At 36.2% G+C, this 461,373-nt stretch carries 448 protein-coding genes, 16 tRNA genes, 10 pseudogenes and 5 riboswitches (1 of these 479 running past the window's edge); of the genes and pseudogenes, 371 read left to right on the forward strand and 103 right to left on the reverse strand.

What is annotated here, in order from left to right:
* Positions 1-1,224, forward strand: the 3' portion of a protein-coding gene (locus CEQ21_RS02015) for a 6-phospho-beta-glucosidase (RefSeq protein ID WP_185763021.1). The gene continues 210 nt to the left of window position 1, outside the view; the window shows 1,224 of its 1,434 coding nt (coding positions 211-1,434); its start codon lies beyond the left edge, outside the window; it ends in the stop codon at positions 1,222-1,224.
* A 281-nt stretch (positions 1,225-1,505) separates the two neighbouring features.
* Here CEQ21_RS02015 and CEQ21_RS02020 read toward each other — a convergent pair whose 3' ends face one another.
* Entirely contained in the window at positions 1,506-2,321 is an 816-nt protein-coding gene (locus tag CEQ21_RS02020; protein ID WP_213087332.1) for a Cof-type HAD-IIB family hydrolase, read from the reverse strand.
* Between the two features lie 195 nt (positions 2,322-2,516).
* On the opposite strand from CEQ21_RS02020, the gene CEQ21_RS02025 reads away from it, so the two are divergent.
* From CEQ21_RS02025 to CEQ21_RS02050, 6 genes are all read left to right on the forward strand, one after another.
* The gene (locus CEQ21_RS02025) at positions 2,517-3,416 is read left to right on the forward strand and encodes an AraC family transcriptional regulator (RefSeq protein ID WP_185763023.1); all 900 of its coding nucleotides are present in this window, start codon (positions 2,517-2,519) and stop codon (positions 3,414-3,416) included.
* 577 nt (positions 3,417-3,993) lie between these two features.
* A complete protein-coding gene (locus CEQ21_RS02030; RefSeq protein ID WP_235907142.1) occupies positions 3,994-5,382 on the forward strand; it encodes an MATE family efflux transporter in 1,389 nt (462 codons plus the stop codon).
* Between the two features lie 49 nt (positions 5,383-5,431).
* On the forward strand, positions 5,432-6,052 hold the full coding sequence (locus tag CEQ21_RS27210; RefSeq protein ID WP_185763024.1) for a sugar O-acetyltransferase: 621 nt from the start codon (positions 5,432-5,434) through the stop codon (positions 6,050-6,052).
* A 111-nt stretch (positions 6,053-6,163) separates the two neighbouring features.
* Positions 6,164-6,880, forward strand: coding sequence for a GntR family transcriptional regulator (locus CEQ21_RS02040; protein WP_185763025.1), 717 nt, complete (start codon positions 6,164-6,166; stop codon positions 6,878-6,880).
* 217 nt (positions 6,881-7,097) lie between these two features.
* A complete protein-coding gene (locus CEQ21_RS02045) occupies positions 7,098-7,370 on the forward strand; it encodes an HPr family phosphocarrier protein (protein WP_185763026.1) in 273 nt (90 codons plus the stop codon).
* Positions 7,371-7,429: 59 nt separating this feature from the next.
* Complete coding sequence (locus CEQ21_RS02050) at positions 7,430-7,570, forward strand: hypothetical protein (RefSeq protein WP_185763027.1); 141 nt, start codon at positions 7,430-7,432, stop codon at positions 7,568-7,570.
* 51 nt (positions 7,571-7,621) lie between these two features.
* Here CEQ21_RS02050 and CEQ21_RS02055 read toward each other — a convergent pair whose 3' ends face one another.
* Complete coding sequence (locus CEQ21_RS02055; RefSeq protein ID WP_185763028.1) at positions 7,622-8,524, reverse strand: LysR family transcriptional regulator; 903 nt, start codon at positions 8,522-8,524, stop codon at positions 7,622-7,624.
* Positions 8,525-8,650: 126 nt separating this feature from the next.
* Here CEQ21_RS02055 and CEQ21_RS02060 point away from each other — a divergent pair, with 126 nt between their 5' ends.
* Complete coding sequence (locus CEQ21_RS02060) at positions 8,651-9,691, forward strand: 2,3-butanediol dehydrogenase (RefSeq protein WP_185763029.1); 1,041 nt, start codon at positions 8,651-8,653, stop codon at positions 9,689-9,691.
* A gap of 267 nt (positions 9,692-9,958) precedes the next feature.
* On the opposite strand, the gene CEQ21_RS02065 is transcribed toward CEQ21_RS02060, so the two are convergent.
* Both CEQ21_RS02065 and CEQ21_RS02070 read right to left on the reverse strand, forming a co-directional pair.
* Positions 9,959-10,237 (reverse strand): hypothetical protein, encoded by a 279-nt coding sequence (locus tag CEQ21_RS02065; RefSeq protein WP_185763030.1) that lies wholly within the window; start codon positions 10,235-10,237, stop codon positions 9,959-9,961.
* A 54-nt stretch (positions 10,238-10,291) separates the two neighbouring features.
* Positions 10,292-11,431 (reverse strand): cation:proton antiporter, encoded by a 1,140-nt coding sequence (locus tag CEQ21_RS02070; protein ID WP_185763031.1) that lies wholly within the window; start codon positions 11,429-11,431, stop codon positions 10,292-10,294.
* A gap of 405 nt (positions 11,432-11,836) precedes the next feature.
* Between CEQ21_RS02070 and CEQ21_RS02075 the strand changes: the two genes are divergently transcribed.
* From CEQ21_RS02075 to CEQ21_RS02095, 5 genes are all read left to right on the forward strand, one after another.
* Positions 11,837-12,346: a cupin domain-containing protein gene (locus CEQ21_RS02075; RefSeq protein ID WP_185763032.1), complete on the forward strand. Its 510-nt coding sequence runs from the start codon at positions 11,837-11,839 to the stop codon at positions 12,344-12,346.
* A 402-nt stretch (positions 12,347-12,748) separates the two neighbouring features.
* Positions 12,749-13,069: an ArsR/SmtB family transcription factor gene (locus CEQ21_RS02080; RefSeq protein ID WP_185763033.1), complete on the forward strand. Its 321-nt coding sequence runs from the start codon at positions 12,749-12,751 to the stop codon at positions 13,067-13,069.
* A 10-nt stretch (positions 13,070-13,079) separates the two neighbouring features.
* The gene (locus CEQ21_RS02085; RefSeq protein WP_419181566.1) at positions 13,080-15,833 is read left to right on the forward strand and encodes a heavy metal translocating P-type ATPase; all 2,754 of its coding nucleotides are present in this window, start codon (positions 13,080-13,082) and stop codon (positions 15,831-15,833) included.
* A 54-nt stretch (positions 15,834-15,887) separates the two neighbouring features.
* Positions 15,888-16,064: an SE1832 family protein gene (locus CEQ21_RS02090; protein WP_185763034.1), complete on the forward strand. Its 177-nt coding sequence runs from the start codon at positions 15,888-15,890 to the stop codon at positions 16,062-16,064.
* Positions 16,065-16,262: 198 nt separating this feature from the next.
* Positions 16,263-16,892: a GNAT family N-acetyltransferase gene (locus CEQ21_RS02095; protein WP_419181567.1), complete on the forward strand. Its 630-nt coding sequence runs from the start codon at positions 16,263-16,265 to the stop codon at positions 16,890-16,892.
* 156 nt (positions 16,893-17,048) lie between these two features.
* Here CEQ21_RS02095 and CEQ21_RS02100 read toward each other — a convergent pair.
* Positions 17,049-18,343, reverse strand: a pseudogene (locus tag CEQ21_RS02100) (NtaA/DmoA family FMN-dependent monooxygenase).
* Positions 18,344-19,070: 727 nt separating this feature from the next.
* On the opposite strand from CEQ21_RS02100, the gene CEQ21_RS02105 reads away from it, so the two are divergent.
* Positions 19,071-19,415: a hypothetical protein gene (locus tag CEQ21_RS02105; RefSeq protein ID WP_185763035.1), complete on the forward strand. Its 345-nt coding sequence runs from the start codon at positions 19,071-19,073 to the stop codon at positions 19,413-19,415.
* Positions 19,416-19,649: 234 nt separating this feature from the next.
* On the opposite strand, the gene CEQ21_RS02110 is transcribed toward CEQ21_RS02105, so the two are convergent.
* Genes CEQ21_RS02110 through CEQ21_RS02120 form a run of 3 tightly spaced genes read right to left on the reverse strand, consistent with a single transcriptional unit; the run spans position 19,650 to position 22,151 of the window.
* Complete coding sequence (locus CEQ21_RS02110) at positions 19,650-20,570, reverse strand: metal ABC transporter substrate-binding protein (protein WP_185763036.1); 921 nt, start codon at positions 20,568-20,570, stop codon at positions 19,650-19,652.
* Positions 20,567-21,409 (reverse strand): metal ABC transporter permease, encoded by an 843-nt coding sequence (locus CEQ21_RS02115; RefSeq protein ID WP_185763037.1) that lies wholly within the window; start codon positions 21,407-21,409, stop codon positions 20,567-20,569. Before CEQ21_RS02115 ends, CEQ21_RS02110 begins: the two co-directional genes overlap by 4 nt.
* Entirely contained in the window at positions 21,402-22,151 is a 750-nt protein-coding gene (locus CEQ21_RS02120; RefSeq protein WP_185763038.1) for a metal ABC transporter ATP-binding protein, read from the reverse strand. The genes CEQ21_RS02115 and CEQ21_RS02120 overlap by 8 nt, the downstream gene beginning before the upstream one ends.
* A gap of 479 nt (positions 22,152-22,630) precedes the next feature.
* On the opposite strand from CEQ21_RS02120, the gene CEQ21_RS02125 reads away from it, so the two are divergent.
* The 10 genes from CEQ21_RS02125 (at position 22,631) to CEQ21_RS02170 (ending at position 33,580) form a co-directional block, all read left to right on the forward strand.
* The gene (locus CEQ21_RS02125; RefSeq protein ID WP_185763039.1) at positions 22,631-24,373 is read left to right on the forward strand and encodes a sensor histidine kinase; all 1,743 of its coding nucleotides are present in this window, start codon (positions 22,631-22,633) and stop codon (positions 24,371-24,373) included.
* Between the two features lie 76 nt (positions 24,374-24,449).
* Positions 24,450-25,121: a response regulator transcription factor gene (locus CEQ21_RS02130; RefSeq protein WP_185763040.1), complete on the forward strand. Its 672-nt coding sequence runs from the start codon at positions 24,450-24,452 to the stop codon at positions 25,119-25,121.
* Between the two features lie 20 nt (positions 25,122-25,141).
* Positions 25,142-25,288, forward strand: a complete 147-nt coding sequence (locus CEQ21_RS02135; RefSeq protein WP_185763041.1) for a teichoic acid D-Ala incorporation-associated protein DltX — start codon at positions 25,142-25,144, stop codon at positions 25,286-25,288.
* 16 nt (positions 25,289-25,304) lie between these two features.
* A complete protein-coding gene (gene dltA / locus CEQ21_RS02140) occupies positions 25,305-26,807 on the forward strand; it encodes a D-alanine--poly(phosphoribitol) ligase subunit DltA (protein ID WP_185763042.1) in 1,503 nt (500 codons plus the stop codon).
* A complete protein-coding gene (gene dltB / locus CEQ21_RS02145) occupies positions 26,804-27,961 on the forward strand; it encodes a D-alanyl-lipoteichoic acid biosynthesis protein DltB (RefSeq protein WP_185763043.1) in 1,158 nt (385 codons plus the stop codon). The genes dltA and dltB overlap by 4 nt, the downstream gene beginning before the upstream one ends.
* Before the next feature lie 15 nt (positions 27,962-27,976).
* Positions 27,977-28,213, forward strand: a complete 237-nt coding sequence (gene dltC / locus CEQ21_RS02150) for a D-alanine--poly(phosphoribitol) ligase subunit DltC (RefSeq protein WP_185763044.1) — start codon at positions 27,977-27,979, stop codon at positions 28,211-28,213.
* The gene (gene dltD, locus CEQ21_RS02155; RefSeq protein WP_185763045.1) at positions 28,213-29,373 is read left to right on the forward strand and encodes a D-alanyl-lipoteichoic acid biosynthesis protein DltD; all 1,161 of its coding nucleotides are present in this window, start codon (positions 28,213-28,215) and stop codon (positions 29,371-29,373) included. Before dltC ends, dltD begins: the two co-directional genes overlap by 1 nt.
* 1,202 nt (positions 29,374-30,575) lie before the next feature.
* Entirely contained in the window at positions 30,576-31,580 is a 1,005-nt protein-coding gene (locus tag CEQ21_RS02160; protein ID WP_185763046.1) for a metal-binding protein ZinT, read from the forward strand.
* Between the two features lie 131 nt (positions 31,581-31,711).
* Complete coding sequence (locus CEQ21_RS02165) at positions 31,712-32,980, forward strand: metal ABC transporter solute-binding protein, Zn/Mn family (RefSeq protein ID WP_185763047.1); 1,269 nt, start codon at positions 31,712-31,714, stop codon at positions 32,978-32,980.
* Positions 32,981-33,334: 354 nt separating this feature from the next.
* A complete protein-coding gene (locus CEQ21_RS02170; protein ID WP_185764059.1) occupies positions 33,335-33,580 on the forward strand; it encodes a type B 50S ribosomal protein L31 in 246 nt (81 codons plus the stop codon).
* Positions 33,581-33,876: 296 nt separating this feature from the next.
* On the opposite strand, the gene CEQ21_RS02175 is transcribed toward CEQ21_RS02170, so the two are convergent.
* On the reverse strand, positions 33,877-34,467 hold the full coding sequence (locus CEQ21_RS02175; RefSeq protein ID WP_185763048.1) for a DUF1349 domain-containing protein: 591 nt from the start codon (positions 34,465-34,467) through the stop codon (positions 33,877-33,879).
* A gap of 472 nt (positions 34,468-34,939) precedes the next feature.
* Between CEQ21_RS02175 and CEQ21_RS27025 the strand changes: the two are divergent.
* The 19 genes and pseudogenes from CEQ21_RS27025 to CEQ21_RS02270 all read left to right on the forward strand — a co-directional run.
* Positions 34,940-35,011 (forward strand): annotated as a pseudogene (locus tag CEQ21_RS27025) (RNA-binding protein S1); the annotation flags it as partial.
* A 316-nt stretch (positions 35,012-35,327) separates the two neighbouring features.
* On the forward strand, positions 35,328-36,119 hold the full coding sequence (locus CEQ21_RS02185; RefSeq protein ID WP_185763049.1) for a sugar phosphate isomerase/epimerase family protein: 792 nt from the start codon (positions 35,328-35,330) through the stop codon (positions 36,117-36,119).
* A gap of 14 nt (positions 36,120-36,133) precedes the next feature.
* Positions 36,134-37,207 carry a Gfo/Idh/MocA family protein gene (locus CEQ21_RS02190; protein ID WP_185763050.1) on the forward strand — a complete coding sequence of 358 codons (1,074 nt, stop codon included), beginning with the start codon at positions 36,134-36,136 and terminating at the stop codon, positions 37,205-37,207.
* A 74-nt stretch (positions 37,208-37,281) separates the two neighbouring features.
* A complete protein-coding gene (locus tag CEQ21_RS02195) occupies positions 37,282-38,328 on the forward strand; it encodes a Gfo/Idh/MocA family protein (protein ID WP_185763051.1) in 1,047 nt (348 codons plus the stop codon).
* 178 nt (positions 38,329-38,506) lie between these two features.
* The gene (locus CEQ21_RS02200) at positions 38,507-39,412 is read left to right on the forward strand and encodes a sugar phosphate isomerase/epimerase family protein (RefSeq protein WP_185763052.1); all 906 of its coding nucleotides are present in this window, start codon (positions 38,507-38,509) and stop codon (positions 39,410-39,412) included.
* A gap of 43 nt (positions 39,413-39,455) precedes the next feature.
* Complete coding sequence (locus CEQ21_RS02205; protein ID WP_185763053.1) at positions 39,456-40,580, forward strand: Gfo/Idh/MocA family protein; 1,125 nt, start codon at positions 39,456-39,458, stop codon at positions 40,578-40,580.
* Positions 40,581-41,012: 432 nt separating this feature from the next.
* Entirely contained in the window at positions 41,013-43,517 is a 2,505-nt protein-coding gene (locus CEQ21_RS02210; protein ID WP_185763054.1) for a GH39 family glycosyl hydrolase, read from the forward strand.
* A 263-nt stretch (positions 43,518-43,780) separates the two neighbouring features.
* Positions 43,781-44,890, forward strand: coding sequence for a Gfo/Idh/MocA family protein (locus CEQ21_RS02215; protein WP_185763055.1), 1,110 nt, complete (start codon positions 43,781-43,783; stop codon positions 44,888-44,890).
* Between the two features lie 36 nt (positions 44,891-44,926).
* Positions 44,927-45,379 carry a C-glycoside deglycosidase beta subunit domain-containing protein gene (locus CEQ21_RS02220; RefSeq protein WP_185763056.1) on the forward strand — a complete coding sequence of 151 codons (453 nt, stop codon included), beginning with the start codon at positions 44,927-44,929 and terminating at the stop codon, positions 45,377-45,379.
* 5 nt (positions 45,380-45,384) lie between these two features.
* Positions 45,385-46,356: a sugar phosphate isomerase/epimerase family protein gene (locus tag CEQ21_RS02225; protein ID WP_185763057.1), complete on the forward strand. Its 972-nt coding sequence runs from the start codon at positions 45,385-45,387 to the stop codon at positions 46,354-46,356.
* A 336-nt stretch (positions 46,357-46,692) separates the two neighbouring features.
* Positions 46,693-48,102: an MFS transporter gene (locus CEQ21_RS02230; RefSeq protein WP_185763058.1), complete on the forward strand. Its 1,410-nt coding sequence runs from the start codon at positions 46,693-46,695 to the stop codon at positions 48,100-48,102.
* Positions 48,103-48,335: 233 nt separating this feature from the next.
* Complete coding sequence (locus CEQ21_RS02235) at positions 48,336-49,775, forward strand: MDR family MFS transporter (RefSeq protein ID WP_185763059.1); 1,440 nt, start codon at positions 48,336-48,338, stop codon at positions 49,773-49,775.
* Between the two features lie 20 nt (positions 49,776-49,795).
* A complete protein-coding gene (locus CEQ21_RS02240; RefSeq protein WP_185763060.1) occupies positions 49,796-50,233 on the forward strand; it encodes a C-glycoside deglycosidase beta subunit domain-containing protein in 438 nt (145 codons plus the stop codon).
* The gene (locus CEQ21_RS02245; RefSeq protein WP_185763061.1) at positions 50,217-51,200 is read left to right on the forward strand and encodes a sugar phosphate isomerase/epimerase family protein; all 984 of its coding nucleotides are present in this window, start codon (positions 50,217-50,219) and stop codon (positions 51,198-51,200) included. The genes CEQ21_RS02240 and CEQ21_RS02245 overlap by 17 nt, the downstream gene beginning before the upstream one ends.
* Before the next feature lie 103 nt (positions 51,201-51,303).
* Positions 51,304-52,257 carry an ROK family glucokinase gene (locus CEQ21_RS02250; RefSeq protein WP_185763062.1) on the forward strand — a complete coding sequence of 318 codons (954 nt, stop codon included), beginning with the start codon at positions 51,304-51,306 and terminating at the stop codon, positions 52,255-52,257.
* A 260-nt stretch (positions 52,258-52,517) separates the two neighbouring features.
* Positions 52,518-53,015, forward strand: coding sequence for an RNA polymerase sigma factor (locus CEQ21_RS02255; RefSeq protein WP_185763063.1), 498 nt, complete (start codon positions 52,518-52,520; stop codon positions 53,013-53,015).
* Positions 53,012-54,004 (forward strand): anti sigma factor C-terminal domain-containing protein, encoded by a 993-nt coding sequence (locus tag CEQ21_RS02260; RefSeq protein WP_185763064.1) that lies wholly within the window; start codon positions 53,012-53,014, stop codon positions 54,002-54,004. Before CEQ21_RS02255 ends, CEQ21_RS02260 begins: the two co-directional genes overlap by 4 nt.
* Positions 54,005-54,064: 60 nt before the next feature.
* On the forward strand, positions 54,065-54,229 hold the full coding sequence (locus CEQ21_RS02265; protein ID WP_185763065.1) for a hypothetical protein: 165 nt from the start codon (positions 54,065-54,067) through the stop codon (positions 54,227-54,229).
* A gap of 194 nt (positions 54,230-54,423) precedes the next feature.
* Entirely contained in the window at positions 54,424-55,287 is an 864-nt protein-coding gene (locus CEQ21_RS02270) for an aminoglycoside phosphotransferase family protein (protein WP_185763066.1), read from the forward strand.
* Between the two features lie 179 nt (positions 55,288-55,466).
* On the opposite strand, the gene CEQ21_RS02275 is transcribed toward CEQ21_RS02270, so the two are convergent.
* A complete protein-coding gene (locus CEQ21_RS02275) occupies positions 55,467-55,844 on the reverse strand; it encodes a hypothetical protein (RefSeq protein WP_185763067.1) in 378 nt (125 codons plus the stop codon).
* A 301-nt stretch (positions 55,845-56,145) separates the two neighbouring features.
* Between CEQ21_RS02275 and CEQ21_RS02280 the strand changes: the two genes are divergently transcribed.
* The 3 genes from CEQ21_RS02280 (at position 56,146) to CEQ21_RS02290 (ending at position 58,107) form a co-directional block, all read left to right on the forward strand.
* Positions 56,146-56,586 (forward strand): CoxG family protein, encoded by a 441-nt coding sequence (locus tag CEQ21_RS02280; RefSeq protein ID WP_185763068.1) that lies wholly within the window; start codon positions 56,146-56,148, stop codon positions 56,584-56,586.
* Positions 56,587-56,859: 273 nt separating this feature from the next.
* A complete protein-coding gene (locus tag CEQ21_RS02285; RefSeq protein ID WP_185763069.1) occupies positions 56,860-57,396 on the forward strand; it encodes a GNAT family N-acetyltransferase in 537 nt (178 codons plus the stop codon).
* A gap of 198 nt (positions 57,397-57,594) precedes the next feature.
* On the forward strand, positions 57,595-58,107 hold the full coding sequence (locus CEQ21_RS02290; protein ID WP_185763070.1) for a hypothetical protein: 513 nt from the start codon (positions 57,595-57,597) through the stop codon (positions 58,105-58,107).
* Between the two features lie 49 nt (positions 58,108-58,156).
* Here the strand turns inward: CEQ21_RS02290 and CEQ21_RS02295 are convergent, their stop codons facing one another.
* On the reverse strand, positions 58,157-58,354 hold the full coding sequence (locus CEQ21_RS02295; RefSeq protein ID WP_185763071.1) for a hypothetical protein: 198 nt from the start codon (positions 58,352-58,354) through the stop codon (positions 58,157-58,159).
* A 435-nt stretch (positions 58,355-58,789) separates the two neighbouring features.
* Between CEQ21_RS02295 and CEQ21_RS02300 the strand changes: the two genes are divergently transcribed.
* Positions 58,790-59,038, forward strand: a complete 249-nt coding sequence (locus CEQ21_RS02300) for a hypothetical protein (protein ID WP_185763072.1) — start codon at positions 58,790-58,792, stop codon at positions 59,036-59,038.
* 39 nt (positions 59,039-59,077) lie between these two features.
* On the opposite strand, the gene CEQ21_RS02305 is transcribed toward CEQ21_RS02300, so the two are convergent.
* Positions 59,078-59,278 (reverse strand): hypothetical protein, encoded by a 201-nt coding sequence (locus tag CEQ21_RS02305; RefSeq protein ID WP_185763073.1) that lies wholly within the window; start codon positions 59,276-59,278, stop codon positions 59,078-59,080.
* Between the two features lie 450 nt (positions 59,279-59,728).
* Here CEQ21_RS02305 and CEQ21_RS02310 point away from each other — a divergent pair, with 450 nt between their 5' ends.
* From CEQ21_RS02310 to CEQ21_RS02330, 5 genes and pseudogenes are all read left to right on the forward strand, one after another.
* Positions 59,729-60,619 (forward strand): aminoglycoside phosphotransferase family protein, encoded by an 891-nt coding sequence (locus tag CEQ21_RS02310; RefSeq protein WP_185763074.1) that lies wholly within the window; start codon positions 59,729-59,731, stop codon positions 60,617-60,619.
* Between the two features lie 451 nt (positions 60,620-61,070).
* Entirely contained in the window at positions 61,071-61,907 is an 837-nt protein-coding gene (locus CEQ21_RS27345; protein WP_328593450.1) for a methyl-accepting chemotaxis protein, read from the forward strand.
* An 11-nt stretch (positions 61,908-61,918) separates the two neighbouring features.
* Positions 61,919-62,746 carry a methyl-accepting chemotaxis protein gene (locus tag CEQ21_RS27215; protein ID WP_185763076.1) on the forward strand — a complete coding sequence of 276 codons (828 nt, stop codon included), beginning with the start codon at positions 61,919-61,921 and terminating at the stop codon, positions 62,744-62,746.
* A gap of 313 nt (positions 62,747-63,059) precedes the next feature.
* Complete coding sequence (locus CEQ21_RS02325) at positions 63,060-64,076, forward strand: 2,3-butanediol dehydrogenase (RefSeq protein WP_185763077.1); 1,017 nt, start codon at positions 63,060-63,062, stop codon at positions 64,074-64,076.
* An 835-nt stretch (positions 64,077-64,911) separates the two neighbouring features.
* A pseudogene (locus tag CEQ21_RS02330) lies at positions 64,912-65,844 on the forward strand (IS3 family transposase); the annotation flags it as partial.
* Positions 65,845-66,656: 812 nt separating this feature from the next.
* Here CEQ21_RS02330 and CEQ21_RS02335 read toward each other — a convergent pair.
* The gene (locus CEQ21_RS02335) at positions 66,657-68,054 is read right to left on the reverse strand and encodes a MocR-like pyridoxine biosynthesis transcription factor PdxR (protein WP_185763079.1); all 1,398 of its coding nucleotides are present in this window, start codon (positions 68,052-68,054) and stop codon (positions 66,657-66,659) included.
* A 149-nt stretch (positions 68,055-68,203) separates the two neighbouring features.
* Between CEQ21_RS02335 and CEQ21_RS02340 the strand changes: the two genes are divergently transcribed.
* The 5 genes and pseudogenes from CEQ21_RS02340 (at position 68,204) to CEQ21_RS02360 (ending at position 74,828) form a co-directional block, all read left to right on the forward strand.
* Positions 68,204-68,731: an ECF transporter S component gene (locus tag CEQ21_RS02340; RefSeq protein ID WP_185763080.1), complete on the forward strand. Its 528-nt coding sequence runs from the start codon at positions 68,204-68,206 to the stop codon at positions 68,729-68,731.
* A 322-nt stretch (positions 68,732-69,053) separates the two neighbouring features.
* Positions 69,054-70,226 (forward strand): iron-containing alcohol dehydrogenase, encoded by a 1,173-nt coding sequence (locus CEQ21_RS02345; protein ID WP_185763081.1) that lies wholly within the window; start codon positions 69,054-69,056, stop codon positions 70,224-70,226.
* 544 nt (positions 70,227-70,770) lie between these two features.
* A complete protein-coding gene (locus CEQ21_RS02350) occupies positions 70,771-71,937 on the forward strand; it encodes an FtsW/RodA/SpoVE family cell cycle protein (RefSeq protein ID WP_235907143.1) in 1,167 nt (388 codons plus the stop codon).
* Between the two features lie 913 nt (positions 71,938-72,850).
* Positions 72,851-73,147, forward strand: coding sequence for a putative quinol monooxygenase (locus CEQ21_RS02355; RefSeq protein ID WP_185763082.1), 297 nt, complete (start codon positions 72,851-72,853; stop codon positions 73,145-73,147).
* Between the two features lie 402 nt (positions 73,148-73,549).
* Positions 73,550-74,828 (forward strand): annotated as a pseudogene (locus tag CEQ21_RS02360) (IS110 family transposase).
* A gap of 653 nt (positions 74,829-75,481) precedes the next feature.
* On the opposite strand, the gene CEQ21_RS02365 reads toward CEQ21_RS02360, so the two are convergent.
* Positions 75,482-76,489, reverse strand: a complete 1,008-nt coding sequence (locus tag CEQ21_RS02365; RefSeq protein ID WP_185763083.1) for an amidase domain-containing protein — start codon at positions 76,487-76,489, stop codon at positions 75,482-75,484.
* A 127-nt stretch (positions 76,490-76,616) separates the two neighbouring features.
* On the opposite strand from CEQ21_RS02365, the gene CEQ21_RS02370 reads away from it, so the two are divergent.
* The 3 genes from CEQ21_RS02370 (at position 76,617) to CEQ21_RS02380 (ending at position 78,705) form a co-directional block, all read left to right on the forward strand.
* Positions 76,617-77,057 (forward strand): DUF4944 domain-containing protein, encoded by a 441-nt coding sequence (locus CEQ21_RS02370; RefSeq protein ID WP_185763084.1) that lies wholly within the window; start codon positions 76,617-76,619, stop codon positions 77,055-77,057.
* Between the two features lie 263 nt (positions 77,058-77,320).
* Positions 77,321-77,710, forward strand: coding sequence for a tautomerase family protein (locus CEQ21_RS02375; protein ID WP_185763085.1), 390 nt, complete (start codon positions 77,321-77,323; stop codon positions 77,708-77,710).
* Between the two features lie 470 nt (positions 77,711-78,180).
* Positions 78,181-78,705 carry an HNH endonuclease signature motif containing protein gene (locus CEQ21_RS02380; RefSeq protein ID WP_185763086.1) on the forward strand — a complete coding sequence of 175 codons (525 nt, stop codon included), beginning with the start codon at positions 78,181-78,183 and terminating at the stop codon, positions 78,703-78,705.
* A 642-nt stretch (positions 78,706-79,347) separates the two neighbouring features.
* On the opposite strand, the gene CEQ21_RS02385 is transcribed toward CEQ21_RS02380, so the two are convergent.
* The gene (locus CEQ21_RS02385) at positions 79,348-80,265 is read right to left on the reverse strand and encodes an aldo/keto reductase family protein (RefSeq protein ID WP_213087324.1); all 918 of its coding nucleotides are present in this window, start codon (positions 80,263-80,265) and stop codon (positions 79,348-79,350) included.
* 332 nt (positions 80,266-80,597) lie between these two features.
* Between CEQ21_RS02385 and CEQ21_RS02390 the strand changes: the two genes are divergently transcribed.
* Complete coding sequence (locus tag CEQ21_RS02390; RefSeq protein WP_185763087.1) at positions 80,598-80,960, forward strand: winged helix-turn-helix transcriptional regulator; 363 nt, start codon at positions 80,598-80,600, stop codon at positions 80,958-80,960.
* A gap of 32 nt (positions 80,961-80,992) precedes the next feature.
* Here CEQ21_RS02390 and CEQ21_RS02395 read toward each other — a convergent pair whose 3' ends face one another.
* Positions 80,993-81,448, reverse strand: coding sequence for a MerR family transcriptional regulator (locus CEQ21_RS02395; protein ID WP_144458034.1), 456 nt, complete (start codon positions 81,446-81,448; stop codon positions 80,993-80,995).
* Positions 81,449-81,880: 432 nt separating this feature from the next.
* Between CEQ21_RS02395 and CEQ21_RS02400 the strand changes: the two genes are divergently transcribed.
* The 17 genes and pseudogenes from CEQ21_RS02400 to CEQ21_RS02475 all read left to right on the forward strand — a co-directional run bounded on the left by CEQ21_RS02400 (position 81,881) and on the right by CEQ21_RS02475 (position 97,948).
* Positions 81,881-83,044, forward strand: coding sequence for an MFS transporter (locus CEQ21_RS02400; RefSeq protein ID WP_235907206.1), 1,164 nt, complete (start codon positions 81,881-81,883; stop codon positions 83,042-83,044).
* Positions 83,045-83,141: 97 nt separating this feature from the next.
* On the forward strand, positions 83,142-83,267 hold the full coding sequence (locus CEQ21_RS27220) for a hypothetical protein (protein ID WP_268878972.1): 126 nt from the start codon (positions 83,142-83,144) through the stop codon (positions 83,265-83,267).
* 23 nt (positions 83,268-83,290) lie between these two features.
* Complete coding sequence (locus CEQ21_RS02405; RefSeq protein ID WP_235907144.1) at positions 83,291-83,605, forward strand: Rossmann-fold NAD(P)-binding domain-containing protein; 315 nt, start codon at positions 83,291-83,293, stop codon at positions 83,603-83,605.
* Positions 83,606-83,653: 48 nt separating this feature from the next.
* Positions 83,654-83,869: a Rossmann-fold NAD(P)-binding domain-containing protein gene (locus CEQ21_RS02410; RefSeq protein ID WP_185763089.1), complete on the forward strand. Its 216-nt coding sequence runs from the start codon at positions 83,654-83,656 to the stop codon at positions 83,867-83,869.
* Positions 83,870-83,895: 26 nt separating this feature from the next.
* A complete protein-coding gene (locus CEQ21_RS02415; protein ID WP_185763090.1) occupies positions 83,896-84,528 on the forward strand; it encodes an NAD(P)-dependent oxidoreductase in 633 nt (210 codons plus the stop codon).
* A 233-nt stretch (positions 84,529-84,761) separates the two neighbouring features.
* Complete coding sequence (locus CEQ21_RS02420; RefSeq protein ID WP_185763091.1) at positions 84,762-85,613, forward strand: aldo/keto reductase; 852 nt, start codon at positions 84,762-84,764, stop codon at positions 85,611-85,613.
* A gap of 285 nt (positions 85,614-85,898) precedes the next feature.
* Positions 85,899-86,756: an aldo/keto reductase gene (locus tag CEQ21_RS02425; RefSeq protein ID WP_185763092.1), complete on the forward strand. Its 858-nt coding sequence runs from the start codon at positions 85,899-85,901 to the stop codon at positions 86,754-86,756.
* A 120-nt stretch (positions 86,757-86,876) separates the two neighbouring features.
* Positions 86,877-87,887 (forward strand): quinone oxidoreductase family protein, encoded by a 1,011-nt coding sequence (locus tag CEQ21_RS02430; RefSeq protein WP_144458023.1) that lies wholly within the window; start codon positions 86,877-86,879, stop codon positions 87,885-87,887.
* A gap of 62 nt (positions 87,888-87,949) precedes the next feature.
* A complete protein-coding gene (gene dmpI, locus CEQ21_RS02435) occupies positions 87,950-88,132 on the forward strand; it encodes a 4-oxalocrotonate tautomerase DmpI (protein ID WP_144458022.1) in 183 nt (60 codons plus the stop codon).
* A 105-nt stretch (positions 88,133-88,237) separates the two neighbouring features.
* On the forward strand, positions 88,238-88,783 hold the full coding sequence (locus CEQ21_RS02440) for an NAD(P)H-dependent oxidoreductase (RefSeq protein WP_185763093.1): 546 nt from the start codon (positions 88,238-88,240) through the stop codon (positions 88,781-88,783).
* A gap of 597 nt (positions 88,784-89,380) precedes the next feature.
* Positions 89,381-89,656: an HU family DNA-binding protein gene (locus CEQ21_RS02445; RefSeq protein ID WP_185763094.1), complete on the forward strand. Its 276-nt coding sequence runs from the start codon at positions 89,381-89,383 to the stop codon at positions 89,654-89,656.
* Between the two features lie 505 nt (positions 89,657-90,161).
* On the forward strand, positions 90,162-91,010 hold the full coding sequence (gene licT / locus CEQ21_RS02450) for a BglG family transcription antiterminator LicT (RefSeq protein ID WP_185763095.1): 849 nt from the start codon (positions 90,162-90,164) through the stop codon (positions 91,008-91,010).
* A 109-nt stretch (positions 91,011-91,119) separates the two neighbouring features.
* The gene (locus CEQ21_RS02455; protein WP_185763096.1) at positions 91,120-92,991 is read left to right on the forward strand and encodes a beta-glucoside-specific PTS transporter subunit IIABC; all 1,872 of its coding nucleotides are present in this window, start codon (positions 91,120-91,122) and stop codon (positions 92,989-92,991) included.
* Between the two features lie 12 nt (positions 92,992-93,003).
* On the forward strand, positions 93,004-94,455 hold the full coding sequence (locus tag CEQ21_RS02460; RefSeq protein WP_419181581.1) for a glycoside hydrolase family 1 protein: 1,452 nt from the start codon (positions 93,004-93,006) through the stop codon (positions 94,453-94,455).
* A 51-nt stretch (positions 94,456-94,506) separates the two neighbouring features.
* Positions 94,507-95,259 (forward strand): annotated as a pseudogene (locus CEQ21_RS02465) (SDR family NAD(P)-dependent oxidoreductase).
* A 684-nt stretch (positions 95,260-95,943) separates the two neighbouring features.
* A pseudogene (locus CEQ21_RS02470) lies at positions 95,944-97,067 on the forward strand (IS3 family transposase).
* Between the two features lie 119 nt (positions 97,068-97,186).
* Positions 97,187-97,948 (forward strand): CPBP family intramembrane glutamic endopeptidase, encoded by a 762-nt coding sequence (locus CEQ21_RS02475; protein ID WP_185763098.1) that lies wholly within the window; start codon positions 97,187-97,189, stop codon positions 97,946-97,948.
* Between the two features lie 99 nt (positions 97,949-98,047).
* Here CEQ21_RS02475 and CEQ21_RS02480 read toward each other — a convergent pair whose 3' ends face one another.
* Positions 98,048-98,206 carry a hypothetical protein gene (locus tag CEQ21_RS02480; RefSeq protein WP_185763099.1) on the reverse strand — a complete coding sequence of 53 codons (159 nt, stop codon included), beginning with the start codon at positions 98,204-98,206 and terminating at the stop codon, positions 98,048-98,050.
* A gap of 88 nt (positions 98,207-98,294) precedes the next feature.
* Here CEQ21_RS02480 and CEQ21_RS02485 point away from each other — a divergent pair, with 88 nt between their 5' ends.
* The gene (locus CEQ21_RS02485; RefSeq protein WP_185763100.1) at positions 98,295-98,714 is read left to right on the forward strand and encodes a GNAT family N-acetyltransferase; all 420 of its coding nucleotides are present in this window, start codon (positions 98,295-98,297) and stop codon (positions 98,712-98,714) included.
* Positions 98,715-98,891: 177 nt separating this feature from the next.
* Positions 98,892-99,302, forward strand: a complete 411-nt coding sequence (locus CEQ21_RS02490; RefSeq protein ID WP_185763101.1) for a hypothetical protein — start codon at positions 98,892-98,894, stop codon at positions 99,300-99,302.
* A 140-nt stretch (positions 99,303-99,442) separates the two neighbouring features.
* Here CEQ21_RS02490 and CEQ21_RS02495 read toward each other — a convergent pair whose 3' ends face one another.
* Complete coding sequence (locus tag CEQ21_RS02495; RefSeq protein WP_185763102.1) at positions 99,443-100,297, reverse strand: LysR family transcriptional regulator; 855 nt, start codon at positions 100,295-100,297, stop codon at positions 99,443-99,445.
* Positions 100,298-100,428: 131 nt separating this feature from the next.
* Between CEQ21_RS02495 and CEQ21_RS02500 the strand changes: the two genes are divergently transcribed.
* The 11 genes and pseudogenes from CEQ21_RS02500 to CEQ21_RS02550 all read left to right on the forward strand — a co-directional run bounded on the left by CEQ21_RS02500 (position 100,429) and on the right by CEQ21_RS02550 (position 112,400).
* Positions 100,429-101,169 carry an SDR family NAD(P)-dependent oxidoreductase gene (locus CEQ21_RS02500; protein ID WP_185763103.1) on the forward strand — a complete coding sequence of 247 codons (741 nt, stop codon included), beginning with the start codon at positions 100,429-100,431 and terminating at the stop codon, positions 101,167-101,169.
* A 198-nt stretch (positions 101,170-101,367) separates the two neighbouring features.
* Complete coding sequence (locus tag CEQ21_RS02505; protein WP_185763104.1) at positions 101,368-101,853, forward strand: hypothetical protein; 486 nt, start codon at positions 101,368-101,370, stop codon at positions 101,851-101,853.
* A gap of 357 nt (positions 101,854-102,210) precedes the next feature.
* Positions 102,211-102,741, forward strand: a complete 531-nt coding sequence (locus CEQ21_RS02510; protein WP_185763105.1) for a DUF3841 domain-containing protein — start codon at positions 102,211-102,213, stop codon at positions 102,739-102,741.
* Positions 102,742-103,067: 326 nt separating this feature from the next.
* Positions 103,068-103,274, forward strand: a pseudogene (locus tag CEQ21_RS02515) (HU family DNA-binding protein); the annotation flags it as partial.
* A gap of 649 nt (positions 103,275-103,923) precedes the next feature.
* Positions 103,924-104,862 carry a DNA/RNA non-specific endonuclease gene (locus CEQ21_RS02520; RefSeq protein WP_185763106.1) on the forward strand — a complete coding sequence of 313 codons (939 nt, stop codon included), beginning with the start codon at positions 103,924-103,926 and terminating at the stop codon, positions 104,860-104,862.
* A 280-nt stretch (positions 104,863-105,142) separates the two neighbouring features.
* Positions 105,143-105,655 carry a DinB family protein gene (locus CEQ21_RS02525; RefSeq protein ID WP_185763107.1) on the forward strand — a complete coding sequence of 171 codons (513 nt, stop codon included), beginning with the start codon at positions 105,143-105,145 and terminating at the stop codon, positions 105,653-105,655.
* 133 nt (positions 105,656-105,788) lie between these two features.
* The gene (locus CEQ21_RS02530) at positions 105,789-106,832 is read left to right on the forward strand and encodes a flavin-containing monooxygenase (protein WP_185763108.1); all 1,044 of its coding nucleotides are present in this window, start codon (positions 105,789-105,791) and stop codon (positions 106,830-106,832) included.
* 599 nt (positions 106,833-107,431) lie between these two features.
* Complete coding sequence (locus CEQ21_RS02535) at positions 107,432-107,998, forward strand: TetR/AcrR family transcriptional regulator (RefSeq protein ID WP_185763109.1); 567 nt, start codon at positions 107,432-107,434, stop codon at positions 107,996-107,998.
* Between the two features lie 59 nt (positions 107,999-108,057).
* Positions 108,058-109,899, forward strand: a complete 1,842-nt coding sequence (locus tag CEQ21_RS02540) for an alpha/beta fold hydrolase (RefSeq protein WP_185764062.1) — start codon at positions 108,058-108,060, stop codon at positions 109,897-109,899.
* Between the two features lie 873 nt (positions 109,900-110,772).
* Complete coding sequence (locus CEQ21_RS02545) at positions 110,773-111,960, forward strand: Ger(x)C family spore germination protein (protein WP_185763110.1); 1,188 nt, start codon at positions 110,773-110,775, stop codon at positions 111,958-111,960.
* Between the two features lie 203 nt (positions 111,961-112,163).
* Entirely contained in the window at positions 112,164-112,400 is a 237-nt protein-coding gene (locus tag CEQ21_RS02550) for a DUF3953 domain-containing protein (protein ID WP_185763111.1), read from the forward strand.
* Between the two features lie 403 nt (positions 112,401-112,803).
* Here CEQ21_RS02550 and CEQ21_RS02555 read toward each other — a convergent pair whose 3' ends face one another.
* Positions 112,804-113,172 (reverse strand): winged helix-turn-helix transcriptional regulator, encoded by a 369-nt coding sequence (locus tag CEQ21_RS02555; RefSeq protein WP_235907145.1) that lies wholly within the window; start codon positions 113,170-113,172, stop codon positions 112,804-112,806.
* A gap of 128 nt (positions 113,173-113,300) precedes the next feature.
* Here CEQ21_RS02555 and CEQ21_RS02560 point away from each other — a divergent pair, with 128 nt between their 5' ends.
* Together CEQ21_RS02560 and CEQ21_RS02565 are read left to right on the forward strand one after the other, a co-directional pair.
* Complete coding sequence (locus CEQ21_RS02560; protein ID WP_185763112.1) at positions 113,301-114,077, forward strand: SDR family NAD(P)-dependent oxidoreductase; 777 nt, start codon at positions 113,301-113,303, stop codon at positions 114,075-114,077.
* Positions 114,078-114,670: 593 nt separating this feature from the next.
* On the forward strand, positions 114,671-114,817 hold the full coding sequence (locus tag CEQ21_RS02565; protein WP_164849727.1) for a hypothetical protein: 147 nt from the start codon (positions 114,671-114,673) through the stop codon (positions 114,815-114,817).
* 339 nt (positions 114,818-115,156) lie between these two features.
* On the opposite strand, the gene CEQ21_RS02570 is transcribed toward CEQ21_RS02565, so the two are convergent.
* Entirely contained in the window at positions 115,157-115,471 is a 315-nt protein-coding gene (locus CEQ21_RS02570) for a hypothetical protein (RefSeq protein WP_185763113.1), read from the reverse strand.
* A gap of 216 nt (positions 115,472-115,687) precedes the next feature.
* Between CEQ21_RS02570 and CEQ21_RS02575 the strand changes: the two genes are divergently transcribed.
* From CEQ21_RS02575 to CEQ21_RS02595, 5 genes are all read left to right on the forward strand, one after another.
* A complete protein-coding gene (locus tag CEQ21_RS02575) occupies positions 115,688-116,290 on the forward strand; it encodes a DUF4304 domain-containing protein (protein ID WP_185763114.1) in 603 nt (200 codons plus the stop codon).
* Positions 116,291-116,525: 235 nt separating this feature from the next.
* Entirely contained in the window at positions 116,526-117,464 is a 939-nt protein-coding gene (locus CEQ21_RS02580; protein WP_185763115.1) for an SMI1/KNR4 family protein, read from the forward strand.
* Positions 117,465-117,638: 174 nt separating this feature from the next.
* Positions 117,639-118,043, forward strand: coding sequence for a hypothetical protein (locus tag CEQ21_RS02585; protein ID WP_185763116.1), 405 nt, complete (start codon positions 117,639-117,641; stop codon positions 118,041-118,043).
* Positions 118,040-118,525 carry a DUF4240 domain-containing protein gene (locus tag CEQ21_RS02590; protein ID WP_185763117.1) on the forward strand — a complete coding sequence of 162 codons (486 nt, stop codon included), beginning with the start codon at positions 118,040-118,042 and terminating at the stop codon, positions 118,523-118,525. The genes CEQ21_RS02585 and CEQ21_RS02590 overlap by 4 nt, the downstream gene beginning before the upstream one ends.
* 75 nt (positions 118,526-118,600) lie before the next feature.
* Positions 118,601-118,855 carry a hypothetical protein gene (locus CEQ21_RS02595; RefSeq protein WP_185763118.1) on the forward strand — a complete coding sequence of 85 codons (255 nt, stop codon included), beginning with the start codon at positions 118,601-118,603 and terminating at the stop codon, positions 118,853-118,855.
* A gap of 343 nt (positions 118,856-119,198) precedes the next feature.
* Here the strand turns inward: CEQ21_RS02595 and CEQ21_RS02600 are convergent, their stop codons facing one another.
* The gene (locus tag CEQ21_RS02600; protein WP_185763119.1) at positions 119,199-119,600 is read right to left on the reverse strand and encodes a hypothetical protein; all 402 of its coding nucleotides are present in this window, start codon (positions 119,598-119,600) and stop codon (positions 119,199-119,201) included.
* A 247-nt stretch (positions 119,601-119,847) separates the two neighbouring features.
* On the opposite strand from CEQ21_RS02600, the gene CEQ21_RS02605 reads away from it, so the two are divergent.
* From CEQ21_RS02605 to CEQ21_RS02620, 4 genes are all read left to right on the forward strand, one after another.
* The gene (locus tag CEQ21_RS02605) at positions 119,848-120,057 is read left to right on the forward strand and encodes a hypothetical protein (RefSeq protein ID WP_185763120.1); all 210 of its coding nucleotides are present in this window, start codon (positions 119,848-119,850) and stop codon (positions 120,055-120,057) included.
* Between the two features lie 245 nt (positions 120,058-120,302).
* Positions 120,303-120,446, forward strand: coding sequence for a hypothetical protein (locus tag CEQ21_RS27040; RefSeq protein WP_235907146.1), 144 nt, complete (start codon positions 120,303-120,305; stop codon positions 120,444-120,446).
* Positions 120,447-120,804: 358 nt separating this feature from the next.
* The gene (locus CEQ21_RS02615) at positions 120,805-121,359 is read left to right on the forward strand and encodes an RNA polymerase sigma factor (protein ID WP_185763121.1); all 555 of its coding nucleotides are present in this window, start codon (positions 120,805-120,807) and stop codon (positions 121,357-121,359) included.
* Positions 121,334-122,260 (forward strand): stage II sporulation protein P, encoded by a 927-nt coding sequence (locus CEQ21_RS02620; RefSeq protein WP_185763122.1) that lies wholly within the window; start codon positions 121,334-121,336, stop codon positions 122,258-122,260. Before CEQ21_RS02615 ends, CEQ21_RS02620 begins: the two co-directional genes overlap by 26 nt.
* Positions 122,261-122,478: 218 nt before the next feature.
* Here CEQ21_RS02620 and CEQ21_RS02625 read toward each other — a convergent pair whose 3' ends face one another.
* Positions 122,479-123,714, reverse strand: coding sequence for an IS110 family RNA-guided transposase (locus tag CEQ21_RS02625; protein WP_185763123.1), 1,236 nt, complete (start codon positions 123,712-123,714; stop codon positions 122,479-122,481).
* Between the two features lie 703 nt (positions 123,715-124,417).
* Here CEQ21_RS02625 and CEQ21_RS02630 point away from each other — a divergent pair.
* From CEQ21_RS02630 to CEQ21_RS02640, 3 genes are all read left to right on the forward strand, one after another.
* Positions 124,418-125,215, forward strand: coding sequence for a phosphotransferase (locus tag CEQ21_RS02630; protein WP_185763124.1), 798 nt, complete (start codon positions 124,418-124,420; stop codon positions 125,213-125,215).
* Between the two features lie 351 nt (positions 125,216-125,566).
* Positions 125,567-125,836, forward strand: a complete 270-nt coding sequence (locus tag CEQ21_RS02635; protein ID WP_185763125.1) for a hypothetical protein — start codon at positions 125,567-125,569, stop codon at positions 125,834-125,836.
* A gap of 72 nt (positions 125,837-125,908) precedes the next feature.
* Positions 125,909-126,268: a DUF4181 domain-containing protein gene (locus CEQ21_RS02640; protein ID WP_185764064.1), complete on the forward strand. Its 360-nt coding sequence runs from the start codon at positions 125,909-125,911 to the stop codon at positions 126,266-126,268.
* Positions 126,269-126,270: 2 nt separating this feature from the next.
* Here CEQ21_RS02640 and CEQ21_RS02645 read toward each other — a convergent pair whose 3' ends face one another.
* On the reverse strand, positions 126,271-126,729 hold the full coding sequence (locus tag CEQ21_RS02645; protein WP_185763126.1) for a hypothetical protein: 459 nt from the start codon (positions 126,727-126,729) through the stop codon (positions 126,271-126,273).
* A gap of 502 nt (positions 126,730-127,231) precedes the next feature.
* Here CEQ21_RS02645 and CEQ21_RS02650 point away from each other — a divergent pair.
* The 19 genes from CEQ21_RS02650 to CEQ21_RS02740 all read left to right on the forward strand — a co-directional run bounded on the left by CEQ21_RS02650 (position 127,232) and on the right by CEQ21_RS02740 (position 131,381).
* Positions 127,232-127,549 (forward strand): PadR family transcriptional regulator, encoded by a 318-nt coding sequence (locus CEQ21_RS02650; RefSeq protein ID WP_185763127.1) that lies wholly within the window; start codon positions 127,232-127,234, stop codon positions 127,547-127,549.
* Positions 127,536-128,102, forward strand: a complete 567-nt coding sequence (locus tag CEQ21_RS02655) for a DUF2812 domain-containing protein (RefSeq protein WP_185763128.1) — start codon at positions 127,536-127,538, stop codon at positions 128,100-128,102. Before CEQ21_RS02650 ends, CEQ21_RS02655 begins: the two co-directional genes overlap by 14 nt.
* Positions 128,103-128,402: 300 nt before the next feature.
* A tRNA-Glu gene (locus CEQ21_RS02660) sits at positions 128,403-128,477 on the forward strand.
* A 7-nt stretch (positions 128,478-128,484) separates the two neighbouring features.
* Positions 128,485-128,560 (forward strand) — tRNA-Val (locus tag CEQ21_RS02665).
* A 5-nt stretch (positions 128,561-128,565) separates the two neighbouring features.
* A tRNA-Thr gene (locus CEQ21_RS02670) sits at positions 128,566-128,641 on the forward strand.
* A 14-nt stretch (positions 128,642-128,655) separates the two neighbouring features.
* Positions 128,656-128,731, forward strand: a tRNA-Lys gene (locus tag CEQ21_RS02675).
* 17 nt (positions 128,732-128,748) lie between these two features.
* Positions 128,749-128,823 (forward strand) — tRNA-Gly (locus tag CEQ21_RS02680).
* A gap of 13 nt (positions 128,824-128,836) precedes the next feature.
* A tRNA-Leu gene (locus CEQ21_RS02685) sits at positions 128,837-128,925 on the forward strand.
* A gap of 19 nt (positions 128,926-128,944) precedes the next feature.
* Positions 128,945-129,021: transfer RNA gene (locus CEQ21_RS02690), tRNA-Arg, on the forward strand.
* Positions 129,022-129,027: 6 nt separating this feature from the next.
* Positions 129,028-129,104, forward strand: a tRNA-Pro gene (locus CEQ21_RS02695).
* 18 nt (positions 129,105-129,122) lie between these two features.
* A tRNA-Ala gene (locus tag CEQ21_RS02700) sits at positions 129,123-129,198 on the forward strand.
* A gap of 4 nt (positions 129,199-129,202) precedes the next feature.
* Positions 129,203-129,295 (forward strand) — tRNA-Ser (locus CEQ21_RS02705).
* A 25-nt stretch (positions 129,296-129,320) separates the two neighbouring features.
* A tRNA-Met gene (locus tag CEQ21_RS02710) sits at positions 129,321-129,394 on the forward strand.
* 3 nt (positions 129,395-129,397) lie between these two features.
* Positions 129,398-129,474 (forward strand) — tRNA-Asp (locus tag CEQ21_RS02715).
* Between the two features lie 8 nt (positions 129,475-129,482).
* A tRNA-Trp gene (locus tag CEQ21_RS02720) sits at positions 129,483-129,556 on the forward strand.
* 17 nt (positions 129,557-129,573) lie between these two features.
* Positions 129,574-129,647: transfer RNA gene (locus tag CEQ21_RS02725), tRNA-Gly, on the forward strand.
* 9 nt (positions 129,648-129,656) lie between these two features.
* A tRNA-Ile gene (locus CEQ21_RS02730) sits at positions 129,657-129,730 on the forward strand.
* 26 nt (positions 129,731-129,756) lie between these two features.
* Positions 129,757-129,831 (forward strand) — tRNA-Asn (locus tag CEQ21_RS02735).
* A 518-nt stretch (positions 129,832-130,349) separates the two neighbouring features.
* On the forward strand, positions 130,350-131,381 hold the full coding sequence (locus CEQ21_RS02740; protein ID WP_185763129.1) for a glycosyl hydrolase family 18 protein: 1,032 nt from the start codon (positions 130,350-130,352) through the stop codon (positions 131,379-131,381).
* A gap of 113 nt (positions 131,382-131,494) precedes the next feature.
* On the opposite strand, the gene CEQ21_RS02745 is transcribed toward CEQ21_RS02740, so the two are convergent.
* Entirely contained in the window at positions 131,495-132,916 is a 1,422-nt protein-coding gene (locus CEQ21_RS02745) for a MocR-like pyridoxine biosynthesis transcription factor PdxR (RefSeq protein WP_185763130.1), read from the reverse strand.
* 149 nt (positions 132,917-133,065) lie between these two features.
* Between CEQ21_RS02745 and pdxS the strand changes: the two genes are divergently transcribed.
* Together pdxS and pdxT are read left to right on the forward strand one after the other, a co-directional pair.
* Positions 133,066-133,947, forward strand: coding sequence for a pyridoxal 5'-phosphate synthase lyase subunit PdxS (gene pdxS / locus CEQ21_RS02750; RefSeq protein ID WP_185763131.1), 882 nt, complete (start codon positions 133,066-133,068; stop codon positions 133,945-133,947).
* Between the two features lie 8 nt (positions 133,948-133,955).
* On the forward strand, positions 133,956-134,543 hold the full coding sequence (gene pdxT / locus CEQ21_RS02755; protein WP_185763132.1) for a pyridoxal 5'-phosphate synthase glutaminase subunit PdxT: 588 nt from the start codon (positions 133,956-133,958) through the stop codon (positions 134,541-134,543).
* Between the two features lie 59 nt (positions 134,544-134,602).
* Here the strand turns inward: pdxT and CEQ21_RS02760 are convergent, their stop codons facing one another.
* Positions 134,603-136,054, reverse strand: coding sequence for an alanine/glycine:cation symporter family protein (locus tag CEQ21_RS02760; RefSeq protein WP_185763133.1), 1,452 nt, complete (start codon positions 136,052-136,054; stop codon positions 134,603-134,605).
* A gap of 711 nt (positions 136,055-136,765) precedes the next feature.
* Complete coding sequence (locus CEQ21_RS02765) at positions 136,766-136,984, reverse strand: hypothetical protein (protein ID WP_185763134.1); 219 nt, start codon at positions 136,982-136,984, stop codon at positions 136,766-136,768.
* A gap of 206 nt (positions 136,985-137,190) precedes the next feature.
* Here CEQ21_RS02765 and CEQ21_RS02770 point away from each other — a divergent pair, with 206 nt between their 5' ends.
* Genes CEQ21_RS02770 through mnhG form a run of 7 tightly spaced genes read left to right on the forward strand, consistent with a single transcriptional unit; the run spans position 137,191 to position 142,920 of the window.
* Complete coding sequence (locus tag CEQ21_RS02770; protein ID WP_185763135.1) at positions 137,191-139,590, forward strand: Na+/H+ antiporter subunit A; 2,400 nt, start codon at positions 137,191-137,193, stop codon at positions 139,588-139,590.
* Positions 139,577-139,999, forward strand: a complete 423-nt coding sequence (locus CEQ21_RS02775) for a Na(+)/H(+) antiporter subunit B (protein WP_185764065.1) — start codon at positions 139,577-139,579, stop codon at positions 139,997-139,999. The genes CEQ21_RS02770 and CEQ21_RS02775 overlap by 14 nt, the downstream gene beginning before the upstream one ends.
* Entirely contained in the window at positions 139,999-140,340 is a 342-nt protein-coding gene (locus CEQ21_RS02780; protein ID WP_185763136.1) for a Na(+)/H(+) antiporter subunit C, read from the forward strand. The genes CEQ21_RS02775 and CEQ21_RS02780 overlap by 1 nt, the downstream gene beginning before the upstream one ends.
* Entirely contained in the window at positions 140,333-141,814 is a 1,482-nt protein-coding gene (locus CEQ21_RS02785) for a Na+/H+ antiporter subunit D (RefSeq protein ID WP_185764066.1), read from the forward strand. The genes CEQ21_RS02780 and CEQ21_RS02785 overlap by 8 nt, the downstream gene beginning before the upstream one ends.
* Before the next feature lie 5 nt (positions 141,815-141,819).
* Positions 141,820-142,296 carry a Na+/H+ antiporter subunit E gene (locus CEQ21_RS02790; RefSeq protein WP_185763137.1) on the forward strand — a complete coding sequence of 159 codons (477 nt, stop codon included), beginning with the start codon at positions 141,820-141,822 and terminating at the stop codon, positions 142,294-142,296.
* A 14-nt stretch (positions 142,297-142,310) separates the two neighbouring features.
* Complete coding sequence (locus CEQ21_RS02795; protein WP_419181582.1) at positions 142,311-142,580, forward strand: Na(+)/H(+) antiporter subunit F1; 270 nt, start codon at positions 142,311-142,313, stop codon at positions 142,578-142,580.
* Positions 142,564-142,920, forward strand: a complete 357-nt coding sequence (gene mnhG / locus CEQ21_RS02800) for a monovalent cation/H(+) antiporter subunit G (RefSeq protein WP_185763139.1) — start codon at positions 142,564-142,566, stop codon at positions 142,918-142,920. Before CEQ21_RS02795 ends, mnhG begins: the two co-directional genes overlap by 17 nt.
* A gap of 75 nt (positions 142,921-142,995) precedes the next feature.
* Here mnhG and CEQ21_RS02805 read toward each other — a convergent pair whose 3' ends face one another.
* Together CEQ21_RS02805 and CEQ21_RS02810 are read right to left on the reverse strand one after the other, a co-directional pair.
* Entirely contained in the window at positions 142,996-143,367 is a 372-nt protein-coding gene (locus tag CEQ21_RS02805; RefSeq protein WP_185763140.1) for a hypothetical protein, read from the reverse strand.
* A gap of 199 nt (positions 143,368-143,566) precedes the next feature.
* Positions 143,567-144,397: a YitT family protein gene (locus tag CEQ21_RS02810; protein ID WP_185763141.1), complete on the reverse strand. Its 831-nt coding sequence runs from the start codon at positions 144,395-144,397 to the stop codon at positions 143,567-143,569.
* A 369-nt stretch (positions 144,398-144,766) separates the two neighbouring features.
* Between CEQ21_RS02810 and CEQ21_RS02815 the strand changes: the two genes are divergently transcribed.
* Positions 144,767-144,982: a hypothetical protein gene (locus CEQ21_RS02815; RefSeq protein ID WP_185763142.1), complete on the forward strand. Its 216-nt coding sequence runs from the start codon at positions 144,767-144,769 to the stop codon at positions 144,980-144,982.
* 59 nt (positions 144,983-145,041) lie between these two features.
* Here CEQ21_RS02815 and CEQ21_RS02820 read toward each other — a convergent pair whose 3' ends face one another.
* Complete coding sequence (locus CEQ21_RS02820; protein ID WP_185763143.1) at positions 145,042-145,227, reverse strand: hypothetical protein; 186 nt, start codon at positions 145,225-145,227, stop codon at positions 145,042-145,044.
* Positions 145,228-145,699: 472 nt separating this feature from the next.
* On the opposite strand from CEQ21_RS02820, the gene CEQ21_RS02825 reads away from it, so the two are divergent.
* The 26 genes and pseudogenes from CEQ21_RS02825 (at position 145,700) to CEQ21_RS02945 (ending at position 168,358) form a co-directional block, all read left to right on the forward strand.
* Entirely contained in the window at positions 145,700-145,915 is a 216-nt protein-coding gene (locus tag CEQ21_RS02825; protein WP_185763144.1) for a hypothetical protein, read from the forward strand.
* A gap of 147 nt (positions 145,916-146,062) precedes the next feature.
* Positions 146,063-146,293: a hypothetical protein gene (locus tag CEQ21_RS02830; protein WP_185763145.1), complete on the forward strand. Its 231-nt coding sequence runs from the start codon at positions 146,063-146,065 to the stop codon at positions 146,291-146,293.
* Positions 146,294-146,410: 117 nt separating this feature from the next.
* Entirely contained in the window at positions 146,411-146,998 is a 588-nt protein-coding gene (locus CEQ21_RS02835) for a TetR/AcrR family transcriptional regulator (protein ID WP_185763146.1), read from the forward strand.
* A 93-nt stretch (positions 146,999-147,091) separates the two neighbouring features.
* Positions 147,092-147,832 (forward strand): oxygen-insensitive NADPH nitroreductase, encoded by a 741-nt coding sequence (gene nfsA, locus CEQ21_RS02840; RefSeq protein ID WP_185763147.1) that lies wholly within the window; start codon positions 147,092-147,094, stop codon positions 147,830-147,832.
* Positions 147,833-148,384: 552 nt separating this feature from the next.
* Positions 148,385-149,872 (forward strand): BglG family transcription antiterminator, encoded by a 1,488-nt coding sequence (locus CEQ21_RS02845; RefSeq protein ID WP_185763148.1) that lies wholly within the window; start codon positions 148,385-148,387, stop codon positions 149,870-149,872.
* Positions 149,862-150,302 (forward strand): PTS sugar transporter subunit IIA, encoded by a 441-nt coding sequence (locus tag CEQ21_RS02850; RefSeq protein ID WP_185763149.1) that lies wholly within the window; start codon positions 149,862-149,864, stop codon positions 150,300-150,302. Before CEQ21_RS02845 ends, CEQ21_RS02850 begins: the two co-directional genes overlap by 11 nt.
* 11 nt (positions 150,303-150,313) lie before the next feature.
* On the forward strand, positions 150,314-150,631 hold the full coding sequence (locus tag CEQ21_RS02855; protein ID WP_185763150.1) for a PTS fructose transporter subunit IIB: 318 nt from the start codon (positions 150,314-150,316) through the stop codon (positions 150,629-150,631).
* 20 nt (positions 150,632-150,651) lie between these two features.
* Positions 150,652-151,101, forward strand: a complete 450-nt coding sequence (locus CEQ21_RS02860; RefSeq protein WP_185763151.1) for a PTS sugar transporter subunit IIA — start codon at positions 150,652-150,654, stop codon at positions 151,099-151,101.
* Between the two features lie 55 nt (positions 151,102-151,156).
* Positions 151,157-152,248 (forward strand): PTS fructose transporter subunit IIC, encoded by a 1,092-nt coding sequence (locus CEQ21_RS02865; protein WP_185763152.1) that lies wholly within the window; start codon positions 151,157-151,159, stop codon positions 152,246-152,248.
* Positions 152,249-152,341: 93 nt separating this feature from the next.
* Positions 152,342-153,031, forward strand: a complete 690-nt coding sequence (gene alsE, locus CEQ21_RS02870; RefSeq protein WP_127739278.1) for a D-allulose 6-phosphate 3-epimerase — start codon at positions 152,342-152,344, stop codon at positions 153,029-153,031.
* Between the two features lie 627 nt (positions 153,032-153,658).
* Complete coding sequence (locus CEQ21_RS02875; RefSeq protein WP_185763153.1) at positions 153,659-155,224, forward strand: phytoene desaturase family protein; 1,566 nt, start codon at positions 153,659-153,661, stop codon at positions 155,222-155,224.
* The gene (locus CEQ21_RS02880) at positions 155,211-156,089 is read left to right on the forward strand and encodes a phytoene/squalene synthase family protein (protein WP_185763154.1); all 879 of its coding nucleotides are present in this window, start codon (positions 155,211-155,213) and stop codon (positions 156,087-156,089) included. Before CEQ21_RS02875 ends, CEQ21_RS02880 begins: the two co-directional genes overlap by 14 nt.
* A 34-nt stretch (positions 156,090-156,123) precedes the next feature.
* Positions 156,124-157,185, forward strand: coding sequence for a type 2 isopentenyl-diphosphate Delta-isomerase (fni, locus tag CEQ21_RS02885; RefSeq protein WP_185763155.1), 1,062 nt, complete (start codon positions 156,124-156,126; stop codon positions 157,183-157,185).
* Positions 157,186-157,201: 16 nt separating this feature from the next.
* Entirely contained in the window at positions 157,202-157,936 is a 735-nt protein-coding gene (locus tag CEQ21_RS02890) for a carotenoid biosynthesis protein (protein ID WP_185763156.1), read from the forward strand.
* The gene (locus tag CEQ21_RS02895; RefSeq protein ID WP_185763157.1) at positions 157,933-158,595 is read left to right on the forward strand and encodes a lysophospholipid acyltransferase family protein; all 663 of its coding nucleotides are present in this window, start codon (positions 157,933-157,935) and stop codon (positions 158,593-158,595) included. The genes CEQ21_RS02890 and CEQ21_RS02895 overlap by 4 nt, the downstream gene beginning before the upstream one ends.
* 14 nt (positions 158,596-158,609) lie before the next feature.
* Positions 158,610-159,716: a glycosyltransferase family 2 protein gene (locus tag CEQ21_RS02900; RefSeq protein ID WP_185763158.1), complete on the forward strand. Its 1,107-nt coding sequence runs from the start codon at positions 158,610-158,612 to the stop codon at positions 159,714-159,716.
* Positions 159,713-161,185 carry a phytoene desaturase family protein gene (locus CEQ21_RS02905; RefSeq protein WP_185763159.1) on the forward strand — a complete coding sequence of 491 codons (1,473 nt, stop codon included), beginning with the start codon at positions 159,713-159,715 and terminating at the stop codon, positions 161,183-161,185. Before CEQ21_RS02900 ends, CEQ21_RS02905 begins: the two co-directional genes overlap by 4 nt.
* Positions 161,186-161,489: 304 nt before the next feature.
* Positions 161,490-162,122: a trimeric intracellular cation channel family protein gene (locus CEQ21_RS02910; RefSeq protein ID WP_144456944.1), complete on the forward strand. Its 633-nt coding sequence runs from the start codon at positions 161,490-161,492 to the stop codon at positions 162,120-162,122.
* A gap of 283 nt (positions 162,123-162,405) precedes the next feature.
* Complete coding sequence (locus tag CEQ21_RS02915; protein WP_185763160.1) at positions 162,406-163,221, forward strand: lipid II flippase Amj family protein; 816 nt, start codon at positions 162,406-162,408, stop codon at positions 163,219-163,221.
* A gap of 156 nt (positions 163,222-163,377) precedes the next feature.
* Positions 163,378-163,941: a CBO0543 family protein gene (locus CEQ21_RS02920; protein WP_185763161.1), complete on the forward strand. Its 564-nt coding sequence runs from the start codon at positions 163,378-163,380 to the stop codon at positions 163,939-163,941.
* Positions 163,942-164,268: 327 nt separating this feature from the next.
* Entirely contained in the window at positions 164,269-164,505 is a 237-nt protein-coding gene (locus tag CEQ21_RS02925) for a hypothetical protein (RefSeq protein ID WP_185763162.1), read from the forward strand.
* Positions 164,506-164,821: 316 nt separating this feature from the next.
* Positions 164,822-166,009 carry a Ger(x)C family spore germination protein gene (locus CEQ21_RS02930; protein WP_185763163.1) on the forward strand — a complete coding sequence of 396 codons (1,188 nt, stop codon included), beginning with the start codon at positions 164,822-164,824 and terminating at the stop codon, positions 166,007-166,009.
* A 749-nt stretch (positions 166,010-166,758) separates the two neighbouring features.
* The gene (locus tag CEQ21_RS02935; RefSeq protein WP_185763164.1) at positions 166,759-167,178 is read left to right on the forward strand and encodes a hypothetical protein; all 420 of its coding nucleotides are present in this window, start codon (positions 166,759-166,761) and stop codon (positions 167,176-167,178) included.
* A gap of 83 nt (positions 167,179-167,261) precedes the next feature.
* Entirely contained in the window at positions 167,262-167,471 is a 210-nt protein-coding gene (locus CEQ21_RS02940; RefSeq protein WP_185763165.1) for a hypothetical protein, read from the forward strand.
* 4 nt (positions 167,472-167,475) lie between these two features.
* A pseudogene (locus tag CEQ21_RS27445) lies at positions 167,476-167,610 on the forward strand (AAA family ATPase); the annotation flags it as partial.
* Positions 167,611-167,920: 310 nt separating this feature from the next.
* Complete coding sequence (locus tag CEQ21_RS02945; RefSeq protein WP_185763166.1) at positions 167,921-168,358, forward strand: VOC family protein; 438 nt, start codon at positions 167,921-167,923, stop codon at positions 168,356-168,358.
* 292 nt (positions 168,359-168,650) lie between these two features.
* Here the strand turns inward: CEQ21_RS02945 and CEQ21_RS02950 are convergent, their stop codons facing one another.
* A complete protein-coding gene (locus CEQ21_RS02950) occupies positions 168,651-169,478 on the reverse strand; it encodes a MerR family transcriptional regulator (RefSeq protein ID WP_185763167.1) in 828 nt (275 codons plus the stop codon).
* A 102-nt stretch (positions 169,479-169,580) separates the two neighbouring features.
* Between CEQ21_RS02950 and CEQ21_RS02955 the strand changes: the two genes are divergently transcribed.
* Positions 169,581-170,792, forward strand: a complete 1,212-nt coding sequence (locus tag CEQ21_RS02955; protein ID WP_185763168.1) for an MFS transporter — start codon at positions 169,581-169,583, stop codon at positions 170,790-170,792.
* Between the two features lie 185 nt (positions 170,793-170,977).
* On the opposite strand, the gene CEQ21_RS02960 is transcribed toward CEQ21_RS02955, so the two are convergent.
* The 3 genes from CEQ21_RS02960 to CEQ21_RS02970 are packed head-to-tail and all read right to left on the reverse strand — an operon-like array spanning position 170,978 to position 174,024.
* Positions 170,978-172,069: a Gfo/Idh/MocA family protein gene (locus CEQ21_RS02960; RefSeq protein WP_185763169.1), complete on the reverse strand. Its 1,092-nt coding sequence runs from the start codon at positions 172,067-172,069 to the stop codon at positions 170,978-170,980.
* Positions 172,070-172,095: 26 nt separating this feature from the next.
* Positions 172,096-172,833 carry a ThuA domain-containing protein gene (locus CEQ21_RS02965; RefSeq protein ID WP_185763170.1) on the reverse strand — a complete coding sequence of 246 codons (738 nt, stop codon included), beginning with the start codon at positions 172,831-172,833 and terminating at the stop codon, positions 172,096-172,098.
* 30 nt (positions 172,834-172,863) lie between these two features.
* Positions 172,864-174,024: a Gfo/Idh/MocA family protein gene (locus tag CEQ21_RS02970; protein ID WP_185763171.1), complete on the reverse strand. Its 1,161-nt coding sequence runs from the start codon at positions 174,022-174,024 to the stop codon at positions 172,864-172,866.
* Between the two features lie 237 nt (positions 174,025-174,261).
* Between CEQ21_RS02970 and CEQ21_RS02975 the strand changes: the two genes are divergently transcribed.
* The 7 genes from CEQ21_RS02975 (at position 174,262) to CEQ21_RS03005 (ending at position 183,627) form a co-directional block, all read left to right on the forward strand.
* Entirely contained in the window at positions 174,262-175,080 is an 819-nt protein-coding gene (locus CEQ21_RS02975; RefSeq protein ID WP_185763172.1) for a helix-turn-helix domain-containing protein, read from the forward strand.
* A 588-nt stretch (positions 175,081-175,668) separates the two neighbouring features.
* Positions 175,669-175,944, forward strand: a complete 276-nt coding sequence (locus CEQ21_RS02980; protein ID WP_185763173.1) for a hypothetical protein — start codon at positions 175,669-175,671, stop codon at positions 175,942-175,944.
* A 210-nt stretch (positions 175,945-176,154) separates the two neighbouring features.
* Positions 176,155-177,510: a TrkH family potassium uptake protein gene (locus CEQ21_RS02985; protein ID WP_185763174.1), complete on the forward strand. Its 1,356-nt coding sequence runs from the start codon at positions 176,155-176,157 to the stop codon at positions 177,508-177,510.
* 254 nt (positions 177,511-177,764) lie between these two features.
* Entirely contained in the window at positions 177,765-178,364 is a 600-nt protein-coding gene (locus CEQ21_RS02990) for a histidine phosphatase family protein (RefSeq protein WP_185763175.1), read from the forward strand.
* A gap of 1,116 nt (positions 178,365-179,480) precedes the next feature.
* Positions 179,481-181,652 (forward strand): MMPL family transporter, encoded by a 2,172-nt coding sequence (locus tag CEQ21_RS02995; protein ID WP_185763176.1) that lies wholly within the window; start codon positions 179,481-179,483, stop codon positions 181,650-181,652.
* A gap of 135 nt (positions 181,653-181,787) precedes the next feature.
* Positions 181,788-182,996: a sensor histidine kinase gene (locus CEQ21_RS03000; RefSeq protein ID WP_185763177.1), complete on the forward strand. Its 1,209-nt coding sequence runs from the start codon at positions 181,788-181,790 to the stop codon at positions 182,994-182,996.
* Complete coding sequence (locus CEQ21_RS03005) at positions 182,983-183,627, forward strand: response regulator (protein WP_185763178.1); 645 nt, start codon at positions 182,983-182,985, stop codon at positions 183,625-183,627. Before CEQ21_RS03000 ends, CEQ21_RS03005 begins: the two co-directional genes overlap by 14 nt.
* 531 nt (positions 183,628-184,158) lie before the next feature.
* Here CEQ21_RS03005 and CEQ21_RS03010 read toward each other — a convergent pair.
* The 3 genes from CEQ21_RS03010 to CEQ21_RS03020 form a co-directional block, all read right to left on the reverse strand.
* Positions 184,159-184,881 carry a GntR family transcriptional regulator gene (locus CEQ21_RS03010; RefSeq protein WP_185763179.1) on the reverse strand — a complete coding sequence of 241 codons (723 nt, stop codon included), beginning with the start codon at positions 184,879-184,881 and terminating at the stop codon, positions 184,159-184,161.
* A gap of 140 nt (positions 184,882-185,021) precedes the next feature.
* On the reverse strand, positions 185,022-186,347 hold the full coding sequence (locus CEQ21_RS03015) for a PTS sugar transporter subunit IIC (RefSeq protein ID WP_185763180.1): 1,326 nt from the start codon (positions 186,345-186,347) through the stop codon (positions 185,022-185,024).
* 24 nt (positions 186,348-186,371) lie between these two features.
* Entirely contained in the window at positions 186,372-187,775 is a 1,404-nt protein-coding gene (locus CEQ21_RS03020) for a glycoside hydrolase family 1 protein (protein ID WP_185763181.1), read from the reverse strand.
* A gap of 450 nt (positions 187,776-188,225) precedes the next feature.
* Here CEQ21_RS03020 and CEQ21_RS03025 point away from each other — a divergent pair, with 450 nt between their 5' ends.
* The 7 genes from CEQ21_RS03025 to CEQ21_RS03055 all read left to right on the forward strand — a co-directional run bounded on the left by CEQ21_RS03025 (position 188,226) and on the right by CEQ21_RS03055 (position 193,779).
* Positions 188,226-188,705: a DUF2975 domain-containing protein gene (locus CEQ21_RS03025; RefSeq protein ID WP_185763182.1), complete on the forward strand. Its 480-nt coding sequence runs from the start codon at positions 188,226-188,228 to the stop codon at positions 188,703-188,705.
* Positions 188,706-188,715: 10 nt separating this feature from the next.
* Positions 188,716-188,928 carry a helix-turn-helix domain-containing protein gene (locus CEQ21_RS03030; RefSeq protein ID WP_185763183.1) on the forward strand — a complete coding sequence of 71 codons (213 nt, stop codon included), beginning with the start codon at positions 188,716-188,718 and terminating at the stop codon, positions 188,926-188,928.
* A gap of 27 nt (positions 188,929-188,955) precedes the next feature.
* Positions 188,956-189,174, forward strand: a complete 219-nt coding sequence (locus tag CEQ21_RS03035; RefSeq protein ID WP_185763184.1) for a hypothetical protein — start codon at positions 188,956-188,958, stop codon at positions 189,172-189,174.
* 620 nt (positions 189,175-189,794) lie between these two features.
* Complete coding sequence (locus tag CEQ21_RS03040; RefSeq protein ID WP_185763185.1) at positions 189,795-190,274, forward strand: DUF2975 domain-containing protein; 480 nt, start codon at positions 189,795-189,797, stop codon at positions 190,272-190,274.
* A gap of 68 nt (positions 190,275-190,342) precedes the next feature.
* Positions 190,343-190,543, forward strand: a complete 201-nt coding sequence (locus tag CEQ21_RS03045) for a hypothetical protein (protein WP_185763186.1) — start codon at positions 190,343-190,345, stop codon at positions 190,541-190,543.
* Positions 190,544-191,023: 480 nt separating this feature from the next.
* Positions 191,024-192,412 (forward strand): aminotransferase-like domain-containing protein, encoded by a 1,389-nt coding sequence (locus CEQ21_RS03050; protein WP_185763187.1) that lies wholly within the window; start codon positions 191,024-191,026, stop codon positions 192,410-192,412.
* A 104-nt stretch (positions 192,413-192,516) separates the two neighbouring features.
* Positions 192,517-193,779 (forward strand): MFS transporter, encoded by a 1,263-nt coding sequence (locus tag CEQ21_RS03055; RefSeq protein ID WP_185763188.1) that lies wholly within the window; start codon positions 192,517-192,519, stop codon positions 193,777-193,779.
* 120 nt (positions 193,780-193,899) lie between these two features.
* Here CEQ21_RS03055 and CEQ21_RS03060 read toward each other — a convergent pair whose 3' ends face one another.
* Positions 193,900-195,114 (reverse strand): FAD-dependent oxidoreductase, encoded by a 1,215-nt coding sequence (locus CEQ21_RS03060; protein ID WP_185763189.1) that lies wholly within the window; start codon positions 195,112-195,114, stop codon positions 193,900-193,902.
* Between the two features lie 310 nt (positions 195,115-195,424).
* Here CEQ21_RS03060 and CEQ21_RS03065 point away from each other — a divergent pair, with 310 nt between their 5' ends.
* Positions 195,425-196,690 (forward strand): sensor domain-containing protein, encoded by a 1,266-nt coding sequence (locus CEQ21_RS03065; RefSeq protein WP_185763190.1) that lies wholly within the window; start codon positions 195,425-195,427, stop codon positions 196,688-196,690.
* A gap of 275 nt (positions 196,691-196,965) precedes the next feature.
* A complete protein-coding gene (locus CEQ21_RS03070) occupies positions 196,966-197,388 on the forward strand; it encodes a DUF4181 domain-containing protein (RefSeq protein ID WP_185763191.1) in 423 nt (140 codons plus the stop codon).
* Positions 197,389-197,474: 86 nt separating this feature from the next.
* Here the strand turns inward: CEQ21_RS03070 and CEQ21_RS03075 are convergent, their stop codons facing one another.
* A complete protein-coding gene (locus CEQ21_RS03075) occupies positions 197,475-198,365 on the reverse strand; it encodes a fructose bisphosphate aldolase (protein WP_185763192.1) in 891 nt (296 codons plus the stop codon).
* Positions 198,366-198,659: 294 nt separating this feature from the next.
* On the opposite strand from CEQ21_RS03075, the gene CEQ21_RS03080 reads away from it, so the two are divergent.
* The 5 genes from CEQ21_RS03080 to CEQ21_RS03100 all read left to right on the forward strand — a co-directional run bounded on the left by CEQ21_RS03080 (position 198,660) and on the right by CEQ21_RS03100 (position 202,495).
* Positions 198,660-199,154: a GNAT family N-acetyltransferase gene (locus tag CEQ21_RS03080; protein ID WP_185763193.1), complete on the forward strand. Its 495-nt coding sequence runs from the start codon at positions 198,660-198,662 to the stop codon at positions 199,152-199,154.
* A 189-nt stretch (positions 199,155-199,343) separates the two neighbouring features.
* The gene (locus CEQ21_RS03085; protein ID WP_185763194.1) at positions 199,344-199,736 is read left to right on the forward strand and encodes a RidA family protein; all 393 of its coding nucleotides are present in this window, start codon (positions 199,344-199,346) and stop codon (positions 199,734-199,736) included.
* A gap of 413 nt (positions 199,737-200,149) precedes the next feature.
* Positions 200,150-200,234, forward strand: a riboswitch (cyclic di-GMP riboswitch).
* Positions 200,235-200,286: 52 nt separating this feature from the next.
* Positions 200,287-201,207, forward strand: a complete 921-nt coding sequence (locus CEQ21_RS27350; protein WP_185763195.1) for a methyl-accepting chemotaxis protein — start codon at positions 200,287-200,289, stop codon at positions 201,205-201,207.
* A 176-nt stretch (positions 201,208-201,383) separates the two neighbouring features.
* On the forward strand, positions 201,384-201,896 hold the full coding sequence (locus CEQ21_RS03095) for a cysteine hydrolase family protein (RefSeq protein ID WP_185764067.1): 513 nt from the start codon (positions 201,384-201,386) through the stop codon (positions 201,894-201,896).
* A gap of 173 nt (positions 201,897-202,069) precedes the next feature.
* The gene (locus tag CEQ21_RS03100; RefSeq protein WP_185763196.1) at positions 202,070-202,495 is read left to right on the forward strand and encodes an SRPBCC family protein; all 426 of its coding nucleotides are present in this window, start codon (positions 202,070-202,072) and stop codon (positions 202,493-202,495) included.
* 281 nt (positions 202,496-202,776) lie between these two features.
* Here CEQ21_RS03100 and CEQ21_RS03105 read toward each other — a convergent pair whose 3' ends face one another.
* Positions 202,777-204,303, reverse strand: coding sequence for an MDR family MFS transporter (locus CEQ21_RS03105; protein WP_185763197.1), 1,527 nt, complete (start codon positions 204,301-204,303; stop codon positions 202,777-202,779).
* 290 nt (positions 204,304-204,593) lie between these two features.
* On the opposite strand from CEQ21_RS03105, the gene CEQ21_RS03110 reads away from it, so the two are divergent.
* The 3 genes from CEQ21_RS03110 to CEQ21_RS03120 all read left to right on the forward strand — a co-directional run bounded on the left by CEQ21_RS03110 (position 204,594) and on the right by CEQ21_RS03120 (position 207,631).
* A complete protein-coding gene (locus CEQ21_RS03110) occupies positions 204,594-205,064 on the forward strand; it encodes a WapI family immunity protein (RefSeq protein WP_185763198.1) in 471 nt (156 codons plus the stop codon).
* The gene (locus tag CEQ21_RS03115) at positions 205,061-205,678 is read left to right on the forward strand and encodes a hypothetical protein (protein WP_185763199.1); all 618 of its coding nucleotides are present in this window, start codon (positions 205,061-205,063) and stop codon (positions 205,676-205,678) included. Before CEQ21_RS03110 ends, CEQ21_RS03115 begins: the two co-directional genes overlap by 4 nt.
* Positions 205,679-206,072: 394 nt before the next feature.
* Positions 206,073-207,631, forward strand: a protein-coding gene (locus tag CEQ21_RS03120; protein ID WP_235907135.1) for an IS3 family transposase whose coding sequence is annotated in 2 segments (ribosomal slippage) — positions 206,073-206,724 and positions 206,724-207,631 — 1,560 coding nt in all. Because the reading frame shifts where the segments join, the coding sequence is not laid out codon by codon here.
* Positions 207,632-207,760: 129 nt separating this feature from the next.
* Here CEQ21_RS03120 and CEQ21_RS03125 read toward each other — a convergent pair.
* On the reverse strand, positions 207,761-208,522 hold the full coding sequence (locus CEQ21_RS03125) for an SDR family oxidoreductase (RefSeq protein ID WP_185763200.1): 762 nt from the start codon (positions 208,520-208,522) through the stop codon (positions 207,761-207,763).
* Between the two features lie 717 nt (positions 208,523-209,239).
* Between CEQ21_RS03125 and CEQ21_RS03130 the strand changes: the two genes are divergently transcribed.
* Positions 209,240-209,722 (forward strand): hypothetical protein, encoded by a 483-nt coding sequence (locus CEQ21_RS03130; RefSeq protein ID WP_185763201.1) that lies wholly within the window; start codon positions 209,240-209,242, stop codon positions 209,720-209,722.
* A 302-nt stretch (positions 209,723-210,024) separates the two neighbouring features.
* Positions 210,025-210,471 (forward strand): LysR substrate-binding domain-containing protein, encoded by a 447-nt coding sequence (locus CEQ21_RS03135; RefSeq protein WP_185763202.1) that lies wholly within the window; start codon positions 210,025-210,027, stop codon positions 210,469-210,471.
* Positions 210,472-210,690: 219 nt separating this feature from the next.
* On the opposite strand, the gene CEQ21_RS03140 is transcribed toward CEQ21_RS03135, so the two are convergent.
* Positions 210,691-211,233 carry an MEDS domain-containing protein gene (locus CEQ21_RS03140; RefSeq protein ID WP_185763203.1) on the reverse strand — a complete coding sequence of 181 codons (543 nt, stop codon included), beginning with the start codon at positions 211,231-211,233 and terminating at the stop codon, positions 210,691-210,693.
* A 261-nt stretch (positions 211,234-211,494) separates the two neighbouring features.
* Between CEQ21_RS03140 and CEQ21_RS03145 the strand changes: the two genes are divergently transcribed.
* Both CEQ21_RS03145 and CEQ21_RS03150 read left to right on the forward strand, forming a co-directional pair.
* Positions 211,495-212,364: a cation diffusion facilitator family transporter gene (locus CEQ21_RS03145; RefSeq protein ID WP_185763204.1), complete on the forward strand. Its 870-nt coding sequence runs from the start codon at positions 211,495-211,497 to the stop codon at positions 212,362-212,364.
* 119 nt (positions 212,365-212,483) lie between these two features.
* Positions 212,484-213,266: a MurR/RpiR family transcriptional regulator gene (locus tag CEQ21_RS03150; RefSeq protein ID WP_185763205.1), complete on the forward strand. Its 783-nt coding sequence runs from the start codon at positions 212,484-212,486 to the stop codon at positions 213,264-213,266.
* A gap of 75 nt (positions 213,267-213,341) precedes the next feature.
* Here the strand turns inward: CEQ21_RS03150 and CEQ21_RS03155 are convergent, their stop codons facing one another.
* Together CEQ21_RS03155 and CEQ21_RS03160 are read right to left on the reverse strand one after the other, a co-directional pair.
* On the reverse strand, positions 213,342-214,325 hold the full coding sequence (locus CEQ21_RS03155; RefSeq protein ID WP_185763206.1) for a Gfo/Idh/MocA family protein: 984 nt from the start codon (positions 214,323-214,325) through the stop codon (positions 213,342-213,344).
* Positions 214,325-215,353 (reverse strand): Gfo/Idh/MocA family oxidoreductase, encoded by a 1,029-nt coding sequence (locus CEQ21_RS03160; RefSeq protein WP_185763207.1) that lies wholly within the window; start codon positions 215,351-215,353, stop codon positions 214,325-214,327. The genes CEQ21_RS03155 and CEQ21_RS03160 overlap by 1 nt, the downstream gene beginning before the upstream one ends.
* Positions 215,354-215,757: 404 nt before the next feature.
* Here CEQ21_RS03160 and CEQ21_RS03165 point away from each other — a divergent pair, with 404 nt between their 5' ends.
* Both CEQ21_RS03165 and CEQ21_RS03170 read left to right on the forward strand, forming a co-directional pair.
* Positions 215,758-217,071 carry a PTS sugar transporter subunit IIC gene (locus tag CEQ21_RS03165; RefSeq protein WP_185763208.1) on the forward strand — a complete coding sequence of 438 codons (1,314 nt, stop codon included), beginning with the start codon at positions 215,758-215,760 and terminating at the stop codon, positions 217,069-217,071.
* Between the two features lie 265 nt (positions 217,072-217,336).
* On the forward strand, positions 217,337-218,587 hold the full coding sequence (locus CEQ21_RS03170) for an ATP-binding protein (protein WP_235907149.1): 1,251 nt from the start codon (positions 217,337-217,339) through the stop codon (positions 218,585-218,587).
* A 46-nt stretch (positions 218,588-218,633) separates the two neighbouring features.
* Here the strand turns inward: CEQ21_RS03170 and CEQ21_RS03175 are convergent, their stop codons facing one another.
* Complete coding sequence (locus CEQ21_RS03175; protein ID WP_185764068.1) at positions 218,634-220,079, reverse strand: DHA2 family efflux MFS transporter permease subunit; 1,446 nt, start codon at positions 220,077-220,079, stop codon at positions 218,634-218,636.
* A 272-nt stretch (positions 220,080-220,351) separates the two neighbouring features.
* On the opposite strand from CEQ21_RS03175, the gene CEQ21_RS03180 reads away from it, so the two are divergent.
* The 12 genes from CEQ21_RS03180 (at position 220,352) to CEQ21_RS03235 (ending at position 233,497) form a co-directional block, all read left to right on the forward strand.
* Positions 220,352-220,957, forward strand: a complete 606-nt coding sequence (locus CEQ21_RS03180) for a TetR/AcrR family transcriptional regulator (protein ID WP_185763210.1) — start codon at positions 220,352-220,354, stop codon at positions 220,955-220,957.
* Positions 220,958-221,109: 152 nt separating this feature from the next.
* On the forward strand, positions 221,110-222,297 hold the full coding sequence (locus CEQ21_RS03185; protein WP_185763211.1) for a Ger(x)C family spore germination protein: 1,188 nt from the start codon (positions 221,110-221,112) through the stop codon (positions 222,295-222,297).
* 541 nt (positions 222,298-222,838) lie between these two features.
* Positions 222,839-223,795, forward strand: coding sequence for a bile acid:sodium symporter family protein (locus CEQ21_RS03190; protein ID WP_235907150.1), 957 nt, complete (start codon positions 222,839-222,841; stop codon positions 223,793-223,795).
* Between the two features lie 191 nt (positions 223,796-223,986).
* Positions 223,987-224,718: an IclR family transcriptional regulator gene (locus CEQ21_RS03195; protein ID WP_185763212.1), complete on the forward strand. Its 732-nt coding sequence runs from the start codon at positions 223,987-223,989 to the stop codon at positions 224,716-224,718.
* A 17-nt stretch (positions 224,719-224,735) separates the two neighbouring features.
* Positions 224,736-226,121, forward strand: coding sequence for a dihydroorotase (locus CEQ21_RS03200; RefSeq protein ID WP_185763213.1), 1,386 nt, complete (start codon positions 224,736-224,738; stop codon positions 226,119-226,121).
* The gene (locus CEQ21_RS03205; protein ID WP_185763214.1) at positions 226,111-227,484 is read left to right on the forward strand and encodes an MmgE/PrpD family protein; all 1,374 of its coding nucleotides are present in this window, start codon (positions 226,111-226,113) and stop codon (positions 227,482-227,484) included. The genes CEQ21_RS03200 and CEQ21_RS03205 overlap by 11 nt, the downstream gene beginning before the upstream one ends.
* On the forward strand, positions 227,465-228,676 hold the full coding sequence (locus tag CEQ21_RS03210; protein WP_185763215.1) for a Zn-dependent hydrolase: 1,212 nt from the start codon (positions 227,465-227,467) through the stop codon (positions 228,674-228,676). The genes CEQ21_RS03205 and CEQ21_RS03210 overlap by 20 nt, the downstream gene beginning before the upstream one ends.
* Complete coding sequence (locus CEQ21_RS03215; protein ID WP_185763216.1) at positions 228,669-229,499, forward strand: substrate-binding periplasmic protein; 831 nt, start codon at positions 228,669-228,671, stop codon at positions 229,497-229,499. Before CEQ21_RS03210 ends, CEQ21_RS03215 begins: the two co-directional genes overlap by 8 nt.
* A gap of 23 nt (positions 229,500-229,522) precedes the next feature.
* On the forward strand, positions 229,523-230,179 hold the full coding sequence (locus CEQ21_RS03220; protein WP_144456848.1) for an amino acid ABC transporter permease: 657 nt from the start codon (positions 229,523-229,525) through the stop codon (positions 230,177-230,179).
* Between the two features lie 23 nt (positions 230,180-230,202).
* Entirely contained in the window at positions 230,203-230,964 is a 762-nt protein-coding gene (locus tag CEQ21_RS03225; RefSeq protein WP_185764070.1) for an amino acid ABC transporter ATP-binding protein, read from the forward strand.
* A gap of 64 nt (positions 230,965-231,028) precedes the next feature.
* The gene (locus tag CEQ21_RS03230) at positions 231,029-232,225 is read left to right on the forward strand and encodes a pyridoxal phosphate-dependent aminotransferase (RefSeq protein WP_185763217.1); all 1,197 of its coding nucleotides are present in this window, start codon (positions 231,029-231,031) and stop codon (positions 232,223-232,225) included.
* 231 nt (positions 232,226-232,456) lie between these two features.
* On the forward strand, positions 232,457-233,497 hold the full coding sequence (locus CEQ21_RS03235) for an NAD(P)-dependent alcohol dehydrogenase (protein ID WP_185763218.1): 1,041 nt from the start codon (positions 232,457-232,459) through the stop codon (positions 233,495-233,497).
* A 126-nt stretch (positions 233,498-233,623) separates the two neighbouring features.
* Here the strand turns inward: CEQ21_RS03235 and CEQ21_RS03240 are convergent, their stop codons facing one another.
* The 5 genes from CEQ21_RS03240 to CEQ21_RS03260 form a co-directional block, all read right to left on the reverse strand.
* Entirely contained in the window at positions 233,624-233,950 is a 327-nt protein-coding gene (locus CEQ21_RS03240) for an AzlD domain-containing protein (protein WP_127739230.1), read from the reverse strand.
* Positions 233,941-234,672, reverse strand: a complete 732-nt coding sequence (locus CEQ21_RS03245; RefSeq protein ID WP_185763219.1) for an AzlC family ABC transporter permease — start codon at positions 234,670-234,672, stop codon at positions 233,941-233,943. The genes CEQ21_RS03240 and CEQ21_RS03245 overlap by 10 nt, the downstream gene beginning before the upstream one ends.
* Positions 234,673-234,746: 74 nt before the next feature.
* Positions 234,747-235,556, reverse strand: a complete 810-nt coding sequence (locus CEQ21_RS03250) for a TrmB family transcriptional regulator (protein ID WP_150909241.1) — start codon at positions 235,554-235,556, stop codon at positions 234,747-234,749.
* 546 nt (positions 235,557-236,102) lie between these two features.
* Entirely contained in the window at positions 236,103-236,897 is a 795-nt protein-coding gene (locus CEQ21_RS03255) for a MerR family transcriptional regulator (RefSeq protein WP_185763220.1), read from the reverse strand.
* Positions 236,898-236,944: 47 nt separating this feature from the next.
* Complete coding sequence (locus CEQ21_RS03260) at positions 236,945-237,529, reverse strand: GNAT family N-acetyltransferase (RefSeq protein WP_185763221.1); 585 nt, start codon at positions 237,527-237,529, stop codon at positions 236,945-236,947.
* Positions 237,530-237,904: 375 nt separating this feature from the next.
* On the opposite strand from CEQ21_RS03260, the gene hutP reads away from it, so the two are divergent.
* From hutP to CEQ21_RS03290, 6 genes are all read left to right on the forward strand, one after another.
* On the forward strand, positions 237,905-238,333 hold the full coding sequence (gene hutP, locus CEQ21_RS03265) for a hut operon transcriptional regulator HutP (RefSeq protein WP_185764071.1): 429 nt from the start codon (positions 237,905-237,907) through the stop codon (positions 238,331-238,333).
* A 264-nt stretch (positions 238,334-238,597) separates the two neighbouring features.
* Positions 238,598-240,121 (forward strand): histidine ammonia-lyase, encoded by a 1,524-nt coding sequence (gene hutH, locus CEQ21_RS03270; protein WP_185763222.1) that lies wholly within the window; start codon positions 238,598-238,600, stop codon positions 240,119-240,121.
* Between the two features lie 60 nt (positions 240,122-240,181).
* Positions 240,182-241,840, forward strand: coding sequence for a urocanate hydratase (gene hutU, locus CEQ21_RS03275; RefSeq protein WP_185763223.1), 1,659 nt, complete (start codon positions 240,182-240,184; stop codon positions 241,838-241,840).
* Between the two features lie 14 nt (positions 241,841-241,854).
* On the forward strand, positions 241,855-243,177 hold the full coding sequence (gene hutI, locus CEQ21_RS03280; protein WP_185763224.1) for an imidazolonepropionase: 1,323 nt from the start codon (positions 241,855-241,857) through the stop codon (positions 243,175-243,177).
* Complete coding sequence (locus CEQ21_RS03285; protein ID WP_235907151.1) at positions 243,125-244,384, forward strand: Zn-dependent hydrolase; 1,260 nt, start codon at positions 243,125-243,127, stop codon at positions 244,382-244,384. The genes hutI and CEQ21_RS03285 overlap by 53 nt, the downstream gene beginning before the upstream one ends.
* A gap of 13 nt (positions 244,385-244,397) precedes the next feature.
* Positions 244,398-245,723 carry an amidohydrolase family protein gene (locus CEQ21_RS03290; protein WP_185763226.1) on the forward strand — a complete coding sequence of 442 codons (1,326 nt, stop codon included), beginning with the start codon at positions 244,398-244,400 and terminating at the stop codon, positions 245,721-245,723.
* A gap of 163 nt (positions 245,724-245,886) precedes the next feature.
* On the opposite strand, the gene CEQ21_RS03295 is transcribed toward CEQ21_RS03290, so the two are convergent.
* Positions 245,887-246,252 (reverse strand): cupin domain-containing protein, encoded by a 366-nt coding sequence (locus CEQ21_RS03295; RefSeq protein WP_185763227.1) that lies wholly within the window; start codon positions 246,250-246,252, stop codon positions 245,887-245,889.
* 149 nt (positions 246,253-246,401) lie between these two features.
* Here CEQ21_RS03295 and CEQ21_RS03300 point away from each other — a divergent pair, with 149 nt between their 5' ends.
* From CEQ21_RS03300 to CEQ21_RS03340, 9 genes and pseudogenes are all read left to right on the forward strand, one after another.
* Positions 246,402-246,995: a hypothetical protein gene (locus CEQ21_RS03300; RefSeq protein WP_185763228.1), complete on the forward strand. Its 594-nt coding sequence runs from the start codon at positions 246,402-246,404 to the stop codon at positions 246,993-246,995.
* Between the two features lie 40 nt (positions 246,996-247,035).
* Positions 247,036-247,578, forward strand: coding sequence for an RBBP9/YdeN family alpha/beta hydrolase (locus CEQ21_RS03305; RefSeq protein ID WP_185763229.1), 543 nt, complete (start codon positions 247,036-247,038; stop codon positions 247,576-247,578).
* 185 nt (positions 247,579-247,763) lie between these two features.
* The gene (locus CEQ21_RS03310) at positions 247,764-248,213 is read left to right on the forward strand and encodes a DinB family protein (RefSeq protein ID WP_185763230.1); all 450 of its coding nucleotides are present in this window, start codon (positions 247,764-247,766) and stop codon (positions 248,211-248,213) included.
* A gap of 150 nt (positions 248,214-248,363) precedes the next feature.
* Positions 248,364-249,124: pseudogene (locus tag CEQ21_RS03315) on the forward strand (phosphotransferase).
* A gap of 165 nt (positions 249,125-249,289) precedes the next feature.
* Positions 249,290-250,198: a DMT family transporter gene (locus tag CEQ21_RS03320; protein WP_185763231.1), complete on the forward strand. Its 909-nt coding sequence runs from the start codon at positions 249,290-249,292 to the stop codon at positions 250,196-250,198.
* Positions 250,199-250,396: 198 nt separating this feature from the next.
* Positions 250,397-251,857 (forward strand): spore germination protein, encoded by a 1,461-nt coding sequence (locus CEQ21_RS03325; protein ID WP_185763232.1) that lies wholly within the window; start codon positions 250,397-250,399, stop codon positions 251,855-251,857.
* A gap of 17 nt (positions 251,858-251,874) precedes the next feature.
* A complete protein-coding gene (locus CEQ21_RS03330; RefSeq protein WP_185763233.1) occupies positions 251,875-253,050 on the forward strand; it encodes a Ger(x)C family spore germination protein in 1,176 nt (391 codons plus the stop codon).
* Between the two features lie 24 nt (positions 253,051-253,074).
* Entirely contained in the window at positions 253,075-254,196 is a 1,122-nt protein-coding gene (locus CEQ21_RS03335) for a GerAB/ArcD/ProY family transporter (protein WP_185763234.1), read from the forward strand.
* 125 nt (positions 254,197-254,321) lie between these two features.
* The gene (locus CEQ21_RS03340) at positions 254,322-254,861 is read left to right on the forward strand and encodes a helicase (protein WP_185763235.1); all 540 of its coding nucleotides are present in this window, start codon (positions 254,322-254,324) and stop codon (positions 254,859-254,861) included.
* On the opposite strand, the gene CEQ21_RS03345 is transcribed toward CEQ21_RS03340, so the two are convergent.
* On the reverse strand, positions 254,849-255,115 hold the full coding sequence (locus CEQ21_RS03345) for a hypothetical protein (protein WP_185763236.1): 267 nt from the start codon (positions 255,113-255,115) through the stop codon (positions 254,849-254,851). The genes CEQ21_RS03340 and CEQ21_RS03345 overlap by 13 nt on opposite strands.
* A 144-nt stretch (positions 255,116-255,259) precedes the next feature.
* On the opposite strand from CEQ21_RS03345, the gene CEQ21_RS03350 reads away from it, so the two are divergent.
* Positions 255,260-255,823, forward strand: coding sequence for a hypothetical protein (locus CEQ21_RS03350; protein WP_185763237.1), 564 nt, complete (start codon positions 255,260-255,262; stop codon positions 255,821-255,823).
* A 54-nt stretch (positions 255,824-255,877) separates the two neighbouring features.
* Here the strand turns inward: CEQ21_RS03350 and CEQ21_RS03355 are convergent, their stop codons facing one another.
* On the reverse strand, positions 255,878-257,449 hold the full coding sequence (locus CEQ21_RS03355) for a histidine kinase N-terminal 7TM domain-containing diguanylate cyclase (RefSeq protein WP_185763238.1): 1,572 nt from the start codon (positions 257,447-257,449) through the stop codon (positions 255,878-255,880).
* A gap of 215 nt (positions 257,450-257,664) precedes the next feature.
* Between CEQ21_RS03355 and CEQ21_RS03360 the strand changes: the two genes are divergently transcribed.
* The 8 genes from CEQ21_RS03360 to CEQ21_RS03395 all read left to right on the forward strand — a co-directional run bounded on the left by CEQ21_RS03360 (position 257,665) and on the right by CEQ21_RS03395 (position 261,648).
* A complete protein-coding gene (locus tag CEQ21_RS03360) occupies positions 257,665-257,853 on the forward strand; it encodes a hypothetical protein (RefSeq protein ID WP_185763239.1) in 189 nt (62 codons plus the stop codon).
* A 113-nt stretch (positions 257,854-257,966) separates the two neighbouring features.
* The gene (locus CEQ21_RS03365) at positions 257,967-258,197 is read left to right on the forward strand and encodes a YczI family protein (RefSeq protein WP_185763240.1); all 231 of its coding nucleotides are present in this window, start codon (positions 257,967-257,969) and stop codon (positions 258,195-258,197) included.
* A 37-nt stretch (positions 258,198-258,234) separates the two neighbouring features.
* Positions 258,235-258,744, forward strand: coding sequence for a DUF2716 domain-containing protein (locus CEQ21_RS03370; protein ID WP_185763241.1), 510 nt, complete (start codon positions 258,235-258,237; stop codon positions 258,742-258,744).
* Positions 258,745-258,786: 42 nt separating this feature from the next.
* Positions 258,787-259,242, forward strand: coding sequence for a hypothetical protein (locus CEQ21_RS03375; RefSeq protein ID WP_185763242.1), 456 nt, complete (start codon positions 258,787-258,789; stop codon positions 259,240-259,242).
* A 118-nt stretch (positions 259,243-259,360) separates the two neighbouring features.
* Complete coding sequence (locus tag CEQ21_RS03380) at positions 259,361-260,353, forward strand: DUF3231 family protein (protein WP_185763243.1); 993 nt, start codon at positions 259,361-259,363, stop codon at positions 260,351-260,353.
* 220 nt (positions 260,354-260,573) lie between these two features.
* Positions 260,574-260,774, forward strand: a complete 201-nt coding sequence (locus CEQ21_RS03385; protein ID WP_185763244.1) for a hypothetical protein — start codon at positions 260,574-260,576, stop codon at positions 260,772-260,774.
* Between the two features lie 13 nt (positions 260,775-260,787).
* Positions 260,788-261,012: a hypothetical protein gene (locus CEQ21_RS03390; protein WP_185763245.1), complete on the forward strand. Its 225-nt coding sequence runs from the start codon at positions 260,788-260,790 to the stop codon at positions 261,010-261,012.
* Between the two features lie 33 nt (positions 261,013-261,045).
* Positions 261,046-261,648 (forward strand): uridine kinase family protein, encoded by a 603-nt coding sequence (locus tag CEQ21_RS03395; RefSeq protein ID WP_185763246.1) that lies wholly within the window; start codon positions 261,046-261,048, stop codon positions 261,646-261,648.
* 40 nt (positions 261,649-261,688) lie between these two features.
* Here the strand turns inward: CEQ21_RS03395 and CEQ21_RS03400 are convergent, their stop codons facing one another.
* Positions 261,689-262,135 (reverse strand): VOC family protein, encoded by a 447-nt coding sequence (locus CEQ21_RS03400; protein WP_185763247.1) that lies wholly within the window; start codon positions 262,133-262,135, stop codon positions 261,689-261,691.
* Positions 262,136-262,229: 94 nt separating this feature from the next.
* Between CEQ21_RS03400 and CEQ21_RS03405 the strand changes: the two genes are divergently transcribed.
* The 3 genes from CEQ21_RS03405 (at position 262,230) to CEQ21_RS03415 (ending at position 264,465) form a co-directional block, all read left to right on the forward strand.
* Complete coding sequence (locus CEQ21_RS03405) at positions 262,230-263,171, forward strand: helix-turn-helix transcriptional regulator (protein WP_185763248.1); 942 nt, start codon at positions 262,230-262,232, stop codon at positions 263,169-263,171.
* 43 nt (positions 263,172-263,214) lie between these two features.
* A complete protein-coding gene (locus tag CEQ21_RS03410) occupies positions 263,215-263,415 on the forward strand; it encodes a glycosyl transferase (protein ID WP_185763249.1) in 201 nt (66 codons plus the stop codon).
* A gap of 498 nt (positions 263,416-263,913) precedes the next feature.
* Positions 263,914-264,465, forward strand: a complete 552-nt coding sequence (locus tag CEQ21_RS03415; RefSeq protein WP_185763250.1) for a hypothetical protein — start codon at positions 263,914-263,916, stop codon at positions 264,463-264,465.
* A 22-nt stretch (positions 264,466-264,487) separates the two neighbouring features.
* Here the strand turns inward: CEQ21_RS03415 and CEQ21_RS03420 are convergent, their stop codons facing one another.
* Both CEQ21_RS03420 and CEQ21_RS03425 read right to left on the reverse strand, forming a co-directional pair.
* Positions 264,488-264,976 (reverse strand): hypothetical protein, encoded by a 489-nt coding sequence (locus tag CEQ21_RS03420; protein ID WP_328593451.1) that lies wholly within the window; start codon positions 264,974-264,976, stop codon positions 264,488-264,490.
* Positions 264,977-265,077: 101 nt separating this feature from the next.
* Positions 265,078-266,139 carry a saccharopine dehydrogenase family protein gene (locus CEQ21_RS03425; RefSeq protein WP_185763252.1) on the reverse strand — a complete coding sequence of 354 codons (1,062 nt, stop codon included), beginning with the start codon at positions 266,137-266,139 and terminating at the stop codon, positions 265,078-265,080.
* 282 nt (positions 266,140-266,421) lie between these two features.
* Here CEQ21_RS03425 and CEQ21_RS03430 point away from each other — a divergent pair, with 282 nt between their 5' ends.
* Positions 266,422-267,003: a LysE family translocator gene (locus CEQ21_RS03430; RefSeq protein WP_185763253.1), complete on the forward strand. Its 582-nt coding sequence runs from the start codon at positions 266,422-266,424 to the stop codon at positions 267,001-267,003.
* A 17-nt stretch (positions 267,004-267,020) separates the two neighbouring features.
* Entirely contained in the window at positions 267,021-267,800 is a 780-nt protein-coding gene (locus tag CEQ21_RS03435) for a helix-turn-helix domain-containing protein (RefSeq protein ID WP_185763254.1), read from the forward strand.
* Positions 267,801-267,873: 73 nt separating this feature from the next.
* Here CEQ21_RS03435 and CEQ21_RS03440 read toward each other — a convergent pair whose 3' ends face one another.
* Positions 267,874-268,785 carry a LysR family transcriptional regulator gene (locus CEQ21_RS03440; RefSeq protein WP_185763255.1) on the reverse strand — a complete coding sequence of 304 codons (912 nt, stop codon included), beginning with the start codon at positions 268,783-268,785 and terminating at the stop codon, positions 267,874-267,876.
* A gap of 124 nt (positions 268,786-268,909) precedes the next feature.
* On the opposite strand from CEQ21_RS03440, the gene CEQ21_RS03445 reads away from it, so the two are divergent.
* The 3 genes from CEQ21_RS03445 (at position 268,910) to CEQ21_RS03455 (ending at position 271,266) form a co-directional block, all read left to right on the forward strand.
* Positions 268,910-270,235, forward strand: a complete 1,326-nt coding sequence (locus tag CEQ21_RS03445) for an aspartate aminotransferase family protein (RefSeq protein ID WP_185763256.1) — start codon at positions 268,910-268,912, stop codon at positions 270,233-270,235.
* A complete protein-coding gene (gene cysE / locus CEQ21_RS03450) occupies positions 270,232-270,789 on the forward strand; it encodes a serine O-acetyltransferase (protein ID WP_213087325.1) in 558 nt (185 codons plus the stop codon). The genes CEQ21_RS03445 and cysE overlap by 4 nt, the downstream gene beginning before the upstream one ends.
* A 240-nt stretch (positions 270,790-271,029) precedes the next feature.
* A complete protein-coding gene (locus tag CEQ21_RS03455) occupies positions 271,030-271,266 on the forward strand; it encodes a hypothetical protein (protein WP_185763257.1) in 237 nt (78 codons plus the stop codon).
* A 31-nt stretch (positions 271,267-271,297) separates the two neighbouring features.
* Here the strand turns inward: CEQ21_RS03455 and CEQ21_RS03460 are convergent, their stop codons facing one another.
* On the reverse strand, positions 271,298-271,837 hold the full coding sequence (locus tag CEQ21_RS03460; protein WP_185763258.1) for a PadR family transcriptional regulator: 540 nt from the start codon (positions 271,835-271,837) through the stop codon (positions 271,298-271,300).
* Positions 271,838-272,111: 274 nt separating this feature from the next.
* Between CEQ21_RS03460 and CEQ21_RS03465 the strand changes: the two genes are divergently transcribed.
* Positions 272,112-272,849, forward strand: a complete 738-nt coding sequence (locus tag CEQ21_RS03465) for an alpha/beta family hydrolase (RefSeq protein WP_185763259.1) — start codon at positions 272,112-272,114, stop codon at positions 272,847-272,849.
* A 105-nt stretch (positions 272,850-272,954) separates the two neighbouring features.
* On the forward strand, positions 272,955-273,563 hold the full coding sequence (locus tag CEQ21_RS03470; protein WP_185763260.1) for a hypothetical protein: 609 nt from the start codon (positions 272,955-272,957) through the stop codon (positions 273,561-273,563).
* A 48-nt stretch (positions 273,564-273,611) separates the two neighbouring features.
* On the opposite strand, the gene CEQ21_RS03475 is transcribed toward CEQ21_RS03470, so the two are convergent.
* On the reverse strand, positions 273,612-274,250 hold the full coding sequence (locus CEQ21_RS03475) for a glycosyltransferase (RefSeq protein ID WP_185763261.1): 639 nt from the start codon (positions 274,248-274,250) through the stop codon (positions 273,612-273,614).
* 174 nt (positions 274,251-274,424) lie between these two features.
* Between CEQ21_RS03475 and CEQ21_RS03480 the strand changes: the two genes are divergently transcribed.
* On the forward strand, positions 274,425-274,790 hold the full coding sequence (locus tag CEQ21_RS03480) for a DUF3221 domain-containing protein (RefSeq protein ID WP_185763262.1): 366 nt from the start codon (positions 274,425-274,427) through the stop codon (positions 274,788-274,790).
* A gap of 110 nt (positions 274,791-274,900) precedes the next feature.
* On the opposite strand, the gene CEQ21_RS03485 is transcribed toward CEQ21_RS03480, so the two are convergent.
* On the reverse strand, positions 274,901-275,341 hold the full coding sequence (locus CEQ21_RS03485; RefSeq protein ID WP_185763263.1) for an Rrf2 family transcriptional regulator: 441 nt from the start codon (positions 275,339-275,341) through the stop codon (positions 274,901-274,903).
* Positions 275,342-275,539: 198 nt separating this feature from the next.
* Here CEQ21_RS03485 and CEQ21_RS03490 point away from each other — a divergent pair, with 198 nt between their 5' ends.
* The 4 genes from CEQ21_RS03490 to CEQ21_RS03505 all read left to right on the forward strand — a co-directional run bounded on the left by CEQ21_RS03490 (position 275,540) and on the right by CEQ21_RS03505 (position 278,689).
* Positions 275,540-276,109 (forward strand): NAD(P)H-dependent oxidoreductase, encoded by a 570-nt coding sequence (locus CEQ21_RS03490; RefSeq protein ID WP_185763264.1) that lies wholly within the window; start codon positions 275,540-275,542, stop codon positions 276,107-276,109.
* Between the two features lie 89 nt (positions 276,110-276,198).
* Positions 276,199-276,840, forward strand: a complete 642-nt coding sequence (locus tag CEQ21_RS03495; RefSeq protein WP_185763265.1) for an NAD(P)-dependent oxidoreductase — start codon at positions 276,199-276,201, stop codon at positions 276,838-276,840.
* Positions 276,841-276,923: 83 nt separating this feature from the next.
* A complete protein-coding gene (locus CEQ21_RS03500; protein ID WP_185763266.1) occupies positions 276,924-277,769 on the forward strand; it encodes an SIR2 family NAD-dependent protein deacylase in 846 nt (281 codons plus the stop codon).
* Positions 277,770-277,783: 14 nt separating this feature from the next.
* On the forward strand, positions 277,784-278,689 hold the full coding sequence (locus CEQ21_RS03505; protein WP_185763267.1) for a protein-ADP-ribose hydrolase: 906 nt from the start codon (positions 277,784-277,786) through the stop codon (positions 278,687-278,689).
* A gap of 51 nt (positions 278,690-278,740) precedes the next feature.
* Here the strand turns inward: CEQ21_RS03505 and CEQ21_RS03510 are convergent, their stop codons facing one another.
* The 3 genes from CEQ21_RS03510 to CEQ21_RS03520 form a co-directional block, all read right to left on the reverse strand.
* Positions 278,741-279,199 carry a DMT family transporter gene (locus CEQ21_RS03510; protein WP_185763268.1) on the reverse strand — a complete coding sequence of 153 codons (459 nt, stop codon included), beginning with the start codon at positions 279,197-279,199 and terminating at the stop codon, positions 278,741-278,743.
* A gap of 12 nt (positions 279,200-279,211) precedes the next feature.
* Positions 279,212-279,640 carry a DMT family transporter gene (locus CEQ21_RS03515; RefSeq protein WP_185763269.1) on the reverse strand — a complete coding sequence of 143 codons (429 nt, stop codon included), beginning with the start codon at positions 279,638-279,640 and terminating at the stop codon, positions 279,212-279,214.
* A gap of 84 nt (positions 279,641-279,724) precedes the next feature.
* Positions 279,725-280,039, reverse strand: a complete 315-nt coding sequence (locus CEQ21_RS03520) for an ArsR/SmtB family transcription factor (protein ID WP_185763270.1) — start codon at positions 280,037-280,039, stop codon at positions 279,725-279,727.
* Positions 280,040-280,185: 146 nt separating this feature from the next.
* Here CEQ21_RS03520 and CEQ21_RS03525 point away from each other — a divergent pair, with 146 nt between their 5' ends.
* The 3 genes from CEQ21_RS03525 to CEQ21_RS27225 all read left to right on the forward strand — a co-directional run bounded on the left by CEQ21_RS03525 (position 280,186) and on the right by CEQ21_RS27225 (position 281,166).
* Positions 280,186-280,557, forward strand: a complete 372-nt coding sequence (locus CEQ21_RS03525; RefSeq protein WP_185763271.1) for a hypothetical protein — start codon at positions 280,186-280,188, stop codon at positions 280,555-280,557.
* A gap of 256 nt (positions 280,558-280,813) precedes the next feature.
* Positions 280,814-281,041 carry a hypothetical protein gene (locus CEQ21_RS03530; protein ID WP_185763272.1) on the forward strand — a complete coding sequence of 76 codons (228 nt, stop codon included), beginning with the start codon at positions 280,814-280,816 and terminating at the stop codon, positions 281,039-281,041.
* Complete coding sequence (locus CEQ21_RS27225; protein WP_268878973.1) at positions 281,038-281,166, forward strand: hypothetical protein; 129 nt, start codon at positions 281,038-281,040, stop codon at positions 281,164-281,166. The genes CEQ21_RS03530 and CEQ21_RS27225 overlap by 4 nt, the downstream gene beginning before the upstream one ends.
* Positions 281,167-281,289: 123 nt before the next feature.
* Here CEQ21_RS27225 and CEQ21_RS03535 read toward each other — a convergent pair whose 3' ends face one another.
* On the reverse strand, positions 281,290-282,186 hold the full coding sequence (locus tag CEQ21_RS03535) for a LysR family transcriptional regulator (protein ID WP_185764073.1): 897 nt from the start codon (positions 282,184-282,186) through the stop codon (positions 281,290-281,292).
* 374 nt (positions 282,187-282,560) lie between these two features.
* On the opposite strand from CEQ21_RS03535, the gene CEQ21_RS03540 reads away from it, so the two are divergent.
* Positions 282,561-283,106: a DUF3916 domain-containing protein gene (locus CEQ21_RS03540; RefSeq protein ID WP_185763273.1), complete on the forward strand. Its 546-nt coding sequence runs from the start codon at positions 282,561-282,563 to the stop codon at positions 283,104-283,106.
* Between the two features lie 390 nt (positions 283,107-283,496).
* Here CEQ21_RS03540 and CEQ21_RS03545 read toward each other — a convergent pair whose 3' ends face one another.
* Positions 283,497-284,681 (reverse strand): DUF4317 domain-containing protein, encoded by a 1,185-nt coding sequence (locus CEQ21_RS03545; RefSeq protein WP_185763274.1) that lies wholly within the window; start codon positions 284,679-284,681, stop codon positions 283,497-283,499.
* Positions 284,682-284,964: 283 nt separating this feature from the next.
* Here CEQ21_RS03545 and CEQ21_RS03550 point away from each other — a divergent pair, with 283 nt between their 5' ends.
* The 11 genes from CEQ21_RS03550 (at position 284,965) to CEQ21_RS03600 (ending at position 296,222) form a co-directional block, all read left to right on the forward strand.
* Complete coding sequence (locus tag CEQ21_RS03550; RefSeq protein ID WP_185763275.1) at positions 284,965-287,025, forward strand: 5'-nucleotidase C-terminal domain-containing protein; 2,061 nt, start codon at positions 284,965-284,967, stop codon at positions 287,023-287,025.
* 131 nt (positions 287,026-287,156) lie between these two features.
* On the forward strand, positions 287,157-287,966 hold the full coding sequence (locus CEQ21_RS03555; protein WP_185763276.1) for a TrmB family transcriptional regulator: 810 nt from the start codon (positions 287,157-287,159) through the stop codon (positions 287,964-287,966).
* Between the two features lie 43 nt (positions 287,967-288,009).
* The gene (locus CEQ21_RS03560; protein ID WP_185763277.1) at positions 288,010-288,723 is read left to right on the forward strand and encodes an alanyl-tRNA editing protein; all 714 of its coding nucleotides are present in this window, start codon (positions 288,010-288,012) and stop codon (positions 288,721-288,723) included.
* A gap of 273 nt (positions 288,724-288,996) precedes the next feature.
* Positions 288,997-289,839, forward strand: coding sequence for a methyl-accepting chemotaxis protein (locus CEQ21_RS27230; protein ID WP_328593452.1), 843 nt, complete (start codon positions 288,997-288,999; stop codon positions 289,837-289,839).
* A gap of 1,011 nt (positions 289,840-290,850) precedes the next feature.
* Entirely contained in the window at positions 290,851-291,048 is a 198-nt protein-coding gene (locus tag CEQ21_RS03570) for a hypothetical protein (protein WP_185763279.1), read from the forward strand.
* A 27-nt stretch (positions 291,049-291,075) separates the two neighbouring features.
* Positions 291,076-291,282: a hypothetical protein gene (locus CEQ21_RS03575; RefSeq protein ID WP_185763280.1), complete on the forward strand. Its 207-nt coding sequence runs from the start codon at positions 291,076-291,078 to the stop codon at positions 291,280-291,282.
* A gap of 342 nt (positions 291,283-291,624) precedes the next feature.
* Positions 291,625-292,374, forward strand: a complete 750-nt coding sequence (locus CEQ21_RS03580; RefSeq protein WP_185763281.1) for an SDR family oxidoreductase — start codon at positions 291,625-291,627, stop codon at positions 292,372-292,374.
* Positions 292,375-292,558: 184 nt separating this feature from the next.
* The gene (locus CEQ21_RS03585) at positions 292,559-293,746 is read left to right on the forward strand and encodes a Ger(x)C family spore germination protein (RefSeq protein ID WP_185763282.1); all 1,188 of its coding nucleotides are present in this window, start codon (positions 292,559-292,561) and stop codon (positions 293,744-293,746) included.
* 262 nt (positions 293,747-294,008) lie between these two features.
* A complete protein-coding gene (locus CEQ21_RS03590; RefSeq protein WP_185763283.1) occupies positions 294,009-295,226 on the forward strand; it encodes an MFS transporter in 1,218 nt (405 codons plus the stop codon).
* A 23-nt stretch (positions 295,227-295,249) separates the two neighbouring features.
* The gene (locus tag CEQ21_RS03595; RefSeq protein ID WP_185763284.1) at positions 295,250-295,810 is read left to right on the forward strand and encodes a sugar O-acetyltransferase; all 561 of its coding nucleotides are present in this window, start codon (positions 295,250-295,252) and stop codon (positions 295,808-295,810) included.
* 31 nt (positions 295,811-295,841) lie between these two features.
* Positions 295,842-296,222 (forward strand): VOC family protein, encoded by a 381-nt coding sequence (locus CEQ21_RS03600; protein ID WP_185763285.1) that lies wholly within the window; start codon positions 295,842-295,844, stop codon positions 296,220-296,222.
* A 62-nt stretch (positions 296,223-296,284) separates the two neighbouring features.
* Here the strand turns inward: CEQ21_RS03600 and CEQ21_RS03605 are convergent, their stop codons facing one another.
* Complete coding sequence (locus CEQ21_RS03605) at positions 296,285-297,328, reverse strand: 2,3-butanediol dehydrogenase (protein WP_185763286.1); 1,044 nt, start codon at positions 297,326-297,328, stop codon at positions 296,285-296,287.
* Positions 297,329-297,450: 122 nt separating this feature from the next.
* On the opposite strand from CEQ21_RS03605, the gene CEQ21_RS03610 reads away from it, so the two are divergent.
* Positions 297,451-298,407 (forward strand): LysR family transcriptional regulator, encoded by a 957-nt coding sequence (locus tag CEQ21_RS03610; RefSeq protein WP_185763287.1) that lies wholly within the window; start codon positions 297,451-297,453, stop codon positions 298,405-298,407.
* A gap of 296 nt (positions 298,408-298,703) precedes the next feature.
* On the opposite strand, the gene alsR is transcribed toward CEQ21_RS03610, so the two are convergent.
* On the reverse strand, positions 298,704-299,591 hold the full coding sequence (alsR, locus tag CEQ21_RS03615; protein ID WP_185763288.1) for an acetoin biosynthesis transcriptional regulator AlsR: 888 nt from the start codon (positions 299,589-299,591) through the stop codon (positions 298,704-298,706).
* A 147-nt stretch (positions 299,592-299,738) separates the two neighbouring features.
* Between alsR and alsS the strand changes: the two genes are divergently transcribed.
* From alsS to CEQ21_RS03660, 9 genes are all read left to right on the forward strand, one after another.
* Positions 299,739-301,451, forward strand: coding sequence for an acetolactate synthase AlsS (gene alsS / locus CEQ21_RS03620; RefSeq protein ID WP_185763289.1), 1,713 nt, complete (start codon positions 299,739-299,741; stop codon positions 301,449-301,451).
* Positions 301,452-301,500: 49 nt separating this feature from the next.
* Positions 301,501-302,268, forward strand: a complete 768-nt coding sequence (gene budA, locus CEQ21_RS03625; protein WP_185764074.1) for an acetolactate decarboxylase — start codon at positions 301,501-301,503, stop codon at positions 302,266-302,268.
* A 139-nt stretch (positions 302,269-302,407) separates the two neighbouring features.
* Positions 302,408-302,893: a hypothetical protein gene (locus CEQ21_RS03630; protein WP_185763290.1), complete on the forward strand. Its 486-nt coding sequence runs from the start codon at positions 302,408-302,410 to the stop codon at positions 302,891-302,893.
* A gap of 293 nt (positions 302,894-303,186) precedes the next feature.
* Positions 303,187-304,086, forward strand: a complete 900-nt coding sequence (locus tag CEQ21_RS03635; protein WP_185763291.1) for an NAD(P)/FAD-dependent oxidoreductase — start codon at positions 303,187-303,189, stop codon at positions 304,084-304,086.
* 321 nt (positions 304,087-304,407) lie between these two features.
* Positions 304,408-305,844 carry a glycoside hydrolase family 1 protein gene (locus tag CEQ21_RS03640; RefSeq protein WP_185763292.1) on the forward strand — a complete coding sequence of 479 codons (1,437 nt, stop codon included), beginning with the start codon at positions 304,408-304,410 and terminating at the stop codon, positions 305,842-305,844.
* A 116-nt stretch (positions 305,845-305,960) separates the two neighbouring features.
* Entirely contained in the window at positions 305,961-306,407 is a 447-nt protein-coding gene (locus CEQ21_RS03645) for a hypothetical protein (RefSeq protein WP_185763293.1), read from the forward strand.
* Between the two features lie 29 nt (positions 306,408-306,436).
* Positions 306,437-306,877 carry a MarR family winged helix-turn-helix transcriptional regulator gene (locus CEQ21_RS03650; protein WP_185763294.1) on the forward strand — a complete coding sequence of 147 codons (441 nt, stop codon included), beginning with the start codon at positions 306,437-306,439 and terminating at the stop codon, positions 306,875-306,877.
* 110 nt (positions 306,878-306,987) lie between these two features.
* Positions 306,988-307,314: an antibiotic biosynthesis monooxygenase gene (locus CEQ21_RS03655; protein WP_185763295.1), complete on the forward strand. Its 327-nt coding sequence runs from the start codon at positions 306,988-306,990 to the stop codon at positions 307,312-307,314.
* Positions 307,315-307,335: 21 nt separating this feature from the next.
* Positions 307,336-307,593 (forward strand): DUF2798 domain-containing protein, encoded by a 258-nt coding sequence (locus tag CEQ21_RS03660; protein ID WP_185763296.1) that lies wholly within the window; start codon positions 307,336-307,338, stop codon positions 307,591-307,593.
* Between the two features lie 47 nt (positions 307,594-307,640).
* Here CEQ21_RS03660 and CEQ21_RS03665 read toward each other — a convergent pair whose 3' ends face one another.
* Complete coding sequence (locus CEQ21_RS03665) at positions 307,641-308,456, reverse strand: MurR/RpiR family transcriptional regulator (protein ID WP_185763297.1); 816 nt, start codon at positions 308,454-308,456, stop codon at positions 307,641-307,643.
* A 163-nt stretch (positions 308,457-308,619) separates the two neighbouring features.
* Between CEQ21_RS03665 and CEQ21_RS03670 the strand changes: the two genes are divergently transcribed.
* Genes CEQ21_RS03670 through CEQ21_RS03685 form a run of 4 tightly spaced genes read left to right on the forward strand, consistent with a single transcriptional unit; the run spans position 308,620 to position 312,768 of the window.
* Complete coding sequence (locus CEQ21_RS03670; protein ID WP_185763298.1) at positions 308,620-309,477, forward strand: DUF8171 family membrane protein; 858 nt, start codon at positions 308,620-308,622, stop codon at positions 309,475-309,477.
* Complete coding sequence (locus CEQ21_RS03675) at positions 309,474-311,180, forward strand: ABC transporter ATP-binding protein (protein WP_185763299.1); 1,707 nt, start codon at positions 309,474-309,476, stop codon at positions 311,178-311,180. The genes CEQ21_RS03670 and CEQ21_RS03675 overlap by 4 nt, the downstream gene beginning before the upstream one ends.
* The gene (locus CEQ21_RS03680; protein ID WP_185763300.1) at positions 311,159-311,977 is read left to right on the forward strand and encodes an energy-coupling factor transporter transmembrane component T family protein; all 819 of its coding nucleotides are present in this window, start codon (positions 311,159-311,161) and stop codon (positions 311,975-311,977) included. The genes CEQ21_RS03675 and CEQ21_RS03680 overlap by 22 nt, the downstream gene beginning before the upstream one ends.
* Positions 311,978-311,997: 20 nt before the next feature.
* Positions 311,998-312,768, forward strand: a complete 771-nt coding sequence (locus CEQ21_RS03685) for a PHP domain-containing protein (protein ID WP_185763301.1) — start codon at positions 311,998-312,000, stop codon at positions 312,766-312,768.
* Positions 312,769-312,971: 203 nt separating this feature from the next.
* Here the strand turns inward: CEQ21_RS03685 and CEQ21_RS03690 are convergent, their stop codons facing one another.
* From CEQ21_RS03690 to CEQ21_RS03720, 7 genes are all read right to left on the reverse strand, one after another.
* A complete protein-coding gene (locus tag CEQ21_RS03690) occupies positions 312,972-313,286 on the reverse strand; it encodes a DMT family transporter (protein ID WP_185763302.1) in 315 nt (104 codons plus the stop codon).
* A 1-nt stretch (position 313,287) separates the two neighbouring features.
* Entirely contained in the window at positions 313,288-313,629 is a 342-nt protein-coding gene (locus tag CEQ21_RS03695; protein ID WP_185763303.1) for a DMT family transporter, read from the reverse strand.
* 68 nt (positions 313,630-313,697) lie between these two features.
* Positions 313,698-313,797, reverse strand: a riboswitch (guanidine-I (ykkC/yxkD leader).
* A gap of 145 nt (positions 313,798-313,942) precedes the next feature.
* Positions 313,943-315,712: an allophanate hydrolase gene (atzF, locus tag CEQ21_RS03700; RefSeq protein WP_185763304.1), complete on the reverse strand. Its 1,770-nt coding sequence runs from the start codon at positions 315,710-315,712 to the stop codon at positions 313,943-313,945.
* Complete coding sequence (gene uca, locus CEQ21_RS03705) at positions 315,675-319,325, reverse strand: urea carboxylase (protein ID WP_185763305.1); 3,651 nt, start codon at positions 319,323-319,325, stop codon at positions 315,675-315,677. Before uca ends, atzF begins: the two co-directional genes overlap by 38 nt.
* A 16-nt stretch (positions 319,326-319,341) precedes the next feature.
* Entirely contained in the window at positions 319,342-319,992 is a 651-nt protein-coding gene (locus CEQ21_RS03710) for an urea amidolyase associated protein UAAP2 (RefSeq protein ID WP_185763306.1), read from the reverse strand.
* Positions 319,992-320,714: an urea amidolyase associated protein UAAP1 gene (locus tag CEQ21_RS03715; RefSeq protein WP_185763307.1), complete on the reverse strand. Its 723-nt coding sequence runs from the start codon at positions 320,712-320,714 to the stop codon at positions 319,992-319,994. The genes CEQ21_RS03710 and CEQ21_RS03715 overlap by 1 nt, the downstream gene beginning before the upstream one ends.
* A gap of 52 nt (positions 320,715-320,766) precedes the next feature.
* A riboswitch (guanidine-I (ykkC/yxkD leader) is annotated at positions 320,767-320,872 on the reverse strand.
* 81 nt (positions 320,873-320,953) lie between these two features.
* Positions 320,954-322,333, reverse strand: a complete 1,380-nt coding sequence (locus tag CEQ21_RS03720) for an APC family permease (protein WP_235907152.1) — start codon at positions 322,331-322,333, stop codon at positions 320,954-320,956.
* A 66-nt stretch (positions 322,334-322,399) separates the two neighbouring features.
* Positions 322,400-322,501, reverse strand: a riboswitch (guanidine-I (ykkC/yxkD leader).
* A gap of 306 nt (positions 322,502-322,807) precedes the next feature.
* Here CEQ21_RS03720 and CEQ21_RS03725 point away from each other — a divergent pair.
* From CEQ21_RS03725 to CEQ21_RS03735, 3 genes are all read left to right on the forward strand, one after another.
* Positions 322,808-323,287 carry a small multi-drug export protein gene (locus CEQ21_RS03725; protein WP_185763308.1) on the forward strand — a complete coding sequence of 160 codons (480 nt, stop codon included), beginning with the start codon at positions 322,808-322,810 and terminating at the stop codon, positions 323,285-323,287.
* Positions 323,288-323,323: 36 nt separating this feature from the next.
* The gene (locus CEQ21_RS03730; protein WP_185763309.1) at positions 323,324-323,509 is read left to right on the forward strand and encodes a PspC domain-containing protein; all 186 of its coding nucleotides are present in this window, start codon (positions 323,324-323,326) and stop codon (positions 323,507-323,509) included.
* Positions 323,510-323,931: 422 nt separating this feature from the next.
* Positions 323,932-324,486, forward strand: a complete 555-nt coding sequence (locus CEQ21_RS03735) for a GNAT family N-acetyltransferase (RefSeq protein WP_185763310.1) — start codon at positions 323,932-323,934, stop codon at positions 324,484-324,486.
* Positions 324,487-324,593: 107 nt separating this feature from the next.
* Here CEQ21_RS03735 and CEQ21_RS03740 read toward each other — a convergent pair whose 3' ends face one another.
* A complete protein-coding gene (locus CEQ21_RS03740; protein WP_185763311.1) occupies positions 324,594-325,232 on the reverse strand; it encodes a nitroreductase family protein in 639 nt (212 codons plus the stop codon).
* Between the two features lie 311 nt (positions 325,233-325,543).
* On the opposite strand from CEQ21_RS03740, the gene CEQ21_RS03745 reads away from it, so the two are divergent.
* Together CEQ21_RS03745 and CEQ21_RS03750 are read left to right on the forward strand one after the other, a co-directional pair.
* Entirely contained in the window at positions 325,544-326,140 is a 597-nt protein-coding gene (locus tag CEQ21_RS03745; protein WP_185763312.1) for a hypothetical protein, read from the forward strand.
* Between the two features lie 41 nt (positions 326,141-326,181).
* On the forward strand, positions 326,182-326,547 hold the full coding sequence (locus CEQ21_RS03750) for a DUF2750 domain-containing protein (RefSeq protein WP_185763313.1): 366 nt from the start codon (positions 326,182-326,184) through the stop codon (positions 326,545-326,547).
* A 102-nt stretch (positions 326,548-326,649) separates the two neighbouring features.
* Here the strand turns inward: CEQ21_RS03750 and CEQ21_RS03755 are convergent, their stop codons facing one another.
* Positions 326,650-327,690 (reverse strand): LacI family DNA-binding transcriptional regulator, encoded by a 1,041-nt coding sequence (locus CEQ21_RS03755; RefSeq protein WP_185763314.1) that lies wholly within the window; start codon positions 327,688-327,690, stop codon positions 326,650-326,652.
* Between the two features lie 556 nt (positions 327,691-328,246).
* On the opposite strand from CEQ21_RS03755, the gene CEQ21_RS03760 reads away from it, so the two are divergent.
* From CEQ21_RS03760 to CEQ21_RS03795, 8 genes are all read left to right on the forward strand, one after another.
* A complete protein-coding gene (locus CEQ21_RS03760) occupies positions 328,247-329,686 on the forward strand; it encodes an ATPase domain-containing protein (RefSeq protein WP_185763315.1) in 1,440 nt (479 codons plus the stop codon).
* 12 nt (positions 329,687-329,698) lie between these two features.
* Positions 329,699-329,941 carry a hypothetical protein gene (locus CEQ21_RS03765; RefSeq protein WP_185763316.1) on the forward strand — a complete coding sequence of 81 codons (243 nt, stop codon included), beginning with the start codon at positions 329,699-329,701 and terminating at the stop codon, positions 329,939-329,941.
* On the forward strand, positions 329,938-332,094 hold the full coding sequence (locus CEQ21_RS27355) for a LuxR C-terminal-related transcriptional regulator (protein WP_328593453.1): 2,157 nt from the start codon (positions 329,938-329,940) through the stop codon (positions 332,092-332,094). The genes CEQ21_RS03765 and CEQ21_RS27355 overlap by 4 nt, the downstream gene beginning before the upstream one ends.
* 209 nt (positions 332,095-332,303) lie before the next feature.
* Positions 332,304-332,855, forward strand: coding sequence for an Fn3-like domain-containing protein (locus CEQ21_RS03775; protein ID WP_185763317.1), 552 nt, complete (start codon positions 332,304-332,306; stop codon positions 332,853-332,855).
* On the forward strand, positions 332,855-333,331 hold the full coding sequence (locus CEQ21_RS03780) for a signal peptidase I (protein ID WP_185763318.1): 477 nt from the start codon (positions 332,855-332,857) through the stop codon (positions 333,329-333,331). The genes CEQ21_RS03775 and CEQ21_RS03780 overlap by 1 nt, the downstream gene beginning before the upstream one ends.
* The gene (locus tag CEQ21_RS03785) at positions 333,321-334,001 is read left to right on the forward strand and encodes a hypothetical protein (protein ID WP_185763319.1); all 681 of its coding nucleotides are present in this window, start codon (positions 333,321-333,323) and stop codon (positions 333,999-334,001) included. Before CEQ21_RS03780 ends, CEQ21_RS03785 begins: the two co-directional genes overlap by 11 nt.
* 135 nt (positions 334,002-334,136) lie before the next feature.
* On the forward strand, positions 334,137-334,793 hold the full coding sequence (locus tag CEQ21_RS03790; RefSeq protein ID WP_185763320.1) for an HD-GYP domain-containing protein: 657 nt from the start codon (positions 334,137-334,139) through the stop codon (positions 334,791-334,793).
* Between the two features lie 242 nt (positions 334,794-335,035).
* Complete coding sequence (locus CEQ21_RS03795; RefSeq protein ID WP_185763321.1) at positions 335,036-340,621, forward strand: Ig-like domain-containing protein; 5,586 nt, start codon at positions 335,036-335,038, stop codon at positions 340,619-340,621.
* A gap of 36 nt (positions 340,622-340,657) precedes the next feature.
* Here the strand turns inward: CEQ21_RS03795 and CEQ21_RS03800 are convergent, their stop codons facing one another.
* A complete protein-coding gene (locus CEQ21_RS03800) occupies positions 340,658-341,416 on the reverse strand; it encodes a DeoR/GlpR family DNA-binding transcription regulator (protein ID WP_185763322.1) in 759 nt (252 codons plus the stop codon).
* Between the two features lie 42 nt (positions 341,417-341,458).
* A complete protein-coding gene (locus CEQ21_RS03805) occupies positions 341,459-341,668 on the reverse strand; it encodes a class II aldolase/adducin head domain-containing protein (protein WP_185763323.1) in 210 nt (69 codons plus the stop codon).
* 176 nt (positions 341,669-341,844) lie between these two features.
* On the opposite strand from CEQ21_RS03805, the gene CEQ21_RS03810 reads away from it, so the two are divergent.
* From CEQ21_RS03810 to CEQ21_RS27065, 6 genes are all read left to right on the forward strand, one after another.
* Positions 341,845-343,167 carry an alpha-L-fucosidase gene (locus CEQ21_RS03810; protein ID WP_185763324.1) on the forward strand — a complete coding sequence of 441 codons (1,323 nt, stop codon included), beginning with the start codon at positions 341,845-341,847 and terminating at the stop codon, positions 343,165-343,167.
* Positions 343,158-344,105 (forward strand): PTS sugar transporter subunit IIAB, encoded by a 948-nt coding sequence (locus tag CEQ21_RS03815; RefSeq protein ID WP_185763325.1) that lies wholly within the window; start codon positions 343,158-343,160, stop codon positions 344,103-344,105. Before CEQ21_RS03810 ends, CEQ21_RS03815 begins: the two co-directional genes overlap by 10 nt.
* Positions 344,106-344,113: 8 nt before the next feature.
* Positions 344,114-344,920: a PTS mannose/fructose/sorbose/N-acetylgalactosamine transporter subunit IIC gene (locus tag CEQ21_RS03820; RefSeq protein WP_185763326.1), complete on the forward strand. Its 807-nt coding sequence runs from the start codon at positions 344,114-344,116 to the stop codon at positions 344,918-344,920.
* Positions 344,904-345,698: a PTS system mannose/fructose/sorbose family transporter subunit IID gene (locus CEQ21_RS03825; protein ID WP_185763327.1), complete on the forward strand. Its 795-nt coding sequence runs from the start codon at positions 344,904-344,906 to the stop codon at positions 345,696-345,698. Before CEQ21_RS03820 ends, CEQ21_RS03825 begins: the two co-directional genes overlap by 17 nt.
* Before the next feature lie 224 nt (positions 345,699-345,922).
* Positions 345,923-346,558 (forward strand): copper homeostasis protein CutC, encoded by a 636-nt coding sequence (locus CEQ21_RS03830; RefSeq protein WP_185763328.1) that lies wholly within the window; start codon positions 345,923-345,925, stop codon positions 346,556-346,558.
* 890 nt (positions 346,559-347,448) lie between these two features.
* Entirely contained in the window at positions 347,449-347,889 is a 441-nt protein-coding gene (locus tag CEQ21_RS27065) for a hypothetical protein (protein WP_235907153.1), read from the forward strand.
* Positions 347,890-348,006: 117 nt separating this feature from the next.
* Here the strand turns inward: CEQ21_RS27065 and CEQ21_RS03840 are convergent, their stop codons facing one another.
* The 3 genes from CEQ21_RS03840 to CEQ21_RS03850 form a co-directional block, all read right to left on the reverse strand.
* Positions 348,007-348,882, reverse strand: coding sequence for a DMT family transporter (locus tag CEQ21_RS03840; protein ID WP_185763329.1), 876 nt, complete (start codon positions 348,880-348,882; stop codon positions 348,007-348,009).
* A gap of 177 nt (positions 348,883-349,059) precedes the next feature.
* Entirely contained in the window at positions 349,060-349,920 is an 861-nt protein-coding gene (locus CEQ21_RS03845) for an HAD family hydrolase (RefSeq protein ID WP_185763330.1), read from the reverse strand.
* 108 nt (positions 349,921-350,028) lie between these two features.
* Positions 350,029-350,814 carry a TrmB family transcriptional regulator gene (locus CEQ21_RS03850; RefSeq protein WP_185763331.1) on the reverse strand — a complete coding sequence of 262 codons (786 nt, stop codon included), beginning with the start codon at positions 350,812-350,814 and terminating at the stop codon, positions 350,029-350,031.
* Between the two features lie 115 nt (positions 350,815-350,929).
* On the opposite strand from CEQ21_RS03850, the gene CEQ21_RS03855 reads away from it, so the two are divergent.
* From CEQ21_RS03855 to CEQ21_RS03865, 3 genes are all read left to right on the forward strand, one after another.
* Positions 350,930-351,694: a TSUP family transporter gene (locus CEQ21_RS03855; RefSeq protein WP_185763332.1), complete on the forward strand. Its 765-nt coding sequence runs from the start codon at positions 350,930-350,932 to the stop codon at positions 351,692-351,694.
* Positions 351,695-352,002: 308 nt separating this feature from the next.
* Entirely contained in the window at positions 352,003-356,832 is a 4,830-nt protein-coding gene (locus tag CEQ21_RS03860; RefSeq protein ID WP_185763333.1) for an NTTRR-F1 domain, read from the forward strand.
* 175 nt (positions 356,833-357,007) lie between these two features.
* Positions 357,008-357,316: a hypothetical protein gene (locus tag CEQ21_RS03865; protein WP_185763334.1), complete on the forward strand. Its 309-nt coding sequence runs from the start codon at positions 357,008-357,010 to the stop codon at positions 357,314-357,316.
* A gap of 74 nt (positions 357,317-357,390) precedes the next feature.
* On the opposite strand, the gene CEQ21_RS03870 is transcribed toward CEQ21_RS03865, so the two are convergent.
* Positions 357,391-358,590, reverse strand: a complete 1,200-nt coding sequence (locus tag CEQ21_RS03870) for an MFS transporter (protein WP_185763335.1) — start codon at positions 358,588-358,590, stop codon at positions 357,391-357,393.
* A gap of 65 nt (positions 358,591-358,655) precedes the next feature.
* Positions 358,656-358,755, reverse strand: a riboswitch (purine riboswitch).
* Positions 358,756-359,027: 272 nt separating this feature from the next.
* On the opposite strand from CEQ21_RS03870, the gene CEQ21_RS27360 reads away from it, so the two are divergent.
* The 9 genes from CEQ21_RS27360 to CEQ21_RS03910 all read left to right on the forward strand — a co-directional run bounded on the left by CEQ21_RS27360 (position 359,028) and on the right by CEQ21_RS03910 (position 369,062).
* Entirely contained in the window at positions 359,028-359,519 is a 492-nt protein-coding gene (locus CEQ21_RS27360; protein ID WP_185763336.1) for a CBO0543 family protein, read from the forward strand.
* Entirely contained in the window at positions 359,516-359,983 is a 468-nt protein-coding gene (locus CEQ21_RS27365) for a CBO0543 family protein (RefSeq protein ID WP_328593454.1), read from the forward strand. Before CEQ21_RS27360 ends, CEQ21_RS27365 begins: the two co-directional genes overlap by 4 nt.
* Before the next feature lie 148 nt (positions 359,984-360,131).
* Complete coding sequence (locus CEQ21_RS03880; protein WP_185763337.1) at positions 360,132-361,349, forward strand: diguanylate cyclase domain-containing protein; 1,218 nt, start codon at positions 360,132-360,134, stop codon at positions 361,347-361,349.
* Positions 361,350-361,421: 72 nt separating this feature from the next.
* Entirely contained in the window at positions 361,422-361,835 is a 414-nt protein-coding gene (locus CEQ21_RS03885; RefSeq protein WP_328593455.1) for a GNAT family N-acetyltransferase, read from the forward strand.
* Positions 361,836-362,121: 286 nt separating this feature from the next.
* Entirely contained in the window at positions 362,122-363,375 is a 1,254-nt protein-coding gene (locus tag CEQ21_RS03890) for an ATP-binding protein (RefSeq protein WP_185763338.1), read from the forward strand.
* A 291-nt stretch (positions 363,376-363,666) separates the two neighbouring features.
* Positions 363,667-365,225 (forward strand): IS3 family transposase gene (locus CEQ21_RS03895; RefSeq protein ID WP_235907155.1). Its coding sequence is split into 2 segments (ribosomal slippage): positions 363,667-364,318 and positions 364,318-365,225, totalling 1,560 coding nucleotides; the frame shifts between segments, so codons are not numbered across the junction.
* A 253-nt stretch (positions 365,226-365,478) separates the two neighbouring features.
* Positions 365,479-366,798, forward strand: coding sequence for a PTS cellobiose transporter subunit IIC (gene celB / locus CEQ21_RS03900; protein WP_185763339.1), 1,320 nt, complete (start codon positions 365,479-365,481; stop codon positions 366,796-366,798).
* Positions 366,799-367,368: 570 nt separating this feature from the next.
* A complete protein-coding gene (locus CEQ21_RS03905; protein WP_185763340.1) occupies positions 367,369-368,724 on the forward strand; it encodes a cytochrome P450 in 1,356 nt (451 codons plus the stop codon).
* Between the two features lie 119 nt (positions 368,725-368,843).
* Positions 368,844-369,062: an RNA chaperone Hfq gene (locus CEQ21_RS03910; protein WP_185763341.1), complete on the forward strand. Its 219-nt coding sequence runs from the start codon at positions 368,844-368,846 to the stop codon at positions 369,060-369,062.
* A gap of 48 nt (positions 369,063-369,110) precedes the next feature.
* Here the strand turns inward: CEQ21_RS03910 and CEQ21_RS03915 are convergent, their stop codons facing one another.
* The gene (locus CEQ21_RS03915) at positions 369,111-370,112 is read right to left on the reverse strand and encodes a DUF3231 family protein (protein WP_419181568.1); all 1,002 of its coding nucleotides are present in this window, start codon (positions 370,110-370,112) and stop codon (positions 369,111-369,113) included.
* A 385-nt stretch (positions 370,113-370,497) separates the two neighbouring features.
* On the opposite strand from CEQ21_RS03915, the gene CEQ21_RS03920 reads away from it, so the two are divergent.
* The 11 genes from CEQ21_RS03920 (at position 370,498) to CEQ21_RS03970 (ending at position 382,337) form a co-directional block, all read left to right on the forward strand.
* Positions 370,498-371,322, forward strand: a complete 825-nt coding sequence (locus CEQ21_RS03920) for a YitT family protein (protein ID WP_235907208.1) — start codon at positions 370,498-370,500, stop codon at positions 371,320-371,322.
* A 123-nt stretch (positions 371,323-371,445) separates the two neighbouring features.
* Positions 371,446-371,871, forward strand: a complete 426-nt coding sequence (locus tag CEQ21_RS03925) for an OsmC family protein (RefSeq protein WP_185764079.1) — start codon at positions 371,446-371,448, stop codon at positions 371,869-371,871.
* A 92-nt stretch (positions 371,872-371,963) separates the two neighbouring features.
* Positions 371,964-372,221, forward strand: coding sequence for an NUDIX domain-containing protein (locus tag CEQ21_RS27075; protein WP_235907156.1), 258 nt, complete (start codon positions 371,964-371,966; stop codon positions 372,219-372,221).
* Between the two features lie 255 nt (positions 372,222-372,476).
* Positions 372,477-372,923, forward strand: coding sequence for a CBO0543 family protein (locus CEQ21_RS03935; protein WP_185763344.1), 447 nt, complete (start codon positions 372,477-372,479; stop codon positions 372,921-372,923).
* Between the two features lie 606 nt (positions 372,924-373,529).
* Positions 373,530-374,000: a hypothetical protein gene (locus CEQ21_RS03940; protein ID WP_185763345.1), complete on the forward strand. Its 471-nt coding sequence runs from the start codon at positions 373,530-373,532 to the stop codon at positions 373,998-374,000.
* A 229-nt stretch (positions 374,001-374,229) separates the two neighbouring features.
* Positions 374,230-374,814 carry a hypothetical protein gene (locus CEQ21_RS03945; protein ID WP_185763346.1) on the forward strand — a complete coding sequence of 195 codons (585 nt, stop codon included), beginning with the start codon at positions 374,230-374,232 and terminating at the stop codon, positions 374,812-374,814.
* Between the two features lie 349 nt (positions 374,815-375,163).
* Positions 375,164-376,702, forward strand: coding sequence for an MFS transporter (locus tag CEQ21_RS03950; protein WP_185763347.1), 1,539 nt, complete (start codon positions 375,164-375,166; stop codon positions 376,700-376,702).
* 152 nt (positions 376,703-376,854) lie between these two features.
* Entirely contained in the window at positions 376,855-377,298 is a 444-nt protein-coding gene (locus tag CEQ21_RS03955) for a cell wall hydrolase (protein WP_185763348.1), read from the forward strand.
* Between the two features lie 187 nt (positions 377,299-377,485).
* Complete coding sequence (locus CEQ21_RS03960) at positions 377,486-378,730, forward strand: sensor histidine kinase (RefSeq protein ID WP_185763349.1); 1,245 nt, start codon at positions 377,486-377,488, stop codon at positions 378,728-378,730.
* A gap of 308 nt (positions 378,731-379,038) precedes the next feature.
* Positions 379,039-380,064: a LacI family DNA-binding transcriptional regulator gene (locus tag CEQ21_RS03965; protein WP_185763350.1), complete on the forward strand. Its 1,026-nt coding sequence runs from the start codon at positions 379,039-379,041 to the stop codon at positions 380,062-380,064.
* A 71-nt stretch (positions 380,065-380,135) separates the two neighbouring features.
* A complete protein-coding gene (locus CEQ21_RS03970; RefSeq protein ID WP_185763351.1) occupies positions 380,136-382,337 on the forward strand; it encodes an alpha-galactosidase in 2,202 nt (733 codons plus the stop codon).
* A gap of 888 nt (positions 382,338-383,225) precedes the next feature.
* Here CEQ21_RS03970 and CEQ21_RS03975 read toward each other — a convergent pair.
* Positions 383,226-384,101, reverse strand: a complete 876-nt coding sequence (locus CEQ21_RS03975; RefSeq protein WP_185763352.1) for a helix-turn-helix domain-containing protein — start codon at positions 384,099-384,101, stop codon at positions 383,226-383,228.
* An 842-nt stretch (positions 384,102-384,943) separates the two neighbouring features.
* On the opposite strand from CEQ21_RS03975, the gene CEQ21_RS03980 reads away from it, so the two are divergent.
* From CEQ21_RS03980 to CEQ21_RS04035, 12 genes are all read left to right on the forward strand, one after another.
* Positions 384,944-385,618 carry a matrixin family metalloprotease gene (locus CEQ21_RS03980; RefSeq protein WP_185763353.1) on the forward strand — a complete coding sequence of 225 codons (675 nt, stop codon included), beginning with the start codon at positions 384,944-384,946 and terminating at the stop codon, positions 385,616-385,618.
* A gap of 106 nt (positions 385,619-385,724) precedes the next feature.
* The gene (locus CEQ21_RS03985; RefSeq protein WP_185763354.1) at positions 385,725-386,375 is read left to right on the forward strand and encodes a hypothetical protein; all 651 of its coding nucleotides are present in this window, start codon (positions 385,725-385,727) and stop codon (positions 386,373-386,375) included.
* 851 nt (positions 386,376-387,226) lie between these two features.
* Positions 387,227-389,398: a bifunctional diguanylate cyclase/phosphodiesterase gene (locus CEQ21_RS03990; RefSeq protein ID WP_185763355.1), complete on the forward strand. Its 2,172-nt coding sequence runs from the start codon at positions 387,227-387,229 to the stop codon at positions 389,396-389,398.
* Positions 389,399-389,627: 229 nt separating this feature from the next.
* Positions 389,628-389,777, forward strand: a complete 150-nt coding sequence (rpmG, locus tag CEQ21_RS03995) for a 50S ribosomal protein L33 (protein WP_127740395.1) — start codon at positions 389,628-389,630, stop codon at positions 389,775-389,777.
* Positions 389,778-389,849: 72 nt separating this feature from the next.
* Entirely contained in the window at positions 389,850-390,119 is a 270-nt protein-coding gene (rpsN, locus tag CEQ21_RS04000) for a 30S ribosomal protein S14 (RefSeq protein WP_185763356.1), read from the forward strand.
* 59 nt (positions 390,120-390,178) lie between these two features.
* Positions 390,179-390,547, forward strand: a complete 369-nt coding sequence (locus CEQ21_RS04005; protein WP_185763357.1) for a hypothetical protein — start codon at positions 390,179-390,181, stop codon at positions 390,545-390,547.
* Positions 390,548-390,585: 38 nt separating this feature from the next.
* Positions 390,586-391,776: a GTP-binding protein gene (locus CEQ21_RS04010; protein ID WP_185763358.1), complete on the forward strand. Its 1,191-nt coding sequence runs from the start codon at positions 390,586-390,588 to the stop codon at positions 391,774-391,776.
* Positions 391,777-392,368: 592 nt separating this feature from the next.
* Entirely contained in the window at positions 392,369-394,291 is a 1,923-nt protein-coding gene (locus CEQ21_RS04015; protein WP_185764080.1) for a lipoteichoic acid synthase, read from the forward strand.
* Positions 394,292-394,373: 82 nt separating this feature from the next.
* The gene (locus CEQ21_RS04020) at positions 394,374-395,189 is read left to right on the forward strand and encodes a MerR family transcriptional regulator (RefSeq protein ID WP_185763359.1); all 816 of its coding nucleotides are present in this window, start codon (positions 394,374-394,376) and stop codon (positions 395,187-395,189) included.
* A 76-nt stretch (positions 395,190-395,265) separates the two neighbouring features.
* A complete protein-coding gene (locus CEQ21_RS04025; protein WP_185763360.1) occupies positions 395,266-395,949 on the forward strand; it encodes a DUF554 domain-containing protein in 684 nt (227 codons plus the stop codon).
* A gap of 276 nt (positions 395,950-396,225) precedes the next feature.
* Positions 396,226-396,684 (forward strand): CBO0543 family protein, encoded by a 459-nt coding sequence (locus CEQ21_RS04030; protein WP_185763361.1) that lies wholly within the window; start codon positions 396,226-396,228, stop codon positions 396,682-396,684.
* A 22-nt stretch (positions 396,685-396,706) separates the two neighbouring features.
* On the forward strand, positions 396,707-397,267 hold the full coding sequence (locus CEQ21_RS04035; protein WP_235907157.1) for a CBO0543 family protein: 561 nt from the start codon (positions 396,707-396,709) through the stop codon (positions 397,265-397,267).
* 36 nt (positions 397,268-397,303) lie between these two features.
* Here CEQ21_RS04035 and CEQ21_RS04040 read toward each other — a convergent pair whose 3' ends face one another.
* A complete protein-coding gene (locus CEQ21_RS04040; protein WP_185763362.1) occupies positions 397,304-398,581 on the reverse strand; it encodes an MFS transporter in 1,278 nt (425 codons plus the stop codon).
* Positions 398,582-398,824: 243 nt separating this feature from the next.
* Here CEQ21_RS04040 and CEQ21_RS04045 point away from each other — a divergent pair, with 243 nt between their 5' ends.
* The 8 genes from CEQ21_RS04045 (at position 398,825) to CEQ21_RS04080 (ending at position 404,713) form a co-directional block, all read left to right on the forward strand.
* Entirely contained in the window at positions 398,825-399,193 is a 369-nt protein-coding gene (locus tag CEQ21_RS04045; RefSeq protein ID WP_185763363.1) for a hypothetical protein, read from the forward strand.
* A 94-nt stretch (positions 399,194-399,287) separates the two neighbouring features.
* A complete protein-coding gene (locus tag CEQ21_RS04050; RefSeq protein ID WP_185763364.1) occupies positions 399,288-399,452 on the forward strand; it encodes a hypothetical protein in 165 nt (54 codons plus the stop codon).
* Positions 399,453-399,585: 133 nt separating this feature from the next.
* Positions 399,586-400,347, forward strand: a complete 762-nt coding sequence (locus CEQ21_RS04055) for a class I SAM-dependent methyltransferase (protein ID WP_185763365.1) — start codon at positions 399,586-399,588, stop codon at positions 400,345-400,347.
* A 115-nt stretch (positions 400,348-400,462) separates the two neighbouring features.
* Positions 400,463-401,005: a GNAT family N-acetyltransferase gene (locus CEQ21_RS04060; RefSeq protein WP_185763366.1), complete on the forward strand. Its 543-nt coding sequence runs from the start codon at positions 400,463-400,465 to the stop codon at positions 401,003-401,005.
* Between the two features lie 18 nt (positions 401,006-401,023).
* Entirely contained in the window at positions 401,024-401,560 is a 537-nt protein-coding gene (locus CEQ21_RS04065) for a GrpB family protein (protein ID WP_185763367.1), read from the forward strand.
* Positions 401,557-401,964, forward strand: a complete 408-nt coding sequence (locus CEQ21_RS04070; protein WP_185763368.1) for an SMI1/KNR4 family protein — start codon at positions 401,557-401,559, stop codon at positions 401,962-401,964. Before CEQ21_RS04065 ends, CEQ21_RS04070 begins: the two co-directional genes overlap by 4 nt.
* 242 nt (positions 401,965-402,206) lie before the next feature.
* Positions 402,207-403,016: a hypothetical protein gene (locus tag CEQ21_RS04075; RefSeq protein WP_185763369.1), complete on the forward strand. Its 810-nt coding sequence runs from the start codon at positions 402,207-402,209 to the stop codon at positions 403,014-403,016.
* Between the two features lie 155 nt (positions 403,017-403,171).
* Positions 403,172-404,713 (forward strand): copper resistance CopC/CopD family protein, encoded by a 1,542-nt coding sequence (locus tag CEQ21_RS04080; protein ID WP_185763370.1) that lies wholly within the window; start codon positions 403,172-403,174, stop codon positions 404,711-404,713.
* Here CEQ21_RS04080 and CEQ21_RS04085 read toward each other — a convergent pair whose 3' ends face one another.
* The gene (locus tag CEQ21_RS04085) at positions 404,714-405,127 is read right to left on the reverse strand and encodes a FixH family protein (protein WP_185763371.1); all 414 of its coding nucleotides are present in this window, start codon (positions 405,125-405,127) and stop codon (positions 404,714-404,716) included.
* A gap of 12 nt (positions 405,128-405,139) precedes the next feature.
* Positions 405,140-405,559 (reverse strand): hypothetical protein, encoded by a 420-nt coding sequence (locus CEQ21_RS04090; RefSeq protein WP_235907158.1) that lies wholly within the window; start codon positions 405,557-405,559, stop codon positions 405,140-405,142.
* A 154-nt stretch (positions 405,560-405,713) separates the two neighbouring features.
* Here CEQ21_RS04090 and CEQ21_RS04095 point away from each other — a divergent pair, with 154 nt between their 5' ends.
* Entirely contained in the window at positions 405,714-406,523 is an 810-nt protein-coding gene (locus tag CEQ21_RS04095) for a hypothetical protein (protein ID WP_185763372.1), read from the forward strand.
* 51 nt (positions 406,524-406,574) lie between these two features.
* Here the strand turns inward: CEQ21_RS04095 and CEQ21_RS04100 are convergent, their stop codons facing one another.
* From CEQ21_RS04100 to CEQ21_RS04125, 6 genes are all read right to left on the reverse strand, one after another.
* Positions 406,575-407,420 (reverse strand): hypothetical protein, encoded by an 846-nt coding sequence (locus CEQ21_RS04100; protein WP_185763373.1) that lies wholly within the window; start codon positions 407,418-407,420, stop codon positions 406,575-406,577.
* Between the two features lie 21 nt (positions 407,421-407,441).
* Positions 407,442-411,098, reverse strand: a complete 3,657-nt coding sequence (locus tag CEQ21_RS04105; protein ID WP_185763374.1) for a multicopper oxidase domain-containing protein — start codon at positions 411,096-411,098, stop codon at positions 407,442-407,444.
* 15 nt (positions 411,099-411,113) lie between these two features.
* On the reverse strand, positions 411,114-411,440 hold the full coding sequence (locus CEQ21_RS04110; protein ID WP_185763375.1) for a hypothetical protein: 327 nt from the start codon (positions 411,438-411,440) through the stop codon (positions 411,114-411,116).
* A 24-nt stretch (positions 411,441-411,464) separates the two neighbouring features.
* Positions 411,465-411,761 (reverse strand): hypothetical protein, encoded by a 297-nt coding sequence (locus tag CEQ21_RS04115; RefSeq protein ID WP_185763376.1) that lies wholly within the window; start codon positions 411,759-411,761, stop codon positions 411,465-411,467.
* Positions 411,762-412,261: 500 nt separating this feature from the next.
* Entirely contained in the window at positions 412,262-412,657 is a 396-nt protein-coding gene (locus CEQ21_RS04120) for a sporulation protein (protein WP_185763377.1), read from the reverse strand.
* A 215-nt stretch (positions 412,658-412,872) separates the two neighbouring features.
* Entirely contained in the window at positions 412,873-413,016 is a 144-nt protein-coding gene (locus CEQ21_RS04125) for an FbpB family small basic protein (protein WP_185763378.1), read from the reverse strand.
* Between the two features lie 1,124 nt (positions 413,017-414,140).
* On the opposite strand from CEQ21_RS04125, the gene nrdI reads away from it, so the two are divergent.
* The 3 genes from nrdI to nrdF are packed head-to-tail and all read left to right on the forward strand — an operon-like array spanning position 414,141 to position 417,633.
* Entirely contained in the window at positions 414,141-414,533 is a 393-nt protein-coding gene (gene nrdI, locus CEQ21_RS04130; protein ID WP_328593466.1) for a class Ib ribonucleoside-diphosphate reductase assembly flavoprotein NrdI, read from the forward strand.
* A complete protein-coding gene (nrdE, locus tag CEQ21_RS04135; protein WP_185763380.1) occupies positions 414,493-416,586 on the forward strand; it encodes a class 1b ribonucleoside-diphosphate reductase subunit alpha in 2,094 nt (697 codons plus the stop codon). Before nrdI ends, nrdE begins: the two co-directional genes overlap by 41 nt.
* Before the next feature lie 60 nt (positions 416,587-416,646).
* On the forward strand, positions 416,647-417,633 hold the full coding sequence (gene nrdF, locus CEQ21_RS04140; RefSeq protein ID WP_127740427.1) for a class 1b ribonucleoside-diphosphate reductase subunit beta: 987 nt from the start codon (positions 416,647-416,649) through the stop codon (positions 417,631-417,633).
* Positions 417,634-417,665: 32 nt separating this feature from the next.
* Here nrdF and CEQ21_RS04145 read toward each other — a convergent pair whose 3' ends face one another.
* A complete protein-coding gene (locus tag CEQ21_RS04145) occupies positions 417,666-418,688 on the reverse strand; it encodes a LacI family DNA-binding transcriptional regulator (protein WP_185763381.1) in 1,023 nt (340 codons plus the stop codon).
* Positions 418,689-418,997: 309 nt separating this feature from the next.
* On the opposite strand from CEQ21_RS04145, the gene CEQ21_RS04150 reads away from it, so the two are divergent.
* The 6 genes from CEQ21_RS04150 (at position 418,998) to CEQ21_RS04175 (ending at position 424,740) form a co-directional block, all read left to right on the forward strand.
* A complete protein-coding gene (locus tag CEQ21_RS04150; RefSeq protein ID WP_185763382.1) occupies positions 418,998-420,317 on the forward strand; it encodes an ABC transporter substrate-binding protein in 1,320 nt (439 codons plus the stop codon).
* Between the two features lies 1 nt (position 420,318).
* Complete coding sequence (locus CEQ21_RS04155; protein ID WP_185763383.1) at positions 420,319-421,194, forward strand: carbohydrate ABC transporter permease; 876 nt, start codon at positions 420,319-420,321, stop codon at positions 421,192-421,194.
* The gene (locus CEQ21_RS04160; protein ID WP_185763384.1) at positions 421,181-422,014 is read left to right on the forward strand and encodes a carbohydrate ABC transporter permease; all 834 of its coding nucleotides are present in this window, start codon (positions 421,181-421,183) and stop codon (positions 422,012-422,014) included. The genes CEQ21_RS04155 and CEQ21_RS04160 overlap by 14 nt, the downstream gene beginning before the upstream one ends.
* A gap of 32 nt (positions 422,015-422,046) precedes the next feature.
* On the forward strand, positions 422,047-422,982 hold the full coding sequence (locus CEQ21_RS04165; protein ID WP_185763385.1) for an MTP-1 family protein: 936 nt from the start codon (positions 422,047-422,049) through the stop codon (positions 422,980-422,982).
* A 12-nt stretch (positions 422,983-422,994) separates the two neighbouring features.
* Positions 422,995-424,053 carry a BtaManbiosPhlase gene (locus tag CEQ21_RS04170; protein WP_185763386.1) on the forward strand — a complete coding sequence of 353 codons (1,059 nt, stop codon included), beginning with the start codon at positions 422,995-422,997 and terminating at the stop codon, positions 424,051-424,053.
* 153 nt (positions 424,054-424,206) lie between these two features.
* Entirely contained in the window at positions 424,207-424,740 is a 534-nt protein-coding gene (locus CEQ21_RS04175; RefSeq protein ID WP_185763387.1) for a dihydrofolate reductase family protein, read from the forward strand.
* A 263-nt stretch (positions 424,741-425,003) separates the two neighbouring features.
* Here CEQ21_RS04175 and CEQ21_RS04180 read toward each other — a convergent pair.
* Positions 425,004-425,549, reverse strand: a pseudogene (locus CEQ21_RS04180) (flavodoxin family protein).
* A 202-nt stretch (positions 425,550-425,751) separates the two neighbouring features.
* Between CEQ21_RS04180 and CEQ21_RS04185 the strand changes: the two are divergent.
* From CEQ21_RS04185 to CEQ21_RS04195, 3 genes are all read left to right on the forward strand, one after another.
* On the forward strand, positions 425,752-426,411 hold the full coding sequence (locus tag CEQ21_RS04185; protein WP_185763388.1) for a serine/threonine protein kinase: 660 nt from the start codon (positions 425,752-425,754) through the stop codon (positions 426,409-426,411).
* A gap of 277 nt (positions 426,412-426,688) precedes the next feature.
* Positions 426,689-427,609 (forward strand): iron-hydroxamate ABC transporter substrate-binding protein, encoded by a 921-nt coding sequence (locus CEQ21_RS04190; RefSeq protein WP_185763389.1) that lies wholly within the window; start codon positions 426,689-426,691, stop codon positions 427,607-427,609.
* Between the two features lie 235 nt (positions 427,610-427,844).
* Positions 427,845-428,762, forward strand: coding sequence for a tetratricopeptide repeat protein (locus CEQ21_RS04195; RefSeq protein ID WP_185763390.1), 918 nt, complete (start codon positions 427,845-427,847; stop codon positions 428,760-428,762).
* 155 nt (positions 428,763-428,917) lie between these two features.
* On the opposite strand, the gene CEQ21_RS04200 is transcribed toward CEQ21_RS04195, so the two are convergent.
* Both CEQ21_RS04200 and CEQ21_RS04205 read right to left on the reverse strand, forming a co-directional pair.
* Positions 428,918-429,130 (reverse strand): alpha/beta-type small acid-soluble spore protein, encoded by a 213-nt coding sequence (locus tag CEQ21_RS04200; protein ID WP_185763391.1) that lies wholly within the window; start codon positions 429,128-429,130, stop codon positions 428,918-428,920.
* A gap of 216 nt (positions 429,131-429,346) precedes the next feature.
* The gene (locus CEQ21_RS04205) at positions 429,347-429,691 is read right to left on the reverse strand and encodes a hypothetical protein (RefSeq protein ID WP_185763392.1); all 345 of its coding nucleotides are present in this window, start codon (positions 429,689-429,691) and stop codon (positions 429,347-429,349) included.
* A 550-nt stretch (positions 429,692-430,241) separates the two neighbouring features.
* Between CEQ21_RS04205 and CEQ21_RS04210 the strand changes: the two genes are divergently transcribed.
* The 3 genes from CEQ21_RS04210 (at position 430,242) to CEQ21_RS04220 (ending at position 433,196) form a co-directional block, all read left to right on the forward strand.
* The gene (locus CEQ21_RS04210) at positions 430,242-431,300 is read left to right on the forward strand and encodes a PrsW family glutamic-type intramembrane protease (protein ID WP_185763393.1); all 1,059 of its coding nucleotides are present in this window, start codon (positions 430,242-430,244) and stop codon (positions 431,298-431,300) included.
* Positions 431,301-431,502: 202 nt separating this feature from the next.
* The gene (locus CEQ21_RS04215; RefSeq protein WP_185763394.1) at positions 431,503-432,261 is read left to right on the forward strand and encodes an alpha/beta fold hydrolase; all 759 of its coding nucleotides are present in this window, start codon (positions 431,503-431,505) and stop codon (positions 432,259-432,261) included.
* A gap of 98 nt (positions 432,262-432,359) precedes the next feature.
* Complete coding sequence (locus CEQ21_RS04220; RefSeq protein WP_185763395.1) at positions 432,360-433,196, forward strand: Cof-type HAD-IIB family hydrolase; 837 nt, start codon at positions 432,360-432,362, stop codon at positions 433,194-433,196.
* Between the two features lie 37 nt (positions 433,197-433,233).
* On the opposite strand, the gene CEQ21_RS04225 is transcribed toward CEQ21_RS04220, so the two are convergent.
* Positions 433,234-433,707: a hypothetical protein gene (locus CEQ21_RS04225; protein WP_185763396.1), complete on the reverse strand. Its 474-nt coding sequence runs from the start codon at positions 433,705-433,707 to the stop codon at positions 433,234-433,236.
* Between the two features lie 139 nt (positions 433,708-433,846).
* Between CEQ21_RS04225 and CEQ21_RS04230 the strand changes: the two genes are divergently transcribed.
* The 4 genes from CEQ21_RS04230 (at position 433,847) to CEQ21_RS04245 (ending at position 439,181) form a co-directional block, all read left to right on the forward strand.
* Entirely contained in the window at positions 433,847-434,728 is an 882-nt protein-coding gene (locus tag CEQ21_RS04230; RefSeq protein WP_185763397.1) for a helix-turn-helix transcriptional regulator, read from the forward strand.
* Between the two features lie 421 nt (positions 434,729-435,149).
* Positions 435,150-437,333 (forward strand): acid phosphatase, encoded by a 2,184-nt coding sequence (locus CEQ21_RS04235; protein WP_213087326.1) that lies wholly within the window; start codon positions 435,150-435,152, stop codon positions 437,331-437,333.
* Between the two features lie 75 nt (positions 437,334-437,408).
* Positions 437,409-438,167 (forward strand): class B sortase, encoded by a 759-nt coding sequence (gene srtB / locus CEQ21_RS04240; RefSeq protein ID WP_185763398.1) that lies wholly within the window; start codon positions 437,409-437,411, stop codon positions 438,165-438,167.
* Positions 438,168-438,281: 114 nt separating this feature from the next.
* Positions 438,282-439,181, forward strand: a complete 900-nt coding sequence (locus CEQ21_RS04245) for a hypothetical protein (protein WP_185763399.1) — start codon at positions 438,282-438,284, stop codon at positions 439,179-439,181.
* On the opposite strand, the gene CEQ21_RS04250 is transcribed toward CEQ21_RS04245, so the two are convergent.
* Entirely contained in the window at positions 439,174-440,007 is an 834-nt protein-coding gene (locus CEQ21_RS04250; protein WP_185763400.1) for a GNAT family N-acetyltransferase, read from the reverse strand. The genes CEQ21_RS04245 and CEQ21_RS04250 overlap by 8 nt on opposite strands.
* A gap of 303 nt (positions 440,008-440,310) precedes the next feature.
* Here CEQ21_RS04250 and CEQ21_RS04255 point away from each other — a divergent pair, with 303 nt between their 5' ends.
* The 4 genes from CEQ21_RS04255 to CEQ21_RS04265 all read left to right on the forward strand — a co-directional run bounded on the left by CEQ21_RS04255 (position 440,311) and on the right by CEQ21_RS04265 (position 441,984).
* A complete protein-coding gene (locus CEQ21_RS04255) occupies positions 440,311-440,862 on the forward strand; it encodes a GNAT family N-acetyltransferase (protein WP_185763401.1) in 552 nt (183 codons plus the stop codon).
* A 97-nt stretch (positions 440,863-440,959) separates the two neighbouring features.
* Complete coding sequence (locus CEQ21_RS04260) at positions 440,960-441,247, forward strand: hypothetical protein (protein WP_185763402.1); 288 nt, start codon at positions 440,960-440,962, stop codon at positions 441,245-441,247.
* Between the two features lie 109 nt (positions 441,248-441,356).
* Positions 441,357-441,491 carry a hypothetical protein gene (locus CEQ21_RS27235; RefSeq protein ID WP_268878974.1) on the forward strand — a complete coding sequence of 45 codons (135 nt, stop codon included), beginning with the start codon at positions 441,357-441,359 and terminating at the stop codon, positions 441,489-441,491.
* Between the two features lie 79 nt (positions 441,492-441,570).
* On the forward strand, positions 441,571-441,984 hold the full coding sequence (locus tag CEQ21_RS04265) for a VOC family protein (RefSeq protein WP_185763403.1): 414 nt from the start codon (positions 441,571-441,573) through the stop codon (positions 441,982-441,984).
* A gap of 68 nt (positions 441,985-442,052) precedes the next feature.
* Here the strand turns inward: CEQ21_RS04265 and CEQ21_RS04270 are convergent, their stop codons facing one another.
* On the reverse strand, positions 442,053-442,595 hold the full coding sequence (locus CEQ21_RS04270; protein WP_185763404.1) for a helix-turn-helix domain-containing protein: 543 nt from the start codon (positions 442,593-442,595) through the stop codon (positions 442,053-442,055).
* Between the two features lie 229 nt (positions 442,596-442,824).
* On the opposite strand from CEQ21_RS04270, the gene CEQ21_RS04275 reads away from it, so the two are divergent.
* From CEQ21_RS04275 to CEQ21_RS04285, 3 genes are read left to right on the forward strand one after another with little or no spacing between them, the layout of a single operon-like run.
* The gene (locus CEQ21_RS04275; protein ID WP_185763405.1) at positions 442,825-443,064 is read left to right on the forward strand and encodes a PLD nuclease N-terminal domain-containing protein; all 240 of its coding nucleotides are present in this window, start codon (positions 442,825-442,827) and stop codon (positions 443,062-443,064) included.
* Positions 443,061-443,960: an ABC transporter ATP-binding protein gene (locus tag CEQ21_RS04280; RefSeq protein ID WP_185763406.1), complete on the forward strand. Its 900-nt coding sequence runs from the start codon at positions 443,061-443,063 to the stop codon at positions 443,958-443,960. Before CEQ21_RS04275 ends, CEQ21_RS04280 begins: the two co-directional genes overlap by 4 nt.
* A 2-nt stretch (positions 443,961-443,962) precedes the next feature.
* The gene (locus tag CEQ21_RS04285) at positions 443,963-444,751 is read left to right on the forward strand and encodes an ABC transporter permease subunit (protein ID WP_185763407.1); all 789 of its coding nucleotides are present in this window, start codon (positions 443,963-443,965) and stop codon (positions 444,749-444,751) included.
* Between the two features lie 88 nt (positions 444,752-444,839).
* Here the strand turns inward: CEQ21_RS04285 and CEQ21_RS04290 are convergent, their stop codons facing one another.
* Positions 444,840-446,339 (reverse strand): nitrate/nitrite transporter, encoded by a 1,500-nt coding sequence (locus CEQ21_RS04290; RefSeq protein ID WP_185763408.1) that lies wholly within the window; start codon positions 446,337-446,339, stop codon positions 444,840-444,842.
* Positions 446,340-446,823: 484 nt separating this feature from the next.
* On the opposite strand from CEQ21_RS04290, the gene CEQ21_RS04295 reads away from it, so the two are divergent.
* Genes CEQ21_RS04295 through CEQ21_RS04340 form a run of 10 tightly spaced genes read left to right on the forward strand, consistent with a single transcriptional unit; the run spans position 446,824 to position 458,022 of the window.
* Positions 446,824-450,486: a nitrate reductase subunit alpha gene (locus CEQ21_RS04295; RefSeq protein WP_185763409.1), complete on the forward strand. Its 3,663-nt coding sequence runs from the start codon at positions 446,824-446,826 to the stop codon at positions 450,484-450,486.
* Entirely contained in the window at positions 450,476-452,038 is a 1,563-nt protein-coding gene (gene narH, locus CEQ21_RS04300) for a nitrate reductase subunit beta (RefSeq protein WP_185763410.1), read from the forward strand. The genes CEQ21_RS04295 and narH overlap by 11 nt, the downstream gene beginning before the upstream one ends.
* The gene (gene narJ, locus CEQ21_RS04305) at positions 452,031-452,612 is read left to right on the forward strand and encodes a nitrate reductase molybdenum cofactor assembly chaperone (protein WP_185763411.1); all 582 of its coding nucleotides are present in this window, start codon (positions 452,031-452,033) and stop codon (positions 452,610-452,612) included. The genes narH and narJ overlap by 8 nt, the downstream gene beginning before the upstream one ends.
* Positions 452,605-453,294: a respiratory nitrate reductase subunit gamma gene (gene narI, locus CEQ21_RS04310; protein ID WP_185763412.1), complete on the forward strand. Its 690-nt coding sequence runs from the start codon at positions 452,605-452,607 to the stop codon at positions 453,292-453,294. The genes narJ and narI overlap by 8 nt, the downstream gene beginning before the upstream one ends.
* 34 nt (positions 453,295-453,328) lie before the next feature.
* Positions 453,329-453,781 carry a GAF domain-containing protein gene (locus CEQ21_RS04315; protein WP_185763413.1) on the forward strand — a complete coding sequence of 151 codons (453 nt, stop codon included), beginning with the start codon at positions 453,329-453,331 and terminating at the stop codon, positions 453,779-453,781.
* A 4-nt stretch (positions 453,782-453,785) separates the two neighbouring features.
* A complete protein-coding gene (locus CEQ21_RS04320; RefSeq protein WP_185763414.1) occupies positions 453,786-454,841 on the forward strand; it encodes a sensor histidine kinase in 1,056 nt (351 codons plus the stop codon).
* Complete coding sequence (locus CEQ21_RS04325; protein WP_185763415.1) at positions 454,834-455,487, forward strand: response regulator transcription factor; 654 nt, start codon at positions 454,834-454,836, stop codon at positions 455,485-455,487. Before CEQ21_RS04320 ends, CEQ21_RS04325 begins: the two co-directional genes overlap by 8 nt.
* Positions 455,488-455,531: 44 nt before the next feature.
* Positions 455,532-456,794 carry a molybdopterin molybdotransferase MoeA gene (gene glp / locus CEQ21_RS04330; protein WP_185763416.1) on the forward strand — a complete coding sequence of 421 codons (1,263 nt, stop codon included), beginning with the start codon at positions 455,532-455,534 and terminating at the stop codon, positions 456,792-456,794.
* Positions 456,791-457,270 carry a molybdopterin-guanine dinucleotide biosynthesis protein B gene (gene mobB / locus CEQ21_RS04335; protein WP_185763417.1) on the forward strand — a complete coding sequence of 160 codons (480 nt, stop codon included), beginning with the start codon at positions 456,791-456,793 and terminating at the stop codon, positions 457,268-457,270. The genes glp and mobB overlap by 4 nt, the downstream gene beginning before the upstream one ends.
* 35 nt (positions 457,271-457,305) lie before the next feature.
* Positions 457,306-458,022 carry a YwiC-like family protein gene (locus CEQ21_RS04340; RefSeq protein ID WP_185763418.1) on the forward strand — a complete coding sequence of 239 codons (717 nt, stop codon included), beginning with the start codon at positions 457,306-457,308 and terminating at the stop codon, positions 458,020-458,022.
* Positions 458,023-458,220: 198 nt separating this feature from the next.
* Here CEQ21_RS04340 and CEQ21_RS04345 read toward each other — a convergent pair whose 3' ends face one another.
* Together CEQ21_RS04345 and CEQ21_RS04350 are read right to left on the reverse strand one after the other, a co-directional pair.
* The gene (locus tag CEQ21_RS04345) at positions 458,221-458,802 is read right to left on the reverse strand and encodes a molybdenum cofactor guanylyltransferase (protein WP_185763419.1); all 582 of its coding nucleotides are present in this window, start codon (positions 458,800-458,802) and stop codon (positions 458,221-458,223) included.
* A gap of 168 nt (positions 458,803-458,970) precedes the next feature.
* On the reverse strand, positions 458,971-460,164 hold the full coding sequence (locus CEQ21_RS04350; RefSeq protein ID WP_185763420.1) for a hypothetical protein: 1,194 nt from the start codon (positions 460,162-460,164) through the stop codon (positions 458,971-458,973).
* A gap of 382 nt (positions 460,165-460,546) precedes the next feature.
* Between CEQ21_RS04350 and CEQ21_RS04355 the strand changes: the two genes are divergently transcribed.
* Entirely contained in the window at positions 460,547-461,023 is a 477-nt protein-coding gene (locus CEQ21_RS04355) for an Lrp/AsnC family transcriptional regulator (protein WP_185763421.1), read from the forward strand.
* Positions 461,024-461,373 lie beyond the last annotated feature (350 nt).

Below are 461,373 nucleotides of genomic sequence, written 5' to 3' on the forward strand. Positions count from 1 at the left end.
CATTTCAAAGAAGACATTCGCTTATTTGGTGAAATGGGCTTTAAAACGTATCGTTTATCGATTGCATGGACTCGTATTTTCCCTAAGGGAGATGAATTAGAGCCAAATGAAGAGGGCTTGAAATTTTACGAAGATCTATTTAAAGAATGTCATAAATATGGAATTCAGCCTCTAGTTACAATCACTCACTTCGATTGTCCAATGCATTTGATTGAACAGTATGGTGGTTGGCGGAATCGAGTAGTAATTGATTTTTATAAACGACTATGTAGAGTTTTATTTACTCGATATAAGGGACTAGTTAAATACTGGCTGACTTTCAATGAAATTAATATGATTCTTCATGCACCATTTCTTGGAGCTGGTATTTGTTTTGAAGAAGGAGAAAATGAAGAGCAGGTAAAATATCAAGCAGCACATCATGAACTTGTTGCAAGTGCAGAAGCAACTAAAATTGCTCACGAAATAGACCCGGAAAATAAAGTTGGATGCATGCTTGCAGCTGCTAGTTACTACCCTTACAGTTGTCGGCCAGAAGATGTCTGGGAAGCTAAGAAAAAAGATAGAGGGAATTATTTCTTCATTGATGTACAATCTAAAGGAGCCTATCCAGCATATGCTCTTAAAGAATTAGCTAGAAATAATATCTCCATTGATATGGTACCTGAGGACCTTGAAGTTCTAAAGCAGCACACTGTTGATTTTATTTCTTTTTCTTATTATGCTTCCCGTGTAGCAGCAGCTGAAGATTCTAATGTTGAAAAAACGGCTGGTAATTTATTTCCGACTATAAAAAACCCGTACCTCCAAGCAAGTGAATGGGGATGGCAGATTGATCCATTAGGTTTACGTATAACAATGAATGACTTATATGATCGTTATGAAAAACCTTTGTTTATCGTTGAAAACGGACTTGGGGCTGTAGATATACCGGATGAACATGGCTATGTGGAAGATGATTATCGAATTGATTATTTAGCTGCACATATTCAAGCAATGAAAGAAGCAGTTGACGAGGATGGTGTTGATATTCTCGGGTATACAAGCTGGGGTTGTATCGATCTAGTTTCAGCAGGTACTGGTGAGATGAAGAAGCGCTATGGTTTTATCTATGTAGACCGTGATAATAATGGTGAGGGTACTTTAAAAAGAACGAAGAAAAAGTCGTTTAATTGGTATAAGAAAGTAATTGAATCAAATGGGGAAGATTTAACGAATCAATAATGGGATTGATACTAATAGACTTATTTATCTAAATGGCCAAGTAATTTTAATATATTACAAAGGATGTACTGAAAAGTACGTCCTTTTTCGGAATAATTAATAGAGGCTGAATATCTATTGCGTTATTGGGGGGAATTAACTGACATTTCTCTTATGCTAATAAAATTTACCTATTACGGTGAGGGAATTGATATTATTACAACTAATATTAATAACAAATAAAGAGCCATATTATAGAAATAATATGGCTCTTACTATTGTAATTCTCTTGTTAACTAAGATTATTTAAAGTATTTACGTAAAGTAAAAGCAATTCCGTCTTCTTCATTTGAGCGAGTAACTTCATCAGCTACAGCCTTCAAATCGTCTACTGCGTTAGCCATAGCTACTCCAATGCCAGCATATTCAACCATGGTAGCATCATTGTGGCCGTCTCCGAAAGCAATCATTTCTTCCTTTTTGTATCCTCTAGGAATTAGTACTGTATCTAACGCTTTTGCTTTATCTATACCCTGAGCAGTAAATTCAAAGTAAAAGGGAGCTGTAAACACACAATTCAAAGTATCTTTGAAAGGCTCCATCATTTCTTTATAGTGTTTTTGAAGATAATCATCTGATCCGGCAGTTAGAATTTTATTTAGTCGATAATCAGCAAAAGCTGCCAAGTCATCTACTTCAGATAGTTTATATTTACCACCACGGGATTCGTACTTCATTATGTTAATTAAATTACCATTATACGTTATTTCATTATTGAAGACATCATTAACATACATATAGTTATCTTTATCAATCATAGGAATGACTTCAAATTTTTTCATATGCTCAAGCACGGCTTGACCTTGTTCGACAGTCATCGTTTCATTAAATAAAACTTCATCTGTTTCACAATCCACGACTTTTGATCCATTAAAAGAAACTAAGAGTCCATGATGCTTTTCCATTTCTAACTCTTTCGCCAAATCTCTTAATCCAGATGTTGGTCTACCGGAAGCAAGAACTAAGATAGCACCAGCTTTTTGTGCTTTTAGTAAGATTTCTTTTGTTTTTGCAGAAATTACTTTTTCATTATTAGTTAATGTACCATCAACATCCATAATAATTACTTTAATATCATTCAAAATTGAATCCTCCCTTGATTAAACCGATTATAAGTATATTATATATAATATCTTATATTTATTTTTACTTTAAATTGCTCTTACAATATCAATATTATATTATTTGTGTACACGTTTTCTATCGAAATTGGGTTTAATAATATCAAAATCGTATATTTTTTGGAGGTAATTATGAATTCAGCATTGGAGATATTTTCGGATTCATCAGAACGAATAAACTATAATTTACCTGATTTCCCTTTGTATGTGCGGAAAGGAAGATTACTTCACTTTGATAAATATGTTGCACCAAGTCATTGGCATTCCGATTTAGAATTCATTTTAGTACTTGATGGCAGGATGGAATATTATGTTAATGGTCAAACGGTCAGTATTGAAAAGGGTAATGGAATTTTTGTTAATAGTAAACGTATGCATTATGGATATTCTAACAATATGAATGATTGCCACTTTATTGTTGTAGTTATTCATCCCATATTGCTTGGTGAGCACACTCAATTAGGAAAAGTTTACCTAGAGGAAAAATTCGGATTATCTACGGAAGACTATATATTATTGAATAAACAAGTTCAATGGCAAGAAGAAGCACTCACAAAATTAATAGAAATATTCGAAGAAATGCATCAAAACGCAAATCCACTTCGTTTAAATGCCCAAGTTATGTCTCTTTGTGCAAATATAGGAGATCATATACAAAAAGTCCCTAGGAACCATGTTGATGATAATTCTTGGGAGACAGTCTGGAAAATGACAACCTTTATTCATGAACATTATGAAGAAAAAGTAACACTTGATGACATTGCCTTTGCAGGAAATGTTTGTAGGAGTATCTGTTGTAATTTATTTAGTAAATACATTGAACAAACCCCCAATAATTATCTAATAGGCTATCGAATTCAAAAAAGTTGCGAAATGCTAAAAGAAACAAATAGGTCAATTAGTGAGATAGCAATTGCATGTGGTTTTCAAAGTGGAAGTTATTTTTCCTATACTTTCCGTAAGAAAATGGGGTATGGGCCACAAGATTATCGAAAGCGAATTACAATAGCCAGTCCTCGTTCTACTTACTAAAGTTATAATTTAAAAAGTTCTAATGTATTTTGTCACATCTAATTAAGTAGTATGAATGAGGCTGAGTTATAATCATATAAACTAGCATAAAAGTCGAACTATTTTATCATTTATTGATTAGTAGTTCGACTTTTTGTATTTTCGGTTTTAATACAATAATTAAAAATCTTAGTGATTGGAGCGGAGTACATTTGATTCCTGCAGGAAATAGAGGATAGGATGAGACCCTGCAGGCTAAGGGAAGGAGGCTCGAAATTTGCTCGTGTGGAAAGCGAGTGAACGTACTTGCAATGAAAATGAACTGATTTTAATGCGTGTTCTATTTAGTCATAAGCTTCAGTTAAAAAATTTAGATGAAATTTCATTATTCGTGTTTAGATAGGTTATCTAGATTGTTGTCTCTGTTGTCTCAACCTTTATTTTTATTGATTTTATGTACGAGTCCTAAGTAGAAATATAAAGGATGATTCTTATGAAATATACGATTTCGAAAGAATGATATTTGATTTTGATGGACGCGATTTATGTAAACATATACAATTTATTTATATTTAGGATAAGAAAGAGGGGGTGTGAAGTGTCAAAACAATTAAAGAAATCACAAAGTGAATTTAATCGTACCCTTAATACTTCTTTGTTTTCGTTAGTATTACCAATAGCCTTTCAAAATTTAATTTCAGCAGCTGCCATTGGGGTAGATGTTATAATGCTTGGTGTAATTAATCAATCTGTAATGTCAGCCGTATCACTTGCGGGACAAGTAACATTTGTATTGTCGCTATTTTATATGGGTATTTCAACTGGAGCAGGGATACTAACGGCTCAATATTGGGGAAGGAATGACGTAAATGTAATTCAACGGGTATTTAGTATTACTAGTATATTTTCACTGAGTATATCGATAATATTTTTTGTTTTTTCATTTTGCTTTCCCGAAGTGTTAATGCGATTACTTACAAATGATACAGAGTTAATTTACTATGGAAAGATCTTTTTGCGAACTGTATCGTTCTCGTATATAGCAATGGGACTATCTCAGGTTTATTTTAGCGTGATAAAAAGTATGGAGAACGCACAATTCAGTGCATGGATTAGTTCCATTTGTCTTTTTCTTAATATTGGATTAAATGCACTTTGTGTTTATGTATTCTTTCCAGGCATGCCAGAAAAGGCCATTACAGGGGTAGCAGCGGCAACGGTTTGTGCTAAGTTCGTAGAGCTAGGATGTTGTATCATTCATTCAATCAGATACAGCCAAGTTAAATTTCACCTACCATTAAAAGATAAAATTAATCGTCAGTTACGCAAAGACTTCCTAAAATATACAATTCCTATACAGGCTAATTATTTTGTATGGGGCGGTGGCTTAACAGTTGCTACTTCCATAATCGGACATGTAAGCGCCGATATGGTTGCGGCAAACTCTATCGCAACCGTAGTCAGAAACTTAGCAGTAGTGTTTTGTGCAGGCATTTCTAGTGGAGGTGCTGTGCTGATAGGAAAATATTTAGGAAGTAATGACACAGTGATGGCAATAAAAGCATCTAAAAGAATTAATTTATATGCATTGCTTTTAGGTATTGTAGCAGGTGTGACTATATTGATGATAAAGCCGTTGGTGTTCCTTATAGTAGATCTAAACGTTAATGCCCAATCATACTTAGATGGTATGTTGTATGTATGCGCTTACTATTGTATTGGTAAGTCCATTAATTCAACAATCATTGGTGGATTTTTTCCAGCTGGAGGAGATGCGAAATTTGGGCTTTGGTGTGATATTGTTGTAATGTGGATTATAGTATTGCCAATAGGCTATATGAGTGCATTTGTGTGGAATTTACACCCTATATTACTGTATGCAGTACTCAATTTAGATGAAATTCTCAAGTTGCCGTTGGCTGTATATCGTTACAGTCAATATAGATGGGTTAAAAATATTACAAGAGAAGTGGCATCAAATGAATAATGTTTTTTATATCCCATGTGAAAAATAGAATGATTAGGAGAGATGACATATGACAATGAGAGAAAGAATCCATTCTGGAAAGCTATTTACTGATTATTGTGAAGGATTACCAGAGGATAGAATGCAAGCTAAAAGAAGAATGATGGAATTTAATGCTACAAGCCCAGATGCATTAGCAGACAGAGTTCAAATAATGGCAGAAATATTCGGTAAAGAAACAAAAGCCTGGATAGAACCACCATTTTACTTCTGCTATGGCACAAATATTGAAATTGGAGAAGGTACTTACATTAATTTTAATTGTAATTTTGTTGATGACACGAAAATTATCATTGGAAAAAAAGTATTGTTTGGTCCGGCCGTAACGATTGCTACTGTTGGCCATCCAATTAATCCTAATTACAGAGAGTATATGTATGCTGAACCAGTAAAAATCAAAGATAACTGTTGGATTGGAGCTGGAAGTATAATATGTCCAGGGGTAACCATTGGTGAAAACAGTGTTATAGGGGCTGGAAGCGTAGTGACAAAAGATGTTCCAGCTAACTCAGTTGCTGTTGGTAATCCTTGCAGAGTATTGCGAACAATAAATGAACATGATATGGAGCACTACTATAAGGACAGAAAAATAACACAACAAGATTTAGATGAAGAAGCAAGTTTAAGGTAGTGTAAGATAAGCTAGGTAAAAAATAAAGGTGTGAGTGGCGAAAATATTTCCCCACTCACATAAAAAGTCTGAATTTTAAAATAACATCTTGTTGTAAAGGCGAGGCTCATAATGTTGAAATATCAGTATATTGCTATTGAAATGGAAAGGTATATTACAGAAAATTCATTACAACAAGGAGACAAGTTACCTATAATTGAGACGTTAATAAGTCACTATAAGGTTAGCAAAAGTACTATTATAAAAGCACTTAAACTTATGGAGGACAAAGGAATTGTTTTTTTGGTGAGAGGAAGTGGTATTTTTGTAAGAGGCCAAAGCAGACAAGGTTATGTTAATCTTTTGCCATCCCAGAAATTTGAACAAGTTGATCATAATACTTCTCCTGCTTGGCGAAAAGTAGTCGGCATGGATATAGTAGGTGCATTACCAGAGGTTGCAAAAGCTCTTGGTCTAGAAAACTGCTCAAAAGTATATACCGTAAAGTTTGTTCATTATCTGGAAAAGCAAGTGTTATGCATGGAACAAGTGTTTTATAATAAAGATATTATTTCTTATCTGGACAAAGAAATAATATCTAATTCAATTAATAATTATTTGAAAGACGTCTTAGGATTAAAAATAGGTTTTTCGGATATTTATTTGAATTTGGATAAACTGAACACTGAAGAAGCACGTTTTTTTGGATTGAAATTAGGGGATCCAATGCTGTGTAAAGAAATCATTTACCATCTTACAAGTGGGCAGCCATTCTGTTACTCAAAAGCAATATATCACTATAAACAGGCTAAATTCGTTATTAAAGGAAATAGTGTTAATTCTTTATGAATTAACTTTAATCACTATACATAAAATTGTTTTTTTAATTATAAATTTTACTTTTTTAAGTTGTTTAAGAAGTAATAGATATATAAGAAATTAATGGGGGATAGCCCAAAAAAGCACTAAAATAATCGCTGGAAAAGTATAAGTAAATATAGTTCTTATGATTACGATTATTAAGAAAACTACTCGGAATTAATTTGTATTTGAGGTGAAGATTGTGTTGAGAAGCGAGGTTATTGTTAATCTTCCAAGAGGTCTTCAGGCAAGAAACACTTGTTATTTTGTTTCAATTGCTTCTAGGTATGATTGTAAAATATATATTATTTATAAGGGAGTTACTAGTGGGGTTGATTTAATGGATATTATGAATCTAAATGTTTTAGAGAAAGACGAAGTAATACTAGTTGCTAATGGAAAAGATGAAAAGGAAGCTATTTCCACTTTGGAGGAATTTCTAAGCGAGGGAAAGTTGGATAATAACTACTCAAGATAACAGAAATTGAAACTGCGTATTTAAGAGATAAGTGGTTGTTTATTATGGGATGTTTATTGATGAATGCTATGGAAATGAATCTAAAGCTGCTGATCAGGCAGCCTTCTTTAGTTATTGTGCGCTCTAATCGTGACTCCTTTCTTTTATCTAAATGCTACATATTGCTTGATAACAAGAACCTCCCGTTGAAAATCATATAAAACATGATACTTACAGAAAAAGAAAGGATAAATTGAAATAAAATATCCCCTCTATTTAATTAGTATATTGCTAACCATTTCAATAAATAAGTTTGTTTCTCTGGCAAGCTTATTGTCGTGTTTTTTAATCCAACCAAAGGTGAATGATGTGTCAAAGAAATCTTCCGTTTCTAAAGCAATGATTTCTTCTTTATATGGAAAGTTTTGATTGAATTCGGCCGAAATATCATGACCGATAGTTATAGCATCGAGTTTTATAATAGTATTGGTGATTATTTGGGTATCAGTTGTTTTAAGAAAAATATTAATAGGCCCATATAAGCGGTTGAAGTTTGATATAAAGCTTTGTACATATTCATCTTTATACAATACAAATAATTGCTCTTTAAGTACATTGGGTTTAATGATTTCCTTTGTTTTCGCTACAACGGAATCTTTTGAAGTGAAGACTAACAGTTTCCCTTTTCTAACAGGAGTGAATTGAAATCCGGTAACTGCATCCATATTTTTTTTGTTGATGGCGATAAAGCCGATATCAATTTTGTCATTTTTTAAATCTGCAAGGATATCCATACTTGATTTTTCATTAATCTCAATCTTTAAGTTTGAGTCATTTTTTTTGAAATCTAAATAAGTATCAACTATTGGTCCAATCAAACCAGGTATGACGGTTATACGTAGTAAATCATTTAAATGTTTAATTTGTTTTACTTCGTCTTCAATCTGATAAATCGCTTTTAATGCATTTTGAGCTTTTTCTATTAGGAGATCTCCTTCTTTTGTTGGCACAGTACCGGATCTAGTACGATTAAATATTTTGATATCTAGTTCAGACTCCAATTTAGTAATTGCTTGACTTAAAGCAGATTGACTAATATTTAATGTTTTTGCTGCACCTGCTAATGATTTTACTTTTGCAACTTCCACTATATAGGTTAACTGTTCTATGTTCATGTAATCATTCCTTAAGTAATACTTATAACATCATTAATTATATTAACTTTTGCGTAAGTATTCAAATTGCTATAATTATTTTTGTAGGCACTTACATTTATAAAATGATAAAAAGGGGACGTTAAAATGAAAGCAGCTAGATTATATGGAAGTCAAGATCTGCGAATAGAAATGGTGCAAGAACCAACTGTTTCATCCGGTCAAGTAAAAGTGAAGGTTGAATGGGGCGGAATATGTGGGAGTGACCTTCATGCGTATTCACACGGGCAATCTCCAGAGCCACATCCTATTTCTAAACAGTCACCTCCAATTACACTCGGACATGAATTCTCAGGTACAATTGTTGAGGTTTCTGGTGATGTAACGAGCCATAAAGTTGGTGAAAGAGTTGCGATTGAACCACTTATTTATTGTGGTGAATGCTATGCATGTAAGAGAGGTTATTACAACCAATGCAGCATGGTGGGGTTTGTAGGGTTAAATCAGGATGGAGGTTTTGCTGAGTATGTGGTAGTTGATGAATATATGGTTCATGAACTGCCTGGTAATGTATCTTTTGAAGAGGGTGCATTAGTTGAACCAACTGCTGTTTCATTTTATGCAGTTAGAGAAAGTGACTTGAAACCAGGGGACTCTGTAGCTATTTTTGGTGCTGGTCCAATCGGTTTGTTAACATTATTGTCTGTAAAAGCAGCAGGAGCAACAAAGATTATTGTTGTGGACATATCTGAGGAACGTTTAGAAAAAGCTGTAGAATTAGGAGCTACTACCGTTATTAATGGTATGCGTGATGATATAGTTGAAAGTATCCTTGAATTGACAAATGGCGGAGTTAGTGTTGCTTATGAATGTGCTGGGGTACAGCCGACAATGACCAATGCAGTAGCTTCGGTGAAACAAGGTGGACAAGTAATGGCAATAGCTGTATTTGGAAAACCAGTTGCGATTGATATGGGACAACTATTGTATAAAGGTGCAAATGTAACTTCAAGACTTGCATATAAACATGTTTTCCCTGAGGTAATTGATATGATTTCAACAGGCCGTTTAGATGTTAAAGGAGTTATCACAAAAAAAATTGAGTTAGAAGATATAGTCGAAAGTGGTTTTGAAGCATTAATTAATGATAAAAAACAAGCGAAAATATTAGTACGTACAACAAAGTAAAGTATAGGGAAGTCTGTTTAGGAAAGCCGTTGTTATGTAGAAGTCCTTAGAGTTTAGTAGGATAATAGAATTGTAGCAAAAATTGAGTAAGTCCTTTTCTATGGAAGAAAGGGACTTATTTAATGTTTGTTATAATTTCTTTGCTTATTCAGGCATTATTCCATTGATGTTCTAATTCATTTATATAGTTAAATGATCTTACTTACAATTTGTAGCTTTTTTTTACAGAACCCTATTATTAATTACTCAATAAAATCAATCCTCAAACTAAATATTAAATAACCAATAATTGAGATCAGCAGCGTCTAAATTACGGTGATTTATTGGTTGTTCGGTTATTTCAACCAATATATATTTATCGTTATTTTTAAGATATGTTTGGATATATTTATCCAAGATACTTAAATCATCTTCTGTTTTAATAAGGTAAATAGTCTTGTTAAAGATATTTAATACATCATATAAATCATCCATAATGGCTTCGATGCTTGCTTTAGTAACAGCATTTTCAGTGTCGTATGAAAAGAGATAAATTTTACTTGCCAAGGAGATGACCACCTTCGCTTATAATGTTAAACAGCTTTTTTCTTAATTTACCAACTAACTTGCCTTCTGTATTAAATATTTCAATAATGGCGGGGCAAACAAAGTGGTTGCGATTATAACGATTACAATAGCAGTGAAATATTCAGGTAACAGGAGATATTCTTGTAAACCTGTTGCAGCGATAATAAGTGCAACTTCTCCGCGTGAAACCATTCCAGCACCAATGATCAAGGAAGAGTGGTTATTAAATCCAGTTAACTTTGCTCCGATAGTGCCACCTATGAGTTTTGTTATGATGGCACTAGCTGTTAGTGCTGCAATGAAACCAATTTGACTTCCGATACCACTGAAGGAAACATTTAGACCTATACTTACAAAGAAAACAGGAACAAACACTGCATATGCGATAGGATTAATTTTCCCTTCTATAGTATGCTTAAACTCTGTTTGAGAGATAGCTAAACCGGCTGCAAATGCGCCAATAATACCTGCCATTCCAAGGACATCAGCAAAATAAACAAAAGCAAAACAAATAACTAGTGCCATAGAAATTACAGGTTCTGTGACCTTTAATTTAGACAGCGTTTTAAGAAATATGGGAACTATAAAGGCTCCTGCAAGGATAACACCGATAAAGAAGAGTACTTTTTTGCCAACTAGTAAACCAATGGAGACTTCCTCTCCGGTTCCAAGAAAACTAGTCATGAGTGCTAAAAGGACAACAACAAGCACATCGTCAACCACCGAAGCACCTAAAATGGTGCTTCCCTCAGGTGAATTAAGTTTATTCATATCCTTTAAGACCTGGACAGTAATACTCACAGAGGTCGCACTTAACAGCACACCAATAAAAAGGGAGTAGGTTGTATGTAATCCAAATAATTCACCTATACCGAATCCGCCGATAAAAGGAAAAATGATGCCGAGTATGGCAACAGCAAAAGCTGCTTTCCAATTTTTTTTGAGTTGATCTAAGTCCGTCTCTAAACCTGCTAAAAACATAAGCATAATAACTCCAATTTCAGAGAAATAATGAATAAAATCACTGTTATTTATCCAACCAAGAACTGCAGGCCCTAATACAATTCCTATAATCAGTTTCCCAAGTACAGATGGTTGACCTAACCTGACTGATAACTCACCTGCAAGTTTAGTAGCTAGTAGAATTAATAACAAATATAAAATAAACTCCATCTATCTATATTCCTCCAGTTATTAAGGTGAATTACAGTTTAATGTCATGGAAAACGGTTGTCAACATGCTGTTTAAAGGCTTATTAACATCGTTTAATTGAATGAGGAAAATGAATTAATATAGCTACTCTTGTTTATAGTAACAATCTCGAATTTGGCGTTTTAGCGTTTCTGACGAGGTGCTGTTTCGTGAGTTTTATTCGGTGCGATAAAGGTCCAAAAACAGCTATTTCAAGACGATGAAATTTGGATATGGCATATTATATGGAAAGGCAATAAAAAAATTGAACTTAAGTGGAGCAGTTAATCATTGTTTTTTTGCCGGCTGTTTATTTACATATAAGTACTTTCCCATAAAATTTTCATAAGATAATTTGAATAAATCTGAGAAGGGATTGAAATAAGATGTACTATCCTCCAAGGATACAGCCATACCCGTATGTTCATCTCCCAGTGAATAATTATTTAAGATATCCTAATTACTGGAATGATTATGATAATACAAGAAATATAGTAAAGGATTTTGGAAGCAAACCATTTGTAGTTAATATCAATGAGGCTGCGAAGCAAAATAATACTTATCGTACTGCTTTGTGGACAGGAAATCATCTGCAAGTAACATTAATGAGTATTAATGTTGGTGAAGACATTGGATTAGAAGTTCACCCTCATGTTGACCAATTTTTAAGGATTGAACAAGGTCAAGGGATTGTTCAAATGGGTAAAAGAAAAGAAAATCTTAACTTTGTTCAAAGGGTTTATGATGATTTTGCTATTATGATCCCTGCTAATACGTGGCATAATGTAACCAATACAGGCAATATGCCATTAAAGCTTTATTCTATATATGCTCCACCTCAACATCCATTTGGTACAGTGCACTTAACAAAAGAGCAGGCTTTAGCAGCGGAGTAATCGCATTCAAATTTAATAGTATCTTGTACAATGAAAAAATCTAACCATAGAATAATCATTATGATTATATGGAGGAAGCCAGCCAATTTCTTAATATGTTAGGAATATCCATTAAGAGAACCGCTTAATAGCTTAGGTTGAAGTTTAGTCATTACCCCATAATATAGTAGCAGAAAGAGAAAATTCTTGTTTTAGGAATGAACGTATTACTATGTTTAGCTTGAATTGTTAGAACTTCATAACAACGAACGTAGTCTAGAGATAGGGATAATCTCTAGACTTTTTCATTTGTTTTATTAAACATGTAAGACAAAAAAACAAGTATTAATTGACACACATATTAGTTTTGACTAATATGATGGTAACAAACATATTAGAAATGACTAATACGAGGTGGTTTATATGACAAATAATACTTTAGACATGAAGGTTAAACTCATTCATGGCTTTTCAAACAAAACGCGAATCCAAATTCTAGAATGCTTAAAAGATGGAGAGAAACCGGTATCGCAGATTGTCGAGGAAGTGAAAGGGAATCAATCGAATATCTCCCAGCACTTAGCCTGCTTAAAGGGCTGCGGCATTATTGTTGGCAGAAATGAAGGGAAGTTTTGTTTCTATAGTTTAAGAAATCAGCATATTCGTGATTTATTAGATATGTTTGATGTTGTTCTATCAGATGTTCAGAGTGATGTTGCTTGCTGCGAAAATCATATGGAGTGAGGTGGAAAGAGTGTCTGATAAATGCTGTGGTTCAAATAAGGAAAGCAAGGATGAAAGCAACATAGTTTCAGCCTCTGCTTGTTGTTCTAGCCATTCGGAAAAAACAAACAATGTTGTATCGAAGGAAAGTAGCTGTTGTAGCAGTAGTAAAGATGCAGAGGAAAGTTCATGCTGCAGTTCGGGATCTTCAAGTAAAGAAACGAAAGAAGTCGCCTCTGCTTGTTGTTCCACAAACGAGGATACATCGGAGTTATTTAATATACTTCCGGCAGAAAGCAGCTGCTGCAATAGTCCAAAAGTATCGGAGAAGGACTCATGCTGCAGCAATGAGTCAGCGGCAGACGCAAGTGCGTGCTGTGATTATTCCGTTAAGAAGTCAGAAGAAATGGCTAGCTCTTGTTGTAGTACTGCAGATTTAAATAATGGTGAAGAAATTGTCATTGAAAATAATCCAGGAGAAAAGCAAGACTTTCTTGTTAGCGGGATGGATTGCCCTGCTTGTGCGAAAACGATTGAAAAGGGATTAGGATCACTACCGGGCATTGATACGGTGAAAGTAAATTATAGTACGGCAAAAATGCAAGTGTATGCCTCTAATGCAGATGCTTTCGTTCTCATAGAAAAAGAAATAAAGAAACTTGGTTACTCGGCAGAGGTGCTGCAACAAAACAAGAATCTACGAACGTATGATATCGTGGGAATGGACTGTGGCAGCTGTGCGAAAAGCATTGAAAATCACCTTCATAAAAACCCTTCTGTTAAAGAAGTAACTGTTAATTTCTCAACAGGGAAAATGAAAATAGAACATTCCAATAGTGTAGATGAAATTATCTCAGAAGTAAGTAAAATTGGGTATAGTGCTGCATTAAAATCAAATAAAAAAACATCTGTGGAAAAACCAAAAAGTAAAAAAGAAAATGGGATTATTATTTCTTCTGGTCTTCTTATCGTATTAGGATTTCTACTATCTTATTTAACTGTTCCTGCGATTGTGTCGACTCTTTTTTATGCGGCCGCTATCGTAATAAGTGGGTATAAACCAGTAAAAAGTGCTTTTTATGCTATTAAGAGTCGATCTCTCGATATGAACGTGCTTATGTCAGCGGCCGCCATAGGAGCTGCCTTAATCGGAGAATGGTTGGAAGGGGCGACAGTGGTTTGGTTGTTCGCCATCGGAAATTATCTGCAAACAAAATCTATTGAAAGAACTAGGAACTCTATTCGCAGTTTAATGGATTTATCTCCATCAGAGGCTTGGGTCAAGGTTGGAAATGATTTAGTTAAAAAGCCAGTGGAGGAAATTTCAGTCGGTACAATAATTGTTATTAAACCTGGTGAGCGCATTGCTTTGGATGGAGATGTGATTCAAGGTGAATCAAGTGTAAACCAAGCACCTATCACTGGTGAATCCATTCCTGTAGATAAGGGATTAGGGGATGCGGTATATGCTGGTACCATAAATGAACATGGTTTATTAGAAATAAAAGTTACAAAGCTTGTTGAAGATACGACTATATCGAAAATCATTCATTTAGTGGAAGAAGCACAAGAACAAAAAGCACCAACAGAAGCTTTTGTTGATAAATTTGCCAGCATCTATACACCGATTGTATTTATAGCAGCACTTGTGATTATTATTTTTCCGCCAATGCTTGGATTTGGCACATGGGGCGAATGGTTCTATAAAGGGCTTGAGTTACTTGTGGTTGCTTGTCCATGTGCGTTAGTAATCTCAACACCTGTAGCAATTGTTTCTGCCATTGGCAATGCAGCTAGAAATGGTGTCCTGATAAAAGGAGGTACCTTCTTAGAAGCTGCTGGTGCTATCAGTGCCATTGCATTTGATAAAACAGGTACGCTCACAGAAGGAAAGCCGACGGTATCAGACATTAAAACCTTTATCGGTTCAGAAGAAGAACTGCTGTCAATTGCTCTTACATTGGAAGAGTACTCCACACATCCGATTGCTAAAGCGATTGTCAATCATGTAAGGGAACTAGAAAGGTCTGCTAAAGACGGATTAGAATTTAAAAACATAGTTGGAAAAGGTGTTCAAGCTACTATTAACGAAGAAGTATACTATGCAGGAAACCTGAAATTGTTTAAAGAGTTGAGTATCCCACTAGATATAGTGGAAGCTTATGTGAATGAGTTGCAAAATAATGGGAAGACAGTAGTTATCATAGGCACAAAAACTGAAGTTATTGGCGTAATATCAGTGGCAGATACGATACGTGAAAACTCTGCTGTTGCACTAAAATCATTATTATCAAGTGGCATAAAGCAGACGGTTATGTTAACAGGAGATAATGAAGGAACAGCTAAATTGATTGCTTCTAAGGCAAATGTTAACAGGTACTTTGCTAATTTATTGCCTGAAGATAAGGTGGCTGCAGTCAAGAAATTGCAGGAAGAAGGCTACAAAGTAGCGATGGTTGGTGATGGTATAAATGATGCGCCAGCTTTGGCAACAGCTGATTTAGGTATCGCTATGGGTGGGGCTGGAACAGACACTGCAATGGAAACAGCAGATATTGTGTTAATGGCTGATAATCTTGAGAAGCTGCCACACACCATCACATTAAGTAAAAAAGCATTAAGCATTATAAAACAAAATATTTGGTTTTCAATCTTAATTAAAGTCATCGCATTAGTTATGATTTTTCCTGGATGGTTAACACTTTGGATGGCTGTGTTAAGTGATACAGGGGCAGCGTTAATTGTTATTTTAAATGCTTTACGATTACTGCGCATAAATAGTTAAATATAAAATGAGATGACTATAGAAAACATCTTCTTGAGTGGAGGAAGAAAGAAAATGAATAAAAAAGATATTGAATATAGCATTTTGGAATTAAAGAACGAATATTTACAGGTTCAAGACAATCTAGAAAAATTAGAATATGTAAAAGGAAACTTGGCCCCCTTAGAAAATAGGCTTTCTGAAATTGAGAAAGAATTACAATCTCTTAATCAGATGTTAAATGAAATTTAGAAGAATACGCTGGTGTAATGAAGGAGTTAATCCACAAACAGATTAACTCCTTTTATTTTTAAATAATATTTATGCTTAGAGGGGATTTCTACAAAATAAAAGATGTCACTTTTTTGGAGTATACGCTGGGATTGTCGAATATAATTTGGGATGGATAGAGAATTATATTTAACTATAAAAATGAAAGGAATAAGCCATATGAAATCCGCTGGTCATATCTTTCTAATTGTTAAAGCCGATGAGGTTGATTTAGATGTAAGAACGCAAATGTCTGAAATTTTTGCAGAAGGCTTTACACAATGGCTGATTTTTTTTTCTAAAGATAAGAATATTATTGCAAAAGCCTTTGCTCATATGTTTATTTTAGATCAGTTTTATGTAGCTATAGCAAATGGGGAAATTGCTGGAGTAACTGCATGTACAGATGGAACAAAAAAATCAGTGAAATTAAATAATAAAGAGTTGAGAAAGCACTTGGGTTTCTTTAAAGGAAGCATGGCAGGAATCTTTTTGAAAAAGGAATTTGAAGCACCCTATAAAAACTTCCCGCTTAATACTGGATCAATTGAGTTTGTTGGCACAGCTCCTGAATTTAGAGGGCAGGGCGTAGCATCTCAAATCATCCAGCATATTCTTGAAAATACACCGTACAATCATTATGTTATTGAAGAAGTTGCTGATACGAATACGCCGGCAATGAATTTATATAAAAAAATAGGCTTTGAAGAATATAAACGGAAGGCTGTTCCACAAAAGGTAGCAAAAAAAATTGGAATAAATAATTTTTTGGCATTGAAGTATGTGAAAAATAGAAGGAACTCCAGTTGAATGTTCCTTTATATATCCAGCCTTTAACTGGGCATCTAGAAAGGGAAGGGATGTTTCACATTTAGCTATTTGATTAATTCCTATACGATTGTTTTAATACTAACTAACAAAAGGGCAAAGAGTGGATATTAATAACACCTTTACCCTTTTTCCTTCTTATTCCGGTATTGTTTGCTTTATGCCATCTAAGCCTAAGTGTGAACGCAATGTGTTCCCCTCATATAGCTCACGGAATAAACCTTGTTCTACTAGCATTGGGATAACATCACTAAAAAATAAATCTAAAGATTTTGCAGGTCCTCCAGGTACAGCAATAAAGCCATCCAATGCTCCCTTTTCATAAAAAGTAATAATTTGATTTACAATATCAAGCGGTGTGCCAATTGCTACAAGATGCGCAGAGCCAATGACTTCCGGGCGTGTTAACAGCTCCTCAACAGTCGGCTCATTCTCGATAATATAACGTCGTACAAGTTGAGCATGCGTCTTACTGCGTACTTGCTGCTTTTCAGGCGGCAACATATTTGCCGTTACAAAATCATTAAGCTTTAAATGACGAAGATTCAAGCCAATTATAGCTTCAAGGGCGTTGTGACGGCGTTCAATGGTTAAATGCTCATGTGCTTTACGATGCATTTCTAATGCTTCTTCATATGTATCACCAATAAAGAAATACAGTCCAGGCAATAACCGAATATCATCTGCCGAACGACCTGCCTCAACTGCCCGTTTAGCAAATCATTGCGTAATTCAATGCCTACTTCTATATCTGGTGTGGCTGCAAAAATTGCATTCGATACTTTAGCAGCAAATTGTCTCCCTGTGTCAGATGCTCCTGCTTGGAATAAAGGAATATCTCCAGCTGGATGCATAGGAATATTCAACGGTCCGTTAACATGAAAGAACTCTCCCTTATAATTAATTGGCTGCACCAGCTCCTTAATTTTCTCTAAATCACCATCTGTTTCAAGTGTTTCATAAGGATTACTATGCAAAAGCTGCTGAACAACTTCCTTACATTCTGCGGCTTTTGCATAGCGTTCCTCAGAGGAAGGCATCTCCTCATTACTAAAATTATTTGCTCCGTCAATGGACGTTACCAGGTTCCAGCCTGCACGACCCTCGCTAATCCAGTTTAAGGATTGTAATTGGCGTGCAATAATATAGGGTGGATTAAATGAGGTAGAAATGGTAGTTACTAAGCCGATATTTTTCGTTTCTCTTGCAACTGTGGCCATTAAAAAGCTGGGATCTAAACCAACAGCTCCTTTTGTTTTAGCCATTAACTCAGGATGCGCTACTAAATAATCAGCCTTAAATACAAAATCTAATTTAGCTGCCTCAGCCCTCTGAGCAAATGCGATTTGCTCATCAATCAATGGCCCTTTCTGACCTTGTTTACTGTGCGCTGATAAATGAATGCCAATTACAAGATGTCTTTTCATTGTCAAACTACTTCCCTTCTTCTATATAATGATAATGATTCTCATTATCATTATATAGTTTGATTTCTAATAACACAATTGGAAAGAAATACAAGGAGGGTGTTTCGGATAGGGGAGAGGAACTTGGTTCTTAAGTTTTTTTGATTGATTAGTTGTATGACGGAATTTCCTAATCGAAATGATAACCAAATAGATTCAGCAGGGCAGGGTCTATTATTTTGTGACCTTGTTTGTATGATTTAAACCATAAACAGATAGAGCCACTATTGTAAGGGCCTAAGAGGAGCTTAGCGAAATAATTGTGGAATATTAAAAGAAATACTTCTTTGTAAAAACCAGTAATATCAACAGTTTATTTATAGTGTCTATATATAGTCACTATAATGAAAATACTAATAGAATTTTTATCTTAATTTACTAAAAAACATCAGCTTTAAGCAAGTTTATTTAAGGGTGGTCGCTATGTTAAGACCCCATTACTCACTCTTTACAACATGTAATTATTTGGTAATATAGTTGAAGAGAGAAGAGGATACCTTGTCTCACTCTATAACCAAAATCTTTTTTTAGGGGTGGAACTTATTTGGAACAACTTACGTTATTGTTATGGGTATGAAAGTAATAGTGAGTAGTTTGTGGTTTAAGAACAAATGAATGTTAGGAGAAAAGCCGGAGCGATTCACCTTGCTAGAGAAATAAGTTATTAATTACATAACCAATAAGGAGTTTATACATGATAGCTATTCTAATTATTATGCCTGTATTATTAAATATATGGATAGTTTTATTCCAGTTAGATTCGGTTATTCCCCCTTTACTAGCCGCCGCAGCAGTTGGATTATACAAGGGCAATCAAATTGGTCCTGATATCAAAAGTATCTTTAATATTGGGAAAGTGAATTACTCTTTAAGAAATCCGTTAAGAATGGTTGAGCTAATTTCTGCCATGTTGTTATCCCTCAGCACAGATATCTTATCCATAGTTGATTATTTAAAGGATGGTTTGTCTTCAGACGATTTCCTTTTTTTTAGAAATCGTAATCACGTATTCAGGTATTTTTGGCTTCCTTTTATTTAGATTTTTATTTTTATATATTCTTCAAGATGAAGGTAAAGAGTCATTAAAGAGTTCGGGAAAAAAGAGGAACTCAAATGCAATGGAACACATTTGAATTAACTAAAGCCTAAAATCTATGAAAAATGTCTAAACCCATTATATAGAAGGGATTAGACATTTTCTTTTCTGCGTATTTAAAAGAATAGTAATTATCACTCTTTTCATGCCTGTTTACTCAAAAGATGTTACTTTGATTTAAGGAGTCAATCCTTCGATTACCTTATCTATATTCCATTTAATCATGGAGATATACGTATCTCCAGGTTCACCTTTTTTAGCGAGCGAGTCTGTGAAAATTTTTGAGTAAATTGGTACATTTGTTTCTTTAGATACGGTCTCCATTGTTTTTGGATTGACACTTGTTTCAACAAATAATGCTGGCACTTTTTCTGTATTAATTATGTCTATAATTCTATTCATTTGTTCTGGGGTACCTTGGCTGTCAGTATTAATTTCCCAGATAAATGCAGATTCAAAGCCATATGCTTTGGCGAAGTATTTAAAAGCACCTTCACTTGTTACAAGAATGCGTTTTTCCTCGGGAATTTTAGCTATTTGTGTTCGTGCATATTGATCAATCTCTTCAAGCTCGGCGACATACTTTGTTTTATTTTGTAAATAGTATTCTTCATTGTCGGGATCAGCTTGAATGACTTGGTTGGTTATAACATCCACATACTTAATGGCATTTTGAATATCTAACCATGCATGGGGATCTTCTTGCGATTCTTTTCCTTTTTCACTTAGATAGATTGGTGTGACCTCTTCTGTGACAGGAAAAGCTACGTCCGTTTTATCGGTAACCTTCAGAAGATCTTGAAACCAGCCTTTCCCAGTTTCCAGGTTTAATCCATTATAAAAAACCAAATCTGCTTCAGATACCTTTTTAGTATCATCTGGCAACGGATCATACATGTGCGGATCTGTTCCAATTGGAACCAAACTGTTAACTTCTGCTTTATCACCAGTAATATTTTTGACCATATCCGCAATAATAGAATATGTCGCAACAATTTTAATGGTTTTATCATCCGTTGAGGTAGTTTGTTCTCCGTTAGAACAAGCCGAAAGTACAAGAATCATAGTAGCGATTATTCCAAGCATCATTTTTTTCAATTTAATAACCTACCCTTCGTAAAAAAGTTGTTTTTTGGAGAAAGAATAAACGAAATCGCAAAGCCTGTTACACCGACCAACACAATCGTGGCACTCGTTGGCAAATTAAATCTGAAGCTAATCCAAACACCTACAACACCAGAAAGTGCGCCATAGAGAGAGGCGAAAACAATCATATGAAATAGCTTTTTGGTCCATAAATAAGATGTTGCGGCTGGAATGACGAGCATGGCAATGACCAAAACTATTCCGACTTGTGATAAAAAGGAAACAGTCACAAAGGAGAGTAGTGTCATAAGCAAATAGTGATAGAAAGTGGTGTTGAGACCAGCTCCTTTTGAAACAATCGGATCAAAAGAGCTGATGAGTAGTTCTTTGTAAAATAAAGTAACTATTCCGATAACGACTAGCATAATGATGAAAGCTTGAGTTATTTCAGAGTTTGGAACTGCTAAAATATTTCCAAATAAAATATGGGTTAAATCAAGTCCGCTTCGTGCGAATGTAATGAGCACAATGCCTAGCGCAAAAAACGAACTTAAGATAATACCGATAGAGGTATCACTTTTAATTGTGCTTCGATTCGTTATGAATTGAATTAAAATAGCCGCAAGTAAACCAAACACGGAAGCACCAAATAAAATGTTAATCCCCAATATATAAGAAATGGCGACACCTGGTAATACCGCATGAGAAAGTGCATCCCCCATTAAGGACATCTTCCTAAGTACAATGAAACTTCCTAAAACGCCTGAAACAATCCCAAGAATAATGGAGGACAAGCCTGCATTCAATGCATAAGTAGGAATATTCAGTGCATTACTTAAAAATTCAATCATGATGACTGTTGTCTCCTATCCCTTTAATTTGGATGCTTCCTAATGAAGAGCCATATGCAGCTTTGATGTTTTCCGTTGTGAAGGTTGTTGTTATATCGCCAAAAGCAATCAGCTTCTTGTTAAAAATCATTATTTTATCAAAGTATTCCTCCACTTCATGTAAATCATGGTGTACCACAAGTATAGTTTTTCCTTGCTTTTTCAACTTTTTAAGAAGCTGTACGATAATTTTTTCGCTCACTAAATCGATACCAACAAACGGTTCATCTAGGAAAAATATGTCTGCTTTTTGAGCCAATGCCCGAGCTATAAATACTCTTTGCAGTTGACCACCAGACAAATTACCGATTTGTTTGTCAGCAAGATCGCTAATTTCCACCATGTCCATACAGCGCTCCACTTGCTCTTTTTCCTTTTTTCCGGGACGACGGAACAGTTTAAGTTTGGGATAGGTTCCAGTTAAAATCGTTTCCCTAACAGTAATAGGAAAAGTTAGATCCACTTCACTTTTTTGTGGAACATAGGCGATATCTTTTTTTGACAGAGAAATAGGCGAATCATTCACTAGAATAGTCCCACTGCTTTTTTTTATGATTCCCAATAAAGCTTTAAGAAAGGTGGATTTACCTGCACCGTTAGGTCCAATAATTCCGATGGAGTACCCTAAGGGAATATCAATATGAACGTCTTGAAGTGCGTGATTGCCGAAATAGTCAACATTCAGTTCCTTTACACTTAACATTTTTCCATACATCCTCCTTTTGATTTGAATTAATTTCAATTAATTATATTGCTTAGAGTCAAAATATATGCAAAAGTGACAAAAAGTTTCCCCTGTGCAAAAATAATTCCTGTAACCAATATAAATTTTGTTGAATATTATTGTCAAGAATTATGGGTGTTTATTCTGATAATTTTTTATTTTATGGGTTTATTGGTCTGTTAGTCATATTTAATAGAAGCGTTGCATGGGTGATAGGGTACCCTCTTATTTTCTAAGGATTTTAAGAGCGCAAGTGACGATTAATTTTTAAACAAACGTCAAACCAAAGAGTTTTTATGTTTATAAGATAAATTTTTTATCGAATATAGATTTAAAAAAAGGTTCCTCAACTTGAAAAAGATGGTTACTATATGAAGTGGGTTCTATGTGGACACACAAAAAACATACATGTCACTTAAGTTATTAATAAACTGTGGAATGATATAAAGGAGTAAAACATGAGAAAACGCGGTATCACTGTAAAATTATTCGCAATAACAGCAATATTTTTTTTGGCGTTTTACGCCATGATTATGATATTTCAGCTATTATTCTTTGATCGTTTTTATCAGCATCATAAAACGAAAGAAGCAGCTGAGCACCTGCATCAATTAGCAGAAGGTTATGTGAAAGAATCTTGGAGCGAAGCAGAATTTATAAAACAGACATTTTCTTACATGAGAGTAACAAAAAGTCCGGTAACAGTTGTTGATGCAGAAGGTTTTCAGTTAGTTCAGGATCCGTTTAATATCATGGTTGAAACAGAAGATGGAGCTGTAATAGAAGTATCGCTTTCCTTGCTTGTCGCAAATTATGGAAAACAGGTGCAAGCATTGAATTTCAGAAATGGAGATACATTGATTGTCGAAGGAGAAATAGATGACGGAGATTCTTCTGTCATTTATCCATCAGTTATCCATAAGGATAAATTTAGTGTTGGTGAAGACCCTGACGATGATGAGGTGAGAATCGAAGGCAAAATAAAAAGCGTTTCGCTGCCTAAGGATGGAATGATCAATAGAGGACTCGGTATTCTTTATGATGCACTTTTGGAATGGTTTCCGCTAAAGGAAGAGCAGATAAAGCAGCTTTCTGATGGAGAAAGCTTGCAGTTGAACTGGGTAGAGTCATGGAGTGGAAAACATAATTTAGTACTCATTGAGCCAATAAAAAAAGACGGGGAAATGCAATTTATGTTCTCTGTCACATCTATACAGGAAATCAAAGATACGAATGAAGCACTTCGAATGTTTTATGTGTATATTGGGGTTGCAGGCTTCATTCTCATTATTTTACTGTCATTGTTTTTCTCGCGTATTGTTAGCAGACCACTGATAAAGCTTAATGAAATGGCAAAAAAAATGGTTAATCTTGACTTCTCGTTAGTGAAACCAATTCAGCAGAAGGATGAGCTGGGGAGTCTTTCGAACAATATGCTTGTTATGGCAAAAAATCTGGATGTTGCCTTAAACGACTTGAAGCAAGCCAATAAAAAGCTGAAAGAGGATATGAAAAAACGGGAGCAGATGGAAAAGGAGCAGCGCGAGTTTTTCGAGCATGCATCACATGAATTGAAGACGCCGCTGAGTATTGTCAAAAGCTTTGCAGAAGGATTGCAGGATGGTGTCAGTCCTGATAAACATGACCATTATGTGGAAGTAATCATTGAGGAATCAGAAAAGATGGAAGTGCTGATAAAGGATATGCTGGATTTGGCTAAGTTGGAGAATGGTGCGATTAAACTAAGAAAAACATCCTTTTTGCTCAGTGAAATGATTGAGGTTTTGGCATATAAACTATATTGCATCGCGCAAGAGAAAAACGTTGTGATTGAAATCATGCCAAAGAACGAACAGCATATTTTGGCGGATTATGAGTGGATGGAGCGAGTTATGCAAAATCTTCTTATAAATGCGGTACGACACAGCGAGCCTAATTCAGTTATTGTGATTCGCATCGGTTTGGATCAGAAAAATGGCGGCAGTATTTTTGAAATTGAAAACAAAGGCACACAAATACCGAAAGAGCATTTAGAGAATATTTGGAAACGGTTCTATCGAACTGAATCTTCACGAAGCCGAATGACTGGTGGTACAGGATTAGGGCTGGCGATTGTTCAGCAGATTCTTAATCTGCATGGCTTTCATTACGGAGCAGAAAATATGCCTGACGGTATGCGTTTCTTCGTTCGATTCAAATAATGGGAAATATTTCTTAATGGACACATGAAAGACATATGACTTTGTTAATATTTACAAATTGGAAGGAAGGTTCGCGATGGGGAAGAAGGTATTGCTTGTCGAGGATGAAGTGAGAATCCGCGAAGTTGTAGCCGATTATTTCAAGAAGGACGGCTGGGAAGTATATGAAACGGATAATGGAAGCAGTGCAATGGACTGGTTTGATGCCGTTTTTCCGGATCTAATCATTCTTGATATTATGATGCCGCAAATGGATGGATTTGCTGTCACAAAACAGGTGCGAATGAGGTCTGGTGTACCGATTATTCTTCTGACAGCGAAGTCCAGTGACGATGATAAAATTCAGGGATTTGAACTTGGGGCAGATGAGTATGTTACAAAGCCATTCAGTCCCAAAGTATTGGTAGCACGAGCTAATTCATTAATGAAGCGGGCAATTGAACAGTACCGGCCGACTGGACATATGGTTAGGTTTGGCGAAGCTGTCATTAATATGAAGTCCCATCAGCTTCAGCTTGAGGGCCAACAAGTCGAATTAGCGCCAAAGGAATATGACTTATTAGTGTTTCTACTTCAGCATAAAAATATTGTCCTTGCACGCGAAACAATTTTGAATCACGTATGGGGTTTAGACTTCGACGGTGATAGTCGAGTTGTTGATACACATATTAAGAAGCTAAGAGCTAAATTAAGCGGCGAATCACATCATATTCGGACTGTTATAGGAACAGGCTATAAATTTGAATGAAATGGATGGAGGGAGAGAAGATGAATAAGCTAAAACAGCTGTATACGCACACGAGTATCCGATTCGTATTACATACATGCTTTTATTTAGCAATTCTTGTTACCTTGTTCTTAATGTACGGCTTCCATACGGCCAATACAGGCAACTATATTTATAATGATTTCTAAATGGAGAAGATAAAAAATGAAACTTTTAACGCGTATTGCGCAGCATGCGGCAACAAAACCGGAACATACAGCATATCGGACAAATGACCAGGTTCTTAACTATAAATTGCTTTGGGACAAATCGGGCAGACTAGCTAGCTTAATCCATGCCATGCAGTTCGACCGACAGACTCCAGTTGTAGTATATGGTCACATGGGAATTAATATGCCGATAGCATTCCTAGCATGTGTACAGGCAGGCTATTCTTATATACCGGTTGATACATCCATTCCATTGGAACGGGTGCGTCTTATCGTCGAAAAGTCTGGTGCAGCATTAGTAATTAATACAACAGATAGCAAGCTGGATGTTGTTAGTGTTCCAGTTTTACAAATATCTGAACTGAAGATGGAACAACAAGAGCCTATAAGTCGTGAGTATTGGGTTAAGAATGATGAAGTTTTTTACATTATTTATACATCTGGCAGTACTGGAAATCCAAAAGGTGTGCAAATAACTGCAGCAAATTTGCAATCCTTTACCGATTGGATGACAAATGACTTTCCTTTAGATGAAGGCAAAGTATTTTTAAATCAGGCACCTTTCTCCTTTGATTTATCTGTAATGGACTTTTATCCTGCTCTTCAAAGCGGCGGTTCCATTCATACATTGGAGAAAGAGGTAATCAATAAGCCGAAGGTATTATTCGAAAACTTGAGTCGGTCTAGTTTGCAAATCTGGACTTCGACACCATCCTTCGTGCAAATGTGCTTTCCAAATCCGGACTTTAATCAAACGATGCTTCCTGAGCTTGAGGTATTCCTTTTCTGTGGGGAAGTACTACCATTAGCTGTAGCCAAAGAACTGAAAGCACGTTTTCCACAAGCAAGGATTTTTAATACTTATGGGCCAACCGAAGCAACTGTTGCTATAACGTCTATTGAAATTACCGAAGAATTACTTAAAAAAGAGAAGGCACTGCCAGTAGGCTACCCAAAAGCTGATATGCGAATTATAGTTGTAGACGAATTCGATAATATCTTGCCAGAAGGACAAAAGGGAGAGCTTATTCTTGCCGGGCCAAGCGTATCAAAAGGCTATTTAGGTGAGCCGCTGCTGACAGAAAAGGCATTTGGCAAGATAAACGAAATGAATGCTTATCGTACTGGTGATGCCGGCTTGATTGAGGATGGAATGGTGTACTGCCAAGGCAGACTTGATTTTCAAATAAAGCTGCATGGCTATCGGATGGAGCTTGAAGAAATTGAGTTCCACCTTAACCAGTCAGATTATATTCAGGCAGCCATTATTATCCCTCATGCACCAAATGAAGAAATTGAATATTTGATTGCAGCAGTCGTACCTGCAGCTCATGAATTTGACAAGGAATACAAACTGACAGCCGCTATTCGGAAAGATCTTGCTTTGCGCTTGCCGGCATATATGATACCACGTAAATTCACGTATCATACTGCTATGCCAATGACAATGAACGGAAAAGCAGACCGGAAGAAATTGAAGGAAGAGGTATTCGCATGACCCCATATAGCTCTTTCCTTTTCTTTATTATTCTAGGTATCTTGCTGCTGCCGACGATGATACTCGGAATAATGGGCAGGCGCCTGCGCTATTACAACGTGTTTGTATCGATTGTTGTATTGGCTATTATATTTTCAGGCGGAAACAACGGCTTCTTTTCATTAGTAGCATTTACTGTTCTGCAGCTTGTACTTATTAAAGGCTACATAACGTATCGAAAGACGAAAAATAGTAGTCTTGTATTCTATTTAATAAGTTTACTTTCGATCCTGCCTTTAATTTTATCGAAGCTTTTGCCGATTTTAGCTGTAGATAATTTAGTGAGCTTTCTTGGTATTTCTTATCTGACATTTCGTGCAGTCCAAATTATTATTGAAACAAGAGATGGATTAATAAAGAATCAGCTCTCGATTTACCAGCTTGTTAATTTTATGCTGTTTTATCCGACCATTTCATCCGGACCAATTGATCGCTTCCGCCGATTCCAAAAGGATGAAGAGAAACGATGGACACCGGAGGAATACAAGGATCTGCTTTATAAAGGGATTAACAAAATTTTTCTTGGTTTTTTGTATAAATTTATTATCGGCTATTGCATTAATACGTACTTCATAATGAATTTAGATACTATAGCAGATGGCAAGTTTACCTATCATTTGCTCTATATGTACAGTTATAGTTTATACCTGTTCTTCGACTTTGCCGGCTATACGGCGTTTGCAGTCGGAGTCAGTTATATGATGGGAATCAGGTCACCAGAGAACTTTAATAAGCCATTCATCAGCCGTAACATTAAGGATTTCTGGAATAGATGGCATATGTCATTGTCGTTCTGGTTCCGTGATTATGTGTTCATGCGCTTCGTGTTCTTAATGAAGAAAAAAAGATGGATTCAGAACAAAATGCTTGTTTCAAATCTAGGTTATATCCTGTTATTCCTGCTGATGGGAGTTTGGCATGGATTAGAAATTCAATACATCATTTATGGAGCTTATCATGCTTTGATGATGACCGGATTTAATTTCTTCGAAACCTGGAATAAAAAACATAAACGCTGGCCAACAGGAAAAGCGATGACAATCGTGTCGATTATCATTACTTTCCATGTCGTTTGTTTCGGCTTTTATCTGTTTTCCGGCAGACCATTTCAATAAAAGGGGATTATAAATATGGATTTTAAAGAAAAAGTACTACAAGTTATTGCAGAAGTTTGTCAAGATGATGTTGTTAAAGAAGAACTAGATTTAGATTTATTCGACTCAGGGATTATTGATTCATTCGGGACAGTAGAGTTACTGTTTCAATTCGATGATCAACTCAATATCACTGTTCCAATTACAGAATTTGATCGAGATACCTGGAATACACCTAATGCTATCGTTGATCGACTGAATGAGCTGAAGTAATGAAGAAGAAGTATATGTTTGGACCAATCATTGTCGCATTGGTCCTGTTTGCCGGGGTTGTATTCGTACCAGTATCATGGCTGGCAAAGCTAGTCCCTGCGGAGCGTTTGCAGGAATCGGCCATCAGCTTGCAGCCAAATATGTTTCAAGGAACATATCTGCAAGCTGAAATGCTCGAAAGTTCGACGTATGTTCCAATCTATGGTTCTTCTGAATTGTCGCGCTGGGATCCATACCATCCATCGAATTATTTCGAGGCAAATGATGCTGCTTTCACACCTTATCTAATAGGAAAAGGCGGAACAACCTCTATTATCCATGATTTAAACTTTGCAACACATGCCAAACAATTAAAGAACAAGCAGATGGTTGTTATCGTATCACCGCAATGGTTTGTTAAGCATGGTACAGACGAGCAGCACTTTGCACCAAACTATTCCTCCCTGCAAGCGTACCAACTTCCCTTCAATAAGGAAGTGGACGAGCAGGTGAAGCGAAAATTGATGCAACGCCTGATGACGTATAATGCAGTCAAAAATGATACGATTCTTAATCAGCTATACGATGCTTATTTGCATGACAAAAAAAGTACGTTTAATATGCTGTCAGTTCCTGCAAAGGCTTATATTTCGGTCTTGAAGAAAAAGGATTTGTATTTTACACTTCAGAATGATTCCACACCAAATCGACATCAGTCAGATAAAGTGAAGGACAAAACATGGGAAGAACTGCAGGCTCAAGCAGAGACTTACGGGGCGAAACGGACACAGCAATCAGACTTCTATATTGACGACAAAGTCTATAAGCATAAGAAGGATCGCATTAAGGGGATGAAAGGAAAGAATAAAGGACATTCCTATGCAGAATCACTTGAGTATGATGATTTCCAACTGATGCTTGATATTCTGAAGGAAGCAGATGCAGTACCGCTTTTTGTTATTATTCCTGTGAATGGGGAGTACTATGATTATACTGGCTTTCCCGAAAAAGGCCGGCAAGACTACTATACTCGTATAAAAAAACAAATTAATGATAGCGGCTTTCCCTACGCCGATTATTCTGGCCATGAATACGACCCGCACTTTTTACGTGATACGATTCATATTGGCTGGAAAGGCTGGGTTTATTTAGATGAGGATATACAGAAGTTCCTTCAATAACAATAGAACGATTCACCTGAGTGGTGGGTCGTTTTTCTGTTAAAGGCAGCATCATTTTTGTATAGACTGCATGTTACTTGTTTTGGTTGTTGGTTAAATCACTGAAGTTGTCATTGGTTTAGAGTAGCCACTTGAATTTTATCTCGTTATTGATGCCCGCATGGCGCATTTTCCTATTCTTAAAATAAAATAAGTGGGATCGAAACATTCATAATGTAAAATAGCATGGAGAGTATGAGGGAAGCAAATATCTTTTTTTTCTGTTTATGTAAAAGTATAAATATAATTGTTACGCTAAGTAAAATTAGCGGATACAAATAGAAAAATAGCGCTGAATTTCCATTAATCATTTCTTGGATTACCCCTTGAAAGGCAGTAATGATAAGATTAATAGAAACTAAATAATAGACGAAATTTGAAGTCAACTGTAAGTTCAAAATTTTATTGGTTATTATTGAATAAAATTTAATAGATAAATAAACAAAAAGTAGCATACCTGCTATTAAAAATAGGATTAGCAGAAACAAAACAAGTTTATAAATAGTTTGTGATTGGAATAAGTCAATAATATGATAATATTTATTTTCGTTAACTCGTTTATACTGATAGCCTAACATTAATAATTGACATGCTGTTAATAAGATAAATAGTAAAATATTTGCTGATTTTTACATGTTTTCACCTTCATTTCTCTTCGTTTTAATACCGCATTGAGACCCATCTAATTTACTGAAGTTTCGAATGTCTTAATTCTTCATAAATATATATCTTAACGAATAAGATATTTTCAGTACTTAAATCTTCCTATAAAAAAGAAAAAGTAACGGTATAATTATCCCTCTCCTTGTAAATTTAAATATTAACCTAATCTATTTAATGATAATAAATTAGTGCTCTTATTTATTTGTATTCTTATCGAACTTTTTCTCTGTAAATGTTATTTAAATCACTTTGGGGAGGCTTGGGAATTATTAATGCCTATAAAGAAAATAATAGATACTTACTATTTTTGAATAGTAATTTAATGAAATTAGAATACAGAAATACATGTTGAATTATTGAAATATAGGAAGTCATTTGGCTGGTTTCCTAATCTGCTTTTGTTGTAAATATTAAAGAATTCCTTGACAGATAATAAAGTTCTTGTTAACTTATAAATCGTAATGGTTGCGATTTATACATAGGAATTAGGAGGGGAAAAAATGAAAAGATCACTTTTCATCTTATTTAACATCATGCTGCTTTCAGTATTCTTAGTAGCATGTGCAGGAACAAAAAGTCAGGATCAAGCAACAGGAGCTGGGGAAACAGATTCAGAAGTACAAGAAAAAAACCAAGATACCAGCGCTGAAGTGGATATAAATAACCTGGATGCTCCAGAAGATATCAAAATAGAAGGGTTAGCAGATCACTATCATACCGGTGACAAAGTAAAGTTAACTGCTGTTTTAGTTGAAGAGACAGAACAAGACCATTGGCACTGGTATAGTAGAGAAAATGCCGATGAGGAATGGAAAGCAGTAGAAGGACAGGAAACACAAGAATTTACAGGGGAAGCAGCGGTTAATGGACTAGAATTAAAAGTTGTTTTGTTCAGTAATGACGACAAACCTAGTGCTCAATCAGAGCCTGTTAAAATACTGATTAATGATCATGGACAAGATGAAGTTAGCAAACTAATATATAAAGGGATTTTTGAAGATAGCCAAGTTGAAGAACGACCATTGTCTGATTGGGAAGGTGACTGGCAGTCCATTTATCCATATCTAGTATCTGGAGACTTAGACGAAGTGTTTGAGCATAAAGCAGAAAATGGAGATATGACAGCAGAAGAATACAAAGACTACTATACAGTAGGGTATAAAACAGACCTTGAACGCATAGTGATTAAAGATAATTCTGTAACATTTTTCGAGAATGGACAGGAGTATACCGGCAAGTATGAGTCAGACGGGTACGAAATTCTTACCTATGAAAAAGGCAATAGAGGTGTGCGCTTTATTTTTAAATTAGTAAATGGAACTGAGAACATGCCTAAATACATTCAGTTTAGTGATCATGGTATATTCCCAGCTGATTCGTATCATTTCCACTTGTACTGGGGTGATGATAATGAGAAACTGTTAGAGGAAGTTACGCATTGGCCAACATACTATCCTAGTAATCTTGATGCAAATGGCATCGTAAATGAACTGTTAGCTCATTAATAGTGATTAGTTTAACAACAGTGAAACTTCATATTTGTAATGTATATAAAATTAGTTAGTTTTAAAAAGAATGCTAGGAAATAAATCGTAATTATTACGCTTTGGTGGAATTTTTTGGAGGGCAAAAAAACATGAAAAAAGGCTGGTTGGTTTCCATTTTAATGATATCCACGATTCTATTCGGGTGTCAAAATGGAGAAAAACAAAACGCATCAGAAAAGATATCTGTAGTAACATCGTTTTATCCAATGTACGAATTTACTCGACAGGTTGCAGGTGATCAGGCAGATGTCACTTTAATGTTATCATCTGGAGAAGATGCACACCATTATGAACCAAGTGCTAAAGATGTCGCTCGAGTTAATAAAGCAGACGTATTTGTCTATAGTAGTGAAGAAATGGAATATTGGGTGGATAGCTTATTAGAAACGATTAACAACGATAAATTAATTGTAGCCCGTGCAGCAGATGGCATTGAACCAGACCATCATCATAAACAAAATACGGTCGATAATGATGCAACTAATACAGTTGCTGAAAATGTTAGTGAAGAAGAACGAGAACACAGCCATGAAGATGGGGAGCAAACTTCACAAACAAAACAAGTAGAACTGAAGGGATTATCAGATCATTATCATACAGGTGATGTTGTGACTCTTGCTGCAGAGCTTCAAGGAGAAACTAATTATGATCATTGGCATTGGTATTCACGAGATGATCATAATGACGAATGGGAATTGGTAACTGGACAAGAGACAGACCTTTTTGAATACAAAACAACTGGAAAAAGCTTTGAGGTAAAAGCCGTATTATTGGACGATGAAGATAATACTTATGCCGAATCAGAGTCAGTATCGGTTTTAATAGACAATCACGAAAATCAAGATCCGCATAGTTGGTTAGATCCGGTATTAGCACAGGAGCAAGTTAATATAATCCGTGACTCTCTCATTGAAGCGGATCCAAATGGAAAAGATATCTATGAACAAAATGCTGAATCCTTTAAAAAAGAACTGCAAAAATTGGATGAAGAATATCAAGAGACCCTAAAAAATGCGAAGAAGCGTATATTTGTAGTGCAGCACCAAGCCTTCGGATATCTTGCAGAACGATATAATTTAGAGCAAATTTCAATTGGTGGCATATCTACAGAGGTAGAACCAAGTGCATCACGCATTGCTGAGATTGGAAACTTGGTGAAGGTGTATAATGTACCAGTTATCTATTATCAACAAGGTGCCAATTCAGCAATTGCCGAAACAGTTGCTGCAGAAACAGGAACAAAAACAGCTAAACTCTATGACTTAGAGGTTTTGTCTAAAGAATTTGAAGATGAAAAATTAGGTTACATTGCTGCGATGCGTGAAAACCTGAAATCCCTGCAGCTAAGTATTCAGTAAAAGAGATATGTTTTAGTTTAAAAATGTTGAATAACGAGAGCATTAATTCTATTTAGGTTAATGCTCTTTTCAAATGGTCTTGGTTCTAATCTTTGGCAATAAAGGGTAATGGAAAATTATATTTAGATAAAAGCACACTTATAAAGAGGTGTGTGGAAGTTAGCAACTGGTTGTTAAACCTTCATTAAATAATGATGATTTAAATTATCAGGCAGTTAATTTGAATTATTATAGTAGTTATGGTTAAATAATAATAGTTCAAACAAAACGTAATGATTACTATTATCAAATAGAAACATTATCATTACTGTTTTTTGTTCAGTAATTAAAACACACAATAAAGGAGAATTAATGATGAAAAAAGGCATACATCCCGAATATCAGAAAGTTGTTTTTATGGATACAGTTAGTGGTTTTAAATTTTTATCAGCTTCAACAAAGAAAAGTAAAGAGACGATTGAATGGGAAGACGGAAATGTATATCCATTATTAAAGGTGGAGACAAGTTCAGATACACATCCATTTTATACTGGAGTACAAAAGTTTGGCGAAAGAGGAGGAAGAGCAGAAAGATTCAATAAAAAGTATAACATTAAGTAATTTATACTTTAAAAGCTAAATAAAGTGATAAAAAAACCACCTAAACCCTGTTGAATAGAGGATTAGGTGGTTTTTATCATTTAATAGTTCATCGTCAATGAGTTGAACTTAAACCATCAAACTCGATTAATGGAAACTAATTTAGGATTGAAGCCAAAACGAGTAAATGTAGCAAAAAGCACAGAATCTGTGAGACTTCAAAAGATATCCCCTCTTAACAAAAAAACCCCGATTGACTTACACATCAATCGACTAAGTTGAAAGATATTAACCTGTTAGTGTAATGTATATGTCTATTATTTGCCCATACGAATATTTTTAACTGTTTTTCTTTCAATGCTTAAGTTTTCATAAATCCTCTTTCCACCACTTCCCAAAGGTGCTTGTGCAAGTAATCCTACTTTAACAATTTCCTCAACTGGCAAATTGAAAAATCTCATCATATAATAATTTTCACCATCTGTAGAATAGTGGAATGCAAAAGAACTACCACTTCTGCAAATTTGAAGCCAAACAGAATTATTATCAATGTTGCATCCATTCGCATCATCAGATTCTTCCTTTGTAACAACACTCACTACTGCATGTGTATTAAAATCGGTTAATTCAAAACACGCTTTTGCCCAATAAGCCATATCCTTCATAACCATTATCGAGGCAGAATCGTAAGTATCCTTGAAGTCATGAGAAACTTTTACTCTCATAACAAAATCTCCTGCCACCTCCGTATAATAAAAGGGTGCATTACATAATGATTCTGGAGTAATACCTTCTTCTCCGATTGCACCGTTGTTACAGAAAAAATCAGTTTCTTTAGGCGCATATAATTCTATTCTTCCATCATCCTCGGAGACAACGCTTTCATTAATCCAATTGAAGTTTAACATGTTATATACCTCCCTAATTTTTAAATTTATTTATTATGTACAAATAACCACCAATCTCGACTGTTGCTATCTCTTATTTTAAATAAGTACATATATTGAAACAAGTAAAATAACAGACATATATTTGTATTTTTTCTATATTTTGAAAAAATATTGCATCTTTGGTGGACTAGGAAAGTTAAGGGGGAGTTTTAAATATTGTTGAGAGTGGACTCCATCTGAAGATGGTAACGACACTTATAGTGACCAATGTAAACAGAGAGATAGAGAATTTGTTGTGGCACTCCGCAATAAACTGAAACTACTCCTCTAAAGTGTACAAACGCACACGCCCAATTTCTACAGTACATATAAAAATGTACAATTCAGCCTTTTCAATCAGTTTCTAAATACAGTTTCACCTGACCCGACACTAACATATGGTGATCGATTGGGCTTCAATTAGAAGAAGCGAAGATCTAAAGCTTGCTAATCAACAGGACTTGTGCAAATTAGTGTGGTTGCTGATAACTATGTAAAAGATGTTAATGATCATCTTAAAATGAATATATGGTTAAAGTTATGGTTTTAAGTGGGATTAACACTTATACATGGAGTTAACGCTCACGTACTTTGTGAAACTGAATTGTTTGTTTTTGATGGAGGTCATTTCTGTAATAAAAAATGGATTATCAGAGATTAAAAATTATACGTTAATTTTTAATCTCATTTCTATTTATTCCTTTGTTTTTTATTCATTTTGAATAAAAAACAAAGGAACATAGTTAAGAAGATGAAAGAAAGTATTATGAAATAAATTTAAAATAAGATTATAAGTTGTTTTCAATAATATACATATTCTCAAGGAAAGAGGCGTCTGCATGAAACTTGGTATTATTGCAAAACCAATTGAAAAGAGTTTTCAAGAAGCGAAAATGATGGGATTAGAATTTATAGAATTATGTGTAAATGAAGGAGACGATGTAGAAGAATTCTATGAAGGCAGACAGAATTTATTTAGATGGATAGAGGAATACGGAATTGATATAGGTTCCATTGGCAGATGGAAATCACATCGTATTAATCAATCAGGAGAAGTGATTCAAGAGGAGTTAGACAGATGTTTCAGGCTAATAGATATTGCCAGAGAGTCAGGCTGCAAGAATTTTGTAGCTGGTTGTAATTATGTAGGAGAGTTATCTTACTACGCAAATTGTAGTGCAGCTATTGAGTTTTATTCACGCCTTATAGAGTATGCGAAGCCTAAAGGTGTTAAGGTTTCTTCTGTTAATTGCAGAAAAGAAAACTTTGTAAATAATCCTAAATCTTGGGGAATAATTCATGGTCATTTAGCTGACTTAGGAATCAAATATGATCCTTCCCATAGTTACTATGACGGTGGAGATTACTTAAAAGAAACACTTGATTGGGGGCATAGATTTGAACATGTTCACTTAAAAGGCTCTTTAATGGTGAATGGTATAAGAGTAGATGATCCACCTGCTGGACTCGATCAAACAGACTGGGGATCCTTTATTTCTTTACTTCGAGCTAGAGGATATACTGGCGGACTTAGTATTGAACCGCATTCGTCTTTTTATACAGAAGAAGATGCATATAAAGGTACATTGTACACTATCAAGTATATGAATAAGATACTGTTTAAAGATTAAGAGGTGAGAATAAAATGCGAAAACTAAGATATGGATTAATAGGTGTAGGAAATAATGCAGTGAAAAAACATCTTACTAATTACGCGATGTTAGGTAATGTGGAACTTGTAGCAATTAGCGACATTAACATGGAACATGCTGAGAAGGTAGCAGAAAGATTTGAGATTAGTAAAGTTTACAAGAACTATCAAGATATGATAAATGAAGAGAACCTCGATATTGTTAGTGTTACGACACCAAACTCACTGCATGCAGATATGACAATTTATGCCCTCCAGCATGGGGTAAATGTTCATTGCGAAAAACCACTGGCTATTAATGCTTCAGAAGCGCAGAGAATTGTTGATGCCAAAAATACTTCAGGTAAGTTAGTAATGGTCGGATTGAACAATCGATTCACTAATGCAGCTATCTATTTAAAAACATTAATTGATACTGGTTACTTTGGTCACATTTACAAAATCAATACTGGATGGGTTAGACGCAGCGGTATTCCTGGAAGAGGTACTTGGTTTACAAACAAATCGATTGCTGGCGGCGGCGTATTAATTGACCTTGGTGCACATTATCTTGATTTAGCTCTTTATTTCATGGGCATGCCGGAACCAAAGTATATAACAGGTGCAGCATATCAGAATTTCGCTCATACAACTTCGAGAAATCGTAATGGTTATAAAGGTGATCCAAATGGAATTTTCAATGTGGAGGATAGTGCAACTGGTTTTCTTGGTCTTGAAAATGGTTCTACAGTCCATTTTGAATTTAGTTGGGCTTCAAATATTGAAGAAGAACGTACTTTCGTTGAGATTTTAGGGACAAAAGGTGGAGCAAGCATTGTGAATGGAAAGCTCAAAATTCAATCTGAGTTACTAGGCACTTGTATAGATGTGATGCCAGTGTTAAATGACAATATTAAATTTTTAAGTGAGTTCGAACATTTCACAAATGCTATTTTAACAAATGAAGACTTAATAGCCCCTGCTGAACATGGTGTGTATTTAATGAATATTATTGATCATTTCTATCAGTCAGCTGATACTCCAGAACCAGTATTTTTCGATAAAAGCACATTAAAACTATTCTCTTAAAAACTCTAGTTGTTGTTATTGAATGAAGCATTTCGGTGAATATAAAAGTAGGCTTAAGCAAGGAGTGAAAACATATGAAAATCAAATTAGGTGTAATTGGCTTTGGTGGTATGGGGAAATGGCATGCGCAGAATGCTCCAAGAGCAGGAGTCGAGATTGTAGCCGTTTGTGATATAGAGGAAATGAAACAAGCGGAAGCAATTAAAATGGGATTTAAATTGTACAACACAGCTGAAGAATTAGTGGCTGATAAAGAAATTAATACGGTTATTTTAACAGTACCGAATCACTTACATAAAGACATGTGCCTATTATCAGCTAGAGCAGGTAAGCACGTGATTACTGAAAAACCAGCTGCACTAAATGTAGAAGAGTTAGATGAAATGGATCATGCATGTAAAGAAGCAGGCGTATTCTTTACTTGTCATCAAAACAGAAGATGGGATAAGGACATGTTGACAGTGAAGAAAGCATATGAAGAAGGTTTGCTTGGTAATATCTTTACAATTGAATCCAAATTGCATTCAGGGAATGGCTATATGCATGAGTGGCATATTTATAAAAATTATGGAGGCGGAATGATTTATGATTGGGGAGTACACCTAGTTGACCAAATTCTATTTATGATGCCTAATGCAAAAGTTAACTCCCTTTATGCGGACGTTAAAAATGTATTACATGAAGAAGTAGATGATTACTTCAAAGTAATTATGAAAATGGATAATGGAATCACAGCACATATTGAATTATCAACTTATATTTTGGACTATCAACCACGATGGCTAGTTGGTGCTGATAAAGGAACAATGATTGTCAAAACCTTCGCTTGTGACGGGAATATTTATAGAACAGGAAAAATGTTAGAAAAACTTCCACCACAGATAACGGAAACGGAAGCAGGACCGACAAGACAATTCGCACCTGTTCCTCCTGGAGGGATTGTGACAGAACCACTTCCCGTAATTCATTCTGATTGGACAGATTTCTATAAGAATATTGATGACGTTATTAATGGGAGAGCTGAGCCATTAATAAAAATTCCGGAGGTAAGACGGGTCTTATCATTGATGGAATCCATAAGAAAATCATCAGAACTTGGCGAAGCAATTTTGTTTGAGTAGTTGGATTAAAAATTAATATGCAATTTGTAATCTGAATAATTAAAGGAAATATAACATTCAATAAATGGAGAAAATCCTACTAATACTAGAACAAATATGAAAAAGGCAACAGATAGAATTAGCTGTACACTATAAATGTAAGCGATTTAAATACGTAGGTTAAGAAGGGAGATACTCAATGAAGCTGGGTTTTAACAGTGCTATTTTAGATGGATGTACATTTGAAGAAGTTATTGATTTTGCATCAGAGAACGGCTTTAAATGTGTAGAATTATGTGCATGGCCGAAAGGAAAGGCTCTTAGAAAATATGCCGGTGTAACTCATATTGATGTAGAACAATTAGATGTTAATTATATAAAAAATTATACAGCAGAAAAAGGCGTTAAAATTTCTGCTATTGCTTATTATCCGAATGCATTAGATCCAGATGCAGAAAAAAGTAATTATTATGTAGAGCATATTAAAAAATGTGTAGAAGCTGCAAAAAAATTAGATGTAAATATGGTTAACACCTTTATTGGAAGGGACCAAAATAAAACAATTGATGAAAATCTACAAATAATGATTGGTGTATGGAAACCTATTGTTGATTTTGCAGACCAATTAGGTGTGAAAATTGCAATTGAAAACTGTCCAATGTTGTTTACAAGTGATGAATGGCCAGGTGGACAGAATTTAATGACAACTCCAGCTATTTTTCGCAGGGTGTTTGAATTAATCCCTAATAAAAATTTCGGTTTGAATTATGATCCATCACACTTTGTATGGCAACAGATTGATTATATTAAACCTATTTATGAATTTAAAGAAAGAATCTTTCATATTCATTTTAAAGATATAAAATTATACAAAGATCGTTTAAATGATGTTGGAATCATGGCAACTCCACTTCAGTTCCTATCACCTAAACTACCAGGGCTTGGTGATGTAGATTGGGGAAAATATATTTCTGCTTTAACGGATATTAGTTATTTCGGATATGCAGTAATTGAAGTGGAAGATAAAGCGTTTGAAGAGTCATTAAAATCTAGAAAAGATTCTATAAAAATAAGCAAAAACTATTTAAGTCAATTTTTAGTTTAAAAATTTTTTTGTGAATTTAATATAAAAATAGGAGTGAATTACTTTGTCTAAATTACGAATTGGTATTATCGGTTGTGGTGGAATCGCAAATAACAAACATTTTCCGGCGTTATCTCATTTCAACGAGGAATGTGAAATAGTGGCATTTTGTGATGTTATCGAAGAGAGAGCTTTAAAAGCAGCCAAGGAATTCGGATCAGCTGATGCGCAAGTGTACACGGACTACAAGGAATTATTAAAGGATCAATCGATTGATATCGTCCATGTGTGTACACCAAACGTATCGCATAGTCCCATAACAGTAGCTGCGTTTGAGGCTGGAAAGCATGTTTTATGTGAAAAGCCAATGGCACACAATACAGAAGCAGCGCAAAAGATGATGGATGCTTGGAAAAAATCAGGGAAAAAGTTCACTGTTGCTTATCAAAACCGCTTCAGAGAGGAAGTTCAAGCATTACACCAATCATGTGAAAGAGAAGAATTAGGCGAAATCTACTTTGCAAAAGCACATGCAGTACGTCGCCGTGCTGTGCCAACATGGGGCGTATTCCCAGATAAAGCACAACAAGGTGGTGGTCCGCTAATTGATATCGGCACACACGCCCTCGATATTACCTTATGGATGATGAACAACTACAAACCAGTATCCGTATCAGGCTCCGTATTCCATAAGTTAGGCAGATTACCAGAAGGACCAGAAGGAAATTTATTTGGACCATGGGATCCAGAAACATTTGAAGTTGAAGACTCAGCATTTGGTTATATCAAAATGGAAGATGGCTCCACGATATTCTTAGAATCCTCATGGGCATTAAACACATTGGATGCGAAGGAAGCAGCAACAACCCTTTGCGGAACAAAAGGGGGAGCCCAAATTATCTCTGGCATGGGCCAAAAGGAAAAAGAGCTTATTTTCAACCGAGCACACAATAATATGTTAGTCGAACAGAAAAAGTCACCAGTCGGAAATATTGCATATTTTGAAGGTGGAGCGAATTCACCAGAGGTATTAGAAGCAAAGCAATGGTTAGCGGCAGTGAAGGAAGATACAGAGCCATTAGTTAAGCCAGAACAAGCATATATCGTCACAAAAATCTTAGATGCCATCTATCAATCTGCGGAAACTGGTAAAGAAGTTGTTTTTAAAAAAGATTTAAATATAGTATAAGCTAAACCATTTAATTAGTAACAAGAAGTAACTTAGTTGTTCTTCTGAAAAATATAGAGTAAATCACGAAAAGGAGAAAAACGGTGTTTCTCCTTTTTTATTATAAAATAAAACTTCCATTAATTTCATCGGCTTAACAAAACGTTTATTACCTATTACAATTTACATGTAAAAACTATAAAGATAATACTTACTTAATAGTCAGTTCCGATATTTTATTTGAAATGAAGAATTGTTTAATGTTCGATAGAATGATAATATTTTTATAATAAGAATATTAACCGCTTACACATTCGTTATAACGAATATTTTAGGTGATTTGTGTGTTAATTAGATGGTGCATATTTTGAAATCTAAAAAATATGTTTGCAGCTAATATCGATTAAAGCAAATGTAAGTATATTAATTTGAAGATTCGGTGGAGGGTATAGAATGCTTAATACTCAAACAACTCAACCTTTAATAGATGCTCAATTAATAACGATTTCAGTTATGAATGGTAAAGATGTGCTGGATCATGCACATAAAGACATCGAATTAATTTATGTGATTGAAGGAGATTTAGAAGTAAAGGTAAAGAGTAATATATTCACATTAAATAATTCGGATTTTATTATGATTAATTCAAATGAGCTTCATTCATTTCATTCAGGAGACAATAGTTTAATAGTTATAATTCACTTTAACTATTTACAAATGCGTTCTATTCTTCAACAGGAGAATCTATTTTTTCAATGTATTTCATTAGAAAATACAGTTTCAGCTAATCAACAGATGAAAGCTGTTATAGAGGAAGTACTGTCTGTCTATTTAAAGGAATCTAACTTTTCGATAGCGGAATACTGGGGAAGAGTATTGAAGTTAATTTCTATTATTCAATTGAATTACTTAAGGGATAGAAAGCACCAAAAAGTTAAACCACTGCAATCTGAGGAAATGGCGAACGAAAGAGTGGTGGAAATACTTGAATATGTCGAAAATAATTTCCGAGAGCCATTAACACTCGAAGAAGTTGCGAGTACTCAATATATTACAGTACCTTATTTATCTAAGTTTTTTAAAAAACAGACTGGTAAAACATTCTTACAATATTTAAATAAAGTACGTCTTGCTCATGCTGTAAATGAACTAATTAATACCAAAAAATCCATTACTAGAATTGCACTCGACAATGGTTTTCCAAATCTAGTAGCTTTTAATAGAGTTTTCAATGATAAATTTAAGGTGAAGCCTGCTGACTATAGAAAAAGTAAATTAGAGAAAATTACAGATGAGGTAAAGACAGTAAGTAATGTTAAAGTGGAAAAGGAAGAAGCTTTGTTTGAGCTGCGTCATTATATGGAAGCTTATTCACCAGTAGAAAAGAAAAACGAATTAATTGCGGTGGATATAGATATTAGGAAAATATCCAAATTAGAGGCTTATACTAAGTATTGGAATAAAGTTATTAACGTTGGATATGCAACTGACTTATTAAATTCAGATATGCAAGAACAGATAGCACTTTTACAGAATGATATAGGTTTTACTTATGCACGATTTTGGGGGATGTTTAGTGATGAAATGCATGTTGAAGACAACTCATATGGACAGGTAGTTTATAATTTTTCAAATATTAATAAATTATTAGATTTTCTAATAAAAAATAGATTGAAACCATTTATTGAGCTAGGACCGAAACCAAAACTTGTTTTGAAATCATTTCATCAAACACTCATATATCAGACAAACAAGGAAAAGACGTTTGATGAATGGAAAAGTTTATTAAGGGCCTTCTTGTTACACTGTATCGAACGGTACGGAATTGAGGAAGTAGAAACATGGTACTTTGAAATATGGAGTAATAACATTGACCCTATTGTTAACTTAGAGAATATAGAGGGCTTATCTAAAAATAGCCGACATGATCCAAGTCAATTCGCGGAATATTTCAAAATATTCACATTTCTTAAGGGGATCTTAAATGAGCTTGTACCTGGTGCAAAGGTAGGTGGCTGTGGATTAACAATGGATTTAGAAATAGAAAAGTTAGATTTATTTTTGAAACAATGGAGATTGCAAGAGATGCAACCGGATTTTCTTTCTATTTACCTCTATCCCATAGAAACGGAGAGTGATAGAAATGCTAAAAAGAATGTAATCTCCACAAATCCAAACTACATAAAAACCAAAATAAGACAGGTTCGAGATGCAATGAATAGATATGATTTTGATGATTTAGAATTAAATGTTACAGAGTGGAATATTTCCATATCAAATCGGGACTATTTAAATGATACTTGCTTTAAGGCCTCTTATATAGCTAAGAATATTATCGACAATTTAACTCTAAATAATATTAATATGTTAGGGTATTGGATGTGTTCGGATATATTTAGTGACTTTAAAGACTCTAAAAACTTACTGCATGGTGGGGTAGGGCTCATAACCAAAAGTGGTATAAGAAAACCAAGTTACCATTCCTTTTCTTTATTAAAAAGATTGGGGGAAATATTAGTTTCAAAAGGTGATAACTATATTATTACCAAAAAATCTGGGGATCGCTACCAGATTATTTGCTATAATTATAAACACTTTGACTATTCTTATTATCTTCAGCCGGAAGGCAGTATTGAGATAAGTGAACAATATGATATCTTTGAAAATAATAACCCACTAACACTTTCATTAAAAATGAAAGGCATTAAAAATGGGAGGTATCGTCTGAAAGAACAACGTATTAATCGTAAATATGGCAGTGTTTTAGATGAATGGCTAAATTTTGGTTCTATTTATGATATGAAACCAGATGAAGTAGAATATTTGAAACAAAAAAGTGTTCCCTATATGAAGGTGAGCCACACTATTGTTGAAGAAAATAATATTTTGATTAAAGGTGAGTTGCAACCACATGAAGTAAGACTATATGAACTTAACCTAATCATTAGTGATTCATAATATATAAAGAGAAAAGATGAAAAATTACCTCGTAATTTTTCATCTTTTTTTATATTTATATTTAGAATTCTTGTATACATCCAATATGTTATTGAGATTAAAAATAACACCTTATTTTTTAACCTTCTGATTATTTGTTGGCAATATTCCTAAAGAAATTAGGTTAAAATTCCATGTTCAAATGTTAAGAAAGAAAAGGGAAAGAAATGGGATAAAAGTTAAACTTAATTTGTAAGCGAAACCAATAAAAAGGAGTTATACAAATGAGTAAACTAAAAATAGCTATTATCGGTTGTGGTGGAATCGCAAATAACAAACATTTTCCGGCGTTATCTCATTTCAACGAGGAATGTGAAATAGTGGCATTTTGTGATGTTATCGAAGAGAGAGCTTTAAAAGCAGCCAAGGAATTCGGATCAGCTGATGCGCAAGTGTACACGGACTACAAGGAATTATTAAAGGATCAATCGATTGATATCGTCCATGTGTGTACACCAAACGTATCGCATAGTCCCATAACAGTAGCTGCGTTTGAGGCTGGAAAGCATGTTTTATGTGAAAAGCCAATGGCACACAATACAGAAGCAGCGCAAAAGATGATGGATGCTTGGAAAAAATCAGGGAAAAAGTTCACTGTTGCTTATCAAAACCGCTTCAGAGAGGAAGTTCAAGCATTACACCAATCATGTGAAAGAGAAGAATTAGGCGAAATCTACTTTGCAAAAGCACATGCAGTACGTCGCCGTGCTGTGCCAACATGGGGCGTATTCCCAGATAAAGCACAACAAGGTGGTGGTCCGCTAATTGATATCGGCACACACGCCCTCGATATTACCTTATGGATGATGAACAACTACAAACCAGTATCCGTATCAGGCTCCGTATTCCATAAGTTAGGCAGATTACCAGAAGGACCAGAAGGAAATTTATTTGGACCATGGGATCCAGAAACATTTGAAGTTGAAGACTCAGCATTTGGTTATATCAAAATGGAAGATGGCTCCACGATATTCTTAGAATCCTCATGGGCATTAAACACATTGGATGCGAAGGAAGCAGCAACAACCCTTTGCGGAACAAAAGGGGGAGCCCAAATTATCTCTGGCATGGGCCAAAAGGAAAAAGAGCTTATTTTCAACCGAGCACACAATAATATGTTAGTCGAACAGAAAAAGTCACCAGTCGGAAATATTGCATATTTTGAAGGTGGAGCGAATTCACCAGAGGTATTAGAAGCAAAGCAGTGGTTAGCGGCAGTGAAAGAAGATACAGAGCCATTAGTTAAACCAGAACAAGCATATATCGTCACAAAAATTTTAGATGCCATCTATCAATCTGCGGAAACTGGTAAGGAAGTTGTTTTTACTAAATGAAGCGAAAAAATACTGTTGTAAGTAGGAGGAGAAAAAATGACATTTGTAATGAAATTACCCTTTGTTGATACTGTAGTCGACAATAGTCTTGTAAATACATTAGTAAATGGAAAAAGGCTTGGATATGAGTTCCAAATTCGTTTAAGTTATTATCGAGGTCATTATTTGTCTTGTATCGAGGATTTAACCATCGTGGTAGATGGGGAAAAAGTGAAAGCGAATGATATTAATTTCTGTCTAAACGGTAAAGAGTTTACAATGGGGCAAATTCAATATCTCATTTCGGAATTTTGGAATTGTAATGAAGCAGCTACAATTAAAGTTTATTTACCAGGTGGTTTAGAAGATGGGGAACACACCATTGATGTTACTTTATTGCTTCGTAATGCCTATATGTACATTCCAGGAAATACAGAAAACCATAATTATGCAGTATTAGATTCCTGTGGTAGCAAAACAGTAACTTTAAGAAATGAAGAGAGGAGATAGCAATCATGAGTAATATAAAACTAGGTGTTTCTTTATTTAGTTTTTCAACAGATTTTGTTAAAGGAATTCTTACATTAGAAGATTGTATTCGTTCTGCTGCTGAAATTGGCGGTGAAGGATTCGAGCTTGTTGGCGCATCAATGTTGTCTACATATCCATATGCTAATGAAAAAGCAGTCAAAGAGTTTAAAGCGATGAGTGATCATTATGGAATTAAATTTGTATCCTACGGTGCGAGTGCAGATCGAGGGGTTACTTCAGACCGAGATTTAACAGATGAAGAGCTAATTCAATCTGCAATTCTTGATATTAAAACGGCGAATAAATTAGGATGTGAAATGATGAGAGTACAATATCATCTATCACCAGCAGCAATTGAACAATTAGTTTCTTATGCGGAAAACTATGGAGTTAAGTTAGGCGTAGAAATTCATAATCCTGATAATCCATCGTCTCCTAAAATTCAGAAATATGTAGAATTATTTGAGAAACTAGGCAGTGATTATGCTGGGTTTGTGCAAGATTTTGGATGTTTTGCAACAAAACCTAACAAAGTATATTGGGATGAAGCACTTGAGAATGGGGCGCCACTTGAATTATTAGAAATGGCTGCAAACTTCCGTTATGATAATGTACCGAAAGAGGAAGCGATGAAGAAATTAATAGAAGCAGGGGCAAATGGGGCTGTTATTGGTGCTCTACAAGGTATGTACGGTTTTGTACAATTTAGCCATAAACCAGATTTAGAGGGATTAAAACAAATTATCCCACATATTCAATACTGTCATGGTAAATTCCACTACATGCATGAACACCTTGAGGAAGCTAGTATTCCATATGCCGATATTCTAAAAGTTCTTCATGAGTCTAACTTTAATGGATACATTATGTCTGAATACGAAGCCTCCATTGATGCAGTTGAGATGACAAGAAGACATTTACAAATGGAACGTAATATTCTGGAAAATTTAAGATAGTAATGCTAAAAAATTTTAACTTTAAAGAAGAGCTCTGTACAAATTACAGGCTCTTCTTTTTTGTTTTTTACAATAAACAGGTGGTTGTGGTACTAAAAATAAATAAGGGAAAAAACTTATATGGTTTCTAACAAATAGATATTAAAGAAAAATATAGATTATTAACCAATCACTTATTACTCATTAAAGTAGATTAAATATCTAAAGCATTCAGAGTAAAAAAACAATATCTAATGTAAGTGGTTACATTTACAATTTAAATCAGAAAGAGTGTTTTTTAAAGATAAAGTACTGCTTTTTTAATTTATTTTCAACGACAAAAAAGGGGGAAAGTTCATGAGTAAAGTGAGTGTTGCAACTGAAAATCCAGTAACTGTTATTGAGAAACAAGAAAAGCTGCGTATAGGAACTAAAGTTAGCTATGGATTAGGAGATTTTGCGAGCCAATTATTTTGGAGTTTCAGTGGTTCCTATTTAGCTATTTATTATACGGATGTCATGGGAATTGCACCAGCTGTTATTGCAATGATTATGTTATTTTCTAGAATCGCGGACGGTATGTTTGATCCAGTCCTTGGTGCAATAGCAGATCGTACGAAATCAAAGCATGGCAGATTTAGACCTTATATCTTATATGGTACACCGTTCTTAGCGCTATTTAGTGTATTAGCCTTTACATCACCAGCCTTCCTTGGATCTATGGATGCAAAGATTGCATGGGCTTGGTTTACATATCTTGGGTTAAGTGCCTTATACACAGTTGTTAATATTCCGTATGGTTCATTAGCATCAGTGATAACACCAAATCCAGGCGAAAGAACAGCATTATTTTCATTTAGAATGACATTTACTAATCTAGGAAGTGTATTACTCAGTATCGCTTCTATGCCATTAATCATATTCTTTAGTGGTGGCAATGAAAATTCTTTAACTGGTAATGGATATACGATGACAGCTGTAACATTAGCAGTAATTGCAGTCCCACTATTCTATGTGCTTTTCTTTAATTCAAAAGAAGTTGTTCTTCCTATAAATAAAGCAAAAGTATCTTTTAAGGAATCTTTTGTAAGCGTTTTATCTAGTAAATCACTTATTTTGATATTCTTTATGCTATTGACTTCATTAACGGCCTTTTTTGGTAGAATGGGTGTTCAAATCTACTATTATATGTATGTTATCAAAAGAATGGATTTAGTAGCTGTATTTATGCCCCTACCTGCGGTTGGAGCAGTAATCGGAATCTTATTATTTACTCGCTTTGGAACCAAAATTGGCAAAAAGAATTTGTTGTATATTTCATACTTCTTCTCAAGTATTTTTCTAATCGTGCTTTACTTTATAGATTTTAGCAATATCACAATGCTATTAGTTGTAACATTCTTATTCGGATTAGCTCAATTTGGAACACCGATTGTTATGGCGATGATCCCTGATGCAATTGATGAATTGGAGTACAAAAAGGGTGTTCGTGTAGATGGTACTGCTTTTGCAGCAACAAGTTTAGCAACTAAATTTGCTAGTGCGCTTGGTGGCGCTGTAACAGTAGCATTATTAGGTTCTTTTGGATATGTAGCGAATGCAGATCAAACACGTGAAGCAATTGCTGGTATAAATTTGGTAGTAAACATATTACCAGCAATCTGTTTCTTACTAGCCATGATTCCTGTTTTTCTATACAAATTAGATGATAATAAAACTAGAGTGATTAGAGAAGAGTTGGATGCTCAACGTGTGACTGAAAAATAATATTAAAAAATAGATGCACATAACTTTTCCTAGTTATGTGCATTTTAGTTTTCTTAACAAAAGAATAAAAATAACATATAAATTCTTAATCTATATAAAAAGGATTTGTAGTGTGGATAAAAATGTAAAGGAAATAGTCAAAAGATTAGAAAGCCCTTTTTTTAGTGAAAAGTTAAAATTAGATACAGATAATGTTGAATAATAAAAATTCAACTTAAGGAGAGAGATAAAGAATGGAAAATGAAATTCTACAAACGAAATATAAAAAAAACGTACTATTGGTATTAATTTTAGTGACACTTTTTGTCGCTGTACTAAATCAAACTTTTTTGATTACAGCCCTTCCACAAATAATGGTCGATTACCATGTTGATGCTAACATAGCTCAGTGGGTAACTACCATTTTTATGTTAACAAGCGGAATAATTGTCCCAATATCCGCATTTTTTATTGCTAGATTTACAACTAGGCAATTATTCTTTGCAGCCGTTATTTCATTATTAATAGGAACGATGTTAGCAGGAATTGCAACTAACTTTACCATCCTGATAATAGGTCGCTTAATTCAAGCAATTGGGGCTGGATTAATAATGCCGCTTGTCTCAAATATTATCTTACAAATTACAACAAATGAAAATCGTGGCAGTGCAATGGGATTATTAATACTAGTCATTTGTTTTGGACCGGCAATTGGCCCTGCGCTTGCTGGTGCAATCATTGATTACTTTTCATGGAGATACTTATTTTTTGGCACATTTCCAGTTGTATTATGTATATTAATCGCTTCCTTCTTTATTTTACAGAATGTAACCGAGACGGATAAACATACAAAAATTGATGTTATATCAGTAGTTTTATCTACAGTGGCTTTTACTGGAATCTTATATGGTTTAAGTCTAATAGGTACATTAGGTTGGGGAGATATTATAACAATTAGTTCGATTGTGATAGGAGCTATTTCATTATATTTTTTAGTAAGAAGACAATTGAAACTACCAGATCCAATGATTGAATTTAGAGTTTTCAAATATAAAATATTTTCGGTTTCAGCTGTTTTAGTTAGTATTGCCTTTGCAACGATGTTTGGAGTAGAAACAATCATTCCGTTATACACACAAAATGTCGAAGGGACTTCAGCATTGGTATCTGGTCTTATTTTATTACCAGGAGCAGTATTAATGGGGACAATGTCTCCATTTGTAGGGAAATTAACAGATAAAATGGGAATTAAAGTATTGATTTTAATTGGTTTCTTGATTGTTACTCTTTCAACAATCCCGCTTGCGATAATTGGATTTGAAAAAACACTTTGGATGATTGTTATTTTCTATTCGCTGCGAATGATTGGGACAGGATTTCTAATGACGCCAGTACAAACAGGAGCAATGAATGCTATACCTAAGCATTTATACAGACATGGTGTAGCGGTATATAGCACTTTAACTAATATTGCAGGTTCCATCGGTATTTCACTTATTGTAGGTTTATATACAGCTTTAGCTAAGAACTCAAGTCTAGCCGGATTAGAAACAGAAAAATATGCCTTATCTGTCACATTCGTATTTGTCACAATTATTAGTGGGCTTGGCCTTCTATTAGCCTTTAAATTAAAAGATACGACAGTTAAAGAAGAAGTAAAGCATACAAAAGAATTAAGCTCATTAAACAAGTAATAAAAATAGGAGGGAACTACATGTTTGAAAAATATCTTATCTCAGAAAGAACTTTCCACAATGTTGAGAAAAATGACGGAATAATAGGATACGCTGTAGGGTTAAGAATCCCCTATTATCGCGGCATTACCTTATCGTGTATTAATGATATTAACTTAACAATAAATGGGGAGAGTGTTCCCCATGATGCTATGACAATTGTTGTTGAAACAGGTTCGTTTCCATATCGTGAAATTTCAACTGTTATAAATAATAGATGGGAAATGACTGAGGAAGCTGTTGTTTTTGTGAATGCGCCTGGAGGATTGGCAGATAAAGAACATACGATTGAAGCATTTGTAAGTCTGCGAATTTCGTATCAACCACATCCAAATACAGGTGCAGACAAAAAAATATTAAAACTTGGAACAACTAGAAATGTAGATGAGGAGGTTATGAAAAATGGCAGAAACAATTAAAACGGGAGTTTCATTATACAGTTATCAAGAAGAATTCTATACAGGAAAGTTAGATTTAGAAAGATGTATTCAAGAGGTGGCTAAGTCAGGTGCAAAAGGAGTAGAGATATTACCTGAACAAATGATTAAAGGATTCCCGCATATTCCTGACTCTTTTTATGAAACTTGGCATGGCTGGATGGAAAAATATGATCTTACACCGATAGCATATGATGCGTTTTTAGAACTTAAATTATTTCCTAATCGTATCACAACGCTTGATGAATCAGTTGAGATGATGAAAAGAGATATCTCGATTGCTAATAAACTAGGATGTAAGGTATTAAGAACTCTTGTTGCTACACCAATTGAGGTAATAGACGCATCGCTAGAATATGCAGAAGAAAAAGACATAAAAATAGCTTTAGAGGTTCATGCCCCATTCACTTTCGGTACTCCTTGGTTTGAAGAGAGGATGGAATTTATTCAAAAAACGGGAACAAAGTGGTTTGGAATTATGCCTGATTTAGGTGTTTTTGTGAAGCGCATGCCGAGTGTGATGGAAGATTGGCATATTCGACACGGTGCAAATCCTAAAATCGTTGAATATGTAAGCGGTAACTATATGAATAGAGCAGATATGAAAGCAGTTGAGAAAGAAGTACAAAATATGGTTAGTGCAAATGAATATGATAAATTGTTCGCACGATTAGGTACCCATATGGTGTACACAGATCCCCTAATTTTAGAAGACTACATTCCTTATATCATGCATGTGCATGGAAAGTTTTATGAGATTAATAGCCAGATTGAAGAGCCCAGCATTCCTTACAATGAAATTATTTCCGTCCTGAAAAACAATGGATACACAGGGTATGTAAATAGTGAATATGAAGGAAATCGTCATATTCAGGATTATAAAGAGGTAGATAGTATCGAACAAGTTCAGAGACATCAAAAATTATTGCATAAGATTATTCATAATTAGAATAAATATAAGCTGCTTTTTTCTTAAGCACTTGTTTAATTGGTTGTAAAAATATAATTAGATTAAAATCCAATCTTATTATATTTTTACACAGGAGGTTAATATGAAAAAATTAATCGGAATAGATTTAGGTGGGACTACAATTAAATTTGCCATTCTAACTGAAAATGGAGAAGTGCAACAGAAATGGAGTATGGAAACGGATATCAGCAACGATGGAAAAAACATTGTTCCAAATATCGTTGAATCTATAAAGGATCATTTAGGGACATATGGCTTATCAAATGAAGATATTATTGGCATTGGAATGGGGTCTCCTGGTTCTGTGGATGTAGAAAGCGGAACTGTTATTGGAGCATATAACTTAAATTGGGGAGCATTACAACCGGTAAAAGAGCAGATAGAAAGCGGGACAGGAATTCCTTTTTTTATTGATAACGATGCAAACGTTGCTGCGCTTGGCGAACAATGGCTTGGTGCAGGAAAGGGGAGTGAAAATGTTGTATTTGTGACACTTGGCACAGGTGTTGGTGGTGGAATTATAGCGGAAGGGAAATTAGTTCATGGTGTTGGTGCAGCTGGTGAAATTGGTCATATTAATGTGGATCCAAATGGTTACACATGTACTTGTGGAAATATAGGTTGTTTAGAGACAGTCGCTAGTGCTACAGGAATTATACGCCTTGCAAGAGATATGTCAGACCAATATGCTGGAGATTCAAATTTGAAATTTTTGATTGATGATGGTCAGCAATTGACAGCTAAGATAGTAATGGATCAGGCAAAGGAAAATGATCCTTTAGCAGTGAAAGTATTGGATAGATTTAATTTCTATTTAGGTCTAGCTTGTGGAAACATCGCCAATGTTCTCCATCCTGAAACGATTGTTCTTGGTGGTGGGGTTTCTGCAGCTGGGCAAATATTAATTAATGGCATAAATCACTATTTTCAAAAGTATACATTTCCACAAATAAGAAATACCACTAAAATAAAATTTGCAGAACTAGGAAATGATGCAGGTGTAATTGGCGCAGCATCTTTGGTGAGAACGCGATAATAATTATATAAACGCTGAAAGTTAGTTCTGTACCCCAAAAGTTAGAGTTGAAATCTAACTTTTGGGGTTTTTTTTATGGCTAAATATAGTGAGAATTTCAAACAGAAAATTGCTCAAGATTATTTCAATAGTCCTTTATAAAAGATGATACTGGTTATTTATTACTTTTATGGACTTTTTTAAAATCACTGTTAAAATTTTTAAAAGAAAATTGTATACTTTTTTCTTCTTCATTCGTCTTATAAGAACAGGGGGGAGAGATGAATAATTCAGATGATTTAAGAAGTTTAAATTCGGAACTGAATGTTGTTTATCGATATTTAAGAAAATTGAAGATATCACATGAAGATGCAGAAGATATTGTACAGGAAACGGCATACAAATTTCTTCAGTATTATGATTCAATAAGAAATAAAAAAATACGAAGTTGGCTAATACGTGTGGCACTCAATTTTCATTATGATCAAACTCGAAAAAATAGTAGAGTCAAGCTTGACCTAAGGGAGGATCAAGTGAAAACACTCTCGAAGGATTTACCGGAAGAGATTCTTTTGAGTCACGAAAAATGGTCTGAAATTGAATATATTTTATCTAAACTAAAGCCGACATACAGAGAATTATTACTTCTTAAATACATATGGGAATTAAAATACGATGAGATAGCTGAAATTCTTGATTTAAAGGCAAATAACATAAAAACATCCTTATTTCGAGCAAGAAAGGAATTTGCGAAACTGTACAAGGAGGTTTACAGATGAGTTCTAATGATAGTAATCGCGTATCAGAAGAAAATAATAAAGAATTGGATTTTGTTACGAGTCCAACCTTTCAAAAGGCAATCCAAAAAGCAAAGTGGAAACAAACAATTAAATTTTTCATTATCGGTTTACTAAGTACTTGCATCTTATTTTTTGGAATATTTTCCATTGGCCAATATCTACTTCAAAACCGACTTGTGAATGAAGACGAAAGGCTATTTAGTCAAATAAATGGTTCTAACGTTTATATGGAAAGCGAGATGATTGTATACGGATTTTTAAATTTAAGTGCTGTAAGACATATCACCTTTAAGAAGACAATAGATGATCGCGATATCGTTTGGAACAAACAAGAAGTAGAAGTCCCTTTCTTCGGAAGAGAAAATGTAATAGATGATGAGCGGTTTACTGAGAGTACTGAGTTTAGTAAGAGGTTAAATCGTCAGGTTCATTATAATAATTTTACTGGTGAAAGAGAAGTAGAGTTTTTTTATCCCCAATTAGATTATGATATCTTACCAAATGAACTAGATATTGCTACGGAATTAGATGAAAACACATTAGCTGAAGTTGCATTGTCCTTTGATAAAACATACAAGCTTAAAGAAATTCAAAAAATACTGAGAGAAGAAGATATCAATTGGGTATGGGTGAATACGACTTCAAAAGAAAGGTTTCAAAATTTAAAAGCTGATCCAACTCTTCAAGTATTGGATGGTCCGTCTGCCGATGGTTTTCAAGTAGACGATAACTTAATTTTTGCTGCTGAAACCTTTCTTAGTAATGTTAAACAATTAAGTAAGGAAGGAAAATACAAGTCAGCTGCACAAGAAATGGCAATCGGAATTACCTCAAAGTCCTTTCCGAAGATAGAAGACCTTCAAATATCGGGAGTGGTTGTTTCTGGCACACCAAGTGAATTAGGAAAACTTCAAGATTTAGAGATAGTTCGAGCATCAACAATTGGAGCGACAATAGATGTTTATTAAGAATAGGGAAATTTATAATACTACTTAAATTTATGAAAATTATGGGAGGTTAAAGAAAAAGTGAATAAGAAAAAACTTTTAAATATGTTACTATTAATTAGTATGTTAATTTCATTAGGATTTAATTATTCATTATCAAATAAATTGAAAATGAGTGAAAACAGGGTAAATGCTTTATTATCTTCTGGAATGTTTGATGAGGAAAAGGAAAAAGAAAAAGAATAATTATCTCTTTTACTAAAATATAGATTGTTTAGGCTGCTATTAAGGTAGCCTGTTTCTTGTGTGACTTAGGGATTGAGTTAGCGTAAGAACAAAAATGAGCATTGCTATGTACTAAAAGGAGTAATGTAATATGGAAAACTACTATCGTGTACGACACATACCTTCTATATTAGATAAAAAAGGGGCGAATTTAAATGTTAAATCGAGTCATACAACAATTTGGATTGCAGATATTATCGATTAAAGAGGTTGAAGACTCCTTTAGTTCAACTGTTTATAAATGTACGTTGACTAATAATGAAAATGTATATTTGAAAATTCCTTTTTCAAGATTGAAGTATCAGAGAGAGCTAGAAGCCTATGAGATCTTAAAAGGGAGAGTTTCCATTCCTGTAATGTTAGATTATTGGTCTGGTGACGCGGAGTGTGGTGGAGCATTTTTATTATCTGAATTAAAAGGAAACCCGTTAACATTTAAAGCTAACCCAACAGTTGCTTATCAAGTTGGAGTTCTTCATGCTGAAATGCATTCGACTCATCCTCCTGCAAATAAAGTGTTAACAAGTATAAAAAATGAATTTACCAACTGGTCAGAATTTGTAGAAAAACAATTTTATAGTTTTGCTGAAGATGTAAAGGACATTTTGGATGAGAATTTATATAAAAAATCCATTGAAACTTTTGAACAAATGAAACGACAACTTCCGTCTTCAGATGGACCGAGCTTTGTACATATGGATTTTCGTCCTGCAAATATAATTGTAGATAAGGACAATGTATCAGGAATAATAGATTTTGAAAGCGTAAGATTTGGTTCAACAGAAATCGATTTCACCAAACTGTATCGTGATTTCTTAAGTGTTGATGTTAACTTGTATTATGCATATCAAGAAGGCTATAAAAGTATTAGACCATTAATTGACTTAGAAAATGTATTACCTTTTTATCGATTTACTGATGCTTTTAATAGTATAGGTTGGTGTAAACGTCGTGGAATTGAAAAAAATGCGATATTTTTAGAAGAAAACTTAGCGAGAGTAAAAAACTGGTTATTATAAATATCGGTTTTTTTCAACTAACTATGAAGTTGTCCTTAAAGGACTGGGGTAATTAAAAAGAAAATGCTCTTATTTATTATGTTTCTTCTGAAACGATTGAGTCAGGTTAGCACAAATAAGATGATTATAAAGAGGCAGGTGTGTTTTACTTAAACACACCAATAGAGTAATAATACATTCTAATAAGTCATATTTAATACACCATTATCTTTAATTGAATTAATCTCAACATTTACTTTCCCATCATATCCACGGATAAAATAACCAACAATGAATTCCTCTTGTTTTTTTCCATCTTTGTTAAAATAATATAAAACCAGATTACTTTCACTTACATCAGGCTCAAAATTTAGTGAGACGTTTCCTTTAGGCAATACTTTAGGAAGTTTTATATCTTCTTTAAGGTTGCTATAGGTAATAAAGATATCGTCCATAGCTTGTTCAGTGTTATTAGTAACCTTTACTGTTATGCCATCATTCTTAAAGCTTACAAATAAAAGGATAGATATTACTCCTAAGACAATAATAGAACTACCAAGAATAATAAACTTCTTCATGTAATGCTCCTTCCATCTTTTTTTACAATTATTTCATATTTTAAATAAAAATTACATTGTTAAGCATAAATAGAAAAAGATTAGAAATAATTAATGTTATTTGGATGAATACAGAGTTCAAAAAAGTAGAAAAACAATTTTATGCGTCAATTTGGTAGTGTTTTAAAAAAAAATAACTGGTGCAGGTAAAAAGAAAATCTCTAAAGAGTTAATAATAGTGTAAGTTTATGCTTTTTTATGTAATAATTATGTTGTAGAAATGTATTATTTCAATTCATACATAATGAAGGTGGGGATCATAATGGCAACGGGAACGCATTCTGTAGTAGTTCCAGTAGATGTACAAGCAGTTTGGGATTATGTTAGTGATCTCGAAAAATGGGCAACAACAGTACCAGCCTATAAAGAGCATGAAATCATAAATGATAAGCAATCTATTTGGACATTTGAAGGTAATGTGAAAGGTATTAAAAAAACAATACGAGCACAGGTAGATATTACCGAATGGAATGAGCCTTCAAATATTAAATTTGAACTAAAAGGTTTATCAGATAATTTTACAGGCAGCGGTCAGTTTACTGCAGAAGATGCTAATGGTGAAACAGTAATGACTTGTACGGTAGAAATCAATGCAGGCGGATTATCTGGTGTGGTGTTAACACCAATTATTAAATTGGCTGTTCCAAAAGTAGCATCTCGTTTAACAGAATCTATCGCACATAAAATAGCTGTATTCTCATAGTTTAAAAGATGGATAGCAACTATTTTTGGTGATACCTTCTCTGAAGTAAAAATGATAATATGAAGTAACCAATATAATGGTATTAAGCTTAACTAGAAGCTTTATAATTTGTAAAAAAGGGGTTGTCCAGAAAAGGATTGCCTCTTTTTTTAATCAGTTTTTTTATATACGGAATAGGCTGGTTTATTCAATAAGTTATCACAAAAGGAAAGAGCCTTTAATATAAAATAATTATTATAACTACTAAATCAAAAGTTGAAAGGTGTAATTGTCATGATTAAAACAGAAAGATTAATAATGCGACCGTTTAATGAAAACGACTTGGATATTATTATGAATCTTTACTCTAATGAAGAAATAATGAAACATATGCCCAATGATGTCATGAATGTAGAGAAAGCTCAAAAGCATTTATATAAAGTTGTAGGTGGTTGGAAAGAAAAACCGCAAGTGAATTTTGAAATGGCAGTAATTTCAAAAGACGATCAGAAAAAAATTGGCCGTTCCAGAATCCACGTAAATTATGAAACTGATACAGCAATGATAGGTTGGCTATTATTAAAAGAGGGCTGGGGCAAAGGCTATGCAACAGAAATGACAAGGGCATTAATGGATTACAGTTTTGACGTATTGAATGTGCATAGAGTTTGTGCATTATGTCATCCTAAAAACATCGGTTCATGGAAGGTTTTAGAAAAATGCAATATGCGCAGGGAAGCACATTTTATACAAAAGTGTAAATATGTTAAGGGTGACAAAATAATGTGGGAAGATGAATTAGAATATGCCATATTAGAGTCAGAAAGGTAAATTTTTATTTAAGTATTGGCAATTAAGATGTGAACTTTAAAAGTTTTTAAAGAACTGTAGAGAAAGAAGTCCAGTTCTTTTTTTGTGTGGGTAAATATAACATTTGAAAAAATTGGTAACTTGTTTCGGAGATAAGCGTCTAACCAATAGAGAAGAAATAAATACGAGTGTTTGTATTTAAGAATGGGGGATTGGGACGTGAAAAAAGTAATTACAGTTTTTTCTATACTAATATTTTTAATTACAATGGGCTGTACTAAGAGTAATGAAAAGTTAATTAACGGAGATAAACAAATGAACAAAGTGATGGATGATGCCATTTCTAATTATATAATCAAAAAATATTCTACTTCATTTTCCGATACAGAAAAACAATTTGAGGTTCATAAGGTATATGGTACCAATGAATTAAACGGTGTAATTACCGTTTATATGTGGTCTTATTATGCAGGCTATAATAAAAGTACTGGAGTCCAAGAACAATCAGGACAGTCTTTAGCAGCAGTGATAAGATTAAAGGAAAAAGAAGGAGCTTATTCTGTTATAGACTATACAGAACCACAAGATGGAAGTCTGTATCAGTCTTCCTTAAAAAAAATGTTTCCTAAGAGGTATATAAGAAAAGTACATAATGATAGTGGAAATATAGATGAATTACGAAAAGAGATGGATAATAAAGTGGAAAAATGGCTGAATGATCAATCAGTATAAGTATTCTTGTTTAAAAAACTTCATCTATTTTCCCCTAGATTAAAAATAATTATTTAACATCATAGGGGACCATACCGTCACTTATTAAATCTAAACCATGGCTAATAGTGCTCTGGATTATCGAATCAAAGTTTGTTATGTTTGCTTTTTGAGCTGTAGCAAAGAAGCCAGTCATACGAGCTTGGTACATAAGATAATTAAAATTATGAAATGTATTAATTAATTTTTGGGAATAGGTTAGCTTCATGTATTTCTCCTGTCCTAGTATTTATGTGAATAGTACTCTTTTTATTGTAGTGCTTATACAGCAGAAAGTGGAATGTTAATTGTAACCGATCTTTGTTATCTAGCGGATGAAGAAGACTTCTAGATAACACTTTCAAATGTGACAAATGGGAAATGATTCTGAACTTGAATGGAATACATAAGCTTATTTAAACACTAAGCATTTAGATACCATTAAAAATACATATTAAGGGACTTTCTCTATTATAAGGAAAGTCCTTGTAATTTCCCTTCAATAGAAAGGGGGCAGCATTTCAGTAATATATGTAGAAACTTTCTTATGGAAGCAACAGGGCAGGATTATAGCAGAAGGAATTTAAACCAACGACTACAATAGTTATGCTAGTTTTTTACATATGGTTGATTGTATTAGGTTTGATTGGTGGAGAGTGAAGTAATGAAAAGGTTTTTAACGGCAACATTATCCGTTATTTTATTTGCAATAGTATATTCTTCTATTTTTTATACACCTGATTTTGGTTTCTTTTGGTCAATTGTATTTGCTTCTATTTTTGGAGGCCCTGTTTATTACTTTATAGGAATCCAGATATCACTTCTTATTGATATTGGCTTGGATAACATAATAATAGAATCAAAAAAGGCAAGATTAATACTTATTAAAAGAAGATACCAACTTTTAGATTAGTACCTTTTTTAATCCTTGCTATTTCTTTTTTCTATTGACTCAAGGCCAATATTTTTCTTCCGGTTCTTCTTTACCGTCCATAACTGTGGGAATTGAGTTCTTTAATTTCTTATTAATGCTGTTTAATACAAATAATATCCTTATGAAAACAATAATTATAGTTGGTCCTTCACCTTGACCTAAAAAATTAATTATGTATAAACTTATTGTTGATATTACAATGGACAATAATAGATACAATACCAAATACCTCCTGAAATTAAATATTATTCCATAATTTTAATATAACTTAATATTAACTTATCATCTATACATATAATTTATGGCTAAGTACTAAAGAGGACAGTATCCCTTTGAAATAAATGGACTGTAATGCTTTCCTAATTAAATCCTCAGGATAATAGATTTTACAAGTTAGTAGTAATTACGGAAGTTGAAGAAGGTATTCGGGTTTTAATAAAGAATTTATTAATGGTGTCACTTTAAGATAGAAAAAGACAGTTTGATTTGGAGTTATCTGTAATAAAAAAAGACAGCATAGTACTCAATCATAATCCTTCTTTATTTTATTATTTTTTACTTTTGAAAGCGTTTTATATAAGGTTGCTTTTTCTTAGCAGATATAAATAAGATGTATTCTATGAAAAGAAGAATGAATTGAGAACAGTAAAATAAACTAGAGGTGGAAATATGAGCAAAATGCATGATAATGAATTGGATGTTAATCTAAGTTTTATCAGAGATCTAATCAATGAACAGTTCCCTCAATTTTCTACGTTACCCATAAAACCAGTGAATTCAGTTGGTACGGTAAATCATGTTTACAGGCTTGGGGAAGAGCTTTATATTCGCCTACCCAGGGTTGAGGAATGGGCAGATATAGAAAAAGAGTGGAAATGGATTCCTTATCTTGCTTCCCGCTTGTCACTTAAAATCCCTGAACCGATTTTCTTAGGTAAACCAACTGCTTCCTACCCTGTGAACTGGGCAATATACAAATGGATAGAGGGCAGTAATTATTCTGATGAGTTAATTCAAGACGAAAGAGAATCCGCTAAGGATTTGGCGAACTTTGTCAATGAGCTGCACTCACTTGATGTGCCAGCAGATGCGCCTAAAGCAGGGAGATTACCTTTGCTTGAGTTACATCAAAAAACATTAGAAGGTATTGAAGAAGCTGGCGATTTGCTGGATAGAGACAGAGTATTGGCAGCATGGGAAGAAGCGTGTAAAGCCTCTGCTTGGAATGGTAATCCAGTCTGGATTCATGCTGATTTGCTTAGAACAAATCTTTTGGTTCATTCCGGTCGGTTAGCTGCGGTCATCGACTTTGGCGGTGTTGGTAAGGGAGATCCGGCGTTTGACCTCATACCAGCTTGGAGTATATTCAACTCCCAAGGACGGAAAGTCTTTCAAAATTCCATTCATGCTGACAAAGATACGTGGCTTCGTGCCAGAGGGTATGCACTTCATCAGGCAGTGCTTATCATTCCATACTACCGAGAAACCAACCCTCAATTTGTTACGCAAGCAAAAAGAACACTGGGTGAGATTTTAGCAGATATGGACTCAGGAGAATAATTAAAAAAGATGGATATTTCGGCTTGTTAAAGATGAGAAATATTCTTTGTGCTTACATGTCCCATAGTTATTCCGTCTTTCTATAAATTTCTAGTATGAGTGATTCTATTGAAATAATTCCCTGTCATGTTCTGTCTTGGCAGGGATTTTGTGTTGTTTTAGAGCAGAATTAAATGAAAGTCCAACAATAATAACTATCATGAGGAGAAGAATATAAATAATCTTAAGGTAATGTAGAGTTCACTATAAAAAAGTTTAACGTAGTTAAAACAATTACTTTTTGAAAAGGTTAACTTTGGCTTGAAAAAGGGCTTTTTATTAATTTTTTAGTGCGAATTCCTCGTTTTTCTACAAAAAGTGACAAAAATCCGTCTTTTTTTTAGTGATTTGCTTCACATTTGGTACATATTACCGATATAAAGGAAAAGTACATATGGAGGAGATCGTTTTTATGAATTCTACGATTCAGGCAGTAGTCAATATTGCCCCGATTATAAAAGATACACTTGGACCGACAGCCGCAATGGGTGTGCTGGATACGGAGAAGTTTGTATTTTTCGCCCCATCAACTCTATTAAATTTGGACATTCAAGTCGGAAGGTCAAGGCTTGATGAACACGATGTCTATGTGCAGGCACTTAGGGGTGAACATATTGTTTCTAAAACAGAAGATGACAAAATATTCGGTGCGCCAGTCGTAACATCCATCACGCCAATTAGGGATATTGAAACAAACGAAATCGTTGGACTGTTATCTTTATCACGAACATTAGAGCACCAAGATAAGCTAGATAAAGAGCTTAACAAAATTAATGAGGTAATTGATGCATTGCAAGGTAAGGTGCAGTATGTAGCTGCTCAAGCTGAAGAGCTTTCTGCAACAAGCAGTGACATTAACGATCAAGCAAAAAGTGCAAACCAAAACTCCCGCCAAATAGGTGAAGTAGTTCAATTGATTGAACAAATTTCTACGCAGACAAATCTGCTTGGATTAAATGCAGCCATCGAAGCGGCTCGTTCTGGTGAAGCAGGAAGAGGATTCGGTGTTGTAGCAGATGAAATTAGAAAACTATCTAACAATACAAAGGACGCGGTGAAGACTATCGGTAAGTCCTTAACTGAAATTCGGGCTAGTATTGAAAATCTAACCCTCAGCATCAATGAAGTGTCCACTTCATCAGATGAGCAGTCAGTCATTATGGTTGAATTCATGGATGATATTCAAGCCTTGGATGCAAAAAGTAAACAAATAATTGAAAATATGAAGAAGGTAACTAACCAGGAATAGGAGAGTAAATTATGCATTTAACACTACAAGCGTTGGTTAAACTTGCGCCTGAAATTAAAAAAAACCTTGGCGAAAATTGTGCTGTGGTTGTTACAGATACAGAAAATTTCATTTTTTCTTCTCAGTCAAAAGATTTAGACTATAGTGTTAAGGTCGGTGACTTTGCCTTTACTGACGATAATGATATACTGCGACAAGCACTTAATGGCGAAAAAATAAAGATACATATTCCAAAAGAACGCTATGGCGTTGGCATGCACTATTCTGCCAATCCAATTCGTGATGAAAACGGTGAGATTGTCGGTGTTTTTCAAATCACGAAAACATTGAAAGACGAAGAAATTTTAGATAAAGATCTGGATGAATTACGCGCTATTGTCAGCAGTCTGCAAGGAAAAGTACAGCAGGTTGCTGCTCAAGCGGAAGAACTTTCCGCAACAAGCACAGATATAGATGGCCAAGCAGCACATGCTAATGCAAATTCTCAGGAAATTAGCAAGGTTGTTAAATTGATTGAAGACATTTCAGCACAGACGAATTTGCTTGGCTTAAATGCTGCAATTGAAGCAGCACGTTCAGGTGATGCCGGCAGAGGCTTCGGTGTCGTGGCAGATGAAATACGCAAGCTTTCCATCGGTACGAAGGATGCAGTTGGCACAATCGGTAAATCACTGCAAGAAATACAGAAAAACATGGAGAATTTGACATTGAGTATCGGTGAAGTCTCAACTGCATCAGCAGAGCAATCCCGTGTAATGGTAGAGTTTATGGAGGATATCCAAAACCTAAACGACCAAAGCAATGAGATCGGCCAATACATCAAAACTATCACTTCTTAAAAAGAATTTTTATTAGTAGGGATACTTCTATATAACTACTTTTTAATAAATTTCGATTAACAACTAATCAGTCGAAATGAAGGTAAAAGCACACATACCTTCTGGAATTACTGATTGAGTTATAGATAAACAAGTTTTTTTAAGAGCATGTTAATTGTATTGAGTAACATGGTTACATATAAAAAGTGAGTATGGGTTTAGTTTATTGAGGTAGTCATGGATAAGTACGAGGAAGTATCCACGATTAATGGAGTGGATAGCATACTCTACTATTTATTATGACAACTAGTTACTGAGAATGGGGGATAAATATATGAAGTCTTTAGTATATTACGGTTCAAAGGATGTAAGAATAGAGGAAGTCTCTGCACCAGCAGTTACAGAAGGAACTGTCAAAGTCAAAGTTAAATTCGCAGGTATATGTGGCACAGATTTACATGAATATTTACATAAGACATTTGTAACAGAGGATAAAATGATTTTAGGTCATGAATTTACGGGAGAAATTGTCGAAGTCGGAAGTAATGTAACTAAACTTAAAGCTGGCGACAGAGTTGCCATTGAACCAATTTGGGGCTGTGGCGAGTGTGATACATGTAAAACAGGGAATTATAATATTTGTCCTGATATGAAATCATATGGCATTCACGAAAATGGCGGATTCGCTGAATATGTTGTAGTAAAAGAGGCTAATGTATTTGTGTTACCTGATACACTTAGCTATGAATACGCAGCTTTAGTTGAACCACTTGCCGTTGTATTGCAGGCAATTAGGAAAAGCAAGTTCAAAATTGGCGATAGTGTCGCTCTGTTTGGGGCAGGACCAATCGGACTACTGTTATCTGAAAGCTTAAGAGCAGCAGGAGCTAGTAAGATTTTCGTAGCGGAGGTTAGTGAGGAACGCAGAAATTTAGCACTGAAAATGGGAGCAGATGTTGTAATCAATCCGCTGGAAGAGGATGCCGTTCAAATTATTAAAGAACATACAAATGGCGGAGTGGATGTTTCCTTTGACGTTGCTGGTGTGGAAGCTACCTTCAACCAATCACTTGATTGCATCAAACCTAATGGTGAGTTCATGATTGTAAGTGTGTTCGCTAATCCAATTACGTATCACCCGACAACTCAAGTAGTCAGTGAGAAAAAAATCAATTCCTCTCTAGGTTATAATAATATCTTTGCCCAAGCGATCGATCTGTTATCGAAGGGTTCATTGAATGTTGAACCAGTCATCACAAGTATTATAGAGTTAGATAATATTGTGGAAGACGGTTTTGAGAAACTGATAAGTGATAAAAAAGAATGTAAAATTTTAGTTCGTCCGAGCTAATGAACATAAGTATATAAATCTAGGTTAAAACTGAACTATTTTCTCGAATATCGAATAATAGTTCAGTTTTTTTTGATATTTTTAATCTCGAATTCATAATTTATTAAAGTTAGAAAAAATAATTTATTATTCATGTTTAGATAGGGATAGGCTGTATTTTAGTTTTGTCCCAGCTTCTTTTCTATGTTGTTTTTATACAAAAATAAGTGTAATAAGTATATTGACTATGTAAAATAGCATAGAAAGTAAGAGGGAATTTAATACCCTTTTCGTTTTGTAAATCAGAAGTATAAAAATAATTGTTATGCTAAGTAAAACTAGGGGATTTAAATATAAAGAAAGCAGTAAATTTTTGCTGATCATTTCTTGTATTAACACTTGAAATGCAGTAATGATAAGATTTATAGAAACTAAATAGTACACAAAATGGGCATTCAACTGTAAATTTAAAACTTTATTGGCTATTATTAAATAAAATGTAATAGATACGTAAACAAAAAATAGAATAGTTGCTATTATGAATAGGATTAGCATTAACAAGACAAGTTTATAGTTAATATCTGTTTGGAACAATTTTATGAAATGATAATATTCATCTTCATCAACTAGCTTATATCCATAACCTAACATAAATAATTGACATCCGATTAATAGGACAAATATTAAAACAGTAGACACCTTTTTCATTTTTCACCTACTTGAATTTTTCGAAATAATTTCCTTTAATTTTTTGATATCGGAATGAGATTTATCTAATCTGCTAAGCTTGCCCTCACTAAGGATAAGGATTTCATCTGCCATTACGTTTATAATATCGATAGAGTGAGTGGATAATATGACAGAATGTTCGCCACTGCTAACAAATTCCTTAGCCATATTCGCGAAAAAAATAACCGATACAGAGCTTACCGATTTTATGGAGGTACACAATAAACATTACTCGGTTCAAATGATGTGTGATGTATTGGCTGTTCCGAGAAGTACCTATTACCATTCTTTACAGAAAATAGAGTCCACCCGTGAACGTGAAAATCAGGCGATAACCAAGAAAATAATACAAATCCATCAAGAGAGTAAAGAACGATATGGCGCCTCAAAAATACATCGAACACTTCTAGAAAGTGGGCTCTCTGTGAGTTTAAAACGTGTACAGCGACTCATGACAAAAGCAAAAATCCGTTCGATAACCAAGAAAAAATACCGTCCATACTCCACCCGAGAAAAAGTGATGGAACGCAAGAACCTGTTAAATAGAGACTTCTCTACCACCACAATCAACGAGAAATGGGTCGCAGATATCACCTACATTTACACGGTAAGATACGGATGGTGTTACCTGGCTTCTGTAATGGATTTACATTCCAAGAAAATTGTCGGTTATTCGTTTTCACGTTCCATGACAACAGACTTAGTAATGACCGCTTTAGGAAACGCTTACTCTACTCAAAAACCAGCCAAAGGTTTACTTCTACACACAGATCTAGGTTCACAATACACAAGCTCTGAGTTTATGCAATACGTTGAATCTCATGGCATTATTCAATCATTTAGCCAAAAAGGTTGTCCTTATGATAATGCCTGTATCGAGTCCTTTCACGCTATTTTAAAGAAAGAAGAAGTAAATCATGTACAATATCAAGACTACCACAAAGCCAAACTAGCGATGTTTCAATTTATTGAAGGTTGGTACAACAGAAAAAGAATACATAGTAGTTTGGATTACAATACTCCTCAGACAGTGGAAGATCAAATGAAACAATCAGCGTAGTTCTTAACTTTTTTGTGTCTAAAATATTGACTCAAATCCAGACTCTATTCGATACTTTCTCTTGTACTAACAATTTTGACACCTCCTAAAATAATCTCCTTGTGCAGCTTTTAAATCAAACATCTCTAAATTAGAATGCTCAATTCAATTCCCATTATAGGGATAAATAAAAAAAGATAAATACTTCACTTAGATTGTTATGAATATTGTCAATCTTTAAAGGACTTTTAATCTAATGTTTAATATTTTTAATGATATTTTAAGACTACTTTTTAGAAAGAGTAGCTTTTTCCTTTTAGTTGACTACGCTATTAAAAGGGTATTAACCTAGATTATTTGATTGTATGATAAGGGTTTATTTGCTATGTAGGCAGATAGGGATTTATTGGATTCATAGATTATTTAGGATATGAATGTATTGTTTATTAAAAGTACTCTTAAAATTGATAATAAATATATTATCTGAAAATGTTTTTGTGGAGAATTTGTGAAGAAATGTATTAATAAAATGATAAATTACAAAAAGAGAAAAGAAAAAACACTGTTTCTTTTACAGAAAGGAAAAAGTATAAATGAATCTATAAATTAGCATGTAATTTTGGTGATTTGGACATTTTAAATAACAATAAAAAGCCTTGAAAATCAAGGCTTGTGCATGTTTAAAAAAAGGAGAATAACCTCTAACCTACAGTCTTTGGAATAGTTACCTTAAGAAGACGTGATTGAAATCAAAGATATAAAAATACGAAAGCTGTTTCCGCTTAAATGCCTTTAAGTAATTAAACATAAAAATACGTAAGCTATCTCTTTAATTATCTTGCTATTCCCCAGCATTGCATCAATTGGTGTATGCCTTCCTCGATTTTGTCAAATGGGATGCCGCCAAATCCTAACAAAAACGTTGGATACTTATATTCAATTGGCTTTAACAGATAATCAGTTACAGGGTAAATGGCAATAGAGCTTTCTGCTGCAATTGTTTGTAGCTCCTTTTCACTTTTTTGGAGGGGAAGGGAAATTAAAATATGCATCCCGGCCTGATCTCCAGTAATCATAACTTCAGGATAATCTGTATGAAAGATATGGGTCAATTTATCGAGCTTCTTACGATAAATTTTCCGCATTCGGTTTAAGTGTTTGGAAAAATGACCGTCTCTCATAAAGCTTGCTACTATATGCTGATCGAATCTTGGTACTGTTGCTGAATAATAATTGAATGTTTCCTTATATTTTTTCAGCAATGGTGAAGGCAAAACAAAATAGGCCACTCGTAATGAAGGCATTAATGACTTGGTGAACGTGCTCAGATAAATCACCTTATCGTTTTGATCCATTCCTTGCAGGGCGGGAATGGGTTTTCCGGTGTATCGAAATTCACTGTCATAATCGTCTTCAATGATGTAGCGATTTTCGAGCTTTGCTGCCCAATGCATTAGCTGTGTTCTTCTTGTGGCGGACAGGACAGCACCAGTTGGAAACTGGTGGGATGGCGTGATGTAAACCACATTTGCATTTGTTTTTTCCAGTTCATCGACAATCAATCCATCTTCATCAACTGATATCGGAATTGCTTTATTTTGCAGTTGAATTCTAGGGATGGCCGAATAGCCAGGATTTTCAAGGGCAAAGTTTGAATCATTTTCAAGCAGTCTTAAAATCATCGGGAGGAGCTGTTCTGTTCCCGAGCCAATGACAATTTGCTCTGGTTTACACACAATTCCTCGTGATTGATACAGGTATTTTGCTATTTCAGTCCTTAATGTGTATTCCCCTTGAGGTTCTCCATTCTGTAACAATTCCTTAGAAGGAAGATCATATAAATTTTTTGCGTATTTTCTCCACAGTGGAAAAGGAAAGGAGTCTGTATCGACTTCTCCTGGATGAAAGTCAAATTGAATATTTTGATTTTCTGCATGCTCCACAGGCAACTCAACCTGTTCTGTTTCAATATAAGGTAATTCATTAATATCCTCTACAAAATAACCTATCCGCGGTTTTGACATAATAAAGCCCTCTGCAATCAGCTGAGCATACGACACCTCAATGGTTGTTTGGCTGATGTTCAAAAATTCGGCCAACTTTTTTTTGGAGGGAAGTTTTGTGCCAACTTCAATTTGTTGCCGCAAAATAGCAGTTTTGATACCAATATAAAGCTGTTCATACAAGGGTTTTGTTGTGTTTTTATTCAGTTCAAACATAAGCATATCCATTTGGAACCCTCCGTTCTGACCATGTTGTTTTTTGGAAAAGTGGCACTTTTTATATTGTCAGATTTCATTATACTAGTAATCATTAAAGAAGTGGAAATTCTTTTTATAAATTGGTATACAACCACGTGGAAATAACAAGGGGGATTTACATGTTCACGACAGAACAAAACAAAACAAGAATTCTGGTTCTCAATGCACTATTTATTACTTTAACGTTTCTGGCTACAATGTTTATCAATATCAGGCTGCCGCTGATGGGTAATGGGGGACTTATTCATTTGGGTAACGTACCGCTTTTGATTGCTGCCTTTGTTTTTGGCAAAAAATCAGGCGCAATAGTAGGCGCCTTCGGAATGGCTCTGTTCGATATTGTTTCAGGCTGGACATTATGGGCTCCATTTACATTTGTTATCGTTGGAGCAATGGGCTATGTAGCAGGCCTTATTGCTGAAAGGATGCCAGGCAAAAAGGTTTACGTACATGTACTGGCAGTAGTTGTCGCCCTAATTATCAAAGTTGTCGGCTACTATTTCACAGAAGTTGTCCTTTACGGAAACTGGATTCAGCCATTCGGCTCCATCCCAGGTAATATCATGCAGCTCGTCCTTGCTGGAGTTATTGTTGTGCCACTTGCAAATGGATTTATGAAAAGGGTTGGGCGTTCTAATTCCATATAATTAACAGGAATTTGCAAAAGTTGTTTTTGGCTTAATTTATACAGGTTTATTTGTAAATCTTCTATAAAAACAATATGGTAATCGAGGGCATTAATCCGACAAGGATTAATGCCCTTTTGCAACCATCCACTCGATTTAACAGTAATCATTTTGTATTCAATCTGATAATGGAATAGATGTTTACTAAAAACAAACAAGAGAAAAGTACGCGTATCGAGTACTTTTCTCTTGTTTTTATTTGATTTTATGATTATACTTACATTCTTGTTTGCGAAATGCGACCATGTACATAAAATTCATCTAGGAGGTATTTCAAACTTTTATGGAAAATTTTACTTATCGTAATCCCACAAAATTAATCTTTGGAAAAAATCAGCTTGAAGCATTAGCAGAGGAAATTCCTAAATACGGAAAAAATATTTTACTCGTTTACGGTGGAGGAAGCATCAAACGAAACGGATTATATAATCAAGTTGTTACGTTATTAAAAGATTTAAATGTAAATGTGCTAGAGTTAGCTGGAGTAGAACCGAATCCTAGATTATCTACGGTGCAAAAAGGAATTGCTATCTGTCAAAATGAAAATATTGATTTCTTGTTAGCTGTTGGCGGAGGAAGTGTTATTGATTGTACAAAAGCTATCGCTGCTGGAGCACTGTATGACGGTGATGTTTGGGATATCATCAACAAAAAAGTTACAGCTACAAAAGCGCTACCGTACGGAACAGTCTTAACACTAGCAGCAACCGGCTCTGAAATGAACCCGGATTCTGTTATTACTAATTGGGAAACAAATGAAAAATATGTGTGGGGGAGTGATGTAACACACTCTTCCTTTTCAATTTTAGACCCTGTTAATACTATGTCTGTTCCAAGAGATCAAACAGTTTATGGTATGGTCGATATGATGAGTCACGTATTTGAACAATATTTCCACAATGTGAAAAACACACCTTTACAAGACCGTATGTGCTACTCCGTATTACAAACAGTGATTGAAACAGCACCGAAATTGCTGGAGGATTTACAAAGCTACGAACACCGAGAAACGATTCTATATTCAGGAACAATTGCATTAAATGGCACACTTCAAATGGGGTACTTCGGCGACTGGGCTTCTCATACAATTGAGCATGCTGTATCAGCAGTTTATGATATTCCCCATGCAGGCGGATTAGCAATTTTATTCCCAAATTGGATGAGACACGTTCTAGATAAAGATGTAGTTCGTATGAAGCGTCTAATGTTGAGTATGTTTGATATTGATACAACAGGAAAGAGTGACAGAGAAATTGCTTTAGAGGGAATTGATAAGCTAAGTGCTTTCTGGTCAAGCCTTGGAGCACCATCAAGATTATCTGATTACGATATCGGAGAAGAGAGACTTGACGAAATAGCAGAAATAGCTGCCCTTGAGATGGAGCATGGAGGCTTTGGCAACTTTAAAAATTTAAATAAGACAGATATTTTATCAATCCTGAAGGCTTCCTTGTAAAATAAGCAATAGAAAAGTAGTAGATGTATATCTGCTGCTTTTTTTGTGGATATGCAATAGAATTTAAGCGGGAAAATAGTGCATGGAAAGTCCAAGGGAAATTGAAATAACTTGTATTTAATAGGCTTTTAAAAAATGAAGGGTAGGTGAATATATGAAACGAATAGGTATAAGCTTTCTTTTCGTAATTATTATAGTTACTGTAATATTTCTTCTTCTACATAATTCTGCTGATACTTTTTCAGTTTGGGGGTTCTTATAATGGGATAACCATGACAGTATTTATTAATTTAATTACATAAGAATGAAACTTTAACAGTAGAAATCCCAAAGTTATTATAGGTTACTTAATTTTAAAGGATATTTAGTCTGTAACAGGGGCTGAGTATCCTTTTTATTTACAGAAAGAAAATCTATGTTTTTTCATCAATCTCAAATTTCCTGAAACCAGAACTTTCTCACTTGCGTCTTAATACTGGTATTAAAGAATGAAGAAATTATTTTTTTTAAAAAAAGAGACAGCGATTTGGAAAGGAGAATTGGATTGACTAGCCGAGATAGAAACAACTTTGATTATCCCTTATTGTTCATCATTATATTATTAATGGCTATAAGTATTATTAACATTCACAGTGCACAGAAGTACCTGCCATACCATAAAGACTTTGCGAGCATGCAATTATTTTGGTATGCAGTGGGATTAATTGTTACATCTGTTATTTATTATTTTGACATGGAGCAGATTAAGAAATTGTCTTTATATATATATTTATTTGGAGTATTTTTGTTGATAGTTTTGTTTCTTGCTCCAGAATCAATAGCTCCGGCCACTAAAGGAATTAAGGCATGGTTTAGCATAAAAGGAGTTGGTTCTGTCCAACCTTCGGAGTTTATGAAAATCTTTTTAATTCTGTTTTTAGCTAAAATAACAGTTGACCATAATGAAAAAAACATTCATCGTACAATTTCAACAGATATGGTGTTGATTGGAAAGATAGTAGGGATAACGCTAGTTCCTCTGTTGTTTATCTTATTGCAACCAGATGCAGGGACGGGTATGGTCATATTTATCATCATGTTTGGGATCATTTTTTTATCGGGAGTAAACTGGAAAATACTTACGGTGTTTTTCTCAACTGTATTGTCCGTTATAGGTGCTTTGGTGTTTATTTATATTTATTACCCGGATACATTGTTGCTGGTACTAGACCAGTATCAATTAAATAGAATACATTCTTGGTTAGATCCTTTCGAATATAGTGGAGGAATTGGCTATCAGTTAAGTCAATCGATTTTAGCGATTGGGTCAGGCACTAACTATGGGAAAGGATACATGAAAGGAGAAGTAAACATACCAGAGGCACACTCAGATTTCATTTTTTCTGTAGTAGGGGAAGAATACGGATTCCTTGGTGCAAGTGTTGTCGTAACTTTATATTTTCTTCTTATCTATCGAATAATTGTAATTGCCATAAAAAGTAAAGGAGAATATGAAAGCTTAATAGCTGCAGGTGTTGTTTCTATGCTGACATTTCATATTTTTGAAAATGTGGGAATGGTAATTGGATTAGTTCCCATCACCGGTATACCGTTACCTCTATTAAGCTACGGAGGCAGCTCCATCCTAGCCAATATGTTATCTTTAACCTTAATTTTAAACATCTCTGCCAAAACGAAGAACCATATGTTTGAGGGGAATAAATATGCGTGACGGTTTAAGATTAAGAGTGAAGATACTTGCCTCTATATGTCTAGGAGCTATTATTTTTGTTGGTGTTATGGCTATTATTGCTATTGTGAATGGATAGATTAATATGCATAACTTTATATGGAATGAATGAAAGCTGCAGGTTTTCTAATCTAAAAATGTTAATTCTGATTCATGTACAAGTATAAACTGAAAGTAATCTAAGGTTTTTAACTCACAAAATCCAGTATCATATTTGTGAACTACTATATATTCTTTCTCTTGATATAAGACTCTTTTTCCGTTCACGAAAAACACTCCCTTTGTACATTTTTTTGATAAAGAATAAACATTCTAAATAAGGCAGGGAAAGTAAGAAGCTTATATAATTGTTTTAAGCTTGTGTTTAAAGGTAAAAAAAGAGTTTTAGAGTTTGGGGTGAAATACTTTTATTTATCTGCACACATAATTGATAATTATTCGATAAGGCCAAAGTAAATCATAAAAGGGTAAAGAATTAAACTGGGTAGGCATTGAATCTTTAAGTTGAAAGTAAGTTCAATCATTTATTATATTTTTATAAGAATTAAAGAAAACTAGGAAAGCTTTTGTCTGTTAGAGCAGAATTATTTATACTCCGAGTACTTTCGCTTCGTCAATCCTAATAAGCTATTCTAGTTATTCCACTAACTCAATAATTTGAAACCAAACCCAAAATTTTCAAGACAGTACTTGTTCTTAGATAGTTAAAATGGCAGCATTTCTGTTAAATTCAACAGAAATAATCGAATACATGCCTTATTAGGGTAAAGGATCAAAGTACAATGGAATAGTAATTATTTTACGATTCTTTTTACTTGCCAAGTCAGTTTTCGAGTCGCTAAACTGATACTTAACAATTATTATGCATTTATTAAATAAAAGGAGCATACAAGCTATGATCGTTATGACAGCAAATTATCAATGTAAGGCTGGAATGGGTGATACGGTAGAACAAGCATTAAGAGAAATGATCTTGTTAGTTAAAGAAGAGAAGGGCTGTATTAACTATCTAGTGAACCGCTCAAAAGATGACGGTGACACTTTTTTATTGTTTGAACAATATGAAGACGAAGAAGCACTTGCCCGCCACTCAGAAACACCGTACTTTAAGCGAATTGTTTTAGATACTATCGTTCCACTACTCGAAAAACGGGAGCGTACTTTTTATACGCCTGTTACGAGTCTTCCTTAACTTTAGGCAGCTGTAGTGTTATAAAGGGGAAAGTAACTAACTATGGTTTCTGTTTACAGATATGGTGAAAAGTAGAAGCAATAAATATACCAAAAACACGCCTGATTCCTGTTTAAGGGTTAGGCGTGTTTTTGGTATGTTTAATTTCAATCTAAGAAGGATTAACGCTCATTTCAGGAGTTAACGCTCTGTTTCTTGTGAAATTGGCTAATTGAGAGATAAAGTACGTAGGTGAAGGAGTTTTTCTATAAAAAGGTATGGCATTCTGTTTATGCAACTATAATGGCAGCATTCCTGTAATAAGTGAAAATGCGATTTGAATGAAAAAAGACCTCTTGATAAGATAAATATGTCCAAAGCTGGCGCGCTAAAAGGACAAAACATCTAATCGGAGGTCTCACTATGAATTATAACCAAAATCATAAAATAGCTCAAATCACACCTAAAACCTTAGTAATTGGTATTGATATTGCCAAACATCATCATGTAGCTAGAGCTTAGGATTATCGTGGAATGGAGCTAGGTTCTACTTGTTTTTTTGATAATACTCAAGAAGGATTTAGGACATTTATTGATTGGATTAATAAAATAAAAGAGTCATGCGAAATGGAGTCTGTCATTACTGGAATGGATCCTACGGGCCATTATTGGCTTAATTTAGCTCATATTCTAAAGGAGGAACAGATTAAGTTCGTAACGGTCAACCCTTTACACGTCAAGTACAGTAAGGAGTTAGACGATAACTCTCCAACAAAAAATGATGTAAAAGACGCAAAAGTCATTGCACAACTAGTCAAGGATGGTAGATACGCCGAACCAACGATACCACAAGGAGTTTTTGCGGAACTGCGTGTGGGTAAGAAATTACGTGATCTATTAAATGTAGACTTACAAATTGTGCAAGGACAGGTACACAACTGGATTGATCGATACTTTCCAGAGTTCTTTACCGTTTTTAAAAGTTGGGAAGGGAAGGCAGCTCTTCATTTATTAAAACTCGATGCTTTACCTTACGAAATAGGCGAATATACAGATGAAGAATTACTGGATTATCTAAGGCAAGCAGTGAAAAGAAGTATAGGAATAAAGAAGATTCGTGCCTTAAAAGAAGCCGCCAATCGCTCGATTGGCATTCGTCAGGGCGCCATGATGGCTAAAATGGAATTAAGAACGTTAATTCATAAGTATGAACTCATTCAAGCCAAGTTCGAAGAGCTTGACCAAACTCTGGATACACTGCTTCAAGATATTCCAGGCGTTGATCAAATGTTAGAAATAACAGGAATTGGACGCGATACAGTGGCGGGTTTTTTCGCTGAAGTAGGCGATTTGAGTGAATACAATCATCCCCGTCAGATAACCAAACTGGCAGGACTCAGCTTAAAAGAAAATACATCAGGAAAGCATAAAGGGAGGACCAGAATAACCAAACGTGGTCGAAAGAAATTACGAGCATTGTTATTCCGGGCATCTATGATTCTAGTAGCCAAGAACATGGCCTTTAAAGCCCTACATCTTTACTACACAACGAGACCTGACAATCCGTTGAAAAAGATGCAGTCTTTAATTGCTTTGTGTAACAAGCTCATCCGTATACTCTTCTCTATTGTTCCAAGAGGAGAAGATGTTGAAGGACATCCCTCATATGCATGCATTTATCCAGGAACCAGTAGCAGCTTAATCACTATAAAACTAACTATTAACAATTAGATTTGGAAAGATGAACGGACAAAATCAGCATGGGATTAGTCGGCAATAGACTTAGATCCTGTGTAGCAGCGTGACCGACATCTACCTTTTGGAAAGGTTGAACGAAGGAATATAGGAGCGTAGACTTTGTGACTTGGGAGGCTAGACCCCAGAAAGAGATGGGGACATCCATTGGTGCGTAAATTCTTATTTATAAAACTTTTTGAAATTAACCAAAGATTGGGCTAGTTTTTTTGCGCTCATTTTCTTTTTAAACTGTTTATTTTTCATACAAACTAAGTGAGTTGATAGAAATATGGAGAAAAACTGCGTATTTAAGTGAAAAATGTTTGTTTATTGAGGGAGTTAGGGGGAACAGCAACTTTCTCTAAGTTTCACATAAAATAATGAGGATGGATATATACTAATATACAGCTTAGAACTATATAGCCCTATTCATTAGTAGTAGGGCATTTGGTGCTAAAGTTCTTTTCACAAATATCTAGTCATGCTTTTTATACGTACACCACTATGGGTTATGTATCTGTAATACAAAAACGCAAAAAGACGGAATAGGCCCGGATGATTTGGCTATATTCCGTCTTTTGTTTACATAATGATTTATATTAGATACATTATATTACGCTAATTGAAAAAAATAACTCTAAAATCGTGGCTTGAATCTCCTACAGTTGATAAGCTCTTATGAAGGTGAGCATCACTATGGGCAGAATAACGGATCGTATCCTTTTCACCATTTCTGTCATAGACTACGACTGTATGATACCACGTTCCTGTTGAGTTTTTATAAAATTGGATTACGTCACCTGTATTTGCATATTTAGAAGCACTTTTAGCAGTACTATATTTAGAGACAGTGTGCTTCTTAGTCCCAACCCAGTAACTATAAAAATCGGTTACTCTCATCCAAGAAGTAGTGTTATAGATATAACCCCACTTATTCAGTTTGCTATACCAGTATTTAGTGGTAGGCCTTTTATTCGGATATCCCCCCTCAAAACTTCCTGTCATACCCATCCCCCCAGCATAAAGCACTTGAGAAACATAGTTAGTACAGTCTCCTCCAGATCCACCGTAATAATTATATCTTTCAGAAGTGGTAGTATCCCAATGTGTCTTCATATAATTCTTTGCAGCTGTTGGAGAAAAACTTGAACTACCAGTTACTGCTTTAGCTTGCATTTTTGGCAAGGAATTATCTATAGGTAGTTCATTATTAATTTTATCCTCAATTTCTTGATTCTTTTTTATATTTTCATTTCTTATTTCTTCTATAGTCATGTTCTCTAGAGAATTATCAAGGGAGAAGAATGATTTGGTCTCATTATTTTGACTCATAACTAAGTTTTTTTCAAATTCGCTGCTATATATACTAGCATAAGCTGATAATAAATCGTAATTATAACCTTCAAATTCCGTACTATTTTCAGCTAATCTATTAACTGTATTAATAAAATCTTCAGAGCCCACCTGATATTCCAAGTTCTTATCTTTTAGATAGTTTATTAAAGCTTCTTCCCCTTGCTTTACTGTAAAACTATCAATTGAGAACGTCTGTTCACTTGCATGGGCTTTATAGCCTATACCAAATAATAAAAACAAAATTAAAAATCCTAATGCTTTTCTAATCAACCTAAATCCTCCAAAAAAATTCATATTTTTCTATATTATTACATATTATTGTATATTTTGGATAATTTCAATGTAATCTGTTAGAATATAATAAAACTGTTTTAAATTTATTGAAGAGGTGTACTGAGTGAACAATAATAAAGTAACTGTTCCAATCATAGTTTTTCTTACTATCTGCATTATATTTGTACTTATATTACTTAGCATTAAGTTTATCCCTATTAGCGATAAATGGAGTGGGACAAGTAATGACAAGAAGTGGAGTTTCACTATACAAGAAACAGATAGAAAAGATTATCATATAGGAAAACTATATTGGAAAGGTTCGAAAAAGGAAGAACAACATATTAATATAGTTAGTTTTACATCTAAGATTGATAATAAAGTATATGATGTAATTGAGAGGGAAAGTAATGATGAGGGTGGCAATATAACGGACAAAGATGAAATGACTTATATGGAAGGAATTCAAAAAGAGGAAATAAATGGTAAATCGATAAAAATAATCATAAAGTGGAGCGATAACAACATTGAGCATGAATCGCATATTACCTTAAAAAAAGAATAAATAGAAAACGGGCATTAAAAGTTTCAAATCTTGACTTCTAATGCCTGTTTTCTATGTTTAAAAGATAGTGTCTTTTAAGATGAGTAAATTAACTGCAGCTTAATTACTTTATGATTAAAAAGGCACAATTCCTATAATAAATGAAAACTAGCTTGTGGAAGAAACGTGGCAGCATAGTTGAAGGAGGATATTTATAAAGTTTATTGAATATCTTTTAATTAAGTTAGATGAGTTTAGAGTAGCTAAGGAAGGATGAATTGAGAATGGCACAAATTAGAGTGTTTGGTCTCAAAGAAAGTTTAAACCCAATAAAAAAACAATTATCTGAGGTAATACATTCTTGTGTTATGGATGCATTTCAGTATCCATCAGAAAAGAGGTTTCATCGCTTCTTTCCTATGGATAAAGATGATTTTTTATTTGCGGACGGAAGAACAGAGGATTATACCATAATTGAAATAAGTATATTTGAAGGTAGGACAGTAGAAAGTAAGAAGAAGTTGATTAATTTACTGTTCAAACGAATTAAAAACGAGTTAAAAATAACTTCTCAGGATGTGGAAATCACCATATTTGAAACCCCTAAACATAATTGGGGAATTAGGGGATTACCAGGTGATGAACTTACACTAAATTATAATGTTAATATTTGAAAATAAGGTGGTCAGCTGATTGTTCAACTAACGAGTGCTGAGCACAAGAGGATTCGCTGCGGCGTTCCTTTTTTGTTATGGGGCTAACATGGCAGTTTAGCGGTGCGAAATGTTCCTAGTTAAATGGAGGATGGTTACATTACTCCGGTAAAGGTTAGGCAGTTCCTTTCGGAACTGAAGGGTTATATCGAAGAATCAAATGATGAGGTAACGCTCGGAAGGGTTCTCTCTTAGTCGAATAGCACTTGATTTAGTAAGGTTGATAGTGTTATAAGCTCGGTGAAAAGGCGTGAGAAATTACCGTATCAGTTCGGCTGACGAAAGCCTACTCGATGGAGTGGTGTAATTCATGGTGCTTGAGTTGAATGAATATGGTGAGAATGCGAATAAACCTAAAATAAATGGTTAAGCTGACAAACTTCTGAATGTACGGGTCTATACCTGCTATACATAGAAATGTGTTCCATGAGATGACTAAAACCTTACAGAAAAGATACAAGGGATATCAGACAAAACTGTATAGAATACAAAAAATGGTGTTTGTCCCCATCCATGCGCAACGGTGGAAAAAGACACTTGGATTCTCGCAAGTGATATGTAACTTTACTGCCGAAGGTAGAGAGAAAATTCACAATAGCCTAAAGGCTATTGATAAAAATATGCTTTCTTACATCATGAGAAATTACATTCCGAGTAGATCTATTGAATATAACGACAATCGAATTAGTAAGTTTATTGCCCAATATGGCAAATGTGCAATTCTAGGTGAAGGGTTAGGGATTCATGAATGGCATTGTCATCACATAAACCCTTATCATCTTTCAAAAGATGATAGTTATTCAAACTTAGTTGTTATTCATAAAACAATTCATCAATTGGTACACCTAAAAGATAAAGTGAAAATAGAAGCTCTTTTACAATCTCTAAAGCTTACAAGTAGGCAAAAAGAAAAAGTAAATAAACTACGATTAAGATGTCAAAATGAAATAATCTAACTTTGGAAAACAGCACTCGATTGCTTAATACATAGAAAGAATAGATTGGATTAGTTGGAACGCCGTATGATTCGAAAGTTTCACGTACGGTGTGAACAGGGGGAAAAGGGAGCGATAACTTCAAACTCTTACCTATCTGTATAAATAAGAAAATCAAAATATTTTAAAGGGAGTTGTATATCTAAGATGAAATCCATTATGAAATTAGTCGGTAAATTGGCAAGGAAGGGTATTTGTAAGAATAGCACGTAATAACGAAGCATATTGTGCCAAAAAGGTTCAACCGCATATAGATTTTGTTGCTTAATTATTTATAGTGTTCTCGAAGAGATAATATAATCATCGAGTGTTAGCTACCTCCTTTATTTATCCATGCCTTCACGAAGCCAAAAATAATCTGAACTCATTAACATCGTATATTATCCGATTAAAAGGGTTATGAAATCCTGCGAATAAGTGAGCATTCGAGAGATATCCGTATAAATCTGAGGGAGCAGAACAAGGATTATGGGTAATCGGAGAGGTTTTTCGCAATTTTTCAACAAATAAAAGCATTAATCCCAGATTGGATTAATGCTTTTATTTGTTAATACATTTTTTCGAAGCTACCTTTTAGATGTTAGGAAAAGCTTTTGTAATAAATTAATTTACTTTTAATGGTGGAACTGCATCCATAGGATTTATGCCACTTGCTGCCCAAGCTATTGCTTTATTCTGGTCTAATTGATTCAAACGCTCCATTTCTTTTTCTGGAATTTTAAAATCAAATAGATTTAAATTTTCACGAATTCGCTCTGGTTTGCTACTTCTTGTAAGTACACCATAGCCATGTTGCAATCCCCAACGCAATAGTAATTTTGCTTCTGGTACATTAAGTTTTGTAGCAATTTCTTTAGTTACCAATTGAGATTCTGCTTTTATCTCCGCAAGAACTTCTCCACCTTGTCCTTCTGCAACTCTCCAAGTTGAAAGAGGAGCAAGAGAACTATAAGCAATAGGTGCAATTGAATTTTCTTTCATGTACTTAGTCAATTCCACTTGTGCAGAAATTGGATGAAACTCCACTTGGTTTGCTTCAGGTTTAGGTAATCCCGCATCCAATATTTCTTGGATTGTCCCTTTATTGTAATTTGAAACACCAATATGCTTGGCAAGTCCTAATTTTTTAAGCTCTATAAAGGCATTCCACTGTTCTAGTCTAAGTTCGGATAGCGGAGCATGTATTAGGTAAAGGTCTACATAATCTAACTGAAGCTCTTTCAGCTGATTTTTAAGCGTTTCGATAGTTTGTTTGTAGTTTTTATCGGGTGTTCCTAAGAAAGTGGATCCTGGAAAAAGTTTAGTAGTTACAAAAATTTCATCCCTTGATATACCAGATGTTTTAATCCCGTTACCAGTGCCATCTTCATTACCGTACGCCTCAGATGAATCAATGTGTCTAAAACCTGCTTTAAGTGCTTCTTTTACTCCGTATTCAGCTTGGTCTTTTGATAATTGAAAAGTGCCGAATCCTACAAGGGGCATGCCCATTCCATTACGAGTTGATTGTAATAATTCCATTATTATTAACCTCCAATTTATGAGAAAAAATTTTTTTTGTATATTTATTAACACGGTGTAGAACTTTATTTTTAGTATTATCGCTAGGACTTAATCCTAATACCTAGTTTATAGAGTAGATTGTTTGGTGCAGTATTTTCTAATGGTGAAATAGAATTATTCTCTTATATATATTAACGCTCCTTTTTGTAAAATTTCTAATCTGTACTTGCAAAATCAATAGTACAATAGCTAGTATATAAATGTAAGTAGGCACATTTTTGTTGTATAGGATACAATTTGTTGTATAGTATACTTTTTTATACTTAAAATGAACTTATTGGAGTGACATTATGAAAGATTTAGATAATGAAATTAGTCAAGAAGACTTTGCTTGTCCTGTCGGGGTTACAGTAGATGTAGTAGGTGGAAAGTGGAAAGGTCTCATCTTATATCACTTAATTTCCGGTCCAAAGCGTTTTAATGAAATACGAAGAATAATGCCTAAAATTACTCAACGAATGCTAACATTGCAACTTCGTGAGTTAGAACAAGATGGTATTGTAAATCGTGAAATATACCAGCAAATTCCTCCCAAAGTAGAATATTCTCTAACAGAATTTGGAGAAACGTTGAAGCCTATTATCTTTCTTATGAGGGATTGGGGAGAGACATATGAGAATGAAATTCTAACGAAGCGAACAAACAAGATTTAACTAATTTTGATAAAGAAAAGCCGATTTCTATTTTAAGAAATCGGCTTTTTATCATTTAACAACAAAGGACAGGATGAATTAACATCTCTATTTTTTTGCCAATTGGAAGGATTTGTGTCATCTGGAATTATGCCATTTATAATGTCACGGTAGTGTTTCTCTTTATTAGTAATATATTCTGCCATTACTTTTATTTCTTCCAATTGAGCTAGAACTAATTCTTTTTGCTTTGCTATCATTTCATATCGGTCCTGCATAGTATAGCCGCCTTCCAAACACAGGTCTACATATTTTTTGATATCTTCTACTGACATACCACATTTTTTTAATTTTTTTGCACCTGAAAGCCATTGTATAGAGTCGTCATTAAAGATTCGATTATTATTTTTATCACGTTGTAAACTTGGAACTAAGCCCTTATCAGTATAAAAGCGAACAGTATGTTGAGTTAAATCAAGTAGTTTGGCAACTTCTTTTACAGTGTACATGTAAGCCCTCCTTATATTTCATGGGAAATTTAATATTTAATTCTTGACTTCGTGTAACGCGAAGGTAGTAAGGTGATAGTACTTTAACTTCTTAAGATTGTAAACCCCATAGGTTGTTAAAAAGTTGACTTCGTGTAACCCGAAGGGTATATAGTTACAAATGTTAAAGGTTCTAAGCTCATAATTCAAGTAAGTTAATGGGAACTTTCAATAGAACTTGAATAGAGAATTAAAAAGGAGGGCAATAAAAAGTGATTGAGGCTATTGACTTCGTGTAACACGAATGCATTAAAGTAACACTTGCTTAAGGCTTTAAGAAATATTTAAAAAGTAAATAAATCGTTACTTCAGTATTTTAACAGGGCTAGCATAATTGTTAGATTATTAGGAGGTTTCATCATGTCTAAAATACCTACCAATTCCGACCAACGGATGACACCGACGAAAACAGTCATCTTCGCGATTGCTGCGGGGCTCGCCGTAGGGAATCTTTATTTGTCTCAACCGCTGTTCCAGATTATCGCCTCGTCTCTCGGCGTCTCATCATCGACTGCTGCGATGCTAGTAACTGTCACCCAGTTTGGATATGCGCTCGGTATATTTCTTCTCGTGCCATTAGGTGATGTACTTAATTTACGTCGGTTAATTCCGCTGATTTTGAGTCTATCCGCAGTGCTGCTTATTGTCTCTGCCTTAGCACCGACTTTTTCTGTCCTACTAGCAGCGCTCGGCGGCTTGGGATTGACTACTGTCTCTGCCCAACTTCTGACACCACTAGCCAGTGAACTGGCTGAGCCTGATCGACGTGGAAGAGTAGTCAGCACGGTCGCTTCGGGTGCTTTAATCGGTATTCTGCTTTCTCGTACTGTTAGCGGCTTAGTTGCCGATTTTCTTGGATGGAGGGCGATTTATGGATTAGCAGCAGGTGTCGCAATTATTCTTGCAATCATTCTGTACAAAATTATTCCACAACTTGAACCACGCAAACGTATTTCCTACCCACGTCTTTTGGGATCGGTGTTCACAACCGTGGCACGTCATCGTGCCGTGCCTCCGACGTTAGTTATTTCGGCAGCGAACTTTGCTGTGTTTTCGCTGTTTTGGACATCATTAACTTATTTGCTAACAGCTGAGCCATTCTCTTACTCGGCAGGACAGATAGGCCTCATGGGACTTGCTGGATTGGCTGGTGCACTTGCTGCAAGGCGTGCAGGTGTCTTGCATGACCGCGGATGGTCTGTTCTTGCTACAGGAAGCGCCTTAGTATTACTTGCATTCTCACTGTTAGCGGCTTGGATTTTGAAAAGTTCAATTATCGGACTGATTTTCGCTGTTATTGTCTTAGACATTGCTACACAGACCAACCTGATTTTGGGACAAACACGTCTCCTCGCTCTACCTGGTTCTGCCAGAAGCCGTCTTAACACGGCTATCGTAGTGTGTAACTTTCTTGGAGGTACAATAGGTTCGGTTATTGCTGGTCCACTCTGGTCATTTGGAGGATGGTCTGCAATTATGATTGCTGCCCTAGTCATTACCCTCGTTGGACTAATAATCTGGTCGGCTTTACGTTCCCGCTTGTCTGACGCGACTTGATTAATTGGATATTGTGAGAAGCAGAGACTTAAAGGGAGGTGGGGGCTTCAAATTTTTGCCGGATTTGTAAAAAAATAAGTTTGGTGGTGAATGAAGAATGACAAAAATTTTCATTACAGGGTCATCAACAGGTCTCGGTGCATTAACTGCAAAAGAGCTAATTGCGCAAGGGAATGAAGTAGTTTACATGCACGCAATGAAGCCCGTGCAAAAGAAGCATTAAAGGGAAATCCTGGTGTTACTCATGTGGTCATTGGAGACCTTGGAAAGAAAGAAGATATTCTCTCGGTAGCTAAACAAGTTAATCAATCTGGTCATTTTGATGTCATTATTCATAATGCAGGAGTTTACACGCAAGACGCTCGTTTAACCTATACAGTAAATATTGAAGCACCTTATCTTTTAACTAGCCTTATTGAGAAACCTAAACGGATTATTTATGTCTCTTCTGACATGCATCGTGGATCTATATTGAACATTAATCAATTAGTACAAAAAACAGATTATTCAAGTTCCAAACTAGCCTTGTTATTACTGATGAAAGCAGTCAGTCGTTTATGACCAGATGTCCTTGTTAATGCAGTTGATCCTGGCTGGGTCCCAACTCGTATGGGTGGTGCCGGCGCAAATGACTCTCTTGAAGGTGGCTATTCCTCACAGGTTTGGCTTGCTAGTGGTGAGGACAAAAGTGCCTTGAGCTCAGGGAATTATTACTACCATAAGAAGCTTTCTCGATATGATGAAAGAGTAGAGAATATAGACTTGCAAAGTCAACTGCTAGCTAAATTAGAAGAATTAACACAAATAAAATTTTTAAAAAAATAAATGGATATTAGAAAGGAAGAAAAACAATGAAGATTATCGTACTTGGAGCATATGGGAAATCAGGACGTTCAATTATTACAGAGGCTGAAAAACGTGGTCATGAGGTATTAGCAGTTGCACACAGAAAACATGATGATGTCGACTATAAAAACATACTAATCAAAGATATCATGGATTTAACAAAAGAAGAAATAGCAGGCTATGATGCTATTGTAGACGGAGTAAGTGCTTGGGTACCTGAAACTTTCTATGTGCATACTGATGGTGTTTCTCATATTGCAAATTTGCTTGAAGGCAGCAACACTCGATACATCAAAATTGGTGGAACAGGTACATTGTTTATTAATAAAGAGCATACAAAATATTTCAAAGACTGGGAAAACTATATGGAAGAGTACAAACCATTAGCAGAAGTTTTGGTTCAAAGTTTGGAACGATTGCGCTCATACTCAAACATTGCTTGGACTTATGCCACACCAGCATTTAATTATGATGTTGAAGGTGAAGCGACTGGTAAATATCATTTTGATGGCGAAGAATTCAGCATTGATGATATTTCAACAAGCCATATTAGCTATGCTGATTTTGCTAGTGCGTTAATTGATATTTTGGAGAATGGTTCCTATATACGTCAAAGAATGACAATTGTTAGTAATTAAAAGTAGAAATAAAAAAGGAGAGAACTAAAGTAGATAATCTTTGCTAAATTCGTCTACTTTGAGTCCTTTTTATATTTGAAAAAAAGTTCATTTTTATTGTTGACTTCGTGCTACCCGAAGGTTGTATGTTTATAAGTATTCAAGGGTTTGAAATGAAATCCCTATAAAAAGTCATGCTATGAATAAGATATTTATTTTGTAAAAAATAGTTTATAAACGGGGAGGACTTCATTATGCAAAAAGTCATTTTAAATAATGGTGTTGAAATGCCTATACTTGGCTTCGGTGTTTGGCAGATTCCAGATGCCGATGAATGTGAACAAGCAGTATACGATGCCCTTATGGCAGGCTATCGTCTGATTGACACAGCAGCTGCTTATGAAAATGAAGAAGCTGTCGGCAGAGCAATTAAACGTAGTGGCGTGCCAAGAGGGGAGATCTTTATTACAACAAAACTTTGGATACAGGATGCTGGTTATGAGAGTACAAAAAAAGCATTCGCAAAATCACTGGAAAGACTGCAATTAGATTATTTGGATTTGTATTTAATTCATCAGCCTTTCGGTGATGTTTATAGTTCTTGGCGTGCGATGGAGGAATTATATCGTGAGAGTAAAATCAAGGCAATCGGAGTAAGTAATTTCGAACCAGATCGCCTTGTAGATTTGATACTTCATAATGAAATAACTCCTGCTGTAAACCAGGTAGAAACACATCCTTTCTTTCAACAGGTAGAGGCTGCTCAGGTTATGAAAGAGTTTAATATTCGCCATGAAGCATGGGGGCCTTTGGCACAAGGGAAAAATAATATTTTTCAGAATGATATTCTAGTGTCTATAGCTGAAAAACACCATAAATCTGTTGCTCAGGTGATTATACGCTGGTTTGCGCAAAGAGGAGTTGTGGCAATTCCTAAGTCTACTCACAAGGAGAGAATCAATGAAAACTTCAATATCTTTGATTTTGAATTGAGCCAAGAGGATATGAATGCCATTGCCACAATGGATACGAAAAAGAGTTTAATTCCTTCAAAAAGAAATCCTGAAGTCGTGAAACGATTTGTGAGCTGGAAATTCGATATTTAATTCATTGTTAAAAATCAACTTAATAAAGCTGTACCATATAAGACCGTAAATAATAACAAAAAATCTCAAGAAAACTTATTTCATCCGTATAATACCTTGAGCTGAATACGAAAGGAACGGATAGATTATGAAGGCATTGATGTTAAGAGATACAGGTGTTTCAGACCAATGAAGCACATCTAGCTTTTAGAACAATTTGAAAGTTTCTTTGGTAAGTAGTAAAAGACAGTAAGCTCATCTGAGTATTTGTTACTTAAATATTTTTAAGTGTAAGGAGAAAGAATAATGGATTTGACGATGAAAAGTAATTACACATTGCATAATGGAATTGAAATTCCGATTTTAGGATTTGGAACAATTAATACAACCAAGGATAATGTCAAGAATGCAATAAAAGTAGGTTATAGAAACATAGATACTGCAGAAATCTATGGTAATGAAGAGTTAGTCTCTCAAGGAATAAGAGAAGCGATGCAGGAGTATAACATTGCAAGAGAAGAAATTTTCATCAGCACAAAAGTTTGGCATACGAATAGAGGATATGACAAAACAATGAAAGCATTTGAAGGGTCAATGGAACGATTAAATCTAGATTACCTAGATTTGTATTTAATTCATTGGCCAGCAAATGCTAAGTGGCATGATGACTGGAGAGAAATCAATAGCGATACATGGCGTGCACTTGAAGAACTATACAAAAGTGGTCGAGTAAAATCAATTGGTGTTAGTAATTATTTAGCACATCACATGGAGGCCTTAATTGAAGATACTGAAATTAAGCCAATGGTCAATCAGATTGAATACCATCCAGGATTTGCTCAGGTTGAAAGTGCAAAATACTGTCAGGAAAATGGAATTATTGTAGAAGCATGGAGTCCATTTGGTGGTGCCGGAGCAGATGTCCTTAAAAATGAAGATCTGAATCAAATTGCTAGTAAATATAAAAAGACACCTGCCCAAGTAACTCTTCGATGGCTGGTCCAGAAAGGCATTGTACCTGTGGCTAAGTCCGGACATGAGGACAGGATGGTCACAAATATGCAGATTTTTGATTTCTCATTATCAAATGAGGATATGACTTTAATAGACAATTTGCCATACTGTGGCGGATTCATGTTTGATCCAGATACAGCCAAGTCATAAAATACAATAAGCATTAGGTAACTGATAATTGTTTTTTCTTTAAATGTGGATAACTATTCCATATATAAGGAGCGAAAAATTATGACTTGAGCTGAAGGTGAAAGGAATGGGTTTAATTATATGAAAGCAATGATATTAAGAGAAACGGGTGAACCAAACAACCTAAAACTAGAAGATATAGAAACACCTATGCCTGGTTCGAAAGAGGTCGTGGTCCGACTACAAGCGGCAGCTCTTAATCGACGGGATTTGATGGTCGTACAAGGGCGGTATCCTGGTATGCAGTTGCCTGCTATTCCCGGCTCCGACGGTGCAGGGATAGTTGTTGCGGTTGGGGATGAAGTCGACAATGGTTTAACCGGCGATGAAGTGATCATTAATCCTGGTTTGAATTGGGGCAGTGATATGAACAAGAAAAGTGCTGACTACAACGCACTCGGTAATCCCACTAACGGAACTTACGCTCAATATGTAAAGGTACCTGCAGAAAATGTCTATTCAAAACCGTCCCATTTATCTTGGGAAGAAGCGGCAGCGCTCCCGCTTGCTGGTTTGACCGCCTACCGTGCTCTCGTAACAAAGGGGGGAGTGAAGAAAGGTGAAAACGTTCTAATTCCTGGAGTTGGCGGAGGAGTAGCCACCTATCTGGTTCAATTTGCAGCCGCACTAGGTGCTAAAGTGTATGTGACATCAAGTAAAGATGAAAAAATAGAAAAAGCAAAAAGTTTCGGTGCAATGGGAGGTGTCAATTACACATCAGAAGATTGGTCGGAGGAATTGGAGAAATTAACAGGCGGGATTGATCTATCCATCGATAGTATTGGCGGGGAAGTATTCAAAACATTGGTGTCACTTGGTAAGATTGGAAGCCGAATTGTCAGCTTTGGTGCGACAAGAGGACCAGTTCCGAATCTCCTCCTGCCAAGTATGACTGTAAAAGAAATTTCCATAATAGGATCAACGATGGGAAGTCCGATAGATTTTGCTGATATGGTCAAGCTTGTGGAGGAACACAAGATTCACCCTGTTTTGGACAAAACTTTTTCGCTGGAGAAAGCAGCAGAGGCACTTCTGAGAATGGAAAAGGGAGAAAACCTAGGGAAAATCGTTTTGTCTATTCCACAAGATTAATGAATATTTAACCCTAAAGCCAATTAGAAAAGACTTTAAATGTAAAAAAAGGAGAATGAATTATGCCAGTAATAACAATTGAAGCAGTTAAATTAACGAAAGAACAAAAAAGAAATTTAGTAAAAGAAATGACTACAGCAGCTGCAAAAATCATTAATGTACCTGAACAAATAGTCACTGTTTATGTAAAGGAAAATGAATTAGACAATATTGGTGTTGGAGGGGAGCTTTTATCAGATAAATAATACAGATTAAGCAAAAAAGGTCTTGATTAGGTATGAAAACCTTAACCTTTTGGATTAAAGTTGATAATTAAAAAAATAAATGATTCTTTGAGGAGAAATAATAAAATGAAAACTTTAGTTCTTGTATTTCACCCAGACTTAACTGCTTCTCGTGCAAATAGACGTTTTACGGAGGAAATGGAGAAGCAAGCTAATGTTACGGTTCACCGTGTTTATGAGGCTTACCCCGATGAGAACATTGATGTTGCAGCCGAGCAAAAGCAATTAGAAAATCATGAGCGCATCGTATTACAATTTCCGTTTTATTGGTACAGCTCGCCTTCATTGTTGAAAAAATGGCAGGATGCTGTTCTGACTTATGGATGGGCTTTTGGAAGCAATGGAGACAAGCTAAACGATAAAGAACTGCTGATTGCTGTTACTACTGGCGTTGATGAAGTAGGTTACTCACCAAACGGGAGTGTAAAATACACCATTCCAGAGTTACTACGACCTTTTCAGGCGACTAGTAATTTGATTGGCACACGCTATTTGACACCTTATGTAGTGGATGGTGTGATGCAATTATCCGACGAGGAACTTGAGCAAAGAGCGAAGGATTATGCCGAGTATGCATTAAGCGATAAACTGGATCTGCTTGCCATCCGCTAACATACAGTTTGTATAAAGGGTTTATTAAGAGTCCTACGTAGCAGCATTAGAATTTTTTATATGATCATCACAAAACCACCTTCATGTTAAACGAAGGTGGTTTTATTAACACAAAATTGCTAATCTGTAAATCCCGAACCTAACACGACAATGAGATAAATGATTTGAAACTTAATGTTAAAAATGAGGGGATTTTCTATGTGAAAAGTAATTTTGAACAATGGTGTAGAGATGCCTATTCTAGAATTTAGTATAGGGATCCTGAAACAGTTAAAATGATCAGTAACCTGAAATTTTAATATTTAATAAACTGAATGGTGCTTTCCTTATATAAAGGAAAAGCATTTTTTATGTTGCTATATGGACAGCGTTGTATTAAATGAACTGTAAAAAAAGTATAACTTTGTGAATAAATGTACTTAAAGTAACGGGGACTATAGTCCTATAAGGTGACTTCCTAAATGGTGAATATTGTGTCACGTTTGTCACTATTTTTTGATAAGGTTCTAAGAGAATTAGCTTATAATTGCGAATTGAAAACGTTTATGAAATACTAATAGTGGCCTGTTTGGGGACTGATTTCTAGGAGAGACATATATGAACAAAACAGAACTTATTAATGCAGTAGCTGAAGGCTCTGAATTATCGAAAAAGGACTCAACTAGAGTAGTTGACTCCGTAATGGAAAGAATCACAACAGCATTGAAAAATGGTGAAAAAGTAGAACTCTTAGGATTTGGTGCTTTCTCTGTTAGTGAACGTGCAGCTAGAAAGGGTCGTAACCCGCAAACTGGTGAAGAAATAGAAATTGCAGCAAGTAAAGTACCTACTTTTAAAGCCGGAAAAAACTTAAAAGATGCTGTGAAAGAATAAGAACTTTAGTATGGTAGGGGATCAATCCTCTACCACTTTTTATAAGCCTTATAATTATTAATTTTTAGACAGTAAGCTCCAAGCAGCGAACCTAAATATTTGTATACAAGGTATTATGTTATAGATGGGTTTCCAAGAACAGAAGAATGTGAAACCAAAGGGTAATATAAATAATGAAATGAGTTTAGAAGAGGAGAGGAAGTTTCATCAATGAAATTATAATTAGTAGAGTGTCTCATTAATATATCAAAGTACGATTATTGAGGTATTAGTAATAATATTTGATATATGGGTTATTAACTATCAATAATTTATTATAAGATAAAAAGAATTATGATTATTGACAACGTTTTCTTTTCGTGTTAAGCTTATATCAAAATTTAGGATTGTTACTGATTCGATCAGGCATAACCAATTATAATTGTAATGGAAATAGGGTAACCTATGTTTTCATGCGATTATAATTGGTTTTTTTTTATTTTATTCAAAAGTAAGAGGGATTATCATGAAATTAAAACAGGCATTTAATAACAATGTTGCTCTAGCTTTAGATAATAGTGGAAACGAAATCATTGTGATGGGAAAGGGGGTTGGATTTAATAAGAAAAGATATGAAGAGATTGATCCTAATTTAGTTGATAAAGTTTATTCGTTAGATTCACCTGAATCCAATCAGTTAACAAGTATTCTAAATAGTATTCCAGCTGATTATATCTTTCTAACAAACCAGATTATTCGTATGGGAGAAGATATACTGCAAATAAAATTAAGTGATGCATTTATTATTACATTGGCAGATCATTTAAACTTTGCCTTAGAAAGACATCAAGATAACCTATTAATAAAGAATCCGCTTCATTGGGAAGTAAAGAACCTTTATAAAGATGAATATGAAATAGGAATGAAAGCCCTTAATCTTATAAAGAGATTCACCAATCTTTCTCTACCTGAGTATGAAGCGACCTCTATAGCCTTGCATTTTGTTAATGCACAGCATAAGAGTGAAGAAATGAAAGTAACTCTACAAATCGCAGAAATCACGAATAAAATTCTTGAAGTTATTAGCTATCATTATCATATGAAAATACAAGAAGACACTATTAATTATTCAAGGTTACTGACACATTTACGTTACTTTATTTTAAGACAATTAAATCATGATGAAAAAACAATGGAAGAAGTTACGTCACTGTATAACATCATAAAAGAAAGATATCAAAACGCTTATATCTGCGTGAAGAAGATTGAAAAGTATTTAAACATAGAGTACAACTGGCATCTCTCCAATGATGAACTGGCTTATTTAGCAATTCATATACATCGAATGACATCAAGAAATGAAAAACAAAATTAGGGTGTTACTGTTAAATCAGGCATAACCTAAATATACTTCAAAACAAAATTGTGTTTTGGACTATATTTAGGTTTTTTATTTTGTCTAGAAAAAGAATAGGAGTAAACGAATGAGTCAGGAAAAATTAGCAAAAGATATTGTAATTAAAATTGGTGGCAAAGAAAACATAACAAGATCTTGGCACTGTGTAACCAGACTGCGCTTCCATGTCAAAGATGAAAGTAAAGTAGATGTGGAAGGAATTAGAAAGTTAAATGGAGCAATGGGAGCACAGTTTCAAAACGGCCAATTTCAAGTGATTGTCGGAAATAAAGTAATGGAAGTATTCAAAGAGGTAGAATCTTTAGTTGGAATTAATAATGAAAGTAGTATTGGTGAATCAAGCGCTAGCAAGAAAAAGCTTTTAAGTAGATTCTTTGACATGATCTCTGGTGTATTCTCCCCTGTCATTCCTGCAATTGCTGGGGCTGGGATGATGAAAGGGATACTTACCTTATTGCAAGTATTAGGATGGATATCAGTCGAAAGCGATGCGTATCAAGTTCTTACCATTATTTCTGATGCAGCATTTTATTTCCTTCCTTTCTTATTAGCAATATCAGCTGCTAAAAGATTTAAAGTAAGTGAATATTTAGCGGTAGCATTAGCCGGTGCGTTGCTGTATCCAACAATTACAGCAGGGGTTGCTAGTGGAGAAGCTGGATTAAAGTTCTTAGGTATGTCTGTGCCTTTCATTGGCTATAGCGCTACTGTTATTCCGATTATTATTGCTGTATGGATTTTAAGCTATGTTTATAAATTAATAAATCGTATAGTTCCTAGTACAGTGAGAGTGGTTTTAACACCAACGCTTGTTTTCCTTATTATGATTCCTTTCACGTTAATTGTCGCTGGACCAATCGGATTTGTTGTTGGTGATTATGTAGGGATTGCAGTTGCATGGATTTATGAGCATGGAGGAGTATTTGCTGGGATTCTAATCGGGGGATTAATGCCTGTGTTTGTTGTTACCGGTATGCATTATGGCTTTGCTCCTATTATACTTCAGAATATGGGTAAATATGGGTATGATAATGCTATTTTGCCATTAAATATTGTAAATAGTTTAGCACAAGCAGGTGCAGCTTTTGCAGTTTCATTTAGAACCAAGAATAAAAAGTTAAAATCTTTAGCAGTATCTACTGGTGTATCTGCATTATTAGGTGTTACAGAACCTGCTGTTTTTGGAGTGAATTTGAAACTAAAACGTCCATTATATGCAACCATGATAGCTGGTGCAATTAGTGGGGGAATGGTTGTTTATTTTGGAGTAAAATGTTTCGGATTTATTTTACAAGGTCTAGAGGCTTTTCCAGTTTATATTGATCCTGCTAGTCCTATGAATTTAGTATATACCATCATTTCTATGATTGTTTCCTTCATTATTGCATTTGTTATGACGCTTATTTTAGGGTTTGAAGATGTTCCAGCAGATGACGAAGATAGTACAAAAGAAAATAAAACAACTAGTTTATCTCACGAAGGGGAAGAAGTAGGCAGTCCATTAACAGGTAAAGTTTTGCCTCTTCAAGGTGTACCTGATAAGACTTTTTCAGGTGAAATTCTGGGGAAAAGTATTGCTATTGAACCGTCAGAAAATACATTAGTTTCTCCCTTTACTGGTACAGTTGCAATGATTTATCCGACAAAGCATGCAATTGGTTTACGTTCTGAAAATGGTTTAGAAGTACTTATTCACATTGGCCTTGAAACAGTAAATTTAGAAGGTAAGTTCTTTAATGTAAAAGTAGAACAAGGTCAATATGTACAAAAGGGTCAAGAGCTTATTACCTTTGACCGAGAAGCAATCAGTAACGAAGGATACAATATGGTTACTTTAGTGATACTGACAAATAGTGATCAATATAGTTCCGTAGAGAAGTTGGATTTAGATTATCAAGTAATAAAGACAGAAGAACAACTATTTAATATTCAAAAATAAGAAGGAGTGTTTATTGTGGCTAAAAGATTTCCAGAAGGGTTTTTATGGGGTGGAGCAACAGCTGCCAATCAATTAGAAGGCGGATATAACTTAGGTGGAAAAGGTTTGTCAACAGCTGATATGATACCATTTATACCTAAGGAAGAGCGTGCTGGTGACAATGCAGTACATATTACATCTGAGCAGTTTGAGGAAGCATTTAAGGAAGACTCTAAAAAGCTATACCCAAAAAGATGGGGAGTGGATTTTTACCATCGCTATAAAGAAGATATTGCTTTGTTTGGCGAGATGGGTTTTAAAACATTCCGATTATCTATTTCTTGGGCACGTATTTTTCCAAACGGTGATGACTTACAGCCGAATGAAGAGGGACTTCAATTTTATGATAATGTCTTTGATGAATTAGCAAAATATAATATTGAACCACTTGTAACGTTATCACATTATGAAATGCCTGCTGCTCTTGTTAAGAAATATAATGGATGGATAGATAGAAAAGTAGTTAATATGTTTACAAAATACGCAGAAACAGTATTTAAGAGATATCGTAATAAAGTGAAATACTGGTTAACATTTAATGAAATCAATGCTATTGCTTTAGCTCCATATAATGGTGGAGGTTTAATAACAGACCGTTTTGAAAATATAAATCAAGCAATCTATCAAGCCCTACACCATCAATTTATTGCTAGTGCAATGGCTGTAAAGCTATGTAGGGAGATTAACCCCGATGCGAAAATCGGCTGTATGCTTGCGAGACTGGAAACATATCCAGAAACATGTAATCCACAAGATGTGTTAAAAACGCTAAAACAAGAGCAGATGAATTTCTTTTATACAGATGTTCAAGTTCGTGGTTATTATCCAAACTTTATTAAAGAATATTTTAAAGAGAACAATATTAATATAAATATGGAAGAAACGGATGAAGATCTTTTATTACAAAATAAAGTAGATTATATTTCCTTCAGTTACTATATGTCTTTAGTGGAAAGTGCCGGACCACATGGGGAAAGAGCTCCAGGTAATTTATTCTCTGGTTTAAAAAATCCATATCTTGAATCATCTGACTGGGGATGGCAAATTGATGCTGTAGGACTTCGTGTTACTTTAAATAAACTGTATGATAGATATCAAGTTCCACTATTTGTTGTAGAGAATGGACTCGGTGCAATTGATACACCAGATGAAAATGGTTTGATTCAAGATGATTATCGCATTAACTATCTAAGAGAGCATATTGTGCAAATGAGAGAAGCTATCTCAGATGGTGTAGAACTTATGGGTTATACTAGTTGGGGACCAATTGATATTATTAGTGTTTCAACTTCTGAGGTAAGCAAACGATATGGTTTTATTCATGTCGATATAGATGATTACGGAAATGGAAGCTTCAAGAGAACAAAAAAGAAAAGTTTTGAATGGTATAAAGAAGTAATTAACTCGAATGGTCAAGTGTTGTAAAGTAATAACAAGTTTATAACTAAAGTTTTGTTTCTTTAAGGAGGAACTTCTATGAGTCAAAATAAAGTAGCTATTGTAACTGGTGGCGGTAGCGGGTTAGGTCAAGCGGTAGCATTAAAATAAGCCGATTCTGGTGTCTCCATAACAGTTGTGGACATTTCCGAAAAAGCCGGAAATGATACAGTAAGCCTAATTAAAGAAAAAGGGGCAAAAGCAATCTTTGTTCATGCAGACGTTAGTAAGGCGGAGGACGTGAAGAATTACGTAGATAAAACCGTCGAAGAATTCGGTACGATTGATATGTTCTACAATAATGCCGGAATTTCTGGCCCAGGCTTAAAATTTTTGGATAATACAATTGAACAAATTCAACAAGTAGTTGGAATAAATTTATTAGGTGCATTATACGGTATTAAATATGTAACAGAAGTAATGCTACAAAACGGTGGTGGTTCGATTGTTAATACTTCGTCTACTGCAGGAGTTGTAGGACAAGCTACTGTTGGTACTTATTCTGCAACAAAGCACGGCGTTGTCGGCATTACTAAAACAATTGCCGCGGAATATGCAGAACAAGGAATTCGCTGTAACGCTATAGCACCCGGTACGATTGAAACACCTATGGTAAAAGAATACAGAGAAAAGAATCCTGAAAATGTTAAAGCGGTTGTGGAAGCCATTCCCCAAAAACGTCTTGGAAATCCTGAAGAGGTAGCAGAATTAGTTACTTTTTTATTGGGAGATACAGCTAATTATATTAACGGAACAGTTGTATCTATAGACGGTGGGTTTACTTCCATTTAAATCTGAGAATACAAAAGAGGCAATGGACTTGTTTCGTGGCTTCTTCTAATAAAAAAAAGAAACATATAATCATTTCATATACTTAGCCGTAAAGTGATTCGTGTCCGCAGTATAGCATCTTCCTTTAAAGCAGGAAAAAAATTGAAGGATGCTGTGAAAGAATAAGAATATTAGTATTGGTAGGGGATTAGTCCTCTACCTTTAATTATATGCTTTTAATTTCTTTAAGAATTAATTTTAGAAGAGAAGAGAGATATTAACCAAGGAAGTTATTATTTTATAAGTGTGCGTTAAATATAGATAAACGCTTCATAATCTTCAAAATAAAAATGTTTAAACCCTTGGTATATATGGGATTAGACGTTTTTTTATTATAACATATTTTCAATCTAAGAAGGATTAACGCTTATTTTAGGAGTTAACGCACATTTCCTACGTGAAACGGAGTATTTAAGAGATAAGTGTTTGTTTATTGAGGGAGATTAGTTCTGAATATGTTAATTTTAAACTTTATTAACTATTCATAACTAAATTGATTGCTAATGTTTATACGAAAAAAATCGGCGTTATCCAGCACAGTTTCCTTATTTTCCATAACTTAAATAATGAATCGGCTACACTAAGTTGGACAGAATTTATAAGGGCTAGTACACTAAACATACTAACCTAAAGGAGCTTGGTACAATGCCGTGCCAACGTAGAACTTTTACAGCCGAATTTAAACTTCAATTAGTAAAGCTATATGAAAATGGAAAGTCCCGTGCGGATATCTGCCGAGAGTATGAAATCACACCTTCCTCATTAGATCGTTGGATTAAAAATCATCAAGAAACTGGATCCTTTTCTGCGAAAGATAATCGTACAGAGGAAGAGAACAAGTTAATGAGATTGCGCAAAGAAAACCAACGCTTAATGATGGAGAGTGACATTTTAAAGCAAGCTGCGCTGATCATGGGACGAAAATAAATGTGATTCGAAATAACACACACAAATATTCAGTATCAGCAATGTGTAACGTCCTCCATATACCCAAAAGTAGTTACTACTATCAAGCCAATTTGTGCGAAAAAGAAGCCCATGAAAGAGAAGAAGTGGAGCTTTCCAATGAAATTCAACGCATTTTTAAGGGAAGTCGTTGTAACTATGGTACTCGCAAACTCAAAGTAGAGTTAAAGAAGTAAAACTGGATCGTTTCTCGTCGTCGAATCGGTCGGATTATGAAACAACTAGGCTTGGTATCGAATTATACGGTGGCACAATACAAGCCATATAAACAATCCAGTAAGGAAGCTCCTACCCGAAACGAGTTAAAACGTCCATTTAACCAAGAAGAAGCATTAACAGTAGTTGTAAGTGATTTAACATACGTCCGTGTCGAGAAAAAATGGCATTACGTATGCTTATTTGTCGATCTTTTCAACCGAGAAATTATCGGCTATAGTGCTGGTCCAAATAAGACAGCTGACCTGGTATATAAAGCATTGGCAAGCATTAAAGGTAACTTGCATAACATTCAAATGTTTCATACAGACCGAGGAAAAGAGTTTGATAATAAACTACTTTCCGAGGCTTTAGAAACATTTGGGATTCAAAGATCTTTGAGTACAAAGGGATGTCCATACGATAACGCCGTCGCCGAGGCCATGTTCAAAGTCTTCAAAACGGAATTCGCAAATGGAGCCCATTTTACTTCTCTTGAACAGCTAAAACTGGAATTAAATGATTATGTTCATTGGTTTAACCATATTCGAATTCATGGAACACTCGGTTACTTAACGCCAGTAGAATTCAAGAAACAGGCCTTATAAAAGTTGTCCAGTTTGGTGTTGACATTCCATAATACAGCTGTATTATGAAGAAGGAATATCGCGGTTCTTCTTGAATAAATATAAAGGAGTAGATATAACCATAAATTAAGGAGGTTTGCATGGAAATTTCCCTTTGGATAATGATTGTTTTTGTGTTACTATATGAGCCAATTTACGGATATTATGATTTTCAGAAATTCAAGGTAAATGTCACAACAAATCCACATACCAGAGAGAAGTATTATATTAATTCTATTGTAGGTTTGTGGGCTCCTACTCTCTATATCATCCTCTTAGTCCTTTTCACAGAACTTACCTTTAATCAAATAGGGTTTACCCTACCTTCCATTAACACAAATGTATTTGGCCCTATTATTACCTACACTGTATTTGCCCTAACTGGTATTTATATTCTTGCTATCCTATATTATATGATAGGATACCATGTAAGTATTACTATTCGTACAAAACTCACCGAAGCAAAAAACAGAGAAAAAGAAAAATCAGCGTACCTCGCAATAATGCCTGTAAGTAAAAGAGAGAAGAAGTTATGGAATTACGTTTCTATTACAGCAGGACTTACCGAAGAAATAATATACAGAGGCTTTTTAATCTTTGCATTTTCTTATTTGTTCCCAAACTTGCCCATTTGGTTTGTTGTCATCTTTGCGTCCCTTTTGTTCGGACTGGCTCATACGTATCAGGGGCTATTATCAGGCGTATTGCGGACAGCAATAGTTGGCATGGTTTTCTCCGTTTTATATATGGGACTTAATTCAATTATCCCCCTTATTCTTCTTCATTTCTTAATAGATTATATGGCAAAGGTTGGGGAGGATGAAAATTATATTCAGGATTCTCGAATAACAAAAATCCCATAATTCAATTTTAATGGAGTGTAGCAGCACCAGTGTTTCCCTTCCTTGAAATAGCGATTCCAAGGAAGGGAAACATCTTCATCATTAAGAGTTGGAACCGAATCAACGATTACCCAATTGAAAGAACGAAGACCGTTTGACTTTCTCCAGTACTCGATGGCCAGCAAATTGAGCCTCAATAGTAGCCTGGGCATTTCTCATAGCAGACAATTGATAATCATCAACTAGTTTAATTTCCGCTGCTGTCATGTTAGTTTTCATATGGTACTATAGGGGCAGTTTTACATAAGAAGTATTTGTTTTATTTAGTATCGAATTTAGTAATCTAAAAAGTTAAGGAGACTACATTTTGAAATCATTAAAAATGGCTCAATTAATTAATTTAGATGATATAGTGAAAATTGATGAACTAGTAATCGGTAAAAAATGCAGGTGTGAATCCATTAGGAAAGCTATTAAAGAAGAGAGATGTATAGTTGCTAATGATAAGAATCTTATAGTTGGTTTTTTAATATTTGATACCAATTTCTTTGGTTGTAGTTTCATTTCACTAATAATTGTTAGTCCAACTGAAAGGCGTAAAGGATACGCTACATCGCTTATTGAATATTTTATAAACATTTCGCCAACAAAGAAAATTTTCTCTTCAACCAATAAATCAAATCAAAGGATGCAAGAAGTTTTTAAAGCAAGTGGATTCTTACAAAGTGGATTAATTGAAAATTTAGATGAAGGAGATCCTGAGATAATTTACTATAAAACCAAATAATTTCTTGTTCAACTACGGGGGCTTTCCTTAAATATAAGGTGCCCTTTTATTATGTCGCTAAAGGGGCAGGTTAGTTTAAGTGTAATTATTCACATATAAGTACGTATATTTAGTGTGTCAAAAGTCTAGAAGAGATAGTAGAATGTTTTTATACAAAAAAGTCCAGGGGGGATTGTAATGAGTTTGGCTACTTATATAGGGTGTAATATAGAAATACTCATTAATGATGATGAATTTTCAGATGAATTTTTTTATATTGGAAGCTGCTTTGCGGATGAGCTTAATCTGCTAGATGTAAAAAAATATCAGTTTACTACTCCTTACGTTTATGAAGTATCAAGTAATTGGGGAATTGAAATTAGTGAATATATGAACCCGGAAACGTGTGCACAATCGAAAAAGAAGCTTATAAAATTATGTGAAATTATGGATAATTATATAAAGAAAGACGATTTTTTTGAATTGTATAGTTGTTGGGTAGGAGAAGAAGCTGATAAGCGTGAGGGTGAAACAACTCTCCAAATAAATGATTTTGATATTAACCAAATTAATATACCTGAAAAAACACTAGTTAGATTTGAAAAATGAATATCTCTTGTTAAATTAACAGACTTTCCTCAGTTAACTAGGAAAGTCCTTTTCTTATGGAACAATAATGGCAGCTTAGTTTAAGTGAATTCACTCACAAAAAAGGCAGTATATAGTATGACTGCCTAATATAACCACTGTTATTTTTTATTGTTGTTTATTTGCAAAAAGCGAATGAATTTTTTTAAACCTGGTGTTTGCTGTTTTTTGTTCTTAATTAAAAAGTCTACTTGTATTTTTTTAGGTAATTCTGTGAATATGATTTCTTTTGTACTTTTTCGATTTGCTGCAATGTCTGCAGGTATTATGCTAATACCAAGTCCATCATGAACTGCTTGAATAATGGATTCTAGTGATTCAAACTCAATGATATTGGAACTATGAAAGTTGCTTTCTTTGGACAACTCCAATAATTGTTTTCGATATATGCAATTTACATCACTATTAACTATTAACGTATGATTAGAATTAATGTCAAAGGGATTAAGTTTAGGAGTTATTAGTACTATTTTCTCAAAGTAACTATAAATAACATCGCAATTAGTTATATTTTTACTACTATTTACAAATATACCATCAACTTCACCATAGAAAAGCATTTTTTCTAACGTCAAATTATTATTTGTTCTTACTTTTACATCTATATTATTATATTCTTTTAAAAAAGAAGAAAGTAAGTGAGGAATTTTAACTGCAGAAATTGTTTGAGAGGCCCCTATTTTTAATGGTTCTCTCCATTTGTTAGGATTAACAGCTGTCTTAGCTTCATCTATTAATTGTAATATTTCATTTGTATAATCTAATAATTTTTTCCCTTCTTCAGTCAATGTTACTCCCCGATTATTGCGCATAAATAACCGAACACCTAGTTCATTTTCTAAATTCTTAATCCGTTGACTAACATTTGGTTGTACATATCCCAATTTTTCCGCAGCTTTAGATACTGATTGCAGTTCTGCAACGTGTTTGAAAATCTTTAATTCATGACTTTCCAATAGTTTCACCCTTCTCGCTGGTATCATTTATAATGATACCTATCTCATTATTCTGTATTATACTCTTCATTTTGATTAAAGCATAATGTAATAGTACAAATAATTTAAAAATAAGTAAGGATGATATTGAAATGAGATTAAAGAATAAAGTAGTAATTATAACTGGTGGTGGCACTGGAGTAGGAAGAGCTACAGCTGTAAAACTAGCAGCTGAGGGTGCAAAAGTAGTGATAAATTACAACCAATCTGATATGGAAGCTCTTAAAGTTGTCAATGAGATAAAACAAAATGGAGGGATAGCTATTGCTCATAAAGCAAATGTAGCAAAAGAAAAGGAAGTAAAGGAATTAGTATATCAAACTGTTCAAACTTTTGGATCTGTCGATGGCTTAGTAAACAACGCGAGTATTACAGCTCAAATAGCTATGGATGACTTAGATACAGTAACAGATGAAATATGGGATTCTCTTTTCAGTGTAAATGTGAAGGGAATGTTCTATTGCATAAAAGCTGTTGTCCCTTATATGAAAAAACAACAATCTGGAGTAATAGTAAATATGGGAAGTGTAGCAGGAATTACTGGTATAGGTTCGTCCATCCCATATGCAGCAACAAAATCTGCTATACATACAATGACAAGGTCCTTAGCTATTGCATTGGCACCTTCAATAAGAGTTAATAGTATTTCTCCTGGAGCTGTAGAAACAAAGTGGTGGGCTGGTAATGAAAAGAAGATGTATCAACTTGCAGGTAAATTACCACTACAAAGGATTTCCACACCAGAGGATATAGCAGAAGCTATAATTTTTCAACTAACTCAAGAGTCTATAACGGGGCAAGTATTTACTATAGATAATGGTCAAACCCTCTAATTTAAGAGGGTTTATTTTATAAGGACAGGATAAGCTATCATTTTACATTTATTCATCAAAAAAAGCATTCTTGTATTAATAAAGAGAAAAATCTCTTATGTCATAAACATGGTAGGATAGTGGAAGAAGGAGAAAAATGAATAATGCGTATTTGACTCTTTGGTATCAGGTCATACTAAGTTAAAAAGGTGTGGCTTTATGAAACAAACATTTTTTCTTTTAACATTAATTACTGTAATTTTTCTTACAGGATTTGTTAAGAAAGACCAAGATAAATGCCTTCATTGTAAAGAATGCTATGATACCGCTTGGGATGACGGGTATAGGATGGGTTATGGTACAGGAACTGTAAATGAAAGGTACCGTATCGCAAGAAGCTTGATTCAATTAGGAAAAACGGATGAAGAACTTGTTCACATGATATCAACAAGCTATGTGGAATTAAAGGATGTAAGAGAGCAGATCAGACTATATCATGGTTATTTTGAATTTGAGGTATCAAGTTACGAGAAAGCAAGAGCACTCTTAAGAGAAGGTAAATCAAACGAAGAGATTGTAGAAAAAACAAATTTAAGTTTCTATGAATTAGAATTGGTGAAAAGACAACTTAAGCAATCTAATGGAAAGTTCAAATGGGAAAGTGAGTATCTATGGAGCTTAAGCGAAAGCGATATGTTTTTGTGAACTTAACTGGAAAATAGTAAAGAAAAGTACTAGTTATTGGAGGCGTTATTCCAGTAGGGATTAATGCTTCTTTATTGTTCTGGAACAAACGCGGCAGGATAGTGAAAGAAAAAAACGATGAAAAGCGGAAATTTCTATTCAATAGAACAAACTAGAGGGATTCTTCATTATGAAGTATTCCTTTTTTAGGCTATTAAAGTAACATCTTGAAATTTGAAAAGCTAAACAAAAAATAAAAACAGAAAGTGTAAATTTATCTAATCATTAATAGTAATAGACACAGAACAAGCATAAAGACTAAACTAAAGAAATGAAGAAGAATAATGATGGAAAAAGAGATGTAAGGTTGGTGTATATATGAAAGTTTATACAGTTCAAGAGTTAGAAACATATTACCGTATGAGGGAACAAGGATATTTAATCGGTGATGAGAAGTTCGTTTGTGAAGACTTTAAAAAACCTTATCAATGGATGATGAAGCAAATGGAAAAGAAGATTGAAGGATACAACGGTAAGGATTACCCTATTTGGGTTTGGAAGAGAAATGTTAATAGAAATGAACATGATTTGCTTAGTAAAGGGACAAAAGGAGTAATACTTACTTTAGAGATACCTGAAGATAGAATTTTATGGTCTGACTTTGATCAATGGCATTTTGTACTGAATAATGCCCCACTTCTAGAGTCAGAGGATGAATGGGAAAGATATATAGAGGATGAGGAGAGCTATCCTACTGAAGAAACGTGGGAAAAGATTTTTGACTTAAATCTATTGAGAAGGAATGGTAAATTAAATGAAGAGTGGATTCAAGGTGTTACACCAAAGATTACTATGAGTATGGTCAAAAAAGTAACAAGATTTATTGCTAAAAGTAGTAAACATTATTAATACCTTTCTTACCAAGCCGTTATCCCTGGGGATAATAGCAAAATGCAAATGTTTTAGAACAAACATGAAAGCATTCCTTATAATAGAGGAAAGTTTGTGAAACAACGTACTTAAGCTATCGGGGGCGTTTGTTTCATAAGAGCTTCCTAAGTGGTACATATTATGTCACATCTGATACTACCTTTTTAATAAGGCTCCAAGTCATTAGCTTTAAAATTGCGAAATAAAAAAGTTTGTGAAATACTAATAGTGTTCTATTTGAAGGACTGATTTCTAGGAGGTACATATATGAACAAAACAGAACTTATTAATGCAACTCAACTAGAGTAATTGACTCCGTAATGGAAACAATCACAACAGCATTAAAAAATGGTGAAAAAGTAGAGATTCTAGGATTTGGTTCTTTTTCTGTTAGTGAACGTGCTGCAAGAAAAGGACGTAATCCTCAAACTGGTGAAGAAATAGAAATTGCAGCAAGTAAAGTACCTACTTTTAAAGCCGGAAAAAACTTAAAAGATGCTGTAAAAGAATAATGAAACTTAGTATGGTAGGGGAATTAATCCTCTACCTCTTTTAATATGCCTTTTAATTTATCTATTTAAGGGTAATTAATTTTAGACAGTATGCTCACATACGAACCTGGATATGTATATAACCGGGCTGGTTATAGCTGGTTCTATGTACAGAAGTATGTGAAACCAACAGGGTAGTATTAGAAAATGCAATGGCTGAGTAAATTTTATCAGTGAAGTTATGAATCTTCAAGTCTGTGTTAATTTCTTATTAACGTTTAATGATATTGGTTGAAAATGCGTCTAATTCCTTGGTATATGAGGAAGTAGACGCTTTTTTGTTATATTCAATTTCATTCTAAGAAGGATTATCGCTTGTTTTAGGAGTTAACGCTCCGATTCTGCGTTAAATTTGATATCCAAGAGAAATCTATTGGTTTATTGAGGGAGTTTAATACACTAAGGTAGGGATTATATAGTTATTATAAACCCGTCTCGATATTTAGGTACTTCTCCGCATCGCTTCGAGTAAAATAAATACTGAAATAAAGTCAATCTTGGAATATACTATTAACATTGGGGCAATAGGTTAACAACAAATCTATTTCTATTTTAACATTCCGAGATTTTTGCAATAAACAACATGAAACTGACATAGGAGATTCCTAAAATGAAAACAAAAATAAACTATTTAATTTTACTATTAACGGCCATTATCATGGTTGGTTGTACCAACCTTGATGATGCAGCCACCACAGAAAAAGATTCACAAGAAGTAACTACAGCAACAGATAGTAATAATCAAACTGAAGAAGCTGCCAATACGGTTGTAGATGAATCAGTAGCAGAGGGGAAATCAATTGAATCAAATGATAAGCGGTTTGCCGGATACGAACCTCTAGAAGTAGATGGGGGTGATTTGTCTGGAAATCGTAAATCGAATGTTGTCGTTAACATTGGATACGGGGATCGTGATTATTGGGCATTTACGAATGAATACGGACAATTAGTACGTGTCATTGCAGACGAAATCATTTTACAAGATGACAAAACCGAACCTGTATTATCGTCTGGCCGCTACTATTCGGATGAGGCAAAGGTTCCTGGCGTTGAAAGGGCCGATTTAGATGAAGGACATATCATTGCGGATTCTCTCGGAGGGGTATCGAATGCTTATAATATTACTCCACAAGATAGCACACTCAATCGCCATGGTGACCAAGCCTATTTAGAGGATGCGATTCGCAAGGCAGGTGGAGCCACTAATTTTGAAGCGAATATCACCTATCAGGATACGAAAACGCAGATTCCTTCTAGTTATCAGTATACTTATACAATAAAGGGAAATGTCATTACTGATTCATTTCAAAATGTAAACCCTGACGAAGTAAATGAATCACTTGGATTAACCGGAAATAAGGACTCCGAGTCCGATACAGCCAGTTCTTCCAAAAATGAAGAGGATCTTTCTAGTGTTGATACAAACGGTAATGGACAAGTGACAATCGCAGAAGCAAAAGCAGCAGGTTTCAGTATGCCGATAACTAGTGATCACTGGTTGTACAAATATATGAGAGATAATGATAACGATGGTATGGTAGGAGAGTAAGAACTAGAACTTTAGTTAGAGATCTTTATAGCGTTGGTGAAGCTATTGCGTTTTTTGTTATGTTAGCTTGGAATAAGATCTACAAAGTTGAAAATAATTAATTATCATACAGAAATAAACTAATAACAAAACACTCTCTTGACGGGGAGTGTTTTGTTTATAAGTAAATGAATAGCTCTGTTCTTGTGTCACAAAAAGGGTAGTTTAGATAAATAATCGTTGAAAAATGTTATTATTATAAGAGTATTCGCATAATTAAGATTTATAAGGAGAGATAGTTATGGAAAAAACAGAATATGAATGGGTAAAACAAACAAGACAGATTTTATTAGACCAGTGTAAAGAACTGAACGAATATGATTTTACAAAAGAATTTGGCTTTGGTTTTCAAAGTATAAAAGATTCTTTAGTACATGTGGCAGGTTGCTATCATGCTTGGCTGGGTTCTTTTATACTTTCAAAGACAACTTCACCCCTACTAACAAAGGAAGTAATCAATGAGATGCAGATAGGAGATATTCAACTTTATTTTCAACAAGCGGACAAATATGTAGATATTGTATTTGATCAATTTACCGATAAATTTGATGATATTATCGAAAAAGAACCTTCTTGGAAGATAGGCATTGGAGCTATAAGGAAAACACCACACCAATTATTAACTCATTCTATTACACATGAATTTCATCATAAAGGGCAAATTGTAGCAATGCTGCGAATACTTGGTTACATACCTAATAATACAGACATATTGGGATTAGATGAGAGGGAGTTGTTAAATAATAAAAAATGATTTGAATAAGATAGACTGAAAAAATAAAATAAATTTGAATTAGAAATATAAACTTGTAGTTGATTATTTCTAGTTTTATTCATAATATGTAAATATGAACGTATATTCATATTTAGTGAGGGGTTTAATTTTTATGTTATATGACACTATTATTATCGGTGCTGGTCAAGCTGGGCTTTCCGTTGGCTATTACTTAAAAAAAACTAATAAAAAATTTGTTATTCTAGATAAAGGGTCCAAAATAGGGGAGAGTTGGAGGGATAGATACGATTCCTTAACTTTATTTACGCCTAGAATGTATTGTTCTTTACCTGAAATGGAAATGGAGGGGGAAATTCATGGATTTCCTAATAAAGATGAAATTGCAGCATATTTAAATAGTTATGCGAACAAATATGAACTTCCGATAAAACTTAACAAGGAGATAATACATGTAACGAAAGAGGATGGATTATTTATTGTAAAAACCCGTCTGGAGGAATTTACTGCAAAAAATCTTGTGATAGCAACTGGACCATTTCAGTCACCTCATATACCCTCACTAGCGAAATGCTTATCACCAAACATTTATCAAATACACTCATCGGAATATAAGAATCCACAGCAACTTACTAACGGAAATGTATTAGTTGTAGGTGCTGGGAATAGTGGAGCACAAATAGCCGTTGAGCTTTCAAAGGAAAGAGATGTGTATTTGGCGCATAGTAACAAACTAATTTTTTTACCCCTGATTATCGGAAAAAGGAGTATTTTTTGGTGGTTTGATAAATTAGGGATATTAAGAGCTAATAATACCTCCTTTTTAGGTAAATTAATTCAGAGTAAAGGAGATCCTATCTTTGGATTGGAACTAAAAGAGGCCATTAAGAAGAGGCAGATAACCGCAAAAGCAAAAGTGATTAGTACGAATCAAGATAGGATTATATTTGAAGATTCATCCTCGATAGAAGTTAACAATATTATATGGGCTACTGGTTTCAGGATATCACTACCTTGGTTACAGTTTGATTATTTATATGATAACGAAGGAAAGATAGTACATGAACGAGGGATTACAAGCGAAAAAGGATTATATTTTATTGGTTTACCATGGCAGTTTCGACGTGGATCAGCACTACTTCAAGGTGTAGGCTATGATGCACAGTATATTATCAAACATATAATGAAAAACAGCTAGCTGTATTAAAAAAAAAATATCCATTCTTATGAAAGAAAAGAGGCTTATTAGGAAATGAATTGTTTAATAGTAGGGAGGTCATGTAATTGACATCCCTACTAAATTTATAACTAGGAAAAGACTTTAATAAAACAATATAAAAGACTACTGATTGTTTAAATACTAAACTTTACTCCAGCAAGTTCTTCACTAAGCTGCCACAAGCGTTGTGCTGAATCAGGATCCGTAGCCCATGGTAGGACTCCCGGCATCTCCTTTGGGGTGGATACAGCCTTGGCAATATTAACATCTAAACAGTAAACTTCCACCCTTATCTTTAAGACTCGGGCTTGTTGCACACCACACACTAGTTGCTGCCCCTTGTTCTTCTGTCTTCAAGTCGTTCCCAAAGTCTAGACTGCTAAGTTCCTCGTCAGTCAAAAACGTGAGAGATCTGTATAGATTTTATTTATATAAGTGATTTGTTCAATAATCGTTTCAAAAGCTATTAATGATTAGTTTTTTTGGGTGGGCTATAAATTATTTCCTACCTTCACCGATTTTCCTTGAAAAATATTTATTAGTACTATATAGTACTAAATATGATGAAGAATAAATTAATGAATCGAAAGCATGTCATTGAAGTAGCAGCGATTTTATTTTTAGAAAAGGGATTTGCATACACAAGCATGGATGAATTGGTTCGAGTCAGTAAAGTGTCCAAGTCAAATGTGTATTATCATTTCTCGAACAAAGAAGAGTTATTAGAAGCTGTGGTTGATTATTGGATTGCTAAGTACCATTTTGCAATAGAAGAGGTGATAAACCAGCAACAACTTTCGGTCGAGCAACGAGTGACCATGTTTTTAATGCAATTAGCACAAGGTGTGCAAGTGAGGGAGTTTAAAGGAAGTTGTCCATTTATTACACTGGCAATTCAAAGCCCGGCACAAGCTACCCAACTGAAAGAAAGAATTGGCTTGTTTTTTGCCGAATTGCAATCAAAGGTCAGTTTGCTTATTGCTCAAGGAATCGAAAGAGGGGAATTTCGAAAGGCAATCCAGCCGGAAGAAATAGCCTCATTATTTATTACCAATTTGGAAGGCGCGTTATTTATTGCAGAAACGCAAAAGGATGCAACAATCATTACAAAAACAGCTCAACAATTTATGAAGTTGCTTCATTAAAGAGGCAATTTTTTTTACACAAAATTAGTACTGATTAGTACTAAAATGGAGGGTGAATGATGAAAAGAATTTTATTAATAGGTGGAACTGGTTTTATTGGTAAGCAATTAGTGCAACAAATAGCAACGGAGCAGGTCGAAATTTTCCTGTTGGTAAGGTCTAAAAGTAAAGCAATCAAGTTGTTTGAAGAAAGCGGGTATCTACACAGAAATCTATTGCAACTTGTAGAAGGTGATTTAACTAAGGAAGGGTTAGGATTAGGAGAAGAGGACTTGCAACAAGTAAAGCAGAGTGATGTAATCATTCATGCAGGTGGACCTATGAATATTAGTATCTCTGAAAAACAAGCGACGTCAGCGTTTTTAAACGGTGCAAAATATGTGAGTGAAATTGCTGAAAGCATACATGTAACAAAAGGTTTAGAACATTTTATCCATGTAGTAGGGTATATGAGTCCATTTAATGATGACAACAGCGATATAGATATTAATGTATTTCAAGATGCATACGAATTAGAAATAAAAAATCATTACGAACGTACAAAATTTTTAGCTGATCTCTATATGCGGCAACAGGCAAAAAAAGTAGGTTATCCTATTTCGGTAATTAATCCCCCTACAGTTGTTGGTCCTAGTCAGACTGGGAGTACAGAACAGGTGGATGGATTAGGGTTGCTGGTAAAAAGTATGCGTAAAGGTCTTATGCCTGTTGTTCCTGGTGGGGGGAATTATCGAATTCCACTGATTGCAAATGATGCTTTAGCAAAATTTATTGTCCGAATTTTAAATCAAAAGCAGCCGAAGAGCCATACATATACACTCGTCCCAGACCGTCAAATGGATCTAAATGTATCTGAATTACTTCGTATCATGGCGGAAAGTTTGAATGTAAAGGCACCCACTAAGGCTATTCCAATACAGATCATGAGATTATTACTGAATAGCGGCGGAAGTAAAATAACTGGAATTCCAGCAGATAGTTTAAACTTTTTAACGAATAAAGACTTCTCAAATGCCAAGGTAAAAAAAGTAATGGGATCAGATTGGTTCCGGACGACGAGTGTAAAGAACTTTTTACCGGTTGTAATCGCAGATATAGATTATCGTATAACGTATCCTCATCAGCAAATAGATTCCAGATTTAATAGAGTACTTATCGGTAATGTCGTTGTTTATCAAACAAGCGGAGAAGGAAAGCCATTTATCTTGTTCCATGGTTTATTAAGTGATGGAGAAGATTTATTTCCTCTAGGGATTCAGTTACATGAAAAAACAGGTCGACCTGTGTGGATTGTTGATTTGCCTGGATTGGGACGTTCACCTTTTCAAAAGGGGAAATCTATGATGACTGCTTTGCTTCAAACAGTTAAAAATTTATTGTCACAGGTTGTGGAAGGTGCTCACTTTATTGGTCATTCATTTGGTGCACTTGTGTTAATAGCTGCACACAAAGATAATTATTTTCGTCCAGAGGATACTGTCACACTACTTCAACCGCCTCTGATGAAGAAGGTTACGACAGAATTTCCAATCCTTATAAAAAAGTGGGCTTTAAAGACAGCAAGTTATAGTCGGTTAGAAAAGTATTGCTTGGAAACAGGATTGTTCTCCATCGCTGAGCAAATTCCTGTGCACTATATTGCAAAAGTTAAACGTAGCTTTACCTCCCCGAGAATTTTAAATACGACCGTTTTATTGGACGAATGGTCATCGAGAAAGGAAGAAACGGAGATGAACGTTCGTGCAAACAGTAATATTGAAATTATTTGGGGTGATCAGGATAGGGCTTACCAGATCCCTATCAAGCTGGGGGAAGTCACGATGCTTCCATATGGGCATCATTTTCCACTAAGTCACCCAAATGAAACAGCACATGTCATCTTGGGAAATATGAAAATTTGAAACATTAGTTACAAACTAATATAAACTGATCTCAGTAAATCTGGCGGTTTATAAGTTACTATGATTATTTTCTAAGTAACTTGATTGAACCAAAGCCGTCAGCTTTGGTTATTGTGAAAGCACTACCAACTTCCTAATTGATAAAAAGATAGGAAAGATGAATATGATTTTATCTGAAGCTTGGCAATTATATAAAGCAGATAAACAAATTCAAGGATACTCTTCCCAGACATTGAAAGCTTATAAGATTGAATCTGCCTTGTTCATAAAGCACTTAGGTAATGTTGAGATAGTAGAAATACAACGGAAACTATCAAACTGTATCTCGGAGAAGTTGCGGGTGAATTAAAAGCATCTAGTTTATGTCATGACATTTGCTTTATTAAGTCGTTATTCAGATGGGCGCAAGAAGAGAATATTAATTTTAATCCAAGTACGGCAATAAAAGAACCTAAATTGGAGTGTAAAATTCCTAAGAATAAGAGTAGTTGCTATATCATTTATCAGCTCTTTACTAACACGCCCAATGAGATTAACAACAAACTCATCTCCACCTTAACGAAAAACAGCTCCACTTAACGTACTCTTACCAATTGCAAGTTAATAGTATTTTTCATTAAAGAATATTCCATTTAAGTTGAATTTATTAATATTATAGTGAGTAAACCTTTAAAAATATACTTAATAATGAATAAAATTGAAAGGTGTGGTTTTTTAAAAGCTTGTAGTAAAAAGGAAAGGACTTATTATGAAACAGTAGTGACGTGGCAGATTAGTGGAAGACGTTTCTGAAGAATATTCATGGATAATTTTAACTTATAACTCACAAAATAAAAAAAGTAACTATGTAACAATTGTCTAGGAGATTAATTTATGAAGTGGTTAAACTGGTTAATGCTGTTATGTTTTATCCCTATTTTATCAGGTTGTTGGGATAGAAACGAGTTATCAAAAACTTCGATTGTTACAGGGATGGCAGTAGATAAAGGAGAATCATTTAAATATAAACTAACTATTGAAACTACTGAGGCCAGAGAGATGACAGCTCTAACAGCAACTGGCCAAGCCCCATCAACTGTGGCTTCTTTAGAAGGTAATTCGGTTGCAGAACTTGTTTCTAAATTTAATATCGTAAATGCAACAATTCCAATATATTCTCATATGAGAGTTTTAGTTATTAGTGAAAAACTAGCCAAAGAAGGTATGTTGGATTTTATGGATTTTTTCGATCGAAATCGCCAAATTAGAGATGACTTTATGATTGTTATCGCAAGAGAAGGAAATGCCGAAGATATATTAAAAGTAAATAATATGTACAAAAAAAGTGCTTCTCTTAAATTATTTACGCAATTAACTACTATGCAAAAGGACTGGGGAGGAGCACCTGATATTAAGTTGAATGATTATACTCGTATCTATAATTCAGAAGGACAGGCTCCAGTACTACCAGCAGTCCAATTAATTGGAGATCCAAAAAAAGGAGGGAATATCGAAAATTTAAAAAGTGAAGATCCAGAAGCTCAAGTAAAAGTAAACTCATTAGGAGCATTTAAAAGCGGGAAATTGGTAGGATATGCATCGCTAGCTGAAGTAAGGGATTTACTCTTCGTCCAAGATAATATAAAAACTACAGCCATTACAGCTAATTGTGAAGAAGGAGGAAAAAAGTTTGAATATCGTGTTATACATTCAAGTACGAAGATAAAGGCAAAAGAGGTGAATGGTATCCCTCACTTTTACATAAAGATTAAGACAGAAGGCATATTGGATGGTACAACTTGTCCCAATAAGTTAGGAAATGCAAGTGCTTTTGAGAAACTAGAAGCATCTATAAACAAAGAAATGGAAAGCGAGATAAAAGACTTCATAATAAAAACAAAAGAACAATTTAATGCAGATATTTTTGGGTTTGGTGGTCTCTTAAGAGAACAGGATTATAAAAACTTCAAGAAATATAAAGATACATGGGATGATGGATATGCTAAAGCACAGATGCATATTTCTTTCAATTCGGAAATTAAAAGAAGTGGATTAAGAAAAGAACGTTTTATTACGAATTAGCTTTTACTTTGTAATTAAGTTATTTTGTTAAATGATTATTTATTAGAGACTTTTCAATTGAGTAACCGTACATGTTTGACAAGAACTTTCGAACTATGATACCTTAAGAAACAATAATATGAACTGTAATTGGAGGAGCCTGTCACTCAGGGACAACTATGTCTACTGATGATAGGCTTCTTTTTGTATAGGGAGGAACTAGGTTGTTTAGACTATTAAAAATTATTCTTGGTTTTCTTGCAGCTATACTAGCTCTGTTTGGAACTATAACAGATAGTACACTCATATTTTCTTTTATGTATTTTTTTCTGGGTTTACTATTATTAGTTATTGGGTTTTCAGAACTAAAGAAAATAGATAATATTGCCCCAATTTTAATGTTACTTCTAGCTGGATTCTTTATTTTGGGGTCTTTTTATATTATGTTTTTTGAAACATAAAAAGATTTGAGTTGTTGATTATGTATTAATATGGGCATTAATAATATAACGTGAAAGAAGGATGCAGCAATATACAAACCAAACCATCAATAGTTAGCGTTGATGGTTTGGTTTAATCCTATAAATGGGTGGTTTTTGTCTTATTAAAATTATTGGCATGTATCAGGATTATTTGAAGAAATTGATATGACATAAACTTAGCAATTTAATTTGAGAAGTAAGCAAGCTTTTTTTCTATTTAGTCGTATAGTTACTTATACACTAAAACTAAAAATGCAGGGATGCAACTTGAATTTAAATACTCAAACTTCTCAAAGTGGAATTATATAAAAAAAGGAATATAACAATTAGAACTGTGTTAAATATATACGGAGTTTTTTAGAAAAAGTCCATTAAGGCTCATCTAATTTTTTTGATGCTTGATGCCCCACTTATACATTTCATAATAAACTGGAAGTAAATCTTCTCCTTTTTCTGTAATTGAATATTCAACACGTGGGGGAATTTCATTATATTGTTTCCTTATGATTAAACCATCCTTTTCTAGTTCACGTAAGGTCGAGGATAGCATAGTATTTGTAATTTTTGGTATGGCACGAGTAAGTTGACCAAAACGAGCGTTTTTCAAAGCAATAATTTCAAATAGTACTTGATTCTTCCACTTTCCTTGCAAGACATTAAAAACAGGATTAAGCGGATTAATACCTGGATTACAGTCTTCTTTATTATTTAAATTTAGGGACATTAATTCATGTAAATTTGGTATGTTCATGGTTTTTTGACTCCTTAGTATTGTCTAACGTACTTAGTAAGTAATTTTTGCGTACTTGAATTAGATATAACACAGTACGATAATCATACTAGTACAAATAGTAAACCAAAAATATGGGGGATTCAACCATGAAAACATTATTAATTATAGGAGGCACTAGTGGTATTGGCGAAGGACTAGCGAAGTATTATTTAGCTGCTGGGGATAGAGTCATTATCGTAAGTAGAAATAAAGGCGATTTGCCTAATGCTATTTATCTTCAAGCAGATCTGAGCCTTGCTTCAGAAAACTACCGTATCATCGAGATTATCCAAAGCACCTATGGTGCAATCGATGGATTGATTCTTTGTGCTGTCCTACAAACAGCTCGTAATGACGTTTTAATCACACAAGAAGATTTAGAATTTACTTTTGCATTGCAGTATTTAAGTAGGTACATCCTTTCAAATCGGTTAGCATTTAATGATGGCTCTTTTATCTTAAATGTCGCTACCCCAGGCATCTACAGCACTGTCCACTTTGAAGATTTAGAATATAGACGTAAGTTTAACAGTGTGAAAGCTAACGCTCATGCCAACCGGCTAAACGACTTGTTGGCTGCGGGGTTCAAACGTAAGGGCATTCGTTACATACTATATAATCCAATGGCTGTAAGAACTGCTGGAGCTAAATCTGTCTTTGCGAATCCATTAATGAGGATATTCTTGAGAGTAGTTCACACTCTAGTAGGACATGAGGTTGATGAAATCGTAAAAAGTATTATTGACGTTATAGAGAAATCAAAATCGCAAAGTTTCTCAGCTTATAAACTTTCAAAATCTGTTGATTTATCCATGAAAACATTTGATGCACAAAAATCTAAACAGTTAGAAGAAATCACCAAAAAGATACTTTTAAATGTGTAGGAATATGAACGATTAAATCAAAGATGAAAACTTTTAGATTTAGCAATAAACTCTTGTCAACAGTAAAAAACTGATATTAAGTACTGCTATCATAGTAAAGTGAGATACTAATATTTATTAACTTCAAGCTGCTGCCTCCCTTAACTTATAGAATCTAACTATGTATACGTCTATAAGATAAATGGTTTCATCACTAACTTTGTGAAGAAATATACTTAAGTTGTAGGGGGCGTTGATTCTTTAAGGATTAATGCCTTTTTTTTGCTCTGGTACTAACGTGGCAGTATTCCTGTAATAATTGAAATTTGCTTATGGTAGAAAAATGGCAGGATAGTTGAATAAAAAAATACAAAATTATACATATTTAGAATCTTTTTTAACAATTAAACGTATAAAATAAAAACACTCAATCTGTAGTGATGGAATGATGAAATTGATGTTTATGCTTGCAGCAATATAAACATTCCTGTTTTTATTTTGAAAAGGATCTACAGTTATTTTACTATCGTTATTCTTAATCCTTCTTGTAGTATATTTTAGTAAACTAAAATTTAGGAAAATGCATAAAATTGTATTTAAGGGAGGAGGATTTTATGAAGAATGATAATGAAGATAAAGAAAAAAGTAAAATAGATACTGATGACGGTTGGAATAGAGCATTATATGGAAGTCCAACTATAGGTGGTTTTATTGTTATTGGAATAATTATAATTATTATTTTGTATAATGTCTTTTTTTAATTAGGAATAATTGAGATTGGATAGTGTAAGATATATTCTTCAAATCCCAAATAAACAGAAGTCGGCTGCCGATCGGCAGTTTTTTTAATGTTCCAAACAGGGCAGCATTCCTGTAATAAATGAAAAAATCGCTTATAGAAGAAACAAGGCAGTTTTGTTTAAGTACACTATTTCACATAATAAAATAAAGACTCTCAAAGTAAGTAACGGTTTTTCTTTTAGGGAACAATAGAAAAGTATTAAAGGTCACAAAAATTTTATATCCAAAAAAGCATCGGTTTTAGCACCAATGCTTTATCAATTTAACATAAAAATCGTAATTGCTAATGTATTGCCACTCTATTTTGCTGTTCTGCCCAGATATACATTCAAAGTAATTGCATTTAATATGAGAGTCACCAAGAGAAGAGCTGCTGAAGCGAACGCCACGGCATACATCGTGTCCATAAGGGCTCCCCAATCTTCAACTGTTACCTTATGATAAGTATAAAAGATCTGAAAACATAACGAAATACTGCAAGCACTGATACTTATTATTGATAGAGCAACCCAATTTTTATTTTCTTGTTTTTTCTCTCGTGTTAGATTAACAATAGGAAGTATCAAAGCGATTAATCCAAGCACGAGGCTTGCAAGATTTAGCCAACCATACATATCCATAATCCCCCATTTGTTGAATAATATGAAATTAATATCTATAAATTTATCCTATCATAGCTTTCTATTTTTAGTTAAATATTTACCATAAATAAAATCTCCTCTATTTTAAACCTGTTATTTAGGGAGGTTAGTGTAATAAGGGTATGAAGGAATTATATTAAAAGAAGGAGAATATAACTCATCTAGGGTAAACGGAATGGAGAAATAGAGATGATTATGCAGGTAGTATTTAAACAACTTATAAAAGATGAAATTGCTCCTTTATTTAAGGAAAATGGTTTTAAAAAGAAAGGAAATAATTTTGCAAAGACATTCTCTGACTTTGCATGGACTGTAAATATCCAATCATCGAAGTGGAATACAAAGGAAGAAGTGGAGTTTACTATTAATACTGGTATTTTTACTGATAAAATATTTGGAATAGGTTTTAGAGAGGAACCACCCAAATTTCCAACAGAAATTAATTCGGTTCTTAGACACCGAATTTCTAAACTGAAAAATGAACAGGATTACTGGTATAAAATTAACTTATCAAGTGACTTAGAGAAAATTAAACAGGAAGTAAGCATTGATATAGAAAGTTTGGTTTTTCCATACTTTGAGAAATTCCAAACAATTGAAGACGTCATGCAAGAGATGAAAAGAGAAGAATCACAAGACTCTTATGGTAGCGATCTAGAACTAACTATTTTGTATCAAGTATATGGATATAATAAGGAAGCACAAGAAAGAATTATTAAGGCATACAACGAAGCTAGTTATAAACCATATATTAGAGAAGTGGCTGATCAACTAAATTTATCAATAGAGTGATTGGATTCTCATGTAAAAGAGCTTTATTGTCAATATGGTTAAAAATCTTACTAGCTTCTTCTTGCAATAGGAGGGGATTGATCCATAAGGATTAATCCTCGTTTTTGCTTTTGTTACTAAAATGGCAGGTTAGTTTAATAAGAAAAAACTATATTTATTGATTCAATAGAGGATTTTACTAATATTAATCGAAATTACTCATAGTTATTTATCCGGAAGCATCATGGAGGAAGAAATGAAGAAAGTAATAAACATGGTTAATCAAAGTTCGAAAGTGGCAGGTGTGTCGTTACTTGAATTGAAAAAAGCAGAAAAAGAAATTGGTGCTATGTTTCCAGAGGAATACAAAGAATTCTTTTTAGAAACAAATGGCGCAAAATTTGGTGATTGGACTTTGTTCCCTATCCAAACTAAGGATCAATCAGTACTACCAATTGATATTGTAAAACATAATCGAGAGAACAGACCGACAAATATGCCAAGTGATATAGTTTGTATAGGGGAAAATATCAATGGTGATAAACTTTGCTACCGTATTAGAAAGAGATTTATGCAGGAACTAATCTTTATTTGGAGTGATAAAACTGGATTAAGTGATTGTAAAGCATCAACTTTAACCGAATTTATTGATTGGTATGTACCGAAAGTAAGTAATAAGCCTAAAACAGTTGGTACTTTTACAGTAGAAAGTGGAAAGTTAATTGTAACCGATCCCTGTTATCTGGAGGATGAAGAAGACCTTCAAATCATACTTTCTAATGTGAAAAATGGGAAATGGACAGCAAGTATTAATTACAATGATGAAGAAGTCGTTGAAAGCCTCCTTGTATTTTATGGAGAAAAGATATCAAGTGGAAAATGGCATGAATGTGATAAACCAATTGGTGTTGACTCGGCACAAGCTGGAATATTTGATCTTGCAGTATTCGGTAACGATGATGCCATCAATTATGAAGTGAAAAATATTAATGACATAGAGATAGACGAAGTTGGATTAAAATATTATGTTGCATGTTGTGATATGGTTGCTTCTGATGCACAAGGAGGAGTTGTTCCTAGTGGTGCGGTTTCAATGTCTGGATATGGTGACGGAATGTACGAGGTGAAAGTAAAATATAACCTTTCTAAAGAGGTTGTTGGTGTGAAGATTGAATTTGGAGATAATGAGGGTTAATATCACTCTGCACAAACGGATTAAAAATACTTTTTCTTGTTCAAATATAAAGGGGGAGAAAATATTATTTGGCTGCTTAGGCAGCTTTTTTGATTGGTCCCATAATATCCGCAGTTTACATGACGAATTTGTTAATGATTTGGGGCTTTTAATAATAACGAGAGAAGGAGCTATATGAAATTAACATTAGGCGATATATATGCAGTACCACTTCCAAATAAATTCTTTGCAGCAATTAAGATTATTAATATCAGTGGTAAAGATACATTAGTTAAGACAACCCCATATATAGACACTAGTATACCCGAAATTACAAATCCACTTTTACAGGAAACATTAAGAAATAATAGGTTTTTTTATAATAATTTACCTGCGATTAAATGGGTAAATGGAGAATTTCCAAAAGGGTTTATTTTTATAGGGAATATTCCTTTAACTGATATAGAGAGAAAATGGAGATCTAGTACTTTCAGTGAATCATGGAGTTTTGTAGGGCATGATGTTTTCGATGAATGGAGATATATTCACGATAGAGAAGCACTTGAAAAGGAGATAGAAGAGCTGGAAAAAAAGAAATGATGGATGAAAATATTAAAAAACATAAAGAAGTGAAGCTTATGAATGATTCGGATTTTTGGACACTTGTGTCTTTGATTAATGGTACAAAGCAGATAAAGGAAGGAATCCAACTCCTAATAACAGAATTGGCAAAACTTAAGGTGAAAGAAATCAAATTATTCGAAGAAACACTATCTTTTAAATTATATCTTCTTGATACAAAAGACCATGCATGTTATTTTGGTGACCATTCCTTTCGGGAAGAGAAACCAAATACTTTCTCCGTAGATTTATTCCTTTATGCGAGGTGCGCTGCTGTTAGCAGAGGAGAAAAAATATATAATGAAATATTAGATAATCCTAAATTAATGCCGAAGAATGAGTTTCTTGAAGAGCTATTAGATGTAACAAGTGCAGCATATGAAGAAAAGAAAGGTAAGGAATTTATTATTAATGCTACTTATGACTATGAAACCTTCTCTAATAAAAATGGGTGGTCTTAAAATAGCTCTAGTAAACATAATAACGGCTGCCTTATAGCGATATGCATAGGCATCTGTGATGAGGGGGGAGTATACGTGAATATAGATAAACATTTTCTTAATAAAAAATGCGAAGTGAATCATTGTCAATTAAGGGGTAGCCGTCCCTTAAAGAATTGGAAGAGGACAGAAATGAATTGGTATTGTGAAGAACACTTTCTTGAATATGCTGCATCAAGAAAACAAAAGTTAAGTGCTTTTATTGAAAAAAATAGAGATCCTGAACAGAGGAAAAGTCTTAGTGAGGAACAATTAAAATTGTACAAACATTACACGGAAGAAAATTCTTGATGCCAATTATTATAATTGGCATTTTATTTGTATTATGAGTGGCATAACTTAATGGTTACTGAGGATTTCTTGTGGTACTAAAATGGCAGGATAGTTTAAGTGAAAGATTTCACATTAACAAAGTCAATAGGACTAGAGTTGTTGGAGAACCTTTACTGTTGAATGTAGATTTGGGTGATACAGCACGCAATTTTTTAAGTGGATGGATTGATGTTTGGTATGGGTTCTGCACAACATGTTCTCTAAATGATAGCACGTACGAAAATAAGGACAGAGCAAAAGGATTTGAAACTCGTTCTGTAGGTTACAAATACGTTACACCTTAATGGAAATTACACACTTTTTATTTACCACATGACTTTTTTGCTTCATCAATAGATATATTCATTTTTGAATCAATTTTTATTATTTTTGCTTTATAAGGGTAATTATTAGAACCTATGGAAGGACCGTCAATAAAATCTACTATAAATAAATCATATGGAGGATTATGGGGACCGTTAAATGTGATCAGTTGTACTGTTATTCTATGCTGATTGCTGTTGTCTTTAATTCTAGTTAAGCTAATTATCTTTTCGCAGTAATAAGGTTGCCCTTTAGTAATTTCTAAAAAGAGTGGTGAATAATGAGCTAATAAAGTTTCTTCTAAATACGCATTATTTTTAGATGCTTGCGTTGCAAAAACGTTACTGGAAAAGATAAAAGTTAATAAAAATACTGTGAAAGCTAAAAGTATTTTTTTCATAAAAGAATCCTCCATTTAAGCTAAATTTATTAATATTATGGTGAGTAAAACCTTTAAAAATATACTTAATAAAGAATAAACTTGAAAGGAATGATTTAAAAAGAAGGGAAGCTTGCTATAAAAAGGGAAGGACTTACGTTTATGGAACAATAATGGCAGTTTAGTGAAATAAGGAGGAATACTGTAAACTGAGATTAAGACAAATAAAAAAAGGTTTAAAAAAGGTTTTATTAGGGAGATGAAGCAATTGGAAAAGACAATCACTTTTTCATTCAGTAGTACAAAATTTGAAGGTACAGAGGCGTCAGAAACATTTAATTTTAGAGAATTAGGTATTGATGAGAATTTGGATGATGAAGCACTAAAAGTAGAAATAGATAGAACTTTTAAGGATTGGGTTTGGGATAAACTCAATATTTCTTATAGTATCGTTATAAACGAGGACAAGCGCAGATAGTACAGATTATATTCTGTAACAAAAGAAAAATTTCCTATTGCTGGGCAGCATTCCTGTAAGAATTGAAGAGAAACCTACTTGTGTTACAAACAGGGCAGTTTTCTTTAAGTGTACTTTTTTACAAATCAACCTGTAGGACATATTATTTACCTAGTAAGTTTTGTCATGTCCTTGGTTAGTTGTAGAAAAATCATTAGAAAATTATTATTATTACTTATAATGGATTTTCGAGGGAGCAATCTGAAATGAAATTGATTTGTCAGAAATGTAAAGTTGTGATTTCTAAAGAAATAACGGAATTGGAAAATTTAACAGCAATAAATAATACGGATGGGCGGATTACATACCAGAAGGATTCTTTTTTATTGGAAATGGTGAACAAGATATAAATAGTAAGGGTCTAATTATTATGAACTTGAATGATTTAATCAACTCTAAATATCATTCTGATTCAAGCAGACTTAATGGCTGCTGTGGAAACGATGGTTTAGACGGAATTAACAGAGTTTGTAAAAATAATCATGAAATTGGCACTGAAAAGTCGGACTGTTGGATGCCACATTTTATTTCATTGGACCCTAAATTAATTGAATATGTTAAGATAATAAAATAGTTTTTCACCCCTAGAAACAGTTACATTTATGGTAGTTGTTTTGTTTTTTTATATGAGAAGAAAAAATTTGAAAATAATTGTAACTTTTAACTACGTTCAAACGATTTATATATGTATAAAAAAGGGGGGAGATTGTGTTTAATAATGACAATACGGAAGATAAAATAGTAGAAATTTATAATCTTTATTATTTAGACGTATACCGATATCTAGTTTATTTTACAGGGAATCACAATGATACAGAAGATTTAACACAAGAAGTCTTCATTCGTGTACTCAAAAATCTTGCGGATACAAATAAGATTCATCACTTAAAATCTTGGATACTTTCTATTGCAAAACATGTAGCAATTGATCATTATCGAAAAAAACATTGGTTAGAATTGTTTAATGAAAAGATCTTAAGGAATGTTGTATCCAGTGACAATCAGCCAATAGACCTTTTAGAGTTAGATGAATTTAAAAAAGGTATACATGCTGGTATTGCTAAATTAAAACCTCATTTTAGGTCAGTTGTAATACTCAGAGCAATTAATGAATGCTCAATAAAGGAAACTGCTGAAATTCTACATTGTAGTGAATCAAAGGTTAAGGTTAATTATCACAGAGCATTAAAAGAACTAAAAAAAATATTAAATCCATTATCAATGGAGGTGTTAAGTAATGCAAGAGGACAGGGAGTTAACTAATTTAATTAAGGAAGCATCTTTACTTAATCCAAGGAAAGAATTTGTTTTAGAAACAGAAAATCTATTAAGAGAAAAAGCAAGAAAGCTAAGAAGAAGGAAGACATACAGTCGTTGGATTATTTCAGTAAGTGCTCTGTTTACTTGTATGTTTGTTTTCACTTATATAGCCACAAAAAGTGAGGAACCATCATTAAACTTATCTACTCATACCCCTAACAACAAGGAGAGTAATCTATCTTTATTTTCTAATTACAGTAAAGAACCACTTGTTTATATTTATCATACTCATAATGATGAATCCTTTATCCCCGCATTGAAATCATTGAATCCAAACGGACATTTTGAGCAGGAAAATAGCTACGACCAAAACATTAACATTACATTAGTTGGAGAAAGACTAAGCAAGGCTCTGAAAAAGAGGAATATTAATAATATTGTTGATACAACCAATAATATGGAATTAGTTGAACAACGTGGGTTGTCTAGAGCAGATGCTTATACAGTATCTAGAGACAAATTGGTAGAATCTTTAACTAGATATAAAAATATACAAATGGTTTTTGACATTCACAGAGATACAGCACTAGGTAGAAACACCACAACAGAAATAAACGGTAAAAGTTATTCGAAGCTTGTATTCGTTGTAAATCAGGAAGATGATAAATATGAGGCGAATATGGAATTTGCAAGAAAGTTTCATAAAAAAGTGCAAGAATTATATCCTGGACTTTCTCGGGGCGTATTTGATAAATCTCAAGAGATGGCAAGCGATTATAACCAAGATTTATTAAAACAGTCCGTTATTATTGAAGTAGGTGGGATAGAAAATTCATTAGAAGAAGAATACAATACAGTTGAAGCAATGGCTGAGGTTATTGAAATATTATTGACGGCAGAATAAAAGAATTTCTTTTTAATTTACTGCCTTTTGGCAGTTATTTTTTTATGTTTAAATAAACTTTGTGAATCATTACACTTAAACAAAACCAGCTAATAGTTTGTCAACATTTTTCAATAAAAACTCAAAATCTATCATGGTATACTAAAAATAAGTATGCCAAATAACCTTCCTGTATCCTCAGTTTGGAAGGTTTTTCATAGTCTTGATGGGTTTGGTTACTATGCTATATCTTGGAAAGTGGTTCTGTTCTTTAATAGGGCAAATATCCATTGTAAAAGTTTATTTGCACAAGCAATTACAGCTACTTTAAAAAGCTTACCTTCACTACGTTTCTTATCATAAAATTCTCTTAATCTCTTGTTTCTAGGGATTATTTCATCAGTAGTTTTCTTTTTACGTGAGTCTCGTATTCCAGATCTCACGGCCATGTATAGGGCATGTCTTAATCTGCTTGAGCCACGTTTAGTAATTCGAACTAGGGTCGCTTTAAACTTTCCGGATTCAAACACCTCGGGATCTATACCTGCAAATGCAACAAGTTGTTTTAGATTATCGAACCGATCTATTTCACCAATTTCGGAAATAATCGTGGCGGCGATTTTCTCTCCAATGCCAGGAATAGATTGGATTATATTATATTCTTCAATATCTTTTGCGAGAGTGTCTATCTCTGCTTCCAACTTTGATAGATGCTCTTTGTATTGAAGAAGCATGTTAATATACATATCCACGCTTAATAGATGGCTATGGTATAAGTTCTTTTGAAATGGATTACGAGCTGCCGCAGCTTTAAGAAGTTGGACTTTTTCAACAATCCATTTCTTAGATCCATTCTTATACAATTCTTTTAATCTAGTGGATAAAACATCTTCACTAGTTATTAAGATATCTTCTGATGAAGGATACTCTTTAAGAATAATTAAAGAAACTAGAGAATATAAGTCACCAAAGACTCCCCTATATTCAGGAAATACTTGATCTAGAACTGCTTGGAATTGTAACTTTGTTTGTACATACATATCGGTTATATTTGAGTGCTGCCTTGTGAGATTACGTAGATTTAAGAGTCTAATTCCTCGCTTTTTATAAGGTTCTAATTCTTCTTTATAGAAAAGTTCACATAGACGATAGGCATCAACTGCATCTGTTTTTACTTTACGTAAGCTAGAGCTTTTTGCCTTATGAGAAATTAGTGGATTAACAATAATTAATAAATAGTGACGCTCATCTAAATACTGAACAACTGGTTTATGATAATGTCCTGTAGATTCTAATACAACCGGAGGTTGTTGACCGGTTAACTCCTTAATTTCTTTAAGAAAATCTAGTAACTTCCCTAATCCTTCTAAATCATGCTTAATACTAAAATTTTTACCATAAGGTTTTCCTTTTTCTAAGAACCCTTGTACCTCACTTTCTCCTTTTGAAACATCCAGACCTACGACTGGATTCATACTAAATCTCCTCCTATACTTGCATATTTGCCGGTAACCCCTAATCCTTCTTATAGTGTCATAGCTTCGCTTGTTATACGAGATCATTGTCCCAACCAGCCTCAAACATGTTTCTATAAGTAGGGGGCGAACTGTTTAGTTGACGGGATCAAGTCCCACGGGGGCCTCCGTTCTACCCCGGCTACCGTAATCATATCTCGATATAAAAAATGGTCAACCAGAAATATTTTCTGGCTGACCTTATAATACGATCGGGGGCTTTAGTTAAACAAGACATGCCAATATAATATATTATTTAGTATAAATTACGCTTTTATTAACTGAAAAATAAACCTTATAGTGACAAATTACTTTGTATATATTTTTACTTTATAAATAAAATGCACAATATTTTGAAAACCCTTTCTAACGATGGGTATTTTTTATAAAATAAACATTAGAGATGTTATGAAAGGGGAATCTATATTACTCATGTGGAAAACTTTGAAGTGATTTGTTAATTGGATAAAGACAAATGTGATTCCTTCCTATTAAGTAAGGATATGTTTATTTGTCTACCAGTAATCATTCAAGGAATTCATATGGTGTGGATAATTAAATTCCCATTACCAAGACAGATACTTTTATATCTGTTTTTATTATGGGTAAAAAATACATCTCTAATGACACTATGATGGAAGTCCTTATTTGTGGAGGGATTATTATGACAAATGAGTACGAAAAGGAAGAAGTGTTAACGGGTGGTAATATTTCGGAAGTAAATCGCTTTGGAAATACAGTTCGACGAGATTTAAAGCCTGGTAGTGATAAAATTCATAAGTTATTAGTGCATCTTGAAAACAAGGGTTTTGGTTATGCTCCAAGGTTCTTAGGGATAGATGAAAAGAATAGAGAGATATTGACGTATATTGAAGGGGAAGCGGGTAATTATCCTCTGAAAAAATATATGTGGTCTGATGATGTATTAAAGGATATAGCGAATATGCTTCGTCTTTATCATGATGCTGTAAGTGATTTCTCTTTACTAAATGAATGGAAACCAATGGATAATACTCCCGACAAAACAGAAGTTATATGCCATAATGACTTTGCAGTGTACAATATAATTTTTTATGATGAAAAACCAGTTGGAATTATTGATTTTGATGTGGCAGCTCCCGGCCCAAGACTTTGGGATATAGCTTATACGCTTTACACCTGTGTTCCTTTAAGCAGACTTTGGCATACCGAGAAGGGTGAGGAAGTACATTATAATGCATCTAAAGATTCTGGTCGTATAAAACAAAGAGTTAAGTTTTTCTTTGAATGCTATGGTATGCAAACCTTGGAAAAAGACTTTCTAGATATGGTAATTTTACGAGTTGAAGGATTATGTAAATATATGATTAAAAGAGCTGGAGAAGGAGATGTTGCTTTTCAAAAGATGCTGGATGAAGGGCATCTTGAGCACTATCAAAAGGATATTCGATTTATTAACAAGCATGGAAAAGAGTGGATTTAAAATTAAGTGAAAATGGAATTAGTTTATTAAGGGATTGCATGAGCAATCCCTTAGCGTATTTATTGAGCTTGATTTTCTTTTATAAATGAACTGTTAAAAGTATTATATATTGTGAATCTTTAAAATTAAGCTATCGAGGACTTAGTTGAGTAAAAGAATCATTCTATATAGCCATAATTAGTCCACAATGCCCCTTGAGGTTTACCTTTTTCACCGAGCGAAGTCATGTACAAAAACAAAATTTCTAAGTTGAAGGATGTTAACTAATAGTGGTTAAATTTGTAAAATGTGAAACTTGCAATGTATATAAACGTATACAATATTAGAACAAACTTTAAGGGTGGCATAAATATGTTAGAAATGATTGGCGGTTTATTTGAAGGAGTAATTTTAGCGGTACCATCAGTGGATAATAAAAAAATTAACACGAAATTCAAGTTGCTTCGAAAAGAAGAATGGTACAGTAATTTACTTTTTCGTTATGGTACGTTAATACAAATGAATAATTCTTTACGACATTTTATAGGGGAAAATGATATAGAAAGTATCATAAATGACTCTGGAAAATTAAAAAAATTCCAGGCTGATTTAGTAAAGATAATAGTGGATGAGAAACTGTGACAAAAGCATATTGTCTTTCACATTATAAAAAGGGTGATCTAAGTGGGTTCTTTGTTGTTTACTATTTTAATAATGTTAATAGCTTTATACTGTTTAATCTTCTTATTAGAAAAAGGAATAAATAAATTATTCGGTGTAAAAAAGAAACAGGTTTCGGAGACTTCTGGTAAAAAGGTAGATCAATGGGGAAGAAGGATTATTTTAATGCTCTTTTTATGTACTATTCCAATCTACTCATTTTATACCATAAGTGAAACCACTTTTATTAAATGGTATTGGATATTTTATTTGACTGCCTTATTGGGTTTCCAGTCTATGATGGAATGGAAATATCTGAAAAATTCCAAACAGTATCTTACTACTCTGATTTTATTAGTATTGGGCATCCTTTTTCTTTATAATCTCGATTATTTTATACGATTACTTGGCTAAACTTAATTATTTGAAAAGAGTGTGTATCCACTTACTAAAGGATCATAATCAGATAATACTTCAATTACTTCATCACGAGTAATATAAACATGATGCTCTAATTTTGGATGTGATGTGCTATTGAATAGGGGATTTTGATTGTCGAACCAATTAATGTATTCGGAGTTTTCCATTTTAAAAAAATACGCTTTTCCATTTTCTATCAAACCTGATTCATCAACCTCTAAGTTATAAATGCCAAATCTTCCTATCTCTGTTGTATATCTAAAGGACCAAACATAGTATTCCATAGGTCCATTTAATTGGTTATAGATAATTTCGGTAATATTGTCGTCATAATCTTCCAGTATTATTTTGAAATAGTCATCATGTTTATTTATACCCCTAAAAAGAATATTTGCAGGATGATCAGAGTTGAGGTTTGTTTGAGGCTGCCATATTTTTAGACTCTCAATGTGCATATTTCCCACTCCTTATGATTCATATCTATCTTTATCACACGCTTTCCTCTTGGTTGCTGAATAACTTGGTGTTGGCTGTGTATACTTTTCCCTCCGCTACTTATATAACTATTTAACAGTTTAATTGTTTATTCGTTAGTGTACCTGAAATATTAATATTATTTAAAGGATGGTAAAAACAATTTTGTTAAGTAATACACTTGACAGGGGCTTAGTGGAAATAACATAAAAGAGTTTATCCTTAATTAAAAATCTATTAGCTTTGTTAAATGTAAACTTAACAACTTATATTTTTAATTGTTTTACCGCTGAAATGGTCCAATAAAAAGTCGCTTCCTCTTATATGAGGGATTGCGACTTTTTTTTTATTGGTTTGTCTATTACACTTTTTGCTTTCAAGTTCCTTTTGTGAATTTTGAGAATGTTATTGACTATTCAGTTGAACTGTATTAAAATTTTGTTAAGTTGAACTATACAGTTGAGTTGAATAGAGGTTTTAAATATGAAACATAAATTATTACCATTGTCTGAAACCATGCATTATATCTTATTAGCTCTTCGTGAGCCGCTTCACGGCTATGCTGTAATGCAGAAGATAGAAATAATGAGTAAAGGTACGGTTATATTGGCTGCGGGCACATTATATGGTGCAATAGAAAATTTGAATAAGCATGGATGGATTGAACCGGTTGGAGAGGAGGGACGTAGAAAAGTTTATCTTATAACTGCGGAAGGAAGCTCTATACTGCAATTGGAACAAAATAGGTTATTGCATATTTTATCCTTGTACGAAGGAAGTGGATCGAATGAAGAAATTTAAGGTCTTTTTTGATATGGAGAAAGAGGAGCAATGGCTGAACAGGCAATTACAAAAAGGCTATCGATGTACAAATATTAGTGGATTAGGGATTTATACTTTTGAAAAAACCGACAAGAGATATGTGATGCGACTGGATTATCAAGATTATTTATCAAAGAATAAGTTTAAAGAATACAAAGGGATCTATGAAGACTTCGGATGGAATTATATAAATGGTTCAGGGCTTGGTGGAATTAAATATTGGCAAAAAGAAGATGATAATCAAAATGAAATCTTTTCAGATCGCCAATCAAAGCGAAATTATTATAAACGGTTGATGGGGTATTCATCTGGTTTAGGTTTAATGTTATTGTTTATTTCTTATATGCTTTACAAAGATTCCGGTTTGTATTTAACCGAAGGTCTTTGGGATATGAATGGGGCATTATTTTGGAAAGCGTTATTGTTCGAAACTCCATTTGCCCTTTTGAGGTCGCTTCCTGCCATAATGGTTGTTTTCTTCGCTAGCAGTTACTATAAGGCTTACCGCAAGTATTCCATATTAAAAGAATAATTAATAATCATGTATCTACAACAGTCGGCTCTTTTTATAAAAAAGAATCTTTTTGAATTACAAATACATTTTAGGGATTGAGAAGTATCGTGTTTTTCTTAATGAAACAGTGGCAAAATCACCGATGAAATGCCTAATCCACTTGGAGGTACAGCCACTCGCAAAACTTTTTTTAAGAAAAAAACGAATAAAATATAAAAAAGTTGTTGACGAAATAAGTGTATTTTATATATAATAAATCTTGTCGCTAAAACAGCTGAAAAAATAGCTGCAAAGATACTACAGTATTAATTACATAAAGGCCCATTGGTCAAGCGGTTAAGACACCGCCCTTTCACGGCGGTAACACGGGTTCGAATCCCGTATGGGTCACCAATATATCGGAGGATTAGCTCAGCTGGGAGAGCATCTGCCTTACAAGCAGAGGGTCGGCGGTTCGATCCCGTCATCCTCCACCATATATGCCGATGTAGCTCAATTGGTAGAGCAACTGACTTGTAATCAGTAGGTTGGGGGTTCAAGTCCTCTCGTCGGCACCATCTTTCTAAAAGATGAGTCATTAGCTCAGTTGGTAGAGCATCTGACTTTTAATCAGAGGGTCGCAGGTTCGAATCCTGCATGACTCACCATTTAATTTCATACACGAGCGGAAGTAGTTCAGTGGTAGAACATCACCTTGCCAAGGTGGGGGTCGCGGGTTCGAACCCCGTCTTCCGCTCCAATATAAAAACAATGCCGGGGTGGCGGAACTGGCAGACGCACAGGACTTAAAATCCTGCGGTAGGTGACTACCGTACCGGTTCGATTCCGGTCCTCGGCACCATTGTTTTTTCAATTATTTAGCGCCCGTAGCTCAATTGGATAGAGCGTCTGACTACGGATCAGAAGGTTATGGGTTCGACTCCTTTCGGGCGCGCCAAATAAACGGGAAGTAGCTCAGCTTGGTAGAGCACTTGGTTTGGGACCAAGGGGTCGCAGGTTCGAATCCTGTCTTCCCGACCATTAATACTTGTAAAAATTGGGGCCTTAGCTCAGCTGGGAGAGCGCCTGCCTTGCACGCAGGAGGTCAGCGGTTCGATCCCGCTAGGCTCCACCAATTTGGAGGAATACCCAAGTCCGGCTGAAGGGATCGGTCTTGAAAACCGACAGGCGGGTCATACCGCGCAGGGGTTCGAATCCCCTTTCCTCCTCCATATAACTTAATATGAATATTATTATCGCGGGGTGGAGCAGTCTGGTAGCTCGTCGGGCTCATAACCCGAAGGTCGCAGGTTCAAATCCTGTCCCCGCAATCTGGTCCGGTAGTTCAGCTGGTTAGAATGCCTGCCTGTCACGCAGGAGGTCGCGGGTTCGAGTCCCGTCCGGACCGCCATTTATTATAGGAGTATAGTTTAAAGGTAGAACAGAGGTCTCCAAAACCTCCGGTGTGGGTTCAATTCCTACTACTCCTGCCAATAATATAATCTTCAATGCGGGTGTAGTTTAATGGTAAAACCTCAGCCTTCCAAGCTGATGTCGTGAGTTCGATTCTCATCACCCGCTCCAAAATAATATGGGCCTATAGCTCAGCTGGTTAGAGCGCACGCCTGATAAGCGTGAGGTCGATGGTTCGAGTCCATTTAGGCCCATCCTTTATAATACATACTTTTTTTGTTCCGCAGTAGCTCAGTGGTAGAGCAATCGGCTGTTAACCGATCGGTCGTAGGTTCGAGTCCTACCTGCGGAGCCATTTTTTTATTCTGATTAAAAAGCTGAATATTCAGTCAACTTTAGCGAAATTTGATAACACCTCGGCTTTTAGAAGGTAATATGTAACGAACATCATCAACTTAGGAAGAGGTGATTGTAGTTATTTATCAAGTATTAAGCAGGTATAGTGTTGAGTTATCATATGCTAAGATCAGTCTTTTTTTTATTGATATGTCTCCATAAGATATTCATCTCCTTCATCTATTCATTCCCAACTGTCTGCGTCCAAAATATAGATTTGTCAGTAGCTATCCACATGAAAGAAGAAATTAAATTAATAGTATTTCTATTCCTATTCCTATTCCTCTAGTTACAGTAAACACTTAGTGCAGCTGTTGTAATTGAAAGCTTCCTGTAAATGAGGTTATTTGACATAAAGGTAGCTAAAGTAAAAGATTAATAATATAAATTTAACCTATTTCATCGCTTGAGATTAGCTTCATCTAAGCTGCATATTTAAGTTTAATAGCGATTAATATATCACGAAGGAGTCTAACGTTGCAAAAATTCATTATAGTAATATCATTTTCTCTATGTGTTTTATTTGCAATAAACTATGGCGATACCACTGCTAAAGCTGATAAGCCAATGATACTTGGATACACATTAGGAAGCGGTGATTCTGATAAGTCATTAACTGCCTTTAACAAATATTTTAATACAATTGCTACAGATACATTTTCTTTTGATGAAGATGGTTATCTGATTGGGGAAGCACCGAAAGAACAACTTTCATATGCAAAAAAGAAAAACATAAACACATATGCGGTTATTTCCAACTTTGGGGAACAAGATTTTGATGCCGACTTAGCACATCAAGTGATGACAGATAAATTAGTTAAAAACCGCTTTATTAAACAAGTAGCGAAGGTTGCAGAAGAGAATGGCTATACAGGTGTTAATATAGATTTAGAAGCAGTTTATCCAGAAGATCGCATACCTTTATCAAGCTTGATAAAGGACATATCCGCTGTTTTGCATGATAACCAAATAAAATTAATGGTATCAGTACCTGCAAAAACTAATGATGATAAAGATAATGCATGGACTTGGCCGTATGATTATGAAAAAATCGGTAACTATGCTGATTATATACAGGTTATGACTTACGATGAACATGGGTCATGGGGAAGTCCTGGTTCTTTAGTTAGTATGAAGTGGCTTGAAAATACATTATCTTATTCCATCAACAATATAAAAGCGAGCAAGGTGTTAATGGGGATACCGGCTTATGGTTATGACTGGAATTTGACGGATGCTAGCAAGAATAGAATTGTGCAGTGGGACGAAATACAGACGTTAACAAAGAATGATAAAATAAAGCCGACCTATAATAAAAAGACAGAATCTGTAATGTTCAATTATAGGGATAAAAACAAGCAAGAGCATGTTGTTTGGTATGAAAATGAAACAGCAATTGAAAAGAAAACAAAACTAGTAAAAAAGTATAAGCTCGGTGGTGTCAGTGTTTATGCACTCGGCAATGAAACTAAAGCCTTTTGGGGAGCAATTCAGAAGGGTGTAAAATAAGTGATAATATTTTATTACTATAGCAAAAAATGCTTTCCATTAAATTTATGGAAAGCATTTTTTATTTTATCCTTAGTGGAAAATCTCATTAGCAGCTTGATAATAATTGCTGCTTAAAACCATGCTTTAGCAAGCAGCTTAACTCCCTCTTGAATCCTTTTCTCATCAAGTCCAGCAAATCCTAATAAAACCTGAGGATGTTTTTGAGTTGGTAGCTGTTCAAAGAAGGTGCTGACAGGATACACTAAAACGCCATTTTGTTTAGCTGCTTCAATGAGTTGTTGTTCAGACATGTTATTTCGTGGCTCAAGCACTATATGTAATCCGGCCCCTGATCCCATTATTCTGACTTGATTGTCCATGCTTGTTTTAATTGAGGCAATTAAGGCGGTATGTCTTTTTTTATAGACATTTCTTACTTTATTTAAGTGCCTTGACCATTGTTCGTTTTCCATAAACAGCTTTAACGTATATTGATGCTGTCTTGATACAGTTTGTTTATAACCAATATATTTTTTATGGTATTTAGCTAACAAAGGTTTCGGGAGCACCATATAACTAAAATCCAATGATGGAATCAATGATTTAGCAAATGTCCCCATATAGATAACTTTTTCATATTGATCAAGGCTTTGCAGGGCAGGAATCGGTTTTCCTTCATACCTGAATTCACTGTCGTAATCATCCTCAATAATAAAGCCGTCTGTATCCTTTGCCCATTGAATTAATTCTAATCTTCTTTGGAGTGGCATAACAATTCCAAGGGGAAATTGATGGGCAGGTGTGACAAAAACAGCTCTTACCTCACTTGAGGTTAATGCCTTTATATCGACTCCATAATTATCAAGAGGAATAGGTTGGACAGCTTTACCATATTCTTTTAAAACAATGCGGACTCTATTGTATCCAGGGTCTTCAATTCCATAAGTATATTCTTTGCCGATTATTTTACAAAGCATACTCATAAGATATTGAGTGCCTGCTCCGATAATAATTTGTTGTTCTGAACACTTAACGCCCCTTGATTCAAAAAGGTATTTTGTTATTTGCTTGCGAAGATCCAGATCTCCTTGTGGGTCGCCATATAATAAAAGCTGTCCTTGCTCAGCAAAAATACTTTTCATTGTTAATTGACTCCATAATTTAAATGGAAAATGTTTTAAGTCTATTTCTCCATATTTAAAATCATAAAAAATCTCTGGTGATTCGTTTTCTGCCTTATAACAGTTGTTATGCAGGGTGTCAGCATTTATTGCACTTTTGTTTTTGTCTAAATATAGTTCATGCTTAATATCTTCCACAAATAAACCTTTTCTTTCTTCACTTCTTATATACCCTTCAGCCAGAAGCTGCTGATAGGCGGCATTAACAGTGTTTCTGCTTAGGTTTAAATGCGCTGCTAATTTCCTTTGAGAAGGTAGTTTACTATGTGGTGGAATAGTATCTGATTGTATTTCATTTTTAAGATAACGATAAAGTTGCGTATAAACGGGATCTGCTTTTTTTGAATCTAAAATCGGCGTTATTTCGAACAAATTTCTGACCTCCATCGCACTGGTACCTAAATAATTTTAAAATCTGGCTCTTTTAAAGGTTCCAGATTTATAACTATAATTAGTTTACAATGCAAAACAGCAAAACAAAAGGTTAATAAGTACATAAATAACAATAGGAGGCACTTAGGATGAAAACTGGTACTGACAGAGTGAAACGTGGGATGGCTGAAATGCAAAAAGGCGGCGTTATTATGGACGTTATTAACGCAGAGCAAGCAAAAATTGCTGAAGAGGCAGGAGCAGTCGCGGTAATGGCCCTTGAAAGAGTGCCGTCTGACATTCGTGCAGCAGGTGGAGTAGCGAGAATGGCTGACCCAACTATTGTCGAAGAAGTAATGAATGCAGTTACGATTCCTGTTATGGCGAAAGCACGTATTGGTCATATTGTGGAAGCAAGAGTGCTTGAAGCGATGGGTGTTGATTTTATCGATGAAAGTGAAGTTTTAACTCCTGCAGATGAAGAATATCATCTTAATAAAAATGAATATACAGTGCCTTTTGTTTGTGGCTGTCGAGATTTAGGGGAAGCTGCAAGACGTATCGGAGAAGGTGCTTCTATGCTTCGTACAAAAGGAGAGCCGGGTACAGGTAATATTGTCGAGGCGGTTCGTCATATAAGAAAGGTAAATGCTCAAGTTCGTAAAATTGTACATATGGAGGAAGATGAACTAATGACAGAGGCGAAGTTACTTGGCGCTTCTTATGAGCTGTTATTAGAAATTAAAAAACTAGGACGCTTGCCAGTAGTTAACTTTGCAGCCGGCGGTGTAGCAACACCAGCAGATGCAGCATTAATGATGCAACTCGGTGCAGATGGAGTTTTTGTTGGTTCAGGTATTTTTAAATCAGATAATCCGGCTAAATTTGCAAAGGCAATTGTGGAAGCAACGACTCATTACCAAGACTATCAACTCATTGCTGAAATATCCAAGAATTTAGGTAGTGCAATGAAAGGGATTGAAATCGCTAGTTTAACTCCAGATCAACGCATGCAAGAACGCGGATGGTAAGTGGAAATATGTCTGCTGTTAAAGTTGGTGTGCTTGGATTACAAGGTGCTGTTAGAGAACATATTCGTGCCTTAGAAGCATGTGGAGCAGAAGCTGTGGTTGTGAAGAACAAGGAACAATTGCTTGAGGTGGATGGGTTAATTATTCCTGGTGGAGAAAGCACTACAATAAGACGGCTTATAGATAAATATGAATTTATGGAGTCCCTTAGAGAATTTGCAGCATCAGGTAAACCAATGTTTGGAACGTGTGCAGGTTTGATTCTCCTTGCAAAGTCTATTGAAGGATATAAAGAGCCGCATATTGGTGTTATGGATATTCATGTTGAACGTAATTCATTTGGAAGACAGAAAGAGAGCTTTGAAGCTACTATTGACATAGTCGGTATAGCTGAACAATTCCCAGCTGTATTTATTCGTGCACCACATATCGTAAGTGCAGGGGAAGATGTAGAAATATTGGCAAAACATAACGGTCGGATTGTTGTAGCGAAAGATGGGCAATTCTTGGGATGTTCTTTTCATCCAGAATTAACAGACGAAACACGGTTTACTGAGTATTTTATAAATATGGTTAAAATAGCGAAAGTTCATTAAAAAAGCTAAAACGATCAGTTTTACATAAAGAAACCACCCGTACCAACGGGTGGTTTACCTCAAACAGCTTTATCGTTCTTTTTATCCTTCTTAACCCAAAAATCGGCATTTTTAATGCCTAGAGGTTCAGGATTAAAAACAGGGTCTAAACCTTGTTTTTTCTGTCTTTCATAATCTTTGAGTGCGATGATGGCTGGTTTAGCAAGTATAACGATAGCAATCATGTTAAGCCATACCATTAAACCTAACCCAACATCTCCAAGAGCCCAAGCAAGACTCGCTGTTTTTACAGTCCCATAAAAGGTAGTAGCCAGTATAACCAGTTTCAGCAAGTCAGAAAATAAACGATTATTTTTATTGCGAAGCAGATAAGTCAGGTTTGTTTCTGCAATATAATAGTAGGCCATGATTGTCGTGAAAGCGAATAAGAATAGAGCGATTGCTACAAACCCGGAGCCAAACCCCGGGATGATGCTGTCAATTGCAGCTTGGGTAAACCCTGGACCTGGCTCAACGCCTTCCACATTATTGACAATCATTGTTCCATTTGGTGATTCTGTATTATACATTCCTGTAAACAAAATCATAAATGCAGTAGCCGAGCATACAAGTAATGTGTCGATATAAACAGAGAATGCCTGTACAAGCCCTTGTTTGACAGGATGAGACACTTCTGCAGCTGCAGAAGGATGTGGTCCAGTTCCCTGTCCTGCTTCATTCGAGTAAATACCCCGTTTAACACCCCATGCAATTGCCATTCCCATCATTCCGCCAAATGTAGCTTCCAAATTAAAAGCACTTTTAAAGATTAGTGCAAAAACACTTGGCAGCTCTTGAATGTTAAGTACAACAATGATGATGGATAATAGGATATACCCTAGCGCCATGATTGGAACGACTACTTGTGCTACATTTGCTATCCGTTTGACACCGCCAAAAATGATAAACCCAAGCAACAAGACTACCAAAATTCCTGTGATATATGTTGGCAGATTAAAGGCGTTTTTCATACCTGCTGCGATTGAGTTTGACTGAACCCCAGGCATTAGTATTGCCATAGAAATGATTGCTGCTCCTGCAAAGAGAAAGGCAAACCACTTAGAGCCAATTCCCTTTTCAATATAGTAGGCAGGTCCCCCTCTATATTGGCCCTCGTGTTTTACTTTATAAATTTGTGCAAGTGTTGATTCGATAAATGCGGTGGAAGCTCCAATAAAGGCCATAAACCACATCCAGAATACTGCGCCAGGTCCACCGAATGCAATTGCCGTAGCAACTCCAGCAATGTTACCTGTCCCGACTCTTCCAGATAACGCGATCGAAAGTGCTTGAAAGGAGGAGACACCAGCATCTGAACTTTTCCCTTGGAACATTAGGACGATCATTTCCTTCACATGTCTGATTTGTAGGAATTTAGATATAAATGTAAAAACAAGTCCGACTATTAATACAATATAAATGACTGGAGTACTCCATAATATCCCATTCAAAAAGGTTACTATTTCTTCCATATTCTACACCCCTCTGTATATAATTTTTAAAATTCTGAATTATATTATATTTCACAAAATGATATAAAACAATAAAAATTATTGCCCTATTGCTAAAGTTAAGAACTTTTTATTCTCTTTTTGTAAAGAACAATAAAGAAATGATAGAAAAAATGAATGATAGGAAGATCTTTAATAGTAAAAAAGGATAAACAACCTACTATTGTATGGTATTGGAAGATTGCAGACAGTATTTGCTCTGTGAAATGAAAAATATTTCTAATGTTCCATACATTCGCAGCAAAGGGATAGCGACAGTAGTTTATTTTCACTTCTGCTTATTAGCACTAAAAACACTAATTATTATCTTGCTCTACGGAATACTGGTTGGACATTAAAATAAGAAAAAACTGCAGCGTCAGGTGAAAAAGGTCTGAACAAAACAGAATAAGCATAAAAATTTAATCATGAGGAGAAGGGGACATAAGAAGGTGAAACCTGAATTACAACCGAACAAATATGGTTCATATTAAGATTGTTCCTTTTTATGTTTTCTATTGCAGGTTTTAGTTCACAAATTAGGGGTAAAAAAGATTTGTACTTGAACGGAGTTTAGTTTTACGTTAAAATGGTGCAGATAACAATTAGTTAAATGATAATGTGAGTAAAATTTGGAGGAGCCTGTCACTAGGGGATAACTATGCCCTAATGACAGGCTTTTTTTATTTTCATTTATAAAGCCTTCGATGCTCTAACGTATTCTCTAGGTTGAAATGCTTCGATTTTGTTTTGAAAAACCTTTTCCAGCTCATTATTAATTGGGATTATTTCTTCCATTGCTTTATTATGTTCGATGAGAGAAAATGCTCGTTTTTCCCTTTGGTCCAAATGCCATAAACTTAGGAATAACAAGCCAAATAAAGAAAGGGAAATACAAACTTTTATTTTCATTAAGGCAACACCACCTGTACTAGGTTAGCTAAATTTTCGGTAATTTATACAAATTACCAACTAAATGAATTTAATATAAGTGTATTTCACATATTTGGTAAGTCTGGGGAAGACACTACTAATAGTTAGAAAAAACATTATGAAGTTTTATAAACAAAAAAATTAAAATTAGTTATTACAGTAGATATTTATTAGGGGGGATAACTATGTCATTACTTCATTTAGCAATAATTTCACCATTCTTATTTGCTATATTTGTACCTATCGTTTTTAAGTATGTTAGGCAAGTGCATACAGGCTGGTTTGTTCTTACATTGCCAGTGCTGTTGTTTATTTATTTCTTTTCCTTTATTTCAATCACCTCTGCCGAAGAAACTGTTACCAAAACTGTTTCGTGGATTCCGTCTCTTGGAATCGACTTTACGGCTAAGGTTGATGGATTAGCTTTATTATTTGCGCTTTTAATTACAGGGATTGGCTCGTTAGTTGTTCTTTATTCTGTTTATTATTTACAGAAGGATAAGGAACAATTAAACAATTTTTATGTATATTTGCTGTTGTTCATGGGAGCAATGCTTGGTGTTGTTCTTTCAGATAACTTAATTGTTCTATATACATTTTGGGAATTCACTAGCTTTTCATCCTTTTTATTAATTGGCTATTGGTACAAACGCGAAAAGTCACGGTATGGTGCCCAAAAATCAATGCTGATTACGGTTTTTGGCGGTCTTTCCATGCTAGGAGGGATTATTCTTCTTTATTTAATGACCGGAACCTTCAGCATTTCCGAAATCATTCAGCAAACGAATGAAATCATGACACATCACTTATTTATACCAGCAATGCTTTGTATTTTACTTGGCGCCTTAACAAAATCAGCTCAATTTCCATTTCATATATGGCTACCAGATGCAATGGAAGCTCCAACCCCTGTCAGTGCTTATCTTCATTCAGCAACAATGGTTAAAGCAGGAATTTATTTAGTCGCGAGAATGAGTCCAGTATTTGCTGAAACTGCTCTTTGGGTCTGGTTAGTAGCAGGGTTTGGGATCGTAACAATGATTTGGGGCTCCTTTTCAGCTGTAAAACAAACAGATTTAAAAGGCATCCTTGCCTTTTCAACCATTAGTCAACTTGGGATGATTATGACATTACTTGGTATCGGAGGAGCTGCCTTACACTTCGATTCTATTAATGATAGTTATTATATGGTTGCTACCGTAGCGGCAGTTTTCCATCTCATTAATCATGCAACTTTTAAAGGTGCTCTTTTTATGGTCGCTGGCATTGTCGATCATGAAACTGGCACTAGAGATATTCGGAAGCTTGGTGGATTAATGCCTCTCATGCCAATTACCTTTACTGTTGCGATAATTGGAACATTTTCAATGGCAGGTCTTCCGCCATTTAATGGTTTTTTAAGTAAGGAAATGTTTTTTACGGCAATGGTACGTGTTCTTAGCATGGATATTTTCAATATGGAGACAATCGGCATTCTGTTTCCTGTGATTGCATGGATTGCCAGTGTGTTTACTTTTGTTTATAGCATGATTATCGTTTTTAAGACGTTCACTGGTAAGCTTCAGCCTGAAAAACTCAAAAAAAAGCCGCATGAGGCGCCAATCGGTATGTTAATTTCACCAATTGTTTTGGCTTCACTTGTTGTTGCGTTTGGATTTTTTCCTAACGTTTTAGCCAATACGATTATTGCCCCAGCCGTTGCAGCTATTATGCCTGGTTTTACAGTGGAAGTTCATATATCATTTTGGCATGGCTTTAATCCAGAGCTTTTTATGACTTTTGGAGTGATTGCGATAGGATTCATATTGTATAAGACTTATCCAAAATGGAGAGAGGTTTATAAGGTTTTTCCTGAGAAGCTGTCACTAAACCATCTTTATGATGAGGCGTTAACTAGTACAGAAAAAACTTCTCGCCAGATAACCAATAGTATTTTAACAGGAAATTCTAGAACGTATCTACTCTATTTATTTATCTTTTTTATTATCATGTTAGGCTCCACTTTATTTATAAAGGATGCCTTTACGTTTGATACAAGTAATATCTCAAGCATCCATATTGCGGAGGTCATCCTCGCAGTTGGAATATGCATTGTAGCGATAAGTATTCTGTTCGTTAAATCACGTTTAACTTCTATTATATTATTGGGAGCTGTTGGCTACTCGGTGTCGTTATTCTTTGTTATATACAGAGCACCTGATTTGGCATTAACTCAGCTTGTTATTGAAACCATTTCTGTTGCGTTATTTTTACTGTGTTTTTATCACTTGCCTAAGTTAAAAAAGCGAGAAGAACGAATTTCCTTTAAATTAACAAATGCCCTTATTTCTGTTGGTGTCGGAGCGATTGTCATCCTAATAGGTTTATCGGCACACAGTAATAAGCTATTTGAATCAATTTCACACTATTATATCGACAACACATATAAAGAGGCAGCAGGAAAAAATATGGTTAACGTCATCTTGGTTGATTTCCGTGGACTTGATACTATGTTTGAAATTACGGTCCTTGCTATAGCTGCAATTGGGATATTTGGATTAATCAAGCTTCGCCAACAGGGAGGGAAGAAAACTGAAAACAAATGATGTCATCTTACAAACGACAACAAAAATTGTCTTATTTATTATCCTTATTTTCTCTGTGTTTATTTTCTTCACCGGTCATTACACGCCAGGAGGAGGCTTTATAGGTGGGCTCTTAACATCTGGTGCAATAGTGTTATTACTATTGGCTTTTGACTTAAAGACAGTTAAGAAGATATTGCCATTTAATTATATGTACATGATTGCAACAGGTCTCATATTTGCGATTGGAACGGGAGCGGGGGCAATGGTTTTCAACGTTCCCTTCCTAACTCATGCGTATACTCATGTTAATATGCCGATCTTAGGAGAACTTTCGCTCCATACAGCTACAATATTTGACCTAGGTGTGTTCTTAGTAGTAGTTGGAGTCACAATGACTATTATTCAAACGATTGGAGGAGATGAATAATGGAAATAATCATGATCTTTGTTATTGGGATATTGTTTATGTGTGCAACCTATTTAATGCTTTCCAAAAGCTTGCTGCGGATTATTGTCGGGACTGGGTTATTAAGTCATGGAGCCCATTTGCTTATTTTAACAATGGGAGGCTTGAAAAAAGGAGCTGCACCATTGCTGGGGGAAAATGCAGAATCATATACAGATCCGATTCCACAAGCATTAATATTAACAGCGATTGTCATTAGTTTTGGGGTGACAGCCTTTTTCTTAGTTTTAGCCTATCGTGCCTACCAAGAGCTTGGCACTGACAATATGGAAAAATTGAGAGGAATGGATGGCAATGATTAATTTTTTACTTTTACCAATATTAATTCCGTTAATAACTGGAGTTATTCTTATTTTCTTTTCCAAAAAAATTATTGCCCAAAGGTGGATTTCCGCCATATCCTCGATTTCTACTATTGTTGTTTCTGCCATTTTAGTCCAAAAGATCAGACAGGATGGCATTCAAACATTGAATGTTTCTAGCTGGGAGGCTCCATTTGGGATTACGCTTGTATCTGACATGCTATCAGCATTGCTTGTGCTTACTACTAGTATTGTTGCATGTACTACTCTCATTTACTCTTTCCGGAGCATTGGGAAAGAGCGCGAGAGGTTTTATTTCTACCCATGTTTTAACTTTCTTATTGTTGGTGTTAATGGAGCATTTACAACAGGGGACATATTCAATCTTTTTGTATTCTTTGAAGTAATGCTGATGGCATCTTATGCACTTATCGTACTTGGAGGCACAAAAATACAGCTACGTGAATCTATTAAATATCTTCTTGTGAATATTATTTCTTCCGCATTATTTGTCATAACAGTTGCGTATTTATATTCAGTTGTCGGTACACTTAACATGGCACATATATCAGAAAGAATTAGTGAAGTGGGACAGCCCGGAATTATAACAGTCATTGCGATTTTATTTTTAGTTGTATTTGGTTTAAAAGGAGCGGTTTTCCCGTTATCCTTCTGGCTTCCAGGGTCTTACAATGCTCCGCCAATTCCCGTAATGGCTCTATTCGGTGCATTACTGACAAAGGTTGGGGTGTACTCCATTATGAGAACGTACACGCTGTTTTTTTATCATGATACAGGCTATACTAGCAAAATATTAGCGACGTTAGCTATATTGAGTATTATCTTTGGTTTGATTGGCGCACTTGCTTTTGCAGACATCAAAAAAATTATTATCTACAATATAATCGTTGCTGTGGGAGTTATTCTTTTCGGCATTTCGGCGATGACTACAGATTCGCTAACAGGTTCGGTGTTTTATTTAATCCACGATATGCTTATAAAAACGACTCTGTTTCTTTTAGTAGGTATTATTATAAGTATTACTCGCACGAGTAAATTAAAGGAGATTAGCGGATTAATTAAAAAATATCCTGGGTTAGCATGGACGTTTTTCTTAAGTGCACTGTCTCTTGCAGGAATTCCACCTCTAAGCGGTTTTATCGGCAAGCTGTTAATTGTTAAAGGTGGTTTTGAAGCAGGGAATTACCTTGGTGCAGCAGTTGTATTAATCTCTAGTCTTCTTATATTACTCTCCATAATGAAAATCTTTATAAATGGATTTTGGGGTACTCCTCGTTCCTATGAAGGGGAGGGGAAGGCACCGGTGAAAACGTTAATGATTGCACCAATAATCCTAATTAGTATCTCTATTCTTTTGGGGCTTTGTGCGGAAGCCGTTTATCCGTATATCTCACAGGCGGCTGAGACATTGGTACAACCAGAAATTTATATTGATGCAGTCTTAAAGGAGTGATACGCGTGGCTTTTCAAATTTTATTAAATGTGTTTCTTGGTTTTATGTGGATGGTAATGACGGTATCATTTGAACCAGTGGCGTTTCTGAAAGGATATCTATTCGGTTTGCTGATCATCTATATTTTCAGGAATTTCTTTTCTGCTCGGTTTTACCTATTAAGGATCGTTGCTGTACTAAAGCTGGCCTACATTTTTATTAGAGAATTAATTGGCTCAAACATAGCCGTTGTGAAAACAGTCTTAAAGCCAAAATTAAATATGCAGCCAGGAATTTTTGCCTACCCGACAATTTTAGAGAAGGATTGGGAAATAACGCTTCTGGCTAATCTAATCACCTTGACACCTGGTACACTTGTGATTGAGGTATCTCCAGATAATAAAATATTATATGTTCATGCTATAGATATTAATGATGCACAGGAATCCATCGACTCCATTAAAGGTACATTTGAGAAAGCAATTTTGGAGGTGGGCAGGTAATGTTTCAGACGTTTATGTATATGGCAATCCTGTTAATCGTAGTTGCGATGATAGGATTTACCTACAGAGCAATTAAAGGGCCAACAACTCCTGATAGAGTCGTTGCATTAGATGCTATCGGTATTTGTTTAGCGGGCTTGACTGCTTTAATATCGATTGTCCTTAACACAAGTGCTTTTCTTGAAGTGATTTTAGTAATCGGCATCCTCGCGTTCATTGGAACGGTAGCTTTTTCTAAATTTTTAGAGAAGGGAGAGGTGATTGAAAATGACCGAGATAGTTAAGGGGATTGTTGGCTTGTTAATAGCAATTGGAGTTCTGCTGCATTTAGTGGCTGCTTTAGGTGTCATCCGACTTCCAGATGTTTATACGAGAAATCACGCAGCATCTAAAGCAGCAACGCTTGGAATAATGCTCATTCTTCTGGCTACTTTTTTATATTTTTATTTTATAAATGGTCAGTTTAATTCAAGAATTTTACTAGGGATTGCTTTCTTCTTTCTAACTTCACCTGTTGCAGGCCATCTTATCGGCAGAGCAGCTTACAATTCAGGCGTGGAACTATGGGATAAAAGTGTCCGCGATGATTTAAAAAGTAGTAGAAGCAGCAAAGAAAGTAATTGATGATAAAGAGCGTAAAAATTGCTGTTAAAAAACCTTCCGTATTTTACAAATTAACGGAAGGTTTTCTTGTTATCACTATTTATCTAGTAGGTTGTATGCTTCCTCAACGGAATCAACAAAAATTCCAGGGAAATTAATTTTTGTAACGCAATTTTCAACCTGTATTCTGGAAGCAGGAGAGGCAGGACTTATAATGATCAGCGTTTTAAAATTAGCCATCCAATACAGCTTCAAAACGAAGATGATATCATCCACCACAGCACTTGGCACTTCCTCTTGTCCGCGGCCATCTATAATTAATGTATATCTTGAAGGATTAATACTATTAACGACAGTCTGAAATTCACTTAAATAAATTTTCGCGTCTGCCTCTTTAAAAAAACCGTCTACTTTCACAAAGAAAATGCTCTTTTCTTTATCCAATTCAAAGGAATATAGCTTCCTCATTTCTTGTTCCCCCAAAGCGTAAAAAATAACTGCTGCCTTCATAATACATAAAATGACTTAATTCGACAATCCTAAAATTTATCTTAGTTTATAAGAATTACCGTAATCTACTAATGGGCTAGAATAAATTAATAAAAGTTACCTTCATACGAATATATGGTCAAAATAGGCGGTGATACAACTCACTAATTAGAGAGCCTTAAATGGAACTAAACCCTTCACCAAATACATCTCTTACATCATGAATCGTAATAAAAGCCTCATTATCTATGTGCTTAATAATCTTCTTTAATTTAATGATTTCTTGATTATTAATAACTATATACAAAACTTCTTTATTCTCTTTCGTATAATAACCGTGTCCTGATATAACTGTTATTCCGCGCTCCATTCTTGTGCTGACCTCAAAAGCAATTTCCTTTGAATAGGCAGAAATAATTGTAACGGCTTTTTGGCGATTAGCTCCTTCGAGTATGAATTCCATCGTTTTCGTTCCGACATATAACATAACGATTGTAAGCATAACTCCTTCTATGCCAATAATAAAATAAGACAAGAACACGACAATTAAATCTAAAATAAGTAAACTATAGCTTACACTCCAGCCTAGGTATTTATGAATGATTTTCGCTAGTATGGTAGAACCAGCCGTAGTTCCTCCCACTCTTATGATTAAACCAAGACCAACTCCAGTTAACACACCACCAAATAAAGCATGTACAATAACCTCTTCAGATGGAATAGACCATGATTCTGTTAAATGTAAAAACAAGGAATTAAAACAAACAGCAATAATGGTATAAATCGCTGTTTGTTTGCTTAAGAATTTTAATCCCACCACTATTAAAACAGCATTTAACAGGAAACTAACGATACTTGGAGACCATTTGAATAAATAATAACTAATAATCGTAAGCCCGGTAACTCCACCTTCACCTAAATCATTGGGAATAACAAATACATTGACCGCAATAGCAAAAAGAAGCGATCCTAACGCAAGTAGTAGTATATCAACAGTGTATTTCTTCATGTTGTTTCTCCTTATCTAATCTCATATGTATAATAAAATGTTGCAATACTAAAGTATACCAGACGCAGTAAGGAGAAATAATCTTTTTTGAAAAAATATTCTAGTATTATGATATGAAATTGTTTTTAGGAGAAATTGCTTGGGTCCGATATGATGGTTTTTCTATTTTTATTTCTGTACAACAGTGGCAGCCTAGCATGAAAGCATATTTTTTTGAAACAATTCTCTGAAAAATTTCGTATTAAGTAATAGAGTTAGAAATAATAGATTACTATCGGTAAGTGATAAGATTTGAGATTCGGAACAATACAACTAAGGCTGTTTATTGAATTTGGAATGGATATTAGTAATTAAAGAGGGGGGATATTAATGAAAATCGTTAAAGAAGCGGGTATTATTAGTTTAGTTATTGTCATTTTTAATCTTGTTATTAGCTTCATTACACGACCAATTTATTTTATCAATCAATTCAAGGCAAAATTTTGGTTTGAATTTACAACATACCTTTTTGCATTAACATCAATTTTCCTTTTAATTTATGTACTTTTAGTTATAAAAAAATCACTTATGATAAAGAAAGGATGAAATATGTTCCTATTTAATAAAAAAAAGTACCTTTAAAAAGGTACGAGAAGTAGGGGATATTAAGTTAATTTACTTGGATTTACAATTTTAATTGAATTAACTTCTCCACAATCAACACAGAATGTATAGACTTTTTCTGAACCGATTGTAAGTTTATTATCAAGTGGTCTTAAGTTTATGTAATCAGTTCCTTGAGCAAATGAAGTACCGCCACATTCTAAGCATGCTTTACCTTTTTCGTTCATACTGTCACTCCCTTTCATATATAAATACGATTAATGTAGGGAAAAGTTTCAAAATATTGGATTTTTTGTTTTAAGCCATTTTTTTGAAGTTACCGTTAATGGATTAGACGATCCTCAACATAAAAAAGGACTAATAAAATGATATAGTCCTTTAAAAAAAGAAGTTAATTGGGCCCAATTTTATCATTGAAGTAACTCCAAGCAGACATTGCCCATGCTGCACAGAGGTCACCAACAAAGGTGAAAATTCCAATAAGTAGCTCCATGATTATTCAACTCCTTATATACATTATAGCGCTTTTTTTGTGCGATATCCATAAATTCCCTAATTTTCAGTGAGAGTATGTTCTTGTTGTGCTGTCACTAACATTAACAAGAAGTTAATATGGAACTTTCATACATCTTAAACCGTATATAAAAGTACAGGCATTAATAAAGCTGAGCTATATAGGATGGAAAGGATTGGTTTTAGATGTTATGGATTATGTCTCAAGATAAACAAAGTTTAATAAATGTGAAAGAAGTTTCTGTCGAAGGGAAAAAAATTGTAGGTAATTCAAATGAATGGAATAAAGTTTTAGGCAAGTATGACTCAAATGAAAGATCACTAGACATACTCAATGAGATTTTTACGAAAATACAGGAAAACAGTGGTGTTTCTGTGACATACTCAATGCCTGTAAAATAGTTAAATGGGGGCATTTATCCAAGATGGATAAATGCTCTTGTTTCTCCTTCTATATAAACTTGAGCTGGAATTTTACATATTTATAATGCTTAATTTACTCGAAATGCATTGTTTTATATTCATACAATAATAAATTCAGGAGGTTTTATGAATTTACGATTAATTGGAAGTTCTTTAATAATTACTATATTGCTTTTAATCACCGCCATTCTCGTACCTGATTATCTAAATATCAATGAGAATCTATCAAAAGTATTGTTCACTATACCAATAATGGCTTGGTTAGCAATTTCAAAAGAGAAATGGTGGTTTAAACTAGCAGCCTTACTTTTAGGGGGAATCTTGGTTGTCTTATTTATTGTATTGTTCCTCCAGTGAGATAGTACTTAAAAATAGTATTGGTTCCCAAAAGGGAAAAGTAATGTTCAATTATTGACTGACCGTTACAAAATATATATACTGTTTTTATAATTACTTTTTATGTAAGGAGACAACATGAGTAAAAGTGGAAGACCTCGTGAATTTAATAAGCCTGAGGTGCTTGATGCAGCAATGAATGTGTTTTGGTTAAAAGGGTATGAAGCATGCTCCACAGAGGATTTATGCAGCAGTACAGGGCTTGGTCGAGGAAGTTTATATAATACGTTTGGAAGTAAGCATGAATTGTATGAGCAAACACTCCAACGTTATCATGAGCACTGGATTGAGGTGCAGACAGCGATTCTGGAACGTCCTGTCCCTGTTAAAGAAAGATTGCGTGGTCTGCTGGAATGGGCCGTTGAGAAGGATTTTGAGGATTCAAGTAAAGGCTGCTTTTTAATTAATGCTACGATGGAGCGTGGTCGCAGCGATTCGATTGTGGAGATTTGGTCGAATCGTCATGTAGAGTGTTTGGAAAGTGTTCTATTTAGTGTCATGGAGGATGGAATACAGGCTGGTGAGATAACATCAAATAGATCAGCACTAGAATTGGCAAGAACATATATATGTAGTTACTATGGTCTTCGAACTCTCAATGTTACAACACGAAATCGTGATATGGCAGAACAAATCGTCGAGGGAACTATGGCAAGCATCTATTAATGAAGTTTGCCGTTTTCTTGCAATGATTTTGTACTGTTCGTTCAAAAAGTAAGTGCAGTTTAAAATATACCAAGGTAGAAGGAGAAATTTAATATGAACCAAACGATCGAAACAATACTAAACCATGTGTCTGTCCGCTCTTTTACAAACCAAGCTTTAACAGAGGAGCAAATAAAACAACTAGTTACCGCTGCACAAGCAGCTTCATCTGCAAGCTTTCAACAAGCATATTCAATAATAGGTGTAACTGATCCTGACCTGAAACGGAAAATCGCAGAGCATGCGGGAAATCAACCATTTATAGCAGAGGGCGGTCACTTTTTCGTATTTTGTGCTGATGTTAATCGTCATAAGCAATTGGCAGAAGACGTAAATATAAACATTTCAGAGACAATCGAGGGAATAGATGCTGCATTGGTAGGGGCAATTGATGCGACCTTGGCAGCCCAAAACCTAGTCATTGCCTCCGAATCCATGGGGTTAGGTGTTTGTTATATTGGTGGAGTTAGAGATGGAATAATAAAAATATCAGAGTTACTTGAAATTCCTGAGTACGTTTTCCCTGTCTTCGGACTTGTCGTAGGTTATCCAAATGAACGAAATGACAGTAAACCAAGAATCCCATTTGAAGGTATTTATCATACAAATCGTTATAACAGCAATACGAAAGAGATATTTGAGCAGTATGATGAAACAACTAAATTATATAATGAAAATCGTTCAGGAAGAAAGTCAAGCCGAACATGGTCGGAAACTGCAATTGGTAGCTTTGCACGTCTGCCAAGATCATTTATGAAGGATTTCTTAAATGGTAAAGGATGGGCTAAGCGTTAAAATTAGTATTAGGTTCGTTTTCAGTAGAGAGGCTGGGACATAGGTATGTGAATTAGCATAAAAACCGAACGAACTATCTATTCGAATATTGATTAGATAGTTCGTTCGTTTTTTGTTTTTTTAGTTTTAATACAATAATTAGAAATCTTAGTGTAGCGTAATGGAATGAACTTATTTTCAAACCACTATTTAGTCACAAGCTTATTTTTAAAAAATTAGATGTAATCTTATTATTGTTTAGAAAGGTTATCTTTTGTTTTGTCCCAGCCTCTTTTTATATTGCCATTAGGGCCTGATGATGAAGTACTTGCTTTCCCTCTGAAAAACATAAGAGACCTAAAATTTGGGCAGAAGTTACTTAATTTACTGCAGAGTGATATACATTTTACATTCAATACTCCTTAGTATGAATTAAATGGCTAACTACCTGCCTACCCTTGACGCTCTCAAGAAAAACCCTATAAAATGGACAAAAGTGACCGTTGCAACGGTCATTTTTCAGTGAAGTGCTTTTTAAATATTGTGTTAATATCAAATCAAGGAGGCAAAGAGATGAGTTCTAAAAGCAATCATGAACAAGAACTGTTATTGTTTCTTTCCAAACATCAAGGATATGTGACATCAAAGGAACTCCTTGAAGTACTTAATGTTTCTCAAAAAACTGTATATCGTTTAATAAATAAAATTAATAATGAGTACGAGGATGGTCCTTTAATCATATCTGAAAGAGGGAGAGGATATAGACTAGACTACGAGAAATTTATTAATTCACAAAAAAGTAATGTTAAAGATAAAGAAATGCAATTTTCTCCAAGTGAGAGACGTAAACGAATTATGGAAGAATTATTGTTGTCTTCGCCCAAGCCTATAAATGTGTATCATTTATTTAGTCACTATTATGTTGGAGATTCTGCAACTTTTAATGACGAGCAAATAATGAGTGAAGAGCTTAAAAAATACAATTTGGTTTTAGAGAGAAAAAATAGAACATTAGCGATCCTTGGAGATGAGGTTAATATTCGGAAAGCTATTAAAGATATTATTGAAATCTTTAATATTATCGATATTGATGATTTAAAAAGGAATCCAAAGCTGAATTTCAATCAGTACGATGTTTTGTTTATCTTGGACCAATTAAGAAGGATTGAAGAAGATTTAAATATAACGATTCCTTACCCATACAATGTAAACATTTTTTCACACTTATATATACTGCTAAGCAGATCAAGAATAGTTCCGACTAGAAGGTTTGCTGAAATTTCTAAAGAAGAAATGGAAAATATGAAGCGAGATATTTTGTATCCGGTTGCTAAAGTGATTGTCTCTAATATTGAGAAATATTTAAACAGTCCTTTGCCAGATATTGAAATTTATTTTCTTTATCAATATTTGGTGTCATCGCGAATGCAGGGGTCTCATGCTATTACTTCCACTTTTTCATCAGAAGTGATTCAAGTAACAAAAGCATATATTGAAGGAATGAGTACTAACTTAGGAATCGACATAGACGGTCAATCTATATATATCGATTTAGCCAACCATATTAAACCGATGCTTAACCGATTAGAGCATAAGATTCGGGTTAAAAACAGTTTGTTAAGTCAGATAAAGGTAACGTATGAAGACGTATTTATGGGCGTAAAGAAGGTTTCGGAATTAGTTAGTGAGAAATTCAACTTACAAGCCATAAACGAAGATGAGATTGGGTTTATCACCCTCTATTTTGCTAAGGCAATTGAAACAGGTCAGCATCAACGTCCTATAAAAACATTGATAATGTGTACAACAGGAATAGGAACTTCAGAGCTTTTAAAAGCAAAAGTTTCAAAGAAATTTCCAGAGTTAGAAATTGTCGATGTAGTAGCATCCCGAAATACTCAAATGCTAAAAGAGAAATATACAGATGCTGAATTGATTCTGAGCACTGTTCATATTAAGGAGGATGTACCTATTCCTTTTCTATTAGTGAGTGCGATGTTTACCATTGATGACCAGAAGAGACTTCAGGGAAAGATAGAGGAAGTTTATCATGGGAATTAATTCTTCACTTTATCAACTGTATTTTAATTGTGAGTTAGCTACAAAAGAAGAAGTACACGCTTTTATTGCGGAAATTGTTGGGCAAAACAATCCTATTTCACCGGAGGAAGTTATCCAGCAATTAATGGATAGAGAAAAAGTCGGCAGTACAATGATCGCAGAGCATGTCTTATTACCCCATATTGAAAGCGAACAACTAGAGAAAAGTCAAATTTTATTTCTTCGGTTAGCAAAACCAATCGAGAATTGGGATTTTCAGACAAAAAATATTTGCCTCATTATTGTGATTTTGTTGAAGAAAAATGAAAGCGTTAATATGAAGAAGAGAATAGCCTCATTTACTAGATCTTTGGCAGATGAAGAGTATCTTGACAGATTGATAAACAGTCAAGAAAAAGCAGCATTTATAAATGAAATTATAAAATATTAGGAGGAATAATCATGAAAATAGTAGGAGTTGCAGCTTGCACAGTTGGAATCGCACACACATATATCGCACAGGAAAAATTAGAGAATGCTGGTAAAAAAGCAGGTCATGAAATTCATATTGAAACACAAGGAACAATTGGAACAGAAAATGAATTGAGCCAACAACAAATCGCAGAAGCAGACATCGTTATTTTGGCGGCAGATGTAAAAATCGCAGGAAGAGAACGCTTCGAAGGGAAAAGAATTATCCAAGTTACAACAGAAATAGCGGTTAAATCACCAAATAAATTAATTGAAAAAGCAGCTGAGGTAGTCAACCAACCAAAATAAGAATAAAAGGAGAGCTAATCATGGAAGTAAAAAATATTGTAGATTTAAACACAATTAAAACGAATATGACTGCTAAAAGCAAGGAAGAAGCTATTCAGGAATTAGCTCAGGTCTTGCTTGAAAACGAATACATTAAGGATATTGAAGAATTTACAAAGGATATTTATGCTAGGGAAGCGATAGGACAAACTGGAATCGGAAATTATATTGCTATTCCTCATGGAAAAAGTGATTCTGTCGAAAAAATAGGCGTAGCGATTGGGATTACGCAAGAAGAAATCGCTTGGGAAACTCTCGATGGGAAGGGAGTTAAGGGAATCATTCTATTTGCGGTTAGTAACGATGATGGAGCACAAAGTCATTTGAAGCTATTATCATTATTTGCGAGAAAGCTAGGAAATGATGAAGTTATTGAGAAGATGCTGCAATCTAAAAATGCTGAGGATGTTAAAGAAGCTTTATGCAGCTAAGAAAACATATAGTAGTAGATTTATTGAACGAGGTCTTTTATAGGAGGGGTAAATTGTGAGCGCATTAAAAAAATTAAATCTTAAAGGCCATTTATTAACAGCTATTTCATACTTGATTCCAATTGTGTGTGGAGCAGGTTTCTTGATCGCTATTGGGATGGCTTTTGGAGGAACAAGTCAAGGTTCTTTAGTACAAGGGGAGTTTTCCTTATGGGATGCTCTAGCAACAATGGGTGGAGCAGGTTTAGGCTTACTACCTGTCGTTATCGCAACAGGAATCTCTTATTCTATTGCTGGTAAACCCGGTATTGCTCCAGGTTTCATTATTGGATTAAGTGCTAATGCAATTGGCGCTGGCTTTATTGGTGGTATTTTAGGAGGATTCTTATCTGGTTATCTTGCTGTAGCTATTATTAAACATTTTAAAGTTCCTAGCTGGGCTAAAGGCTTAATGCCAACATTAATTGTGCCATTTTTCACCTCCATTATTGGTGGACTAATCATGGTTTACATTATTGGAATTCCTGTAGCGGCTCTTACGGCCTTATTAACAGATGGATTAAACAGTTTAGGTACCTCTTCGTTACTTGTATTTGGTGGAATTGTTGGTCTGTTAAGTGGAGTTGACTTTGGTGGACCGATCAACAAAACAGTATTTGCCTTCGTATTGACGATGCAAGCAGAAGGAATTAATGGACCTATCACAGCACTACAATTAGTTAATACTGCAACTCCAATCGGTTTTGGATTAGCTTACTTTATTGCTAAAATCTTTAGAAAAAACATCTATACACGATCAGAAGTAGAAACGTTGAAATCAGCAGTGCCAATGGGTGTTGTTAACATTGTAGAAGGTGTTATTCCGATTGTTATGAATGATATTGTTCGTACTGTAACTGCTGTAGCGATTGGTGGAGCAGCTGGTGGTGCAGTAACGATGGTGTTAGGAGCAGATGCAACTGTACCATTTGGGGGAGTATTTATGCTACCAACAATGTCAAATCCATGGGCTGGGGTTGCAGCTATCTTAGTTAACGTTGTTGTAACAGGATTGGCATTAGCTTTAATTAAGAAAAATGTAAAAGAAGATGAGGAAATAGAAGTAGAAGAAGAAGATATCGATTTAGATGACATTCAAATTCTATAAAAAAATGTAAGCGTGTTAACTTTAGGAATAATAAAATTATAAATATTTTTTTATTCCTAAAGAAACTAGAGATTTATGGAGGATTAATAGAATATGAAAAAAGTAGAATTTTCACCGTCATTAATGACAATGGATTTAGATAAGTTTAAAGAGCAAATCACTTTTTTAAACGATCATGTAGGTTCTTATCATATTGATATCATGGATGGGCATTATGTCCCTAATATCACATTATCCCCATGGTTTATGCAGGAAGTGCGAAAAATAAGTGACTTACCGATGTCTGCCCATCTTATGGTAACTAATCCAAGCTTCTGGGTCCAACAATTAGTGGATCTAAAGTGTGAATGGATTTGTATGCATGCAGAAGTACTGGATGGCCTTGCTTTCCGCTTAATTGATCAAATCCATGATGCTGGACTTAAAGCAGGGATAGTATTAAATCCTGAAACTCCTATTGAAACAATTTTCCCTTATATTGATTTAGTGGATAAAATCACGATTATGACAGTTGATCCAGGCTTCGCAGGACAACGCTTTATTGAAAGCACCCTTGATAAAATTGTCGCATTAAGAGAATTACGTGACGAAAAAGGCTATCAATATGTTATTGAAATGGATGGCTCATCAAGTAGAAAAACCTTTAAAAGAATCGATGCAGCAGATCCTGATATTTATATCATCGGTCGTAGCGGTCTATTTGGTTTAGATGAAGATATTCAAAAATCATGGGAAATAATGTGTAAAGATTATGAGGATATGACAGGGAAAGTAGTAGAATAAAGGTTTAAAGAGGCTGGGTCAAGCTACCCACCTCTTTTTTTTGTTGATGCATAAAAGTAACTTTTCAATTATATAATAGTTTGTTTTGAAGACTAGTTTTAAAAGTGATTAGCTTGCTTAAATTATGTTTTGTATTCACTTTAATAGTTACTAGCGATAAGATAATTCTTCTATAACCTAGAATAGGAGAAATACGCTTATGTCATTAAAAGAACAACTCAATTTTTAAGATGCAAAAAAAAATCGGAAAAAGGTTTCAAGAGAATGTAAAAAGGGTAATAAGAAATAATGCACTTATATATTGAGTAAGGCATATGGATAAATCCTTATCCAGATTTTTTTATGTTTTAAAAGGTTAACTTACTGATTTTACCCGAATTGTTAGTTTAATAGCTGTATGTTGACAACAAACCATTATCACTTGATAATAAAGTTGTTTGAATTTCACCTTATCACTTGATAAGGTGAGATATTTTACAGTTGCTTATCAATCGATAAGTGAAATGTTCGTCTTCCTTATCACTTGATAAGGGGAGTTGTAGTTATTTGGTTTATCAACTGATAAGGGAAGGTTAGATTAGGATTTAAAAATATTACCAGAAGTAAAATAGGGGGCAATTTACCACAATGACTAAAAAAGTAGCTATTATTGGTGCAGGTGTTGCAGGATTGGCAAGTGCTATCCGTTTGCAGCATGCTGGATACGAGGTTGAAATATATGAGAAAGAAGCTATTGCAGGAGGGAAAATGCATCGCATTGAAAAGGATGGCTTTCAATTTGACCTTGGACCATCCATTGTAATGATGCCAGAGTTATATCGGGAAATCTTTGAACTGGCCGGACGCAATCCAGATGATTATATCCCGATGGAAAGATTGGATCCGATGTATTCCGTTTTCTTTGGAAGTGGAAAGCAAGGCTATCACGAGGTCTCCTCTGATTTGGTGGAATTAATGAAAACATTTGAACATGCTAGTGAAAAGGATGCAGAAGGGTTCTTAAAATACTTGCAGTTGATTTATGAACGTTTTATGGTGGCGAAAAATCATTTTCTGCAGCGTCCCTTCCGAAATAAAAGGGATTTCTACAATCCTGCAACATTGTATCAAGCATTGAAGTTAAAGACCTTTGACAGTGCTGACAATTTTATAAGTAAATATGTTAAAAATGAGCAGTTGAAGCAAATGATTAGTTTTCAAACGTTATATATCGGTGTGTCTCCATATAACGGTCCGTCTTTGTACTCGATGATTCCGATGATTGAGTTTTTCTATGGCATCTGGTTTATAAAAGGCGGTATGTATACGATGGCCAAGTCAATGGAGCGATTATTTCTTGAGCTTGGCGGCAAGGTTTTCTATCAATCCTCTGTAGAAGAAATTATGATAGAAAATCAAGTAGCAACAGGAATTAAGGTGAATGGTAAAGTGGTTTCTGCCGACAAGGTTATTTGTAATGCTGATTTTCCTTATGCCATGAAAAATCTTGTAAAAGAAGACAAAGCAAAAGGAAAATATACAGATAAAAAGATTGATAGTATGGATTATTCCTGCTCATGCTTCATCATGTATTTAGGCATGAATAAAAAATATGAAGAATTAAAAACCGCTCATAGCTTTTTCTTTGGAGAGGAACTAAAAAAGAACCTTGACGATATATTTGCAGGGGAAAAACTAGTGAATCCATCCTTTTATGTATACACTGCTTCCAAGCTAGATCCAACATTGGCTCCAGAAGGGAAGGATGGACTATATATACTTGTCCCTGTCTCTGATCTATCTACAGCTAAGTACGAATGGACAGATGAAACAATTTCCTATTATCGGTCTCAAGTCCTTCAAACGCTCAGTCAAGTCGAGGGGCTAGCAGAAATCGAAGAGGATATTATCTCTGAAACGTATATGACGCCAGTGGATTTCGCTGAGAAGTTCAACGCATATAATGGCGCTTGCTTTGGATTACGTCCTACGTTAACACAAAGTAACCATTTAAGACCGCAAAGCAAAGCGAAAAATTGTGAAAACCTCTATTTCACAGGAAGCAGCACACACCCAGGGGCAGGTGTCCCAATTGTATTGCTATCAGCGAAAATTGCAAGTGATGAATTAATATTAGATGATTCTGTTTCTATGAAAGCAACGACAGAAAAGACAGTCCATTCTGCAGGAGGGGTTGCAAATGAGGGAAGCTAAAATCATTGATTCGCTTCAAAATGACTATCAATACTGTGAAAATGTGATTAAAAACAATTCAGCAAGCTTCTACCACGCTTTTAAAAAGCTGCCAAAAGACAAAGCGAATGCTGTATATGCCATTTATGCATTTTGCCGCTATGCAGATGACAGTGTTGATGAAACTGGAAATAAATCTGTACAAGAAAAAAATTGGCAGAACTTGTACCATCAGCTAAAGCTTTTTGAAAAGGGCGAGGAAATTTCATCCCCGCTTTGGAGAGCGTTGCGAGATGTTTTTACCCGTTATGAGATGGATATTAAACCTTTCTACGAGCAATTAGAAGGACAAAAGATGGACATAAACTTTCAACAGCCTAATACATTAGCAGAGTTAGAGCAGTATTGTTATTATGTAGCCGGAACGGTTGGCTTGATGCTTCTTCCTATTTTAGCAACGGAAAATCATCAGCACTTGCATATGTATGCAGTTCAATTAGGGGTCGCTATGCAATTGACTAATATTCTCAGAGATGTTGGTGAGGATTATCGAAATAATCGAATCTATTTACCAGTTGATTTGCTTGAAAAGGAAGATTACAAACAACGGGACTTAGAAGCTAGCAATATAAACGCATCCTTTATAAAAGTTTGGGAGGAAATTGCAACCCGATCAGAACAGCTTTATGCATTATTTCAGGTTGGAATGGATTATTTTGATAAAGACAGTCAATTACATGTTCTTTTATCAGCACTTATTTATAAAGAAATATTAAAAGTTGTCCGAGAAAATGGATATGACTGCTTGCATACACGAAACTATGTATCTGAAGAGAATATGGTTCGATTAAAGCAAGCAGTAGAAGAATTAACAGTGGGTTTATAACTCATATTTAGAGGACTTGGGAGCTGTAACAGTTATGGACACAATTAGACAAAATCGTAAAGCAGAGCACATTAACCTTGCATTAACATCACCATTTTCACTTAGTTCCGATTTTGATGAGCTGTCATTCATTCACCGTTCCTTGCCGGAAATGAAGATGGAAGACATTCAGCTCCAGACCAACATCGGGCCTTTAACGCTCGATTACCCAATTTTTATCAATGCAATGACAGGTGGCAGTGAGAAATCAGCAGTAATTAATGCATCTCTTGCGGAAGCTGCCAGGGAAACTGGAATTGCAATGGCAGTCGGTTCTCAGCATGCTGCCATTCGAAATGAAGACCTTGCACATACATTTAAAGTTGTAAGAGAAAAAAACCCGCACGGTCTTGTATTTGCAAATATTGGGGCAGATGCGCCACTCGATTATGCATTAACAGCTATTGATATGCTGGAGGCTGATGCCCTGCAAGTTCATTTGAATGTGCCACAAGAGCTGGTTATGCCAGAAGGAGAACGCAATTTCACTAATATTCTTGCTAGGTTAGAAAAATTATCGGTAAAGCTGCAGGTGCCTGTTATCGTCAAGGAAACCGGGTTCGGCATGAGTTCAGAAACGCTCAGGCAGCTACATAGTGCTGGTATTCAATATGTTGATTTAGGAGGAAAAGGCGGCACCAATTTCATTCATATAGAAAATGAGCGCAGAAGTAAACGCGATTTTGCGTATTTAAAAGATTGGGGTCAATCGACTGTCATTTCGTTGTTAGAAGCACAGTCCGTATTAGGTGAGCTGACAATCATCGCCTCAGGCGGAATACGTAACCCGCTTGATGCAGTAAAATCATTCTCCTTAGGAGCGTCTGCTGCAGGAATTGCCGGACCATTTTTGAAAATTCTCCATGACGAAGGCATTAATGGATTAATAACGGAGCTGGAGGTGTGGAAGGAACATTTAAAAATGCTGCTTCTCCTCCAAGGGGCTCAATCTATTCCAAATCTTCAGCACTGTCCGATGATAGCTGGCGGGAAGGTAAGAGAATGGTGCGAAGCGAGAGGACTTGACTGGCAAAGTCTTGCGCAAAGGAAGCCGTAATGAGAAGGAGAGCATTATGAGTTTTGAAAATGGCCTATTTCGTTTTTTTATCATTTGGTATATTTGCGGTGTGATTCTTCTTACCTTTGATCTGCTGCCTGCTTGGCTTGAATGGGCGAACGCTGTGTTTTTGATTTTAAGCGGCCTTTTGGCAATTGTTTATTTCACTAAAGTATTTGGGAAAAAAGCAGCATATGTAATCAGCCTAGTTATTTTCTTATTCTCCTATCTTGCAGAATACATCGGATCGACTCATGGAATTTTATTTGGAGATTATTATTATACGAATCGGTTTGCTCCTAATTTATTTGAAGTACCAATAGCCATTGGATTTGCCTGGCTAATGGTAATGGGGACATCACATGCTTTAGCAAATGCAATTTCAGCAAAAAAATGGATGCAGCCGATTATTGGTGCCTGTATTGCCGTGGTTATTGACTTAATTATCGATCCGGTTGCATTTAAACTTAAGCAATATTGGATTTGGCAAGAGGACGGCGTCTACTATAACATTCCATTCAGCAATTTTTTAGGGTGGTTTATTGTTGCACTTATCCTTCATGTATTTATTTTATCTTTCTCACAAGAAAAAAATTCTCTTTGGGAGAAGCGGATGTTTTACCTATTTGCCCTAACGATTACGATGTTTGTATTGCTTGCGGCAACAGGTGAGCTTTGGCTAGCATGTATCTTGACAGCTTGCTTGGCCGGAATGACACTATATACGGCTATAGGAAGGAAACCATCATGATTTATGCTAAAAAAGACGTTGTTTTCAACAAATTTTTCTCTATTTTCAACAAGAGACTGCTTGCCTACTCTTTTGACAAAATCTATTGGCAAGCATCCAGCAAACTGCCTTCAGGTCCTTACATTTTTGTCTGCAACCACTCGTCTTGGTGGGATGGACTTATCTACTTTCAGTTGACGAAGACGGTTATACAGCAGGATTTGTATATCATGATGCATGAACAGGGCTTAAAGCAGTTTCCATACTTTAAGAAGCTTGGAGCCTTCTCCATCGACCGCTCCAGCCCAAAAGAAACGATAAAAACAATGAGGTATGCTGAGATGTTGCTGAATAAGGGGAAAAGTGTATGGGTTTTTCCTCAAGGGGATGAGTATCACTTGGAAAAACGCCCGCTGCAATTTCAGCCAGGAGCCTTGTACCTGCAGGAAAAGGTTCCCGAAATTCCCGTCATACCAGTATGCTTCTACTATTCGTTTGCACACAAACGAAAGCCGGAGGTATGGATAAAGGCAGGCAATCCATTGTTTAGCACAGATCTGCCAGGAGTTTTGCGGCAGGAAAAAACCTTATCACTTGAAAAGAAATGTACAGACGCATTGGATGAGTTGAAAGGCGAAGTAATCAGCGAAAAAACGAAGCACTTCGTAAACTTGCTGTAAGGGGCGATGTCTAAATGATACTATTTTTAATCATCAGTCTCTTCCTATTTTTCCTTTGGACATTGTGGAATATGAGCGGATTGCCAAGTCTTCCAGCTTCTAATTTAAATAAAAACCTTCAGCCCCTTGTGTCCGTTTTGGTGCCTTTACGAAACGAAGCACAGAACGTGGCTGGACTAATTAACAGCTTAAAATCCTTATCATACCCAAATGTGGAATTCCTTCTCCTTGATGATGGGTCATCAGATCAGACGTTGTGTTTGCTGCAGGAAAACACGTCAGGAGATAGCCGCTTTAAGATATTAAGAGGAAGAGAGCTTCCAGCAGGCTGGGCTGGCAAGGTGCATGCCTGTCATCAGCTGCAGGAAAAAGCGAAGGGTGAGTATTTCCTTTTTATTGATGCAGACGTTCGTCTGAAATCTGGAGTGATAGGAAAGGCACTTACATTGTTAAAAAAAGAAAATGTTAAGCTGATAACTGGCTTTCCTTCCTTTGAGGTTCCGGGTATTATGAGCAAGCTTTTAATTCCGATGATGCATTTCGTTGTACTATTCCATCTCCCGCTCCATCTTGCAAATAGAAGCAAGATGAGTGCGGCAACGGCTGCTAATGGGGTTTTTATGTTTTTTGAAAGAAATGCCTATCAGGAAATAGGCGGTCATCGTACCGTCCGGACTTCGATAGTGGAGGATGTTCATCTGGCAAGACAAATGAAGCTATCTGGATATAAAGTCTGCTTGGCTAATATAAGTACGGACGTTTCATGCCGGATGTATGAACGAAATAGCGAAGTATGGGAAGGATTTATAAAGAATATTTTTACAGGGCTTGGACGTTCTGTCCCGCTGGTTTTGCTCTTGAGCGTTTTCTATGGCTTTTTTTATGTACTCCCTGGAATTCTAATGGTGTATGGATTATGGATGTTCCAACCGCTATTCGTCCTTCCCTATATTCTGGTTGTCCTGCAGCGCATGGCAGTTGACTGGAAAGCAAGTCAGCGTTTGTCTCTATCCTTCTTCATGCCGATATCGGCAGCCATACTAATTATTATCATGAACGCTTCTATGTGGAGATGGATCAGGAAAAAGCCGTATAGCTGGAAAGGAAGACAGTATTCATGAAGAAAAAGGTGTTAATCATTGGCGGCGGACTGGCAGGATTGTCAGCAGCGATAACGCTTGCCAACAAAGGATTTCAAGTAGAACTATTTGAAAAGAACAAGCATTTTGGAGGTAAATTAATGCCTGTCGCATTAGGGGATTATACGTTTGATTTCGGACCGAATACGATCACCATGCCAGAGGTATTCCGGAAAGTGATTGAACAGACTGGTGAAAAGGCTGAAGACTATTTCCATATGGTCAAACTGGAACATCATACAAGAAATGTGTTTTCAGATGGAACCTCCTTTGACCTTTCGAGCAACAGGGAATATATGCTGCAACAGTTAATGCAGCTGGACGCTGGCCATAAATATGATGATTTCTTAAAAGAGATTACCAGATTATATAAATTATCAGCGAAACATTTCCTGCCAAAGACATTCCATTCATGGCAGGACTACTTATCGCCATCACTTGGGGCAGCACTTATGCAGGTGAGACCGCTGCAAAGCCTGGACAGCTTTTTTCGGCAGTATTTTTCCCATCCTCATGTGCTGCAGGCTTTTAATCGCTATTCGACTTACATTGGCTCGTCTCCCTATAAGACTCCTGCCACATTTGCCATGATTGCCTATTTAGAAATGATTGGCGGTGTTTATTATGTTGAAGGCGGCAATGTTAAAATTGCAGAGGCTTATGCAAAAGTCGCACAAAAGCTTGGTGCCAGGCTTTACGCTGATGCAACAGTTAAAAGAATAATCGTAAAAAACAAAAAAGCCATAGGCATCGAGCTTGAAGATGGGGAGAAAATACAGGGGGATTACTTTATTATGAATGCAGATTTGCTTAAAGCCTATCCCGAGCTGGTGAACGAAAGCGACCGTCCCTCCTTTCCAGATTCAAAGGCAGCAGGAAAGACACCCTCCACTTCGGCTTTTGTCGTGCTTGCAGGTGTTAATAAACGATTTTCAGAGCTGAGGCATCATAACGTCTATTTTTCCAATAATTACAAGCAGGAATTTATTGATTTATTCCAACATAAGCAATACAGCAGTGAACCAACCATTTACATCAGCAACTCTTCCTATACAGAGCCTGGCCGTTCACCTGGGGGCAGCAATCTTTTTATACTAGCAAATGCTCCAGCTCTTCCTGCTGATGGGAAACTGCAGGTAAATCCAGAAATGTATAAAGAGCTTATTTATCAAAAGCTTGCAACCTTTGGACTATCGTTGAAGGAAAATATCGTTGAGGAAAAAGTCTATACACCTGCTGATATTGCTTCTCAATTCGGCGCATTCCGAGGAGCTCTCTATGGTCTATCCTCCAATCGGAAAAAAGATGCCTTTTTGCGTCCTAAAAATTCGAGCAAGGATATTGCTAATCTCTTTTTCGCAGGTGGAAGCACACATCCTGGCGGCGGGTCGCCAATTGTAACATGGAGCGGCATGAATACGGCCAATTTAATTATAAAGGCAGATAAATAGCGAAAAGGGCTAGAGAAGCAAGATTTTCTTGTTTCTTTAGCCTTTTTTGTTTATGAAGTAGTACATTGAACTGCTTTGGCTGTCTTATGTTTAATATTTAGATTATTTAGACAAAATGGCGACTTTGCTTTAAGTTGAAACCTTATTTTTCCTCTCAGTCAGAATACTCCAAATAAATATGATATAATTTGAAAATTTTTAATTGTCAAGTACCTAAAAAAACAATTTTAGGTTGTATAAATGTATTAACAGTATTTATAATTATATAGGTTATTAACGACACGAAGATTGGAGCAGAAGAGTTATGTCTTGGGACTTTTGGAATTATCTCGGCACTATCGCATTTGCGATAAGTGGGGCGCTGATTGCTTCGGAAGAAGATTATGACCTGATCGGATACTATGCATTAGGTTTTATAACAGCTTTCGGAGGCGGAGCTATACGAAATTTATTAATAGGGGTGCCGGTTTCGGCATTATGGGAACAAAACACATTATTTTTACTAACATTCCTATTGATTACGGTCCTGTATTTTATACCTATTCATAAAATTGTTAGTTGGAAGCATTGGTATTATTCATTTGGTCTAACAGATGCGGTTGGATTAGTGGCTTTTGCCATTCAAGGTGCTCTTTACGCGAAGAATTTAGGATTGCCGGCAAGTGCTAGTATTGCTGCAGCTTTATTAACAGGTGTTGGTGGCGGTATAATTCGAGATGCCCTAGCGAAAAGACAGCCATTTGTTTTTAAATATGAATTATATGCTTTTTGGACCATTATAACAGGTGCCTTAATTGGTCTTAACTTTATTAATGGCATAATCGATACTTACGTATTATTTATAATAATAGTTGTCTTAAGGATGTTATCCCTTCGGTTTAAATGGCATATTCCAAGGCCGAAAAGACAAGCATCTAATACTGAAAAAGCAATATAAAATCCTAGTCGTCAGTAGAAAGACCTCTAGAATAAATAGCATTGCAAAATATATCCCTTATCCATATAAAGTTAAAGGAAAAATAATATAACCCCTTATCGTGGAGACAGCTGCTAGTGAGCGGCTGTTTTTATATTTAAAAGTAGGTAAAAAGGCTAAGTGTTCCTGCTATACTTAACGTAAAAGGAAATTGCCCCATAAACTTAAAATCTATATATTACCAATTTTTAATGTATAATATAAAATATGAAAATAGATTGAAATCAACTGTTGAGGAGTCTTTATGGATTTATTTACTGGAAAAGTCATATTAATATCGTTGTTTTTATTGCTAATAACTATGATAGAAACATTAGCTTATTCGACCAGAATTTCAGGAGCTAGGGTGAAGCTGATTGCCACAGCACTATCATTGTTTAGTACATTGCTGATTATTTCTAGGTTTTCTACTATGTTTCAACAGCCTTTAACAGCAAAACTTATTGCTGAAGCACCAAGTATAAATCCCATGCACTTTATTGAAGAACAATACAGGGTGTTAATAGCAGTCACATCCTTTGGTGTATTACTTGGTATATTTCTATTTCCAACTTTCATTAATATTTTTTCAAGAGGCATCGTACAGCTTTCTAAACAAAGTGGTTCAGTTGTTGGGTTGTTTTTAAGTAATTTTAATAAAACTGGTATCAAAAAGGTGATATTATGTTTTCGGTTGCCAAGAGTGCAGTATTTAAAGGGGATAACGCTTAAGACCATTCCTAAACGGCTTTTTATCATAAACGTAATTATTTCGGCCGTATTTACTATTGGCGTTTTATCTTCCATATACGCTTCTATGTTAGTACCTAAGGAATATGCCCCAGCTGCGTTAATGTCATCTGGTATTATAAACGGTATAGCCACCATATTACTTACGTTATTTATCGACCCGAAAGCTTCCGTGTTAGCAGATAAAGTAATGAAGAAACAAATTGATTACATTTATCTTAAAAGCTACTCTTTAACCATGATATCTTCTAAATTTCTTGGTACAATAGTTGCTCAATTAATATTTATTCCAGCTGCATATTATGTAGCTTGGTTTGTTAAGTTGATCTAAAGAAGGCTGCTAATGGCAGCTTTTTTTTTATGGGCACGCTACTCCTAATAAGTATTTTATTTAAAAATTTATATTTGCGCCTTGAAATGAATGGAATAGATATGTTTCTTAGTGGGAAAATAGAAGAAATATTTTTAGAGAAGAGGACGAAATTTAATGAAGTTTAGTCCCCCAGAAAACATAAAAAATTTAATTGACGAACAATATGTATTACTAGATGACGCCCATTCACGATTACAAGACATTTGGGTGGAAAATATTTTATTTTCCTTTGGATGGTGGACCTCGTTATTTATGACGATCATCCCCTGGATGATATGGCTTATTTTTAGAAGCAAGGAGAGCAGCGCAAGGCTTTTAGTAGCCGGACTCTGGGCGATGTTTATATCCACTTGGTTAGACTATGTGGGGGTAACGCTTGGTTTATGGAGATATTATAATAAATTAGTTCCTTTAATGCCTGATTATATACCATGGGATTTTGCCTTAATGCCAGTTACAATTATGTTTTTTCTACAAATCAAAGCCAAGGCAAATGTACTAGTTAAAGCAGCCCTTTATGCTAGTATGACAGCTTTTTTAGCAGAACCTTTGTTTTTAAAATTAGGGTATACAAAATACCCAGGATGGAATCCGATCTTTTCCTTCCCTGTATTTATAATAATATATATAGTAGCTCATTTTTTGGCTAATAGTAAGGCGACCCAGCCACTGAGATGAACTAAAAAAACTAGTCAGATGAATTTCTTCTTAATGTAATAGAGGAAAAAACCTTTCAAGATAATACAATCATGTATATGTCGTATCAACCTTGTTAATTATAATGCCCCTCCGTTTTTTCCTGGATTTAGTAGCAAAAATGAAAAGAATATAAATAATAAGTTTGAGTTATCAGGATGTCGTTGAGAAGATATTAACAGTAAAAGCTATATAGTTAAGATGTAACATCCATATCGGAAGAAAAAAGAAGGGAATTATAACCTAAAATAGAATAAAAATAAGGATGTGGATAATTTAGGAAGTTAATACGGAAAACAGGAGGCAATCATGAATTTAAAAAAAATACAACAATATGTACCCGTGGATATTAGAAATTGGGAAAAAACTGACTTTGCACAATTATTGTATGAAATCTGTGATTCAGTTAAGCAATACACAAATGATGTCGTTGAAGTTCATCAAGTAGTTAAACTAGGTAAGGTTGGTAAGGATTGGAAATTCTTGATAATTATCAATATTACACAGGACCTTGATAACTTGGGAACTGCAGTGGAAGCGTTATAGACTAAGCCTTATATGAGATATATATGCTTATTTTCCCTATCATTCTATCAACAAAGGAGAATTGATGAAAAACAGACGATATCCATTTAAAAACAGTATCTAAATTTTGCATAAGCTATTTTTTTAAAAACATAAAGCAACCACGTTATTACCTTCGTGTACGATTGCATTTCATAAAAATACCTGCTTTTGAAATATTGCCAATTAGGAGGCAATATTTCTTTTGTTCCGCCCTAATCTTTTTCCTATAGAGGATAATTGTCCCTAAAAGCTCACAAAATAAAAGGAGTTCTACCATACATTAGGAGATAAAGATATGAAATGGGTAAACTGCTTATTTATGTGTTTGTTAATACTTCTGTTAACAGGATGCTGGGATAGGAACGAATTAGCAAAAACTTCAATTGTAACAGGGATGGCAGTAGATAAAGGAAAGTCATCTAAATATAAGCTAACAATTGAAACTACAGAAGCACGAGAAATGACTGCCAAAACAGCAACAGGTTTTGCCCCATCAAATGTTGCTTCTTTAGAAGGTAATACGATTGGGGAGCTTATTTATAAATTTAATATTGTTAATGCTACTCGTCCGATCTATTCACATACAAGAGTGTTGGTCCTAAGCGAGGATATAGTAAAGGATGGGTTATTAGAGTTCATGGATTTCTTTGACCGGAACAGAGAGATAAGAGATGATTTTGCTATTATCATTGCAAGGGATGGAAAAGCTGAAGATATTTTGAAGGTAACTAATATGTACAAAAAAAGTGCTTCCCTTAAAATATTTACTCAATTAGTAACTATGCAAAAGGACTGGGGAGGAGCACCAGATGTTAAGTTAAATGATTATACTCGAATCTTTAATTCGGAAGGACAAGCTCCGGTATTACCAGCAGTACAGTTAGTTGGAAATAATCCGAAAAAAGGCGGAAATGTTGAGAATCTAAAAAGTGAAGTGCCTGATAGTGTAGTGAAGATTAGTTCTATGGGTGTATTAAAAAATGGAAAGCTAGCAGGCTATGCCTCCTTAAATGAGGTTCGTGATATGCTCTTTGTTCAAGGGATTATTAAAAGTGCGGCAATTGCTGCCAAATGTGAAGATGGTAAAAAGATTGAATATCGTGTCACTCATTCTAAAACAAAAGTGAGAGCAAAAGAGGTAAAAGGCATTCCGAATTTTTACATTAAGATTAAGACAGAAGGTTACTTAGAAGGTACACAATGCTTAAAAAAGTTAGGAGATGTAAAAGCGTTTGAAGGATTTGAAAAATCCATTAACAACATAATGGAGGAAGAGATAAAAGATTTTGTTATTAAGACAAAAGAGGAGTACAACGCGGATATATTTGGATTAGGTGAACGACTAAGAGAACAGGATTATAAGAATTTCAAGAAATATAAAGATACCTGGGATGATGGATATGCTAAAGCAAAAATTCACATCACTTTCAATTCAGAAATTAAAAGAAGCGGGTTAAGGAAGGACCGATTTATGATGGATTAACAGTGTACACCGACAAGAGGATTATTTACCATAAAGTTACCACCCTAGTACACTTATGTGAGATAAATAATGAAGATGGAATGGTGGCTGTTATCACAAATTAGACAGCTGGTTTGAGATGAATTTTTATTGCCAATTTGTAAATGGTTCCTGCTTGAAGTCAATGAAGCAAAAGTAATGTCTATTTATCCAGACTCGTAATAAAACCATCAAAAATGATGGTTTTATTTAACCCTATATATAAGAGATTCAAGTTTTACTAAGAATATGGAACTTGTTTGAGGATTAATAATTTCTAATAAGCCATTTTCATGATTAAAGAAGCAAAAGTGTATTTTACTGTTGTATATAACTTTTTGACCGAAGAAAACGTCATTATTCTGATATTGATACATAGCTGTTGACTTGTTTTTAATGGATCTTCAGTCCTCCTTTCCTTTATAGAGGGAAGGTGACTAAGAAAAGTCTAAAAGGACCCAATATTTATGTCTATTATGGTTACCTTAACATCGTGAGGGGCTGTAAGTAAAATATTTTTTACTTATCAACCGATAAGTATTGAGGCATTCCAAAGAGCTGTAGGTATGAAACAGTTCTTTTTTTATTGTGCAAATAATTAGTTACACAACAAAAACAAATAAATGGAATCCTTTTACAAAGTATGCAGTCTAACAATATAGAGGAAATTGGAAATAGAGAATTTTTAACAAAGCTTATTGTAAATCATTGATTGAAAGGAGGGTCATTACATGGGGAAAAAGAAATATGTAATCATAGTTATCGTATTACTTATTGTTATCATTTCAACACTGTATGCCTATACTGCTAGTACTTCTATTTCTGGAAAGTCGGAAAATGGTATGTGGAAATACACATATAAAAAAAATCTTGATGCAAGTGAGCCAAGAGGATGGCAGGGGAGAATTAAGCAGTTAGATAAACAAGAAGTAGTAGTTGAGATGTTGGAATTCAAGGATACTGGCAAGGTGATTGCAGATACAGATGTATTTAATGAGGGAAGGGATATAGACGGTTCTGTTACAACATTACATCCTTTCTCAACTGAATTTTATTTGGGAAATGAACCAAGAAAGGGACATATGTACCAAGTTGTTGTTACATGGATGAAAGATGGTGTAGCCCATATGGATACGATTGACTTAAACTAACTAATGCATTGTTATGGAGATAGTTAGAAAAAGCTGGAGGGAGTAGTATCATTAAATTATATATACCGCTAGTAATTATTTTAATGATTGTTGGTGGGTGCTCACAGAAAGAAAAATCAACTAAAAAAAGTAAGTTTGAGGAAATAGTTCATACTGAAGGCTACTTTGCCTTTCCAGTTGTTAAATGGAATAACCTGATTTACAGAATAACAAACACGAAGGTCGACAGAGCTAAAGAAAAAATCGGAGAAATTCAAAAATTCTTCAGCGGAAGAGACGGTAAACACTCCTGATAACTATTCGAATTCTAAAATATTTCAGTTTACAGAAGAAGGAATAAGTGAGTCAACATTAGAAGACACTCAACATTATTCCATCGTGAAGCAGTTCTTTGAAAATAAAGATCGTCTACTGCACCATCTCTTTAATTAATAATGGCATAAGTTATGTTGGGATATAAATGCGTATAATTAGGATTAGGGAATGTGCGAGGTTAAGGTAATCGCTTAAATAGAGTGCCTTATAGTTAAATTCGGTAAGAAGTGTTAAGCAAGCAATGTTTAATGCTTCTTTTTTTCTTCAAAAAATAAGATGCTTTCTACAGCATGCTTATAAAGATTTTCGTGCAGCCTTTCAGAACAATTATAATACTTAAGTACAGGAAGGACTTGCACAGGACTACATCGAATAGAGGAAAAATAGAATCAGTTTATTTAAAAATAACACACAGGAGTTATGGAAAATGAAAATTAAAAGAATAGATCACATTGGTGTTACCGTAAATAATCTTACCGCAGCAAAAGCGTTTTTTCTTGATTTTGGACTTGAGGTGAAAGGGGAGTTGGAGATGGAAGGAGATTTGATGGGATATGCGGCTGGCCTTGAAGATGTGAAAGTAGCATGTGTTGGAATGGGACCGGCAGACAGCGAGACGTGGCTAGAACTAATCAAATTTTATTCGCCGTCAGCTGAAAGTGATATTCAGCAACCATTAGCTAATACACTTGGTATCCGCCATATTGCTTTTGCTGTTGAAGATATTGAAGCTCTTATTTCTAAATTGAAAACGAAGGGCACTTATATCTTTAGTGAGATACAGCAATATGAAGAAAGTTATAAGCTATGCTACGTTCGTGGCCCAGAGGGAATTATTTTGGAGTTGGCTGAGGAGATTTTCTAGAAAACTTAAATTAAGAAAAAAGTGGAGCATCAATATTGTGAAGCTCCACTTTTTTACAATTCGCCAATTATAATTATATTTAATGAAGGAAAACCCTTAAATATTCGCTCGCTTTTGGTGCATAAATTCCTAATTATATTTCTACACCTGTAGGAAATCTAAGCAATAGTAGGAGCTATATACTAAAATAAATAATTATGACCTTAATTCTAAGTGAAATTATAGGTTTAATTCTTGACTATAAAACTTCTAACTTCCATTTTAGTCAAACATTCAATTGCAAGGATGCATATCATTTTTCATATTCATGAGTATTCACTTTAATACCTATTTTGGTTATATATTCTTCTTCATGTTTTGAGACTAAAGAATGGAGTAGGTACTCTTCATAGGCATCCCCGTCTAGTGTTAATTTCCGTGATACTATCTCTTTTAACAAATAAGAATAAGCGTTTTTTATATTATCATACGATCCTTGATAATAATAGATAGCATACAAACCAGCGGGTTTTTTTATAGTTCCTGGCCCTTCCATCCGGCAAAATAAACAATCAGCTTGAAGATAGTTTTCATTTATGAGGTTTTTCTTATTTAGGACGGAACCAAATGCTGCTGCTCCATTTACACCTACTTCTTTCAAGAATTCATCATAGATATGTGATAAAGCTTCCACAGATGCCTCCCAATCAATATTCTTCGATGAGCTGTATAAGACAGATTCTTCAGGTAGTTCTTTTAGTACTAACTCCCCTATAACCACGTTCTGCAATTCATCTGTTACTTCCATTAATCGTGACAGAAATAATTGATTTTCTTTTAGTTTATTTATCTCTATTTCAATATTTTCCACTTGTCTTGAAGCAAGTTCATTTAATCTAGCAGAGGAAGGTGAGTCAAAATAAGATTTTAGTTCTTTTATTGGAACGTTAACGGAACGAAGTGATTGAATCGCGCTAAAGGTGTCTAATTGCGGTAAAGTATAGTACCGATAGCCGTTTGAGTGTATACCTGCAGGATTAAATAAGTTAATTTTATTGTAGTACAGTAAAGTGTCTTTTTTAACTCCAAATAAATCTGCAAATTCTCCTGTGGAAAATGTCGTTATATAATTATTTATCACATTATTCACTCCTTCCTTTACTATGGAGTTACTCCACACTTTATAATAACATTCAGTCAAGTGAATTTCATTTTTAAACAAAAAGGATTGGTGTTGAATTTAATGAAGGAACTACTAAAGAATAGGGTATTTTTAATCGTACAGGGGGCAGACCTATTACAACAAATTGGGATTTGGACTCGTAATATGGCTTTGCTTTTTTATATTATGGAGAAAACGAATAATAATCCAACAGCAGTCTCATTGCTAACAACATTAGAATATTTACCAATCTTTATATTTTCTTTAATTGGCGGAACATATGCTGATAGGTGGAATCCAAAAAAGACTGTAGTTTATGGAGATGCATTAAGTGCTCTTTCCATGCTATTCATATTAATTCTCATTACTAATGGAGTGTGGCAATCTGTATTTGCAGCAACTGTGCTATCGGCAATTATTAGTCAGTTTTCACAGCCATCTTCAGCTGTCCTTTACAAAAAGCATATTCCTGTGAATTTAGTGGGAAGTGCTATTGGGATTAGCCAAAGTTTAATAGCAATATTTACTATCTTAGGTCCAATTTTGGGAACGTTTATATATACTCAATTAGGGTTAGAAACATCTATTTGGGTATTGTTTGCAATATTCACCTTAGCATCTGGACTGCAATTATTTTTACCAAAAACAGTGAAAGACAAATCAAAAACAGAAACAAAATCGGCATTAATAGATGTAAAAGAGGGTTTTGTATACGTATTTAAGCATAACAATTTAAAATTTATTGCGTGCTTATTTTTTATTGTTGGCATTTCTTTTGGAATTACCCAACCATTAGACGTATTCGTAATCATGGAAAGGTTAGGATTACCAAAAGAAGGTGTTCAGTGGTTTGCAGCTGCAGAAGGAATTGGTATGTTGCTCGGGGGCGGACTTGCGGTGACATTATCGTCATTTGTTGAAAAAAATAGCAAATATGTCTTAACAACGACAATAATAGCACTTTCTATTATTACCATTATTGAAATATTGTCATTCTGGCCACTATTAACGGCAGCTGCTCGGATATTATCAGGACTCTCCGTTGCTTTTGTTCAAGTAATATTTAGTACAATGATGATGAAGGAGGTTGCTTCTGATTATATTGGAAGAACTAACGGTATTATTATGCCACTAATGATGGCTGGTTTGCTTATAGGCAGTGCCAGTTCTGGATTTATCGTCCTTAAAGTGGACTTAATTGGTGCTTATATTTTATCAGCTATTTTGACACTTTCGTGTATTGTTTTGACAAGTCGGCTTCAATTAAAAAAGGCTGCTCTAATAACTAACTAATAAATGAGTCAGTCCACCTTAAATATGTGGTGAGCTTTAGATTTTTTGATATTGCCAATCGACAATTTTCCATGTATATCTTTTGCTAAAGTTAGCTCCAACTTAAGCAAAAGCAATTTAAACAAGCAAAAAGGGCTAACCTAAAAAGGCAGCCCTTGAAAATATTCTTTCTCTTTAAACAGTCGTTACTTCTGGATTTTCATGGCGACTGGCTCAGGTCGGTCGCAGGTACTTTCCATTATATAATGTCTGCCGCTATCAGAAGAGTCATGGAAACCATGCATAGCTTCTAACACATGATAAGCTAACTTGCCATTTGCTCGATAATTACCGCCTTCGATAATCGCTGTTGCCATATCTGCCACACCAAGTCCTCTGCTGTTTTGGGCGTGACCATATTCTAGTGGGACCTCTCTAAATTCATTTTCGTCCCGTTTTCTAATCTTAACAGGACCTCCAAATGTGTTCGGATCAGGAACTAATAATGTTCCTTCGCTTCCGTATATTTCAATAGGTGGAAGGGAGGTACCGCCAAATGCATCGAAGCTTGTCGTAATATTACCAATAACCCCTGAAGCAAAATCTAGAACGCCTGAGATATGGGTTGGAATTTTCACATCGATGGTAGTGCCTGCTTTTGGTGTGCTTAGCACCGTTCTTTCAGGATAGCTGATACGTGTGAATCCTGAAATTCGCTTAATTGGTCCTAAAAGGGCAACCAAGGCTGTTAAGTAGTATGGCCCCATATCAAACATTGGGCCACCGCCTACATCATAATAAAAGGCTGGGTCAGGATGCCAATGTTCGTGACCACGGCAAATCATGAAAGCAGATGCACCAATAGGAACACCAATTTCACCTTGCTCTATTAAATGAATCGCTGTTTGGATTCCGGCACCTAAGAAGGTATCAGGCGCACTCCCAACAAGAAGATTTCGTTTTTTTGCTGTTTCTAAAATTTGTCTGCCTTCGTCGCGTGTCACTGCTAGTGGTTTTTCCGTGTAGACATGCTTTCCTGCTTCAAGAGCCTGAATACAGACAGATGCATGTGCTTTTGGTATGGTTAAATTAATCACAAGCTCAATCTCCTGATTATTCAGCAGCTCCTCAACCGAACATGCTTTAGGAATATCAAATTTTTCAGCTTGAGACTGGGCCCGCTGTAAATCTAAATCAGCACAAGCAACTAGCTCAAGATGAGGGAATTTTGGGCAGTTTTCCATATAAATAGAACTAATATTTCCACAGCCAATGATGCCAACTTTAAGTTTTTTCATAAGGCTCCTCCAAGTTCAAAGTTTTTTTATTGGCTGTCTCCCATACCAGTATAGGTACGTACATTTTTGTAAGTCGTGTTTACAGCTGGATTCTCAGCCAGTGCCTTTCCAGCAGCAGCCCATAAAAAACCTCGCCGCATAATCAGGGAGACTTCCGGCATTGCCACAATATTGGCCTGATGACCTAAAGAGTTATAAAATACATTTCCATGTCCCCAGCGTTTTGTCCAGACAACTGGCATATCGACTGCTTTGTTAGCAGAATGTGGACCAGCAAACACTGGGAAACGGGTGGTTGCCAACACTTCCACCGCCGGATCATAATGAAGATAATATTGCTCACTGGCGACTTTGAAATCTGAAAGTCCTGCTAGCAGCGGGCTGGAGGTGTGCTTAATGTTGACGGTATATTCCACACCGTCATTGCCAGGATGCGCGACCCAATTTCCGCCCGTCATAAACTGCCAGTCAACATTGTTACGGAAAGAGTCGCACATTCCACCATGACAGCCAGCTAAGCCGACACCTGCTGCCACTGCTTCAGAGATATTTAAGACGTACTTTCTTTCAATTTGGCCCATTGTCCAATGAGGAACAATCAAGTCTAATGACTTTAACCTTTCCTTATCAGCATAAGAATCCAGTGAGTTGGAAACCTCTACTTGGAAATTTTCTTCTTCAAGGATTCCTTTGAAAATATCTGCTACTTGTTCTGGCTGATGACCATCCCAGCCGCCCCAAACAATTAATGCCGTTTTTTTCATGCTTCAACCCCACGCCTTCATCATTTTATTTTAGACTTCCGAAATTTGAATCCATTGGCGTTGCTCAATCGATAAATCAACCGCTTCTAAAATTTCTTGACACTTAACGCCATCACGGAAGTTCGGAACAGGCTGACGATTCTCGCGAAAAGCCGCCATAAGTTCCACTACTTCGTGAATAAACGTGTGTTCATAGCCAATCGTATGTCCCGGCGGCCACCAATGTTGGGCGAAAGCATGACTTGGATCAGTCGCTAACACGCGGCGAAAGCCCTGTACATCCTCTTTGTCATCAGTAAAGTAAACCTGCAGTTCATTCATTCGCTCAAAGTCGAAAATGACACTGCCTTTACTCCCGTTAATTTCAAATGAGTTCGTACAGCGATGACCTGCCGCAAAACGGGTCGCTTCAAAGCTGCCTAATGCACCATTAGCAAAACGAGCTAGGAAGAGGGTAGCATCATCTACTGTTACAGCCGCCTTTTCATCGCTACTGCTGCCTTTTGCGGTTAGACCGGACATTTGCGAAGGAACTGGCCGTTCTTTAATAAAGGTTTCACTCATGCCAATTACCTCTGCGATATCACCAATAAGATAATGTGCCAAATCAATTAAGTGAGCGCCGAGGTCTCCGTGTGAACCTGAACCGGCCACATCTTTCTGCAGTCTCCAAGCTAGTGGAAAGTTTGGATCGACAAGCCAATCCTGTAAAAAACATGCTCTGAAATGATAAATTTCACCAAGTCTACCTTCATCCAGCAGCTTTTTCGCCAGCATAACAGCAGGAGCAAAGCGATAGTTAAAGCCAACCATATGTTTAACCCCAGCAGATTCTACCACTTCAAGCATTTCTCTTGAGTCTAATAATGTAAGCGCTAACGGTTTTTCGCAAAAAACATGCTTGCCTGCCTTTGCCGCAGCCAATGTTATTTCTTTATGTACATCACTTGGTGTATTGATATCGATTAAATCAATATCGTCTCTTTCTAATAAAGCCTTCCAGTCAGTTGAATATTCTTCCCAGCCAAACTGTTTGGCGGCAGCAGAGATACCCTTTTCATCACGACCGCAAATGACCTTCATTTCAGGATGAATAATATCAGGAAAGAACATGGGAAGATCCCTGTATGCATGACTATGTGCTTTTCCCATAAATTTATAGCCGACCATTCCAATTCTAAGTTTCTCCATAGTTATCTCCTTTTTTTAATAGATGTTAAGTCTAGGAAAGATAATTCCCGTTCTTTAAAAGCTAAGAGCATTAGGAAAAAGCGGTGAAACGAATTCTCACACTAGTGAAAAGGGGAGCATGCATGGCTAAGTTGGTGTCTAATATTGGTAAATGTATCATTTTTTCGTTTGACACAACAAGATAAAACTTATATAATCCTAGACAAAATTTATCCTATTAAGAAAGGGTGAATCTCCATGTTATTATATGAACCCCAACATTTTGATTTCATTTCAAACTATGATTCTACCAATTTAAACTTCCCAAGCCACCTGCATCGTTGTTTTGAATTAATCTATGTCGTTGGTGGTGAAATGGAAGTAATGATTGAGCAAAAAAACTTTCCGTTACATACTGGACAATATTTACTAATACTGCCGAATGAAATCCATTCTATTACGACAGAATCACAGTCCAGGGCTAAAATATGTATCTTTTCACCCGATTATGTAACGACCTTTCAAAGAATGAGTGAAAATCGATCCCTTGAAAATCCGATATTCGAGCTATCTGTACAGGCAAAAATGCTCGTTTCAAAAACACTCTTTAAAGATGAATTCAACTTGTTAGAACAAAAAGCCAGTCTGTACCTATTATTATCCGAGCTTATGGCACAAACAACCCTCATTAAAACAGAAAAAAAAGACTCAGCTTTGCTTCACACCCTGCTAACCTACATACAGGAACACTTTACAGAACCTATAACCTTACGAAGTATAGCTGTCACACTTGGATATAGTTATAATTATTTATCCAAGTATTTTAATGCACAGGTCAAAACGTCATTCACAGATTTTCTAAACGATACTCGGATAAGCTACGGTTGTCATCTGCTTAAAACAACAGAAAAAACAATAACGGAGATTGCTTATCTTTGTGGCTATGAAAACATCCGCTCATTTAATCGGAATTTCATCAAAAAAACATTATGTACACCAATAGAATACCGACGTACACTTCCAGCGCTTTTAGCTGGTCAGCAGGCAGTTCATAATAAAAATCCTGAGAGAAACTGATAGGTAGCTGAATATAAGTTAACCATCAATTGAAGATACATAAATGCCTACACTATTTTTTAAACAGTTGTGATTAAAGGTTATATATAATTATTTTGTACAGTGTAACTTACTAAAGTTTTATAAAAATTTTAGAGGAAGGGTTAGTTTTTTTAGAAACTGTTTCCTTTCTCTTTTTCTATATATTTGTGTAGAAGGAGAGAGTGCTAAACAGTTCACAAAATTGTCATAGAATTTAGTTGCTTCAGACTAAGAATCAGATAGTACTATCAGATTTTTTCGGAATGTTCAAAAAGTAATATGTTACATTTTTATTAAACAAGCCCGTTACTTATTAAGTAACGGCTTAAGAAAAAGTATAAAGAGGTGATTATTACTTTGAAATAAAACGATTTAAACAAATCTGACTCTTACCTATAGTCAGTAGCTATTTTAACAGTGGGATAATTAAACACTGGTGCAAGGAAAAAGGAAAATCTGAAATTATATCTTTCTATAGTTACTCTAACTATATTTGCTGGACTTGGTGTTGCACTTATTGCCAAATTTATGCTAAATATGACTTTTTTAAAATTTATTGGAGAGGCAATGAGTTTCGTTCATACAATGCATTTGCTATTAAAGCAGGAAGTATTAAACGTGGGAGGGTATATACTGTGGAATACTGGAAGTGAAAAGGAGCTGCTAATTAATAATGTCCAGTTTATGGGTACAAGAAAGGTGTTAGGTGATAGATACAAGAGTAATACCAGTAAAAAAAATCATATAATAATGAACTTCCTATCAACAATTATTGTGAAAATAATCTTCTTATCGCTATTTACGCATATTAACTCTTTTTCTGCTTTCTTTACATTTGGATAAACTCGGCAGCAATTGTGTAGGAAGTAGTTTCTAACTATAGTTAGTATGTGGAAGAATTACTACTTCTTCTGTTTTACGGTAAAAATGCTTTTCTTTCTTATGTAAAAGTTATAAAATCAAAAAACCTTTCTAATCTCACACTCTGATTCGTTTATTATCTTTTTTAACGGACAAAATATATGGTACAAAACATAAAGAAGTTGGAGAAAAATGAACAATAAAATAAAGATTTTCACAAAACGACTATCTGCGGCTCAATTAATTGTATTTTATTATATAGTAGCTGTTATCGTATCTACCATTTTGTTGCTGCTGCCTATTACTCAAAAGGATCATTCTGAGCTCGCCTTTATTGATGCTGTATTCATTTCTATTAGTGCGGTAACTGTTACAGGTTTATCTACTGTAGATGTGAGTCAGCTCCTTAGTGTGCCTGGTACGTTTATTTTTGCAATCATCCTCCAGTTTGGTGGCATTGGGGTGATGGCTTTCGGTACTATTCTTTGGCTTGTATCTGGAAAAAGAATAGGACTAAGAGCAAGGATACTGATGACAACTGAACAAAACAGCCCGACTTTTTCTGGTATTGTTCGCCTCATACGAATGATTTTCTATGTTTTTGTCATTGTTGAGCTATTTGGAGCTGTTGTATTCGGCACCTATTTTTTAAAGTATTTCCCAACATGGCAAGAAGCTTATTTACAGGGATTTTTCGCCTCTGTAGCTGCCACGACAAATGCTGGTTTTGATATTACAGGAAAATCACTTATTCCGTTCGCTAATGATTATTTTGTCATCATCATTAATATAGTACTCTTTATTATCGGATCACTTGGATTCCCAGTACTAATAGAGCTAATTCAGTGGTTCAGGCATAAGCGAAAGAGTACATTCCAGTTCTCCTTGTTCACAAAAGTTACAACCGTAACTTTTTTCATTCTGATTGTAATTGGAGTAGTTTTCATCTATTTGTTTGAGTACGGTCACTTCTTTTCAGGGAAAAACTGGCATCAATCCTTTTTCCATTCCTTGTTTTATTCAATATCTTCACGAACTGGCGGAATGGCAATTAGTGATGTTAACGAGCTATCAGTACCAACCATTTTATTACTGTGTATTTTTATGTTCATAGGGGCGTCACCAAGCAGTGCTGGTGGTGGGATAAGAACTACGACGTTTGCTGTGATGCTGTTAACGATCTACAATTATTCGAAGGGGAATAGAACTATAAAAATATTCAAAAGAGAGATTGAAGAAGAGGATATCATCAAGTCTTTCATTGTATTTACGACAGGTATGATACTTTGCATTGTTGCAGTTTTTTTACTAGCATACTTTGAAACAGCCTTTTCCTTAATGGAGATTTTATTTGAAGTTTCCTCGGCCTTTGGCACCGTCGGCCTTTCGCTTGGAATTACACCCGAGTTAAGCATTATTGGCAAGAGTGTCATCATGATTTTAATGTTTATAGGAAAAATCGGGATGTTTACCTTCTTATTCTTTATGGGTGGCAAACCAATAAAACAGCCATATCAGTATCCAAAAGAGCGCATTATTATTGGATAAATTATGGCGGCTTGCTTAGAGTATTTAAATTTGTTGTTTTCAATAAACTGAATCAATTTGATTCAGTTTTTTTATTTGAAACAGTTTTTTAGAAATGAGTTATTCATTGCGAGAATTAGGCAAGGATTTAAGACGATTATGATAACGTTTTTTTTGAATATGTTGGATAATGTGAGTAAGGAATTTTAAACAAAAAATGCTTAAGTGTCTTTCTTTTTATTAATTATTTTTAGATTTCAGTGAGGTGGATATGTATGAAAAAGACATTATATCTAATGAGACATGGACAAACATTATTTAATAAAAGAAGAAAAGTTCAAGGCTGGTGTGATTCTCCACTTACAGAGTTAGGAATTAAACAAGCAGAGACAGCCGCAAAGTACTTTAATGATCAGCATATTATCTTTGATCAGGCATATTGCTCAACGTCAGAAAGAGCGAGTGATACGTTAGAAATAATAACTAAAATCCCATATACAAGACTGAAAGGATTAAAGGAATGGAATTTTGGGACATTTGAAGGGGAAAGTGAAGATTTAAACCCACCACTTCCTTATAATGACTTTTTTGTGAAGTACGGAGGAGAAAATCAAAAAGAAGTACAGCTAAGAATGAATACAACTTGTCAACAAATAATGGAAGAGGAAAATGAAGTAGTGTTAGCTGTATCACATGGAGCATCTTGCAGAAACTTTATGAGGAATTGGGAGCATACTAGTACAGTTACCCAACAAGCGAAAATTGGAAATTGCTGCATTTTAAAATTCGAATATGAAAACAAAGAATTTAAATTGGTTGAGATTATTAATCATGATTTTAATGATATAAGAGATGGAATTTCTGTTGTATCTTAGACTAAATTTAATTAGCGGTCACGCTAAGACACTCATTTGGGTGTCTTTTTTTTATAAAAATATAAATAAAAATCAAATCACAAGAAGTTACAGTTGAAAAATTAAATGAAAATAGTTTTGATTCTATATGTAACCAGCTTTTTGCCTTTGTATCCAATAAATCGACATACTTGGCAAGTGCTTTAATCTAAATATTCCAATGATAGATAACTTTTTTTTTAGTAGCTGTTAAGCAGGCATAGTCCCTTTAAGAGGTACATTATAAACTGCAATTTGGATATATTAAAAAAGAATTTAAAGAAGTTAGGACGGGTGAAAAATGGCTACTACCAGGCATAAAGTATTTAATTTGATACTAATAATAATTCCATGGATAGCAGCACTATTCATAGGGAAAAGCAGTTTTAAACGTTATTCTTTAGCTAGTGTCTTAATAGCCATTTTTGAAACGTTAAATCATTTATATGCTCATAAACGGAGATGGTGGAAATTTTATGATAAAAAAACTGCATTTATAAGAGATGAATTTCCATTTGATATAGGACCATACATACCAATGTCTCTTTATTTTTTGAAATACTCGTATGGGAATTTCAAGAAATTTATATTAATTAATCTTGTCGCAAATGTACTTTTTGCGTTTGGATTAATGCCATTGCTGAAGTTTTTAAAAATAGTAAAGTTAACCCGCATAAACTATTTTCAATTTTTTATTTACATACATTATAAAGCCTATCTATTGTATGGCGCACAGTATTTAATTGAAAGAAGGAAGAGGAATTAACTAGCGTTAACAAGTTTACTTAATCGTTAAGTTGAGAATTTTTAAATATGAGAATCATACTTGCGTGTTGTAGAATGACAGGGAGATTTAATTTATGTCTTATGTCTGTTACTTGGATAACTTTACGAATGTCATTAAAAAGGACTATTAGATTTATATTCTGAAGTCCTTTTTAGTGTTGAGTTTTAGAATTTCTAACATAATCACAGATGATTTCTTTTCCATAATATAATTTTTGCCCTAAAGTACATGTTCGTCTTGCCCTTTTGGACGATTTCTTTTGCTTTATTCTTCTTTATGATTAGCTAGTAGTTAATTGAAAGGAGAAATATATGTCGAAACTATTATATAAAATAGGAAAATGGTCTGCGCTGAATAAAATTAAGGTTTTGTTATTATGGGTTCTAATTCTAGTCAGTGCAATGGCTGTCGCTATTGGCTTAAAGCCTGCTTTTTCTGAGGATATGTCTATACCTGATACACCTTCTGAAAAGGCCTTAACTGTAATAAAGGCCGAATTTCCTCAAGGTCCTGACAATGGAAAAATTCGTGTCATATTTGGAACAGAAGACGGTGATAAGGTAACTTTTAAATCGACTCAAAAAACCATATTAACAACATTAGAAAAAATTAAAGAGGATAAGTCTGTTAAGACGATCACCAATCCTTTCGATATGGGAACAATCTCGGAAAATCAAAAGATTGCATATGCCGATATCACTTATAATCAAGGAGCAGATGATATCTCAAATGCTTCCTATAAACATCTTGAAGAGAGTATTGCCTTTTCTAAAGACACTGGTATCCAAACGGAATTAACTGGTAATGTTAAAGGATCTGAAATGCAAATAGGTGGAGTATCTGAGGTTGTCGGTATTGCCTTGGCATTTGTAGTATTGGCAGTTACTTTTGCGTCTTTCTTACTAGCCGGGTTACCTATACTAACAGCGTTGTTAGGGTTAGGTGTTAGTATTGGATTGACAATGATTGCAACAACAATTTTCGATATAGCATCTGTCAGTCTCTCCTTAGCTGGTATGATTGGAATTGCAGTTGGCATAGATTACGCTTTGTTTATTTTTACGAAGCATCGTCAATTTTTTGGGGAAGGCATCTCAAAGATTGAATCAATCGCAAGGGCTACAGGAACAGCAGGAAGTGCAGTAGTATTTGCTGGTTTAACAGTTATCGTTGCTCTTTGTGGACTAACAGTAGTTGGCATTCCGTTTATGTCTGCTATGGGCCTAACTGCAGGACTAAGTGTTCTTTTGGCTGTGTTGGTATCTATTACGCTTGTTCCATCGGTATTATCCATGGTTGGGAAGCGAATGGCTCCAAAAAATCAAAAAGTGAAAAATCAGAGCAAACAAATGCCAGATAGTAACTTCTGGGGGCGTTTAGTAACAAAACATCCAATAAAATTGAGTGTAGCTAGCTTTCTGTTGCTTCTATTTATCAGTATTCCTTCCCTTCATATGGAATTAGGACTGCCTAATGATGGAATGAAAGGACAAGATACACCTGAACGTCGTTCTTACGACTTATTAGCTCAAGGATTTGGAGCAGGATTTAATGGCCAACTAACAATTGTAGCAGATGCATCAAATGTCGATGATAAACATAAGACTGATACAATAGAAAAAGCTGTTAAAGACATCCAGCAGCTTGACAATGTATCGAGTGTTTCTCCAGCAATGCCTAATGAAAAAGGGGAGTACGCAATTATAACGGTTACCCCAAAAACTGGTCCTAATGAAGCAGCAACAAAAGATTTAGTTAAAGAGGTCCGTGACTTATCGGATAAGAATATTAAATTACTTGTTACTGGTTCGACAGCTGTTAATATCGATATTTCAGAGGGCCTTAATAATGCGATCCCTATATTTGCTGTATTAATCGTTGGATTCGCATTTGTGCTGCTAACAATTGTTTTTCGTTCCTTATTCGTTCCAATTGTTGCTGTATTAGGCTTCTTGTTAACGATGTTTTCTACTTTAGGATTATCTGTGTTTATTTTACAAGATGGATATATGATTGATTTATTTAGTATTCCTCAGGAAGGACCAATACTAGCCTTTTTGCCAATCTTATCAATAGGTATACTATTTGGTCTAGCCATGGATTATCAAGTTTTCCTTGTCAGTCGGATGAGGGAAGAATATGTACTGACAAAAAATCCGGTTCAAGCAATCCAAGCAGGGTTAAAGCATAGTGGTCCTGTTGTAACCGCAGCTGGTCTCATCATGATATTTGTATTTGCGGGATTTATTTTTTCTGGTGAGGAGACGATCAAATCCATGGGATTAGCAATGACCTTTGGCGTTATCTTTGATGCTTTTATAGTTAGAATGACTATTGTTCCAAGTATTATGAAACTAATGGGTCATAAGGCGTGGTATTTGCCAAAGTGGTTAAATAAAGGAATTCCAAATGTGGACATAGAAGGACATGGACTTATAAAGCCTCAGAATACAGAGGTATTTCATGAACATCCTGTCAAATAATAAAGAGATAACAGCAGTCACAAGTCTGCTGTTTCTTTTAGTACAAATGCAGTAGAATGGAGGAATATGTTGTAGATACTTCTATAATAAACATATGAGATTTGTTGTTCATTCATAGGAAGAGGTAATTAGCTCATGGATAATACTACTTTTAATGACAGATTAGAGGGTATAGGACTGTCAAAGATTGCATATATGTTTTGGATAGTTCTAGTATATGTAGCAGCAATTGCGATTCAGATATATGAAAATGCTACAGTACACGATATAGTACTTTTAACTTTATTTTCTGCGATTCACTTTTTTCTGTACTATTTGTCTGTTTCCTTACAACTGTCGAAAAAACAAAGCTGGTTCTATATAATACTGCAAATTTCTTTATTATTTTTATCGTCTTTTTTCTTACATACTAGGATACCGATTTTATTAGTTGGAATTTTACCAATGTTAATCGCTCAAAGTATAACCATTTTTAATAGCTGGAAAAAAGTGCTTATTGCTTTTATAGCAATATATGCAGTTTACTGTAATGCCATATGGCTCAATTATGGTTCGAGTGAATTACCAATTTTCATACTGGTTTTCTTTTTTAATTTAACCTTAGTAGTATTTTATTCCGTCATGTACAATAAGCAAGTTAATGCCAGAATACGAATGGCATACTTTCTCCAAGACCTAGAACGAGTCCATCAGCGAGTTGAAGAGTTAACGTTAGCTAATGAGAGACAGAGGATGGCAAGGGATTTGCATGATACGTTAGCACAAGGGTTAGCAGGTATCATTATGCAATTAGAAGCTGTAGATTCGCATATGCAAAATGGAAATACAGAGAGATCACATGAAATAATTCAGCATTCAATGGCACAAGCTAGAGAAACCTTACGGAAATCTAGAACAGTCATTGATGATTTGCGATCAGTACCAGTTGAAAAAAACAGTTTTAATAAACAGGTCTTAGAACAGCTGGAAGTATTTAAACAAGAGACGAGGATTAATGTGGAGTTATTAGAACAACCAATTGTTAATATCCCATATTTAGTCAGGGAGAATTGTCTGTATATTATTAGTGAGTGCTTAGCTAATATTAAGAAGCATGCCAATGCTGAAAAAGTAAGAATGGAAATGAAAATAATTAACAGTGAGATAGTAATCAAAATCAGTGATAATGGGATTGGATTTAAGAAGAAATCCATTGGTAATCATACTGGAAGATATGGTCTTATAGGATTATTGGAAAGGGCACATCTAATTGGTGGAGAAATACAAATTAATACAGATGTCGGAATAGGAACAGAAATCACATTGCAAGTACCAATAAAAGGGGTAGCTTATGGAAGCATATAATGTACTTATCGTAGACGATCATTTAGTAGTTAGAGAAGGTCTTAAGTTAATCTTGGAAACGAACGATAAATATCAAGTAATGGGTGAAGCTGAAAACGGAATCCAAGCATTAGACATTCTGAAAGTTAAGAAACCAGATGTCATTTTAATGGATTTAAATATGCCTGTCCTTAATGGATTGGACACGATAACCAAGTTAAATGAGCTAAAGGTAAATATTCCAATCATTATTCTAACTACTTATAATGAAGACGAGTGGATGATAAAAGGGTTAGAATTAGGTGCTAAGGGATATTTATTGAAGGATACGAGTAGAGAAAATTTATTCCGTTCCATAGAAACTGCAGTAAGAGGGGAAACCTTGCTGCAGCCTGAAATACTTGAAAGAGTACTAAAAGTAAAAACAGCAAATGAAGTTTCTTTTTCCAACAATGCAATGAATCTAACTGAAAAAGAATTGTTTATCCTGAAAGCAGCGGCAAAGGGCTACCGAAATAAAGATATTGCTTTTGATATTGGAATTTCTGAACGAACTGTAAAGGCACATATCACAAACATATTTAATAAAATGGGGGTTAATTCCAGAACAGAGGCTGTAGCAGTTGCGATAGAAAGAGGATACTTCCAATGAAATTTGCCCAATCGTACATATGGTTATGCCCTTATGTACGATTTTTTTTGTTTAAAACTGATTTATACTAAATTTATACACCGATTTATTTATCTTTTTATAATTGAAAATTAAAAGGATGGAGGAGGAAATTAATTATGAAAAACAAACTCATCTATGGCATTCTTTATACTTTATCAATCTTGGCCGGCTTCATTTTATTCTTTGCAGAGAGAAGATATAAAAAAACCGCAAAAAACCAAGCGAAAGAATAGACGAACAAAGTTGTACTTAAACTGCCGAGAAGGTTTTTTTACAAGCATTAAATATCACTAGTGATGTAGAATTAAGCTAACAATAAGATTCAAAGGATTATTACCAGCCGGTTTATGCATTTCAAAGTGAGGTTAATGGAGTGGAGAGCTTAATCTTAATACCAGCAATCTGAATTGGGGCGATATAGGAAGAAGCGAGATGTTAAAAGAAGACGCTCTTAAAAGGAAAAAAAACAGGGCACAGGATATGTGCTCTGTTTTTTATAGTTTCAGCTTGTTAATTTTTATACTTCATATCGACCACTAATATATCTCCCATATCATAACGATGCCGAGTCCGGGAATATTCAAATGGGACGCCGTTGTCCAAGTACACGACTTGAATGACTTCTAAAACAGGATCACGGTCTGTGCATTGTAAATATTGTTTATCAAGTTCATCTGGCTGGTCTGCGCGGATGCGCCTATTTGCGCCGAGAATTTTAAAGTTAAGATCTTTTTTTATATAATGATAGATCGACTTTTGTAAAATCTCTTCTGTGATATCGGGGATTACATGTACAGGCATTATCGTATGCTCCATTAAAAATGGTTCATCATTTAACAGCCTGAAGCGAACGATATCATAAATAGGCTGGTTCTTTGAAATCATTAATTTTTCTACTTCATCCTCAATTGGAAACCGGACATTGAAGGAGATAATGACACTCGAAATTTTTCCATTACCTTTTATTTGCTCTGTTAAGCCGATGTATTCATCAGCTTTTGCATCAAGCTGAGACATTTGTAAGGCATTTTTTCTGACAAATGTTCCAGATCCTTGTTTACTATAAATAAGGCCTTCTATAGATAATAAATTGAGTGCTTTAATAATGGTCACTCTGCTCGTTTCAAATTCTTTAGCCAATTTTTCCTGATCAGGAAGGGGCTTTGATGAATCATATTCTTTGTTGATGATTCTATTTCGAATTTGTTCTGCAATCCACTTATACTTAACCATTATTCGCACCTCAAGAAATTTAGTGTATAGTAAGGCTTTTTGTACGTTTTAAAAAAAGGAAATCGCCTTTTCCTTATATTTCAAGACGATTTCCTTCTATTAATATCATAACATGACTAAAAAGTATACAGTTAAGTTTGTTAAGCTGCTTTATCGTTATTCATCTGGCTGACCCGTTCACTGATCTTCATGAAAGGCAAGTATAGGAACGCACCACCAATAATAATGAGCGCCTGCAGAATAACAGCCTTCCAATCGCCTGCTGTCGCCAAGTATGCGCTTAACAGTGGCGGCGTGGTCCATGGAATATAAACGACCGTTTTGCTGATAAAACCGATAGCTGTTGCAAAATAACCAATTATAATACCAAGAGCAGGGAGAAGGACAAACGGAATCATCATTGGAATATTGAAAACAATAGGATAGCCAAAAATCACCGGCTCATTGATATTGAAAAGCCCTGGTCCTGTTGCTAACTTGGCTATATCCTTACCAGGTTTGCTTTTTCCAAACAGGAAAATAGCAAGTATGAGTGAAATCGTGCTGCCTGTACCGCCAATCATGCCAAAGGTCGGAACAAAAGAGCTGTTGATAATATGCGGGATTGCCTGACCGTTTGCATATGCCAGCATATTTTCATTCATATTGGCCAATAGCAGTGGGTCAAGTAAGGCGCCATTGACAACAGTTTGATGGATACCAATCGAGAAAAGGAAGTTTCCAATACTGTAAATGACAACTGTTCCTATCAAGCTCGTATTAATCTTTCGTAATGGTTCTTGAATCATCGAAGAGATAAGCGAGATTAAGTTAGTATCAAAGGCCACCGCCAGAATTAATGAAATGACTCCAAAGAAAGATAAAACTAGGATAGCTGGAATCATAACATTGAACGATTTACTTACGGCAGGGGGGATATTGTCCCCAAGACTAATTTCTAACTTTTTAATACTTGATACCTTGATGAAAATTTCAGTCGCAAGCAAGCCAATAATTATACCAGCAAACATTCCAGTCGTGCCAAGATTGCCGAATGTTAAAACACCTGTAATATCGACTGCTGTTTCAGTACCGACCGGAACCATCGAGACAGTATTTGGCATCATAATCACAAGTGTTGCCAATGCAATCGCAGCAGATGCTAAAGGATCTTTAAAGTTACGATTTCTTGATAAGCTATAAGCAATCATCGGAGCTAGCAAAAGTCCGGCTATATTTAGTGTTCCATTCGTAATGGTAGTTCCCCAATACTGGGCATTTACTAGTGTATCTCCGCCAAAAAACCAAGGGAAAATAACATTGTTAACAAGGACTGCAACTCCTGCTAAAATAAACAGCGGCATGATAACAGCAAAAGCATCTCTTAACGATCGCAAATGGATCTGTCCGCCTAATTTAGCGGCAAACATGGTGAATTTATCAATAAATGACAGTTTCTCAGCATTGTCTGTTTGACTTTTACTCATACTGTATTCACCCTCTTGGTATTTTTATTGATTCACTTTATTCTCCAAAGCCTCAAGATCTGCCCCATTACTCTTGATTACTTTTTGCAGCCACCAAAAGCTTTTCTTCGGAACTCGTTTCATATCCTTCAAATCATCGTTCTCACGGTTGACATACACCACGCCATAGCGCTTGCGCATATCACCTTGTGAGCTTAAAATATCAATTAACCCCCAGCCCAAATATCCTATGACATCAACTCCGTCTATGAAAATTGCGTCCTTCATCGCTTGAAAATGTGCTTTGTGATAAGCGATACGATAGTCATCCTGAATTTCATTTTTTCCATCCCATGACTCTATCACACCGATGCCATTCTCAATCGGGAAAACAGGTAATTTGTATCTGTCATACATTTTATTGATGACATCTCTAAATCCAAGCGGATCAATCTGCCAATTCCATTCTGTTGTTTCTAAATACGGATTATCTTGTTTCCCGTAATGCATAAAATAATTGACAGACGTTCCCTCTGGAATCAAATCGGTATTAATAGTGGTGCTGGCGTAATAACTAAATGATAGGAAATCACTGCGAAGTTTGGCCAGTTCTTCCAAATCTCCATCTTTAATGCCCATATCAATGTTCTCACGTTGGACATATGTCATAATTTCTTTTGAATACTTTCCGAATGTAAATGCTTCTAGGAGGTTGTGGTTGAAAAATTCATCAACTTTTCTGGCATAGAGGATATCTTTTGGTTTGCAGGTGGCTGGATATACTTCAATATAAGCAAGCATTCCGCCAATTAAAGCATTCTCGTGGTTTTCGTGAATATAATTGGCGATGTTGGCGTGTGCCATCATGACATGATGCTGTATCTTATATAGTTCATTCAATGTTTTCTCACCAGTAAGATAACCACTAATTTTAAAAGCTTCAGGGATGTGATAGAGGTTTTGTTCATTAAACGTAATCCAATATTTTACCTTATGGGCAAAGCGGTCAACCATTTCCTTACCGTAACGGACAAAGGCATCCAATACTTCTCTGCTGACAAATCCATTGTATTTTTCCGCCAAATGAAGTGGCATATCAAAGTGATAAAGACAAATCATCGGTTCAATTCCGCGTTCAATTAAGCCGTCAATAAATTTGTCATAAAAAGCAATACCTTCTTCGTTGAAAGCACCGTCACCCAATGGATTAACCCGACTCCATGAGATTTGGAAGCGGTAACAATTCATGCCGAGCTGCTGCATATAATCAAAATCCTCTTCATAGCGATGATAGCTGTCAGTTGCTACTTTCCAATCTGAGGCAAATTCGGAGGCTTCACGGATATCATAAACCGATAATCCTTTCCCGCCTTGATTCCACGCACCTTCAGTCTGCATACTAGAAACAGAGTTGCCCCACAAAAAACCGTCTTTTAACTTGTCAGTCATTTTTTACCCTCCATTTCAATATTGGTTTTACAGGTTTATTGTAAGCGCTTTACTTAAAGTTGTAAATACAAATTTTAAAATTTGTTAATATGTATTTAGGTTTGTGCAATTTTTGATTAATGTATGCACATCCTTGGTGGACTACATTGTGGTTTATTATTATTTTTTGGAGTATAAGTAGTATGAGCATTATTAAAAGTAAAGAATAGTTTATTTCACTAATCTCAGTCTGAAAAAATATAATGGTCTGTCCCTGTGTATTTAAGACAAAGGCTTACGATGATTTCTAAGCCTTTTTTCTTTTGGAGTGAAATGGATTTATGTTTTAATAATCCTTAAAAGGATTTTGTGATTCAATAACTAAATAATAAAAAAGAATAATAATTTATTGTAAAACAATAAATTATGTGGTAAATTCGATTTGTAAATTATTTAGTGAGGTGTTTTGTTATGTTAAAACGAGGGTCCACAACCTTTTTGAAGTTAGCTGTATTTTTAATAGGGCTGCCCATATTAGCTCTAGGTGTATTTGGGATATTTTATTTAACGAAGAATCCTGCAAATCCTGATTATGCACACTTGTTATACCCAATGGTCATTATTATGTATATATCAGCAGCTCCATTTTTTCACGCATTGGTTCAGGCATTCCGACTTTTGAGCTTTATCGATAAGAATCATGCGTTTTCTCAAGACTCCGTAAGAGCTTTAAGAGTGATAAAATACTGCGCGGTCGTCATTAGTGGTTTGTATGTCATCATGCTTCCGTTCGTCTTCCTTGTAGCCCAGCTAGATGATGCGCCTGGCTTAGTTATTATCGGGATGGTTCCTATCTTTGCGTCTATTGTCATCGCGGTGTTTGCAGCGGTTCTTCAAAAGCTTCTAAAAGACGCAATTGACCTTAAAGATGAAAATGAGCATACGATATGAGGTGGATAACATGGCAATCATAATAAACATAGATGTAATGCTAGCAAAAAGAAAAATGAGTGTAACAGAATTATCAGAGAAGGTCGGTATCACAATGGCCAACCTCTCCATATTGAAAAATGGGAAAGCAAAAGCTGTACGCATTACCACTTTAGAAGCGATTTGTAAGGCATTAGATTGCCAACCTGGAGATGTTTTAGAGTATAGACCAGATAATGATTGATTTCATTTTAGAATAGGTGTAGATAGTATGAAAGTTATTCAAGAAGCAGCAGAATTTCATAGCAACGAATATCACGAAATTCTTTCTTTAGGATTAGCTTTTGTCTTAAACGGTAAGAGGTTTTCTGTTCTTCATGTATATGTTGTGGCAGATGTGATTACGTGTGTATCTAAAACAGAAGGATTCGCCTATGATGAACTGGAAGAGTTTTTGGAAGAGGGAAGAGCCTATATTGTATTTGATTAAGATTAGTAGAGGTAGGGGATTGCTATGAGAAGTAAACAACGGTCAAAGATAAAACTTATATGCACATGCTTCATTGTTCTAATAGGAGCTCTGATTGTAACCGGGAGCTTTTTCATAGAAGAAGTAAAAAGAGAAGAGAAGATGGACGATGCAATCCAACCTCTTTAATAGGTACATCCTTGCTAAAAAGCTCTTCTCCAAATCAAATTCATGAGGTTGTCCTTCAAGAAATGATTGTTGAGGATTGGGATAAGAAGGACAATAAAGTTGTCTATGGATATTATTCCTTCCGGATTTATTATGGGAATCATAGCGGCAGTTTGGCCAGGTATAATGAGATTAAGAGGCTCGGTGTGTGACGCCTTAAAATGTGGAAGTTACCTGGGAAGACGATAATATCGCAGTTATAAATGTACAAACAATCGGATGAAGGAGATAGAGTGATAAACCAGTCCATACGTTTGAACACAACAGATTAAAGAAACATCGGCATGTTAGCAGCTAAGAATAGAGTTGAATTAGTAAAGCGCAGATGCTAAAAAGTAAGATTCAGTATTTATTCGTCTTTTAAGATAAGTACATATCTGAAAAGAGATTTTCATTAAAAAGGGGAGTTATAAATGAATGTTAAACAAGTTTCTGCCACCTTCTTAAAGGTCGTGGTTTTTCTGGTTGGAATTGCAGTGCTTGCTTTATGTATTTATTGGATGCCTGCATTAACTATTAAAGACTTAAAAGCTCATCCAGGTGGAGATTACACGATATTTCCTCTTTTAGTATGTGCGTATGGAGTCTGTATTACTTTTTCTATTGCACTTTTCCAAGTATATAAGTTATTAACCTATATCAAAAGGGATAACGCTTTTTCTGAGTTATCTCTTAACACTTTGAAGAGGATAAAAAGATGTGCTTTGGCTGCCATTTTCTTTATGTTGTTAATGATAATAAGCTTAAAGGTGATTTCTACAATAAATGGAGATGATGCTGCGGGTCCTATTTCGATAAGTCTGATGGGGATTTTAGCAACATGTATCATCACGGCCATTGTGGACGTACTTCAGAAGCCATTAAAAAATTTTCTGGATAAAAAATTGGTGTAACTTTCTTGCAAATTTCTCAATTATCGGAACATATTCTTTAAAGAAGAAAAAACTATGGGGGTGGCTAGATGGGATTTTATTATTTATTATTACTCGTTATCGGAATTGTACTAATTGTAATTGGAGCACTTAAAAAGGAAGTGCCTCGTTCAGTTAAAATAGTTATCTTACTATTTGTAATTGGAATTGTATTTATAGTAATGTCATTAATATTATTGCTTCCTGGTAGCTCTGACGTTATTACTGAACTTTTAAAATGGAATAGCTAAGTTTCAATTTTGCTGTGAAATCTATAAAACCAAACATAACTTCCGTTTTTATGGAAGTTATGTTTTTTTCTATAAATATCAACATTAAACTTTAACAGAGCCTTATTTTTCAAAAACTAAAAATATGAAAAAATGAAAAATCAAACTATTAAGCAATAATGGAGTTAGATAAAAATATTATTCGTGTTTAGTTCATTGCCTCAAATTAAATAGTTCGGTTTTTAACTAGAAATACATATTTATATTCCAGCCTCTTTTTTATTGGGTGTTTTAGGTTTTTAATATTATTGTTTTTCTAGGGTAGAATTCTTGTAATATATACATTTATGTCCGATTAATTGCAATGTTTTGTTTATCTATTTGAAACGCTTCTAATAGTTAATTAATAATATGTTACTTAAAACAATAATTTATAAGGCAAGATAACAATTGCTAACATAAACAAAGGAATCTTATAATGAACTAAAAAAGGTGTTTATTATGCCAATTAATTCGTTTGAAAACTACCATATGAGCTGGAAGCCAGTGATTAATAGAATAGAAAAGCCAATTTATAAAGTGCTGGCACGTCAATTGGAAGAGGATATTGTAGAGGGGATTTTATTACCTGGAACTAAGCTTCCGCCTCAGCGCGAACTGGCTGATTATCTGGATTTAAATGTGAGTACTATTTCCAAGGCTTTTAAAGTTTGTGAGATGAAGGGGTTGTTAAGTGCCTCTGTTGGAAGTGGTACTTTTGTCTCGTACGATGCAGTTTCAAATGCCTATTTACTTGAAGATACTAAGCCAACACACTTAATAGAAATGGGTGCAACAATACCAGGTAATGATTCATTTGAACCGCTGATGCACCAGCTTAAAAGTATGCTGCAGGAAGGGGATTATGAGAAATGGTTTGGCTATGGTCGTGGAGGAGAAAGTATTTGGCAAAAGGATGCAGCGGTAAAGTTAATTCGTAGAGGTGGATTTGAAACAACGGTTGACCATATTTTATTTGCCAATGGGGGACAAAATGCCATTGCTGCCACCTTGGCGAGTCTGTGTAAGCCTGGAGATCGGATTGGTGTTGACGAACATACTTATCCTGGATTAAAAACGGTTGCAGCTATGTTAAGTGTGCAAATTGTGCCAATTAAATCAGAAAACGATCAATTAAGCCCAACAGCATTTGAGGATGCCTGCAAAAATGAAAATATAAAAGGCGTATACATCATTCCAGATTATCATAATCCGATGGCTTCTATAATGACTGTAGAGAATCGAAAGAGGATTGCGGCAGTTGCCAAGAGGTATAACCAGTTTGTTATGGAAGATGCATCGTACCATTTGCTCAATCAAAGCCCGCTGCCAGCTGTTGCATCATTTGCACCAGAGCAGGTTATCTATATTGCAAGTTTGTCTAAATCCTTAGCACCAGGCTTACGTCTAGCGTATGTGTCAGTACCGCTTAAGTATAAGGAGCTAATTTCTAAGGCACTTTATAATTTAAATATAACTGTCTCTCCTTTATTAGCAGAGCTGACAGCACGAATGATCGTGTCGAATCAATTTGAAGGATTAATTCAAGGGCATCAGTTGCAGAACAAACACAGGAACGAACTGCTAGAACAGTATTTATCAAACTATACATGTGTCGGTGATGAGATAGGGATTTTTCGGTGGCTGTTGCTACCCGGAAAGGTTACTGGTGCTGAATTTGAGGCATTAGCTGCCAAGCATGGGGTGCAGGTCTATGCGGCTGAACGTTTTTTTGTTGGTAATAGCTGTCCAAAAAGGGCAGTGCGAGTCGCAGTATGTGCACATAGTACACTTGAAGAGCTTAAACAAGGATTAAATATCTTAAAGGGCTTACTGGATAAGCTTAAATAAAATGTTTGCCATACAATTATGTTATTGTATGGTTTTTTTAACGGTGTTATGATGACTTTAATTCTAGTTAATAGTATAGCTGTAAAGAAAGGCAGGTTAGATAGGTGATAGAAGATCATTCGGATAGGATACATAGTTATGATAATGACTCAGAAAAGAGAAAATCTTTTTACAAACGAACTTTATTTATTGTTAGTATCTCACAGGTTTTTGGTGGTGCAGGATTAGCAGCAGGTGTTACTGTTGGGGCACTGCTTGCACAGCAAATGCTTGGCACAGATGCTTATGCTGGTTTACCTACTGCCTTGTTTACGTTAGGATCTGCAGGAGCTGCTTTATTTGTGGGGAGACTTTCTCAACGTTATGGCCGTCGTATTGGTCTTACGACTGGGTTTATCATTGGTGGACTTGGAGCAATTGGGGTAATAATTTCTGCCATTATCAATAGTATTATCTTATTATTAATCTCACTGCTTATTTATGGAGCGGGAACAGCAACAAATTTACAGGCACGCTATGCAGGTACTGACTTAGCAACAAGTAAACAGCGGGCAACGGCAGTCAGTATGACGATGGTTTTTACAACATTTGGAGCGGTAGCAGGTCCGAACCTAGTAAATGTTATGGGGAACCTTGCTAGTTCTATTGGTATACCGTCCATTGCCGGTCCGTTCATTTTAGCGGCAGCGGCATATATATTGGCAGGGCTTGTTCTTTTCTTGCTTCTACGGCCAGATCCGTTAATTATTGCTAGAAATTTAGCAGTAACTAACGAAGTTAACAAGAATGTATTAACAACATCAGAAAATACAGAAGACAAAAGAGGAATACTTGTTGGTGCAGCCATAATGGTAATGACGCAAATCGTAATGGTAGCAATCATGACAATGACACCTGTGCATATGAGTCATCATGGCCATGGACTTGGTGCTGTAGGTCTTGTCATTGGTTTTCATATTGGTGCCATGTATTTGCCTTCACTTATTACAGGTTTCCTTGTTGATAAGCTAGGGAGAGTTTTTATGGCTATTGCCTCTGGAGTAACATTACTCCTGGCAGGCTTAACTTCTGCTTTTGCACCAGCAGATTCCATGCTTCTTCTAATAATTGCTCTGTCTTTACTTGGATTAGGGTGGAACTTTGGCTTAATAAGTGGAACTGCCCTCATCGTCGATTCAACTCAAATGACGACTCGTGCAAAAAGACAAGGAACAGTTGATGTTCTAATTGCATTATCAGGAGCTGCAGGCGGTGCCTTATCCGGCATGATTGTTGCTGGCTCAAGTTATGCAACATTATCATTAATTGGCGGAGTTATATCCTTACTTCTAATTCCTGTAGTAATATGGGCTCGTGCTAAAAAATAACATGATAACAAGTATGGTGAGTGTTCAATGAGAGCATTCACCATTTTACTTTCTAATCAAAGGATAAAAACTCATGTTCAAAACAATTAGGTTTCTTAGAAAATAACGAATCGTGAATTCCTACTTTTTAATAGAGTCTTTAATTTTTAATACAACACTTACACAAGGAATCAACACGCTCATGGCAAATTTTCGTATGAAGGTGTTTTTGAAACGGCGTTGCCAATATAATGGTGGCCGAGCTTCTGCCACAGCCTTTGGTGCATATTTCAGCATGTCAGCTTGATATGCTTGCAATGCATATGACGAATCGTCATACTTTACCAGCTTTTTTGCCAAGTTTACTGCGTCCAGTATGGAAGTGCTCGCACCGAGCCCGCTAGTTGGCGGCATTGGATGAATGGCGTCTCCAATTAATGTTATTCTACTGTGCTTCCACGAGGTAAGATTGCTAGGATACCAAAAGGGAAAAGCTGCTGTTTTGCCTTTTTCAGAGTTATTGATAAGCGCAAGAAAGCTGTCGTCCCAGTGTCTTATTAACTCGTATGCTTCTTTTTCAAGCTCATCAGAGGTTAATTTTCTGAAATTTCCACGAAGCTCTTCATCTATTGCTGCAACAGACCAGACAATATATGGTTCCTCAAGGACATCCAAGTTTGTTATTAATTCATTTTTTGTTGTCGGTGCATGTACAGTTATAAACATGCCAATTCCTTTTGGACCAACTGCAAATCCAGGTCCTTTAAAAAAATCTTTGTTAATAGTTGATCTTAACTGGGGAGTTAGCAAGGATCTTCCGGCAATCCCCATCACTCCTGCATATTTTGCTGTTGAACGTCCAAGGAGTTGTTTGGCTACTTCTGAATGCACACCATCTGCACCAACTAATATATCAACCTTTTCACTTGGGGCGTTCGAAAAATAAAGGATAATGCCAGAATCCTCTTCTTTGTAATGAGTGAAGTGTGTATCCCAACGAATTACCTCTTCCAAGTTTATTGCTAATATTTTTCGTAAAGGAATTCTTCCGATCATTAGAAGGTCTTCCTCATCTGTTTGACGAAGGCAGAGCTTTGTTTTTCCATGATGATCTACTATCGAAAATTGTGCAAATGATTCAGGACCAGTTCCACTAAGTTTAAGTAATTTTTCTATATTATCAGGAAGATGTTTGTGAATTGATTTTAACGCAGCTTCACTTAAATGCAGACGGTAGCCACCAGTTTTTTCGGCAGCAAGATCACGGTCGAACAAGCTTACTTCTATATTTTGTTCAATTAGTGCTTGAGCCAATGTTAGTCCACCAATACCAGCACCAATTATACCAACCCTCATACACAGCCCTCCAGGAACTTATTTTTTGACTGTTTATCATATGCGAAATCACCGGAACATTATAACACCAACATAATTGTTAACTGAATTAAGGGGTGGTTAGCAGTTATAAATTATTTATAAGGAGTTTATTTTACTTTTTTTGGGATAATGTTTGTGAGATGCTTATGAGTTGAATTAAAAGTGAGCAAATAGTAGGGTTAGGTAGTGATGTAAAAGAACTAGTTATTAGGAATATATTAACAGAAGACCGAGATTCCTAATATTTGTTATAATTATTCTGTTAATTTGAATTGTTGGATGGTGGAACATGGAAGAGAACATGAACGATAAAGATGAGACTCGGACAAACGAAGAAAGATTTCGGTTGTTAGTAGAGCATGTCAGTGATTGGATATGGGAAGTAGATGAAAATGGTATATATACGTATGCTAGTCCGCAAATCAAGGATATATTAGGATATTCGCCTGCAGAGGTTATCGGAAAAACACCATTTCATTTGATGGAGCCTTTGGAAGGAAAACGTATTGCGCCAATTTTTGAGTACCATGTTGCTAATAAGCTGCCAATTAAAAGCTTAGAAAATATTAATCTTCATCGTGATGGCCATGAAGTAATATTAGAAACGAGTGGTTCTCCCATTATTAACGCAGAGGGAAATTGTATTGGCTATAGAGGCATAGATAGAGATATTACTTTAAGAAAACAGCAGGAGCGCAGACAGCAGCAGCTCTTAGATATTATAGAAGCCTCTCCAGACTTTATTGCAACATTAGACACTGCTGGAAACAGTTTGTATTATAATCCAGCTGCACAGAAAATGCTTGGTATTAGTCAAGAGGAAAGCACTGGCGAAAAGGTAACACAAAGATGGATCACAGAAATTATCAAAGCAGAGGGCATTCCAACTGCAATCGAAAAAGGCCATTGGAAGGGAGAAACAACAATCCTTAAGGAAGATGGCGCAAAAATTCCAGTTTCGCAAATGATCGTGGCACATAAATCGGAAAACGGTGATGTGGAGTTTCTATCTACGATTGCCCACGATATAACAGAGAGAAAAGAGCTTGAAAAGGTAGTGTATTACCAAGCGCATTATGATCCCTTAACTAATTTACCAAACAGGAGATCACTTCACAATAAATTGTCAAAATTGATAGAAAACCAAACACAACAGAAAAAAGTCGCCGTGTTGTTTATGGATTTAGATAATTTTAAGGAAATCAATGATAATCTAGGCCATGAAATTGGAGATAAATTACTTAAAATGACAGCGAATCGTCTGAAAAACTGTGTGAAGGAAGTAGACTTTGTTTGCCGATATGGCGGAGATGAATTTATATTAATGCTGGAAAAAATCCAATCTAATGCTGAAGTGGAAGAAAGGGCAGAGCGGATTATAGCAGCATTTCAGGAGCCATTTCAATTGGACGGAATTTCATGGAAGATAAGCGGAAGTATTGGAATAAGTATTTTTCCTGATGATGGAGCCGATTTAGCGGCATTAATAGAGAAAGCAGATACGGCGATGTATCAAATAAAACGAACCGGTAAAAATAATTATTTAAGAGAATAGAAATGGGGGCTTTCCTTTTTAATAGGTGAGCTCCTTCTTTATGTATTATTTATTACTAGAAGGTAAAAGGCACTAGCACGAAAAATGCATTCTAAATTTTGTATTTTAATGGAACTTTTTTTAATTAAATTCGTAAGAAATAGTAGTAAGAAGTTATATTGTCGCCTAGCTAAAATTATGAACAAGTAGACGTATCTTCGTAAACTTTGTATTAATAGAAATTAGAGTAAAGTACCCAAAACAACATAAGAATTGGACTTAAAGGGGGCGTGAATATGTTTGGTTTAAGTTTGTCCTTTGGACTGAGGTTATTAGTATTACTTGTTATTGTTTTTGTATTAATGTTTTTATTTAATTATTTAATGAGTAAAACGTTAAAGGTTCAGAGGAAGAAAATTTTTTCTGATAACCATATTAATGAGAAACATAAAAAGATAGATTGGACCCTAAGAATAATAACGTTCATTAGCATGCTTTTAGTATTTCCTTTCAGTATTGATGAAACGAAAAGCTATTGGTTTCTACAGCCGTGGATAATATTGAGCCTTTTTCTTATCGTTTCTGAAATCGTAAGGGCTGTGATGGAAAGGAAATATGCAGAGAATCCTGTAGCTTATAAATTAACGCTTAGTCAATTGATTTTTGTTATTATTTTGTTTTTTACTTTATTCAAGACAGATTTTTGGGGATTATTTTAAGTTAATAGTACACCTTCTCCTACTATGACAAAAAACCACCCCTGAACATCTGTACAGGGGTTGGTTTTGTAAGTGGTGACAATATGCTATTTATTTACCGATGCCTCATAAATACCTTTAATAGATTTAGCTAAAAGTGAGTCGAATTCCTCGTTGCTTTGGCTGACAGTTAATCCTTCTGCTAAGGCGCGAGAGAAACTAGCGATTAGGCCCTGATTTAATGCCAGCTTCTGATTTGCATCCATTTGTGAATATCCCCCTGATAAAGCAACAATTCTTACTACATGAGGATCTTCAAGTAAGTCACTGTAGAAATTGTTCGCAGTTGGAATGGAGACTTTAAGGATAACTTTTTCATTATCTTCAAGCGTAGATAGCTTAGTAAGCAGCTCTTCCTTTAATATCTTCTCAATGGCTTCTTTATCTGTACTATTAATATCTACTTCAGGCTCAATAATAGGAACTAGTCCCATTTCGATAATTTGTTTACCAATTTCAAACTGTTGATCAACAACCTTTTTTATTCCGTTACTATTTGCTTCCTTAATAACGGAACGCATTTTTGTCCCAAAAATATTTCGATTAACCGCACGCTTAAGTAAATCATTAAGGTTTGGCATCGGCTTCATAAGCTGAACACCATCACTTAAATCGGCTAATCCCTTATCAACTTTAAGGAAAGGGACAATCCCTTTTTGCTTCCAAAGATAATCAGCAGTATATTCTCCATCAATTTTCCGGTCCATGGTGTTTTCAAACAAGATGGCACCTAGAATATACTCAGAGTTAAAGGTGGAACTTTTGATAATACGCGTTCGCATCTCATGTACCAAAACATACATTTCTTCTTCATTTGCATAACTGTTTTCCTTAACTCCGTAAAGTAACAAAGCCTTAGGTGTACTTCCACCACTTTGATCCAAAGCAGCTATAAACCCTTTACCTGTGCGAATTCTTTCTAATTGCTCTAAATTCATGATTATTCCTCCTTGTTTAAATCGCTTTTACGAAACTAGCATTTCCTGTAGAAGATAGTCTGTTTTTGATAAAAGTTAACTAACTAGCGTTTTAACCATAATATCCTTTAGATAATTTACCCATTATTCCGTACATAAATCCTATTTTGACGATGCAACAAGAACCTGAATTTATTTTGAAGTGAGAATTGTCGGGGAAATAAATCCTTTTATCGTATATTATTGATTCAATTACTTGATATAATATAAAAAATTGATAGAAATTAACCTAATAGAGAAGAGGGCTTTGAAGTAATGGTTTCATTAAGAAATGTGCAAACTAATGACTTAAATCAGTTGTTAGCAATTGAAAATGAAGGATTTTCAAAAGAAGAGGCTGCTACAAAGGAAGCGTTCGTGGAAAGGATTCAACTTATCCCAGATACCTTTATTGTTGCTGAAGATGAAGGAGTGATTATAGGATATATAAATGGTCCGATAATTAATCAACCATATATAACAGACGATCTGTTTGAACAAATAAAAGAAAATCCGAAAATAGGAGGTTATCAGAGTGTTTTAGGATTAGCAGTGTTAAAGCAAGCTAGAAATCTAGGGATTGCTAAGGTGCTTATAAGTGCGCTGGAGGATCTTGTGGAAGAAAATGAAAGAGAAGGAATCACGCTAACATGTAAACAGGAACTAGTTAGCTTTTATGAAAGGTATGGATTTAGTAACCATGGCCTGTCTGCATCCCAACACGGAGGAATTAGCTGGTATAACATGGTGAAAGATAGAAGCAAGAGGTAAAAGGATTGGATTACCGGAAGTACGATATGAAATCTATGAATAATAGTATTTAAGCAATGAAAGAAACAGGCTTCAGGGGCTGTTTTTTTTATTTGCTGGGTTTTGGGAAGTTCCTTAAAATTCAACAGACACTTGGAAAATGTTAGAATAGAAGTTGGAATATTAAAACTTAAAAAAGGGGCAGCTATCATGAAAAAATCTCTAAATCCAGAAACAATACATAACCCAGTAGCACCTTATGTACATCAGATTGAAGTTACAGCACCTAGTAAATGGTTAACGATGTCAGGCCAAATAGGCATGGATATTGAGGGAAACATACCTGATGATCCATTAGAACAATTGAAATTGGCACTCGACAATGTTAAAGAGAATCTCGTGGCTGCAAATATGACTGTTTCCGATTTAACAAAACTAGTATTCTATTTGGTTGGTGACTTTGATGCAGAGAAAAGAAGAAATATTATTGGAGATTTTGTGGGAGAGCACCTTCCTTGTACGACCATGATGTATGTCGTAGGGCTTGCAGCACCGGCTCTTAAAGTAGAAGTGGATGCGTGGGCATGTCAGGAATTAAATTAGCAATACTCCGAAATACTTTAAGCTTCCGGTGGAGGCTTTTTTCTCGGGAATTTATTATTTTTAGCTCCTTCAATGTAAAGAAGCTATTACTTTACAAGTAGGTCTTGACTGACAATTTACATAAATAAAACATTAGCTGATTATTTTTACTATAAAATAGAAACTGGTAGAGCATTGATTTGTTAATTGGTGCACAATATTTCTCTACTATCGGTAATAGATGGTAATATCTAAAATTAATATTTTTTATACGTACATTATAGTAAAATATACCTACAGTTAGGTACTTTGTTAGCAGTAGAATCTAGAAATCCTATTAAAATTTAGGGATATGTATTTCTGCTGTGTCAAACATAATTGGAATTAAAAAGGGTTTAAGTGAAAATATAAATAAAAGTATCGTAGACCTTTCTAAAAAAGATGGAAGCAAGGATCATTCATTATTAATTGGGTGCTTTTAATGAATGGGAGCTAGTAGCGCAACCGACCAACTTTCATAGGATTTTTCTGCTGTTAAATAAGTTAGATATTATATGAAGGAGAATGAATTATGCACCTTGAAAGATTGATAAAAAGCAACCAGGTTTTTAATGAAAGTGCGATACTAGCGTCCATTGAAAGCTCATTGGCAATGATTGAGTTTGATACACAGGGGAAGGTTTTATGGGCTAATGAAAACTTTGCAAAAACGATGGGGTATAAGGTCAACGAGATGCCAGGCTTATTGCATAAAAACTTTTGTACTACCGAGTTTTCTGCAAGTACGGAATATCTTCTTTTTTGGTCTAACCTAAGAAGCGGGAAAACCTTTCAGGAAAAAATATTAAGACTAACAAAAACTGGAGAGAAGAAATGGCTAGAAGCCACCTATACTCCTATTTATAATCAAGCTGGCAGTGTAGAGGGAGTTCTCAAAATCGCTACTGACATAACAGAGAGAGAAATTAAATCAGCTGAAGTAGCTTCACAATTACTCAGCATGTCAGAGGAAATTAATAAAAAAGTGATGCGCGGCATAAAAAAAAGCGAGGAAGCAAATGATTCTATTACAGATTTAGTAACTAAATCTGAAGGAAACTTGGAGATTCTTCATTCATTAGATGGACAAGCACAGTCCATCCAAACAATAATAAAAACGATTCGTGAGATTGCCAGACAAACGAATTTACTTGCAATTAATGCTGCAATAGAAGCCTCAAGAGCTGGTGAATTTGGCAGGGGATTTAGTGTTGTAGCACAAGAGGTGAGAAAATTGGCCAATCGTGTCCAAAATTCAATCCAAGATATTAATTCACATGTTGAAGGAATTACAACGGAAATCACTAAAATTAACGAGGCTACCGTGGATTCCCAACAGGGAGTTTCTGAGAATCAAACCTTGAATGAAAAAATAGTAGTATCGTTTAAGGAAATTGGGGATGCTGCTAAAGAATTGGAACTGCAAGCTGTAGTGTTAAAAGAAATATTTTAAAATAAGACGCCTTTGTAGATATTTCTGCAAGGCGTTTTTTTGTTTCAAAATTACTTGCTATTAGCGGTTATAATTTACTAAGAGGTTTAGCTAAATTGTGTCAAAAGTAGGCGTGTACAAAATATTCTCCAGTGATAGAATTATAATTATATTTATGAACGAGGTGAAGGTTAATGATGAATAATGCAGATGTGTTAATGGTGATAGATTTACAAGATGGAGTTTGTTACAGTGGAGAAGAGCATTTATATGAGTTAGATGCTTTACTTGAAAAAGTTAATCATAGAATCGCTGTATATAGAAGATTAAATAAACCGATTATTTTTGTTCAGCATGGTGATGAAGAGTTAGTTCCAGAAGAAGAGGCGTGGGCAATGCATGCCAATTTAGATGTACAAGACCAAGATTATTTTGTAAGAAAAACGCATGCAAACTCATTTTACCAAACAACTTTGAAGACAGTTTTAGACCAACTATCTGTCCAAAAAATTGAATTTTGTGGCGCCCAAACAGAATACTGTATGGATGCAACTGTTAAATTTGCACATGGACTAGGATATGAAAATGTCATGTATAAAAAAGCAACCTCCACCTTAAATAATTCATTTATGTCAGCAAAAGACACGATAAGTTTTTATGAAAATATTTGGAATAATCGCTACTTGCAGCTAATCGATGATGAAAGCTAACAGCTATTGTCTTTAAGTTGTTATTACTATATTATGGAAAAAACGAACAGCAGAAGGATAATAATACAGCAGATAAATATATCAATTTATTGTCCGAAAATTTATAAATATAAACCTCATATTGGTGATATACTTAAATTAATTATTAAAATAAATCTAGTGAGGTGTGTATTATGGGAACAGGAGATAAAGCATTAATTACGGTAGAAACTATCGTTAATGCCCCAGTGGAGAAAGTATGGGATTTTTGGACAAAGCCAGAGCATATAACAAATTGGTCCTTTGCTTCAGACGATTGGCATGCACCAAGAGCAGAAAATGATTTAAGAGCAGGAGGAAAATTCCTTACTCGAATGGAAGCAAAGGATGGCAGTTTTGGATTTGATTTCGGCGGAGTGTATGATGAGGTTAAGCCAAACGAATTTATTTCCTATACACTTGGAGATGATCGCAAGGTTACTGTTTCTTTCCTTAGTCAAGATAATCACACTAAAGTAGTTCAGAGCTTCGAAGCAGAAGATACTAATTCCAATGAACAGCAAAGGGCAGGCTGGCAGGCATTTCTTCAAAATTTCAAAAGCTATACAGAGCGTTCTTAATATTGTTTACCTTCCCTTGGCGGAAGGTTTTTTTTTATTGCTATGAGTGTGACATGAAGACTCGTTATTTTATTACTTAACAGCACATTGTAATTTAACATTATATTTAGTAATTCTACTAAGTATTAATAAACAAGTTATAAGTATTGTTAACATATGGTAATCATAAATAATGCCCGAACCTTGATTATGTAGGGTTCAGGCATTATTTATATTTTTGCTGAATAACTGTACTATTTTAACAAAGTGAAATTACTACCACATGTTTTATACTGGTACGATTATTCGTTCGGCGTTGTTGAGAGCACTTCTTTTTTCAAAAACCAACATAAGACAAACGCGATAATCGCAATGATAAATGAATACATGTAAATATGCTGGAATGAGTCAATGAATAATGTGTTAATCTGTGTTAGCAACCCTTTTGGTAAACCTGCAGGCACACCGCCGGCAGCTAAGGTATTCATATTTTCGGCCATACTTGCGGGAAGCTTATCACCTATGCCTTGCAATTTCGATGTAAGTGTTGATGATAACAAGTTACCAAATAAACTAACCCCGACTGTAGCCCCGATTGTTTGGAATAATGGAACAGTCGCAAGTGCAATGCCTTTATTTTCTTTGTCAACAGACTCTTGAACAATGAGGTTATCACCACCAAATAAAACGCCTAAACCAAGACCTGTAATGAAAAAGAAGATGGTAATTTGAACAATCGTTGTAGAAATGCTCATATGTGAAAATAAGTAGAATCCAATAATCGGCATGATAAAGGCAATGCCAAATAGTTCTCTGTAACGTACTTTTGTTATAAGAAATCCACTTACCATAGCTGATCCAACTGCTCCTACCATCATTGGCAATGTCAAGTACCCGGCCTCAGTTGCAGTCAGTCCCAGCACATTTTGCGCAAAATACGGGAAGGAAGAGAAGGATCCCATTAAACCAATTCCAACTGTGAAAACAATTAAAGATAGGACAAGAATATTGCGGTTTTTAAATAAATGTAAAGGTACAATCGGTTCTTTCACCTTACTCTCGACAAAGAGGAAAATTCCAAATAAAACGGCACCAAGGAATAGCAAACCTATAATTAATGGAGAGCCCCATGTATAACCATTATTTTCAACAAGAACTGGTGTTATTAGCAAGGAAACAATCGTAGCAATTAATAATAAAGCGCCTCCCCAATCAATAACCACTTGTTTCTTCATAGCTGTTTCCAGTAACCCACTTGCTAGAAGAAGTGCTGCGATGAGTCCAACAGGAATATTAACAAAGAAAATCCAATGCCAACTTACTTGATCGACAAAATATCCGCCCATTAATGGCCCTAATAACATTGGAATAAACATGATTGGACCCATAAAGCCTTGAACCTTTGCTCGTTGTTCAACTGGAAATAAATCACTTGATATGGTCATGGCAAGCGGCATTAACCCACCAGCTCCTAAACCTTGAATTCCCCGGCCAATAAGAAGCAATGTCATGGAATCCGCTAATCCGCAAACTATCGAACCAACAATGAAAAAAGCCATACTCATTAAATATATTTTTTTTCGGCCCATTAAATCGGCTAATTTACCAAGTAGTGGCATGAATGCAGACATTGTCAGCATATATACACCGCCGACCCAACCATACATCGCCAAACCACCTAAATCACGAATGATTGTGGGCATTGCTGTATTAACAACTGTCTCATCTAGCTCAGAAAAAATCAGGCCAATTATTAAACCTAACATTACCAGTATTTTATTGCTTTTATCAGCTAAAGCTGGTTCCTTATACTTTGAAATACTTTCCATTCATCTAACCCTTTCAACATTTGATAAACGGATTATATAAATTATTTATGAACTATATGTGAACTTTGGATGAGAATTAATAAAGAATATGAAATCGATACGTTCTCTAGAAGAAACATTTATCGTTCAAGTATTCTTTGAACTGACGTTATAGAACAAATAATTCTATTGAAGAAGGAATAAGCAGAGATACATAGAATTATGATATTTGCATTTTATTTATAAAAAATATAAAAAATAGAATTATTAAGTAGAGGATAAGTTATATTTAACTAGAGAGTTGGGTTTAGATGAAAATAGATTATTTTTTGGAATTTCCCTATGCAGAATTGCGTTCACAAGATGGAAAGAGCTACTTTAAAATTTGTAGTTATGCAAATGCCTATTCAGATGCAGATAACATCAATGATTTGGATTGGCATCGAAATTTTATGATTTTGCATATACCAGGATTCAAAGCTGAACTAAATGAGGTTATATTAGAAGGGCGCTTAATAAAATTTTATATACAAGAATTAAAGTCTTTTTCTGCAATAAAAAAGAAAACTGTTATATTTGAAGCCTCTGAACCTTTTTTTGAGCTGACTTTTACTTTGGATGCTAGAAAAAAGGTAGAAATAGCAGGAGTTGTACAGATTCCTGTAGGAACTGGAAATAAACTTCAATTTTCATACGAAACAGATTTAACCTATGTTGATTTATTTATTAAAGGATTAGAGGACATTTTAGTGAAATTTCCAGTTAAGGAGATGAAGAGTTGAAACTAGACATCGGATTCTTACCAAAGTATTATTATAGCAAAGATCCAGATGCAGGAGGTTGTTTCCCTTTTGGCATGGAAGAGACACCTTCGTATGTCTTTTCTATGGATAATTTATATCTTCCTGAATGTAATAAAAACTTTGTTCCAAGCTTGATGGAGAATATTCAAGCATTCCCGCTTTATTTCTGTGCAGAGTTTTCAAGCTTTTGGAAGAAGGACTACGAAGAAAAATGTTACAAAGGTGATATCCAATTCAAATACTTATATCAAAAAGAAAATCGGATAATTTCTGTAGCAAATGTAGAAAATATGAGCCAGTTTAAAGTGGTTTTTCCATTATTTGTATCTATGGGCAGTTCAAATGAAATTGTCATGTGGTCAACTAATACAGATATTTATTCTATAGAGGAGAGAGTCTGGAAGGGGAACTGGGAAGGGAAACGAGCTATTGTGCCTGTTGTGAAATTCGATAAAAAGGTTAGTTTATTTTGGATTGGTTATGATGGAGATAGCATTATGGGGCTCACTAATAATGATGAATTCTCAACTTATGAGAGTATTTGTGAGAACTTGCCACTTTTTGTGAAACCTGAATTATTTGAAATTATATGATTATTATAATAAATACGAAGATAGAAGATTAAGTGATTAAAAATTGAATTTAACAAAGTGGCTGGGACAAAACAAAAGATAACCTATCTAAACACGAATCATAAAATTACATCTAAATTTGAAAAATGAAGCTTGTGTCTAAATAGAATTTTGAGTTAAAGTTAGTTTGTTTCATTGCGCTGCACCCACTCGCTTTCTTCGCCTGCGGGGTCTCATCCTTTCCTCTATTTCCCGCAGAAGTCGAGTGGCCTCCGCTCCATTTCACTAAAATTTCTAATTTGTTGTATTTAAACTAAAAACAAAAAAACCGAACTATTTAATCGATAGTGATAAGCTCCCCTATAGGTAGACAGGTTAAAAAATAAAATCTGGATACTATAGGGGAGTATTTTTTATGTCTCGAAAGTTTTACTCTGCAGAAGAAAAATATGAAATAGTGAAGGCGTTTGATGAATCACTTTCTTCACTTAAAGTGGCATCCATTTATAAAGTACATCATGCCACCGTTTTGGAATGGAAATATAAGTTTGATACCTTTGGCTTAGAAGGATTAAAGGAGTCTTCCGCATGGAAAAAATATTCGGAAGAACTAAAGTTATCCGCCATAAAAGAGTATTTGTCCGGTGGTTCTTCGATTCGTGAGGTTTCTAGAATGTATGAAATATCCCATCCCTCTGTCCTCAGAAGTTGGATTAGGAAGTATAATAGTCATAGTGAATTAAAAGATGCGTCACAAGAAAGGACGGGCTCTATGACTAATGAAAGCAAACTAACTTGGGAAGAACGATTACATATTGTACTTGATTGCTTGGGGAACGGAAAAAATTATCAAGAAGCAGCGGATACGTATCAAGTTTCTTATCAACAAGTTTATCACTGGGTAAAGAAGTATGAAGATGGCGGAGAAGAAGCGTTGAAAGATAGACGTGGTAAAAGGAAAGAGGAATCAAAGCTAACTCCAGAAGAAAAATTCAAGCTTCAAATGAAAAAGCTAGAAAGAGAAAATGAACGGTTGCGTGCGGAGAATTTGTATTTAAAAAAGTTGGAGGAGATAGAAAGGAGGAGAAAATAAAGCCTATCCGATTCGAGGATAAATATATCGCTATCCAGGAGCTTCATAGGGAAGAAAACATAAGTATTTCTTTACTTTGTGAAATAGTCAAAATAGCACGATCCGCCTATTATAAATGGCTGAATCGTCTCCCTACTTCCCAGGATTTACTGAATGAAAAAATCATAAAAGAAATGAAGATTCTTCATGAAAAAGTGGATAGTACCTTCGGTTATCGTCAAATGACGCTTCACATGAATAGACAGTTTAAAGAGAAACTTAATCATAAAAGAATCTATCGACTAATGAAAGTGGCGGGCTTACGCTCGATTATCCGCATCAAGAAGAAACGTTATAAACACTTTACTCCTAAACAGGTGGCGGAAAATAGACTAAATCGAGAATTTACTGCGGAGAAACCAAATGAAAAATGGGTTACAGATGTAACGGAATTTAAGTATGGCCAATCAAGGAAGGCTTATTTAAGTGCAATTCGTGACCTTTATGATGGCTCCATTGTAAGTTTTGTTATAGGACATTCCAATAATAATAGACTTGTATTTAAGACGCTAGACCAAGCAACTGCACTATTATTAGAGGAGGAACATCCACTTATCCATAGTGATCGTGGGTATCAATATACCTCCAAAGGATTTAAGCAAAGGATAGATGCGGCGAAAATGACGCAGAGTATGTCAAGAGTTGGTCGATGTATTGATAATGGACCGATGGAATCTTTTTGGGGAACACTGAAATGTGAGAAGTATTATATACATAAATATAAGACATTTGAGGAACTTGAACATGCGATAGAGGAGTATATTCATTTTTATAATTATGAAAGATATCAAAAACGATTAAACGGCTTAAGCCCTATGGAATATAGAGCTCAAGCTGTTTAAATCTTTTTTATTATTTCAACTGTCTACTTGACAGGGGGCATTTCATAGTTGATTAAGTAATTCGGTCTTTACGCTGGTTCACATATTTATGTCCCAGCCTCTTTTTATTATAACATGTTATAGAGCTAATTAATCAAGTGTATGCTTCAATGCATTGTACATATTTTCTACATGCTCATCAACTTTATCTCGTGACATTCGCAGGCGTTCTACTGAAGTGCCATAGCCAATTTCTTGTTTACCTTCTTCTAATCCCTTGAATATTCCATCTGCAAATTCATCTAATGGTTCCCCGTGTGTATGCAGCCCGGCACCGCCTAAATCTGTATTAACTGCAGGTGGAGCAACTTCAATTACTTCAACAGATGTATGTGATAGTTGGTGGCGCAGACTTATTGTAAATGAATGAAGCGCAGCCTTGGTTGCGGAATAAATTGGTGCAATAGCAAATGGTGTAAATGCTAATCCAGATGTAACGTTAATGATTGCGGCATCTTCCTTCTCAGCAAAAAAAGGCGCAAACAGCATACAAAGGTGGAAGGGTGCTTCAATGTTAGTTGTTAGTTCATTGTTAAAATAATTCCAGTTCGTTTTAGCATCTGCTTTTAACACATCAAAACGTTGTTGAATTCCTGCGTTGTTCACTAACACATTCACTTCAGGATGGTGCTCTGATACCCAATTAAAAAGGGATAGTCGATCAGATTCACTATTCAAATCACTGACATATGTTATGAGTTCAGGATATTTTTCTTGTGCATTTTGAAGGACATTTTTACGTCTGCCTGTAATGATTACTTTGTTGCCAGCCTTTAAAAATCGTTCTGCAAAAGCTAGTCCAATCCCAGCACTTCCACCTGTAATAAGTATTGTATTTCCTGAAAGTTTCATATAAGTTCCTCTTTTCTTAGTATGTTTAGGGATTATTTTGTATTATACCTATTTGGCTACAGTTTGCTTTATAGCAACGACTAATTTTCCTGTCAAGCCTCTGTAAACATTAAGTCATTATGTAATTTTATCTTTCAATGTCTCCTTGCTGATCATCATCATTTTAAGTCTTAAATCAATAGTATTTTCTCCTTCTAATACCCATTCTATATGTTTAATACTACTTAAAGGCAATATTATTTTATATCAATTAATAGTCTCAAGAAGTGATATTTAATTCTTAGAAAATAAATGTTTACCAGCAACAATTACGCTCATTCAGTGGAAGAAGTATAATTTCGTAACTTTGACTCAGTAATATTAAATGTTACTGTAGCTGCGCTTATGCTGGAACAATTCTTTATCAATAAACCACCGAACCTTAGCATTTCTTGTCAATGGACTAATAATACGAGGCTTGAACAATACAAAATATAACCTGTTTAAACACGAATTATAAAATAGAGGATGGCTTAGAGTCTATTCATCAATAACGATTAAATAGTTCGCTTTTCAATTAGATTTAAATACTTTTGTCCAATCCTCAACACATGACTAAAAAAGTTCCATATGCCATTCAAAGATCTTACAATTTATTGCGCATAATAGTCCAATGTTTACCTTAAATGCTGTGTAAATACTTAAGAAATAGAGCATCTTAAGCAGGGAGGTATGTACATGAAAAAATCGAGATTTTTCTTAATAGTATTATTTATAATTAGTTTGTCCAGTCTTATTTTCATCAACAAACAGGACTTAAAACGATTTCTCCCTGCCGCTTTTTTTATAGGCATCGTAACTAAATGCACTAATATCTTTGCTAAGAAAAGAAGGTGGTGGGCTTTTTATCAAAGCATCCATCCAAAGGTAGCTGGAGAAGATACATGGGCTTGGGGACCTTTCTTTGCCCTTACCATTTGGGTATTAAAATGGACATATGGTAAATTACCGCTGTATATTTTGGTGAATTTAATGATACACTTCCTGTTTATTTATTTTGTTTTGCCGTTATTAAAACGTATGGGTATCTTTTCACTTGTCAGAATTACAGGGAAACAGTATTTTTTGGTTTATTTATTTAGAGAAGTTCTTCTGTATTCCTTTCAAAGTATAATGGAATACATAAGCAGAAAAAAACTAACTAAAGGTATGGGCTCTTGACATGCATGGAAAGAGGGGAGCTTTCATCGGTTCGTGTTGATTAGGAAAAAGGAAAACAAACATGATGAATGTTTTAATAAAATGTCTTAACCTTTGCTTTAACACTTTAGGGATTTTTTTTTTGAATATGCATTTCTTATGTATGCTTACTGATTTTAAGGAGTTTTAACATAATATAAGTAAACCTAAAGTATAAAACCCCCAACTGTTGATTACCTGTTGGGGTTACAGTTAAAGTCGAATTATTGGTTTAACGGACGAATGGCGACTGGTTTATGAAAAAGCGCTAATCCTAAAATCAAATGAAGGAGTTAAAAACAGAACTGGAAGAAACAAACGATGATATTAAAGGGCATTTAAAAGTAGGCTTGCCACAAATAATTGGAGCTTTTTCTTTTCCTCAAGTAGCAAAGACCTTTAAGGAGAAATATCCAGGTGTGCTGATTGAAATAGTAGAAGAAGCTGGTTTGCATGTTGAAAAACTGGTGGAAAAAGGACAGATAGATGTTGGATTCTTCGTAATACCTGAACAAAGTAAGCAGTTAGAGAAACTTATCTTTAAAGCACCATTCGTGGCCTGTTTGCCAGTAGATGATCATTTAAAGGCTGGTGCAACCATAGCACTTAAACAATTAGAAAAGGATGATTGGGTATTATTTGATACAAGTTTTGCATTAAACCATGTAGTTTTAGAAAGCTGTCGAAATGAGAACTTTAAACCAAATATTGCTTATAAAACAACACAGTGAGACATGCTTATGCAATTAGTCCGACATGGTTTAGGTGTGGCAATTATTCCAAAGCCCTTAACATCCGAGTGCGCAAATAAAATTTGTATAAAAAAATTAATAGCCAATACATCCGATGGAAAGTCGGGATCGTATTAAAGAAGAACAGGTATAAAACTCGTGCTTTGAGAGCGTTTTTAGTATTGTTTCTGAGATTTACAGAAAAAATTCCCTTATTATTTATCTCGGGTAATCATTGATAAGAAAACCATGGCGAGAAATGAGATTATTTCGTGTTGTCTCACTAACTCGGTCCGCGTCATAAGCACAAACGGATAGAAGCCTGTTTTCTTTAACGATTATGTCGGCTTCTTGTTCTGAATTAGCTAGATTTTCATGTATCTCTTGAACATCGCCCCATTCAACATGGGCCCAGCTTCGGACAGAAAATTGCTGTTTAGAATAATCTTTTATTAAGCTTGGAAGATAATCGAATATGGATGCACATTGGAAATCTCCCTTAGCGAAATAAAAGTCATAGTTATTGATGAACTTAATTTTGTTTAATTGACTACCACTTACTATTTCTTTAAGACCTTTTAGGATAAGCGGACTAATCCGATCATTTTCTATGATGATAGAATATTGATCTTGTTCTAAGCCTGAAATAGCAAAGTCGATAACATTTTTAATGTATGCATCTATATATTCGAAAAAATAGATTATATGTCCTTCGTTAAGACCTTTAAGATTATCTATAACTGTTAACTGGTCTTTCTCCAAAAATTTCACCTCAAACTTTTAAATTAGTAATTATTTCTCTTTAGCATAACATTGTTTAGCTAGATTTCGTTAATTTATTTAATGCTTGTTAAATTGCACCATAAAGGGAGATTATAAAATTTGATAGTGTTCATGAGTTTTGCTTAATGGAAACATATTTTAAGGTAGCTTACTTTTATAAATTGCTTCAAAAAGGTTGCTCTAGACCCACCCGATTGCTGATTGTTATGATGTAATCATCGTGTTGGAGGGAGAGAGAGGATGGAGGAACAGAAATTCAAGGATTTAAAACTTGGAGAGCGTGGAGCAATTATTAGCATTATTGCTTACATCTTTTTATCTATTATAAAAGTTACAGTTGGATATATGACTGACTCTGCAGCATTACGAGCAGATGGTTTGAATAATACAACAGATATTATCGCGTCACTCGCAGTCTTAATTGGCTTAAAGCTCTCGCAAAGACCAGCAGATAAAGACCATAAATATGGCCACTGGAAGAGTGAGGCAATCTCCTCGATGGTTGCTTCTTTTATCATGATGGTTGTTGGGATTGAGGTATTATTTGGATCCATTACTTCTCTATCAAGTGGGCAAAGTGAGTCGCCAGACATTACTGCAGCTATTGTTGGAATATTTGCTGCTGCCGTTATGTATGGTGTTTATCGTTATAATAAAGCGCTGGCGCTTAAAATTAAGAGCAGTGCAGTAATGTCGGCCGCGAAGGATAATATTTCTGACGCATGGGTAAGTATCGGAACTGCTATAGGAATATTAGGATCACAGCTAAATATGCCTTGGCTCGATAGTGTAACAGCACTTATTGTCGGCCTGTTAATTTGCAAGACAGCAGTGGATATTTTCAGAAATGCTTCACACGAACTATCAGATGGATTTGATGAAAATAAATTGGACGAGTATAGGCAGGAAATTATCAGCATAGACGGAATTAAAGGGATTAAAGAAATGAAAGGGAGAAGCTATGGGAATAATGAAGTTATTGATGTCGAAATACTGGTAAACTCAACATTAGATGTAAAAAAAGCTCATGATATTGCAGACAAAGTAGAGGCTGTTCTAAACCAAAAGTATGGTGTGTATCAAGTCCATGTTCATATTGAACCACATTAATAAAGTTGCAACTCAGAAAAATTGTATTTAACTAAAAATAACTGTCAATGTAAGCACTATGCATCATTTCCTACTATAATAAGTAGTAGATTAAAAAATGTTGCGGAAGGAAATTAAAAATGCTTATTAACAAGATGAAATATATGTACAATTTAACTTCACAGGAGCAGTATATTGTCAATTATATCCTTAAAAATCCTTCCATCGTTTTTGATTTGACTGCAAATGAGCTTGCAAAATTAACCTTTACAAGTTCGTCAACAATCGTTAGGCTTTGTAAAAAGTTGGGTATGAAAGGTTATCCTGATTTTCAGCTAAAGCTTGCTCTTGAATATAAAGAAGTAGATCAAACGAAACAAACAAGCATAAGTTATCAAAAAAACAGTATGGTCAGTGGATTAGAGATTATTCCTGAAATATATGAACAATCATTCGTTGAAACAAGAAGGCTCATTAATGAAGAAAGCTTAGGTAATATTGTTGAAATCCTTGCGAAAGCAAAACGAATAGATATTTATGGCGTTGATTTAAACTATTTTGTAGCACAGCAAGCTAGCGCTAAATGGAATGAAGTTGGGGTTATGGCAGTGGCCTTTAATAGTGCGAACGAGCACTACTTAACAAATTTAACAAATAGTGATACGACTGTTTCCTTTGTTATTTCTCATACTGGCAGGAATAAAGCGATGATTGATATTGCAAAGAAGCTAAGCAAAAATAATATGACAGTTATAGCAGTCACTGGAAGTCGGGATAGTTTGCTTGCTAAAATATGCAATGAAACCATATTAACGTATATGAAGGATGAACATTTTAAGCTTTCAAAAATATACAGAATGATGTCTTCCCTGTTTATCTTTGATGTATTATATATGAGTTCCTTGAAAAGCCAGTCGGAGTAAAAATAGGGGAAGAGAATAAACTTTCATACATAGAAAAACAGTATCATCAAAATGAAATGATACTGTTTTTTATTATTATAATAAGTCAGCCGCAAATTTAATGCCGGCATCCTTCCTAGCTGCTACTACCTGCTCTAAAACAGAATGGCTGTAATCAAGCAATTGATAGCACTGGTCATAATCCTTCCTGTTAAATATATCTTTGAATGCAACAAGCTCGTAGTACAGATTGTTGGTTGTTGTTTGGCTATTTAATTCCACTTTTGATGTGCCTGTGTGAAGCAATACTCGGCGACAGCCGTTTGCTCCATTTTCGACATGAATATAGCCTTTTTCACCTTGAATAAGGGCAAAGTTCATACTGTTTGTATCCTTGGCACCAACACATTCTGCGATAAAGTCAGGATAGTTTAAAACCAGCACTCCAGAGGTATCAATGCCATTGGCGTGCTTATTGGCAGTATAGCTAATTTGTTCAGGTGCACCGAAAAGATTCATGACGAAATGAAGGTTGTAAATATTAATATCCACCAAAGATCCGCCAGAGAATTCTGGATTAAATACATTAGGTGTTTCACCTGCAAGCAAGGCATTATATCTGCTGGATAGCTGACTATAATTACATTGAACCAGCTTAATTTGCCCTAATTTATCAAGGTTTTCTTTCACTAATTGGAAGTTCGGCAAATGAATAGTAGTTATTGCCTCAAATAGCATCAGGTTTTTTTGCTTTGCCAAAGCTATTAAACTATCCAGTTCCTGCACAGTAGAAGTAAATGGTTTTTCACATATTACATGCTTGCCATGCTCAAGTGCTTGTTTTGCATGGTAGTAGTGAAGGCTGTTCGGTGAAGCAACATAAACAACTTCCACTTCATTGTCTTCAAACATTTCCTTCAAGTTTGTATAAATAGTAGATATATCATACTTGTCTGCAAGTGTTTTTGCTGTTTCTTGTTTACGGCTGTACATTGCTGTGCAGACAGCTTCGTCCGTTGATTCAACTCCAGCAAGAAATGCATCTACAATAAATCCTGTACCTATTGTCCCGATTTTCATTATATAATCTCCGTTTCGTAATTAGCATTTTTTGCAGCATTGACACCATCATTCAATATTTGTAATACCGCTAAAACTTCCTCGTCTTTTACAGGTTTTTCTGTTTTTTGTTTAATACTTTGATAAAGCTTTTCGTATAAAATGCCATAGTCTGTCACTTCAGACTTTACCAACTCATGATGATCAATACCGTTTGCATCAACAAAGGATAGCGTTCCCCAGTTACTCTCTTCCTCTGTTTCAAGGCTAACAGTGGTCGGTCCATGCTCATTTTTATGTTGATGTCCGCTGCTATACTTAATAAAGCTGCCTTTATCACCATGAACAATAAATTTTGGGTGGTTGATTTTTACGGCCAAGCTGCATTTAACAGTTGTTTTCAATTGCCCATAGTGGAAATCTATATCAATATAATCATCTGATTCTCCAGGGTGGTAAACGCTCCTGACATCATAGTTGATTTTTTTCGGCTTTCCAAAAAGGGAATAAAGCTGATCAATTGTATGAACTGCGAGCCCGTGCATCATGCCGAATCCCTTATTAATATATTGTGGTCGGAAATAATCATAATGTGATTGTATTTCAATAATTTGTCCAAGCACTCCGCTGTCTATTACCTTTTTTAATGTCAAAAAGTCGCCATCAAACCTTCTATTTTGATTTGCCATCGCGATCAAACCCTTTGATGCTGCAAAATCAAATATTTCTTTAGCTTCTTCAACAGTTGCTGCAAATGGTTTTTCTACCAGGACGTGTTTATTATGTTCTAGTGCTTTTCTAGCATATTCAGTATGACTGTCAACATGTGTGCAAATGACAATCAATTCAATTTCTGAATCCTCAAGCACTTCTTGTAGGTTTGTCGTGAACTGAATGGAAGGGTACCAGCCTTCTCTTTCTGTATCCCCGATGCGGTCCTCTTCTCTGCGATAAATGCTTTTTATTCTGATATTTTCTTTCCTTTCAAGGTACGGTAAGTGGTAATTGACTACTGCATTCCCAAATCCAATAAAAGCAATTGTTAACATAAGAAAATCTCCTTTCCATCTCTAAAATAATCATAGCATCATGGATTTACTTGAAAAAGGGGAGAAGAGGATTTAGGAGAGCGATTTCATTATTTGTAATTACTTGCATAGTTCATGAAATTGAATTTCATTTCCCGAAATTGAATTCTGACATTATAGCTGTTATAAACCCTATTAATTCTTAGTTTTTTATAAGTATCGCAAGTATTTCACTTGGGAAATAGTTTGTAGTTCTTGGTAAACAAAAGCGAAAAAAGCAATTATTGGGGCCAGTTTCGAGATTTTGTGCTATAGACAAATATTTTTCTAGACTCTATAATCCGAATTAGTTTTAGATAGCGCTTACAAAATGTATTTGTCGACAAATACGAGTAATGGTTAAAAGAAACTGGGGAGGGAAACACATGAGTAATCAAAAGAAATCCTTTTTAGAGAAAGTATCCGATTTTGTAGTGGATCGCCTGGCTGGACCGATGGCAAAGTTCGGTAATATTCCTGCAGTAGCAGCAGTTAAGGATGGATTAGTGGCGATTGTTCCCATTGTTATTATTGGCAGTTTGTTTTTGCTGATTGCCATGCTGGGAATGCCAGGAACCTTTAGTGAAGATCCTCTTATTCCTGTTCTTTCAGCTGTATCGGCGAAGTTTTTAATATTTTATAATATGACAATGAATTTTTTATCGCTATATGCAGCAATAGCCATTGGGATGAGCTATGCTAAACGATTTGAAATTGATTCTATTAATGCTGCGTTACTTAGTATCGCTGCCTTCTTCTTAATTAACATTAATGACCTATCAAACGGAATGAGTGTGACTAACTTTGCAGCAGGCGGGTTATTTGCCGCAATTATCAGCAGCTTAATTAGTATTCGGCTGTACCGCTTTTTCTTAGAAAGGAAAATCACGATCAGAATGCCAGATGGTGTTCCCGTAAATGTTACGAATGCCTTTGTTGCGTTAATTCCCTTTTTCGTTATTTTCACATTGTTATGGCTTGTACGCTCTATCCTTAACTTTGATATAACAACCTTTTTAAACACCGTTTTAGGACCAGTCTTTAGTGGTACAGATAGCATTTTTGTTTTTATCCCAAGAGTCTTAATCGGTCTGTTGCTTTGGGCAGTTGGCATGCATGGTGATAATATGATTGGGCCAATATTTGAACCTTTAAAGCTGCAATGGGTCGCAGAAAATGCTAAGGCATTATCTAATGGTGTGGATATAAAGCAATTGCCGCATATATGGACAACAGTAGTAGAACGTATCACAATTTGGCCAGCTGCTGCTTGGGGAATTTTATTCTGGATGTGGAAATCTAAGTTGAAGCAGGCAAGGACAATGGCAGGAATAGCAACACCTGCTGCATTATTTACCATTGTTGAGCCAGTAATCTTTGGCTTGCCGATTGTGTTAAATCCATTTTTCATCATTCCATTTATTCTATCTGGAACAATTGCTGCAATTGTCACCTATAGTGCGTTTTCCCTACATTTAATCAATAGAGTTTTTGTAGAATTACCGTGGGCAACACCGCCATTTATCTCTGGGTATGTTGCAACAGGTGGTGACTGGAAAGGTGTATTGATGGTGGTAATTAATTTTGCCATAGGGGTTGTGGTGTATTACCCGTTCTGGAAAGCATATGAAAAATCAGAAAAGCAAAAAGAAAGCATGCAGGAAAATGAACAGACAACTGATTCCTCTGTATCTGTTTGATATATGAGCACAAAAGGGGAGTGAAAGGTTAGATTTTGTTAATAATGCAAAAATAATCCAGTTGTCATGTGCAACTGGATTAAATAGTTTAGCGAAATAAGGATAAAGTGGGAAAATAACGAAGAAAAGGATTGGATTATGTAGTAAAATACTCTTATACTCTAAAAAATTTTCAACGTAAAAGTAACGTGGCAAGGATGTATAAATGAGAAATAAAAAATTGAAGTCAATTTTTATTATATCTTTTTTTATAGTAGTTATTTTCATGATGGTTAATATATATTCTTCTTATTCTAGTATAAAAAAAACGGCAGAAAACTCTATCGTTAACCAAAATATAGAAACTGCCAAAAAAATAGCGGCTTCATTAGATACAGAAACATATAAAAAGTTTCTTGAAAATCCTGTAAAAAGCAAGGAGTATCACGTCATTCAACGCTATTTAGAAGACGCCAAGGAAAAAAACGGCTCTTTACATGTGTACACACTGCTAGTTAATAACCCTAATGTAACGAGGGCAATGATTGTTGCCTTGCAAGATAGTGAGCAAGAGTTTCCTATTGGCGGAATATGTACGATTCCAAAAGAACAGGTAGTGAAAGCTTACAATGGAAAGACTTTCTCAACTGACATTATCCAAGATCCTATATACGGAGAATATCTGACAGTCGGAGTGCCTATTAAGGATCAAAAAGATGAAATTATCGGCTATCTTGGAATCGATATTAGTCCAGATACAATCAATAATGTGAGTAAAAAGGCATTAAAAAGCAGTATTTCTGCCTTTATCTTTAGTGGTTTGTTTGTAATTCTCATGCTTGTTGCTTTTTTTGTCCTCCAAAAATGGTATACAAGAGAGCTGAAAAAAGAAGTGGGCGATACAGAGGATACCTATCAATTTGAACTGCAATCATTAATATCATCTGTTCAATCATTACGTCATGACTACTCAAATCATATTCAGGTACTGCATGGCTTGCTTAAGCTTGGACTTACAGACAAAGCCAATGATTATATCGCAACACTAACAAAAGAAGTGCATCTAATACAATCAATCAATTTAAATGTCAGCAACCCTGGCTTATCTGTGCTTTTGCAGACGAAAAAGCTTGCGGCTCAAAACCATAATATTGATATTCAATTTGATGTAATAGACAATAAGTATAAGAAAATAGCATCAACAGATTTAATCAAAATATTATCTAATTTAATAGATAATGCAATCGATGCAACGATAGATTTGCCTGAAGAACAACGAAAAATGAGTATTACGTGTAAGGCTGATGACAAAACATATTTATTTGAGATATGTAATACAGGACACCCGATAAATGATAAAGTGAAGGAGCAAATCTTCAAAAGAGGATTCTCAACGAAAAAGGCCCAAAGGGGAAAAATCAGGGGTCAAGGGCTATTTATTGTTAAAGAAGTAGTGAATAGATATGGTGGGGAAATTTCTATTCAGTCACAAAAACAAGAGACAATTGCCCGTGTGGAAATACCAACAAACAAATAGTAGCGAAAAGGACTGATAAGCAATTTTACTTATCAGTCCTTTTGGATTATTTAGCTGCTTCTGGTTCGTTTCTCATAGCTTGCTGTTCTTTCTTTTGTGATGCTGATTGTGTTCCTGGTGATACTTTTTTGATAAAGAAGGACAGAATTAAGCCGACTATAGCAATTCCGATGATTACAACATAAGCATCATTAATTCCCTGTATTGTTGCATCTAACATCATTTGAGCTTGGTTGCCAGCATTTCCGCCAGCAGTCATTGCATCTGTTAAATGCGTTTCCGTACGGGTTGTCATAATCGTTACAAGTAAGGAAGTACCTACAGCACCAGCGACTTGTCTGATTGTATTGGAAATGGCCGTACCATGTGCAGTCAAGCTTGCAGGCAGCTGATTTAAACCGGCTGTTTGAATTGGCATTAACATAAGTGCCATGCCGATACGTCGGAATGTAGACATAAGAACTAGATAGGTATAGCTCGTAGAATCAGTTAGGTCAACAAAACCAATTGTAGTAATAATCATAATAATAATACCGCTAATGGACAGCCATTTTGCACCATAGCGGTCGAAGAGTCTGCCTGTAATAGGCATTAGGAAGCCCATAACTAGTGCTCCAGGCAGTAATAATAGTCCTGATTCTAAAGCTGAATAGCCGCGGGCACTTTGTAAATATAATGGCAGCAGCATCATATCAGCATACATAACCATTGTTACAGCAATGTTGATAACCGTGGTTAAGGAGAACATATTATATTTAAAGGCTTTAAGATCCAGTAATGGACTTTTTGAAGTCAACTGTCTCCAGCTGAAAAGTGCAAGTGCTATAATACCGATTGCAATAGAAGCTAACACCTCAGCACTTGACCAGCCTTCACTGCCAGCTCGGCTAAAGCCATATAATAATGTACCAAAACCAATTGTAGACAGAAGGACACTGAAAATATCCATTTTAGTCGCAACTTGCTCCGACACATTTTTCAAGTAAATAAAGCCAAAAATAATCACTAAAATGGAGAAAGGAATCATGGCATAGAACATTACTTCCCATTTATAGTTTTCAAGAACATAACCAGCTAATGTTGGTCCAATGGCCGGAGCGAAAATGATCGCAAAGCCAACCATTCCCATTGCTCCACCTCTTTTATTTGCAGGGAAAATCGAAAAGATTACGTTTGTTAGAAGCGGCATGATGATACCAGCCCCAGCTGCTTGAATCATACGGCCAGTTAAGAGAACTGGGAAGCTTGTTGCTAAAGCTGATACGATCGTACCTGCCAAGAAAATAAACATAGACGCTTGAAATAGTTGGCGGGTCGAGAAGCGTTGCATAAAATAGGCTGTGATTGGTATAAGAATTCCATTAACTAACATATAGCCAGTTGTGAGCCATTGTGCAGTTGCCGCCGTAATGTCGAAATCGACCATTAATTCTGGAGTTGCAACGCTCATTAATGTTTGGTTTAACGTTGCTAAGAAAGCTCCTAAAATCATAATAAATAAAATAGGCCCTTTTTTAATTGTACTTGTAGAAGTATCTGTATTACTCAATATATAACTTCCTTTCCTTTGCTATAGACTTAATTTACACAGTGTAAGATAATTAACATGGCATAAAGTAGATTATAAACCGTCAGTGCTATTTTGCAATTTACAATTGTGAGTATTGTGTAAACTAATTTACATATTATAAGATAATGTAAATAAGATAGAGGATTTAGTACATTAAAATCATATTTGTTTATTAGGGAGGAAGGGATAAGCCGATGGATGCTTCCAAAAATCAAACAGATCCGAGAATTATTCGTACAAGACATTTAATAAAAGAGGCTTTTGTCGACCTATTAAAGGAAATGGATATAGAGAAAATGTCTGTCAGTAAAATTGCAGCGCGAGCGACTATAAGTCGGGTAACCTTCTATCTGCATTACCGTGACATACCAGATATGTTAGAAAAGATGGCTGACGACATGATAGAGGATATTCAGCAAATTCTTTACTCTCAAGGTGATAAGCAATATTCTAGTAATGCTGATTGGCTGATGTTAACGAGCTTGCTTGAACATTTTGCGGAGCATGCTAGTTTTTATAAAGAGACATTAGGCTCCAGAAAAACACCAATTTTTATGGAGAGATTGTCAAATGAGTTGACGAAAATGATAACAGAGCGTATTAAGGAGAAAGGCGCTGCTAAAATTGGAAATGGAAAGGAAGAAATTCAAACAGATATTGCAATGTGGTACGGTTCCTCAGCACTAATTGGTACAATTGTGGCATGGTTACGTAACGATATGCCTTATTCTCCACATTTTCTTGCAAAGCAGTTTTATCTGCTGGCACATAAACTGGAAATTGATAACCTTCTAAGTTAGGAAAGTTGGTTAAACTATTATTAGTAAATGTATAAAATAGGAATTGGAAACAAAAAATATCAGCAATTCCCTTTAAGGTCTTATTCTTCGGAATGAGCCCTTTTTTTAATAAGGTATTCATTTAGTTAAGGTTTATATAGCGAGGTTTTTTTATGTATGTTATAAAAATTGTAATCATCATAAGTATTGTCTTGCTTCTAAGCGGCTGCTGGGATCGAGAAGAATTGTCAAAAGTATCGATTGTAACAGGGATGGCAGTTGATAAAGGCGAAAAATTTAAATATAAGCTGACTATCGAAACGACGGAAGCTAGAGAAATGACCACTCAAACAGCAACTGGCATGGCGCCATCATTTGTTTATTCATTAGAAGGAAATACTGTTGCAGAGCTGGCCAACAAGTTTAATATTGCCAATGCTACTCGTCTTGTGTACTCACATATGAGATTATTGGCGATAAGTGAAGAAGTCGCTGAGGATAATTTACTTCAATTTATGGATGCTTTAGATCGCAACAGAGAAATACGAGATGATTTCAGTATCGTAGTTGTTAGAGGACGTGATGCTGGTGATTTACTGCAGGTAACGAATATGTACAAAAAAAGCCCATCCTTAAAGTTATTTTCACAACTAAATCATATGCAAAAAGAGTGGGGAGGAGCACCTGACATTAAATTAAATGATTATATTCGTATCTACAATGCGCTTGGACAATCTCCTGTGCTTGCAGCTGCACATATAACAGGTGACCCTAAAAAAGGGGGCAATATTGAAAATATGAAAAGTGAGGACCCTGAAAGTGAAGTGGTTGTTGACTCATTGGCAGTTATAAAGCAAGGTAAACTTGCCGGTTTTGCCTCCTTGTTTGAGGTACGGGATTTGCTTTTTGTACAAGGGAAAATAAAAAATACGGTATTAAGCGTTCAATGTGTTAAGGAAGACAATAAGTTTGGCTACCATGTTACAAAATCAAAAACAAAAATAACTGCCAAAGAAACAAATGGCATTCCAAAATTCCACGTTAACATCAGGACAGAGGGCTATTTAGAAGGTCTAAATTGCAGAAAAGCAATTACGGATGCAAATGCATTCGAAGGAATGGAAAAATCGATTAATAAATTAATGGAAAAACAAATAGAAAAGTTTATAAAGAAAGCTAAAGAAGAGTATGATGCAGATATTTTTGGCTTCGGAGAGCTTCTCCGCGAACAGGATTATAAGAGCTATAAAAAATATGGGATAAATTGGGATGATGGGTTTGAAAAATCAGAAATCCATGTAGATTTTAATTCGGAAATTAAAAGAAGCGGCTTAAGGACGAATCCGTATTTTATGAATTAGTACGAAATTCGGTTTATTTCTTGCATTTACTCATTGAGATAAAAAACAAAGTAGGAAATCTTTATTAAGTAACATTTGTTTGGAGCTCCTAAAGTAGCTTCTATTATAAAAGAGTATAAAGTATATTCATTTCAGACAAAAAGGTTACTGAATGAAAATGAGATAAAGTGCGCTTTTTATGAAAAACATAATTTATGTTCTTATGGAAAGAGGTATTAGTTTCATTTTCAGATAGTCTGTTAAGCTGCCTTTAGGTGGCTTATTTTTTATGTCTGTATTTTTATTTCAGGAGGATAAAAAGTGAGTTTTATACTGCTTTTTTACTATATTAAGAAAGTATAAATAGTCGAAGTAATGCTTTTTTAGCAAATGCTTCAAGTCATCCGAAAATAAGGTTATACAAATACTCTGTTATATTTTCTGACAAAACAATTGCATTTTAAAAGTAACCCTGTATCTTGAAATATTGACGATTCTTAATCGTTTTACAAATAGTGAAGTGATAAAAAATCTATTGTGAGAGATGGGGTTGGTTTTTAAAATGCTCGAAAAATTAAATGTTTTGCTTGGCAAATGGATGCCGATATTAACACCGATAAGTGTGTTATGCGGAGTTTTGGCCTCTGTTTACTTGCAGCCATTAGCCTTTTTAGTCCCTTGGATATTTGGGTTCATGACTTTTGCTGGGAGTCTAAATTCCAGCTTTCAATCATTTAAGCATACTGTTTCCCACCCATTGCCGATTTTATTGGCTTTATTAGTATTGCATATTGTTATCCCATTATGGGCTTGGAGTATTGGGAACCTATTCTTCCATAATGATCCGCTGATTATAACAGGACTTATTCTGGCAGTATCTATTCCAACAGGAATCACAAGTATAATATGGGTAACGATGTACAATGGCAGCAATCCGTTAGCTATTTCCATCATTCTTATTGATACAATTCTTTCTCCACTGATCGTGCCTGCATCCATGTCTCTGCTTGTTGGTGAAACAGTGGCTATGAATGGGTATGACTTAATGCAAGGCCTGTTCATCATGGTGGTAGTTCCGTCTATACTTGGTATGACATTCAATCGCTTTATGAAGCCTGCATCGCTGAAGAAAATGAGCAGTCGTATCACTCCACTTTCAAAGCTAAGCCTGCCAATTGTTATTGCCATTAACAGCTCAGCAATAGCCCCTTATGTGAGAAGCATTGATGTTGAATTTTTGAAGATTACGATCGCGATGCTGTTTATTGCCATTTGCGGTTATTTATTTTCATGGCTTATTGGCTTTATTTACAAGAGGGAAAAATCAGAGATTGTTTCACTCGTATTTACAGGCGGGATGAGAAATATAAGTGCAGGTGCCGTTTTGGCTGTCAGCTTTTTCCCAGCAAAGGTTGCTATGCCTGTTATCGTTTGTATGCTGTTTCAGCAGCTGTTGGCAGCAACTGTTGGTCATGCATTATCTAATTACTACATAAAAAAAGAAAGCATATCACTTTAACAAAAAAAGCCATTCTTTCCTACAAAGGAAGGGTGGTTTTTTTGTATAGAAAATTAAGAAAATTAAAAATACTGTAATATAATCTGACAAGTTCACAGACAAATAAAAATCACTCCATTATAGTGTTAGTAACAAAGATGATAAATGATAATCAATTATCAACTATTGATAATCAAAGAAGAGGGATGTCCGTGAGTGCAGAAAAGACATTAGCAATCTTAGATTTATTCCATTTCGAAAGACGGACATTGACGGTTTCGGAAATAGCAGAAATGCTCAAACAGCCGCAAAGCTCTGTGTACAGACATTTACGTGTCTTAAAGGAGAAGGAATATATCATGGAAACCACAGACGGCCAATACAGGCTGGGCTACAGATTCTTGAAGATGGCTCGTATTGTCCGAAGTGACAATCGGTTAATGCAAGTAGCAAGGCCGGAAATGGAAAGCTTGATGGAGGCAACGAAAGAAACGATTATTTTATCAGTTAGATCGAATTATCATGCTGTTTGCCTTGATGCAATCCAGTCAAATCGTTCGATTAACGTTACGTCAGAACAGGGAGGAATCATGCCGCTCCATTGTGGAGCTTCTTCTAAGGTTTTGCTTGCATGGATGGATTATACTTTCGTAGATTCTTTATTTGAATTGGGTTATATCAAAAAATATCTCCCAAATAGCCTTTATAAAAAAGACGATCTTATCAACAATTTGCAATCAATTAGAGAAGAGGGGTATGCCTTTTCAGATGAAGAAATTGACAAAGGGGTAGTGGCTTATGGAATACCGATTCGTGATTTTAATGAAAAGGTTGTTGCCTCATTAAGTGTTGCAGGGCCGAGAGAAAGAATGCTGTTACAGGACAAGGGATTTTTTATTGACCATTTAAAGAAGACTGGGAAAAAAATCGAACTATATTTATAGAGAAGGGATTGGCTAAAATGAGCAAACAATACGATAAGGTAATCAGAGGACAACTAGTACTTGAAACAGAGGTCGTTCAAGGGGAAATTGGGATACTAAATGGGAAAATAGCAGAAATACATACAGGAAGTCCACAATTATTAGGCACAATGGTAGAGGATTATGGCGATCAATATATATTTCCCGGCATGATTGATGTACATGTACATTGCTACAGCAATACGGAAGAGGGCTTTATTCCAACAAGCAAAGCTGCTGCAGTTGGCGGTGTCACAACATTTATGGATATGCCTTATGATGTGCCAAACCCAATTAGTAATCTAGCTATTTTTGAAGAAAAAGTGGCGAAGCTTGAAAGAGAGGCTGTTGTTGATATCGGTTTATGGGCTACGATTTCCAAACGAAATGGAATTAGTCAAATTCAGCCTTTAGCAGAAGCAGGGGCAATGGCGTTTAAGATGTCAACATTTGAGACAGATGAACATCGCTTCCCAAGAATACCAGACCCAGAAATTATTAAAGCAATGGAAGCTTTAAAAGCAACAGGACTAAGAGCGGCTTTTCACTCTGAGAACGATGATATTATCTATGACATGATAGAGGAATATAAGAGCGAAAATAAAGTTTATCCAGCTGCTCATATGGAAACAAGACCGCCAGTATCAGAAACAAGTGCTGTTTTAAAATTGCTTGAGTTTGCATATTGGACTGGTGCAAAGCTTCATATCGTGCACGTATCACATCCTAGAACGTTTGAGCTAATCAATATTTATAAAGGCTTCGGAGTAGAAGTTACCTCTGAAACTTGCTACCCTTATTTGCTTCTTAATGTCGAGGACCTTGAAAAACACGGTCCTAAGGCGAAAAACAATCCGCCATTGCGTAAACCAGAGGAACAGCAAGGATTATGGCAACATCTGCATGCGGGAAATATTGAGATGATTTCTTCCGATCATGCACCATGGCCGAAAGAAACAAAAGATAAAGGAAATGAAAATATCTTTTTAGCCACTTCTGGAATGCCGGGCGTGGAAGTAATGGTTCCGTTAATGTTTAATAGCACTGTTGCGAAGGGCAAGCTGACACCTGTTGAATTTGCGCAAATGATGTCCACACAGCCAGCTGACGTATTCCAAATTCCTAATAAAGGAAGAATAAAGCATGGGTTTGATGCTGACTTTACCATTATAGATTCAAAACAAACCTTCACTATTAATCAAGAACAATTTCAATCAACAGCTAAATTAAGCCCGTTCCACGGCCAACATGGTAAAGGGAAAATTGTGCAGACAATCGTAAGAGGAAATACGGTTTACGATGGTCAGCAAGTAGTAGCTGAACCAGGGTATGGCACATTCATTCCAGGATCCGCACGTAAGGAGGTCAGTGAAGTTGTCCTTTAAGAGCTTAATAGATTCCTTGGAGATTATTTTAAGTAAACAATGGGAGGATCTAACGGAAAGTACGATAGAACGAACTAAATGGATCATACTTGATACAGCATTGGCAGCTTGGGATGGGATGAGAAACGAAGAGCTGGCAGCTTACCTGGCAGATGCGGCAAGTGAAGAGAAGAATATGTTTCATCCGATACCTATAATCGGAACAGGTTTTTATGCCTCAGGAGCAGACAGCTTAATGCTTCACGGTACTGCAGTTGTATCCAATGAATTAGATGAAGGTAATCAATTTGCAAAAGGGCATCCAGCAGCACATATTTTTCCATCCGCTTATCTAGCAGCGATTGAGAATAATTCTTCTGGTCAAGAGCTTATAAGAGCGTTTGTATTAGCCTATGAGATTTCTGCCCGCTTTGCTTATGCCTGTAACATGAATGATGATATGCACCCACATGGAACTTGGGGGACGATTGGCGGAGCGCTAGCTGCTGGCATTTTAAAAAGAAAAAGCACAGAAGAGCTGATAAATATTGTCCTTCTTGCCGCTTCGCTTCCTTTAGCAACAAGCTGGGAAGCGGCCGTTACTGGCCAAACAGCAAGAAATCTTTATACTGGCATATCTTCACAAATTGCTTACCATGTGCCAAGTCTCCAGCAATACGGGTTTGAAAGCAGTCTTCATGTTGTGGAGCATATCTGGGGGACTTTAATATCAGCTAAAGTTAATGCTGATGTATTTACAAAAGAATTATGGGCGCCTCCGTTAGTTGAGAAGAGTTTCTTCAAATACTATCCGACGTGCCGATTCACTCATTCTTCTATAGATGCTTTATTTAAACTAACAAAAGGAAATGAGATCGATGTCACAACAATTAAAAGTATAAAAGTAGAAACCTATCAGCTTGCTGCCCGGCTTGTTACTGATAAACCAGAGAATAAATTATCGGCGAAATTTGCAATTCCCTTTTTATTGGCGAATATTCTCCTTGAAAAAAACTTATATAGCTGTTTTGGAAACGATGCTTTGAAGGATAAGCATGTATTGGCTTTAGCCAGCAAGATTACAGTGGAAGAAAATGAAGAAATGACAAAGGCACTGCCAGAGGAAAGGGCTGCTAGAATAACGATTACTTTAAAGGACGGTACGATATTACAGGCTGAAGTTAAGGATGCTTCTGGAAGCTATAAGGAGCCATTATCAATCCCAATACTGACTGATAAATATGAAAATATGCTTGGGAATAAAGAGCTTGTTGCCAAGCTGATTGCAGAGACAAACCGATTAGAGGAAGTAGAGGATATAACAAAATGGGTGACTCATTTCCATGGCAAGGGAGACTTTGTTTATGAAACAGTTAGCTATTAATATTGAAAGAGTTAAGCAGCATTTTAGTGAGCTTGCCTTAGTAAATAGTGGGACAAAAGGATATACACGTACTGCTTTCTCAGATGAGGAAATGCAGGCGAAAATCTGGTTAATGGAAAAGCTTAAAAAGCTCGGTATTTCCTTCTATATGGATGGTGCCAAAAATGTGATTGCAAGGTACGGACCTCAGGACAAACCTAGTATTGCAATTGGATCCCATCTTGATACTGTCGTTGAAGGAGGTTTGTTTGACGGGGCGCTTGGGGTAATTGGCGGCTTGGAGGTTCTTGAAGTACTCGCTGAAAATAAAGTCGAGCCTTCTGTACCAATTGAGCTTATCTGTTTCACCGGTGAAGAAGCAAACCCACTCGGCGGAACGTTTGGAAGCAGGGTAATGGCAGGCCAGGTGCAAAGAGATGATAGCTATGACTTACTGCTTCGTAAAGCAGATATTGACTGCGAGCTTTTGTTAGATGCAGCTCGCCCAAAAGAGGCGTTTTTAAACTATATAGAGCTGCATATTGAGCAGGGAGAAGTACTGGAGTCCAATCAAAAATCGATTGGAATTGTTACCTCTATTGCGGGAATGATTCGGTTTGAAGTGAAAATAGCAGGAAGGGCAAGCCATTCAGGCACAACACCAATGCATATGAGAAGTGATGCTCTCGTGCATGCTGCCAGCCTTATAACAGAAGTAAACAGCATTGCTAAAAGAAAAGGAGACAATATTGTTGCAACAGTGGGCGAAATTAGTATATTTCCTAATATGGCCAATGTAGTTCCAGGAGAAGCAAGGCTGTTACTTGAGGTTCGCGGCAGTATGCTCGAAAAGATGCGTGAAGTTAAAGCAGAAATAGTAGAGTGGATTAGCAATAATATCCCAAATAAAGACATTCGTCTCCTTGTAGAGAAATATCCAAGAGAAATGGATGAAGGTATACAAATGGAAATAGAAGAGGCATCTAAAAAACTAGGATACTCTTATCGTTATATGTTAAGTGGCGCAAATCACGATGCTAATGCAATGAGTACATTAACAGATGCTGGTATGATTTTTGTACCGAGCCGTTACGGAATCAGTCATCATCCAGACGAATGTACGAGTTGGGATGACATAGAAAAAGGGATAAACACATTACTCGTGACTACTTGTCAATTGGCAGAAAAAAAACAGGGGGTTCATAATGTTTAAATTCAGAAATATCAAAATAATAACACTGGCAACAGTCATAAGTGCGTCAGCAATATTAGCTGCCTGTGGAAATGAAACTTCAGGAAGTGCTGAAAATGCATTAGATGAAGTGAAAAACCGCGGCGAGCTTATCATCGGAACAACAGGAGATTATCGTCCATTCAGCTATTTGGATGAAGGCAATGAATTAACAGGCTATGACGTTGACTGGGCTAAGGCAATCGCTGACAAAATGGGCGTAGAAGCAAAATTCGAGACAGGTGAATTTTCTGGTTTAATTCCAGGATTATCGCAAGGAAGATTTGATGTTGTTATGTCCAGTGTCCATATTAACGATGAACGAAAAAAATCGGTTGATTTCTCTGATGCCTATGCAATGGATGGAGCAGTCGCAATTATTAAAAAGGGCGAGAAGGCTCTTGATGGTCCTGAAGATATCAGTGGATTAACAGTAGGCGTTAACTCTGGATCGAACTGGGAAGAGCTTGTCCAAAGCATTGGGGGATATAAAGAGATGAAAACATATCCTGGGCCAACGGAAAGTATTTCTGACCTTTTAAATGACCGTATTGATGTAGTCGTTATGGGAGAGGCAGCAGCAGGATCTTATATTTTAAACTCTCCAGACGGCGATAAAATCGAAATATCAGGAGAGCCTCTTAACCAAGGTGAATCAAGTATTATTTCTATTGCTATCAAAAAGGATAGCCCAGAATTAACAGAGGCCTTGAATGAAGCAATTCAAGAAGTGAAGGAGGACGGCACATACGACGAACTTGCACAAAAATACTTTGGCATGACATTCAGTGATTCAGACAACTAAAAGTATAGAAGGGAAGATTCCTAATGGATACTAGCATTATCACAAATGGTCTTCCCCTGCTCCTGCAGGGGGCTGGCATTACGTTACTAATTACAGTTGTTTCACTTATACTTGGCACAATTGTCGGCTACTTTTTTTGCTTGATGAGAATGTCACATAATAAGATTATTTCAGGGATTGCGTTTATTTATATTTGGATTTTCAGGGGAATTCCTTTATTAATTCTGTTGTTCCTCCTATATTATGCTACACCATTTGGTATAAGGCTAACAGCTATTCAAGCAGCGCTTATTGCACTTACTTTAAATTCAGCTGCCTACAATGCAGAATACATCCGGTCAGGGATGCTGGCAGTGAAGAAAGGTCAAATAGAAGCAGCAGAGGCTATCGGTCTTACACCATTTCAAGTAATGATGCGGATAAGAATTCCACAGGTGATTCGAATTATTATCCCTCCATATATAAGTAATGCGACAAGCTTTTTGAAGCAAACTGCTCAAGTGTCGGTTATTACTGTACCAGACCTTATGATGAATGCGAAAAACCTTTATGCAAGCACTTATTCACCAATGGAAACACTTGGTGCAGCAGCGGTTCTATACTTAATCATGACGTCCTTATTAATGATTCTACAATCTTGGTCAGAGAAGAAGCTAAAAATATCACAAAATAATAGTTGATAGAGGGTGAGACTACAATGAAGATTTTAGAAATTAAGGACTTAAAGAAATCTTTCCAAGACAATACCGTACTGAACAATATTGATTTGACGATCCATAAAGGAGAGGTTGTCTCCATCATTGGACCAAGTGGATCTGGTAAAAGCACGCTGTTGCGCTGTATTAACTTTTTAGAGGTGCCAGACAGCGGCGAGTTATTTCTGCATAATCAGAAAGTCTCCTATCAATCTAATAAAGTGGGGAAGCTGTCTTTATCATCAAGGAAAAAGCTAAGTAATTACCGTTCAAATGTCGGGATGGTTTTTCAGCATTTTAATTTGTGGACACATAAATCAGTCCTTGAAAATATTATTGAAGGTCCTATTAAAGTACAAAAGGTAAAAAGGAGTACAGCCATAGAGGAAGCGAAGCTGCTATTACAAAAGGTAGGGTTGCTTGATAAAATCAATCACCATCCAAGTGAATTATCTGGAGGACAGCAGCAGCGTATCGCAATAGCACGAGCACTTGCCATGAAGCCAAGTGTCATGTTATTTGATGAAGCAACATCAGCCCTTGATCCTGAGCTAGTTGGCGAAGTTCTTAAAATCATGCAAGAGCTTGCCGAAGGCGGTATGACGATGATTGTCGTAACACATGAAATGAAATTCGCTGAAAGAGTATCCGATCGGGTCATCTTCATGGATAAAGGCAGAATTGTTAAAGACGGGAAACCGGAAGAGGTATTTTACAGCAAGGATCAGCCAAGATTAGTATCGTTTTTAGAAAATATTTATGCAGTATAGTCCAGATTAATAGTCTGGGGTTTTACGATTTAAAAATAAAAATAGACAAAAGGGAGTGAACGTATTGGTAAGAAGCTCTGAACGCATCTCATCTATTCCATTTTCAAGCATTAGGGAAATTTTTGAGGAAGCAAATAAAATGGAGAAAAGCGGGATTGAAATAACTCATATGGAAATTGGCCGGCCTGATTTTGATACGCCGCAGCATATTAAAGACGCAGCTATTGCAGCTCTCCAGCAAGGTCATGTTCACTATACGTCTAACAGCGGTACAATTGAATTCAGGGAGGCAATCGCCGAAAAGCTGAAGCGTGATAACGGCATAATTGTTAATCCAGCAGATGAAATCGTTGTGACTGTTGGCTGTAAGGAGGCTATCTTCAACCTGATATTTGCATTTGTGAATCCTGGAGACGAAGTGATTATACCAGACCCTTCTTGGCTTGAGTATCAATATATCGTGAAGTTAGCAGGGGGAATACCTGTGGCAGTTCCTTTATTGGAAGAAAATAATTTTATTCTAGATCCTAATGACGTTGAAAAGAAAATCACAAACAAGACGAGGCTGCTGCTTATTAACTCTCCTCATAATCCAACAGGAGCAGTTCTTCCGAAGGAAACAGTATCAGAGCTAGCAAAGCTTGCTGTTAAGCATGATTTATTAGTTGTATCAGATGAAATCTATGAGAAAATTATTTACGATCAAGAAAAACATATCAGTATTGCCACTTTGCCCGGTATGTTTGAAAGAACAGTAACTGTCAATGGTTTTGCAAAAGCCTATGCAATGGACGGGTGGCGCCTTGGATATGCGGCAGGACCTGCTGAATTAGTGAAGCCCATCTTGAAAGTTCACCAATATAATACGTCAAGTGCAACTTCATTTGCACAATTTGGCGGTGCAGAAGCATATCGAGGCTCTCAATCCTTCGTTGAGGAGATGGTAGAATCCTTTGATAAGAGAAGAAGATTTCTTGTGCACAGCTTAAATCAAATGCCTGGTGTAACATGTGTTGAGCCAAAAGGTGCATTTTATGTATTTCCTTCCTTTAAAGAAACGGGTATATTTTCCAATGAGCTCGCAGGTATTCTGTTAAGAGAAGCATTAATAGCTTGTGTTCCCGGTTCTGCTTTCGGTGAATATGGGGAAGGGTATATAAGGATGGCATATTCAACAAGCTTGGAAGAGATTGAAGCAGCGATGACAAGAATGTATCCAGTCATGCAAAATTTAATGCAAAGAAGCACGTTAAGTAAATAATGGAGATTCAGCTGCCGTTGGGTGGCTTTTTCACTTTTGTAAGGCAATCTAACGTATAAATATTTATTTATAATGAAGTAAGCAGAGAGAAAAAACAATAAATATTTCCTATTTATTGTTGCAGTATACCTTATTGCTTGACTTAGAGTTAACTATAAGGCGTATGCTAGATTTGTAAGAGAGTAGGAATCTATCTCTTAAAAAATTATTTTCTATTGGAGGTTCAAACAAATGACAACAGCTAAAGCGAGAGCAGTAGATGGTCCAGATAAGTCGTTCCGCGCTGCAGAAATTAAAAGACGTGACCTAGATTTAACAGATATTCTAATTGAAATCAAGTTTGCGGGAATATGTCACTCTGACATCCATACTGCTCACGGTGAGTGGGGTCCAGTGAACTATCCACTAGTACCAGGACATGAGATTGCCGGAATTGTTACAGAGGTTGGACCTGAGGTAACAAAGTATAAAGTTGGTGACAGAGTTGGAGTCGGCTGTATGGTTGATTCATGCGGAGAATGTGAGAACTGCGTTAGAGGCGAAGAGCAATACTGCCTTAAAGGAAACATTCCTACATACGCTGGCGTGGACAAGTATGGTGAGCCAACACAAGGTGGCTATTCTACACATATCGTCGTGACAGAAGATTTCGTTGTGAAAATTCCTGATAACATTGAGCTTGACGCTGCAGCACCATTACTATGTGCAGGTATTACAACATACTCACCATTAAATCGTTGGGGAGCAGGTCCAGGTAAAAAGGTTGCAGTTGTTGGTCTGGGCGGATTAGGTCATATGGCTGTTAAAATTGCACATGCTATGGGAGCGGACGTAACAGTTCTATCCCAAACATTAAGCAAAAAAGAAGATGGTCTACAATTCGGTGCTAACAATTATTATGCTACAAGTGACCCAGCAACATTTGAAAAGCTGGCAGGCTCCTTCGATCTTATTATTAACACAGTAAGTGCGACTATAAACCTTGATGCATATATTTCCCTGCTGTCACTTGACGGAACATTGGTAAATGTCGGTGCACCTGGTGAGCCGTTATCGCTTAACGTAATGTCATTAATCGGACATCGTCGTTCCTTCGCAGGTTCAATGATCGGCGGCATTCGTGAAACACAAGAAATGCTAGACTTCTGTGCAGAGCATAATATAGCTCCAAATATCGAAATCATCTCAGCAGATGAAATTGACGAAGCATATAAGCGAGTACTTGCTTCGGATGTTAAATATCGTTTTGTTATTGATACGAGTACAATGTAAGCCTTGTTAATTAACTATGAAGCTATTAAGGATGCCTTAGAATAAAGGCATCCTTTTCTTTACGAAAGATTATTTTCTAATGTTCAATATTTGTGTATTCCTACTATATTTCTAGGGAAAATCTTATTAGGAAAATAACCATCGTACTAGTACAAATGCTGTAACTCCTGAAATAACTGTCCATAATAAGCTTCGAGTACTTATCGCAAAAATGATGGTGACAATTGCTGCCAACAGTTCTTTGTTAAGCAATAAATTTACTTCGTTATTCTTAATAAATAACTCTTGACCAACAATGGCAGCTAATATTGCAATCGGCACAAAATGCAGCCATTTTTGTACACCTTCAGACAGTTTCATTCTACTGAGTACCATAATTGGCATCACTCTTGGTATAAACGTAACTACAGCTCCGCCAATTATAATAAGAAGAACATTCCAACTTACTTCCATTTAGCCATCACCAACCCTATTGAAGCTGCTAAAATAGTTGCAATCAGAATACTAAAGCTACTATAGAACCATAACGAACTAATTAATAAAAGCAGCACTGCAAGTATGCTGACAACCAAGTCACTTAACAATGTTTTTCGTTCCGCAATGGTTATAACTAATAAGCCGATAAATATTGCAGGTAATGCAAACTCTAAACCAAGTGCATCTGTGTTTGTTATCCACTGTGCAAAGTAAGCCCCAGATAAGTTGGCAATAAACCAATTGATATAGGCAGTTATATTCAGGCCATGCATCCATTTTTCACTTAAATTATTCTTCTGAACACTCTTTTGAAGGGCAACACCAAACGTTTCATCCGTTAATATTGCACCGATTAACATGTTACGAAAGGGGGAGACATGCTGAAAAAAAGGTGATAAGGCAGCACTTAACAGCAAATGTCGCAAATTAACAAAGAAAATGGTGGTTATGACAGCAATTGGCGGATTGATTAGATACATACTAGCAACGATAAACTGGGCGGAGCCAGAATATACAAATAATGTTAATAATGAAATTTCTGCTAGACTAAGCCCTGCCGTTTTTTGAACAAGACCACATGCAAACCCAATGCTTAAGTATGCGATAAGTGTTGGTATACAAGCTCGTACTCCTTGAAAAAAAGAATCATCTGGTTCACTTCTCGGTGAGACATGAGAATAACTAGTATTAAGTGACATAATAAGCTCCTTTCTAAATAGGTGTTGTTATACTAACTACTATAAAGCATGGAGAATAAAACGGTTCAAAATAATTATTTGAACCGCTTTCCTGTAACTACCCTTAATAATTCTTTATTTTCACGCCAAAGAGCTTCTACTCTTTGCTCCCCAATTTCATTTGTTAATGCCGCAAATATAATATCATGGCCAATATATTCTAGTGCAACTAAAACAAGGGCTGGATCTTGTGTTTTAATGGCCCAACCTTGAGTAGCTGGGGAAAAATTCGCAATAATAACCTCTTCATTATCACGGGCTACAATTGTCAGTCTGCCATTTGTTCGCTCTTCTGCTACTTTAGGAGACATGTAATCATGATGTGTAGTATATCCAAGCGTAGTATCGGGAGCTCCAAATAAAATGGAGGTAACAGAGAGTCCGTCCTTTTCTTTACGTAACACTGTATCCTCTATAGAAGGAATTTGTGGAGCCCAAACGGATAACCAAATTTCATCCTGAGCATGTATGATTAAGCTATTCATTTCCGCAAGGACATTTTCATCACCGCTAATACGATGAATGGTGTCTACCTCTTGTTCGCTTTCGAGTATGGATAAGTTTTTTTCTAAAAAGTCAAATGAATGTTCAAAATTTAATCGCAAGCGAGATATTAAATCTTTTGCTGGCAGTGGAGCATAATTTACAGGGTCAGATGGAACTATATAGACCGCACCTTTATCAAGAAGCTTTCCAAGTACTTCGTAAATCATGGAACGAGGTACACTGGAACGCTTACTTATCTCATAACCTGTCATGGGGGAATGCTTTAGTAAACTGACATATGCTTTACATTCATATTGTGAAAATCCGAGCTTTTGCAATTCCTTGAAAATATCGTCCATCTTAGCACTCCTTCTGATTTAAATTGATTAGTAGTTAGTATAATACTTACTCCATGCTTTTATAGTAGTTAGTTTAATACTTCCTAATTTTAATTTCAAGAATTTTTTTACTTTTTGATAAAGGGGAGGCTAGGGTTGTTAGAAAATAAACGGGGATAGTCAAATAAACATTGGCTTCTTTATTTTTTAAATTTCAACTAAACAACAATAAAGAGCCCAAATGATAAGCAAAATTTATAAGTTTGCTTATCATTTGGGCTTATATAGAAAGAAATAGTTATGGTCAGGTCTTTGCTTAGAAGTTTAAACTATCTGTACTCAAAAAAAGCATACGTCCTCGCTGCAGGAAGAGACTACTCGGGGATTACGAGACAGGCAAGAACATTAGAGGAGGAGAGTGCCAAAGCGGTTTATTGCTTGCCCTATGGAAAGGAAATTCTGGTATCCCTATGCTTTTAAAGAATTTTAAAAGAACGATTAACAACCGTGCTTTAAAAATTACTTTGGAAGCTAGCCTAAAACCACGTTCGAGCATTAGTGGTTTTTTTAAGTTGTTTCCTTAATCTTCACTTCAATCCTTGTCACATATTCATCCACTATATGGGTTTCATGAAAATCAACGATATACGTTTCGAAAAGCTCGCCGTCCATCTCTAATTTATTATCGTTTATGTACTCCTTCAGCTTTACAATATATTGCTCGGTTTTTTTGTAGCTGCCTTTATAACAAATCGCAGCATATTTTCCTTTAGGCAAAATCGTTGTATGGGAATCAGAAGCATTTTCAATAAAATAAAAAACGCGGTGACTGATAGAATTGCCCTCAGTATTGTACAAAAAACTTCCTATCATATGCTGTTCTAAATGAGGCAGGTTGTTTTCATATTTTTTGTAGAGCTCTTTTAACGAAAGGTCAACATGCTCACTGTCAATATCATTGTCAATACTTGCAATTACATACCTGTCTGGGCAATCAATTAGCTCACACTTACCCTCTGCACATGTCACAGTTTGTGTAAATACATCAATTCTTTCCTCGACAATATGCTGCATTTCCTGCAAAGCAGCTAACTCTTGCTCAATAAAGAGTTGCTGCTTTTTCAACAGGTTTAACGTCTTCTCAACAGTGCGTTTTTCCAAATAATCTTTTATCTCCTCTAAAGGAATATTAAACTTTCTTAAATCACGGATGATATTTAATTGCTGTAAATTTTCATCTGTATAAATTCGATAATTATTTTCGCCTCTGCGAGGGACGACTAACTTAATCTCCTCGTAATAGCGTAAAGTATGTGCGCTTATATCATAAAGATTAGCAATTTCGTTAATTTTCCAGTTCATATTTCTGCTCCATTTATTTGTATTAATCTTAAATAACTCGTGCGAAATTAATTTGCCAGACGGGTATCCATTAAAGTTTTATTAAGATGTTCATAACGGTGTCCGCTTAAAATTATTTCGCCTACTTTTTTATAACCTATACTTGAATATAGCTTTTTTGCTTTAGGATTACCAATATCTACGTTAAGACCGATCGTACTGTAACCCGCATTAACTGCTATTTGGTCCATTTCTTTCAGCAAAATCGAACCAATCCCTAATCCTCTGTACTTTTTATGAACGACGATAGAATCTAAATACCACTCTTTTGGAAATGCTTCCTTATCAACAAACAAGGTCTCGGTTTCTGCAAAGCCGTATTTTATTAATACCTTTTGAAACGGTTCATCAATAACAGCCTCATCAATTGCCGGGTACCCAAAGCTGACTCCCGCTATTTCACCATTCTGTTCATATACTATTCCTCTGTTCATACCGTATCGATAAGTTGGGTCTGCCATCGCTTCTTCCACCATTTCTAAAACCTTGTTTTTCGAGATTTTGTTAAGCAGTGACAGCTCCATATCCTCGAATATGACCCATAATAATGCTGCTATTTCTGCTGTGTCTTTTTGTGAAATACTTCTAATCATTAGTATCCAACTTTCTGTTAATTAATTGGTATAAGTATAAACCCTCTAGTCATTCTAAGGTCAATCACTAAATTGTAACTTGAGGTATGTTTAGATTTCGGAAAATTTAGACATTTTATATTGACACTGATATCAATATAATAGAAAATATAGAGATAGATATTAAAGTGCTTCCAAAGAAAATCAGTTTTCTAGAACTTTAGGTACGGAGGATTAAGTAAAGTTAGTTACATATAGGAATATCCAATTAGTGTTTAGTTTTTTAAGGGTAGGCTTGGCAAGAAGATTATTTTTATTCTTCTTTTGCGAAGTTTTTTTGCTGTATTAGAAATTTTTTACCTGCAGGAAGGGGATGGCTCTGTGAAAAACTATTCGATGGGCAAATTAACGTCATTGTTAACACTTTTACATAACAATAGCGGCGAACAGGAAATTAAAGATGAATTAACAAAAAGAGGGTATTGTTATACTGTTGGAAAAGTTGGCGCAATGGATTTATTTAAAGTAATTGCTGCCATTGAAACAACAGCTAAATCGAATAATATTATTGATGGAGACGCATATAGAGAGGTACATGCCCTTTATCACACCATATTAGAAGCACTGCAAGGTGTTGGAAGAGGCAATGTACAATTCGGGGAAATATTACGAACAGTTGGCTTGACGTTCGGAATTGTTAGAGGAGAAATTGAAAAGTACGGCTATAATGGGGAATGGATTTGTGTATGTATTTTCGGGACAATCGGAGCACCGAAAAAAGGATTCGAGCATGATGCATTAGGACTTGGATTTAATCATATATAGTCTTTACTGCATGGTGACTGAAATGTTACAAAAAAAGCGAGGGAAATTGGTTAAATAATGTTTGCGAAATATTCAGACTAAATGTATAATGACTGTAGTTAGCAATTAGACATTTAGGAATTTTAGCGAATGACCATTTGAAATAATTGATTTAATATTAATATTTAGAGCCCATAGTTCTTAGTATATAGGGGGCTGCATGAAGAAGTTTATTTCTTTATGCAGCCCCCTTTTTTATTTGAAAAAAAAAGGGAGGCGGACAACATGAATGTATTTCTTGATGGGAACACATTGACATTTACAGAAATCAAGCTTGTATTAAACAAAAAAGCGACAGTTAAAATTCATGAGGATGCATGGGTGAACGTAAAAAAAAGCAGGGCTGTTGTGGAAAAACTTATTGAGGATAAGAATGTAATTTATGGAGTTAATACAGGCTTTGGCAAGTTTAGTGACACGATAATTTCCACTGATGATTTAGAGCATCTACAAATTAATTTAATCAGAAGCCATGCCTGTGCTGTCGGCAAGCCTTTTTCTGAGGAAGTTAGCAGAGTGATGCTGCTGCTAAGGGCAAATGCACTGGCAAAGGGCTTTTCGGGAATTGAGCCAGAAACGCTTCAATTGCTTGTTGATTGCCTGAATCATGGAATTCACCCTGTTATTCCAAGTCAAGGGTCACTTGGTGCAAGCGGTGACTTGGCGCCGTTAGCACATTTGGCACTTGTGCTAGTTGGCGAAGGAGAAGCAATTTATCAGGGGGAAAAGCTAGAAGCGAAAGAAGCGTTAAGGCGTGCAGGGTTAAAACCAATTAGCTTAAAGGCGAAGGAAGGTCTTGCATTAATTAATGGTACACAAGCGTTAACTTCAGTCGGGGTTTTAGCTTATTTAGAGGCAGAAAAACTGTTCAACATGGCAAATAGAGTAGCTGCGTTAACGTTAGAAGGATTAAGAGGAATTGTCGATGCCTTCTCGCCTGAATCCCATTTAGTTAGACCATATCCAGAACAGCAGGAAGTGGCAGAACGCATCCTTTCTTATGTTGCAGGCAGCAGGCTGACAACAAAACAGGGAGAGCTGCGGGTGCAGGATGCTTATTCGCTTCGCTGTATTCCACAAGTGCATGGGGCGATTTCTCAAACATTAAATTATGTGAAAGAAAAGCTAATCATAGAAATAAATTCGGCGACAGATAATCCATTGATTTTTGCTGATAGCGGTAAAGTTATATCGGGCGGAAATTTCCACGGACAGCCAATCGCCTTTGCAATGGATTTCTTAAGTATTGGTGTTGCAGAAATTGCCAGTATATCTGAAAGACGAATTGAGCGCCTTGTTAATCCACAGTTAAATGATTTACCAGCATTTCTAAGCACAAATCCTGGCCTTGAATCAGGACTTATGATTACCCAATATGTAGCTGCTTCCTTAGTTTCAGAAAACAAAACATTGGCACATCCATCAAGTGTTGATTCCATTCCGTCTTCAGCAAATCAAGAGGATCATGTAAGCATGGGGACAACAGCAGCACGCCATGCCTATGAAATTGTGCAAAATGCCAGAAAAGTAGTTGCGATTGAAGCAATATGCGCAGCACAGGCGGCAGATATAAGAGGGTGTGAGAAACTTGCGCCACAGTCAAAATTGCTTCATGAAAAAATTCGTGCAATCGTTCCTGTCATCATAAGTGATCGTGTTTTTGCTACAGATATTGAAAATTTAGATCAAGCCTTAAAGCAGGAAGACTGGTCTTTTGATACAGGTGTAATAACGCAAGGTAAAGATTAAATCTCATATTCTCTAAATTTACCAATAAATATAATGTTAAAGAATATAGGAGGTAGAAGCATGGAAGGGAAAAACAAAATAATTCGCGCCCCTCGAGGAACTACATTAAATACAAAAGGCTGGGAACAGGAAGCGGTATTAAGAATGTTAATGAACAACTTAGATCCGGCAGTTGCGGAGCATCCTGAAAATCTGGTTGTTTACGGTGGCATCGGGAAGGCTGCCCGAAACTGGACTGCATTCGAGAATATTGTTGCATCCTTAAAATCGCTAGAGGACAACGAAACCTTGTTAGTACAATCAGGCAAACCAGTCGCCATCTTCAAAACGCATGAAGCTGCACCACGTGTCTTGTTAGCCAATTCTAATATTGTGCCAGCGTGGGCGAATTGGGAAACCTTTCACGAACTTGATAAAAAGGGCTTAATGATGTATGGACAAATGACAGCTGGAAGCTGGATTTATATTGGCACACAAGGAATCGTTCAAGGAACATATGAAACATTTGCTGAATGTGCTAACCAGCATTTTAATGGAACATTAAAGGGGACAGTTACTGTAACAGCAGGGCTTGGCGGAATGGGTGGAGCCCAGCCTTTAGCTGTCACGATGGCAGGCGGTGTATTAATTGGCATCGATGTTGACAGGAGCCGCATTGAAAAGCGGATAAAAACACGCTATTGTGATGCTCTTGTAGAAACATTGGATGAAGCAATCGCTAAAGCGGAAGAAGCAAAAAAAGCAGGAAAACCGCTATCCATTGGGGTAGTCGGCAATGCTGCTGAAGTGCTTCCAGCCATGATTAAACGCAGATTTATTCCAGATATCGTAACAGATCAAACGTCTGCCCATGATCCGCTTCATGGCTATTTACCAATTGGGTTTTCTTTAGAGGATGGGGAAAAGTTACGCAAAGAAAACGGAGCTGAATATATAAAAAAATCAAAGGCTAGCATGGCCGTTCATGTTCAAGCAATGCTGGAGATGCAGCAAAAAGGTGCCATCGTTTTTGATTATGGCAATAATATCAGGCAGGTTGCTTTTGATGAAGGCGTGGAAAATGCCTTTGCTTTCCCAGGCTTTGTACCTGCCTTTATTCGCCCCCAGTTTTGTGAAGGAAAGGGACCGTTCCGCTGGGTAGCTTTATCTGGTGATCCAGAAGATATTTATAAAACAGATGAAGTTATCTTAAGAGAGTTTTCTAATAATGAGCACTTATGCAATTGGATTAGGATGGCAAGAGAAAAGATTGAATTCCAAGGACTACCTGCACGGATTTGCTGGTTAGGCTACGGGGAGCGTGCCAAATTTGGAAAAATCATTAATGATATGGTTGCAAGCGGTGAGCTGTCTGCACCAATCGTGATTGGAAGAGATCATTTAGATGCAGGTTCTGTTGCCTCGCCAAATCGTGAAACGGAAGCAATGAAGGATGGCAGTGATGCAGTTGCAGACTGGCCAATCTTAAATGCGTTACTTAATACTGCTGCAGGTGCAAGCTGGGTATCTGTACACCATGGCGGGGGAGTAGGGATGGGTTATTCTCTTCATGCTGGAATGGTTGTAGTCGCAGATGGCACAGATTTAGCAGGGCAGCGGCTTGAAAGAGTACTTACAACAGATCCAGGAATGGGTGTTGTCCGCCATGTAGATGCAGGCTATGAATTAGCAATTGATACAGCGCAGGATAAAGGAATCAATATCCCAAATCTAAAGTAAAAGGTTGAGATAAAATGTCTGAATACCTATACATTAAAAATGCATCCCAAGTTATTACCGTAAGCGGAAGCAGTAATAAACCAAAAATAGGCCAAGAAATGGCTGATATCGGTGTAATAGAAAATGGCAGTGTGCTAATAAAAAAGGACAGAATTGTCTTTGTTGGCGCCAATCAAGTAGTAGAGCAATACGTTAGTAGAATAAGTGAACAAGTTGACGTAATTAACGCAGAGGGAAAGGTAGTAACTCCGGGCTTAATTGATCCACATACACATATCGTTTTTGCTGGAAGTCGTGAAAAGGAATTAGAAATGCGCTTAAAGGGTGCAAAATACATGGATATATTAAAAGCAGGAGGCGGTATTTTAAGTACTACTACCGAAACACGGCAAGCAACTGAACAACAACTAATCAAGGAGACGGTTCCGCGTCTAGACCGCTTCCTGCAATATGGTGTAACAACGATAGAGGCGAAAAGCGGCTATGGGCTGACAACAGAGGATGAGTTGAAGCAGCTCAGGGTTGCCAAAAAACTGAATGAAATTCACCCGATTGATCTAGTCTCAACATTTATGGGAGCACATGCTGTCCCATATGAGTACAAGGAAAACCCTGATGAATTTGTCCAATTAATAATCGAGGAAATGCTTCCGCTTGTTGCGAAGGAAAAGCTAGCAGAGTTTTGTGATGTGTTTTGTGAAGAGGGTGTTTTCACTGTGGAACAGTCCAGGATAATTTTAGCGGAAGGCAAAAAGCTTGGGTTATTGCCAAAGATTCATGCAGATGAAATTGTTCCATTTGGCGGTGCTGAGTTAGCAGCAGAGATAGGGGCTGTTTCTGCAGACCATTTGTTAAGAGCTTCAGAACAAGGGATCCAGGAAATGGCGGAAAAAGGCGTAATTGCCGTGCTTTTACCTGGAACAGCCTTCTTTTTGATGGCAGAGCCTGCTAATGCAAGAAAAATGATCGAAGCTGGTGTTGCTGTTGCCCTGTCAACAGATCGAAATCCAGGCTCTTCACCGACAGAATCATTGCCGTTTATTATGAATCTAGCATGCTTAACAATGAAAATGACACCAGAGGAAGTGTTGGCAGCCTGTACCATTAATGCAGCACATGCTATCAACAGAGCACATGAAATTGGCAGTATTGAAGTTGGGAAAAAGGCGGATGTCATTTTATTTGATGCACGTAATTATCAAACCCTGCAATACAATTATGCTGTTAATTTAGTAGATACTGTGGTTAAGAATGGCAAAGTGGTTGTTAAAGGTGGTGCAAGTATTGCAAAAAGGGAAGATTTCCATCAATTTAGCTCGACTGAAAGCAGACATTGAAGAACTTGGGCAATTCGGTAAAAACGCCAAAGGTGGTCTTGATCGGACCACCTTTACTTCAAGTGAATTAGCAGCTAGGAAATGGCTGAAAAGTCGTCTTGACCAATTGGACTTGGTTGTAAGAGTGGACGAAGCAGCAAATATTTGGGGGAAACGAACTGGGTCAAGGGATCTTCCGAGTATTGTGTTTGGCTCACATATCGATACAGTTCCAAACGGAGGGAAATATGATGGAGCACTTGGAGTATTAATGGCTATTGAAGTATTGAGAATATTGGCAGACAACGGCGTAGTGACAAGGCATCCACTCGAGTTCGTTTCATTTAGTGCAGAAGAACCTAATCCTTTTGGCTTGTCAACATTTGGCAGCAGGGCGGTCAGCGGCAAATTGACGAGAGCTAATATTATCGATGTCGCAGATGCAGCAGGCACAAAGCTCACAGATGCATTACGATCTGCGGGGGGCAATCCAGAGCAATTTGCGAACTGCAAAAGACAACCGAAAGAACTGAGTGCCTATTTAGAGGTGCATATTGAACAAGGCAAAAGGCTTGTCAACCATGCCATACCTATCGGGATTGTAACGGCTATAACAGGTATCTATCGTGAACAAATAACAGTTATCGGTGAAGCCAATCACGCCGGAACTACGTTAATGGAAGATAGAAGGGATGCCTTAACTGCAGCATCAGAGCTTGTATTAGCGTTAGAAGCTGCCTGTTTAAGGCACCCTTCAAATGAAGCAGTTGGCACGATTGGTAAGCTAATTGTTAGTCCAAATGCACCAAATATTATCCCGGATAAAGTAATAATGTCATTAGAAATAAGAGGGAAAACATCGCTTGAAATAAAGGAGGTATTAACAGCTTTTACGCGCGAATGCTTGGCTTGTAAGGAGAAACGAGCTGTGCAAATAGAAAGAAAGATGGTGTTGGAGCAAGCACCAGCAGAGATGGATGAAGTTGTTATGGAAGCAATAAAAACTAGTGCCGAGCTTCTACATTTTCCTTATTTAGTACTTGGCAGCATGGCAGGACATGATGCGGCACATATGGCTGCAATAACAAGAAGCGGCATGATATTTGTTCCAAGTGTTGGAGGAAAAAGCCACTGTCCAGAGGAAGAAAGCCGGTTAAAGGACATAGAAAAGGCGGCAAATGTGCTGCTGCATTCGATTCTTTTATTAGACGAAAAACTAGATGTGTAAAGGAGCGTAATAGATGAGGATGATATATGCAGCAGATTCTATTTATATAAATAATCAATTTCTAAAGAATCAGGCTATTTATGTTTTAGATGGTGTTATAAAAGAAATTGGACCAAAGAAACAGTTAATTGAAAAACATAAAGGAACACCTGTGGTGGAGTGGAAGGACAAGGCGATTATGCCTGGAACAGTTAATGCTCATAATCACTCGTTTCAAAGCTTACTGAGAGGAATTGCTGTGGATCGTCCATTTTTAGAATGGAGAGATCAAGCATTATACCGTTATACACCATTATTGGATGAGGAAGCAATTTATACGGGAGCGCTATTTGCGTTTGGCGAGATGCTGAAATACGGTGTAACAACTGTCAGTGATTTTTTTTATGTCCATAATGGCGGAATTGCCACAGATGAAGCGGTGATTCAAGCAGCAAAGGATATTGGAATCCGTCTTGTTTTCGCAAGAACGATGTATGATTGGAACGGCGCTCCAATCAGTTATCAAGAAAGTGTCACAGAGGCTGTTAACAGAACAAGACAGCTTGCAATCAAGTATCAAGGCGACTCTATGGTGTCCATTCATCCTGCACCACATAGTCCTCACGCCGCATCACCGGAAATGATTAAGGCAGGACACCGTCTTGCGAAGGAATTAAATACACCGTTTCATATTCATGTTGCAGAGGAAATGTTTGAAGTCGATGAAACCCTTGAAAAGTTTGGCTTACGCCCAGTACATTATCTTGATTCTCTTGGTGTTGTCGATGATAGTATGATTGCTATCCATCTTGTTTGGTTGGATAACAGTGAAATCAAGTTATTAGGACAAAGAAAAACAGCACTTGCTTATTGCCCTTCAAGTAATATGTTTTTATCTGACGGAGTGACAAGAATACCTGATTTACTTAACGCAGGTGTCCGTATTTCGCTTGGATCAGATGGAGCCTGCAGCAATAATCGCATCAGTATTTTTGAAGAAATGAGAATGTGCTCTCTTCTGCAAAAGGTCACGCGCCTTGATGGTACCTGTATTAATGCCAAGCAAGTGTACAACATGGGAACTAAAGCAGGAGCGGAAATGCTGCAGCTGTCAACAGGTGAGATAAAAGCAGGAATGAAGGCAGACTTCGTAGTCTTGGATTTAAATGATTTATCACTGTCCCCAAAAACAGAATTATTTGCCAACGTAGTTTATTCCCTCCAGTCCAATGCCATAACGGATGTAACCGTAGATGGCAAACAGATTGTAAAGGACCGCAGCATAAAGACTATTTCAGAGCAGCATATAGTCAATCGAGTGGATAATTTAATGGAAAAGTGGAAAAACAGTCTAAATTAATACTACTGAATAAGACTGTATTATATAGAAGTTGTGACATAAGTATGTAAACCTAATCAAAATCGAACTATTTATACGTTTTCCAATTAATAGTTCGATTTTCATGTTTTGAGTTTTCTTTATTCGACATGGTACTAATTATATAGCTTAATAGATTCTTTTGTTATATCCAAACATCATTTTCTGCTGTTTGGGAGGTTCTTTCCTCGCCAGTATTAACTACACCTTTAGGTTCAACAAGCATAATTTTGCATTCCGAAGCAGCAAATGGCTTATGTTCAACATTCTTCGGAATAACAAACATTTCTCCTGCCTTTAATGGAACTTTACCATCCCTGAATTCGATGATTAATATGCCTTCCATTACAATAAACACTTCATCTGTTTCTTCATGCTTATGCCAAACAAACTCACCAAGCACCTTAACTAATTTAAATTGATAGTCATTCATTTCGGCAATGACTTTTGGTGACCATTGATCCGTAAATTTTGCAAATTTATCTTGAAAGTTTATTGAAGAATAGCTCATTATAGTAACCTCCTTAGCTAACTGATTAATGTAAATATTAGCATATTTTTACTTATTATTGTTAAATACATAAAGTCTATGCTGTTCAGTTCCGACACTTCCAAATTATGCTAGAATTAACTTATCAATTATTAGGAGGAGGAAGCAAAATGACAGATAAACGAGAGCAATATGATAGTCGTCTTGAAAAAATTGATGAACAAATATGTGGATTAATTAACAAACGAAAAAGTATAGCAAGTAAATCTAGTTTTCCATCCCCTCAGCTTATAGCTTCATGGTCTACAAAATACGATTTATATGAGGACTTCTTAGACGGGTTATTTCATCATTTATTGCATGAAGACCTATTTAAGCCATATCCAGACCCAAAAGGATTTCGTAAAAATATCCCGATATTAAAGTCATGTGAAAGAGATAATCTATTTTTCACTGTAACATTTGTACGGCAATATGAAAATGCTAGTATCGTAAATTTGACAATGGATAAAGAACCACAAGAAAATGGAGAATATCTACATGAATTTACTTTTTTAGAGCTGTCTATCGAAAATAATGGGGTGGAGTATGACTGCAGAGACATAGGAGGAGGAGGTTCTGATGGCCATATGTCACATACTTACACAGTTTCACCGCCATTACCAGACGATATGTCTGCGGTTAAGTTCCTATTCAAGGAATATAAAGAACCACTTCAAAGAGTACCAACAGGCATTGAATTTGTTATTGCAGTAGCAGAATGAGTAATAAACAAAAGTGCTTGTTTTTAAGGGAGAAGAACGAATGAAAAAACTTTATTTAATTGACGGCTTTGGTGGATCACCTGAGATAAATTGGCTGGCCGATATTGAAAAACACTTTGTAAATTATTTTGATATAAAAATAGTAGAATACACGGACGCCACAGTGGCAGATGTGAAGCAGTGGGACAGTGATCTAGATAATGGTATAAATACTCCTGAAAACGCCTATTTTATTTGTCATAGTCTAGGTTGTATCACACTTTTAAGGTATTTATTGCGACATAATATTAACATAGCTGGAGCAGTGTTGGTCTCAGGATTTGCGGAGAAAATCGCTGACTTTCCTCCATTCGATTCTTATTTTCATGATATAGAATTAAACAAAGTTAAAAGCTTATTGGGCTCGTCCTATATGATCGCCTCGAGAACAGATGAAATTGTTAGTTGGGAAACCACGAGTAGGTTGGCTGAAGAACTTGAAATACCACTTGTTTTACTGCCTAATGGTGGTCATTTCACTTCAAGTGAAGGCATTATCGAGATGCCATCTGTGAAAAGTATTGTAAGTGTAAATTGGCTTTAATCATTAGGTAGGAACAACTCTAGTTATCTTTTCCTACGGGGGGTGAAGTTAGTCTGTATACGTATTGATTAGAATTTGGTTGTACAATCAATTGCTTTCTTCAGGTTGAATGATTGTTGTTACAATGCAATATAATCGTAGAAGGTCTTTAGATAAGTACACTGTTTCTTACAGGGGGGGAAATAATGGAGAAAGTAATTGCGGGAATTAACCATTGGATACAGGTTTTACCAAAGGAGTTCACTTCTATGGCAGTAACAGAAGTATCTTACAGGCATGCACCAAACAAATGGTCGAAAAAAGAGATATTAGGACATCTGTGTGACTCTGCAATAAATAATCTCGGCAGATTTATAAAGGTTCAATATGAAGAACAGCCATTTGTGGTGCAGCCTTATAATCAGGTGCAATGGGTGATACTCCAGAATTATCAAGAAAGACCTCTACAGGATATAATCACTCTTTTTCAAACGTTAAATAAGCAAATTGTAAATGTATTGCAAAACATTCCACCTGAAAAATTAACTTACCTCTGTGATATCGGAAATAATGAAAAAAAGACATTAGAATGGCTGATACAGGATTATCTCGAGCATATGGAGCATCATATTTACAATCAAATTTTAGTTAAATAAGAATCACTTATAAAGAAAAACAAGAAACTAACTAACGATTAACAAATCAGTTGCCAGGTTTGGTAGCTGATTTATTATTAAAAAATTAATATTAAAAGAGTAAAGTAAGCGTTTTAATATAATGGATACTGCTTGAGGGGAGAGAAGTTTGTGGAATTAGGAAGTCTGATTGCTACTGGTAATACCGCTGATATATTTATGTGCAATAATAAAATAGTGAAGCTGTTTAAAGAATATTTACCACCAAATGAAGCCTTGTATGAAGCTACAAAACAAAAGTTTGCTTATTCGTGTGGCCTTAATGTCCCGAAGGTGTTTGAAGTTACCAAAATAAATGGAACACAGGCTATTATTATGGAACACATAAACGGCGAAACGCTTGGTCAGCTTATTCAGGACAATCTCGAGTCTGTCGAGCATTATATAAGCATCCTCGTTAATATGCAGAACGAGATACATACAGTTGAAATAAATTCCGATGAAATAGAATCAATGGCAGAAAAATTGAACCGCCAAATTAATTCAGCCCGTACTTTAGGCGAAGAACAAAAGATTAAACTTTTAAGTAGATTAAGATCCCTACAATATGACTCTAAACTATGTCATGGTGACTTCCATCCATATAATTTACTTGTATAAGTAATGAGACGATAAGTATAATTGACTGGGTAGATGCGAGTGCTGGTGATCCGAGAGCAGACGTTTGTCGCAGCTATTTATTATTTTCATCCTATTCCCATGAATTAGCAGAATTATATCTTCGCTCCTACTGTGATAGGACCAATTTATCTGAAAAGGCTATTTTAGAATGGCTGCCAATTATTGCAGGCGCCAGACTGAATGAAAAAAATTCTCCACAAGAAACTAAGCGCCTTGAAAAGATTGTTGGCAAGTTTTGTGCCAATAATTAACAAGTTGGTATTGACAACAATAAATGTTGATTTTATAATGAAAAACGGAATTAACATACTAAAATTTTTTTGTTCGTGGATTTTTCTAGAGTAAGCTCTATTTTCGCCACACAAGTGTCTTAGGACATTTGTGTGGCTTTTTTTATGCAAAAAGGAGGGGCTAGTATGAAAAACTGGCATTATGTATTAATTGTTTTCTTAGGTGGCTGCAGTTATGGCATCTTATCAACGTTTGTTAAACTTGCTTACGCCACTGGATTTTCGGTGCAGGAGATAACAGGTGGACAATATTTATTTGGGACAGTGATTATTTGGCTGCTTGTCGCATTAACAAAAAAACATCAAATCTCACGAAATCAAGCGATAAAGCTGCTGTTATCAGGTGTTCCATTTGGTTTAACAGGAATATTCTATTATCATTCGCTGCAATCACTTCATGCTTCAATGGCTATTATTTTTCTTTTTCAATATATTTGGATTGGATCATTATTAGAGCTAGTATTCCTAAAGAAAAAGCCTTCACTTGAAAAATTGGTAGCCATCGTTATTCTTCTTGCTGGTTCTTTATTAGCTGCAGGAATCCTTTCAGATACAGGAGTTTCCGTATCCATGCAAGGTGCTATGTGGGGAATGCTTTCTGCAGTGACGTTTGCTACTTTTATTTTCCTTAGTGGTTCTGTCGGAAAAGATACAGCACCTTTGTTAAAAAGTGCATTGCTGTCTAGTGGCGGATTAATCATTGTGTTTATTGTGTTTCCACCATTATATTTAGTTGATTTACCTGTATTACTAGGAGTAACAAAGTTCGGCTTAATCCTTGGCTTTTTTGGTGCTGTACTGCCACCATTATTATTTTCAATTGGTATGCCAAAGATTGGTCCAGGACTTGGTACAATCCTGACAGCATCTGAGCTTCCTGTAGCTGTACTTATGTCTGCCTTTGTTCTAAAAGAAGATGTAAGTGGCTGGCAATGGATAGGAGTGGCGATAATTTTAGGAGGAATTGCTGCAAGTAATTTAAAGTATTCTAAATCTAGCTTGAAGACGAAACCAAATAATTCTTTAGCAAGTTAAATAGATAGGTTTGAAGGCTAGTATTTAAGTAATTCAGTATAAGCTAAACCGGACTGTCACGGAAATCTTTAAAAGATTCACGTGATAGTCCGGTTTTTTTATTTAAAGGCTAAGCTAAATAACTTCATAACTAATATACATAAAAACCTACCACTTAGTTAAAATTAACAAATATATAAATGTTTGGAGGTATGGAAGATGGAGGCAAGCCTAAAGGGTATAAGTGCTGACAATATTAAAGCTTCTTTAGGTAATCCAACTGACTTAAATGTTCGATCCATTACATTAAATGTATTGATGGAGAACAGATTAGAGTGTTCAATCGTTTTTATTTCAGGCATTGCTGATGAGAAAGAGATAGAAAATTTTATAATTAAACCATTACAGCAGCTTACACCAGCGGTAGAGGCTGAAGAAATTTTGCTAACTGTTCAAAAAGAAATCATTCAGGCTAAGTCAATTGCAACTCTTCATTTATATAAAGATGCTATTCACGATTTACTAAATGGCAAAACAATCGTAATCATAGAAGGAATAAACGATGTCCTGTCTATTGATGTTGCCAAGTGGAAGGAACGGTCTTTGACAGAAGCAGAAGGGCAACGTGTTACAAAAGGTCCTTTAATTGGTTTTAATGAAAATCTTTCGACGAATATTGCAATTATGAGGCATGCCATTAAAAACGAACAATTTCGATTAGAAAATTATACGTTTGGAAGCCTTACGAATACAAATATTTGCATAATCTATTTAGAAAACTCAGTTGATAAAACGATTTTAGCAGAATTAAAAAACAGGTTAACGAAAATAAAGACGAGTAAAATATTAGATGCAAACTATGTGGAAGAATTTATTCGCGATCAGTTTCTCACACCGTTTCCACTTATTTTGACAACAGATAGACCTGATGTACTTACAGGAGAGATTACGGATGGAAAAATTGCAATTTTAGTTGAGGGTACACCATATGCGTTAGTCGTACCAGCACTTTTTTTACAGTTTTTGCAGTCACCAGACGATTATTACTTTGTGAATGGTGGAGTAACAAGGCTACTCAGAATATTTGCATTGACTTTGGCTATTTATTTACCAGCGTTTTATCTAGCCTTTGTTACATACCATCCAGGACTATTGCCTTTTGACTTAATATTAAGCCTGGCTTCTCAAAGGGAAGGCAAGCCTTTACCTTTAGTCGTTGAATTATTACTCTTTATGTTTCTTTTCCAAATTATCATTGAAGGTGCGCTGCGATTGCCGAAGGGATTGGTTTCAGTCGTGTCCATTGTTGGGACGATAATCATTGGTCAGTCAGCAGTTGAAGCGGGTCTAGTGCAGCCTGCTACACTACTTGTAGTTAGCATGTCATATATATTCAGCTTCGTAGCACCAATTATGACACTTGCTACAGCAGTTCGGACACTGCGTTACGGCTTTATCTTGATAGCTGCGTTTTTGGGTTTATATGGTATTATTCTTGCAACTTTAGCGTTAGTTTTTCATCTTAACCATTTACGTTCCTTTGGTGTACCTTACTTCGCTCCACTTTTTCCCTTTAATCCTAAAGACCAAAAGGATACTATCTATCGCTTTCCAATACGGAAGTTAACGAATAAGCATGAGTTTCAGCATGAGGAACCTGTAACCAAAAAAGAAGAATAACAAAGGATTAGAGCATAATGAAAACATTAGGCATAATTGCGTTCGTTTCACTGTTTGCCATACTTTCACTGGGTAATATTAATCGTAATGAATTAAATGAAGTTGCCCTTGTTTATGCGATTGGAATAGACAGGGAGGCCGATAATTATGTTGTCTCCTTACAAGTAATTAATCCGCAGCCTCCTAATAGCCCGTCAGACAAGCTGCCAGTAGTTGTGTATGACACGGAAGCGAAAAGTATGGGCAAGGCAATTGAAATGGTATCCAGAAAAATATCTAGACAATTAAGTCCTGCTCAAGTTCAGCTGATTATCATTGGAGAGTCGGTTGCTGAAACAATCGGAGTTAATGGAGTACTCAATTATATATTGCGTGAACCTGGATTAAGCTCCATGTTAGATATATTAATCACAAAAGACATAAATGCTGGAGACGCTTTAAAAGTTATCCCACATATGGAGGACATTCCAGGCAGCGAAATTGTAAAAACACTTGAGAACACCGAGGAAAATTGGGGTTCACATCAAAGAATATTACCAACACAGCTTAAGGCAGATATTCTGTCAAGAGGGGTGGAAGCAATCATCCCAACAATAGTGTTAATTGGGGATAAGAAAGTTGCTGAAGAGAAAGGTAACTTGGAGTCCATAGCGCCAAAAGCATATTTAGAGCTATCAGGATTGACTGTTATGAATGAAGACAAACGTTCAGGCTGGTTAAATGATAACCAAAGCAGGTCGTATTACTTAATAAAAGGAACCTTGAAAAATAGCTATTTCAGCTCCTATTGTTCTGATCAGAAGGAAGAGTTTGGATTAACAATTATTCATTCTAAAACGTCTATCCATGGAAAGGTTAACAACGGCATACCGAAATTCAAGATTAAGGTTGATTTAATTGGCGATTTAGATGAGCTTAATTGTGAAATGGATATAACAAAACCAGAAGAGATAAAAAAGATTGAAACATTAATGAAAAAGGACATAGAAGCAAGCTTGAAGGATTTAATAACCCAATCACAAACATTAAATTGTGATTTTATCGGTTTTGGAGATATATTAAGAATAGACGATAAATCAAATTGGAAAAAATATGAGAAGTTATGGCAAAAAGAAATCTTTGCTAAATCACAATATGAAATAACAGCAAATGTAACCGTAAGAAATTACGGAGATATAAATATAAGTGACTAACCTTATGGGCGGCTGGTGTTAAGGATGGAAATAAAAAAAATTGAAACATTAGAGCTTGCTTCGATGATCATATTGTTTCAACTCGGCAGCTCCATCGTATTAGGAATGGGAATGGAAGCAAAAAAAGATGCATGGATGGCTATTGGTATTGCAACAGCTATCGGTATTGCCATTCATTTTTGTTATGTAGCACTGTATAGAGCTGGCGGCACCGGAAAAACGTTCACACGTATACTACAAGATGCATTTAGTCGTCCTGTAGGAATAGTGATCTCTACCCTTTACTATCTTTATTTTTTGTATTTAGCTGCTCGTGTGACAGGAGATTTTGCTTTTTTTATTAATGAAGTCATTTTATGGAGTGTCAGTGCTTGGGTCATTAAATTATCGATTCTTTTGCTGGTTGCCTATGTTTGTTATTTAGATATAGAGACATTAGGTCGCTCATCTCAAGCACTTACTCTGATTATGTTGACATTTCTTATATTGGTTATCGTATTTATGTTTTTTCTTGAGGATTTTCACTGGACTAACTTAAGGCCGATGCTAGAAGATGGCTTTTCTCCCGTTATAAAGGCTGTTTTTCCAACCTTAATGACCTTTCCATTTGGTGAAGTAATCGTTTTTATTTGTTATTATCAATATTTAACAAAATTCTCTACCTTTCAGAAAAAAGGTTGGATGGCTGTACTTATTTCAGGAGTAACCTTAATAATTATAGCAGTACTTAATGTCGGGCTATTAACAGCCGATTTAGCTAAAATTTTTACTTTTCCATTTATGAAGACAATTGAACATATTAATTTTTTAAATTTTATCAGGCATCTAGAATTATTAGCCGTTTTGGTATTTACTATCGGCGGTTTAATAAAAATAACGATTTTCTCCTATGCAGGTATTCAAGGACTAGCAGAAATATTTAAACTGAAAAAGAAACAGATGATGATCATCCCCTTTTTACTTGCTGTATATTTTATCAGTGCAGCGTTCATGAACAACTTTGTTATCCATCTTTATATAGGATTAAAGATTGTACCGCTTTACGTTCATCTGGTTTTTCAGTTTCTTATTCCAATTCTATGTCTGGTAATGTTATTAATTAAAATTCTGATCAAGAAATGGAAAAGGAGGAATTTAAAAGCTTAAGCTACCATTAGTCGCAGCAGAACAGCTGCTTTTTTTATGGAGAGATTAAACAAGGGAATTAAGTGAAGAGTGTAGAATATAGAAAAACTTAAGTTAACAATATACATATAGAGAGGAAGAATGTTTTGGCTAATATAAATAAACAAGTTTATCCTGCCTGTCCCACTATCATTAGAAACATAAATATAGGCGGCCTTACTAAATCACAACTAATTCAGGCACTGCAGGATTCTTCTATTTTCATAAATAAGTATGGGGAAATGTTGTTAGCTGATGATAGATTTATTGTATCTTCAAATAAATACAATCTTAAAACTGTTGAAATAGCTGTTAGCAATCTTGGGTTTCCAAATGGAGCGACAACATCTGAAATTCTGCATAAAGCAACAGAACTTGGCTTACATATTTGCCCACTTGAGCTAGGGCCATATTTAAGATTATCTTATCTAAATCAACCTGAAGATGCTACTAATACTAGCAAGGTTCATCAAGCTCCAAAAGGTTCTATCACCGTGGCATCTGAACCTTTAACAGAGGACGATGAATTTCCGAAAGGCTTTTATTTAAGGAAAATCGACGGAAAACTATGGTTGCGCGGTTATATTGCGGATAACTTTCATATATGGAATCCAGATGATCGTTTTATCTTTTGTCAAAGGAAATAGATGACCACAACGAAGAAGAAGGAAGCAAAACCTGTTATACGGACAGGATGATTTAATCGGTGCGTATTAAATGGAGTTATACGGTTAACAATTCCCCAAAATAAAAAGGTTCCCAATAGGATAAAAAAGCCTCCAAATATAAGGGTGTTAGGAAAGGAATTGGCAATTGCAACGATATGATTTACAAAGATAATCCACAGGTAACCTAAGAAAAGGTTTAATACAATGGAGATACCATGTTCTTTTGCTTTCATTGACCCACATCCTTTTATAGAATATAATTATATTTTAACATATTTTCCATTTTGTGCCTTAAGCAGTCAAATGGTTTTATACAGAGATAAAAAAACAAGCAGGTTAATTAGCATCGATATATATTAATTAAAGGAAGTGTAGTGATGAAAAAAGCTTCTGTATATATTGGTTTAGCGACAATGATGCTAACAGTTGTTGCCTGTGCAAATCAGACAGGAGAAACAGTTGAGAAATCAAATCTAGCAGCTACTACAAGTGAACAGAAGGATTCAAGTCAAGATACGAAAAATAGCACAGAGACGAAACAAGAAAAAACCATTGATTCAAATGCAAATCAGTCAAATGAAAATAACGAACCAGAAGAAGCTGACACAGCAATAGATGTGGAGAATTATTTGAATACGCATTATGCCCTTGATAACACCCACTATATAGCGGAGTCTTGGAAAAGTGAAAAAACAGGAAAGTTAAACTATACAGTAAAAATACTTCCAAATAATAAAGCGTATGGTCAAGAAATCAATAATTTATTTAAAAGTGGCATCCCATATGAAGATGATAGAACGGCTGCTATGTTTGAAACAGCTGAGCGAATTATGAATGAATTGCCTGATGTTAGTGATACAATTCATATTGATTCTGTTATCTGGGTATCAAATCTTAATGATTTTCAAGTAATGCTGATCCAAGACTATGAAAATAGCTGAAAGGCAAAATAAAAAGGGAAGTCAATGTCTTAGTGTCATTACCTTCCCCTGTATTTACATTGTTTGTTTAGAGTCGGCTTTTAAATATATTTGAACATTATTTCTGCCATTTCTTTTGGCAGTATAAAGAGCCTGATCTGCCTCTCTCATTAAGTGTTTGATAGTACCTGTACTTGAAGGTGTTACTAGTGTATGGGAAACACCTAGACTTAAAGTGGTCGGAATGACCGTATTGTTCGAATTGCTTGGACTTTCTAGAGCCTTTACACGGATGATATTCGCTAGCATATACGCTTCATCTCTAGTGGTATTTGGCAACAATATCACAAACTCTTCTCCGCCATACCTTCCAATAATATCGGACTCTTGGATGCATTTTTTTGCTATTCTTGCGATATGCGACAGGACAATGTCTCCAGTCTCATGCCCGTGATCATCGTTGACCTTTTTAAAATGATCAATATCAAACATAATTAACGAGAGGCTTCCTCCCTCATGTATTTTCGTATGAAGCAGTTCATTAGCTAGTTTCATAAAATAGGTTCGGTTATAAACTTGGGTAAGTCCGTCAATGGATGCAAGCTGCTTTAGTTGTTCCTGCAGTTCTATTTTCTCGGTAATATTAACAAAAGTCACAATTTGTCCGACTTTAAGTAAATTTTCACTTTGTATCTCAGAAAATTGAACTTGATGGTAAATGGTTTTATTATTATGGATCCATTTGTAATCACAGTTTTCTTCCGTGTCAATAATTGCTTGCAGACTTCCGTTATCTGCCAGAATTGCTGTTATTGGTTTACCTATAACCGCTGCATGGAGGCCTGGAATAATTGGCAGCATTGCCAGATTATAATCTAGGATAATCCCATTTTGATTAAGAACAATAACGCCTTCTTGCATTCTATCAAACACAGTATCTCTAAATATCGGAGTCACATTAAACATTTTAAAGGATAGCAATGCGATACAGTGGAAAATATAGGATAAACTCATGGAAACTGGACCTAAATCAATACCGTATGGGCTTAAGCCGTTTAAATAAAAGTAATTAGCAAGAACTGGGAAAACCAAGCCAGCCATCATGGCTAAAATCTGAATTCTAAAAATAAAAGAGGCACTTTTCAATTGTCGAGCCAATGTTAGAACACTTACAACTAAACAAAGGAACAGATAAAGTGCGTGTATGTAAAAAAACGGACCGTATTCCATTCTTGCGATTGGGAAGGGAGCATCACTACTTAACCCGACAGAAGAATAGTATAGGTGATGAAGATTGTTTGTTGCCTGCATAAATATCGTAAAGCATGGGATTGAAAATAGAAGGTAATAAACCCATGTCTTTAATTTTTGACCGACGTATTCGGAACACATGATAAAGAGCAAAGCTGGAATGAATGGCATAACAAGATATTCCATCATAATCCATAATTTTATGTCACTAAGTGTGGTGCTGCTTAATTCAGAGACATAAAAAAAGGCAAATAAAGCTGATAATAGTGCTGCTGCTTTATAGGGTCTAACACCAGGGGCACCCTTTAGCTTAAAATGAGCAAAAATGCATAGGAATAAGCTTAAAATACCAGCTATAGCCACTATTAATTTAAACATTAACAATTCATTGATCATCAAATGTACTCCAATATAACCAATCCTTAAAAAAAGTAAATTGATTAGGTGAATTTTCCTATATTATTTTTATTTCATTATACTTTAAGAATTCCAAGTTGGTAAATTTTTTTGAGTTGGAATGTTTTGTTAGTGAAGGATGAATTGAAACCTTTAGAAGGCATATTCGTATGTAATAATGTGATTGATATCCAAAAAAAGGGAGAAAACTCTTGGTGAAAATTCAGATGGTGTTAATATTAGGATTCTTCTTCATGCTTTTATATGGTGTATATGCAGGAGGTTATTCCACCGCACTCATTTTTAAGTATTCGTTTATGATTGGTATGTTGTTTTGGCTTGTTGATTTATTTATCGAAATGTACCTATATTTAATTAAAAAAAATGCCCAGAAGGAGGATTAAGTATTACTACTGTTTAACTGAAAATGTTAATGAAGCCATAGATAATGGAGAGAAATAATTGTCAGTTACTTATATTTATAGTCGTTTATATTTAAAAAGGGAGTGTTTGTTGCTTGGTTAGCATATTAAGAATAATCTTTAGTTTGAGTGCAGCATCTTTAGCGATTTATGGTCTTATAACAGATAATACGGATTTAATGCCATTAACATTCGGCTTCTTAGGATTAACATTTATCATAATGGGAATATCCGAGTGGAAAAAAACGAACAAGGGTAAGACAGCATTACTTTTTGCCACAGCTTGCTTCGTTCTTTATGTTTCTATTTCTTCTTCCTTATACTAATAAATATACTCTGAGTAATACTTGGGAGGATAGCTAAATGGAGAACTGGTTTAAATTATCTTCAAAGGAAGACAACAAAGCATGGGAGAAACTCTATAAGGAATTCAGGTATAACCCAAGTATGACTTCATTTCCTGCCTTTAAAATCCCTTGTCCGTATATCAAATATAATATTTCCTCCTACTTAAATTGGACAGAAGATATGGAAACTTTTGATGAGATATATGATGACTTAGAGCTTAAGTCGCTGCATGCCTTTCAGGCACTTGTACATAAGGGGGAATATATGTATGCATTAGACTGGCAGCACCCCTCTTATTGGATAAATCCCCATTTAGAATTTCCTAAATCAGAGTTCGATGAGTGGATTGTACCTATATTTCCAAATGGAGATTATTACTTTTTTATTCAGAAAGAGTTTGAGTGGGGATTGCTGGGACATCCATGGGAAGAGACTATAACTATTTTTGGAAAGGAATTAATAGAACAATTCAATATGCATCAACCAAGGATGCTGCATCATATAGTTGACCAAGTAGAGGAGTGAGTATTATAACACCTTCAGATAAAGAGTTTGCTTTAGTGTGCTTTGAAAAAAATATTTATAGGCAGCAGCTTAGATGGGAGGAAATTTGGTGTTGGCCCTAGAGCAACATTCATATACTTTATTCATTATTCCGATAAAGAACCAGATAAATTATGGATCAATATTGAAGTAAACAAGTTTGCTGTATTAAATAGTAATTCAAAGAGTGGATTAGGGGTATATGAAAATATGAAGGAGCTAAGTGAAGAGGAAGCGATTAACACGATCTTAGAAATTCGGAGAGAACAGATTATTGATATTTATTTGGGAGAGAAATCACCATCTTTAATGCTATCCTTTAAATCAGGAAAATGTCTATATATCAACGGATATGATGAAAATTATGAATGTTGGCAAGCTGGTGATGGGGAAGGCTACACTGGGGATGACTGGTTAATTGTTGCAGTTCCGGGAAATGATATTGCAATTTGGACACCCGACGATTTTGAACTAAATTAAATTAACTAAGGGTCAATAAAGTTTAAATTATTAATCACAATCTCTGTAACAAGCGTAAATAATCTTGAATAGTTAGGGCAAAATACTTGTAAATTAAGTGATACTGGAGGTATATGCTTTGACTAAGAAGGAAAGATTAACGTCTTCTGAAATTACAGGATTGTGGACACAATATATTCAAAATACGATGTCGACTTGTATTAGTAAACATGTATTAGCGACAGCAAAAGACCCAGATATTCTTTCTCTTTTTAAATTTACTTTGAAACTATCTGAAAAGCATTTGCAGATGGTAACAGAATTTTTTAACACCGAGAATATGGCAGCACCAATAGGATTCACAGAAAATGATGTTAATCTAAATGCACCTTCTTTATTTTCTGACAATTTTTGGTTGATTTATATCCATGATATGACCTTGCATGGGTTGTCAGGCTATTCCATTTCATTTAGTACAAGTGCGAGAAAAGATGTAAGAGATCATTTTTATGAATGTAATACCGATACGATGGATCTTTATAACAAATCAATTGAACTGCTTTTATCAAAAGATATTTATCAGCGCTCGCCTTATTTTTCTATGAATCAAGGCGGGAAATCACCAACTCAATTTTCGTATATTATGGATTCCTTTGGCGATAAAAGACCATTAAACACAATGGAAGCGGGAAATATTTATTTTAACCTAAAGAAAAGCATCGTAACGAAAACGTTAATTAATGGCTTTAAACAGGTCATGCAGGATAAAGAAATTCTGCATTTTATGGAGCAGTGCTCGGATACAATCCATAAAAATATTGGTGTTTTCTCCAAATTATTTGAAGAAGAAAATCTTCATGCACCAAGCCTGTTAGATGGAGAAACAACACAGTCAGTTGTAGCACCCTTTTCAGAAAAATTAATGACCTTTCATGTAGGATTTTTGTTTCACTTAGCAGCGACGTATTACACAACTGCCATGATAACAAGCATGAGACTTGACGTACTTGGTCACTGTGATGCGGCAATGCTAAGAGATCTTAAAATTATCGCATTCTTCGGGAAATTAATGGTCAAAAAAGGCTGGATTGAGAAGTTACCAGAGGCAGATGATCGCAAAGAACTAAGTTGAGCAGCGTTTCAAGAAAAAGCGGTACAAGAGTATTTTAACTGAACTATTTTTTTGATGAATAGTTCAGTTTTGTTTTATTTGGTGCAGCCTGTTAATTATGTCTTAACAAAAAGGGTGAATTGTAAAAAAAATACATAATATGGAATAATTAAATGCAGTATAGTAAATATAAGAAACTTCAAAAGCTTCCATAGAATGTAATCGAGATAAGGAGCAGGATATGATAAAAAAACTCAATTTAACCACAGCGTTAATAATGATTATCCTCATCACATTATTCTTATTGGCTTCTAAAGTATATTTTAATACGAAGGAAATAACTACAGCCAGTGAGTCTTGTTATGAAAATGGCGGTAATCCAAGTGTGGAAAGTACCTTTCTTACGTTAGGGTATTCATTTACATGCTCCAGCGACAAGTGATGAGAGAGATTCTATGAAAATAGAAGAAGTAGATGATTTAGTAATTATAGATGGCTTTGAGGTTGATGGCTTTATTGATACGGAACAGCGATGCTTAAACTGTAAGTTCCACTTAGTGTATTATGAAGAATTTGATGCATATTTTTGTCCTTATTGTAACGTATGGAAAGAAGGGAAATGCAGTGATCCGGAATGCTGCTATTGTCCTAAACGTCCAGATACTCCGTTGCCTGTTTAAAAGCGTATTCATTATGTTCGGTAGGTGGATATTATGTATGAGCGAGATATACAAGACTATGATTCTTTAAGAAACAGGGTAGAAAGTTTGAGGAAAAAATCTAGAAATCAGTCCACATTTTTGATTGGTATTGATGGGTGTGGGGGTTCTGGTAAAAGCACATTTGCACAGAAACTAAGAGATGATTTCTGTGATGTTACCATTGTTCATATGGATGATTTTTATCTTCCTACCTCATTAATAACAAATTCAGAACCTGCGCAAAAGTCTATAGGTGCTGACTTTGATTGGAGACGGCTATTAAAGGAAGTTATAAATCCCTTAAGCAAGGAGACAGCTGGATATTATCAAAGATATGATTGGGCAACAGATAAATTAGCTGAATGGCATGCTGTTCCAATCGGTGGAATTGTTGTAATTGAGGGAGTTTATACACTGCGAACCGAATTAGTAGCTTTATATGATGTTACAGTATGGTTAGATTGTCCAAGAGAAATGCGCTTGACACGAGGGATAGAAAGAGATGGCGAAGACGCACGAACAACATGGGAAAAAAACTGGATGATTGCTGAGGATATGTATGTCAAAGCACATCAACCTGTTAACAGGGCAGACTTTATTATTCGCGGATATTAATACAAAAGAAGCCTTTGAAAATATCCAAAGGCTTCTTTTGTTATAATCTATCATCAAACATTAACTGAATTTGAATTCCAAATGGGTCTTCAATAACCCCATATGCCTTACTAAAAATGTTATTAGACAGGGGAAGAATGACTTTAACGCGATTATCAGAGGTTAAGCTTTTATAAAATTGTTCAATTTCTGTTTGATCAGCACTTTGAATACACAGTGAGATATTGTTACCAACAGTATAGGCTTCGCTCGTGTTCATCGTTTCTTCTGCAATCATAAGCTTCGTTATTCCTAGCTGAAGGACAGAGTGAGCAATATAATTTTTATTTTCTTCTGTAATTTTCATGGAAGAGTCACGCTTTGCCATGTCCTGATACGACACAAGCATTAACTCCTTTGCATTAAAATGTGTTTTATAAAACTCAATTGCTTCTTTCGCTTTTCCATTCATTGATAAGAAAATGGCTGCTTCAAGGGTAGTATTCATATTATCAATCTCCTTCATTCATTTGATATCCGCTAACAAGTCTTATTATAATGAATAAAGGTATCAACTAATGACACCTTTAAAGGAGCTTAAAATGAAAAAATCAGAAAGATTAAACGACATGATACGGTACATAAACAATCGAGAATTCTTCAACTTACAGGATCTTATGGATGAATATAATATTTCCAAAAGCACAGCTCTGCGTGATTTAAGCTCTCTAGAACAATTAGGAATGCCCATTTTTGCAGAACATGGCAGATATGGTAGGTATGGAATATTAAAAAACAGATTATTATCGCCTATTCATTTTACAGTGGATGAAATATACGCATTATATTTTGCGATGCTTACACTTGATTCCTATCAATCAACACCATTTCATGTAAGTATCCAAAAGCTCAATGAGAAGTTTGAAAATTGTCTTCCACCAAAGCAAATAGAGCACATACACCAAATGAAAAAAGTTCTCCAGCTTGAAGTGAATTTGCATCATTATGTTAGTCATTTTCTTGACAGGATTTTATTAAGTATTCTCGAGGAAAGCAGTTGTAGGATTTTACATCAAAAGACTGGTGTTGAAAAAAGTTATTTTATCCAATTCTTTAAGATTTCCGCTAAGTTTGGTCAATGGTATGCCACAGGTGTTGAGCTTGAAACAAAAACATTTAGAGTATTTCGCTGTGACCGAATCACGTATATAGAAGAAAGGGAGACAAAATCGAATTTTTCTTTAGAGGATCTCCTGCAGCGTTCGATGCAAATAAAACGTGCAGAGAATAGCATTGATTTTGAGGTGGAAATTGCTGTGCATGCAATAGATATTTTTTATAAAGAAAATTATCCTTCCATGTCAATTGAAATTGGAGACAAAACAGTGATAAAAGGCTTTTATAATCGAGGAGAAGAGGAGTTTATTACTGATTATCTAATGCGATATGGCAGCAATATAAAAGCAATTAAACCAGCATCGTTAAAGCAGCGAATACAAGACAAACTTGTGAAGCTTCAGACACATCTTGAACAAATGTCTTAAGTCGTGCACAAGAGAATATATTGTATGGTCAGGGGGGGAGCTTTTGAAAAAGCAATTTGTAATCGGTATTATATTAATATTATTAAGTACACCATTAGGTTATATGTCTCTAAATTTATTGTATGCTAATCAAAACTTGGGTGCTGGTGAATTAAAGCCAATCTTAAATGGATTTATATATTCATATATGATTAGCGGGATATTAATTTTCAGCCTTGGTATTTTCAATAAAATGAAGAATTAACAATAAAGGTTGCCGGGCGGGCAGCCTATTTTTTATGAATGCAAGTTGTTGGTTGAAAGAGCCCAGGTCATATTCCTTCATTCTGCAAAGCGCTTAATGATGATAAGTTTTTTATTTGGGTAGAACCTGTTTACTTCATGATGTTAAAATCAACGTTATTTTAAATGGAAACGATTACACTTTTAGTACCTTCTACATATCATATATTAGATAATCAAGTTATGTTAGGAGGATCTTTATGTTGTTTGAAATACTTCCTACTTGGATTTGGATATTATTTTATCTTTTTATCGTATTAACAATGGGTCACAACTAATAAGGACGAGCATTTATTGCGGTAAGAATTATTGTATGTGTTTAAATCGAATGGGAGATGAGACAGCATCTTCCATTCTGTTTGTACAATAAGAAATATTTATAGTATTATTTTCCACTTGTGCAGGGATTCAAAATTAAAAATAGAATATTCTCCTTTAATGATAATTGGGAGGGAGCAGTATGCAGCTTTTGGGCTTTAATAGAACAATAAGGGTGTTATTTTACTGTTTTCTTGTTGTTTTAATCTTTGGCATTATTAGTCTCTTTATAGCAAATTCTATTACAAATAATTATCGTAAATCTCGAGAAGAACTTGTCGGCCAAATTGAAAATGATAAACAACTTTCGCAAAGCGATTTTCGGGAAATGGGGTATTCTATTCAGGCGATAAACGAAAAGTTTCATTCATTTGAAAGTGTTGCTATTTATCAGGAAAGCGATAATCGTGCCCTTAGCTATTATGACATGGATGTAAAAGAAGCAGCTTATGTGTTTCCAAGTGAATTAAACCAAAACGATTGGATGAATGAATTATTTATAGGTGCAGAAGGCTTTGAAGCAGGAAACTTTTTCATTGTGCATCGCGATTTTATTGACTGGTATTATGTATTTCCTTTTTGTTTGTTTAGTATTAGTGGCGTTTTATTTTTACTTTGGCTTATCCTACAGGTAAAGCATGTTTACACAGGCAGGATAATGAAAATTAATTTATCATATAAACTAGTGAAATAAAAAACAGAGATTAAAATCCCTGTTACGAATAACTCTGCTTTTCAGGTGTTAATTTCAATATCAGATACCGGACTATAAAACCAATCCCTACGCCAGGTACTACAAACATCATTGGCATAAATACCGGTCCTAATGTGTGGCCAAAGAGTTTAATTTTACTAGAATAAATAAGGCCAAGTGTTACAAAAGCAGCGGCGGATAGGAAGGGAAGAAAGGACAACTCTTCACTAGCAGGCATTTCATATTGATATGCATCCCACATAGCAAAAAAATACAAACAAGCATAAAATAATAACCATTGATAATTAATAACTTCTTCCGCTTTTGCAAATTCTCCTAAGTAGCTGTACATAATGGCAGTATTAAAATGACTGTAGACATTTATCAGGATTTCAGTTAGGACATATAAAGTTCCTTTATAATATTGACCAGTTAATAATTGGCTAAATCCGGGCAGAGCAATACTCCACATGACTGCCTGGAATTTCCCTATTTTTTTCAATAACTCCACCGCCTTATAGGATTAGTTTGGTTAAATTCACCATTGTTATTCGATGTATTTAATTTAGTTTTGGCGGTAAAGAAAAATTGGCAATAAAAACATGGAGTTTTTTAGTCGCTAGATATTTCCCAGACAATATCTGGTTTTATTGCCTCATAAACAGACGTCCAATCAGCTATTTCTTCTAAATGGAATACTCCTTTGCGGTTATTGAATTCATACATATATTTTGCCGCCCATGTTGTCACATAGGCAGTTATTTTGGCTTCTTCTTGCCCAGAAAGATCTGTTTCTAAAACAACTTCTTTACCAGCTTTTATACCTTTGCCTCTTATTTTGACATGGAACATCGGTTCACCGATGCTCACCCGTTTGAACATGTTTGTTGTCCATTTATCTGGAAGAAAACGAATAAGTCCAAGTCTTTTCATAATGGAAAAGCTCCCTGTCGCTAATCGTGAATCAAAGCACAGAAAAGTGCTGACAGGATCTACATTAATTGTTTTAGGCAATACATGCTGATCTGCAAAGTTAAAGGGGTAAGCCTTTCTAAAGCCAAGCTTTTTGCCAAAATAGGCTGTCTCCTTGCCGACAAAGCTCTTTTTTAGTATTCGCCGTCCATTTTCCCATTTGTGAAAGTCTGTTTTTACTTGTTGGATCGTCCATTCTATTGCAGCATGTCCATGTGTATCACCTAAACCAAGCATTAAAAAGATATCAATACTATCAGTTGTGTCCATCTTGTCTGCAACCCATTTGGCGAGTAAATTTGTCACACCTGGATTAAGACCAACACTCAAAAGAGCTGCGCCATTTGATTGAACAACTGATTGATGTAGCTCCTCCACTTTTTGCAAAAAGGTATAAGAAGCAGATATATCGATGTAATCAATGCCAGATTCAAGACAAGAGGCAGCGAAGGCCACATTTTCCTGCTCGAGGCAAACGATTACTAGTTTTGCGGTAGCTAATATATTTGCTGGTACTGCTTGATTAATATCAAGTACCATTGCCTTGACTTCTCCATTTGTTGAAGCTGCGAACCTCTCTGCTTTTTCTTGGCTTCTGCCAGCAGCGTATACATTGCCTGGATAATAATCCGCTAATTGTTTGCAAATAAGTTTACCTACATGTCCATATCCGCCGATTACAATAATATCTTTTTTTTCCAAATAAACCACGCCTCTCCTGCTTTAACATAATGTTGTGAATGTTTTTTAATTTGATATATAGCTAACCAAGTACATATTAAGTGTATAAAAACAATGATTAAAGGAGTATCCCAGATTTATGGGGTTTATTTCTAATATTTGAAAGAGAGGGAATAGGACGTGGCGGAAAGGCTGTTTTTTGAATGAATCTTTACTAGGTCAATGTTCCTTGCAATAATATACTATATGCTCTGTTATGGGGGGTGTAATATTTATGAGAATATCAAGAATGGAGTGTATCTCATGAATATTACGTCATTATTACTGTACTGCTTTATCGTAACGTTTACGCCAGGACCTACTAATATTGTTATATTATCAACAGTACATAATAACGGAACAAAAAAGGCAATGGAGTATACATATGGTGCAACAATTGCCTTTGGTTTGTTATTAAGTTTGTCTGCAGTTCTGAACACTATATTAGTAACTTTTATCCCAAAAATATTAATACTAATGCAGATTATCGGAAGTATATATATGCTCTATCTAGCTTATCAAGTCTATAAAACAAACAATGAAAAACCAAAAGCAAATGAAAAGCAATCAGGTACATTCCTGTCTGGTTTTTTCTTGCAGTTTTTAAATCCTAAAGTATTGTTATTTACATTAACAGTCATTCCAACCTTTATCATGCCATACCATCTTTCCTTGTCTAAGATTATTTTAAGTGTAATGGCAATCACCGTAATTGGATTTTTAGCATTTATCACATGGGTGCTTTTTGGAGCATTATTTAAGAACTTTTTACAGCAGCACGAAAAAACGGTGAATACACTGATGGCACTATTTTTAGTGTATTCGACTTTCATGATTTGGATGTAGAGAGTAGAGGGGCTATAATGGACAAATTCATCTATAAAAAATCAGCTGGCATAACAGCCTTGGCTGCAAGCATGACAGATTTTACGTATAAAAGGCATTCTCATATTGAGTATGCCATTGGTGTTACATTAAGAGGGATACAACATTATAACTTAGATGGTAGCTTACAGCTTTCGCATCGGAATGGTGTTATGTTGTTTAATCCAGAGCAGGCCCATGATGGTATGGCACATGATAAGGAAGGCTTGGAATATGTTATGCTATATTTGGACCCGCACTTGCTTTTGGAGGTTATGGGGAAAAGAGATAGGATCAGATTTTCAGAGCCAATTGTTTATGATAATATGCTTAAACAAAAAATTGTAAGACTATCTGAGGCAATCCTGACGGAAAAGGATGATGATTTATGCAGTGAGCTGCTCCTATCACTCACTGAAGGTCTTGTTAAGACGAATCTCTCGACTGACCTTAAGAAAGATAATGCGCTTATCAAGAAAGCTAAGGAAATGCTCTATGAAAATCTTATGACTATTCCGAAGCTGGATGCAATCAGTAGTGAACTGCAATTATCGAAATTCCAATTTATTCGCTACTTTAAAGCTCATACTGGAATTTCGCCGTATCAATACTTTCTTAACTGCAAAATAGAACGGGCAAAGCAGTTGATCGAAAAGAATAAAGACATTTATTCAGCAGTGGCAGAATGTGGGTTTGTTGATTTGGCCCATCTAAATAAACATTTTAAAAATGTGTTTGGGATAACAGCATTTGAATATTTAGTGAATATCAATCATTGATAGATTGTAATTAGTTTAATAGACAACGACCTATGTGGCTCGTTGTCTATTTTTTTTATGCTCTTATTTCTAACTATTCTGTAGTAAACACTAGCTTCGCTTGTGCTTTTATCGCTTCCGTCACAATTTGGATGGCGCGGTTAGATGCTTGAGGCTTGCGGGCGACAAGATAAATATGCCGTGTTGATTCTGGCTGTAAATCAAGAAGGTGAACACCGTCTGCTTGGTCTGTTACTGCGAGCTTCGGCAGAATTCCAATTGCAAGATTATTTGCAACTGCTGTTTGGATGGCGGAATAGCTTTGAAAGACATTTAAAACATGAGGCTGGAATCCGGCGTTACTGCATAGATTCTGCGTGTATTCAGAAAGGTATGTACCATCAGGCTCCATTACCCAATTCTCCTCCGATAGTGAAGTGATGCTTATAGCAGATTGCTGTACTAATGGATGTTCTTCCCCAACTAAAACCATAAGCCGATCGCTTCCAAGTTCAACGAGACTGTGATCATATTGCTTAAGCTTCTGAGGCTTTTCAAAATAGGCGACAACTGCTAAGTCAAATTGTTGGGAATCAAGTGCGGGCAGACTCTTATCAGGCTCTAATTCTGTTAATCTAATGTGAACACGCGGGAATTGCTTCTCTAATTGTGATACTACAGGAATGACGATAGAACGTAAGGCACTTGAGAAGGAGGCAATCCGGACAGTTCCTTGAATAATGTCAGATGTGTCATTAAGTGTGTTTTCAATTTGTTCGAGTTGATCAAGGACTGGTCTGACTTGTTTGGCAAGAGTTCGGCCTGCGTGTGTCAATTGAACTCTCCTCCCAATCTTTTCAAACAGGATTGTATTGGTTTCTTTTTCCAATATGCTAAGTTGCTGAGAAACTGTTGCTGTACTAATGTACATGACTTCGCCAACCCGGTGCATCGTTCCTAAGGTTTCGAATTGTACTAGTAATTGTAATCGCCAAGTGTTGAGCATCTGAATTCCCCTTTTAAGAATAGCTAAACTAATTGTTAATAAAAACTTGATTGTTTTGTGTTTATTATTAACTAATAATAAACATTAAGCATATAAAGAGCAAATTAATTAGAGGAGAGAGGTTATGTTGATGTATCCATACAAAAAGAGAAGCAATCCATGGGGAGACGTTGAAAAACATGTTGGAAGATATGGTGCACCATTCTTTATTCCGGAAATTATTGACTATGCAAAGGGAAGCTATGTTTATACGGAAGAGGGGAGAAGGATTTTAGATTTTACTTCAGGGCAGATGTCATCGACGATCGGTCATTCTCATCCTGAAGTTGTGGCAACATTACAAGAAGCTGCTGGCCGTCTTGACCATTTGTTCAGTGGTATGTTATCAAGACCAAGCATTAATCTTTGTACACATATTGCCGAGACGGTAACAAATCCTTTAACAAAGGTAATCCCGCTGTCAACTGGTTCGGAAGTAAATGAAGCGGCATTAAGAATGGCAAAGCTGGTAACAGGGAAATTTGAGGTTGTCTCCTTTAACAGATCTTGGCATGGTTTAACAGAAGCAAGTGCAGGGGCAACATATGCTTCAGCTCGTAAAAGCAGATTGCCTGGCACACCTGGACAACTGGCCATTCCAACTCCATATGAGTATCGCCCTGATTTTGTTGACAGAGATGGGAAGCTTGATTGGCAAAAGCAGCTGGACTACGGTTTTGCGATGGTCGATGCCCAATCTGTCGGCAGCTTGGCAGCATGTATCGTCGAGCCAATTGTATCTGGGGGCGGCATACTTGTTCCTCCGCCTGGATACTTAGCCGCGTTAAAGAAAAAATGTCGTGAAAGAGACATGCTGTTAATCTTTGATGAGGCCCAAACAAGCTTTGGACGTACTGGACAATGGTATGGATTTCAGCATGACAATGTTACACCTGACATTTTGACATTATCAAAAACCCTCGGCGCAGGACTGCCGCTCGCAGCCCTTGTCACGACAGCAGAGATTGAACAAAAGGCTTATGACAAAGGGTTCGTATTTTACACTTCGCATGTTAATGATCCGCTTGTAGCTGCCGTTGGCTGTACGGTGATGGATGTGATTGCAAAAGAGAACCTTATAGTGGCAGCACGCGAAAAAGGGGATTATTTAGCAGCCGCACTTAAAAGACTTGTGGAAAAACACGAGGTTGTTGGTGATGCGAGAGGGCGTGGATTGCTGCAAGGTATTGAGATTGTTAAGGATAAAACAAGTAAAGAGCGCTCAGAAGCAATAGGCGATCGTATCACAGCAAGATGCCTTGAATTAGGCCTTCATATGAACATTGTCTGTTTACCTGGTATGGGGGGCGTTTTCCGAATAGCACCTCCGCTCACAGTTAGTTATGAAGAGCTTGAAGAAGGGATTTCCATGCTTGATCAAGCCATAACAGATGTCGAGAACATATTATGAAACTAGTTAAGACTAATACAAGGAAATTATCTAGAAAGAAGCAGTCTGCCTTTTCAGAAGAAATCGAAATGGTGCGAAATTATGACCCATCTGTTACGTCAAATCTTCAAGTGATTCTCACATATTCTGGTTTACATGCGGTCTGGTTTTACCGAGTCTCACATGTATTGTGGAAAAAGCGGCTTCACTTAGCTGCCCAGTTAATCTCTCAGCTTGCTCGTGTGCTGACAGGTGTAGAAATTCATCCAGCTGCTACTATTGGAAAAAGACTATTAATTGACCATGGCACAGGTGTAATTATCGGAGAAACAACCGTAATTGGTGATGATGTTGTTATTTACCAAGGAGTCACACTTGGCGGCGTTAATAATCGACCGGGAAGACGTCATCCAAAGATAGGCAATCATGTGTTTATTGGTGCAGGTGCGGCAGTATTAGGGGCAATCACCGTTGAAGAAGGGGCAAAAATCGGCGCACTGACACTAGTCTTAAAGGATGTACCTGCAAGGCATACAGCAGTTGGCAACCCAACAAGATTAATAGCACCGAAATAGCCTAAGAAATGGTTAAGTGCCGCTAACCAAGCCGGGCATATCATTAAGATAGCCATAATAATTTTTGCATCTTTATATGAGGAGGATCATTACTAATAAGACTCAAATACCTCAGTTGTTCGCTAAAAGAGACGTATTTGTCGTTAATTGACGAACGATATTGTTTGTCCCATCATTCCTTTTCTTACATAATTAATGCTGGAGAAAAGGCAGAATGGTAAAGCAAAGAAGCTGGAGGTAATGATGATGAAAAGGGTGATTCTTGCTGAGCTTGAACGGTTAAATAAAGTAATTGCTAATAAAAGGCAGGACGCACTAATAATTATTAAAGACTTTCAGAAGCATTCTAAAAACGCGTTATTGAAGGATTCCTTATTTGAAGTAAAAAAGGAAATTCATGAGATTACTGTCATCCAAAAAGAGCTGTGGTTTATTTATAAGGGAATAGCATGCAAAAGAAAGTGCTCATGTTTATGAGTACTTTTTTTGATGAGATCTCCAACCGCTTTTAAACAGGCGGATTATTGCTAATATATTCCTTCACCCATTTGCACCAATTAACATACATTTCCGCATAGCGGATGCCGTATTCTGATGTTATGATGGCACCTAAATTCTGCTTGGAGGTTTCCTTTGTGAAATGATCCTTCCACTCTTTTGTCATATTTAAAATTCTTTCTTCTCGAGCAATTACCTCATCTAACAAAGTCATTATTTCGTCTATTGTTAAAATATCAAAAGCAGCTGCTTTAATAAGGAACTCATCTTTTATTTTGGCAGGTTTCACAGAATGGTTAAGAATCCAGTTAATCAGTTCTTTTTTTCCTAACTCTGTTATCGTGTAGATTTTCTTATTCGGCAGCGAGTTTTGAATAATAAGCTCGTGTTCAAGTAATTCTTCCTTTTCTAATTTATGGAGCTCTGTATAAATTTGACTATGAGTTGAATTCCAAAAATATACTACTTGCTCTTTAAATATGTTAACTACTTCATAGCCACTAACCGGTTTCTTGGAAATGATTCCTAATAAAGCATACCGTAAACTCACGTATACCACTCTTTTCAATTATTTATATATTTTTGCATTATATCATACTAACTTGACTAATTTGAATAATGCTTAGTATTATAATATTAACATATGTCATTTTAGACATATGTTAATTCTGATAAAGGGAGTATTTAAAGGTAGTTGGTCCATGATTAGCCTTAAACTGTTTAGATATTGGACTTAAGGAAATATTAACTATAAATAAAGAAAGGGAATTGCGCTGATTTAATTTATAGTAAGTGACTTCAGTGCAAGAAGGTAGGAAGACATAATGAAAAAAATAATAAACAAAAAGAGTATTTTAGCAGTAGTAATCATTTTAGTACTTGCGGTTGCAGTATTTATTGGATGGACGCAAATGACGTATAAAGCAGCGGAAGACCCAGCGATAGCTATGGATAATAACTATATTAAAGAAGATGATTGGCTTATTTATGGAGATAAAAGCAGTAAAACTGGAATTATTCTATATCCAGGAGCAAAGGTGGAGCCTGAAGCTTATGGTTATTTGGCACAGGAGTTAGCTAAAAATAATATGATGGTGGCAATTCCAAAGCTAACATTAAATTTAGCTATCTTTGATTACAAAAAAGCAGACGAAATGATAACAAAATATAAAGATGTAGATTGGTTAATCGGCGGGCATTCAATGGGTGGTGCTGCAGCAGCAATGTATGTTGATAAAAACATCGGTAAAGTGAAGGGGCTTATCTTTTTAGGTTCTTATGCCGCTGACAATGAGTCATTATTTAAGTCCAGCCTTCCGGTTTTATCTATTAGCGGCTCAGAAGATGGATTAAGTACACCTGAAAAAATAAAGGAAAAGAAAAGTCTTTTACCAAGTACAACAGAGTATTTTCAAATTGAAGGCGGAAATCATGCCCAATTTGGTGTGTATGGAGAGCAATCTGGTGATAATGAAGCGAAAATTTCTGTTAAGGAACAACAAGATATCATAGTTGAAACAATTGAGGACTGGGTGGAAGCAAATAAATTCGGGAATAACTAACACTTTATCCACTATATATTAGTTAGCATCCTATAAATTAAAGAAAGGAGGGAATACACTCTGGACAGTTTGTTATTTTTGCTATATACCGTTTTCTATTGTGTTATGCTATTAATTATTGTAAAAAAACTAACGAGGTCGCCGATACTTAGTCTGTTTTTCCTATTACCCGTTGTTATTGGACTTCTTTACGATAATGGAGTAATTACGATTGGTAGATTTTTAGGAGAAAGTAATTTAAATGAACAACTTAACATATTACGCTTCCTCCTTCATGGACTTTTTACACCGTTTCTTACTTTTTATGCATGGGCTGCTGTTAACAAAACAAATATTTCTTTAACAAGAAGTATCAGTTTTAAGATTGCTCCTTATGTTTTAACTACCATTCTAATAATAGTAGAGTTGTATAAAGAGATTATCGGCCTGCAAATTGCTCCTAAATGGGAATATGGTGTGTTAACGTATAGCTCAGTTAATAGTGGTGGGCCTCCAATTATGGTAATCGTCGTAGCAATAATTTTGCTGATTGCATCGATTATAGTACTCGTTAAGCAAAAATGGGTGTGGTTTTTTATTGGCTCATTGGTAATGATTGTGATGAATGCTATAAAGCTGCCTGTTAACAGTGGTGCGATCACAAATTTGTCAGAAGTTATATTAATAATGTCATTATTAGCAACAAGCTTATTCCAAGCAAGAAATCGTCAATAGATTAAAGATAAAGGCACCTCCCTACTCATGGAGGTGCCTGTTTTCCTATTATTTGAATTTGTCAGGGAATTGTTTTACAACTCCTGCTGAAAGGCCATCTGCCATTATAATTATATGAGTAACACCCTCGTCAATGGAAGCAATTCTTTTATTCCAGTCTTTTGCAAGGCTTGCCGTTAAATCATTCGTAACTAATTGCAGATGCATATCCAATAATTTTTTTAGCTCGTCTTTTTTTAGAAAAGGGTTGGCACTGCTGAGGAAAGCAGCTATGTCATCCGCATTTCTATACCATTCCTTGTTTAGCTGGCTAACGGTGGTTTTATTTCCGCTCTTCGCAGCATCCACAATCTTTCCTGCTATAACAATATGCTCCTTAAGCAGCTCTGTTAGTTTGTTTCCTGCCTTTTCTCCATACATTGGCTTTATTGCGTTACCGATATCCTCCTGATTCTTCAGAAGTCTTGTCAAAACCTGTTTTTGATCCTCTGCTCCTGCTGTTGTGGCACTTGTAATATAATTACTTGTCCACAAAACATGGTCAATCCAAAGCTTTCGGAAATTATTTTCAAAATCCACCTGTGATTGGCTAACGTATTTTTCTTGCGGTTTCGCGTAAGCGTTAGTTCTAGTCACCATGCTTAAGGAAAAAAGGAAAATAAAGCTCATTAACAAAATCTTTTTCATCGATTATGCTCCTTAAATAGTTAGTATATTGCTGTTATTATTCTCAATAGTTTTCCATTTTTTATTCATAATAAATGGAATTATTAGTTGCTGTGAGTAAGGGAGGACAAATTCAATTTATCAAGAATATATAAAGGACTAAAGAATGTTACTGAGGGAGGGAGAGAGAGCTGTTTGCATAAAATACTAAGACGACTACTTATCATCATTACAACTATTTTAGTTATAGCCGCATTAAGTGTATTGTTTTTTTTCACTACCATACCAAGCTATACAGGTGTGATTTTGGAGGTGAGCGACTCGACTATTTGGGTTGTGGAAGGCACGGCTGATGATATAAAGAATAAAACGACTAATGAAATAAACAAAAAATATATGTACCAAGGGATAGTATTTGAACTGCCTGCCTACATACCGAATCAGATAATAAAAGATTTATCTATAGGACAGGAAGTGAAAATCTACTCTAGCGGAGAAGTCAGAGAAACTGCGCCTGCTGGCGGGGATGCCTATTGGGTGACAACTTTGGATAAGGAGTGAAATAAATCGGGGGCCTATAGAAAAACTTTAGTTGTGTGCTGTTAGTTAGATGAATTAATGCAAAAAAGAAGTTTAGCGGACGGCCAAACTTCTCCTAACATAATATTCTTCTATTGATCGACTGCCTGCTCTTTTTCGTTAATATCATTCACAATATCAGCAAGTGTAACATTACTTAAAGCTTTCTCCATAGCTGATTGAGCAATCGCAAATATTGGCAGTACGGTGTCTTGAATATTTCTGCCTACAGGACAATCAGGGTTCGGATGGTCATGGATACTAAATAATTCTTTCTCTTGAACAACATTAACTGCTTTGTACACATCGAACAAAGTGATTTCTGAAAGGCCTTTTGCCAATTGTGCCCCGGCAATACCTGGACGCACGTTAACTAAACCTGCACTTTTAAGCATCCCCATGATTTTTCTGATAACAGCAGCATTTGTATTAACACTGCCTGCTAAATACTCTGAGGTGTTGACGCCTGTTTTATTTATTTCAATAAGAGTCAGTATATGAATACCAACTGCAAAACGACTGCTTATAGACATGTAAAGCACCTTCTTTTAAAATTTTATAATAATGTAATTGGTATGGTTACAAGTATAGTATACCTTAATTTCTAAAAAAGTCCGAGAGTTTTCATTCACCTGTTGACAAAGTAGTTACATGTAATTTATATTATTACTTGTAACTAATGTTATTACAGGTTAACAAAAATCAGAATTAGTTTAAAGGAGACAAAATAAATGAATCATTTAGTTGTATACGCACATCCCAATCCAGAAAGCTTTAATCATGCCATTTTGGATACAGTAGTACAGTCATTAAAGGGTAAAGGACATGAGGTTACTGTTAGAGACTTATATGCAATAGGATTAGATCCAGTTTTGAAGTTTGACGGCAAGGGTGAGGTTTCACAAGAGGTTATTACCGAACAGGAATACATTAGTAAAGCAGATGCAATCACATTTATTTATCCAATCTGGTGGACAGGTATGCCTGCGATTTTAAAAGGATATATAGACAGAGTTTATTCATATGGATTTGCTTATCAATACAATGCAGAAGGCGGCATCGATAAGCTTCTGTCAGGAAAAAAAGGACTTATCATTAATACACACGGAACGCCAAAGGAGATTTACGACTCAATCGGTATGACCGCAGCATTAATGAAAACATCTACTACTGGAGTATTTGAATTTTGTGGGATTGAAAGTGTCGGACATTTAACTTATGGAAGTGTGCCGTCTGTCGATGATGAAACAAGAAAAGGGATGTTAGACGAAATTAAAACAAAAGTAAATTTATTATTTTAATTTAACTACAGTGTAACCATTTTAATTTAACTACAGTGTAACCGTTTTGATTACAAGTGATACTAACGAAAAACTAGGAGGAAATGAACATGAAAGTAGGTATTATTGGTGCAACTGGTAAAGCTGGAAGCTTAATTTTACAGGAAGCGGTTGACCGCGGGCATGAAGTAACAGCTATCGTAAGAGATGCTGGAAAAGTGGAAAATAAACAAGTTAAAGTTATAGAAAAAAGTGTGTTTAATCTTAAATCAGCAGATATTGAACAGTTTGATGACATTGTTAATGCATTTAATGCGGCACCTGGCCATGAAGAGCAGCATATTGAAGCTGGTAAAGTCCTTATTGAAGCACTAAAAGGTGCAGCAAACACAAGATTGGTTGTAGTTGGCGGAGCTGGAAGCCTATTTGTGGATGAAGCGAAAACAACCCGAGTACTGGAAACACCTGATTTTCCGAAGGAATACTTCCCAACTGCTGCTAACATGGGCAAAAACCTAGAAGAACTGCAAAATACGAACGGAATTCACTGGACATATATTAGTCCTGGAGGCTTCTTTAATCCAGCAGGAAAACGTACGGGAGCATATCAAAAAGGCGGAGATGTATTAACGCTTAACTCAAAAGGAGATAGCTACATTAGCTATGCTGATTACGCTATCGCTGTATTAGATGAAATCGAGAAGCCGCAATTCAAAAATCAACGCTTCTCTGTTGTTGGGGAAGCAGAATAAAAAGGTATTCTTGATACTAATTAACATTTTTTAAAAACCGACCTTTACCATCAAGGTCGGTTTTTCAATGAGGGGGCTATGAGATGGATAAAGAATTTCAAAGTCGGATTGCACACACGAAAGACCTAATAAATAAGGCTGATTATATTGTAATTGGAGCTGGGGAAGGGCTGTCTGCGGCGGCTGGTATTCAGTATGGCGGGCAAAGATTTACAGATAATTTTGCTTTATTCATTGAGAAATACGGATTAACGGATATGTATTCCTCCGGCTTTTATCCCTTTCCAACAGAGGAAGAGAGATGGGCATATTGGGCAAGGCATATTAGCTTAAACCGTTTTGAAGCCGGACCGACAAAACTTTATGAAAACTTGCTTCAATTAGTAAAAGAAACTAATTACTTTGTTATTACGACAAATGTTGATAGTCAGTTTGAGCTAGCGGACTTTCCATCAGAAAATATATTTGAGGTACAAGGGAATTATGGCTATCTGCAATGTGCAGTAGGCTGTCATGATGCTTTATATGATAACAAGTTATTAGTGAAAGAAATGATGGAAAAGACAGAGAATTGCAGCATTCCTTCAAACCTTGTCCAAAAATGTCCTGTGTGTGGAGGGAAAATGGATCCACATCTTAGAATCAATCAATACTTCGTTCAGAACGATTCCTGGGATAATCGCAATGCCGCATATACCTCTTTTATTCAAGAGTCCAAAGGGAAAAATATTCTTTTCCTTGAGTTTGGAGTTGGTTTCAATACACCAGGAATTATTCGTTATCCATTTGAACAAATGACGTACCAAAATGAGCATGCTTATATCATTCGTTTTAACAAGGAACATCCAAATGGCCCGAAGGAAAATAAGGACAGGACGATTGCATTTACGGAGGATATACTTACGGTTCTATCAGAACTTATTAAGTAAAGGGAGTGTATAGTATGACTCAAATAGCTTTACAGGACTATGAGAAAGTGATTTTTCTGCATGAACAAGTCAAACCAAAAGGCTTGTCACAAGTTAATAAAGAAGCATTGGTTGAAAGCATCATTATAAAATTAATACAGGAACATAATGCCCCTAAGGATATTATTGTGCCAGATGATTTTGCTGGTAAAAGAAAATTAATGAGAGCACTGTTAAATATAAGGGAACCAAAGCTAACAGCTTCAAATCTATTGGAAGAGATAGACTGCCTTTTACAATCAGAATTAGCAGTAAAACAAATTGTCGAAGTGGAAAAACTTGAAACTATCGAGCGCATCTTTCCTGATAGTTCTTTTACACAGTCTGAAAAGCTTATCTTATGGCAAGGGGATATTACACAATTAAAAGCAGATGCAATTGTGAACGCTGCGAATAGTCAAATGCTAGGATGTTTTCAGCCATTACATGCATGTATTGATAATGCCATACATTCAGCTGCGGGTCCCCAATTAAGAAACGATTGTGAAAAAATAATGTCATTACAAGGCAGACTTGAGGAAACAGGTGATGCCAAAATAACTCGGGCCTATAATCTTCCTTCCCGTTATGTATTGCATACAGTTGGACCTATCGTGCCACAAGGAACAGAATTAACAAGGGAGCAGCGAGATGATTTAGCATCTTGTTATAGGGCTTGTCTCGAATTAGCTAGTCAATTGAAGTATATAAACAGTATAGCGTTTTGTGCCATCTCAACAGGTGTATATGGTTTTCCTAAAACAGAAGCTGCATATATTGCAGTTAATACAGTGAATCAATGGTTAGCAGAAACACCGAATTCTTTTGAAAGGATTGTCTTTAATGTATTCAGTCCGGAAGACTACCATGAATATTCTCTGGTGTTTTCAAATCTCATATAGAAAAAAAATGGAGAACCTCTCTTAGTAGAAAAGTTCTCCATTTTTTAATGCTTAGTTGCCTTCAGCAGACTTTTTATTGCCTTTATAAATGAAATACAGTGAAATAAGCATAAAAACTAATGCTAATACGCGCTTCACATCTAATTCAATGACTAAACTATTGAACCAGCCAAAATGGTCAATAATGACACCAATAACCAGCTGACCAGCAATCCCAGCAATATTAGTCGCTATTACTCCAATTTTAGGCACTGCAATAACAGTTAACAGCAAATACATTGTTCCAAGGAATGCAGCACTCAATTGCCATTTAGGAGCTTCTAAAAGGGCAAGAATATTTCCTTTTCCAAAAAATACTATAAAAACAGTAAGAAACAAAGTGCCTGTTAAGAAGGTTAGTAATGTTGTTTCAATTGTACCTGCTTTGCGGCTAAATGTCCCATTAATTGAGGACTGTGCGCTTAATGTAATACCACCAATTAATGTGAATAAAATCATAAATAGACCCATATACGGTCCTCCTTAGTTTATTAGTATAAGTGCGATAATCATAGAAAGAACGGCGAAAATCTTCTCTTTATTAATTGGTGTTTTTTTACTGCCGAGAAAGCCAAAATGCTCAATGATCATGCTCATTATAAGCTGACCAATAATGACAGCAACCATTGATATACCAACACCAACAAATGGAACACTAACTACAATTGCAGTTAAGTACACAACACCAAGCAGCCCCCCAAGTAAAGTCCATTTTGGGGCTTCAACTGCATAGGAAAGCTTCCCTTTTCCGAAAAACAACCATAACAGTCCCATTATGATAGAGCCCATAAAAAAGTTATAAAAACTTGTTTCTAATTGTCCAATTGTTTTACCAAGCTCGGCATAGATTGCTCCTTCAAAGCTAAGAGCTGCACCTGCTAATAAAGCAAGCACGTAAAAAATATAACGCATAGATAATAACTCCTTTTTTAAATAATTATATATCTAGAATAATAGATATGAATATCATAAAAAAAACAGAAATCAACAGAAAAACTAGATTTCCGTTTTAAAATATTTAGCAATTTGTTGAATAAACTCTTCATTACGGCGATAGTAAGTCCATTGACCATGACGAACAGATTCAAGCAGTCCTGCTTTTTGCATCATGTTTAAGTAGCTAGAAACGGTAGATTGAGAAACTTTTGCTTTTTCCTGAATATCCCCAACACAAACTCCACCTTTGTAGCTTACCTCCTTAGGAAGGTGTGCGCCTTGTTTAGGAAAATGCTTCTCTGGTTCCTTTAACCACGCTAATATCTTTAATCTTGTGTCATTTGAGAGCGCCTTAAATACATTTATAGGTTCCATGGGAACAATTGTATATCTAGAATTCTCGATTTGTCAAGCGCGGAGAGAACGTCTTAGAAAAATAAGTGTCATAAAAGAAAAGCTTTAGCAGGTATTTTACTTATTTTAACAGAATTATTTACATTTAATGAGGTGGTGATGAGCCTTTGAAAAAAGCAATTTATGAAAACGACATGATTTATACAAAAGATAAACCTTATTCAGCTTGCTGGATGGTATTCGGACCAAAAAGCAACTGTAACATCATTATCGGTAAAACAGCTGATATAAAAAAGTATTGGGAAAGCTTTGAGATGAGCTTTTCATTTCAATGGTTTATTTTCGATACTGAAGAACAGATGAATGTAGCTGTAGAAAAGATGGTAAGTGAACCTACGCCTTATGTTACTTGGATGATTTATAGGGTGGAAGACTGCATAAATAATACAAATCCTGACCCAGATACAGGAGTAAACCGTGGTAACACCAGAGATGAAATGTTTCTTTTTAAAAGAATAGACGGCGAAGGTGAAGATTAATTTGCTATAGACTTATTACCGATTATAGCTGTAAACATCTTACAGAAAAGAAGCGAGGTTAGTTAAGTTGTTCCAAAAATGAAGAAAGCGATTGAGCAAGGGATTTATGAAAGGGATATTTATGTTCGGCTAACTAGTTATGAGTCCTCTGAGAATACTCTTACTTTAAGTTCTCCGTTTTGATTGAATTAGTACAAAATAAAGAAGAAATCATTCAGCCATGTCAGGTTACATGTGATGGAGGCATGAGTATAACTTGAGAAATTCTGAATTTACCAGTGTTGACCTTATAGATGATCATTGCTTGTTATGGGATTACAACATGAAGACTGCGGATCTTTTCTTTCGAGGTGAAACCACTAATATAAAAGGGGTAATAGCCGACTTATATTTAAAGCATCAGCAGTTAACAGAAGGATTAATTCCATTTGAACATTATATAAATTTATATAAAGAAGCGAATGCGAATGGAAATATAGAGTGACTGTTAAATGTAAAACAGGGCTATTTGCTAACGGACCTGCTGAATTAATGAAGGTGTATGAAGAGGTATTAAACAAGTATGGATTACAAGCTTGGTTATTACAAAATGATGTTAGGCTACCTTGATTCATTGTAAAATATTGTTTGGAGGGTCTTATATTATTGCGAGAGAATTTAGTGAAGTGAAGCTTGATTATAAATAAAGAACTCAAGGTAGCAAGCTAACCTTGAGTTTTTTTATATAAGAAATTATTTCAAACCAAAAGTATTACACGATAATTGAATAAAAGATTGCAGGGCAAGCGACATATATTTATCCTTGTGCCAAACCATTTGTGTATGAACAGGTGCGGCGATTTCCTTGCAAACCAATTCCTTCAAAACTCCTTTGTCGATCTCCGCTTTAACAACCATTTCCGGCAGTACGGCAATGCCTAAATCTAATATTATGCACTGCTTGATAGCTTCCACACTGGCAAACTCAAACTTATTTGGTGCGGAAATGCCTGATTGACGAAATAAGTCCTCAAGTATAACCCGATAGGAGCACCCTGCTTCTGTTAATAAGAGGGTTTCATTCTGAAAATCTATTAATTGAATTGCCCCTGCAGCTGCTAAATGGTGCTTGGTGGACGCCACAATTTTCAAGCGTTCCTCAATAAGTCCCTGTGCTATTAAATTAGAATCCTGAAGCTGAATAGAATCCATTGTATAGGCAATATCCAACGAGCCATCAAGCAGCTGAGCTCTTGTTTGTTCTTTCGAGTATATTGGTTTAAAGATAACTTTCACCCTCGGGAATTGCTCCTTAAACTCTTTAAGAACAGAAGGCAGTCTGTAGGTACATTGACTTTCAGATGCTCCGATCGTTAGCGTCCCTGCAGGTTCATCCACCCCGCTTACAGCATTTTTTGCTTCCTTTGTCAGTTGGATCATTTTATCTGCATAAATTTTAAATTCTTTTCCTTGTTCTGTTAGAACTAACCGTTTACCTAAGCGTTCAAACAGAGGAGTTTCCAGCTCATTTTCAAGTGCTTTAATTTGTGCAGTAACACTTGATTGAGCAAAATTTAAGACTTTAGCTGTATAAGTAAAATTTAAATGTTCAGCAGCGGTTTTAAATGTGATTAGCTGTTTAATTTCTATTTTTTTCGCCTCCATTAATCGGTTGTTTCGATTGTTAACATCGGAATGTTCATCTGTAATGATTGATATCTTTATTATAGAATAGGAAAAAATAAACAACAATAAATTTTTAAATGATGATGAAGGGGAGATAAGAAAATGAACAACAAGCAATCAAATAATTCAGCACAGACAGAGATAGATAATAAAAATTTTAACTACTATTGGAGAGAGATTATTAGAGCATTAATAGCCATGAAATAACTGTTTAACTCAAATGTTTTAATGTCCTTTCATGCAAATCCTCATGAGTAATTGTATCCTTATAATCAAAGGAATAGAATTTGTGGAAAAGCAATAGTCTACAACATTGAACGAAATGAGGATGAATTTACATGCATAGATGGAAATTTGATTGTGGTAACAAGAAAAAACTGCGCGGCTTAGGAAGACGCTGCCGTAATTTCACTAAATATCTTAATGAAGATACACAAGAAATACCAAATCCTGAAAAGGATTCTTATAGGAACTACTGGCATTCCCATTTGTCTCTTAGTAAAACATATATAGACTCACATAACACCCCTAATTCGGTACGCAGGTTCTGTATGCAAGCAACGATAGACCGTGTTGCGTATTTAGTTAGTTTGAAGACAGAAAAGGAGAAAGATTACCGGATCTTAACATCCATTTGTTTGCCAGAATATTTTGATTCCACCATGATTGTTTTTTATGATGACGAAACATTTAATAAATTTTTTATTAGAGAATCTGATTATCTTCGTTGGATTCCCTTACCACCAGATCGAGACATTGCTAAAGAATGGCTATTACATATACCGGAAGGCTTGGAGTTGAAAGGATATAAAGAAATAATAGAGGAAGAGGAAGATGATGACTTCCGTGAAGGGGAAATATGGTTTGTAGGTGAAATTGGCTAAAGGCGAAGACAATCCTTTTGGAAATTAACAGAACGAGGCTGGGACAAAACAAAAGCTAACCTTTCTAAACACGAATAATAAAATTACATCAATATTTAAAATGAAGCTTGTGACTAAATAGAATATGGAGTTAAAATTAGTTCGTTTTGCGCTGCACCCAATCGCTTTCCGCGGGCAAAGCTTGAGCCTCCTCGTCTTCGCCTGCTGGGTCTCAGCCTTTCCTCTATTTCCCGCAGGAGTCGAGTGGCCTCCGCTCCATTCCACTAAGATTTCTAATTATTGTAGTATTAAAACTAAAAAACAAAAACCGAACTATCTAATTAATATTCGAATAGATAGTTCATTTTTATACTGATTTAAATACATATGTCCCACTTCTTTTTTTATTCCCTATTCATCCTTATCATTGCCAAAAAGTGCTTCTGGAATCATCGTAAATCCTTCAATAACGGTATCTTCCTCGACTTCAATCATAAGGTAGCGTTTGCCGCTGAACTCTACTTGTTTTACGTATCGTAAGTCTGGCGGACTTATGGCGATATTGGCAATTTTCGTACTGATTTTAATAGATTTAGATGTGAATTTTGGTAGAATATTGCTTGCTTTAAGCTCATATTTGTCATCATCTATAATCTTTTTAAAGGCAAATTCGACCTTTTCTGGACTGATATCTTCAACACCACTCATTTTTAAGACTTTTTCTACGTCTTTTGAATCTAACTTAGGCGGTTCTTCTTCTTCGTTTTCAGTTATCATGCGGTTAATTTCTTCATACACGTTTGAAAGGGTGCCGGTATTTAATTGATCCCCTGTAACATCCTTAATAATTTCCTCGAATACTATCTTGTCATCCTGTGCTGTCATGATTTCTTCGCCGTTTAACACATCCTCAATGAAGGCATAATCTGGCTCGTGAACCTTGCCGGATGCGTAAAGAATATGGTTAACATCTGCTGCATTGTCTGTGAAGCAAGGGAATAGAAACCCTCCCATTGGTGCTTGCAGATTTATGATTGGATCTAACACAATATTGTATTTGAACTCTCTGTCCACATAGTCAAACAATAGTTCTTTTTTTGGATCCTGGGTATTGTTAATGCTGCTCAGAATAAAGGAGTGGGAGAAAACAGTATCGCGTTCATGTTCGTCTGAATCTCCACTACTCCGCTTCATCGGTTTAATATATTCGCCACGGATAAAGGTGACAACAATATCTTTTTCGTATTGTCTAATAGCGAGCATTTTTTCCACTATCTTAAGCATTTGCTCTTTCCAGACTTCCACCTCAGTGCTGAGCAAGCCTTGATGGAGGATAAGCTGACTGCTGTTCTCTGCATCTCTTTTAAACTTTAGTTCAAAAAGCTTCTCATCCATTTGACCTGCCAGCATTTTTTTAAAGCTGCTCAAAAACAGCTCTTGCTGATCTTGATCTAGCATTGCGAATGGTGTGCTTTGCGAATGAAAAATTTCGCTTGATTCCTTCATAATATACACATTAAAAATATCAGAGATTTTCAATTTATCATTGTTAATCTTAAATTGCTTGCGGATGTTTCCTACGTCCTTCTTGTTCATGATTCTCTACACTCCTAAGCTTTCGCGATTGAGGTTACTGGAAACCTATTATTTTAGTCATTTATTTATATTACCATATTTAATTAATAGAATATAAGGGAGGAAAAAGGTCGTATCATATAGAATATTTTAAAAGAAATTGTAGATTTACGTAGTTTTACATATTCTTAACAATAGGTTAATACATTAAATCTACAATGGAGAAGTAATGTTGACAAAATATGCGATTATTCGTTTCTTTTCGATTCAAGTCAACAACAAACATAAAGGAGGAAATGATAGAATGAGAGGAAGGAAACAAGCGGCTTTTTTAGCAAGTATTTTTTCAACATTAGCATTATCGGTATCTATTATACTACCAACTAGTACAAAGGCAGAATCTGCGGATAATTATTCCTTAACGATTATGCATATGAACGATACCCACGCACATGCTGACCTTTTGCCAAATATGGTAACAGCGATTAAAGAGGTTCGTGCTGAAGATCCAAATGCACTATTATTTAATGCAGGAGATGTTTTTTCAGGAACTCTATATTTCAATCAGTTCAAAGGGCAAGCAGATTTAGCTCTCTTAAATATGATGAATATTGATGCAATGGTATTTGGAAATCATGAGTTTGACTTAGGTTCAGGAGAAAATGGCCAAAAGTCTCTATCTGAATTTGCAGCTAAGGCGAACTTTCCATTCTTAAGTGCAAACGTAGATTTCTCTAGTGATGCATACATGGCTAGTAAACAAAATAATACATACACAGAAGCTCCAGAAGATGGAATTGTCTATGATGGTATGGTTAAAGAGGTAAATGGTGAAAAAGTTGGTATCTTTGGTTTAACAACAGAGGATACAGCAAATATTTCTAGTCCTGTTAATGTGAAATTCCAAAACTATATCGAAAAAGCAAATGAAGCTGTTGCCGCATTTGAAGATATGGGCATTAATAAAATTATTGCTGTCACACATATCGGTTACGACAGTAACCCTGAAACGGGAAACGATTTACTGTTAGCTAAATATGTTGATGGTATTGACGTTATTGTTGGCGGACATTCTCATACACAATTAACTGCGCCTGTCGTTGTAGACCAAGATGAAACTGGTGCTGCAAAAGATAAAACAGTCATTGTCCAAGCATATCAGTATTCTCAAAATTTAGGAGAATTGAAAGTTGACTTTGATGAAAATGGTGTTGTCGTTGGTCAAACTGGCCAATTAATCGATGTTGCTTCTAAAGCGGCAGACTCTGAAGCTGCTGCAGTATTAGCACCATACAAATCTGAGATTGATAGCTTAACAAATCAAGAAACTGGGGCAACTGCAAAAAAAGCATTAACAAACCCACGTTTAACAGATAGTGCTGTTAGTGTCCGTTCTAACGAAACAGAATTAGGAAACCTTGTAACAGATGCAATGCTTGCAAAAACAAAGGAAAGAAATGAGAATGTTGTTATTGCGATGCAAAACGGCGGTGGAATCCGTGCTGCAATCGATGAAGGTCCAATTACAACTGGCGAAGTAATCGCAGTATTGCCGTTTGGTAATGACCCAGCAGTAGTCCAACTATCTGGTGATGAAATTAAACAAATTCTAGAATATAGTGTTCGTTTAGCACCAGCAGAAAGCGGCGGATTCTTGCATGTTGCTGGTATGAAATTCACGTACGACAGCACAAAAGAAGCTGGTTCTCGTGTATTGACAATGCAAGTAAAAGTAAATGATCAATATGAGGATATTAAAGCAGATCAAACTTACTTAGTAACAACAAACAACTTTACCGCAAAAGGTGGAGACGGTTACGAAGTATTTGCGAAAGCATATCAAGAAGGCCGTGTTCAAGATATCGGGGCAATTGACTGGGAGCAGCTTCGTGACTATATGGTCCAAAACTTAAATGGTGAAGTGAATCCTCAAATTGAAGGACGCATCATTGATACACTTGGCAAGGAACAAGAACCAGAAACACCTGGACAAGAGCCAGAAACGCCTGGAGAAGAGCCAGAAACACCTGGAGAAGAGCCAGAAACACCAGTTACGGATGATGATAATAACCAAGATAATGATAATGGAACAGAAACACCTGTCACTGATGACAACAACAATGACAACACATCAGATGATGATAATGCAGGAGCTGTAGATGACAACAAGGACAACGGATCATCAGATACAGACAAAAATGCTCAAAATCAAGGATCGAACACAGACAAACCGGGTACATCAACTAATGCAGGAAATGCATTACCGAATACAGCGACTAATATGTACACAATGATATTAGTTGGCGGACTGTTACTTGTCTCTGGTATTGTTGTTTTGATTTATCGAAAAGTAAAACACGCTTAATAAAGGAATAGACCTAGGTAGATAGCTTCTACTTAGGTCTATTTTTTTTGTATAAAAGTAAGTATTTCATTGACGAAAAATGTCAGTATCTTTATAGTAGTAATATATATTACTACTAAAAGGGAGAGATTATGGAACAAATAATTGAGCAGTTTGAAAGGCTTGGCTTTTCTAAAAACGAAGCCAAGGTTTATATGGCATTGTTGAGTGAGCCTGCAATCAACGGATATGAAATTAGTAAAAGAAGCGGTGTACCACGTTCAATGGTTTATACAGTTATCGCAAAGCTAATAGCAAAAGAAGCGATCGTTGAATTACGAACAGAACCACCAACCTATACACCAATTTCAGTTAAAGAGCTTATATTAACGCAAAAACGGCAAACAGAGGAAACACTCTTATTTTTGGAAAAGGAATTGCAAGTTATTGAAAAGCCAGTTGAAATAAATGTAATTAAGCATATGGAGGGCAGAGTTAAAATCGTACAGGCAGTCCAGAAGCTTATGAACGAAGCCGATGATGAAATTTGGCTGTCTTTATGGAAAGAAGAAATGGACGACTTACGAAGTACTGCGGAAGAACAAGGGCGAAAAGGCAAAAGATTATATTCCATGCTGTTTACAAATGAAGAGACGGAATCTTTTGGTAAGGCATTTTATCACCGTAGTGAAACAGCCTCAATTGAAAAAAACAGAATGGAGCAAAGGCTAACTATCGTGATTCAAGACAATACAGAGGTACTTATCGCAGGCTTTATAACAGGACAAATTCCGCAAGCAATTCAGACAGCTGAACCGATGCTTGTTCTTTTGGCGAAGGAATATATTCGCCACGATATGATGATGAAAGCAGTGAGTGAGAAAATCGGCGATGCTGCACTTGATTCCATCTGGCAAGGCGATGATCTTTTAAATTATATTGTGAGGAATATAAAGCAGTAAGCTTCTATGTATCATTGTGAATTTACTAATGGAGATGAATGAAATGACAAGTGAGTTATATAAGGACAATGCCTATATAAAGGAATGTGAGACAAATATAAGTTCAGTTAAGGGCAATACTGTAGTTTTCGAACAGACAATATTTTATCCTGGCGGCGGTGGTCAGCCTTGTGATAAAGGAATAATTAAGCAAGGCAATGAAACATATGAAGTAATTAATATGAAAAAAACGGAAGGTGAAGTAATCCATGAGCTAGATCGTCCAATACAGAACCTACAGGAACCAGTTGTGATGGAGATCGATTGGGAATGGCGGATGAAAAACATGCGTTACCATACGTTACTACATGTTATCGCAGGATATTTATATGAAAATTACAAGGGCATGGCTACAAGCAGTCAAATTGAAACAGATTATGGGAGATTAGAAATAGCATTTTCGCCAGAAATAATAGAGGAAATTCAGTTGGACGAATTAGAGCAGGCAATCCAAAACGTTTTGGCGCAACCCCATAATGTTGAGACAAAGACAGTAAGCAGACAGGAGGCAGAACGTAAGGAAGGGGCAATAAAAACAATCATAAATTTACTCCCTGCTTCTCTTGATGAAGTTCGAATTGTGACAATCGAGGATATTGACGAGCAAGCATGTGGTGGAACACATGTCAATAACACAAGGGAAATTGGCAACTTTTCCATTGCTAAAATCCAAAAAAAAGGTGCACTGAAAAGAAGGATAAGAGTGGAGCTAAATTAATTTAAGGTTAGGGCAGGCACATAAGAATATAACTCTGAATCAAACCCGAACTATTATCGAATTCCAAATAATAGTTTGGGTTTTTGTTTTTTCAGTTTCATTACAAACAAAAATTTTTATATGTAACAATATATTAGTACAATATATTTGAAAATAAATTAGGAAGATAGTACTATATTTGTTGAAGAGTTAAGATTATTCACCTGTTTTTTTATGTATTTTTGCTCAAAATCGTTAGAATTTTTTAAAAAAATTAATTATGAAAGATGGAAAATGAACGATATGAAAACGATGAATGTTTTGACACACCCAACATTACAGAAATATGTAGATATATTGCCTTTATTTAAACTAATGCTACCTGATATTTCTATCGGTATAGTAAATACAGAAGAATGGTTAGTTTATTATGCAGGCAGCAAAATCGATATTGGTGTGATGGCAGGAATGAAAATAAATCCAAATGAGCCTTTAGCTAGTGCTATAAAAGAAAATAAGTTTATAGAAGAAGAAATTCCGACAAATTTCTTCGGCATTCCATTTACTGGTTTGGCAGCGCCAATTATGGAGAGTGGTCAAGTAATAGGTGCACTGGCCATTCAAGTACAAAAACAAAATGAAAAAGAACTTCGAAATATATCCGAGCAAATTGTACAGTCACTTGAACAAGCCAATAACCGGGTATCAATTGTGTCAGAAGGCGCAGAAGGATTAACGGAAATTAGCAATCTTTTATTAACAAAATCTGAACGAGCAAAAGAAGAACTAGACAAGTCGAATGAGATGCTCCAGTTAATAAAACGAGTCGCAGATCAAACAAATTTATTAGGGTTAAATGCAGCGATTGAAGCAGCTAGGGCAGGAGAAAAAGGGGCCGGTTTTTCCGTAGTAGCAAATGAAATAAGAAAGCTCTCACAAGAAACAGCAGTTTCAACAGAAAAAATTCGCCAAACATGGTCTAATATACAAACATCAATGGATGAAATTAATGCATCCATCCAAAAAATTGTGGACGTAGGACAAAAGCAAGAGGTCTCAACAGAGGAAATTTCAAGCTTTATCGCCGAAATCGAAGCGATGAGCAAGCAATTAAATAAATATGCATCGGAATTGTAATATACATATATAGTTAACGGAAATAGAAAAAAAAGCATTTTTCTTTTGAACTGCCCCGTAAATGTTAGATATCAATCTAACATCTACGAGGGTTTTCTTATGACTAAATTAATTGCGGAGGAAAGAATACAAACTATTAATTAATAAAATAGTTCGGTGCTTATGAGACCAAATACATTCCATGGCTTCTTTGTTATGAGTTATTTGAAGCTGATTCTTGAGTATATATTTTAAAGGTTATAGAAACTATTTATTTTAAGTATCATAAAAAATACAATTATAACTAGAAGACTAAGTAAAGTTATTTTCCATTTTTTCTTCAAAGCTTCACCTGCTTTTTATTTTGTTTAACAATTACATCTTGATTTATGTTATTAATTTGGAAGCCACTAAAGCTAAAGATGAAGGATATTCTCTTTATTCAATTATACTTCTAAAATATACCTTATTTTGTAGTGTTTATGATTTAAATAAGAATTTATTTGTTTTATTTGTCAAATCTTTGAAAACATAATTATGAAGCAGTTATTTCAAGATTCGTGTTATAGTTTCATGCATGTTATTACGGAAGTGATAAGAAAGACAGCAATTTAGCTACTAAGAAATATAGTCCGAAAAAAGTAACATTAAACAAAAGATTTTGTACTTTTAGATGAAACTAAAAAGTCAGTCATTCGTACAATAACGATGGAAGTTAATTTACAAAAAAAGGAATGGGTATGTTTATGGAACTTTTACTTAAAGGTTTGTATGGTATTGGTGAAGGGATTGCAATTATTGCCATGTCAGCTTGGAATAAGTTATATCAAGTTGAAAAAAATTAAGCTTTTTTCAAAGGTACTCTCTTTTAAATAAGCTTTACAACGGCTAAAAATCCACGCACTTTATTGAATCGTGGGTTTTTATATTTATGCGAAACTGTTAATTTTTTATAATTTTTAAAACCTGTGTATAATGGTAAATATATAATTTTGTAAATATTGGTTACCATCAAGCTAAGGAGGTATAGCAATGATAAAATATTCTTTCATGGGGAAGTGTACCTTTTTAATTGGATTGCTATTTTTCATATTTGGTATTGCTTATATAACAGGAGTACTAAAATATTCCGAATTAGCACCAAATCCTGACACTGCTATTGCTTACATTGCGCTTGGAATTAGTATGATTTTATCATCAAGCTTTTATAGAATAATAAATACCAAATAAAAAATAGAACTTAATGGAGGAATGTAAATGAACTTCTTAAATTGGTATGATTGGATTCAGCCGACAAATCCTTTCGCTTCTATATTTTTTGGCTTAATCTTTACAGTTATAATTTCTTCGGTCATATGGCTAGATACAAAAACTAAGAAAACGGCTAGTATAGCGTTAGTAGCTGGTGTATGTGTTACGGTTGTCGGTGTTACGATTTTAAATGCAGTTGGTTTTTATGGATAATCTGCTTTTCTAAATGACTGAAAATTCCTAATAATAAATGGATTGTAAGCGTATAAAGCATTATAATATTATTAGAGATGGAAGGAAAGGGGAATTGATATTCTACATGTGGCTAACTTTTTAATGAATAAATGAAACAAATAAATAGCTATATAACTTAAGTGTTCACAGGAGAAGTATGTCTATAATTTGAAAATTTATATCATTAAAAGGATGCGTGGTGTGGAATTGAAAATCTCCTTTAAATAGGCAGATACCACAGAGGTCTGCCTTTTTGTTTTTTTGAAAAAATACATCTCTCATATTCCATATCGGTGTATCCTTCTGAGTGGAGAGAATACGATGCTAAATAGAAAATATGCGATTATAACAGGAGCTAGTACGGAACGAGATATTGGAACAGCAATCTGTCGGAAACTAGCTTCACAAGACATAAATATATTTTTTACATATTGGAATTCTGATGATTTGTGGGCAGAGAATTTCCGCCAAGAAATTATCAAGATGGGATGCCAATGTGAATGCTTAAAGATTGATTTATCTCATCCAGATGCTGCTTTTACAATTTTGGATACAGTTGAATTAAAGCTCGGAACTCCAGCTATTTTAGTAAATAATGCAGCACATTCCACAAGTGATGGCTATCAGAATCTTAATGGGGCAATTCTTGATAATCATTATGCAGTCAATATGAGAACTGTTTTTTTGCTTTGTGTTGAATTTGCCCGCCGCTTTAAAGTGGCTGAATTGGAGGCAGGAAGTATCGTTAATATGACATCAGGACAGGAGCTTGGACCAATGCCTAATGAGTTAGCGTATGCGGCAACTAAAGGAGCGATTTCTGCTTTCACTAAATCATTGTCACAGGAGCTTGCCTATGAAGGAATTACTGTTAACGCCGTCAATCCAGGTCCAACGGATTCAACTTGGATGACAGATGAAATCAGAGGGGTTCTGCTTTCGAAGTTCCCAATGGGACGTATTGGGTTACCTGACGATGTTGCTCGAACTGTTGCTTTCCTTGTAAGTGATGAAGCAAGCTGGATAACCGGTCAAATAATTCATTCAGAAGGCGGATTCATAAGAGGTTAGAGACAGGACTAAATTAAAATAAAGCTGTACTGGTGATTATATTGTAATCACCAGTACAGCTTTTTTATAATACAACCTCACTTCATTTGGAATAACGATAAGAAAGATGACAGTATAGAACCTAAAATATGAAACAAAATAAGAGAAAAGTGCTTACTCTAGTGGTGTAAAAGTAGGGATTCTATTGAGAGTTACAATGATAATAGTATTGATTGTTATAGTCAGTCTGTTAAGTGGTTGTTGGGATCGTAAGGAATTGAGAAATGTTTCTGTTGTGACAGGGATGGCAGTTGATGTAGGCGATCATCAGAAATATAAACTCACGGTGGAAACTACTGCAGCGTCAGAAGTAAATCCGCGAAGTGCTGAAGGCTATGCACCAGCAAATGTACAAGCTTTAGAGGGAAATACAATCGCAGAGCTAACCCATAAGTTTAATATTATCAGTGAACAAAGTTTAATACTATCTCATATGAGAGTGTTAGTTATAAGTGAAGAAGTTGCGGAAAAAGGAATGATGGAGTTTATGGATTTCATGGACAGAAACAGGGAAATCCGCGATGATTTTGATATTGTGATTGCAAGAGATAGTAAAGCTGCCAGTGTTTTAAAAACAAATAATATGTACAAAAAAAGTGCTTCATTAAAAATATTTACACAGCTTGTGTCGATGTATAATGATTGGGGCGGTGTACCGAAACTTAGACTAAATGACTTTATTCGAATATATAAATCAGACGGACAAACTCCAGTACTAGTTGCATTGAAGGTGAAAGGTGACCCCAAAAAAGGCGGAAATATTGAAAATATGAAAACTGTCACACCTGAAAATAAAGTGGATGTCGATTCTTTAGCCATTATAAAAGGTGGTAAATTAGTTGGCTATATAAGTATTTATGATGTCAGAAACATGCTATTTGTGCAGAATAATTTGAAAAGCACTATTATCACTGCCAAATGTGGCAATGGTGCTAAAAGCATGGGCTACCGCGTAACAGCATCGAAAACTAATGTAATCGCAACAGAAGAGGACGGTGTACCTTCTTTTACGATAAACGTTAAGACAGAAGGAAACTTACAAAATAATGAATGCTTAACAAATATGTCTAAAATATATGCTTTTAAAGGATATGAAGACATTATTAATAAGAAAATGGAAAGAGCCATTTTAGATACAGTGAATAGGACTAGAGAACAATATAATGCCGATATTTTTGGCTTAGGCGAAAGATTGAAAGATCAGGATTATAAACAGTTTAAAAAATATCGAGACAATTGGGATGAAGGATTTTCTAAGGCAAAAATAAATATACGATTTAACACAGAAATAAAACAAGCTGGATTAAGAAAGGAACGTGCTTTTATAAAGTAGTAATTCTTATATGATAATTTCCGGCTGCTGCTTGCAGCCTTTTCTATGTGTTGAAATTTAGTTAGTAACTTAAAAGGAGTAACATAAAAGCTGCTTTTTATAAACGTAATTGAATTGGATAATTTTATATGTTATATTGGATGTGTCTCTTATTAAAGAAGTTTAATAAGTTATTAAATACTTATTTAATACATTTAATAAGTGTGTACATGGAAAATAGAAATGGTTAGTAAGCACAATTAAATGATGGTGAGGTTAAAAAATGGCAACACTTCTTTTGGTCATTATTTATTTAGCTTTTATCAGTTTAGGTCTGCCTGATTCCTTATTAGGAGCAGCTTGGCCTGCTATGCAATCTGATCTTGGAGTTCCGCTTGAAACTGCTGGATTCCTGTTTATGATGATTGCAGGAGGCACCATTATATCTAGTTTAGTAAGCGGTAAGGTTCTTAAACGATTTGGGACTAGTAAAGTAACATTTGTGAGCGTCTTCATGACGGCTGGGGCTTTATTAGGTTTTCAATTTGCTCCATCCATTGCTTGGTTAGTACTATGCGCTATTCCACTTGGATTAGGGGCTGGTGCTGTTGATACTGGTTTAAATGATTATGTTGCAACGAATTATAAAGCGCATCATATGAGTTGGCTGCACTGCTTCTGGGGAGTGGGAGCAACGCTTGGTCCAGTCATTATGGCACAGTTTATTTCGGAGGGGACTTCATGGAGAAATGGATACCTCACCATTTCTGGCATTCAATTTGCTTTAGTGCTTATCCTCCTTATCACACTGCCTTTATGGAAGAGAGTAACACATAATAACAATGCGCCTACACATGAAATACTCGAAACAAATGCTGCTAGGCATGAGGAAAATAACGAGTTAAAACCATTGCAAGTGAAAGGGGTTAAGCTTGCGCTTGCAACCTTCTTGTTTTATTGTGGGGTCGAAGCAACGATGGGTCTGTGGGGAAGCAGTTTTTTGGTTAATGTGAAAGGGTTGAGTGCGGCAGCAGCTGCCCAGTGGGTGTCCTTATATTATGCCGGTATAACTGTTGGCAGGTTTATCACTGGTTTTATTACCTTTAAAATGACAAATCGTGCTCTTATTCGATCTGGACAATTAATAGCAGCAGCTGGTGCTATCATTCTATTTTTGCCTTTGCCGTCCATTTTCTCGCTCGTAGGATTTATCATTATTGGATTAGGATTGGCACCGATATTTCCGTGTATGCTTCACGAAACACCAATACATTTCGGAAAAAAACATTCTCAGTCCATTATGGGCTATCAAATGGCGGTAGCTTACACAGGTACTACTTTTTTACCACCATTGCTAGGGTTAATATCGTCTTATTTTACGATAGGAATTTTTCCTGTATGTATTTTAATTTTTGCCGCAGCAATGCTGTTAAGTACAGAAAATTTAAATCGCTTACTTTATAAAAAGATTATCGGAAAAGATACTAGTTTAAAAGCTTAATAATTAAGAAGGCAGGTTTTATTATGAAAACGGAAAAAGAAAAAATGTTAGCTGGAGAAATGTATAATCCAGCAGACCCTTTGTTGTCAGAAGAACGTAATAAATCAAGACAATTGGTTAGACTTTATAACCAAACAATAGAGACAGAAGGTGAAAAGCGAACTAAGATACTGAAGGAGTTGCTTGGTTCTACTGGAGAAAACATTTATATGGAACCGAATATACGCTTTGATTATGGAGGTAACATACATGTCGGAGAAAACTTCTATGCAAACTTCGACTGCACTATATTAGATGTTTGTGAAGTAAGAATTGGAGATAACTGTATGCTTGCACCTGGTGTGCAAATCTATTCAGCGACACACCCATTACATCCAACAGAAAGAAATTCCGGCCGAGAATACGGGAAACCAATTACAATCGGAAACAATGTTTGGATTGGGGGAAGTGCAATCATAAATCCAGGCGTTACAATAGGTAATAATGCCGTGATTGCTTCAGGCTCTGTAGTCGTGAAGAATGTACCAGATAATGTAGTGGTTGGTGGAAACCCAGCAAGAATTATAAAGCATATCGAAGAATAACAAATATTATTCCTAGGATGAGGTGGAAAACTTGAAGATCGAACATGTGGCTATTTGGGTCAATGATTTAGAAATAATGAAAGAGTTTTACGAAACGTATTTTAACGGCAAGGCAAACAGTAAGTACCATAATCAAGCGAAGGGCTTTGAATCTTATTTTCTAACATTTGAATCAGGTGCAAGATTAGAAATCATGCGAAAGTCAGGCATTAATCAAACAGCAGCAAGTGAAATGATTGGCTGGGCACATATCGCTATCTCTTTAGGAAGCAAGGAAGCTGTTAACGAAATGACCGAGCGATTAATGAATGATGGTTACCGTCATAATAATGGTCCGCGCCTAACAGGTGATGGCTACTATGAAAGTGTAATGGAAGATCCAGAAGGCAATTTAATTGAGCTGACTGTATAAAAGGAATATTATGTTGGACAAAGCCACTGATTGAATCAGTGGCTTCTGTTTTTCTGGTTAACTTATTGTTCAGATTTAACAAGTATTTTCACTTGGTTCTTTTCTTTGATTAAGCTTTCAAAGCCTTCTTCAATAACATCGTCTAAGGCGATTTTTTTCGTTACTAGTTTTTCTGCTGAGAAATAGCCTTTTTGCATAAGTGACAACACAGCCGGGAAGACATTACGGTAGCCGATTATACCTTTGACAGTGCGTTCTTTAATAACAATGTCATTTGGCAAGATTTCCGCGCCTTTTTCCCATATACTAACGATGATGGTTTCGCCGCCAATTCCAGTAGATTGGATTGCTTGACGCAAGACAACTGGCACACCTGTGACTTCAAATGAAACATCTACTCCACCGTCTGTTAATCTTGCAATCTCTGCAACTGTATCTACAACCTCTGCAGGATTAATGATGATTGCTCCTAATTCTGCTGCTTTCGCTTGGCGTTCAGGAGATAGCTCAACAGCATATATATCTGTAGCACCTGCAGCTTTAAGTGCTTCGATTACTAGCAAGCCGATTGGACCACAGCCAAATACAGCAACTTTGTCACCAGCTTTAACTCTGCTTGAACGTACAGCATATAAAGCAACTGCCGCTGGTTCAACTAATGCACCTTGCTCATAGGATAAATCATCTGGAAGCTTAAATAAGAGCTCCTCATCAACAGCAACATATTCACTAAGACCACCGCCACCGCCGGCAAGTCCTAAGAATCCCATATTTTCATCTAAATTGTATGCACCTTGATGTCCGTGCGTAGCAAAAATCGGTTCCACTACAACACGATCGCCAACTTTATAATTATTAACTCCTTCGCCAACCTCAACAACTTCACCTGAAAACTCATGTCCAAGTGTTACTGGCGCAACTTCGTTCGTAAGTGGATGCGGCTGATCAACTGGTATGAAAATCGGTCCGCCTAAGTATTCATGTAAATCACTGCCACAAATACCGCACCATTTCACTTTCATTTTTACTTGACCTGGATTTAATTTCGGTTCGTCGATTTCCTCCAAGCGAATATCTTTTTGATTATGCCATCTTAACGCTTTCATGCAAAAACAACCCCTTATGTAGTTTATTTACATTTATTAGTATACAGCTAACATCACTTATGATAAATTTAGTTAATATTAACTAAGGTTAAGAAATGCTTAACTAAAAACAAGAGGTTTATATGAATATTGAACAATTAAAATATATGGTTGAAATTGCTCGTACAGGCTCCTTAAAGGAAGCAGCAGAAAATTTACATATAACATTGCCTGCATTGAGTCAATCGATTAAAAATCTTGAAAAAGAATTAAATATTAGTATTTTCCACAGATCAAGACGAGGTTCCGTCCCGACAGAAGAAGGTCATAAGCTAGTAGAAAAGGCAAATGCTGTTTTGCAGAAACTGCAGGAGTTTATGGAGGAAGCAGAAGCCTATACAAATACGATGAATGGTGAAATGAAGATAGCGACATATCCAGGACCAATGGAAATCCTTGTTGATCTTATTTCAGATATTAAAAGAGAATATCCTAATATTAAAGCATCTATTTATGAAAACAGTACAGAGCATATAATTGAGAAAGTACTTGAAGGGGAGGTGGATGTTGGCTTTATAACGTATACAGAAAAGGAAGAAAAGAAATATCGGAATCTCGTTTTCAAAAAGCTGCTCGATGGCCATATGGTTGTTGCGGTCAACAAAACCTCGCCATTAGCACAAAATAAACTTATAACAGCAGAGATGTTAATAGATCAGCCAATCGTACTATATAACGATGTATATATTAACGAATTCATGAAAGGCTTCAGTTCACTGCCATTTGATATTTTATTTACAACAAATAACGTCGATACTATAAGGCATACGTTGGAAAATAATACAGCGATAAATATAGGTTTTGATTATGCTTTTAAAACAGATGCAGGCTTGTCAAGAAGTGATAAGTATGTAGTCATTAACTTTGCTTCTCCCCATTATAAAACCTATTCCTTCGGATATTTTTATAATGCAAATAACGGACTGTCGAGAATATTGAGAGAGTTTTTAAAGCGGATACATTTAACGATAATTGATAATGAAGAAGAGGCTGAGACTGCAAAAGGACAAAAATTAAGCTATCGAAATTCTAAACTTTGAAATGATGAATCTTAGGATTATATAGAGAGATAGGTTTTAAGATTAGTCCGTTTCATTGCGCGCAAATCCCTCGCTTTCCGCAGGCGAAGATGAGCCTCCCCGTTTTCGCCTGCGGGGTCTCATCCTTTCCTCTATTTCCCGCAGGAGTCGAGTGGCCTACGCTCATTCCACTAAGCAGTTTAAATATTGTATTCCAATCGAAATATAAAGGCACAAACTGAACTATTATTCAGAAATACATAAGTCTTAGTTACTTATTGTCCTAAGCTCTTTTAGCTTTATGGAATTAATCCCCTTTAAAATAAGTCTGTGCGCTCTAACACATGATGGACTAAATGAAACAGTGCTGGATTATGATTTTCTCTTTTGTAGGAAAGAATCCATTCTGCTGTTAATTGTTCTTGTGCGAATTTTTTGTACAGTACATCTAAATTAAACAGGCGTTTAGCTGAATCAGGTACAATGGCAATCCCGATGCCAGCGGTGACTAGTCCAATTACCATTTGGTATTCAGATGATTCTTGTACTATATTCGGCTGGAAGCCATTTTTATTGCATATTTGGATAAAGTCCTCGTACAGAGAGGGCCATGCTTCCTTTGACAATGAAATGATTGGCTCATGTTTAATGTCAGTCATGGAAATGGCAGGTTTCTCTGATAAGTGATGATTTTTGGGGATGGCAAAAACACATTCACTAGTTTTAAGGCTTCTGCTGATTAATTCACAGCTAGTAACTGGGGGATGTGAAAAACCAACATCAATATCGCCATTTAATAACGCGGTTAGCTGATTTGGGGCAGATAATTGTCGTAATTCAATGTCAATCGATGGAAAAATAGCTCTAAATTCCTTTATGGCTGGCGGCAAAATCTCGTATGTCGCCGTACCGACAAACCCGACTACAATCTTTCCAAGCTCACCTCTTGCGGTATGGCGTGCTGTATCAACGGCTCTGTCTAATTGATTCAACACAGAAGTTATTTGTCCTAAAAAAACGTTGCCGGCAGTTGTTAATTCCACAGCACGACTCGAGCGATGAAAGAGGGGAAAGCCAAGTTCCTCCTCCAATTGCTTTATTTGCTGGCTGAGCGGAGGCTGTGTCATATTAAGTTTCGCAGCTGCCCTTCCGAAATGAAGCTCCTCTGCCACTGTTTTAAAATACTGCAAGTGTCTAAGCTCCATTATTATGACCACCTTACTGATTCATTCGTAATACATATCAATCCCACGTTTAATGGATATTGGAAAAAATATCATGTGAAATGTATAGTAAATCATATCATGAAATTCCAAATTTTATAAGGAATTCAATATAAGGAGTGTAGCTGAATGAATCTTCAGGACCAACCAAATATCACAAGACGAGGGGCAGAACTAATTGTTGACACACTGATTGCTCAAGGTGTCACACATGTTTTTGCAATACCAGGTGCAAAAATTGATGCTGTTTTTGATGTGCTGCAAGACAGAGGACCAGAGCTAATTCTGTGCAGACATGAACAAAATGCAGCATTTATGGCAGCAGCAGTTGGAAGACTGACAGGCAATCCTGGCGTATGCCTTGTAACCTCAGGACCTGGAGCTTCAAATCTTGCAACAGGCCTATTGACGGCTAATACAGAAGGCGATCCAGTTGTGGCAATTGCAGGCAATGTAATTCGCGCTGACAGATTAAAACGCACACATCAATCGCTGGATAATGCAGCATTATTTAAACCTGTAACAAAATACAGTGTGGAGGTACAGGATGTCAAGAATATCCCTGAAGCGTTAACAAATGCCTTTCGTACGGCGAAATCAGGCCAAGCAGGCGCAGCATTTATCAGCTTTCCACAAGATGTAGTTACAGAAGAAACATCTGTAATGCCATTAGCAGCGTTGCCTGCGCCAACACTTGGTGCTGCAGCAGAAAGCAGCATCCGCTCAGCCATTGCAAAAATTCACAACGCTAATCTTCCTATTGCCATAGTAGGAATGAAAGGAAGTAGGCCAAAAGCAGTAAAATCAATCCGGAAATTTCTCCATACATTAGGAATCCCCTTTGTAGAGACATATCAAGGAGCAGGCACTCTTTCAAGAGAGCTCGAAGCTCAATATTATGGACGTATCGGGCTTTTTGCCAACCAGCCAGGTGATCTTCTCATTGAACAGGCAGATCTCATTATTACTATCGGCTTTGATCCAATTGAATATGATCCAAAGTTTTGGAATGTAAATAATAATCCGAATATTATTCATGTTGATGAAATTCAAGCAGATGCTGACCATTATTATCAGCCCTGCCTTGAATTGATCGGTGATATTTCCTCGACAGTTGCCGAATTAGACTTTTTCTCTGTTCCGGCAAAAATAAGTGGCGAGAAAAATGAATTTCTTGCCAGACTTAGAAATCTTCATGAAGATATGGAAACACCAAAGTCAAATCAACAGCAAAGTCTGTCCCATCCATTACAAGTAATTAATGCGTTAAGAAGCCAAATTGCAGATGACGTTATTGTTACTTGCGATATTGGCTCACATGGGATATGGATGTCACGTCATTTTCGCTCTTATGAACCAAATACACTGATGATTTCAAATGGAATGCAAACACTCGGTGTCGCTCTTCCTTGGGCAATTGGTGCAGCTATATTGCATCCAGACAAAAAAATCGTTTCTGTATCAGGAGACGGGGGGTTCCTGTTCTCTGCTATGGAGCTTGAAACAGCCGTTAGGATGAAGGCTAACATCGTTCATTTAGTTTGGAATGACAGTAAATATGATATGGTATCCTTCCAACAGAAAATGAAATATAACCGTGATTCCTGTGTTGAATTCGGACCAATTGACATCGTAAAATATGCAGAAAGTTTTGGTGCAACAGGACTTAGGGTAAACTCACCACAAGAGCTGTCAACCGTTCTTGAGAAGGGCCTGCAGCAGGAAGGACCTGTCATTATTGACATCCCAATTGACTATAGAGAAAATATCGATTTGGCAAATCAAAAATGGCCGGATTATTTCAGTCAGCAAGCAGTTGAAAGAGAGCTTTGGCATTCGTAAAAGCATCCAAGCAACAAAATTTTTAAGATTGAGGTGATGATGCATGGAAATGGTTAAAACTTTACATGCTGACATAATAGAGAACAACGAAGATCAAAAGCAGGAGGTTTATCAGGTTTCTACCATGACGGCGCTTCTGGATGGTGTTTATGACGGAGACTTTTCCTTAGGTGAAATCCATGAGCATGGGGACTTTGGGATTGGTACCTTTAATAAACTTGATGGAGAATTAATCGGGTTTGACGGTGCGTTTTATCGACTCCGTTCAGATGGAACCGCAACACCAGTTAAGGAAAATGATAAATCACCATTTTGCTCGATCACTTTTTTTGAAACAGAAATAACACACCGCGTAAACCGCCAATTAACATTAGAAGAACTGGAACAGGAATTAGACAAACTTTTGCCTAGTAAAAATGTTTTTTATGCGATAAGAATAGATGGTGTCTTTAAAAAGGTGCAAACGAGAACGGTCGAGGTACAAGAAAAGCCATATGTGCCGATGATTGAAGCAGTAAAAACACAGCCGATTTTTGACTTTGAAAACATCGAGGGAACGATTGCCGGCTTCCGCACTCCACAATATGCCCATGGAATCGCTGTTGCTGGATATCATTTGCATTTTATTGATAAAAATAGAAGTACTGGCGGTCATGTTTTTGACTGTACAGTGGAGAATGCTACAATCCGTATTTCTAAAAAGCAGTACTTAAATTTAAGACTGCCTGAAACAGAAGAATTTTTCCAAGCTGATATAGATCGTGCTGATTTAGCCAACGATATAGCTGAGGCAGAAGGAAGCCCTGAAAATCGATAAAAAAATATATCAGCAAAAACTGTCTTCATAGTCGAAGTAATCGGCAATAGAAGGCAGTTTTTATTGTTAAAGAACTTTTTGTGAATGGATGTTTAGAGCAATGAAAATAATAACGAAAAAGCAATCTACATAAAGAGGGATGTTCATATATTGGCATGGTGTATTAGATAGACTAGATCTATTTGCGAAAGGCTCTTGGTTTATTTATTTAACAGGATCGATACTTGTTTTGCTTTCAATTATAGTAACTAAAAATATTTCACGTAAGGAATGGATCCTTTTATTTGGCATGGTTGGCTTTTGCGGCTGGGTGTCTAATATTATTATTTTCTTTCTGCTTGACGTTATGGACTCAGGCGATCCCACAATAGGAGGCATTTCAGACATTTTTATGTTCGTTATTGGACCTGGTGCTAATGCGATTTTATTCCTAAACTATTATAGTAAATCAAAGAAGTTTATTTGGATTATTATCTTTTCTGCCATTTCGCTCTTAATTGAATTTACTTTAGTGAAACTTGGATTTATAAAGCTAAAAGGCTGGAAAACATTCTATTCTATTCCTTTTTACATCATTCTCTTTCGTTTTGGATTACCTTGGATACTTAAGCTTATTAGAAAGTAATAACAACTATTGCTCTGTTACATGTGATGTCGCAGTTAGACTAGAATATAATATATAAATTATTTAATTCTAAGTTATATTCTAGTCAAAAAAGAAATACCTTGTTATATACCTAATTTTAGGTTAAAATCAATCGTAGACATCGAGGGTCTTTAATGTATTTTGCGTTCTGCCTATCATTTTTTCGTTAGGTTGACTAGCAACCAAGCCAGTTTTTCTTGGTTTATACTATTTTTTTAGTTTTATTATAGATATAAAGAGTCTTTAATAGATTTAATAGGAGAGGATATAATATGGTATTAGATTGTGTAATTATTGGCGGAGGACCGGCAGGACTTAATGCAGCACTTGTGCTTGGAAGAGCAAAAAAGAATATCATCCTTTTTGATGATAATAAACCAAGAAACGCTGTTACTCACGAATCTCACGGGTTTATTACGAGAGATAAAATCAAACCATCTGAATTTAAAAGCTATGCTTTAGAGGATTTAAAGGAGTATCCTAATATAATCATCAAAAATCAAAGAGTCTTTGATATAAAAACAGAAAATGATCGTTTTGTGATTTTAACGAAGGATGGCAATACTTTTGAGGCTAGAAAGATCATTCTCGCTACTGGACTTACAGATATTCTTCCTGCTATTAAAGGAATACATGAATTTTATGGTGCAAGCCTGTTTAGCTGTCCGTTTTGTGACGGATGGGAATTACAGGACCGCCCAATAGTCGTCATTTCTGAAAATGAGCGAGCCTTTCATATGATAAAAATGATCAGAAATTGGAGCAAGGATGTTGTTTTGTGTACAAATGGAAAGCAAGTATTGTCAAGTGAGCAAAAAGAGCTGTTTGCAGCTAAAGAAATAGAAGTGATTGAAGAAGAAATAGAAAATTTGCAGGGAGAGGGCGGCAAATTGCGGAAAATTATCCTAAAGAGCGGAAGAGAAGTGGCAAGAGAAGGCGGCTTTATCACAACAGGTTTGCAGCAGTCGTCGCCATTAGCACAACAATTAGGCTGCAGTTTGAACAGTATGGGAGGAATTGACACAGATAATTCCGGTCGAACGAATATTGCAGGAGTTTATGCATGTGGAGATAATGCCATCATTGCCCCTTCTCAATTAATTATTGCAGCAGCAGAAGGAAGTAAAGCTGCGATGGCAGTTGTTGGAGATTTAGTGAACGAGGATTTTTAATTTTGATAAATAACAAATATGCAAAGACCAAAATTTTGATGTTTTGGTCTTTTTAATATGGAAGGAAAGAGTAAAGCTCTTAAGTAGTGAACATACTATAAAGGTTTGTTTACTAGGTCAATAAACCTTTATATCCTTTTAAAATAACTTACAACCCAATAATTATCTTTACTTACACAAGGTTTTATAACTGTTTACCAGATTGCAAATTACAATACTAGTCTCATTCAGACCAGTTTTATTCCCAAGATAATAGTATCATTAGGTTAGATGATTTACACAATCTATTACTAGTTTCAGTTAATTAGGAGGAATTCACTCATGACAAAACTTACTTTTCCTGAAAATTTCTTATGGGGCGGAGCTACTGCTGCCAACCAATTAGAAGGTGGATATAATGAAGGTGGTAAAGGATTAAACCTTGCTGACGTATTACCAGGTGGCAAAATTCGTTTACAAGTTATTGCACAAACAGGTTTTGATTTCGAAATAGATAAATCTAAATACGTGTACCCGAACCATGATGGTATTGATTTTTATCACCGTTACAAGGAAGATATCGCACTATTCGCTGAAATGGGCTTTAAAGCATACCGCATGAGTATTGCGTGGTCTCGTATCTTCCCTAACGGTGATGAACTTGAGCCGAATGAAGAAGGACTTGCGTTCTATGATAAAGTCTTTGATGAACTTGCAAAATATGGAATTGAGCCAGTCGTGACAATTTCTCACTATGAAACACCACTTCACCTAATCAAAGAATACGGCGGCTGGAGAAGCCGTGAACTAGTTACATTCTTTGAGCGTTATGCAACAGTATTGTTCAAACGCTATAAAGATAAAGTGAAATATTGGTTAACATTCAACGAAATTAATGGTGCAACACATATGCCTATTTTAGGCCTAGGCTTCTCTCCTGAAAACCAAGAGACAAAACTGCAAGACAGCTTCCAAGGCTTGCATCACCAATTCGTTGCTAGCAGCTTAGCTGTTAAAGCAGGACATGAAATTATTCCTGATGCTCAAATCGGCTGTATGCTTATTTATGCACCAGTATATGCATTTGACAGCAATCCTGAAAATATCTTGCATGCACTTAAAGAAGAGCAAGTATTTAACTACTTGTGTGGAGATGTTCAAGTAAGAGGAGCATACCCTACTTTTGCTAAACGCTACTTTAAAGAAAACAATATTAACCTGAAAATCGAAGATGGCGACTTGGAATTGTTAAAGCAATATCCTGTTGATTTCATCAGCTTAAGCTACTATATGTCTCGTACAGAGAAAAAGGTAAAAACAGACGAAGAAAAAGCGCAAGGAAACCTTATCGGTGGCATTAAAAACCCATTCTTGAACGCAAGTGAGTGGGGCTGGGAAATTGACCCGACAGGACTTCGCATTTCCTTAAACAACCTGTATGATCGTTACCAAGTACCATTGTTCGTAGTAGAAAATGGTTTAGGTGCATACGATAAAGTAGAAGAAGATGGTTCTATCAATGACGACTACCGTATTGACTACCTGCGTGAGCATATTAAAGCAATGGGCGAATCAATCGAAGACGGTGTTGAATTAATGGGCTATACTTCATGGGGCTGCATTGACTTAGTTAGTGCATCATCAGGTGAAATGTCTAAGCGTTATGGCTATATCTATGTTGACAAGCATGATGATGGAAGCGGAACATTCGACCGCAGCAAGAAGAAATCCTTCTACTGGTACAAAGATGTTATCGCTACAAACGGAGCGAATCTATAAAACAACGGGCTGCTTTTTATAAAGCAGCCTTTTGCTATTTTAAAAGCAAATTATTACTCCCTTTTTGGTATATTTGGTATAGAGTTGTTATAAATACACTAATTTAAGGAGCTTTCATGACGAAAAAAATTGTTTTTCAATATGATTATAATAGTCAGAGTAAATGGGCAACAGGGTATTTAAAAATAGGTGATAACAAATTTGATTTTTTGTGTTCGTATTTGTTTTCCAATCCCTTAGAAGATATGCTTGTTTCGATATGTCAGCTGCTTCCAGGGGTAGTTCCGTTTCCAAGAACTCATGTAACTTTTACGTTATTGGAAGAGCCGGAAGAATATCAATGGGAATTGCAAAGGGTTGGCAAACATGAAGTTAATATAAAAATTTATCTTAAAGAAAATGCTGATGAAAAAGTAGTGTTGGTTTATGAGGAAATATGTGATATAAAAAAGTTAGTAGTAGCAATTGTTAAACATTTATACTTTAATAAAGAATTACTACTGCATCACAAAATTAACAGCCTTTATGAAGACTTACAACATGGCATTAAATATATGAAATAAAAGATTAAATGCTGGGGAGAATTGTAATTATGGAGTCAGAACAACGTTTTAAGAAATTAAAAGAGTTTCAAGAGTTATATGAAAGCATCTTTAGAAAAACAAAAGCCAAAAATGATTTTTTTCCAAAAACAGATTTTAACTTAAGTGACGGTCATATCCTGATATTGACGTATCTCTATAAAGTGAAAACTTGTACAGCATCTGAAATCACCAAGTATTTAGGAATTACTTCAGGTGGAGGTACAGTTCTAACAGATACATTATTGAAACATGAGTTAATTAATCGATATCGCTCAAGTGAAGACAGGAGAGTGGTCAAGTTGTCTTTAACAACAGAAGGGGAGAAAATTGTTAATCAAATTATTGAAAACAGAGCAGCAGTATTTGTTGAGCTTCTGCAGGACTTGGAAGAAACTGAAATTGATCAAATGCTGAATGTTTTTCACAAGTTAAATAAGAAACTGAAATAAATGAGAGAAGTTCTCATTGACTAATAATAAAAATCTATGATAACCTTACTAATACCTAATATCTTAGTTAGTAAGATATTTATTTAATAATATAGCTGGAGGTACGTTAAATGTTTGTTAATCAAGCGAGCTTTGAAGGGGATAAAGCGAATGAACAAAAAATTATCGCAAAGATGAAAAAGACATTCGCAGAATTACAAGATGTCTCCGGTTTGCTTAGTTCGGTATGCTGGAAAAAAGAAAAAAATGACGTTGTAGAATATTCAATTGTAACAAAGTGGACGACCAAACAAGATTTTATTGCATGGTTGTCAAGAGAAGAACATGTAAATGAGCATAAAGAAATGAACAAACAAAAGAAGCAAGGAATTAGTGAAAAACCAAGTATGAAAAAGACCATTACTCAATATGAAGAAGTTGAGGTCGTAAACTTATAAAAGTATTGTTAAGGGGTAGTTATGAAGATTCACATTAAATATAAACAGCTTGTTTTTGCATTTTTTATGTCGTTAAGTATGAGTGTATTTATTTCATTTATACTTGTATCGATTAATTTTGGCTATAACAGTCATTTTCTTCCGCAATGGTTAAAAACATGGAGCCAAGCATTTATTTGTGCATTTTTTGGAGCTTATTTTTTTCCGAAATTTATTCATAAAATTATGGTAAAAATCCGCTTTGTGGAAAAGGAAATGAAGGATTCAGAGATTGGCTGAATTACTAGTAAGAAAACAACACCCTGTTTAATAAGGGTGTTGTTTTCTTAGCGAGGAAGAAATTCTTTAAAGCTTTTTCGGAGCTTATCAAGCTGTTCCATATTTTCTAAGGAAGGAATTGCCTTTCCAACTTCCACAATAAGATTTTCAATAAGAAAAAGAGGGGCAATCATCGAATGAAATTCATTTTTTTCGCCTCTGTCAGCATACAGAAAGATATCAAACTTAACAGGAGTTTCAAGTCCTGGTTGATCACTTATTACAATAATTTTTCCGTCTTTTTGGATAGCATGCAGTAAAAGTACCTCAGCTTCTTTCAGCAGTCTTCCAAAGCTAAATAACATAACAGCGCAATCTGCATTTATGTGTAAAAGCTCCTCTAATATTTCACTTCCAAGCCATCTTATAATCCTTACATCAATACCATATCGCCGCAACCTATAGCTTAAAAGCTCACCAAGTCCAAGTGATGGACCTGGTGCATAAATATATAACTTATTTGATGTGCATATAGCGGAAACGGCTTGTTCAAATGCATCCCTTTGGAATAAGTTCAATGTGGCCTGCAGGTGGTGAATACTCCTGTTTAAATGATGACTTTGCAAGCTCGAATACTCCAAATCTGTCATTGTATTCAAAAGCTTCTTTGCCGGTGTTATCTCGCGTTTTTCCTTTAAGTATTGCTTAAAGTCTTTCAAATTATGAAAGCCGACTGCCTTCCAAAACCGTGAAACAGACGCAATACTGACGCCTGTTGCCGCTGCAATGTCCTTTTCCGTAGAAATAAGTACCTCACCCTCATTATGTACAATCCAGTTACCTATGCGCCATTGACTAGAAGACAATTCATTTAAATTAAACACCGGTTTTCTCCCTTTTTCTATTATCGTAGCATTTCTTGCAAAAAAAATATCAAAATGAAAGAAAATGATAAAAAGTTTACAGTTTTCTTACATTCGCAATATTAGCTATTTATATTTGTTTTTTACAATGTAATAGAAATGAACGAAGGAGGGAACCAAATCTATGAAACAAAGTTACACGCTAACCCAGTCACAGAAAATGATGGTCTTTATTTTATCGATGTCTCTTTACGGCTTGTCTAACATGATTACTGAACTTGTACCTTCTATTTATCTTGGTCCAGTTGAATTCTCCATTGAGTATTTTGCATTCATCCCGCTAACACTATGTATTTTGTTTCACCCACTTTATGCTGGAATTGGAGCTGCATTAGGCGAAATAATTTTTGGGGAAATTATGCTTGGTCAATTCGGAGGCTTTGGTGAGCTTGAGAAATTTATTTCCTTTTCCCTTGCGATGTACATTGCTGGCAGTATGGTTAAAAATCCAAGGAACAAGCGTCAAGTTGGGATTGCCGCAATTACTGGTGTTATTATTCATCAACTGATAAGTATGATGGTTGATATAGGGAAAGTTTGGGTTGGTGTTGATGACTTTGAAGCACTTCCTGGGCTTGCCGAAAGTGTCGTTGTAGTTGAAGGGTTCTCCTTTTTGAATGATGTGCTTTTTTCCGGTATCTTATTTGCACTCTTGCCAACACTTTATCTTGTACCAAGACTTTACGGGAAAATAGAACCGTTGTTGGGAATGAAGCCGCGCACTCCTGATAACGCCTATACTATTCTCGGGATACTACATCCAAGGTTTTTGATTCCAGTTATTTTATTGGCGGTAGCTGCATTCGGGTTTGAATATTTATCAGAAACAGAATGGAATATCTTCGAATGGGAAGCAACATTTTCAAATATTTCCGAATCAACGTTAACCTTAATTTCGTTAGGTATTGCAGCGGTTGTTTCTGCTGTTATTGTATATGTGCTTCTTAAACGGTCTAAAAAGGAAAGGAAAAAAGCAGCATGAACCCAATAATAGACATTCAGAATGTAAGTTTTACTTATCCTAATGAGGAAGAAGCAATCTTAAAGAATGTCAGTATTACTGTTGATAAGGGAGAATTCTTAGCTATTATTGGCGGAAATGGGAGCGGTAAGTCAACGCTTTGCAAGCTCTTGAATGGCTTAATTCCTCATTATTATACAGGTGATTTTGAAGGAGAAGCTTGCATTAATGGACTTAATGTAACATCAAATACAGTAGCAGAGCTTTCCGAGCATGTTGGCTATGTTTATCAAGATTTTGAGAATCAGATTGTTCAAGCAAGAGTAATCGAAGATGCCGCATTTGCTCCACTTCACTTTGGCTACGCTGATTATATGGAAAGAGCACGAGAAGCACTTAAAATTGTCGGACTAGAGGATTATGAAAATGAATTTGTGTGGCAGCTAAGCGGCGGACAGAAGCACTTGCTTGCATTGGCAGGGTGTTTGGCGTTAAGCCCAGAAATTATTGTGCTTGATGAACCGATAGCACAACTCGACCCTTACCATGCAAAATCTATGTATGATGTATTAAGAAAACTCCATCATCAATACGAGAAGACAATCATTGTGATTGAGCATCACACAGAATTTATTGCCGAATATTGCTCGACTGTTTTGTTAGTCGAAAAAGGACAGGTCGTGTGGAAGAGACCCGTTCGGGAGGCTTTAACGGCAATTGAGGATTTAACTGCCCGAAATATATATCCGCCGCAAGTAACACAGGCTGCATATGGGTTAAACGTGGGTAGTGGAGCGATTCCAATTACATTGCAGGAAGCTGAGCGCAGTTTTGCACATTTCGTAAAGAAGGTTATTCATGCAGCTGATACCCCGTCCATGAAATCCAGCGAAGCAATAGCCGAATTTAAGGACGTCAGTTTTTCGTATCAAACTGTTGAACGATCGTATAAGCAAATATTAGAGGATATAAACATTACTTTTTATAAAGGAGAAAAAGTGGCGCTTGTTGGCAATAATGGTGCTGGGAAATCGACGTTGCTCCGTTTGCTGACAGGGTTTCGGAAGCCGAATGCTGGAACTGTTTCTATTAAGGGGAAGGCAACAGCAAAACAGTCACCAGAAAAACTGGCAGATATTATTACATACATCTACCAAAATCCAGAGCAGATGTTCATTGAGGATTCTGTGCGCAAGGATGTAGAGTTTTTCTTGAAGGCTCGTAAACAAAAAGGATACGAAGACATAGTTGATCATATTCTTGAGCTTTTCCATCTTACTGAGCTTCAGCATAAAGACAGCAGGCTAATGAGTGGTGGCCAGCAGCGGAGAGCATCACTTGCCATTGGGGCTGCTATGAATCCAGCGGTTATTCTCCTTGATGAACCAACTGCCAATTTGGATATTGCTACTCGTAAGCACCTCACTCAGTTCATTGATAAGCTGGCAGTTAGAACAGAGTTAGTGCTGATTGCCACACATGATATGCAGCTTGTCAGTGAATGGGCTACACGTGTTGTCGTTATGAACAATGGCCAAATTATTTATGATGGTGGCAAGGAAGGATTATTTTCTAATCCCATACTGATGAGAAGGGCGGGGATTATTCCTCCGCAAATTGTAGAGTTATCACATAAGCTCAACATAACACCTGCTAAGTATACGATTGCTTCATTTATAGATTTTTTTCAGGAGGAATCTGCATGGACTATTCAAAAAACATGATTGACAAGCTGAATGTGGAGCAAATGAAAATTGAGTTAATGAATACGGCATATGCCAATGACCAAACATTCATTGCGAAATTAGACCCGCGTGTTTTGTTTATCTGGTATGGTTTTTTTGGAGTTGCGCCATGGTTTATAGATGAACAAGTTGTATTATTTGGAATGCTCCTTGCGACAATTATCACAACCGTAATAACGAAAGTAAGCAGGCTGATTCTGTTTATTCTTATACTTGGCATACTTGGTCAAGGTGGTTATATGTTTATTGCTACCTTATTTTTCGGGGGGAATATCGCTGTATTATTGCCATTAATTATGCTAACAGTGAAGCTTGCGGTCATCTCGTTAGCAAGTATTACGGTCTTTTGCTCCATGAGTCCTGAAAAGCTCAGTGTTGGGTTATTGAGTATTGGAGTACCAGGACAAGTTTCGTTTTCGATTTCATACGGTTATAGAATGCTGCCACTGTTGCTTGAGGAGTATAATCATGTATTTATGTCCTATCGCTTAAGAGGAAGAGCTCCCGATAAGAAGGGGTTTCTTTATTGGAGGATTACCTATTACTTCGTTAGGCTCGCAGTATTGTCCTTTTATCCGCTCCTTTTAAGTGTAGCAAAACGGGCACGAACAACGGTTGAGGCACTTGAAACAAAGGGAAGCAAAAATGCATTCAAAAATCCAGTTGTTAAAAAGCTCAAGCTCCAAACACTTAAAATCGGCAGAAGTGATTATGGATTTCTAACAATCAGCATAGTTTATATTGTTACTTTGTATATGGTGGCTTTCCAATTATAAAATGAAAAGGAGCTTTTAACATGAAAATTGATTTACACACACATGTGAAAATATCGAAAAAATCGGACTTTATGCCTGATTATTTTCAAACAATGGTGAAAGAAGCACGCGCAGCGGGCCTTGATGCAATTGCCTTAACAGAGCATTTCAACACACTAAGATTTCTGGATGTTTATGATTATTTAGACCAGAATTATTCATATAACGATGATTATTATGAGGTAGAAGGACTGAAGATATTTCCAGGCATGGAGGTAGATGTGGAGGGCGTTGGTCACATTCTGCTGATTAGCAATCGTGATGCAATATTACATATGTTTAAAAGTATACAGCCTCAATTAGAGGAAGATAATTTTATAGTTCTTGCTGCACTACTCGACATTGCTGATTCATATGAAACCATAAAAATTGGGGGACATCCGTTTCGTCCGAGTACACCACTTACCCAGCATGAACCAAGTGTATTAAGAAGGTTAGATGCCCTTGATTTAAATGGAAAAGATCTTTATTCCATTGGGGTCGAAGAAAACCAAGAAAATGTGTATTGGCTAGCAGAAAAATTAGGACTTCCAGTCACAGCAGGAAGCGATACACATCAATTTCTTCAATATGGAGCGGTTTTTAATGTGCTAGAACATGAATGCTCTACTATAGCTGAATTAAAAGCAGCAATCAAAAGCAGACAATACGCAGTTGAAATTTCTGCAGATTTACATTTGCGCGTGCGCTCTGCAACGCTAGCAAAAAAACTGATGAAGCAGCTGCTTGCTAAAAAGGAAGTTATCAGTTAAAAAGGACAAAAAGAAATAACTAATACTTCATTAAGAAAGATATTAAATGATATCCACCTTAATTACATTCATGTTTGAGATAAGCTAGAATTCCCGAGGAGATGGACGTATATATAAGCTGTAATATTAAAACAGAATAAAACCGAACAAACTAGACTTGTTCGGTTTTATGAGTTGATATTACTAGTATTTATTATACTTCTCTACGAAACTAGCTTTAACCCAACTGCTGCACCTAAAACCATCGCGATAAATATAAGTCTTCGCCAGTCTTTGGACTCCCCGTAAAGAATCATACCAAGTATTGCTCCACCTGAAGCACCAATTCCTGTCCAAATGGCGTAGGCAGTACCCATAGGAAGAGTTTCCATTGCGTATGCAAGGAAAACAAAGCTTAAGCCAAATCCAACAATCAGTAATAGGAGAGACTGCCAGTTTCGTTCTTTATGCAATTTATTTATCATTGTTACACCGAACATTTCACAAAGTCCTGCTGCAATTAAAGCGATCCAAGCCATGTTATGATACATCTCCTTTTTGAGTTTTATCCTTTGTTACTAATTTCAACCCGATAACACCTGCTAACAGCAGCAAAATTAACAGTGCTTTCTCCAGTTTAAATGGAACACCAAAGAATAGAATTTCAGTGAATATTGTTCCTGCAGTTCCCAGACCAACAAAAACAGCATAAACTGTTCCGACGGGCAGTTTTTTTCCTGCCATAATCATGACGTAAAAACTAATAACGATACATATAGCTGTTCCTGTCCATGTTAGAAAGCTATCAGAATGCTTTAAACCAATAACCCAAAATACTTCAAAAAATGCTGCAATAAAAACTTGAATCCAAGTGGAATTCATGTCATGCACCTCCAAATTTATTTTTGCCCGAAAAAAAAACAAAAGCCTGGGAGTAAACTGTAAACAGTTTCTCCCAGGCTTTTGTCCTTCCGTGACACAGCAATTGCTGTGAGTTTTCTCTCGGACCAGACCAGCAAAAATTGCTGCGGAACCCTAGAAAACATTTTCGAGCTATATAATTAATTTTTATTATACTGCTATCTTTTTAATATTCAAGGAAGATTTAGTGGTGGAAAAGGGAGTTTTTTTCAAAAAAGAAGAGAAAAAGAGAGATAATGAGAAGAGAAGGGTTATTTTAACCCTTCTCGATTATTTATAAAACGGAATGCGCAGACGGCTTGCTTGCTGAATATTGATGCCAGCCACCGAAGCGAGTAATGTCCTTTCCTTCATCTACAGCCCATTGTTCACACAAAAATCCTTTAACAAATGTACCGTCTTTAAGTTCAATCGTACCAATGCTAAGTGGTGATGGGATGAGTGATACGAAAGCACCAAGTTGTTGCACAGGCATTTCCCATAATTCGAGATCAATTTCAGCTCCATTATGTGGTTCACGAATGAGGCCTGGCTTTGCTGGAGCAGTATTTAATGCGATCAGCTGATAGTTTGCAGAAGTTTTAGTCTTTGTTTTAAATTTGGCATCATGCTCCTTCATTTGCACTTCAAGGGGGTACCCTTGCATGTGCAGGCCACAAACTGCAATCGTGACCGTATTTGTTTGCGTCGGCACAGGAGACTCATTTAAAAATTTTGCTGCAAGCCCTGTAATAAGATGTTCATCATTAGCACCTGAAAATAAAGTAATTCCAAATGGCAATGTATCTTCTATAGGTTCAGAAGGAATGTTAATGGCAGATAAATCTAGTAAATTACAATGATTTGTGTAAAGCCCCATTTGACTGTTTGTTTGAATCGGCTCGTGCCGTACTTCAGCTCGTGTCCATGTCCCTCCAGCAGTTGGCATGATCAAAACTGCATCTTCGAGCTGTAGATGTGCTTTACGTTTTGATGCTTGCAGCTTATGCATTGCTTGAAACAGAGAGGAGGCAGTATATGCTGATTTGGCACCGGTGCGTAACACGGTTTCTGTTACAGTCAGGCTTGAGTTTGGATGCTCCTCAATAAAAGCTCCTAAATCGGACCATCTTTCAGCAACCCATGGTCCATCATATAAAACAGAAGCTGCTTCTAACAAGTAGCTGACATCTATCTTTTCAATAAGGATTCCGAGGCTGTTTAGTGTTGTTAAAGCCGTTTGCCAGGCTTGTTCATATTCCTCTGCAAAAGGTCCGTAAAATACAGGCGAGTCCTTAGGAACTAATAGACGCTTAGGCAGGGATGAAGACTTTCTCTTTAGATCCTTTGACCAAGGATCTTCTTTATCAAAGCCTCGAACAATTTCATCCACAAAAACAGTGTCTTGAAGATTAGTAGAAAAAACAGTGACACAATCTATGCTTGCACATGCAGGAACAACCCCTTTAACGGGCCATGCACCAAGACTTGGCTTGAACCCAATAAGTCCGTTTAAGGCTGCCGGGATTCGGCCAGAGCCGGCAGTATCTGTGCCAAGGGAAAAGGCTGCTTGACCACGCGCCACAGACACTGCAGAACCAGAGCTTGAACCACCGCTGATAAGTTCAGGTCTTAATGCGTTTTTTGTTTCGCCGAAAGGGCTTCTCGTACCGACAAGTCCAGTGGCGAACTGGTCTAAATTTGTTTTTCCGACAGGAATGGCACCTGCGTTAATTAAGCGTTGAACAATAGTGGCACTTTGTTCTGGTGTATAAGCAAAATCAGGGCAACCAGCAGTTGTTGGAATGCCTGCAAGATCAATATTATCCTTGATGGCAAAAGGAATTCCCCATAAAGGTGATGTAGCTCTGTCTATTAAATCAAGATTATCCAGATAAGAACGAATAAAGCTCCAGGAAGGGGGTGTAATCCAAATATTCATATCCTTATCAGCTTCTGCCCGTTCGATAATCAGCTCTATAAGTGCTTCAGGCGTTAACGTGCCATTTTCATATCCTGCCTGGATTTCACGAATGGATAATGTCTTTAGGGAATTTGTCTGCACTTAAATCACCGCTTTCTGCTTTTTTAATAGAAACAATTAACTGGCCTGCATACACCTCATCGCCAGGGGCAACATGAATAGATTCAATTGTTCCGTCAAAGGGAGCTGCTTGTGGAAATTCCATTTTCATGCTTTCTTCAATTATTAATGTATCGCCTTTTTGTACATAGTCTCCAGATGAAACTAGCACCTTCCAAACACTGCCTGGCATGGAGCTGCGCACAGCTTCTGCACCATCTGGAAGTACTTCCTCTGTATGCTCCGGTGTTTCTTGCTCTGACACATACTCTGCCAAACCAAGCTCCTGCCATCTTTCACGCTCTTCATGGAAGGCGGCTTGCTGTGTACTGCGGAATGTGTTTGTACTTTCCTCAATAGAGGCTAGAAAAGCTAAATAATCACCAAGCTTAAAGGTTGTTTCGGTAATATCAATTTCAAATCTTCCACGCAGGAAATCCTCACGCATAACGAGTAATTCATCTGCACTGACTGGATAAAACGAGATTTGGTCAAAGAAGCGAAGCAGCCAAGGCTTTCCAGACTGAAAGCTTTCTGTTTCCCGTAATCTGTTCCATACCTGAACAGTTCGGCCGACAAATTGATAGCCGCCTGGTCCTTCCATACCATAAACACACATATAAGCACCGCCGATACCAACAGCATTTTCAGGTGTCCAAGTTCGGGCAGGGTTATATTTTGTTGTAACAAGACGGTGACGCGGGTCAACTGGTGTTGCGACAGGTGCACCAAGATACACATCGCCAAGACCAAGAACAAGATAATTGGCATCAAAGACAATCCGCTTCACGTCTTCAATCTGATCTAATCCGTTAACACGTCGTATGAATTCTAAATTACTCGGACACCAAGGAGCGTCAGGTCTAACATTCTTCTGGTATCTGTCAATAGCCAGCTGTGTTGATGGATCATCCCAGGAAAGGGGAAGACGGACAATACGTGATGGTACTTCAATTTCCTCTAATGGTGGCAGTGAACTATTGATTGAAGCGATAATATTGCTTAGTTCTTTCACTGTCATTTTGGGTGCATCAATATGAATTTGCAGTGAACGTATGCCTGGTGTCATTTCAATAATAGGCAAATCAGTTTCTTTATGAATGGCTTCCATTAAAGCATGAACTTGAAAACGCAGCAGTAAGTCAAGCTCCATCTCACCATATTCGACTAACACATGCTTATCGCCAGCAGCTCTGATTTTCATCGGAAATCTACCTGTTGAAGATTCAAGTAATACAGGATAGTCGCAAGTAAGCTTGGCGTTATCCTTGGTCAGTGCTGGCAGGTCTTCTAATTCCGTTTCGCCGATGCTTTGGAGATAGTGCTCTTGCGCGTCGCGAAGCGCTTCTGCTTCTTCCAGTGTAATTAGCTTAAAGCGAATCTTGTCACCAGCATGAAGCTGGCCAATTTTCCAAAATTCTGCTGATGCTGTTGTAACAGGGCAAACAAATCCGCCCAGACTTGGTCCGTCAGGACCGAGTAATATCGGCATGTCACCAGTTAAATCAAGTGTACCGACTGCATAAGCATTATCATGGATATTTGATGGATGCAGTCCAGCTTCACCACCGTCACTGCGTGACCACAAGGGAGCAGGACCAACTAAGCGAACTCCTGTACGTGAACTGTTAAAGTGAACCTCCCAGCTTGTATCTGTAAGCTGCTGCAAATATTCAGGCAACAAAAACTCTGTTGTGCAATGCGGACCAGGGATGACACCAATTGTCCATTCTTTAGTAATCACTGGTTTACGGTCATTTATGACTGCAGTATAAGCAGGCAGGGAAGCATCGTTAACAGACAATACGTCACCAGTTCGTAATGCTCTGCCGCCATGTCCACCAAAGCCACCAAGAGTAAAGGTTGCGGCACTGCCTAAATAAAGGGGCATATCCAAGCCGCCAGCAATAAGGAAATACGTCCGCATTCCTGTATCAGCTTCACCAAATGTTAACGTTTGACCTCTCTTTGCATGGATGACTGTGTACATCGGCACTTCCACATCCCCAAGAGTTGCATGCATTTCAGCACCAGTTAAACAGAAGGCAGTGTCAAAGCGGAAGCGGTATGTGCCGCCGCGTAAAGTTAATTCTAAACCAGATGCATTTTCGGCATTGCCTAATAGTTTGTTTCCAATTCGGAAGGACAGTGGGTCCATTGGTCCGCATGGAGGAACACCAACGTCCCAATGGCCAATTCTTCCTGGCCAATCCTGCACAGTTGTTTGAATACCACCATCAAGCACCTCTATTGCCTGTTCAGCAGGAGAGAAGTTTTCAAGCATACGAGTATAAACAAGCCCGTTTCGGCAATTGTCCTCCGATAAAAGTGCTCGAATATAGGATAGATTTGTTGTGATGCCATAAAATCTTGCCTCTGAAAGGGCGGTTTCCAGCTGATGAAGCGCATCCTCCCGAGTGTCTCCATGCACAATGATTTTTGCAAGCATCGGGTCGTAAAACGATGTTACAGTAAGTCCGTCACGCACCCACGATTCTACCCGGGCATTTTCTGGAAAAATAACTTGATCTATTTGACCGCCGCTTGGACGGAAGTCATTTAAGCAATCTTCAGCATAAATTCTTGCTTGGATACTATGACCAGCTGGTTTTGTATATAATTGCTCGAGTTCGCGTAACTCGCCGGCTGATTCTCTGACCATCCATTCCACTAAATCAATACGGAGAACTTCCTCTGTCACTCCATGCTCGACTTGCAGTCTTGTGTTTACTTCAAGGAAGTAAAATTGCTCTGTGTCTGGATCATACAAAAATTCCACTGTTCCGGCACTGCGATAACCAACCTCTGCAGCAAGGCGTTTTGATGCCAGCAGCATTTGTTCACGCACTGCAGAAGACAGGCAGGGAGCAGGGCTTTCCTCGACGACTTTTTGATTGCGGCGTTGAATCGAGCAATCTCGTTCACCAAGTGCTGCTACCTCGCCAAATTCATTTCCAAATATTTGGACTTCAATATGACGAGCCTTTTGAATATATTTTTCTAAAAAGACACCACCATTGTTAAAGTTCGTTTGAGCCAGCCTGCTAACAGACTCGAAAACAGTTCTTAATACAGTTTCATCCTCACAGACTCGCATGCCGATTCCACCGCCGCCAGCTGTGCTTTTCAGCATGACTGGATAGCCGATTTTTGCTGCTTCTGACAGAGCTGTTGAAAGCTCCGTTATAAGCTTTGTACCAGAAAGCATCGGAACATTTGCTCTTTCGGCAATTTCCCGGGCCGAATGCTTTAAACCAAATAGCTCAATTTGTTCTGGTGTTGGCCCGATAAAGGCAATGTTATTCTTAAAGCAGGCCCGTGCAAAATCGGCATTTTCACTTAAAAAACCATAGCCAGGATGGATTGCTTGAGCACCTGTTTCGTGCGCTATTTTAAGAAGAAGCTCTCCATTTAAATAAGAGTCCTTTGCCGCACCTTCACCAATTAGAATAGCTTCATCTGCCAAATCAACATGCAGGCTGTCTTGGTCTGCTTTCGTATAAACAGCCACAGACTGAATTCCCATTTTTCGAAGAGTACGCTCAATGCGAACAGCAATCGCACCGCGGTTGGCAATTAATACTTTTGTATACATAGTTGTCACTCCTTTATCATTTATCCCAAACAAGCACCTGTATTGGGGTTGGATTATAAGCGTTACAAGGATTATTTAATTGTGGGCAATTGCTGATTAACACGAGCACACGAGCTGCTGCTTCCATTTCCACATAATAGCCAGGAGCAGACACACCATCAGCAAACGTTAAGCCGCCATCTGGTGTGACGGGGACATTCATAAAAAAGTTAACATTTGGAGCCAAGTCCCGTTTTGTAAAGCGGGGGTCATTGTTTGAAAGCTGCAGCATAAAGGTATCTCGGCAGTTATGCATTGGCAGTGTGTCATGTGAATAGCGGACAGTATTGCTTTGAGCCGAACAGGCGCCGCCGAGTGTATCGTGATTTCCACATGTGTCTGCGACAATTTTCACTAACTCCTTGCCAGACTCAGATAAAAGGACAGAACCAGTTGTTAAATATACATTGCCTTGCTTGGTAATCGTATTGACTGCACTGTAATGGTCAATTGGATTCTCAGCATCATAAAAGAGCGTGTCGGCAGCTTGATTTCCTTCTAAATCGACGATTCGCAGAACCTGCCCTGGCTCTAAAGTGTATGTCCAGCCATCGCCAGCCGGAATTGTTTCTGATATGATGGCATTTTCTTGTTTACGTTCGCTTTCAACTCGGTAAAGTACTGCCATTATTGCATTCCTCCTATCGTAAGTGCTGAATCATTCCATGTGTTTTCAAAGGCACGCCTGTTTTCTGGACAATAATTGAGGCAGCAATCATCCTCACTAATTGGAGTCGCAGCTGTGACCTCCAGTTTTACTGGAACAGCAGGATAATTGGTGCTTGGATTTAAAGGATTCGGTGTATTGGATGTAATAAGGAGTACATCCATTTCTGTTCTTAGGACAATAGAGTCGCCTTTTTTGGCATGCTCAAGGGCATAATGCATCTTTCCATCCTCTGTGCAATAGACCTTAGAAAATAAATTGACAACAGGCACAAGATCACGAAGAGACATCCCATTACGGAACAATTCAACTGCAAAGTTCTCCTCACCACTGCGGTGCCAGTCATTTCGATATTCCTGATAAGTTGTTTTGCCATAGCGCTCATCAACAAGCCGACGTGAGATATAGCCTGAAATAGTGTCATGCCAGCCAAGTGAATCGTCAATAATACTTGCAAGGACGCGGCCGTTATCACTCATCAGCACATTTCCCTTCGTTAAGTGAGAGGTATGCTGTGCCTTTAATGTGTCTGGCATATTATACCTTTCTGCAGTATCTGCAGCAGAATACAAAAGCAAGGAAATATTTGCGCCATCCTCAGCTGCTGTAAATTTAATCGTTTTTCCACGGCTGATTACACCAGACCATTTTCCACCACCAGGAATGTTAATTACTGTATCCATAAATAAAACCTCCTTAAAAAAATAAAAGGACAAAAGCGAAAGAGAGATTTTCATCTCCCAGGCTTTTGTCCTTCCGTGTATACAGCAAGTGCTGCACGCTCTCTCTCGGACCTGACTTTAAAGAAAACTCTTTAAACGGAACCCTAGACAGCTTTTTGTTTTCAACGATATTGTGATTGTGAAAACCTTTATTAGATTGTTAATAAACTAAAGTATAACTATTCTGAAAATAAAAACTACTAATCTGTCAGATTATCTGACATAGTTTTTTGTTGCAGCAATTTTTTCCTTGTAGTGGAGCTTTTAACTTTTGATGTTATCCATGCTTTTCTTATGGCCATGTAAATAAAGCCAATAATAAGCCAAGCCAATCCATAAATTAGTGTTTGTTTATTAAGCAGTGTCAGCAGCCAGCAAATAAAACCAGCGCCAACTAACGGGAAAACAAGATAGACAAAGGTTCCCTTCAAGGACCGTTCTTTTTGCTTAATATAGTAGTGGGCGATCACAGAAATATTCACAAAGGTAAAGGCAGTCAAAGCACCGAAGCTGACAAAGGTTACAGCTGTATCAAGATCAAAAAAGACAGCAGCGAAGGAAATTACTCCAACAAAGATGATGTTAGCAACAGGAGTTTTGTATTTTGGATGAATAGCTGTAAACAGCTTCACTGGAAGAATCGATTCACGACCTAAAGCGAACAGGAATCTGCTCACACTTGTCATCGAGGAAACTCCTTGAGTGAATGTGGCAATGATCAACACCATAATAAAGATAGAGCTTAATAGATTACCACCAACAAGCTGAACAAGTGCGTATGCAGCATTATCTGGATTTGAAAATGCAAAGTTAGGAAAAGCAACTTGTGTTAAATAAGAAATTGCAATATACATGACAGCCGCAATAAGGACGATCAGAAAAATTGCTTTCGAAACGGTTTTTTCCGCTTTTATTGTTTCTTCAGACATGGTAGTGACTGCATCAAAGCCAAGAAAACAGAAGCAAATTAGGGAAGCACCAGTGAATACTGCGCTTAATGAACTATGATCACTTAAAAACGGTGCAAGGGAAAAGAGCGAGCTAGCAGCAGTGTCACCAGAAAGAACATCCTTAACAATTAATGCACAAAATAACACGATAAAAGCAATTTGCACAAGGACAGATATACCACTGATGCGGGCTGCAGATTTAATGCCGATGATGTTAACAATAACTAGCACAATATTCATGATAATAATCCAAACGAATACCGGAATAGAGGGGAATTCTGTATTCATAAAGATGCCAAACGTTAAAATAGCGATAATAGGGGAGAAGACATAATCTAATAAAAGGGCCCAACCAACTAAGAAACCGACCTTCGGATGAATGGATTTTTTTGTATACGTATAAGCGGAGCCAGAAATAGGGTAAGCCTTTACCATGCGGCTATAACTGAAGGCGGTGAAAAAGATCGCTATAAAAGCAATCAAATAAGCAGGAGTCATCATGCCATCTGCAGCTTCAAATGCCACTCCATAAACGGTAAAAAATATCATTGGTGTCATCCACGCAAGCCCCATGAATACAACTTGATGGAGCTTTAAGGTTTTTGTTAATGTCGGTTTTTGATTAATCATATTATTCATCCTCTTTTCCAAAATAAATTTGAAAAAATAAAAGCCCGGGAGAATTTTTATACAAAATTCTCCCGGGCTTTTATCCCTCCGTGTATACAGTATAGCAATACCGTACGCCACCTCTCGGACCAGACGTTTTTACAAACCGGAACCCTAGGCGGCATCTTTGTTCTATGACAAGAACCAATATTATTTGATAGTTATGAGTATAAAGACAAAAATCAAGACGTCAATTAAGTTGTCAGATTATTTAACATATTATTTTGGAATTTAGAAAGTATAAATAAAAAGATAACGCTCTCATTATGATGCGCAGAGCATTTTTAACTAAAATTATTTCCGTTAAGAAAAGATCAGCAACATGACAAATGCCTAAAGGGTAATTTCCGGAACTTTTCTACTATTCATTCGTATTAAGTTTTAGAGAAGGAATAAAAATACAGTTTTAAACTACACAAGTATGGAGGGATATAGATGGTTGAATGGGTTCAAAGTGCAGATGGAATGTGGCAATATTTTGCCTTATTTATTATTTCGTTGTTACCGTTTTTAGATGTTTTTTATATAATTCCAGTTGGTATTCTTTTTGATATGTCACCAGTAGCAGTTGGTGTAATTGCCTTTTTAGGGAATTTTTTAATGGTGTTAGTTTTCGCAATATTTTTTAGGCAGATAGCCGAATGGCGCAGGAAAAGAAAAGAGCAAAAAGGAATAACAGAACCTTCGAAGAGAGAAACACGAGCAAAGCATATTTGGGATAAGTACGGTTTGCCTGTGTTTGCTTTGTTATCACCCTCCATCCTTGGCACAGACCTTGCTGCATTGATGGCACTTTTATTTGGATCTTCTAGAAAGAAGGTTGTCACTTGGCTAGGGGTTAGTTTAGTTATTTGGTCTGTTGTTATGACAGTGGCCTCTGTTTATGGTTTGCAGTATATAAAATGGTATGAATAAAAAGAAGCACTTTAACTTGAAGGATGGAGAGAAATTGTGAGGAATAAGTTAAGGAAATCAGCAACCGATAAGGCGATAGCCGGAGTTTGTGGCGGTATCGCAGAATACTTTGGGATATCTGCGTTTGCAGTGAGATTAATATTTATTGTTACTTTACCCTCAAATATCATTGTATATCTCATTCTTGCTAATGCGATGGCTGATAGTCCTCGTTCATTGTAAGCTTGAAGCCAAAAACGAAACATGTTTTATAAGTTATCTGCCATGATATTATATATATGTTGAATTATTAAAGTAATAGTGAAATAATTTTAAGTATAAAAATGGTTGGGGAGTAGTGTGAAGAGCTTCTAAAATGGTATTTGATTTTCAAAGATACTTTAAAATAATTATAGTTTGAGTCGTCTAAAGCTATCTTAGAGTAGAATCATTTTAAAAAGAAGGTATTATATGAAAATAATTCATTTGATGCTCGCCGCAGTAATAATAGTTATTGGCAGTGTTATGAGCAGTATTACTCTTAATGACGAATTAACTAAAACTTTAATCATATGAACAAGTGGAGTTATGTTACTGATTCGCGGTGCTTACTATCTTAAGAAAAAGGTTTACGCAACCAGCAATAATAGTAAAGGACAGGGACAATGAAGGTTAATATTAGATTATATGATTTATCAGACGCTCACAGGAAGCTACAACTGGAATTAAACAATAAAGTACATTTCGAAAGATGGTCACCAATTAAACCAAGTGAAGCATTTTATACTTTAGATGGCCAAATAGAATGGATTGAAAAAAGTATAGAAAAAGCCAAAAATGATGAAAGATACGATTTTGGTATTTTCCTAGAAGCAGAATTAATAGGTGCGGTCAATTTTTTCTTTGTTGAAAGAGGCCCAAAGCAAACGTGCATGGTAGGATACCAATTAGACTCCAAGCATAATGGAAAAGGCTATATGCAACAAGCATTAAAGGAAGGATTGAAAATCATCTTTACAGAATTGAATTTTCATCGTGTCATCGCAGGTGTTAGCCCGCAAAATCCTGGTTCGTTTAGAGTGCTGGAAAAGGCTGGATTTGTGAAAGAAGGCTTGGAGCGTAAAAGTATATTAATAGATGGAGAATGGTGTGATCATATTTTAATGGCAATACTGGAAGAGGACTATATCCAGCTTGCTAAGCCAGAAGAACTCCGCTGATTTTAATTTGATTGTTATAAATAAAAGGTAGAGACCCGGCTGCGAGCAGCCGGGTCTCTACCTGGTTTATTCCTGAAAAATTGCTCTTTAAAAAAGAGGGATACTCCTTATCTCCATTCTGTGATTGTTTCAACAGGCAGGCGATAAGATTGGAAGCCTTCATTTGCAGCTTTACCAATTGTTAGAAGCATAATTGGAATATAGCGATCCTTCTCTAAACCAAAACTTTCCGCAATTTGGTCTTTTTCGTAACCGCCGATTGGATTTGTGTCATAACCATATGCACGAGCAACTAGCATAAGCTGCATAGAAACAAGTCCAGCATCAAGCATGATAGTATCGTTCATAATATCATCTGCCATATTCGCATAATAAGGTGTAAATGCGTTCATTTGAGCATCCTTTACCTCTTGAGGCATGTAGCCAAGCTCGACAGCATTGCTATAAATCTCTTCCGCGTAATCAAAGTTTTTCTTGTCTCCGAAAATAGCAATTACTGCAGACGAGCTTAATACTTTCTCTTTATTAAATCTAGATAGAGGTGCTAGTTTTTCTTTACCTTCTTCTGTATCAATTACTACAAAACGCCAAGGCTGCATATTAATGGAAGACGGAGCTTTAGAAGCTTTTTCTAAAATCTCGCTCATTTCCTCACGGCTGATTTTTACTGTTGGATCATATACTTTAATGGAACGACGTCCATATACGATTTCGTTGAAGTCATTTGTTTTTTGATATTTACTCATAATAAAATAACACTCCTTTAATATTGTTTGATACATCAATATTTGACTTATCAATAATTGATATATCAAATAATATAATACTTTTGCTTTGATTGCAATCAAAAAGAATTGGGAAAATGTAATTCGCCAAAAAAATAGGGAGAAATGCAATAAATAAGGGGCATAAGCCAATAGAAGACATTGATAAAGGGTGTAAAATGGTAGTAAGTAAATTTTAAAATAATTTGATAATTCATGAAAATATTCTAGTATTGCTAAGTTTTCTAATATAAACTGTAATAATAGAAATGTTGTTTTTTAGGAGAGTTTGGATGAAGATTTATATTGGATTAGAGCATTATGATAGAGAAAAAGAAGAATTTTTAGTAAAACCGAATCCTGATGAAGTTTGGATTATATCTGATGATGAAGATGATATAAGCAAACTATATAAAAATTTCTTCACACAGTTAAATCAATTTCCTTTATATATAACCTTTCAATGGTACGATTATCAGTTTGCCAATGGGAAAAAAGAACTTGATGAACTGGAATTTGAGTATAGCCATTTGTTCATTCCTCAAGAACGTGCTATAAGAATGATGCCTAAAGGTAGAAGTATTCATTTTGATATTCTAATGTTCACTGTTAAGATTACAAATTCACGACAGTTTATACAGTTGGTAGACCGTTTTCTTCTACCTGATATGCATTTTATTGTATCTAATCAGGATAACTTAACGTTTGGACCATTATTTTATAAAGAAGATAGTATCACCTTCCATATGAATGAGACAACAACTATAGGCATCAAAGGCCATGATATTTGTTTAATTTCTTTTATTTCGAACCAATGGAAAGATCCTAATGAACTTGTAAAGTTATTTCCTGAAGATATATCTATAGAAATATATAGCAATGAAGATTAAATCACATTACTTACTGGATAATAAGAAAAGGAAGAAACAATATGAAATTATTTAAACGCATGATGTTAAAACGACCTGCTGAAAAACGGCTTTTATATTTTTATACAATTGTCTCCATGGATGAGCAGGTTTGGTTGCTGCGCGATGAAAATGGTGACTTGTTAGTGTTGGAGGAGGATGAATTCTCATTTTCACTGCCTGTTTGGCCAAGAAGAAGTTTTGCCGAGATGGAAGCTGAAGCGATAGGCGGTCAATATGAAGCATTCAATATGTCTTTACAGGAATTTTTGGATGATTTGCTTGTTGACATAGAAAAGGACAATGGCGCAGTTGCCATATTTCCGAGTGAAAAAGGGGCCATTCTGCAAAGTCGTGATGAGATAAAAGAAATGCTTCGTAGTATATAGCGATACGTTAGCTGCCATTTTGGCGGCTTTTTTTCTCTATTCCCCAAGAAATTATAACACTATATCAAAAGCCGACTGAACTGGCTTTTGATATAGTAACCATCAATTGGAAGCAGTATAAGCTATGCAAGAATTACGTTCAATAATTTCTGTATTAACAAGGCTTTGTGTTGCTTCATGTATTTGGTTTGCCATGTTATTTACAAGCTTTTCGATCGCTAATTTTGCCAATATATCTTTTCTTACTTGAACAGTTGTTAATTCAGGGCTAATAATATTTGCTTCATATATATTGTCAAAGCCTAATACGGAAATCTGCTCAGGAACTTTAATACCAAGCTCATGAAGTGATTTAATTGTACTTATCGCCATATAGTCATTTTCACAAAAAAAGGCAGAAGGAAGACTTTTAAGGCTTGCTATGGATTGCTTTAATGATTCTTGAGCTAAAACCTGCATTGGTTGAACTTCAAATACATATGTACCATTTAAACTAAGACCATTTCTTTCTAATGAATGGAGGAAGCCAGCTTCTCTTTTGGAAAAATTATAAATTCGAGTATTTGATTTAATAAAACCTATTTTTCTGTGGCCTAGCCTGTACAAAAATTCACCAGCCTGAAATCCACCAAGAAAATTATTAATGGATACAAAGCTCATGTTTGAGGCTTCAAATAATGTATCCAATACAATAATATTATGATGTATTGATTTTATTTCTTCGATTTTCTCAAAAGGCAAATCTGTACCCAGCAAAAGAATTCCTGCTGATTCTTGGTCTGTCTCTAACTGTAATAATTCGTTTGCAAGATCATGTATATCAATGGAGGAAATGGCGAGTGTGTATCCAGTTTCTCTAACAATATCAGTCAAATGATTCAGTAGTTCACTAAAAAACGGTTGGGACTCGTATTGGTCTGTTATTACATCAGTGTTTTTACAAGCGACAAAACGAATAATATGGTTTTTCTTTAAAGGAGTTTCGTTTCTTTTTTTTACTGATCTTGGTGTGTAGCCATGCATTGCTGCTGTATGTAAGATATGCTCCTTCGTTTGTTGACTGATACCAGGTTTATTATTAAATGCCAATGAAACGGCTGATTTAGAAACACCGGCTAATTTTGCGATATCATCGATTTTCAATCGTATTCCTCCTATAGCACTTATCATTACTTTATTATACCATTATTATTCCTACTTAGTTTAGTGTAGTTTAGTAAAACAATCGGTAGAAAAAAACATATTTTTTTTACATTGTATTGTTTGTACTAAATAATGAGAATGTATATATTTTTTCCCGTTTAAGGATTTAAATTGTTTGGCTTTGCTTGCAATCATAAAGGGAAAAAGTGATATTACTAAAATAATGCTATTAAGGGATATTAAATAATAACAATCAACAAAGATTTATTTGCTGAAAATATTTATTAATATAGGAGCATTGTTATATAGATGGTTTTATAAAACGTGGTCTTAATGTAATGTATGTACTGTATTTCTAATAAATAACGGTAGAATTATCCTATTTACAACGAATGGATATCAAGATATATTTACCTATGCTTAAAGGATGAATGAATGTGTTTAATTTCCTAGTTTATCCTAATGCTTAAATGAAATTCATTTGGTATTATTCTAATATAATGTTCGTTCGATACTGGTAAATTAAAGAGAAATTATTAAGAGGGGGACTTTGTAATTGAACAAAAAAACTAAGGTTGCTACAGGGATTAGTGGCTTAGATGAAATATTATTTGGAGGTTTGCCTAAAGGATCAATAACTTTAGTTCAAGGTGCGCCTGGAACTGGAAAGACTACATTAGGACTTCAATTTTTAGTGGAAGGTGCTAGACAGTTCGATGAATCTGGAATTTATATAACTTTTGAAGAATTGCCAGAACAGTTATATCATGATGCATCTTCCTTTGGCTGGGATTTAAGGGAATTAGAATCAAAAAACAAGCTGCGAGTCATTTGCCTAGAGCCTGATGTTTTATTAGAACAAATTACTAGTACAAATGGTTTGATTGAGGCAGTAATTAAAGAAATTGACTGTAAAAGACTTGTTATAGACAGTATAAGCTTATACAAAGTACTTAATAAAGAGATTGATGCTCGCAATAAAGTATATACGTTAAGAAATGTCCTACGGAAATTCGCAATCACAACATTCTTTATCAGTGAAGCAATTGGAATTGATAACCCTCTTGAAAGTAACTCCTTTGAAAATTATCTTAGTGATGGAGTAATTCACTTATCACTATGTCCATATATGGAAAAGTACCGCAAAAGAACGATTGAAGTATTAAAAATGCGAGGCACGAAAATACATGAAGGGGAACATCGTTATAAGTTCCTTGAGAATGGGATTCACATTATTCCTGCTCTTTCTATGGCAGAGGATAAGTCGATTATTTCACAATCTGACACAGTTATATCTACAGGAATAGATTCCTTAGACGAAATTCTTCACGGTGGACTGCCAAGAGGCAGTGTGTTTACAATCGATACAAACAGTAAAGCAAATTATCGCTACATTATTACCTCTTTATTAGCTAAACGACTTGAGGTTGGAGATAAGGTTATCACAATGATGACAAATATTTCCACGATAGAGATAATTGCTCATTCAATGAAGGAATATGACATTAATTTAAAAGATGCCATTAACAATAAAAATGCCTATTTTGTTGAGCTGTTTAAACGGGACATTCCAGATGATTTTAAAGATGGAGTGGTTCATATAAGTGATGTTAGCGAAACCGGGTTTCAAAATGAACTTAGAGAAAAATTTAGCGAAATTATCAAAAATAATCTAAATAGTGGTGGAAATTGGTTTGTTTATTATGATTTGAATATTTTAGTTAATTTGCTTGGCAAAGAATTTACACAAAGATTTTTCGCGGAGGAAGCATTGCGTTGCAGGATGAATGGAATAACGATGCTTGCACATTGTAACTTTGCTGAATTGAGTCCAGAAACTGCTTCTGTATTTGAACGGGCAAGTAATGGAATTATTCGTACTTGGGTAGATGGGAATTATCAGATGCTGCAAGTAACAAAGTCTCCAACTGGCAGAATGTCAGCTCCTTTAATTATTGAAAATATAGCAAGCAGACCATATATCCGTATGGTATAAGGGGACTATTCAATGACAAATGAGAGTAAGGAAATATTAATCCGTTTAGAGTGCATGCTGTTTTTTAAAGCAAATCCGTATGCAATGGAAACTAAATCAAGCATTTCGACCAGATTAGGAAGAAATATGTTCGAAGTAGAAAATGTAATCGAACAATTAACACAAATGTCCATCATTGAAAAGTATGGTGAAGGAGATTCTGCGATTTTTCGATACAAAGAACCTTTAGTTAAAAGTGATGTGAGCATACTATGATTGAAAGTAATACTTTACAGTTTTTATCAGACTTGCAGAAAGTATACTCTGAGATGACTGGGCTATCCATTACCATAATCGACGGAACAGGCAAGAAAATTCTGCCTGCTGAAATAGCCCCTGATTTAGGACCTATCATTGATCAGCACATGGATATAGATCCAAATTATATGGATAAGATTATAAAGTTTGCAAAGCTAGATACAGCTTTTGTTTACGACATTGCGGTCGACGGCGTCAAAATCATTGTTTCATCCTTTCAGTTAAACCATTCTTACAAGCCTTATTATATACTCGGTGGAATCGTAGTAGAGGCTGGTACACAAGCTGAAACAATTAAAAATGTTCAAGCTTCTTCCGTTCCAGATGCTGTGAAAACACGAGTTATTAATTTTATTAATAAAAGAGGCGGGTTAACACCTGCTGCTATTAATAAAACATTAAAAACGATGTCTGTTATGGGCAACAATGTAAAATATTTATTATCGTTACAGGCGGGAGCAGATAGAATTGTCCGCAATTTACCAGCATTACAGCTATCTCATTCGCCTTCTGTACTAACAGTTGACCAATTGCTAACTGAATTCAAAAAACAAACAGATGTTTTAGATTTGATTTGTTATGCACCAAAGGTTTCTAATAATGAGTATGAAGTAAGCAATGCTGTCGGAGAATTTGCAGACAAGATCTTAGGATTAAAGTTTAAAAATGGCGAAGGATTTATGGGATTTGCCGGTGTTTCTCCTGACCCTCAAACTTGGAAAGAGATTGAGAGAGATCCACGAACTTCCGTTTTTCTGGATTTAGGTTTAGGGGTGCCTTCTGAAATATGGTGCAACCCGATTAGGTTACACGAAACTACAGATGGAATTCTGTTTATTGTTAACTTTGCCAAAAGACCTGCAAGCCAAATCTCTTCATTAATTAATAATATGGTAACATCTGTTCTAACAGCAAAGTTAAAGACCACGTTAATAATAGAAGGGTTTATGAAGCAAAAGCAGCGGTTAGTAGGACTGGTGGAAGTATCGAATTTTTTAAAGCAGTCTATGGATGTTAAAAGCGTTCTATATGCATTAGTTGATATTAGTCTTAACTTAGTATCTAAACCAAAATCCTCTACTATTTTCTTCACAGGTGAACCAGTGAAGAAAAAGGTGAAAATAATATCTCGTGGTACTACAGCTTATGATACGGAAAATTACGTAAAGGAAGCATCTAAACGATTATTCCTTGCAGGAAAAGACAAAGTAGAACTAACAGGCAGTGTGAAAAAGCTACCTAATAACGATTATTTATATGAGTATCCGATTAGCTTTAACAATGAGATATATGGAGCATTAGCTGTTCAATTTTCAGATAGCTATGATATCGAAGATTGTTGCCAGCTATTGTCCACACTTGTAATTATGGGCAGTATGCTTTTGAACAATCTTCTCAATAAAAAACGCGATAATAGTTTTGCAGACGAAATGGCTATTATGCTGCATTCGTCACTTGAAATAAAAGATGTTTGTGCCTTTGAAAAAATAAATGAAATGAACAAAGCTGTGACAGGATTTGTAGCTGCAAATCCAAGCATTGCTGAAATCTCTGATATTTTGAATAGAGCAATACTTGTTTCTGCCTTTGAGCCTGATTTACTACTAAAAAGTCCTTATCTTACAGAGGAATCGGAAATAGTTAGGCAATATAGAGAGATTGCTTCAAAGTCGATTAGAGAAGAGGCGAAATACAGTAAGGAAGCTCAAATACTAGCAATTGCCCAAAATTATATTGGGAATGATAATTGGTATAAAGTGATGGAGCGTAATAAAGGGATTGATAAAGAGTTATTAGATATGTTTAAGCATCATGTTGATACAAAAGCTATTTTTGATATTGATTTAACAATTGAGTTTGAGGAAGAAGAACAGTTACAGCCAACTCAAGCACCAATCATCGAATCAATAGCAAAAGAGTATGGGTTAACAAATAGAGAAAAAGACATCTTTGAATATATTATACAGGCATACAGCAACAAGGATATCGCAAAAATCCTCTTTATAAGTGAACACACCGTCAAAAACCATATTACGAATATATTTAACAAGCTTGGAGTTTCTGATCGGATGCAAGCTGTTTCTTTAGTTTTAAAGAATAGGATTAACTGAAATATTTCTCGAACTTAATAGTCTACTTCTAGGAGTAGGCTATTTTTTTGCGCTTAATTTTGAATATTAGGTAGGAATACACTCCTATTTATTTATTTAGCCAAGGAATAGGAACTCATAACTATACGTTTATTACCATTTATCAAGCATAATAGTCCCATAAACAAAATGGAATTTAAAAGGATAACCAAGGAAGGACGTATCACAATATGAATAAACTATTAAATCTAAGTAAAGCAACTAAATTAAGCATGCTCATTTTAACTGGAGCAGCTTTCACTACTGTAGTTACAATTGATAATGTATCTGAATCAACTGCCTATTTCACGGCTAATACTTCAACTGCTGGAGATAAATTAGGAACTGGGAAGCTCCAAATTGAGTTAGCAGAAGGTGAAAGTGTTGGAAGTCAATTCGTTATCAGTGATTTAGTACCAGGCGATTATGTAGAACGTGATGTAACAGTTAAAAACACAGGAAATGTAGCATTTGATTATAAAGTTTCTGTATTAAAAGGTACTAATACAAGTCCATTATGGTCTGATGTCGCAAACGGCCTGCAAATTCAAATTAACAATGGAACGATGAGTTCTGTAAATAATTTTGTGCAAAATAATGTTGTGACAATTCCTGCGGGAGGCACTTCAACAATGAAAGTGAAAATTATGTTGCCTGCAACTGCTGATAATACATTTCAAAATCAAACGCAAGACTTAAAACTAACATTTACAGCAACATCCAAGGAAGGAGCTAAACGATAATGAATCGGAAGTTATTCATAGCCGTTATCTGCAGTTTTATATTAGTAGCGGGACTCGGAATTTCTTACCTGTTAGGGTACCGTTCTACCATTGTTATTCATGATTCCATGGAACCGACTATTCCGAAATGGTCGCTTGTCGTATTAAAAACGAAAAACCTTCACCCTGAAAAATACGATATTATCCAATTTCATGTGTCTGATCATTATACTCCTGTAGTTCACAGAATTGTCGAAGCTGACGTGAAAGACGGCACATTTAAAACACAGGGCGATGCCAACCCTATCGAAGATGCACAAGCCTTGACTGTTAAGCAAATAAATGGTGTATATGTTATGCACATTCCAGTACTAGGTAAATTATTGTTTTGGATTCAACAATATAAAATGATCTTAATGGCAGGGATGGTAATTTTCATGTTCACATTGGGGCTCTCACTTTTAAAAAAAGAAAAAGTGATTCCAAATGAAGCTTAGTATTAAGGTGATTATTATCACACTTGTATGCCCGCTGCTAATATGTATGCGGGCATATGCCTTTTTTTCAGGAAGTACAGAAAATAGTCTGCTAGCAAAGACACAGACCAGTGCATTATTCTATTTAACACCTTCTTCTGGAGGTGCAGTGAATAGTGCTGGGAGCAGTGTTTTTCAACAAACTACCAAAACAATCAATACGACTTTTGGAAAAAAGACTTCATCGTCTTATGCGTTAGATTTAGGCTCATTAAGCAGACCGCCTGAATTATCACTTGCTATAGTAAACGATAATATCGGCTACACAATTACTAATGCATTGAAAATAACAAATAAATCTAAAAACAATATTGATATATATATAAGTATGCTAAATAGTTCGGGCCCGAATACGACAGATACTATGGACAAATGGGTTAAACCGATATTTGCAGGGACAACCAATAATACGACGCAAGCAGGAACATTACCTGGAAATCAAAGTTGTGTTATAAATCTGATGTTAGTTGTGGGAACTAGATCTGGGTTGGCGTACACGAAAGTCGCAACCGGCAGCTATTCTGGATTATTGAAGATAACAGTGAAGTCGGTTGATCAGACAACAGGACTTGATTATAATGTGCCGCTTACAGTCAAAATTACAGACGGAGCACTTTTAGGGATTTATTAATATTTTTATAGGAACTACCTCCTTTTCTAGAATTTATTTACAGATAAGGACTTAGTTCCTATGTAAATAGTTGTAATTACTTCATATAGTTAGAATTAATATTCCGTCAGATATAAAAAAGAAAGGGGGATATGTATGGGAATAAACAACTATGCTTATGAGCAGAACTCTGTCCACGATTGGATAATAACTTATAAAAGGAATTCAGAAAAACAGCTTATTGATTACTTAACGGAAGTTTGTGAAATTCAAGACAGTGATATCATGGAGCATTTAACAAATGTACAAGAATTAACAAGACTTCTTACTGAGGCTTACAATAATAAAAATAACAGGATGTTGGATGATAATTTTTTGGAAAGTATTATTCAACTTAGTATTCTTCATGACATTGGAAAATCTCGTATACCTGAAAAAATAGTAAACAAGCCTGGCAGATTAAATGAATTTGAACGAAAAATTATTGAAATGCATCCTTTATTAGGTGTGGCTATACTGAAGGAGAAAACGGCTAATATTCATTATAGTTCTCTAGACCTTAATGTTGCTGAAAGGATAATCTTATATCATCATGAAAAATGGGATGGTACTGGCTATCCATATAAAATAAAGGGTAATGATATTCCATTAGAGGCTAGAATTGTGGCAATTGTAGATGTTTACGATGCTTTGACAGCTGAGCGACCATACAAAAGGGCATGGAGTAATAGGGAAGCACGTCAATATATTCTCGAACAAAGAGGGAAGCACTTTGATCCTAATCTAGTAGATTTGCTGTTAGAGATCATCTAATTCGCACAAATAGAAAAAAGGTAGTACCACTATTACATTCCTATAATTACTGCATGTCAAAGCTAGAGTGTTTACTAGCTTTTTTTTTATAGGAAAATGGTCTTTTCTTAGGTGGTTATGACTAGTAAGTCATTCCTATAAATGCTTATTATTAGGAAAAGGGAAGCATTGACTATTACCAAACTCCTCCTAAATACAGATAATACTAGTATATTAAACGTTAAGGAAAGGTTGTTATGATTATGAAGATTAAATTAAATGAGATAAAACAAAAATTTTTACTTATCGCAGTATTAACTATTGTGATGATACTGACTCCCTATTCATTTCAAAAGGAGACCATGTCTTTTGAGCAAGAAAAGACATCTGCTGCGACAATAAGTCTTTTGGGAAGTCTTCATTTAGATTCTTCATATAATAACGGCGTATTAACATTAAAAAGTACAGGACTTCAGCTAGCTAATATTGGCCTTATAAGCAATTATGTCCCAGTTTTTCAGCTGCCGAAGGAATTCGCTGGATTGATGAGTAAAAGCAATTTTAAAACAGCAACGACAATTTCTTACTCTATTCCGTATATAGGTGTTGGAGAGGCTGTTACTTTAAATAATATTGGCACAGTGACTGGAGAAGGTCTTATAACTAATAATGATACTTTGTGTGTAGGTGTTAGTATACCGCACTTGTTAGGCATAGGTATCGGATCTCCGACAGTGTTCACATTAAGCATTAATTTAAAAAACTTAGGATACAATGAACTACCTCCAAGTGTTGAAGGAAAACTAACATCAAAAGCAGGCGTGTTTGATACAGTCTTATTAGAAGCAAATGTACTAAATAGTACTGGAGCAATCTCAACATTAGCAACATCATATGTGGATACTGTTGCGCCAGAAAAACCTTATGTAAAACCAATCAATGAAAAAGACACAGAACTAACAGGAACAAGCGAGCCAGGAGCTGTAGTAAAAGCCACGCTTCCAGATGGAACGCAAAAAACAACACCTGCGGATTCTACTGGTAAATGGTCAATCGCCATTAATCCACAAAAAGCAAACACAGAAGTGAAAGTAACAGCAACAGATGCAGCAGGAAACACAAGTGGTGCAACCTCTGTAACGGTTGCAGCAGTAGTAATCCCAGATACAGAAGCACCACAACAGCCAGTAATAAAAACGATAGATGGAGAAACTGGTGAAATCAGTGGAGAAAGTGAAGCAAATGCAAAAATCATTGTAACCCTTCCAAATGGAAACGAAGTAATGACAATAGCTAGTGCAGAAGGTAAATGGTCTGTAAACATCACTTCCCAAACCTTCAGCAGAAATTTATTAGTTAAAGCAGTTGATGCAGCAGGAAACACAAGTGAATCAGTTTTTGCCACAATGAAAGCAACGATTATAACTGAAATAGCAGTACCGAGTACAGAAATACCAGCAACAGAAGTACCAAGTGAAGAAACACCAGCAACAGAAGAACCGAGTACAGAAATACCAGCAACAGAAGAACCAAGTACAGAAACACCAGCAACAGAAGAACCGAGTGAAGAAGCACCAGCAACAGAAGAACCGAGTACAGAAATACCAGCAACAGAAGAACCGAGTACAGAAATACCAGCAACAGAAGTACCGAGTACAGAAATACCAGCAACAGAAGTACCGAGTACAGAAATACCAGCAACAGAAGTACCAAGTGAAGAAACACCAGCAACAGAAGAACCGAGTACAGAAATACCAGCAACAGAAGTACCAAGTGAAGAAACACCAGCAACAGAAGTACCGAGTACAGAAATACCAGCAACAGAAGAACCGAGCGAAGAAACACCAGCAACAGAAGAACCAAGTGAAGAAGCGCCAGAAGCAGAAGAACCAAGTGAAGAAGCGCTAGAAGCAGAAGAACCAAGTGAAGAAACACCAGCAACAGAAGAACCAAGTGAAGAAACACCAGCAACAGAAGAACCGAGTACAGAAATACCAGAAACAGAAGTACCAAGTGAAGAAACACCAGCAACAGAAGTACCGAATGAAGAAACACCAGCAACAGAAGTACCGAGTGTAGAAACACCAGCAACAGAAGAACCAAGTGAAGAAACACCAGAAACAGAAGTACCGAGTACAGAAATACCAGAAACAGAAGAACCAAGTGAAGAAACATCAGCAACAGAAGTACCGAATGAAGAAACACCAGAAACAGAAGTACCGAGTGTAGAAACACCAGCAACAGAAGAACCAAATGAAGAAACACCAGCAACAGAAGAACCGAGTACAGAAATGCCAGCAACAGAAGAACCAAGTACAGAAACACCTCAAGAGCAAGTAGAAATGCCAGACACAGAGGCACCGCAACAACCAGTCATTAAAACAGTAGATGCAAAAACAGGCGGTATCACTGGAGAAAGCGAAGCAAATGCGAAAATTATCGTAACTCTTCCAGACGGAAGCGAAGTAACGACAACTGCTGATGCGGAAGGAAAATGGACAGTAATGATCACTCCTTCTAGGAGCAGTATGGAATTAACAATCAAAGCGGTGGATGCAGCAGGAAACTCAAGTGAGACAGTTGCTGCGACAATGCAATCTACGATAATACCAGAAATTGAAACACCAGAAGTAGAAGAACCGGTAATTGAAGAACCAGAAATTGAAATACCTGAAGTAAAAGTACCGGTAATTGAAGAGCCAGAAACAGAAGAACCAAGTACAGTAGTACCACAAGAGCAAGTAGAATTACCAGACACAGAGGCACCGCAACAACCAGTCATTAAAACAGTAGATGCAAAAACAGGTGTGATTAGTGGAGAAAGTGAAGCAAATGCGAAAATCATCGTAACACTTCCAGACGGAAGCGAAGTAACGACAACAGCTAATGGAGAAGGGAAATGGACGGTAAAAATCACTCCATCCATGAGCAGTATGGAATTAAGAATTAAAGCTATTGATGCAGCAGGAAATATAAGTGAGACAGTTACTGCGACAATGGAATCAATGATAATACCAGTTATTGAAGTACCAGAAATTGAAACACCGGAAGTAGAAGTACCGGTAATTGAAGAGCCAGCAACAGAAGAACCAAGTACAGAAATACCAGACACCGAAGCACCGCAACAACCAGTCATTAAAACAGTAGATGCAAAAACAGGTGTGATTAGTGGAGAAAGTGAAGCAAATGCAAAAATCATTGTGAGCCTACCAGATGGCAGTGAAGTAACCACAACTGCTGATGCGGAAGGAAAATGGACAGTAACCATCACTCCATCCATGAGCAGAATGGAATTAAGAATTAAAGCTATTGATGCAGCAGGAAATACAAGTGAGACAGTTACTGCGACAATGGAATCAATGATAATACCAGAAATTGAAATACCAATTATCGAAACACCAAATCCAGAAATGCCAGCTATAGAAACACCAGAAGTTGAAGTACCACAAATCGAGACACCAGCAACAGAAGTACCAGCAACAGAAGTACCAAGTACAGAAATACCACAAGAGCAAGTAGAATTACCAGACACAGAGGCACCGCAACAACCAGTAATAAAAACGGTAGATGCAAAAACAGGTGAGATTACTGGAGAAAGCGAAGCAAATGCAAAAATCATTGTGAGCCTACCAGATGGCAGTGAAGTAACCACAACTGCTGATGCGGAAGGAAAATGGACAGTAACCATCACTCCATCCATGAGCAGTATGGAATTAAGAATTAAAGCTATTGATGCAGCAGGAAACATAAGTGAGACAGTTACTGCGACAATGAAATCAACGATAATACCAGAAATTGAAATACCAATTATCGAAGCACCAAATCCAGAAATGCCAGCTATAGAAACACCAGAAGTTGAAGTACCACAAATCGAGACACCAGCAACAGAAGTACCAAGTACAGAAATACCACAAGAGCAAGTAGAATTACCAGACACAGAGGCACCGCAACAACCAGTAATAAAAATGGTAGATGCAAAAACAGGTGAGATCACTGGAGAAAGCGAAGCAAATGCGAAAATCATCGTAACTCTTCCAGATGGCAGCGAAGTGACAACAATCGCTGATGCGGAAGGAAAGTGGACAGTAACTACCACACCGTCGTTGAGTAGTATGGTAGTAAAAATTAAAGCAGTTGATGCAGCAGGAAACACAAGTGAGTCAGGTTCTGCCACAATAGAGCCAACGATAGTACCAGAAATCGAAACACCAGAAGTAGAAGTACCAAATACAGAAGTACCAGAAATCGAAACACCAGAAGTAAAAGTACCAAATACAGAAACACCACAAGAGCAAGTAGAAATACCAGACACAAAGGCACCACAACACCCAGTAATTAAAACGGTAAATGAAAAAACCGGAGAAATCAGCGGAGAAAGTGAAGCGAATGCAAAAATTATCGTAACCCTTCCAGATGACAGTGAAGTAACGACAACAGCTAATAACGAAGGGAAATGGAGTGTACGAATTACACCTCAAGCCTTTAGCAGAGAATTAAGAATCACTTCAATAAATGCAGCAGGAATCAGAAGCCAAATGATGTTTGCTACATTAAATGGTTATTCCAGTATTGGAGCGGAGATTGTTCCACCAGTAACAGCACCAGTTGTTGTTCCACCAACTGAAACAGATAGCAATTCGGATAATGCAGCACCAGAGCCGACAACAGTTGTACCTTCAATTCTAGTTGAGAATGAAGAAATTGCAGGTACAGTTAAACCGGTCCAGCAAGATGGACCTTCAGATGATAAAGAGTCAGGAATACCAGGTACAACAGGTAACTCACCGTCAACTCCTGGGACTGGTGGAAATGGGGCACAAGCACCAGGAACAACTGTGAAGCCAGGAACACCAGCTACAAATATAAATGCTGGGAATCAATCAGGTGCGAGCAACAATACGCTAACTAAACTGATTGCCAGAGATATTAATGTTAATAGTTTAGAAATAAGAGGAACTAGTGATGCAAATGCATTTATAACCGCAGTGTTTTCCGATGGCAGCAAAAAAAGAACCGTTGCAGATAGCTTAGGAAACTGGTCGATCTCTATTAATTCGCAAAAGGTTAATGCGAAAATCAAGATAATTGCTACAGATGCGCAAGGAAACAATCGTATGTATACCTTTATTACCGTCATGCCTGTCTTGGAAGGAACTCCGATCAAATCTAATATCCAGGATAGTGGTAATGTGAAAAATAATACTAAAGCGATAATATCTAATGTAGATAATAATGGCATAATGTGGATTACTGGAACTAGTGAAGCAAATGCGACAATAAAACTATATGCTGCAGATAATATGCTAACATGGGTAAAAGCAGATGCTAATGGAAACTGGTCTATTCCGATTGATTCGATTGATAGAACTAAAAAATATTCTGTCGTAACTACTGACAAATCTGGATCAATTATAGAAATAGCGGATGTGAGTATGCAAAATAATGAAGTAATTAACTCGAGTGATTTCATTAAAAAATCGCCTGTTATTAAAAAACTTCAGGAATCGAACCAAAATGAGTTAGTATTAAAAGAAAAAATGACAGCAACAAAAGATGCGATAAATGAAATTCCGATAAATGCTTATGCAGATGATAAGCGCAGTCTAGTATTAACCGGATTAAGTTATTCTGGTGGTGTTAACCATAATCAGAAAGTTACAGGAAAATCCTATACGGACTTAAATACAGATTGGAAAATAGGCAGTCAAGAGGAAACAATTGCTGCAACACAAAAAATAATGAAACAAGAAACATATTTCCCATTATACTTGCTAATCTTGTACTTTTTATTCGTGGTGTTAAACAGAGCGGATCGAAAATATGGATGGACAAGGGGAATTGTTCAATAAACAGCTAGGCTGTCGAGGAGCTCTCGACGGCTTTTTTTAGTATAAAAATTCCACCCCTAATTTTTTTGCTAATTGAAGATACTCTGTGCTAGGTTGATGATTAGTTATGACACTTTCAAAAGAAGACCAGTCAGAAAACTTGTATGCGTGTTTTTTTCCAAACTTTGTATAATCGACTAATAATAAGCTTTGTTCAGCTAAGCGCATAACTTTTTTCTTAAATAAAGCTTGGGCAAAGTTTGCTTCATAAATACCGGTTAGATCAACTCCAGTGGAACTTAGAATGCATAAATCGATGTGGAATAGCTCGAGAAAGGAATTTCCATAATCACCAACAATGCTCTCAGCATCCTTAATAGCTTCCCCGCCAATCATATATATTTTAGTGTCTTGTTGAGTAACATGTAATAACTCATAGGCAATTTTTAATCCATTTGTGATAATGACACCGTTTGATAGTTTCGCTAAATAAGGTAAAAGAGATTTCGCTGTTGAGCTGGCGTCAATGAACAGGCTCATTCCTGGACCAATAAATGTACTGGCAATTTCGGCGATATGCTCCTTTTCTAAGATCATGACATTTTCACGATAACGAGTGGAAATGATATGGTTTTTTTCAACTTCTAAAACTACTCCGCCTCTGTATCTGCGTATTAATCCTTCTTTCTCTAACAGCAATAATTCCCGCCTAAGAGTGGAAAGGGAACAGAATAATTCGTTTTGAAGGCTGGAATTCTCCAACTTTTTGTGTTTTTTTAATAAAGACAAAATTTGCTCTCTGCGCGTTTCCTTCATCTTTCTGTTTCCTCCTCAATAAAAAATTATCTTTTAAAAATTTTAGCACAATTCCATTAAGTGTTGTCCATTTGATGTAAAACGTTTGGCCATATTAGCCATTGCTTCATTAGACATAATTGTTGGTGTTCCGGCAATTAATGCAATCAAATGAATAAAGGTCAAAATATCCAGCTTGAATACTTCATGCATTGTTTTACGGACAGTTAACATATCAAGATTTGCTAAAAGGACTGCTTTGCGATTGGTCATTGAGTCATATTCGTTTTTTGCATGTTCTTCTGTCCCGGATCAGACATATTCTGCTTACTTTTAAGTGATGAACTCATTTTTGAACAAACGTCAAAAATGTCTTCACATATAGAAAAATGTAAATGTAAGCGATATCATATCACTAAACCAAACATTAAGTTTACAGGAGGGTACAAATGACGATAACAACCAATCGGAAATGGCTTTCAGAAAGTAGATATGGGTTATTTATTCACTTTGGTTTATATTCCATTGCGGCAAGGCATGAATGGGTGCAAACATTGGAGGAAATCAGTTTTGAGGAGTATAAAAAGTATTTTGAACAGTTCAATCCTGATTTGTTAGATGCAAAAAAATGGGCAAAAAAAGCAAAAGAAGCTGGATTTAAATATGTCATCATCACAGCAAAACATCATGAAGGCTTTTGCTTATGGGATACAAAAGAAACTTCATATAAAGTAACAAACACACCATATAAACAAGATTTGCTTAGTGAATTAATTCATGCGTTTCGAAAAGAAGGGTTGAAAATAGGAATCTATTACTCCCTTCTTGATTGGAATCATCCTGATTTTCTTGTGGATGGATATCACCCAATGAGGAATCATGCAGAATACAAGGCTACTCATAACGGTAACATGGAAAACTATCGTGCATATATGTTTGCACAGGTAAAAGAACTATTAATAAACTATGGAACGATTGACTATCTCTGGTTTGATTTCTCCTATAAGTCCAGAGATTGGGGGACTTCTATTGGCAAGGGAGCTGATGATTGGGACAGTGTTGCATTAGAAAAAATGATTTATTCGATTCAACCTAATATTTTTATAAACGATCGTCTTGGGTTAAATCGAGGTGTACAGACACCGGAACAATTTGCTAGAAGTAAAGGAATGGAAAAGGAAGAGGATATTTGGGAAACTGTGCAAACATTGAATAATAGTTGGGGATATGACCGTGATAATCTTACCTTTAAATCTAGTAGGATGGTTGCCAAACAATTAGTCGATACAGTCTCAAAGGGTGGGAATTTGACCATGAATGTTGGTCCAAATGCCAGAGGTCTTTGGGAGGAAAACAGCGATTCCATTTTAACGGAAGTAGGTGATTGGTTAAAACGACATGGCAACTCCATTTATGGAGCAACAGCAAGTAAATATCCTGCACCATTAGATTGTCGTTACACCCAAACAGGAAATAAATTATTTCTACACATATTTAGCTGGCCATATCGTACGATTCTATTGCCTGCACTTGGTGGAAAAGTATCTTTTGCGCGTCTTTTAAATGACGGTTCAGAAATTCGTTTTACCGATACGAAAAATCTAGGCGGAGAAAGAGCAGCCACAACAAATCTCTATAAAGAAATTACAGAAGTTCATATTAAAGAAGCACTCGATCCCACAATGTTGATGTTAAACCTGCCGATTCGTGAACCGAATGAATTAATCCCTGTCATTGAATTGACGTTAAAGGAGGATAACAAATGGGGATAGGAATTATTCTTGCCAGTCATGGTGAGTTTGCAAGCGGAATGAAGCAAACTGGGGATGTGATTATGGGCACGCAAGACAAAGTAGAAGTGTGTCTTCTAATGCCAGAAGAAAGCCCGGAACAATTTAGGAGTAGATTGGAAGCAATAGTAGCGGCTTTTGAGAAAGAGGATGAGCTTTTATTTCTTGTTGACCTTTGGGGAGGAACACCATTTAATCAAGCAAATCAGCTTGTGCAGCAACATGCTGGGAAAATGGAAATTGTTTCTGGACTGAATGTACCAATGCTGATTCAGGCATATAGTGAGCGCTTTATTCCAAATAATAGCGTTACTAAAATTGCTACTATCATTAGTGCTGAAGGCAAAGACGGTATACGTTCAAGTGCCAACCAGAATGTATTGGTAAATCAAGAAAAAATAACAGGAGGAGAGCTGATGAAGGATAAGAAAATGAGTCAATTAGGCATTCTGCATGTCCGCCTTGATGAACGCCTTATCCATGGACAAGTGGCAACACTTTGGCTAGGGAACTTAGGAGCAACCCGTGTCATGATTGTAGATGACAATGTTGTTTATGACCCAATCGCAAAAGCCTCCTTGCAGACAGCTGTTCCAGGTGGAATTAAATTGAGTATTTTAAAAACCGATACAGCTTCAACAAGGTTGAAACAGGGTGTATATCAAGGTCAAAAAGTGATGGTTATTGCCAAAGAAGTCCAGACTATTTTTGACTTGATTGAGTCAGGTGTTCCAATCGAACGATTTAATTTAGGAAATGCCAGTTCTAAAGAAGGAACAGTACAAATAAAAAAATCATTATTTTTAACGGAAGCAGTTATTTCAAAACTATTAGATTATGAAAAGCAAGGTGTGTTTGTTACTGCTCAAATGGTTCCAATGGAAGAGGAAAAATCATTTTCACAGATTTATGGAAAGTAGGGAAATGAATGAATATTGAAGTTTGGCAAATTATCGTTCTGTCATTATTGGGATTTTATGCAATTGTCGAGAATTTAGGGATAAATGTTTTTGCCAACCAAGCTTTAATCATGGGAACAATCACAGGACTTGTGATGGGTGATGTAAAAACAGGGTTAGCTGTAGGTGCTACTTTACAATTAATGGGACTTGGAATTCAGGCATACGGTGGTGCCAGTGTTCCTGATTATATGACAGCATCCATTGTGGGAACAGCATTTGCCGTAATAAGTGGAAAAGGTGTTGAATTCGGGATTGGTTTGGCAGTTCCAGTAGCTTTGTTAATGATTCAACTAGATATTTTAGCTCGTTTTTGTAATGTTTTCTTTCAGAGAAGAATTGATCATGGAATCAAGGAGATGAATCTTTCCAAAATTAGAACGTTTCATTTGTTAGGCACACTTAGTTGGGGATTGTCACGGGGGTTACCGATTTTTCTAGTATTCAGCTTTGGAGAAAGTATTGTTGCGTTTATCTCTAATGTAATACCAGAATGGTTAACAGGCGGATTATCGATTGCTGGGGGGATGCTGCCAGCAGTTGGTATAGCAATTTTGTTACGCTACTTGCCAGTCAAGAATTTTATCACGTATTTGCTGATTGGTTTCATTGCAGTTACATATTTGCATATGCCGATGTTTGGAGTAGCTTTACTTGGATTTGCTCTTGCGATTCTTCAATTTAAGCAGTTAATTAGTGAACAACAAATAGGAAATGTAAGTGTAGCACCTGTACAAGCTGAAGGAGGGTTAAGCGAAGATGAATACGAAAATTAATCAAAAAGACTTAGACAAAGTAAGTATGAACTGGTTAATCGGAAGTCAGCTTTCCTGGAATTATGAACGTATGATGGGGGGTGGATACCTTTACTCTACATTACCGGTATTAGAAAAATTATACGGTGAGGATTCTGATAAACTTCAAGACATGATGCGAGTCCAAAGTCAATTCTTTAATACGACACCTCATATGGGTGGATTTATTCTTGGAATGGATATCGCTGCAGAAGAAGCGGAAGGATATAAAGCAAAAGATACGGTAGCCAGCTTAAAAACTGGTTTGATGGGTTCATTTGCAGGTGTTGGTGATACGATTTTTGGTGTGCTTTTTCCGACCGTATTTGGGTCAGTGGCCTCGTATCTTGCTTTAAAGGGAAATGCAATTGGTGTAGTGATATGGTTATTAGTGAATGTAATTATTCTTATTTTCCGATACTTTTCTGTCCGAATTGGCTATAAGCAAGGCGTTAAATTAGTTAGCAGTATGTCTGGTCACTTAAATGCATTGACTAACGCAGCGACATTACTGGGAGTTACCGTTATTGGTGCGATGATACCATCTGTTATTAAAGCACCAATAGCATTAACATTTAAAACAGGTGATGTAAAATTAAACATTCAAGAAACACTGGACCAAATCATGCCGATGATGGTTCCTGCTATTTTAGTTGGTGTCATCTACTGGTTATTAGGCAAAAAACACTTCAATTCAACTAGAGCAATCCTTGCCATTATTGTTTTGGCCATTATTTTGAAAGCATTAGGTGTTATGTGAAAAAGGAAGTATATGCATAACTTAATAAAGTACTTAGACATTGTGGTTGAATGACAGAATGTGTGATTTTTATGAAATACGAAAGCAGGCAGTTATCAAGTTATATGCATAAATAAATAATTATAAATGTTATAATAAACAGGTCGAAAAAACGCTTACACCCTATGTGGTTTTAATAGTTATCTAAGAGTTAAAGGTCAAGTAATTTTAGGAGATGAGTTATTGTGATTAAAGAGTTTTGTGCAGAAAATCTGACCAATATTCCTGCAGCTATCAATGCAGGGGCAAAAAGGATTGAACTTTGTGACAACCTAGCTGTAGGGGGAACAACTCCCTCTTATGGAGTAATAAAAAAAGCGGTTGAGCTAGCCCATCATGCTGATGTTACGGTGATGACTATGATCAGACCAAGAGGAGGAAACTTCGAATATAGTCATGAAGAGGCAGAGATAATGGCAAATGATATTCAAGTGTGCCTGCAGCTTGATTCTGATGGAGTGGTTTTTGGATGCTTGAAGAATGGATGGATTGATGAAGAATTGACTTCACAGCTGATAAGTATATCGGGTGGTATGGAAATTACTTTTCATATGGCATTTGATGAATTGTCAGAAGAGAATCAATTTAGAGCAATTGATTGGCTTGCGGAAAAGAATGTTAGCAGAATTTTGACACATGGTGGCAGTTCACAAAACAGCATAGAAGCTAACTTTCCGCATTTAAAGAAGCTGATTGAATATGCGGCAAATCGAATCATTATTTTACCAGGAGCTGGCATAAATTTTCAAAACTTAGCTGGAGTGTTAGACGCTTTGCAGGTGAATGAAGTACACGGCACAAAAATAGTAAACATAGGATGAATTTAATACAAGAATGAGGCTGGGATACAAGTATGTGAACCAGCCTAAAGACCGAACTACTAAATCAACCATCGATTAAATAGTTCGGTTTTTTGTTTTTAGTTTAAATACAAAAAATTAGAAATTTTAGTGAAATGGAGCGGTGGCCACTCGACTCCTGCGGGATATAGAGGAAAGGATGAGACCCCGCAGGCGAAGACAAGGAGGCTCAAGCTTTCCCCGCGGAAAGCCATTTGGTGCAGCGCAATGAAACGAACTAACTATTTAGACACAACCTTTATTTTTCTAATTTAGATGTAATTTTATTATTCGTGTTTAGAAAGGCTGTCTTTTGAATTGTTCCAGCCTCAATTTTACTAACGGGTTTTCTTTTGGGAGATATTTAAAACCCATCAATTCCACAAAGAACTATCGATTGGAACTCATAATTAACGTATTTGGGCAAATAATCCTATTGAACATCCATTGGCTTCTATTGACAAGGACTTTCACCTAGTAAATTGTCCAACTGACCTTTCATATGAACCTGAAGAAATTATTTCTATGATTCTTAATGTAAGTGATAACGCTAGTAACTTCTCCATAAACAAATCAGAAGAGGATTGTCCATTTTGGAAGGACCATTAACCACCGTTAGTGGTGATGGGAAAAGTTATAATTATTTTAATTTCAATCCGAAATATGCTCAGATAGTATTAACGATTTTAAGAACCTATTACAACTTTTGTTTCGCATTCAAAAAACCTGATGGCGAAAAACCTACTCATGAACAGAGATTGGGAATTACAAATAAGAAATATAAAATCAATGACATCCTTTACTTGAGATAGTTAAAGGGTTTGATTGGAAAATAGTGTATAATGATGAAGTCTTAGTGGGAGGAGATTTTTTTGTTAAAGAGAGTGAATATTCACTTTATAATCAGTGTTATCTTTATATTGTTTCTAATAGGCTGTACAAATAAAGGTACGAACGAATTTGATTTAGATCAAATTACTAGAGTAGAAGTTAAAGTGGTTAAGACAGATGAAAGTTATGAAGAAGCTGTAATGATAACTGATAAAGAAACGATAGATGTGCTAAGAAAGACATTAAAAAAAACTAAGTGGGAACCAAATGTAGAACATAAAATGGCTAGAAAAGAAGATGTAAAGGCAACTCTGTTTTTCAAGTATGATAAGAATATGCCCGAACGATTATTTGAATATCTAATTTGGTTCAAACAAAACAATGATACTGCGACAATTATTAGCAACAATGTTAAAGAAGGGTATGGAACTTTAGATAAAGATAATGCAGAGACATTAGAAAGTATTTTAATCAAGAAATAAAAGAGCAGGAATTCCTGCTCTTTTATTTGTGATTTGTATTTAATTTTAAATGCTAATTTAAATACGATTTAACCTTAATTTAAGAGGTTTCCCTCCTAAAGTGAACCCGTTATGTTTTTACTTTTCTTCTTTAAGAACGAACAATACACCTATTAAAATCAGGACAGAACCTATCCAAAACATAACACCGATTTTTTCATCTAATAACAACCAGCCAAGCAATGTTCCAACAACTGGCTGGAAGAAGAAATAAATTCCGCCGCTTGAGGCGTTAAGCATTTGTAATCCGCGGTTCCAAAGAAGAAAGCCGCCTGCTGTTGAGATGACACCTAAATATAATAGTCCACCCCAAATTGTTGGGTGAGTCAGTTGTGTCATATTCAATTCAGGTAAGCGTGGTAAAACAAATGGTGTTAACACAATTAGTGCCACTAAAATAGAATAGGTTGTTACGACAATTTGTGAGTAACTGCTTGGAATGCGTTTCACAAGAACAGACATAAGTGCCCATGTTAAGGCAGCAATAACAAGAGAAACACCGCCAAGTGAACTGGACAAATTGATATCCCCAATCCCAACAATAAGAATAACACCGATTGTGGCTAAGCATACAGAGATTCCTTTTTTAATAGTTAAGCTTTCTTTAAGAATAAGGCGAGCAAAAATAACCATAAATGCTGGAGTGGAAGCTGTAATGATCGCCCCCATTTGTGCTGTTGACAGCATCGTCCCTGTTTCTTGTGCAACAATCGAAATGGCATTGCCAATAATTCCAATGGCAATGATTATCCAAATAAACCGCTTTTCAATTCTCCATTTTTGTTTTGTCACAAATCCTATCAGGAGAAGTGCCAAAATAGCAATTAAATAGCGCAGCCACACAAGTTCAAGTGGGGGAATAAATGCCACCACAACCTTCACAACAACATACATGCCGCCCCAAATACTAGAAGCGAGAATTAAATATATGGAACCTAATAAGGTGTTTTTCATTTTTTATACCCTCCGATTTTTTGTTTAAGGTCAAAAAGCCCCTATCGGAGAGATTCCATCATTTCCCTCCATTAGAAGCTGAAGGGTGCTGCTGGTACGTCATTTTCAAATAAAGGAGTCCAATACATCTGTTTCACCTCAAATCACCTAGTGTAAAATAATCCCTAGCGTATTTTATTAGATTTTCACAGAAGAAAACCTAGAAAGATATTGATAGACACCATCTTCATCACAAGTAAATTCTGTTACATCGTCCACGATTTTTTTGATAGGCTCTGCAGCGTTTTTCATTGCTACCGCATACTGAACAAATTCAAACATAGGCAGATCATTATAACTATCCCCAATCGCTAATATGTCTTCTTCTAATATTCCGAAATGAGCCAGCATCTGCTTAATGCCTGTTGCTTTATTTACATTAGCGTACATCAATTCCACATTATGACTTGAAGAGGTAGACGTAGTAAAGTCTGTTTCCTGCTTAAGTTCGTTAAGCACATCTTTCCATGCATTGATATGCTCTTTTGTTCTTGCAAAGAAATAAAACTTTGAGAACATATTACCCTCAATAGTATCCTTCCAAGCAATCTCTTCTTTTATTGCTTGTTTACGTGAAAGCCATTCATTAATCTCAACACCTTCGGGCTGAGGATCTCTTACCTCATGCTCCACATAATCTTTATCCTGAGTTAAAGTGATACGAGCTGAATCATACGGAAATAACTCGTAATATATTTTTTGTTGTCTTGCCTTTTCAATCACGGTTTCGACTAATTCACGAGAAAGGGAATGCTGAAAAACAGGCTTATCCTCGATATATCCTGCCATTCCATTTGAAGTAATAAACCCATCAACCTGGAAGCCTTCCGGAACTAGTTCATCTATCTCATCGTAAGCTCTTCCTGTCGCAATAAATACATAGATTCCTTGTTCACGTAAATTATCAATAATTTCTTTTGTTTTTAAGCTGACTTTATTAAAAGAAGTTAATATTGTACCATCCATATCTAAAAAGATGGCTTTAGGTATAAAAGACAAGCTGATTCCTCCTAATGTGCACTGTTGATTTGTAAGCTTTTATGGGTAGTCTCCATATTATAAGGACTATTTACAGTTAATTGTAAACTATTTTGCATATAAACTTAGTTATTTTTTTGTAAAAAATGCTTGGCGTTCATTTGTTATCCATTTTTCTAAATCATCTGAACTGCGCCGCACAAGCCGATTAACTAATACATCATGCCACACATAATCCTCTAACAGGTAAATATGAACAGGATCATCTGTATAAAAGGCAATACTCCGCTCCTCAAAGGATGGACCGTAAAGCATCTCTTTTGAATCGATGGAAATAATGAACCAATGCTCCGTTGACGAAGTCTCTGTAAAAGGTGTAATTCGGTGGCTCTCTAAATTATTTACCGGATTGTCTACATGAATGGTGATTCCTTTTAAGGACACTTTATCGGAAACCTCCGCAAGATCATCCTGCAGCTCACTATATAAATCATCCCAGATGGAAATAATAATCTGCTTTTCGGCTTTTTTTATCAATGTTTTACAATAGCTAATAATTGTTTGATAGTCCTTTAATGTTATTACCCGATTATCTGGTTCATTAGCAGATGTTTCAAGCTCCTTTAATGAATCGTTTAAAAACTCATACGTATTATCCCAATCTGATTGTGCTTTTTGAAGAAAAATTTCCACAGGGAGTGGGGAATACCTTGCAGCATCATTTATTTCTTCCTTTAAGACAATCCCCTTATCGACAAGCGTATTCAAAACATCATAAATTCTAGCTCTTGGAATGCCTGAATCCTTGCTGACTTGATAGGCCGTAGCTGGTCCTAATTTCACAAGCGCAACATATGATTTAGCTTCATATTCATTAAAGCCTAGTTTTTTGAGCTGTTGTACAATATCGCTCACAGTTTCTTTCCTCCAATTATCCATTTACTCTAGTTTTAACGATACAATAACTATTTACATTTATCAAACGTTTAGTTACTATTTAGATAGTGACTAGTAAAGGAAGTGTTGAAATTTGTTTGATATTGACCCATCGTTATTAATTATTTTAATTGTTTTTGGATTTTTAGCTGCATTTATTGATTCCGTAGTTGGCGGAGGGGGACTGATTGCTTTACCTGCTTTGTTATTTACAGGAATGAATCCAGCTGCAGCTGTTGCTACAAATAAATTAGCTTCAACTATCGGTTCTTTAACTAGTACATATATGTTCTATCGTTCTGGTAAACTCGACTTAAAATCTGTATATAAATTATTTCCGCTTACCTTTATTGGCTCCATGCTCGGGGCTTGGTGTGTTCACTTAATGGATCCTCAAATGCTGAAACCATTAATGCTTGTCATGCTTGCAGCAGTAGCGATTTATACTATCTTTAAGAAGGATTGGGGCAGTATTTCATCGCCAAAAAGCTTATCCCCTCGCCACTATATCATGTTTTTAGCTGCCATTTTCGCCATTGGGTTTTATGATGGATTTCTTGGACCAGGTACAGGATCGTTTTTAATTTTTGCTTTTTTATTAATCGGCTTTGATTTTTTAAAGGCAGCAGGAAATGCAAAATTCTTAAACTTCGGCAGTAATATTGCTGGTTTATTAATGTTTATGTTCCTTGGCCAAGTAAACTATACATATGGATTAATAATGGGAGTTGCTCAACTGGCTGGTGCGATTTGTGGTTCAAGATTTGCTATAAAAAAAGGAAGCAGCTTTGTACGAGTATTGTTTATTGCAGTTACCTGTTTATTATTAGTTAAAAATATTTATGATTATATCCAATAAAATGTTAATGTTGTTCAATTAATGCTCTCATGCCATTTTATATTACATATTTCTGAGATTAAGGCTGCCATAAGGTTGCCTTTTTTCTTTTTGAATAGTTGTTGAAACAAACATATAGGTTCAAGGTTTGTAACCATCACCTATATATTTATGGTTCAAGATAGTAGATTGCTCTATTAATAGAAAAAATAGTTAAATCAATCAAAAAATAAAATAGGTGTCTTATAAAGGATACGAGCTTATTCAGTATTTTCGATTTTCCATAGTATGTAAAGATATTAAATCTTTGTATAGGAAAGGAGAGAAAAATGAGTTTACTGAATTTAATTAGTAATGGTGGTTTTGAGACAGGAAATTTGAATGGCTGGATATCATCTGCTAATGCAACGACGACAAATCAATATTCGAATTCAGGTATATACTCAGCATTACTTCCACAAGGAACGGAAACCTCTTATATTGGTCAGTTTGTTCCTGCTAGTACAGGTGATGCACTTGATTTGAATTTATCCTTAGCACGACCAGGTTCACTTCCTGCACCTGCAGTGTTAATTCAAGTTTTCTTCTTTAATGCAAGCTTTCAGCAGCTAGGGACAGGCTTATCAACGTTTATTCCAGCAAGCAGGCTTCCAAATGCTCAAAATAGCACATGGCAATCCATCAATTTAACAACGACTGTAGCACCTTCGGGAACAACTCAAGCATATTTGCTTATTAACTTAATACCTTTACAGGGTGGTTCTGCTGTTTTAGTTGATGATGTGTCGCTGTTGACTGCTATTGGGATTGTTGGTCCAACTGGGCCAGCGGGTCCAACGGGAGCAACAGGCCCAGCGGGAGTAGCGGGTCCAACGGGAGCAACAGGTCCAGCAGGAGTGGCAGGTCCAACGGGAGCGACAGGTCCAGCAGGAGTGGCAGGCCCAACGGGAGCAACAGGTCCAGCCGGAGCAGCAGGCCCAACGGGAGCAACAGGTCCAGCCGGAGCAGCAGGTCCAACGGGAGCAACAGGTCCAGCGGGAGTAGCGGGTCCAACCGGAGCAACAGGTCCAGCGGGAGTAGCGGGTCCAACCGGAGCAACAGGCCCAGCGGGCGTGGCCGGTCCAACGGGAGCAACAGGCCCAGCGGGAGTAGCCGGTCCAACGGGAGCAACAGGCCCAGCGGGAGCAGTGGGGGCAACCGGAGCGACAGGTCCAGCGGGAGTAGCAGGTCCAACAGGAGCAACAGGTCCAGCGGGAGTAGCGGGTCCAACCGGAGCAACAGGTCCAGCGGGAGTAGCGGGTCCAACGGGAGCAACAGGCCCAGCGGGCGTGGCCGGTCCAACGGGAGCAACAGGCCCAGCGGGAGTAGCCGGTCCAACGGGAGCAACAGGCCCAGCGGGAGCAGTGGGGGCAACCGGAGCGACAGGTCCAGCGGGAGTAGCAGGTCCAACAGGAGCAACAGGTCCAGCGGGAGTAGCGGGTCCAACGGGAGCAACAGGCCCAGCGGGAGTAGCCGGTCCAACGGGAGCAACAGGCCCAGCGGGAGCAGTGGGGGCAACCGGAGCGACAGGTCCAGCGGGAGTAGCAGGTCCAACAGGAGCAACAGGTCCAGCGGGAGTAGCAGGTCCGACAGGAGCAACGGGAGCAACAGGCCCAGCAGGAGCAGCGGGTCCAACGGGGGCAACAGGCCCAGCAGGAGTGGCAGGTCCAACGGGAGCAACAGGCCCAGCCGGAGCAGCGGGTCCAACGGGAGCGACAGGTCCAGCGGGAGTAGCGGGTCCGACTGGAGCAACAGGTCCAGCGGGAGTAGCGGGTTCAACGGGAGCGACAGGTCCAGCAGGAGTAGCCGGCCCAACGGGAGCAACAGGTCCAGCGGGAGTAGCGGGTCCAACGGGAGCGACAGGTCCAGCAGGAGTAGCCGGCCCAACGGGAGCAACAGGCCCAGCAGGAGTGGCAGGCCCAACGGGAGCAACAGGTCCAGCAGGAGTAGCCGGCCCAACGGGAGCGACAGGTCCAGTAGGAGTGACAGGCCCAACGGGAGCAACAGGCCCAGCGGGAGTAGCGGGTCCGACTGGAGCAACCGGAGCAACAGGTCCAGCGGGAGTAGCCGGTCCAACGGGAGCAACCGGTCCAGCCGGAGTAGCCGGCCCAACGGGAGCAACAGGCTCAGCCGGAGTAGCGGGTCCGACAGGAGCAACGGGAGCAACAGGCCCAGCAGGAGTGGCAGGCCCAACGGGAGCGACAGGTCCAGCAGGAGTAGCTGGCCCAACGGGAGCAACAGGCCCAGCAGGAGTGGCAGGCCCAACGGGAGCAACAGGTCCAGCGGGAGTGGCAGGTCCAACCGGAGCGACAGGTCCAGCGGGAGTAGCCGGCCCAACGGGAGCGACAGGTCCAGCAGGAGCAGTCGGAGCAACGGGAGCGACAGGTCCAGCAGGAGCAGCGGGTCCAACGGGAGCAACAGGCCCAGCGGGAGTAGCGGGTCCGACTGGAGCAACAGGTCCAGCGGGAGTAGCGGGTCCAACGGGAGCAACAGGTCCAGCGGGAGCAACGGGTCCGACTGGAGCGACAGGTCCAGCGGGAGTAGCGGGTCCAACGGGAGCGACAGGTCCAGCAGGAGTGGCAGGCCCAACCGGAGCGACAGGTCCAGCGGGAGTAGCCGGCCCAACAGGAGCAACAGGTCCAGCCGGAGCAACAGGAGCAACCGGAGCAGCAGGTCCAACGGGAGCGACAGGTCCAGCCGGAGCAGCAGGTCCAACGGGGGCAACAGGCCCAGCAGGAGTAGCCGGCCCAACGGGAGCAACAGGCCCAGCAGGAGTAGCCGGCCCAACGGGAGCAACGGGAGCAACAGGCCCAGCCGGAGCAGCGGGTCCAACGGGAGCGACAGGTCCAGCCGGAGTAGCCGGCCCAACGGGAGCAACAGGCCCAGCAGGAGTGGCAGGCCCAACGGGAGCAACAGGTCCAGCCGGAGCAGCAGGTCCAACGGGAGCAACAGGCCCAGCCGGAGTAGCGGGTCCGACAGGTCCAACAGGAGCAACAGGTCCAGCGGGAGTAGCCGGTCCAACGGGAGCGACAGGTCCAGCGGGAGTAGCCGGTCCAACGGGAGCAGTGGGGGCAACCGGAGCGACAGGTCCAGCGGGCGTGGCCGGTCCAACGGGAGCAACAGGCCCAGCGGGAGTAGCCGGTCCAACGGGAGCAACAGGCCCAGCGGGAGCAGTGGGGGCAACCGGAGCGACAGGTCCAGCGGGAGTAGCAGGTCCAACAGGAGCAACAGGTCCAGCGGGAGTAGCGGGTCCAACCGGAGCAACAGGTCCAGCGGGAGTAGCGGGTCCAACGGGAGCAACAGGCCCAGCGGGCGTGGCCGGTCCAACGGGAGCAACAGGCCCAGCGGGAGTAGCCGGTCCAACGGGAGCAACAGGCCCAGCGGGAGCAGTGGGGGCAACCGGAGCGACAGGTCCAGCGGGAGTAGCAGGTCCAACAGGAGCAACAGGTCCAGCGGGAGTAGCGGGTCCAACGGGAGCAACAGGCCCAGCGGGAGTAGCCGGTCCAACGGGAGCAACAGGCCCAGCGGGAGCAGTGGGGGCAACCGGAGCGACAGGTCCAGCGGGAGTAGCAGGTCCAACAGGAGCAACAGGTCCAGCGGGAGTAGCAGGTCCGACAGGAGCAACGGGAGCAACAGGCCCAGCAGGAGCAGCGGGTCCAACGGGGGCAACAGGCCCAGCAGGAGTGGCAGGTCCAACGGGAGCGACAGGCCCAGCGGGAGTAGCGGGTCCAACAGGAGCAACAGGTCCAGCGGGAGTAGCGGGTCCAACGGGAGCAACAGGCCCAGCAGGAGCAGCGGGTCCAACGGGAGCGACAGGCCCAGCAGGAGCAGCGGGTCCAACGGGAGCGACAGGTCCAGCAGGAGTGGCAGGCCCAACGGGAGCAACAGGTCCAGCGGGAGTGGCAGGCCCAACGGGAGCAACAGGTCCAGCGGGAGCAACAGGTCCAACGGGAGCAACAGGCCCAGCGGGAGTAGCGGGTCCGACTGGAGCAACAGGTCCAGCGGGAGTAGCGGGTCCAACGGGAGCGACAGGTCCAGCGGGAGTAGCGGGTCCAACGGGAGCGACAGGTCCAGTGGGAGTAGCCGGTCCAACGGGAGCAACAGGCCCAGCGGGAGTAGCCGGTCCAACGGGAGCGACAGGTCCAGCGGGAGTAGCGGGTCAGACTGGAGCAACCGGAGCAACAGGTCCAGCAGGAGCAGTCGGAGCAACGGGAGCGACAGGTCCAGCAGGAGCAGCGGGTCCAACGGGAGCAACAGGCCCAGCAGGAGTGGCAGGCCCAACGGGAGCGACAGGTCCAGCGGGAGTAGCAGGTCCAACCGGAGCGACAGGTCCAGCAGGAGTAGCGGGAGCAACGGGAGCAACAGGTCCAGCGGGAGTGGCAGGCCCAACGGGAGCAACGGGAGCAACAGGTCCAGCAGGAGTGGCAGGTCCAACGGGAGCAACAGGCCCAGCGGGAGTAGCGGGTCAGACTGGAGCAACCGGAGCAACAGGTCCAGCGGGAGTAGCGGGTCCAACGGGAGCAACAGGTCCAGCGGGAGTAGCGGGTCCAACGGGAGCAACAGGTCCAGCGGGAGTAGCGGGTCCAACCGGAGCGACAGGTCCAGCAGGAGTGGCAGGCCCAACGGGAGCAACAGGTCCAGCAGGAGTGGCAGGCCCAACGGGAGCAACAGGCCCAACAGGAGCAACAGGTGCGAGTGGTTTACCATCCGTAACTGCTATCTCTTTCGATCAACCAACAACTACGGCGCCTGTCACAATAGGAACAGAAACGACATTAAATACAGTAACTCTTTCTGTGACTGGGAATAATAGGATTAAGATTGATACTTCTCAACAGCTGGCATTTGTTATTGGGTTGAATTTGTCTTACAATATTAGCTTTAACATTCTTATCCGAAGAAATGGAACATTGATTGCGCAGCAGACTGTTACTAGGTCTGGAGCTGCAGGTATTCTTGGTGCTACGGAGAGATTTAATGCCTCTTTCTCTTATGTAGATAGTCCTCCTGTGGCAGGATCAACCACTTATACAGTAAGTATTTTAACGACGACTACAACTTCTGTTACAGCTGTAACGTCGGAAACTAGATGGACTAACATTACCCGTTTCATCCAATAACTATTTTAAAGAGGAATAGGGAAATCCTATTCCTCTTTTTATTTGAGTATTCAAGCAATGCAGACTCATACTGGTCATTCTCCACATCAAATTACATATTATGTATTTTTGCTTTTACCAAAATACTGCATATTGTACGAGATAGATAGAATAAATATGGGGAGAGGTGATGTAGATGCTCAATATTATTGAGGATACAGTGCGTTTCCCTGAGGCTTTAGAAAAAGGGAGGACCATTACTAGAACGTATAAAACCTATCCCTATCGTGTTTATCAAGCAACCAGTGTTATAAGCGGCATTGATTATGGATTTTCTGACGAGGAAGGCATGTTTTTTAGGAGTACCATTGACACAAAGACGCAAATTGTCAGTCCATATGAAGTGAAGGTAAGTGTAACGTTTGGATTTCGTTCGAGGGAATTTGACAAAAGAACAGATGCAACTATAAAATATTCTCTGTTTATGCAGTTTATCAATTACTGAAGATAGTAGCGATCAATGTACTTTAAATTATAAAAAAAAAGTAAAACACTGGGTATTTTACTTGTTTTTCATTCTTAATTTGTTGTTTCTTTACGATGGGCAGTTGTATGCACTGTCGGATAAGCTCTATTTACCGTTTTTCTTGTTAGTGAAAAGAGTGCACATAATAGAGAGACGATAACGATAATGCCCCCAAACCATGCTGTTTGGGAAACAGTTCCGGTTTGTGTTAACACAAAACCGCCAAATCCAGAGCCAATAGAAATTCCTATTTGTAATGCGGAATTATTAAAGCTTTGCTGAATATCAGACGTAGCCGGGTCTGTTTCAATTAAATAGCTTTGCTGAGGCGGTGCAAGACTCCAGCTTAAAGCTGCCCATATCATCATGACAGGTATGAAAACGATTAATGAAAATGTACTAAATGGTACTAAAAATAACACAACCGCAAACGCACTGATTACGGCGATAATGCTTTTAGGTGCTCCGAATCTATCAGAAAGAATACCTCCAAATGCTCCGCCGCTTACCGCTGCTATTCCAAACAATAAATAACAAAGGCTGATCCAATTGGCATTAAGATGAAGCTCTGTTTCTATAAACGGAGTGAAATAGGCATAAAGTGTATAATGTCCTGCTAGCATAAACATGGTAGCGAGATGGGCACTGCCTATTTTGAAACTAGCAACTGCTTTAAGCTGCTGTGTAAGTGGTACAGTGTTTTCACCAGGAATCTTTTCTAAAAAGACAGATATAAGGATAAAGGAACCTACTGATAATATAGCAATACCAAGGAATATGATGCGCCAGCCAAAATTATTGGCAATTAATATTCCAAGTGGTACACCCATGACAAGTGATGAACTAATACCCATATAGATAAGTCCTAATGCTTTTGCTCTATGTTCTGGAGATACAACCTTCGCCGCAATTATTAATGATAAAACAACAATAAGAGCTGTACTCATCGCAGTAATGATCCTTGCAATCATCATAAAGGTGAAGTTAGGACTAATATACGTCAAAATATTTCCAAGAAAAAATACTAATAATGAAGCAAGATATAATTTTTTTCGTTCAATTTTACTTGTTAATACAAGTAACACTGGCCCTGAGATAGCATAGATAAGTGCAAATATTGATATTAGTTGGCCGGCAGAGCTTATGGATATATGAAAATCATCAGCGATAGTTGGCAGTATACCACCTAAAATTAACTCAACTAAACCGACAGCAACAGTTGATATTGCGAGGATAATAACTTTTAAATTCATATTTACGTCCTTTCTTTAATAGATATAATGAATTTTTTAAAACAAAAAATCCTGATTACAAAAAATGAATTAAGTTCATTTTCTGTAATCAGGATTTTAAGGTTCCTGGTAGAGACCCTCAAGCCATATTCTTGAGGTTATACAGGTAATATTATTTGGGTATAAGAAGTACCTTAGTTAGTCTACTAGGTTTCGTGCGGATTTTCAAGTCTCATTTTTTGGCATTGCTAATTTTAATGGAGAATTGGTAACTAAGGGATGGAAAAATAGTAAGTAATAATACACTATTCAAACTAGAAAAAAACATTTTCCTGTTTTTTTGTGTGAAAGTAATTAATGAATGTTAAATTTAGCTAGAAAAAATTCACATGGGAGAATATATAATCTCAATGTCTTCATACTAAAAAATAAAAGAATTAGTATGGTGATATATATATATGAATTTTGAAAGATGGTTTCTTATTTGCTTTACAATATTATGTATTATTTCGTTGTATGTATTTGTGCCTAAGGATAAAAAGCGAGATGCATGGGTGTTATTTTTATTTCTTCAGCTTATCACTTGGCCGGCAGGACTGTTTACGGTTGAAAAGGGTTGGATTGAGTATCCTATACAGCTGCTTCCACAAACTAACGCATATAATAAAACTAGCTTTTCCTTTGAATTTTTCTTTTTTCCTGTCGTAGCCATATTTTTTAGCCTATATTTTCCGCGAAGGAAGAATTGGATGATTATAATATTATATTACGTAGGTATAGCTGGTTTTTTTACTATGCTAGAAGGGGTTTTAGAAAGGTATACGGCATTGGTTAATTATAAGGAATGGACGTGGTATTGGTCCTTTATAACAGTTGTTATTTCACTTGTCATAAATGACAGTTGTTATAAATGGTTTAAAAAAGGATTAACAACAGGTACAAGTGAATGATAAATACATTAATCCTTATTATCTCTTGGTTATTGTCCATAAGTTTATTATGGGTGTTTACACCCAGAAAACAATTGAGATATTATGTGATCACTTTCTTATTTTCCTCAACAGTTGCTTGGGCATTTGAATACATACAAGTTTCCTTTGGACTTATAGAATTTCCATATAGAGAGTTTGAGAAGGCTTCGAAAATGAGCTTTTCGCTTCATTATGCAATCTATCCTACATTTTGTGTCTTCTATATTTTATATTTTCCAGTCAGCCAAGGAAAAGTTAAGAAGTTTTTACATACCTGCCTTTTTAATTTACTATTAGCCTTATATACTTTCCTGTTAAATAAATATAGTTCGTTAATTGAATTTAAACATTGGAACTTTTTCTATAGTATTGGCATTAACTTTATCCTATTATATACCATAAAAAGGTTTGCTTTTTGGTTTAAAAAAGGATTAAACGAATAAACCTAGAGCCTTGAACACTAGGTTTATTGGTTATGAAAAAAACTATAAATTTCCTTTGCGTTCTTTTGGAGACAGGAAATATAATAAAAGGATGTAATAAGTACAAACGTGCTTTAAAAGCACAATGTCGTTAAGGGTGGATAATTGAATGGTTTTGCAAAAAAATATATTGGAACAACCTGGTGTATTTCAAAGTTTTTATAAAAATCATCCTGATGGCATAGTATTTTTGGATGAAAATGGACGAATTATGGAAGTTAATGATTCAGCTTTGAATATGTTCGGTTACACAAGGGAAGAGCTGCTTGCGGATTTGGATCAGCTGCTGAATTGGTCAAGCCTGATTTCTGCTGACATTGGTGTTTTTAGAAGAGAAATGGCGATACCTCATAAAAAAGGAAATCTTCTTTATGTTAAATTGACTTGTATGCCACTTATAGACAATGAAAAAGAATGTGGAACAATAATTACTTTTGAAAATATTACTCAGTACTATAAACATCGCAAGGGTATTCTAAATATCCACGAAATGTTTACACTCATTTCTGAGAAATCTCAAAATATTATATCAGCTTTTACAAATGATGGGGTATTTACGTATATTTCGCCGACAGTGAAAGCACTTCTTGGCTATACGCAAGAAGAAGTCATAGGACAACCACAAGTGATTTTTAATCATCCTGATGATTATAAGAGACTTAAGGATGTTCAGAACACCTATTTTATTGATCAAGATACGGTGCGATTTACAGGGCGAATTCTCCATAAAAATGGCGAATATCGCTGGTATGAAACAACAGTAGAAATGATTCGTGATGAGTCTGGCGAAATTGTGGAAAAAATATGTGTTGGCCGGGACGTAACAGATCGAATAGAAGCAGAGAAGACCATTTCACACTTAGCTTATCATGATGCTGTTACAGACTTGCCGAACCGCCGCTTATTTAAAAAGGAAGTGGAGCATCTTCTACAGGAAAATAATTATCAAGTTCACTGTTTGCTGTTACTCGATTTAGATGGATTTAAGCATGTGAATGATAACTTTGGACATGAAATGGGTGATCTGCTGCTAATTGAAGTTGGCAAAAGACTGACAGATGCGGTTGGAGAAGCAGGTTTAGTTGCTCGTTGGGGCGGTGATGAGTTTACCATCATTTGTGGAAATGTAAAAAACAAGAAAAATGTTCACTGTTTAATAGAAAAGATAGAGGCTGAGATTGCAAAGCCCATTTTAATTGCAGGAAATCAACTTATTATTGGTGTCAGCATTGGCTTCGCCTTGTCCAAAGAATATGGCAGCACGATGGAGGAGCTTGTGAAAACAGCAGATGCTGACATGTATCGAATGAAAAATGGACGGAAATAGAAAACGAAATTAGGGCTGTCGCAGAATGGATAACATGATGCAACAGCCTAATTCTTATTTAGAGGAGAAACTATGAATATAACGATAACAAATATACATAAAGAAGAAGCTTGGGAAATTAGACATAAAGTGATGTGGCCAGATAAAGAAATTGATTTTATTAAGCTGGATAACGATGAATCAGGAATCCATTATGGATTATATAAGGATAACCAAATCGTTTCTGTTCTTTCCTTGTTTGTAACCAATAATGAAGGGCAATTTCGGAAGTTTGCTACTCTTAGCGAAGAACAGGGAAATGGATTTGGAAGTTTACTATTAAACTATGTAATGAAGGAAGGGATAAACCTAGGTTTAAAAAGGATATGGTGCAATGCTAGAGAACAAAAGGTCGGTTTTTATCAGAAGTTTGGCATGCGCGCAACCGGTGAAGGCTTTATGAAAGCAGGAAAAGCATACGTAATTATGGAAATGACCCTCATATAAAGAGTATCTCGACTCCCTTTATAAAGGATATAGTTAACTATAAATATGTGAAACAAATATATATTTGATAAAAAAATCGCCTACCTTGCCGAAAATATATAAAAGGGAGCAGCAACGTGCTGACTATAATATAGATTAAATTAAACTATTAAATTAGCGAGAATTCGACGTAATATGATAAATTTAGAGTATAATTGTGGAATGATTTCCATCTTTTATAGCAAAAGTAAAATTACTACTCGTGCGATAGCCAAAAATATAGTTTAAATTAGGAAAGGTAGCGAAAATGAGTATAGTAAAAGATTTTTTATTGCAAATGACTCTTATGGTTTTACCCATTTTCATATACTTTACAATCATAACAGAAAGGGTCAAACGTGATCGAAATAAAACCATTCTGATGACTGTTTTATGGGGAATTTCCATTCTGTTATGCATGTCCTTTCCGCTGAATTTTGGACATGATGCCAGATTAGATATTCGCATTATTCCATTATTGTTTGGAGCATTATACTGCGGTTTTGGCCCAGGTGTGTTGCTAGCAGCATTGATTATCCTTTATCGGCTTAATTTTGGGGGCATTAGTATTGGGTTTTACAATACCGTGCTTGTTTTGGCAGTTACGTTACCTGTTATATTGTATTATCAAAAATTATTCATACGCTCTCGAAAATATAAAAGGGTCTTGATTGCCGTTTGCCTTTCCTTCTACTATTGTTTTGTTGGACTATCTCTATTAGCTGTACTAAAAGGATTTTCCTTAGATGCATTAAAGGTGCAAGTTATTCACCTGATTTTTGTAGTTGGGGTCACTTGGTTTTTTGTGATGCTGTATGAAACAATCCGAGAAATTCAGCAGCTTCGTTTAGATATACAAAATGCAGAGAAATTGCGTGTTATAAGTGAATTGACGAGTGTTTTTGCACATGAAATCAGAAACCCAATGCAAGTCACACGCGGATTTTTGCAACTCCTCGACGATCCTGAGTTTTCAGAAAGTAAGAAGCAGTATATCAAAATATCTATTGAAGAGTTAGATCGGGCGAATGATATTATTAATGATTTTTTAGCATTTGGAAAACCTTCTATAGATAACAGTGTGAAAATTAATGTTGGACAGCAATTGGAACAGGTAGTAAATATCCTCGAAAACTTTGCTTTAAACTATAATGTACAGATAAAAAAGGATATTCTTGATAATTGTTATATACAAGCAAATCCGCAAAAACTAAATCAATCACTAATAAATATTTTAAAAAATGCAGTTGAGTCTATGCCGAATGGTGGAACTGTTTTTGTTGGTTGTTCAACTACAGAGGATGGCAATATTAAGATTATTATTAAGGACGAAGGTATCGGCATGACAAGAAAGCAAATAGATAGTCTTGGCTCACCATTTTATTCCTTGAAGGAAAAAGGAACTGGATTAGGAATGATGGTGAGCTATCAATTAATCCATTCGTTTAAAGGGAAGATCAAAGTGAACAGCGAGCAAAATATAGGAACAGAATTTACGATTCTATTCCCACAATTACCTTGATATTTAAGAAGTTTCTTTCTAAACACGAATAATAAGAATACATCCAAATTTGAAAAATGAAGCTTGTGACTAAATAGAATATAGAGTTAAAATTAGTTCGTTTCATTGTGCGCTCGTTCTCGCGCTTTCCGCGGGCTCTAAAGCGTCCTCCGCTCCATTCCACTAAGATTACTTATTATAAAATTAACACTATAAACACAAAAACCGAACCTATTAGTCAACAGTGATAAGCTCCCCTATAGGTAGACAGGTTAAAAAATAAAATCTGGATACTATGGGGGAGTATTTTTTATGTCTCGAAAGTTTTACTCTGCAGAAGAAAAATATGAAATAGTGAAGGCGTTTGATGAATCACTTTCTTCACTTAAAGTGGCATCCATTTATAAAGTACATCATGCCACCGTTTTGGAATGGAAATATAAGTTTGATACCTTTGGCTTAGAAGGATTAAAGGAGTCTTCCGCATGGAAAAAATATTCGGAAGAACTAAAGTTATCCGCCATAAAAGAGTATTTGTCCGGTGGTTCTTCGATTCGTGAGGTTTCTAGAATGTATGAAATATCCCATCCCTCTGTCCTCAGAAGTTGGATTAGGAAGTATAATAGTCATAGTGAATTAAAAGATGCGTCACAAGAAAGGACGGGCTCTATGACTAACGAAAGCAAACTAACTTGGGAAGAACGATTACATATTGTACTTGATTGCTTGGGGAACGGAAAAAATTATCAAGAAGCAGCGGATACGTATCAAGTTTCTTATCAACAAGTTTATCACTGGGTAAAGAAGTATGAAGATGGCGGAGAAGAAGCGTTGAAAGATAGACGTGGTAAAAGGAAAGAGGAATCAAAGCTAACTCCAGAAGAAAAATTCAAGCTTCAAATGAAAAAGCTAGAAAGAGAAAATGAACGGTTACGTGCGGAGAATTTGTATTTAAAAAAGTTGGAGGAGATAGAAAGGAGGAGAAAATAAAGCCTATCCGATTCGAGGATAAATATATCGCTATCCAGGAGCTTCACAGGGAAGAAAACATAAGTATTTCTTTACTTTGTGAAATAGTCAAAATAGCACGATCCGCCTATTATAAATGGCTGAATCGTCTCCCTACTTCCCAGGATTTACTGAATGAAAAAATCATAAAAGAAATGAAGATTCTTCATGAAAAAGTGGATAGCACCTTCGGTTATCGTCAAATGACGCTTCACATGAATAGACAGTTTAAAGAGAAACTTAATCATAAAAGAATCTATCGACTAATGAAAGTGGCGGGCTTACGCTCGATTATCCGCACCAAGAAGAAACGTTATAAACACTTTACTCCTAAACAGGTGGCGGAAAATAGACTAAATCGAGAATTTACTGCGGAAAAACCAAATGAAAAATGGGTTACAGATGTAACGGAATTTAAGTATGGCCAATCAAGGAAGGCTTATTTAAGTGCGATTCGTGACCTTTATGATGGCTCCATTGTAAGTTTTGTTATAGGACATTCCAATAATAATAGACTTGTATTTAAGACGCTAGACCAAGCAACTGCACTATTATTAGAGGAGGAACATCCACTTATCCATAGTGATCGTGGGTATCAATATACCTCCAAAGGATTTAAGCAAAGGATAGATGCGGCGAAAATGACGCAGAGTATGTCAAGAGTTGGTCGGTGTATTGATAATGGACCGATGGAATCTTTTTGGGGAACACTGAAATGTGAGAAGTATTATATACATAAATATAAGACATTTGAGGAACTTGAACATGCGATAGAGGAGTATATTCATTTTTATAATTATGAAAGATATCAAAAACGATTAAACGGCTTAAGCCCTATGGAATATAGAGCTCAAGCTGTTTAAATCTTTTTTATTATTTCAACTGTCTACTTGACAGGGGGCATTTCACAGATGATTAATAGGTTCGGTTTTTACGCAGAATCACGTACTTTTGTCCCAGCCTCTTTTTTTGTGAAGAAGCAACAAACTTTATTATCCATTCCAGAAGTAACTGTTTATTAGACAGAGTGTAAAACAGTACAATTTCCAACATAATTTCAGTTAGCCACTCATAATTATCTTGTAACCGTTTTCATAAATGATGAGGAGGTATTTTATGAGTAAAATTAATACGTTTTTAGAAGAAAAAGTAATGCCGGTTGCAGCGAAGATCGCAGAGCAAAGACATTTACAAGCATTAAGAGACGGTATTATCCTAGCAATGCCCCTTATTATCATCGGTTCCGTTTTTTTAATTTTGGCTAATTTGCCTTTTCAAGGGTATTTAGATTATTTAACAGAGCATCCGAAGCTTAAAGCAAGCCTTCTTTATCCATACAGAGGAACATTTGAAATCATGGCATTAGTCGCCACTTTTGGAATTGCTTACAGGTTAGCGGAATCCTATAAGGTCGACCCATTAGCTTCTGGAGCGATTTCACTTGCTGCCTATTTTGTTGGGACACCGTTTGTTTCATATGTTATTGGTCAAACACCAGAGGGCGTGGATATCGTTGAAACAGCGTATCAAACAGCCCTCTTCACAAGCAAAGGCTTATTTGTCGGGATGGTTATAGCTGTTTTATGTACAGAAATTTACCGGAAAATTCTGCAGAAAAATATTGTGATTACATTACCTGATGGAGTTCCGCCTGCTGTTGCTAAATCCTTCACCGCATTGATACCTGGCTTTTTTGCAATCGCTGTTGTGTGGGTTTTGCGCTTATTAGTAGAAAACCTTGGAGACTTTGGCAGCTTGCATAATATCGTAACAGTCTTATTACAAGAACCGCTTACACGAGTGGGAACGAGCTTTTTAGGAACGATTTTTATTTTCTTCCTTATAACACTGTTATGGACAACAGGCTTGCATGGGGCAAGTATAGTTGGTGCAGTCATGACCCCTGTTTGGCTTACGTTAACAAATGAAAATGCCATTTCCTTTGGTGCTGGGGAACCAGTGAAGCATATCGTCACAGATCAATTTAATGACATCATCTTTATTGGCGGATCTGGAACAACTTTAGGCTTAGTATTTGCGATGTTATTTTTTGCGAAAAGCCAACAAATGAAGCAACTTGGACGTTTAAGTATAGGACCGGGAATCTTTAATATCAATGAACCAATTACTTTTGGAATGCCGATTGTTCTTAACCCATTAATGATTGTTCCCTTTATATTAACACCAATACTGTCCGTTATAATAGCTTATGTATCAATGGATATCGGACTTGTCGCAAAACCGATAGGCATCGTACCACCCTGGACAATGCCACCTATCATCCAAGGGTATTTGATTACCGGCAGTATTTCTGGAGCAGTCCTTCAGCTTGTCATTATCCTGCTTTCTTTTGTTATTTACTTCCCGTTTTTTAGAATTTGGGATAAACAGAAGGCAGAGGAAGAGAATAGCTTAGTCAATACGGAGAAAGATTAATCATTATAAATGGATTACTTCATGATGCGTGCCAAAATGTCACGCATCTTTCTTATTGGTTTTTCCCTTGGTATCAGGCAATCATTTCTAAGCATTGAAACAATGAAGAGGTGTTACTAGTTTAATTCAGCTGATTTATATTGACCCTTATTGAAAGCGAGAGAGTGGTGGGGGAAGCTGGCAACTATTTAAGAGACTGATGCTATTTAAAGTAAGTAATTTTTAAATCAAAGTTCAGAATGAAAGCAAGAGGCAGTTGAGTATTTATGAAGAGACTGAGTATAGACACTATTAACAGACACTATGTTGGTTGGTTCTGGTGGTAGCTATGTAGTTTTCCATCTTTGGATAAATTTCAAAGGCTATATAGAGACGATTCACAATTCATCGTGTACGTGTAATTGGCTTGCTGCATTTTAAGAGTTCAACAGTTTAAAAGCAATTAACTATTTGTTAAAGTCACCATCCATGATAACCTTTTTTTCGCAGACTCCACCTTTGTACACTACCGCGTTCCCTTCATATCATACTATAAGAAAAGTACGAAATTACAAAGGAGGAAAGAAATAATTGAGTGACCGTGCTACTTTTTTTAACTCTCCGAAGGGACCAAAGGGGAAATTTCTTACAGGCAATTTAGATGCTTTCCGCACAGATCCACCAGCATTCCTGCAACAAATGGCGGCTGAATATGGTGATGTTGCAAAATTCCGTTTAGGTCCAATGAAAAAAGTCTATTTAGTTTCCAATCCAGATATGATTAAGCAAATCCTTGTAACAAAACAGCAAAATTTTGTGAAATCTGATGATTTTAAGGTATTAAAGCCTATTTTCGGTGAGGGGCTCCTTACAAGTGACAAAGAATTTCATATGAAGCAAAGAAGACTTATTCAACCAGCCTTTAAAAAAACACATATCATTGATTACGGTCAAGATATGATCAATCTAACAAAAGAATATTTGTCAACTTGGCAGGATGATGATGAACGAATAATCACCCAGGATATGATGAATATCACCCTCGGTATCATTTGTAAAACGATGTTCAGTATGGATTTTAAGGAAGGATATCAGGTTATTGGAAAACCACTTGAAACTGCTTTGAAATTATCTGTTAAAAGGATGAGAAGCGTAATAAAGCTGCCATTATGGATTCCGACGCGTATAAATCGTGAGACTAAGAAGGCGATAAAGGAGCTTGATCGAGTGATTTTGGATATAATCCAAAAAAGAAGAAACGATCCAGTAAAGTATGAGGACATGCTTGGCATATTAATGGATGCAAGGGATGATATAGAAGATATCGGTATGTCAGACAAGCAGCTGCGTGATGAAGTAATGACTATTTTTATTGCTGGACATGAAACGACAGCTAACGCCTTGTCATGGACATGGTATTTACTTTCCCAACACCCCGAGGCGGAGGCAAAGCTGTATGAAGAAATCGAAAACGTTATAGGAGATAACGAGCCAACTCCAGCTGATTTCATGAAATTAACTTTTACTCAAAATCTTATTTGGGAATCCATGCGCATGTTTCCTCCATCCTTTGTGACTAGCCGGAAAGCGGATAAGAATGTAGAAATAAATGGATATCACTTCAAAAAAGGTGACATGATTCTCGTCAGCCAATATGTGATGCATAGACAGGCCCAATATTTTAAGAATCCAGAATCGTTCATTCCAGAACGCTTTGAAAAGAATTTTATTAAAACCATTCCACAATATGCTTATTTTCCGTTTGGAGGAGGACCAAGAGTATGCATCGGAAATCACTTTGCGTTAATGGAGGCAGTTCTAGTATTAGTGTCAGTGGCACAGCGCTTCAAACTTAACTTAGCACCAGGCCATCATGAAATTAAGACATTTCCTTCTATTACACTAAGACCGAGACGTGGTTTACGTATGATACTGCAAAAGAGATAGCCTACATGAAGATTCCTCCAAAAATAATTGTTCACAACTTTCAAAAAAAATAAAGACTAACAAGCAGCTACTAAATGTAGTAACTTTATTATAATAATATAAGATGGGGAGATGAGTGCATGGCAGGTTTTGATTTGCAAAACAGCATAATAAACAACATCATAAAGGAAGAAAGATTCGTAACCGTCTATACAACAAAAAAAGGTGTGCCGATCCGCTGCAAAATAACCGGAAATGATAAGTTCACTTTATTGCTGGATGTTGAAGGCAAACAGCAATTAGTGTTTAAAAGCGGGATTAGCACGATTTCCGCAGGCAAACAGGTAATAAAATTTTAAATGGAAAAATATCTCCCTTCTAACTAAAGTCGTTAGTAGGGAGATATTTCATTTAGTCAGCTTATTCCGATCCTCCATTTGTGGAGGCTCCTCCATCCACCCATTTTTAATCATAATTTTCCCACCATCTTGCGCAAATGTGTATATGTCTTTGGCAAGGAGTGACATTTTTGTAGGAAGATCATTGCGCAAGCTAAATGCACCTCCTAATGCATTTGTTCCGAGTCCAAAAGATGTTAACAAGCTAGTATTATACATCATTAATTTGTCTGAAAAAGGGGCGATTTTGGAGGCAGTTGCTTTACCTGCATGGGTTGCTGGAGGTTCAATATAGCTGTGTCGCAGGAATTCGCCTAAATCAACCTCCATTTTTTTGGACAATTTCATCCCTCTGACAAGATAGTCTTTAACATCTTTGTTTTCTGCTACTTGAGCAAATCCTATCATTAATTGCATGCCTGCAAGATTTGTTTCAATTGCATGATGAATGAGTGAAACTTCTATCGTATTTAAAGACCTTTTTTCACCGAACAAACCAAACCCATTTCTATATTGATTTTCTTGCACAAAATGCACCTCTTTAGGCATAGACACAAAGGGTGGCCGAACTAAAACGCCTTTTTCTAAGAGGAATTGAGTTACTTGGTTGTTGAGTACTTGTGATTCTGCTGTTAATGAATTAAAGAGATTATTTATATCTTCCCGATAGGAGATACCACAAAAAAGAGAAAATAAGCTCATTTCCACTTTCGTCATCATATGTAAATACATAATGTCATAAAGAAAATCAAACAGCTTTGGTACACCATGATTGAGATCATTCGCTGTAAAACCGATAGGAATTGCTGCTCCCTCTTCATTAAAAATTTCCGTAATCAAATCAACAGTCTTAAGAGAGTTATTATAATGTATTTGCAATAGCTGCTTTGCTTCCGCATCAGCATGTTCTATAAAATGTTCCAATATTCTTAGCAACATTGTCTTTTCTTGATACGTCATCCATAAATTCGCCAATTCGGATGATGTAATTGGAACTTCACGTGAAGTCATATTCATGCCCCCCAATGTTTTATTATTTATTCTAACCACATTAAATTATTTTAATAAATTAAATTTTGAATATAAATGGACAAGTGCTGATACAAGGATGGACAAGAGGCATAGAATACTATCAGGATAATTCATCACATATCTCTATGTATGAAAAACCCAAACTCCTTTAACATGCTTTGAGATGTGCTTATGCACATCTCTTTTTTATTGACTATTTCGCAGTGTAGCAGCATTCCTTTGCTCGATAAAAGCTTGAAAGCATGACTGTAAAAACACATGAAAGCGTTAATTCGCTTTATTGCACTAAAGTGAATTTCTGTTTATAATGGCTTGAAAGAAAGGTGGGAATAGTTTGAAACAAATAAAATATTACACGTCAATAGTGGTTGGCACTCTTATTATTTCTTTAGCATTTACCCTGTTACAGAGCCCGAATCAAATTGCCTCTGGAGGGCTAACAGGAGCATCATTAATTTTAAGCAATATATTACACTTACCTTCATCCTTGGTTTTATGGGGGGCTACCATATTTTTATTATTAATCTGCTCTTACTTTTTAGGAATACAATCGTTGGTAAAATCTATTGTCGGTTCCTTGTTAATACCGCTTTTCGTCTATTTAACGAATGGGATGCCTGTTCTTACAAATGATCCATTATTAGCATCGATATTCGGCGGATTAGGTGTTGGGATTGGATTAGGAATTGTGTTCCGTGCAGGTGGTAATACGGGCGGATTTACATTAATTGCACAATTGCTTTTTCAGTTAAAATCGGTCAAGCACAGTACAACCGTACTATGCTTGGATGCATTTGTCATGATTGCTGGAGGAATAGTGTTTTCACCAGAGAATGCATTGTACGCCTTAGTTGGAGCCTTCATTACACGTAAAACAATGGATATTATCCAAGGTAAAAAGAAGGGGTCAAAAGTTGCGTACATTATCTCTTCAATGGAGTATGAACAGGAAATAAGCAATAAGGTTCTACATAGGCTTGACAGAGGCTTAACAAAAATGACAGGGTCTGGCGGTTACACAAATTCGGAAAGAATTATTATGATGATTGTCCTTGATCCATCGAAAGTAAATGACCTGAAAAACCTGGTACAAAGTGTAGATAATCAAGCCTTTATTATAATGAGTGATGCAACTGAAGTGTATGGTGAAGGGTTTAATTCTGCAGGACTTTCATTAGGAAAAGGTTAGACTTATGTACCAAAGTGTCATAAAGGAATGAGTAAAGCTGATATAGAATACTTATTAATAATAAGTAAGGGCAATATAATAAATATCTACTTTTGAAATTAGTTTATGAAGGGCTGATGAATGATGAAAATATCAACAACATGGAAAGGCGGGATGGCGTTTTTAGGGAAAACGCCATCTGGACATGAATTAAAAATGGATGCTGCAGAACAAGTAGGTGGCAATGATACAGGAGCCAGACCAACAGAATTACTTCTTCAAGCAGTCGCAGGTTGTACTGGAATAGATATCGTCTCTATCCTCAAAAAAATGCGCTTAGAATTAGTTTCCTTCGAAATGGAATTGAACGGTACACGTGCAGAGGAGTATCCACAACGTTTTACAGACGTTCATATTCACTACTCACTTGAAGGTGATTTGCCCGAAGAAAAGGTAGTGCGTGCTATTCAGCTTTCAAAGGATAAATATTGTTCTGTCTCTAATTCCATAAATGCGACTATCACTGTCAGCTATTCCATTAATGATACGGAGCGCAAACAGCTGTCGTAATTTAATGATTAATTTCGTGGAAAAAATGGTATCCTCTCCTTCCTGCAGCATACAATCCTCCTATATAATAAATTTTATTGGAGACGTAAAAAATGAAGGAAGGGCGAATTCGAGCCATTGTTATATGTGTTTTTAGCAGAAATGATACGATCCTTTTAAGTGAAGGCTTTGATGAGGTTAAACAGGAGTATTATTACCTGCCAATTGGCGGTGGAATTGAATTTGGAGAAACAAGTAAGGAAGCTTTAATTCGGGAAGTAAAAGAGGAAATTAATGCAAAGGTAGACCATATAAAGTATTTAGGGACAACCTGCAAACATCTTTGCATACAATGGGATGCTTGGACATGAAATGGTAACAGTTTACGATGCTAAGTTTGCAGATGTATTATTTTATGAAAAACCTGTACTTTCGGCCAGGAGGATAATGGGGGAATATTTACATTGCTATGGAAACCAATCGGTGATTTTGAAACAGGGATGTTAAGATTAGTCCCAGAGAATTTACTGCAGTTGCTGTATTAAGCTTAATACTTGGAATAAATTTCTCCTTCTTTACAAAATATATATATAAATATTATTCATCGAATTAAGGTGGGTTGATTTATGTATGTATTATGGATCACTTTTGCTGTATTGATTATTTTCCTTTTTGTTATGCCGAAAACGTTGACGTGGCGGGGAAATATCCTTGTCATTCCACTTGTAAGCTATTGTGCATGGATTGCGCATTTCCTTGTCGCAGTTAAACTTGATTTTGTAGATTTCGGTCCAACGAAAGAGGTAGAGTATTCGGATTTTTTTCTAGTGACACTTACCCCTCCATTACTGGCGATTACATACTTAAATTACTTAAAAAATAAACATTATATTATGTATGCTGTTATTTGGTCGGTAGTATCTTTTTTTATTGAGTATTTACTATCTCAATCAGGATTTATGAAGCATCATGAGTGGAAATTATGGTACTCCTTGCCTGTATATCTTCTTTCCTATTTAGGATTAAAAGTAGTGTACAATAAATTAATAAAATGTCCTTCGCGGGATTCGTGAAATAAATGACATATGTAAAGTTAACTTGCTAATTGCGTTGAATTGACTTGAAATTATTCCTATTGAATCCAGTAAATTCCATGTTATAATAATAGTGTAACTGTCGCATAAAATGTGGCGAATAAAAGAACTTCCACTCGTCCTACGTGGAAGTTTTTTTATATTCAGTATTTATAAATAGGAGAGAAATGATGAGACTTGTTGGACTTGTTATTGCAATTATTTCCATTATTATTGTATTTTTTCAATATAATTTTGCAGTATTACTCTTTGGTACGGCATTAATCTTTTTTGGGATAGCCGATTATAGATCAAAAAACAGAACCATTTCATACATCTTTATGACTTCTGGGCTTGTATTTATTATAGGAATCTTGATTATAGGTCTTTAATGTCTGCTGGTACGATTTTTGTGGCTAGGAATTTGGATTTTAGTCTAGGTTGAAACCGAACTATTTTATCAATTAATAGTTCGGTTTTTGCATTTTCTGTATTATGTGTTTTGTCTATTCTGAAATAAATGGATAAATAATGGGGGAACGTGGTTTCTGACACGGACAAGCAATAATATACTGTAATGAAAATGTATGAGTGAAAGGAGAGATTATGATGCAATTTAGCTTTGATGTTAAGTTGTTTGAAAAGCACAAACAGTGTAAAAAGCATGCTCATTCTCAGAAACATAAACTATTATATGAAGACAAGCATCAGGACTATTATCCAGCGGTAGATAAGGCTGTTTCTGAAATGCATTTGCCTCCAAGCCGCCCAACTAATAAACAAGGAGTGGAAACAACCGCAGTTATAGAAGAGGTGCATGAACCTATTGAAGCCCCGGCAGAAGAAATATTGCAGAATGCGCTGTATTTTCCGATTGGAAAAGAAGGACGCTTTGTTGGCATAACACTGGGCACAACGGTGACTGTTTACACAGAAAACAGTGTGTATCCTGCTCTCACAGGCTATTTTCAAGGGATTATTTCAGATGCCAAAGAAGAAACGGTATTAATTTTAGCTAACGGTAACCTTTTCCGTATCCCTGTTATAGAAATTAATTTTGTAACTATTGGCTCTTAATGTTTAACAACTAATTGTTTAAATATATTCCTTCACATTTCACAAGGAAGCCTTCTATCAAAATCAGGGAAACTAACTAAATAAGTTTAGTAGATGCATGTTATCGTGCATCTTTCTTTTTGTTACTGTAAGAATAGCGGAAAAATGAAACCCTTTACAATTATTGAACGTATATAACCAATATGCACAATAGGAAATAGAACAAGTATTATAAAATGGAGGTATTTTAATGGTTTATGTTATTCCTTGGAATTTTAACTCAATTATGCAAAGCACTACTGACATTGCTGTTCCAATTTTAGATGAACAAGCAAACGAAATAGGAAAAATGGAATTAACATTTGGACTGTTTTCGAGAAAAAAGGAAGAGGGTAATTTATTTTCAAAAAAAGAGGTTTTGGTAAGACAAAACTGTATTAGCCTGCAAGACAATAACAAGGAGAATTGTGTTAATATAACTTGCCATACACGCCCCAGAACAATAGGTAATCAAGTATTAAAAAGAAAAGTTGAATATATTCATAATGAAGAGAGCCATATATTTAACATTGATTATCTTAATGAAACAGCAAAATATTTCTATCAGTTTGTTTTCGAGGACGACACATATCAAGTATTTTTTGACGATGATGGCACAACATTTAAAATTCAAAAAAACAAAGCTTTTGTTGCTAAATTTGAACAGGGCAGTAATAATATACAAAATTATGAAATAGAGGCTCAATACGAAAACCATGCATGGTTGTGGCTCGCTTTGTTTGTTCATTTGTATTATAACTTTCCAAGAAATAATGGTATTATATTTCGAAGCTAATTATTATACAAGCAAAAAAACGACTACATATGAGTGCTGCACCCCAAAAGTTGGAGTTAAAATCTAACTTTTGGGGTGTTTGTTTTTACTGTTTTTCACCTGAGAAACTATTATGCACTATAAACCTATCATAAATAAGCAGACAAATATATGCATAATTCTGAACCAGTGTTCCTTAGACAGGCTTAATAACAGAATCAAAGCTTATTTTCTATCGTGCTGTAAGTGTCAGCTTTTGTTTAGTTAGCAAGTTAGTTGGGAATAAGTAACTATCCTTAAGGTTTATAAAGCTTACTAGAACACAAATACATACTATTTTTGGACAGGCATCGAAAGGGAAGGAGCTTATATGAAGAACAATCAAAAGAAAATTACAATCCCAAGAAGTATAGGCTATGGATTAACGGATATTATGGGGGGCGGAGCATTTACAATTATTTCAGCATGGCTGCTGTATTACTACACTACCTTTGTTGGATTAACTCCTGTTGAGGGAGCTTCTATCATTGCGATTGCTCGTATCGTTGATGCGATTGTCAGCCTCGCCATTGGCAGCATAACAGATAATTTCTATAAATATAAGATCGGCAGGAAATTTGGCAGGAGAAGATTCTTTCTTTTAATTGGTGCTCCTTTAATGTTTACTTATATTTTGCTTTGGGTTACAGGCATGAATTACTGGTATTATTTAGTTAGTTATTTATTATTTGAAATAGTGATGGCATTAGTATTAATCCCGTGGGAAACATTACCGTCTGAAATGACAAAAGACTTTAATGGGCGAACGAAATTATCGACAGCCAGAATGTTCTTGTCCAGTTTAGGTGTGTTCCTGGCGACATTTATTCCTGGAAGGCTAATTGCGTTCTTTGGTGAAGACAATGGCTATGCATATTTTATTAATGCTGTTATTTTTGCGATTATATTTGCAATTTGTATCTTCATTTCTTATAAGGTTACTTGGGAAAAACAACTGAGTCCTGAAGAAGAAAAAGAATGGATAAATAGAAGTAAAACAAGCAAACGAAAAGGTCGGAAAGAATTGCTTGCAGCCTTTTCCGAAACGGTAAAAGCTTATATTTCCACTTTAAAAATCAGAAGTTTCAGAAAACACTTAATGATCTACTTATTTTCCTATACGGCAAAGGATGTATTTAATGCTGTATTTGTTTACTTCTGTGTATTTGCATTAAGTATTTCTTCGTCAGTTGCAGGAAACATGCTTTCTTTAAGTATCATTGGTATTCCTATTACTATTGTTGCTGGTTTCCTTATGATTAAAATAGGTCCAAACAGTTTATATAAGGTTTCTTATAGTTTGATGATTATGTGTTTAGCAGCATTTTATGCTGTTTATGTGATAAAACCAGACTCGATGATCATGTACGTATTTATTATTTCGGCTATTTATCAAATAGGTAGAGCAGTACTAGACTTTACTCCTTGGAATGTATTCCCGTTTATTCCGGATATTGATGAGATTGTAACACAACAGCGACGTGAAGGTGTTTTTGCTGCAGTAATGACATTTACTAGAAAAAGTACTGTCGCGCTGGCCACCTTCTTTGTAGGGGTAATATTACAATTTGGTGGTTACACTGCAGGGGCAACGACCCAATCATCTCAGGCAGTTCAAACGATTGTATATACGATGGTAATCGGTTCTTCATTGCTTCTTATAGCAGCGTTAGCAGTTGTATTTACCTTTAAGTTAAACAAAAATACACATCAAATATTAGTGGCGGAGATTGACCGATTAAAAAATAACGGCTCTAAAAGAGAGGTTGACCCAGAAACACGTGCAGTTGTTGAAAACTTGACTGGATATAAATATGAAGATGTTTGGAAGGAAACGAAGGAAGATTCGATAAAATCTGCTTGCGGTTAATATCCGCATATTAAAAGCTGCCAAAGGACATTGTTGTGTGAAAGTAGACAATCCTTTGGCTTTTTCCTTGTCTATATAGCTTAGGGAAAACAACCTGACCAGTGACATGAAGAGGAGCAGTTTTTCATACTATATTTTTGGGGGTGGAAAAAATGCCGCGAGTAAATTATAAAAGCTCGGATGTAGATTTAATGGCACGGATGATGAGAGCAGAAGCAGAAGGTGAAGGACAACAAGGAATGTTGTATGTTGGCAATGTTATTGTGAACCGCTTGAAAGCAAATTGCTCTGATTTTGAAGGATTGCGAACAATTCCACAGGTAATATACCAAGTTCAAGGAAATAATTATTCATTTGAGGCAGTACAAAAAGGCAATGTTTTTTATCAAAGAGCGAGAACAGCTGAAAAAAAACTAGCAAAAAAGAACTTGGATTATTGGCGAGATCATCCAGGGAAATATGCACTTTGGTATTTTAATCCATATGCTCCATGCCCACCAACTTGGTACGGTCAGCCTCAATCCGGTCAATATAAAAATCACTGTTATTATGAACCGAAGGCAGGTACATGCGAAAGTGTTTATACAGGAGGATAAGGCAAGGCTTCCATACCAATTTAAGGGATATTCCTGAATAAGCAGGTAATCCCTTTTTTTATTAGTTTAAGAGGGTACGTGCGCTGTGTTAGACTCATAATCTCTCTATCTATTTTATATGTATATGTATATAATAATGGTGTGTATGACACGAAATAAGTTTAGTTATAAAATTTAGGAGATTACAATGCATTTTCAATACAACCAGCTCCTGCTGCAAATGTTAATCGTTCAAATTCCTATTATTCTCTATTTAGTGTTAGCAAATGGCCGAATAGATGAGAAGAAGGAAAAAGTCATGTGGGGAATATTTTGTACTATAACATTGGCACTATCTATTACGTTTTCGATTATCCTTGATGGAGTTCGTCTTGATGCTCGTATGGTGCCGTGGTATTTAGCCTTTATATACGGGGGAACAGGTGCAGGAATATTTGTTTCCATTTCGTTCTTTTGTGTTCGTTCCTTATTTGGTGGAATTGGTATGATTCCTTCCTTTGTGGCAATGTTAATTTCTATTATGTTTATTTTCGTTGCTCAGAAGAAGTTTCATTTTTTACCAGTTAAGAAGAAAATTTATTTATCTGTCTTATATGTGACTATTTCTTCTGCCATGCTGCCGTTCATTGCGGTATTATTCGGCAACGATATAATGACGATGACAATATTATTAAATTATCTTTTGTTTATCCTAGTCAACGGTATTCTCGCTTGGTTTTCGATCTATTTAATTGAGTCACACCGTGAAAAGGTACTGTTAAGAAAAGAAGTTCAAAGAAATGAAAAAATGCAGGTTGTTGGAGAGCTTGCTGCAAGTGTTGCCCATGAAATAAGAAATCCAATGACAAGTATTAAAGGCTTTTTACAGCTTCTCCATACTGCTGACAATTTAACAGAACCGCAAAAAGAGTACTTAAAAATAAGTTTAGAAGAAATAAATAGAGCAAATGAAATAATTTCTGATTATCTCTCTTTAGGGAAAAATCAAACAAGAAAAAAACATAGTGTTTTGGATTTAGAGCTAGAAGCAAAAAAATCAATCTCTTCTCTATCTTCCTATGCACTTATGAGCAATGTGGAGATTTCCTTAGAAGTAGATGGACGAGCGGTCATTTTGGGGAATTCATCCCAGATTCAGCAAATGTTTATCAACATAATCAAAAACTCCATTGAAGCAGCTGCGAAAAATGTTCATGTAACAATCAGCCAGAATAAGAAGCAGGTTGATATCTTTATTGTAGATGACGGAGAAGGCCTAACAACAGACCAAATCGATAAGCTTGGTTTGCCATTTTACTCAACTAAGGAAAAGGGGACAGGCTTAGGATTAATGGTAACACTTCAAATAATTGGTGAGATGGGAGGAAAATGGCGCGTAACAAGCGATAAAAAGAATGGGACGATTTTCCAAATTACTTTTCATGAAATTTAACAAAATACTGAATAAAGCGGCATTCCAATATAAAGGAAAGCCGCTTTATTTTTTTCTTATACTTATCAAATCTATTAAAAAAATGCTTGAATGTAAGTAAATGTTTAGTAAATATAAGTTGATATCTAGATTAGAACTTGATATTTTTTACGTTGATTTAGTAATTAAATTCTAATTTTACTTATAAAATAAGTGTAAAGACAAATATTTAACTGTTTTTTTTTAGAATCTATTGAATGTAAGCGCATTCCGTGTTATATTTTCGTTAGAATATTTAGTTAATATCACTAATGGCGGTAGGTGAACTAGTGGCAACTATAAAGGATATTGCAGAAAAAGCGAATGTTTCTACTGCAACTGTCTCAAGAATACTTAATAAAGATCAAACCCTGTCTGTAACAGAGGAAACGAAAAAGCGTGTAATGAAGGTGGCAAGTGAGTTAGATTATAAACCAGTAAGAAAAAAACAGACGAAAGAAATAAAAAAAGGAAACAATTATCAAATAGGGATTATCTTTTTAAATGATGAAGCAATTGATCCTTATTTTCAATCCATCCGCCTTGGTGTAGAAACCATTTGCAGTCAATTTTCTATTAATCTTGCAGTAATGATGACGGTCGGAAACACTCCCATTGCTTCAGAAGGTCTTGTTGGGTTAGATGGATTGATTGTGATTGGCGATATTGATATAGCAGATTTGCAAACGCTGTATATGGAAAACGAGCATATTATTGCCGTAGATCAAGTGCCAGCAGTTTCGAATATTGATGTTGTTGTAGCGGACTTGAAAGGAGCAACACGGAATGTGCTTAATCATCTCTTTGAATTAGGGCATACAGAAATTGCCTATATCGGAGGAGAGGGAAAGGTATTTAGTGTGAGCAATCTTCATACAGCTGCCAAGGTAGATATAAGAAGAAAAACGTATGAACAGGTTATGAAGGAGAACGGGTTAATCTGTCACGTGCTTGAAGGAGATTGGGGACCAAGTGGAGGCTATTCCTTAACAAAGCAACTCATTGACTCCAACCACATTCCAACAGCTATTGTTGCTGCAAGTGACCCGATGGCTTTAGGTGTTCTTCGTGCATTGCATGAAAATGACATAAACGTACCGCAGGATATCTCTGTATTCAGCTTTGATGATATAGAAGCAGCGGCATTCATGAACCCACGGCTTTCTACTGTAAAAGTATATGGGGAGGAAATGGGGAAAACAGCGGTAAAGCTGCTTTATGACAGATTAAACGGCAGAAGTGTTCCAATGAAAGTGACAATACCTACTGAACTAGTGTTTCGTGATAGTGTAAGTGAAGCAAAGAAATCAGAATAACGAATTATCTATTATTTAAATGTTTTGGAAAAGTAAACAGTGTGACTATTAATAGAGGGAGTTGGCCGTTTATGGGGATTTTTTTTGATGCGACGAGGAAAATTTTTCATCTAAAAGCAAAAGATACAAGTTATGTTATGGAATTGGTCAGAGACGGTTATTTAGTTCATCTTTATTGGGGCAGAAAGGTTCAGGAATACCATCATCCTAACTATTTGCAGCAAATGGACAGAGGATTTTCGGGAAATCCTTATCAGCATAAGGAGGACAGAACTTTTTCACTTGATACATTGCCGCAAGAATATCCGCAATATGGAAACTCTGATTTCAGAAAGCCAGCCTACCAAATTCAGCTGGAGAATGGATCGACTGTGACCGATTTACGATACGATTCACATACGATTTCTAAAGGCAAAAAGCTGTTAGATGGGCTGCCAGCTACATATGTTGAAAAGGAAGAAGAAGCGGAAACATTGGAAATCACAATGATTGATAAGCTAATCGGGTTAAAGGTCATTTTAAGCTACACGGTGTTCAACCATTTTAATGTGATTACCAGATCAGTGAAAATTGTTAATGACGGCAATTCCTCACTCAAGCTTCTAAATGTACAGAGTCTTAGTGTAGACTTTCGGGAAGCTGACTTTGATTTTCTGCATCTTCATGGAGCACATGTAAGAGAGCGTCATATAGAAAGACAGCCGTTGCGACATGGTATCCAATCAATTGAAAGCGCACGCGGGTCGAGCAGTCACCAGCATAACCCGTTCATTGCCTTGCTTCGGAAGGACGTAACAGAACATTCTGGTGAGGTATATGCGTTTAACTTTGTCTACAGTGGCAATTTTTTGGCACAAGCAGAGGTGGATCAATTCAGCAACACAAGGGTAACAATGGGAATTAACCCATTTGATTTCAGCTGGAAGCTTGATCCAGGAGAGGTTTTTCAGGCACCTGAGGCTGTTATGGTGTATTCAGCAGCAGGGCTTGGCAGTATGTCGAGGACCTTTCATGAACTATATCGAACTCGTTTAGTGAGAGGAGAGTACAGGGACAAGGAACGGCCAATATTAGTTAACAACTGGGAAGCAACCTATTTTAATTTTACAGCAGACAAGATCCTCGAAATAGCTGATGCCGGAAAAGAGCTGGGGATTGAATTATTTGTTCTGGATGATGGCTGGTTTGGAAAGCGAGATAATGATAAGTCGTCTTTAGGGGATTGGTTTGTCGATCTTCGCAAGCTTCCAGACGGACTTGATAATCTGGCCCTTCAAGTACAAGAGAAAGGTATGCAATTCGGTGTATGGTTTGAGCCGGAAATGGTGTCTGTTGACAGTGATTTATTCCGTGAACATCCTGATTGGTGCCTTCATGTAGCAGGTCGAGAATCCTCAGAAAGCCGCAATCAATTGGTGTTGGACCTTTCGAGGGAGGATGTTCGCAAGGAGATTACAAAACGAGTTAGTGACATTTTAACAAATATCCCAATTTCCTATGTAAAGTGGGATATGAATCGCAATATGACAGAAATTGGATCAGCTCATCTTCCTCCTGACAGACAGAGAGAAACTGCACATAGATATATGCTTGGTTTATATGAAATGCTAGAGAAAATTACTGAAGATTTTCCACATGTCCTTTTTGAAAGCTGCTCAGGCGGTGGTGGAAGGTTTGATGCGGGCATGCTCTATTATATGCCGCAAACGTGGACCAGCGATAATACTGATGCAGTCTCAAGACTGAAAATCCAATATGGAACGAGCTTGGTTTATCCGGTATCTTCTATTGGAGCACATGTCTCTGCCGTTCCAAATCACCAGGTACAGCGAATAGCTTCTATTGAAATGCGCGGACATGTTGCGATGTCTGGCAACTTCGGTTATGAACTTGATTTGACGAAGCTTGCAGCAGACGAGAAAACAGCAGTGAAGAACCAAGTGGCTACCTATAAGGAAATCCGCAAGCTTATTCAGTTTGGTGATTTTTACCGCTTGAAAAGTCCGTTTGAAGGGAATGAAACAGCATGGCTGTTTACCGATAAAGATAAAACAGAAATTATTGTTTATTATTTTAGGGTGCTCGCAGAACCAGCAGCCCCAGCTTCTGTTCTGAAATTAACTGGGGTTGATGTTCAGAAGGTTTATCAGGTAAACGGTACAGACATTATCTATGGTGGAGACGAACTCACCTATGCTGGAATGAGCATACCAATAGAATTGCAAGGAGACTTTCAAAGCTATTGCTGGCATTTAAAAGCAATTAAAGAATAAGGTCTTAAAGGCGCTCGTCGTGCACCACACTTTAGCAAACGTTAATCATTGTTATATCAACGTTTCAAAGCACTTCTCTTTTTCGAGGGAAGTGCTTTTTAATTTTTGGTTACGAGTTTAGTTACGACTTTTTTTGAGAGCCGTTAACAAATTATTCTTGCCTGCGATAGTTCTCTAATGCATGAATAGTATCAACTCTTGTTTTTTCGTTAGTATGACCATACACATCACGAACGGAAGAAATTTTTACCAAAAAAATTTGGATGAAGCCTGATATGACAAAAGCTTAATCCAATAATTTTCTATGAAAGGGTATTCAGCCCATATGGTATTTGGAGTTTTACGGATTGAATGATTGTGATAATATCTTTGATAACAATATAAGTCGTAATGATAAATTTAAAAAGGCTTAAATCAATTCAAATACTATTATATCAACAACATTAGATCGAATATCTATAGGTATTTCTTGAGTAGAAATAGTGGGTGGGGAGCTAAAGAGCCTTTAACTATGGATTTTTGACTTAAGGATAGTTTATAAAAAGCTTTTGTGTATTCATAGCTTGGCCTTTGGAATTATACCCTAATTCTTAGAAGTTCTTCTATCTAGTTTTCTTTCATAAACGAATTTATATTTAAAATCAATTAACATGCTAAAGATTATAATTATATATCATAACAATGGCTAGGAGGTAGATTTATGCTTATTTCAGATTGGATTCCAGCTATTACTCAAACTAAGATTAATAGCCATATGATCTTAGTTTGTTTTATTTCTCATAGAAAATAACGTTTACTTGAAAGTTATTGTATTTGGGTATTGGAGGAAATAGTGAGAAGGTTATTCATTTATAATAATGCATGACTTCATGAGATGTATGAAAAAGTTTATAATACAATTCCGTGTTTGGAAACGAATTGCTGTATACGTTGAAATTCTTCATCCCATTCAAGTAATTTAAAGGTATTGATAAGTGAGAGTAGATAATCATTATCAAACTTTCCATTCTCTAATTTAAAATAGGTAAGTTGACGAATGATTTTTGCCTGGAAGGTTGCTACTATATCGTGAGATGTATAAGCTAATTCTCCACCAAGCTGGGAATATTTTAGTGCTAGAGAGTAATATTCACTATAATCTAGTGAATAAATGGCTAAATTAATTAATAAGGAACAAGCAATTTCTTCATTTCGATATAATGAATAATTCTCTTCAATAGAGCGTAATGCCTTGTCTCCAAAAAAAATGGCATCTTCTATCTTAAACATAAATAAACAGTTGCAAATAAGAGTTAGTTCATAATAATTCCATTTTTCAATGCTAGATAGATACTCCTTAATTGGTTGAAGATGTTCTCGAGCACTGCTGTAATCATTATTACTGCTAATCAATGTTAACATGGCAAGTGACTTTGATTCTACATGTTTGAAATAGATATCGTTATACTTACTATAATAAGTTGAGGCATCTTTGGATAATTTTTGTAAACTTTGTGTATTTCGAAGTTTAACTGATTCAGCAAGTTTTTTCTCCAGCATTATTTTTATTTCTAAAAATTCGTCATTCATAAGTAAAATAAATTCATCATACCGTACATTTAATCTGCTTAATATTTTGATGAATTTATCCGCGGAAGGTATCACTTCTCCATTTTCAATTTTAGATAGTTGTGAAATAGAGAGGATATCGTTACAAAGTTCCTTTAATTTAAAACCTTTACTCTCTCTAAGATATTGAATCGTTTTTCCCATTTTCCCTTTCATAAAAATCACACCCTATCATGAGATTTTCTTAAAGGAAAATAAAAAACTAATAGTTTTCCTTTATGAAGTATTTTATCACGAAAATATAAAACTAAGTTAACATAAATATAGAAGTAGAATAAATATTTATCATAAGGTGATAGGAAAGGAATGGGGACAAAATGAACTTATGTGGATGTGGGTTTGATTATTATTTTAATTATTATTTGTGCAATGTAAGTTTTTTATAAAAAAGTATAAAGGGTGAGTTACGATGAACTTGCCCTTCGACTTAATAAGAAGATGAGTGAATTAGAAAATACCTTGTTTAACTATCAATCTTTCACTAATGAATGGAATCTAAAATTAAATTCAAACATATCATGTTCTATCAAGAACATGGATATATCGAATATGGTTTTTCCACTCATAAATTTGAAAGCGTTTGCCATTTCAGAAGAAGGCATAAATTTTCACCTGTCACACTTCTTGATACATTGGTGTTTTATGCAATCTTTTATACAGAAAAAAATGGGGAATAAAAAATGTCCTGTGATAATCCTTAGTATTTCTGCAATGTATAAAATGTGCATAGACAATGCCTCTGTGAAAATACAAAAGCTTATTTCAGCAGTTTTTTAGGAAGAAAAACAACTACCGATAATAAGCGCTTATGTTAACTAGTGTGTATATGATATTCATATTTTTATAGCAATTTCTTTTTGGGAATGATTTCAAAGTACGGTTTCTATATTTTCCAATTATATTAATGTATTAAATGTGATAAGTAAGTTTTTCGCAAAGGTAAGTTGGTATTAATAAAGCGATTGATGGATTTTTTAAATAGAGAATTTTAATTTAATTTGGAGGTTTCGAATGAAAAAATATTTTATTTTTCAGTAATGATTTTTACGTCTTTTTTTCTTTTGTTTTCTATGTTTTTGGATGTTGCTCATGCGGCACCAGTGTATCCAAATAAGGCCAGGTTAGTTTCTGGAGTTGGTAATTATGGGAAAAGCACACAATATTATTGGATAAGTTCATCGGGAGCTACAACAACTTGGATAAACAATGCAAATACTGCAGTAAGTAAGTGGACAAATAGTAATGGAACTGGAGCTTATACACCAATTTCTTTTATAAAAACTAGCAATCAAAAATCTTCTGTTTCAGATGCTTATTATAAAAATTACGGTAATAATGGTTGGTTTGGATTAGCAGAGTATTTTAATGGAAATACAATGATTGCAGCATCTGGTAAGGTACCAACTAAAAACTATTTTTGGACTAAAGTAAAAATGAATACATATAAGTTTTTTTCAAATAAATCATTGTATCATAATGGGGTAATTAATGGAAAAGTAATTGGGGAGGTGTCTGAACAAATATTTTCACATGAATTTGGTCATGTTTTAGGGTTGGCGCACTTCTCAGATACAAATGCGAATGCTGGGAAAGTGTTGATGAGAAACTCTTTTCCTAGAGCAACTGGACCTACTAAAGATGAATTATATACTATAACAAGTTTATACAAATAAAGGGGCTATAAATATGCGGAAAATATTTTTCATTTCATTCGTTTTTCTTTTTAGTATTGCGGGGTGTTCTAGCAATACTTCGACAGAGACAGGAGAAATTATAGATGTGAAAACAGTACAAGTTGACAAAACAGATATGAGTTTTAAAAAAAGAGAACCTAGAGAAACTAGAATAGACATAACAAATAAAGAAGGTTACGAAGTAGGGTCTGCTTCACTTTCGATGGTTGATAGTTTTGAATCTGTTGAGCAATTAGCTGGAAGGTCTGAAATAGTTATTGAAGGGGAAGTTATTTTCAATGAATATATTGATTATGATGATATTCCTTTTACGATTTCAACAGTAAAAATCCTTGATATCATTAGTGAAGATAAAGATGAATTTACAATAGGAGATACAATAAAAGTAGTGCAGACAGGAGGACTATATGTACAAAAGGATGTCGGTGGAGATGAAAAAATATTCACGACAGAAGAACAAAAGGAAGAGTTTAAAAAAATTGAAGGAAAAACTATTGAAATAACAGCGAATGATGCTCCAGTAATAAAAAAATCAAATGAGGTTGTTTTATTTTTGACAGACTATGATGGTCCACTTGGAACTGATTTGTATGTTGCAATAGGAGACTATCAAGGTAGATTTATTGTTGAGAGTGATGATTATATCGAACCACAATCTTTGCAAGTTACATCAGAGCAGGGGAATAGTGATTTTACAATGAAAGAGATAAAGGCAGAAGTTGAAAGTGCGGAGTAATGCTAGTACCATTCAAAAGGTTGTTATTAGTGATATTATGATAGTCGTATTGAGCACATTACCTACATCTTAAATAAAAAAAGAGTCCTACTATGTAATATTAAAAGACAAGTGATTGTAAATATGGCATTTGTCCAGTTCTTGAAGTGGTAGCGGAATGAAAAAGACTTGACACATTCGCTAAACCAGAATCCTTTTAGCAATCCAAAACCTTTGTTTATGGTTGTGTTCGTATTATCTGACGTGCGAATTTTTTATTTGGTTACGATTTTTGGTTACGAGTGCTTGAAATTTTATCAGATTTATTCAATTTACTTATTACTCTTTATCTATCAAAACGCAGTATCTCTAGCTTTTTGATAGATATTGATAGTTACTTGCAAGAAATAGTTTTTTAAAAGGAGGCTGGGACATAAGTAAGTGAATCTGTATAAAAACCGAACTACTTAATCAACTAATGATTAAATAGTACGGTTTTTTTTGTGTTTTTTAGTTTTAATACACTGATTAGAAAACTTAGTGGAATGGAGCGGAGGTCACTCGACTCCTGCGGGAAATAGAGGAAAGGATGAGACACCGCGGAAAGCGCGAGGACGAGCGCGCAATGAACCGAACTAATTTTAACCCCATATTCTATTTAGTCACGAGTTTCATTTTTCAAATTTAGATGTAATTTTATTATTCGTGTTTAGAAAGGTTAACTTTTGTTTTGTCCCAGCCTCTTTTCTATTTCCATTTATGGTTGTTTCCACCATTAGTTGTATATTCATGTAAAACATACAGTAAATTAACCGATAAAAGAATGAAGAGAATTATTAAACGATTGTATTGTAAAGAAAGAAGAGGTCAAGATGGATAATCCAGTAAGTGAAGATTCGTTATTTGATACTTATAAATCACTATTTAACTATAATAGTGAAGCTTGTTTTGCTTTAAACATGCGCGGCGAGTTCCTATTGGTAAATCCGGCTGCAGAAATCCTGACAGGTTACTCTGATAAAGAGTTTTTTCATCTGTCATATGAGGATTTAATTGAGAAACAGGATAGGAAAGTAACAATAAAAAAACTGGAAGGCTTGCTAAATGGCGACAAGGATAGTGTTGAGGTATCTATTCGTAATAAACAAGGAGAAAAGATTGATTTATCAATAGTTGCTGTGCCGATTTTCAGAGCTAAAAGGCCAATGGGGATTGTAGGTGTTGCCAAAGATGTCACACAGCAAAATTATATGGAGTTTCTTGTAAAGGAACAAAATAAAATCCTCAAAATGATTGTGGATGGCACAAATTATACAACCATTTTAGATGAGATTGTTTCAATTGTGGAAAAAGTTGCAAAGGATAGTCGCTGTTCAGTTATGATTGCTGACAAAGAACAAGACAAATTATATACAGCTTCATCTCCAAGGTTGCCAAGTGAATTTGCTACTTTCATCGATGGTATTCCTATCGGCCCAAACAGCGGATCATGCGGAACAGCAGCTTATTTTAAACAGCGGATTATTGTTTCAGATATTGCTGTTGATCCATTATGGGAGGATTTCCGCGATGAAGCGTTATCGCATGGACTGCAGGCTTGTTGGTCAACACCGGTATTTGATAGCTTTAATAATGTTATTGGCTGCTTTGCGATTTATCATTCAAAACCAAATACTCCTAACCCTAAATACATAAAGCTTATTGAAGAAGCTACATATCTGACGAGTTTAGTCATTCAAAGAAGTATGGCAGAAGAAAAGATTCAGCATCTGGCTTATCATGATGAACTGACAGGACTGCCTAACAGGCGTTTCTTTGAAGAAAAGCTGAAGGCAGCAATTGCTGACTTCCAGCCTGCAAATAATAATCAACATTTAGGACTGCTATTTATGGATCTGGATCGATTTAAATTTATTAATGATACACTTGGTCATCATGTGGGAGATATTCTTTTAAAGCAGTTTTCCGAGCGGTTAAATAAATGCATTCAAAAAAAAGAGACAGTTTCAAGACAAGGCGGGGACGAATTTACAGTACTACTTAGAAATGTTACGGAAGAGGAAGTTAGAAAAAAGGCAAAAAAAATTATTCAAATCCTCTCCTCTCCATTTCTTATTGATGGACATGAAATTTTTATTACACCAAGCATTGGGATTGCTATGTATCCAAAGGATAGTGAAAATAATGTTTCATTGATTCGAAATGCAGATATCGCTATGTATGAAGCAAAAAAAGAAGGAAGAAATAATTATCAATTTTACAATGAGAAGTTTGACTATCAATCATCTGACCTGTTTCTGTTAGAAACAGAGTTAAGAAAGGCTGATATTTCTAAGCATTTTAAACTTCATTTTCAGCCAATAGTTGATTTAAAGACGAATGCTGCAACAAGTGCCGAGGCTTTAATTAGGTGGCAGCATCCAGAACTTGGTCTTATTTCACCTGAAAAGTTCATAAAAATTGCTGAAGATACTGGTTTAATTATTCCGATTGGAGAATGGGTGCTAAGAAAGGTATGCCAGGAGCTGAAAGCAAGACAAGAGAAGGGCCTTTCCCCAATGAACTTTTCTGTCAATCTGTCTTTACGGCAATTTTTTGACAGTAGCTTTGTTTCTACAGTGGCTAACATTTTAAACGAGGAAGGGATAAATCCCGCCTATATTACTCTGGAAATTACGGAAAGCATGACAATGGATGTTGAGAAGGCAACTCAAATTCTTTATCAATTGAAGGATCTAGGAGTAGAGATTTCCATCGATGATTTTGGAACTGGGTACAGCTCTTTGCAGTATTTGCAAAAGTTTCCGATTGATTATTTGAAAATAGACAAATCCTTTATTCAAAACATCGGGGAAAATATGGATGATTGCAGTATTGCCTCCACAATTATCGTAATGGCTCATAATCTAGGACTGAAGGTAATTGCTGAAGGTGTTGAAACGGAGGAGCAAGTGAATGTATTAAAAGAAATGAATTGTGAAAAAGCACAAGGCTATTACTACAGTAAGCCATTGCCACTTAACGAGCTTCGTTTAATAGATTGACCTTGGCTGTTGGTATAGAAAGAAAAGGATCAGCTTGGCATGTCAAGCTGATCTTTTACTATGTAAAGAATGGGGAAGAGCTAAAAAAAAATCGGTGTTTTGATAAAAGAGCTTGCAAAAACGATTTTATTCAACTAAAATAAGTATTTATAAAACACTAAATCGTAATCATTACGATTTGTAACTAACCGTTAATCAATTAGCGGTAAGATTATTAGGAGGAATTATCATGAGAGTCAAAATTACGTTAGCATGTACAGAAACTGGGGACAGGAATTATATTACCACTAAGAACAAGCGGAATAATCCGGATCGCCTAGAGTTTATGAAATATTGCCCTCGGTTACAAAAAAGGACACTGCATAGAGAAACAAAGTAAAAATTAACTGGTTAATGGACAAGTATAAATTTTAAATCGTAATCGTTACGATTAAAGAAAGGGATGAATGGAATGGCAAAAAAATCTAAAGTAATAAAGGAAAAAAAACGCCAAGTTATGGTTGAAAAATATGCGGCATTAAGAATGGAGTTAAAAGAAAAAGGGGATTATGAGGCACTAAGAAAACTCCCAAGAGATTCTTCGCCAACACGATTAAAAAACAGATGTGAAGTGACGGGAAGACCAAGAGGTTACTTGAGAAAATTCAAAATGTCGCGGATTGCTTTTAGAGAATATGCACATAAAGGACAAATTCCTGGTGTGAAAAAGGCTAGCTGGTAATAATAAAACAGCCGTCATATCTAGTATTGACGGCTTGAATAACTTTACTGGAGGATGTTATGGATATAAATTTGATTAATCCTATTCTGGTTGAGTTCCTTTATAGGAGTACAATTGAAAGCTTGTCGCCATCAATGCGAGAAATATACCAATTCATTGAATGCGAAGAGGATGAATTAGAAAGGATGGCAGTAAGTGAAAGCCACTTTATTAAACTAATGAATGAAAAACCTCCTATAAGAAAAGCGGCAGAGCATTTTTCACTGAAGGTACCACATATTAAAGCAGTAATTAATCAAGCACAAGGAGAAATTGACCGGGCAATGATAGAGAGATACAAACAAATAAAATGGATAGATATGACAGATTACAAGCCAGCAGCAAAAAATAAAACAAAGAGCAATTGGTCGTTTGTTTTTGTGAATTAATCCATATACATAGAATTTAAAAAAGAGGGCGATGAGTAATGAAAAAAATACCTGTGACAGTGCTAAGTGGCTATTTAGGTTCAGGAAAAACAACCTTGCTTAATCATGTGTTAAATAATCGAGAGGGGCTGAGGGTAGCGGTTATCGTTAACGATATGAGTGAGGTTAACATTGACAGTGAAATCATCCAGACACAAGGCGGTTTTTCCAGAACAGAGGAAAAGCTTGTTGAAATGTCTAATGGCTGCATTTGCTGCACATTACGAGAAGACTTGTTAGAAGAGGTAGAAAGCCTTGCTAAGCAAGGAGATATTGATTATATCCTGATAGAATCTTCAGGCATCAGTGAACCTATTCCTGTTGCACAAACCTTTTCCTATATCGATGAGGAGTTAGGGATTGATCTGACTAAATTTTGTGAATTAGACACAATGGTAACCGTCGTGGATGCTAATCGGTTTTGGCATGATTATGAATCAGGAGATTCCTTACTTGATCGGAAAGAAGCAGTTGGCGAGGATGATGAGCGTAATATTGCAGACCTTTTGATAGACCAAATTGAGTTTTGCGATATTCTGTTATTGAATAAATGTGATTTAGTAACAGAGGAAGCTGTTGAAAGCTTAGAAAAGGTCTTAAAAACTCTGCAGCCAGAAGCAAAAATTATTCGCACAGTAAATAGTTCAATAGATATGAAAGAAATACTACATACTAATTTATTTGATTTTGAGAAAGCGAGTGTATCTGCTGGTTGGCTGAAAGAGTTAAATGCAGGACCTGCACAACATACGCCAGAGACAGAGGAGTACGGAGTGAGCTCCTTCGTTTATTATAGTAGACGGCCATTTCATTCGGAACGCTTTAATGCTTGGTGCGGACAAATGCCTATGCAAATAGTCCGTGCTAAGGGGATTGCATGGTGTGCATCTCGTAATAATATAGCTATCCTTCTTTCACAAGCGGGTCCTTCTGTGAAAGTCGAGCCAATCTCCTATTGGGTTGCTTCCCTTACTAAAGACAGGCAGGAAGAGATAATTAAAACAAATCCTCAATTGAGCGATAGCTGGGATAAAGACCATGGAGACCGGCACACAAAATTAGTGTTTATTGGAATGGATTTAGATGTCGATTTAATCAGGAGGGAATTAGATGAGTGCTTGTTAACAAATGACGAATATGCCGATGACTGGTCTGCATTAGGTGACCCGTTCTATTGGGAAATTGCCTAAAGCAGATAGGTTAGGATAAAAAATTCCTAGGATTAAGCCATTAGAACCATTTCATTTCTGTTTGCAGAAAAAAGCTTTAGCCATATAGGCCTCGCCTATGGGGCCTAAAGCTTTTTCTTATTATGACATCTACACTCCTTCGCGCAAAACCTTCTTATAATCAATTTTGAAATAATAACCCTTACAGAATAATAATTACTAGAATCTTCCTTAATAAGTTCGGAATAAATAATCTAAGATTGTATAAGGTGAAGAGTGGAACAATATGCTACCATATCGTATAATACGATATAATGCTATGGAATTCGCTTACAATAGGTGGAAACTAATTATATGGAAGAATTTGTGGTGAAACTTTTTACTTCTTTTTTACGTATAATTAATAAAGGGATTAATAGTGAATAAAATGTGGTTATGGAGGCATGTCCCAAAGGATAATTTTTTGAAAATTATTGGGTGTATCCCATGATCTCACACTCTCCATCATATTTAATTTACTAGAACAAAAATGGTACACTTGTAAATGCTAAAAAATTCATATGGAGACGGATATAAAAGATAGAGGTTGGTGTTAAAAATAAAAAATTTAAATATGTTCAAAGACACAAATAAAAACTATTTATACTTCTTTTTTGCTGCAGTGTTTCTGCTATGGATGAAAACATATGTCGTACAGCTGACGCAGTTTGATTTAGGTTTAGGCAATTCCCTACAGCACTTTTTGCTTTTCTTAAATCCGCTTGGCTCATCCCTTTTATTTCTCGGGTTAGCACTAACATTTAAAGGCAGAAAAAAATATATTGTGCTAATTGTCATTGATTTTGTCCTTTCATTCCTGCTTTATGCGAATGCACTTTACTACCGCTTTTTTAATGATTTTATTACATTGCCGACCCTTACTCAAACGCAAAACTTTGGCGATGTTAGCGGCAGTATATATTCATTATTAAAGCCATACGACGTTTTCTTTTTTATTGATAGTGTGTTGTTAGTCTTATTGCTTGTTTTTAAAAAGGTGAAAGTCGATGTTAGGCCCGTCGGTTTTAGACAAGGTTTAAGTATTTTCGGCATTGCCTTAGGTATTTCAGGCATGAACTTGGCGTTAGCTGAAGTAGACCGTCCTGAGTTATTGACAAGGGGATTTGACCGAAATTATATTGTTAAATATTTAGGGATGTATAATTACACCATATATGATGCGGTGCAAAGTACAAAGGCTTCTGCTCAGCGTGTGCTTGCAGATACAGATGATATGGCGGAAGTTATTAATTATACTCAATCAAATTATGCAGAACCAAATGCTAAGTACTTTGGTGTTGGAGAGGGCATGAATGTTATTTATGTCCATATGGAATCCATTCAAAATTTCATTATTGATTATGAATTGAACGGGGAAGAGGCAACTCCATTTCTTAACTCTTTAACAAAGGAAGAAAACACATTGTATTTCGATAATTTCTTCCACCAAACTGCCCAAGGAAAGACAGCGGATGCTGAATTTATGATTGAGAACTCCTTGTATGGCCTTCCGCAAGGCTCTGCTTTTACAACGAAAGGCTTGAACACCTATCAGGCAGCTCCTGGAGTATTAGGTCAGCTTGGTTATACATCGGCTGTATTCCACGGAAACACTGGTAGCTTTTGGAATCGGGATGAAATTTATAAATCGTTTGGATTTAACAGCTTTTATGATTCCAATTCCTATGACATGAATCCTGAACAGCTGGCAGACTATGGGTTAATGGACAAACCGTTCTTCGAGCAGTCCATACCGTACTTGAGTTCGATGAGTCAGCCTTTCTATACAAAATTCATTACAGTGACACATCATTATCCTTTTACAATGAAGCAAGAGGAAGCAACAATCGCACCAAACAATACTGGCAATAAGATTGTAGATAACTACTTTCAAACAGCACGCTATGCGGATGAAGCGATGGAGCAGTTCTTCGCAGACCTGAAAGAGAAAGGTCTATACGACAATTCGATTATTATTATGTATGGTGACCATTACGGAATTTCAGAAAACCATAATGCAGCAATGGAAAAGGTGATCGGTAAAGAAGTGGATTCCTTTGAAAGTGCCGGCCTACAGCGAACACCACTTTTCATTCGTGTCCCAGGTATCGAAGGTGGTACGATGCACCAATATGCTGGCCAAATTGATCTGCTGCCAACAATGTTACATTTGTTAGGCGTTAATACGAAGGATTATATCCATTTTGGGACAGATATTCTTTCAGAAGAGCATGATGAAGTGATTCCGTTCAGGAACGGAGAGTTTGTCAGTCCTGAATACACATTAACAGATGGTAAATACTATGATTCCAAATCTAGTGAGTTGATTGACGATGAGGAAATACTTGAAAAAGCGAAGGCTTATCAAGCAAGTGTGGAGGAAACATTAAGGCTTTCCGATAAAGTGGTTAATGGTGATTTATTGCGCTTCTACACACCGAAGAACTTTACTCCGATAAATCGTTCTGACTACAATTACAGTAGTATTCAAAAGTAATAAGAAAGTACTGCACTCTGATTGGAGAGAAACCAATGTAGGGTGCAGTTTTTTTAGAATTAACTGCAAAGGGGGGTTCTTAATGAAGGATTATTTTACAATTGGCGAAGTGTCCAAGCTGTTCGATATTAAAGTGGCGACACTCCGTTATTATGATGAAATAGGGTTACTGCATCCCGCCTATATGGATGAAAAAACAAACTACCGGTATTATTCGACACAGCAATTTGAACGGTTAAATTCGATTAAATACTTAAGAGCATTGGATTTATCTATCAGCAAAATTATCGATTTTTTTACACTCCGAGATATAGATTCTCTTGTTAGCATGCTAAAAGAGCAACAGGATGAAGTGGCCAAGCAAAAACGAAATCTGGAGTTAATTGAAAAGAAAATATCTCATCGAATTATGCAAATAGAAGATGCTGTCCATACACCGCTTGACGAGATTACGAAGATAAAGCTGCCTGAGATGCGGTTAGCTTACTTAAGACATCAGTATGTGCTGGGGGAAGATCTCGAGCATCCTATAACGGAATTAAGAAATAATTTTGGCATAAAGGGCGGCGTTTTTTTAGGGAAGATAGGAATATCCATTTCTATGGCTCAATTAAAAGCTTACAACTTTGCTACATATTCAAGCGTGTTTATGGTTTTAGAGGAGGGAGATCAGGTTGATTCTGCCTCTGTTATAATTCCTGCGAGAGAGTACCTTAGAATTCGCTTTAAGGGCACTCATATGGATGCAGCACATCATTATAAAAAATTACTAAACTTTATAAAGGACCGTAATTACAAACTGATAGATGATTCAATTGAAATTACCATCATTGACTCTGGTTTAACAAATGACGTGGAAAAATATGTAACAGAAATATTGCTGCCATATAAAAGATAATTTTTTCTTGACCCTCTAGTTACTAGAGGGTTTATTTTTGATTTTAAGGTTCATAAATATTGAAAGGGGAAAAGACATGTTTGGTACATTATTCAATGTCGGAATGATTATAGCAGGTAGTATTATCGGCAGTATTTTTAAAAAGGGGATAAAGGATGAATATCATTCGATTCTCATGCAGGCGATGGGGTTAGTAGCAATGGGATTAGGCATTAATGCTATCGTTCAGCATATTCCTTCAAGTAAATATCCCGTCCTCTTTATTGTCAGTCTTGCAATTGGAGGACTTATCGGCCAAAAGCTTGATTTAGAAACAAGATTCAATGCCTTAGTCAATAAATATTCGAAAGGAAATTTAGCAGAAGGGTTATCGACTGCAATTTTATTATTTTGTATTGGTTCATTGTCTATTTTAGGACCTGTTGAAGCAGCACTTAAAGGGGATTATACATACTTGCTTGCAAACGGAATGTTAGACGGCATAACATCCATTGTTTTAGCCTCGACATTTGGAATTGGCATAGCTGTTGCTGCAATTGTATTATTTTGCTGGCAAGGCTCCATCTACTTAATAGCGCTCTTAATGGAAAACTCCTTAAGCAATGCTTTACTGAATGAAATTACCATCGTAGGGGGAATATTGATTCTTGCTTCAGGATTAAGTATATTAGGCATAAAAAAATGCAATACCCTTAATCTTTTGCCATCATTGCTGATGCCGCCATTGGTATTTCTTATCATGCATGTATTACACTTATAGAACCAGTAAAAGCTGCCATTTGGCAGCTTTTTTTTATCGAGCACTAAAAACAAGCGGAAAAGAATAGCAGGAATCACACTGTAGCATAATAAAAGTAATCCTTATTTATTAATAGGAATTTTGGCAAAAAAAGGGGGGAGAACATGTCAGTAATATCACCAGAGCAAGCTAGATGAAGAAATTAAGTATGCACAAGAAGCGGTCTTCGATCTTTGGAATGAATATTGGCTTGAGTATTCTGCTTTTGATACATGGCAATTTTGGTTTAATATCTTAATGATTATCGTGCCACTTATCATACTTTGCCTATTTATTAATCGTAACAGGTTGTTTTTACTGCTTTTTTTTGGCTTTAATATCCATGTATGGACCGCATATATCGATAGTATGGCAACAAGAGCCAATTATATTGGATATCCCTATAAAGCAATTCCAACACTTCCAATTCATTTCGGGATGGACAGTTCGTTAGTTCCAGTGCTCTTTATCTTTATGTACCAATATACGCTCAAAAAGAAGGCTAACTTTTATCTGCACTCCTTATTATTAATTGCCCTTATTTCGTTTGTGTTAAAGCCGTTTTTTGTGGAAATGCATTTGTTCTATTTAAGTAAGGGAACTAATTACTTTTATATTTTCCTAGGCTATGTACTAATAACAATTATGTCAAAAGGAATAGTGGAATTCTTCTTGAGATTGCAAAGCAAATCAGAGCTTCCAAATACAAAATCTTAAAGAATTATTAAAGGTGGATACTATGGAATATCAAGAAGGTTTGCGACTCATTGATGAGGCTAACGGAAAAATAACTGAAGGAAATAGTATGATTGTAGATGCAATTCTTCACGCATTTTTATTTACTTGGCAGTGGTGGATTGCGCTTGGTATGATTATTATTCCGTGGTTTGTATGGTTCTTTATCCGTGATAAAAATAGTTCAGGCAGGTTATTTGCTGGTGGCCTATTGGTAATGGTTATGTCCGAAATACTGGATACGGTTGGAGTTATGTTTGGTAGCTGGTCCTACCCAATAAAGGTGCTACCGGTTGCAACCATTAATTTTTCCTTTCGGCTTTCCGTGTTGCCAGTGATTGTTAAGTTGTTACTCCAGTATAAGCCAAAGATAAACCCATTTATTAAAGCTATAGGTTTTGGAGCATTTGGATCATTTATAGGTTTACCGTTGCTTAGTATGATTGATTTATATAAAAAGCTTCAATGGGAGTATACGTATTCGTTTATTATTATGACTGTTTTTTATTTAGTGAGCCATCTCTTTGTTTATAAGTGCAAATTTACTGAAATCAAACAAGAATAAAAAAAGGGAGCCCATCCGGATTCCCCTACAGTTTTGTTATGATGTTTTTAGAACCTTTTTACTTTCAGCAACCTTCTCTTCCTTCGCTAACAGTATGCCAACAAGGCCGAATAAGGAGAATATCACTGGAACGATAAAGCCGTAATGATAGCCAAGGCTGATTGACTCCTTCGGAAAGAAGTCTAATACATGGCCAAAGAAGATTGGCAATAACACAGCACTTAAAAAACCACCCATATTCGCAAACCCTGTTACAACACCAACTTCTTCGATTGGAAAAGATTTGCGCACAATGGCAAATGTTAAGGCACTTGCACCGTTACCAAATCCTAAGATGAAGAGCATGAATAATACCATTAAGAAAGGCGGGCTTGTGTTTAAGCTGAATAATCCAACCCAGCCAATGATGACGACTAGATGGACAATTGTATAGGTTTTTTTTATTTGACCAGTTTTGCTGGAAATCCAGCCGAGGAAAGGTCCGCCAATCATTGTTCCAACTAACGCGTACATCACAATTTGACTTGCACTAGAGCGTGTTAAATCAAAGACATTCATGCCATAAGGCACAGCCCATGAACCGATAAAGCCAACATAAGTTCCAACAACACCAAAGTGACAAAGAAAGGTTGCCCAAGCTTGTTGGGTAGTTACGACACGGCGGAGAATGTTCCAGACACTTTCCCTTCTCACCGGCTTAGCCGGTTTTGCCGGCGTGTTTTGTTTGAATATTCTCCTAGACTTGGAGATTAATACGAAATGAAGAACCAATGAGAACAAAATCAAAATGATGCTGACGCTTAAAAAAGGAATTCTCCAGCCAGCATTCGTAATCCATAAAGAAAAAGGCAGTGTCGCAGATAACGATCCAATGCCGCCGATGAGTGCAACGATCCCCATCAATTTAACAAATTCATTCCCTTTAAACCATTCATTAAGTATTAAAACTAAGTTTACAAAAATAGCAGCATCTCCAACACCGACAATAAATCGGGATGTGATCAAAACAAATTCATTTGGAGCAATACTATAGAAAAGACTTCCGAGTCCTGTTAGTAAAGTCCCAACGATAAGAAACCGGTTTGGTCCAAAGCGATCTGATAATAGGCCGACAGGAATTTGTAATCCTGCATAGGCTAAAAATTGAATACTGCTGATCATTCCAACTGTTGAGGCTGAAATATGAAAATCATTCATGATTTGCTCCGTAATAAGTCCTGGAGCGGTTCTTTGACTTACGATTAAGAAATAGGCAAACAAGACGGCGCTAAATACGATCCATCTATAACCACTTTCCTTTTTGTCTAAGCCCAAGCTGATGCGCCTCCTCTTTCATAATCGATCTGACTAAGGACTTGATTAAAGTCCACTTCTTCCATTTTAGTATTAAAGAAAGGGAGAAACAACTACAAATAATGTAATCATCCTAAAAAAGGAAATTCCTTACTCGGAGTAACGTCTATTTTAAAATATAGTTTATTTTGAAAAAATAGGTCTTTTCTACGTGAAAGTAAGGAATGTTTATTCCGATATTATTGTATAGGAAGGGGTTTTAGCATGTATGTAGAGCAACTAATTGAAACGGTTAATGCAAAGGTAGAAGAGCTGGATTTAGTGACTGCAAGAAAGTTAATGGAAGATAATATAGATTATTTGCAAAAAAATGAAAGAAAATTAAAGAAGAACGGCAGAGAGCTGTTGAAGTTTATTACAGATTCCATTGAATCAGGTTATCAGCATCCAACACGGCACGAGTTAGCTATCTATAATTCTATCAATTCGTATGCATCTAGTTTTGATGTAAGAGGGTTAAAACTGCTTATTAAAGGTAATGAACAAACATTATTGAAAAAAGCAGCCAGAGGTTATTTAAATGGAGATGCAAAGGTTTTGCTTGAGGGCTTAGGTGCAATAAGCAAGGAATAGGCGATTGGGAGCGGCTAAAGAAAGCATCTCCCTTTTGCTTTCTTTCAAGACTAGCGTATAATTTATTCACAAACCGGGTTTAGGAGTGCATCTTATGAAATGTGGAGCGAAATGTTTTTTTGTGGAACTGGAGACGAATGGAGAGAAGCTTGTCTTGCCAATCACAGCAAGGACGCCTGTTGCTGCAAGAAAAACAGTCAGGCTTGAATATGGGCATGCTGCCAATATCATATCGGTTCGTACAGATAAAAGGAAATAGTCATTTCATGGAGAATAACTGTATGGAGTTACCATAAAGGATGAATAGTTTCATATATATATGGAGTTACAATAAGCTGTAGAAGAATTACTATAAAACTTCCCACATTAGGAAAATTTAAAGGGGGACAATAATGGAAAAGGATCCGGCTTTTTATGATTTTATTAAGGATGGAAATCGCGCTTTCAAGGGCTGGGATTTCTCCTTTTTAACAGAAACAGGGCGAACATCCTCAAGTGTGCTTTCATGGTCGTATGGAAGTATGGCAATACCGTTAACTCGCAATACGGATTGTATGCTTGATATGGGTACAGGCGGCGGTGAATTTTTATCATTGCTTCACCCGATAACTGCAAGCGTTTTCGCAACAGAAGGTTATGAGCCGAATGTAGCAATTGCTAAGGAGCGATTGGAGCCATTAGGTGTTCAAGTTACCTTTATAGAAGACGATAATAATCTACCATTTGCTGATAACCAATTTAGCCTTATTCTCAACAGACATGAATCCTATTCTCCTTTTGAGCTGAGAAGAATATTGAATAAGCAAGGAGTTTTTTTAACACAGCAGGTTGGTGGATCGGATTGTGCCGAAATAAATAAAGCCTTAGGTGTTCCTGTAAATGGTGATTTTTCTGAATGGAACCTCCAATTAGTGACGGAAGAGTTAGAAAACCATGATTTTCAAATAGTGTTTGCGAAGGAGGAATTTCCAGTTACTCGTTTTTACGATATTGGTGCATTGATTTATTATCTTCATGCAATTTCCTGGCAGGTTCCTGGCTTTAGCGTTTCAAAATACGAACATAAATTGTTTGACATACATCAAGATATTCAGAAAAATGGTTACTTTGAGGCTAGGCAGCATAGGTTTATCGTGAAGGCTCGGAAAATATAACGTAAATTGTCGAGAAGTTCAAGGCATAAAAACTCCTTGTTCTTTTTATTATGTCATGCTCCAAAGAATTTATCAGTATGGTAAAATACAAAAAAAACCAATTCGGAGGGAAAAAATGTTCCTACACAAAATCAACGCTGACCTATCATTAAAGCTAATCCAGCCTAACGATGCTGACCGTGTGTTTGAGTTAACGGAAAAATCGAGAAGCTATTTGCGAGAATGGCTGCCATGGCTTGATACAACAACGAAAATAAAGGATACAAAGGACTATATAAAGTTTTGCTTAAAAGGATTTTCAGAGAATAATAGTTTGACTACTGTGATTCTTTTTAAAGGGGAAATTGTAGGAGTAGCAAGCTTTAACAGTATTAACTGGTCAAATAAGACAGCGTATATCGGCTATTGGCTAGGGCATGCCTATCAAGGAAATGGAATTATGATAAATGTTGTAAGAGCCTTAACGGATTATGCCTTTCAAGAGTTACATTTAAATAAAGTCGAGGTAAGAGCTGCATTAGGAAATAAAAAAAGTAGAAGTATTCCTGAGAAGCTGCAATTTACGGAGGAAGGCTGCATTAGAAAGGCAGAATGGCTTTATGATCATTATGTGGACCATGTTGTGTATGGTGTTTTGGCAGAGGAGTGGACACGCTAATAAAGGAAGTGTCAGCCCATGATAGAAATTCAGGAATATAACGCCAGTTGGGAAGTCTGTTACAAATTATTGGAACAGATCTTAAAGGACAATTTAAAGGGAAATATTCTTCGCGTGGAGCATGTTGGCAGCACTTCTGTTAAGGGGTTATGTGCTAAACCTATTCTGGATATAAATGTTGTGATTGAAAATCATACAATTTTTCCTGAGGTGGTAGCTGCTCTTAGTGTAATTGGTTATTACCATCAAGAAGATTGGAGTTTTGACGGGAGAGAAGCCTTCGGAAGGAAGGATAACTTTGTCCCGTGGAGTGCTAGTAAAGTCAAACAAATTTGGATGGACCATCATCTTTACGTTTGTACAAAGGACAGTGAGGAACTGACAAGGCATCTGGCCTTTCGCGATTATCTTCGTTCAAATGAAAAGGAAGCAGCTGATTACGGTAAATTAAAGCTATGCTTGGCAAGGACATCAAAAACCCGTCAAGCTTATACATCAGGCAAAAGTGAGTTTGTAACAAGAATTTTAAAAAAGGCATTTAGGAGCAAGATATGAACGAAATACTAAGTTATATTATGACAAAAAAGCCTGGAGTAGATGAAATTGACATATTTGCTACGGAAGAAAAGCTCGGTGCTGCTTTTCCTGAACAATTTCGTCAGTTATATAAACTGGTTAATAATGCAGAGATTGGTGAGTGGCTATTATTTCCCATAAAAGACAGGAATAATGTAAAAAAGACATGGGACGACATTGTCAGACACAATATCGAAGCACAAACAGAAGGGCTAGAAGGCTGGATTGTTGTTGGAGAAGACGGCACAGGAGATAAATTATGCTTGAAAAGCAGTAATGGTCTAATGGAGCAAGAAGTGTATATTTGGTACCATGAGGACTGTGTAGCAGATAAGGTTGCGCCAAGTTTGAAGGAATTGATTATTCTCTTGGCAGAAGATTAAGGAGCTGTCATAACAGCTATGTAACGACGTAGTGTGTATGGTGTGGAAGGTTAATTGAAAATTATTTGCGGTATAGCGACAGCTACCAATAGGGGCTAGTCGCTTTTTTTTATGGAAGAAGTCCCTCTTGAATTGGATTTTATAAGGTAAAACTCAAATTTAAAACCATTACACGTTTGTACATGCCAGTTGGAAATCTCTAACATATATTAGTATGAATAGCGACAGAAAGGGGAAATTTAATGAGTATTTTAGGATTTTCCGTTAGGGGCGGAGCAAAAAAAATATCAAAGCATTTATTGACATCACTGTATGGAGTAGTCAATAAGTGGGATAAAGAGGATAAGAATCATTATCCAGCATATCGTCATCAGCACCACTCAGACTGCGACTGCTGTAAGGACCATTACGACCATACCGATTGTGACTGCTGTAAAGATTATCACCATGATTCCGACTGTGATTGCCACAAAAATCATCATCACCATTCCGACTGTGATTGCCATAAAGACCATCACCACCATTCAGATTGTGACTGTGACAAAGACCATCATCATTCAAATTGTGATTGCAACAAGCATCACCACAAATGTGCTCCGGGTAGTTTTTTACTTGGGCAACCATATAACCAACACAGTAACGGCCACTTTGTTGGCAAGAATTGTGACGTTCCGCTTAAGATATCGCCATTTTTCTTCGGGATAAACAATCCTAGGTTAAATTTTAATGGTTTAAACGGCAACCTTGCGTTTCAGCTATTCCGATTTAAGGGCTGCAAAGTAAGGATATTTTTAGAATGTCCTGACAGTTCAGAGGAAGTGGAAGGAATTATCTGTAACGTTGGCACTAATTTTGTAGATATTCTTAAATATGATGAAAAGGTTGTTACTGTATTAATAGAGCATATTTGCAAAATTGAATGGTTGGACAAGCATTGTAATCCATGTCCTGTCTGCTATTTTCCGTGTAATGAGGATCATTCTTGTCTGCATTGTGGTGGAGTCCATGAAAAAATGGAGGAAGTCGAGGAATCAGATCATTTCAGCTATTAATGTTATAGTTATGGGCAGGGAAGGTCATTTCGATTGTTAGAAATGACCTTCCTTTTTTAGGAGAAGAAAATGGTCAAAGTATAAAGTATTTTTATTATCAATTAGGCTGTGATTGAATAGGATACACATAAAAGCATTCTTTTTAGGGGGGGCATATGAGAAAAGCTATTTGTTTAGTTCTTTTCCTATTCCTATTTTTCAGCTTTATGATTCCTAAACAAGCAGGAGCACATGCTGTTTTAACAAACACAAATCCTGTAGCAGACAGCAGACTTGAGGAAAGTCCTGCTGGAATAACGCTAACTTTTAACGAAGCAATTAAAGCTGGTTTAACAGCTGTAAAGGTGTTAAACCAAGATAAAGAAGCAATCGCAGGCAGTGAGGTAAGTTTAAGCAATGATAATCGTCAATTGGAGGTAAGTGTGCCAGAATTGGCGGATGGTGCTTATTTAGTTACATACACCGTTGTATCAGCAGATGGGCACCCAATAAGTGGCTCATATGTATTTTTAGTTGGTAATAGTGCCCTTCCGTCAGATATTGAGCTGGAATCGAATGAAGGAGGCACGTTTCAATTCCTTGTTTATTTTACGAGAGCCGCTTATTATTTTGGTTTACTTAGCATTACCGGCTGGATTTTCTGGGGAATCATTCAGCAGAAAAAGCATACAGAGGCACAGAAAAAGACATTTGACTTCATTGCATTCATTTTACAGCAATATCATTTACTATGTTTAATCCTATTAATTGCTGTACAGTGGTTGATGAATACAACAGTCGCAGGCATTCCTCTTAACACTGGATTTGGTGTTTCTTGGTTTTTATCACTAATGTTATCTGTATTAGGTCTTTTCCTGCTCGCTAAATCGAAGTGGATAGATGTTAGCTGGATTATTCTTATGTTGGCAGCGAAAAGCTTCAATGGTCATTCAAGTTCATATGGGGCGATATGGGCAGCAATTCCCGCTAACTTCGTACACTTACTAGCAGCAGCGATTTGGGTTGGGGGTTTATTGTATATTGTAACCTACTGGAAAAAAAATCGTGTTCATGTGAAGGAGTTTCTTCCGAATTTCTCCAAATGGGCGTTTTTCAGCATGATTGCGCTCTCGCTTTCAGGTACGCTTCTAACTGTTCTGTTTTTACCAGCATTGGATTATTTATGGATAACACCTTGGGGAATCCTGTTACTTGTGAAGTCTTCACTTGTCTGCCTTGTATTGCTTACAGCATTCATTATTAGAAGGTGTTTAAACAGGATGCCAGCAAAAGCATGGCATTGGGTAAAGGTAGACTTTGGATTAATGCTGTTAATATTGCTTGTTGTTGGTGGTTTAAGCTACTTAAGTCCTGCGCCAGATAACTCACCTCTTTACTGGCAAGAAAGCAATCAAGATACAAACATGACTTTGACCATAACACCGAACGCTCCAGGTAAAAATCATTTTCAAATTCAATTTAAGGAAAATACCGTCAAAAGGGCGGAATTATCGTTAACTTATCAAGACAATGAAGAGATTGCCCCCATTCAGGTACCGTTAAAGTCCCTCGAGACACCAGGGCTATATGAAGCAGAGGGTTATTATCTGCCGTTTGACGGCGAGTGGGTTGCCGAGGTGAAAATCGTTAATCAGAATGGGGAGGAAGAGCTCTTCACAAAAAGCTTTCGCTTATTTAAAGCAATGAAAAACGACTAATTACTCTCCTACTGTAATATATATTTCTTTATGTTCATGGATGCTGCCTTTTTCCACATGCACCTTCACTGTATATTCTCCAGGCTCTTCAAAGAGTAGCTTTGATTGGTAGTGTCCATTTTCGCCTTCTTCTGCATCAAAATACGGATGGGTTGTTTCGCCGTCCTTCCAAGTTTCAAATCCTACTTTAGCATCTGTCAAAGCATCCTCACCATTTAAGAGGGCAACCTCTATGTCTAATTCTTTAATTGCAGGCTCAACTATCGGTGACACAATTTCGATCGTTACATCACTTGAATGCTCATGTGCTTCCTGTTCAGATCCGGATGTTTGCTCATGTTCTTCTATTTTAGTACACCCGAATAAAAAAATGGAACTTATACATGTAATAACAGCTAAACGTATTGCCTTCATATGATTGCTCCTTTATAAAGATCTTAATGAAAAACATAGTAATCCAAAGCTTAAGAACACGAGAAGGGTAGCAACGACAAGGAGAGCGAAATCTGCTGCAGCCCCAAGCATTGGTCCCATCACTCCTGCCATAATGCCGCTTGATACACCTGTTAACAGTGTCTGGTAGTCTACAAGTGAACCGAATATCGCGCCGACACTGACAGCAATAATTAAAGTTACAACAGTAACTTCAGAAAAATACAATGGGAATTGACTGCCAAGGAGTATCCCTGTTGAGATTCCCATCACCCCACTTGAAGTCATCGCTATATTCATTCCGAAATGATAGCTGATTAAGTTTCTTGCCTTGCGTAAATAACCGTATGAAACGATTGCTGTAATTAAATAACTGACAAGCAACACCCATGTAAAAGATAACACCACACTCACCCCTTGCTCCTATATGTATGAAAACGTCTATGCTGTTGCGCCATTTTTAGCTAATGAGTCAAAAAAATGTGCTAAAATCCATATTCAGTTCCCGTCCTTTTTTTTATGTCTTTTCATACTGTATAAAAACGAGAGACTAAGAGGGGGAAAAACGTTGGAAAAGGAAGAAATGGGGAAGAGTGAGGAAAAAGAATATTATGAGCGTTTCACAAATAAAACAAAGTTTTTGAAAAATGATTATTATACGTTAAAGAGGGGTGAAGGCTATACATCACCACCAAGTACAATGCCAGCACATGAATTAAAGCTGCTGAGAGCATACATGGAAGGTGTAAACCTGAAGCATATTGGGCAGAGTTTACCACATTATAAAAAGTCAATAATGCTCCTTAGTTTTTTGAAGGGCAGGCGAAATCAGCAGACAAAGGTTCATGCGCATGTGTGCGGGGAAGTAAACGAGCTGCTTGGCAGAGTTAGTGTAGTGGGCAGAGACTTTGTTGCATTAACAACAGTGACAGAGCGGTTTTGGATACCGTATTCTGTTATTGAATCTGCTAGTGTACCGTACGGGATTTCCGATATGCCGAATAACCATCAGCAAGTAGTGTATGATGATACATTAAGGAAAAAGCTGCTTAACGACTTTTCATCTACTATTCTAAAAAATGATGTGTTAAAGCGGCAGTTTTATGAGGAAGCTCTACATGTACATCTGCAAGCTTGGACGAAAACAAAGATAACTGTCTTTGCTAGTGGAAAGGATTATAAAGGAAAGCTTATAAATGTTTCTTCTGGGAAGATGACATTAAAGGAACGCAAAGAACTGTCTGTAATTGACATGAAAGATATACACTTATTAAAGCGAAGCACTCCATTTCAGATGTTTCCAACCTTTGTTCAGTGGCTTAAGGAATCTTTTCATAGCATTTGGCCAAAGCGGAAGAAAAATGGGAAGCATAACTAGTAAAATAACAGGAAAAAAGAGCTGTTGCCAATGGCGGCAGCTCTTCATTTTCTATGAACCTATTGAAATGAAACACATCTCATCAAAATTAATCGTACGAACTCCGTCTTCTTCCAAACAAGGATCAATTTTGATTTCCTCGTCTCCGTCTTCTTCAGCTTCTTCGTTCACTTCTAGTCTGAATTGGTTTTCATCAACTTCACAAAGGATGCCGGAAATCAGCACTTCCTCATCTGTTTTCACTTCAATTTTACAGCCGATGAATGGCAGCATGTACAAGTGGAGGGGAATACCGAAAAAGATATTGATCAATTCAGGGCTTCTTCCGACAATTTCACCAAAATGGAAGGTGATTTCCCTGCGGAGACACTTATCGATGTGAAGAAGCTCCTGCTCATGATCGAACGTTTCTGCATCATTGTTTTCATGCTTCAAGAGACAAATTCTTTCAAATAAAAGGAGCTTTTTCTCACTGAGTGTATTCAGCAGAATAAAGTTAGCTCCTGCATCTTCCAAAATTCCAAGCAATGTCACTTTCTCATCATGGCATGTAACAACTACTTTAACGAGCGAGCCGCGCAGGGCCCGAAAATGCTGCTGAAGCTGTCTTTGACGCTGAGGTTCTTCAGGGTTTTCTGGATCACGAGGATTACCAATTGTGCGAAGTGTATCATTTATTTCCTCTATGCATGCCTGTAGCCGGTTTAATTGATGGATTGGCAATGAGCTGTTAGGTGAATTATAGCGCGGTGTTGGGATTGTGCTAGGACATACGTTAGGCGAACCAAACCGATCATTAGGAATCTCAGCAGGAATGCGCCCAGGGCAGCAAAAGCCGCCTTGCGGGCATTTATCCTTGTTATGGTGACAAGGACAGTCACAATGTTTATTTTCCATTTAGATTAAACGCCTCCTTTCTTAGTCCGTTTTAAATGGAGAAAAATTTGGATTGAGAGGTGCTAAATTAGGATTAGGCATCTCTAACACACGCATAATTCCCCAAACACCAAGCTCAATATCCCAGCGAATCAGACCAGACCTGTACAAATAGTCTCCAGGCACGTTGAAATATCCGCCTGCACCGTATTTTAGGGCAAAATCATCAGCATGGCCGACCGCTATTTGTCCTTCAATACCAGTAATTCGTGAATTCACATCATCATCATCATCAAGCCATTTGTGACCGTGAATGGTAAACGAATGGGCACGTGCTCTGTCTGCTGGAAAGGCAAATCGTACAACAACAGGGTCGCCTGCGTATGCTAGAAATAAAGGTGTTGCCGGATCTCCGTGAACAGTGGAGCTGAATACTTCTGATATATCTGGTTTTTGAGCAAGACGGTGCTTAAATCTTTCTGCCCTGTAGTTGAATGCTCGTGAACCTTGGTCTTCAAAATCCTCTAATTCAAGCTCTTCTGTATCGACAAGTAACGGTTCAGGATCAATGATGAGATTTCCATTTTTATCAACTAGCCTGATACCATCATGCATCATAATCGCAAACTCACGATACTCGGCAAAGGCATTAGAGATGATCACTTGGTCACCGGTTTTTACGATTTCTCTTGTTGTAGGATCTAAATATTCTGATCCTCTGAATTCCGTGATAAGCATACCAAAGGCACCATGATGGCGATGATTTCTTATATCCGCCATATCCCACAGATTTGCGGTTCCGAATGGCTGATCCAAATACCAGCGATAGGTGATGCATTCACCTGGACCGATTGTTTGATCATAGTTATAGCCAACCGTTGCCCCATCAGAGTAGCGCACATCATATTCCGCGAGCTGTGCATGCATCGAAATTCGGTGCGATGGAGGGAAGGGAGCTTCGACTGGAACGCTCGGATAGCCATGAAGGAGATCATTTTCATTATGAAATGGACCGAATAACTGATTATAAAGGGTTACTTCGACACATTCGCCAACATTTCCTCGCAAAATGAGCGGTTCTGGATTTTTTTCGCCGCATAATATTTTCGGTACATCTTCTGCAAGTGCAAAGACAATCCCGTATGGGTCATGGTCACCAAAGTTGTTGTAGATAATTGGTGTTTGGATTGCGACTACTTCATACTTTCGAACAGGTGCGCTTTTAGGTGCAGGACTTCCAGGAAGCGGAGCCATTGGCGGCTTGCAGCCAGTTGGAACAGGTAAAGTTTTTGTTCTCGGTGGCGGTGCAGGCTGGTCAGGCAATGGCAGGAGATGTGAAACCTTTTCCTTAAATGTTCGCATAATTCCCCAGTTTCCTAACCAAATATCATCAACAGTTCCAAAATGATACAGCATATCAAAGTCTCCTTCACCATCAATGAAGAATTCTAATGTAAACGATTCTGAAATACCGATATGCTGCTGTTGAACTAGCTCTGAATCAAGGTCACCCCTTTCGCGATGCCAGCGCTGACGGTGCAGGTTAAAGCTGTGCGATTCTTCGTGAGCACCTTGGATGAGACGAATCCGCACAGGGTCGCCATTATACGTTTCCAGAAGCGGTGTGACTGGATCCCCGTGAACCCATGAGCTGAATGTATAAGCAGGATCACAGTCAGGTTCCTTTAACCGGAATTGCAATGGTTCATTACGGTAGTTGATGCCCATTACACCAGGATCATCTACTGAACCAGGGAATGGCGGCGGATTAAGGGGCTGATTATTTGCGTCGAACAGTAGGGAAAAGTCATGCACAAAAAAGTGAAATTCTCGGAAATCCGGACTTATTGGGTTTACGACCATTACTTGAGTACCGGACTCTGTCTCTTTTCCTGTGTGAGGATCTAAGAATCTGGAAAATCTTGATTCTACGTTAATAGCAGCAAATACACCATGCTGTTGATGTTCATTGGCAAATAAGTGATCATGCCAGAAGGTTGCCTTTAATTCAACATCGGCAAACCATTGATAGGTGATTGTTTCCCCAGGCAGTATTCCAGAGTTATAATTCCAGCCGACGTTTGCTCCATCCGAACAAAGTGGATCAAATTTAACGAAGTGGACATGCATCCCTGCTTCATAAGTGCGGTTGACAAGCTGGAAGGCATTTCCGCCCAACACTTCCGGAAGCTTGTTTGTAAAGTGAAGCCGCACGCATTCACCTGCATTTGCACGGATTACCAGTGGCTCTGGCGACTTTCTTCCTGCGATTATATCTTCCTCATCCTTAGCAAGCACATATAAGCGCCCCTCTGGATCATGCCAGCCTTGATTGTTATAGACGATAGGCATTTGGATTAAGGAGATATCAAATTCACGAACAGGGCTTCCTGGTGGACAAGGGTTAGTAAACGCAGCACCAGGGACGGCACGAGGGTCAAAAGCGTTTTTCTCCAGTCTGGTTGATTCCCGATCTCCAACAAGCGGGGGCCTTGGAGCTTTACAACCAACGATTCCTGGAATGAAATTAGGGTAACCAGGTTTTTCAGCCGTCGATTCTGGGGGGAGTGGTTGTGTCGGCAGTGGTTTAAGCGCCGCTATTGGTACTCCATTTGGATAGCACTGGCTTCCGTCCTGCAATGTGTCAAAGTTACGCTGAATGCCCCACATTCCCTCTCCAAAATGAGGATAAAGATGGCAATGGATAATCGCGTCGCCCCGTGCTCTTTGCAGACTGCCTGCACCATATAATGGAGTTATTGTGTAACTATTTTGTGGTGAAATTGCTTGAACATCGACAAGCTCTGAATCTTGGTCAGAAGGCTCTTGCAGCCATTGATGGACATGGTAATGAAAGGTATGTGTTTCCTTCACACCACCATGAACTAAACGGATTTTTATGGGGTCACCTAAATAGGCCCGAAGAATCGGAGTGGTTGGATCACCAAACACCCATGAATCATGATGAACCTCTTCACTTTCGCATTCTGGACATACTACCCCCTCTTGCAGTAATCTTAGCCTGTTTCGCATAGGCTCTGAGCGGTAATTGATCGGGAAGGTGGATTCAGGCTGCAAGGTGTGCGGGCTGAATGGGTTTTGTCCAGTCAAATCCTTTACTTCTGGCTCATCTCCAAAAAACCATGCGAATTCCCGGTAGGATGGAAGGACGGCGTTATGAATATCGGCAAATGCACCGCTATTGATTGGTAGCCCTGTAACAGGATCTGTCCACCAGGAACCTCTCGGCTGGACAAACAGAGCACCATAAAGACCATGAACATTGCTGCCTAACTCACTAGATAAGGTGTTTCCCATATCTGAGAAGAAAGAAATACCGAGTTCATTCGCACTCCACCGATAAATAATCTGTCCTCCTGGAGGCACTGTTGTATCGGGATTAACTCCGACAAAGGCGCCATCAGAGGTAAACACACTATATTCTATTTTTTGAATATGCATGGACGTGTTAAAAGGGAGCTGGTTTTCAAATAAAATTTCAATATCATCACCACCGTTTGCACGGATGACGAGGGGCTCAACAAGATCGACAGGCATAAACGGGTTTGCTGCAACCTGTGCCTTTAATTTAGCTTCGTTTTCCTTTAACACATACATCATGCCATCAGGATCGTAATCACCGAATTTATTGAAAACAATCCTAATCGGAATAGCCACGATGTGAAACCTTCGTAACATGTATTTATCCCTCCTTTAATGTGAACCTATATTGAGATCAGGAATCTTATTTGTGCCATCTTCAATAAAAAACACTTCGATTTGATCTAAATGAAGCCTGAATATTTCCCCGTCTAATTCAGAAATATTTGTAACCTCTACTTTGATCCGAATAAAATCAGATACTACTTCTAAGATTGTTCCAATAATCATGAATGGATATGGTCCCATAAGAATAAGAGTTCGTTTTCCGATGCTTTTTCTGAACTTTTCTGTTACTACTGCTTGGCGGATTGCATTGATATCTGTTTCATTGGAAAATCCTAAATCCTTCAACAGCTTTACTTTATTTTTGTTTGACATAATTTCACCTCTCACAATAATAAATTAGACTAATGGCAATCGTCTTTCTGGATCCCAAGGTGTGAACCACGAGATTTTTTCTAACGGAATACTAAGTGGGGTAGGGAATTGGTAAAAGGGCGCATTGCTCATTTTAATAATCGCAGGATTTAAAGTCAGATAGCCATTTGTCACTTCGCTTACTGTTCCAGTGAATATTGGCCGAAATGTTTGCCCAAGAATATTTAATTGGTCTTCATCTGTGACAACCAAAATACTTGTACCTACTAGGCCTTTGAATATGGCATTCTCGGGGATTAAAGGATATTTCTCTATATTCATCACATAACCTTCCTTTTTATCATGGTTTTAGTCGTATTGTATGTAGGGTTTATGGACATGTTTGTGCGTTTGACTCACTTGGCAAATAAACTAAAAAAACCGCAGAAATATGCGGTTTTAGGCAAGCAGACGATTGATTTTTTGGGGTTTTAATGTTTTTTACAGCGACAGCAAATATTGTTTGGGAAAAAAGGGAAGTATGAGTGGCAGTTATATTGATAGTTGTGATAGTGGCATGGGTTGCAGTGGTTGAGGCGGATGAAAGGTTGACAGCGGTTACAACGATTGTGGAAGTACGCTAGGTTGTAACCTTGGTGACAGAAGCACTTAGAGCTGGAGTTGCACATATTAGCTTTACTCCTTTCTTATTAGCATTACTATATTATATTTGAAGGTTAGACAAGCTGTGTTGACAAAAGAATGGAAAAAATACAAATTGAGTAAACAGTGTCAATGTAAAAAAAAACAGGATGTGCCAAGTCGACACGTCCTGTTTTATTTTATGTTCGATTATCGACAATCACTAATTCATCATGGTCCTTTCTAGACATATTTTCTGCAAAAACTAGATTAGTGTGCAGTCGATAAGTAAAATCTGCAGCAGTCTGCTCAAGCTTGTCTGTAATCAAGTAAGAAAAGGGAAGCTCCACTTTCTCCTCACTGCTTATGACTCTGGACATTAGAATGGTTGTAACTTCTTCTACTGTTTCTGTTTGGCCATTCTTATATTCCTTCACCAACGTGCATTCCAATCTTTTTATTTTGCAGCTTTTACGTCCCCCTTGAATAATGAAGTGGCCTGTGACAATCTCTCCGTAAGCAGCTGAATGCTTTGACAAGGAAAGATCAACAGAAGGGGCACTGGTTTTTAGTAATTTAGTCAATAAAGTTAACAAACTATAATCCTCCAGTCCTATTTTTAATAGGATATTGTTTGATTTTGTAATGTGTTGCTAATGTTATGTTTGTATCAAAATATATACTTTTTTTTATTGAGGAATGTTAGCAAACAAATATCTTTGCCGCACCTTTCAATCATACGTCGTCTATTCTAATAATATAATAAATTTTTGTTCATTTCGATACCTAGTTTAAATTGCTGTTCTACTCCTCAATGAATTAAGTTTATGTTTTGTTTCATAATCTTTTCTTCCACCCGTTTCTCAATTTTTTCAACTACGCTTCTGTCCTTGAGTAGCTCTTCCTTATTCTTTTTGATTAAATCATACAAGTTTAATTTTAGCTGTCTTTTCATCACAATCATCCTCGCAATTTTTTTATTTGTTTTTGCCTACATTGGAGTAAAATCAAAAAAAACCTCCACCGATAACGGTAAAGGTTTTTGGAAAAAGAAAAGACCTTTACACATTCACATGTAAAGGTCTTGCTAACAACTTTTCAGTTGCCAACAAAGCCGAGAGTCTGCACTCTGTAATGACGACTTTGCTGTTAAAGCTACTCCCCTTTAGGGATATTCGAAATATTATATATCTATCATAAAAGAGAAAGCGAATTTCGTCAAATAATGAAGATAGTAAAAATAAATTTTTTTGTTTCCTATATATATAGGAAACAAGTTTTTTTAATTGTATAAACTTTATAGACTAAGTTACTGGCAACTTAATACTTTGAGGGAAGGGAAGATAAGCAAATATTAATCAGTGAGACGGTAGTGTATAAAATTATATTTCATCTAACTTAAGACTAAAAAGAACTTAGGTATCGATGTATTGGATAAGGAAGGTTCAATTAATGGATGATCTGTAAAGGTATGGACGATAAAATACACGCAATGCGAAATTACAACTGCAAAGATTAGAAACTAGTTTATAAAGTACATATATTGAATTTCATTTCCTTTTAATGCACTAAATTGCCAGCAAAAACAGGGGGAATATAATTCACATTAAAGTACGTTTGATTATTTCAGTCCATTTTGCTTTGCGATTGGTGAGATTTCATGTAGTATAATTTTTTACGAAAAAAGGAGAATTTCGCCGCCGTATTATTTAAAAGTAAAAAAAGTATGAAGGTTTTATAAAGTTGCCTGGTGGGAAGAGAGAGAAATAGAATATATTTTCGTATAAAAAAAAGTCTAATGAGGACTACTCTCATCAGACTTTTTGCATTTTTTTAGGCGGAATTCAAATCGAAATTCGTTAAAATTTGAGTAATTTTGTTGACAAAAAAATTCAAAGAGACTCTATTGACTCTAGTTCCAAAAAAGGGTTGAATAGTGTTTAGACACAACATATTGAGATATATTTATAAAAAACATCTGTATTTAGTAGCCCTTGTATGTTTTAAGGGTATAGGATAGAATATTGCTTTTGCCCCTATTCTATCAAAAATCTTAAGGAGGGAATAATTTTGTTTATCGTGTTTGACAGTAAAACCGGGAATGTGCGCCGCTTTGTCCAAAAACTAGAGCTGCCAGAACATAATTTAATAGAACTAAAGGCTGGACTTAAAGTCTATGAACCTTTTATACTATTAACTTATACAACTGGGATGGGGCAGGTTCCTCAAACAACATTAGACTTCCTTAAGGTAAATCACACCAATCTTTATGCAGTCGTATCGAGCGGTAATAAAAATTGGGGGCAAAACTTTGCTTTAAGTGCAAATAAGATATCAAATATGTACGGGGTGCCAATTCTCCATAAGTTTGAGATGAGCGGCATGCCCGAAGATGTGGAGATAGTTAGGGAAAGGGTGCAAAATATTAGCTATGAGACACATAGAATTAAACAACGAAGTGACACAGCTTAACGAAAAAGGTTTCTTCCGTCTGGAGAAGGATAAGGAGGCAGTTGCTGAATTTCTTGTATCCGAGATTGAGCCGAAATTAATTCGTTTTGAATCTGTGGCACAAAAATTTACTTATATGGTGGAAAAAGATTTTTATTATCCGCAAGTGCTTGACCAATACAGCATATCAGACATTGAAGACATCACAAATGTAGTTTATAACTATGAATTTAAATTCCAGTCTTATATGGCAATTTCGAAATTCTATAAAGATTATGCCTTGAAGACAGATGACAAAAAGAACTACTTAGAAACATACGAAGATCGCATTATCATCGTTGCACTATTTTTAGGACAAGGTGATGCTGCGAAGGCGAAGAAAACCGCAATCGCAATGATTGAGCAGCGCTATCAGCCTGCTACACCAACATTCTTAAATGCAGGCAGAAGCCGCCGCGGAGAAATGGTATCCTGTTTCCTATTGGAAATGGACGATTCCTTAAACTCCATCTTCCATAATATCAATACATCAGGTCAGCTTTCGAAAATAGGCGGCGGTGTTGCCCTTAACCTATCGAAACTGCGCGCACGTAATGAACAAATCAAAGGCATCGATAATGCAGCTTCAGGTGTTGTGCCTGTTATGAAGCTGTTAGAAGACACTTTCTCCTACGCTAACCAGCTTGGCCAACGTAAGGGTGCAGGTGCTGCTTACTTGAACATCTTCCATTGGGATGTTGTAGAATTTTTGGATACAAAAAAAATAAATGCCGACGAAAAGTCACGTATTCAAACACTTTCCATCGGTTTAATTGTAGAAAACAAGTTCTTCCAATTAGCGAAGGAAAACAAAGACTTTTATGTTTTTGCACCGTTCAGTGTATTTAAAGAATATGGTGTACATTTAGATGATATGCGCATGGATGAAATGTATGACGAGTTAGTCGCAAATCCAAACGTGAAAAAGCGTGTCGCAATGACAGCACGCGAGATGATCACAAAGATTGCCCAAATCCAGCTGGAATCAGGCTATCCATACTTTATGAACAAATCCAATGCAAATAAAGCGCATGCGCTTAAAGACATTGGCCAGATTAAAATGAGCAATTTGTGTACAGAAATCTTCCAACTTCAGGAAACTTCTGAAATTACCGATTACGGCCAAGAAGATATCATTCGCCGTGATATTAACTGTAATCTTGGTTCGCTAAACATTCCTAATGTGATGCAGCCTGGTGATGTGTTCAGAGATTCTGTGCATGTCGGAATTGAAGCTTTAACAACCGTCTCAGATATTTCAGACGTACAGAATGCACCATCTGTAAAAAAAGCAAACGAAGAACTGCATGCGATCGGTTTAGGTGCAATGAACCTGCACGGATATTTATCAAAAAACCGCATTAGTTACGAGTCTGATGAAGCAAGAGACTTCACCGCGACGTTCTTTATGATGATGAACTATTACTCCATTGAAAAAAGCATGATGATTGCTAAAGAACGAAACGAAACGTTCAAAGACTTTGATAAATCTGAGTATGCAAAAGGCACTTACTTTGCAAAATATAAAGAAGTGAGCTATGCACCAAAAACGGATAAAGCGAAGCAATTATTCGAAGGTATCTATATTCCTACATGTGAGGATTGGGCAGAACTAGCTGCTTTAGTACAAGAATATGGTATGTACAACGCTTACCGTTTAGCTGTTGCACCAACACAATCTATTGGGTATATCCAAAATGCTACTGCATCTGTAATGCCTGTCGTTAACCAAATTGAGTCACGCACATACGCAAACTCAACGACATATTACCCAATGCCTTATATGGATGAAACGAATTTCTGGTTCTATAAATCAGCGTTCGATATGAACCAATTTAAGGTTATGGATTTGATTGCGGCAGCACAAGAGCATGTTGACCAAGGTATCTCAACAATTCTTTATGTAAACTCAGATGTTTCTACAAAGGAATTGGCACGCTATTATATTTATGCAAATGAAATCGGCTTAAAATCACTATACTATACACGCACACGTAACTTGGCGATCGATGAATGTATCGCATGTGCAGTATAATGAAAGAACACGGGGAGCTGCGTCTCCCCCTTTATTTTTGGGTACACTGGGGGAAAGAAAATGACTAAGTATGCTGTTAACTGGAATCAGCATGAAGATGATTACACACAAATGTTTTATACACAAAATACGCGACAGTTTTGGCTGCCGGAAGAAATCAGTCTTTCATCTGATAAAAATACTTGGGGCGAATTGTCGCCAACAGAGCAAGACACTTACATGAAAGTGCTTGGCGGGTTGACATTGCTTGATACAGAGCAGGGCGGCGAAGGAATGCCGCTGATCAGCATGCATGTGAGCGGATTACAGCGTAAAGGCGTACTGTCTTTCATGGGGATGATGGAGCAAATCCATGCGAAATCCTATTCGACCATCTTTACAACGCTTGCTACAGAGGAAGAGATTGACCAAGTATTTGACTGGGTCCACAATCATCCACAATTACAGAAAAAGGGCAAGCTTATCTCTGAATATTACCAAAAGCTATTCAAGCCTGAGGTTAGCAAGTATGATTTATACATGGCAACTGTTGCATCTGTTTACTTGGAATCATTCTTATTTTATTCTGGATTCTTCTATCCATTGTTCCTAGCAGGGCAAGGGAAGCTGACAGCATCTGGCGAAATAATAAACTTAATAATTCGCGACGAAAGTATTCACGGTGTTTATGTTGGTTTGATAGCTCAAGAGCTATACGGCCAACTGACAATTGAAGAACAAGAGCGTGCTGCAAAAGAAAGACTTGATTTAATCGAAACACTCTACCAAAATGAGTTAGGATATACGCAGGATTTGTACGAAAAAATCGGCCTAGTTGACGAGGTTAATAAATTTATTCGATACAATGCCAACAAAGCGTGCATGAATCTTGGCTATGAAGCTGTTTTTGCGTCAGAAGCAATCAACCCGATTGTTGAAAACGGCATGAAAACAGATACGAAAAACCATGACTTCTTCTCAGTTAAAGGAAATGGTTATGTTAAAGCAACAAAAGTAGAACCATTATCAGATGACGATTTTGTGTTTGACTGGAAAACAAACGAGTAATGACAAGACCAGCTTCTTTTGGAAGCTGGTTTTTATTTGGGGGCAGGCCCGGTGGACTCTCTTACAAGCAGTGTGGCAGGCAGAAGAATTTCTTGATTGGCTGTTTCTTTATTATTGATTCTCCACAATAACTGTTCAACCGCTCTTTTTCCGAAAAGCTCAAGATCGATGTCCATTGTTGTGATTTTCGGTGTTGCAAGCTTTGATAGTTGCCCATTATCAAAATTAGCAACGGAAATATGTTCAGGAATTTTATAGCCGGATTGCAACAGATACGAGCTGACAAGAAACCCTAAGCCGTCATTAACACAAAACCAGGCTGTTGGCTGTTTAGACACTCGTTTCATCGCTGCTTTAACACTGTCCCCATCTTCCTCAATGTCTGCAAGTATTACACAGTCATCCTTAGTTAGTCCATATTGGCTTAATGCTAACTGATATCCTTCCAATCTTTCATAATAGCTTGGAGAAATGGAAATATTGCCAACAAATCCAATCTCTTTGTGCCCCAATTTCACTAAATGTTCTACAGCGATAAAGGCGCCAAAACGATTATTTGTTAAGACTGCATCTGCAGTGATGTGAGGATGATGATGATCAACTAACACTGTAGGAATGCCTGTAGCGATAATTTTTTGGATATATTCTGTTCTCAAGTGGGACAAAATTAATACTCCATCAACCGCACCATTGAGAATAAGGGAAGGTAATGCAAGGGAATTGATGGCTTCTTTGCTTATCGATTGGATCATTAAGCTATTGTTTTGACTAGTCAGCTCTTTTTCAATACTTAAATAAATTTCCCCGAAGAAGCTTTTAAGTGAAAATGCATAATCAGAGGCAATAAGCGCAATTTTTAAGGATTGGCTGTCAGAGTTATAAAGGTAATTCTTGCGAAGAGGCAAATATTCATAACCTAGCTCTCTTGCGGTTGCTTCTACTAAATGCCGTGTTTTTTCACTAACTCCCGCCTTCCCAGTTAATGCTTGAGAGACGGAATTTTTCGAAATTTTTAATTGGTCGGCGATATCTTGCATCGTAATTTTTTTTGTCATAAACTCATTCCTTCAACTAATTGAAAACAATATTATTCATAATACTACCATACATGACAAAATAATGTCATGCTGCAAAGTATTTATCGTTATTATTAGTGTAAATTAACTATGTTTTTTAGCAAGTATTTAGTCCAAAAAGAGCGTTGAATTATCTAAAGGACAATGTGATAATTTTAGTTGTAACGTTACAATAATTATAAATAATTTCTAGTAATTCAACTTGTAATTTAGAGATTGACCTTACTGAAATGGATTTCCAGATGATGCTTTTCTGGTAAAGTAATGAAATCTAAACGGGGTGATATCATGAAGAAAAAACTTATTAAAGTGGTGTCTTTAGTGGTGGCAGCAACAGTTTCGGTATCGGTTTTAGCAGGTTGCAGTGGTGGCGGTAAAAAAGAATCAGATAAGAAAGGAGTCACAACGATAGAATTTTGGGCTGCGCCAAATCTTCCGCAACAAGCCTATTGGAAAGAAATGGCCAAGGAATTCGAAAAAGAAAACCCTAAGATTAACATAAATGTTAGCGCTATCAAGGAGAGTCCTTCATCAGAAGCTAGCATACAATCGGCAATTGCCGGGAAAAGTGCTCCTACTATGTCTGAAAATATAAACCGCGGATTTGCCGCACAGCTTGCTGAAAGTAAGGCGCTTGTGCCTCTAAATGAAATAGAGGGCTGGGAAGACGTTATAGCAAAGCGAAACATGACAGAAACAGTTAAACCGTGGGAATTCTCCGATGGGAATCAGTATGTACTGCCTATCTACTCTAATCCGATGCTATTTGGCTGGAGATTGGATATTTTAAAAGAGGTTGGAATTAATGAGGCTCCTAAAACATATAGCGAAATGCTTGAAGCTACAAAAAGGCTGAAGGCAAAGTATCCTGATAAATTTTTGTGGGCCAAGCCTGATTTAGCTGATCCGACAGCGTGGAAGCGATGGTTTGATTTCTTTATGCTGTATGATGCTGCCTCAGAAGGAAATAACTTCATTGAAGGAAACAAGTTAGTTGCAGATGATAATGCCGGATTACAGGTATTGACCCTCATGGATAATCTGCGTAAAGAAAATGCCTATTTGTTAAAAACAGTTACAGATCCATTTGAAACAGGTGTAGGTATTTTCACTGACATTGGTCCTTGGACGCTGACATACTGGGAAGAAAAGTTTCCAAAAATGGTTTACGGAGAAACTTTTACACTTGCACCACCACCTGTTCCCAATAACATGGATACAGAAAATGTAAGAACATTTGCGGATACGAAAGGATTAGTTATCTATGCCTCAGCAACAGAGGAACAAAAACAAGCGGCGATGAAATTCATCAGTTGGGTGTATTCAAACCCCGAGCATGACTTAAAGTGGCTTGAACAGACCAATTTGCCTCCTGCGCGAGACGACTTAGCTGAAAATGAAGCCTTTACAACATTCTTCAGTGAAAATCCTGCACTGCAGCCGTATGCGAATGCTGTCCCGAATGGAATTCCGTCAATCGACAATCCAAAATATAACGAGCTGCAAACCTTTATTGGCCAACATGCTGTCAATCCAATTGTAAAAGGAAAAACTACTCCAAAAAACGGGTGGAATGACATGAAAAAGGCAATAGAGGGAGGGCTTTGATTTGAGAAAGCAAAATGGAGTGGGCTGGTTTTTTGCCAGTCCATACCTCCTTTATGCCATCCTATTTTTTGCAATCCCGTTAGTATGGTCTTTTTATTTATCAACAACTGATTGGAACTTAATATCACCAGAATACAATCTTAAGGGATTGGCTAATTACTTAGAAGTGTTCCGGTCTCCTGGAGTACAAGCAGCATTCCTTGTTACCTTTAAGTTTATGGCAGTGTTTGTGCCATTGGTTATCGTCATGTCTATGATTGTTACGGCAATCGTTCATGGGCTTCCTAAATTTAAAGGTATCTTTCTAATCGGATTTTTCCTGCCGTATTTAGCATCTGGAGTCGTGTCTTCCTTTATCGTTAAAGGATTGCTTTCCTATAATAGTCCCCTTAACACAACATTAAGAGAAAGGTTTGGCATGGATATTGATTGGCTTGGTTCTCCTTTTGTTGCATTATGTGTAGTCGCATTTATCATCGCTTGGAAATTTACTGGTTATTATGCGTTAATCCTTACCTCTGGCTTTGAAAGTATAAATGCTGAAATATATGAAGCAGCAGCAATCGATGGTGCAAATGCTTGGCAGCGTTTCTTTAAGATAACACTGCCAATGCTCTATCCAGCAATTTATACAGTAATGATTCTATCTATCGGTGTTACATTCGGCATCTTCACAGAAGTATATCAATTAACTGGAGGCGGACCGGATTATGCAACAAATACATGGCAAATGGAAATCTTCACGCAAGCCTTTAAAAATTTGCAAGCTGGTTATGCTTCTGCGGTAGCCATTGTTGCTTCTGTTGTTACGTTTTTATCCATTTTCGTCATAAGAAAACTTTTAGAAATGTGGGGAAAGCGCAATGGTTGGGTCTAATAGAAAAGGATTGTTGTTGCTCCGCTATATATTCGCAAGCGTGCTTTTATGTATAATGGTCTTTCCATATCTGTATATGGTGATGAGTTCATTTGCAGTGTGGGATCAAGTGGACCAAAGTTTGGTGCCAGCTAAGTTCACATTACGCTCATATGAATGGCTGTTCGGTGGTGGTGATGTGTCTGTTCCGAGGCCATGGATACGTGCATTCTTCAATAGTGTCATTGTTTCTGCAGGATCAACTGCACTTATGATGGTCTCTGGTGCTGTTGTTGCATATGCATTAGCGAAAATGAATTTTAAAGGACGAAAAACAGTCGATAACATCATCCTATTTCAAATGTTTTTCCCAGCGATAATTTTGTTAGTGCCATCGTTTTTGATGATACAAAATGCAGGTTTGTATGACACTTATTGGGCGATGATTATTCCAAAAGCATTGAGCTTATGGGCTGTGTTTATGTATACGAACTTTTTTCGGGCAATTCCAGATACTTTTTTAGAAGCAGCCAAACTGGACGGGGCAGGCCATCTGCAGATTTTGTCGAAAGTAGTGCTGCCGATGTCAAAATCAATAACAACAGTTGTTTTTCTGTTCTTGTTTATGGAAAGATGGTCAGAATTATTATGGGATATGCTTGTCATCCAGAGTGAGAATATGCTGACACTTAACGTGCTGTTATCGCAAATGTTTGGACCATACGGCGGTTATCCAGGACCGATGTATGCTGCTTCTGTATTACTGACATTGCCTATTATAATTCTATTTCTTTTCTTTACGAAGAAATTCCAAGAGGGTATGCAATTTACATTAAAATAAATGGTGGCAAAATGGTTTAGAGGAGTGAACCGATGACGAAAAAACATATACAAACATGCAAAGAATTGTTAGCGGCATTTCAGAGTAATCCTCACACAACTAATCCTGAAAGGTTAAGATTTACAAATGTTGGTCTTAAGGATGTATACAATATAACAGCACCATTTAAGGACGACGGAAAAGGAACAATTGCAGGAAGAGTTGAGTCACGGGACAGTGAGGAATCAGAGGTTCACTTCTTTACGCAAAAAAATGGGGAATGGAAACAGAGAAGCGATACCCCAGTATTTAAGCTTCAAGATCCTTTTGTGACTAAAATTGCCGGAGAGCTTCTATTCGGAGGAGTCGAAACGTTTCCCCATCCAACAAAAAAGCATTCATTAGGCTGGCGAACTATTTTAATGAAAGGCAGTACAATAGCTAACTTAAAACAGTTTGCAAAAGGACCTGATGGTATGAAGGATTTACGAATAGTGGAATTACTAGACGGTACTGTCGGTATGTTTACAAGACCACAAGGAGCAAAGGGCGGCAGAGGCAAAATAGGCTTTAAGCGGTTATCTTCGTTAGACAAAATAACAGTGGAAGAAATAGATAGTACGCCATTGTTAGAGAATCAGTTTGCGTATGATGAATGGGGTGGAGTTAATGAAGCTCATGCGCTTTCGAACGGAAAAGTTGGTGTATTAGGACATATTGCCAGATTTGATAACCAAAAAAATCGCCATTATTATCCGATGGTGTTCATGATTGATCCTGAAACTGGCTACTATTCAGACATAAAGATAATAGCAGCCCGGGCTAATTTTCAGGAAGGACCATCTAAACGGCTGGATTTACAAGATGTAGTTTTTAGTGGCGGAATAATTCGGAAACCTGATAAAACCGCTGATTTGTATGCAGGGATTAGTGATGCAGAAGCACAAAAAATAACCATTCCAGACCCTTTTTTACCATATGAAACCTAAGGAGGTTGTGAGATGAAAATCTATCGTTACGAACAAAATCCATTGCTAACACCTCATGATGTTAAACCGCATCATGAAGGATTCGAAGTAATAGGTGCATTTAATGCGGGTGTAACAGTGTATCAAGAAGAAATAATAATGCTCGTTCGCATAGCAGAAAGACCGTTATGTGATAATCCTGATATTGTGAAAGCACCTGTCTATAATTCTTGCACTAGCACACTGGAGATATATGAATTTCTTAAGAGTGATCCGCAGTATGATTTTTCAGATCCTCGCGTGATCAGAAAAACAAATCAAGACAAGTGGTCCTACTTAACCTCCTTATCGTATTTAAGGATTGCCCGCAGCAAAGATGGGCGTCATTTTACAATAGATAAGGACCCATTTATTTATCCATCAAATAAATTAGAATCATTAGGAATTGAAGATCCTAGAATAACAAAAATAGCGGATACCTATTATATTTACTATAGTGCTGCATCCCAAGCAGGTGTTGGCGAAGCAATGGTATCAACAAAGGATTTTAAAGAAATACATTATCATGGCATGATTTTCGCTCCAGAAAATAAAGATGTCGCCATATTTCCTGAATTGATAAATGGAAAGTATTATGCACTCCACCGACCGGTTCCGTGTAGCAATGCATCTCCCGAAATTTGGATTGCTGAATCTGAAAACTTACTTCATTGGGGAAACCACCAGCATTTACTCGGTACAAGAATAGGGAAGTGGGACGCAGGCCGAATTGGAGGAGGTGCAGTGCCATTCAGGACAAATCAAGGCTGGTTAGAGTTATACCACGGGGCAACAGAAGACCATCGTTACTGTATGGGTGCTGTTTTATTAGACATTAATAATCCTGCAAAGGTTATTGCTAGATCAGAACACCCATTAGTAGAACCAGAGGCGACCTACGAAACAGATGGATTTTTCGGAGGAGTTGTGTTTTCCTGTGGTGTCCTAGTAGAAGAAGGTATTATAAAAATGTATTATGGAGCTGCAGATACATCCATGGCATGTATTGAAATGGATTTGAAGGAAGTTCTAGACTCATTGACATATTACTAAGTTTAAAACCAAAACAGATAATCTACTGTTTTGGTTTTTTTGTAAACTTCTTTCATACAGTATTGTTTGATGAAAAATTTTGAGGAAATACTAAAATAATATATAATAAATAAATAAGAACGTATATTCTTATCAGGGAGGTTGAGGTGCACGATGGAAAACCGAAAGCTAGTTGTATATATCGCACAAAGCTTGGATGGATATATTGCCACAAAGGATGATTCCTTGGATTGGCTGTTCCGGGTCGAAGGAGAAGGAGACAACGGTTATTCAAAATTTTATGACACAGTTGACACTATCCTTATTGGAAAACGTACATATGACTGGATAATGGAGCAGGAGAAAGGTGAATTCCCTTATAAAGGGAAAGAATGTTATGTTTTTTCAAGAACACCTAAAGAAGCAACAGAGCATGTTCAATTTGTCCAAGGAGATTTTGTTTCATTTATGCAAGACTTGAAAAGCAAACAAGGCAAAAATATTTGGATGGTTGGCGGAGGTAACATCCTGCATCCATTCTTGGAAAAGGGGTTAGTAGATGAGCTGATTGTTACCGTTGCTCCTGTTGTCATTGGCGATGGAATTCCCCTATTTAAAGCTGGGGACTACAAGCTAAATCTTCAGTTAAAAAGCGCGAAAACATTTAATCAATTCGTCGAGCTCCAATATGAAGTGCAGCATGTATAGCTTCTTTAAAAGAGGCTGTGACATAAGTATATGAATCAGCATAAAAACTGAACCATCTATTCGAAATCGATTAGATGGTTCGGTTTTTTGTTTTATTTGTTTCAATACAATAATTAGAAAGCGAGTGGACGAGCGCGCAATGAAACGCACTAATTTAACTCCTTACTCAATTTAGACCCAATCTTCATTTTTAATATTTAGATGTAATTTTATTATTCGTGTTTAGAAAGGTTATCTTTTGTTTTGTCCCAGCCTCTTTTTTATCAAATGGTTTTTAGTAGTCTGTTTAGCTCACCTGCAGCATATATGGCCTTCTGATCAGCCAGTATGTCTCCAGGTTTGTTGCCGATACCAAGAATGTAGCCTGCAAAGTCCATACCAACAAAATCAAAGATGTACTGAAATTGCTGAATCATCGGCAAGCCCTTTATATGTGGAGCATCGCCTCCAACTGCGATAACATATCCTTTTTTTGCTGCCATTTATTGTTTGAAATCTGGATAATCAGCATCTCTTAGGCTTTGGGACCAGCGATCAACAAAGTTTTTCATTATTCCTGACATACTGTACCAATAGATAGGCGTTGCGAATATAATAGTATCATGAAGGAGAATCCGGTCTAAAATGGAATTGTAATCATCATTATGATTGTCAAATCCCGCAGCGTCATGGCGTTTATCAATAATGGACTCAATATGAACATCCTTTAAATAAATTCTTTCTGCTTTAACGTTTGTAAGCGTTATTTCGGTTAGCGTTTTTGTATTGCTTTGTGAACGTGTACCTCAAAAAATAACAGCAACGGACATTGTTCCTCACTCCTTAACAAATGATTATAGTTATTTATTTTATATGGAATAAGTAAATGGGGAAAGCAGATAATTTTGATTATTTGCATCGATGATTTCGATGGATAAGCTACTCTATTATTTTTCACTTTGTAAAAATTTCTCTGTTCAAGTTAAGGGAACGATAAGGAAAAGATGATAAAATAGCAAGTAGCGGAGGGGAATGATGAAGAAGAAATTTATTCATTTAATAGAAATAGAGCTTTTAAAGAAAGTAGTTATAAAGAGCGAAAAAGCTCATAACCCGGTAACGGTCGAGCATATTCCAATCGGCTGGAAATGTGTCGGGGTTGGTAATTATGCGGCTGTGTTCATGCATTATTCAGAACCAGATCTAGTCGTTAAAATAAATATAGTCGATAAAGAGAATTTAAAAAAGGAAGCAGATATATACAGAAGACTTGGCAATCATCCAAGTTATTCCCAACTAATTTATGAGGGAGATAATTATCTTGTTTTAAAAAGACTAGAAGGCATCACCATGTATAATGCTTTCGCAAAAGGAATAAGGATACCTGAAACAGTTATTAAGGATATCAATGAAGCGCTCGAATATGCTCGAAGTCGAGGCTTAAATCCATTTGATATACACGGAAAAAACGTGATGATGAAGGATGGCAGAGGGTTTGTTGTTGATGTCTCCGATTTTTATAAACAAGGGAAAGATGAGAAATGGGAGGATTTAGTCAAAGCATATAATAAATTATATAAAAAAACCTTATATAAATACCCTGTGAAAATTCCTTTTAAAGCACTAGATGTTATAAGGCATACTTATCGTTTCTATAAAAAAATCCGACGAAAACTTCAATGGCAAAACTAAAAAATATCTTTCTAAGATAGGAATAGCCCTTCTACTAAAATAACTGACTTGATGTCGGTTATTTTTTTTGTCAAAAATGTAAGAAAATTATCATAATAAATTTAAATAGTATTGACATAAAAGGAAAACGATATTATGATTATTTCATTCGCAAATGATTATCATTCTCAACATATAAGGTGATAATGAGGAGGCTGAATTAAAGAAATCTTAGCACAGTATATCAATATAAAAAGAACCACATCTGTGGCAATTACATTAAAAGGGGACTCATACTTTGAAGAAATTACTTGTACCATTCATTCTTTTACTCGTACTAATTATCAGTGCATGCGGTAACAAAACAACAGGATCAACAGAAGAAGATGCTAAAGGTGCAGAAGAATCTGACACTATTACATATGAATCTGAAAATGGACCAATTGAAGTTCCAGCAGATCCACAAAGAGTTGTTGCATTAACAAATGCAGGTAATGTTTTGGCACTTGGTGTTAACCTTGTTGGAGTTGACTCTTGGACAATGACTAATCCACGCTATGAGGAGAAACTTAATAAAGATATCGAAGTTGTTTCAGATGAGAATATCGAAAAAATCGCTGAGCTTAAGCCAGATTTGATTATTGCTGCAAGCACAACGAAAAACCTTGATAAGCTTGGAAAAATCGCGCCAACTGTGTCATATACATATAATAAAGTCGACTATTTGACACAGCATCTTGAGATTGGAAAGCTTTTGAACAAAGAAAAAGAAGCACAAGAATGGCTTGATAACTTTAAAGCAGATGCGAAAGCTGCAGGAGAAGAAGTTAAAGCGAAAATCGGTGAAGACGCAACTGTTACTGTATTAGAAAGCTATGATAAGAGCATGTATGTTCTTGGCGACAACTGGGGCAGAGGAACAGAAGTACTTTATCAACAAATGGGCTTGAAAATGCCTGATAAAGTAAAAGAAATGGCTCAAAAAGAAGGCTATTACACAATTTCTTCTGAAGTACTTCCAGAATACGTTGGCGATTACTTAGTAATCAGCAAATATAACGACCAAGATAACTCATACCAGGAAACAGATGTTTATAAAGAAATTCCTGCTGTGAAAAATAATCATGTAATGGAAGCAAATGCATACGAATTTATCTACAATGATCCAATTTCTTTAGACTATCAATTAGAATTCTTTAAAGAGAATTTCTTGAAATAATTTTTAGTAAAAGCGCATCGACTAGGTGCGCTTTTTTACTTATCGTAAAATTACTTAAGGCCTATGTATTGTTATTGAATAAAATTCGGTTAAGATTTGTTTGTTGGCAGATGGAAATTTAAACTAGTGAACAATGACATATCAATTGAATGTGACTTTCTAAAAGATTTAAGTGGAAGAAATGCTATAATCCATTTAAAGAGAATTTACTTTATTTGATTGGAAAGGAACTAACATGAATCTTAATGCAAAGGCGATTGAATTATATGAAAACAATGAGTTGGATCAAGCACTGTTGCTATTTAAGGAAGCTGTAAGGCAGGAAAGGAATGTGCAGTCTTTACATAATCTAGCCTGGATGCTTTGTTATGAGGAGGATGATTTTCTTCAAGCTATTGTTTTGCTGGAGGAGGCAATTGTTAAGGAGCCAAATTCGCACTTTCCTTATCATTTACTCGGAGAAATATATATTAGAATAGAAAAACCTGATAAAGCGATCCCGATTCTTAAAAGAGGAATGGAGATGCTGTCTACAAAAGAGGCATATAATAATTTAGGTGTTGCGTTTTTCCAGGCCGGAGATAAAGCAAATGCTTCTGCTTTTTTTCTGAAAGCATCTGGAAGCTCTGACTATGCATTATATTCTCATGTCAAATGCTTAATTGAGCTTGGCAGTAATGATAGAGCTGAGTTACTTTTAGATACATTTACGATAGAGGATGAGGAGTTTGTTGGTGAAGTAGATTTGGCAGATTTATATGCAGAAATTAACTCGTTTATGAAGGCAAATCATTGGTACGATAAAGGTTGGGAAGAATATTTCAAGGAGCCTCATTGGGTAAGCAGGTATATTTATTGCCTTGTACAGGCAGGTGAAATAGAAAAGGCGAGAAACATTGTAGAAAGCTTAATCAAGGAAAAACAGTTAGAATTAGAAGAAGGTTTTGGAGATGAGTGTTTTGATGATTGGACCGAGGAAGAGAAGGAAGAAGAAATAAAAGAGCTTAAAACACATATAATTGAGTACGAAAAAATGATAGATGCAGCAATTGAAGGTATTAAGGAGCCACTGCACTTTGAGCCACAAATACAAACAGCTTGCTATTTATTTGGCTGTAAACGACACGGTAATCCAGAAGTTAAGGAAGTGTAGAGGTTAAAATAGAGGAAGTAACGCTCTAGAAAATAATATCTGCTTTTTACCAAAACTCCATTACAATTATAATCCCGTACATGATTGATTTCTGTATTGTAAGAGACTACCTGCAAGCAGATAGTCTCAAAGCCATATATTAAATTAGAAAATTATTAGCGAGTTGTACCTTGTTGACCAGCTAATTGTGATTGAGCTGTTGCTACAAGACGTTTTGTAATCTCACCACCAACTGAACCGTTGGCACGAGCTACTGTTTCAGCACCAAGCTGAACACCGAATTCTTGTGCAATTTCATATTTCATTTGCTCAAGTGCAGATTCAGCACCTGGCACTAATAGGTCGTTGCTGCTATTGTTGTTTGCCATTGTATTTCACCTCCTTGACGATTATCATCTCCTTTCACTGTTAAGTAATGTAGTGTAAATTTTGCCAGAATACCTATTGAATGCAGGATTATCCATGTTTGTTGCTATTAGTTTCTCTTTTCGAAAGCCACCCTCGTAAATCGTGTTTACTAAAAAGAGAGGAATGGAACGAACAAAAAACGAGAATGCTTTTGCATTCTCGTTTTAGCAATTGATTCAACTTTCTTGATCTTGGTCATTGTCTTGGTCGTTATCTTGATCTTGATCTGCATCAGCGTTAGCACGGGAACGAGATTGCACACGTGCTTTAGAATCGGAATTAACATCAATGTTTAAGTCGATTTTCGCATTTCCAGAATCTCTTACTTTCGCAACATTCGTGTTTTTATCAAGGTTTTTGATTGTGTTATCATTATCCACTTCTGTATCTGATCTTAAATCATTATCAACATCAAAATCTACATTGGATTTAGAACGACTGTCACTATCCCCTGAGCGAGAATCGGCGTTATTGCGTTGATTGTTATTACCTCCACCTAAGAACCATGGTTTTCTACTCATATTTTCCCCTCCTTTTTCATTATTCTTAAATAGTGTATTCGTAAATTAAAAGCTGAAATAGTTAAATACATTAGGACAAGCATGGATTTTTAGCACCAATTATGCGGAAAATTCCGGAGAAAAACGTAACAAAATGTTTATAAGTATCTACATATAATTCCTTTGAAATATTTGTTGTTGAATATAGGATATTTTTGGGCGATTAAGTAGATTGATTGAACTGGAAAAAAGAGAAGTAAAAGTAGTTGTTAAGGAAACCTGAGGCGTTTTATTGTTTTTTTCTCTGAATAAGGTCGTCCAATTACTTTAGAAGGAATGTCACACTAAAAGCCTTCACACATAATGGTGAAGGCTTTTAGTGAAGGTAATAAAACATATTTTCGGTAAATCATGATTAGTTTTATAATACCCAAGTAATGCTAAACTAAACGAAAATGTATTATTTTTTGGCAATGGTGAGATGAACAAGCAATGACAATATTTATTCAAATAATTCAACACTCAATGGAGCATACTCATTGAAGAGAATGTTAAAAGAGGGGCGAGTTATTTGAAGTGTCCACAATGTGTATATACAAATCCAGAGGGTGTGAAGTTTTGCATAAGCTGTGGAGAGAAGTTCATCAAAGATAATACTCCTGGCGACGACAACAGCTTCTTTTACGAATTTGCTCATTATGTTGATATGGTTCCAAACAAAGAACGGTCTGTTAATCCAAAATTCAATAATATATTTTCACGTGTATTCCATGATCACAGTGAATTAGAAGCAGAAAGGCTTTTTATCGTGGGCACTGCATTAACAACACCAAAGCTGTCAGAGGTAACAGACACTTGGCCGAAGCCGTGGCTGTTTGCAAGGGTTTTTATTATTGCACTTCTAACATTTGCAGGGTTTTACATAGGTGTCAGTTATTTTCATAATGCTAATTTTATTCCTGGTCTGATTATAACGGGCTCATTTGCAGTTCCGTTCACGACACTAATTTTCTTTTGGGAAATGAATGCCCCGCAAAATATTGCCTTTTACAGAGTAATGTATATCGTGTTGCTTGGCGGGATACTTTCCATGCTAGTCGCATTGGTGTTTTTTGATATACTAAGAAACACTTCAAATGCCATTACTACAGGTATTGTCGAGGAGCTTGCCAAAACAATCACAGTTATTTCATTTGTGCGGTTTCGAAAGTACAGATTTATTTTAAATGGTCTTCTTATAGGAGCAGCTGTTGGTGTGGGCTTTGCAGCCTTTGAAACTGCGGGATACGCATTAAGAGCCTTGCTTTCAGGTGGTGGGGAGCATTTGTACTATACCATTTTGTGGAGGGGGATACTCGCACCAGGTGGACATGTTGCTTGGTCCGCATTAGCAGGGGCAGCATTTTGCAGGGTACAGGGATCGGAAAATTTCAGACTAAGCATGCTGCTGCGCTTTCGATTTTTGCGTGTGTTTATATTAGTAGTACTATTGCATGCTTTTTGGGATTACGATGCCCCATGGATGTTTCCATATGGACAGCTTGGCCTCATGGCAGCCTCGTGGGTTGCAGTATTTTTGCTGATTCGTGCTGGTTTAAAAGAGATTGGAAGAATGAAATTAAAAATTTGAGAAGCAGGACACTGCTTCCTTTTTTTATAATGAAAATGAAAATAATTTTACGCACTCAAAATAACTAACGAATTAAAACATTGCAACTAAGAACTTCTAAAATAAACCGAGCAAATCCTAGCTAACTAAACATATTAGTGGAACTTAACTCCATATATTTCGTATAAGACTATAAAGATTCAAAAAGGTGGAGGAGTTGACTTTGCAGATAAATAAGGAAAAAGTAACAACATCAAAAGGAGTCGTGGAGTATTCAGTTTGTGGGAGTGGAGAACCGAATATTATCTTAATTAATGGTGGGTCTGGTCCTATTGAGGGCTGGATGAAGGTGTTAGAAGATGTTTCTAAGATGTCCTCTGTTTTTTGTTATAACCGACTTGGTGTAGGTGGCAGTGACAAACCGCAAGAAAATCAGGACGGAATAGCGATAATAGAGACTTTGCGTGAAACACTATCATTAATTGGCATAAAGCCTCCTTATGTGATTGTTGGTCATTCACTTGGCGGTTTGTACGCTAACCTTTTTGCTCGTCTTTATCCTGATGAAGTAGCTGCACTTGTTTTTTTAGAGGCAAGCCATCCCGAGGATATGAAGCTGGATGAGTATCAGGGGAAGATCATTAAAACGATTAATAAATTGCTGTCCATATTCGATTCATTATCTAAGCATAAAAAACTCGGCGAAGTGCATTTTGTTAAAGAGACTATTAGCCAACTCAATCTTCGTGAAACCTTTCCAGACATTCCTTTATATGTCGTAACAGGAACGAAGGAAAATCGGCTTATGCCGAAAGAAGCTTTAACGATTAGACGAAAAAATCAACTGGATTTATTATCTTTATCAAAAGATAGCAAACAAATGTTAGCAAATAACAGTGGGCATTTTCCACAGTTAACAGAGCCAAATTTAGTTATTGGAATTATTAATGAAGCGGTGCAGAAGTCTAGAAAGAATTGTTGAAATGAAAATATTGCGCTTACAAGCCTTTTTTGCTACTATTATTTCATAGCTAATGATTTTGAAAATTCTTCTTTACTAAATAAACAGGCAGGTGCAGTATGAAAAAAATCATATTTATGGATATAGACGGAACACTCGTTAATGATCACGGAATAATACCAGATTCAGCAAAACTTGCAATACGTTCAGCAAGGGAAAAAGGTCATTTAGTTTTTATATGTACAGGTCGTTCTAAAGCAGAGCTCTTTCCAGAAATATTAGAGGTCGGCTTTGACGGGATTATCGGAGCGGCTGGCGGTTATGTTGAAATAGATCAAGAGGTTTTGCTGCATGAAAAGGTCGCCACAGAAGATGTGCGAGATATTGTAGCTTATTTTGATAATCATGGTGTGGATTTTTATTTAGAATCCAATGGCGGATTATTTGCAAGTAAGAATTGTAAATCTCATATCCAAAACATAATAGATAAATTTCTTGATGAAAACCCTCATGCTGAAGAAGAAGTGAAGAAAGGCATACAGCCCTTTCATGATTGCTTGATTGAAGGGGAAGATTTGATCAGAGAAGATATAAATAAAATTTCCTTTTTAGGTTCAGACTTGCCAATTGCTGAAATCAGTAAGGAATTCTCAGCAAAATTCAATGTTATTTCAAGCACAGTTCCCATCTTCGGTGAAAACAGCGGAGAATTATCTGTTCCAGGCATTCATAAAGCAACCGCTATTGAAAAGCTTCTAAATCATTTGCAACTGGATAAGCAACATAGTTTTGCTTATGGTGATGGCTTAAATGATTTAGAAATGCTTGAATTCGTCCAATACGGTATTGCAATGGGAAATGCAAAAGAACCAGTTAAGCTTGCTGCAGATGATATAACAGATACACATGACGAACATGGTATTTATAACAGCTTTAAGAAATACGGTTTACTATAAAAAACATGCGGAAGAGCCTGGCTTTTCCGCATGTTTTTTATTCTTCTTTTTTAAAACGGTCACTTAAACTTCCATAAAGGAGCTGGGAGCCATACAATACAAACGTTTTTATTAGGAAAATAACGGACAATTGAAATTTAGTTAGTCTGACTAAAGTTACATAGCCTATTTTTTTTAATAAATCCATGCCGACATATGTAAACAGGGAATCCACAACAAGATTAACTAAAAGGTAAAGATTGAACTTACCAAATGTATATTTCAATATCCAGATGGAGCCAATAAGAAACGGACCGACAATTAAAGGCAGTTCGGCTAATACATTTGGTTTAACATTATACGGAAACCACCACCATTTTCTTTTTTCAGCCAATCTTCCCTCGAAAACAAGATATGTGCTCATCGTCAGTGCCGCGAAAAAATACTTTTTAAATGCCTTGTTTCCAATTAGCGGAATAGAAAGCCATGGCAAAACAGTCATAAGAATGACTAGCCTATTATTTTTTTTCATTCATATCAATCCTTAATTTAGATGTCTTTTTACTTTTTACTGTTTTTTTTTTCTTATACAGTTAATTCACATGAAAAAGCAATAAATGTCAAAAAAACATCCTTACATTTTGCTATCTTATAGATAGGTGGTACGAAGTATGACTTACAGTGAAGTTATTCGCCAATCAATTGAATTTATCGAGGAAAATATTCAGAAGGAGCTCCAGCTAGCTATTCTTGCCAGAAAAGCAGGCTTTTCGAAGTTCCATTACCATCGGGTATTTCTAAAAGAAATAGGGGTGTCTGCGTCTGAATATGTTCGCTACCGCAGACTGGCAACTGCTGCGAACATGCTGCTATATACAGATGAAAAAATAATCGATATTGCGTTTTACTTACGTTTTGAATCACAGGAATCCTTCAGCCGCTCCTTTAAAAAATATTATCATTTGCCACCAGGACAATATCGAAAAGTCATGACTAAGTTAACAATAAAAAGGGAGGAACTCGACGTGAAAGATAAGCAATTATTAAAAGGCTGGCATTTAAGTGGCACAAGTCCTGCCCAATATGAGATTGGGATTGATCGAGAAACTGTGCACAAAGGAAAAGCATCAGGATTTCTAAAAACTCTTACCACGACACCTCCGCATGAATTCGGAACAATGATGCAGCAATTCAAGGCAGACAAACACGCTGGTAAAAGGTTAAAGCTATCAGGTTTTATTAAATCAAGACAGGTAGAATTTTCCTGTGGCTTTTGGATGAGAGTGGATGACAGTTTAGGCGATGTCTTGCAATTTGATAATATGAGCAACCGTCCCATTACAGGTGACACAGAGTGGAATCATTATTCGATCGTTTTGGATATACCAAAAAATAGTGCAGTCATTGCATTTGGCGTATTGCTTTCAGGCAGCGGTCAAGTATGGATAGATGATTTGCGGTTTGAAGAAGTAGATGAACATACACCGACAACAAATATTGATATTCTTGAAGAGCTATTAGACGAGCCAGTGAATTTGTCATTTGAGGAATAACAGGTCAAGAAGTGCAAAAGAGTTTAATTATTAATGAACCGACAATTGGGAAATATACAGAAAAATGTATAAATAGCCTTTCGTTACTTGTTTATATCTTATAGAGAAATTAATTGTTAACTCACGAGGTACAAAGCTTACAATAATTGAACTAAATTAAATAGAATAGCTATTCCCATAATATTTCAACATAATAAGATTACCTGCAGAATTTGTCGGCATAAGACAAAATTCTGCAGGTTTTTTAATGTCGAAAAAGCGCATCGTTCCTATTTGGCAGTTTCATTTTTCGCGAAAATAATACATAACTATACAATGTTTTCAAAATCTAAACGTTTATTATCATAAAATTCACACTGCATTTACAATAATTCATTAAACTTACGTTGAAAGTTAAATACGGAGAGAGAGGGAAAGAAATTTGTCGAATAAAAGAGTACAGAAAAAGAATAAAAAAAATCAAAAGTCTACAATACCAATCTTATTATTAACAACATTATTAACTACACAAGGTGCATATACGGCGTCGGCAGCAGCTGATAATTCTGCCATTGAACCAAAACCAGGATCTTACGGCTATTATGTTGACGTATATGGCAGTAATGAAAGTTCAAATATGACCCCCGAAACCAACTCCTCTATCGGTGTGCTCTCCAGATTTTTAGATATTTGGCAGCCAGGAGATTCTTGGGATAACGGCACAGTTTTAAATGAGAGTGTACATAATCATAATATCAATACATCTATCGCTATTACGAAAAACCGTACAGAAGCAGAAGCGAAGGATGCATACCTTAGTGACCGCCGTAATCAGAACTACAGTGTTATAACAGGTCTTGGTCCTTATGCTGATAATTTTAAGGCAGGTGCTAATGCTGGAACAACGATTCCCGATGAAATCCCTCAAGATGCAACAAGTGTGAAATACGAGGATGGCGGAAACAGTAACGGAAATTGGGCAGAAACTAATTCCAGTCTCGGAAATATGGTAAATCTTATTAATACAATCCGCTGGACAGGAGCTTCTACTTCATCTGCAAAAGCTTACTATAGTTATAAACGCCCATTCCGTTGGAGTGAGGATGTAAGCATGCTGCCAACACTTGTTCCAGCAAAAAAGGATGACCCATCAAGTGACGGAGGTTTCCCAAGCGGACATACGAATGCTGCTTATTTAGCATCATACGGACTTGCTTACGCAGTGCCAGAACGGTTTGAAGAAATGATAACAAGAGCATCAGAGCTTGGAAACAGCCGAATTGTTGCAGGCATGCATTCACCACTTGACGTCATTGGCGGCCGAGTTATGTCGACAGCTGTTGCTGCAGCGGCATTGAATGATCCAGCAAATAAAGCGGTGAAGGAAGCTGCCTTTAAAGAAGCACATGAAGTGCTGCTAACACAGGAAGGCACTTCTTATGATGCCTATAGTGATTACGAAACAAACAAGCAAAAATATACAGAACGTCTTACTTACGGTTTTCAACAGATTGGGGATACAACAAAACAAATGGTTGTGCCAAAGGGTGCAGAGGTTTTATTAGAAACACGCTTCCCGTACTTAGATGACATGCAGCGCCGTTGGGTTCTATATACAACTGGCTTGCCATCTGGATATCCTGTTTTAGATGACACAGAAGGCTGGGGCCGTTTAAATCTATTTGCAGCTGCTGGTGGATATGAGGATTTTGAAACAGATGTAAATGTAACAATGGACAGCTCACTTGGCGGCTTTAATGCTGCTGATAGCTGGAAAAACGACATCGCTGGTTCAGGTAAGCTGACAAAGGCTGGCACTGGTGTGTTAACACTGACTGGTGATAACACATACGCAGGTGGAACAGTTATTGAGGAAGGTTCCCTAGTTGCAAGTTCAAGCACGGCGTTTGGTACAGGTGATGTAATCAATAATGGCGGAACAGTTAATGAAAGTGTAGCGAGCAGTCTGACAATCGAACAAGACTTTACTCAAACAGATGCGGGAACACTTGAACTCCAGATTGGCAGCAAGGAAGAAGTGTTAAATATTGATGGAGAAGCTACATTCGGGGGTACATTAAAGCTTCATTTTACGGATGGTTATGTACCTGCAGAGGATGCAAATATCATCAGCTACAGCTCATTGGCTGATGACAGCAAATTTGCTGCAGTCGAAATAACAGGCTTACCTGAAAACTATCAAGTAGCATATGTGGATAATGCAGTCCGTATTGTATCAGCGGAGCAGGAAGAAACAGATAATAATAACCCTGAAACTCCAGCGAATCCAGATGAACCAGTTGATAACGAAGAAGAGAGCAATACAGACAATCCAACACCAGTTAACCCAGACGATAACACAAATGAAGAAACTACAAATGGAGAAAACACAAATCAAGATAACAATAATGCTGGTAATCATACGCAAGAAGAAAGTACTAATGAAGCAGGAAGCAATACTGAAAATGTAAGCACAGGAAGTAAAACAGCGGACACAGGTTCAGTGAAGAACCCGCACACAGGTGATGATACAAACATCTTCTTATATGTAGGTACATTACTAGCATCAGCAGCAGCAGCTGCCATCGTATTTTGGAAAAGAAAGCTGAATAAAGCAGACCAATAATTCATTCAACAAGCTCCCCTAAAGCCATGGCTAAAGAGGAGCATCTTTCATTTCAAGCATAAAAGGCGGATGAACGTGACAACAACTATACAGCGAAAAAAAATCAACTGGATCCAAGCATTAATCCTGCTTATTTCTCTTGTCATATTCGTATTTAGTCTCTTTAAAATTAGCGATATTGTGTATAGCTATGCGAAAAACGACGAAATCATGAGGGATATTCAAGTAGTTTACCATAAAGAGGCACAAGCAAATAATTCAGCTTCTACTGCACCTCTTCAAAGTCTGACAGACATTAATGAAGATATAGTTGGCTGGTTGACAATTGCTGATACAAAAATTGACTATCCAATCCTGCAGACCAAAAATAATGATTATTACTTAACACATAACTACAAAAACGAAGCGTCAAAAGAAGGCAGTATTTTTATGGATTATCGAAACAATCCAGACACGACAAACAGACAAACGATTCTTTATGGCCATGAAATGAAAAATGGCGCTATGTTTGGTGAATTGAAGAAGTTTTTAGATGTGGATTTCTTTTCCCAGCATAAACGTTTTTCCTATCAAACAAACGCTGACAATTATGAGGTGGAAATATTTTCTGTTTATGCAACAACTACAAGTTTTGATTATTTAAAGACAGAGTTCTCCAGTGAAGCTGATTACAAGGAATATTTACAAACTATTACAGATAAATCTATTTATGACTCAAACGTAACAATAAGTGAACAAGACCAAATAATCACATTATCAACATGCAGCAACATATCTGATCCGAATGAAGGCAGACTTGTCGTTCATGGGAAATTGCAAAAGATTTCGTCTTAATGAAAAGTGAAATAAAGGGAATTCGCTTTTTACCTAGAATCATAAGATATAGCGTAATAGCAAAAAATTCTTAACTGGGTGATGAAAATAGAAAAACTGAAGATGCAAAAATGGATGGATTTCACCTCAAACATGAATTATGTTGATGGTCAAATAACTAATGACGGTACGTTAGTGTTGATAGAAACCGAATTACCGGAACTCGAATATAGACAGTGGCCTGTTCCTAAAAGAAATTGGACAATTCGAATGTTAAAAGATGACAAAAATGAAATCTTAGAATTAAAAAACGTTCCGCTTATCCCGTCTATGGTTGACTTTTTTTCAGATGGTACTATTTTAATTGTTCAATCCCGATGTGATGGTGATGGTGAAAAACTTGCCCGAAATGCTCGCCGCTATAATCCGAATGGCCAATTAATCAGTGCCTTTACACTTGGTGATGGTATTAATAGCGTCCAAATTGATGAGACAGACACTATTTGGGTCAGTTATTTTGACGAAGGAGTATTCGGGGATTATGAATATGGTGAACCTATGGGAAGTGATGGGTTAGTTGCTTATTCTATTGAAGGACAAAAGCTTTGGGGAGCCAGTCCTTATGAAGTTGCTGATTGTTACGCACTAAATGTCGTACATTCAAAGGAAGTATATTTTTACTACTACGTTGATTTTCATCTAGTACAGCTTAGCGAACAGCAAGAAGTAGCGCGGTTCGTAGTAGAAGGTGATGATACCTTTCACCAATTTATCTTCGATCACCAAAGCATGATTGTCCAAGTGGATAGCTATACAATCAAGCGCTATAAAATAAGAAATCGTACCATTACTCCTGCTGATAATGTGTACCTTATTGATGAAAATGGAAAGCGAATAAGTGGGCAGGTTTTTATGCGCGGCAAGTTTCTTTATGCATTTGGCAAAAACGGCTTATATCGTAAAACCTTTTCGGGAGTATTCACTTTCGTCTATAAAAAGGCAGGACTCAACCATCAGGCTGAGTCCTTTAATTAGTTAGGTGATATTTATAATAATCTTGAGCATGGTAGCTTCTAAAACCACAGGCTTCATAAAGCTTAAGCGCATGGTGATTTTTAGCCTCTACTTCAAGATAAATAGATAGACCTTTCTGATTTAAGTTGGTAACAATGCTGGATAAAGCTTTTCTGCCAATTCCCTTGCCTTGAAGTGCCGGAAAGATCGCAAACCCATAAATCCATGCTTCATTATTTACTTCAGCAACTCTCATTTTTCCTGCTGTTTTCCCGTCTACTGCAATTATTAATCTTTGCTCTTGCCTGTTTTCTCTAAGTATTTCATTATAATGACGTGCTTCCTCCTCTTTAAACCCAAATGCTTGAATATCCAGTTGGACTTCCGCTTCAAAATCCTCATCTGAAAGGGATGGCCTAACAACAACAGTAGGATCTACATTCATTTCTGTTGTTTGCCATTTCATTTGATATTCGGTCATATAATACGTACAAGGGAGGTTTTTAAGATAATTTTTTGCAGATGAAGAGTCAGCAGGTGCATTTAACAATATAGTCTCAATCTGGCGATCATTTAAGTCTTTCACACAAGCTTTAAACAGCATCGAAAAAATTCCTTTCCGACGAAAGTCAGGATGAACCATGCCGCATATCTCCGCTTTATCCCCAAAACCATAGCTACCGAGAAATCCGACTAGCTTTCCGTCTTCATAATGAAAATAATCCTCCTGTACATCTCCTTTTCTAGTTTCGAGCATATCAAAATTAAGCTTTAATTCGTATCGCTCTTTGTTTTCACATATAGCCTTTAGGTTTTTTATTGCGGTTAATTCTTCGTTTGTTAGCATGACTGCAAGCACCTCACTTCTTATAAAACACTATATAACTATCATACATGATTTATACAAGATTTATACAAGATATTAGTTGATAATGCTAACTAATATCCAGATATTATCACCTTGATTAAAGGATAAATGCAAACCATGCTTATTATTTGTGCGGTTTGATTTATAAAGTACCTATAAACTTAATTTCTAAGGATAACTTTTATACTTAACATTGATAAAAACCTAACAAAGTCTATTTGAAGGATGCAAATCATCAATTGGTGTAAAATAAGTGTAAAAAGCTTGATTGGAGTTATCTTCATGGAAATAAAAACAGTTGCAAAATGGGACGAAGAGCTATGGCAGGATGCTAATACCATCTACAAAGAAGCATTCGGAGAAAAAGGGGCAAAGCCTGTTAAAATTATCAAAAATATGCTGGCAAAGGGGATAGCAGAGCTTCATGTGGGCTACAGTGATGCAAAACCGATTGTCATGGCACTCACAGGGAAACTAACACATGAAAAGGTAATGCTCATCGACTATTTAGCCGTATTAGAAAAAGAGCGAAATCACGGTATTGGCAAACAATTTGTTACATTAATGAGCCAAAAGGCAATGTCAGAAGGATACGAAATGTTAATTATCGAAGCAGAGTCAGAAACGACACCAGACAACTTAAGGCGTATGGCATTTTGGCAAACATGCGGTTTTTATCTCACTTCATATATCCATACATATATTTGGGTTCCTGAAACCTATCAGGCGATGTATCTTCCACTGACAAATAAAGAGACGAAGAAACACGGAGAAGAATTGTTTGTTTATGTTAATACATTTCACCGAATGTCTTTTAGTGACATTAAGAAATAAGTTTTTCTGAGTCAAATCTACGGATGAATTGAAAGATAGTTCTGAAAAGGGATTATACCAAACTTATAAAAAGACAAGCACGCAAGGTGTCGCTATAATGGAATACGGAGGTGTTATCATGACAGAGAATTCTATTACCATTAGATTTGCCATACTACTTGGATTATTAGAGGGACGCGAGCCGATGCCAAAGGATGTTGGTATTGCTGTTTCCCCAGAGGAGTTTAATGCAGAGGTGCAAAAAATGGAGCACGAAGGTATTATTGCCAATGTTAAATATGCAAGAGGTGCTCGTGACGAAGTGCTGGTCGTATTTCTGAAGGAAGCGGTCGTAACTCCCCGTGGCAATGCATACATAGATGAATTAATGAAACGTTATTCTTAAAAAGGCAATCGAATTATTCGGTTGTCTTTTTTATACGGAAAGATCATTAATAAATCCAAAACGAAATTATGGTATTATGTGGTAAAGAGTGACACTAGGAGGAGATACAGTGGAATTTTTTATTACGATAATGGTGTTAGTTATCATGATTAGCTGCCTATCAATCGAAGGCAAATTAAAAAAGCAAGCAGATCAACAAAAAGAAATGGTTGAATTATTAAAGGAGATGAAAGACAAGTTATAAGCAGCATTTGAAAATAGAAATTTATATACATAGACATGTTATACTAATATAAACAGAACAATTTTATGGAGGATTTATTTTGAATTATGTTTTAGACCATGTCGGTATTGCCGTAAGAAGCATTGATGATACATTACCATTTTATCTTACTGTATTAAAAGGCACTTTAGAGGACCGTTATACAAGTGATGCGCCAGGTGTTGAAGTGCATGTTGCTGTTGTGCGAACAGAAGATAAAGTAATCGAATTACTAGAACCAACAAACAAAAACTCGCCAATGGCCCGTTTTATTAAACAGCGAGGCAAAGGGGTACATCATCTTGCCTATCGGGTTGATAATTTAGATGATGCAATATATGAAGCCAAAAAAGAAGGAGTCCGTTTTCTCGAGGATACACGAAGAGTTAACGCACGAGGAAGACGGCTAATTTACTTAAATCCGGCTTCGACGAACGGGACGTTAATTGAGTTTTGTGATTATGTAAAGAGTTAATACCATTAGTACCTTTAAAGTATGGAAAAAGGAGCATGTTAAATATGCTCCTTCTTTTCATACTGTTTTTAAGTTTCTGGGATGATGGTTATGGCAACGGTTCTAAAAGGCTCACTGTCCTTATTTGTTTGCGAGCTGTTATGATATTTAACTATTAGCTCGTTTAGTTCTTGTTGAAAATCATGAAAGCTCTTTTCGTCAAGCTTCATTTCTGCTAAAGAAAAGGTGGAAAGATCCTTTGGAGTATCTTGGTCTTTTAATTTTGTTAAATAGCTCTGGTATTGATTTAAAAGCGATATTTGATAATACGAAAAATAATTAAGTTTATCCTCCATTGATGCGTTCTGCCATTCTTCACCCTTCAGTTTCGCTTCCTCAGCATTGATAGCATAATACTTCTCAACAACAGAACGAACCTTTTTTTCCTTAACAATCCGGATAATTCCTGCATCGAGCATAACCTGAATATGGCGATACACCGTTGCTTGTGGTACTTCTTTAATAATCTTTACCATTTCTAACGGTGTTAGTCCGTTCTCACCACTTCTCATTAAGGCCTGTGATATTTTTATTCGCACTGGATGGATTAATGCTTCCGCTTTATTTACCATAATTTGCTCCATTCTAAAAAGTGTATTTCTTTTAAATTCAGTTATAACAGTCGATTTAACTGTCCTTCTATCACTGTCCACTTCTGCTAATTAGTTTTACATTTTGATAATGTTATCATTATATAAAATAATAATGAATTTAACAATCTTATGGAAACAAGAGTGCTAAAAGGAAAGATTTATGTTATCGTTATCAATAATGATAATATAAAAGGAGGTAAAAAACTGTATGAATGTACATTATGGATTGGATGATTTAAAGGACTTTGATATTGTCTCGATTTTGCCAATTATATTGCCGTTTTTTTTAATAGGCTTTATTTTAGTTGTCCTTGCTTTAATTGATTTATTTAGGAATCGAACATATCAGCAGCATGTGTTTGTGTGGACGCTTATCATTGTGCTTGTTAACCCACTTGGCCCGATTTTGTATTTTATGATAGGAAGAAAGGGGAAAGAATATCGATGAAATTAGAAATAAAGAATGTAACGAAAGCATATAAGCACAAGATTGCCGTTCATAACTTTTCAATGGAGGTCCATACTGGTCAATGTCTTGGTTTAATCGGACCAAATGGAGCAGGTAAGTCAACTTTAATTAAAATGGTCGCGAATATTATAAATCCCGATAAAGGGCAGATTTTTTTAGATGGAAAAATAATATCATCCATGAAGAAAGAAATCGGCTATTTACCGCAATTCCCAAACTTTTATCACTGGATGACAGCAACGGAAACGCTTATGTTCATGGGACAGCTGTCAGGGTTGAATAGAGAAAAGCTAAAGAGAGAAATTCCTCAAATCCTAACGAAAGTCGGCTTGAGTAAAGAAGCGAACACCAGGGTTAAAAATTTCTCAGGCGGTATGAAGCAAAGACTAGGAATAGCACAAGCATTATTACATAAACCGGCATTTATTGTCATGGATGAACCAGTCTCAGCATTAGATCCTATCGGCAGAAGAGAGGTATTGAACATCATGCAAGAAATAAAAAAAGAAACCACGATTCTTTTGTCTACCCATATTTTGCAGGATGCAGAAGAAATTTGTGAAAGGTTTGTCATTATTAAAGAAGGACAAAAGATCGAGGATACGACAATCGCTGACTTAGTTAATAGAGATAGCAATAACAAAATTAAATTTGAAATCACTGAAGCTAGTATGCATTGGCCTAATATTATTAAAGAGTTCTCCTATGTTAAGAATGTCGAGGTCTTTGGTAATAAAGTGATAATAGAAGTGGCAGATATACAGTCGAATAAAAATATGTTACTAGCAAGTGCTCTTGAGCATCATGTAGATATTATAAAATTTACAATGGAAACCGATAGTTTAGAAGAAATATTTCTGAAGCTGGTGGTGTAAACATGACTAACTTTGCTCTGTTAACAAAAAAAGAATTAGTGCAAACGCTGCGTGAATTGAAAGTTGTTTGGTTCCCGCTTGTATTTATCTTTTTGGGAATGTCTCAACCAATCATGAACTATTATTTACCTGCTATTATTAAATCTTTAGGAGGAAATCAAGGAATAATCGTTGAACCTAATATGCTAGTGCAAAAAGGGGGAGCAGTGTTAGCAGGTACGCTTGGCTCTCAATTTGATCAGCTAGGAGTTATTATAGTGATCGTTTCCTTAATGGGAACAGTCCAATCCGACAAAGCAAACGGCATGTTAGCATTTATTATGACAAGACCAGTTAGTGTTGCCGAATATCTATCAGCTAAAGTGGTCGCTAATTATCTGTTTGTTGCAGCGAGTGTTGCAATAGGATATCTGGTTTCCTACTTATATGTGAATTTTTTATTTTCCAATGTGAATCTTGTTGATATGCTGTTAGCCCTGTTTTTTTATTTAGTCTGGGTCCTATTTATTGTTATGTTCACGACGATGGTAAGTACATTATTTAATGGTCAAGGCATAATCGCATTAATATCCATTGTAATTTTATTACTATGCAGAGTTATTGTCGGCATAAATCCTGTTATTGATTTGATTAATCCTGCAACTATGAGCAAGCATGCTGTCGAAGTGCTAACGATGAGGACAATTAATGCTAATTTAGGCTGGAATCTGCTCATAACATTGCTTTTAAGTATATTAGTTATACTGGTGTCACATAAATGGATCGGACTTAAGAAGTATCACAACGTATAAATCTCTTTTGTATGTGATTCACTGTGACGCTTCACAAAAAAAGCGGTTACCCAACTATTTCGGGTACCCGCTTGCCAATGATAAATTATTATCTATTTACACTTATATCATTCAACATCCCCACATACTTCTTCACTTCTCCAGATTTACTCTTGATTGCACTTATCGTTATCCACTGCTGATAAAGCTCCCCATTTTTTCGTTTGTTATAAATTTTTCCTTCCCAGTATCCGCTCTTGTTTATAGACTCCCACATATTTTGATAGAATTCTGGATTGTGCTTGCCTGATTGAAGAATGCTTGGGTTTTTGCCAATCACATCGTCCTTTGCATAGCCTGTTAACTTTGAAAAAGAAGTGTTAATGTCTTCGATAATGCCATTTTTGTTAGTAATTAAGATTGCTTCTTTTGTTTCATGAATGATTTGTTTCTCAATAAAAAGATTGTCCTTATAGAACATCCATACAACAATCACAAAGCTGACTAATGCAAACTCTGAAATAGCCATAAAACCAATCGAATATTGACCAGTTGCATTAAACACAAAGGAGAGTACTAGTGGTGGGAAGAATCCGCCTAAGCCGCCCATTGCAGATACGATTCCATTAACAATCCCAGCCTGCTTGGAGAAGTACATTGGTACAAGCTTGAAAATCGTTCCATTGCCTATCCCTGCTGCTAATGCGATGGTTAATACTCCTGCTGAATATAGCTCAATAGAAGGGGAGAATGACAGCAGAACCCCTGCTAATGCCAGTCCAAGAAATACAAACATCAATATTTTATATGGATTAAATTTGTCTGCTAAAAAACCGCCTGTCGGACGCATTAATGTTGCTAACACGATGAAGCCTGCTGTTCTTAACCCTGCGTCCACTCTGTCTAATTCAAAATGAGTAGTAAGAAAGTTTGGTAGATAAACAGTAAAGGCAACAAAGGCACCAAAAGTAATGAAATAAAATAAACATATAAACCAAAGCGTCGAGTTTTTATAGACACCCTTGATTTGGTCTACCAGGGAAACGGTTACCTTTCGTTCTTTCCGGTCGCCTAAGAAAATGTTTAAAGCAGCAAATACGAGCAGAAGAATTAAATAAAGCTGCACCGTTTGTGCCCAGCCAATCGATTTTGCTACAACTGGTGCGGCAAATGTACTAATCGCAGTACCTGCATTACCTAATCCGTAAATACCATTAACAAAGCCATGGTTTTCTTTAGGATAATACTTCGGAATAGATGTTACCCCAACGGAAAATACAGAGCCGCCAATACCGATAAGTAATCCGCCAATAATTAAATCAGCCATTGAATCCGCTTTACTTATTAAAAAGACAGGCAGCAAAAGCAGGATAAAACTGATGCTATGAATAATTCGTGCGCCAAACCGGTTTGTATAGTAGCCGACAGGAATCCGCAAAATGGACCCCAGAATAACCGGAAAAGCTGTCACTAAGGCTGTCTGACCGTCTGTTAAGGGAATATCCTCCTTAATAAACGAAATAAGGGAGGATATTAATACCCATACCATAAAGCCAGTTATTAAGCTTGATGTTTGAAGAGATAATTGTACGCTTCTTAATTTACTCATTGTAACCATCCTTTCTAAAAAATGTGTTTTTAAATTTCGTGAATTCTTGAACAAAAATATGCTTGCTAGAAGTGCTGTTTAAAAGCAAAGAAGGTCCCGCTACAAGACATAGGGTACATGATTGCCCAACAGCCCGCAATAGAGAAAAAAATCCGTAAAGTTTGTGAAATTTAATTAGAGATATAAAAGCTGGTGTTGTTATAAACGCTGGGAAAATAGGTTTTTAACTAAGAATTTATTAATTTGTTTTTCTGTAACTTTGTGAAAGTTTTCAAAAAGCTATTCAGTTGCATGAAAAAATAGGGGGATTCCCTTAAACGATTTTTAAGGAGCTAAACACTGTAAATTTGAACATTTTGCGACAATTGAACTTTACGCCCCCCTAATAAGGCAATATAGGGAAAATCCCTAATATTCCTCCTGTTGTTGGCTCGATACAATGGAATGGTAGATAGAGTCGGTTTTAAACAGGAGGGCTCAAATAATGAGTAAAGTACCAAAAGGATTGAACTTTTTTAAGAAAACGGAAAAATTTAATGGGAACTGGTCCTTACTACAAGAAGCGGACCGTGATTGGGAAAATGTCTACCGAGGGCGTTGGGCACATGATAAAGAGGTGCGGACTACCCACGGTGTTAACTGTACAGGTTCATGCAGCTGGAAGGTTTTCGTGAAAAGTGGAATTATTACATGGGAAAATCAAGCAACAGATTATCCAAGCTGCGGACCGGATATGCCGGAGTTTGAGCCAAGAGGCTGCCCTCGCGGAGCAAGCTTTTCATGGTACGAATACAGTCCGCTCCGCATTAAGTACCCTTACATGCGGGGCCGTCTTTGGAAGCTGTGGCAAGAGGCTTTAAAAATTCATAAAGATCCAGTCAAAGCTTGGGCAAGTATTGTCGAGGATAAAGAAAAAGCAGCGTCCTATAAAAAGCTCAGAGGAAAAGGCGGCATGATCCGGGTAACATTTGCAGAAGCGAATGAGATGATCTCCGCAATGCTTATCTATACGATTAAAAAATATGGACCAGACAGAATTGCCGGCTTTTCCCCCATTCCTGCTATGTCAATGATCAGTTACGCGGCAGGCAGCAGGTTTTTAAGCTTAATAGGTGGAGAGCTATTGAGCTTCTATGATTGGTATGCAGATCTTCCGCCTGCATCTCCGCAAATATGGGGAGAGCAAACAGACGTACCAGAATCAAGTGATTGGTATAACGCTGGCTACATCATGATGTGGGGCTCAAATGTGCCATTAACACGTACACCTGATGCGCATTTTATGACAGAGGTTCGTTATAAAGGCACAAAGGTTGTTTCAGTAGCACCAGACTATGCAGAAAGTGTGAAGTTTGCAGACAACTGGCTCGCACCACATCCAGGAACAGATGCTGCTTTAGCACAAGCGATGACACATGTCATTTTAAAGGAGTTTTATATTAATAGAAAAGAAGAAGCCTTCATTCAATACGCGAAAAAATATACAGATTTACCATTTTTATTAAAGCTGGACCCAACAAGTGACGGCAAGTTTAAAGCTGGAAGGTTTTTGCGGGCAGAAGAGGTTACGAATGATGACAAAATGGTGAATGGAGCGTGGAAGCCAGTCCTTTTAGATGGCCTTTCCAACAGCATCGTAGTCCCAAATGGAACAATCGGACAGCGCTGGAATGACAAAGAAAAATGGAATTTGAAGCTGGAAAAAGAAACGGGAGAAGCAATAGACCCGCTCCTATCGACATTCACTCAAGCTAACCGTGAAGAAGTAAAAATTCAATTTCCACTATTCGATTCAAATGGGAATAAAGTTTTTGACAGACCAATTTCCGTTATTCCAATTCCGCTTGCAGATGGCTCTACTCAATATGCGGCAACTGTTTATGATGTAATGCTTGCTCAATACGGAGTATCAGAAGATCCAACAACTACTATAGAGGATGATATTTATACACCAGCATGGCAAGAACCAATTACAGGTGTAAAAGCAAGTATCGTTGAACAAATTGCTAAGGAATTTGCGCAAAACTCGATTGATACACAAGGGCGCTCGATGATTATTATGGGTGCTGGCATTAATCATTGGTATAACAGTGACACAATTTACCGGGCTATCTTAAACTTAGTTATTTTAACGGCATCAGAAGGTGTTAATGGCGGAGGCTGGGCACATTATGTCGGTCAGGAGAAATGCCGTCCGTATGAAGGCTGGGGAACCATTGCCTTTGCGAAGGATTGGCAAGCACCGCCACGGCAGCAAAATGGAACTTCCTTCTTCTACTTTACATCAGATCAGTGGAGATATGAGGAGGAGGAGCTCGGCAATAAGCTATATGCTTCACCGCTTGTGAAGGATATAACATACAAGCATCCTGCCGATTATAATGTGCTTGCTGCAAGACTTGGCTGGCTGCCTTCCTATCCGCAGTTTGATAAAAACTCCTTAAGCTTTGCAAAGGAAACGGCTAAAAAGGAGGATATCATTCCGAACTTAGTAGAGGAATTAAAGTCAGGAAAAACCTCCTTTGCTGTGGAAGATCCAGATAATCCAGTCAACTTCCCTCGTGGATTGTTTGTATGGCGGTCTAATTTAATGTCCAGCTCCAGTAAAGGGCAGGAATACTTTATGAAGCATTTACTTGGAACAACGGAAAATGTATTAGCATCACCAAGCAACAGCTTTAAGCCAGAAGAAATTAAATGGCATGACGAAGAACAAACAGGCAAGGTTGATTTATTAGTCACATTAGACTTTCGCATGACGGCGACACCGATGTACTCAGATATTATCCTGCCTGCAGCAACTTGGTATGAAAAGGAAGATTTAAGCAGTACAGATATGCATCCATTTGTGCATCCATTTAATAAAGCGGTTGACCCTGTTTGGGAATCAAAATCAGACTGGAATATCTTTAAAGGTCTCGCGAAATCATTTACAGAAATGGCACAAACACAATTTGATGGACCTGAACTAGATGTGGTAACAGTACCGCTTAACCATGATGCACCGTCTGAAATAGCCCAGCCATATGGGTTGGTGAAGGATTGGAAAAAAGGCGAAATTGAGGCCGTTCCCGGTAAAACGATGCCTAACTTTGCTTTAGTGGAACGGGATTATTCCCAAATCTATGACAAATTTATCACACTAGGACCTAAAGCTGGCACGTATCCGACAGGCGCACATGGTGTTAACTACAAAACGACCGAACAATATGAAGAATTAAAGCAATCATTAGGCACATATGACGACGAAACCATCAAAAATGGTTTACCGATCATTGCGAATGAAAAAAATGTCGCGAACAGTATTTTAGCTTTATCAAGTGCAACAAACGGCGAGTTAGCGGTGAAGGCTTGGGAAACGATGGAAGAAAAAACAGGCATGCCCTTAAAGGACATTGCTGCAAAGCGGCAAGGTGAAAAGATGACGTTTGAAAGTGTAACCGTTCAGCCGAGGGAAGTTATTCCAACACCAATTTTCACTGGTTCTAACAATGATGGCAAACGATATTCTCCTTTCACTACGAATATTGAAAGACTAGTACCGTTTAGAACACTGACTGGGCGTCAGCACTTCTATCTCGATCATGAATTGTTCTTTGAGTACGGCGAGAACTTACCAGTGTATAAGCCAACATTGCCGCAAATCGTTTTTGATGAAAAGGATAATCTGGATGTTGGTGAAAATAATCTTGTTTTGCGCTATATGACACCACATGGTAAATGGAATATTCACAGTATGTATCAGGATAATCAGCATATGCTGACACTGTTCCGCGGTGGACCGACTGTTTGGATTAGCGATATCGACGCGAAAAATTCTGGGATTAAGGATAATGATTGGCTGGAGGTATTTAATCGAAATGGTGTAACGGTTGCGAGAGCTGTTGTTAGTCATCGTATGCCGCGGGGCTCCATGTTTATGTATCATGCCCAAGACCGCCACATTAATATGCCTGGCTCAAAACTGACTGGGAATCGCCCTGGTAGTCATAATGGCCCAACAAGAATACATGTAAAGCCTACACAGATGGTAGGCGGTTATGCACAGCTAAGCTACGGCTTTAACTATTATGGTCCAATCGGCAATCAACGGGATTTATATGTAGTTGTTCGTAAGCTTGAGGAGGTTGACTGGCTTGAAGATTAAAGCACAAATCGCAATGGTTTTAAATTTAGATAAATGCATCGGCTGCCATACATGCAGTGTTACATGTAAAAACACATGGACAAACCGGCCTGGCGCTGAATATATGTGGTTCAATAATGTCGAAACAAAACCTGGTATCGGCTACCCAAAACGCTGGGAGGACCAAGAGCATTATAAGGGCGGCTGGGAGTTAACTAAAAAAGGAAAGCTGCAGCTTAAGTCTGGCTCGAAAATAAACAAAATTGCAACAGGGAAAATCTTTTACAATCCAGACATGCCTAAACTGGATGACTACTACGAACCTTGGACCTATTCATATGACAACTTATTTTCACCAAAGGAACGTGCACAGAAGCCTGTTGCACGTCCCCAATCTTTAATAAGCGGCAAGGAAATGGAGATTGAGTGGGGACCGAACTGGGAGGATGACTTAGCAGGTGCTCCTGAAACAGCACCGCTTGATCCGAATATCCAAAAAATCGAAGAAGAAATCAAAATGAACTTTGATACGGCATTCATGACATATTTGCCAAGACTTTGTGAGCATTGTTTAAATCCAGCCTGTGTTGCTTCCTGTCCAAGTGGTGCGATGTATAAGCGGGATGAGGACGGTATTGTACTTGTTAACCAAGAGGCTTGTCGCAGCTGGCGCTTTTGTATGTCAGGCTGTCCCTATAAAAAAGTGTATTTCAACTGGAAAACAAATAAAGCGGAGAAATGCACCTTCTGTTTCCCAAGAATTGAAAACGGCTTGCCGACAGTGTGCTCTGAAACGTGTACTGGACGGATTCGCTATTTAGGTGTTTTGTTATATGATGCAGATGGTGTAGAAGCAGCAGCTTCAACAGAAAGCGAACAAGATCTGTATAAAGCACAGCTTGATTTATTCCTTGATCCATATGATCCAGAGGTGATAAAGCAGGCAAAAAAAGACGGTGTGCCAGAATCATTTATAGAAGCAGCACAAAATTCGCCAATCTATAAAATGGCGATTGAATATAAAATAGCGTTCCCGCTGCATCCAGAATATCGAACATTGCCAATGGTTTGGTATGTGCCGCCGCTTTCCCCAATTATGAGCTATTTTGAAGGCAAGGATTCTATTAAAAATCCAGATATGATTTTTCCGGCAATTGAAGAGATGCGAATTCCTGTAAGCTATATCGCAAGTATGCTTACTGCAGGTGATACGGATGTGGTTATCCTTGCCTTACAGCGCATGGCCATGATGCGGCAATATATGCGTGCAGCATCCTCCAATAAAAAATTTGACGTAACCCGCTTAGAGCGTGTTGGTTTAACGGAAAAGACAACAAAGGAAATGTATCGTTTACTTGCTATAGCGAAATACGAGGATCGATTTGTTATCCCTACCTCTCATAAAGAAGCCTATATGGATGCCTATAATGAACAGGGAACGTCTGGCTTTGACGCATGCAATGGCTGCTCTCTTGCTGGAAACGGAGTAGGCGCAAATAATAGTCCCGCAGTGAGCACGGCAAACCAAAGCTCTTATGAGCAGAATTTTTATGGAGGGATATGGCGTGATTAATCAGCACGAATTCGAACAAAAAAGACCGATAATGCAAGAACTAAGTGCTATGCTGCTTTATCCGCAAGAAAGTCCGTTAAAGCAGCAGGACTTTCCACTACTTGAGTTATATGCCGACAATAATAAAGAAGTGGCGGCAAATATCAATCGGTTTTTTGACTATTTTAGTGAATTAACCTTATTGCAGCAACAGGAGTATTATGTTCAAACATTTGACTTTAATAAAAAAACACCGCTGCATATGACATTTGCAAAATATGAAGATGCAAAAGAAAGAGGCCAAATACTAGTTCAATTGAAAATGATGTATGCGATGAGTGGTCTGGAATTGAACTCGAAGGAGCTATCAGATCACTTGCCATTAATGCTCGAGTTTTTGGCAAATGGAGAGTGGATACATGCTAATCGTCTTCAAAAATGGCAGTTGCTATTTGCGATAATGGAAGATGGAACCTATTTTCTTTATCAGGAATTAAAGAAACAAGAAAACCCATATCAGTATGTCATCCAATCTGTGCGAATTCTATTAAAATCATGTATGGAATTAGAGATGGAGGCGGAAAAAGTTGAATAGTGTTACACAGCTTTTTTGGACAATTATTCCCTATATATTTATCATGATATTTATTTTAGGTATGATTTTTCGCTATCGATATGATCAATTTTCGTGGACAGCTAAGTCAAGTGAATTACTAGAAAAGAAGAAATTAATGATTGGCAGCAGTTTATTTCATATCGGGATTATTTTCGTGTTTTTCGGTCATGTCGGCGGACTGCTTGTGCCGATCGAAATAACAGAAGCTTTTGGTGTTAGCGATCATCTGTATCATACAATCGCTGTTTGGAGCGGTGGATTTTTCGGGTTCATTGCATATGTTGGAATCATCCTGTTAACATGGCGAAGACTTTCAGATGTTCGAGTGCGAACCGTTAGCACCTTTTCAGACATTGCCATTAATATCATTTTAATTATTGTCATGTCTCTTGGTATTTTCAGTACCTTTTTTGGCACAAGCAATCAACCGGATTTTAACTATCGTGAAACAGTATCCGTTTGGTTTCGTCAGTTATTTATTCTACAGCCAGACGGCGACCTGATGAGCGGGGTTCCGCTGTTGTTTAAATTACATATCCTTTCAGCCTTTGCCTTGTTTGCTTTGTTTCCCTTCAGCAGATTAGTACATGCATTTAGCCTGCCAATAGGATATATTAAAAGACGGTATATAATCTATCAAAAAAATGTGGTACGCAAGTAAATAAAGAAGATGCCAGAAGAGGGAATGAGGACATGTGACTCTTAGTGTAGAACAAAAAATCACAGATTTATTAATTGAAATACGACTTCAGCTTGAAGTAGATTTTGTTGGATTAGCGATGGCTGCAGAGAACGCGGACGGAGAAGTAGTTATTAAGTGGAAATACGTTTCTAATAATCGTAATAATCGGTATCAAAAAATTGTTCTGCAAGTAGGAAAAGGAATAGCTGGAATTGTATGGAAAACCGCTCGACCTTATGTAATAGAAGATGCAAAAAAAGATATCCAGGAGACGAAGGATTTTCCGTTAACCATAACAGAGCAATTGGTCAGTATGGCAGCTATTCCTCTTTTAAACGGGCATGAGGTTCAAGCTGTTTTATTAGGTGGATTTAGAAAAAAGAAAAAACTAAATCAGGAATTTATAGATCAATTGATTTCTCTTTGTACAGAAATAAACCCATTATTACTTGAAGTAAGGGGATGAACAAATGGGAGTAGCAATGTCTAAACAGAAATTAATCGAAGCTATGTTTCAAAAGATGAATGATGCGGTATTTTTTCTGAAGCAAAATGAAGTGCTTTTTATGAATCCAAAAGCAGTGGAGCTTATTAATAAATTTGAAGTGGATTTATTTAATATGCCGTCAATATGTCATGTTTGTAATGGGATGACGAATGAAGAAGGCTATCAAACCTGCTCAAGCTGTTTTATAGAAGGAGACAAGAATCTAGAATCCTTTCAATTATTTTTAACGAAAAAACACGGTTCCGACTCATCTGATATTCCATTTAGCGGCAGCTACTTTCTATTGGATGCGCTTGAGGAAGTGAATGTGTTAGTGTTAAGGAATTTAACTAATCAACAAGAAACAGAAAAGCTTCAGTATCAAAAGTCTTTAACAGAATATGTGATTCATGCGTCAGAAGAAGAACGAAAACGCCTTTCAAGAGAACTGCATGATGGTTTAGCACAAGAAATATACAGTGCGCTCATTCAATTACAGTCTATGCGCTATACACCAGATTTCAATAAAGTGAAGGAAACAGCAAGTAAAGTGGAAACCATTATTGTTAAATCCCTTAACTCCATCAAATCAATGGCAATTGATTTACGTCCAGCTGCATTAGATGATATGGGACTTTATGCTGCACTTAAATCTTATTGTAAACGATATGAAGAAACATTCGGGATGGAAGTAGAGTTATACAGTAATATCCAATCGGAACGTTTTGATGGCAATATCGAAACAATGGTTTACCGTGTATGTACAGAAGCACTTATAAATGCTGCTAAATATGCGGATGTTGAACAGGTTGTTGTGTATTTATTGGCAGGTAAAAAACAACTTCGTGTTGAAGTGATGGACGAAGGGGTAGGCTTTGATTTGCATAATATTCATGTTAAGGGCTCCGGCCTTGGCCTTCGTAATATGGAAGAACGAATTTCTCTGCTCGGAGGAAAGGTTTCTATCGAGACAGCCATTGGTATCGGTACAAAGGTTTTAGCTGTTATTCCATTAGAACAGGAGGATAACAATGATTAATGTGGTAATTGCAGATGATCATGCCATTGTTAGAAGCGGTTTGTCGTTTTTAATTGAGGCACAAGAGGATATGCAGGTGGTAGGGACTGCTGCTGATGGTCTTGAAGCTTCTTATTTAGTAGAAAGACTGCAGCCACATGTAGTCTTAATGGATTTAAGCATGCCTCCTGGAGAAAATGGCCTTTCGGCAACGAAAAAAATCAAAAAAGCTTTTCCACATATAAATGTATTAATACTAACGATGCATGATGATGAGGAATATCTTTATCATGCATTTAAGTCCGGTGCAACAGGCTATATCTTAAAGAATGCGAAGGATGATGAGCTGCTGAATGCGATCCGCTCTGTTATAAATGGAGGAAGGTATATTCATTCAAAGGTATCAACGAAAATGGTGCGTGAGCATATTGAGAGTCCACGGCAAGAGCCTGAATTCGTTGATTCTTACTTTTTATTATCCAATCGTGAGCAGGAGGTCCTTCCATTAGTTGCTCTGGGATATGGCAATAAAGAAATTGCTGACAAACTATTCATTTCTGTTAAAACAGTGGAGGCACATAAAGCAAATATGATGAGCAAATTAGGGTTAACAACAAGACCGGAGCTTGTTCAATATGCTATAAAGAAAAATTTAATAGATTTATAAGGTAAGCCCAGTATATATCTTAGTATATGATTGGATGATGTTAAATGACGCTATCTCGAAAACCACTACAAGTTAACAGCGTGATAGAAAAATTATGGGAATGCCGCCAACCTGGTAAAACAGAGCTTGTTTCGATTGATCATACTACAGGACGCTACCTAGGTGAAGCGATCATAGCCAAATCAGATGTACCATCCTTCGATAAATCACCATATGACGGCTTTGCCATACGAGCGGAAGATACGATTCAGGCATCACAAGAGCAGAGTATCGAGTTAGAGGTTATTGACCAAATTGGCGCAGGTACAGTATCACAAAAAAAGGTGCAGCAATTTCAGGCGATTCGGATTATGACAGGTGCGCAAATTCCGTTAGGTTGTGATGCAGTTATTATGATAGAGCTTGTTAAGGAGATAAGCAGAGACGGAAAGAGCTTTATACAGATTAAAAGAAGAATGAAAACGGGAGAAAATATTTCTTTTCAAGGTGAGGATATAAAGGCTGAAACGCTGTTAGTTAAAAAAGGTACAAAAATAAATCCTGGTATTCAGTCTTTATTAGCGACATTTGGATACCACCATGTGGCAGTCATGCAAAAACCAAAAATCGGTGTACTTGCTACAGGTGACGAGCTATTGGATGTAAATGAACCATTAGCTCCAGGGAGGATTCGGGATAGTAACAGCTATATGATAATGGAACAAATTAAACGAAGCGGTGCTGAAGCCATCTATTATGGCAGGATTGCTGATACCCTTGCAGCTACATATGATGTTATTAAGAAAGCGATTAATGAAGTAGATATCCTTATAACTATCGGTGGAGTTTCGGTTGGTGACTTTGATTATATGCCAGAGGTCTACGAAGCACTTGGGGCAGAGATCCTTTGCAATAAAATGGCAATGAGGCCAGGAAGTGTCACTACAATAGCAACTTATGCGGGCAAAATCCTCTTTGGATTATCTGGTAATCCGTCTGCATGTTATGTTGGATTCGAACTATTCACTAGGCCAATGGTTCGCCATTTATTAGGAAGTGACAAACCATTTGCCAAAAAAGTAACAGCCATTTTAGACACAAATTTTCCAAAAGCAAATCCTTTTACACGCTTTGTACGCAGCACGCTTTATGCCCGCGAAACAAACATTTATGTTTCACCTATTGGGATGGATAAGTCTAATATCATTTATTCATTAGCATTTGCCAACAGCTTAATAATCCTTCCCGGTGGTACAAGAGGCTATAGAAAAGGGATGCAAGTTGAGGTTTTATTGCTAGAGGATGAAGAAGGAAGTGAATCATTTTGATTCTGCAATTTGTAGGCTTTCAAAACAGCGGTAAAACAACGGCGATGGAGTGGACGATTCAAAGTTTGAGTGAAAAAGGCTTTAAAGTCATTGCGATAAAGCATCATGGTCATGGCGGTCCGCCAAATACACTTGTGAAGGATTCCACAAAGTATAATAACGCAGGAGCGATTGCCAGCCTAGTCGAAGGCGACGGTGTTTTGCATTTAGAGTTGACACAACAACACTGGAATATCGAAAAAATGCTGTCACTCATATCCAGTTTGGATTATGACTTATTATTAATCGAAGGATATAAGCATGAACATTACCCAAAGGTTGTATTTACTTCTTCAGGAGAAGAGCATGCTAAATTGACATCTCTTTTCAATATTCAATTCACTATCCCATATTGTCAAAACCTTGAGGATAAATGGAAGCATGTGAGTAAGGTCATTGCTTGGTTAGAAGGTGAATTGGTTAAGAAGGAAACGTAACTTAATCATTTCTAGTAGGAGAGGAGGTTTTGGCGATGGTTTTGCCAAAAGAGCATGGGACGTGGATGATGTTTTTTCTTCCCTATCTATTAGGGATGTTTTTATCTGGAGCTAATTGGCTGCATCTCTTCTTTATGGTAGGCTGGTTTTTCGTTTTTTTAACATCTACACCATTACTCAGCATTATTCGGAAACCGCGCTATAAAGCGGAGATGCTGCCATGGGTATATAAGTATAGTGTCATCGCACTTATTTTTGTTTTACCAATAATATGGATAAAGCCGATTCTTCTTTGGGGAATAGTAGTAATATCATTATTGCTTGGTGTTTCTAGCCATTTCATTAAAATAAGGCAAGAACGAAGTTTATGGAATAATTTGAGCGGTATTCTTATCTTTTCTTTGGGAGGAATTGCCGCCTATATAATTGGGCAAGGATCTTTAACGAAAGATGCCATCATATTATTAATTATAACCACATTATATTTTATGAGCAGTGCCTTTTACGTTAAATCGTTAATTAGAGAGCGGAAAAATACAGCATTTAAAAGAAGATCTCATATTTATCACGGGCTACTATTGCTTGTACCATTTCTCTTAAACATACCGTGGTTGGTTATAGCGTATGTGCCCAGTGTATGCAAAGACTTTCTAACTTCTAGAAAGGAAGCAATAAAGCCTATCAAAATTGGTATTATGGAGATTATAAACGGACTTGTATTTTTTATAATTTGTTTATATGTACTAAGATAGGAAGAGAATCATAAATGATTCTCTTTTTTGTATGGAGACATACTTTTTCGAGAGGTGCCTTTTGGTCACCGCGTTAGGGATTACAAAAAAGCCGTGAAGAAAGCGCCTGCTTTGTTATCACGGCTGTATGGTAAGTAATTAAGAGCCTCGCGCTTTAATGTAGTTCCATATCATTTTTCATAAGAGATACTTTTATAATTAAATAAAATTAGTATAGTCATCCTGAAAATTAATATTAATAAAATGCTGTTTATCAAAGTCTTCAACAAACTTCACGTTTATCTGCTGTAAAAACTTTTGCATCGATAATTCCTTCTGTGTTAACGCATGATAGACTTTTCCCTGAATTCTTTTGTTATAAACAGCAATGAGCGGCTGATGTTTTGAGTCAATGACCGGTACAACTGCATCATAGCCATCATGGATGTATGAGAGCAGCTTTTCAATTGTCTTTGTTGTAACGAAGGGGCTATCTATAGGTAAAACAATGAACCATTCAGCGTTTTGTTGAGCCATAACAGAATAAATGCCTGCCAGTGGACCGTATCCTGTAAAACTATCAGCATCCTCGATCACCGTTATATCTTGTAATGATTGAAAGTTGCTCTTAATTTCCGGGTGTGCAACAAGATAGATGTCAGCAGTAAATGGATTCATGGCATCAATAGAGTATTGATAAAAATACTTGCCTTCTCTAATAGCAAAGGCTTTTTGGCTCCCGAATCTTCTTGATTGCCCGCCAGCTAAAATAATCCCTGTATATGTTTGATTTAATGGCACAAGATTCCCTCATTTACATTAATTTTTATATAGTTAGTTACCTTCTATTATATAAGATAATTAGACTCGAATAAAATGCGTAGTGAAATAGTAGGAGCCTTTTTCCCATAAAAAAACACTTACCATCTTCACAAGGAACATGATAAGTGTTTGATTAAATTTATTAGGTTAGCTTAATGTTTTTACTAGAATACTTGCAATAATAACAGATGCTACTGTAACTGTTGTAAAGCCTCCGATTAACATTGGCGGAGATAATTCATTTAACAGGCGGTTTTCTTCTTCTTCTGTTCGTCCAACACTGCGGCTTACTTCCTGACAGAGGATATAGTCAGCTGGGAAGCCAAACATAGCAGTTAAGGCAAGTGACATTCCTTTATAAGGATGCCATTTTACTAATTTTGAAACGATATAGCCACCTACCAGAATGCCAATTTCACCAATGATGATAATAGTCACAACCTGTGGGATAAAGTGCAGAAACTCTGTAAGGCTTACCTTGCTCATAGAAGCTATTACGATAAAGATAGTTCCTAATACGGCGATACTTGATGCTTTTGCTTTATCCATGATGTTTTCATTATAGAAGTTAACTTTAGTGCCTAATACACCGATGAATAAACACCAGATTGTGCCGCTTATACCAGTTAGCTCACCAAGAACGGTACCAAGCGATGCACCAACAAACAATTTAAACAATAAAATATTCGCTGTATTGAACTCATATTTCTTTCTTTTCTTAGGTTTTGTTGCAACGGCCCCTCCATGGAGAGGCACCTCAACTGCAGAGGCAATATAAGAACTTGAATCCGTTTGGTCCCACTTATTACGAAGGATTAATGCATACTTACGAAGTAACATGGATGCTACTGGTAGTCCAAATAATTTATGTACTGCTAAAACGAGTGCTGGGATTGCAACTAAATATTCAAAGCCAGACCCATTTAATGCTTCAGAAGTTACAATAAATGCAACGATTCCACCTACTAACGGGCCTGTACCAGCTACAGCTGTTTCATACCCAAACAGCATAGTGATAATCGGTAGAACGAATAATAATGCAACGAGCGAACCGCCTAAAGCGATAAGAACGGCACGATATTGTTTAGCCATTAAGGTAAGTGGTATAAGTGTACCTAAATGAACAACAAGCGGGCCTGTCAGTAAAGTCCCCATTGTACTAAATGAAGAAGTATCGACGATATTGGCAGGGAAAATGCCTGTCCAAATAAAAATAAGAAATCCTAAGATTGCAATAAGTAACATTGGTACACGAGCACGCGTTAATATGGAAACAACTTCCCCAATAGCTATTAATGCAAGAACTAACATTGCTGCATAAACCGGTTCATTAATAGTCATGTAGATCCTCCTAATATACGATGAATAAAAATACAAAATTAACAATTTTCAGACTTAAAAAATTATAAAAAAAATTTCTCCCTTCTCAGCAGTAACTCTTGATGTTTTTTAAAGTCAGGATTTAAAAATGCAAAATTCTGACTTTTTTACAACGTTGAATACTATGCATAATAATTAATATTTTTATTTATATCATACATTGTTACGAAATGTAAGTGTTTATGAGTAATTTATTTAATTTTTAACTAAAGAAATTTAATTGTCTTGCAAAATGAAATGACCATTCTTTTTTATTTACTATTAAATATCAATGTGGTTAAATACAGTCAACAATACTTTTGTTATTTTGATAGAAAACATACGAAAGAGAGGTCATGATTAGTTGTCATCAGGTTATAGTGTTCCCAATTTAGTGCTAGATGAAATAGATAAAACAATCCTTTCCATGTTACATGAAAATAGTCGTGTTTCTTATACTGATATTGCAAAAGAAGTGGATTTATCAAGGGTTGCAGTCCAAATGCGCATTAACAACTTAACAGAGAAGGGCGTAATTGAAAAATTCACAACCGTCATTAATCCAACAAAAATCGGTATTCATGTTTCCGCCTTTTTTAATGTCGAGGTAGAGCCTCAATATTTAGAGGAGGTAGCGGCCCAGCTCGCTGAAGAGCATTCTGTCACAAGCTTGTATCATATGACTGGTCCAAGTAAATTACACATGCATGGTATCTTTGAGGACAATCAGGAAATGGAAAAGTTCATGACAGAAAAAATGTATCCACTTCGTGGTGTCGTAAGTGTAGATTGCCAAATCCTTATAAAAAGATATAAGAGCAGAATGGGTATGAAGCTGTAATGACAATCGAATAAAGGCGAAGGAATGCAGTTTCTTCAACAGAATTCAGTTGTCAAAGGGCAGCTGTTTTTTTGTATAAAAAAGTTCTGTTTGTAATAAGAATTGTGCTTTATTAGTTGACCAATTTGTCGATAAAAAATAAGAATGAAACACCCTATTGGGATTTAACTTCTATTAAAGGATTTACATATTTGAGCCGTGTTTTACTTATAAAAGAGGGAGTTTTCTTTTTTTATAACTTGCGAGTTTTTAATTGTAGGAAATGAAGGAAAGCGTTACTATATAAGGGTAAAGATTCTTATAAGAAAGCCTTTTGCACACTATCCTCATCCACTGGCAATTAATGACTC

It is taken from the genome of Niallia circulans (assembly GCF_007273535.1).
GTDB classification, from domain to species: domain Bacteria; phylum Bacillota; class Bacilli; order Bacillales; family Cytobacillaceae; genus Niallia; species Niallia circulans_B.

Excerpts from the sequence above, each read along its gene's own strand:
- CEQ21_RS02020 (WP_213087332.1), bottom strand. The coding sequence starts at position 2,321 with ATGGATGTTGATGGTACATTAACTAATAATGAAAAAGTAATTTCTGCA.
- CEQ21_RS02025 (WP_185763023.1), top strand. The coding sequence starts at position 2,517 with ATGAATTCAGCATTGGAGATATTTTCGGATTCATCAGAACGAATAAAC.
- CEQ21_RS27210 (WP_185763024.1), top strand. The coding sequence starts at position 5,432 with ATGACAATGAGAGAAAGAATCCATTCTGGAAAGCTATTTACTGATTAT.
- CEQ21_RS02040 (WP_185763025.1), top strand. The coding sequence starts at position 6,164 with ATGTTGAAATATCAGTATATTGCTATTGAAATGGAAAGGTATATTACA.
- CEQ21_RS02050 (WP_185763027.1), top strand. The coding sequence starts at position 7,430 with ATGAATGCTATGGAAATGAATCTAAAGCTGCTGATCAGGCAGCCTTCT.
- CEQ21_RS02055 (WP_185763028.1), bottom strand. The coding sequence starts at position 8,524 with ATGAACATAGAACAGTTAACCTATATAGTGGAAGTTGCAAAAGTAAAA.
- CEQ21_RS02060 (WP_185763029.1), top strand. The coding sequence starts at position 8,651 with ATGAAAGCAGCTAGATTATATGGAAGTCAAGATCTGCGAATAGAAATG.
- CEQ21_RS02070 (WP_185763031.1), bottom strand. The coding sequence starts at position 11,431 with ATGGAGTTTATTTTATATTTGTTATTAATTCTACTAGCTACTAAACTT.
- CEQ21_RS02075 (WP_185763032.1), top strand. The coding sequence starts at position 11,837 with ATGTACTATCCTCCAAGGATACAGCCATACCCGTATGTTCATCTCCCA.
- CEQ21_RS02080 (WP_185763033.1), top strand. The coding sequence starts at position 12,749 with ATGACAAATAATACTTTAGACATGAAGGTTAAACTCATTCATGGCTTT.
- CEQ21_RS02090 (WP_185763034.1), top strand. The coding sequence starts at position 15,888 with ATGAATAAAAAAGATATTGAATATAGCATTTTGGAATTAAAGAACGAA.
- CEQ21_RS02095 (WP_419181567.1), top strand. The coding sequence starts at position 16,263 with ATGAAATCCGCTGGTCATATCTTTCTAATTGTTAAAGCCGATGAGGTT.
- CEQ21_RS02105 (WP_185763035.1), top strand. The coding sequence starts at position 19,071 with ATGATAGCTATTCTAATTATTATGCCTGTATTATTAAATATATGGATA.
- CEQ21_RS02115 (WP_185763037.1), bottom strand. The coding sequence starts at position 21,409 with ATGATTGAATTTTTAAGTAATGCACTGAATATTCCTACTTATGCATTG.
- CEQ21_RS02120 (WP_185763038.1), bottom strand. The coding sequence starts at position 22,151 with ATGTTAAGTGTAAAGGAACTGAATGTTGACTATTTCGGCAATCACGCA.
- CEQ21_RS02125 (WP_185763039.1), top strand. The coding sequence starts at position 22,631 with ATGAGAAAACGCGGTATCACTGTAAAATTATTCGCAATAACAGCAATA.
- CEQ21_RS02130 (WP_185763040.1), top strand. The coding sequence starts at position 24,450 with ATGGGGAAGAAGGTATTGCTTGTCGAGGATGAAGTGAGAATCCGCGAA.
- CEQ21_RS02135 (WP_185763041.1), top strand. The coding sequence starts at position 25,142 with ATGAATAAGCTAAAACAGCTGTATACGCACACGAGTATCCGATTCGTA.
- dltA (WP_185763042.1), top strand. The coding sequence starts at position 25,305 with ATGAAACTTTTAACGCGTATTGCGCAGCATGCGGCAACAAAACCGGAA.
- dltB (WP_185763043.1), top strand. The coding sequence starts at position 26,804 with ATGACCCCATATAGCTCTTTCCTTTTCTTTATTATTCTAGGTATCTTG.
- dltC (WP_185763044.1), top strand. The coding sequence starts at position 27,977 with ATGGATTTTAAAGAAAAAGTACTACAAGTTATTGCAGAAGTTTGTCAA.
- dltD (WP_185763045.1), top strand. The coding sequence starts at position 28,213 with ATGAAGAAGAAGTATATGTTTGGACCAATCATTGTCGCATTGGTCCTG.
- CEQ21_RS02160 (WP_185763046.1), top strand. The coding sequence starts at position 30,576 with ATGAAAAGATCACTTTTCATCTTATTTAACATCATGCTGCTTTCAGTA.
- CEQ21_RS02165 (WP_185763047.1), top strand. The coding sequence starts at position 31,712 with ATGAAAAAAGGCTGGTTGGTTTCCATTTTAATGATATCCACGATTCTA.
- CEQ21_RS02170 (WP_185764059.1), top strand. The coding sequence starts at position 33,335 with ATGAAAAAAGGCATACATCCCGAATATCAGAAAGTTGTTTTTATGGAT.
- CEQ21_RS02175 (WP_185763048.1), bottom strand. The coding sequence starts at position 34,467 with ATGTTAAACTTCAATTGGATTAATGAAAGCGTTGTCTCCGAGGATGAT.
- CEQ21_RS02185 (WP_185763049.1), top strand. The coding sequence starts at position 35,328 with ATGAAACTTGGTATTATTGCAAAACCAATTGAAAAGAGTTTTCAAGAA.
- CEQ21_RS02190 (WP_185763050.1), top strand. The coding sequence starts at position 36,134 with ATGCGAAAACTAAGATATGGATTAATAGGTGTAGGAAATAATGCAGTG.
- CEQ21_RS02195 (WP_185763051.1), top strand. The coding sequence starts at position 37,282 with ATGAAAATCAAATTAGGTGTAATTGGCTTTGGTGGTATGGGGAAATGG.
- CEQ21_RS02200 (WP_185763052.1), top strand. The coding sequence starts at position 38,507 with ATGAAGCTGGGTTTTAACAGTGCTATTTTAGATGGATGTACATTTGAA.
- CEQ21_RS02210 (WP_185763054.1), top strand. The coding sequence starts at position 41,013 with ATGCTTAATACTCAAACAACTCAACCTTTAATAGATGCTCAATTAATA.
- CEQ21_RS02215 (WP_185763055.1), top strand. The coding sequence starts at position 43,781 with ATGAGTAAACTAAAAATAGCTATTATCGGTTGTGGTGGAATCGCAAAT.
- CEQ21_RS02220 (WP_185763056.1), top strand. The coding sequence starts at position 44,927 with ATGACATTTGTAATGAAATTACCCTTTGTTGATACTGTAGTCGACAAT.
- CEQ21_RS02225 (WP_185763057.1), top strand. The coding sequence starts at position 45,385 with ATGAGTAATATAAAACTAGGTGTTTCTTTATTTAGTTTTTCAACAGAT.
- CEQ21_RS02230 (WP_185763058.1), top strand. The coding sequence starts at position 46,693 with ATGAGTAAAGTGAGTGTTGCAACTGAAAATCCAGTAACTGTTATTGAG.
- CEQ21_RS02235 (WP_185763059.1), top strand. The coding sequence starts at position 48,336 with ATGGAAAATGAAATTCTACAAACGAAATATAAAAAAAACGTACTATTG.
- CEQ21_RS02240 (WP_185763060.1), top strand. The coding sequence starts at position 49,796 with ATGTTTGAAAAATATCTTATCTCAGAAAGAACTTTCCACAATGTTGAG.
- CEQ21_RS02245 (WP_185763061.1), top strand. The coding sequence starts at position 50,217 with ATGGCAGAAACAATTAAAACGGGAGTTTCATTATACAGTTATCAAGAA.
- CEQ21_RS02250 (WP_185763062.1), top strand. The coding sequence starts at position 51,304 with ATGAAAAAATTAATCGGAATAGATTTAGGTGGGACTACAATTAAATTT.
- CEQ21_RS02255 (WP_185763063.1), top strand. The coding sequence starts at position 52,518 with ATGAATAATTCAGATGATTTAAGAAGTTTAAATTCGGAACTGAATGTT.
- CEQ21_RS02260 (WP_185763064.1), top strand. The coding sequence starts at position 53,012 with ATGAGTTCTAATGATAGTAATCGCGTATCAGAAGAAAATAATAAAGAA.
- CEQ21_RS02270 (WP_185763066.1), top strand. The coding sequence starts at position 54,424 with ATGTTAAATCGAGTCATACAACAATTTGGATTGCAGATATTATCGATT.
- CEQ21_RS02275 (WP_185763067.1), bottom strand. The coding sequence starts at position 55,844 with ATGAAGAAGTTTATTATTCTTGGTAGTTCTATTATTGTCTTAGGAGTA.
- CEQ21_RS02280 (WP_185763068.1), top strand. The coding sequence starts at position 56,146 with ATGGCAACGGGAACGCATTCTGTAGTAGTTCCAGTAGATGTACAAGCA.
- CEQ21_RS02285 (WP_185763069.1), top strand. The coding sequence starts at position 56,860 with ATGATTAAAACAGAAAGATTAATAATGCGACCGTTTAATGAAAACGAC.
- CEQ21_RS02295 (WP_185763071.1), bottom strand. The coding sequence starts at position 58,354 with ATGAAGCTAACCTATTCCCAAAAATTAATTAATACATTTCATAATTTT.
- CEQ21_RS02300 (WP_185763072.1), top strand. The coding sequence starts at position 58,790 with ATGAAAAGGTTTTTAACGGCAACATTATCCGTTATTTTATTTGCAATA.
- CEQ21_RS02310 (WP_185763074.1), top strand. The coding sequence starts at position 59,729 with ATGAGCAAAATGCATGATAATGAATTGGATGTTAATCTAAGTTTTATC.
- CEQ21_RS27345 (WP_328593450.1), top strand. The coding sequence starts at position 61,071 with ATGAATTCTACGATTCAGGCAGTAGTCAATATTGCCCCGATTATAAAA.
- CEQ21_RS27215 (WP_185763076.1), top strand. The coding sequence starts at position 61,919 with ATGCATTTAACACTACAAGCGTTGGTTAAACTTGCGCCTGAAATTAAA.
- CEQ21_RS02325 (WP_185763077.1), top strand. The coding sequence starts at position 63,060 with ATGAAGTCTTTAGTATATTACGGTTCAAAGGATGTAAGAATAGAGGAA.
- CEQ21_RS02335 (WP_185763079.1), bottom strand. The coding sequence starts at position 68,054 with ATGGATATGCTTATGTTTGAACTGAATAAAAACACAACAAAACCCTTG.
- CEQ21_RS02340 (WP_185763080.1), top strand. The coding sequence starts at position 68,204 with ATGTTCACGACAGAACAAAACAAAACAAGAATTCTGGTTCTCAATGCA.
- CEQ21_RS02345 (WP_185763081.1), top strand. The coding sequence starts at position 69,054 with ATGGAAAATTTTACTTATCGTAATCCCACAAAATTAATCTTTGGAAAA.
- CEQ21_RS02355 (WP_185763082.1), top strand. The coding sequence starts at position 72,851 with ATGATCGTTATGACAGCAAATTATCAATGTAAGGCTGGAATGGGTGAT.
- CEQ21_RS02375 (WP_185763085.1), top strand. The coding sequence starts at position 77,321 with ATGGCACAAATTAGAGTGTTTGGTCTCAAAGAAAGTTTAAACCCAATA.
- CEQ21_RS02380 (WP_185763086.1), top strand. The coding sequence starts at position 78,181 with ATGACTAAAACCTTACAGAAAAGATACAAGGGATATCAGACAAAACTG.
- CEQ21_RS02385 (WP_213087324.1), bottom strand. The coding sequence starts at position 80,265 with ATGGAATTATTACAATCAACTCGTAATGGAATGGGCATGCCCCTTGTA.
- CEQ21_RS02390 (WP_185763087.1), top strand. The coding sequence starts at position 80,598 with ATGAAAGATTTAGATAATGAAATTAGTCAAGAAGACTTTGCTTGTCCT.
- CEQ21_RS02395 (WP_144458034.1), bottom strand. The coding sequence starts at position 81,448 with ATGTACACTGTAAAAGAAGTTGCCAAACTACTTGATTTAACTCAACAT.
- CEQ21_RS02400 (WP_235907206.1), top strand. The coding sequence starts at position 81,881 with ATGACACCGACGAAAACAGTCATCTTCGCGATTGCTGCGGGGCTCGCC.
- CEQ21_RS27220 (WP_268878972.1), top strand. The coding sequence starts at position 83,142 with ATGACAAAAATTTTCATTACAGGGTCATCAACAGGTCTCGGTGCATTA.
- CEQ21_RS02410 (WP_185763089.1), top strand. The coding sequence starts at position 83,654 with ATGGGTGGTGCCGGCGCAAATGACTCTCTTGAAGGTGGCTATTCCTCA.
- CEQ21_RS02415 (WP_185763090.1), top strand. The coding sequence starts at position 83,896 with ATGAAGATTATCGTACTTGGAGCATATGGGAAATCAGGACGTTCAATT.
- CEQ21_RS02420 (WP_185763091.1), top strand. The coding sequence starts at position 84,762 with ATGCAAAAAGTCATTTTAAATAATGGTGTTGAAATGCCTATACTTGGC.
- CEQ21_RS02425 (WP_185763092.1), top strand. The coding sequence starts at position 85,899 with ATGGATTTGACGATGAAAAGTAATTACACATTGCATAATGGAATTGAA.
- CEQ21_RS02430 (WP_144458023.1), top strand. The coding sequence starts at position 86,877 with ATGAAAGCAATGATATTAAGAGAAACGGGTGAACCAAACAACCTAAAA.
- dmpI (WP_144458022.1), top strand. The coding sequence starts at position 87,950 with ATGCCAGTAATAACAATTGAAGCAGTTAAATTAACGAAAGAACAAAAA.
- CEQ21_RS02440 (WP_185763093.1), top strand. The coding sequence starts at position 88,238 with ATGAAAACTTTAGTTCTTGTATTTCACCCAGACTTAACTGCTTCTCGT.
- CEQ21_RS02445 (WP_185763094.1), top strand. The coding sequence starts at position 89,381 with ATGAACAAAACAGAACTTATTAATGCAGTAGCTGAAGGCTCTGAATTA.
- licT (WP_185763095.1), top strand. The coding sequence starts at position 90,162 with ATGAAATTAAAACAGGCATTTAATAACAATGTTGCTCTAGCTTTAGAT.
- CEQ21_RS02455 (WP_185763096.1), top strand. The coding sequence starts at position 91,120 with ATGAGTCAGGAAAAATTAGCAAAAGATATTGTAATTAAAATTGGTGGC.
- CEQ21_RS02475 (WP_185763098.1), top strand. The coding sequence starts at position 97,187 with ATGGAAATTTCCCTTTGGATAATGATTGTTTTTGTGTTACTATATGAG.
- CEQ21_RS02480 (WP_185763099.1), bottom strand. The coding sequence starts at position 98,206 with ATGAAAACTAACATGACAGCAGCGGAAATTAAACTAGTTGATGATTAT.
- CEQ21_RS02490 (WP_185763101.1), top strand. The coding sequence starts at position 98,892 with ATGAGTTTGGCTACTTATATAGGGTGTAATATAGAAATACTCATTAAT.
- CEQ21_RS02500 (WP_185763103.1), top strand. The coding sequence starts at position 100,429 with ATGAGATTAAAGAATAAAGTAGTAATTATAACTGGTGGTGGCACTGGA.
- CEQ21_RS02505 (WP_185763104.1), top strand. The coding sequence starts at position 101,368 with ATGAAACAAACATTTTTTCTTTTAACATTAATTACTGTAATTTTTCTT.
- CEQ21_RS02510 (WP_185763105.1), top strand. The coding sequence starts at position 102,211 with ATGAAAGTTTATACAGTTCAAGAGTTAGAAACATATTACCGTATGAGG.
- CEQ21_RS02520 (WP_185763106.1), top strand. The coding sequence starts at position 103,924 with ATGAAAACAAAAATAAACTATTTAATTTTACTATTAACGGCCATTATC.
- CEQ21_RS02525 (WP_185763107.1), top strand. The coding sequence starts at position 105,143 with ATGGAAAAAACAGAATATGAATGGGTAAAACAAACAAGACAGATTTTA.
- CEQ21_RS02530 (WP_185763108.1), top strand. The coding sequence starts at position 105,789 with ATGTTATATGACACTATTATTATCGGTGCTGGTCAAGCTGGGCTTTCC.
- CEQ21_RS02535 (WP_185763109.1), top strand. The coding sequence starts at position 107,432 with ATGAATCGAAAGCATGTCATTGAAGTAGCAGCGATTTTATTTTTAGAA.
- CEQ21_RS02540 (WP_185764062.1), top strand. The coding sequence starts at position 108,058 with ATGAAAAGAATTTTATTAATAGGTGGAACTGGTTTTATTGGTAAGCAA.
- CEQ21_RS02545 (WP_185763110.1), top strand. The coding sequence starts at position 110,773 with ATGAAGTGGTTAAACTGGTTAATGCTGTTATGTTTTATCCCTATTTTA.
- CEQ21_RS02555 (WP_235907145.1), bottom strand. The coding sequence starts at position 113,172 with ATGAACATACCAAATTTACATGAATTAATGTCCCTAAATTTAAATAAT.
- CEQ21_RS02560 (WP_185763112.1), top strand. The coding sequence starts at position 113,301 with ATGAAAACATTATTAATTATAGGAGGCACTAGTGGTATTGGCGAAGGA.
- CEQ21_RS02565 (WP_164849727.1), top strand. The coding sequence starts at position 114,671 with ATGAAGAATGATAATGAAGATAAAGAAAAAAGTAAAATAGATACTGAT.
- CEQ21_RS02570 (WP_185763113.1), bottom strand. The coding sequence starts at position 115,471 with ATGTATGGTTGGCTAAATCTTGCAAGCCTCGTGCTTGGATTAATCGCT.
- CEQ21_RS02575 (WP_185763114.1), top strand. The coding sequence starts at position 115,688 with ATGATTATGCAGGTAGTATTTAAACAACTTATAAAAGATGAAATTGCT.
- CEQ21_RS02580 (WP_185763115.1), top strand. The coding sequence starts at position 116,526 with ATGAAGAAAGTAATAAACATGGTTAATCAAAGTTCGAAAGTGGCAGGT.
- CEQ21_RS02585 (WP_185763116.1), top strand. The coding sequence starts at position 117,639 with ATGAAATTAACATTAGGCGATATATATGCAGTACCACTTCCAAATAAA.
- CEQ21_RS02590 (WP_185763117.1), top strand. The coding sequence starts at position 118,040 with ATGATGGATGAAAATATTAAAAAACATAAAGAAGTGAAGCTTATGAAT.
- CEQ21_RS02600 (WP_185763119.1), bottom strand. The coding sequence starts at position 119,600 with ATGAAAAAAATACTTTTAGCTTTCACAGTATTTTTATTAACTTTTATC.
- CEQ21_RS27040 (WP_235907146.1), top strand. The coding sequence starts at position 120,303 with ATGAAATTGATTTGTCAGAAATGTAAAGTTGTGATTTCTAAAGAAATA.
- CEQ21_RS02620 (WP_185763122.1), top strand. The coding sequence starts at position 121,334 with ATGCAAGAGGACAGGGAGTTAACTAATTTAATTAAGGAAGCATCTTTA.
- CEQ21_RS02625 (WP_185763123.1), bottom strand. The coding sequence starts at position 123,714 with ATGAATCCAGTCGTAGGTCTGGATGTTTCAAAAGGAGAAAGTGAGGTA.
- CEQ21_RS02630 (WP_185763124.1), top strand. The coding sequence starts at position 124,418 with ATGACAAATGAGTACGAAAAGGAAGAAGTGTTAACGGGTGGTAATATT.
- CEQ21_RS02635 (WP_185763125.1), top strand. The coding sequence starts at position 125,567 with ATGTTAGAAATGATTGGCGGTTTATTTGAAGGAGTAATTTTAGCGGTA.
- CEQ21_RS02640 (WP_185764064.1), top strand. The coding sequence starts at position 125,909 with ATGTTAATAGCTTTATACTGTTTAATCTTCTTATTAGAAAAAGGAATA.
- CEQ21_RS02645 (WP_185763126.1), bottom strand. The coding sequence starts at position 126,729 with ATGCACATTGAGAGTCTAAAAATATGGCAGCCTCAAACAAACCTCAAC.
- CEQ21_RS02650 (WP_185763127.1), top strand. The coding sequence starts at position 127,232 with ATGAAACATAAATTATTACCATTGTCTGAAACCATGCATTATATCTTA.
- CEQ21_RS02655 (WP_185763128.1), top strand. The coding sequence starts at position 127,536 with ATGAAGAAATTTAAGGTCTTTTTTGATATGGAGAAAGAGGAGCAATGG.
- pdxS (WP_185763131.1), top strand. The coding sequence starts at position 133,066 with ATGAAAACTGGTACTGACAGAGTGAAACGTGGGATGGCTGAAATGCAA.
- pdxT (WP_185763132.1), top strand. The coding sequence starts at position 133,956 with ATGTCTGCTGTTAAAGTTGGTGTGCTTGGATTACAAGGTGCTGTTAGA.
- CEQ21_RS02760 (WP_185763133.1), bottom strand. The coding sequence starts at position 136,054 with ATGGAAGAAATAGTAACCTTTTTGAATGGGATATTATGGAGTACTCCA.
- CEQ21_RS02765 (WP_185763134.1), bottom strand. The coding sequence starts at position 136,984 with ATGAAAATAAAAGTTTGTATTTCCCTTTCTTTATTTGGCTTGTTATTC.
- CEQ21_RS02770 (WP_185763135.1), top strand. The coding sequence starts at position 137,191 with ATGTCATTACTTCATTTAGCAATAATTTCACCATTCTTATTTGCTATA.
- CEQ21_RS02780 (WP_185763136.1), top strand. The coding sequence starts at position 139,999 with ATGGAAATAATCATGATCTTTGTTATTGGGATATTGTTTATGTGTGCA.
- CEQ21_RS02785 (WP_185764066.1), top strand. The coding sequence starts at position 140,333 with ATGATTAATTTTTTACTTTTACCAATATTAATTCCGTTAATAACTGGA.
- CEQ21_RS02795 (WP_419181582.1), top strand. The coding sequence starts at position 142,311 with ATGTATATGGCAATCCTGTTAATCGTAGTTGCGATGATAGGATTTACC.
- mnhG (WP_185763139.1), top strand. The coding sequence starts at position 142,564 with ATGACCGAGATAGTTAAGGGGATTGTTGGCTTGTTAATAGCAATTGGA.
- CEQ21_RS02805 (WP_185763140.1), bottom strand. The coding sequence starts at position 143,367 with ATGAGGAAGCTATATTCCTTTGAATTGGATAAAGAAAAGAGCATTTTC.
- CEQ21_RS02810 (WP_185763141.1), bottom strand. The coding sequence starts at position 144,397 with ATGAAGAAATACACTGTTGATATACTACTACTTGCGTTAGGATCGCTT.
- CEQ21_RS02815 (WP_185763142.1), top strand. The coding sequence starts at position 144,767 with ATGAAAATCGTTAAAGAAGCGGGTATTATTAGTTTAGTTATTGTCATT.
- CEQ21_RS02820 (WP_185763143.1), bottom strand. The coding sequence starts at position 145,227 with ATGAACGAAAAAGGTAAAGCATGCTTAGAATGTGGCGGTACTTCATTT.
- CEQ21_RS02825 (WP_185763144.1), top strand. The coding sequence starts at position 145,700 with ATGTTATGGATTATGTCTCAAGATAAACAAAGTTTAATAAATGTGAAA.
- CEQ21_RS02830 (WP_185763145.1), top strand. The coding sequence starts at position 146,063 with ATGAATTTACGATTAATTGGAAGTTCTTTAATAATTACTATATTGCTT.
- CEQ21_RS02835 (WP_185763146.1), top strand. The coding sequence starts at position 146,411 with ATGAGTAAAAGTGGAAGACCTCGTGAATTTAATAAGCCTGAGGTGCTT.
- nfsA (WP_185763147.1), top strand. The coding sequence starts at position 147,092 with ATGAACCAAACGATCGAAACAATACTAAACCATGTGTCTGTCCGCTCT.
- CEQ21_RS02845 (WP_185763148.1), top strand. The coding sequence starts at position 148,385 with ATGAGTTCTAAAAGCAATCATGAACAAGAACTGTTATTGTTTCTTTCC.
- CEQ21_RS02850 (WP_185763149.1), top strand. The coding sequence starts at position 149,862 with ATGGGAATTAATTCTTCACTTTATCAACTGTATTTTAATTGTGAGTTA.
- CEQ21_RS02855 (WP_185763150.1), top strand. The coding sequence starts at position 150,314 with ATGAAAATAGTAGGAGTTGCAGCTTGCACAGTTGGAATCGCACACACA.
- CEQ21_RS02860 (WP_185763151.1), top strand. The coding sequence starts at position 150,652 with ATGGAAGTAAAAAATATTGTAGATTTAAACACAATTAAAACGAATATG.
- alsE (WP_127739278.1), top strand. The coding sequence starts at position 152,342 with ATGAAAAAAGTAGAATTTTCACCGTCATTAATGACAATGGATTTAGAT.
- CEQ21_RS02875 (WP_185763153.1), top strand. The coding sequence starts at position 153,659 with ATGACTAAAAAAGTAGCTATTATTGGTGCAGGTGTTGCAGGATTGGCA.
- CEQ21_RS02880 (WP_185763154.1), top strand. The coding sequence starts at position 155,211 with ATGAGGGAAGCTAAAATCATTGATTCGCTTCAAAATGACTATCAATAC.
- fni (WP_185763155.1), top strand. The coding sequence starts at position 156,124 with ATGGACACAATTAGACAAAATCGTAAAGCAGAGCACATTAACCTTGCA.
- CEQ21_RS02890 (WP_185763156.1), top strand. The coding sequence starts at position 157,202 with ATGAGTTTTGAAAATGGCCTATTTCGTTTTTTTATCATTTGGTATATT.
- CEQ21_RS02895 (WP_185763157.1), top strand. The coding sequence starts at position 157,933 with ATGATTTATGCTAAAAAAGACGTTGTTTTCAACAAATTTTTCTCTATT.
- CEQ21_RS02900 (WP_185763158.1), top strand. The coding sequence starts at position 158,610 with ATGATACTATTTTTAATCATCAGTCTCTTCCTATTTTTCCTTTGGACA.
- CEQ21_RS02905 (WP_185763159.1), top strand. The coding sequence starts at position 159,713 with ATGAAGAAAAAGGTGTTAATCATTGGCGGCGGACTGGCAGGATTGTCA.
- CEQ21_RS02910 (WP_144456944.1), top strand. The coding sequence starts at position 161,490 with ATGTCTTGGGACTTTTGGAATTATCTCGGCACTATCGCATTTGCGATA.
- CEQ21_RS02915 (WP_185763160.1), top strand. The coding sequence starts at position 162,406 with ATGGATTTATTTACTGGAAAAGTCATATTAATATCGTTGTTTTTATTG.
- CEQ21_RS02920 (WP_185763161.1), top strand. The coding sequence starts at position 163,378 with ATGAAGTTTAGTCCCCCAGAAAACATAAAAAATTTAATTGACGAACAA.
- CEQ21_RS02925 (WP_185763162.1), top strand. The coding sequence starts at position 164,269 with ATGAATTTAAAAAAAATACAACAATATGTACCCGTGGATATTAGAAAT.
- CEQ21_RS02930 (WP_185763163.1), top strand. The coding sequence starts at position 164,822 with ATGAAATGGGTAAACTGCTTATTTATGTGTTTGTTAATACTTCTGTTA.
- CEQ21_RS02935 (WP_185763164.1), top strand. The coding sequence starts at position 166,759 with ATGGGGAAAAAGAAATATGTAATCATAGTTATCGTATTACTTATTGTT.
- CEQ21_RS02940 (WP_185763165.1), top strand. The coding sequence starts at position 167,262 with ATGATTGTTGGTGGGTGCTCACAGAAAGAAAAATCAACTAAAAAAAGT.
- CEQ21_RS02945 (WP_185763166.1), top strand. The coding sequence starts at position 167,921 with ATGAAAATTAAAAGAATAGATCACATTGGTGTTACCGTAAATAATCTT.
- CEQ21_RS02955 (WP_185763168.1), top strand. The coding sequence starts at position 169,581 with ATGAAGGAACTACTAAAGAATAGGGTATTTTTAATCGTACAGGGGGCA.
- CEQ21_RS02960 (WP_185763169.1), bottom strand. The coding sequence starts at position 172,069 with ATGAAAAAACTTAAAGTTGGCATCATTGGCTGTGGAAATATTAGTTCT.
- CEQ21_RS02965 (WP_185763170.1), bottom strand. The coding sequence starts at position 172,833 with ATGAAAAAAACGGCATTAATTGTTTGGGGCGGCTGGGATGGTCATCAG.
- CEQ21_RS02970 (WP_185763171.1), bottom strand. The coding sequence starts at position 174,024 with ATGGAGAAACTTAGAATTGGAATGGTCGGCTATAAATTTATGGGAAAA.
- CEQ21_RS02975 (WP_185763172.1), top strand. The coding sequence starts at position 174,262 with ATGTTATTATATGAACCCCAACATTTTGATTTCATTTCAAACTATGAT.
- CEQ21_RS02980 (WP_185763173.1), top strand. The coding sequence starts at position 175,669 with ATGAGTTTCGTTCATACAATGCATTTGCTATTAAAGCAGGAAGTATTA.
- CEQ21_RS02985 (WP_185763174.1), top strand. The coding sequence starts at position 176,155 with ATGAACAATAAAATAAAGATTTTCACAAAACGACTATCTGCGGCTCAA.
- CEQ21_RS02990 (WP_185763175.1), top strand. The coding sequence starts at position 177,765 with ATGAAAAAGACATTATATCTAATGAGACATGGACAAACATTATTTAAT.
- CEQ21_RS02995 (WP_185763176.1), top strand. The coding sequence starts at position 179,481 with ATGTCGAAACTATTATATAAAATAGGAAAATGGTCTGCGCTGAATAAA.
- CEQ21_RS03000 (WP_185763177.1), top strand. The coding sequence starts at position 181,788 with ATGGATAATACTACTTTTAATGACAGATTAGAGGGTATAGGACTGTCA.
- CEQ21_RS03005 (WP_185763178.1), top strand. The coding sequence starts at position 182,983 with ATGGAAGCATATAATGTACTTATCGTAGACGATCATTTAGTAGTTAGA.
- CEQ21_RS03010 (WP_185763179.1), bottom strand. The coding sequence starts at position 184,881 with ATGGTTAAGTATAAGTGGATTGCAGAACAAATTCGAAATAGAATCATC.
- CEQ21_RS03015 (WP_185763180.1), bottom strand. The coding sequence starts at position 186,347 with ATGAGTAAAAGTCAAACAGACAATGCTGAGAAACTGTCATTTATTGAT.
- CEQ21_RS03020 (WP_185763181.1), bottom strand. The coding sequence starts at position 187,775 with ATGACTGACAAGTTAAAAGACGGTTTTTTGTGGGGCAACTCTGTTTCT.
- CEQ21_RS03025 (WP_185763182.1), top strand. The coding sequence starts at position 188,226 with ATGTTAAAACGAGGGTCCACAACCTTTTTGAAGTTAGCTGTATTTTTA.
- CEQ21_RS03030 (WP_185763183.1), top strand. The coding sequence starts at position 188,716 with ATGGCAATCATAATAAACATAGATGTAATGCTAGCAAAAAGAAAAATG.
- CEQ21_RS03035 (WP_185763184.1), top strand. The coding sequence starts at position 188,956 with ATGAAAGTTATTCAAGAAGCAGCAGAATTTCATAGCAACGAATATCAC.
- CEQ21_RS03040 (WP_185763185.1), top strand. The coding sequence starts at position 189,795 with ATGAATGTTAAACAAGTTTCTGCCACCTTCTTAAAGGTCGTGGTTTTT.
- CEQ21_RS03045 (WP_185763186.1), top strand. The coding sequence starts at position 190,343 with ATGGGATTTTATTATTTATTATTACTCGTTATCGGAATTGTACTAATT.
- CEQ21_RS03050 (WP_185763187.1), top strand. The coding sequence starts at position 191,024 with ATGCCAATTAATTCGTTTGAAAACTACCATATGAGCTGGAAGCCAGTG.
- CEQ21_RS03060 (WP_185763189.1), bottom strand. The coding sequence starts at position 195,114 with ATGAGGGTTGGTATAATTGGTGCTGGTATTGGTGGACTAACATTGGCT.
- CEQ21_RS03065 (WP_185763190.1), top strand. The coding sequence starts at position 195,425 with ATGGAAGAGAACATGAACGATAAAGATGAGACTCGGACAAACGAAGAA.
- CEQ21_RS03070 (WP_185763191.1), top strand. The coding sequence starts at position 196,966 with ATGTTTGGTTTAAGTTTGTCCTTTGGACTGAGGTTATTAGTATTACTT.
- CEQ21_RS03075 (WP_185763192.1), bottom strand. The coding sequence starts at position 198,365 with ATGAATTTAGAGCAATTAGAAAGAATTCGCACAGGTAAAGGGTTTATA.
- CEQ21_RS03080 (WP_185763193.1), top strand. The coding sequence starts at position 198,660 with ATGGTTTCATTAAGAAATGTGCAAACTAATGACTTAAATCAGTTGTTA.
- CEQ21_RS03085 (WP_185763194.1), top strand. The coding sequence starts at position 199,344 with ATGAAAAAATCTCTAAATCCAGAAACAATACATAACCCAGTAGCACCT.
- CEQ21_RS27350 (WP_185763195.1), top strand. The coding sequence starts at position 200,287 with ATGCACCTTGAAAGATTGATAAAAAGCAACCAGGTTTTTAATGAAAGT.
- CEQ21_RS03095 (WP_185764067.1), top strand. The coding sequence starts at position 201,384 with ATGAATAATGCAGATGTGTTAATGGTGATAGATTTACAAGATGGAGTT.
- CEQ21_RS03100 (WP_185763196.1), top strand. The coding sequence starts at position 202,070 with ATGGGAACAGGAGATAAAGCATTAATTACGGTAGAAACTATCGTTAAT.
- CEQ21_RS03105 (WP_185763197.1), bottom strand. The coding sequence starts at position 204,303 with ATGGAAAGTATTTCAAAGTATAAGGAACCAGCTTTAGCTGATAAAAGC.
- CEQ21_RS03110 (WP_185763198.1), top strand. The coding sequence starts at position 204,594 with ATGAAAATAGATTATTTTTTGGAATTTCCCTATGCAGAATTGCGTTCA.
- CEQ21_RS03125 (WP_185763200.1), bottom strand. The coding sequence starts at position 208,522 with ATGAAACTTTCAGGAAATACAATACTTATTACAGGTGGAAGTGCTGGG.
- CEQ21_RS03130 (WP_185763201.1), top strand. The coding sequence starts at position 209,240 with ATGAAAAAATCGAGATTTTTCTTAATAGTATTATTTATAATTAGTTTG.
- CEQ21_RS03135 (WP_185763202.1), top strand. The coding sequence starts at position 210,025 with ATGAAGGAGTTAAAAACAGAACTGGAAGAAACAAACGATGATATTAAA.
- CEQ21_RS03145 (WP_185763204.1), top strand. The coding sequence starts at position 211,495 with ATGGAGGAACAGAAATTCAAGGATTTAAAACTTGGAGAGCGTGGAGCA.
- CEQ21_RS03150 (WP_185763205.1), top strand. The coding sequence starts at position 212,484 with ATGCTTATTAACAAGATGAAATATATGTACAATTTAACTTCACAGGAG.
- CEQ21_RS03155 (WP_185763206.1), bottom strand. The coding sequence starts at position 214,325 with ATGAAAATCGGGACAATAGGTACAGGATTTATTGTAGATGCATTTCTT.
- CEQ21_RS03160 (WP_185763207.1), bottom strand. The coding sequence starts at position 215,353 with ATGTTAACAATTGCTTTTATTGGATTTGGGAATGCAGTAGTCAATTAC.
- CEQ21_RS03165 (WP_185763208.1), top strand. The coding sequence starts at position 215,758 with ATGAGTAATCAAAAGAAATCCTTTTTAGAGAAAGTATCCGATTTTGTA.
- CEQ21_RS03170 (WP_235907149.1), top strand. The coding sequence starts at position 217,337 with ATGATGGTTAATATATATTCTTCTTATTCTAGTATAAAAAAAACGGCA.
- CEQ21_RS03175 (WP_185764068.1), bottom strand. The coding sequence starts at position 220,079 with ATGATTTTAGGAGCTTTCTTAGCAACGTTAAACCAAACATTAATGAGC.
- CEQ21_RS03180 (WP_185763210.1), top strand. The coding sequence starts at position 220,352 with ATGGATGCTTCCAAAAATCAAACAGATCCGAGAATTATTCGTACAAGA.
- CEQ21_RS03185 (WP_185763211.1), top strand. The coding sequence starts at position 221,110 with ATGTATGTTATAAAAATTGTAATCATCATAAGTATTGTCTTGCTTCTA.
- CEQ21_RS03190 (WP_235907150.1), top strand. The coding sequence starts at position 222,839 with ATGCTCGAAAAATTAAATGTTTTGCTTGGCAAATGGATGCCGATATTA.
- CEQ21_RS03200 (WP_185763213.1), top strand. The coding sequence starts at position 224,736 with ATGAGCAAACAATACGATAAGGTAATCAGAGGACAACTAGTACTTGAA.
- CEQ21_RS03210 (WP_185763215.1), top strand. The coding sequence starts at position 227,465 with ATGAAACAGTTAGCTATTAATATTGAAAGAGTTAAGCAGCATTTTAGT.
- CEQ21_RS03215 (WP_185763216.1), top strand. The coding sequence starts at position 228,669 with ATGTTTAAATTCAGAAATATCAAAATAATAACACTGGCAACAGTCATA.
- CEQ21_RS03220 (WP_144456848.1), top strand. The coding sequence starts at position 229,523 with ATGGATACTAGCATTATCACAAATGGTCTTCCCCTGCTCCTGCAGGGG.
- CEQ21_RS03235 (WP_185763218.1), top strand. The coding sequence starts at position 232,457 with ATGACAACAGCTAAAGCGAGAGCAGTAGATGGTCCAGATAAGTCGTTC.
- CEQ21_RS03240 (WP_127739230.1), bottom strand. The coding sequence starts at position 233,950 with ATGGAAGTAAGTTGGAATGTTCTTCTTATTATAATTGGCGGAGCTGTA.
- CEQ21_RS03245 (WP_185763219.1), bottom strand. The coding sequence starts at position 234,672 with ATGTCACTTAATACTAGTTATTCTCATGTCTCACCGAGAAGTGAACCA.
- CEQ21_RS03250 (WP_150909241.1), bottom strand. The coding sequence starts at position 235,556 with ATGGACGATATTTTCAAGGAATTGCAAAAGCTCGGATTTTCACAATAT.
- CEQ21_RS03255 (WP_185763220.1), bottom strand. The coding sequence starts at position 236,897 with ATGAACTGGAAAATTAACGAAATTGCTAATCTTTATGATATAAGCGCA.
- CEQ21_RS03260 (WP_185763221.1), bottom strand. The coding sequence starts at position 237,529 with ATGATTAGAAGTATTTCACAAAAAGACACAGCAGAAATAGCAGCATTA.
- hutP (WP_185764071.1), top strand. The coding sequence starts at position 237,905 with ATGGGCAAATTAACGTCATTGTTAACACTTTTACATAACAATAGCGGC.
- hutH (WP_185763222.1), top strand. The coding sequence starts at position 238,598 with ATGAATGTATTTCTTGATGGGAACACATTGACATTTACAGAAATCAAG.
- hutU (WP_185763223.1), top strand. The coding sequence starts at position 240,182 with ATGGAAGGGAAAAACAAAATAATTCGCGCCCCTCGAGGAACTACATTA.
- hutI (WP_185763224.1), top strand. The coding sequence starts at position 241,855 with ATGTCTGAATACCTATACATTAAAAATGCATCCCAAGTTATTACCGTA.
- CEQ21_RS03290 (WP_185763226.1), top strand. The coding sequence starts at position 244,398 with ATGAGGATGATATATGCAGCAGATTCTATTTATATAAATAATCAATTT.
- CEQ21_RS03295 (WP_185763227.1), bottom strand. The coding sequence starts at position 246,252 with ATGAGCTATTCTTCAATAAACTTTCAAGATAAATTTGCAAAATTTACG.
- CEQ21_RS03300 (WP_185763228.1), top strand. The coding sequence starts at position 246,402 with ATGACAGATAAACGAGAGCAATATGATAGTCGTCTTGAAAAAATTGAT.
- CEQ21_RS03305 (WP_185763229.1), top strand. The coding sequence starts at position 247,036 with ATGAAAAAACTTTATTTAATTGACGGCTTTGGTGGATCACCTGAGATA.
- CEQ21_RS03310 (WP_185763230.1), top strand. The coding sequence starts at position 247,764 with ATGGAGAAAGTAATTGCGGGAATTAACCATTGGATACAGGTTTTACCA.
- CEQ21_RS03320 (WP_185763231.1), top strand. The coding sequence starts at position 249,290 with ATGAAAAACTGGCATTATGTATTAATTGTTTTCTTAGGTGGCTGCAGT.
- CEQ21_RS03325 (WP_185763232.1), top strand. The coding sequence starts at position 250,397 with ATGGAGGCAAGCCTAAAGGGTATAAGTGCTGACAATATTAAAGCTTCT.
- CEQ21_RS03330 (WP_185763233.1), top strand. The coding sequence starts at position 251,875 with ATGAAAACATTAGGCATAATTGCGTTCGTTTCACTGTTTGCCATACTT.
- CEQ21_RS03335 (WP_185763234.1), top strand. The coding sequence starts at position 253,075 with ATGGAAATAAAAAAAATTGAAACATTAGAGCTTGCTTCGATGATCATA.
- CEQ21_RS03345 (WP_185763236.1), bottom strand. The coding sequence starts at position 255,115 with ATGAAAGCAAAAGAACATGGTATCTCCATTGTATTAAACCTTTTCTTA.
- CEQ21_RS03350 (WP_185763237.1), top strand. The coding sequence starts at position 255,260 with ATGAAAAAAGCTTCTGTATATATTGGTTTAGCGACAATGATGCTAACA.
- CEQ21_RS03355 (WP_185763238.1), bottom strand. The coding sequence starts at position 257,449 with ATGATCAATGAATTGTTAATGTTTAAATTAATAGTGGCTATAGCTGGT.
- CEQ21_RS03370 (WP_185763241.1), top strand. The coding sequence starts at position 258,235 with ATGGAGAACTGGTTTAAATTATCTTCAAAGGAAGACAACAAAGCATGG.
- CEQ21_RS03385 (WP_185763244.1), top strand. The coding sequence starts at position 260,574 with ATGATAAAAAAACTCAATTTAACCACAGCGTTAATAATGATTATCCTC.
- CEQ21_RS03390 (WP_185763245.1), top strand. The coding sequence starts at position 260,788 with ATGAAAATAGAAGAAGTAGATGATTTAGTAATTATAGATGGCTTTGAG.
- CEQ21_RS03395 (WP_185763246.1), top strand. The coding sequence starts at position 261,046 with ATGTATGAGCGAGATATACAAGACTATGATTCTTTAAGAAACAGGGTA.
- CEQ21_RS03400 (WP_185763247.1), bottom strand. The coding sequence starts at position 262,135 with ATGAATACTACCCTTGAAGCAGCCATTTTCTTATCAATGAATGGAAAA.
- CEQ21_RS03405 (WP_185763248.1), top strand. The coding sequence starts at position 262,230 with ATGAAAAAATCAGAAAGATTAAACGACATGATACGGTACATAAACAAT.
- CEQ21_RS03415 (WP_185763250.1), top strand. The coding sequence starts at position 263,914 with ATGCAGCTTTTGGGCTTTAATAGAACAATAAGGGTGTTATTTTACTGT.
- CEQ21_RS03430 (WP_185763253.1), top strand. The coding sequence starts at position 266,422 with ATGAATATTACGTCATTATTACTGTACTGCTTTATCGTAACGTTTACG.
- CEQ21_RS03435 (WP_185763254.1), top strand. The coding sequence starts at position 267,021 with ATGGACAAATTCATCTATAAAAAATCAGCTGGCATAACAGCCTTGGCT.
- CEQ21_RS03440 (WP_185763255.1), bottom strand. The coding sequence starts at position 268,785 with ATGCTCAACACTTGGCGATTACAATTACTAGTACAATTCGAAACCTTA.
- CEQ21_RS03445 (WP_185763256.1), top strand. The coding sequence starts at position 268,910 with ATGTTGATGTATCCATACAAAAAGAGAAGCAATCCATGGGGAGACGTT.
- cysE (WP_213087325.1), top strand. The coding sequence starts at position 270,232 with ATGAAACTAGTTAAGACTAATACAAGGAAATTATCTAGAAAGAAGCAG.
- CEQ21_RS03455 (WP_185763257.1), top strand. The coding sequence starts at position 271,030 with ATGATGATGAAAAGGGTGATTCTTGCTGAGCTTGAACGGTTAAATAAA.
- CEQ21_RS03465 (WP_185763259.1), top strand. The coding sequence starts at position 272,112 with ATGAAAAAAATAATAAACAAAAAGAGTATTTTAGCAGTAGTAATCATT.
- CEQ21_RS03470 (WP_185763260.1), top strand. The coding sequence starts at position 272,955 with ATGCTATTAATTATTGTAAAAAAACTAACGAGGTCGCCGATACTTAGT.
- CEQ21_RS03475 (WP_185763261.1), bottom strand. The coding sequence starts at position 274,250 with ATGAAAAAGATTTTGTTAATGAGCTTTATTTTCCTTTTTTCCTTAAGC.
- CEQ21_RS03485 (WP_185763263.1), bottom strand. The coding sequence starts at position 275,341 with ATGTCTATAAGCAGTCGTTTTGCAGTTGGTATTCATATACTGACTCTT.
- CEQ21_RS03490 (WP_185763264.1), top strand. The coding sequence starts at position 275,540 with ATGAATCATTTAGTTGTATACGCACATCCCAATCCAGAAAGCTTTAAT.
- CEQ21_RS03495 (WP_185763265.1), top strand. The coding sequence starts at position 276,199 with ATGAAAGTAGGTATTATTGGTGCAACTGGTAAAGCTGGAAGCTTAATT.
- CEQ21_RS03500 (WP_185763266.1), top strand. The coding sequence starts at position 276,924 with ATGGATAAAGAATTTCAAAGTCGGATTGCACACACGAAAGACCTAATA.
- CEQ21_RS03505 (WP_185763267.1), top strand. The coding sequence starts at position 277,784 with ATGACTCAAATAGCTTTACAGGACTATGAGAAAGTGATTTTTCTGCAT.
- CEQ21_RS03510 (WP_185763268.1), bottom strand. The coding sequence starts at position 279,199 with ATGGGTCTATTTATGATTTTATTCACATTAATTGGTGGTATTACATTA.
- CEQ21_RS03515 (WP_185763269.1), bottom strand. The coding sequence starts at position 279,640 with ATGCGTTATATTTTTTACGTGCTTGCTTTATTAGCAGGTGCAGCTCTT.
- CEQ21_RS03520 (WP_185763270.1), bottom strand. The coding sequence starts at position 280,039 with ATGGAACCTATAAATGTATTTAAGGCGCTCTCAAATGACACAAGATTA.
- CEQ21_RS03540 (WP_185763273.1), top strand. The coding sequence starts at position 282,561 with ATGCATAGATGGAAATTTGATTGTGGTAACAAGAAAAAACTGCGCGGC.
- CEQ21_RS03545 (WP_185763274.1), bottom strand. The coding sequence starts at position 284,681 with ATGAACAAGAAGGACGTAGGAAACATCCGCAAGCAATTTAAGATTAAC.
- CEQ21_RS03550 (WP_185763275.1), top strand. The coding sequence starts at position 284,965 with ATGAGAGGAAGGAAACAAGCGGCTTTTTTAGCAAGTATTTTTTCAACA.
- CEQ21_RS03555 (WP_185763276.1), top strand. The coding sequence starts at position 287,157 with ATGGAACAAATAATTGAGCAGTTTGAAAGGCTTGGCTTTTCTAAAAAC.
- CEQ21_RS03560 (WP_185763277.1), top strand. The coding sequence starts at position 288,010 with ATGACAAGTGAGTTATATAAGGACAATGCCTATATAAAGGAATGTGAG.
- CEQ21_RS27230 (WP_328593452.1), top strand. The coding sequence starts at position 288,997 with ATGAACGATATGAAAACGATGAATGTTTTGACACACCCAACATTACAG.
- CEQ21_RS03570 (WP_185763279.1), top strand. The coding sequence starts at position 290,851 with ATGATAAAATATTCTTTCATGGGGAAGTGTACCTTTTTAATTGGATTG.
- CEQ21_RS03575 (WP_185763280.1), top strand. The coding sequence starts at position 291,076 with ATGAACTTCTTAAATTGGTATGATTGGATTCAGCCGACAAATCCTTTC.
- CEQ21_RS03580 (WP_185763281.1), top strand. The coding sequence starts at position 291,625 with ATGCTAAATAGAAAATATGCGATTATAACAGGAGCTAGTACGGAACGA.
- CEQ21_RS03590 (WP_185763283.1), top strand. The coding sequence starts at position 294,009 with ATGGCAACACTTCTTTTGGTCATTATTTATTTAGCTTTTATCAGTTTA.
- CEQ21_RS03595 (WP_185763284.1), top strand. The coding sequence starts at position 295,250 with ATGAAAACGGAAAAAGAAAAAATGTTAGCTGGAGAAATGTATAATCCA.
- CEQ21_RS03605 (WP_185763286.1), bottom strand. The coding sequence starts at position 297,328 with ATGAAAGCGTTAAGATGGCATAATCAAAAAGATATTCGCTTGGAGGAA.
- CEQ21_RS03610 (WP_185763287.1), top strand. The coding sequence starts at position 297,451 with ATGAATATTGAACAATTAAAATATATGGTTGAAATTGCTCGTACAGGC.
- alsR (WP_185763288.1), bottom strand. The coding sequence starts at position 299,591 with ATGGAGCTTAGACACTTGCAGTATTTTAAAACAGTGGCAGAGGAGCTT.
- alsS (WP_185763289.1), top strand. The coding sequence starts at position 299,739 with ATGAATCTTCAGGACCAACCAAATATCACAAGACGAGGGGCAGAACTA.
- budA (WP_185764074.1), top strand. The coding sequence starts at position 301,501 with ATGGTTAAAACTTTACATGCTGACATAATAGAGAACAACGAAGATCAA.
- CEQ21_RS03630 (WP_185763290.1), top strand. The coding sequence starts at position 302,408 with ATGTTCATATATTGGCATGGTGTATTAGATAGACTAGATCTATTTGCG.
- CEQ21_RS03635 (WP_185763291.1), top strand. The coding sequence starts at position 303,187 with ATGGTATTAGATTGTGTAATTATTGGCGGAGGACCGGCAGGACTTAAT.
- CEQ21_RS03640 (WP_185763292.1), top strand. The coding sequence starts at position 304,408 with ATGACAAAACTTACTTTTCCTGAAAATTTCTTATGGGGCGGAGCTACT.
- CEQ21_RS03645 (WP_185763293.1), top strand. The coding sequence starts at position 305,961 with ATGACGAAAAAAATTGTTTTTCAATATGATTATAATAGTCAGAGTAAA.
- CEQ21_RS03650 (WP_185763294.1), top strand. The coding sequence starts at position 306,437 with ATGGAGTCAGAACAACGTTTTAAGAAATTAAAAGAGTTTCAAGAGTTA.
- CEQ21_RS03655 (WP_185763295.1), top strand. The coding sequence starts at position 306,988 with ATGTTTGTTAATCAAGCGAGCTTTGAAGGGGATAAAGCGAATGAACAA.
- CEQ21_RS03660 (WP_185763296.1), top strand. The coding sequence starts at position 307,336 with ATGAAGATTCACATTAAATATAAACAGCTTGTTTTTGCATTTTTTATG.
- CEQ21_RS03670 (WP_185763298.1), top strand. The coding sequence starts at position 308,620 with ATGAAACAAAGTTACACGCTAACCCAGTCACAGAAAATGATGGTCTTT.
- CEQ21_RS03675 (WP_185763299.1), top strand. The coding sequence starts at position 309,474 with ATGAACCCAATAATAGACATTCAGAATGTAAGTTTTACTTATCCTAAT.
- CEQ21_RS03680 (WP_185763300.1), top strand. The coding sequence starts at position 311,159 with ATGGACTATTCAAAAAACATGATTGACAAGCTGAATGTGGAGCAAATG.
- CEQ21_RS03685 (WP_185763301.1), top strand. The coding sequence starts at position 311,998 with ATGAAAATTGATTTACACACACATGTGAAAATATCGAAAAAATCGGAC.
- CEQ21_RS03690 (WP_185763302.1), bottom strand. The coding sequence starts at position 313,286 with ATGGCTTGGATCGCTTTAATTGCAGCAGGACTTTGTGAAATGTTCGGT.
- CEQ21_RS03695 (WP_185763303.1), bottom strand. The coding sequence starts at position 313,629 with ATGAATTCCACTTGGATTCAAGTTTTTATTGCAGCATTTTTTGAAGTA.
- uca (WP_185763305.1), bottom strand. The coding sequence starts at position 319,325 with ATGTATACAAAAGTATTAATTGCCAACCGCGGTGCGATTGCTGTTCGC.
- CEQ21_RS03710 (WP_185763306.1), bottom strand. The coding sequence starts at position 319,992 with ATGGCAGTACTTTACCGAGTTGAAAGCGAACGTAAACAAGAAAATGCC.
- CEQ21_RS03715 (WP_185763307.1), bottom strand. The coding sequence starts at position 320,714 with ATGGATACAGTAATTAACATTCCTGGTGGTGGAAAATGGTCTGGTGTA.
- CEQ21_RS03720 (WP_235907152.1), bottom strand. The coding sequence starts at position 322,333 with ATGATTAATCAAAAACCGACATTAACAAAAACCTTAAAGCTCCATCAA.
- CEQ21_RS03725 (WP_185763308.1), top strand. The coding sequence starts at position 322,808 with ATGGTTGAATGGGTTCAAAGTGCAGATGGAATGTGGCAATATTTTGCC.
- CEQ21_RS03735 (WP_185763310.1), top strand. The coding sequence starts at position 323,932 with ATGAAGGTTAATATTAGATTATATGATTTATCAGACGCTCACAGGAAG.
- CEQ21_RS03740 (WP_185763311.1), bottom strand. The coding sequence starts at position 325,232 with ATGAGTAAATATCAAAAAACAAATGACTTCAACGAAATCGTATATGGA.
- CEQ21_RS03745 (WP_185763312.1), top strand. The coding sequence starts at position 325,544 with ATGAAGATTTATATTGGATTAGAGCATTATGATAGAGAAAAAGAAGAA.
- CEQ21_RS03750 (WP_185763313.1), top strand. The coding sequence starts at position 326,182 with ATGAAATTATTTAAACGCATGATGTTAAAACGACCTGCTGAAAAACGG.
- CEQ21_RS03765 (WP_185763316.1), top strand. The coding sequence starts at position 329,699 with ATGACAAATGAGAGTAAGGAAATATTAATCCGTTTAGAGTGCATGCTG.
- CEQ21_RS27355 (WP_328593453.1), top strand. The coding sequence starts at position 329,938 with ATGATTGAAAGTAATACTTTACAGTTTTTATCAGACTTGCAGAAAGTA.
- CEQ21_RS03775 (WP_185763317.1), top strand. The coding sequence starts at position 332,304 with ATGAATAAACTATTAAATCTAAGTAAAGCAACTAAATTAAGCATGCTC.
- CEQ21_RS03780 (WP_185763318.1), top strand. The coding sequence starts at position 332,855 with ATGAATCGGAAGTTATTCATAGCCGTTATCTGCAGTTTTATATTAGTA.
- CEQ21_RS03785 (WP_185763319.1), top strand. The coding sequence starts at position 333,321 with ATGAAGCTTAGTATTAAGGTGATTATTATCACACTTGTATGCCCGCTG.
- CEQ21_RS03790 (WP_185763320.1), top strand. The coding sequence starts at position 334,137 with ATGGGAATAAACAACTATGCTTATGAGCAGAACTCTGTCCACGATTGG.
- CEQ21_RS03795 (WP_185763321.1), top strand. The coding sequence starts at position 335,036 with ATGAAGATTAAATTAAATGAGATAAAACAAAAATTTTTACTTATCGCA.
- CEQ21_RS03800 (WP_185763322.1), bottom strand. The coding sequence starts at position 341,416 with ATGAAGGAAACGCGCAGAGAGCAAATTTTGTCTTTATTAAAAAAACAC.
- CEQ21_RS03805 (WP_185763323.1), bottom strand. The coding sequence starts at position 341,668 with ATGACCAATCGCAAAGCAGTCCTTTTAGCAAATCTTGATATGTTAACT.
- CEQ21_RS03810 (WP_185763324.1), top strand. The coding sequence starts at position 341,845 with ATGACGATAACAACCAATCGGAAATGGCTTTCAGAAAGTAGATATGGG.
- CEQ21_RS03815 (WP_185763325.1), top strand. The coding sequence starts at position 343,158 with ATGGGGATAGGAATTATTCTTGCCAGTCATGGTGAGTTTGCAAGCGGA.
- CEQ21_RS03820 (WP_185763326.1), top strand. The coding sequence starts at position 344,114 with ATGAATATTGAAGTTTGGCAAATTATCGTTCTGTCATTATTGGGATTT.
- CEQ21_RS03825 (WP_185763327.1), top strand. The coding sequence starts at position 344,904 with ATGAATACGAAAATTAATCAAAAAGACTTAGACAAAGTAAGTATGAAC.
- CEQ21_RS03840 (WP_185763329.1), bottom strand. The coding sequence starts at position 348,882 with ATGAAAAACACCTTATTAGGTTCCATATATTTAATTCTCGCTTCTAGT.
- CEQ21_RS03860 (WP_185763333.1), top strand. The coding sequence starts at position 352,003 with ATGAGTTTACTGAATTTAATTAGTAATGGTGGTTTTGAGACAGGAAAT.
- CEQ21_RS03865 (WP_185763334.1), top strand. The coding sequence starts at position 357,008 with ATGCTCAATATTATTGAGGATACAGTGCGTTTCCCTGAGGCTTTAGAA.
- CEQ21_RS03870 (WP_185763335.1), bottom strand. The coding sequence starts at position 358,590 with ATGAATTTAAAAGTTATTATCCTCGCAATATCAACTGTTGCTGTCGGT.
- CEQ21_RS27360 (WP_185763336.1), top strand. The coding sequence starts at position 359,028 with ATGAATTTTGAAAGATGGTTTCTTATTTGCTTTACAATATTATGTATT.
- CEQ21_RS27365 (WP_328593454.1), top strand. The coding sequence starts at position 359,516 with ATGATAAATACATTAATCCTTATTATCTCTTGGTTATTGTCCATAAGT.
- CEQ21_RS03880 (WP_185763337.1), top strand. The coding sequence starts at position 360,132 with ATGGTTTTGCAAAAAAATATATTGGAACAACCTGGTGTATTTCAAAGT.
- CEQ21_RS03885 (WP_328593455.1), top strand. The coding sequence starts at position 361,422 with ATGAATATAACGATAACAAATATACATAAAGAAGAAGCTTGGGAAATT.
- CEQ21_RS03890 (WP_185763338.1), top strand. The coding sequence starts at position 362,122 with ATGAGTATAGTAAAAGATTTTTTATTGCAAATGACTCTTATGGTTTTA.
- celB (WP_185763339.1), top strand. The coding sequence starts at position 365,479 with ATGAGTAAAATTAATACGTTTTTAGAAGAAAAAGTAATGCCGGTTGCA.
- CEQ21_RS03910 (WP_185763341.1), top strand. The coding sequence starts at position 368,844 with ATGGCAGGTTTTGATTTGCAAAACAGCATAATAAACAACATCATAAAG.
- CEQ21_RS03915 (WP_419181568.1), bottom strand. The coding sequence starts at position 370,112 with ATGACTTCACGTGAAGTTCCAATTACATCATCCGAATTGGCGAATTTA.
- CEQ21_RS03925 (WP_185764079.1), top strand. The coding sequence starts at position 371,446 with ATGAAAATATCAACAACATGGAAAGGCGGGATGGCGTTTTTAGGGAAA.
- CEQ21_RS27075 (WP_235907156.1), top strand. The coding sequence starts at position 371,964 with ATGAAGGAAGGGCGAATTCGAGCCATTGTTATATGTGTTTTTAGCAGA.
- CEQ21_RS03935 (WP_185763344.1), top strand. The coding sequence starts at position 372,477 with ATGTATGTATTATGGATCACTTTTGCTGTATTGATTATTTTCCTTTTT.
- CEQ21_RS03940 (WP_185763345.1), top strand. The coding sequence starts at position 373,530 with ATGATGCAATTTAGCTTTGATGTTAAGTTGTTTGAAAAGCACAAACAG.
- CEQ21_RS03945 (WP_185763346.1), top strand. The coding sequence starts at position 374,230 with ATGGTTTATGTTATTCCTTGGAATTTTAACTCAATTATGCAAAGCACT.
- CEQ21_RS03950 (WP_185763347.1), top strand. The coding sequence starts at position 375,164 with ATGAAGAACAATCAAAAGAAAATTACAATCCCAAGAAGTATAGGCTAT.
- CEQ21_RS03955 (WP_185763348.1), top strand. The coding sequence starts at position 376,855 with ATGCCGCGAGTAAATTATAAAAGCTCGGATGTAGATTTAATGGCACGG.
- CEQ21_RS03960 (WP_185763349.1), top strand. The coding sequence starts at position 377,486 with ATGCATTTTCAATACAACCAGCTCCTGCTGCAAATGTTAATCGTTCAA.
- CEQ21_RS03970 (WP_185763351.1), top strand. The coding sequence starts at position 380,136 with ATGGGGATTTTTTTTGATGCGACGAGGAAAATTTTTCATCTAAAAGCA.
- CEQ21_RS03975 (WP_185763352.1), bottom strand. The coding sequence starts at position 384,101 with ATGAAAGGGAAAATGGGAAAAACGATTCAATATCTTAGAGAGAGTAAA.
- CEQ21_RS03990 (WP_185763355.1), top strand. The coding sequence starts at position 387,227 with ATGGATAATCCAGTAAGTGAAGATTCGTTATTTGATACTTATAAATCA.
- rpmG (WP_127740395.1), top strand. The coding sequence starts at position 389,628 with ATGAGAGTCAAAATTACGTTAGCATGTACAGAAACTGGGGACAGGAAT.
- rpsN (WP_185763356.1), top strand. The coding sequence starts at position 389,850 with ATGGCAAAAAAATCTAAAGTAATAAAGGAAAAAAAACGCCAAGTTATG.
- CEQ21_RS04005 (WP_185763357.1), top strand. The coding sequence starts at position 390,179 with ATGGATATAAATTTGATTAATCCTATTCTGGTTGAGTTCCTTTATAGG.
- CEQ21_RS04010 (WP_185763358.1), top strand. The coding sequence starts at position 390,586 with ATGAAAAAAATACCTGTGACAGTGCTAAGTGGCTATTTAGGTTCAGGA.
- CEQ21_RS04015 (WP_185764080.1), top strand. The coding sequence starts at position 392,369 with ATGTTCAAAGACACAAATAAAAACTATTTATACTTCTTTTTTGCTGCA.
- CEQ21_RS04020 (WP_185763359.1), top strand. The coding sequence starts at position 394,374 with ATGAAGGATTATTTTACAATTGGCGAAGTGTCCAAGCTGTTCGATATT.
- CEQ21_RS04025 (WP_185763360.1), top strand. The coding sequence starts at position 395,266 with ATGTTTGGTACATTATTCAATGTCGGAATGATTATAGCAGGTAGTATT.
- CEQ21_RS04030 (WP_185763361.1), top strand. The coding sequence starts at position 396,226 with ATGATTATCGTGCCACTTATCATACTTTGCCTATTTATTAATCGTAAC.
- CEQ21_RS04035 (WP_235907157.1), top strand. The coding sequence starts at position 396,707 with ATGGAATATCAAGAAGGTTTGCGACTCATTGATGAGGCTAACGGAAAA.
- CEQ21_RS04045 (WP_185763363.1), top strand. The coding sequence starts at position 398,825 with ATGTATGTAGAGCAACTAATTGAAACGGTTAATGCAAAGGTAGAAGAG.
- CEQ21_RS04050 (WP_185763364.1), top strand. The coding sequence starts at position 399,288 with ATGAAATGTGGAGCGAAATGTTTTTTTGTGGAACTGGAGACGAATGGA.
- CEQ21_RS04055 (WP_185763365.1), top strand. The coding sequence starts at position 399,586 with ATGGAAAAGGATCCGGCTTTTTATGATTTTATTAAGGATGGAAATCGC.
- CEQ21_RS04060 (WP_185763366.1), top strand. The coding sequence starts at position 400,463 with ATGTTCCTACACAAAATCAACGCTGACCTATCATTAAAGCTAATCCAG.
- CEQ21_RS04065 (WP_185763367.1), top strand. The coding sequence starts at position 401,024 with ATGATAGAAATTCAGGAATATAACGCCAGTTGGGAAGTCTGTTACAAA.
- CEQ21_RS04070 (WP_185763368.1), top strand. The coding sequence starts at position 401,557 with ATGAACGAAATACTAAGTTATATTATGACAAAAAAGCCTGGAGTAGAT.
- CEQ21_RS04075 (WP_185763369.1), top strand. The coding sequence starts at position 402,207 with ATGAGTATTTTAGGATTTTCCGTTAGGGGCGGAGCAAAAAAAATATCA.
- CEQ21_RS04080 (WP_185763370.1), top strand. The coding sequence starts at position 403,172 with ATGAGAAAAGCTATTTGTTTAGTTCTTTTCCTATTCCTATTTTTCAGC.
- CEQ21_RS04085 (WP_185763371.1), bottom strand. The coding sequence starts at position 405,127 with ATGAAGGCAATACGTTTAGCTGTTATTACATGTATAAGTTCCATTTTT.
- CEQ21_RS04100 (WP_185763373.1), bottom strand. The coding sequence starts at position 407,420 with ATGGAAAATAAACATTGTGACTGTCCTTGTCACCATAACAAGGATAAA.
- CEQ21_RS04105 (WP_185763374.1), bottom strand. The coding sequence starts at position 411,098 with ATGTTACGAAGGTTTCACATCGTGGCTATTCCGATTAGGATTGTTTTC.
- CEQ21_RS04110 (WP_185763375.1), bottom strand. The coding sequence starts at position 411,440 with ATGTCAAACAAAAATAAAGTAAAGCTGTTGAAGGATTTAGGATTTTCC.
- CEQ21_RS04115 (WP_185763376.1), bottom strand. The coding sequence starts at position 411,761 with ATGAATATAGAGAAATATCCTTTAATCCCCGAGAATGCCATATTCAAA.
- CEQ21_RS04125 (WP_185763378.1), bottom strand. The coding sequence starts at position 413,016 with ATGAAAAGACAGCTAAAATTAAACTTGTATGATTTAATCAAAAAGAAT.
- nrdE (WP_185763380.1), top strand. The coding sequence starts at position 414,493 with ATGAGACACATAGAATTAAACAACGAAGTGACACAGCTTAACGAAAAA.
- nrdF (WP_127740427.1), top strand. The coding sequence starts at position 416,647 with ATGACTAAGTATGCTGTTAACTGGAATCAGCATGAAGATGATTACACA.
- CEQ21_RS04145 (WP_185763381.1), bottom strand. The coding sequence starts at position 418,688 with ATGACAAAAAAAATTACGATGCAAGATATCGCCGACCAATTAAAAATT.
- CEQ21_RS04150 (WP_185763382.1), top strand. The coding sequence starts at position 418,998 with ATGAAGAAAAAACTTATTAAAGTGGTGTCTTTAGTGGTGGCAGCAACA.
- CEQ21_RS04160 (WP_185763384.1), top strand. The coding sequence starts at position 421,181 with ATGGTTGGGTCTAATAGAAAAGGATTGTTGTTGCTCCGCTATATATTC.
- CEQ21_RS04165 (WP_185763385.1), top strand. The coding sequence starts at position 422,047 with ATGACGAAAAAACATATACAAACATGCAAAGAATTGTTAGCGGCATTT.
- CEQ21_RS04170 (WP_185763386.1), top strand. The coding sequence starts at position 422,995 with ATGAAAATCTATCGTTACGAACAAAATCCATTGCTAACACCTCATGAT.
- CEQ21_RS04175 (WP_185763387.1), top strand. The coding sequence starts at position 424,207 with ATGGAAAACCGAAAGCTAGTTGTATATATCGCACAAAGCTTGGATGGA.
- CEQ21_RS04185 (WP_185763388.1), top strand. The coding sequence starts at position 425,752 with ATGATGAAGAAGAAATTTATTCATTTAATAGAAATAGAGCTTTTAAAG.
- CEQ21_RS04195 (WP_185763390.1), top strand. The coding sequence starts at position 427,845 with ATGAATCTTAATGCAAAGGCGATTGAATTATATGAAAACAATGAGTTG.
- CEQ21_RS04200 (WP_185763391.1), bottom strand. The coding sequence starts at position 429,130 with ATGGCAAACAACAATAGCAGCAACGACCTATTAGTGCCAGGTGCTGAA.
- CEQ21_RS04205 (WP_185763392.1), bottom strand. The coding sequence starts at position 429,691 with ATGAGTAGAAAACCATGGTTCTTAGGTGGAGGTAATAACAATCAACGC.
- CEQ21_RS04220 (WP_185763395.1), top strand. The coding sequence starts at position 432,360 with ATGAAAAAAATCATATTTATGGATATAGACGGAACACTCGTTAATGAT.
- CEQ21_RS04225 (WP_185763396.1), bottom strand. The coding sequence starts at position 433,707 with ATGAAAAAAAATAATAGGCTAGTCATTCTTATGACTGTTTTGCCATGG.
- CEQ21_RS04230 (WP_185763397.1), top strand. The coding sequence starts at position 433,847 with ATGACTTACAGTGAAGTTATTCGCCAATCAATTGAATTTATCGAGGAA.
- CEQ21_RS04245 (WP_185763399.1), top strand. The coding sequence starts at position 438,282 with ATGGATTTCACCTCAAACATGAATTATGTTGATGGTCAAATAACTAAT.
- CEQ21_RS04250 (WP_185763400.1), bottom strand. The coding sequence starts at position 440,007 with ATGCTAACAAACGAAGAATTAACCGCAATAAAAAACCTAAAGGCTATA.
- CEQ21_RS04255 (WP_185763401.1), top strand. The coding sequence starts at position 440,311 with ATGGAAATAAAAACAGTTGCAAAATGGGACGAAGAGCTATGGCAGGAT.
- CEQ21_RS04260 (WP_185763402.1), top strand. The coding sequence starts at position 440,960 with ATGGAATACGGAGGTGTTATCATGACAGAGAATTCTATTACCATTAGA.
- CEQ21_RS04270 (WP_185763404.1), bottom strand. The coding sequence starts at position 442,595 with ATGGTAAATAAAGCGGAAGCATTAATCCATCCAGTGCGAATAAAAATA.
- CEQ21_RS04275 (WP_185763405.1), top strand. The coding sequence starts at position 442,825 with ATGAATGTACATTATGGATTGGATGATTTAAAGGACTTTGATATTGTC.
- CEQ21_RS04280 (WP_185763406.1), top strand. The coding sequence starts at position 443,061 with ATGAAATTAGAAATAAAGAATGTAACGAAAGCATATAAGCACAAGATT.
- CEQ21_RS04285 (WP_185763407.1), top strand. The coding sequence starts at position 443,963 with ATGACTAACTTTGCTCTGTTAACAAAAAAAGAATTAGTGCAAACGCTG.
- CEQ21_RS04290 (WP_185763408.1), bottom strand. The coding sequence starts at position 446,339 with ATGAGTAAATTAAGAAGCGTACAATTATCTCTTCAAACATCAAGCTTA.
- CEQ21_RS04295 (WP_185763409.1), top strand. The coding sequence starts at position 446,824 with ATGAGTAAAGTACCAAAAGGATTGAACTTTTTTAAGAAAACGGAAAAA.
- CEQ21_RS04320 (WP_185763414.1), top strand. The coding sequence starts at position 453,786 with ATGGGAGTAGCAATGTCTAAACAGAAATTAATCGAAGCTATGTTTCAA.
- CEQ21_RS04325 (WP_185763415.1), top strand. The coding sequence starts at position 454,834 with ATGATTAATGTGGTAATTGCAGATGATCATGCCATTGTTAGAAGCGGT.
- glp (WP_185763416.1), top strand. The coding sequence starts at position 455,532 with ATGACGCTATCTCGAAAACCACTACAAGTTAACAGCGTGATAGAAAAA.
- CEQ21_RS04340 (WP_185763418.1), top strand. The coding sequence starts at position 457,306 with ATGGTTTTGCCAAAAGAGCATGGGACGTGGATGATGTTTTTTCTTCCC.
- CEQ21_RS04350 (WP_185763420.1), bottom strand. The coding sequence starts at position 460,164 with ATGACTATTAATGAACCGGTTTATGCAGCAATGTTAGTTCTTGCATTA.